The sequence below is a fragment of the Streptomyces eurythermus genome (genome assembly GCF_014649115.1).
Lineage (GTDB): Bacteria > Actinomycetota > Actinomycetes > Streptomycetales > Streptomycetaceae > Streptomyces > Streptomyces eurythermus.
In genome coordinates, this window is sequence record NZ_BMSK01000005.1 from 1 (window position 1) to 411,589 (window position 411,589).

Genomic DNA, 411,589 nt, shown 5'->3' on the forward strand with positions numbered 1-411,589 from the left:
TACCGGGCCATCGCCGGCCTCGTCTCCGACCGCACCGCCAACACGTGAGCACGACTCCGATCAGGCAAACACGACTCCATCGCTATCACGCACCAGCTCGTTACAACTCGTGCTCGGTGCCCGCAGCTCCCAAGCTGAGAGCGCGAGTTCCATTCTCGTCACCCACTCCATGACAAACCCCCAGGTCAGAGACCCGGGGGTTGTTTGTTGTCTGGACCACTGTGCGGGCCGCGCACCACATCCGCACCACAAGCGGCGGCTAGCTGCCGGTGGGCTTCGCCTTGTGGTGCGCGCTCTTGTCGATGTGGTGCTTCGCACGTTCGGCGCGGACCATGTCGTCCAGGCCGGCGGCGACGTCACGCTGCCGCTCCTCGTCGGAGTGCTGGTAGATCAGCGCGGCCTTCTCGGAGGACTGACCGGCGCGGACCATCGTGTCCTTGAGCGTGGCGCCGGAGCGGGTCGAGAGCGTGTGTCCGGTGTGACGAAGGTCGTAGAAACAGAAGTCGTCGGGGAGACCGGCGGTGGCTCGGGCACGGCGCCAGTTCCGTCCGAAGGGGGTACGGCGGAAGGGCGCCCCCTTTTCGCCGACGAAGACCAGGCCGTCGGGGCCCTTCTCGGCGAACCACGCGAGGTGTTGCCTCAGCTCCTTGTGGAGGAAGGCCGGGAGTACGACGGGCCGGGAGCGTGCTTGCCGTTGGTGCGCTCCGACTCGGGCGGGCGAGGCGGAAAAAAATCGTGGCTCTTCGCGGCAACCTTTTCGGCCTCTCGGACCACTCAGTGCTGTCCGGCCAGGTGGTCCGGTCAGATGCACGGCTGAAAGAGAGCACAGGCATGCCCCTCGAACGAGAGCACAGAGATGTCCCCAGGCCGCCCATGTCAGCGGTGGTGTCAGACGCCGGCGGCCGCGCCCGCGGTGGTCGCCCGAAGCATCGTGGGCGTCGGTTGCTCGCGCGTCGGGGGTTCTGGGCGGGCCTGGCCATGGTGGTCGTGGCCGGGTCCGCCGTTGTGGTCAGCCAGGCCTCGGCGCAGCAGACCCTGGATCTGAAGAAGTGGTACGTCCTGGTCAACCGCGGCAGCGGCAAGGTGCTGGATGACCGCGGCTCCGCCACGAACGACGGCGCGGCGGTGGTGCAGTGGGCGCGCCACGGCGGGGCCAACCAGCAGTGGCGGTTCATCGACGCGGGTGACGGCTACTACCGGCTGCAGAACCGGAACTCCGGCAAGGTGCTGGACGACCTCGGCTGGTCGAAGACCGCCGGCTCCGCCATCGTGCAGTGGAAGGACCTGAACGGCACCAACCAGCAGTTCAAGCTGGCCAAGTCGTCGGACGGCCACGTACGTCTGGTCAATCGCTTCAGTGGTATGGCCGTCGGGGTCCACAGCTCCGCCAAGGCCGACGGGGTCAACGTGGTCCAGGACCGCGACCGGGGCGGCGCCGATCAGCAATGGCAACTCGTCCCGGCCGGGAGTGTCGACACGCGGCCGTCGTCCCCCACGCCCGGTCACTCCGGCTCGACGACGCGCTTCATGGGCAGCAGCAGGGTGCTCATCGGGGGCTCGATGACCGACGCCTCGGCGGCCGCGGCGCCGTTCGACATGCGCTACGCCTACGTGCACAGCCAGCCGGCGCCCTCGTCGGCCTACTATTCGGCGGCGCGCTGCCAGGACGGGTGGTCGAACTGGTGGGGCTGCTGGAATGGCAGCACCACGGCACCTGGCACGTACGTGACCTGGCGGGACACCGAGGTTGCCCACGCGACGTACAAGGGCCGCCCGCGTCCGCAGAAGATGCTCTGGACGTGGTACTCGTTGCGCGACCTCGGGGATCTGGCAGGCGAGGGGGACGGCCCGGGCGAGGTCAAGGCCATCAACAGGGCCGACCTGCTCACCCGGTACCTGAACGACTACCGTTTCTTCCTCCAGAAGATCGGCACGTCGCACGACGCGATCGACCTCGAGCCCGACTTCTGGGGCTACGTACGGTCGCTCGGTGATCCGCACCGCGTTGCCGCGCAGGTCTCAGCGGCGAATCCGACCGATTGCGGATCGCAGGAGAACAGCGCCGCCGGACTCTCCCGCTGCCTGATGTCGATGGTACGCAAGTACGCGCCGAACGCCGCCGTGGGAATGCACCTTTCCTGCTTCGACTGGCAGACCAGCACGCAGGCATGCGTCCAGGACTACGCAAAGCTCGGGGCACGGAACGCCGACTTCCTGGTCAGCGATGTGACGGACCGCGACGCCGGCTGGTACGCACAGCCGGCCCACGGCGGCCGTGACACCTTCTGGACCGACCAGAAGGCCACCGCCGCGCTGAAGTTCTACAAGACGATGGCCGAGTCCGTGGGCAAGCCGGTGGTCCTGTGGCAGATCCCCGTGGGCAACATGGCACAGAACAACACGCTCAACCATTACAAGGACGACAAGGTGGACTGGCTCTTCGCGCACATGGACCAGGTGGCGAACGCCCATGTCGCCGGCCTGTTCTTCGGGGCGGGGCAGCAGGAACAGACATCAGTGGAGTCCGATGGCGGAAACCTGGTCCGCAAGACGATCGCCTATGGCAACTCGGGCGGTACACCGCTCAAGTAGTCACTCGTCGTCGCGCGGCGCGACGGCTCCTTCGTCTGGAGCGTGTCAGCGCTGACCTTCGACGGCTCCGCGGAACCGCCCCTGCTCAAGCAGGCGGATCCCGCCGCCGTCATGCCCCCCGGCGGCGGCCTGGTCCTCGCCGGCGGGGAGTCCGCTCTGGACTACGGCATCGCCGAGATCGAATCGGGCGCCGACGGTCTGCCCCGGGTGCACCGGATCGTGGACCTTCCGGCCGTGCCCTTCGGGATCGAGTCGCTCGACCTGGGCGGCGGTGAGCTGATGACCTACGAGTCCGGCGACGGGGCGACGCACCTGTGCAGCCGCTCGCTGACCACGGCGGATGCTCCGACGGCGGGCACGCGCACGGACCGGGGGCAACCCAGAGGTGCGGCATCACGGCCCGGCGGAAAGATTCCTTCCCGATCACGGCAACCTTCCGCGGGGCCGGCGCCGACTGGCAGGTGACCGGGCCCCAGACCAAGGCCCGTTGCACCAGAAGGGCACGTCATTGCCAGATCAGAACCGTTCTCATCGCCGCCGGCCGGCGACCGGCCGCCGTCTGCTCGCCGCCGGCGCGCTTGTCGCCGCCGTGGGTGCCGCCGTACCGCTCGTCGCCCAGGCCGCCCGCACGCCGGATCACCCCACGCCGACCCTGGCCGGGGCGGCGGCCGGCAGCGGCCGATATTTCGGTACGGCCGTGGCTGCCGGGAGGCTCGGCGACTCGACGTACTCCACCGTTCTCGACCGGGAATTCGACATGGTCACCCCGGAGAACGAGATGAAGTGGGACACCGTCGAGCCCTCCCGCGGGAACTTCCGCTTCGGCCCGGCCGACACGATCGTCAGCCACGCCACGGCGCACGGCCAGCGGCTGCGCGGCCACACCCTGGTGTGGTACAAGCAGCTGCCTGACTGGCTGAAGTCCATCAACGACGCCGGCACCCTGCGCAGTGTGATGGACAACCACATCACGACCGAGATGGGCCACTACAAGGGCAGGATCTACGCCTGGGACGTGGTCAACGAGGCCTTCGCCGACGGCGGCAGCGGTCGGCACCGTGACTCCGTGTTCCAGAGCCTTCTGGGCGACGGCTTCATCGAGGAGGCGTTCCGCACCGCCCGGAAGGCCGACCCCGCGGCCAAGCTCTGCTACAACGACTACAACATCGAGAACTGGTCCGACGCCAAGACCCAGGGCGTCTACAAGATGGTCAAGGACTTCAAGTCCCGGGGCGTGCCCATCGACTGCGTCGGCTTCCAGAGCCACTTCGGCGCCGGCGGGCCGCCGGCGAGCTTCCGGACCACCCTGTCCCGCTTCGCCGCGCTCGGCGTGGACGTCCAGATCACCGAGCTCGACATCGCCCAGGCGTCCGCCACCGCGTACACCGACGCGGTCAAGGCATGCCTGGACGTCGCGCGCTGCACGGGCATCACGGTGTGGGGCATCCGCGACAGCGACTCGTGGCGCACCGGTGAGAACCCGCTGCTGTTCGACGGCAGCGGCAGGAAGAAGCCCGCCTACGACGCGGTGCTCACCGCTCTGGGCGGCGACGGCGGCGGCACGGCGGGCGGTGGCACGCCGGGTGGGGGCATCACCTCCGGCGCCGTCTACACGCTCTCCAACGCGGCCTCCGGACGCGTCCTCGACCAGCCCGCGGGCTACAACGGCAACGGCACCCCGCTCCAGGTGTGGGACGCCGCCGGTGCCGCCAACCAGCAGTGGCGGGCCGGCCGGAACGGCGACGGCTCCTACACGCTGACCAACGTCGCCAGCGGCCGGGTACTGGAAGAGCCGGGCAGCCAGACCGGCAACGGGACGAGGGCACGGATCTGGGACTCCACCGGCGGCGCCAACCAGCACTGGCGGGCCCACCGGAACAGCGACGGCTCCTACACGCTGACCAACGTCGCCGACGGCCGGGCACTGGAGATCCCCGGCGACCGGACCGCCAACGGCGCTCCCGTCCAGGTCCGGGACTCCGAGGGCGGCGCCCACCAGCACTGGAACTTCAGGGCGGCCGCGCTGTCGGGCGGCAGTACGTGCGCTCTTCCGTCGACGTACCGGTGGACGTCGACCGGTGCGCTGGCGCAGCCGGCGAACGGGTGGACCGCGCTGAAGGACTTCACCACCGTGACGTACAACGGAAAGCACCTGGTCTACGGCTCGAACGTGTCGGGCGGGACGTCGTACGGCTCCATGGCGTTCAGCCCCTTCACTAACTGGTCGGACATGGCCTCGGCCGGCCAGAAGGGGATGAGCCAGTCCGCGGTGGCGCCCACGCTGTTCTACTTCGCGCCGAAGAAGATCTGGGTGCTGGCCTCCCAGTGGAGTGGCGGCTGGCCCTTCAGCTACCGCACGTCGAGCGACCCGACCAACCCCAACGGCTGGTCCGCGCCGCAGCCGCTGTTCACCGGCAGCATCCCCCGCACCGACTCCCCCACCGGCCCGATCGACCAGACCCTGATCGCCGACGAGAAGAACATGTACCTGTTCTTCGCCGGTGACAACGGCAAGATCTACCGGGCGAGCATGCCGATCGGGAACTTCCCGGGCAGCTTCGGCTCCTCGTACACCACGGTAATGAGCGACACCGCGAAGAACCTGTTCGAGGCGCCGCAGGTCTACAAGGTCAAGGGCCAGAACCAGTACCTCATGATCGTCGAGGCCCGGGGCGCGAACGAGCAGCGCTACTTCCGCTCCTTCACCGCCACCAGCCTGAGCGGTTCCTGGACCCCGCAGGCCGCCACCGAGTCCAACCCCTTCGCGGGCAAGGCCAACAGCGGCGCCTCCTGGACCAACGACATCAGCCACGGCGACCTGGTCCGCGACAACCCCGACCAGACCATGACCATCGACCCCTGCAACCTCCAGCTCCTCTACCAGGGCAAGTCCCCCGGCACACCGACGGACACCCCCTACGACAAACTGCCGTACCGGCCGGGCGTCCTCACCCTGAAGCGCTGACCTGCCCGCTCCACTCCGAAGGGACCCCAGCCGCACACCGGCTGGGGTCCCTTCTTCCGCCAGGACGGGTCACCGTACTGAGGCCGCGTCCGTCGGGGCCGGCGTAGACGCTCCGCTGGTGGGCGTCGTCGTCGACGCGGAGCCAGGTGGTGCCCTTGCCGGTGGAGCGAAAGACGCCGGTGACGTCAAGCGCCGGCGTCCGCCCAACTGCTGGGCGCAGGCGGGCAGTCGGCCGCCGCCCGTTGTCAGTGCCGGTCGCTACCGTCGATTGCCGTGCCGAGGAACACCCGGCTTCGCCTGGGGGCGGGTCCGCCCCCTCTCACCGCCGAGGACCGCCCGTGACCTACGTACGCCCCCACTACCGCCGCGACGGCACCTTCGTCAAAGGCCACACCCGCCGCACCCGGCCGCGCACCGCACAGCCCCGTGCGACCACCCGACGCACTGCCCGGCAGCCCCGTCCGGAGCCCGCCGGACCGACCACGTACGTCCGTCCCCACCACCGCTCCGACGGTACCCGCGTGCGCGGGCACCACCGGTCCATCAGCCCACGCACCGTCACCGTGGCAGCGGGCTCCGGAGGCGGAGGTCTGCTGCTTCTCCTGTTGTTGCTGGCCCTGGCCGGCGGGCCGGGGACCGGTACGAAGGCACCGGCCGGCACGACGCCGTCGCCATCGGCCTCGATCGCTGCCACCCACCACCGGTAGACATCACCCTGTACGGCGCGGACCCGGCCTGTCCGCCGGGCTCCACGCGGCGAGTGCGCATCGGGCGCCTCGGACGGGCGTTTCAAAAATGGCATTACGGTCATCGCCGGGCGGGCTCCGGCTGGTAGGAGGCGAGGGCCCAGATCACGAACACGTCGACGGCCATGATGACGATCGACCACAGCGGCTGGTACGGCAGGAACAGGAACTGCGCGATCAGGCTCAGCGACGCCAGTGCGATGCCGACGGCGCGGGCCCAGGCGGCGCGGGTGAGGATGCCCCAGCCCGCGATGGCGGCGATGACGCCGAGGATCAGCAGGATCCAGCCCCAGCCGGTGAGGTTGACCTTGTAGACGTAGTCGCCGACGCGGGCGTAGACGTCGTCCTTGGCGATCGCGGAGATGCCCTGGAAGATCGCCAGAATGCCGTTGACGAGCAGCAGGACGCCGGCGAAGGTGGCGCCGCCGGCGGCCAGGGCGCTGTGTCCGGTGGGGGGCGTGCCGTAACCGCCGGACGGCGCTCCCGGGTGAGGCTGCGCGGTCATGGTCGCACTCCGTTCTCCCGTGGCGGGCGGCGTCCGGGCGGCCCGCCTCACGTGCTTCGACCTTCCGCTTCCCAGCGGCTCCCGGCCACAAGGGCTGAGCCGTTCGGGTGAGGGTGTGTGCTGGTGGCATCCGGAGTGATGGTGACGGGCCGGATCCCCGGGAGCGGCGCGCCGCCGAGGGCCGTGACCGTGCCGGACAACACGCTGCCGTAGAGCGTCACCACGCCCTTGTGACGGCGCTTCCCCGGAGCGGGGAGAGCCGGCACCTGATCGTCCGGCCCTTCACCCCGGCGGCCCGTCCCCGGCCCATGGCGGGACGATTCCCCGGCTCAGGGCGTGACAATGGCGAAGTCCGGGTCGGGGGCGGAGAGGTGGCCGAGCAGGTCGGTCAGGCGGCCGATGTCCCCGGTGACCGTGACGCCGTCCCGGCCCGCCAGCTCGTCCGGGGTGAGGGTGCCGAGCAGGACGGCCCGCAGATCGCACTCGGTGAGGGTGATCTCGGTGTCCGGTTCGCCCGCGTCCGGGCTCGCGCCCGTGACATGGGTGAGGACGCCGTTGCGCAGCCGCTGGGTGACCGGCTCGCCGCCGGTCACGTTCCAGCGCACGGTGATGTCCGCGTCCCAGCTGCGGGGGCCGTCCACCCGGATGGCGAGGGCGTCGAAGAGCTGCTCCAGGGACAGGGCCGCCAGCACGTCGGGCGAGGCGGTGACCGTCGGTGTGCCGACCGAGCCGTGGCGCAGCTCCAGCGCGCCCATGAGGTAGAAGTTCCGCCAGGTGCCGTTCTCGCTGCCGTAGCCGAGCTGTTCCAGCGCGTCGGCCTGGAGCGCGCGGGCCTCGGCGTTGTCCGGGTCGGCGAAGACGACATGGTTCACGACCTGCGCGACCCAGCGGAAGTCACCGGCGGCGAAGGACTGCCGCGCCCGGCGCAGGAGCTCGTCGGCTCCGCCCATGAACTCCACGTACCGCTTCGCGGACGCCACCGGCGGGTGCTCCCACAGGTGCGCCGGGTTGCCGTCGAACCAGCCCAGGTAACGCTGGTAGACGGCTTTGGTGTTGTGGCTGACCGAGCCGTAGTAGCCGTGGGTGTGCCAGGCCCGCTCCAGCGCGGGAGGCAGCCTCATCTCCTCGGCGATCTCCAGGCCGGTCAGCCCCTGGTTGAGCATGCGTACGGTCTGGTCGTGGAGGTAGGCGTACAGGTCGCGCTGCTCGCTCAGGAACGTCAGCACGCGGTCGCGGCTCCAGGTCGGCCAGTGGTGCGAGGCGAACGCCACGTCGCTCGACCCCGCGAACAGGGTGATGGCCTCGGTGAGGTAGCGGGCCCACACGCGCGGGTCGCGGACCTCCGCTCCGCGCAGGGTGAGCAGATTGTGCAGGTTGTGGGTGGCGTTCTCCGCCATGCACAGCGCCGCGTGGTCCGGGAAGTGGATGTTCAGCTCCGCCGGTGCCTCGGTGCCCGGGGTGAGCTGGAAGACCATCCGGATGCCGTCCACGGTCTCCGTCTGCCCGGTGCGGGTGATGTCCGCCGTCGGCGGGATCAGGCCGACCGCGCCGGTGGACGTGGTCTGCCCGAGGCCCGCGCCGATCTGCCCGCGGCCGCCCTTCGGCAGGGCGGCACCGTACATGTAGGCGGCGCGCCGGCTCATGGCCGTACCGGCGTAGACGTTCTCGCTGACCGCGTGCTCCAGGAAACCCCGCGGGGCGAACACCGGTACGCCGCCGGCGACGTCCTCGTCCGTGACGACGCCCCGGACGCCGCCGAAGTGGTCCACGTGGCTGTGGGTGTACAGCACGGCGCTCACCGGGCGCCCGCCCCGGTGGGAGCGGTAGAGGGCCAGGCCCGCCGCCGCGGTCTCGGCGCAGATCAGCGGGTCGATGACGAGGACGCCGCGCTCCCCCTCCACGATCGTCATGTTCGACAGGTCGAAGCCGCGCACCTGGTAGATGCCCTCGGTCACCTCGAACAGCCCGTGGTCGGCGACGAGCCGGCTCTGCCGCCACAGGCTCGGATTGGCCGTCTCCGGGCAGTCCTGCTCCAGGAAGCCGTACGCGCCCAGGTCCCACACCGCGCGCCCGTCCCGGTCCCGGATCACGCTCTCCCCCGCCGTGCCCAGGAAACCGCGCCGCGCGTCCTCGAGATCCCGCGTGTCATCGAAGGCGAACCGCTCCCGCACGGCCGCGTTGGCCTCCGCGACCCGGCGCTCGGCGGGCTTGGCGTCGGTGGTCTGCGTCATGTCGGTCCCCTCGCGGACTACGTGGGAGGGCCGACGACACGAGCGCGCGGCCGGTACCACCCTCACCGGGCTTGTCGGCCCGCACTACTGGATGTACTCCGTTCGGGGGCACCGCGACCGGCGGACCAGGCCCGTAGGCGCGCCGCGACTTGCCGCACGGTCCGGATCAGGGAGACCCCCGTACCGGGTCGGCCGACCTCGACCTATCGAATAAGATATCAATGATGACATCAAAGATATCAAAGCGGAGGTAGCCGATGAGCCGTACCGTGATCGACCTCGACGACCAACTCGTCGCAGACGTCGCCAAGGCCCTGGGCACCAGCACCAAGAAGGAGACGGTGAACACCGCGCTGCGCGAGGTGCTGGAGACCCGGCGGCGGGCCCTGGCCCTCACCCGCCTGCGGGCTTCGGCAGGAGAGGGAGCCTTCGACCTCGACCTCTTCGAGGACAAGGGGAACTACCGCCGGTGAACGCCGCGCAGTACCTGATCGACACCAGTGCGCTCGCCCGCATGCTGCACGGCGACGCCGAGCAGTACGGGTGGGACCAGGCGGCAGCCGCCGGGCTCATCGCGACCTGCTCCATCACCGAGCTGGAGTTCTTCTACAGCGCGCGTTCCGCTGCCGACCGCGCGCGAGGTATCGAAGACCTCCGTCTGCTTTTCGGCTGGGTGCCGGTCGACGACCGCGCCTACGACCGCGCCTGGCGGGTCCAGGAGATCCTCACCCAGCGCGGACAGCACCGCAGCGCCGGAGCCGTCGACCTCGTGGTAGCCGCCACGGCCGAGTTGCAGGGCCTCACTCTGCTGCACCGCGACCGGGACTTCGAGTGCATCGCCGCCGTCACCGGCCAGGCCCTCCAGTGGTACGGCCCCGAAGCGGGCAAATGAACCAGGGGCAGGCGTCGGCCTCCGTCGTGTCGTCGAAGCCATGACCTGGCCGCTCGTACGCCTGGAGGCGGTCGGACCGGGTGGGTGGCGGTGCCGCGCGGTTGAGTACGGGTACTCATGCGGGGCCCGCGCCGGTCGCGGCAGCGTGCTTCCATGACCGACATCACGGCCCCGGAACGCCGGCGCCCCTGGGCGCGTCGTACACGCCTGGGCGTGGACCTCGCCTTCGCCGTCCCGTTGTTCCTGCTGGAGGCCGGGTGGCTCGCGCTGGACGCGGTGTACGGCTATGGCCTCGACGTATGGGCCGCGCAAGGCGCGCAATGGCAAATCGACGCGGCCGGTCTCGCGTACATGGGGCGCATACGGGCACTGTTGATCACCGCTCTCGTCCTGGCGGTGCTCGCGGCGATCTCCCGTGCCCGCTGGACCGTGATCGCGCACCTGCTGGTCGCTCTCCTGGCGGGCGGAGCGCTGACGGCCGCGCAGCACGACTGGGATCAGCGCCACGCCCCGCCGCCCGGGTGCGTCCGCTACAGCGCGAACTGCTGAGCCCGCCGGGGCCGCTCCCGCCCTGTCGGCGGAGCCAGGTGGCGCCCTTGTCGGTGGAGCGGAAGACGCCGGTGACGTTCTTGACGGTGCCGATCAGGTACAGGGCCTGGTAGGAGGCGCCGGGCGCGGGCTTGCCGAAGCCGAGGGCCGAGGCGGACCTCACCGTGGTGAGCGTGGTGAAGGTGCGGCCGCCGTCGGTGGAGTGCAGCAGCCCCTTGGCACCGCCGGCGATCCACCAGGTCTCCGGCGATGCCGGGGACGGCCGTGAGCCGGCCGTCGGTGCCGGCGTAGAGGGTGCCGCCGGACAGCGAGTAGAACGTCCTGGCCGAGGAGCGGTCGGCGACGACCACGGCGCCAACCCCCGGGGCCGCTGACCTTCTGCCGGCTCGCGCCCTTGTCGGTCGAGCGGTACGGGGCCTGGCCGTCCTCGGTCCAGACGATGGCGGAACCGTCCGCCTCCACCGCGACATGGCCGTCCTGGGCGCCGGGCACCGGCTCCGCCCGGAAGCCGGTCCAGCTGCCGCCGCCGTCGGTGGAGTAGGCGCCGTCCTGCGCGCCGCCCCGGCCGACACGGGCCATCATCATGGGCTTGGCCTGCGCGAAGTCGATGGGCGGAACCCGCCCTGGTCGCCCATGGCGGTGACGACGGTCGCGCCGCCGGGCGGGGCGACCGCGTCCATCAGCGAGGTCTCCTCCAGCCCCCGGGCCCCCGCGGTCCAGTGGCTCGTACCGCCGCTGTCGGTGGCGGTGGCGTCCTCGCGTGCCGTTCACCTGCGAAACACGGAACCCCGGCCGGGGGCACCGGCCGGGCTCCGGCTACAGGTGGTCACAGGCGCCGCAAAGGTTGCCGCGGCGGGTCAACACAGGTACCGGTGCGGGACGTGAGGCGGCCCCGTTCGGGGGACAAAGCGGCTGGACCGCCTTTTCCTGGGCATCGCTGGGACTGACCGTACCGGTTACCCGACAGAAGGAAACCTGTGTCTCTTCGTTCCGTCACGGCGGCCGTCGGTGCCGCCTGCAGTGCCCTCGTCCTGCTGCTGACCGCCCCGGGTTCGGCCTCCGCCGCGACCGGCCAGTTCCGCTACACCTACACCACCGACGAGGGATACGACGCCGTCGGCTTCCTGAACAACCCGCCCAGCCGCGTGTGCGTCAACCTGCCCACGCCCGCCGCCGGACCCGGCGCGGTGTCGCGGGCTCCGAAGAACCTCACGGACTCCACCGCCACCGTCTTCCTCGACGCCGACTGCGAAGGCGACACCTACTACACCCTGCGGCCGGGCGGAGGCGCGTCCGATCGCCTGCTGCTGCGCTCCGTCGTCTTCTCCTGGACAGCCCTTCCACGAGTGATCACCGGCCGGCCGGCCGCGCGTCCGGACCGCGGTGACCGCCGCGGCGCCGGCCGTCCGACGGTGATCCGGAACACGGGTGACATGAGGTGGTTGTTATCGGGTAGGCGCGCTGCTGAGGGCCGGCCCACCGGGGGCGGGCGTGGATGGCAGGGAGGGCCTGGGATGACGACGGCACTCGTCGGGACGGCGACCGACTCCGGTACGGAGCTGCCCGAGATCGTGGATCCGCAGAAGGTCGCACCCCAGGACGCCCGTGAGCTGACCAAGACGTTCCTGGACCGGCTCGCCGTGCTCGAGGAGGGCACGCCCGAGTACCAGTACGCGCGCAACACGCTCATCGAGATGAACATGTCGCTGGTGCGCTTCGCCGCCCGCCGCTTCCGCAACAGCGGCCAGGACATGGAGGACGTCGTCCAGGTCGGCACGATCGGCCTGATCAAGGCGATCGACCGGTTCGAGATCTCCCGTGACGTGCAGTTCACCAGCTTCGCGGTGCCGTACATCGTCGGTGAGATCAAGCGGTTCTTCCGGGACACCTCCTGGTCCGTCCACGTGCCGCGGCGGCTGCAGGAGGCCCGTACCGAACTCGCCAAGGCGAGCGAGGAGTTGCGCAGCCGGCTGGGGCGGGCCCCGAAGGTGTCGGAGCTGGCCGCCCTGATGAACCTCACGGAGGAGCAGGTCGTCGAGGTCCAGATCGCGGCGAACGGCTACAACTCCGCCTCCCTCGACGCCGCGATCACCGGTGACGCCGAGGAGGGCGAGGCGGCCCTCTCCGAGTTCATCGGCGAGGAGGACACCGCGCTGGAACTCGTCGAGGACTTCCACGCCCTCGCCCCGCTCGTCGCCGGGCTGGACGAGCGGGAGCGGCGGATCCTGCACCTGAGGTTCGTGGAGGAGCGGACCCAGGCGGAGATCGGCAAGGAACTGGGCGTCTCGCAGATGCACGTCTCCCGGCTCATCTCCCGCATCGTGGCGCGACTGCGCTCGGGGATGCTCGCCACCGGGTGAGCCCGCCGCACCTCCGCGGCGGCCGGCGTACCACCGTCACGGAGGACTCGCGCCGGTCCACCGGGCGGCGGCGCTGAACCGACTCGCACCTGACGCGTCCGAGGATGGGCCGGCCGTCGTCCCCGCCGGTCCGCCGCCGCGCGCCCGGCGGTCGCCCGGTCCGCGCGGTCGCCGGACCTCGTCGGCGTCCTGGAGTGGCCTGCGCGCATCACGACCGACCGCCGCATTCGCGTACCGCCGCCTCCTGGTCACGTCCCCGCCCGTGGGAAGCGGGCGGTTCTGCCCGAGTCCCCACGATGCCCCACCGGAGGTGGTTGTACGGCGGCTCGCCGGGTACCGCGTGTGGATGTGGGTGGTATCGGCATGGGCAGGCCATTACTGAAAGCGATGTGTTCGTGACTCGTCTCGGCGGCATCGGGGACGACCGGCCGAACGGACCGGGGGACGATCTCCTGGCCGTCGCGCGGGGGATCGCCGATGCCGTGGACGCTCTGGCGACCCTGTGGGCGGTGGCCGCCCAGGGCGCGAGTCTGCGGTTGTCGCCGCACCAGTTGCGGGCCCTGCGGATCCTGGAGGCCGAGCCGGGGCTCAATCTCACCGCGCTGGCCGAGGGCATGGAGATCGGTCCGCCGACCGCCAGCCGGCTGTGCGACCGGCTGGAGGCGGCGGGCCTGCTGGAACGGCTGCTGCATCCGCACAAGCGGCGTGAGGTGCAGCTCGTCCTCACGGGGCGCGGCCGGCAGGTGCTGAGCGAGGTGGCCGAGCGCAGAGCGCAGGCGCTCGCCGCGGTCCTCGCCGGCATGGACCCCGCCGCGCGGGAGGCGCTGAGCCGGGGTATGCGGGCCTTCCTGACCGCTCAGGGCGGTACGGGCACGCGGACCGACGGGCCGCTCCCCTGACCGTGGTGCCCTTGACCGGTTCCCGGCGGCCAACCCTCTTCTCCGGGCACCGGGTTGTCCCGGACCGCGCTCAGGGCGTTCCCGTACGGGGCGACGGCACTCCGGATACCCAGTCGGTGATGGTGACGGTGGTGCCCCGGCCGGGGTGGCTGTCGAGGACGAATTCCTGGACGAGCCGTCTGGCGCCGCTCAGGCCCAGACCGAGGCCGTCGCCCGAGGTGTAGCCGTCGGTCATCGCCAGGTCGATGTCGCGGATGCCGGGGCCGGCGTCGACGAAGGACAGCCGCAGGCCGCGCCGGACGCCGCACTCCTCCAGCCGGATGATCTCCATGTGCCCGCCGCCGCCGTGGACGAGGGTGTTGCGGGCGAGTTCGCTGACGGCGGTCACCAGCTTCGTCTGTTGTACGAGGCCGAATCCGAGGTCGGCCGCGATCCGGCGCACGTGCTGACGCACCTGGGCCAGATCCGCGTCCGAGCCGATGGGCAGGCAGGTGGCCGAGACGGGTGGGGCGTGCATCACGCACCCTCTTCCGGGTGGACGGATGGGATGGCCGAGGAGCCGTGGTCCGGGAGGGACAGGGCTCTGCCGATGTCCGGTGCGGGGCGCGTCCCGGCCAGGACGGTACGGGTGGCCGGGGCGTCACCGGTGGCCGGCAGGCACGCGGTGCCGGCGGTACCGGCCAGGACACGGCCGGGAAAGGAGTCGGCGATCTCAGCCGGGACACGACCGGGCATGAAGTCGATGGTCTCGGCCGGGACGCGACCGCGAAAGGGGTCGACGGTCCCGGCCAGGGCCCGACCGGGGAGGCAGCCGGCGGTCGCCGCGCCGTAGGTCCCGGTCACGGCACCGCCGGCGGGCGCCGGGCCGGCGGCGGCGCGCCCGGCGATGTCGTGCCGAAGGTGTCCGGCCGCCCCGTCGTACGGCTCTCCCCGCGAGGTGACCGGCAGGCCCTCGCCCAGCACCGGGGCCGGCACCGGACCCTGACGGATGGCGGACAGGCCGGTCACCGCGGGCCCGCTCCCGCGCGCGGAGGTGGGGAGACGACGATGCCCTGCCCGGTGAGCGCGTACGCCAGGGCGTCGGCGAGGCCGGCCCGGGTGGTGATCGTCCCGAGGTCGATGCCGAGGTGGACGATGGTCTGCGCGATGGCCGGGCGGATGCCGGAGACGATGCACTCCGCGCCCATCAGCCGGGCCGCGGCGACCGTCTTCATCAGGTGCTGGGCCACGAACGTGTCGACGGTCGGTACGCCGGTGATGTCGAGGATGGCGTACCGGGCCCGCTGGTCCACGATCGCCTCCAGCAGGCTCTCCATCACGACCTGGGTGCGCGCGCTGTCCAGGGTGCCGATCAGCGGTACGGCGACGACGCCCTCCCACAGCTCGATGACGGGGGTGGCCATCTCCAGCAGCTGCTGCCGCTGCCGGGCGATCAGTTCCCCGCCGGCGCCGACGGTGGTCTCCATGACCACCAGCCGGAGCGTGCCCATCAGGACCGTCAGCGCGAGCGCGCACGCGTGCGTGTGTTCGCCGGCGGCGTCCTCGAGGTCGGCCCGCAGCAGTGCGACGGCCGGTTCGCGCAGTCCGGCCACCTCGCCCGCGATCCGGGACGGGCCGAGTCCCGCCCGGGAGCGGGCGGCGGCCATGCGGCCGAGCTGTTCCCTGACGGCCGCGAAGCCCGGGGCGCCGGAATCCTCCAGCCGCCCGGTGCGGGCCACCTCGGCCAGGGCGTCCAGCACGGCCTTGCCCGCCTCGACCGCCTCGTCCCGGGAGACGGTGAAGACCGTGCGGAACAGCGCGGTGTCCGCCCACCGCTGGGCGATCTGCTCGCGGCGCCGTTCCAGGAAGGCGCCCAGTTCCCGGGCCACCTCGGGTGTCGTGTCGTACTCGGCCACCTTCATCGTCTCCCTGCTGTGCGCGTCCCCGACCGGCCGACGGCAAGCCATCCGGCAATTATTGCCACGCGGCAAGCATCGGGCGGAAGGTGTACGGAGGCCAACACGCGATCGTCACAATCGGGCGGACCCACCGCTCACGAACCGCCGGCCGGCCTGCCGTGCCAGTCCAGGCACACGACCAGCGCGTCGTCGTCGGGGGCGGGCTTTCCGCGGTGGCCGGTCAGCTCCCGCAGGATCGCGCGCGGCACCTCCGCGGCGGGCAGCAGCCGGGTGGACTGGATCGCCCGGATCAGGGCCGCGTCCCCGTACGCCTCCCCCTTCGGGGAGGCCACGGCGTGCACCCCGTCGCTGACGAAGACGAGCCGGTCACCGGGCCGGACGCGGAAGTCCTGGGCCACGTAGTCGGTCTCCTCGAACATGCCCAACGGCAGCTGCGCGTCGAAGGTGACGGCCTCCACGGTGCCGTCCCGCAGCCGCAGCAGCCGGGGCGAGCCCGCGTCCACGACACTGGCCCGGCCGGTGGCCAGGTCGAAGTCGAACATCAGCACGGACAGATAGCAGCGGCCCCGGTAGTGGGCGTAGACGGCCTGGTCCGCGAGCGCCGCCTGGTCCGCGATGGAGATACCGGCGCGCCGGGCGTTGCGCAGCGCGTTGATGGCCAGGTTCGTCAGCAGCGACGCCTCTATGCCCTCGCCCATGCCGTTGGTGACGTAGAGCATCAGGTGGTCGGCGGTGGCGGACCAGTCGAAGTTGTCGCCGAAGATGGCGTAGGCGGGCTCCAGTTGCGCCCCCAGCTCGTACTCGGGGCGGGAGCAGGAGCGGCCGGGCAGCAACTGCCACTGCATCTCGGCAGCCAGCGTGAGCCGGTCCTTGCGGCGCGCCCGCAGATACAGGTCGGTGTCGCGTTCGGCCACGATCACCTCGTGGCCCAGCACATCGGCGAGGTCGGCCAGTTCCGCCTCGTAGCGGCGGACGGCCTCGCCGCCGGGCAGGGTCACGGACAGCACGCCGAGCCGGTCGCCGCGCACACTGACCGGGAGGTGCAGCCGTGCCCGCCCGTCGCGCCGGTCCTCGCAGTACGGCCGCTGGGAGCCGAAGGCGCGGCCGGCCGGGCCGTTGTGCACGGGCAGTGGCTCCAGGGTGTGCGGGGGGACCGACACCGGCTGGAGCACGCTCAGGCCGTAGTCGGCCAGGAACAGCTCGACGTCCTCCGCGCCGTACTGCTCCACCAGTACGGCGCGGGTGGCGTCCAGCAGCGCGTCGGGAGCCGCCGTACGCAGGGCGCGTTCAGCGGCCACGAATCTGTTCATGAGGGAGTAATCACCAATCTTTCGCCGGACGACGTACGTGTCTCACCCACGAGGCCGGTCTCCCGCGCGGGCCGCGTCGGGCCCCTCGGGGCACCTGGGGCGGGCGCACGTGCCTAGTACGCTGAGAGGCGCCCCAGTGCCTGCGAGAGTGTGACCGTGACTGCCTTCCGCCGCCGCCCAGAGCCCGACGAGGTCGCGCGTGTGACCACCACGGCCGTCGAGCTGCTGGAGGTCGTGTGGGGCCGCGCCTCGACCGCGCCCACCTCCGCGTCCCAACTGCGCGTGCTGCACGTCCTGGAGCACCACGACGGCATCAACCTGCGCACGCTCGCCGAGTCACTGGCGTCCACCCCGCCGTCCACCAGCAGGCTGTGCGACCGGCTCCAGGCCGCCGGTTTCGTCGAGCGGGTGGCGAGCCCGGAGGACAGGCGCGAGGTGCGGCTGCACCTCAGCGGCCGGGGGCGCGCCTTCCTCGCCGACCTGCGGTCCCGCAGGGAGGGGGAGTTGCGGAAGGTGCTGGCGGATATGCCCGCGGCCAAGCGGATCGCGCTGCTGGAGGGGCTGGAAGCGTTCTGCGCCACGGCGGCGGCGCAGATACTCGACGACGCACCGGACTCGGACAGCCGGACCGCCTGAAACACCGTTCGCGGCACCGGTGCCACCGTTGCCTCTCGGCGACGGCGGCCGGCGCACGGAGCGACCTCCCTCCACCGGAGCATTCCAGGTCCTTCCCCGCGCACGTCGACACGGTTACTTTGTTGCCTCACGGCTATTGTTGTCAAACGGCAACAGTGCGCCTGACAGCCCTTTCCACGACGCTGATACCCCGTGAGGGCCCGTTCTGCCGGTGGTTGTGCGCCATGTCTCCGAAAGAGGGGTACGACGCATGTCCGGAGCCATCGCGGGAAACCGCGAACCCGCGATGCGGCCCGGTGTTCCGGTTCCTTCCCGGCGTCAGGCGGCGTCGGCCGACCGCCGGGCGGTACGTGCCCGGGTGCCGGCCGCCTGCCCGCCTCCCCGGATCAGGCGCAGGTGCCGGGCGGCGCCATGACGGGCGGCGCCGTGGCGCGGGGGCCGCGGCGGACGCGTCAGCCAGTCCTCGACCCGGTCCATGCCGTACAGCAGCAGTCCCACGACCGGCAGCAACAGGCACGCGACGATGGCCATGCTCGGGCTCCTTCCCGGCAGACAGCCCTGGACGGGTGCCCACACGGGAGGCGGCTACGGGGCGCTCGTGTGAACATGCTGTGCCCTTGCCGCCGGGCCGGGGCCCCGAGGGGCCGGTGCCGGGCACGCGGGTACGCGGGTCAGACGCGCCGGGCGTGATGGGCGTGCCGGGCGTGGTGGGCCGGCCGTTGCGCCGGAGCCGTGCCGCGCAGCCGGTGGGCCGCGGACAGCACCAGCGCACCGGTGACGAGGGCGCAGCCGCCGATGACCTCGGCGACCACGGTCGCGCCGGCGTCCGGCCGGGCCCAGAGCAGCACACCGGCGACGACCGAGGCGGCACCGGCCAGGAACAGCGCCCACTCGTGGCGCAGTTCGCGCCGGAAGCGGACCGCCGCCCAGATCTCCGCCACGCCGGTCGACACGGCCCACGCGCCGATCAGCGTGCCGAGCGCGAAGGCGGTGACCCCGGGCCAGGCGATGGCGACCAGGCCGGCCGCGATGCCCAGGACGCCCCCGGCTGCGTGCGCCGCGCGATGCGTCGCGTCCCCCTCCCGGCGGCAGGAGCCGGTCAGCAGGGCGAGACCGTCCACGAGCGCGTAGAGACCGAACAGCAGGGCCAGGGCCGGCGCGGTCACCGCCGGCCACACCAGCGCCACCACACCGAACAGCAAGGCCGCCGAGCCTCGCGCGACCAGCATCCCCGTCAGTTGCCGCCGCAACACCCACACCCCTTCACGCTCGCCGGACAGATCAGCCACGCGTACCCCGGTGCTGCCGGCGGACGCCGGCCGACCACTCGGCATCACCCGCAACGGCGTATGTGGGCTTCGTCTCCCTCACGGGTCCCGGCGGGCCCGCGAGGGTTCCGTCCGCCGGTGACGGCAGGGGCCGCGTACCGGCCCGTCGCAGGAGGTCACAGCGCCGGGGGCGGAAGCGGCCGGGGGTAATACCGCGCCGCTGCGAACCAATATCTGTGGTGGCAACGTAAGAAATCGACGCGGCGCGCGATAAATATTCCCACGGCCACAGGCGGGACGGAATTACGCACCCCGCATGACCTGCGCCGACGTGCTAGTGTCGTCATCAGTTGCAGGTGTGGTTGCCAGAAGGTTTTTCCGACGGTTGATCATCACGGCGACACGGAATACGCACAGGGCGTATTCCCGACACCGTCTCCGAAGGAGAAATAAAATGGCTACTGGCACCGTGAAGTGGTTCAACGCGGAAAAGGGCTTCGGCTTCATCGAGCAGGACGGCGGCGGCCCCGACGTCTTCGCCCACTACTCGAACATCGCCACCCAGGGCTTCCGCGAGCTGCTGGAAGGCCAGAAGGTGTCCTTCGACATCGCTCAGGGCCAGAAGGGCCCGACGGCCGAGAACATCATTCCCGCCTGACCCTCGGGACTGACGCGTACTTCACAGCTGGGGCCCGCACCTTGGGGTGCGGGCCCCGGCTCGCTTTATTACCAGGGTGATTCGACCCTGTCATTTTCGGCCCGTTCTCGCGATTCTCTGCGCCGCTCGTACTGCCGCGGAAACTCCTTGATACGCGCCCGCATCGAGGAAGGTTCCGCATGAACCGCACCCGTACCAATCGCACCCGCACCACCGGAACCGGCCGTGGCTACGACCGTTTCGGCGGCAGTGGCACCGCCGGCCGCTCCGGCGGCCCGCGCCGCTCCGGCGGTCAGGGAAACCGGCGGCCCGCGCAGGGCGAGTTCGCGCCGCCGAAGACGGTCACACCGGCGCTGCCCGCCGTCGAGGCGTTCGCCGATCTCGCCATGCCGGCGCCGCTGCTGGCCACGCTCGCCAAGGAAGGCGTGACCGTACCGTTCCCGATCCAGGCGGCGACCCTGCCGAACTCCCTGGCCGGCCGTGACGTACTCGGTCGTGGCCGTACCGGCTCGGGCAAGACCCTCGCCTTCGGCCTCGCGGCACTGGCCCGTACGGCGGGCCGGCGGGCCGAGCCGCGCCGGCCGCTGGCGCTGGTCCTGGTCCCCACCCGGGAGCTGGCCCAGCAGGTCACCGACGCGCTCGCGTCCTACGCGCGCTCCGTGGGCCTGCGGCTCGCCACCGTCGTCGGCGGGATGTCCATCGGCCGGCAGGCCGGTGCGCTGCGGACCGGCGCGGAGGTGGTCGTCGCGACGCCCGGCCGGCTCAAGGACCTCATCGACCGGGGCGACTGCCGGCTGGACGACGTCGCCGTGACCGTCCTCGACGAGGCCGACCAGATGACCGACATGGGCTTCATGCCCCAGGTCACCGCCCTGCTCGACCAGGTCCGCCCCGACGGCCAGCGGCTGCTGTTCTCGGCCACCCTGGACCGCAACGTCGATCTGCTCGTCCGCCGCTATCTGACCGACCCGGTGGTGCACTCCGTCGACCCGTCGGCCGGTGCCGTCACCACGATGGAGCACCACGTACTCCACGTGCACGAGACGGACAAGCACCGCACCACCACCGAGATCGCGGCCCGCGACGGCCGGGTGATCATGTTCCTGGACACCAAGCACGCGGTGGACCGGCTGACCAAGCACCTGCTGAACAGCGGTGTCCGCGCCGCGGCCCTGCACGGCGGCCGCTCCCAGCCGCAGCGCACCCGGACCCTGGCCCAGTTCAAGGACGGTCACGTCACCGTGCTGGTGGCCACCAACGTCGCGGCCCGCGGCATCCACGTCGACAGCCTCGACCTGGTCGTCAACGTGGACCCGCCCAGCGACCCCAAGGACTACCTGCACCGCGGCGGCCGTACGGCCCGCGCCGGCGAGTCCGGCAGCGTCGTCACCCTGGTGACCCCCGGCCAGCGCCGCGGCATGACCCGGCTGATGGCCTCGGCCGGCATCACCCCGCAGGTCACCCCGGTCCGCTCGGGCGAGGCGGAGCTGACCCGCATCACCGGCGCCCAGGCACCCTCCGGCGTCCCGGTGGTCATCACCGCGCCGGTCGTGGAACGCCCCCGCCGCACGTCGTCGCCGTCCCGGAACCGCAGGGGCGGCGGCGGCCAGGGCCGGCCCGCCGGCGCGGGAACGCGCCGCAGGGCACAGCGGCGGCCCGGCAACGACTCGGCCGCCTAACCCGGCACCGCCCCGGACGTCCTCTCGGTCTCCGGGGCCACCAGGCCCCCGGGCCGTCCCGCCGCCACCGAAGGAGACACCCTTGACGCCAGCACGGACGCAGCACCGCATGCCGGACCCCGCCCCCGTGACCGCGGACGGGGACGTCGAAGGGCACGGGCCCCGGGTGTGGGACGACATGACCGTCGAGGTGGCGCTGGCCGTCATGGCGGGCGCCCGGGTCGAGTACCTGACCGTGTGCGACGAGGACGACCGGAGCACGGGCCTGATCACCCGGGTCCGGCTCGCCGTGCTCCGCGACAGCTCCGCGTACACCGACCGGATCCGGCTGCGGGACGTCCTCGACGGATCGCTGCCCGAGCCCTGTGTCCGCCCCGGTGACGCCGGTGAGTACGGCCGGGCTCCGGGCGTACTCGCCCTCTCGCGCTGATCCGCCCGGCCGGACCGCGCCCTTCTCTCCCCCGACTTCTCCCCTGTGAGGCATCATGCGCTGTGTCATCGCCCGGTACCCGTTCGACCTGACCAGAATCGGGGTGCTGGAGTCGATGAAGGACGTCAAGCCCGAGGCCGTCACGGGCGCGTCCGTGACCATCGGGCGCCGTCGCTACCCCGTCAAGCAGGTCGGCCGGGTCCTCACCCGGCAGGACCCGCGTGACTTCAGCGCCGGCGAGGTCACCCGGGCCATGACGCGCCTGGGCTTCACCTGCCACGACGCGCCCGGGGCCGCACCCGTGGACGCGGGCGTGGCCGGACCCGACGCGCTGCGGACCGCGTCGGCACTGCTCGGCGGGCCCGGTTCCGTGGCCGTATGACGACGGGCGGGAAACCGCCCTCAGGATCCCGGTGGGGGCTCTTCCGACAGATGTCGGAAGGGCCCCCATCGCTGTGTCACCGGTCGGAGTAGCTGAGGTCGCCCACGGACCAGGCGCTGACGTCCTTGATGGCGACCCGGTACATGCCTCCCGTCTCCGGGATGCCGAGGCTGCCCTGGAGGATGCGGGCGAGGTGGAAGTGCAGATGCGTGGGCGCCTCGTCACGGCCGGGCCCGGACCCGCGTGGGTCACGGGAGAAGACGCCCGCGAAGGGACCGAGCCGGTCGGAGTCCTTCAGGACCTCCGCCACCCGCTCCCGCCATACGGCCTCGGGAGCCAACCGGCCGGTGATCACGGCGCCGCCGACGACCACGGTCAGCGACATCTGATTGCTTCGCTCGGACTCCACCGCGGCGGAGATGGCGACGAGCAGCTCATCAGGGTTCGACATGACAGCAGAGCTTATGCGGCCCGGCCGCCCCCGCACCGCCCGCGGGGCATGAAGTGTTCGCACCGGCGACCGGACGCGGCTCCCGGCCCACCTGCGAGGAGACAACCACGTCAGGATTCATCTGCCGCCGAACGAGTGAAATCTAGTCTTGTCGCAGTAGATTTTTGTCGCCGACAGGGGTACGGTTTCTCTCGTAGACATGGTCCAGCGAGACCCGCCAGACACGAACTGGCGGGTGGCGGCCGTAGCGTCCCGGACGCACGTGGAGAGGCCGCCGACAGCAGTACCGGTTCGTTCAGTGGATTGGTCCGAGAGGAACGGAAGGAGCTGACGCCATCAGGATCGCCCGGTCCGAGGGGTACTCGGCCCGGGTACCGCAAGACCCCGGAATGGATGGTGGTCCCCGGTCACGCAGCTGCGATCCCCCGCTCCGCCCTGCCGGGCCGGGTAGCGGAAACAGAAGGTCGGCACAGCAGTAGGGCCGACAGATGGTGTTGAATTTCCTTCGGGGCCCTGGTGCCGTACGGCATCAGGGCCCCTCGACGCGTTGCACAGCGAGGTGACATGACATCGGACAACCCTCTGAATGATCGTCTGGACGACGACGACTACCCCGCGTACACCATGGGCCGGGCAGCCGAGATGCTCGGTACCACCCCGGCATTCCTGCGGGCCATCGGTGAGGCTCGGCTGATCACTCCGCTCCGCTCGGAAGGAGGACACCGCCGGTACTCCCGCTACCAACTGCGGATCGCCGCCCGCGCCCGCGAGCTCGTCGACAGAGGGACCCCGATCGAGGCCGCGTGCCGCATCGTCATCCTCGAGGACCAGCTCGAGGAAGCGCAGCGCATCAACGCCGAGTACCGCCGTGCCGCCGGCGAATCGGCGGGCCGTCCCGGCCCCGGCTGACCCCTGCGGACCCGCCCGCCCCGCGATGTGGAAGCGCGCCGATCAGGGCCGTTGCCGTAGGTGGCCGGCGTCCTGGCGGGTGGTGAGTTTCGGGTGGTCGGTGTCCGGGAGCCAGTCGCGGCCCGGTGTGTACTCCAGCCAGCGGCGGGCGCGGCCGGCCTCCGCGAAGCCGCGCAGCAGGGTGTCGAGCAACGGGTGACGGGAGGTCTCCCGCCAGGCCAGCGACCACGCGTACAGCGGTGTCGGCCCGACCAGCGGTACGCAGCGCAGGCCGGCGTGGTCCGGCAGGGGCGCGTCGGCGGGGAAGACGGTGAAGCCCTCGGGGTCGGTGCGCAGCTGCCGCAGCAGATGGTCCAGGCCCAGATTGGGGCCGTCGTGCCGCCGCCCGATGCGGAACTCGTCGGCGAAGCGGCGCAGGAAGTCCAGGCGGTCCAGTTCGGCCGGGCACCACAGGACGCTGTCGCGCAGGTCGGCCGGCCGCAGCGCGCGGGCGCCGGCCAGCGGGTGGGACGGGCCCACCACCGCGTCGACGGGCTCCAGCCGCACCAGGCGCTGGGTGAGCCTCGCGTCCCGGCCGTCGGGCAGCGGGTGCACCCGGCCGAACCCCAGATCCGTGTCGCCGCGCAGCAGGGACCGCGCGACCGCCGGCCAGTCCCGTCCCGGGCCCGGCTCCCAGCGCACCCCGCCGAGCGCGACCGCCGCCTCGGCGACCGTGCGCATCGGCGCGTACAGATGGCCCCACGTGTCGATCCGTACGACCGGTCCGGCGCCCGTCACCGCCGCGAGCGCCCGCTCGCCCGCCGTGAGCGCCTCACGCGCGGCCGGCAGGAACCGCTCGCCCGCCGCGCTCAGCCGGATGCCGCCCTGGCGCTCGAACAACCGCACGCCGAGCAGTTCCTCCAGCCGCGCGATGCGCTTGGACAGGGCCTGCTGGCTGGTGCTCAGCTCCTCGGCGGCCCGCCCGAAGTGCAGCGTCCCGGCGGCCGCGGCAAAGGCGCGGACCAGAGTGAGATCGAGGTCCATGCCGCCGACCCTAGGCGACAACCACGCGTTGTCGCCGGGGCGGACCGGTTGTTGGCCGGACGCGGGCACCGCGCGGTCGGATGGTCCCGGACGCCGCACCGGGGACGGCCCGGGACCACCGAGGGGATGACCACGATGAAAGCCTTCGTACCGACCGCGGACCCCGCCGAGCCGGTCGTGCTCGCCGATGTCGCCGAGCCGGTGCCGCGACCCGACGAGGCGCTGGTGAAGGTCGAGGCGTTCTCGGTCAACCGGGGCGAGACGTTCAGGCTGGAGCGGCCCACGCCCGGCGACCGCCCGGGCAAGGACATCGCGGGCCTGGTGGTGCAGCCGGCCGCCGACGGCAGCGGGCCCACCGGGATCACGCGGGTCGTCGGCCACCCCATGGCCGGCGGCTGGGCGGAGTACGTGGCGGTCCCGACCGGTGCGCTCGCCGAGCTGCCGGACAGCGTGTCCGTGCTCCACGGGGCGGCGCTCCCGCTGGCCGGGCTCACCGCGCTGCGGCTGCTGCGCGCCGCCGGGCCCGTGCTGGGCCGGCGGGTGCTGCTGACCGGCGCCTCCGGGGGCGTCGGCCACTTCGTGACCGAGCTCGCGACCGCCGCCGGGGCCGAGGTCACCGCCGTGACCAGGAACGCCGAGCGCGGCGCCCGGCTCGCCGCACTGGGCGCCGCCGAGATCGTCCACGACGTCACCGACGCCCGGGGCCCCTACGACATCGTGCTGGAGTCGACCGGCGGACGGGCCCTCTCCGACGCGCTCGCCCGGCTCGCCGGGCGCGGCACGCTCATCTGGTTCGGGCAGGCCGGCCGCGTCCCGGCGACGCTGGACTTCTTCGACTTCTTCAACGGCCCCGAGTCGGCCGTCATCCGCCACTTCCACTACCTGGACGCCGACACCCGGCTCGGCGACGACCTCGCGACCCTCGTCCGGCTGACCGCCGAAGGCCGGCTGCACCCGGAGATCGGCCGCGTCGCGGACTGGGCCGGTACCGCCACCGCTCTCACCGACCTGCGCGACCGCCGCATCCGCGGCAAGGCCGTCCTCACCCTGTCCTGACCCGCATCCCGACGAACGAAGGAGCACACCCATGACCACCAACGACGCGAGGGCCGTCGTCGTCCGCTACGTCGAGGCCGTACGCGACGGCGCCGCCGACATCATCCACGACAGCTTCGCCGAGGACGCGACCTGGCACTATCCGGGGAGCCTGCCGGTCTCCAGGGTGTGGCACGGCCGCGAGGAGATCGTCGAGGAGTTCCTCGGGAGCATGGGCACGGTCTTCGTCCCCGGCACCCTGGAGATCGAACTGGTCGGCACGGTCGCCGAGGGCGACCGCGTGGTGGCCGAATGGACCGCCAAGGCCACGACCGTGACCGGCGCCGCCTACGACAACCGCTGCATCGGCGTCTACACGGTCCGCGACGGCAAGATCACCTCGGTGGTCGAATACGCCGACACCCACCACGTGGCCGAGACCCTCTTCCCCGGCTTCCCCGCCCACGACACCCACCGGCCCACCGACCACGGGTAGGCCGCGCCCGGCGCGCACCGTGTCCGTACCGGAGCTGTGACCTCCGCGTTCAGCCGGCAGGCGTGGGGGAAGGGCCGTAGGCGGCTCTGAGGAGGGGTGGGAGGGTCGCGGGGGTGGCCCGGTAGGTCTGGGTGCCCACCGTTGCCAGGGCCAGGGAGGCCAGGACCGAGCCGGTGCGGGCGGCTTCGGGCGCGGTGCCGCCGGCCGCCAGGGCGGCGAGGTAGCCCGCGCGGAACGCGTCGCCGACGCCCGTCGGGTCGGTGACCTCGGTCGCCGGGGCCGCCGCCACCTCCACCGGTGGTTCTCCGGCGCGGTCGATACGGCTGCCCTTCGCGCCGAGCGTGGTCACCCATGTGCCGACCCGGTCCAGGACCTCGTCCGTGGTCCAGCCGGTCTTGCGCAGGAGCAGTTCGTGTTCGTACTCGTTGGTGAACAGGTGGTCGGCGCCGTCGACGAGGGCGCGGATGTCACCGCCGTCCAGACGGGCCAGCTGCTGGGACGGGTCGGCCATGAAGCGGATGCCCAGCGCCCGGCAGGCACGGGTGTGGCGCAGCATGGCCGCCGGGTCGTCCGCGCCGATCAGGACGATGTCCGCGTCGGCGGCGACCTCGGCGAGGTCGATGTGCGCCGCCTCCGTCATCGCGCCCGGGTAGAAGGACGCGATCTGGTTGCCGTCCGGGTCCGTGGTGCACAGGAAGCGGGCCGTGTGGCGGGTGGCGGAGACGAGGACGGCGCCGGTGTCCACGCCCAGGGCCGACAGCCGGGCGCCGTACTCCGCGAAGTCGGCGCCCACCGCCCCCACCAGCAGCGGGCGGTGCCCCAGCAGGGCCAGCCCGTAGCTGATGTTGGCGGCGACCCCGCCCTGGCGGATCTCCAGGGTGTCCACGAGGAACGACAGCGACACCCGGTCCAGGCGGTCGGCCAGCAGCTGGTCGGTGATGCGGGCCGGGAACGTCATCAGGTGGTCGGTGGCGATGGACCCGGTGACGGCGATGCGCATCTCAGACTCCCGCCGCGGCGCGCAGCGCGTCCACCCGGTCGGTGCGCTCCCAGGTGAAGTCGGGCAGCTCGCGGCCGAAGTGCCCGTACGCGGCGGTCCGGCCGTAGATCGGGCGGAGCAGGTCCAGGTCGCGGATGATGCCCTTCGGGGAGAGGTCGAAGACGTCGCCGATGGCCTTCTCCAGGACGGCCTGCGGGACGCGTGCGGTGCCGAAGGTCTCCACGAAGAGGCCGACGGGCTCGGCCTTGCCGATGGCGTAGGCGACCTGGACCTCGCAGCGGGAGGCCAGGCCGGCCGCCACGACGTTCTTGGCGACCCAGCGCATCGCGTACGCAGCCGAGCGGTCCACCTTGGACGGGTCCTTGCCCGAGAAGGCGCCGCCGCCATGCCGGGCCATGCCGCCGTAGGTGTCGATGATGATCTTGCGGCCGGTCAGGCCCGCGTCACCCATCGGACCCCCGATCTCGAAGCGGCCGGTCGGGTTGACCAGCAGGCGGTAGCCCTCGATGTCGAGCTTGATGTCCTCCGCCAGCAGGGCCTTCAGCTCCGGCTCCACGACGAACTCGCGGATGTCGGGGGCGAGCAGGGTCTCCAGGTCGATGTCGGAGGCGTGCTGGGAGGAGACGACCACCGTGTCCAGGCGTACGGCCTTGTCGCCGTCGTACTCGATGGTGACCTGCGTCTTGCCGTCGGGGCGCAGGTAGGGGACGGCACCGTTCTTGCGGACCTGGGAGAGCCGGTGGGACAGGCGGTGGGCGAGGCGGATCGGCAGGGGCATCAGCTCGGGGGTCTCGTCGGTGGCGTAGCCGAACATCAGGCCCTGGTCGCCCGCGCCGCCGGTGTCGACGCCCTGCGCGATGTCCGGGGACTGCGCGCCGATCGACACCGACACCCCGCAGGAGGCGCCGTCGAAGCCCTTCTTGGAGGAGTCGTAGCCGATCCGGAGGATCGTCTCGCGGACGAGGGTCGCGATGTCCGCGTAGGCGGTGGTGGTGACCTCGCCGGCCACGTGCACCTGACCGGTGGTGATCAGGGTCTCCACGGCGACCCGGGCGGTGGGGTCCTGGGCGAGCAGCGCGTCGAGGACGGCGTCGCTGATCTGGTCGGCGATCTTGTCGGGGTGGCCCTCGGTCACGGACTCCGAGGTGAACAGGCGACGGGACATCTGCGGGCGTCTCCTTACCCGGGGAGGTGGGCGGCGGGACACCGGCTCCGTACCGCCCCGGGGGCCGGGGCGGTACGGAGCCGGACGGGCTGAACGGGCCTGACCGGCCGGACAGGCCGGTCCTGCTGGGTGGAGGGGTCAGCTCTCCGGGTGGTGGACGGCGAACACCGTGTACGCGTGCGGGTCGGGCTTGGCCAGCGCGGCGGCCCGGTCCCGGTACACCTGCACGTCCGGGTCGCCCATGGTGGCCTTGATGTCGGCCTTGCTGACCCACTGCGCGTAGTAGACCAGGCGCTTGCCGTCGAGGCTGGTCAGGATGTTCACGGAGATGCAGCCGGGCCGGTGCCGGATGAACTTCTCGGCGCCCTCGCTGAGCACCTCGGCCAGCTCCTTCTGCTTCTCCGGCTCCACGTCGAAGACGTTGATCATGGCGTAGGTGCCGTCGTTCTCCCGGATGACCGTCTCTGACATGACGTGTCCTCTCATCGTTGGCATGACATCGGTGACGGAGCGGTGGCGTGGATCAGGCGGGCGGGGCCGCCCAGGCGCGGGCCACCTCCAGCGCCTGCTCGGGGTTGAGCCGGGGGTCGCACAAAGTGGCGGGCGCGGTCCCGGCCCGGGTGGCGCCGAGTTCGGCCGGATCCGACCGGACGCACTCGGCGACGTCGTGCGGGGTGGTCTCCAGGTGCAGGCCCGCGGGTGTGCCGCCGGCCTCGGTGACCACCTCGAGGAAGGCCCGGACCTCCTCCACCACCGTCCGCACCACCCGGACCTTCGCCCCGGACGGCGCCTTGACGGTGTTGCCGTGCATCGGGTCGCACAGCCACGCCACCCGGTGCCCGGCCTCGCGGACGGCGGCGACCAGCGGCGGCAGCGCGGTGCGTACCGCGGACACGCCCATCCGGGAGATCAGGGTCAGCCGGCCCGGCTCGCGGTCCGGGTCCAGCCGGGCGCACAGGGCGAGCAGCTCCGCCGGGCTGGTCGCCGGGCCGACCTTGCAGGCGACCGGGTTGGTCACCTGCGCCAGCATCCGGGCGTGCGGGCCGTCCGGGTGCCGGGTGCGCTCGCCGATCCAGGGCAGGTGGGTGGAGGACAGCAGGACGTGTCCGGCCGTGGTGCGGCGCAGCAGCGGCAGCTCGTAGTCGAGGACCAGCGCCTCGTGGCTGGTCCACACCGGGGCGCCGGTGGGCAGCGCCCAGTCGCTGGTGCGCTGCCGGAGATACGTCACGGCGCGGTGGGCGGCGTAGTAGCACTCCAGCATGCGGCGCGGGTCGGCGCGGCGGGCCGCCGCGGTGGGCTCCGGAGCGTTGACCAAGTGGCCCCGGTAGACCGGGAGTTCGGTGCCGTCGACCAGCTCGGTGGGCGCGCTGCGCGGCTTGGCGAACTGTCCGGCGATCCGGCCGACGCGCACCACCGGACGTCCGGTGGCCGCCACCATCACCCCGGCCAGCGCGTCCAGCAGGCCCGCCTTGCGCATGACCGCCGCCGGGGCGCACTCGGCGGGGTCCTCCGCGCAGTCGCCCGCCTGGATGACCAGGTAGTGGCCGGTCGCCGCCTCGGCCAGCAGGGTGCGCAGCAGCCGGACCTCCTCCCAGGTCACCAGCCCCGGCAGCTGCGCGAGTTCGGCGCGGGCCGCCGCGGCCTGGACGGGGTCGTGCCAGGACGGCTGCTGCGGGGCCGCGCCGAGGTCGCGCGGGAAGTCCTCGTCGAGATCGTCGAGGGGGACCTCGACGGCGAGCGGGTGCAGCGGATATCCGGGGCGGGTCAGCCCGGTCACGGTCGTCCTCCAGGGGTCGGGGCGAGCGCGTACGGCGCGGTGGCGGGCGTCATCAGAACGACGTCGCCTCGGCGGGCAGCCGGCGCGCCAGCGTCAGGCCGTCGGCGACCGGCAGCAGGACCAGCTCGACACGCTCGTCCTTGCGGGCGTGCTCGTTGAACGCGTGCACGGCGGCGGCCTTGACCCCGGGGAACTCGTCGATCACCTGGCCGCTGAACAGGGTGTTGTCCACGAGGATCAACCCGCCCGGACGCATCCGGGGGACCAGCTCCTCCCAGTAGTCGATGTAGCCGGGCTTGTCGGCGTCGATGAAGGCGAGGTCGACGTGCGGCTCGGCGGGCAGGGCGCGCAGGGTCGACACGGCCGGGCCGAGGCGCAGCTCGATGCGGTCGGCGACCCCGGCGCGGGTCCAGAACTCCCGGGCCAGCGCGGTCCATTCGGCGGAGACGTCACAGGTGATCAGGGAGCCGCCGGGGGCCAGCCCACGGGCCAGGCAGAGCGAGGACGAGCCGGTGAAGGTGCCGACCTCCACGATGGTGCGGGCGCCGAGCAGCCGCACCAGGAAGGTCAGCAGGGCGGCCTCCTCGGGGGCGACCACCATGTGCGCCTGGTCCGGGATCGCCTCCCGGGTCCGCTCGGCCAGCTCCGCCAGCAGCGGGTCGGGGAGCATCCGGCCCTGGACGAGCAGGTAGTCGTGGAGTTCGGGGGTGAGCGCGATGTTCCTGAGCGTTTCGTTCCGCAGCACGGGTACTCCCGGTGGTCTAGGGATGGGTACGCAGGGTGGGGCGACGGGACGGCGCGCACGGGGGGACCCCCGTGGGTCCCGGCTCAGGCGTCCGGGTGCTCCGGGGCGGCCGGCCATGCCCGGTAGGCCTGGCGGACCGCCTCGGCCGGGCGGGGCAGACCGTCGGTGGCGGCGCGCAGGTCGCCGGCGCAGTGCAGCTCGAAGCGGCGCCGGCGGGCGGGGCGCCGGTGGTCGCGCACGAAGTACGTCACGGTGGATCCCTCCGGGCCGCCCTCGTGCGGGTTGTGGCCGCCGCCCTCCCACAGCAGCCCGGCCTCGCTGTGCCAGGCGGTGACGAGCCGGCGCAGCAGGGGGCCGGAGGGGCGGCCGACGACGAACGCGGTGTGGTTCTCGAAGCCGTACGCGGACTCCGCAGCCTCGATGCGCTCGTCGAACGCCTCGCTGTCGCGCGGGAAGAGGAAGACCTCCACGGCGGGGTGCCGCCGCCCGCCCGGCAGGGTGAGCCGCAGCCGGGTGATGTGGACGTCGCAGCGGGCCGGGTCCAGGCGGTGGCGGGCGCTGAGCCGGGCCCGCACCACGGTGCTGGGCACGGCGGGAAGGGGCGCCAGTCCCCGCTCCCCGAGGTCGCGCAGGCCCGCGTCGAGGGTGGCGGGGAACAACAGGACGGCGCAGTGGTCGAACGTGCACTCCCGCTCGGTCAGCGCGGCCGCCGTGCCGCCCGGCCGCAGGGGTGCGAGAAGTTCGGACGCCGGTGCGGTACTGGCGTGGCGGGCGTCTCGGATCACCGTGTCGAGGCGGCGCAGGTCGGCCGCGCGGAACGCGCCGTCGGCGGCCGGATCGGCGGCCGGCCGGAATGAGGGGTGGGTGGTGCCGGAGGATTGAACGAAGGCCATTGATACCTCCTGCCTCAGGGCCGCCGGAATTCTGTGCAGGTCTTCGTTTTCCGGGCAAGGGCGATCTGTGTACGAGGCACCGCCGGCTGCCGGTCTGCCCGCCCACGACCCACGCTGACCTGCGGGAACGTGATGATTCGGTCTTGCAGATGACGCATATCGGGGGCGTCGATCGATTCGCACCCGGCTTTTTCCGGGCCTCCGGGCAAGCGGAATACGCGCGTTCTCTATTGATGTTTCTTACCGTCGGAGAATCCAAGGTTCGCCCCTCCCGATGACGGTCATCGGCGGCACCGAACGACGTCCCGCTGCGATGCGGCGCTCCGCGCCCTTCATTGAGCTTTCTTATCGGCTCCGGCCGTGTGCACGGGATCGGGAATTCTTATCGGGTGAAAGCTGGACCAGGAGATCGGACGGCCCGCAGAATCCCCTCTCGCAAGGCAGTGCTTGTTTCGTTCTGCCGCAACGGAGGTTTCCTCGTGAACGCTCCACCCACCGATTTCCTGACCGCGTCCCGCACCTTCACCGACGCACTGGTCCGCGCGGCCGGCCGCCGCCGGGAGCCCGCCGTATGGGACGGCGGCCGCTGGCGGACCTGGCGGGACTGCCTCCGCCAGGCCGAACGCACCGCGGCCGCCCTGCACCGGCACGGGCTCGTGGCCGGTGATGTGCTGGCGGCCCGGCTGCCCAACTCCTGGGAACTGGTGGTGCTGCACGCGGCCACCGCCCGGCTAGGGGTACTGCTGCTGCCCCTGCACGCCGCCTACGGCAGCCGGGAGACGCGGTCGCTGATCGAGCAGTCCGGCGCGGTCGCGCTGGTGGCCGCCGCCGGCCGGCCCGGACACGACCACCTCGCCGAGATCCGCGCCCTGCGCGAGGACTGCCCCGGGCTGCGGCACGTCTGGGTGTCCGCCGGCACGGGCCGCGGCACCGGTGACCAAGCCCCCACCGGTGGGCTGCCGGACCTGGCGAGCCTGACGGAGGCGGCGGCGGACCCCGACGTACGGCTGCCGCCCCCGCCCGCCGATCCCACGGCCCCCCTGGTGCTGCTGGCGTCCTCCGGTACGACCTCCCGGCGGCCGAAGCTGTGCGTGCACAGCCACGCCGGGCTCCTCGGCAACGCGGCGGCCGTGGCGACGGACGGCGGGTTCGGCGCGCGGGACACCATCGTCTCCGCGAGCCCGCTCAGCCACGCCTTCGGACTGCTCTCCGTGCACCTCGCCCTGGTGACCGGCGGAGCGGTGGGCCTGTTCGGCGCCTGGGAACCCCGCGCGTTCGCCGCCGCCCTGCACGCCTGCGGCGCCACCGCCGCCTTCGCCGTCCCCGCCCAGCTGCGCGACCTGCTCGCCCTCCCGGCCCCCGAGGCCGCGGGCGCTCCGCCCGTTCTGCGGGAGGTGCGCACCGGCGGCGCGCCCGTGCCGCGCGAACTGGCCGACGGCGTGCGGCGGGTGCTGGGCGCCCGGCTGATCGTGCAGTGGGGGATGACGGAGATCGGCGCCGGCACGTACACCCGCCCCGGGGATCCGCCCGAGGCGGTCGGCACCATCGGCCGGCCCGCCCTCGGCGCGGCCGTGCGCGTCCAGCGGGACGGCATGCCCGCCGCGCCCGGCGAGACCGGTGAACTCCAGTACCGCAGCCCGTGGATGTTCTCCGGCTACCACCGGGCCCCCGAGCCGACCCGGGCCGCGTTCACCCCGGACGGCTGGCTGCGCACCGGCGACCTGGCGGCCCTGCGCCCGGACGGTTCGGTCGTCTACCGGGGCCGGGCGGACGAGCTGATCAACCGGGGCGGGCTGAAGTTCAGCGCGCTGGAGGTCGAGGAACTCCTGAACGACCTACCGCAGTTGGCCCAGCACGCCGTCGTCGCCCGCCCCGACCCGCGCCTCGGCCAGCGCGCCAGCCTGGTCGTCGCGCTGCGCGCGGGTACGCGCCTCACCCTGGAGGACGTCACCGGGCACCTGTCCGGCAAGGGCCTGGCCACCTACAAACTGCCCGAGCAGCTGGTCGTCGTGGACCGGCTGCCCACCACCGTGACCGGCAAGATCGCCCGCGCCCGCCTGCGGACGCTCCCCCTGCCCCCGCTCCCCGCACAGCCGCCCCGGCGCACCCCCGTGGCCCCCGCGAGCCACGCGGAGGCGGGAACGTGACCGGCAGCCGACGGCCAGTCGGCGGCCAACCGTCCCCGTCAGGCGGCCAGTTGTCTGCGCAGTACCGTCTGCAGGCCCACCAGATTGGGGTTGGCCGAGTTGCGGTCCAGCCAGGTCATGGTGACCGCCGTACGCAGCCGGGCGTCCTCCACCTCGATCACCGCGACCTCGCGCCGGTCCGCCTGGGCGCGCACCGCGACGTGCGGCAGCAGGGCGCAGCCCATGCCCGCGGCCACACACGCGCCGAGGGTGCCGATGCTGGACACCTCGGCGACCGGCTCCTTGGCGGCGGCGCCGGAGAAGGCGCCGTCGTACATCTCCCGGAAGCCGCATCCTCGTTCGGTGGCCAGAAACGGCTCCTTGACAAGGTCGGCGAGCGGTGCCCGGCCCCGCTCGGCCAGCGGATGGTCCGGCGGGGCGATCACCACGAGCGGTTCCTCGGCGAGCGTCTCGGCCCGCAGCCCCGCGTCCGCCGGCGGGGCGCCGAAGGTCAGGCAGACGTCGACGTCGCCACGGCGCACCGCCTTGTACAGCTCCCCCCGGTTGCCCTGGGTGACACGGACCCGCGCCTCCGGGTACAGCGAGCGGTAGCGCGCCAGCACCGCGGGCAGCAGGTGCAGGCCCACCGTCTCCAGCGCGCCCACCGCCACCTCGGCGTCGGGCCGGGACACCGCCCAGCGTGCCTCTTCCAGCAGCTTGAGGATCCGCCCGGTGTACTCCGACAGGGCCACGCCCTGCGGGGTCAGCCGTACCCGCCGCTGGGACCGGTCGAGCAGGTCCACCCCCAGCTCGCGCTCCAGGGCCTGGATCTGGTCGCTGACGCTGGACTGCGCGTAATGCAGTTCCCTGGCCGCCTGGGTGACGCTGAGCGTCCGGGCGACCGTCTCGAAGGTCCGAAGATGTCGTAGCTCCACGTCCTGGCTCCCCCTTGCTCGACCCATCGGCTCAGCCGATGTTACCCATAGGGCATTCCCGTCGTCACCAGCGGCAATTCGCCTTTCCGGTCCGCTTGAATGGTTTGTGCCGCCCCCCGCAACTTCCTCTTCTATGGCGGTAATTCACGCAATCGAACGAAGGAGAATTACATGTCGACGCAGGCGGAACCGCAGCGGGCTTCCGTCGCACCGGCACGAACCGACAAGCCCTCGCGGACCCTGCTGGTCGGGCTCTCGCTCGGCTACTTCATGGTCCTGCTGGACATGACGATCGTCTCGGTGGCACTGCCCGCCATCTCCACCAGCCTCCACGTCGGGCTGAGCGGTCTGCAGTGGGTCACCAACGGCTACACCATCACCTTCGCCGCTCTGCTGCTGACGGCCGGCTGGCTGTCGGACCGGCTCGGCGGGCGCCGGGTCTTCCTGTGGGGCCTGGCCGCCTTCGGTGTCCTCTCCGGTGTCTCCGCCGCCGCGGACACCCTCGGCGCCCTGGTCGCCCTGCGCCTGGCGCTCGGTGTGGCGGGTGCGCTGCTGCTGCCGGCCTCCCTGGCGGTGATCACCAACGCCTACAGCAACCCCGCCGACCGGGCCCGTGCCGTCGGCAACTGGGCCGCCATCACCGGGCTCGCCCTGGCCGCCGGTCCGCTGGTCGGCGGCGCGCTCACCGACACCGTCGGCTGGCGCGCGATCTTCCTCATCAACGTGCCGCTGGCGCTGGTCAGCTTCGTGATCACGATGCGGCTGGCCCCGGAGACCGCCATCAAGCAGCGCAGCGGCCTCGACGTCACCGGCCAGGTCAGCGCGGTCGTCGCGCTGGGCGCCCTGTCGTACGCGCTGATCGAGGGCCCGTCCAAGGGCTGGGGATCCGGGCTGGTCGTCGGCGGCTTCGTGCTGGCCGCCGCGGCCGCCGCGGTGTTCGTGACCGCCGAGTCGCGGGCCGGGGACGCGGCGATGCTGCCGCTGCGCATGTTCCGCAGCCGTGGCTTCTCCGCCGCGCTCGCCTCCGGTCTGCTCGCCAACTTCGGCCTGTCCGGGCTGCTGTTCGTGCTGTCGCTGTTCTTCCAGGAGAGCCGTGGCTACTCCTCCTTCAGCGCCGGACTGGCCTTCCTGCCGCTGACCCTGCCCACCGCCTTCAACCCGATCTACACCGGGCGTCTCGTCGGCCGCATCGGCCCGCGCCGCCCCGCCACCATCGGGTTCGTCCTGATGGGCGTCGGCGCGCTGCTCCAGGCGCCGTTCACCGGCGACTCCGCGCCGGCGCTGACCGCCACCGTGGTCGGACTGCTCGCCTTCGGCTTCGGCGTCTCCTTCGCCCTGCCCGCGCTGGTGGCCGGCATGGCGAGCTCCGTACCGCCCGAGCTGGCCGGCATCGGCGCCGGCGCGCTCAACTCCGCCCGCCAGGTCGGCGCCTCCCTCGGCGTCGCCGTCCTCGGTGTGGTGCTCAACCTGTCCGCGACCAACGCCGGCGGCACCCGGTGGGCGCTCGTCGTCGGCGGACTGACCCTGCTGGCCGGGGCGCTGATCACCGTGACGGGCCTGCGGGGGCGCACCGCGAGCTGAACCGACCCCGGCCCCACGCGCAGCGCCCCTGCCCCAACCACTGGAGGAGCATTGGCAACCGCATCACCGTCCGCCCGTCCCCCGGCCGGTCCGCCGGTCCTGCGCGTGGACGGGGTCGACCACCTCGCCTTCGTCACCTGGAAACCCCGCGCCACCGTCGAGTTCTACACCCAGGCCCTCGGCATGCCGCTGGTGCACGCCATCACCGCCACCGGCTGGGTCACCGAGGACTACCCGGACTTCGTGCACTTCTTCTTCGACATGGGCGCGGGCAACCGCATCGCCTTCTTCTACTACTTCGGGCTGCCCGAGGAGGACGCCCCGAGCGACCTGATGCACCGCTCGCGCCACCTGGCCTTCCACGTCGACACCGAGGAGGAGCTCCTCGCCTGGCGCGAGCGGCTGAAGGGCCACGGCATCCGGGTCACCCGGCCGCTCGCCCACGAACTGATCGAGTCCATCTACTTCGACGACCCCAACGGCATCCAGCTGGAGATCACCCGGCCGCTGCGGCCCATGTCGCCGGTCGACGCCCGGGACGCCGAGCTGACGGTCCGGGCGCTCGCCGACGTCGCCGAGTCGCCGCGGCCGACGGTGGAGGCGCTGTGGCGGCGCAAGGCGGAACTGATCCGCAAGGACACGGAAGGAGCCGGCCTGTGAGCCTCGCCCTGTACGTGCTCGACGTGCCCGAGTTCCAGCCCGTGGCCCGCGCCGCCGAGGCGGCCGGGCTGACCGCCCGCCGGGCCGGCGACTACCTCGAACTGAGCACCGACGCCGACGAGGCCGTGCTGCGCCGCGACGAGTCCGCGATCCGCACCGCGGTGTGGCACGCCGCCCTCACCGGCGGCCTGGACGGCCGTATCGTCCGCTTCACCTCCGACACCCTCCACCTCGCCAAGGAGCAGGCGTGAGCACGAGCACCGGACCCACCCCCCGTCACCCGGTCCTCGTCGTGGGCGCCGGACCGGCCGGCCTCAGCGCGGCCCTGGCCCTGCGCGCCGCCGGCCTGCCCGCGGTGGTCCTGGAACGCCGTACGGAGAGCACCGTACGGCCCGGCAGCCGGGCCGCCTATCTGCACGGCGCCTCGCTGCGCGAACTGGAGCGGCTGAGCCCCGGCCTCGGTCACGAGATAGCGGGCCGCGGTGTGATGTGGGCGACGAAACGCTCGTACTGGGCCGGCCAGGAGGTCTACACCCGCACCTACCCGCCGAGCACCCGCGAGGGCCTGCCGCACTTCACCAGCCTGCCGCAGGTGATCACCGAGGACCTGATGGCGGCGGCCTGCCGCAAGCGGGGCGTGGAGTTCCACTGGGGGGTGGAGATCGCCTCGGCGCTGAGCACCCCCGAGGGCGTCCTGCTCAAGGACTCCACCGGGCGCGAGTGGCAGGCCGACTACGTGGTCGCGGCCGACGGCTCCCGTTCCGCGCTGCGCTCGGCCATCGACAGCCCCCTGGAGGGGCCGCGGTCCCGGAACACCTTCGTGGTCGTCGACCTCGACGACGACCCGGAGCACAATCCGCTGCCGATGGAGCGCGTCTTCCACTACCGCCATCCGAACGTCGGCGGCCGCAACGTGCTGACGGTGCCGTTCGCGGGCGGCTGGCGGGTCGACCTCAACCTGCTGGTGAACGACGACCCGGAGCGGTTCGTCTCCCCGGAGGGCCTGCGCCGCTGGATCCCGCGGATCCTGCCCGAGGCGTACGGCGACCGGGTCCGCTGGGTGTCGACGTACCGCTTCGCGCAGCAGGTCGCGCAGCGGTTCACCGACCAGCACCGCCGGGTCCTGCTGACCGGCGAGGCGGCCCATCTGTTCGCGCCGTTCGGCGCGCGCGGCATGAACTCCAGCGTCCCGGACGCCATCCGGGCGGTGGAGGCGATCACCCAGGCACTGGACAGCGAGCGCGACCTGGCCGCGGCCGGGGCGGCGATCGCGCGGTTCGCCCAGGACCGCAAGGAGGCGGCCACCTACAACCGCGCCTGCGCCAGCGCCGCGCTCGAACACATGCTGGCCCACCGTCCCTCCCTCTGGCTGCGCCAGCGCGCCGCCGCGGCGGTGGCCGCGGCCGGCCGCAGGGCGGGCGAGTGGCTGGACTCCGCGCCGTACGGCCCGAAGCTGACGGCACGGGGAGCCGGCCGCGGCTCGTACTGAGCGGCCACCCCGTCACCTCCGACGGCGGCCGTGCCCGGCCGGCCATTCCCCCGGGCCGGCGACACGGCACGGACGCCGTCGGAGGTTCTCCCCGCCCGGCGGCACATCACCGGCCGCCCCACCGACCCGGCGCAGCCGTGCGCCACCCGCTCCCGCACCGGCCCGGCACCGACGCCCACTCCCTGTCCCCCACAGACCCGGCACCGACGCCCACTCCCAGTCCCCCACCGACCCGGCGCCACGGCCGCCGTCGATCCCCCGCCGATCACGCGCCACCGGCCAAGACCCGGCGTCGCCCCGCGCCGCCGCCTGCCGGCCCCCACCGGCCCCGCGCCGCGACCCTGCCGATCACGCGCCACCGGCCAAGGGCCTGTCTCCCCACCCACCAACACCGGCCTTCCGCATCACCCCCGCACCGTCGTGCACCACCCGTCCCGACGCCGCCCCGCGCCACCGCCCCCTGCCCGGCCACCACCGGCCCCGCGCCGCGACCCTGCCGATCACGCGCCACCGGCCAACGCTTGTCTCCCCACCCACCAACACCGGCCTTCCGCATCACCCCCGCACCGTCGTGCACCACCCGTCCCAGCGCCGCCCCGCACCGCCGCCTGCCGGCCCCCACCGGCCCCCCGCCGCGACCCCGGCGATCACGCGCCACCGGCCGACCCCTGACTCCCCACCCACCGACACCGGCCTTCCACATCGCCCCGGACCGTCGTACGCCACCCGACCCGGCGTCGCCCCACACCGCCGCCCCCTGCCAGCCACCACCAGCCCCACACCGCGACCCCGGCGATCACGCGCCGCCGGCCGACCCCTGACTCCCCACCCACCGGCGCCGGTCTCCCGCGCGGGCCCCCGGTGAAGAAACGTCTCTGCGGCGGGTCACGGCGGAGCGATCGGCATGCCCGCCACGACCATCCGGGCCACGGCCCGCGCGACGTCCACGGCGCCCTCGCGCAAGGCGGGCGAGAGGGCCAGGTAGACGGGGAGGGGCGACGGGGCGGGGCCGAGGACTCCGGGCCGGGCGGGGCGGATCCCGGGGTGTTTCTGGTGGGCGTTCTCGCACAGTGCCGTGCAGGCGAGACCCGCCTGGACGGACGCCCGCACGGTGTGCGGATCGGTGCACCAGGGCACCGAGTACCAGACGACGCCGTTGCGGTCGAGCGTCTCGGCGATGTGCCGGCTCAGCGCCGAGCTGCCGCCGAGCAGGGCGACGGGCACCCCGCGCCCGGGCGTGGGCGGCGGAGCGCCGAACCAGTCGAGCCGCAGCCGCCCCAGCATCTCCGCGCGGGGCGTCTGGATGCCGAGCAGCAGGGCCGCGTCGATGTCGGCCGCGGCGACCCGGTCGGCCAGCGGGGCGCTGAGGTCGGTGACCATCGCGCACCGCACGTGCGGCATCTCCGCGTCCAGCCGGGAGAACATCTCGCCCAGCCCGTCCGCGAAGTGGATGGAGCAGCCCATGCTCAGCGTGGCCTGGCTGCACAGGGCCGACACCCGGTTGAGCACGTCGTTGTTGAGCCTGATCACGTACCGGGCGTGGGCCACCAGTTCCCGGCCGGCCGGAGTCAGCCGCAGCGGGCGCTTGGTGCGCTGGAACACCGGTGTCCGGACGATCGATTCCAGCCGCTGCACCTGCTGGCTGACGGTCGGCTGGGTGACGTGGAGGGACTGGGCGGCGCGGGCGAACCCGCCTTCGTCGACGACGGCCAGCAGGGTACGCAGAAGCTTCACTTCGATGTCGCGCTGCAAGGCTGTCCCACCCGTTCCGTTGAGACCGACCGAGGGGGCCGTCACAGCGACGGCCGGGGCAGGACGGGTGGCAACACGTTCCCGGACGTGCGTGGACGACAGAACACAGGACCCCCCGAACACCCGCGCTCCCGAACCGGGACACGGCTCATTCTTACCCCACTGGCCGGATTCATCCAATGAGGAGAAATGGAAAAGAAAGTTAAACGAACACATGTGCAAAGACCCGCTCAGGGGTGATCCGGCAACCCGCCGTGGCCCCGGCGGCGCAGGGGGCCTCCTCGTCCGCTCCGGGTTCCCCGGTCCGCCCCCGTTCCGGCCGGGGCGGGTGTCACCATGGGGGCGGACATGGGGAGTTCAGGGGGGCGAGTGGAAGACAAGGGACGCGTGGCCCTGCTCATCGGCGTGGGCGCGAACCCGGGGGCGGAACACCTTCTTCCGTCCCTGGCGGCGACGGTCACCGCGGATCTGGAGGCCCTGGGAACCTCCCTGCGCGGCAGCGGGTACGAGGTGCGGACCCTGCTGAATCCCAGCCGGAACGAGATCACGGCGGGCATCACCGAATTCTCCGGCGGCGCGCCCCCGGACAGCACGGTGCTTCTCTACTTCACCGGACACGGCGTCCGGATCGGCACGACCGACTACCTGGTCCCGGCCGACGCCCGCGCCCCCGCGAGCGACGACACGGCCGGCTGGGAGCAGCCCCACGTACGGGAGTCGCTCCTGGAAGCCGACATCAGCCGTTACCTGGCCGACTGCTCGGCCGGCACCGTGCTGTGGGTCATCGACGCCTGCCGCTGGGGCGCGGGCGAACAGGGCGCCGCCTTCGGCAGCAACGTGGTCGCGGGCCCCCCGCACGGCGGCTTCGCCATGATGACGAGCTGCGGCCCCGGCGAGCCCAGCGGTTTCGCGGAGACGGGCAGCTTCTTCACCGCGTCGCTCGCCCGCGCCTTCGACCCGCTGACCGAGGCCACGACGGTGGAGCAGGTGTACCTGGCGGCCAGAGCCGCGACCAAGGCGCTCTCCTTACGGGCACAGCGCCCTCCGCAGAAGGTCGACATCTTCTACGGCCACGACCTGGCGGAACGGACCAGGGCCCTGGAGATCGCCGAGGGCCGGCGGCTGCTCGAACCCTGGCAGGACGTCGTCCGCACGTCCGCCCTCTGGGAGCGGGTGCCGGAGGGCGACGCGGAAGCCGTGGCCCATCTCCAGGACTGTCTGTCCCGCCTCGCCGCCCAGGCCGCCCGCCATGTGCACCGCGCCCAGGAACGGCTGCCGGACCCCTGGGCCGACGACGAGTATCCGGTGCGGCTGCTGACCGAACGCCTCCCCCAGCTGCTGCCCAAGGGCGCCGAGCTGTCCGCCCTGGAGGTCACCGCGCTGATCGCCGGCGTCCTGTTGCACGAGACGGCCTGGGCCGACCGGCTGAGCCAGGCCGCCGAACTGCTTCCGCAGCTGGTGCGGCGCCGCCGGGACGCCGACGGTCAGCGGCGCCACTACGAGCAGATCACCGAGCAGTACCCGCAGATCAGCGAGAAACTCACGGGCGCGTACTCATGGCTTGCGGACCCCGGGGACGACCGGCACGCCGTCACGCTGTGGCTGGTCCACCGCTGGATCGGCGAGCGTTTCGTCACCGACGAGGAGCCCGTACCCGCCGTACTGGCCGACGAGTTCGTGGCCCGGCTGCTGGACGGCACCCCGCCGGCGGCGGGCGAGCGGCTCGGCGGCCGGGCCGGAGCGCTGTCCACGGCGCTGCGCGCGGTCGCCGCCGGGCTCACCGCCGGGGCGCCGCCGGACGACGAGCGGCTGCCGCCGGAACGTCACGTCGTCCGCAGGACACCGTGGCGCCTGCGCGTACGCCCGCTCGCCGCGCTGCTCCGCCTCGCGGGCCTGATCGCCTTCGACACCCGGTGTCTGCCGGAGGTCCTCGCCGAGCATCTCGCCGTCTCCGACGCGGTGGTGCCGGGCGAGGTGATCAGCGTGCTGCGGGACGCCTTCTGGGACCTCGACCAGGACGGGGACACCCCGGCCTCGCTGCATCTGGACGCGGTCTGCCCGCACCCGGCGATACACGCCGCGCTCGCCTCGGTCGTGGAGGACGCCGACGACCTCGGTCACCTGCTGCGGGAGTCGGCCCGCCACCTCCCGCGGGAGGAGTCCGCGTTGCTCCGGGCCCTGCCCGCGCGGCTGTCCGACCACCGCCTCCGCCCGGACCGCGCCCGCGGCACGGACGCGTACGACGTGCCGCTCGCGCGGTTCTCCCTGGCGCAGACCGAGATCCGCCGGCTGCTGATGGGCGAGAAGCTGTACGACGGCCAGCCCGCGCTCGCGCTGCGGGAGCTGTACCAGAACGCCATGGACGCCTGCCGTTACCGGGAGATGCGGGTCAGGTACCTGCGCTCCCTCGGCAGGGAACCGGCCACGTGGGCGGGCCGGATCCGGATCGAGACCGGCGAGGACGGCCGCGGACGTTACGTCGAGTGCGTGGACAACGGCGTCGGCATGACCGTCGACCAGCTCAAGAACACCTTCACCCGGGCCGGCCGCCGCTTCGACCAGTCCCATGCCTTCCGCCGGGAGCAGGCCGCCTGGCTGCGTCACGACAGCGCGCTGCGGCTGTACCCCAACAGCCGTTTCGGCATCGGCGTGTTCAGCTACTTCATGCTCGCCGACGAGATGTCGATCGTGACCCGCCCGGTCGGCACGGACGGCCGCCCCGCCCGGACGGCCTGGCGCGTCGAGATCCCGGTCAGCGGCAGCCTCTTCCGGGTACGCGAGGACGACGAGCGGGACGGGACGATGCTGCCCGAGGGCGGCACCCGCGTGCGGCTGTACCTGCGGCGCACGAGCGCGCTGCCCGACGACTCCGCCGTGGCGGTGCTGCGCTCCCTGGTCCTGCTCAGCGAGTTCCGCCTGGAGGTGCGCGACCGGGACGGCACCGGGGAGACCTGGCAGCCCGGGCGCATCAAGACGGGTGACGGGCCCGGCGAGTTCTCCACCCGGTTCGTCGTCGAGGCCGTGCCCGGCACGTTGTGGTGGGTCTCGGGCAACGGGGCCATCGTGAGCGACGGCATCGCCACGGACCAGCGGCCCTTCGGGTACGTGCTCAATCTGTCGGGCCCGCACGCGGGCGAACTCAGCGTCAACCGCAGGAAGCTGGAGAAGTACGACGTCCTGTGGGCCCGCGAGCAGTTCGCGCGGGGCGCCCACGCACTCGCCACGGGAGCCGCCCTCAGCCTGGGGTGGCTGTGGGAGCTGGAGTCCCGGGAGCCCTCGATCGCCCGGGTGCTGTGGAAGGTCCTGCGGGGGCGTCACGTCCCGGTGACGGACGAGTTGGGCCGGCGGATGGACCTCGACGAGGTCGGCTGGTTCAGGCTGGACAAGTCCCTGGACGACGAGCGCGATCACAAGGAGAAGAAGCTTTCGCAGGCGGTCCGGCCCTGGCGGCTGGCCGTTCTCGGCCCCGAGTTCCGCACCCGGGACCAGGCGGTCCCGCTGTCCCTGGCGGGCCACCCCGTTCCGCAGCCGGGATGGTCGGGCATCGCGGCCAAGGTCGGCGGCGACTGGCGTGCCGCGGTCCTGGCCGCCCGGGCACAGGGCAGGACGGTGGCCGAGGTGCTCCGCGTGTCGCGTGGCCTGCGCATCGCGCATCCGCTCCTGGCCGGACCGGCCGTTCTCCGCGACGGTGACCTGGACTGGAAACCGGGCTTCACCGACTGGTGCGTCATGCAGGGGCTCCTGGGCAGCGAGCCCGATGGGCTGGACGGGCTCCGGACCAGCGTCTGGGGGCAGTCCGTGCCCCGCAGGCGACGGGTCGCCGACGAGATGTACTACCGGCACGCCCCTGACGACCTCTCCGGGATCGTCCGCGCCTCCGCCCGCTTCGACACGCCCCTCGGGGAGCTGGCCGAGGCATGCGCCCGGTACGCGCCCTTCGTGGGCCGGCCGCTGGGTGACGTCCCGGCCCGACACCGCGACCACGTCTGCTCGGAGGCCGAGCTGAGGCTCCTCTACCTGAAGGAGGACAAGCACCGGGCGCGGCCCGCGGTCCACCCCTGGGACGTACCGGTGGTGGCCGCCGCGACCGGCCTGGGCACGGCCGAGGTGACGCGCCGGATGGCCGAGTTCGCCTGGCTGGGCCGCCCCGCGCCCGATCCGGTCCTGGCCGCCCAGTGGGACGCCGTGTCACCGGAGGTGTTCCCGGTCCTGCGTCACTACATCGGCCACGACGGCGCGGGCCGCCCCGTGCTGCCCTGGGCCGCCGCGGTGGACCTGGCCGCGGAGTGCGAACTCACCGTATGGGAGGCCGAACGCCTCCTGGCCCGCGAAACGGAGGCCCTCGGGGTCGTCCACCGCCGGCGCTACACCAGGCGCTCGCCCGGCCGGGACGTGGAGCCCTCCCCCGACACGGGCAGCCTCGTACGGTGGCTGCACGACGCGGGCGTCCGGCTGGAGGACGGCGTCTCGCTGCGGGACCTGGCGTTCGTCCGCTCCCACGAGACGTCGTGGGAGGAACTGTCTTGGTACGCGGACGAGTTGCGGGAGGCCGGGGTGCGGCTGCCCGACGCGGGAAGCCTGCTGCGCGCCTGGGACGACCTGCCGACGCCCAGCAGGTACGCGTTCTCCGGGGAGGACCCCAGCTGGGTGGGCGCCGACTACCCCGTACCGGCGACCTCGGCCGTGCTGTTCACCGGCAGCCAGCGGCTCCGGCAGAAGCTGTCGGTGCTGTGGGACACCGCGCACCGGGAGGCCCGAAGCCTCGGGCTGGACGCCGGCCTCGTCGCCCCGCGCCCGCCCGGGGAACTGGGGGAATTCGCCCCGACCTGGGACGAGACGGCGGTGCTGATCGACACCGGCCCGGACGAGGAACACGACTACGAGTGGTGGGAGACGCCTCGCTGGACCCCGCTCACCGCGAAGGGGCTCGTGGACTACGCCCGCAGCCGCAGTCTCGGCGCGCGGGCGGCGTACCGGGCCCTGGCCCCGCTGCGGGCCGTCGGCGCGCTCGTACCGGAGCTGTCCGAGGAGGACCAGGCCGCTCTGCCGGACGACGTGCCCGCCGCCCACGACGCGGTCGCCGTCGACCCGGCGTACCGGGTCTCCCCGCCCGGGTCCCCTCTGCTGCCGCTCGACCTGGTCGGCATCGCCGGCCGGCTCGGCGAGTCCGTACGGCACACCTGGCAGCGGCGCATCACCCCCTACCTCTCCCTGGAGGAGGAGCCGCCGTCGATCACCGGCGTCCCCGATGTCGTACCCCACTGGCAGGACCTGGCGATCCTCTCCGCGCATCTCGACGGCCGGCTCCCGCAGGCGGCCGGCCCGGTCGGCCGGGACCGGATCGAGCGGTGTGCCCGGGCCGTGGACGAGACGCCCGCGTGGGTGCGCGGGCGGCTGGAGGTGTACGCGGAGATGTTCGGGCTCCGGTTCGAGCCCGCCGACGCCCCGGGAGAGCGGCCCGGGGAAGGGGAGGAGACAGCGTGACGCGGGCCGGTCGGCACGATCACGGCGTGCCGTACGCCGAGGTGGACGCCGGTGACGTCGACGCCGCCCTGTTCACCCAGGAACCCGCCCCGGACGGCCGCGGAGTGATCGTCTCGGGCAGGTGTCCACGCTGTCACGGCACCACCCGGACGCTGTTCCCATGGGCCCGGCCGGGCACGGGGTCGAAGGGCGGACCGGGGCGGCTCTTCGGGAGAGGGACGACGGGCAGGGCGGAGGACGAGCCGGAGCCGCTGCTGGCGGAAGTGCACCTGTGCGAGTGCGGCCACGCCCACCCCCAGTGCCCCCCGGACACGCTGTACGCCGGGTGCGGCGCGAGCTGGCGGATACGGCGGTGAGCACGCGTGCCGACCGGCGCTGGGCCGAACTCGCCCGCGAGTTGGAGTTCACCAGGCTCCCGGAGCTGCGCCGGCAGGCGGAGGGGTGGCGCACCGGCCTCACCGGCCTGACGGCCCTGTTCGCGGTCCTCGTGCTGCTGAAGGGGCGGGACGACCTCGCCGACCTGTCCGAGGCGGCCCGCGCGGCCGCCACCGGGCTGCTGTTCACCGCCTTCGTGCTGCTGGTCGCGGGGTCGCTGCTGGCCGTACGGGCCGCGCACGGGACCGTGGAGCGCGAGATCCTCCTCGGCGGGCAGGCACTGCGCCGCTGGACCGAACGGGAGGTGGCACGCGTGACCCGGGCCCTGGTCTGGGCCCGCCTGTGCTGCGTCCTGGGAGTGGTCCTGGTCGTCGCAGCGCTCTTCGTCGCCTGGATGACGACACCCGCTTCCGGCGGGCAGCCGGTGATCGTGAGGACCGGTACCGACGTGCTGTGCGGGGAACTCGTCCGCGCCGACCGGCACCACGTGGAGATCCGCTCCGGCACGAACGGCAAGGTCGTCTCGGTGCCCTGGTCGGCCATCGCGGGCCTGGAACCCGGCGAGGTCTGCGGGAAAGCGCCGTAGCCCGGGCGCGCGGTTCCCGCCGAAGGCGTCGGCGCTGGAGCAGGACTGGGTCCGTCCCTACCGCTTCAAGGACGACGGCGCGCGGTTCCTGCTGTGCGCCGAGTGCGACTCGATGTGGTGGCCCGGCGAGACCGTGGCCATCCCCTGCGCGCGCCAACTCGACGATGTCGTCTCGGCCCGCCTCGGCGTCGCGGAGCCGTGGGCCGACCGGGTCTGGGCCGACGTCCTCGAGCCCGTGCCCGGCGCCGCGCGCTGACGTGCGCGAGTGACGCTTATCCGGTTGCCGTCGCCGGCGCCGCCGGATAGGAAGCTCGCATGCTGAAGGGCGGCAAGGTCGGGCTCAGGGCCCGGCACGAGGACGACATACCGGTGCTGCGGGCCGGGCTCCACGACGATGTGGTCACCCACTCACGGGCCGAGGGCCGGCCGTGGCGGCCGATCACGCCCGGCGCCGAGAACGCGCCGTTCACGGTGGACGACACCGACCAGCGGACCGCCCAGTTCTCCGTGGTGGAACCGGACACCGGCGCGCTGGCCGGCTCGGCGGTGCTGTGGGGCATCGACACCCACCACCGGTCCGCGCACGTAGGGCTGGGACTGCTGCCGGCCGCCCGCGGCAAGGGCTACGCCACCGACGTGGTCGCGGTGCTGTGCCACTACGGCTTCGTGGTGCGCGGCCTGCACCGGCTGCAGATCGAGACACTGGCGGACAACACCGCGATGCTGCGCGCCGCCGAGCGCAACGGCTTCGTCCGCGAGGGCGTGCTGCGCTCCTCGGCGTGGGTGATGGGCGAGTTCCTGGACGAGGTCCTGCTCGGGCTCCTCGCCCGTGACTGGACCCCGGGCGCGCGGCACTAGGCCCTGTCGCGGTCTCCGCCTCTGCCCTCCCTCCGGTCCCGGCAGCCTCTTCCCGTCACGCCCGGCGCACCCCCTGGAACGGCGAAAAGGCGCTGTTCCACGGGCTTCGGAGCGCGAGTTAGCGTGAAGCGCCGGCGAACCAGGCTGGTCTGACAAGCACTCGGCGGGGCGGCCCCGCGGAGGCACTCAGGAGGCGCCGTGCCCGACGACCGCGACGTCCGGGAGCTGCTCGGCCGGCTGTCCGCCAAGGCGAGCAGCGACTACTGCACCCCGTGCACCACCTTCGACTGGCCGCCCGCGCTGCCCGGGGACGAGTACTGGTTCTCGCCGGAGCTGCTGTCCGTGCACGGTACGGAGTACGCCGACGAGCTCAGCGACGAGCAGCTGTGCGTCCTCAGCCGCTGGGAGAGCGTCAACTTCTACAGCCTCAACGTCCACGGCATCCGTGACCTGCTCATCGAGGTGATGCGACGCGTCCACACGCCCGGCTTCGAGGTGCCGTCCGAGTTCTTCCACCACTTCGTCGGCGAGGAGAACGAGCACATGTGGCTCTTCGCCGGCTTCTGCCTGAGGTACGGCGGCCGGATCTACCCGGACGAGAAGCTCCGGCCGCCCTCCGCCGGCCAGGACCCGGCGCTGGAGAACTTCCTCGTCTTCGCCCGGATCCTGCTCTTCGAGCAGATCATCGACCACTACGACGTACGGCTGGCGGCGGACACCCGGCTGCACCCGGCCATCCGGCGGCTCAACCGGATCCACCACCAGGACGAGAGCCGGCACATCGCGTTCGGGGTACGGCTGGTCCGGCTGCTGTGGGAGCGGCTGACGGAGTCCGGGCTGGACGAGGACGGGCGCCGGGCCGCCGGCCGCTGTCTGTCGGAGTACCTCCGCACGACCATGGCGTCCTTCTACAGCCCGGCCGCCTACCGTGACGCGGGCCTGGCCGACGGGCTCCTCCTGCGCAAGCGGCTCCTGGACCACCCGGCACGGCAGGCCGCGCACGCCCGGGTGCTGCGCAAAGCGACCGGTTTCCTGCACGGGATCGGGGTGCCGGTGACCGTGTGACACCCGCCCCGGTCACCGTCGACGGCGCCCCCGTGAGGGCCGGGTGGGTCAGCGGGAGCCGCCCGGCCCGGGGTCGTTGAACGTGATCCCGGAGAAGTCGCGCCCCTGAAGGACCGGCCCGTTCTGCGTCCCGCCGCTGATGGTGTTGCTGGTGTCGCCCTGGCCGGTCTCCAGGCTCCGCGCCTGCTCGTGCCAGCGCGTCAGGCCGTCCAGAAACCAAGGGTCCTGCTCCGCGCGGAGTCCGAGGACCTCGCTCAGCGCCCTGGCTCGTTCCACATCATGGGGAGCCTCGGCCACGGAGGCCAGTTCGGCCTCCCCGGTCACCGGCTCCGGCGCCTCTCCCTCGGCGGGCCTTCGCCGCACCAGCCCGCTCAACGCCGCCCACAGCTGCCGCCCGGCCTCACCAGCCGCTCCGGTCGCCATCGTCACCAGGAGTTCCGCCGAGATGGAGTCCATGAGCGTCATGCTCTCAGAACGCGCGTCCCGTGGGGAGAAGGCGACCGGCCCCTTCCCGGGGCGGGAGAGGCCGGTTTGCGCGACTATGGCGCGGTCACGGGAATTGCCTTTGTCATATGCCCGCGCTCGGGAGGGCAGACACCGTTCGCCGTCACATAGGCAATGCAAGTCAGGGCGACGACGGCGAATATAACTCTCACTATCGAATGTACCTCGCGCTTCGTGACAGATGCAGACATGGGAGGAACGCAGGCCGAGCACAGCTCCGCCATGGAATGGGGGCGTCAGCGCTCCAGGCATGTCAGATCTTAGCCGGTCGTGCGACGACCTCCGCACGTCAAAGCGATCGGGCGATAACGCATCGATATCGAGAGCCGACGCGGTCGCTCTTACCGCGCAGACTCATTCAGCGCGCTGCACAACTCCGCCAAGGCGCGGGCGGCGCGCTCCTCCTCGACCCGGGCCCCGAGCCGGCGACTGGTTTCGAGGCTCTCCGTCAGGTGGGCCACGGCCTGAGCCGTGCGCCCCGTGTCACGCTCCGCCAGCGCGAGGTCGTAGAGCACATCGGCCTCCTCACCTGCCGCCTGGATCCGGCGGATCACCGCGAGAGCGGCGATGTGCAGGGGAAGAGCCTGCTCAGCGCGACCGGCCGTGCGGTGGGCCCGGCCGGTCCCGTTGAGGGTGAGGGCCTCGCCGCGCCGGTCCCCCACGGCTCGCATCATCCGCAGGACCCTGTCGTACAGGGCGAGGGCCTCCTCGGTCTCCCCCAGCGCGTCCAGGACGCTCGCCAAATTCATCTGCAGAGCTGCCCGGTCCCTTTTGTTTCCCATTCCCTCCGCCACACCGATCGCCTCGCGATAAGCATCCTCGGCGGCCTTCAGGTCCCCCGTCCGCTGGCACAGTTTTGCGATGTTGTTCAGCGTGCTGTAACGGCCTCGCCCGTCCCCGATTTCCGTGAAATCGGCCAGCGCCGAGGTGAAGCATTGCAATGCCTCGCGGTTTTCCGCCAGGTGGAGGTGGGTAATTCCCAGCAAGTTCCTGCTGCGCGCGATCTTCCGCTTGTTGTCCGTTCGCAGCAGGAAATGCAGGGACTTTTTTTGCAGCGCCTGCGCCTCGGCGTACTGACCCGTCTGCCACAGCGGGATCGACAATTGGTGAACGCACTCGCTCTGCAGCTCCCATTCCCCGAGGGCACGCGCGACCTCCAACGCCTCGTTCGCGGCCGACATGGCCTCCGCGTAGCGGGAGCTGTGGGTGTAGACGGCGCCGAGGTCGAGCAGGGCGCGGGCCCGGGCCGCGCTGTCACCTGCGGCTTCCCAGTGGGCGACGGCTCGGCGCAGCAGCGGCTCGGCCGCGAGGACGTGCCCCTCCATATCCAGGAAACCGGCCAACACATGCACGGCAATGGCCAGTTGGCGCTCCGTGCCGTGATGGGCGAGCCAGTCCAGGATGTCCAGAAGATTGGCGCCCTCGGCGATCAGCCAATGCTCGGCCGCCTGCGCGTCGGCGAGTTCCGGACATGACACAACAGGGGGTTCTGTAAAGTCGGCGATCCGCAACCGAAACGGATAAGCCAGCCGGTCAGCCCGGTCCGCGGTGGTCACGTAGTGATCGACCAGGGCACGCACCGCCCGCCGGCAGTCGTCCTCGGACTCCACGCCACCGGCTTCCATCAACGAGCGGGCGTAGTCACGCAAAAGATCGTGGATCGTGAACCGGTACGGAGACTTTTCGGAGACCAGGTGATGGGCCAGGAGTTCTTCCAGCACACGCCCGGCCACCGGGACGGACAACCCGGTCAGCGCCGCCACCGCGTGCGGCGTGAATTCCGTGCCGACATGCAGCCCGATGCGCCGGAAGACCAGTTGCTGCTCCGCGCTCAGCGCACGGTAGGACAGGTCGAAGACGGGTACCAACGCCCGCTCACCGTCGTGCAGTTGGGCTAGGTGGGCGCCACCGGTGCGCAGTTGCCGCAGCAGGTCGGCGGTGCCCCACGAGGGCCGGGCGAGCAGGCGGCTCGCGGCGATCTCGATGGCCAGGGGGAGGTGGCCGCACATCCGGACGATCTCGGCGATGTCCGCCTCGTCGGTGCCGGGCCGCACCCCCAGCCGCCTGGCGAACAGCGCGACCGCGTCCTCGCGCGGCAGCACGTCGAGGGAGACCGGCCGTACCCCGGGAAGCCCGGGAAGCCGGCGGCGGCTGGTCACGATGACGGCCGCCGGGGAGGCTCCCGGGAGCAGCGGGCGGACCTGCTCGGATCCGGCGGCGTCGTCGAGGATCACCAGCATGCGGCGGTCCCGGGCCGTCGCTCGCCACAGGGCGACCAACTCGTCCGTGTCGTGGGGGAGTTCCTTGGCGTCCAGGCCGATGAGCCGCAGCAGTTCGGTGAGGGCCCGGGCCGGTGTGGTGACCGTGCGGTCGGGGTGGGTGCCGCCCAGGTGGAGGAAGATCCGCCCGTCGGGGAAGCGGTCCCGTAATCGGTGCCCCAGATGGACGGCCAGTGCCGTCTTGCCGACGCCGCCCAGCCCGTCGATCGCCTCCACCGTGACGACCACGCCCGGGCTGCCCTGGCCCTCGCAGAGCGCGGAGGTGAGCCGGCGCAGCTCCTCGCGCCGGCCGACCCACGGCACGTCCCTCGGGAGGTTGTCCGGGACCCGGTGGGCCGGTCGCGCGGGCTTCCTCTCGTCGGCACCGGTGCGCCTGAGCAGGGCCGCCGCCGGGGTGCCGGACAGGATGCCCTGGTGGACGCGGTGCAGGCCGCGCCCGGCGTCGAGGCCGATGTCGCGCACGACGCGCTGCCGGGTCCGCTGGAGCAGCCTGGTGGCCTCGGCCGTGCGGTCGCAGCCGTACAGGGCGATGGCCAGCCGCTCGGCCAGTGCCTCGTCCACCGGATGCTCGTCCGCCAGGGGCAGCAGCACGGGCACGGCGTCGGCGAACCTGCCCTCGCCGAGCAGGATCTCGGTACGGGTCATCGCGGCCGCGAGGCTGGTCTCGCCGACGGCGGTCCGCAGGTGCTCCGCCCAGGAACCGGCGATCCCGGCCAGCGGTTCGCCGCGCCACAGCCCGTCCGCCCGGTCCAGCAGGCGCAGGGCGGCCTCCTGGTCGTCGCTCTCCTTGAGGGCACGTGCCTGGTGGACACAGCTCTGGTAGCAGCGCAGGTCCACCCGGTCCGGGTCGACCTGGAGCACGTAGGAGTTGGTGCGGCTGGTGATCGGGGGCGCGTCGCCGCCGGCGATCCGCAGGGAGGCGCGGATCCGGGAGACGTGCGCGTGCAGCGCTTCCCGGGCCTTGCCGGGCGGATGGTCGTCCCAGACCCGGTGGATCAGGGTGTCCACGCTCACGGTGCGGCCCGCGTCCCACGCCAGGGCGGCCAGGGTGAGCCGGGTCTTCGTCGAGCGGAGATCACCGCGCCGGCCGGCCGCTCGTACCTCGACCGCTCCTGAGAGCCGAATCTCGAACTCCACCAGCGTCCTCCCGCCGGTAGGGCCTGCTCCGGGTCTTCGAGAGTGGCATGGAGGCGCTCCCACAGGCCATAACCGGAGCCGAGGAGGCCAAAATTGACCGATAAATAATCTCTTCCGCTCCCACCCTTCCCGCGGTTTCGTTCCCTTCCCTCCCGGAGCGGGGAGTGATTCCTCCAGGAGTCGAAAGGAGTCACTCGTGGGAGCTTCTCCTTCGGACACGCAGCAGGCGCTGCTGGCGGCCCTGGCCGCCATCGGTGCCGACCCGGAAAGCCCCGCCTGGCGCGAGCTGGCCCGGGTCGTGGACAGCGCGGCGCGCGCGGACGCGACGCCGGCCCGGCTCTGGCCCCCGGACACCGCGGGCCCGTACCGGCCGGAGGCACCGCCCTGGCAGGAGTTCGCGCGGGAGCTGGCCGCCGTCGCCCTGCGGGACCCGGCGACGCGGAGCGCGCTCACCGACTGGTTACGGCGGCACACTCCGTCCCCACCGCCGTACCCACCGCCGCCCCCGCCTCCGGCACCCGGTCCGGCGCCGGGCGCGACCGCCAACGCCATCGGCGGGAACGCGGTGCTCCACGGCCCCAGCGTGCAGGCCCGTGACATCCACGGAGGCATCCACTTCCACCCGCCCGCCGAAGCGCCCCGCCCCCGGCCCCCGGTTCCCCGCCAGCTTCCGCCGGTGACGGCGCGGTTCGTGGACCGGGAGGCGGACCGCAGGGCCCTGGACGCGCTGCGCGCCCAGCACCCCGCGCACGCGGCCCAGGTGGTGGTGGTCAGCGGGCTCGCGGGCGTCGGGAAGACCACGTTCGCCTGCCACTGGCTGCACGAGCACGCCGACAGCTTCCCCGACGGCCAGCTGTACGCCGACCTGGCCGGAGGGGCCGTCGACGGGGAGAGCGGGCCGGCCTCGCCCACCACCGTCCTGGAGGCCTTCCTGATCGCGCTCGGCGTGACCGCGCCACCGGCCGGCACCGCGCAGCGCAGCGCGCTGTGGCGTTCGCTGACCTCGGGGCTGCGGCTGGCCGTGCTGCTGGACAACGCCTTCACCGCCGCGCAGGTACGTCCGCTGCTGTCCGGTTCGCCGACCGGGATCACCTTGGTCACCAGCAGGAACAACCTGACCGGACTGCGGGTCGACGGGGCGTCCGTGCACCGGCTGGAGGGGCTGCCGGCCGAGTCGGCCGTACAACTGCTGGCCGTCGGCGGCGGGGCGCGGGTGGCCCGGGAGCCGGCCGCCGCGCAGGAGGTGGTCCGGCTGTGCGGCGGCCTGCCGCTGACCGTCGGGCTCGCCTCCGCGCAGCTCGCGATCCGCCCGCACCATTCCGTGTCCGCCCTGGCCGACCGCCTGTCCCGGGGGCAGGGGGCGGTCGATCTGCTGCGTATCGACGGGGAGGCCGTGATGCGTACCGCGCTGGACATGGCGTACGACGTGCTGCCGGAGGCGAGCGCCAGGCTGTACCGCCGGATGGGAGTGCTGCCCACGGACCGCCACGACCTGTGGATGCTGACCGCCGTCGCGGCCGACGACACGCCACCGCCGGAGGCGGAACACGACACCGACATTGCCGTCCACGCCCTCGTGGAGGCGAACCTGGTGGAGGAGACGGGACCGGGCGTCTACCGGTTCCACGACCTCGTCCAGCCGCACGCCCGCCGGCTGGGCGAGGAGCGCGAGGACCCCGCCCGGCGCACGGACGTAGTGCGCCGGTTCGTCGGCTGGTGCCTGTCCACCGCGGCGTCGGCGGAGCTCATCCTCACCCCGAGCCACCGGCTGCCCGGCCACGACCTGCCGCCCGGCGCGACGGTCGCGCCCACCCCGCTCGACGGCCCCGACGAGGCGCTGGCCTGGCTGGACACCCACCGCAACGGGCTGATGGGCGCCGTGCGGCACTGCGCGCGGGCCGGCTGGCACTCCTCCTGCTGGCGGCTGACGGACCTCATCTGGCCCCTCTTCGTACGGCTCCGCCCCACGGAGATGTGGATCGAGGCACACCGCCTCGGTCTCCGGGCGGCCCGCGAGAGCGGTTCCCGGGCCGGGGAGGGCCGCATGCTGACCTCCGGCGCGATCGGCCTGCGCAACGCCGGACAGTACGCGGAGGCGGCCGACTGGTACCGGCAGGCACTGGAGATGGCCACCGCGGACGGGGATGTACGGCAGCAGGCCCAGGCCCTCAGCGGACTCGGGCACATCGCCCTGCTGACCGACGGGCCCGAGGAGGCACGCGGCCACTTCGAGCGGGCCCTGCGGCTCAGGGAGTCGATCGGCTACCGGCGCGGTGCGGCGCTCACCCGGCGGCGCCTCGGCGAGACCGAGCTGGCCGCCGGCGACCCGGCCACGGCCGCCGCCCACCTGAGACGGGCGCGAGCGGACCTGGACGACCTGGGGGAAACCTACGAGGCCACCCGGGTGCTGGCCCTCCTCGGGCACGTCCTGGTCCGGGCCGGCGACTCCGAGGAGGGCACCCGGCTGTTACGGGAGGCGCTGCCCCGCTTCCGCGCGGGCAGCGCACGCTCGGAGCACTGGGAGGCGCGCTGCCTGGAGTGGCTGGGGCTGGCCGCCGAGTCGCGGGGCGACCCGGCGGAAGCGGCCGGCCATTACGCGGCGGCCCTGGGCCTCCTGCGCCGGCTGAGCCCGGACGACGCCGACCGGCTCGACGACCGGCTGCGGCAGCTGTGAACCCTGCCGCAGCCGACCGCCTGGACGGCCGGCTGCGGCAGCTGCGATCCCCGCCGCGGCCGGTCCGTCCGGCGCCGGCCGGCCCCGCGTCAGCCGGGGAACACCGGCACGACGGCGCGCAGCGCGCCCGGCGCACCCCCGGCGGCCACCCAGGCGTGCAGCACCGAGGCAACCGTCTGGGGCGAGGCCGGGGCCCGGGGCCCGCCCCGCTCCAGCCGGGCGCACCACGGGTCACCCGCCGCCCGCCGCACACCGACCACGCACCCCGCGCCGAAGCCGGGCACGACGGCGGCAAGACACCCCGGATGCTCCGCGAGCAGGTCCCGCACCCGCCGCCGGGCCTCCGTGACCGCCCCGGGCACCAGGCTCACCAGCACGTCGGCGTGGACCCGCAGCTCCGCCGGCCCGTCCGCGTCCGCCCACAGATGCGTGTCACACGGCAGCCGGCCGGGCGGATGGAGACACGGGGAGGGGTGCCGGTACGCACACCCCCGCTCCGTGACCGGCAGCGCGTCGAAGCGGACGAGGGCCGGGCCGTGCGCCGCCCCCGTACGCCAGACGACACAGGCCGGCCCGCCCCGGGAACCGGCCTCCCGGGGCGGGGCGCCGGTGTGCGGCGGACGGAAACAGACGGTGGCCCACGCGGCCCCCGGCTCCGCGCCCCGGACGGCCGCGGGGCGGGCGGGCGACGCGTCCGCCCGGGCGATCGGCGACCGGCGGATCACCGCGCCACTCCCCCTCCGGCCGGAATCTCCCACTGCCGCAGCGAAGGCGGCGGCGGGGGCGGGGAGACGAGCGGCGGCAGGGCGGGTTCCCCCAGCCGCAGCAGGCGGTAGACGACCGCGCGCATCCGCCGGTGGAACTGGCCCGGTGCCGACGACAGCGAGGCGGTCACGTCGTCGTACTGCCCCCGCCGGCGCAACTGCGCCGCGTACTGAAGCTGTTCGGCCAGTGGATACCCCGGGGCGATCACGGGCGCGACGGCGGTCAGCAGCGCGGTCGGGGAGTAGTCGGACACCTCCCGCCGGGGGCCGGGCGTGAGCAGCAGCGTGGCCGGCGTCAGCGCGCCGTACGCGGTCAGCGATCCGTGGTCGCCGATGATCCAGTCGGCCGCGATCAGCAGGGACTGCCAGTCGGCCTCCGGGGGCACCAGCGCGACGCCCCGGTCACGGCAGCCGGCCAGCCAACCGCGCACCTGCCATGTGCCGTGGCCCGCGAACACGTTGGGGTGGACCAGCAGCGCGACGCGGTAGCCGTCGTCCGGCAGCCCGGCGAGCAACTGCGGCAGCAGGGCGTCGAGCCGCCCGAACGTCGAGGCCGGACCCCAGGTGGAGGTGACGACCACGAGACGCTGACCGCTCTCGATCCCCAGGGCGCGGCGGTAGTCCTCGCGCAGTGGCAGGCCCGCCGTGATCCGGTCGACGCACGGGTCACCCACCACGTGCGCGACCGGAAGCGCCTCCGGGCACGACCGCGCCAGTTCCGCCACGTCCCGTTCGTGGGCGTAGGCGATCGCCGCCGGGACCAGGCGGCCTTCGTGCAGCAGATGCTGCCTGCTCAGCATCCCCGGTGCCCTCGGCTCCCCCGGGGCGAGCGAGCTGACGTCGGTGAGCAGTTTGATGTGCCCCGCCCCGTGCGAGACGCGCAGGACCGGAGCGCGCAGTTCGTGCACACCGCGGGACCCCGCGGCCAACGCCAGGTCGAACTCCGTGCGTAGGGCCTCCTCCCAGGGCACCGTGGTGATGCCCAGTTCGTGCAGGTACTGCGTGACCCCGCTGCCGAAGGCGTGCGGGGCGGCGGTGAAGACCAGCTGGACGCGCAGGTCGGACTCCAGCAGACCGAAGACCTCCTGGAGGCGTTGGGCGAACGTCACGGTGTGGACGACCACCAATACCCTCTTGCAGTCTCGTACGGTCAGCCAGTGCCCCTGCTCGATCAGTGCTGGTTTCGTGGTGCTGACGGACATGCGATCCCCCATCGCTCGTCGCCGCGTTCAGCGGTCGACAGGGGACTTCCCGGCCCGGAAGGCACTTTCCTTGCAGGGTCCTTGCAACTCCCTTGCGGGGCCTCCGGGCGGGGTGCCCACGTCAGCTCCGGGCGAAGAACTCCACCTCCGCCAAGGCCAGGTGACGGCCCTGGGACAGGCCCGCCGGGGAGTTCAGAACCAGGCGAACCGTGGTGACATCGCTGAACCCGGTGGGGATCGTCTGCGGGCCCGGCTTGTCGGCGAGGGTGATCTGCTTGCGGTGCACCTCGCCGTCGCGCGTGGTGATCTCCATGTCCATCCGGAGCGCGCGCGCCTCGTCGGCGTAGGCCTCGGGGGACTTGGACGCGCCGTTGGTGATGATCACGTCGACCAGCCGGAACGGCTCGCGGAAGGTGTACGTCACCGACGCGCCCGGCGCGGGCGCGCCCCAGTAGTGGTTGCTCACCCCGTCCGTGGTGTTCCTCGCCGGGTGCCCGGACAGCTCGGCGCTCGCCTTGATGTCCACCGGGGTCACGGCCTTGGGCTTGCCCAGCTTGTCCCGGGTGTCCTCGAACAGGGCACGTCCGGCCGGCAGCAGGAAGAGACCGGCCGCGCACAGCGCCACCAGCAGTCCCAGGATCACCAGCAGCCGCACCCCCCGGCCCGAGCCGGCCCGCACCTTGCGGCGCAGCGGCCACACCGTCCGCCACCACGGCAGCGGGGCCGGCTTCGCCACCGGGGTCAGCTCGGCCGCGCAGCGGCGGCAGAAACGGCGGCCCGGCGGGTTGGGCGTGCCACAGGACGGGCACGGCCTGCCCGCCACCTCCTCCGGCGCCTCCACGGGCCGTACGACGGGACGCGGGGCCACCGGCTTCGCCGGGCGTACGGGCAGCACGGCGTCCGGCGCCGGGCCCTCCGGGGTGGGCGCGGCCGGGGAGCGCGGGCCCGGTGCGTCCGGTGCCGACGGGATACGGGGCCCTACGGGGGGCTGCGCCGCCGCCGGGGGCTTCGGGGGCCGGGGCTGGGCCGGGGGTGTGGCCGCGGTGGCGGGGGTGGTGGGAGTGGTGCGTTCGGGGCGGCGGGGGCCGTCGGTGGGCGCGGGTGCCGGGTGGGTGGCGGAGGCGGGGGGCTCGGCGGGTGCGGCCGGCGACCGGCGAGGTGCGGACGGGGTGTTGGCAGACGTGTCCGACGCATCCCGCTTGCCGGCCGAGGAGTTGGTGGGCGTGGCCGACGAACCCCGGGTGCCGGCCGGAGAGTCGGTGCGCGCGGCTGACGAACCACGGGCGGCGGACGGGGACTCGGCAGGCGAGGCGGTCGAGCCCTGCGTGCCCGCAGAGGAATCGCCGGGCGCCGCTGTCGAACGGCGCGCGTCGGCAGACGGCTCCCCGCCCGTCGCACCCGAACCGGACGGCGTCGTACGGGACTTGGCGTCGGACTCGCCCGACGGCGTACTCGCGGGCTCGGCCCGGTCAGGGGCGATGGCAGGGGGTTCACCCTCGGGGCGGGTGCTCCCGGCCGGCCTCGGCTCCTCCGCCCTTGCCCCGGCCGGCCTCGGCTCCTCCTGCCTGGGCCGCTCCTGCCCAGGCTCCTCCGGCTTCGTCTCGCCGCGCGCCCGGCCCGTCAGGCGGGAGCGCAGCGACGAGGCCCGGGGCTGCGGCGCGGGACGCGCCGGCTCGTCCGCCGGGGCGGGTTCCGGTGCGGGGTCGGCGGCCGGGGGCTCCGGGGCCGGGGGCTCCGGGGCCGGGTCGGGGTCCGAGGGAGTGGGCCGCGCGGGCGTGCTCGGCGCCGGGCTCGTGTCCGACCAGCCCAGATACGTACCGCAGTTGCCGCAGAAGTCGTCCGTGGGGCCGTTCGACGCCCCGCACGAGGGACACGCGCGCATGGCGTCACCTCCCTTCGTCGGTGGGCGGACCGGACAGGATCTCCACCCGGCATTCGGTGTGCACCGGGCACATCACCCGGACGATCTCGCGGACCCGGGCCGGGTCCACCCCCGGCCCGTCGGCGGCCCCTTCCGCCGGCCACACCCGCACCACGGGCCCCGCCCCGGATTCCGCCGGCAGGTCCGTGTCCGGCGTCGCCGACCAGATCGCCGCGCCCGCGTCGGTCACCTCCGCGCGGACGCCCAGGGCGAGCCGCAGCGCCTCGGTCAGGCCCCGGACGGTGCCGCGCCAGCGGTGCAGCTCCACGGCGCGGGTGACGGCCTCGCGGCGCTGTTCCTCGGGCCAGTGGGGGTCGTCGGTGGCACCCACCCAGGACCCGAGCCAGGTCAGGAAGTCGGCCGGGGCCACCCGGGGGTCGAGATAGGCGGGCAGGGTGTCCAGGGTCAGGAAGACGGGGGCCAGGACGGTGTCCAGGCCGGCGGTGAAGCGCTGGGCGAAGTCGTCGTCGGCGTACAGGGCCGGCAGCTGCTCGCCGATCGGGTGACGGCTCGGCAGGCCGGGGACGGCGGCGCGGCTCATCGTCCGCCCTCCGGGTCCACGGCCGTGACGACCACCTGGTGCTGGTACGAGAAGACCAGCGCGCCCTGGGCCAGGTCGATGCGGTCCGTCGGGGCGCCGCGCCGGCCGGTGATCGGGTCGGCCGGGAAGAGGCGGATCTCCTCCACCAGCGCGGTGCCGATGGCGCGTTGCAGCACGCCGAACAGCTCGCCGTACTGCACCGGCCGCCCGAACGGCCAGCCGGTGCCGTCGAGGCCGCCGTGCAGCGGGTTCAGGTGCCGGTACAGCGCGGCGAGCGCCGCGTCGCGCACCCGGTCGGTGTCGCCCGGGGCCGCGGCGAGCCGGGTGACCACGGTGACGCCCTGGTAGACCGGCGGCTCCACCACCAGGCGGGTGCCGATCAGGCGCCGCTCGTCCAGGGACGCGGTGATCGCCTGGAGCACCTGGTCGGAGGGGATCAGCTGCTCGAAGCGGAGCCGGTCGTCGCCCTCGTCGGCGACCGCGTCCGGTACGACCAGGACCCGTACCGCGCCCGCGCCCTGAGCCGCGGGCAGACAGCGCACCCGGCGCACCGAGGGCGCCGCCTGGCGGCTGATGATCTCGTAGTCCTCGGCGGTCACCGCGCGTTCCTGCATGCGCAGCGCCTGCGGGGCGCGCAGCTTGGCGTTCTCGACGGTCTCCCCGGCGACCCCGCCGCGCGCCGCCTCCCGGTTGGTGATGCGGGCGACGTACGGCACGGAGCTGCGCAGCACGGAGATCGCGCCGCGGGCGACGTTGCCGGCCGGGCCGCCGCCGGTGCGGTAGCGGGCCACCCGGATCTGCGCGCCCTTGGGCGGCACGGCGCCGCACTGGCGCAGCGTGCCGTCCGGTTCGCGCAGCGCGGGCGGGAAGCCGAACTCGCCGGCGGTGGCGTCGACCCTCACGTGCCGGTCGGCGGGCCCGGAGCGGCCGAAGTGCTCGACCACCTCCCAGCGCTGCCAGCCGTCGGCGGTGGACACCTCCACGACCGGGGGTTCGCGGTCGAGCAGGACCGGCGGGCGGCCGAGCCGGAACGTCTGCCCGGGCACCCCCTCGGAGGTGCCGAGCGGTACGTCGGTGACGGTCTCGGCGTGCTCCACGGTCATGGTGCCGCCCACGGTGAACACCGCGGCCTCGCGCACGGTCGGGGACTCGGAGTAGAACGGCTGGCCCGGTTCCGGCTCGGTGACCCGGCAGCGCAGCCAGCCGGCCCGGGTGCCGCCGATCACGGAGGCGGTGTGCCCGGCCGGGACGTACACGATGACCTCGCCGGGCCGGTTGAGCCCGCCGGTGGTGTCCGCGCCGGTCTCGCACACCCGCCAGCCGCCGCCGTCCCACGCCTCCCACACCAGCGGGGGCTGGCGCGGGTCCACGCCGACGCCCTCCACCCGGCTGTCCAGGCGTACGGCGACGATGCACCGGGGCACGGCCGTCGGCAGGCCGAACAGCAGGGCGTCGCCCGGCTCGGGCGCGGCCTGGAAACAGGGGATGTCGCGGCCCTCGGAGAGCGTCCCGGTCCGGTCGGTCTGCTCGCCGGTGCGGTGCGCGGTCACCAGGCGCGTCAGCTCGCTGGGCAGGATGTCCAGGTGGTCGGTGGTGGTGAAGACCACGGACTCGTCGCTCTCGCCGCGCGCGGTGGTCACCTCCGTGCCGGTGGGCAGCTCGACGGTGTCGGGCTGCGGTGCCGACAGCCAGAAGTCGACCTCGGCGACGGCGGCGGCCGGCGGGAACAGCCGGATGCCGAGCAGGTCGAGGAAGGCGGTGTAGTTCTTGTCCGGGACCCGGTTCAGCCGGTACAGCAGCTGGTCCACCAGGTAGGCGAACGTCTCGATCAGGGTGACGCCCGGGTCGGAGACGTTGTGGTCGGTCCACTCCGGCGCGCGCTGCTGCACGTACCGCTTGGCCTCGTCGACGAGTTGCTGGAACCGCCGGTCGTCCAGGTTCGGGGAGGGCAGTGCCATCAGTCCGTGCCCCTGTCCTCGGCCCCCTCCTCGGAGGGGATGGTGTAGAAGGGAAAGACCAGGTTGCGCCGGTCGTTGGTGGAGCGCACGGTGTAGTGCACGTCGATGTAGAGGGTGCCGTCCTCGACGGCGTCGAAGGCGACGACCACGTCGTCCACCGAGATGCGCGGCTCCCAGCGTTCCAGGGCCTCGCGGACCTGCTGCGCGATGCGTCCGGCGGTGGCGCCGTCGCCGGGGGCGAAGACGTAGTCGTGGATGCCACAGCCGAACTCGGGGCGCATGGGGCGCTCGCCGGGCGCGGTGCCGAGCACCAGGCGGATCGCCTCCTCGATCTCCCGCTCCCGTTCGACCAGGGCGATGCCGCCGGTCGGGCCGACCCGCAGCGGGAACGCCCAGCCGCGGCCGATGAACCGCTCGCTCATCACAGGCCCCCGATCAGGACGTTGAGGGCGCCGGTCACGATCGTGGCGCCGCACGAGGTCTTGTCGCGTGCCCGCGCGGCCGGCAGCCCGCCGATCAGGACGGTGCCCGCGAGCGGGTTGGGCATGATCACGTTGGCCGGGCCCGCGACGGCGTGCGGCGGCATCGCGCAGGTGTGCTGGCTGCCGACGACGGCGGCGGGCCGGCCGCCGATCAGCACGCGGGCCACGGTCGCGGCGGCGCCGGGCGGCGGGGTGGTGATCACACCGCCGTGACTGGTGGGGTCACCGGTACGGGCTGCGGCCGGCATGCGTTGCTCCTCGGAGGGTTCGGTTGACTGCTGGGGGTGACGGGTCAGTTGATGCGGATGAGCTTGGCCTTCAGGACACCGAGCAGGCCGCCGTCGACGGTGACGTCCGAGCTGCCGGTGACGCTCACCGACCGGCCGCCGACCTTCACGCCGACCCGGCCCTGGATGTCCACGTTCCGGCCCGACACGCTCACATCGCCCCGGCCCGCGTCCAGGGTGATGCCCTTGGCGTCGAGCACGACGGAGGTGAGGGGCTGCCGGCCCCTGGCGTACACCGTCAGCTCGATCCGGTCGCGCCGGTCGTCCAGGAACACTTCGAGGCGCTCGTCGGCGGTGCGCAGGCGCACCCCGGACGGGCCGGGGGCCCTGGCGTCCAGCAGCTCCACCCGGTGCCCGGAGCGGGAGACGAGGGAGCGCCGGTTGACCCTGCCGGTGGTGCCGTCGATCAGCGGGACGTCGTGCGGGGAGGGCTCGTCGACGCCGTTGTACAGCCCGCCGATGACGTACGGGCTGTCCAGCAGGCCCTGTTCGAAGCCGACCAGGACCTCGTCGTTGACCTCGGGGCTCACCACGCCTCCGCCGCCCTTGCCGCCCCACTGCACGGTGCGCACCCAGTCGGTGGTGTACGTGTCGTCCAGCCAGGGGAACCGCAGCTTCACCGCGCCGCTCTCGGCACCGCCCGGCTCGCGCACGTCCGTGACCACGCCGATCGCCAACCCAGGCATGCGCGGGCCGCGGCTCGGCGCGTTGGCGCCGGTCACCAGGCCGGTCAGGGAGCGGTCGGGGCTGGCGCTCACCCACACCGTGGTCCGGTACCCGCCGTGCGGCTCCAGGACGTGCTGCACGGCCGTCGCCGTGTACTTGCCGGAGAACGCCGGGCCGACGTTGCCGAGCGCGACCGGCTTGCCCGCCCGCAGCCGCGGGTTGCCCTCGACCAGGGCCTCCAGGTCCGCGAATCCGGCGCTCACCTGACCGGCGACGGCGTCGGCGACGGCGGTCGTCTCGGCATGGGTGCGGTACGGGGTGTCGGTGACGGTCAGCTTGGACTGCCTGCCGAACCGGGCGGCGAACGCCGGGCTCAGCCCCGGCACCACCGTGTCGCTCTCCACCGACGGCTGCCGCGCCACCAGCGGGCGTTTCGTGGTGACGTCCCAGCCGCGCACCTCCACCTGCGCGGCGCCGTCCGCCGCCGACAGCGAGGCCCGCAGCGCCAGCAGGTTCCGCCCGTACTCCAGCACCATCGGGTTCCGGGTGGCCGGGGTGTCCGGCGCGGGCGCCCCGGACGCCTGCGTCGGCTTGGTGAACTGGAGCACACCCTTGTCGTCCACGCGTACCTGCGCGCCGCTCTCGGCCGCGAGGTACTGCAGGAAGTCCCAGTCGGACACGTTCGCCTGGGACAGCTGCTTGTACGTGACCGGCGCGGCCTCCACGGTGCCGCAGGCCAGCCCGGCCCCGGCGGCCACCTTGCGGACGATCGCGGCCGCCGTCATGTTCCGGTACGCCACCACCTTCCGGCCGCGCTGGAGGCGGTGCGCCTTGGAGTAGGCGCGCACCACCGTGAACGAGCCGGTACGGTCCCGGTCCACCTCCAGGGCGGTGACCTCACCGTCGAACAGCCGCTCGCGGGCCTGCCCGTTCACCGTCACCACCGACACCCTGAGGGGGGTGCCGATGGTGATGCCGACCGCCCGCAGGAACTCGTGGTCGGGGTCGCGGAAGGTGAGCTGTGCCGCGTCCGGCAGGCCCACGTTCTCGTCCACCACGCAGCTCACCAGCTGGGCGGCCCAGACCTGCGGCAGCTCGCCGGGCGTCTCGATGACGGGGTCCGCCGCGAACGACCGGCCGCCCCACGCCTCCGGTGTGGTCACCGCTCCTCCTCACCGCCGGCGTCCCGCAGTCCCGGCACCACCAGTTCGGTGCCGGGCACGAGCGCCATCGGGTCGTCGATTCCGTTCGCCTCCGCGATGACCCGCCAGGCCGTCGCGTCGCCGTACTCCCGCCAGGCCAGCATCGCCAGGCTGTCGCCCGCCACCACCGTGTGCGTGCTGCGGGCGGTGCGCGCGCCGGAGGTCGGGTTCTGGCCCGCCGGGTCGACGCTCGCCTCCTCGATCGACAGCGCGCAGGTGGCCCTGAGCGGCCTGCCGTCCACGTCGAAGAGGGTGTACGTCACCGACAGGCTGGAGAGCACCCCGTCGAACGAGGTGGTCCGCGCGGTGCCCCACTCGAACCGCACCCAGGGGCTGGCCGGCTTCTTCCGGCCCAGGCTGGCCGGGGTCGGCACACACCCCTTCATCAGCTTCTCCACCGCCTGCTCCACGGAGTTGTCGTGGGTGGCGGTGGCGTCCAGGAACACCTCCAGGCTCAGCTCGCGCGGGCCGCTGCCGACGAACTCGGGCAGTGCCGACTCCCCCGCCATCCGGGAGGGGGTGCGCCGCCACTCGGTGGTCTTGCGCAGTTCCAGGGTGGAGGGGTTGAACTGGAGGTTCAGCCGCGCGATCGTGCCGCCGGGCTTGGCTCCGACCGAGGCGGGGGGCTCCCTCAGGGTCAGCTGGGCCCTGGCCCGGCTGGAACGGAACGATGGTGACATGCCGGGACTTCCTTTCTCACGGGCGCGGGCGGGTACGGCTCAACAGGCGGGGCGGGTCCGGACGGCGGGGGTCAGGACGGGCGCAGTCCCTCGTGGGCGATCTCCAGGGTCTCCACGGCCGGTTCGGAGCTGCTGGGGTCGAAGGACGGCCCCTGCCAGCGCACCGGGACGATCCCGAACACCTGCCAGCTGATGATCGGGGTCAGGTCCGGCCGCAGCGCGACGATCTCGCCGTCCTTGCGCTCCACCCGCTTCAGCGTCTCGTCCAGCCAGCGGCCGATCTTCACCGTGTCGGCGGTGACCGGCCGGGTGAGCGTGATGTTCGTCCAGTTCACGCGGCCGGGCAGCTGCCAGGTGAAGCCGTTGTTGCCGCCCTCGGCGTAGGTCTCGATCTCCACCTCGGCGCCCATGCCGGAGCAGGTGTGGAAGGCGCCCAGGTCGTCGCCGCCGATCGCGAGCCGGAAGAACACGCTCGTCGCGAAGATGTTGTCCGTCATTCGTCCGTCATCCGTTCCGTGGCCTCGGGCAGGCCTTCTTTCGTGTTGGCGTGGCGTCGTTCATCGGGTCGCCTCATCCCTGTCCGTGGTCTCAGCGGCGCCCGTCGTGCGGACGGCCGGTGCGCTCCCGGCCGCGCCGCAGCTCGGCACGGAGCAGCCGGGCCACCGGGTCGATCAGCCGGCGCGCCAGCTCGTCCAGGTCGTGACCGGGGTCGGGCGGGGTCTCGGGGGCCCGCCGGGTCGCGCTCTTGCCGACGGACGACGAACGGGACGAGGTACCGGACGACGAGCCGGACGCCGTACCGGACGACGAGCCGGACGCCGTACCGGACGACGTACCGGACACGGTGGCCGACCGCCGGCGGCCGCGCGTCGGCCCGGCCGGGGACGCGTCGTCACCGGCGCGCTGCACCACGGGCGCCTTGCCCCCGGCGGCACCGGCCCGCGCGGGGTTCTGCCACCGGACCACGGGCACGGGCGTCGCCGGTGCCCGGGCCCCCGCCGTCGGCGGGCGCTCCGCGAGCGGCGGCGCCTGCGGGGCGGTCACCGGAAGGGCCCGCGCGGGTACGGGGGGCGCGGAAGGGGCGGACGTGGTGGAGGCGCCCGGCCCGGACGACTCCGCGCGGGGCGGGGCCGGGCGGACGACGGGGACGCGCTGGACCGTGGCCGAGGGCCGCGGGCCGGGGCGCACGGGGGCGGAGGCCCGTACGGGCGCCGGACCGGAGGCACGCTGAACGGGAGCCGGGTTTCCGGGAGCCGGCGCGGCCGGGGCCCGCTGGACGCCGGTCGCCGTGGGGGCGGCCCCGGACCGGGCGGGGGTGGCCGGACCCTGGTGGTCCGGGGTACCGGGCCACCGGACCGGCACCACGGGACGGCCGGTGGGGCGGGGGGCGGCGGGCGCCGCCGCTCCCGCCGCGGGCCGGGTGTTCAGGGTGAGCGGACGCGCGGCGAGCAGCGAGAGGGTACGGGGCGCCGCGGGGGCCGGGCGGGCCACGGTGAGCGGGAACTGCCCGGCCGCTCCCGGACGCCGGGCACCCGGGGCGCCCGGCCCACCGGACGTGCCGTCGGCCACGGCCCGCGCGACGACGACCGGGGTCCCGGCGGCGGAGCCGCGCCGGGCACCAGGGGCCGTGCCGGGGCGCCGCGTGTCTCCTGCCCGGCCCGGAGGCATGGCGGGTGACCCGCCCGTGGCGGGAGCCTGGGAGGCGCCGGCCTGGACCTGGGGTGGTGTCACCAGCGGCGTGGCGGGGCCGTCCGCGGAGTGGGTGACCGTCTCCGGGGCGCTCCCGCCGGCGGAGTCCGCCGTCAGACCGCGCTGCACGACGCCCTTGCCGAGCAGCGGCGCGTCCGGAGCGCCGCCCGAGCGCGACGGCGTACCGGCCCCAGCAGCACGCCCCTCGGCGGAACCGTCCGCCGGACGACGCTGTACGGCACTCCTCTCGGCCGACGGCGCATCCGGAGCGCCGCCCGAGCGCGACGGCGTAACGGCCCCAGCAGCACGCCCCTCGGCGGAACCGTCCGCCGGACGACGCTGTACGACACTCTTCCCGGCCGACGGCGCGTCCTGAGCGCCACCCGAACGCGACGGCCGGGCGCCGGTGTCGGTCCCCGCACTTCGCCGCACGGTGGGCTTCTCCACCAGGGGCGCGTCGAGGCCGCTTCCGGGACGGGTACCGGCCACCGGGTCCGCCGCCGCGCTCCGCTGCACGGTGGGCTTGCCCAACAGCGGTGCGGCCAGGCCGTTTCCGAGATGCGTACCGGCTTCCGGGGTGCGCCCGTCGGCGGACTCCGCCGCCGGGCCGGGCCGCGCCGCGCCCTCGCCCAGCAGCGGGGCGTCCGGACCGCTTCCGGGGTGCGACGGGGCACCGGCCCCCGGCCCGTTCCCGTCGGCGGGGCCCGTCGCCGGACGGCGCTGCACGGTGGCGGGGCCCGGCGGCGGAGCGTCCGTGCCGTTGCCTCCGGTCGCGGGCGACGCGGCCCCGGTGGTCGTACGTCCCTGGTCAGGCGCGGCTCCGGGTGCCCGGTCCGGTCGTACCCGAGCACGCCGGTCACCCCGGCCGCCCGGGATGTCGGCGCTCGGCGGCAGCTCGGGCAGGGGCGCGCCCAGGCCGCCGCGGGCGCGTGCCCCACTGCGGGCGGCGGGCCGGGCCGGGGTACCGGCGGGGCCGTCCGGGGTGCGCTGGGCCGCGCCCTTCGGCCCGCTGTCGGGCGAGCCTGCGGTACCGGACGCGCCCTCGGCCTGGCGCTGGACGACGGGGAGCGCCGGGCCGGGCGCCGGAGCGGTGCCGGACGTGGCCCGCTGGACCGGGCTGTTGTCCGTCAGCGGCCGTGCCGTGGAGGGGAGTTCGGTGAGCGGGGCGCCGAGGGGCGCACGGGTCGCCGTACCCTGCGCGGGGTCGGCCGGGCGCGTTCTCGTCGCGGCGTCGCCCGGCGCCTCGGGGGCCTTGCCGGCGGCGGGGCGGGCCGGTGCCTGGGCGCCCTTGTCCGGAGCCGGAGCCGGAGCCGGAGCCGGGGCCGGAGCCGGCGGGCGCAGTGCGGGCACGCGGCGCACGGCGCCTGCCGGGCGGCGGGCCACGGTCAGGGAGGGGCTCGTCGGGCGGGGCCGGACGGCCGGACGGGGCACGTCGTCGGACCCGTCGGATCCGGGGGCGCGGGACGCCTGCGCCCGCGCGCCTCCTCCGGAGCCGGACCGCGCCGGAGAGGCGGACCCGCCCGGCGCGGCCGTGCCGACGGCCGTGCCCGGAACCGCCGTCACCCGCCGCACCACCGGAATCTCCGGTGCGGTGGGCCGGTGGCCGGGGCCGGCCGGAGTCACCACCGGACCGGCGCCGGGCTCGGCCGACCGCTGGACGGCGGGAGACGACGACGAGGACAGCACGGCGGGGGAACCGGCGGACGCGAGGCCACGACTCGGCGGGGCGTCACCCGTACGCCCCTGCCCCGCGGCCCCGCCACGGGAAGCACGGGAAGGCCCGACGCCCGGAGCAGCCGGACCGGACGGAGCCGATGCGGACGCGGCCGGACCCGAGGACGTCGAACCCGAGGAAGCCGGACCCGAGGAAGCCGGATCGGCCGGCGCCGGTCCGTCCGGGGTCTCCCGGTCGCCCTCCCTCCGCAGCGCCCGCAGCAGCAGCGGGCCTCCTTCGGTGCGGGTGGCCCGAGGGGCGGCCGGGCGGTGGGTGACGCCGTGGACCAGGCCCGTCGGGGCCGTGGGCAGCAGGGCGTGGGCGAGGCCGGAGTCGAACGACGGGTTCTGCCAGGCGGCGAGGCCGGACCGGAAGGCGAGACCGTCGCTGACGCCGAGCGGCGCCCGGGACACGGTCAGCTCCGGCGGCGCGGTACGGCGCCAGCCGCCGTCCCAGTCGGCGGGCACGGAGGCGGCCGGAGCGTCCGGCGCGGCGGCGGCCGGAGCACCGGGCACGGCGGCAGCCGGGGCACCGTCACGCTCCCCGCGCCGGGCGCCCCCCGTCCCGGCGGACCGGCGGCGCAGCCTGTCCCGCCATGCCATGTGCTCAACCGCCTTCGTTCACGCGGGTGTTGATACGGGCGATCTCGGCCACCCACTGCCGTCGTTCGTCATGGGTCAGGTCGAGGATCTCCTCCCTCGACCAGTGGAAGTGATAGGCGATGTACGCGACCTCCTCCCGGAGCCGGGGAAGGGCGTACGTCACGATTCCCCCAGGCGCCCACCCGAGAGGTCGACCTCGAAGCCGCCCTCGCAGTGCGGACAGGTCACCGCCGCCCGGGTGTGGCCCTCGCTGTTCACGCGGCGGTAGAAGTCCTGGAGGAAGGCGACGTCGGTGGCGTACATCCGTTCCACGATCCCGGCGTGCACATCGGTGATGGTGCCGAGCCGGGTGATCACCTGGCTCAGCAGCACCACGCTCAGGTACGCCGGGTTCTCCTTGACCCGCAGGTCGATCTGCGGCCGCAGCTCGTCCCGGGCCGTGGCCAGGCGCATCGCGCCCTCGCGGTGCACCGTGCCCGCCTCGTCGACGTAGCCGCGCGGCAGCACGAACTCGAACTCGGTGCGCAGCCCGTGCGGTTCCTCGCGCGGCGGCGGGGCCGGGGCGGCGGCGGGGGGCGCCGCCGCCGGCTCGGCCGCCGTGGCGGGCGTCGTCAGCTGAAGGATCTCCTCCAGGTTGCCCGCCGTCACGGTACGACGCCTCATTCGACGATGATCTCCTCGAACACGATGGTGACGGACTCGGTGGCCGCGGCGGACTCGCCGGCCTTGAGGGAAGGGCCCTCCCACTTGGAGGCCCAGCCCTGCATCAGCTGGATGCGGCGGACCGTGCTGCCCTCGGAGTCCTTGATCTCGATGGTGAGGTTCTGCCGGGCGGTGTTGACGGCCCCGTTGTTCAGGGTCTCCTTGATCCAGTTGGTGAACTCACTGCTCTGGTCGAGTCCCCGGGTGATCGTGATCTCGCCCGCCTGCCGGCCGCCGGGCTGCTTGCGGATGATCTGCTTGCCCTCCGCGGTGACCTGCTTGACCTCGACGACGTCCTCCTCGACGGTCAGCCCGCTGATCTCCTGGATCGATTCGACCAGGTAGCCACCGAGCTGCACGCCGAAGACGTGGGTGGAAAGAGCATCGCCCGTTGCCATGACTGTCTGTCACCTTCCGTTGCTGGACCCGCGGGTCACTGGTCTGGCTCGTCTCACTCGTCGATGAGACTGGTGCTGTCGGAGAACTGGGCCAGCCGGAACACCACGAACTCCGCGGGCTTGACCGGCGAGACGCCGATCTCGCAGACGACCCGGCCCTGGTCGATGGACTCCTGCGGGTTGTTGTCGCGGTCGCACTTGACGTAGAACGCCTCTTCGGCGGTGCGGCCGAACAGCGCGCCCCGGCGCCACTCCTCGGTGAGGAACGCGGTGACGTTGCGCCGGATGCTCGACCACAGCCGGTCGTCGTTCGGCTCGAAGACCACCCACTGGGTGCCCAGGAGGATCGACTCCTCCAGGTAGTTGAAGAGCCGGCGCACGTTCAGGTAGCGCCAGGCCGGATCGGAGGAGAGGGTGCGGGCGCCCCAGATCCGGATGCCCCGGCCCGGGAAGGCGCGTACGCAGTTCACGCCGATCGGGTTGAGCAGGTCCTGCTCGCCCTTGCTGAGCCGCAGCTCCAGGTCGACCGCGCCGCGGATCACCTCGTTGGCGGGCGCCTTGTGCACGCCGCGCTCGGCGTCGCTGCGCGCCCACACACCGGCGATGTGACCGCTCGGCGGGACCGTGGTGTTGCGTCCGGCGGCCGGGTCGAAGACCCGCACCCACGGGTAGTAGAGGGTGGCGTACCGGGAGTCGTAGCCCGCCTCGTCGTTGCGCCAGGTGCGCACCTGCTGGGCGTTGAGCCCGGGCGGGGTGTCCAGGACCGCGACCCGGTCGCCCATCTGCTCGCAGTGCGAGATCACGGCGAGCTGCACGGTGCGCACGCCCTCGGCGTCGATGTCGCCGCGCTGGTAGGCGCTCATCAGGTCCGGCACCGCGACCATGGTGATCTCGTCGATGCTCTCCAGGCCGCCGAACCCGGTGCGGGCCGCCGCGTCGCCGACGTACTCGGCCGGGTCGAGGCGGGCCACCGCGCCGGCGCCGGCGGGGGCGGGCGCGGCCGGGGCCTCGGCGAGCGGCACGGTCTGGTTGGCGGGCCGGGTCTGGGTGGCGCCCTGCTGCTCGGTGACCTCGATCAGCCGGGAGCCGCGGGCCTGGGTGACCAGGTAGCCCTTGACGTTCTTCCGGGTGGAGGCCTCGTACGTCTCCGCGACCTGGTCGCCCTGGCGGACCAGCAGCTTGAAGCGGTCCTCCGGCGGGTTCTCGCCGTCGGCGTCGGCGATCTCCACCGACACGCCGGCGGCGCCCGGCCGGGCCGCGATCAGGAAGCCGCCCAGCTCGGCGGGCTGCGCCGCGCGGGCCTCGCGCCGTCCGCCGGCCTCGGCGGCCGGGGCGGAGGCGTCCTGGGCGGAGCCGCCGATGCGCACCACGTAGGCGGCGCCGCCACCGTTGGCGAAGTAGCCGTAGACCGAGTGGGCCAGGTAGGTGCCCTCGGTGAAGCCGCCGAACAGCTGGGTGTACTGGTCCCAGCTGGTGACCAGCGTCGGGGTGTGGAACGGGCCGGTCTCGGCGAACCCGACGAACGCGGCGACGGCGGTGCCGACCCCTTCGATCGGTCGGGCACCGGACTGCACCTCCTCCACGTACACGCCCGGGGTGAGGTACGTCGGCATGCTCGCTCCTTCGGGGTCCTTGCGGGTGGGTCACCTGTGTCCAGGCCGAGTCTGCGGGGCAGACGTGCCGGGGGGACAGGGACGTGCGGACCGGACCGGGGGCAGGACCGCTGCCTTTCCCATCCCGCCCCGACCGCCCGCCCGCCCTTCGCCGTTGCCCCGGCTCTGCCCCTACGGCCCTGGACATGCCGGACACGCGGGCGGTGCACTGGGGCGCCGACGGGCCGCGGACGCGGGTCTCGCCGTGGGGGTGCCGGTGCGCTGCCGGGTGCGGGTGCGTCCGGGCTGGTCGCGCAGTACCCCGCGCCCCTGGGGAGTCGCGGCGGCCGGAGCCCCGCAACCCACCGCTTCCGGCCCTCAGGCGCGCACGGCCTCCGACAGGTACGGGCCGAACTCGGTCTCCAGGACCAGGCGGCCCAGCTTGCGGTACTCCTGGGCGATCGCCGTCACCACCTGGCTCATGGTGAGCGGCGCCCCGGACTCCGCCGCGAGGTAGGCCGCGGTCACCGCGCAGGCCCGGATCGAGCCGCCGGCCAGTTCGAAGCGGTCGGCGCAGAAGCCGAGGTCCAGGTCGCCGGCCCGGGGCAGGCGGTCGCCCAGGCAGCGTTCCCACAGGGCGAGCCGCTGGGTGGCGTCGGGCACCGGGAAGTCGGCGATCACGTCGAGCCGGCGGGTGAACGCCTCGTCCAGGTTGGCCCGCAGGTTGGTGGTCAGCACCGCGATCCCGTCGAACGACTCCATGCGCTGGAGCAGGTACGCCGACTCGATGTTGGCGTGCCGGTCGTGCGCGTCCTTCACCTCCGAGCGCTTGCCGAAGATCGCGTCGGCCTCGTCGAAGAGCAGCACGGCGTTGACCGCCGACGCCTCGGTGAAGATCCGCTCCAGGTTCTTCTCGGTCTCGCCCACGTACTTGTCGACGACCGTGGACAGGTCCACCACGTACAGGTCCATGCCCAGGTCCGCCGCGACGACCTCGGCGGACATGGTCTTGCCGGTGCCCGACTCGCCCGCGAACAGCGCGATCACCCCGCGGCCGCGGCCGCCGCCGGGCCGCATCCCCCACTGCCCGAGGACCTGCTCCCGGTGGCGGGCGCGCAGCGCGAGTTCGCGCAGCCGCCGGTGGGTGAGCGGCGGCAGCACCAGGTCGTCCCAGCCGACCGAGGGCTCCACCCGGCGGGCCAGCCGGTCCAGGCCCGCGCCGTTCTGGGCGCGTACGGCGATGCGCAGGTCGTCGGGGCGGACCGGGCGGCCCGCGAGGGCGGCGGTGCGCACGGCCACGTCGGCGGCGCGGCGCACCTGCCCGGAGTCCAGGCGGTGCGCGGCCACCGCCCGGGCCAGCTCCTCGGCGTCACCGGGTACGGAGCCGTCACCGGCGGCCCGCTCCAGGGCGTGCCGCCAGCGTGCGGCCTGCCGTTCGGGCGAGGGCGCCGGCACGGTCAGGACGACGGGGGTGTCGGCGGCCCAGGCCGGGTCCCAGCCGGGGGTGCCGTGGATCAGCAGGGGGATGCCGCGCAGCGCCGTGCACAGCGTCCGGAGCGTGCGGGCCCGTTCGGCGGGTTCGTCGGGCAGGGCCTCCAGCGGGCCGAGGACCACCCCGGCGCCGGTCAGCCGGGCCTCGAGGGCGGCCACCCGCGCCAGCTCCGGGACGTCGGCGGAGCGCCGGGCGAACGCCGCCGCGTCCAGCACCAGGGGGCGCGGGCCCGCCGCGCCGAGCGCGGCGACGGCCAGGCCGACGGTGTCGCCCCGGCCGCGCAGATGGACCAGGCCGGTGCCGGTCCGGGCGGCCGCCGCCGTGCGGCGCACCGCCTCGGGCTCGGCGGTCGGGTCCTCACGGGCCTCGTCGAGCACGCCGGCCAGCCGGGCGTCGGGCCACGCGTTGCCGAGGAGATGGGCGGTGACCCGGTCGGGGACCGCCAGGACGCGGGACAGCGGCGGCCGCTCCGGCTCGGTGACCTCCACCAGGCCGCCCGCGACCAACGGGGCGCCGGGGGCGAGCCGGAACCGCGCGGGTGCCGCCCCGGCGAGCCCGCACAGCTCCAGGGCGAGCCCGACGGTGGGCCGGCGGCGGGTCAGGTCGTCGTTGAGGTAGCCGTAGAGCCGCTCGAACCGCGCGTCGAGATCGGGCGCCACCGCGACCAGGAGCAGATCCAGATCCAGCGGTGACAGCCCGAACCGCGCGGCGAGAGAGGCGAGGACGGAACCGGCCGGCGGCTGCCAGGGGTCCGGGCCGGGCACGCCGAGCCCGCCCGGCTCGTCCAGGATGCGCGCCGCGGCCTCGGGGGTGAGGTACTGCCCCCGGTACGGGTCGTCGGGATCGGGATCCCCGGCCCGCCGCGCCTCCACCGCCCACCGCACCCGCTCCTCCACGACCCGCAGCCGCTCCCACAGAGCGTCCACTCGGGTGTCCGGCTCCCCGGCCGGCCCGGCGGCGGCGCGGTCCGTCGCAGAAGCCCCGACCGTCTCACCGGTCTCGTTCCTCTCGGCGCTTTCCCAGGCGTCAGGTGTGTCAGGCGTGTCGATCGTCTCGGTCGTCCCGGTCCCGCGGCTCACGGCTGACGGTCCCCCCGATGGCGGCGGCGGGCGGGGGCCGCGCCCCGTTCGCGGGGGCCGGCGAAGCCCTGCGGGCCCGGGTCGCTCACCTCCGTGTAGCGCAGCCGGCGCCCGGGGTCCGCCTGCCCGTCCGCGCGCCGGGCGGCGGACCGTACGACGAGTCCCTCGGTGACCGGCGGCGCGACGGCCGTGACCGCCCCGGCGAGCGGCGCCCGTACCCGTACCCCCAGCGACGCCTTCAGTTCGCCGCCGAGCGCCGACCACACATCGGCGGCGGCCGGTACGTCGGCGGCGGCCCCGGCGACGTCCAGGCCCACCGTCAGGCCCAGTTCGGCGAGCGTGCCGGTGAGCAGCCGCGCGGGCAGCGTGTCGAAGGCCACCAGGCTGGAGAGCACCTGGGACAGCAGCCGGTGTTCGTCCTGCGGGCGGCTCGCCCACGCCGTGACCAGGTACGTCAGGTCGAACCAGCGGGGCGGGGTGCGCCGCGCCACGAGCTGCCCGTCCGCGTCGTACACCTCGCCCGCGCCGCTGCCACGCCGGGTGGCGTCCTCCCGGATGTCGTACAGGAAGGCACAGACCGTGGGCGCGCTGCGGCGCGCGGCCCAGTCCCGGGTGGGGGCGTCGAAGACGACCTCGACGCCCGACGCCTCCAGGCCGGACTCGGCGAGCAGCCGGCGCAGCCCCTCGTCGACCTCGTGGATCACCGGCGGGTCACCTCGTCGGGCGGCTGGATGCTGCCGCTGACCACCAGGAAGTCGGTCTGCACCGGGGAGAACCCGGGGCCCTTGGCGATGATGACGCGCGGCCCGGTCTGGTCCTTGGCGAGGATGAGCAGCTGGCCGATGAACGTGCCGTCGGCCTTGGGCACGGTCGGCGCCGCCGCCGCGGTGATCCCCGGCTTCCAGGTGAACCGCACCGGCACTCCCGGCGGGAAGTCCTTGCCGCGCACGGAGGTGACGAAGCCGGGCTTGCCGATGTCCGGTACGGCGATGATGCGCGGCTGGAGGATGCGCAGCCGCTGCCGGGCGGTGTTGTCGCTCCGGTCGGCGTCCGTGCCGGTGGTGGTGAGCACGCCGGTGACCTGGCCGGTCATCGCCTTCTTGGGGCTGAGGACGACGCGTACGACGGTGCTCGCGCCCGGCTGGAGGTCCGGCAGCGCGCACAGCCAGGAGGCGTCGCAGCCCGGCGGCGGTCCGCTGTCGGGGATGCCGGCGGGCAGTCCGATGCGCAGCCGCAGCCCGGTGGCCAGCGCGTCACGGCCGTTGCGGACGGTGTACGTCACCACGACCCGGCCGCCGACGTAGCCGGGGTTCGGCTGGGCCGTGACGCGCACGCCGGGCCCGGCCTTCGGCGCCGGCGGCTGCGGCGGCACCGGCGGCACGGTGGGCGGCGGTGTCGGCGTCGGGGTGGGAGCCGGGGGCACGGTCGGAGTCGGGGTGGGGGTCGGGGTCGGAGTGGGGGTGGGCGTCGGGGTCGGGGTCGGCGGCGGGGGCGTGCGCACCGGCACCACGGTCCGGCCCGCGTTGTCGGTGGGCCTCGGGTCGAGGACCGTACCGGTGACCGACCAGCCGACCGGCGCGTCCCCCGGGGTGACCCCGGTGAGGGTGACGTCCACCGGGACCGTCGTACCCGGCGGCACCACGCCCAGGTCGCACTGAAGAGACGTGGGGACGCAGCTGCCGTCGGGGCGGATGATCCGGGTGACGGTGACCCCGGCGGGCGGGTCGATGGTCAGCCGGGTGCCGGGAGAGGCGGCGGGGCCGTTGTTCACCACCTCGACGCGAACCGTGGTGGAGTCGCCGACGGTCACGTCCGGGACGGTCCCGGGCGCCCGGACGGCGAGGTCGACGGACTGCTGGACGGTGGGCTCCTTGTGCCGGCCCGGCAGGTCGTTGGTGAGCTTGGTCAGCTCGCCGGTCACGACGTTCAGCACCTTGAGCTTCTCCGGGCTGTTGACCGGCCGGCTGGGGCGGGAGCTGAGCACCAGGGACTTTCCGTCGGGCGTCCAGGCGGCGTCCCGGGGCTGGAACGGACCGGGGTTCTCCGGCAGTTCGCGGCGGCAGGCGTTCGGCACGTCGCGGGCGGAGCCGGGCAGGAGCACCTTGCAGTCGTCGCCCTTCACGGAGGTCACGATGATGCCGTTGTGCTCGCCGGTGTCGACCACACCGCCGCCGTTCTTCCGGTTGAAGGCGATGCTGCCTCCGTCGGGGGAGAACGCGGGGCTGTCGTCGATGACCGCGCAGGTGCCCGGGCAGATCTTCTCGCTCAGGTCGATCTGCTGGGCCGGGTCCTTCACGTCCTTCACGGGCACGGTCCAGATGTGCTTGTTGCCGCCGGCGCCGTAGACCAGCTTGTTGCGGGTGAAGGCCAGCATGGTGCCGTCGGACGACCAGGTGGGCTGGGCGTCCTGGCCCGGGAGCTCTGTGTCGGGCGGGACGATCTCGCCGGTGATCCTGCCGTCGGCGACGTCCGCGATGAGTACCTTGCTGGTCGCCGCGGCCCCGTCGGTGCCCGGCGTGATCCGGGTGAAGGCGAGGTACTTGCCGTCCGGGGAGAACGCCGGGTCGGTGTCCCGGACGCCCGGTCCGCGTCCGTCGAGCTTCAGCGCCTCCGGGTGGGTGCCGTCGGCGTCCGCCAGCCAGATCTCCTCGACGCGGCTGCCGGGGTCGCCCAGGAAACGGGTCACCACGATCCGGCGGCCGTCCGGTGTGTAGCTCTGCCGCTCGGTCCACGGGTCGTAGCCCGGCCGGGGCTGGAAGAGCGGGTCCTTGCCCGCGTCGGTGTTGGTGTCGGCCTCCGGGTCCTCGTTCAGGATCGTCAGGTTCAGATCGCGGGGGTCGGCCCCGTCCGCCCGGATGTCCTGGAGCGTCACCGTGTGCGGGCCCTCGGCCGTGATGTGCTCCACCACCGCCCGGCCGCCGTCGAGCGGGCCGAGCCAGGTGGGCGAGGAGACCTCCCGGTCCTCGTTCAGCACCAGGCCGGGCGTCCCGGCGTCGTGCCGCTTGGCGCGGAACACGTGGTCGTAGTCGCCCTCGCACTGGCAGGTGATCTCGGGGCTGAGGAACAGCACCTCGTCCCCGCCCGGCATCCAGGCCGGGGCGTGCGCCCGCCAATTCTCCCGGTTCCCGCCGAGCAGCGGCCCGTCGGTGGTGCCGGTGCCGTTCGTCTCCCTCAGCTGGGACTGGTCGCCCTTGGTCGCCGTGTACGCGATGAGGCCGCGGTGGGTGTCGTCGTCCACCGGGTTCCAGATCGGTTCGGTGGCCGTGCCGTTCCTGGGATCGGTGACCCGGGTGGGGGGGTCCTGGGTGGGGATGCCCTCGACCAGGGGCCGCACGTAGATCTGCGCGCCGTCCGCCGTGTCCCCGTCGCTGGAGTACGCGATGTGCTTCCCGTCCGGGGAGACCGTCGGGTAGGTCTCGTCGGCGGGGGTCTTGGTGAGCTGGGTCGGCCCGGAGCCGTCGGTGCCCACCCGCCACAGATCGCGCTGGGTCTTGCCGTCCGGGCCGCCGGGCGTGGCCGCGTCGAAGACCACGGCGCCGTCCGGCGTCAGCCGGGGGTGGGCCGCGTCCATGCCGAAGGTGAGACGGCGCACGGAACCGTCGGCGGACCGCAGATAGATCTGCGGGTCCTTCTCGTCGCGGCGGCCGGCGAAGACCAGCTGGTCGCCCAGGGCGGACGGCTGGATGTCGTTGTGGACCGGGACGTCGTTGTAGACCGGGCCCTCGTCGAACAGCGGGACGCTCTTCTTGTTGTCGGAGGTGGGCACGCCGAGACTGCGGTGCCGGGTGCCGGCGAACGCGATCCGGGTCTCCGGGGCCGTGGTGGCCACCCGTGGCGAGGCGTCGGCGGTGCCGTTCTCGCCGGAGGCCGCGGTCGCGCCCAGCAGGGGGATCAGCAACAGCGCCGTCGCGCCGAGCCGCCCCAGGCGGTACCGCCCGCCGGGGCCAGCGGTTCCCATCAAGGTCCCCCTCGCAGTCTGGTGCGGCAATCCGGGTGTGCCCCCGCCACCCTGTCCCGGGCGCGCGCGAGAACGGGAGGGCGGCGGGTCCATACCCGGGGGAAACGCGCGGTGCGCTTTCGGGCAGCGCGCGTTGCCCGGGCGGACCGTCGCGCCGGATCGGCCCGTTGTGCGGTCGGGCCGTCCGGTCGTATCAGCCGTTGGGCGGTCGGGCCGCCCTGTCAGATCAGCCCGTTGCGCAGCGCGTAGCCGACCGCGTGGGCCCGGTTGCGCAGCTGGAGCCGGGTGATCACCTCGTGCAGGATGTTCTTGACGGTCCGTTCGGAGTACGACGTCTTGCGGGCGATCTCGGCGGTGTCCAGGCCCTCCGACACCATCCGCAGCATGTCCGCCTCCCGGGTGGTCAGCGTGGACAGGGACAGCCCCCGTGGATCGAGCGCCGACCGCTGGAGGCTGCCCACATGGCTGAGGAGCTTGCCGAGCAGGTCGCCGGGCAGGACGCCCTCGCCATTGGCTATGGCCAGGACGAGCCGCAGCAGCTGGTCCTGGTCGGCCTCGGCGCGCCGCAGCACCGCCGCGACCCCGCACTCGATGACGCGTTGCAGCGAGCCGGCGCCGAGGGTGGCGACCACCAGGCCGGTACGGGTGGCGGTGTTGTGCCGCAGCCGGTGCAGCAGCGCGGCCACGTCGTCGTCGACGTGGTCCACCACCACCAGCGACACCTCGGCCCGTTCGGCGTCGGCGTCGGCGAGCAGGTCGATCTCGGGACGCTGGCGCAGTTGCTGGACGACGCCCAGGCGCAGCACCGGGTCGGCGGCGTACACGGCCACGGTGACCCGGTCGGGACGGTCGGCGGAAGGGGTCCGGTGCGAGGCCCAGGCCGGGGCCGGCCCAGGGGAGGTGGTAGCGGCAGGCATGGCCGAACCGCCTTGTTCGAAGCTGGACATGAGGGGTACCTGTCTGATGAGTGCTGGTCGGGTGGTGCGAGGGCGGGGACGAGCGCCGGGGGACGGCGCACCCGGGACAGCGGCCGCTCAACGGTCCGCTGCCCTCGGGGAGTTGACGGGTGACCGCAGGGGCACCAGGACTGCCCGGGCATTGCCCTCGCGCTTCTCGTGGGGCACCCGGGCCCGGTCTACCGTGCTGGCGTGACGCCTTCTGCAGCCTCTTCCAGCCCCGGCGCTCCCGGACTCGACATTCCGGAAGTGGTCGTGGCGCCGGGGGACATCGCCACGACCACCGTGACCGTGCGCAACGACAGCGACATCGTCGAGGCGTACAGCCTGGAGATCGTCGGTGACTGCGCCGCCTGGACCACCGTGGAGCCCGCGCGGGTCTCCCTGTATCCGGGCACGTCCGAGACGGTGACGCTCCGCCTGGAGCCCCCGCGGTCCCCGGAGGTCCGGGCCGGCGAGGTACCCCTCGGGGTACGGGTGCTGCCGGCCGAGCACCCCGAGTCGGTGCGGGTGCTGGAGACCACCGTGCGCATCGGGGCGTTCCACGAGCTGCACAGCGAGCTGGCCCCGCGCAGGCGGCGCGGCTGGCTGCGCGGACGGTACCGGCTGGCGGTACGCAACCAGGGCAACACCCCCGTGCGGGTCGGCTTCACCGCCGGACAGGCGGGCGAGGAGCTGGCGTTCGCCTTCACCCCGGCGGAACACCCGCTGGAGCCCGGCGAGTCGGCGGAGATCGGCCTGCGGGTCCGCACCGGCAAGCCGGTGTGGTTCGGCGCCCCGGTGGTGTGGCCGTTCACCGTGGACGCCGCCGAGACCGGCGAGCAGGACGCGCCCGGGCAGGACGAGCCCGCCGTACGGACGCCGCTGGACGCCGAGTTCGTCCAGATCCCGATCTTCCCCAAGTGGCTGCTCGCCCTGCTCGCCGCGCTGCTCGCGCTGTTGCTGGCCTGGTTCATGCTGGTCCGCCCGGCGGTGCGCAGCGCCGCCAAGGAAGCGGCCACCGAGGCGGTCCAGCCGCGGCCCACGCCCGCCGGGGAACAGGGCGCGGACGGGCAGACCCCGGGCACCGCTCCCGGCACGGGTACGGGTACGGGCAAGGGGACGGCGCCCGGCGCCGGTTCGGGCAGCCAGGGCACGGGCGGTCCGGGCGGGGCGGGCGGCGACGGCACGGCGGTCGACGGCGGCACCGGGGTCGGCGGCGGACAGGTCTCGCAGACCATCGACGTCCAGTCGACCCGCGGCCAGACCAAGCCGGGCACGTATCCGGTGCCCGAGGACAACGTCTTCGAGGTCACGGACATCGTCATCGCCAACTTCCAGGGTGACGAGGGCCTGATGACGATCACCTTCGGGGACCGCAAGATCACCACCATCGCGCTGGAGACCTTCCGCAACCAGGACTACCACTGGGTGACCCCCATCAAGATCCCCGAGAACGACACCGTGACCGTCGAAGTGACCTGCGAGAAGCCCGGCACTCCGGCTACCGGGCGCCAGGCGCAGGGGTGCCACGAGGTCGTGAACGTGAGCGGGACACTCAGGCGTACCGCCCAGTAACTCCACCCGCATGCTCGGAGGCATTGTGGGCCGATATTGGGTGTATCTGCCAAGAGTTTGATCTTGGTGCGTCCGGAAACAGCCAGCATGGGACCGAAAACCGCCGCTCCGGGGACCGCGAAGCCGCCCCCGGAGCGGCGGTTTCGCCCTGCGCGGAGGGGTGTCCGGGAGCCGGGTGCCGGCCGCCCGGCACGGCGTCCGGCGAGCGGGGCGCCGGCCGTGCGAGACGGTGTCCGGGGAGGCCGGTGCCGGCCGGCGGGGCCGCGTACGGCAAATCTGTCGCGGCGGCACCACATACGCGTACGCGCCGCCGTTAGGGTTAGGGGCACCGGGGGCCACACGGCCGCCGCCCCCCGACCGAAGGTGCCATGCCCGCCGACCACCCGCCCGCCGGCCATCTGGACGACGACGACTACCCCGCCTACACGATGGGCCGCGCCGCCGACCTGCTCGGCACCACGCCCGCGTTCCTCAGGGCCGTCGGCGAGGCGGGGCTGATCACTCCCCTGCGCTCGGAGGGCGGCCACCGGCGGTACTCCCGCCGCCAGTTGCGCATCGCCGCCCGCGCCCGCGAACTGGTCGGCCAGGGCACCCCCGTCGAGGCCGCGTGCCGCATCATCGACCTCGAGGACCGGCTCGGCGAGGCGCTGCGGGACAACGAGGAACTGCGCCGCCGGCCGGACGGGCCCGGCACCGGCGACGGCCGCTGATCACGGCTGAGCACGACCGCATATCTGTCCCCGCCACTGGAGAATTGCCCGCAGCGCGCCGAAAGGTTTTCCGACGGAGCCGCTCCAGAATATCGCCCCACCAGGACCGGGAGACAAAAAAGCTGGGTGCGTCGGGCCGGGCCGTGTTATCGTGATAACAGTTGCAGTTTTGATTTCCCGGACTTTCCGGGCCCCTAAGGGGTGAATCATCGCGGCGACTCGGGATCCGCACAGTGCGGATCACGGCATGCCCCTAGGGAGATTCAATATGGCATCTGGCACCGTGAAGTGGTTCAACGCGGAAAAGGGCTTCGGCTTCATCGAGCAGGACGGCGGCGGCGCCGACGTGTTCGCGCACTACTCGAACATCGCCACCTCCGGCTTCCGCGAGCTTCAGGAAGGCCAGAAGGTTACCTTCGACGTCACGCAGGGCCAGAAGGGCCCGCAGGCCGAGAACATCGTTCCCGCCTGACGCTGACGCGTTCTACGAGGTCGGGGCCCGCGCTCTTGGGGTGCGGGCCCCGGTCCGTTTGCCCGGCGGACGCCGGGCCCCTTTACCCGCCGACCGGCCCCTTTCCGGCCTTTCCGGCTCTTTCTTCGGCTCATTCTTGTGAATTCTGCCGCGGTTGCGTACCGCCGAAAGGAATTCCTCGACACGTGCCGTGCACATCGAGGAGGTTCCTCATCATGAACCGCACCCGTCGTAGCCGTGGCGCCGCAGCCACCGGCGGCACCGGTCGCCGTACCGGCAACGACTCCGCTCCTTTCCGGTCCGCACGCAACACCACCCGCGCCAAGGGTTCCCAGGGACAGAACCAGGGAGCCCGCCGGGCACCCCGCGGTGAGTTCGCCCTGCCCGTCACCCTCACCGAGGCGCTGCCGCCGGTGGAGGACTTCGCCGACCTGGACCTGCCCGAGCCCCTGCGGGAGGCGCTGCGCGCCGAAGGCGTGACCGCGCCCTTCCCCATCCAGGCGGCGACGCTGCCGAACACGCTGGCCGGCCGGGACGTCCTGGGCCGCGGCCGCACCGGCTCGGGCAAGACCCTCGCCTTCGGACTCCCCCTGCTGGCCCGCCTGGCCGGACAGCGGGCCGAGCCCCGGCAGCCGCTCGCCCTGATCCTCGTACCCACCCGGGAACTGGCCCAGCAGGTCACCGAGGCCCTCGCCCCGTACGCGCGGGCACTGCGCCTGCGCTCGGTCACCGTGGTCGGCGGCATGTCGATCGGCCGCCAGACGTCCGCGCTGCGCGCCGGCGCCGAGATCGTCGTGGCGACCCCCGGACGCCTCAAGGACATCATCGACCGCGGCGGCTGCCGGCTGGACCGCGTGTCCGTCACCGTCCTCGACGAGGCCGACCAGATGACCGACATGGGCTTCCTGCCCCAGGTCACCGCCCTGCTCGACCAGGTCCGCCCGGACGGCCAGCGGCTGCTGTTCTCCGCCACCCTGGACCGCAACATCGACCTCCTGGTGCGCCGGTACCTGCACGACCCCGTCGTGCACTCGGTCGACCCGTCGGCGGGCGCGGTCACCACGATGGAACACCACCTGCTGCACGTCCACGACGACGACAAGCACACCGCCGCCACCGAGATCGCCGCCCGCGACGGCCGGGTGATCATGTTCCTGGACACCAAGCACGCGGCGGAGCGGCTGGCCAAGCACCTGCTGTCGGTCGGCGTACGGGCCTCGGCGCTGCACGGCGGCAAGTCCCAGCCGCAGCGCACCCGCACCCTCGCCCAGTTCAAGGACGGCCATGTCACGGCCCTGGTGGCCACCAACGTCGCCGCCCGCGGCCTGCACATCGACGACATCGACCTCGTGGTGAACGTCGACCCGCCCGCCGACCACAAGGACTACCTGCACCGCGGCGGCCGTACCGCCCGCGCCGGCAAGTCCGGCACGGTCGTCACCCTCGTGCTGCCGCACCAGCGGCGCGCGGTGGACCGCCTCATGAGCACCGCGGGCATCACCGCCCGCACCACCCGCGTGCGCCCGGGCGAGCCCGAGCTGAACCGGATCACCGGCGCCCGCACCCCCTCGGGCGTGCCCGTCACCGTCACCGTGCCGGCCGCCGAACGCCCCCAGCGCACCGGCGCCGCCGGGGCCGGCGGGCGTGGCCGGTCCCGGCGGGGCCGGGGAGCCCGGCGCGCGCCGTCCGGGCGTCCCGCCGCCGAGGGGAGCCGCTGACCCGCTCCGACCCCGTGACCGCCGGGCGGCACCCCGCCCCCGGCGGCCCCACCCCCACCCCGACCGCTCCGCTGGAGGCACCATGCGCTGTGTCATCGCCCGTTTCCCCTTCGACCTGACCAAGTCCGAGGTCGAGCAGTCGATGGAGGGCGTCTCCCCCGAGCCCGCCGTCGGCGTCTGCGTGACCGTCGGCAGCCGGGTCTACCCGGTCAAGCAGGTCGGGCAGGTCATCACCGGACAGGACCGCCGCGACTTCACGGCGGCCGAGGTGAGCCGGGCGCTGACCAGGCTCGGCTTCACCTGCCACGAGGCCGCGGCCCCCCGCCCGCCGGAGCACCGCGAGCCCTCGGCGCTGCCCTGGGCGGAGACCCCGCTGGCCTAGCGGCCCCACACCGGCGCCACGACGCAAACGGGCGGCCGCGAGGCCCGTCCGGGACGGGATCGTACGCATGGACAGGAACGGAAACCCGGCCGGGCACCACCCGCCGGCCGGGGCGCACACCTACCGGATGCCCCTTCCCCGGCTCACCCTGACCCCGGACGGCGGCCACGGCCCGCTGGACGGCGCCTGGTGGCCCCGCTGCGACGCGCTGGAACTGGAACTGCCGGCCCTGGCCGGCGCCCTGGCCGCGGGACTCGGCACGGTCGTCCACGTCACCGTGGACACCGCCGCCTGGCCCGACGTCCCGCACCGGGTGCCGGCCCCCGGCCACCTCATCCTGGTCTCCCTGTCGGCCGTCGACACCGAGGCGCACACCATCCTCCTGGACACCGGCACCGGCGAGCGGCGGGAACTGCTTGTCGTTCCGCCCGGCGAACCCGCCGACGCGGCACGCTGGCTGCTGACCACCGCCGCCGATCCCTGCAACGCCCTGTCCGCCCCGCACATGCTGGCGTTCGCCGACGCCACCTGGGAGCGGTGAGGCGCCCGGTACGCATCCCGGGAGCCGGGCCGGGTACCCGGCGGTCGCCGAAGCCCGGGCTCTGGCGCACAGAGCCGAAGCGACAGGAGTCGGAGGCCGGAAGACAATGCCTGCTCCGGCACGCACCACCACGGCCGACCCGCGGCAGCGCCGCCGTACCGCGGCCCGCTCCGCCCGCCCGCGGAGCCGGGTCCCCGAAACCGGCGACGAGGCCGATCTGCTCGGCCAGTACCTGAACCAGATCGCCGCGACCCCCCTGCTCGACGCCGAGGACGAGGTACGCCTCGGCGGACTCATCGACGCCGGCCAGTACGCCGCCGGGGAACTGGAGCGGGACGACGCGCACCGTCTCCCGGCGCACCGGCGTCAGGAGCTGGAGGCTGCCGTACGGGACGGCCGGCACGCCAAGGACCACATGATCCGGGCCAATCTGCGGCTCGTGGTGTCGATCGCCAAACGGCACGCCCACCGCGGGGTGCCCCTGCTGGACCTGATCCAGGAGGGCAACCTCGGGCTGATGCGGGCCGTGGAGAAGTTCGACCACACCAAGGGCTTCAAGTTCTCCACGTACGCCACCTGGTGGATCCGCCAGGCGATCGAGCGGGGCCTCGCCCAGCACGCCCGTACCGTCCGGCTGCCGATGCACGTCGTCGAGCAGCTGCAGAAGCTGGCGAAGGTCGAGCGGCAGCTCCAGCTGCGCATCGGCCACGAGCCGACGGACGACGAGGTCGCGCGGGAGAGCGGCCTCGCCGAGGACCGGGTCGCCTGGCTGCGCCGGGTCGGCCGGCAGACGATCAGCCTGGACACGCCCGTGGACGACACCGGCGAGACCGTGGTCGGCGACCTCATCCCGGCCACCGACGTCCTCCAGGCGCCCCAGGTCGCCGAGTACCGGGCGCTCGCCGAGGACCTCAGGGACGCGCTGGGCGTGCTGGCCCCGCGCGAGGCCATGATCCTCAGCCTGCGCTACGGCCTGCACGACGGGCACCCGCGCACCCTGCAACAGGTGGCCGAGCAGGTCGGCCTGACCCGGGAACGCGTCCGCCAGCTGGAGAAGGAATCACTCGGCCGGCTGCGGGCCCCCGAGACGGGCGAGCGCCTGCTCGACTGGGCGGGCTGACCGCACCCGCCCCCTGGTCCACGCGTCCGGGTCAGCCCGTGAAGAACGCCTTGTCGAGCGCGACGGCCCGCAGCAGCTCCAGGCCCAGCGCGGGCCGGGGCCGGGTCACCGGGCCGGCCTCGGCGTAGGAGTTCACCTCGCGGGCCACCACCCGCCGGCCGTCCGGGTACAGCACGTCGACCTGCCACACCTGGGCCGAGCCGCCCTTCTCCGACCGTCCCCGGACCGTCTTGACGCGGGTGCCGTCGCCCAGCGCCTCGGACCGGCAGTCACCGGCCACCCCGGCGCAGCCCATGTGCCCGGCCAGGGCGTCGGCCATGTCGTACTGCGCGTCGGCCTCGACCATGTTCCGGCCGTGGCCGTCGTCGTAGACCAGCTGGACCAGCCCGTCGTCGGCGTTCAGGTCGGAGACGGTGCCGCCGTGGGGCAGGTGGGACTTCAGCACCCGGGTCATGCGGTCGCCGGGTACCGCCTCGACGCCGGTGGCGGGGGCGCGCGGCGGGGTGGGCAGCGCGGCGAGCGCGCTGTCCCAGCGGGGGCTGCGCGCGATGGCGGACAGCTCGGCGAGGGACAGCAGCGGATCGGCCGTGCCGGACGCCTCCTTCTCCCCGCCGCCGGCGAACTCCTGCACCGTCACCTCGGCGCCGTCGGCGGCGGTCAGCACGGCGTACCAGCGCTTCTGGCCGGTGTCCCGGCTGGGGTAGGTGAACGACTTGACGGTGGTGAGCACGGATCCGCCGGGGAGCTTCTCGGTGGCGCACCGGTCGTAGGGGCGCACCTGCACCGGCAGACAGCCGCCCTGGCCCTGCTGGTCGGCGGGGACACCGGGGGTCGGCCGGGTGAGGGTCACGTCCAGGGCGGTGCTGCCCCGCGCGGTGGTGTAGGTGAGCTTGGCCATCGGCCAGACGATGTCGTCACCCGCGCTGCCGTCCCGGCCGGTGGCGGCGGAGACGGTGCCGCCGGGCGGGAGCAGTCCGGAGAGCGTGCGGACCATCTCCGCGCCGCTGGGCGGCGCGGGCTTCGGGGACGCCGGCTGCCCGGTGACACGGGCCTGGGTGCCGGTGCGCAGCCGCTCCGGGGTGCCGTCGCCGTGCCCGCCGAGCGGGACCGCGGCCAGCAGCCCGCCGCCCGCCGCGACCACGGCGGCGGCCGCGGCGGTGATACGGACGGCGGCGGCCAGCCGCTTGCGGCGGCCCCGGCCGACGGAGCGCCGCACCAGGTCGGCGGAGGGAGGCGGGAACTCGCCGGCCGTCCGGCGCAGCGCGCGGGCCAGCCCGGTCTCGAAGTCCTCGTCGCGGGACATGCTGGGTCTCCGTTCTTCACGTCGGCCGCGGCGCCGGGCGCCGGCGGGCCGCGCTCGTCAGGTGGTCAGGTCGGCCAGCTCGGTGCCGAGCACATCGCGCAGCCGCCGCAGGGCCCGGGTGCTCCGGGTGCGGACGACGCCCGGTGACAACCGCAGCGCCCGCGCGGTCTCCTCCACCGAGCGGTCCTCCCAGTAGCGCAGCACCAGCACCGCGCGATCCCGGGCCGTCAGCCGCGCCAGCCCGTCCAGCAGGGCCATCCGCAGCTCGGCGTCCGGCGCCGGTCCGGCCGTGTCGGGCATCCGGTCGCTGGGGCGCTCGGTGGAGCTGCGGCGCCGGCGCTGGGAGACGAAGGTGCGCACCAGCACGGTGTCGGCGTAGGCGACCGGGGACTGGGCGCGGTTGATCCGCCGCCACGAGCGGTACATCTTGGCGAGGGTCTCCTGGACCAGGTCCTCGGCGAGGTGCCAGTCGCCGGTGAGCAGGCAGGCCGTCCGGAACAGCGGCCCGCTGCGGGCGACGGCGAACTCCAGGTAGTCCGCGGGTGCTTCCCTCACCGTGTGTCCTCTCGTGGCCGGCTTCGTCTCTTACACGCGGTGGGGGTGCGCTCGCGTTACACCCGGGACGGAACCGGTTCCGCCACCGCCTTCCCGGGCCCCTCCCGGCAAGGTTCGCCGTGCGGTGCGCTGCTGCGTCCGGGTGTATCGCTCACCCGGACGGCCGTACATCGGCCGCTCGGGGACCCCCCGGGGCGCGTCGAGGCGGTGAGGATGGCGGGTGGACCGCCGTCACGGCACGGGCGGACGCGAGCATCGGGAGACGGACGACTTGTGAGCATCCTGAACGAACCCCAGGGCGGTGGCGCGGCGGCCGAGGACTCGTACGAGAACGAGCTGCCGGTCCGGCGCAAGCAGCCCGGCAATGTCGTGGTGAAGTGGCTGACGACCACCGACCACAAGACGATCGGCACCCTGTATCTGACGACGTCGTTCGCGTTCTTCCTGGTCGGCGGGGTGATGGCGCTGCTCATGCGCGCCGAGCTGGCCCGTCCGGGCCTGCAGATCATCTCCAACGAACAGTTCAACCAGATGTTCACGATGCACGGCACCGTGATGCTGCTGATGTTCGCCACCCCGCTGTTCGCCGGGTTCACCAACTGGATCATGCCGCTGCAGATCGGCGCGCCCGACGTCGCCTTCCCCCGGCTGAACATGTTCGCCTACTGGCTGTACCTGTTCGGCTCGCTCATCGCCGTCGGCGGCTTCCTCACCGCGAACGGCGCGGCCGACTTCGGCTGGTTCGCCTACACCCCGCTGTCGGACGCCACCCGCACCCCCGGGCTCGGCGGCAACCTGTGGATCCTGGGCCTGGCCTTCTCCGGTTTCGGCACGATCCTCGGCGCCGTCAACTTCATCACCACGATCATCTGCATGCGCGCCCCCGGCATGACCATGTTCCGGATGCCGATCTTCACCTGGAACGTGCTGCTGACCGGTGTGCTGGTCCTGCTGGCCTTCCCGGTGCTGGCCGCCGCCCTGTTCGCGCTGGCGGCCGACCGCATCTTCGGCGCCCACGTCTACGACCCGGCCAACGGCGGGCCCCTGCTGTGGCAGCACCTGTTCTGGTTCTTCGGGCATCCCGAGGTGTACATCATCGCCCTGCCGTTCTTCGGGATCGTCACCGAGGTCATCCCGGTCTTCGCCCGCAAGCCGATCTTCGGCTACATGGGCCTGGTCGCCGCGACGATCGCGATCGCCGGTCTGTCCGTCACGGTGTGGGCCCACCACATGTACGTCACCGGCGGGGTGCTGCTGCCGTTCTTCTCCTTCATGACCTTCCTGATCGCCGTGCCGACCGGGGTGAAGTTCTTCAACTGGATCGGCACGATGTGGAAGGGCAGCCTCTCCTTCGAGACACCGATGCTGTGGGCGGCCGGCTTCCTCGTGACGTTCCTCTTCGGCGGGCTGACCGGCGTCATCCTCGCCTCGCCGCCCATGGACTTCCACGTCTCCGACACGTACTTCGTCGTCGCCCACTTCCACTACGTCGTCTTCGGCACGGTCGTCTTCGCGATGTTCGCCGGATTCCACTTCTGGTGGCCCAAGTTCACCGGGAAGATGCTCGACGAACGCCTCGGCAAGATCACCTTCTGGACCCTGTTCGTCGGCTTCCACGGCACCTTCCTGGTCCAGCACTGGCTGGGCGCCGAGGGCATGCCGCGCCGGTACCCCGACTACCTGGCCTCCGACGGCTTCACCGCGCTGAACACCCTGTCCTCCATCAGCTCCTTCCTGCTGGGCCTGTCGATGCTGCCGTTCCTCTACAACGTGTGGAAGACCGCGAGGTTCGGCACCCCGGTCGGCGTGGACGACCCGTGGGGCTACGGCCGCTCCCTGGAGTGGGCCACCTCCTGCCCGCCGCCCCGGCACAACTTCGTCACCCTGCCCCGTATCCGCAGCGAGTCCCCGGCCTTCGACCTGCACCACCCGGACATCGCGGCGCGGGAGCAGGAGGGCTACGAGATCGCCACCGGCGACCGGCCCCGCGGATGAGCGGCCTGCGCAAGCGGGGGACCGGAGCGGGCGGCGACCTCGGCAACGAGGTCGAGGGCTACCTGCTGTGGCAGGCCCGGGTCGCGGAGGCGGAGCGGCGCGCCCGCGAGTTCACCGGCCCCCTGGACTGGCTGACGACGGCCCAGCGCGAGGAGATCGAGCGGCAGTACACCGCCGACAGCCTGCGCCGGGCCCGCGCCGACCTCGAGCGCGTCGCCGCCCGGTGCGTGTCCCTGCGGGCCGAGTACGAGCACCGCTACCGGCAACTGCGGCAGCGCTGCCTGGCCGTGGTGCTCGCGGTGTGCGCGGGCTGCACCGCGCTGACCGCGCTGATGCTCGCCCTGTGACCCCCGCCGCGCCCCGGCCGCCTCACCGCCCGTCGCCGCCGTGCCGGGTCGCGCTGTGGGCCAGCCACTCGGACCAGGTGAGGTTCCAGTCGCCGTAGCCGTTGCCGGGCTCGACCGTGTCCTTGGAGCCGGTGACGCGGATGACATCACCGGGGATCACCCGCCGGTAGAAGCGTTCGGCGGTGCCGTCGGTGGCGAGGCCGACACAGCCGTGGGTGACGTTGTCCCGGCCGGCGTAGGTGTCGGCGTTGGGGTTCTGGTGGACGTAGGTGCCGGACGTGGTGGTGTGCACGGCCCAGGCGTAGTAGCCGTGGTAGGCGTCGCCGAGGCCGACGGTCCGGGAGTCCATGTAGACCTTGGGCTGCTTGTCCATCACGACCATCGTCCCGTTCCAGGTGTCCAGGCCGGGGCGGCCTGCGGTGACCGGGATCCGGGTGTCGGGCCTGCCGTCCTCCGTGACGGTCATCGTGTGGGTGCGCACGTCGACGGTCGCGGTCAGGGAACGGCCGATGGAGAAGTGCCGTACGGCGTGGCTGCCGACGCGCAGGGTGACGCGGGTGCCGGGCTTCCAGTAGGCGGGCGGGCGGTAGTCGACGCGCTGCCCGTCGAGCAGGTTGCGGTCCTTGACCCAGCTCCAGGCGCCCGTGACGGCGGGCCGGGCGCCGACGCCGAGCCAGTGCTCGACCGCGGCCCGCTCGGCGCGCGGCACCGGGCGCGGGAAGGTGACGGATATCGGCATGCCCACCCCCACGGTGGCCCCCTCGCCGACGTTGACCTGCGCGCCGGCGAGCGCGGCCGGCTCGGGGACGGCGGGCGCGGCGGGGCGGGGCGCGGCGGAGGTGCGGGCGGCGGCCGGCTCGGCCGCGGCCGTGGAGGCGGTGGAGGCGGTGGCCGCGCAGCCGGTCGCCGCCAGCAGCAGCGCGCAGGCCGCCGCGAGGGCCCCGGCGACGGCTTTCGAACGGCGTGGGCGGGCTGACGGGGCGTGCGGGATACGTGAGCGATGCGCGTGCGTGGACACGGAAGTTCCCCCCTGGGATGCGTGCGGACATGGTCTGTACGCACGGCCCGGCGCCCCGGTTGCATCGGGACGCGGAGGAATTCCCGGCCCCGCACGCGCCGTAGGATCGCCTCTTCGGACGGGGAGCGCGGGGGGCCGGGGATGACGGAGGAGGAGTTCGACGCCTTCTACACGGCTGCCTTCCCCCGTCTGGTCGGGCAGCTCTACGCCTTCACCGGAGACCACGCCGAGGCACAGGACGTCGTGCAGGAGGCGTTCGTACGGGCCTGGGACCGGCGGATGTCCTTCGACGCGGCCGAGGCACCGGAGGCGTGGATCCGCACGGTGGCCACCCGGCTCGCGGTCAGCCGGTTCCGGCGCGCCCGGCGCTGGCTGGAACTCGTCCGCAAGGACACCCCACGGGAGCAGGTCCCGGGACCCGGACCGGAACACGTCGCGCTGGTCGCCGCGCTGCGCGCCCTGCCTCCGGCGCAGCGGCTGGCCGTGGTCCTGCACCACGTGTGCGATCTGAGCGTGGAACAGATCGCCGCGGAGACCGGCGCGCCCGCCGGTACGGTCAAGGCGCGGCTGGCTCGGGGCCGCGCCGCGCTCGCCCGTCATCTGTCGCCCGAGGAGGCCGAGACCATGACCGGGACGAAGGAGGCCACGCATGCCCCATGACCCGACGGGCCCGGCCGCGCCCGGGGAGAACGCCGACCGGCTGACGCACGCCCTGCGCGAGGTCGCCGAGCAGGGCAGGCGCCCCGCACCCGGCCCGGGCGCCGCCGTGCGCCGCCGGGCCGTGCTGCGCCGCCGTACCCGCCGGGCCGGGCTGGTGTCGGCAGGCCTCGTCGTCGCGGGCGCGGCCGTCCTCACCGCCACGACCTTGCTGGACGGCGCCGAACGCCCCGCGCCGCCCGCCGCGACCGCCTCCACCACCGCCCCGGCACCGCCCCCGTCCCCCGACGGCGACACCCCCGTCGACGACATCCGGATCGACCTGTCCACCCTGGAACTGCGGGCCGGGGGACGGACGTTCCCCCTCTCCGCCCCCGGTATGAACCGGCCGTTCCGCGGAGACGCGGTCACCCGGGTCACCGAACGCCTGCGGCACGCCCGGTTCAGCGTCTCGCCCACGGGCGAGATCGAGCGGCACGACTGGGTGCTGGCCTTCAGCGGACCCGAGCGGGAACCGCACTACCTCTACGGCGCCGACCCCGCCACCGACGTCCCCGGCCGCCGCCCGTCCACCCTGAGCGTGATCGGCCTGCGCACCCCCGACGCCCGCTGGCTGTACGAGCACACGCCCGTCGGCACCCGCATCACGATCACCGGGACCGGTACCTAGGGGGTGGTGCCTACTCCTCGGGGCGGGTGCGGGTCGGGGTGGAGCGGCCCGGTGGGGGGAGTTGGGACAGCTCGGTGCGGGTGAGCAGGACGTCGCCGATGAAGAGGTCGTAGAGCAGGATGCCGAGCGCGCCGCCGATCAGCGGGCCGACGATCGGGATCCACCAGTAGCCGCTGAAGACGCCGGACACGCTTCCCGGGAACGCCAGGCTGCCCCAGCCCGCCGCGTAGGTGAACAGGCGGGGGCCGAAGTCGCGGGCCGGGTTGATGGCGTAGCCCGCGTTCGCGCCGTAGGACACGCCGATGGCGGCGACGACGAGGCCGACGACCAGGGGGCCGAGGTTGGCCTGCACGGCCTGGTTGCGCAGGTCGATGACGGCGGCGATCAGCATCAGCAGGAACGCCGTGCCCACGATCTGGTCGATCAGCGGACCCCAGACGCCGCCGTGGAAGTAGGGGGCCGGGAAGGTGGCGAAGATGGAGAAGGTGGTGTTGGTGTGGCCGTTCACCTTCGGTCCGGTCACGGTGCGGTCGAAGGTGTCGATCGCGTCGTGGTAGACGAGGTAGACCAGCGCCGCGCCGGTGAGGGCGCCCACGACCTGCGCGAACCAGTACGGCAGCACCTTGGCCCAGGAGAAGCCCCGGCGCAGGGCCATGGCCAGGGTCACCGCCGGGTTGAGGTGGGCGCCGCTGATGCCGCCGGCGACGTAGACGCCGAACATGACGGCGAAGGCCCAGCCCCAGGCGATGAGCAGCCAGTCGCCGGCCGCCAGGAAGATCGTGGTGGTGGTGGCGGCCCGGCCGGAACCGGGCAGCGCGGCGACCGCCATCGCGACCACGCCGCAGCCGAAGGAGATGAGGACGAAGGTCCCGAAGAACTCCGCCATGCACTCGCCCAGCAGACCGCCCCGGCTTCTGAGCCGGGACGTCTTGACGAGCGGAGGGATGTCCACAGCCATGGAGGCCCCCTTAGAAGGAGCAATGCGGCCAATGTCACCATATTGGCTCACAACGTCACTCCCCGCAGGGTGAACGTCCCCGACCACCCGCAAGGGGGACCCGTAGGGGCGGGTGCGGCGGTCTCAGCCGCCCGTCTGCCGGACCACCGACGCCGGTGCCTGCGGGGTGTCGGCGGCGCCGGCCGGGCCCACGTTGGCCGCCAGCAGCAGACCGGACGCGGCGATCACGGCCGCGGCGACGCCCCGGGCGGCGGAGCCCCGTCCGTCCGGACGGACGCGGGGGCGGGTGCGGGTGTGGGATGCGTAGGGTGCGGATGTACGTCCGGACACGGCGACCTCGCAACACAACAGCGGAGTGTCAAGCATGCTTAATCCGCCGTTTAACCTAGGTGCTGTCGCCGCCCAACGGCAAGGGCGGCAGGGGGAGTTGGGGGGCGCGGCAGCATGCTGGAGCGGGACGAACCGGAGGTCGTCGGACGGCGGGTGCAGCGGCTGCGCGCCCAGCGGGGGCTGACCCAGCGGCAGCTGGCGGAACCGGCGTACACCCCCGCCTACATCTCCACCCTGGAGGCGGGCCGGGTCCGGGCCTCGGACGAGGCACTCAGGCACATCGCGGACCGGCTCGGGGTCACCTTCGAGGAGCTGGCCACCGGCCGCCCCGCCCACCTCGCCACCGGCCTCAGGCTGCGGCTCACCGAGGCCCAGCGGCTCCTCGCCGACGGCCGGGCCGAGGAGGCCGCCGCCCAGTACGGCCTGGTGCGCGCCGAGGCGGAGGCGCACGGCCTCGGCCCCGAACAGGCCGCCGCGCTGCTCGGCCTCGGCGAATGCGCCCTGGAGACCGGCGCGCTGAGCGAGGCACGGGACCGCTTCGAGCGGGCCGAGGAGCAACTGGCCGACCAGGCCCTGCCGATGCGGGTGCCCGCGGTGCGCGGCCGGGCCGTCGCCCACTACCTCGCGGGCGAACTCCGGTACGCCGTCTACCTCCTGGAGACCACGCTCGACGAGCTGAACCGCGGCGGACTGCACGACCCGGACGCGCTGCTGCTGCTCTACGCCAGCGTCATCGGCCCGTACATGGACATGGGCGCCCACGCCCGCGCCGCCCAGGCCGCCGAGTTCGCCCTGGCGCTCGCCCCGCGGGCCGGCGACCCCGCGCTGATCGCCCGGATGCACCGCTCGGTCGCCCGTACCCTGCTCGCCGAGGGCCGTATCGCCGAGGCCGACGCCTCCCTGGCCAAGGCGGCCGAGCTGTACGCCCAGCTGCGGCTGCGCACCGAGCTGGCCAACTGCCACTGGATGCGCGGCTACGTCTACGCGCAGAACGGCGAACTGGACCGGGCGGAACAGGAGTTGCGCCAGGCGCACAGCATGCTCGCCCGGACCCGGGCCGCCCTGTACCGCAGCCAGGCCGCCGTCGAACTCGCCGACGTACTGCACCGCCGGGGCCGCTCCGAGGAGGCCGCCGAGCTGCTGGAGGGGGTCCTCGGGGACTTCTCCTCCGAGCGCGGCGCCGTGCACGCCGCCGCCGCGCACCGCCTGCTCGGCATCATCGCCGAGGACGCCCGGGACACCGAGGCCGCCGAGGAGCACTACGTCCGCGCCCTCAGCCTCCTGGAACGCGCGGGCGCCGCCGGGGACCTCGCCGACCTGTGCCGGCTGCTGGGCGACCTGCTGCGCCGCACCGGCCGGACCGAGGCCGCCCTGGACGCCTACCGCACCGGCCTCGGCCACCGCACCGCCCCCGGCACCACCACCCTGGGCCCGGCCCCGGCCCAGCCCCCGCTGTGGCCCGTACCCCCGTCCCCGGGCCGTCCCCCGCTGTGACCCTCACACCTCCGCCCGGCCCTGCCGGCGGATGTCCGCCAGCCGGAGGGCGCCGATCTGGACGGCGGCCTGGGTCGCCTCGTTCGGTACGTCGCCCAGGCCGCCGTTGGTGAGCGCGAAGGCGTCCTCGCCGACCCGGACGGCGGCCACGTCCATCGTGAGCAGGAACCGCTGCCCGCCCTCATCGAAGGCGGCACAGGTGACGCGCAGCCCCTGGCGCGCGTCCCCGACCTCCGGCAGCGGGGCGTCCCGCACCTGCACGTCCTCCAGCAGCCCCAGCTGTGTGGTGGCCGTGAACCGGGCGCAGCGCACCGGCATCTCCCGCAGCCAGGCCAGCATGGCGTCGACGTCCGCCGGGCGGCGGGCACCGATCTGGAACCGGAGCTGGGCCTCGGTGTCGGCGTCGTCCAGGCCGACGGCGACGCGCGCCGGGGCGCCGAGGAGTTCGTCGCTGTAGAGGGCGTCGAGCAGCCGCTGGCACTCCCCGGCCGCCGTGCGGCTCTTGAGCAGCCCGTCCCGCCAGGTGGCTGCGCCGCGCGTGGCGGTCCAGGGGGCGCCGAGGTCGGTCTGGGTGATCAGCGCGGCCTGCGCCTGCTCGTCGCTGAGCGTGGAGCCGTCGGCCCGCCGGGGCGCCGTGGACCCCGGGGCCGGCCGGTCGAGCGTGGGCAGCGGGTGCGGGGCGCTCGCCGGGTGGTTCAGCCCGAGGGCCGCGCAGCCGCCGCCGAGCAGCAGGCCGGTGGCGAGGAGGGGGAGCGCGACGGCACGGGGGAGGCGGGGGACGCGCGGGGATATCGCGGGGGACATCGGTGCCTCCTGGACTGCGTGCGGCCGGGGTGCCTGGTCTCACGGCACCACCGGGCCGGGCGCCCCACCAGCGCTCGGAGCCGTACGGGTGAGGGCGTACGGCCGGTGCGCTTCGGGGCGCCGGGGGGAAGGCCGGCGTGCGCTGGGCGCCGGGGGAAATTCCGTGGAGCGGGCCGTACCGCCCCTGTTACCGTCCCGTCCATGCAGCGCGCCCCGCAGTGCCCGTCGAGCACGACGACGCCGGAGACCGTCCCGGCGCGCTGACACCTGAGCAGCATCCGAGCCCCGGGGCGCACGCCCCGGGGCTCCGGCGTGTCCCGGGCCGTCCGCCCCCGTCCACCCCGACGGAAGGACCCCCATGAACCACCAGCCCGGCCACCACGACCACCGTGACGAGTGCGGCCGGCCCGACCGCCCCGACCACCGCCGGCTCGGCCGCGAGCTCGGCCTCTTCGGCACCGACCCGCTGATGGGCGCCGGACTGCCGTACTGGCTGCCCGACGGCGCGGCCGTCCGGCACGCCCTGGAGGAGTACATCCGGGAGGCCGAACGCCGGGCCGGCTACCGGCACGTGTACTCGCCCGTGCTCGGCAAACGGGAGCTGTACGAGATCTCCGGGCACTGGGACCACTACCGCGACGACATGTACCCGCCGATGCGGCTCGGCGGCGAGGAGGCCGTGCTGCGGCCCAGCCTCTGCCCGCACCACGCGCTGATCTACCGCTCCCGCGCCCGCAGCCACCGGGAGCTGCCGCTGCGCATCGCCGAGCTGGGCACCATGCACCGCGCCGAACTGTCCGGCGTGCTCGGCGGCCTGACCCGGGTGCGCGCCATCCACCTCAACGACGCCCATGTCTTCTGCACCCTGGACCAGGCGGTGGCCGAGGCCCGCGCCGCCCTGGAGCTGATCGGCCGCGCCTACGCCGACCTCGGCATCAAGGCCGTGCGCCACCGCCTCTCCCTGCCCGGCGCGGGCGGCAAGTACGTCGCCGACCCCGGGCTGTGGCGGCGGGCCACCGCACTGCTGCGGCAGGTCCTGGCCGAGACCGGGGTGGCGTACGAGGAGGCGCCGGGCGAGGCCGCGTTCTACGGCCCGAAGATCGACGTACAGATCGCCGACCCGGCGGGCCGCGAGTCCACCTTGTCCACCGTGCAGATCGACTTCCACCAGCCCGCCCGCTTCGGCCTGCGCTACACCGGCCCCGACGGCGCCCGGCACCGGCCGGTGATGGTGCACCGCAGCGTCATCGGCAGCGTGGAGCGGGCCGTCGCGCACCTCGTCGAAACCCATGCCGGGGCCTTCCCGGCCTGGCTGGCACCGGTCCAGCTGGTCGTCCTGCCGGTGGCCGAGGAGCAGCTGGAGCAGGCGGAGCGGCTGGTCCGGGAGGCCGTCGCGCTCGGTCTGCGCGCCGAACTGGCCGGGCCCGGCCAGGGCACCCTCGGGGCCAGGATCCGGGCCGCGCGGCTGGTGCCGTACCAGGCGGTGATCGGCGCCCGGGAGGCCGGCGCCGGGCTGGCCGCCGTACGGCTGCGGGACGGACGGCGACCGGGCGCGCTGCCGGTGCCGGAACTGCTGCGCCGGATCACCGCGCGGGTGGCGGCCCACTCCACCGTGCTCTGGGACGAGGACCCGCTGATCTAAGGTCGGCTGGACGGAAGGAGACCGCCGTGACCGGTCAGCCCGTGCCTGTGATCATCGACTGCGACACCGGCGTCGACGACGCCCTGGCCCTGCTCTTCGCCGTACGCCACCCGGGGCTCGATCTGCGGGCCGTGACCTGTGTCGCCGGGAACACCGACGTGGACGGGGTGGTCCGCAACACCCTGACCGTGCTGGAACGGGCGGGCGCTCCGGCCGTCCCGGTGGCGCGGGGTGCCGAACGCCCGCTGATCGAGCCGGCCCGCCACGCTCCGGTGCACGGCGTCGACGGCATGGGCGACCTGGGGCTGCCGGCCCCCGCCCGGGGCCCGGCGGACGTGGACGCGGTCACCCTGCTGCGCCGGGAGATCCTCGCCTGCCCGCGCCCCGTGACGCTGATCCCGACCGCCCCGCTCACCAACATCGCGCTGCTGCTGCGCACCCACCCCGAGGTCACCCGGAACATCGAGCGGATCGTGTTCATGGGCGGGGCGGTGGCCACCGGGAACGCCACCCCGGTCGCGGAGTTCAACGTCTGGCACGACCCGGAGGCCGCGGCGGTGCTGCTGACGGCCGGGGTGCCGATCACCATGTACGGCCTGGACGTCTTCCGGCGGGTCGTCGTACCCGGCGCCGAGGTGCGCCGGCTGCGCGCGAGCGACGAGCCCGGCACCCGCCTGGCCGGGGACCTCCTCGCGTGCCGGCCGACCAGGCAGGGCAGGGAGCCGGGAGCGGAGGACGCCGGCGGCCTCGGTGACGCGGGCGCGGTGTGCGCGGTGGCCGATCCGGCGGGCCTCACCACCCGGCTGCTGCCGGTCGAGGTCTGCCTGGCGCCCGGACCGGCCCGCGGCCAGACCGTCGTGGACCTCAGGACCGGCCCCGGCGAGTCCGAGTTCCACGACGACGGCTCCGAACGGGCCGTGGTGGACGTGGCGTTGGACGTGGATGTGGACCGGTACGTGAGGCTGTACCTGGAGACGGTGGAACGGCGCTGACGACCCTGACGGCGCCGGCGGCCCTGGCGCCCGTCGGGCCGGTCCTTGCCAAGGCGCTTTACAAAAAGGGTGGTCTGCGCCGCGCTCGCCCGCCGGCTCAGTCGGACGGCGCCGCCCGCACCGACCAGCGCTCCTCCACCCGTGCCAGCCGCCAGTACGCCAGCGCCACCGCCCACACCGCCACGAACAGGCCGACGATGAGATAGCCGACGTTGTCCAGGTCCAGGCCGGCCACCCAGCCGGTCACCGGGTCGCTGAGGTCGAACTTCTCGTGCAGCACACCGACCAGCTCGATGGTGCCGATGAAGAAGGCCACGGCGATCGACAGACCGGTGATGGCGAGGTTGTAGAAGACCTTGCGGACGGGGTTGGCGAACGCCCACTGGTAGGCGAAGTTCATGAACGTGCCGTCGAGGGTGTCGAACAGGCTCATCCCGGCGGCGAACAGCAGCGGCAGGCACAGGATCGCGTACCAGGGCAGGCCGGCCGCCGCGCCCGAGCCGGCCATCACCATCAGGGTGACCTCGGTGGCCGTGTCGAAGCCGAGGCCGAACAGGAAGCCCAGCGGGTACATCTGCCCCGGCCGGGACACCGACTTCGTCAGCCGCCCCAGCAGCCGGTTCATGAAACCCCGGGAGTCCAGGTGCCGTTCCAGCTCCGTCTCGTCGTACCCGCCCGCGCGCATCGCCCGGAAGACCTTCAGGATGCCCGCCAGGGCGACCAGGTTCAGGGCGGCGATGAGGTAGAGGAAGGACCCGGAGATCGTCGTGCCGAGCACCCCGAGCACCTGGTGGGTGGTGGAGCCCTCGTTCATCACCCTCCCGGCCAGCGAGGTGCCGCCCGCGATCAGCAGGGCCAGCAGCACGACCACGCTGGAGTGCCCGAGCGCGAACCAGAACCCCACCGACACCGGCCGCTTGCCGTCGGCCATCAGCTTGCGGGTGGTGTTGTCGATCGCCGCGATGTGGTCGGCATCGAAGGCGTGGCGCATGCCGAGGGTGTAGGCGGTGATCCCCAGCCCCACGCCGAACACCTGGGAGCCGACCTGGTAATGCCTCGGGGCGACCAGCAGATAGAGGATCCCGAAGGCGACGACGTGCAGGGCGAGGATCACCACCAGCAGCCCCGCCGTCTTGACGGTGTCCTCACGTCGCCAGCGGAAAGAAGCAGCATCAGCCATCGGGTTCACGCTCCAGCACCTCGTGGATCACTTCGTGAGCTGCCGTGGCCGGTCTCCTGGCTTACGGGTCACACGTCCGCCGTTCCTGCCTTCCCGGCCTTTCGGCCAGTGGCCCGGCGGATGCCGGACGGAACGGGAACTCCCCGATCACAGTGGCGAGGGCCGCTCCGGTCTCACACCGGCTTCCCGAACACCACGGCCCGCCCACCGTAGAGGGGCACGCGGTTTCCTGCATAGCTGCGCAGTCGGGCAGGTATTCAAGATCACATCGGCGCCTGCCAGGATGGGGGCATGCATCTCGTTCCTGCCGACCGTGCCGATCGTCGCACCATCGACGGTCACCGGGTGTGCGAGGCGATCGCCGCCATCGGCGACGCGGGGCGTCTGCGCACCTGGGCCGACCGTTTCTCGCTGCTGGCCGACGCCAACCGGCTCGCGCTGCTGCTCGCCCTGCACCGGACCGGGCCGCTGGCCGTCTCGGACCTGGCGATCGCCACGGGCATGAACGACCCGGCCGTCTCCCAGGCCCTGCGGCTGCTGCGCGCGGCGGGGGTCGTGGCGGGGGAGAAAGAGGGGCGCGTGGTGCGCTATCGGGTGGTGGACGAGGACGTGAGGGGCCTGTTGGAGCACTGCGCCGCCTGACCGCCCCGGAAAAGGTTCCCTTTCGGGCAATGTGGACAGATACAGATTCCGTACCCTCGTCCGTCCCAGGGGAGCCCGTATGGCAGACCGCCCGCCGGACCTCTCGTCCAAGAACCCCGACTGGTGGCGCCAGGCCGTCATCTACCAGGTCTATCCACGCAGTTTCGCCGACGCCGACGGTGACGGCCTCGGCGACCTCAGGGGCCTGACCCAGCGGCTGTCCCACCTCACCGCGCTCGGTGTCGACGCCCTGTGGCTGAGCCCCTTCTACCCCTCCGAACTCGCCGACGGCGGCTACGACGTCATCGACCCGCGCGGTGTCGACGAACGCCTGGGCACCCTGGACGACTTCGACGCCCTGGTGGGCGAGGCGCACCGGCTGGGCCTGAAGGTCGTCGTGGACATCGTCCCCAACCACACCTCCCATCTGCACCGCTGGTTCCAGGAGGCGCTGCGCGCCGGGCCCGGCTCGGCCGCCCGCGAGCGGTACGTGTTCCGGCCGGGGCGCGGCCCGCACGGGGAACTGCCGCCCACCGACTGGCAGTCGGTGTTCGGCGGCAGCGCCTGGCACCGGGTGGCCGACGGGGAGTGGTACCTGCACCTGTTCGCCCCCGAGCAGCCCGACCTGAACTGGGACAACGAGGAGGTCCGCGCCGACTTCCGCACCACCCTGCGGTTCTGGTCCGACCGGGGTGTGGACGGCTTCCGCGTGGACGTCGCCCACGGTCTGGCCAAGGACCTCACCGAACCGCTGCGGGACCTCGGCGCCCTCGGCGCGACCGGCGAGACGGCCCTGCGGCATCTGGCGCCGGGCAGCCACCCGTACTGGGACCGGGACGAGGTGCACGAGATCTACCGCGACTGGCGCAAGATCTTCGACGCCTACCGCCCGCCCCGCATGGCCGTCGCCGAGGCCTGGGTCCCGGGCGGCCGGCGGGCCCTGTACGCCCGTCCCGACGAACTCGGCCAGGCCTTCAACTTCGAGTACCTCCAGGCGGGCTGGGACGCGGAGGAGCTGCGCGGGATCATCGCCGGCGAGCTGGCCACGGCCCGCTCGGCCGGTGCCTCCGCGACCTGGGTGCTGTCCAACCACGACGTCGTACGGCACGCCTCCCGGCTCATGCTGCCGCCCGGCACCGACCCGGAGGCCTGGCTGCTCGCCCACGGCTCGGCGCCCGCCGTCGACCCGGCGGCCGGACTGCGCCGGGCCCGCGCGGCGACCCTGCTGATGCTGGCGCTGCCCGGCTCGGCGTATCTGTACCAGGGCGAGGAACTCGGTCTGCCCGAGGTCGCGGACCTGCCCACGGAGGTGCTCCAGGACCCGATCTGGGAGCAGACCGGCCACACCCGCAAGGGCCGCGACGGCTGCCGGGTGCCCCTGCCGTGGACGACGACCGGGCCGTCGTACGGCTTCGGGCCCGGGGCCGGCTGGCTGCCGCAGCCCGCGTCCTTCGCCGGGTACGCGGTCCAGGCGCAGACCGGTGTGGAGGGCTCCACGCTGGAGCTGTACCGCACGGCCCTGCGGCTGCGCCGCAAGCTGCTGGACGGCGAGACGCTGACCTGGACCCCGGGCGCGCCGGCCGGCGTGCTGGACTTCGCCCGCACCGAGACCTGGCGCAGCGTCACCAACCTGGGCACGGAGCCGGTGCCGCTGCCTCCCGGCGAGGTCCTGCTGAGCAGCGCCCCGCTGCCCGGCGGCGGGGTGCTGCCGCCGGACACCACCGTGTGGCTGGCCTGAGCCCTCCCGGCCGTGGCTAACCGGCCGGCGGGGCCGGGCTCGGCCCCGCCCCGGTGCCGCCGCCGCCCGCGATGCCGTCGATGTCCACCGGTGTGGAGGTGGCCGACGGCGGCGGGGTGAGGACCACCTGCGGCCGGCCGGCGGCCGGGGGCGGCGGGGTCAGGTCGGAGTCGGGCAGCTTGGGCGGGGTGGTCTGCTGGAACAGGGTCTGGTCGAAGTCCACCAAGCCCGTCTTCTCCATCACGGAGATGTGGTCCAGCACGGTGTCGTTGGCCTGGTCGGCCAGGGCCCGCACCAGCGAGTTCTTCGTGGTGGACCGGATCTTCGCCACCGTGTTGAAGATGGAGCCGTGCGTCATCCGCAGGATGTTGGCGAAGTCCGTGTCGAACTGTCTGCCGCTCTCCCCGTTCAGCTGCCGTACGAAGCCCCGCTGCTGGGGGCTCGCCTCGTCGGGCAGCGTGATGTTCAGCATCGGGGCGATCTTCCGGCAGGTGGTGTCGAGCGCGGCGTGCCCGTCGACCAGGTGCCGGCTCGCCGTGATCACCGCCTCGGAGCCGCCCTTGCGCAGCCCGATCTGCCCGACGGGGTACTCCCACAGCCCGGCCGCCCGCACCTTCACCACGAAGTCCCGGTCCTGCTCGGTCAGCGGCCCCCACTGGGTGCTCGCGATGACACGGTCCTGTGCCCCGGAGACCTTGCTCAGGCCGAGCAGGCCCGGGTAGGCGAGCGCGGCGAGGGTCAGGGCCATCGCACCGCCCACGAACAGCGTTCCCGTCGCGTTCCGCGAAAAGCGCACCGTGCCTCCTGCCGGGGATCCTCCGTCGTCGGCCCGGCCCCACGGCGGTACGCGGGTCCGGACACCCAAGCGGTACGGACACCGGGCCGGTTCGTATCAGCGCGCGCGGGTAAAGAATCGGCCGGGCGATGTTGGCCGGTGATTGACCACCGCCCGGGGGAAGGTTGACCCGCGCCCGGGCGAAGCCAGACCGGGGGCGCGCCTAGATTCACCGCATGCCCGCACCGCCCTCCCCCCGCACCCCCGCCGCGCTGCCCGTCCTGCCCTACCGCAAGCCCGTCAAGGGCCGCGACTACTGGGTACTGGACGACGTCCTGCCCGGCATCGACGCCGTACGGCAGCGGTGCCTGGCCAAGGAGGACTGGGTCCGGGGCCACCCGTACACCTCCGAGACCTGGCCGGGGCTGCGCGCCACGCCCGGCCTGGAGCCCGGTGAACTGGCACGCGTGGAGCGGCTGGTGAAGCGGGCGACCGGGGCGAAGGAGCTGTGGGTGCAGCGGGCGCCGGGCGGCGGCACCCTCGACCACAACTGCGTCCAGGTGGTCGGCGAGGGCGAGAGCGAGCCCCGCCCGCACACCGACTCCCGCGCGCTGTGCCGGTACGCGGCCGTGCTGTACCTCAATCCCGAGGCGCCCGAGGACTGCGGGACCGCCTTCTACCGGCAGTCGCTGCCCGGCGGCCGGCTCGGCGGCAACATCGTCCGGGCCCCGCACACCAACCTCGTCGAGGCCCTCGGTACGCGGTACGTCCCGGCGGACCACTTCGAGGAGGACGTCCGGGTCCCGCACCGGTACAACCGCCTGCTGCTGTACCGCGCCGACCTGGTGCACAGCGCGACCGGTTACACCGGCCGTACCCTGGCGGACAAGCGCATGACGGCCGTCTTCTTCTGGATGGCCTGAGCGCGGGCCTCCGGCCTACGGCGCGGCCTGGAGCCGGCCCAGCTGCCGCTGGATGTCCTCCAGCGCGCCGCGCCGGCGCCCGGGCACTCGTAGGCGCAACTCCGCGAGAGCGGCCCCGAGTTCACGGGCGTGCGCCGGGTCCTCGATACGGCCCCACTGGTGGTGGGCGCGGTCCGCGGCCGCCTCCACGGCGGGCGCGTCCGCCGCCTGCCCGGCGGCCAGCCGCGCCTCGGCCACCGCGAGCCAGGCCCGGCAGCTGCGCACCGGGTCCCCGGCGAACATCGCGAGATCGGCCCGTACCTCCCGCCAGTGCAGCGCCTGCTCGGACCCGGCGCCGTACGCCCGCACGGCGTCCTCCTCGTACCGCGCGGCCAGCCCGTCCGCCTCCCGGTGCAGGCCGCCCTGAACGGCTGCGCTGATGGCAGCGTGCGGATCGGCCCCGGCGGCCATCCGGCCGCCCGACTCACCAGACGGCTCCCCGAACGTTTCACCGGGCCAACCCCCGGACGAACCGCCGAGGCCATCGCCGAGCCGGTCCCCGGACGGATCGCCGGCCCGGTCACCGAGGCGGTCATCGAGCCGGTCCCCGAACGTTTCACCGGACCGGTCGTCCAGGCGGTCGCCGGACGGACCTCCGGACTGGTCACCGAGGCGGTCGCCGAGCCGGTCCCCAGACGGACCGCCGGCCCGGTCACCGAGACGGTCGCCGAACGGACCGCCGGGACGACCGCCGAGCCGGTCCCCGGACGGATCACCGGCCCGGTCACCGAGGCGGTCGCCAGGCGGATCCCCGAACGGTCCGCCGGACCAGTCGCCGAGCGGGTCACCGGACGGACCCCCGGGCCGGTCACCCAGCCGGTCGCCGGCTCCCTCCCCGGGCCGGTCGCCAAGGCCGTCGCCGGCCCGGTCCGCGGCCGGACCCCACGGCCCTGACAGGCCCGGCGCCGACAGCCCCGGCGCTGGAACTCCTGGCGTCGGCGAGCCCGGCACCTCGCCGGGCGGTACGGCCGGGGCGGGCGGGGCCGGTGGTGTCGTCACTGGTGCTGTCCGGCCTCCCGGGTGGGCCAGTAGCAGGTTGCCCCGGGTTTCCTCCGGGATGCGGCTCAGGGCCTGTTCGTGCAGGGTGCCCAGCGGGGGACGGTGGCCGCTGCGCAGCAGGGTGGCGACCGTCTTCATGTACGCCGGCTCGGCCAGGCCCCGCCGGGCGGGCGGGGCGACACGGCCGTACACGGCGGTGTGCGGGCCGCAGTCGAGGCCACGCTCGGTGATGTGCTTCCACGCCTCGGCGTCGGCGTGCAGATCGACCACGAGCGCGGTGTCCGCGGCCGAGCGCAGCCGCAGCTCCTCGCGGATCCAGTGCCAGGGCAGCGCGGTGTAGCGGACGGTGGCCGCGGTGGTGCGGGCCAGGGCCAGGTGGGGCCGGTGCTGGCGCCGGTCCAGGTGCAGTTGCCCGGTGAGGTACACGGTGAGCGGTCCGGGCGCCGCCGCCGCGGCCCGCAGCCGGGTCAGGACGGCCTGCGGTTCCAGCGGGTCGGCGAGTTCCACGACGTTCGCGGTGTCGGCGCCGGACAGCACGGCGGGGGCGACGGCCGCCAGCACCGGCAGGACACCGGCCGCGTCCACCAGGCGCCCCCGGCCCACCGGCGAGGCCGCGAGCAGCAGCACGGTTCCGGGCATCGTGCCTCCCCCTGTCACCCGTGGGCCCGTCGGTCCCGAGGGCTCCGTAGATCCGCTCTCCAGCCAGCACCGTAACCGCTGGCACCGCGCACCGGGGCCTCAGTACCGCAAACATCCCTGTTCGAGGTCGTCCGGCGGGCCCCCGCCCCCGGGCAGCCGGCGCACCGCGAAGATCGTGGTGTCGTCCGCCAGCCGGCCCCCGCTGTGCCGCAGCACGCCGTCGCGGACCCGGCGGACCAACCGGTGCGGGGCGGCCCGGCGCGGGTCGGCGCGGACCGCGCGGGCGACCTCGCGGGTCAGGTCGTAGAAGTCGCCGGGCCGGTCGCGGGCCTCGGTCACCCCGTCGGTGACCAGCAGCAGCGTCTCGTCCAGCGCCAGCGGCACCCGGCGCACCGGTGGCAGCCGGCCGCCCGTGAGGTCGGCGCAGCCCAGCGGCACGCCCTCGCCGCTGGGCAGCTCGCGGATCCCGCGCGGGCCGACGGCCAGCGGCGGTTCGTGGCCGAAGTTCACCATCTCCAGGGTCTGCGGCGCGTCCCCGGGGAAGGCGATCAGGACGGCCGTGGCGAACCGGTCGCCGTCGGCCCCGCCGAGCGCGACGGTGTGGGCGCGGTGCCGCAGCATCCGGATCTCCAGCCGCTCGGCGACGGTCGCGAGGTCCTTCTCGTGGTACCCGGCCTCGCGGAACGTGCCGAGCAGCGCGGCGGCGGCCTCCACCGCGCCGAGGCCCTTGCCCTGCACGTCGCCGACGAGGACGCGGGTGCCGTGCGGGCTGGGCTGGATGTCGTAGAAGTCGCCGCCGACCCGCGCCTCGACGTCGGCGGCCAGGTACACCCCCGCCTGTTCCAGCCCGGCCCAGTCGGGCGGCAGCGGGCGCAGCACGGTGCGCCGGGTGGTGTCGGCGATGTCCCGGATGTGCACGACCTGGCGTTCCCGGCGCACGCGCACGGCGGCGGCGAGGGTGGCCAGGGCGCCGCCGACGGCGACCAGGATGAAGTCGCCGAGCCCGGCCTGGTACTGCTCGGGCCAGGCGCTGTCCACGAAGACGTACGTGGCCACCGCCAGCAGTCCGTACCCGGCCGTGGTCCACGCCCCGCAGATCGCCGAGGAGATGCCCGGGACCAGGACGATCCACGAGATCATCCGCAGTCTCTCGCCGGTGGAGAAGTCCGCCACGACGACGCCGGTGAGGAGCAGTAGCGGGAGCAGCCAGGCGACGCTCCGCCCGCGCACCCGCAACAGCGGTCGCCGCCCGTACTCCATCCACGTCACGGCCGGCAGCCCTCCATGTCCTCAGCGAAACACGGGGGAGATGCGCACGCATCCGGGCACCCGGCACCCTCCCGGCCGAGTTGCCGGGCCCCGCACCCCGGTGTGCCCTGGTAGCGGAGGCAGTTCGGGGGCGAGGAGAGAGAGGAGTGCTCTCATGGCTCAAGCGGCACCCGCACCCGGCGGCATGTCCCGGCCCGGCCGCACGCCCGAGGTGGAGGGCCGGGCGACCGATGTGCGCGCCCGCCCACCCGACGTCTTCGACGCCCGTACGCACAAGCTGGCCAGGATCGGCGTGCCCGTCGTGCTGGGCCTCGTCTACGGCTACTGGGTGGCGGCCGACAACCGCTCCGGCGGCCCGATCACCGGCTGGAACCTGCTGCTCGGCTTCGTCAGCGCGCTGGTGTTCGCGGTGCTGTGCATGGCGCTGCTGGCGCTGGCGCCCCGGATGATCCGGGAGGCCCACGCGCTGCTGTGGACGGCGTTCGTCGGCTGCGCGTTCGGGTTCCTGTACGCCCAGAGCGGCAGGCCGGTGCTGCGGGCGATCCTGATCTCGCTGCTGGTCGCGGCGGCCACCTTCATGGCGTTCTTCTACCGCTACTACACGCGGGAGGACGTCTTCGGGCGCCGGATCCGCTGAACGGCGCGCGTGCGCCGGGCGCCGTGCGCACCGGTGTGCGCGGGCGTGGTTCCGGGCCCGGTCCGGCTCCACGACCCATGAGAAGCCGGCCGCGCCGGAACCACCAGCACCAGCAAACACCCGTCCGGGTGAACGCTCCACCGGAGGACGGATCCTCCGACGCCCTTCCGCGGGTCCATGCCGTCCCGCGAGTCCGGCATTCCCCCAGGCCAGTCGGCCCCGTCCCCGCGAGTCCGGCGTTCCGCCAGGCGGGTCCGCGATTCCTCCGAGCGGGTCCTCCCGCCGCCCGAACGCAGTGCCCCCGCTCGCGCCCCGGCCCGGGGGGCTCTTGTCTGGACATGTGCCCTCACGACGCCTCAGGAGCGCCCTGTCGGCCGTACTGGTCACCCTGTCCTGCCTCCTCGTCCCGTTCGGCGCGCTGGCGGCCTGGGCGGCGTACGGGCTGGCCGACACGGGCCGGTACGTCACCGCCATGGCGCCGCTCGCCGCCGACCCGGCCGTGCGGGAGGCCGTCGCGGACACCGTCGGTGACGGCCTCCTGCGGGCGGTGGACCAGCGCCTGGACGTCCGCCCGGCGCCCGGCCCGGTGCGCCCGTTCGTGCGCGACGCGGTCCGCTCCTTCACCCAGACCCGGGCGTTCCGGCTGGCCTGGGACACCGGCAACCGGGTCACCCACGACGCCGTGCTGCGCGCCCTGCGGACCCGGGACGAGGGCGCCGTCACCGTCGACCTGGCTCCCGTCACCGCGCAGGTCAAACGTCAGCTCGCCCGCGACCACGTGCCGCTCGCCGCGCACATCCCGGTGGAGCACACCGCGGTCGCCGTGCTCCCGGCGCACCGGCTGGCCGCGTTCCGGAAGGGGTTCCACGTGCTCGAAGTCGCCGGTACCTGGCTGCCGGCCGCGTCCGTGGCGTTCGCCGTCGGCGGGATCGCGCTCGCCGTCCGCCGCCGCCGGGCGGTGGCCGCCACCGCCCTGGGCACGGCCCTGGGCGGCGCGCTGCTGGTGCTCGCCCTCCGCGTCGGCCGCGCCCTGACCCTGGCCGACCTGCCGGCCGGGGTGTCGCACGGCGCGGCGGGCGCGGTCTACGACGCCCTGACCGGCTCCCTGCGCACGGCCGCCTGGCTGCTGCTCGGCCTCGGTCTCGCCGTCACCCTCACCCTCTGGCTCACCCGCCGGCTACGGCTGCCCCGCCCCGCACGACGCCGCCGACCGTCACCGGTCCCCGCACCCGCACCGTCCCCCGCACCGGCACCGACCCGGGCCCAGGCCTGACCGGTACCGCCGCCGAAGGCCCCCACGTGACCGCGCCCTTACGGCCCGGCGACCACAAAAGACCCACTGCCACCACCCACGCGACCGTGCCCCACGACCCGGCGACCACCCAAAACCCACCCCCGCCACCCGGCTCACCCACCGCCCGCGCCCGCCCCCTCCCGCGCCACACCGGCGAGCGTCGCCAGTGCCCGTGCCAGTTCCCGCTCCGACGCCGAGCCGAGGCCGAGCCTGACCGCGTCCGGAGCCCGGCCGGTGCCGACGGCGAAGGCCGTGCCGGGGGTGACGGCGATCCCGTGGTCCAGCGCGGCGGCCGTGAAGGTGTCCGCCCGCCACGGCGCCGGCAGCTCCCACCAGGCGAAGTAGGCGGCCGGGTCGGAGCGTACGGCGAACCCGGCCAGCTTCTCGGCGAGCAGCCGCTGGCGGCGCCGCGCGTCCTGCCGCTTGGCGGCCACCAGCCGGTCCACGGTGCCGTCGCCGAGCCAGCGCACCACCGCCTCCAGCGCGAAGCCGCCCGCGCTCCACCCGCCGGACCGCACGGCCCGCGCCACCGCCCCGGCCCGGTCCCGGGGCGCGACGACGAAACCGGCGGTGAGGCCGGGCGCGATCCGCTTGGACAGACTGTCCACCAGGTGCACCAGGCCGGGCGCGAGCGCGGCGAGCGGGGGTGTGCCGCCCGGCTGGAGGAAGGCCCAGATGCGGTCCTCGACCACCGGTATCCCCAGCCTGTGGACACAGTCGGCGAGCTGCCGCAGCCGCCCGGCGCTCGTGGTCAGCGAGGTCGGGTTGTGCAGGGCGGTCTGGAGGTAGAGCGCGGACAGCGGCGCGGCGCGGTGGGCGTCGGCCACCGACTCCGGCACCGGCCCCTCGGCGTCCGTGGCGAGCGGCACGAGGACCAGGCCGAGACGCGCCGCGATCTCCTTGACCAGCGGATACGTCAGCGGTTCCACCCCGACCCGGCCGCCGGGCCGCACCAGCGAGGCGAGCGCGGCGGCGATCGCCTGGCGGGCGTTGCCGGTGAACACGATCCGCTCCGGCCCGGCCCGCAGCCCGCTCTGGGCGAGCAGCGCGGCGACCGCCTCCCGGGCCGCCGGGGTACCCGCGACGGCGGCCGGCCGCAGCGCCTGGCCGAGGGCGTCCGGCCGCAGCAGGGTGGCGAGGGCCGGGGCCAGCAGCTCGGCCTGGCCGGGCGCGGACGGGTAGTTCAGCTCGAGGTTCACCAGCGGGGCGCCGGCCGCCTCGGTGAGAGCGAGCCCCGGCTGCCCGTCCGGCGCGGTGGCCCGGACGAACGTGCCGCGCCCGACCTCGCCCACCACCAGCCCCCGGCGCACGAGTTCGGCGTAGACCCGCCCCGCCGTGGACGGCGCGATGCCCCGCCGCCGGGCGAACGCCCGCTGGGGTGGCAGCCGTTGGCCCGGGCGGAGCCGCCCGCCGGTGATGTCGGCCGCGATCCGGTCGGCGATGCGCCGGTAGTCGTCCACAAGTCCCCCTGTTCTCCGGCGCGTTGGATTGCACCGAGGGCAAAGATCTTATTGCGCCGAGCGAAGGGCCACACCTAGGGTCGTGCCCATGCCCCCCTTCCTCGCATACACCGACAAAGGCCCCGAAACCTCTCCCGGGGTTCCCCTCGTCCTCGTCCACGGCCACCCCTTCGACCGCACGATGTGGGACCCGCAGCTGGCGGAGTTCTCCGCCGGCCGCCGGGTGATCGCCCCCGATCTGCGCGGCTACGGCGCCTCCCCCGTGACCCCCGGCACGGTCCCGCTCTCCCGGCACGCCGACGACATCGCCGGGCTGCTGGACCACCTGGCCGTGGACTCCTTCGTCCTGGCCGGTCTGTCCATGGGCGGCCAGATCGTCATGGAGTGCCACGACCGCTTCGGCGACCGGATCCGCGGCCTGGTCCTCGCCGACACCTTCCCCGCCGCCGAGACCCCCGAGGGGAAGCGGGGCCGCAACGCCATGGCGGACCGGCTGCTGGCCGAGGGCATGCGGGGCTACGCCGACGAGGTGCTGGAGAAGATGGTCGCACCCTACGCCGACGCCGGGGTCAAGGCGCACGTGCACCGCATGATGACGGCCACCCCGCCCGAGGGAGCCGCGGCGGCCCTGCGCGGACGCGCCGAACGCCCCGACTACCGCGCCCTGTTGACGAGGGTCACCGTGCCCGCCCTGGTCCTGGTCGGCGCCGACGACACCTACACGCCCGTCGCCGACGCCGAGGAGATGCACGCGGCCCTGCCCGACTCGGCCCTGCACGTCATCGAGGGCGCCGCCCATCTGCCCAACCTGGAGCGCCCCGAGGAGTTCAACCGACACCTCGCCGCGTTCCTGGCCCGCCTGGACGAGAACGCGTAGCCCCCGCCCCCGCGCCCCCGCCCGACGGGAAACGCCCCAAAATTCACCACTCCCCCATAATGGGCCCATGCCCCGAGAGTTCCCCATCGGCCTGACCCCTCCCGACTGGCTGGTGCGGAACCTCAGACCCCAGCAGGCGCCGGTCAACTGGGCCGCCGTGGCCCGCGCCGCCGTCGCCATGGCCCTCCCGCTGGCGGCCGGCCTCGCCGCGGACCGCCCGGCGTACGGCGCCCTCGCCTCCATGGGCGCCCTGTCCGGAGTCATCGGCGACACCGCCGACGCCTACCGGATGCGCATCCTCAACATCGCCGTCCCCCAGCTCTTCGGCGCGGTCGGGGTGACCCTGGGCACCCTGGCGTACGGGCACGGCTGGTACGCGGTCGCCGCCGTCACCGGCGTCGCGCTGGTCTCCGGCATGATCTCCACGATCGGCGCCGTTGCCTCGGTCTCCGGCCTGCTGCTGCTCCTGAACTGCGTGGTCGGCGCGGGCCTGCCGATGCCCTCCCCCTGGTGGCTGGCCCCGGCCCTGATGACCGGCGGCGGCCTGCTGGTCCTGCTCCTCGCCCTGCTGGCCTGGCCGCTGCGGGCGGGCGTCCCCGAGCGGACCGCGGTCGCCGCCACCTACCGCGCGGTCGCCGACCTGCTCGCCACCGCCGGCACCGACCGCGCCGAGGCGTACGAGGAGGCCCGCCGCGCGGTCACCCAGTCCCTGAACGAGTCCTACGACCTGATCCTCGCCCGGCGCACCCGGCACCACGGCCGCAGCCCGGACCTGACCCGGCTGCTGGCCCAGCTGAACGCGATCACCCCGGTCATCGAGGCGGCGCCCGCCGCCCATCTGGCGGCCCGCCCGCTGCCCCCGCGGATCCCCGAGGCGATCCGCGCCCTGGCCCGCGACGTGGCGGCGGGCACGGCACCCGCGTCTCCCCCGGACCTCCCCGTGCCCACCACGGAGACGGCCCGGGCGGTGGACCACGCCCTGCGCCACACCGCCGAGGTCGTCACCGCGCCCGACGTCGACCCCCGGGGCATCGACGACCGCCTGGGCCGCCCGGCCACGCTCGGCGTCCGCACGGCCCGGGCCGCGCGCAACGTCATGCTGTCCGCCAGCTCCTGGCGCTACGGCGTCCGGCTGGCCCTCTGCATCGGCCTCGCCCAGGCCCTGGTCTCCCTGGTCCCGGTCCCCCGCTCCTACTGGGTCGCGCTCACCGTCACCTTCGTCCTCAAGCCGGACTTCGGCTCGGTGTTCTCCCGCGCCCTCATGCGCGCCGTGGGCACGGTGGCCGGCCTGGTGGTGGCGGCGGTGGTCCTCGCCGAGGTCCCCCTGGGCTGGTGGGACGTACCGGTCCTGTTCCTCCTCGCGCCCCTGATCCCCGCCCTGACCCCGCGGGGCTACGGCTACCAGACCGCGGCCATCACCCCGGTGATCCTCCTGCTCTCCGACGTCCTCAACCGCCAGGGCACGGACCTGCTGCTGCCCCGGCTGAACGACTCGCTGCTGGGCTGCGCGATCGCCCTGACGGCCGGCTACCTGTGCTGGCCGGAGAGCTGGCACACCCGGGTCGGCGACCGGCTGGCCGACGCGGTGGCCGACACGGCGGTCTACGTCGAGAGGGCGTTCGGCCCCGGCACCGACCCGGCCGCGCGGGCCCGGATGCGCCGCCGCCTCTACCGCGACCTGTCCGTCATCCGCACGGAGTTCCAGCGGGCCCTGACCGAGCCACCGCCGACCGGCCGGCGGGCCGCCGCGTGGTGGCCGCTGGTGGTGGCGGTGGAACGCATCGTCGACGCCACGACGGCGGCCCGGATCCGCGTCAAGCACGGCGCCGCGCCCCCGTCACCGGCGGAGATCGCGCAGGTGACCCTGCAACTGCGGGAGCTGGCCGAAGGCGTACGGCGGGCGCGGACCCTGACCGCCGTGCGCACCGATCTCACCGGGCCGGCGGACAGTGTGCTGGAGCCGTTGCGCCAGGAGGTGGCGGCGGCCCGCTCGATCACGTCGCCGCGTTGACCGGTCCCGCACCGGTGGGCCGCTAACCTTACGTGTCCGTCCTGGCCAGCGATCGACGGGCTACAACTCACGCGAAGGGTTGCGCACATGGGCATTCTCACTCTCCTGCGGAACGCGTTCGGCCGCTCACGCAAGCCACGAGCCACCGAGCCGGAGGGTGCCCCGGAGACCCCCGAGCAGCCGCCCGTCCCCGAACCCCGCGAGTCCCCCACCGGGGAACACGACCTGGTGGCAGCCGCCTTCGACAAGGTCAAGGTCCCCCACCAGGCGCCTCCGGCGGAGCAGCAGACCGACGAGCCGGAGAAGGCCCCGGAGGCAACGGCCCCGACCGAGCCGGAACCGGAAGCCGTGACGGAGACAGGCGGCGAGCCGGAAGCAGCGACAAAAACGGCAGCCGATCCCGACCCGGAACCGAAGCCGACAGCCGAGCCCGACCCGGAACCGAAGCCGACAGCCGAGCCCGACCCGGAACCGAAGCCGACAGCCGAGCCGGCCCCGGAACCGGAAGCAGCAGCCCCGGAGCCCATGACGGAAACAGCAGCAGCCCCGGAGCCCATGACGGAAACAGCAGCCGGACCTGAGCCCGAGCTCGAGCCCAAGGCGGCGGCCGAGCCGGAGCCTGTAACGGAGGCAGGAGCCGGATCCGAGCCGGAGACGGTGCCGGGGACAGAAGCCGAACCCGCGCCGCAGGCGGAGGCGACAGCCCCCGCTGAACCGAAGCCCGAGCCGCCGACGGACGCCGAAGGCGAAGCCGAGGCAACGGCGGACACCGACCCGCAGGCCGCCGACGGCGAGAACGCCCCACAGGGGCCACCCGCACCCGACAACGAAACCCGCACGGGCGGTGCGGGTGGGAACACGACCGCCGAAGGCGAAGCCGAGGCGACCGCGCACACCGCCCCGCAGGAGCCCGGCCCCCGCAACGAAACCCGCACGGACGCCGAAGGCGAAGCCGAGGCCCAGTCCACGCCCAAGCCCAAACCCGCCACCCCCCTCACCAGGGTCAAGTCCCGCACCCCGGCCCTCACCACCGCCTACAAGGCCGCCACGACCACCCTCCGCAAGAAGAACCTCACCGGCACCCGAGCGAAGCTCTACCTCGTGCTGGACCGCTCCGCGAGCATGCGCCCGTACTACAAGGACGGCTCCGCCCAGTCCCTCGCCGACCAGACCCTCGCCCTCGCCGCGCACCTGGACCCCGCCCCCGACCCCACGGTCCACGTCGTCTTCTTCTCCACGGAGGTGGACGGCACCACCGACCTCACCCTCGCCCCCGGCCACGACACGAAGATCGACGACGCGCACGCCGGCCTCGGCCGCATGGGCCGTACCAGCTACCACGCCGCCGTGGCCGCCGTACTCGACCACTACGACCGGCACCACGACGCGCACGTCGACGGCGACCCGGTCCCCGCCCTCGTCGTCTTCCAGACCGACGGCGCCCCCGACGCCAAGACCCCCGCCACCCAGGCCCTCGCCGAGGCCGCGGAGACCCACCCGGGCGTCTTCTTCTCCTTCGTCGCCTTCGGTGACCACGACAACAAGGCCTTCGACTACCTCCGCAGGCTGAAGACCCCCAACGCGTCCTTCTTCCACGCGGGCCCCACCCCCCGTGAGCTGACGGACACCGAGCTGTACGAGGGTGTCCTCGCCGACTGGCGCCCGTAACGCTGCGTAGTGCCCCGGCCGCCCCTTCCCGGTCCGCGAAACGGGAAGCGGGCGGCCCACCCGTGTCGGCTACGATTTGAAGGTTCGAAACCGCAGAAAAGCAGCGACCTGGGAGCAGCCACGATGGCTCGACACCTCATCACCAGCGCCCTTCCGTACATCAACGGGATCAAGCACCTGGGCAACATGGTGGGGTCCATGCTCCCGGCGGACGTCTACTCCCGCTATCTGCGCCAGCGCGGCCACGACGTCCTCTACATCTGCGCGACGGACGAGCACGGCACCCCCGCCGAGCTGGCCGCCAAGGAGCAGGGCCTGCCCGTGGCGGATTTCTGCGCCCGCGCGCACGACGCGCAGAAGGCGGTCTACGACGGCTTCGCGCTCGCCTTCGACTACTTCGGCCGCAGCTCCAGCCGGCAGAACGTCGAGATCACCCAGCACTTCGCCCGCAAGCTGAACGAGAACGGCTTCATCGAGGAGCGGGCGATCCGCCAGGTCTACAGCCCGGCCGACGGCCGCTTCCTGCCGGACCGCTACGTGGAGGGCACCTGCCCGCACTGCGGCTACGACAAGGCCCGCGGCGACCAGTGCGAGAACTGCACCCGCGTGCTGGACCCGACCGACCTGATCAACCCGCGCTCGGCGATCTCCGGCTCCACCGAGCTGGAGGTCCGCGAGACCAAGCACCTCTTCCTGCTCCAGTCCAAGCTCCAGCACGAGGTCGAGGCGTGGGTCGCCCGGCACGAGGACGACTGGCCGCAGCTCGCCTCCTCCATCGCCCGCAAGTGGCTGACCGAGGGCCTGCACGACCGCGCGATCACCCGCGACCTGGACTGGGGCGTCCCGGTCCCGGCGGACACCTGGCCGGAGCTGGCGACCGAGGGCAAGGTCTTCTACGTCTGGTTCGACGCCCCGATCGAGTACATCGGCGCGACGAAGGAGTGGGCGGACCAGGACCCGGAGAACCGGGACTGGAAGGCGTGGTGGTACGAGGCCGACGACACCGTCCGCTACACCGAGTTCATGGCCAAGGACAACGTCCCCTTCCACACGGTGATGTTCCCGGCCACCGAGCTGGGCGTGCGCGAGCCGTGGAAGAAGGTCGACTACGTCAAGGCGTTCAACTGGCTGACGTACTACGGCGGCAAGTTCTCCACCTCGCAGAAGCGCGGTGTCTTCACCGACCAGGCCCTGGACATCCTGCCCGCCGACTACTGGCGCTACTTCCTGATCGCCAACGCCCCGGAGTCGGACGACTCGTCGTTCACCTGGGAGCACTTCACCGCCACGGTGAACAAGGACCTGGCCGACACCCTCGGCAACTTCGTCAACCGCGTGCTGTCCTTCAGCAAGAAGCGGTTCGGCGAGGAGGTCCCGGCCGGCGGCGAGCCCGGCGAGGCGGAGGCGCGGCTCGGCGAGGAGATCGCCCGTCTGCTCGCCGAGTACGAGGAGCAGATGGAGGCCCTGCAGTTCCGCAAGGCCGCCGCCGCGCTGCGCGCCCTGTGGTCGGCCGGCAACTCCTACCTGGAGGAGAAGGCCCCCTGGCTGGAGATCAAGACGAACAAGGAGGGCGCGGCCCTCACCCTGCGTACGGCGATGAACCTGATCCACCTGTACGCGGTGGTCTCCGAGCCGCTGATCCCGGCCACCTCGGCGGCGATGCGCGGCGCCTTCGCGCTGCCGGACGACACCGCCTCCTGGGTCACCGCCGAGGAGGCCAAGGCCCTGGCCGCCGTCCCGGCCGGCACCCCGTTCACGGTGCCGCCGGTGCTGTTCGCCAAGCTGACGGACGAGGACCTGGCCGCGTACAAGGAGCGCTTCGGCGGCGAGGAGGGCTGACCCCGCCGCTTCCGTCCGCGTGAGGAGGGCGCCGGGCCGTGGGGCCCGGCGCCCTTTCGCGTACGGCGGGGTTACTTCAGCACGCCCGCGCCGGTGGTGCCCGCCAGTTCCGCCGGCAGGTTCTCCGCCGAGGTCTGCAGGCCCGCGGTGAGCGCCGGGGTCCAGTTCACGGTCGTCCTGATCTTCTTGGAGCTCGCGGCGTTGTACGCGGCGACCAGGTCGGTGACCGTGCCGTTGACCAGGTTGCCGCTGCCCGCGACCGAGCCGGTGCCGTCGCCGCTGAGCAGCTTGGCGACCTTGCCGCCGCTCGGCACCGTCCAGTAGTTGGCCTGCGCGACGACCTGGGCCCCGGCGCGGGAGTTGATGCTGTACTGGGGCGCGTAGCCGTTGACGGTCGTCGTGTCGTACACGTTGTTGTAGAGGTGGATCCGGCCGAGGCGGGCCAGCGGGGCCCGCTGCACGATGCCCTTCCACACGTTGTGGTGAATCGTCACGCGCAGCTTGCCGGTGCTGTCCTTGTCGCTGGAGCCGATCAGCATCGTCTTGTCGTGGTCGGTGAACCGGTTGCGCTCGACGGTCACCAGGTCGGAGCCCTTGGTGATGTCCAGGGCCCCGTCGTGGATCTGGTACTCGCGGCCGAAGTACTTCGGGTTGGCCTTGTCGAAGTGGGGGGCGTCGGTGAACGTGTTGTGGTCCGCCCAGACGTGGGTCGCGCCGCGCAGGGTGACCGAGTCGTAGTTCGAGTTCCAGTTGCCGTCGTCGCCGTCGGTCGGGTCCCACTGCGGGAAGCAGTCCTCGGTGGCGGAGAAGGCCAGATTGCGGACGATGACGTTGTCCACGTTCTGGATCTGGAGCATGCCGCCGGTGATCCCGGCGCCGGTGCCGGGCACGCCCACGATCGTGGTGTTGGCCGGCACCTTGAAGACGACGGTCTTCGCCTGCTTGTCCTGGGCGGCGGCGCGGGCCTTCTCCTGGGTGCCCGAGGGCAGCTTGGAGCGGCCGTAGACGGCCGGGTCGTAGGCCTTGAGGTAGGCGGACAGCGAGTAGCCGGTGCCGGCCGCGTAGTCGGCGCAGGTCAGCTTTCTGCCGCTGTCGTCGGTGTTCGCGTCGATCGTGCCCTTGACCTTGATGATGCGGGGCGTGGTGTCCGAGGCCGAGCCGAGCGCCTTCACGAGCTGGGCGCGGGTGGAGACGGTGAAGGTGTGCGCGGAGTCGGCCTTCGCTCCGCCGGTGGTCCCCGTGCCGGAGGCGGCCCAGCCGTCCTTGGCGGCGAGGGTCTGGTGGTACAGGTCGACGCCGTCGGCGTTCGCGTTCAGCACGAACACCCCGGCGCCCACGCCCGCGGCCACGACGGCGGCGGACACGGCGAACAGGCGCCGCTTGCGGAGGGACCGGCGGTGGGAGGGAGCTGCCACGGAGGAGTCCTTAGGGTCTGTCGTACATGCCTTACGACTCCTCAGTGACCGCCCGGCGCCGGGAGGTTGCCGCCGGCGCGGGAAATTTCCCCGGAGCCCGGTCAGGTGTCGCGCCCCGGGCCCGGCAGGCCGGAGAATCGTCCTCGTGGACATCCCCGAACCCCATCGCCGGCTCCTCGCGGACGCCGCCTCGGCGGGCGCCCCGTACGGTCTGGTGCTGGCCGGCGGCTACGCCCTCCAGGCGCACGGTCTGCTGAGCCGCCCGCACGCCGATGTCGACCTGGCCACCGAGAGTGCCGAGCCCATGGAGCGGATCGCCGCCGCCGTCGGCGCGGCCCTTCGGGAGCGGGGATGGCGGGTGACGGCCGGCGCGGTCACCGCGCTGACCGCGCGGCTGACGGTGACCGACCCGCCCACCGGGGAGCCGTGCGCGCTGACGCTGCACAAGGAGACGTTCTGGCAGCCGCCGGAGCCGACCGGTCACGGCCCGGCGCTCTGCCTCGCGGACGCCGTCGGCACGAAGATCCGGGCGCTGTACGACCGGGGCGCGGCCGTCGACCTGGTCGACGCCCGCGCCTGCGCGGACCGGTTCTCGCTGCCGGACCTGGAGGAACTGGGCCGCAGGCACGCCCACGACCCGTTCGACCTGCCCACCCTCCAGTCGCGGCTGACGGGCACGGACTTCTACGCCGACCGGGACTTCCTCCGGTACGGCCTGGCCGAGGACGACGTCGCCGCCCTGCGCGCCTGGGCGCAAGCCTGGTCCGACGACATCGCCGAACGGCTGCTGGAGGACGGCGCGTCCCCGGACGCGCCGTCCGACGAGCCGTCCGACGAGCAGGGCGGCTGAGCCCCGTCGGGGATCGCTTACTTGGGCTGCGGCTTGCGGATGTCCAGGTGCAGCTCGCGCAGGCGGGACTCCTCCAGCTCGGTCGGGGCGCCCATCATCAGGTCCTGGGCGTTGCCGTTGAGCGGGAAGGCGATCGTCTCGCGGATGTTGGGCTCGTCCGCGAGGAGCATGACGATGCGGTCCACGCCCGGGGCGATGCCGCCGTGCGGCGGGGCGCCGAAGCGGAACGCGCGGAGCATGCCCGCGAACTCCCGCTCGGTGGTCTCGCGGTCGTAGCCCGCGATCTCGAACGCCTTGAGCATGATGTCCGGCTCGTGGTTCCGGATCGCGCCCGAGGACAGCTCCACGCCGTTGCAGACGATGTCGTACTGCCAGGCCAGGATGTCCAGCGGGTCCTGCGTCTCCAGCGCCTCCATGCCGCCCTGCGGCATCGAGAACGGGTTGTGCGAGAAGTCGATCTTCCCGGTGTCCTCGTCCTTCTCGAACATCGGGAAGTCGACGATCCAGCAGAACCGGAAGACGTTCTCCTCGAAGTGGCCGGCGCGCTTGGCGGCCTCGACGCGGACCGCGCCCATGATCTTGGAGACCTCGTCGAACTCGCCTGCGCCGAAGAAGACGGCGTGGCCGGGGGCCAGCGACAGGCGCTTGGTCAGCTCGGCGACGTTCTCCTCGGTGAGGAACTTCGCGATCGGGCCGGACAGCGTGCCGTCCTCGCCGACCCGGACCCAGGCCAGGCCCTTGGCGCCCAGCGACACGGCGAAGTCGCCGAGCTGGTCGAAGAACTTGCGCGGCTGGTCCTGGACGGCCGGCACGGGCAGGGCCCGCACGTGCTTGCCGGCGAACGCCTTGAACTCCGAGCCCTCGAAGACGTCGGTGATGTCCACCAGCTCCAGCTTGGCGCGCAGGTCCGGCTTGTCGGAGCCGTACTTGAGCATCGCCTCGCGGAACGGGATCCGCGGGAACGGGGAGGTGACGTGACGGCCGCCGCCGAACTCCTCGAACAGCTCGGTCATCAGCTGCTCGATGGGCCGGAAGACGTCCTCCTGCTCGACGAAGCTCATCTCGACGTCGAGCTGGTAGAACTCGCCCGGCGAGCGGTCGGCGCGGGCGTCCTCGTCGCGGAAGCAGGGTGCGATCTGGAAGTAGCGGTCGAAGCCGGAGATCATCAGCAGCTGCTTGAACTGCTGCGGGGCCTGCGGCAGGGCGTAGAACCTGCCCGGGTGCAGCCGGGAGGGGACCACGAAGTCACGGGCGCCCTCGGGGGAGGTCGCCGTCAGGATCGGGGTGGCCATCTCGTTGAAGCCGAGCGCCGTCATCTTCTGGCGGATGGCGCCGATGACCGCCGTACGCAGCATGATGTTGCGGTGCATGCGCTCGCGGCGCAGGTCGAGGAAGCGGTACTCCAGGCGCCGCTCCTCGTTGACCCCGTCCTCGGCGTTGATCGTGAAGGGCAGCGGCTGGGCCGCGCCGAGCAGCTCGACCTCGGCGACCTCGACCTCGATCTCACCCGTGGGCAGGTCGGGGTTCACGTTCTCGGTTCCACGTGAGACAACGCGGCCGTCGACGCGGACCGTGGACTCCTTGGAGATCCTGTCCAGGGCCTCGTACGCCGGGGTGCCGGGGCGGGCGACCAGCTGCGTGATGCCGTAGTGGTCGCGCAGATCGATGAAGAGGATGCCGCCCAGGTCGCGCCGATTGTGCAGCCAGCCACTCAGCCGGACGTCGGTGCCGACGTCAGAGGCGCGGAGCTGGCCGCAGGTGTGGGACCTGTACCGATGCATCGTCGTTCATCCAGTCTGTGCGGATCGGGTGTCGCCAGGCGGGTACGGCCTAGGCCATCCCAAGGGTACCGGGCACCCCAAGAACGGCTCCCCACGATTACCGTCCGCCCGCCTAGGTGGCACCTATCAGTCGTCTCTCCATAAAGTGGGACAATGCGCACAGGCGAGCCCCTGCCGTCCGTCGGGGAGGTCCTCGCCGCCCTCGCGACCGGACTGTGGCACTGGGACACGGCCGCCGGCCTGGTCACCCTGGACGCGGAGGCGGCGCGGCTGCTCGGGCTGCCCGCGCGGCCGGTCACCCTCACCGAGGCCCAGACCCGGGCCCGGCTGCACCCCGTCGACTGGAACGAGGTCGCCGGGGTGGTGCGGCTGGCCGCCGCCGAGGGCACCCTCGCCGAGGTCCGCATCCGGGTCATGGACGCCGACGGCCGCATCCTGCGGGTCGTCCGCAGCCGGTCCAAGCCGTCCTTCGACCCCGAGCGGCGCACCTACGAACTGATCGGCACCCTGCAGGAGGTGACCGAGCCCGCCCCGGGCACGCCCGCGGCCCGCAGCGCGGTCACCGGCGACTGGCGGCGCTCCCGGGAGGCGTTCCTGCTGGACGCGGGCCGGGCGCTGGCGGAGGCGCGGTCCACGGCCGAGGTGCTGCGGGTGGCGGGGGGCCTGTCGATGCCGGGTTTCTCCCCGGACGGGCTCGTGGTCTACGGCGTGGAGGGCGACCGGCTGACGATCACCGGCCAGCACGGACACCAGCCCGGCGACATGGGCCCCTTCTCCCACATGCCGCTGGACACCGACTACCCGGCCGCCGAGGTGGTCCGCACCGGGCGGGCCGTCTATCTGTCCTCCCCGGAGGAGTACCGGGACCGCTACCCGGCCACCTGGCCGCTCGCCCGGCGCTTCGGCCGGCACTCGTGGGCGTTCCTGCCGCTGACGGCCGCCGGGCGCACGATGGGCGCCTGGATGGCCGCGTTCACCTACCCGGTGGCGTTCACGCCCGACGAGCGCGCGGTGCTGACCACGGTCGCCCGGATGCTCGCCCAGGCCCTGTCCCGGGCCGGCGCCGCGGAGTCGGAGCGCGAGCTGACGGAGGGCCTGCAACGCTCCATGCTGCCGTCGCTGGGACCGGAGATCCCGGGGATGCGGATCGCCGCCCGGTACATCCCGACCGGCGGCGGACTCCAGGTCGGCGGCGACTGGTACGACATGATCCCGCTGCCCTCCGGCCGCTTCGCGCTGGTCATCGGGGACGTCCAGGGCCATGACGTGCGCGCGGCCGGGATCATGGGCCAGCTGCGGATCGCGCTGCGCGCCTACGCCGCCGAGGGGCACCGGCCGGACGCCGTCCTCTCCCGCGCCTCCCGCTTCCTGCACGGGGTCACCGACGGCTCCGGGCCGGACGCCCTGGCCGACCCCCGGTTCGCGACCTGCCTGTACGTGGAGGCCGACCCGGCGACCGGCATGCTGGAGGTCGCCCGCGCCGGGCACCCGGACCCGGTGATCCGGATGGCGGACGGCACGGTGATGATGCGGCCGACGGCGGGCGGGCTGCCGCTGGGCGTCGACCCGGACGCCGACTACCCGACGACCCGGTTCACCCTGGAACCCGACGAGACACTGATGCTGTGCACCGACGGTCTGATCGAGACCGGCGGGCACGACCTGGAGAGCGGCTGGCGCAGGCTGCGGTTGCCGCTGGAGGACCACCGGGCGGGCGAGTACCGCCAGGAGGATCTGGAGGCGCTGGCCGACGCCCTGGTGCAGGCGGTGCACGGGCCGTCCTCGCACCACACCACCGGCCCGCTGGCCGACCGCCGCGAGGACGACATCGCGCTGGTGCTGCTGTGCCGGCCGGCCGCGGCCTGCGGGCGCGACGGCACCGTCGCGGCCGGTCCCCCGGTGCGGCGCACCCTGCTGTCGGTGGCGCAGGACGAGCCGGACCGGATCGCCGAGGCCCGCCAGCACCTGCGCGAGCTGCTGCACGACTGGGCCTCGCCCGAGCAGGTCGACTCGGCGGTGCTGCTGGTCTCCGAGATGGTCACCAACGTGCTGGTGCACACCGACGCCGACGCCCTGCTGCTCGCCGAGGTGCTGTGCGGGGAGCGCGGGCGGCGGCTGCGGGTGGAGGTCTTCGACACCGGCGACGACCTCCCGCACAAGCGCCGCCCCGGCGAACTGGCCTCCTCCGGCCGCGGCCTGATGCTGATCGAACTCCTCGCGGACACATGGGGGGTGGCCCCCCGCGGCGAGGGCAAGAGCATCTGGTTCGAACTGAGGGAACGGACGGGCGCGGGAGCCCCCGGGACCACACCGGGGTCGTACGTCCCGTAGCCACGCCGGCGTCCGGACGGGCCGGGTGCGCCCGTCCGGACTCCGGGAGGGATCAGATGCCGCCCTCGGTCATGCCGTGTACCGCCGGGATCCGCCCGAACCGGCCCTTCTTGAAGTCCTCGAAGGCCTGCACCAGTTCGTCCCTGGTGTTCATGACGAACGGGCCGTAGTGGGCCATCGGCTCCCGGATGGGCTTGCCGCCGAGGAGGACGACCTCCAGGTCGGGGGTGTGCGCGTCCTGCTTCTCGTCCGCGCGGACGGTCAGCGCGGAGCCGGCGCCGAAGACGGCGGTCTGGCCCAGGCGGACCGGCCGCCGCTCCGCACCGACCGAGCCCTTGCCCGCCAGCACGTAGGCGAGGCCGTTGAAGTCCTCCCGCCACGGCAGGGTGATCTCCGCACCCGGCGCCAGCGTCGCGTGGATCATCGTGATCGGCGTGTGGGTGACGCCGGGGCCCTGGTGGCCGTCCAGCTCGCCGGCGATGACGCGCAGCAGGGCGCCGCCGTCGGGGGTGGTGAGCAGCTGGACGGTGCCGCCGCGGATGTCCTGGTAGCGCGGGGCCATCATCTTGTCCTTGGCGGGGAGGTTCACCCACAGCTGGAGGCCGTGGAAGAGACCGCCGGACACGACCAGGGACTCCGGCGGGGCCTCGATGTGCAGCAGGCCGGAGCCGGCCGTCATCCACTGGGTGTCGCCGTTGGTGATGGTGCCCCCGCCGCCGTGCGAGTCCTGGTGGTCGAAGACGCCGTCGATGATGTAGGTGACGGTCTCGAAGCCGCGGTGCGGGTGCCAGGGGGTGCCCTTGGGCTCGCCCGGCGCGTACTCCACCTCCCCCATCTGGTCCATCATGATGAACGGGTCGAGGTGGCGGTAGTTGATCCCCGCGAACGCCCGGCGCACCGGGAATCCCTCACCCTCGAAGCCGCTCGGGGCGGTCGTGACGGTGAGCACGGGACGTGCCACGGCATCGGCGGGAGCGGTCACACGGGGCAGCGTCAACGGGTTCTCGACGGTCACTGCGGGCATGGCGGGTACCTCCTTGGTACGCCCACTTTAGTTGAGCGTTGAACTTCTTGCCACCCACAACAGAAGAGGCCCGGAGGGAATTCCCTCCGGGCCCCCGTCCGGGTGCCGGCTCAGCCGCCGCCGTACATGCGCCGCATCGCGAAGTCGACCATCTGCTCGACCGCCTTCGCGTCGAACACGATCCGGTGCTCGCCCTCCATGTCCAGGACGAAGCCGTAGCCGGTGGGCAGCAGGTCGATCACCTCGGCGCCGGTGATGACGAAGTACTTGGACTCCTTGCCCGCGTACCGGCGCAGCTCCTTCAGAGAGGTGAACATCGGGATCACCGGCTGCTGGGTGTTGTGCAGCGCGAGGAAGCCCGGGGTGTCGCCGCGCGGGCAGTACACCTTGGAGGTGGCGAAGATCTGCTGGAAGTCCTCGGCGGCCATCTGCCCGGTGGTGAAGGCGCGCACCGCGTCCGCGAGCGAGGGCGGGGACGGCTCCGGATAGAGCGGCGGCTGCTGGCCGTACCCGCCGACACCGCCCGGCATCTGCTGCTGCGGCGGGGCGTACTGCTGCTGAGCGCCCACGTTCTGGTCGTAGCCGTACATGGGCAGAAGCGTACCGAGCCGGCCCGTCACCCGGATGGGCTACGGCACAGGAATTCCGCGCGCCGGCCGGGGAGGACCGACGGCACCGGCCCCCACCCGAACGGCGGGGCGCGCGAGGGTGTTCACGGGGCGCTCGGGGGGCATGCACCTGGCATGTACAAGGCGCCCGCAGCGCTACTTGAGACGCGTCACAGATGCCCGGATCGGGGTTGCGTCTTATTACCGGCGGGTAGCATCATCGTAGCTACTTGTTGGTACGTGAACTAGGTGCGAGGAGTCAGTGCCTCGCCGATCCCTCTACGGAGCCGTCGCCATGGGGCACTACAAGTCGAATCTCCGCGACATCGAGTTCAACCTCTTCGAAGTACTCGGGCGCGACAAGGTGTACGGCACCGGCCCGTTCGAGGAGATGGACGTCGACACCGCCAAGAGCATCCTGGAGGAGATGACCCGCCTCTCGGAGAACGAGCTGGCCGAGTCCTTCGCCGACGCCGACCGCAACCCGCCGGTCTTCGACCCGGAGACCAACACCGCGCCGGTCCCGGCGTCCTTCAAGAAGAGCTACCAGGCCTTCATGGACTCCGAGTACTGGCGGCTCGGGCTGCCCGAGGAGATCGGCGGCACCACCTCGCCGCGCTCCCTGATCTGGGCCTACGCCGAGCTGATCCTGGGCGCCAACCCGGCCGTGTGGATGTACTCCTCGGGCCCCGCGTTCGCCGGCATCCTCTTCGAGGAGGGCAACGAGGTCCAGAAGCACATCGCGAAGATCGCCACCGAGAAGCAGTGGGGCTCCACGATGGTGCTCACCGAGCCCGACGCGGGCTCCGACGTGGGCGCCGGCCGCACCAAGGCGATCCAGCAGGAGGACGGCTCCTGGCACATCGAGGGCGTGAAGCGCTTCATCACCTCCGGTGAGCACGACATGTCGGAGAACATCCTCCACTACGTGCTCGCGCGTCCCGAGGGCGCCGGCCCCGGCACCAAGGGCCTGTCCCTCTTCCTCGTGCCGAAGTACCTGTTCGACTTCGAGACCGGCGAGCTGGGCGAGCGCAACGGCGTCTACGCCACCAACGTCGAGCACAAGATGGGCCTGAAGGCGTCCAACACGTGCGAGATGACCTTCGGCGACAAGCACCCCGCCAAGGGCTGGCTGATCGGCGACAAGCACGACGGCATCCGCCAGATGTTCCGCATCATCGAGTTCGCCCGCATGATGGTCGGCACGAAGGCGATCTCCACGCTGTCCACCGGCTACCTGAACGCGCTGGAGTACGCCAAGGAGCGAGTCCAGGGTCCGGACCTGGCGAACTTCATGGACAAGACCGCGCCCAAGGTCACCATCACCCACCACCCCGACGTGCGCCGCTCGCTGATGACGCAGAAGGCGTACGCGGAGGGCATGCGCGCCCTGGTGATGTACACCGCCTCGATCCAGGACGCCATCCAGATCAAGGAGGCGAACGGCGAGGACGCCTCCGCCGAGCACGCGCTGAACGACCTGCTGCTGCCGATCGTCAAGGGCTACGGCTCCGAGAAGGGCTACGAGCAGCTGGCCCAGTCGCTGCAGACCTTCGGCGGCTCCGGCTTCCTCCAGGAGTACCCGATCGAGCAGTACATCCGGGACTCCAAGATCGACACCCTGTACGAGGGCACCACGGCGATCCAGGGCCAGGACTTCTTCTTCCGGAAGATCGTCCGCAACCAGGGCGCCGCGCTGAACTCCCTCGCCGAGGACATCAAGAAGTTCCTGGCCCTCGGCACCGGCGGCGAGGAGCTGGCCGGCGCCCGCGAGCAGCTGGCCAAGGCGGCCGTGGAGCTGGAGGCGATCGTCGGCGTGATGCTGACCGACCTGGCCGCCACCGAGCAGGACACCAAGAACATCTACAAGGTCGGCCTGAACACCACCCGCCTGCTCATGGCCTCCGGTGACGTGGTCGTCGGCTACCTCCTCCTCAAGGGCGCCGCGGTCGCCGCCGAGAAGCTGGCCACCGCCTCGGCGAAGGACAAGGCCTTCTACACCGGCAAGATCGCCGCGGCGAAGTTCTTCGCGGCGAACGTCCTGCCGGGCGTCACCCTCGCCCGCAAGGTCGCCGGCAACGTGGACCTGGACCTGATGGAGCTGGACGAGGCCGCGTTCTAGGTCCCGGCGTTCCGGGCGTCCGGTTTCCCGACGTTCCGGACGTCCCCGTCGATTCCTCGCACGGGCCCGCTCTCTTTCCGGGAGCGGGCCCGTGCACGTCGTTAAGGTGAATCCCATGAGCGCACCAGCCCGCTTCGACCGCGGCCACACCGACGACCTGATGTCCTTCCTGGCGGCGAGCCCGTCGCCGTACCACGCAGTGGCGAACACCGCCGAGCGGCTGGAGAAGGCGGGCTTCAGGCAGGTCGCGGAGACGGACGCCTGGGACGGGACGCACGGCGGCAAGTACGTGCTGCGCGGCGGCGCGATCGTGGCCTGGTACGTGCCCGAGGGCGCCGAGGCGCACACCCCCTTCCACATCATCGGCGCGCACACCGACTCCCCGAGCCTGAGGGTCAAGCCGCGCCCGGACAGCGGGGCGCACGGCTGGCGTCAGGTCGCCGTGGAGATCTACGGCGGCCCGCTGCTCAACTCCTGGCTGGACCGGGACCTCGGCCTGGCCGGCCGGCTGACCCTGCGCGACGGCTCCTCGGTCCTGGTCAACGTGGACCGGCCGCTGCTGCGGGTGCCGCAGCTCGCCATCCACCTGGACCGCTCGGTCGGCTCCGAGGGTCTCAAGCTCGACAAGCAGCGGCACCTCCAGCCGGTGTGGGGCCTCGGCGACCAGGTGGGCGACGGCGACCTCATCGCCTTCCTGGAGCAGGAGGCCGGGCTGACCGCGGGCTCGGTGACCGGCTGGGACCTGATGACCCACCCGGTGGAGCCGCCGGCCTACCTCGGCCGGGACCGGGAGCTGGTCGCCGGCCCGCGCATGGACAACCTGCTGTCCGTGCACGCCGCTGCCGCCGCCCTCACCGCCGTCGCGGCCTCCGGTGCCCCGCTCACCCGTATCCCGGTGCTGGCCGCCTTCGACCACGAGGAGAACGGCTCCCAGTCGGACACCGGCGCCGACGGCCCGCTGCTCGGCACCGTCCTGGAGCGCTCGGTGCTCGCGCGCGGCGGGACGGCCGAGGACCGGGCCCGCGCCTTCGCCGCCTCGGTCTGCCTGTCCTCCGACACCGGTCACGCCGTGCACCCCAACTACGCCGAGCGGCACGACCCGACGCACCACCCGCGGGTCAACGGCGGCCCGATCCTCAAGGTCAACGTCAACAACCGCTACGCGACCGACGGTTCGGGCCGCGCGGTGTTCGCCGCGGCCTGCGAGAAGGCGGGCGTGCCCTTCCAGAGCTTCGTGTCGAACAACTCCATGCCGTGCGGCACCACCATCGGCCCGATCACCGCGGCCCGGCACGGCATCCGCACGGTCGACATCGGCGTGGCGATCCTGTCCATGCACAGCGTCCGCGAACTGTGCGGCGCGGACGACCCGTTCCTCCTCGCGAACGCCCTGACGGCCTTTCTGGAGGGCTAGGTCCCGCCCCCAGGGCCTAGGCGGCATCCCGCCGGGTACCCGGACGGCACCGGAGATTCCGGAACCGGAAGGGGAGGCGAGGTCTCATGGGTCTCGGCGGATGCATCATCCTCATCGGCGTGGGGGCCATTCTGACGTTCGCGACCGACTGGCACATGAAGGGCGTCAACGTCACCGTCGTCGGCCTGATCCTGATGGCCGTGGGCCTGATCGGCGTCGCGACGTTCAGCGGCATAGCCCGCCGCCGCCGTGTGGTCGTCCCGCCGACGACACCGGTGGTGGAGGAGGAGCCCCACCGCCACCACCGTGTCGACGGCTACTCGGACGGCTACGGCGTCTGACGCGCCGTCCGTCTACTGCTCGTCCATGCCCGCCAGGACGAGCGGCAGACGGTCCGTCCCGCCCGCTGTGAGGCGCAGCGGGACGCCCCAGTCCTGCTGGTGCACGTGGCAGGCGGGGTATTCGTTGGCCGGGTCGTCGTCACAGCTGGCGGCCATCGCGGAGACGTGCAGGACGCCCTCGGACACGGCGGGGTTCAGTTCCAGCTCGCGGGACAGGTCCGTGTCGGCCCCTTCGCCCTTGAGCAGCAGCTCGGGCGGGGTGGCGGAGACCAGCAGGCGGGTCGAGGGGCCGTAGCGGGTGTCGAGCTTCTGGCCGGCCGGCGCCTGGAAGATCACGTCCAGGCGGAGGCGGCCGGGGGCGACCTCGGTGGCGGCCCGCCGGGTGCGGTGGGCGACCGACTCCACGCGCACCGCCTCCTCGGGCAGCCGCAGCCGGGTCAGCCGGTGCCGGGCCGATTCCACCACCACGATGTCCTCGCCGACGAGGACGGCGTCGCTGGGCTCGCGCAGATCGGTGGCGAGCGTGGTGACCTCGCCGGTGGCGGGGTCGTAGCGGCGCAGGGCGTGGTTGTAGGTGTCGGCGACGGCGACCGAGCCGTCCGGCAGGGCGGTGACGCCCAGCGGGTGCTGGAAGAGCGCCTGGCCGGCGGCGCCGTCCCGGTGGCCGAAGTCGAACAGACCGGTGCCCACGGCGGTGTGCACGTGCCCGTCGGTGTCCACCCAGCGCAGGGCGCTCGTCTCGGAGTCGGCGAGCCACAGCCGGTCGGCGGTGGCCGCGAGCCCTGAGGGCTGGGCGAACCATGCCTCGGCGCCGGGACCGTCCACCAGGCCCTCGTTGGTGGTGCCGGCCGCCACGGCCACCGTCCCGGCGTCCGGGTCGTAGGTCCACAGCTGGTGGACGCCCGCCATCGCGATCCACACCTTGCCGCCGAAGACCGCCACGTCCCACGGCGAGGAGAGGTCCACCTCGCGGGCCGGTCCGGAGGTGGCCGAGCCCTGCCACCACTGCCTGCCGGTGCCCGCCAGGGTGGTCACCTCACCGGTGGCGGGGTCCAGCCGGCGCAGGGCGTGGTTCACGGTGTCGGCGACCACCACCGAGCCGTCGTCCAGCAGGGCGAGACCCTGCGGCTCGTTGAAGGACGCCTGGTCCGGGCCGCCGTCGGCGAAGCCGCGCGTGCCGGAGCCGAACCGCCGCAGGGCCGTCTCGGCGTCGCCGGCCAGCTCCACCAGCTGGTGCCGGGTGGTGTCGCTGACCAGGAAGTTGCCCGACGGCAGCAGCAGCGCCTTGCCGGGGAAGCGCAGCGTCGTCGGCTCGGGCTCCGGCGGCACGTAGGGGCCGTCGCCGCGGCGCAGGGTGCCCTTCGCCTCGTGCTCGGCCTCCAGCTCCTCGACCAGCCGCTCGATGGCGTGCGCGTGGCCCTCGCCGGCGTGCTGGGCGACGACGTAGCCCTCGGGGTCGATCACCACGAGGGTGGGCCAGGCGCGCACCGCGTACTGCTTCCAGGTGGCCAGCTCCGGGTCGTCCAGGACCGGGTGCGCCACGCCGTAGCGCTCGACGGCGTCCACGACCGCCTGGTGCTCGGCCTCGTGCACGAACTTCGGCGAGTGCACCCCGATCACCACGAGCGTGTCCCGGTGCTTCTCCTCCAGCTCGCGCAGCTCGTCCAGGACGTGCAGGCAGTTGATGCAGCAGAAGGTCCAGAAGTCCAGGACGACTATGCGTCCGCGCAGGTCGGCAAGGGTGTACTGCTGGTCTCCCGTGTTCAGCCAGCCGCCCTTGCCGATCAGCTCGGGGGCGCGTACTCGGGCGCGTCGGGGTGCGGAGTCGGTCATGGATCCAGGGTGCCACCTCACGCCGACGGACGTTTCGGCGCCTGTGGACAACTCCGCCGGAACGCCCGGGGCTGTGGACAACTCCACCGGGACGCCCCGGGCTGTGGAAAGCGCCCGGGGCCCTCAGTCCTGGCGGACGACGTTCCGGCCGGGACCGCCGGAGAGGGTGTCGCGGCCCGGGCCGCCGTAGAGCCGGTCGTCGCCGCTGTTGCCGTAGAGCCGGTCGTCGCCGCTGTTGCCGTACAGGACGTCGTCGCCCTTGCCCCCGTACAGCTCGTCGGCGCCGGCGCCGCCGGTGATCGTGTCCTTGCCGTCGTCGCCGGACAGGGACTGGGATCCGGCCCCGCCGTGCAGCGTGTCGTCGCCCTTGCCGCCCTGCGCGATGTTGCCGCCGCCGGCCGCGTTGATCGTGTCGTTGCCGTCGCCGCCCCAGGCCAGGCCCTCCTTGCCGACCGTGAGGGTGTCATCGCCCGCGTCGCCCGAGACGTAGGCGCCGTCGAGGCGGCCCGAGTCGGTCGCCTTGTCGTTGCCGGCGCCCAGCGAGATCTGGGCGTAGGAGTAGATCTGGTCGGTGGCGTTCTTGTAGGCGACCGTGTCGCCGCGGTCGCCGAGGTCCATGACCAGGGCGGCGTAGGGGTCCTGGCTGTCCACGAGGGTGACCGTGCAGGAGACCTTCGTGCGGTCCGCGGCGACGGGGTGGCCGCAGCCGTGGCCCGCCGCGACCGGCACCACGTCGTCGACGAGGTAGGTGATGCCCGCACGGTCTGCGGTGAGCGAGGCGGTGACGGTGACCTTGTTGGCCTGGCCGGCTGCCGCCTTGTAGGTGAGCTGCCAGTCGTACCCATTGACCTCGGCGGTGGCCGGCGCCGTCGCGGCACCGGCCGGGCCGGCCAGGGTGAGCGGTACGGCCAGTGCCGTACCGAGGACGAGGGCCGTCGCCGGGACGGCGCGGAGCATCCGGCGGGCGGGACGAGCGAGCATGGCAAACCTCCGAGAGGACGTGCGCGGCCGTGCGCCTTACGCACCTTCCGACTCGGGCTGCCCCCGTTTGGTTGGACAACTTCCTTGGGGGCGCCAAGAGTTCACCGGCCGGCCGCTTCGCCGCCGGGTGGAGTCCGCCGTCCGGTCAGCCGAGGGCGTGGCCGGTGGTGGCGTCCACGTGCTCCGGCACCTCCTCGTGCCGGTCGCCCACCGTGAGGGTGCCGGTCGGCTCGAGGAGCAGGATCTCGGTGGGCACGCGCGCGTACGGCTTGTGCTCGGTACCGCGCGGGACCGTGAACACCGACCCCTTGGGCAGCACCACCGTGCGCTCGCCGGCCGGCTCGCGCAGACCTATGTGCAGCTCCCCGCTCAGGACCAGGAAGAACTCGTCGGTGTTCTCGTGCACGTGCCAGAGGTGCTCGCCCTCCACCTTCGCCACGCGCACGTCGTAGTCGTTGACCGTGGTGACGATGCGGGGGCTCCACTGCTCGGTGAAGGAGGCGAGGGCCTGCTCGAGGAGGACGGGCGCGGTGTGTTCCGTGTGTGCCATGCGCTCATCGTGCGGGTGACCGGACCGCCGTACGAGTGCTAGGAATCGCATATGCCGCAAGGATCCTCTCAACCCCCGCACCGGGTGGCGGTGCTGGTCGACGCGGGCACCAACCCGTTCGAGGTCGGGGTCGCCACCGAGATGTTCGGGCTGCCCCGCCCGGAGCTGGGCCTGAGCGGTCCGCTCTACGAGGTGACGCTGTGCGCGCCCGGTCCCGAGATCCGGATGAACCACGGCTTCTTCACCATGAGCGGCCTGCCCGGTCTGGAAGCGGTGGACACGGCCGACACCCTGATCGTGCCCGGCCGCCCGGACAACGTCGTGCCGCGCGGGCCGGACGTCCTGGCCGCGATCCGCCGCGCGCACGCGCGGGGCGTCCGCGTCGTCAGCTTCTGCACCGGCAGTTTCGCGCTCGCCGAGGCCGGGCTGCTGGACGGCCGCCGGGCCGCCACCCACTGGATGTGGGCGGAGACGTTCCGGGACCTGCATCCCGCGGTACGGCTGGAGCCCGATGTGCTGTTCGTCGACGAGGGCGACATCCTCACCGCGGCGGGCAGCGCCGCCGCGCTCGACCTCGGGCTGCACCTCTGGCGCCGCGACCACGGGGCCGAGACGGCGAACACCGTCTCCCGGCGCCTCGTCTTCGCCGCCCACCGCGACGGCGGGCAACGCCAGTTCGTGGAGCGACCGGTGCCCGAGGTGCCCGACGAGTCCCTCGGTCCGCTGCTGGCCTGGGCGCAGGAACGCCTGGACGAGCCGCTGACCGTCGCCGCTCTCGCCGCCCGCGCCGCCGTCTCGCCCGCCACCCTGCACCGCCGCTTCCGCAGCCAGCTCGGCACGACTCCGCTGGCCTGGCTCACCGGGGAGCGCGTGGCGCTGGCCTGCCGGCTGATCGAGCGGGGCGAGGAGCGGCTGGACGTGGTGGCGGCGCGCAGCGGTCTGGGCACGGCCGCCAATCTGCGCGCCCGGCTGCGCCGGGAGACGGGGCTGAGCCCGTCGGAGTACCGCAAGCGGTTCGGCGGGGTTCCGGGAGAGGGTGCGGGGCCCTGTCCGTATGACGGGTTTGTGACGATCGCCCGGCCCCGGGGAAGCATGCTCCGTATGAGATTCCTCGTACGCGACCGGATCCTCGGCATCGGTGACGACTGGTGGATCGAGGACGAGCACGGCCGGAAGGTCTACCTCGTCGACGGCAAGGCCATGCGGCTGCGGGACACCTTCGAGCTGAAGGACGCCGGGGGGCGGGTCCTGATCGACATCCACCAGAAGATGTTCGCGCTGCGCGACACCATGGTGATCGAACGGGACGGCGAGGTCCTGGCCCGGATCCGGCGCAAGCGGCTGTCCCTGCTGCGCAACCACTACCGGGTGGCCCTGGTGGACGGCACCGAACTGGACGTCAGCGGGAAGATCCTGGACCGCGAGTTCGCCGTGGAGTACGACGGCGAACTCCTGGCGGTCATCTCCCGCCGCCGGCTGACCGTCCGCGACACCTACGGCGTGGACATCGTCCGCGAGGACGCCGACCCGGCGCTGCTGATCGCGGTGGCGGTGTGCGTGATCCACCTCGCCGAGAAGGAGGGCGAGGAGGACTGACCCCCGGCCGCGAGGCGGCTCAGCCCCGCTGCCGGGGCGGCTCCAGGCCCAGGACGCGGTCCTTCAGCGCCGGGAACTGCTCGCGGGTCGCGGCCGGCTTCGCCGGGTCGATGTCGACCGTGAGGACCTCCTCGCCGGAGCCGGCCTCCGCGAGAACCTCGCCCCACGGATCCACCACGATGGAGTGACCCGCCTGGGGAACTCCGGCGTGTGTCCCGGCCGTTCCGCAGGCGAGCACGAACGCCTGGTTCTCCACCGCGCGTGCCCGGGCCAGCAGCGTCCAGTGCGCGCGCCGCCGCTCGGGCCAGCCCGCCGGGATCACCAGCGTCTCGGCGCCGGCGTCGACCAGCGCGCGGAAGAGTTCGGGGAACCGGAGGTCGTAGCAGGTGGCCACGCCAAGCGTGGTGTCCGGCAGCCGGACCGTCACCAGGTCCCGGCCCGCGCCCATCAGCACGGCCTCGCCCTTGTCGAAGCCGAAGCGGTGGATCTTGCGGTAGGCCGCGGCCAGTTCACCGGTGGGGGAGAAGACGAGCGAGGTGTTGTAGAGGGGGCCTTCGGGGTCGCGTTCCGGGATGGAGCCCGCGTGCAGCCACACGCCCGCGTCGCTCGCCGCCTCGGCCATCGCCTCGTACGTCGGCCCTTCCAGCGGCTCGGCCTCGCGGCCGAACTCCTCGTAGGCGAAGGCACCGGTGGTCCACAGCTCCGGCAGGACGACGAGGTCGGAGCCGCTCTGCTCACGCACCAGCGCGGCCAGGCGCTGCCGCCGGGAGCCGACCGGTTCCCGCTCGTCCACGGCCGCTTGGATCAGCGAGGCGCGCACACTACCACCGTCCTGGGATTCGAGTCGTCCATACGGGCCTACGATCGTCACACGAAAGCACTGCCGGGGTGCCTTTCCGCAGCGTAACTTAGCGTCTCAAGACACCCGCCGAAGTGCAGCCGCCGTCCGCCGGCACCGCCGCCGCAAACCCGCCCGTGTACCGACCGCCGAGGGGTCCCGTTCCGTGAGTCTGCATCCCACTCTCCAGCCCTACGCCGACGCCTGGACGCACTCCATCGAAGCGATATCCGAGATGGCCCAGTCACTCGTCGAGGGCGAGTGGAACCGGCGGACCCCGTGCCCCGGCTGGTCGGTGCGCGACATCATCTCCCACGTCATCGGCATGGACTGCGAGATGCTCGGCGACCCGCGCCCCATCCACGCCCTGCCGCGTGACCTCTTCCACGTCGCCACCGAGCACCAGCGCTACATGGAGATGCAGGTCGACGTCCGCCGGCACCACACCGCGCCGGAGATGACGGCCGAGCTGGAGTACACGGTCATCCGCCGCAACCGCCAGCTCCGGGGCGAGTCCCGGGACCCCGGCACCCTGGTGCGCGGCCCGCTCGGCAAGGAGATCACCCTGGAGCAGGCCTACCGCACCCGGGCGTTCGACGTGTGGGTGCACGAGCAGGACCTGCGCACGGCCCTCGGCCGCCCCGGCAACCTGGACTCGCCGGGCGCGTACGTCACCCGGGACGTGCTGCTGGAGGCGCTGCCCAAGGTGGTCGCGCGGGACGCGAACGCCCCGCGCAGCTCGGCGATCGTGTTCGACGTGCACGGCCCGGTCGAGTTCCTGCGCACGGTCCGCGTCGACATCCAGGGCCGCGGCACCCTGGAGACCGTCCCCGCGCTCGGCCCGGCCGCCACCCTCACCCTCGACTGGGAGACGTACGTCCGCCTGGCCTGCGGCCGGGTCTCCCCCGAGGCGGCGGCGGACCGGGTGAAGACGGACGGCGACCAGGAGCTGGCGGCGGCCATCCTGCGTCACTTCGCGGTCACGCCGTGAGCCCGGCCGCCGAGGGCGCGCTCCCGCCGCGGGGCTACGCGGGAACGTGCACCGTCTCTATACGGCTGGAGATCAACCGCTCCCGCTCCCGCCGGGCCGCCCGCCCCCGCAGCCGGAGGATCTGGCTCACCCCGAGCGCCTGGAGCACGAACACGGAGCCGAAGGCCACGGTGTAGTCGTCCCCGGTCGCGTCCAGCAGCACACCGATCGCGAACAGCGTCGTCATGGAGGCGATGAAGCCGCCCATGTTGGTGATGCCGGAGGCCGTGCCCTGCCGCTCGGGCGGATTGGCCGGCCGGGCGAAGTCGAAGCCGAGCATGGACGCCGGCCCGCAGGCGCCGAGCACCGCGCACAGCACCAGCAGCAGCCACATCGGCGCGTGCCGCCCGGGGTAGGCCAGGGTCGCCGCCCACAGCAGCGCGGTGGCGCCCACCGTGCCCAGCGCCAGCGGCAGCCGCGCCGCGTGGTGCCGGGCGACGATCTGGCCGTAGACCAGGCCGATCACCATGTTGGACAGCACGACGAGGGTGAGCAGCTCACCGGCCGTGGCACGGCTGAGCCCCTGCGCCTCTACGAGGAACGGCAGGCCCCACAGCAGCAGGAACACCATGGCCGGGAACTGGGTGGTGAAGTGCACCCACAGGCCCAGCCGGGTGCCCGGCTCCCGCCAGGCGGCGGCGATCTGCCCGCGGACGTAGGCGGCGCCCCGGTGCGGGGACGGCTCCGGCTCCATGCCCTCGGGGTGGTCCTTCAGGAACAGCAGGGTCAGCACCAGGACGACCGCGCCCGCCAGCGCGCTGCCCGCGAACGCCGGGGTCCAGCCGATGCCGTGCAGCAGCCGGGCCAGGACCAGGGTGGAGACCAGGTTGCCCGCCATGCCGACCAGCCCGGCGAGCTGCGCGACCATCGGGCCGCGCCGGGCCGGGAACCAGCGGGTGCCCAGCCGCAGCACGCTGATGAAGGTCATGGCGTCGCCACAGCCCAGCAGCGCCCGGGAGGCGAGCGCGGCGCCGTAGGTCGGGGAGAAGGCGAAGCCCAGCTGGCCGACGGTGAACAGCAGCGCGCCGATGCTCAGCACCTTCTTGGTGCCGAGCCGGTCGACCAGCAGGCCGACGGGTATCTGCATGCCGGCGTAGACCAGCAGCTGGAGTATGGAGAAGGTGGACAGGGCGGAGGCGCCCACGTGGAAGCGGTCGGCCGCGTCCAGTCCGGCCACCCCCAGCGACGTGCGGAAGATGACGGCGACGAAGTAGACCGCCACGCCTATGGACCAGACGGCGACCGCCTTGCGGCCGCCCGGCGGGTCGCCCGGGAGGGCGGCGTTGCGCGCCGTGGCACTCATCGGACCTCACCCCGCGCGATGTTCGAGACCCAGCTCACGTGCCGGTGCACGACCCCGACGGCCGTCTCGGCGTCCCCGGCGCGCAGCGCGTCCAGGATCTCCTCGTGCTCGGTGAGCGTCTTGGCGATCCGGTCGGGGTGGGAGTGCATGACGGCGACACCCATCCGCAGCTGGCGGTCGCGCAGCTGGTCGTAGAGCCGGGAGAGGATCTCGTTGCCCCCGCTGCGCACGATCTCGGCGTGGAAGCAGCGGTCGGTGACCGCGGCGGCGGCCAGGTCGCCGGCGGCGGCCTGCGCCTTCTGCCGCTCCAGCAGCTCGGTCAGCCGCTCCAGCAGCCCCGGCGGGGCGGGTACGGCCTTGCGGGCCGCGTGCTCCTCGACCAGCAGCCGGGTCTCCACCACGTCCGCGATCTCCTGCGCGGAGACCGGCAGGACCAGGGCGCCCTTCTTCGGGTAGAGGCGGATCAGGCCCTCGGCCTGAAGCCGCAGCAGCGCCTCCCGGACGGGCGTGCGCGAGACCCCGACGGCCTCGGCCAGCTCACCCTCGGTGAGCAGGCTGCCCCCCTCGTAGCGGCGGTCGAGCACACCCTGCTTGACGTGGGTGTACACGCGGTCGGCGGCGGGTGGCTGCTTGAGGGACTGGGGCGCGGAGTGCTCGACGGCCGTTCTCATGCCCACAGGATAGATACAACACGTACGCAAGTGGTGGACCGTCCATCATGCGGACCCTCGCGGCCTGGAAGCGCCCCTTGCCCCGGCGACCGCACAACCTTCTGTGCTACTTACGTGTCACACACATGCGGCCTTCTTGCGCACCCACCTCAACTCGGCCGCACATCAGGGGCATTCAACACATTCGAGGTACATCAGTTGATTACCGGCATTATGGGCACCAGTTTCCGCAGGGCCGCCGTCGTCACCGTCACCGCCGGCGCGCTGGCCGCCACCGGTGCCCTCACCGCGGCGCCCGCGCAGGCCGTCACCGCGCCCTCCATCGTGGCCAAGGGCGGGTACCTCATGAACAACGCCAACAGCTCGACGCTGTACACGAAGAAGGCGGACACCCGGCTCTCCACCGGCTCCACCACCAAGATCATGACCGCCAAGGTCGTGCTCGCCCAGCCGAACCTCAACCTCGACGCCAAGGTCACGATCAAAAAGGTCTACAGCGACTACGTCGTCAAGAACAACGCCTCCCAGGCCCATCTGATCGTCGGCGACCAGGTGACCGTCCGGCAGCTGCTGTACGGCCTGATGCTGCCGTCCGGCTGTGACGCCGCCTACGCGCTCGCCGACAAGTACGGCTCCGGCTCGACCCCGGCGGCGCGCGCGAAGAACTTCATCGGCAAGATGAACACCGCCGCCAAGAACCTGGGCCTGAAGAACACCCACTTCGACTCCTTCGACGGCATCGGCAACGGCAGCAACTACTCGACGCCGCGCGACCTGACGAAGATCGCCAGCAGCGCGATGAAGAACTCCACGTTCCGCACGATCGTCAAGACCAAGACGTACACCGCCAAGACCCGCACCAAGTCGGGCGGCACCCGCACGATGGCCCCCTGGAAGAACACCAACGGGCTGCTCAGCAGCTACAGCGGGACCATCGGCGTGAAGACCGGCTCCGGCCCGGAGGCCAAGTACTGCCTGGTCTTCGCCGCGACCCGGAAGAACAAGACGGTCATCGGCACCGTCCTCGCCTCCTCCTCCATCGCCAACCGCGAGGCGGACGCGAAGAAGCTCCTCAACTACGGCTTCGCCCGCCTGGGCTGACCCCCGGTCATCCCCTAGGGGGCCCGCCGCTCGCCGCGACGGGCCCCTTTTCGCTGCGCCGGGTTCCCCGATAACACGCATGGTGCTAGTTTCATTGGCACCATGCTGCTGCGTCTGGACACGTCCGACACCCGCCCGCTGCACGAACAGGTCGCCGCGGCGATTCGGCGGGCCATCGCCGAGGGCGAGTGCCGCGCGGGCGACCGGCTGCCCTCCGCCCGCGATCTCTCCGCGGCCCTGGACATCAACGTCAACACCGTGCTGCGCGGACTGCGCGAGCTGCGGGACGAGGGCCTGCTGGAGTTCCGGCGCGGCCGGGGCATCACGGTCGCCGAGGGAGCGTCCCGCCGCTCCGGCCTCCAGATCAGGGTGCGCGAACTGGTCACGGAGGCGTCCCGGCTGGGCTACAGCCGGACCGATGTCATCGACATGATCCGGGGGCTGACATGACGGACAGGGAAACCGGGCCGGTGCCCCGGAGCCGTACCGCGCGGTGGTGGCCGGCCGGCGCGGCGGCGGGCGTCACGGCCGTGCTCGCCGGACTGCCCTGGGCCCTGCGGGACCGGCTGCCCGACCGGCCGGCGACCCACTGGAGCGGCGGCGGCACCCCCGACGGCTCGCTCCCCCTGTGGGCGGCCTGCCTGCTCCCGGCCGGCGTCTGGCTGCTGACCGTCCTCGCGACCAGCGTGCGCCCGCGCCGCTCCGCCCCCGCCGCGCGCTCCTGGCGGGTGATGACGCTCGCGCCCACGGGGGCGGTGCTCGTCGGCGCCCAGGTGTCCGTCGTCCGGGCGAACCTGGACCACACCGACTGGCACCAGGCCCGCCAGCCGGTCCTCGGGGTGGTGCTGATCGGCGCGCTCGCGGCGGTCGCGGCCGTGGCCGCCTGGCGGTTCGCCCCACGGCCCGTCGCCGTCCCGGCCGCCGCGCCCACGCTGGAGGTGCCCGAGGGCGAACGCCTTGTGTGGTTCTCCCGCACGGCCAACCCCTGGCTCCTCCTGCTGGCAGCGGTGGCCGGGCTGGTGGCCGTCGTCGCGCTGGTCGCGCTGGCCGTCGGTCTGGCCGACCCCGCCGCGCTGTGGCCGGTGTGCGCGGGGGCCGGCGTCGTCGCGCTCGCCGGGGCCATGTGCTCCTCGGTCCAGGCGAAGGTGTCGGAGGCGGGCCTGGAGGTGTCGTTCGGTCCGCTGGGCTGGCCCGTCCGCCGCTGGTCCCCGGCCGCCATCGAGACCGCCCGCGCCGAGCGGCGGCTGCCGTCCCAGGTCGGCGGCTGGGGGTACCGGATCAGCGGCCTCGGCACGACGGTCATGCTCCGCGCCGGCGACTGTCTGGTCATCCGGCCCCGGGGTCGCCGCGCCGACTTCGCGGTGAGCGTGGACGACGCGGAACGGGGCGCGGCCCTGCTCAACACCCTCCGCACCCGGCTGCCCACCGACTGACCGAGCTACTTCATCGGCCCTTCTCTTGTCACCCACATGCCGCTAATTCACCTGTAATCACGAATATCAGCCTTGCAGTTGGCATATTCGAATTCCTCCGTTCTACGTTCCGCGACGGAGGTGTTCACATGAACGAACCCAGGAAGCAGCCCGACGCCGAGGGACGGCGTCAGGCGATCGACATCAGCGACTTCGTGTACGCGGCGACCGGAGCCCGCGTCCGCCGGCTCACCATGCCGGACGGAAGCCATTGGTTCCCGGCGGTGGATGTCTGCAAGGAACTCGGGCACAGCAACTCTCGGCAGGCTCTCGCCGACCACATGCCCGAAGAGCACCGAGAGACACTCGAGACCGTCAGTGGAGCTTACGGTCTCAGCATTCCCGCAGGTAGGGAGTGGCGCCGAGACCTGAATCTGATCTCTCTGCAGGGTCTCATCCTGCTCGTCAACGCCTGCACCAAGCCGGCCTGCATGCCCTTCAAACTGTGGGTCGCCGAAGTCATCGAGACCGTACAGAGGGAGGGTTCTTACACTCTCGACAAGGCCGAGGTGCAGTCCGACGAGCCGGGCGCGCCCATCGCCTACGCCATGCCGGAACAGGTCGCGGAGGCCATCGTCCGGCTGGAGGCGCACAACCTCCGGTTGGACGAGGAACTGGCGAAGGGGCAGCGCGAGTCGATCGAACTGCAGAAGGCCACCCTGGCCGTCCAGCAGGCCATGGTGCGGGCGATGGAGCGGATCGCGGACCGGCTCGACGGACTCGCCCTCCCGCGGTCCCTGCCCGGCGCCGATCCGGTGGTGCCGCCTACCACGGAGGCCCTGCTGGCCGACTGGCGGCAGCGGCTGTCCGTGACGGCGGACGTGTGGGCGGTGGCCGTCGTCATCGCCCCGGTCCTGGTCGAGAAGGGCGAGCTGTGCGAGCCGCTGGAGTCCATCGCGGCGCGGACCGGCCTGTCCGTGCACCGCGTCAACGAGTGCCTGCGGCTGTTGCGCAAGCACGCCTGCATCCGCTCGCGGGGCGGCACGGAGGATGGAGCGCCGGTGTACGTGCTCAACCAAGGCTGACGGGCACTGAATGACGAAGGGGGCGGTCGCAAGAGATAGTTGCGGCCGTCCCCTTCACTTGTCAGAGGTTACCCACCGACGGGCCTCAACCCCAGGTGATCAACCGCTTCGGCTGCTCGAGAATCGCCGCCACGTCCGCCAGCACCTTCGAGCCCAGCTCGCCGTCGACCAGGCGGTGGTCGAAGGACAGGGCCAGAGTCGTGACCTGACGCGGCTTCACCTTGCCCTTGTGGACCCACGGCTGGAGCTTGATCGCGCCGACCGCGAGGATCGCGGACTCGCCGGGGTTCAGCAGGGGCGTACCGGTGTCGACGCCGAAGACGCCGACGTTGGTGATGGTCACCGTGCCGCCCTGCATCGCCGCCGGTGAGGTCTTGCCCTCGCGGGCCGTCGTCACCAGTTCGCCGAGCGCCTCGGCCAGCTGCGGGAGCGTCTTGTCGTGCGCGTCCTTGATGTTCGGCACGATCAGCCCACGGGGGGTGGCCGCCGCGATACCCAGATTGACGTAGTGCTTGAGCACGATCTCCTGGTTGGCCTCGTCCCAGGAGGCGTTGATCTCCGGGTTGCGCTTGATGGCGACCAGCAGGGCCTTGGCGATCAGCAGGAGCGGGTTGACCCGCAGGCCCTGCATGTCCTTGTCCTGCTTCAGCTCCTCGACCAGCCGCATCGTGCGGGTCACGTCCACCGTCACGAACTCGGTGACGTGCGGTGCCGTGAACGCCGACCCGACCATCGCCTGCGCGGTGGCCTTGCGGACGCCCTTGACCGGGACGCGGGTCTCGCGCGCGGTGTCGTACGACGCCGCGGGCGCCGGGGCCGCGGCGGCGGCCGGGGCGACCGGCGCCGGTGCGGTGGCGGGGGCCTCGGTGACCGGTGCGGCGGCGCTCGGGGCGGCCGCCGCGTGGACGTCCTCGCGGGTGATGACTCCGTCCGGGCCGGACGGGGTGACCGAGGCCAGGTCGACGCCGAGGTCCTTGGCCAGCTTGCGCACCGGGGGCTTGGCCAGCGGGCGGGACTTCTCGGCGAGCGTCGCGCCGTGGCCGTTCAGCTCGGCCTGGATCGCCTGCGCCGGCCCCGGCACATCGGCCTGCGGGCCCTTGCGGGGGCGGCGCTTGGTCGAGGTGGTGGCCACGCCGTAGCCGACCAGCACCGGCTGGCGGCCCGCCGGCTCGGGCTCCTCCGCGGCCGGGGCGGGCTGCTCGGCGGGCACCTCGGGGGCCTCGGGCGCGGCGGCGCCGGCCACGGCGACCGTGATGATGGGCGTGCCCACGTCCACCGTGGTGCCCTCGGGGAAGCGCAGCTCGCGCACCACGCCGTCGTAGGGGATGGGCAGTTCGACGGCGGCCTTCGCCGTCTCGACCTCGCACACCACCTGGCCGTCGGTGACCGTGTCACCCGGCTGGACGTACCACTTGAGGATCTCGGCCTCGGTGAGCCCCTCGCCCACGTCGGGCATCTTGAACTCGCGTACGGACGCATCCGTCATCGTCGTCACGTCCCTCTCCTCAGTACGCCAGCGAGCGGTCGACGGCGTCGAGCACGCGGTCCAGGTCGGGCAGGTACTCCTCCTCCAGGCGGGCCGGCGGGTACGGGGCGTGGTAGCCGCCGACCCGGAGCACCGGTGCCTCCAGGTGGTAGAAGCAGCGCTCGGTGATCCGCGCGGCGATCTCCGCGCCGGAGCCGAAGAACACCGGCGCCTCGTGCACCACGACCAGGCGGCGGGTCTTCTCCACCGAGGCCTGGATCGAGTCGAAGTCCAGCGGGCTGACCGAGCGCAGGTCCAGCACCTCCAGGTGCTTGCCCTCCTCGGCCGCCGCGTCCGCCACCTCCTGGCACAGCTTCACCATCGGGCCGTAGGCCGCCAGGGTCAGGTCCGTGCCCTCGCGGACGACGCGCGCCTTGTGCAGCGGGGCCGGGATCGCCTCGGGGTCGACCTCGGCCTTGTCCCAGTAGCGCCGCTTGGGCTCGAAGTAGATCACCGGGTCGTCGCTCTGGATGGCCTGCTGCATCATCCAGTACGCGTCCGAGGCGTTCGACGGCGAGACCACCTTCAGGCCCGCCACATGGGCGAACAGCGCCTCCGGCGACTCGGAGTGGTGCTCGACCGCGCCGATGCCGCCGCCGTAGGGGATCCGCACGACGACCGGCAGCTTGACCTTGCCCAGCGAGCGGGCGTGCATCTTCGCCAGCTGGGTGACGATCTGGTCGTAGGCCGGGAAGACGAAGCCGTCGAACTGGATCTCCACCACCGGGCGGTAGCCGCGCAGGGCCAGGCCGATCGCGGTGCCGACGATGCCGGACTCGGCCAGCGGGGTGTCGATGACCCGGTCCTCGCCGAAGTCCTTCTGCAGGCCGTCCGTCACCCGGAAGACACCGCCGAGCTTGCCGACGTCCTCGCCCATGATCAGGACCTTGGGATCGGCGTCCAGGGCGCGGCGCAGCGACTCGTTGATGGCCTTGGCCATCGCCATCTTCTCGGCCATCTCAGTGACCCCCTTCATCGGCGAACGACGCCTGGTAGGCAGCGAACTGGGCGCGCTCCTCGTCCACGAGCGCGTGTCCGTCCGCGTACACGTTCTCGAAGAGGGCGAACCGGTCCGGGTCGGGCATGGCGCGGACCGCTTCGCGCACTCGCTTGCCCAACGCCTCGGACTCGGCCTCGAGTTCCGCGAAGAATCCCTCGTCCGCGTGGTTCGATGCCTCCAGGTAGCGGTGCAGGCGCAGGATCGGGTCCTTCGCCTCCCAGGCCTGCCGCTCCTCGTCGCCCCGGTAGCGGGTGGGGTCGTCGGAGGTGGTGTGGGCGCCCATGCGGTAGGTGTACGCCTCGACCAGGGTGGGGCCCTCGCCGTTGCGGGCGCGCTCCAGCGCCCGCTTGGTGACCGCGAGACAGGCCAGCACGTCGTTGCCGTCGACCCGGACGCCCGGGAAGCCGTAGCCCTGGGCGCGCTGGTACAGCGGGACGCGGGTCTGCTTCTCGGTCGGCTCGGAGATCGCCCACTGGTTGTTCTGGCAGAAGAACACCACGGGGGCGTTGTAGACCGCGGAGAAGGTGAAGGACTCGGCCACGTCGCCCTGGCTGGAGGCGCCGTCGCCGAAGTAGGCGATGACCGCCGAGTCCGCGCCGTCCTTGGCCACGCCCATCGCGTAACCGGTGGCGTGCAGCGCCTGGGAGCCGATGACGATCGTGTACAGGTGGAAGTTGTTGCTGTTCGGGTCCCAGCCGCCGTTGTTCACGCCGCGGAACATGCCGAGCAGGTTGGTCGGGTCCACACCGCGGCACCAGGCGACGCCGTGCTCGCGGTAGGTCGGGAAGACGTAGTCGTCCGGACGGGTGGCGCGGCCCGAGCCGATCTGGGCGGCCTCCTGTCCCAGCAGGGAGGCCCACAGGCCCAGCTCGCCCTGGCGCTGCAGGGCGGTGGCCTCGGCGTCGAAGCGGCGGGTGAGCACCATGTCGCGGTACAGGCCGCGCAGTTCCTCGGGGGTGATGCCGGCGACGTAGGCGTCGTACTCGGCGTTCGCGACCCGCTCGCCCTCGGGCGTCAGGAGCTGTACGAGGTCGGGGTCGGTGCTCTTCTTCGCGGTACTGCGGGTGGTACGGGTGGTGCGCTTGGTGCCGGTGGCTCCGGTCTTGCTGCCGGTGGTGCCGGCTTTGCCTGCGGCGGTGCGTCGCGGCTTGCGCGCGGCACTGCTCTCCACGGTCACGTGTGCTCCTCCGTCGTTCCGGCCCCCGGGGTTGCCGGTAGGCCAGTGCGGCTCACCTGTTTCGACCACCGGGCACGGGGTGGGTGCCACTCGGCCGGGAACAGGCGTGACAGGTGCCCCGGCGAGCGCCCTGCAACCATCACGTTACCCAGTGCCCCACATTTCTGTGAAACCCCGTTTGACCTGCGATTTTGCTTGGATTTCCAAGTAAATCGAAGGGATGGGAAAGCGTGCTGGTCACAGCCTTGCGACAGGCCCGAGCAAGCGCACGTTATCCCGGCGACCCAGGTCACGGGAAGAGTTCGATGTGAGACGGGACTCGTACGCGAAGCGGGAGAAATCCCGTTATTACCGCCCGGTTGCCCGCGTCCGGAATGCGATGGCGTTACCGGCGGCCCTCCACTGTCACCCGAATGTACGAGCAAATGCCCCGCCCACGACCGAAAGCGACCGTCGGCGACTGCCTGTGACAACGCCCAGCTCACGGGCTTCCCATGTGCCCTAACATCTGGCGCGTGCCGCGCTCATGTGTACCACCTGTCGTGCCTCACGCGCCCCCTCTGACCGCCCTGCTGCGCCTGTACGCCGCGGGAACCGCCCTCACCTGTGAGCCGGTCGACCAGGGGTTGCTCAACCGCGGCTACCGGCTGTGCACCACCCGCGGCCGGTACTTCCTCAAGCACCACTTCGATCCGGACACCGCCGACCCGGCCGCCATCGAGCGCCGGCACCGGGCCACCCAGCGGCTGGCCGACCTCGGCGTCCCGGTCGCCCCGCCGCTCGCGCACCGCGAGGGCCGCACGGTCGCGGTCGTCGGCGGCCACGCCTACGCCCTGCACCCCTGGGTCGACGGCGGACACCGCCACGGCGGCCAGCTCACCCGCGCGGAGAGCGCCCGCCTCGGCGCGCTCCTGGGCGCCGTCCACGCCTGTCTGGAGCGGGTGATGCCGCCCAAGGGCCGTACCCGCCCGGCGACGAGCCCGCACCCCGTGGAGAGCGCCGACCCGGCCGACACCTTCGCCCTCATCGACGACCTGCTGGAGCACGTGCGCCGGCACCGGCCCGCCGACGCCTTCGACGAACTCGCCCGGCACCGGCTGCTGGAGCGCCGCGCCCTGCTGGAGCAGCACGCGGACCGGCGTCCGCCGCGCGGCGGCCCGGTGGGCTGGGTGCACGGCGACTTCCACCCGTTCAACCTGCTCTACAAGGACGACGCCCCGGCCGCCATCGTGGACTGGGACCGGCTCGGGGTGCAGCCGCGCGCGGAGGAGGCCGTCCGCGCCGCCGCCATCTTCTTCGTACGCCCCTCCGGACGGCTGCACCTGCCCAAAGTGCGGGCCTACGCGCGCGCGTACCGGCGCGCGGCCGGTGCCACGCCCTCCGAGCTGGCGGCGGCCGTGCACCGCGTGTGGTGGGAGCGGCTGAACGACTTCTGGATGCTGCGCTGGCACTACGAACGCGGCGACACGCGCGCGGACTGCCAGTTCCCGGCCGCGTCGGCGCTCGCGGTGTGGTGGACGCGCGAGTACGACGCGGTGTGCGACGCGTTCGTGCGGTGAGCGGGCGCCGCCGGCCTCCACGCGCGCGGTGCGGGGCCGGCGTCACCTCGACGCGTGCGGCGAACGGCCGGCGCCACCTCAGGGTGTCGCCGGCCCGGTCGTCGCCGGTGCGCTTCAACCGGCGGTGTCGCCCGCGGTGGTGCCGACGGTCGTGGTGCCCTCGGAGGTGCCGCCGTCGGTCGTGGTCCCGCCGTCGGTCGTGGTGCCGCCCTCGGTCGTGCCCTGGTCCGTGCCGCCCTCGGTGGTGCCGGCGTCGGTGCCGCCGTTCACCGGGTCCGTGGGCTGCGACGGCGTGGTCTGCGGGCTCGACGGCTGGCGGCTCGGGGGCGGGGAGGCCGACTGCGACTGGGTGTACGACGGCGTGGTCGCCGGCCCCCCGCCGGTGCCGCCGCCGCTCGTGTTCCACTCACCGGTCCCCGCCGAGGTGTCCGACGGCTCGCCGGTGTCCTCGTCGGTCGGGGTCGGGGAGGGGGACTCCTTCTCGGTGTTCTTGGAGTGCGTCGTGGTCGGCTTGGTGTCGGAGCCGTCCTTGCCGCCGTCGCCGTTCGCGCTGTGCAGTGCCAGCGCCACGCCCGCGGAGATCGCGATGACCGCGAGGACGGCGAGGATCCACAGCTTGCCGCGTCCGCTGCCCCGGTTGCCGTGGCCCTCGAAGCCGCCGTCGTCGCCGCTGCCGTAGCCCGTGGGCAGGATCGGCTGCGGGATCTGCGCGGTGCCGCCCGCGTCCACCGGGTGCGGCATGACGGTCGTCCCCGCGAAACCGGCCGACGGGTTGTGCCGGCCGTCGGGCGCCTCCACCAGGCCGGTGTTCCAGGTGCCGGTGTGGCCGCCCTGCTCGTACAGCATCTGCAGGCCGTACTGGACCAGGCCGCGCATCTCCTCGGCCGTCTGGAACCGGTCGTCGGGGTCCTTGGCGAGGGAGCGCATCACCAGGCCGTCCAGCTCCGGCGGACAGGTGCCGTCGACGACCTGCGACGGCGGCACCGGCATGTCCTGGACGTGCTGGTAGACCACGGAGAGCGGCGTCTCCCCGGTGAACGGGGGCCTGAGCGCGAGCAGTTCGTACAGCAGGCAGCCGGTCGCGTACAGGTCGGAGCGGTGGTCGACGGCCTTGCCGAGCGCCTGCTCCGGGGAGAGGTACTGCGGGGTGCCCATGACCATGCCGGTCTGCGTCATCGTCGTGGACGCGCCGTGCAGGGCGCGGGCGATGCCGAAGTCCATCACCTTGACGGCACCGCTGTGGGTGATGATGACGTTCGCCGGCTTGATGTCACGGTGCACGATGCCGTGCTGGTGCGAGTAGGCGAGCGCCTCCAGCACCCCCGAGACGATGATCAGGGCCTGCTCGGGACCCGGCGCCTCGGCGTTCATCAGCAGATCGCGGATGGTGCGGCCCTCGACCAGCTCCATGACGATGTACGGCACGGACTGGCCGCCCACCACGTCCTCGCCCGAGTCGTACACGGCGACGATCGCGTGATGGTTCAGCCCCGCGACCGACTGCGCCTCGCGGGTGAACCGCGCCTTGGAGACCGGGTCTTCGGCCAGGTCCGCGCGGAGCAGCTTGACCGCGACCGTGCGGCCCAGGCGGACGTCCTCGGCGGCGAACACCTCGGCCATGCCACCCCGGCCGAGCCGGTGCGTGAGCCGGTACCGCCCGTCGCCGACGAGCCCGCCGTTGCCCCACAGCTCCGGCGCGTCCGACATGCCGCCGCCAGTCGCCTCGGGGTCGGACGGGCCCTGAGAGCGCTGCGTCTGTGCCATCAGTCCTCGCCGTCGTTTCTGCCCGCGGTGCGCGCGGTGTTGTTACGGTCTCCGTCGGCCACGCTACAGCCTTCGTGGGGGCCGCCGGTCCGGAACCGCAACCGGGACGGACCCGAGACGGACCGGTCATGAAACCTCCAGCAGGCGCTGTCGTGCAAATTCTGTGCGCCGGTCGTACATCCCCTGTAACGCTTGCGCGACGCTTCTTGCGCGTACGGTCACGGAACGGGCACCGAGCTTGACGTGTCGGTGCCCTCCGGCAGACTTGGCCGGGAATGAGACATTCGATCAAGGCCTGTTCGCTGGATCACGGCGCCGGACGGCCAGTGGGGGACGCGGAGAGATGAGCCAGCACGGCGCACCGGGCCGGTACGCGGGGCAGGCCCTGGCCCAGGGCCGCTACCAGCTGCGCGACCTGCTCGGCGAGGGCGGCATGGCCTCGGTGCACCTGGCGCACGACACGGTGCTGGACCGTCCGGTCGCGATCAAGACCCTGCACACCGAACTCGGCCGGGAACAGGCGTTCCGCGAGCGCTTCCGCCGCGAGGCGCAGGCCGTGGCCAAGCTCACGCACACCAACATCGTCTCCGTCTTCGACACCGGCGAGGACGAGCTGAACGGCATGGCCACGCCGTACATCGTCATGGAGTACGTCGAGGGCCGGCCGCTGGGCTCGGTCCTGGAGGAGGACATCCGGCAGTACGGCGCGATGCCCGCCGACAAGGCGCTGAAGATCACCGCCGATGTGCTCGCCGCCCTGGAGATCAGCCACGAGATGGGGCTGGTCCACCGCGACATCAAGCCGGGCAACGTGATGACGACCAAGCGCGGTGTGGTCAAGGTCATGGACTTCGGCATCGCCCGCGCCATGCAGTCCGGCGTCACCTCGATGACACAGACCGGCATGGTCGTGGGCACCCCGCAGTACCTCTCCCCCGAGCAGGCCCTCGGCCGTGGGGTGGACGCCCGCTCCGACCTGTACTCGGTCGGCATCATGCTGTTCCAACTGGTCACCGGCCGGCTGCCGTTCGACGCGGACTCGCCGCTGGCGATCGCGTACGCGCATGTGCAGGAGGAGCCGGTGGCGCCCTCCTCGGTCAACCGCGCGCTGCCGCCCGCCGTGGACGCGCTGGTCGCCCGCGCGCTGAAGAAGAACCCGAACGAACGCTTCCCGACCGCCGAGGCCATGCGCGACGAGTGCCTGCGCGTCGCGGCCTCCCTCCAGGCGGCGACGCCGAGCATCGTGCCGGACGCCGGGCCGCGGCAGAGCGGTTCGGGCGTCGGCGCCGCGGTGTTCCCGCCGGTCGACCGGGCGCCCTCGGCCCCGCAGGGGCAGCCGCTGGCGCCGTACCAGCCGGCTCCCGCCCCGGCGCCGAACCCGTACGGCTCGCCGACACCGCCCGCCCCGGCCTACGGCTACCCGCCGCGGGCCGGTTACCAGGCCCCGCCCGCCGCCTACGGCCCGCAGGGCGCCGCCGCTCCGACCCCGCCGCCGTACACGATGTCGCCCCGGCCGTCCCGGCCGTCCGGCGGTCCCGGGCGCGGCAGGCGGCCGGTGATCGTCGCCTCGGTCGCGGTGGCGGCCATCGTGGTCGCCGGGGTGACCGTCGCGCTGACGCTGAAGGACGACGGCGCGGACACCGAGGGCGGCGGCGCCGTCCCCTCGGCGTCCGCGTCCCACCGGGCGGGCTACCGCGGGCCGGACCACACGCGGCGGATCGACAAGAACGAGTGCACCGACCCGCAGGAGTCGTGGCAGGACTCGGCCAAGATCGAGCTGCCCGACTTCCGGTACAAGGACATCGACTCCGTGAAGGAGTGCCTCCAGGCCGCGGGCTGGAAGTGGAAAATCGCCCACGAGGACGACAACACCTGGGGCGACGGGACCGTCCTGAAGCAGTTCCCCGCCCAGGGCGCCGATGTCGACCCGGACGACGTGGGCACCATCGAACTGAGCGTGTCGACGGGCAATCCCCCGCAGTAGCCGTCCCGTCGGGGACCGGCGGGCGGGACGGGGCCCTCGCGCGCACGCCCACGCTGACGGGACACGACAGCCCACGGTGACGGGACAGGACAAGGGCCCGGCGGTCGTCCGCCGGGCCCCTTCCGTGTCGTGTCCGTGTCGTGTCGGATCGCGAGGGCCGCTCCGGGCGCGGACCGCGCGGGTTACAGGTACGGGCCGCCCGAACGGCCGCCCGCGTGGTGCTCGTCGCCGCCCTCGGGGCCGGTCACACCCGGCGGGAGCGCGCGGCGCATCTGCTCCAGCTGGGCCCGCGCGGCCATCTGCTGGGCGAACAGCGTCGTCTGGATCCCGTGGAAGAGGCCCTCCAGCCACCCCACCAACTGCGCCTGGGCGATCCGCAGTTCCGCGTCGCTCGGAGTGGCGTCGTCGGTGAACGGCAGGGAAAGCCGCTCCAGCTCCTCGACCAGCTCGGGGGCCAGGCCGTCCTCCAGCTCCTTCACGGAGCTGGCGTGGATCTCCTTCAGCCGCACCCGGCTGGCCTCGTCGAGGGGAGCCGCCCGCACCTCCTCCAGCAGCTGCTTGATCATGCTGCCGATCCGCATGACCTTGGCCGGCTGCTCCACCTGCTCCGTCACCGGGGTCTCACGGGAGTCCTCGTCCCCGCCGCCGAGTGCCATCCCGTCCTGACCCACGACGAGGATCTGGGGATTCTCCGGCGACCGTTCGTTCCTCGGCATCTCCATGCCGTCATTCTCTCGCACGCCCCCACCTCATCACCGTGGTGCCCCCGCGTGGCGCGGATCCACCGTTTCGACCCGACGGACCAATCCGAAATGCCCCCTTTCGGATTGGATGTGAGGCTGGTTCCCGTCGGTTATCCATCGGTCACGACACCTGGGCTCCGGGAGGTCACCGACGTGACTCCACGCCTGCGACTCACATTCCGCTGTCTGCGGCTGCCGGCCGTCCTCACGGCCGCGACACTGCCGTGGTACGGCATCGCCGTCGTCCACGGCAGTCCGCCCGCGTACGCCGCCGAGCCGGGCCCGGCCCCCGCGTCCGCCCCGAGCCACGGCGAGGGGCGGCAGGGACCCGCCCGGGACGCGCCACCGGGGCGGTCGGTGCCGAAGCTCCAGCCCCTGGGCCACTCCGCCGGCTCTCATTCCGCCGAGGCCCATTCCGCCGGGGCGCACCCGCACGACCGGCATCCGGACGCGGACCACCGTGCCCCGGAGCAGGAGCGCCCGGACCGGGACGACGAGGAGCGGGGTGAAGGGCGGGACCACCCGGGCCAGGATCACCCGGGCCGCGACCGGCCCGGCCGGGGGCCGTCCGCCTCCGCCGGCCCCGCGCGGAAGGACTCCGCCACCCCCGTGCCCATGCCGTCCGACTCCGCCTCGGCCTCGGCCTCGGTCCACCCCTATCGCTCCCTCGCCTGGACCGAGCCCACCCGGGCGGGCAGCCGGGCCGGTGAGGGGCGGATGCGCCCGGGCCGGCCAGACCGGCCCGCCACCGAGCCGGAGGACGAGGACGACTCCGCCACCGCCACCCCGGCCGTCCAGCCGGCGGAGCCGGAGACCACGGACGTGCCCGCCGCCTCCGAGGAACCGGCCCGGGAGGCCGGCCCGGGCTCCACCCCGCCCGCGCCACGGCCCGGCACCCGGCAGGCGAGCCGGCAGAGCGAGGCCGTGACCGAGCCGGGCCTGCGGATCCTGCCGCTGGGCAGCGGACTGGTGCTCATCGGCCTGGGTCTCGGCCTGGCCCTGCTGGGCCTGAGATTGCGCAGGAGCTGACCGGCCGGCCCCGCCGAGGCGGGGCCCGTCCGGCTCTCGCGCTACGGCGCCACCAGCAGCACCTTGCCGATGTGACCGCTGGCCTCCACCAGCCGGTGCGCCTCGGCCGCCTCCGGCATCGGCAGCTCCCGGTCCACGATCGGCCGGACGTCCCCGGCGGCGAGCAGCGGCCACACATGCTCGCGGACGGCGGCGACGATGGCCGCCTTCTCACCCAGCGGACGGCCGCGCAGCGAGGTCGCGCTGATGGCGCCCCGCTTGCCGAGCAGCGCGCCGATGTTCAGCTCGCCCTTCACCCCGCCCTGCATACCGATGATCGCCAGGCGGCCGTTGACGGCGAGGGCCTGGACGTTGCGGTCCAGGTACTTGGCCCCCATGTTGTCGAGGATGACGTCGGCGCCCGCGCCGTCGGTGGCCTGCTTGATCTCGGCGACGAAGTCCTGCTCGCGGTAGTTGATGAGCACGTCCGCGCCCAGCTCGGCGCAGCGCTCCAGCTTCTCCTTCGTGCCGGCGGTCACCGCGACCCGGGCGCCGAGGGCCTTGGCCAGCTGGATCGCCATGGTGCCGATGCCGCTGGAACCGCCGTGCACCAGCAGCGTCTCGCCCGGGCGCAGATGGGCGACCATGAACACGTTGGACCAGACCGTGCAGACCACCTCGGGCAGCGCGGCCGCCTGCCGGAGGGACAGACCCTCGGGCACGGGCAGCAGCTGCCCGGCCGGTACGGCGACCTTCTCGGCGTAGCCGCCGCCCGCGAGCAGCGCGCACACCTCGTCGCCGACGGCCCAGCCCGAGACGCCGGGGCCGAGCGCGGCGATCCTGCCGGAGCACTCCAGGCCGGGGTAGGGGGAGGCGCCGGGCGGAGGGGAGTAGGAGCCCTGGCGCTGGAGGATGTCGGCACGGTTGACGGCGCTGGCCGCCACCTCGACCAGCACCTCGCCCTCGCCGGGCACCGGATCGGGGACGTCCGCCCACACCAGAGCCTCGGGACCACCGGGTTGGGGAATCGTGATCGCATGCATGCCGGTGACGCTACTCCCCACCGGCCCGGTCAGCCGTGTGGCAGGGGGCGGGTGTCCGGAGTGACCTGGTTGCCCGGAGTGGCCCGGACGATGGTGATGAGCCGGTCGGTCAGCTGGAGGGTGCCGACGGACGGGTCGTCGTACCCCAGCACCCGGTGCCCGCGTACGACGCTCACCACCAGGTCGTCCGTCTCGCGCGGCGTCTTGCCCACCTCGCCGCGCACCACCGGCCGTTCGACGAGGTCGAGGCCGCTGCCCTGCTGGATGAGGTCCTCCATCACCATGCCGGCGGCCGGGCTCAGCACGGACAGGCCGAGCAGCCGGCCGGCCGCGCCGGAGCTGGTGATGACGGCGTCGGCGCCGGACTGCCGCAGCAGCGGGGCGTTCTCCTCCTCGCGGACGGCGGCCACGATCTTGGCGCCGCGGTTGAGCTGGCGGGCGGTCAGGGTGACGAGGACCGCGGTGTCGTCGCGCTGCGGGGCGATGATGATCTGCCGCGCCTTGTGCACCTCGGCCCGCTTGAGCACCTCACTGCGGGTGGCGTCGCCCATCACCCCGGCGTACCCCTCGGCGGTCGCCGCGTCGATCGCCTTGGAGCTGGGGTCGACCACGACGACCTGCTCCTTCTTCAGCCCGGTCGCGCAGACGGTCTGGATGGCCGACCGCCCCTTCGTGCCGAAGCCGACGACAACGGTGTGATCGCGCAAGACGGACCTCCAGCGGTTCAGGCGCCATTCCTCACGGGTGCGCTCGGTGAGGACTTCCAGCGTGGTGCCGACCAGGATGATCAGGAACAGCACGCGCAGCGGCGTGATGAGGAAGATGTTGGTGAGCCGGGCCCCGTCGCTGACCGGGGTGATGTCGCCGTATCCCGTGGTGGAGAGGGTCACGGTCGCGTAGTAGAACGCGTCGAGCAGGCTCACGGAGCCGTCGGCGTTGTCGTGGTAGCCCTCGTGGTCGGCATAGACGATGAACGCGGTGGCCACCAGCACCGCCAGGGCCATGACCAGCCGCTTGACGACCTGGCGGATCGGGCGCTCCACCACTTTTCTCGGGAGTTTCACCCGATGGGTCACCAGATGCTCGTCCGCTTGGCGGGCGATGGCGTCATGGCCCGGAAGTTTCACGTGAAACACACCCCGATTCCGGCGGTCGCCCATGGCAGGTCCAGCAGCTCCGCCTCCTCGCCCTGCCGGGCCCCGCCCGGCGGCACGACGGCCAGCGCGTCGGCGGCGGCGATGCCGCGCAGCATCGCCGGACCGTTGTAGCGCAGCGGCACGGCGTGGTCCCCGCGCAGCACCACGGGGATGAGCCGGGTGTCGTACGGGTGCCCCTGCACCGCCTCCTTCAGGGGCAGGGTGTAAGGCTCGGGGGCGGGACGGGCGGCGAGGGTCCGCAGCAGCGGTTCGGCGAGCGTGAGCAGGCCGGAGACGGCCGCGAGGGGGTTGCCGGGCAGGCCGACGAGGTGCTGGTGCTCCTTGGTGCGGGCCAGCAGCATGGGGTGGCCCGGCCGCACCTTGACGCCGTCCACGAGGAGTTCGGCGCCGACGCGTTCCAGGACCGGGTGGACGTGGTCGACGGGTCCGGCGGCGGTACCGCCCGTGGTGATGACGAGGTCGGCCCGGGAGGCGGTGACCGCCTTGCGCAGCGCCCGGGCGTCGTCGCCGATCCGGCGCACGGCCACGACGTCGGCGCCGAGCGCGCGCAGCCAGGGCGGCAGCATGGGCCCGAGAGCGTCCCTGATCAGACCGTCGTGCGGCAGGCCCTCGGTCAGCAACTCGTCGCCCAGGACCAGGACTTCGGCACGGGGGCGGGGAACGACGGTGACCGTGTCGTAGCCGGCCGCCGCGGCGAGGCCGAGGACGGCGGGGGTGACGAGGGTGCCGACGGGCAGCAACTGGTCGCCGGTGCGGCACTCCTGGCCCCGGGGCCGGATGTCCTGGCCGTGGAACATCTCGCGGGTGGGGTGCAGCCGGCCCTGGGCATCGGTCCGGCCGTGCTCGGTGCGCAGGACGGCGGTGGTGTCGGCGGGAACGCGGGCGCCGGTGGCGATGCGGACCGCCACGCCGTCGGTGAGCGGCTCGGGCTGGGCGTACCCGGCGAGCACCCCTTCCTCCCGTACCTGCCAGGGCCCGGGCCCGGCGACCGCCCAGCCGTCCATCGCGGAGGTGTCGAAGGAGGGCAGGTCGGTGAGCGCGTCCAGGGGGGCGGCCAGCACCAGTCCGAGGGCGTCGCCGAGGGGCACGGAGACGGGCGCGCGCCGGTCCCCGGCGGGGCTGTCCGCCGTACCCTGCCGGCCGTGGGCGCGCGCGGCCCGGGCGGCGCGGGCGGCGATCTCGCGGGCGTGGGGCCAGGGGGTGGCCGTGTGGCGCTCGGCGGGCTGCCCTGCGGCCGGACCGCCGGACGAGCCGGCGGCGCCGTCGTCCTGGGGCTCGCGGTGGGGTTCCCGCACCAGCGCCAGGGCCTCCTCGACGTCGAGGTCGTCGGTGTCGGCGGCGGGTGCCCCGGCCGGGGTGCCGGGGGCGGTCATCCGGCGTCCGGGGCGCTCGGGCCCCCGCCGTTCGCGCTCTTCCCGGCCGCGTCGCTCTCCTCTTCCCAGCGCAGGGCCAGCGCGGCGGCCTTGCGGGCGGCCTCGGCGACGGCCTCGGGGCCGCCCGCGCCCCGGGCCGCCGCGTAGCCGACGAGGAAGGTGGTCAGCGGGGCGGCGGGGCGGGCCACGCCGTGGGCGGCGTCACGGGCAAGGTCGAGCAGGACGCCGGTGTCGACGTCCAGGTCGATGCCCAACTCGTCCTTGACTGCGGAGATCCATTCATCCAACACGTGCTCATGCTCCCTGATGCGTGCCCTGGCGTCGGCGATGTCGTCCCAGGTGTCGCAGTCGAACGACGCGAGCGGGTCCGGGACACGGGTGAGGCGGAGGGTTCCGGTCAGCCGGCGCAGGGGGAGCCCGGAGAGGGCGCCGTGGGCGGCGGCGAGGGCGGCCAGCTCGCGGCGCAGGGCGGCGGTGCGGTAGGCGGCCACGAGCGGCTGGTCGCGGCCGCCCGCGTCGGTGAGCAGCGCGCCGTCGGCGCCGGTGTCCCGGAGGGCGGTCAGGAGCCGGCGGAGCGTACCGGACCGGAGGAAGGGCAGGTCGGCGGAGAGGACGACGGTGTGCCCGGCGGTGGTGAGCCGCAGTCCGGCCGCCAGCGCGGCGAGCGGCCCGCCGCCGGGCGGGTCCTCGCGGGTCCAGCGCACCGGGCGGGCGGTGGGCCGGGGCGCGGCCACGACGACGGTGGTCCGGGCGTCCGCGCAGGCCGCGAGCACCCGGTCCAGCAGCGCCCGGCCGCCGACCCGGAGGCCGGGTTTGTCGGCCCCGCCGAGCCGCCGGGCGGCACCGCCGGCCAGTACGACGGCGTCGTACGGGGCGGGTGTCCCGGGGGCGGCGGGTGCGGCGTCGGTCACCCCACGAGTATGTCCCGTCGGGGCCTGCTTCCGGACCGGGTGTGGGCCAGGGATGCGCACCCTTCTACAAGGTGGGTCCTTCTACAGGGTGCGCAGCAGCACCGCCGGCTGTTCCACGCAGTCCGCCACGTAGCGCAGGAAGCCGCCCGCCGTGCCGCCGTCGCACACCCGGTGGTCGAAGGTGAGCGAGAGCTGCACGACGTGCCGGACGGCCAGCTCCCCCTCGTGCACCCACGGCTTGGGCACGATGCGGCCGACGCCGAGCATGGCCGCCTCGGGGTGGTTGACGATCGGGGTGGAGCCGTCGACGCCGAAGACCCCGTAGTTGTTCAGCGTGAAGGTGCCGCCGGTGAGTTCACCGGGGGTCAGTGTCCCGGTGCGGGCGGCCTCGGTGAGCCGGGCGAACTCGGCGGTCAGGGACTCGGCGTCGCGCGTGTGGGCGTCCCGGACGACCGGCACGACCAGCCCGCGGTCGGTCTGGGCGGCGAACCCGAGGTGGACGCGGTCGAGCCGGACGATCTCGCGGGCCTCGGTGTCGACGGTGGAGTTCAGCTCGGGGAACCGGGCCAGCGCGGCGGTGCAGATCCGGGCGAGCAGCGCGAGGAGGGAGATCTTCGGCCCGGGGGTGGCGTTCATGGCGGCCCGGGCGCGCATGAGTTCGGTCGCGTCGGCGTCGACCCAGCAGGTCGCGTCCGGGATTTCCCGGCGGCTGCGGGAGAGCTTGTCGGCGACGGCACCGCGGACGCCCTTGAGCGGGATCCGCGCCCCGCCCTCGGCGCGGGGCGCCGTCGCGGCGGCCGCTCCGGCTTGCTCGCCGGCCGTACCGGCGGGAGTCGGTACGGCCTGGTCGGCGGCCGTGTCCGCGGGCGCGGTCCGGGTGCGCAGGGCGTTCTCGACGTCCGCGCGCAGGATGAGGCCGTCCGGGCCGGAGCCGGTCAGCCGCCTGAGGTCGACGTCGTTGTCCCGGGCGAGCTTGCGCACGAGCGGGGAGATCACGGGAACCAGCCCCCCTGCGGGCGCGGGGCCGGCCGCCGGATGCGGCGTGGGTGCGGGGGCGGCCGTCGGCGTCGGCGCGGCCACGCGCGCGTGCGGGGCGGCATCGGCGGTGCCCGGCCGCCGGGCCTGTCCGTCGGCGGCGGCCGTGCCCGCCCGGACCCGGCGCCGGCGGGCCGCCGGTGCCTGGGTGCCGTAGCCCACCAGGACGTTGCCCGAGCCCTCCGTGCCGTCCTCCGGTTCGCCGACGGCGACCGTCAGGAGCGGGGCGCCGACGGGAAGTTCGGCGCCCTCCTCGCCGAAGCGGGCGGTGACCACGCCGCCGTAGGGGCAGGGCACCTCGACCATCGCCTTGGCCGTCTCCACCTCGACCACCGGCTGATCGACGGCGACCACGTCGCCGACCTGGACCAGCCAGCGGACGATCTCCGCCTCGGTGAGTCCTTCGCCGAGGTCGGGCAGCTTGAACTCCAGCACCTGAGCCATCAGCCCTCGGCCTCCCACTGCAGCCGGGCCACGGCGTCCAGGATGCGGTCGACGCCGGGCAGGTGGTGCCGCTCCAGCATGGGCGGCGGGTAGGGGATGTCGAAACCGGCCACGCGCAGCACCGGCGCCTCCAGGTGGTGGAAGCAGCGCTCGGTGATCCGGGCCGCGATCTCGCCGCCCGGGCCGCCGAACCCGGTGGACTCGTGGACGACGACCGCGCGGCCGGTGCGCCGGACGGCCGCGCAGACCGTCTCGTCGTCGAAGGGCACCAGGGAGCGCAGGTCGATCACCTCCAGGTCCCAGCCCTCGGCCCGGGCGGCCTCGGCGGCCTCCAGGCAGACCGGCACGGAGGGGCCGTAGGTGATCAGTGTGGCGCTGCTGCCGGGGCGGCGCACCACCGCGCGCCCGATGGGGGCCACGTCCGTGGGCCGCTCGGGGTCCCAGGTGTCCTTCGACCAGTACAGCCGCTTGGGTTCGAGGAAGACCACCGGGTCGTCGGAGGCGATGGCCTGGCGCAGCAGTCCGTAGGCGTCGGCGACGGTGGCCGGGGTGACGACGTGCAGGCCCGGGGTGGCCATGTAGTAGGCCTCGGACGAGTCGCTGTGGTGCTCGACTCCGCCGATGCCGCCGCCGTAGGGGACGCGGACGGTGATCGGCAGGGGCATCCGGCCGCGCGTGCGGTTGCGCATCCGGGCGACATGGCTGACCAGTTGCTCGAACGCCGGGTAGGCGAAGGCGTCGAACTGCATCTCCACGACCGGGCGCAGCCCGTACATCGCCATGCCGACGGCGGTGCCCAGGATGCCGGCCTCGGCGAGCGGGGTGTCGGTACAGCGGTCCTCGCCGAACTCCTTGGCGAGCCCGTCGGTGACGCGGAAGACCCCGCCGAGGGTGCCGACGTCCTCGCCCAGGACGTGCACGGTGGGATCGGCGGCCATGGCGTCGCGCATCGCGCGCGTGAGCGCCTGGGCCAGGGTGGCGGGCTTGACGGCGACGGTGGTCATCGGGCGCCGCCTTCCCGCGCGCCGGGCTCCTCGCCGGCGCCGGACTGCTCCCGCTCGGCTTCCAGCTCGGCCCGCAACAGGGCCCGCTGTTCGCGCAGCTGGGCGGTCGTGTCGGCGTAGACGTGGTCGAAGAGGTCCATGGGGTCGAGTTCGGGATCCCGGTTCATGTGTTCGCGCAAGGAGGCGGCCATGGTCTCGGCGTCCTGCCGGGCGGCCTCGATACCGGCCTCGTCCAGCAGCCCGCGTGCGGTCAGTTCGCGTTCCAGCAGCTCGACCGGGTCGTGCGCGCGCCAGGCCGCGACCTCGGCGTCCTGCCGGTAGCGGGTGGCGTCGTCGGCGTTGGTGTGGGCGTCCAGGCGGTACGTCACCGCTTCCACCAGGGTCGGGCCGCCGCCCGCGCGCGCGTGCCGTACGGCCTCGGCGAGGACTTCGTGCACGGCGGCGGCATCGTTGCCGTCGACCAGCCGGCCCGGCATGCCGTACCCGACGGCCTTGTGGGCCAGGGAGGGCGCGGCGGTCTGCTTGGCGAGCGGGACGGAGATGGCGAAGCCGTTGTTCTGGACCAGGAAGACGACCGGGGCCTGCCATACGGCGGCGAAGTTCAGGGCCTCGTGGAAGTCGCCCTCGCTGGTGCCGCCGTCGCCGACCATGGCCAGCGCCACCACGTCGTCGCCCTTGAGGCGGGCGGCGTGGGCGAGGCCGACGGCGTGCGGCAACTGGGTGGCCAGCGGGGTGCTGAGGGGAGCCACCCGGTGGGCGTAGGGGTCGTAGCCGTTGTGCCAGTCGCCGCGCAGCAGGGTGAGCGCCTGGGCCGGGTCCACGCCCCGGGCGACGACGGCGAGCGTGTCGCGGTAGCTGGGGAAGAGCCAGTCGCGTTCCTCGAGGGCCAGGGCGGCGCCGATCTGGCAGGCCTCCTGGCCGGTGCTGGACGGGTAGACGGCGAGCCGGCCCTGCTTGGTCAGCGCGGTGGCCTGCGCGTTGTAGCGGCGCCCGCGCACCAGCTGGGCGTAGAGCCTCAGCAGCAGGCCGGGGTCGGTCTTGGCGGCCGACTCGGTGCCGAGGACGCGGTAGGGCTCGGCGTCGGGCAGCAGCGGCGCGGGGTCCGTACGGGGCTGCCAGGCGGGCGGCGGCGAGGGCCGGTACGCGCCCCGCTGCTCCAGAACCGTCATGACGGCACCTCCTCGTGGGAGCGGCTAGGAGACGGGGCGGCTGTGACCCGTCTCACCTACCGATTGTTCGGTTGACGGCGCATTTTGGCTACAGGCAGCCCGGGGCTGTGGACAAACGGTTCTCCACAGCCTGGAATGAACGCAGGACGTCCACGGCGAGGAAGCGGGGGAACATGGCGCCTGAACAAATGGCCTACGGACCGCAGGGCGGTGGCGCGCTGCCGCCCCCGCGCCCGCTGGACGCCATCGACCAGGACATCCTGAGGATCCTCCAGGGGGACGGCCGGGCCTCGATACGGTCCGTCGCCGAGCGCGTCCACGTCTCGCGCGCCAACGCCTACGCGCGGATCAACCGGCTCGTCGAGGACGGGGTGATCCGGGGTTTCAGCGCCCGCGTGGATCACGAACGGGCAGGCCACAGCACGTCCGCGTACATCACATTGAAAATCGTCCAGAACAGCTGGCGCACGGTCCGCGAGCAGCTCCGGCAGCTGCCCGGCGCCTCCCACATCGCCCTGGTGGGCGGCGACTTCGACGTGCTGCTGCTGGTGCACACGCCCGACAACCGGGCGCTGCGCGAGCTGGTGCTGACACGGCTCCAGGCGATCCCCGAGGTGCTCAGCACCCGCACGCTGCTGGTGTTCGAGGAGGAGGACCTGGAGCCGGACGGCTGAGGTCAGCCCCGGCGCAGCCCCGAGAAGACCAGCCGGACGACGGCGTCGGCCATCTCCGGGCCGGTCGCGCCGCGCGCCTCCGGCCGGTACCACTCCACGATGGAGTTGATCATTCCGAAGACCAGCCGGGTGGCCAGCCGCACCTCCACGTCGCCGCGTATGTCCCCGTCGGCCGCCGCCGCCTTCATCAGCTCGGCCACCCGGTGGTCGAAGTCGCGGCGCCGCTCCAGCGCCCACCGCTCGGTCTCGGTGTTGCCGCGCACGCGCAGCAGCAGCGTCACGTAGGGCAGTTCGGCGGTGAGCACCTCGACCATGCGGCGCACGACGTGCTCCAGCCGGTCGGCGGCGCGCCCCACGCGCGCGTGCTCCTCGTCCAGGATGGCGAACAGGCCGTCCAGGGCGCGGCTGACGGCTCGGCGCAGCAGCTCCTCCTTGCCGCTGACGTGGTGGTAGATCGACGACTTGGAGATGCCGGCCGCCTTGGACAGGTGCTCCATGGAGGTGCCGTCGTAACCGCGCTCGTTGAAGACCCGCACGGCGACGGAGAGCAGCGTCTCGGGGGTGTAGGTGTCGCGTCTGGCCGTGGTCATGAGGTGCTCTCCCGCCGGTCGTTGGCATAGGCGTGACGGTAGAGCGCGAGGGAGGGCGCGTAGCGTCCGGAAGGGTCGCGCTCGTGCATCTCGTCCAGGATGTCGAAGGCGAAGTCGCGGCCGAGCCTGCGGCCCCACTCGAAGGGCCCGAGCGGGTAGTTGACGCCCAGGCGCATCGCGGTGTCGATGTCCTCCTCGGTGGCCACGCCCTTGGCGACGGCGTCATGGGCGAGGTCGATGATCCGGGCGACGGTGCGCGCGACGATCATGCCGGGGACGTCGCCGATGACGCTGACGTCCTTGCCGAGCGCCTGGAAGAGCCCGGTGGCCTCGGCGAGGGTCCGCGGCGAGGTGTCCTGGGAGGCGGACAGGGCGATGCGGGTGGCCGTGCGGTAGTCCAGGGCGAGGTCGAAGTAGACGACGTCCCCGAACTCGGCGGAGGTCTGGCCGTCGGCCAGGACCAGGTCGCCGCCGCCGGGCAGCACCAGACGGGTGCCCTGGTTCTCGTCCTCCTCGCGGACCTCGATGCCCGCCTCGCGGATCAGCGTGAGCAGCTCGGCCGCCGGACCCAGGCCGCCCTCGGCGACGACGTGGGCGGGCGGCCGCTCCTTGTCGGCGGTGTGCGGCTCGGGCCGCTCGGCGCCCTCGGCGTAGTCGTACCAGCCGCGCCCGCTCTTGCGGCCGAGCCGGCCGGACTCCACCAGCCGGCGCTGGGCCAGGGAAGGAGTGAAGCGCACGTCCTGGAAGAAGGACTGCCACACCGAGTGGGTGACGGACTCGTTGACGTCCTGGCCGATCAGGTCGGTCAGTTCGAAGGCACCCATCCTGAAACCGCCCGACTCGCGCAGGACCGCGTCGATGGTCGCGGGGTCGGCGGCCTGGGCCTCGTAGACGGCGAACGCCTCGGCGTAGAAGGGCCGGGCGATGCGGTTGACGATGAAACCGGGGGTGTCGGCGCAGGCCACCGGCGTCTTGCCCCAGGCGCGGGCGGTCTCGTACGCGCGCGTGGCCGACGTGACGTCGGTGGCGAACCCGGAGACCACCTCCACCAGCGGCAGCAGCGGCGCCGGGTTGAAGAAGTGCAGGCCGACGAAGCGGCCCGGGTGGCGCAGGGCACCGCCGATGGCCGTCACCGACAGCGATGAGGTGTTGGTGGCCAGCAGGCAATCCTCGGCGACGATCTCCTCCAGCTCGCCGAAGAGCCGCTGCTTGACGTCCAGCCGTTCCAGGACGGCCTCCACCACCAGGGCGCAGTCGGCCAGCTCCGCGAGGCCGTCCGCGGGCGTGAGGCGGGCGCGGGCCGCGTCCCGGTCGCCGGCGGGGAGCCGGCCCTTCTCCACGAGCCGGTCGAGCCGGGCGCCGATCGCTTCCGTCGCGTCCCGCGCCCGCCCGGGTACGGCGTCGTAGAGCCGCACGGGATGGCCGGCGACCAGCGCGACCTGGGCGATGCCCTGGCCCATGGTGCCGGTGCCGACGACGGCCACGGGGCTGCTGAGGTCGAGTGCTGTCATGTGCGCGATCCTCCCGCACGACGTTTTCCACAGATGCGGCGGACCCCCTTGTCCCGACCGATCGTTCGGTTACTCTAGCTCTGACGGGCAGCCCCTGCCCAGGTCACGGACTCGACGAAGAGGCTCTCCAGACGAGGAGTTGGTCCCGCATGGCCGCCGAACCGACCGCCCACGAGCTGCTCCGGAAGCACCGGCCCACGCTCGACCAGGCGCTGGAAGCGATCCGCACACGCGCGTACTGGTCCCCGCACCCCGAGCACCCGAAGGCGTACGGCGAGAACGGCAGCCTGGACGCGGCGGCGGGCAAGGCCGCCTTCGACGCCCTGCTGGGCAACCGCCTCGACCTCGCCGACCAGCCGGGCGTCGACGACTGGGTGGGCGGTGAGGTCTCCCCGTACGGCATCGAGCTGGGCGTGAGCTACCCGCATCCGGACATCGACGTGCTGCTGCCCGCGATGCGGGCCGGGCAGCGCGCCTGGCGGGACGCGGGCCCCGAGCTGCGGGCCGTGGTCTGCCTGGAGATCCTGAAGCGGATCAGCGACCGCACGCACCAGTTCGCGCACGCGGTCATGCACACCTCCGGCCAGGCGTTCATGATGGCCTTCCAGGCGGGCGGCCCGCACGCCCAGGACCGCGGCCTGGAGGCGGTGGCATACGCGTACGCGGAGCAGGTCCGCACCCCGGAGCAGGCGGAGTGGACCAAGCCGCAGGGCAAGCGCGACCCGCTGGTCCTCACCAAGCGGTTCACCGCGGTCCCGCGCGGCATCGGCCTGGTCATCGGCTGCAACACCTTCCCGACCTGGAACGGCTTCCCCGGCCTGTTCGCCTCCCTGGCCACCGGCAACGCGGTCCTGGTCAAGCCGCACCCGCGCGCGGTGCTGCCGCTCGCGCTGACCGTCCGGATCGCCCGGGACGTACTCGCCGAGGCGGGCTTCGACCCGAACCTGGTCGCCCTGGCCGCCGAGCGTCCCGGCGAGGGCATCGCCAAGACCCTCGCGCTGCGCCCCGAAATCAGGATCATCGACTACACGGGGTCCACGGCGTTCGGCGACTGGCTGGAGACCAACGCCCACCAGGCGCAGGTCTACACGGAGAAGGCCGGCGTCAACACGGTGATCGTGCACTCCACGGACGACTACCAGGGCATGCTGTCCAACCTGGCGTTCTCGCTGTCCCTGTACAGCGGCCAGATGTGCACCACCCCGCAGAACCTGCTCATCCCCCGCGACGGCATCGCCACCGACCAGGGGCACAAGTCCTTCGACGAGGTCACCGCCGACCTCGCGCGCGCGGTCGACGGCCTGCTCGGCGACGACGCCCGCGCGAACGCGCTGCTGGGCGCGATCGTCAACCCGGACGTCAAGGCCCGCCTGGAGGCCGCGGCCGGTCTCGGCGAGGTCGCGCTCGCCTCCCGCGAGGTCACCAACCCGGAGTTCCCGGACGCGGTGGTCCGCACCCCCGTCATCGTCAAGCTGGACGGCGCCAAGCCGGACGACGAGGCCGCGTACATGAGCGAGTGCTTCGGCCCGGTCTCCTTCGTGGTCGCCGTCGACTCGGCGGCCGACGCCGTGGAGCTGCTGCGCCGCACCGTCAGGGAGAAGGGCGCGATGACGGTCGGCGCGTACACCACGGACGCCGCGACCGAGCAGGCCGTCGAGGAGGTCTGCCTGGAGGAGGCGGCCCAGCTCTCCCTGAACCTGACCGGCGGGGTCTACGTGAACCAGACGGCCGCCTTCTCCGACTTCCACGGCTCCGGCGGCAACCCGGCGGCCAACGCGGCCCTGACCGACAGCGCCTTCGTGGCCAGTCGCTTCCGGATGGTGGAGGTGCGGCGGGAGGCCTGAGCCCGGCCTAAGCCGGTGGCGCGCCCCCGGTCGCGCTCCAGTGGTACAGCGTCATCGCCACGCTGGTGGCGAGGTTGTAGCTGGAGACCTGGGGGCGCATCGGCAGCCGCAGCAGGTGGTCGGCGCGGGCGCGCAGCGGAGCCGACAGGCCGGTGCGCTCCGAGCCGAAGGCCAGAACGGCGTCGTCCGGCAGCCGGGTGGCCCGGATGTCCTCGCCCTCCGGGTCGAGCGCGAACAGCGGCCCGGCGGGCAGGTCGTCGACGTCCAGCCGCTCGACGGCGGTCGCGAAGTGCAGACCCGCGCCGCCGCGCACCACGGTGGGGTGCCAGGGGTCGAGCGTGCCCGTGGTGACCACCCCGGTCGCCCCGAATCCGGCGGCGAGCCGGATCACGGCGCCCGCGTTGCCCAGGTTGCGCGGGTTGTCCAGGACCACGACGGGGGCGGTGCGGGGCGTACGGGCGAGCGCGCGCAGATTCGCCGCGCGGGACGGCCGTACGGCCAGGGCGGCCACACCGGTCGGGTGCGGGCGCGGGACGAGGGCGGCGTACTCCGCCCCGGACACCTCCGTCAGCAGGGCGTCCAGGGTGTCGCGGACGTCCCCGGCCAGTTCCTCGGCGAGGGCGAGCGCGGCCCGCCGGTCGGTGGTGACCGCGACCGGCACCTCGGCGCCGAAGCGCAGCGCGTGCTTCAGGGCGTGGAAACCGTCGAGCAGGACGGCGCCCTGAGCGTGCGCGCGCCAGCGGCTCAGCGGGTCGGTCATGCGGTGAACCCTACGTGGTCGGCCTGGCTCTCCTCCGTGGGGCGCGGTGCCGGTACCTGGTGGCCGGCACCCCGGGCGAGCCGCCCCCGCGCGCGTGCCGCCAGGTCGCCGAGCCGGCGCAGGAAGGACGTCGGCAGGAACACCGCGTCGGCGGCGATCATCGCCAGCGAGAAGAACGGCAGGCCGAGGACGACCGCGATCACCGCGTGCTCGGCCATCATCACCACCAGCAGGACGTTCTTGACCCGCCGGTTGAACAGGGTGAACGGGAAGGCGACCTGCACCATGACCGTTCCGTAGGCCGCGATCATCATGATCGTGCCGCTGGAGGACATCAGGTCCGCGAGCCCCGGCCAGGGCGAGAAGTAGTCCAGGTGGAGCGGGTAGTAGACGGCGGTGCCGTCCTGCCAGCGCGAGCCCTGGACCTTGTACCAGCCGGCCGTGGCGTAGATCAGGCAGGCCTCGGCCATGATGACGGCCAGGGCGCCGTTGTGCAGGACGTTGGCGACGACGTCCAGCAGGATCCGGGGCTCCCTCAAGGCCGCCCGGCGCTCGACGGCCCACCACAGGCCGAGTCCCGCCCAGGCCGTCCACAGCAGCGCCGGGATCAGCCAGCCGTTGTCGAACCGCCCGGTCAGCGTCGCCGTGCCGAGCGCCAGGCCGAGCACCGCCCACAGCACCGGTCCCACCACGTCGGCGGGCACTCGCTCGCCACGCGCGCGTGCCGCCGCCGCGCGTGCCGCGCGGCGGGTGTCGAGGGACCACACCTGGCCGCAGCGTGTGAACACCAGGTAGATCGACATCAGATGCAGGACGTTGTCGCCGCCGTCGCCGACGAAGACGCTGCGGTTCTGCAGCGACAGCACGCCCACCATGAACAGCAGGGAGGAGGTCCGGGTGCGCCAGCCGAGCACCAGGGCCGCGGAAGCGAGGACGGCCAGCGCGTAGCAGATCTCGAACCAGAGCCGCCCGTCGGACCACAGCAGCGCCGTGAAGGCGTGGTTGTCGGCGGTCAGCTGCTTGGCGAGGTTCCAGCCCCACGGTCCGGAGGGACCGTACAGCTCCTGGCGGTGGGGGAACTCGCGCAGCAGGAACAGCAGCCAGGTCCCGGCGAACCCGATCCGGATGACGGCGCTCTGGTACGGCCCGAGGGCCGCGCCGGTGACCTGGGCGACACCCCGCGACAGCGTCAGGGAGAGACGGTTCACCGCACGCCTCCCGCGGCCTCGTCGGACGTCACGGACCACCAGGGCAGCAGGCGGTAGACGGGTTTGTCGGGCACGCGTTCACGGCTCCAGGGCGGCGGCTGCACATTGGTGGTGCGGGAACGGACCTGCACGCGCTGGATCACGCCTTCCCGGCTCATCGGATCGCTCCGGTACAGGCGCATCACCACGATCCGGCGCAGGTACTGCTCGGACAGCGCGCCGCGCATACCGACGGCGCGGTTGTCGGCGCCGTGCGTGGCGGCGAAGAAGTCCCAGGCCCGGCGCAGCTCGTTCTGCTGGGTGTGGCTCGGCGCCGGATTGCCGTCGATGGCGGCGCCGTCCTGGGCGGACAGGTCGGTCCACGCGGTGGTGAGCAGCCCCCCGTCGCGCATCCGCACCTCGGCGCGGACCTGTACGGCGATGTTCTGCTGGAGCGGGTTCGGGGCGAACAGCTTCCAGTTCTGCTCGAACTCGGGGTAGACCCACTCCTCTATCGCCTTGCCGTGCTGCTTCGTCACGGTGTTGGAGGGCGCGAGGCTGAGAAACACCATCACCAGATGCACACAGGCGGCAACGGCGATCACTGCGAGCGCCAACGCGGCGACGACCTGGTACGGGAGGGAGAGGGCGGCCACGCCGGTACGGGGCCGGGGCGCGCTCTGCCCTGCACCCGGCCCGGCCTCGGGCGCGGCGACCGCGGTACGGGGATCAATACCGGTGACACCGGCGCGGGACTCGGGCCAGGACACGGGGGTACGGGGCTCGGGCGTGGCGGCCGGTGGCGGGGCCGGGTGTGGTGGCTGTTCCGGGAGACGCGTCCCGGCCGGCCCGTCGGGAGCCTGCGGTTCCCGCGAGTCCTCGTCGTACGCGTCCATTGTGTCCCGTCCCCCGTTTCGGCTCATTCTCGTTCGGCCCGGTCGTTCCGCTCGGTGTCGTCCGCCCGGCGTCGGCCGGGCGGGGGCAGCCGTCGGCGCCGGGTTCGTCACAGGCGCCGCATGCCGCACGAGCGCCACCTCTCGGCGCCCGCACGGAACGGTACTCAGCCGGGGGCACCGGGCGCAGCCCCGGGTACGAACCGAGACGTGGCCCACGCCACGGAACACCACGCGGGAACGCGGCGGTCACGGCTCCGGCGCTACGGCCGAGGCGGCGACCGAGTACTCCCGGCCACCGTCACCGCTCCTGCCCACCCGGCCTTCGCCCCGCCGTCCCCCCGCCGAGTCGCGCCCCGCGCCAGTCCCTCCCGACGCCCTCTCCCTCCTCCCGCCCATCCCCTCCCGGACCAGCCCGCCTCCCGCCTCCCCGCACGTTGTCCACAGGTCGCCGCGGGAGTTTTCCACAGCGGTTGACACCCCGTGGCGGCCCGGCACACCATGGATTGCGCACGGACCGAACGATCGGTCGGGCCGGGCCGGAAGGACAGTGTTCACCGCAGAGCCGAGGTCAGGGGGACCGCATGGCCACAGCAGCCGCGCAGCGCACGGCCCGTACAGGAGCGGACGGCGCGCCGGACACCGCCGACACGACGGCCTACCAGCGCGCCTTCGACGCGGCTGTGGCCGCCGACGAGCGCATCGAACCGCGCGACTGGATGCCGGATGCCTACCGCGCGACCCTGGTCCGGCAGATCGCCCAGCACGCGCACTCCGAGATCATCGGCATGCAGCCGGAGGCCAACTGGATCACCCGCGCGCCCTCCCTGCGCCGCAAGGCGATCCTGATGGCCAAGGTCCAGGACGAGGCCGGCCACGGTCTGTACCTGTACAGCGCGGCCGAGACGCTCGGCACCAGCCGTGACGAGTTGCTGGACAAACTGCACGCCGGCCGCCAGAAGTACTCCTCGATCTTCAACTACCCGACCCTGACCTGGGCCGACGTAGGAGCGATCGGCTGGCTGGTGGACGGCGCCGCGATCACCAACCAGGTCCCTCTGTGCCGCTGCTCGTACGGCCCGTACGCCCGCGCGATGGTCCGGATCTGCAAGGAGGAGTCCTTCCACCAGCGCCAGGGCTACGAACTGCTGCTGGCCCTCAGCAAGGGCACACCGGAGCAGCACGCCATGGCCCAGGACGCGGTGGACCGCTGGTGGTGGCCGTCGCTGATGATGTTCGGCCCGCCCGACGACGAGTCCCAGCACTCCGCGCAGTCGATGGAGTGGAAGATCAAGCGCCATTCCAACGACGAGCTGCGCCAGCGTTTCGTGGACATCTGCGTCCCCCAGGCCGAGTCCCTGGGCCTCACCCTCCCCGACCCGGAACTGCGGTGGAACGAGGAGCGGGGGCACTACGACTTCGGCCCGATCGACTGGACGGAGTTCTGGGAGGTCCTCAAGGGCAACGGCCCCTGCAACGAACAGCGCCTCACCCAGCGCAGGCGCGCCCATGACGAGGGCGCGTGGGTACGGGAAGCCGCCGCGGCCTACGCGGCCAAGCACACCGGCGACACCGGTGGGACGGGAGCGACGCGAGCATGAGCACCACCGACTGGCCCCTGTGGGAGGTCTTCGTCCGCTCCCGGCGCGGCCTGTCCCACACCCACGCCGGCAGCCTGCACGCGCCCGACGCCGAGCTCGCCCTGCGCAACGCCCGCGATCTGTACACCCGGCGCGGCGAGGGCGTCTCCATCTGGGTCGTCCCGGCCGCCGCCATCACCGCCTCCTCGCCGGACGAGAAGGACCCCTTCTTCGAGCCGGCCGCCGACAAGCCCTACCGGCACCCGACCTTCTACGAGATCCCGGAAGGGGTGAAGCACCTGTGACCGCCACCGGCCCCGCCACCGTCCCGGTGACCGCCGCGCTCGCCCTCGGCGACGACGCCCTGGTGCTCTCCCACCGCCTCGGGGAATGGGCAGGACACGCCCCCGTCCTGGAGGAGGAGGTCGCCCTCGCCAACATCGCCCTGGATCTGCTCGGTCAGGCCCGGGTGCTGCTGTCGCTGGCCGGTGACGAGGACGAACTGGCCTATCTGCGCGAGGAACGGGCCTTTCGCAACCTCCAGCTGGTGGAGCAGCCGAACGGCGACTTCGCGCACACCATCGCCCGCCAGCTGTACTTCTCCACGTACCAGCACCTCCTCTACGCCGACCTGGCCGCGGGCGACGGCCCGTTCGCGCCACTGGCCGCGAAGGCGGTGAAGGAGGTCGCCTACCACCGTGACCACGCCGAGCAGTGGACGCTCCGGCTGGGCGACGGCACGGAGACCAGCCATGAGCGGATGGCCCGGGCGTGCGCCGCGCTGTGGCGGTACACCGGGGAGATGTTCCAGCCGGTGGAGGGCCTGGCCGCCGACTGGGCGCGGCTGGAGGAGCGATGGCTGGAGTCCGTCACCGACGTGCTGACCCGTGCCACCCTCGCCCTCCCCGAGGGGCCGCGCACCGGTGCCTGGTCGGCGGGGGCCGGCCGGCAGGGCCTGCACACCGAGCCGTTCGGCCGGATGCTCGCCGAGATGCAGCACCTGCACCGCAGCCACCCGGGGGCGACATGGTGACCGGCACCGCCCTGGAGGCGGAACTGCTGGAGCTGGCCGGGACGGTTCCCGACCCCGAGTTGCCCGTGCTCACGCTGCGGGAGCTGGGCGTGCTCCGCGCGGTGCGCGTCCACGGCACGGACGCGGTGGAGGTCGATCTCACCCCCACCTACACCGGCTGCCCCGCCATCGAGGCGATGAGCGTCGACATAGAGCGGGTGCTGCGTGCCCACGGCATGCGCGAGGTCACCGTCCGCACGGTGCTCAGCCCCGCCTGGTCGACCGACGACATCACTCCCGAAGGGCGCGAGAAACTCCGCGAGTTCGGCATCGCTCCGCCCCGGACCCGGCGGGCCGCCGGCCCGGTCCCGCTGCCCCTGGGCCCGACCCGCACACGGCCCACGGCCCCGAACGCCACCACGGCCACGGACGCGGGCACGAGCGCGGCCCCGTACCCGGAGCCCCGCACCGAACCGGTCCGCTGCCCGCACTGCGGTTCGGCCGACACCGAGCTGCTGAGCCGGTTCTCCTCGACCGCGTGCAAGGCGCTGCGCCGGTGCCTGGGCTGCCGCGAACCGTTCGACCACTTCAAGGAGTTGTGATGGCGCGCTTCCACCCGCTCCCGGTGGCCGCGGTCGACCGGCTCACGGACGACTCCGTCGCCCTGACCCTCTCCGTCCCGCCGGAACTGCGCGAACAGTACCGGCACGCGCCCGGCCAGCACCTCACGCTGCGCCGCCGGGTGGACGGCACGGAGATCCGCCGCACCTACTCGATCTGCTCCCCCGCCCCCGGCCCGGCCGGCGAGGGGCCGGCCACCCTGCGGGTGGGGGTGCGGCTGGTGGAGGGAGGGGCCTTCTCCACGTACGCGCTGAAGGAGATCAACGTCGGGGACGAGCTGGACGTGATGACCCCGGCGGGCCGCTTCACGCTGGAACCGGCTCCGGGGTGGTACGCGGCGGTGGTCGGCGGCAGCGGCATCACCCCGGTGCTGTCCATCGTCGCCACGCTGCTGGCCCGCGAACCGCGGGCCCGGTTCTGTCTGATACGCAGCGACCGGACGGCCGCCTCGACGATGTTCCTCGAGGAGGTCGCCGACCTGAAGGACCGCTATCCCGAGCGGCTTCAGCTGGTGACCGTGCTCTCCCGGGAGGAACAGCAGGCGGGCCTGCCCTCGGGCCGGCTCGACCGGGAACGGCTCACGGGGCTGCTGCCCGCGCTGGTGCCGGTGGCCGAGGTGGCGGGCTGGTTCCTGTGCGGCCCGTACGGGCTGGTGGAGGGCGCCGAGCGGGCCCTGCGCGACCTGGGGGTGGCACGGGACCGGATCCACCAGGAGATCTTCCACGTGGACGCGGGCTCGGCCCCCGCGGCGACAGCGGCGGCTCCCACGCACAGCACCGTCACCGCGCGGCTGGACGGGCGCGGCGGCACCTGGCCGGTGCGGGAGGGCGAGTCGCTGCTGGAGACGGTGCTGCGCAACCGGCCCGACGCGCCCTACGCCTGCAAGGGCGGGGTCTGCGGGACATGCCGGGCCTTCCTGGTCGCGGGCGAGGTGCGCATGGACCGCAACTTCGCGCTGGAGACGGAGGAGACGGAGGCCGGATATGTGCTGGCCTGCCAGTCACATCCGCTGACGGAAAGGGTGGAGCTGGACTTCGACCGCTGACCCGCCGGAGCCACCGGCGAGCGCGACGCCCTTGCCCCGCTCTCGCGGCCGCCGTCCCGCCTGCTGCCGTACCGCCCGTTCCGCCGTCCCGACCGCTCGCGTACCGCCCGTTCCCTTCTCCTAGAACCTGTTCTATCTTGACGGACCGTCAGATGACGGTACCCGCCGGGAGGACAGGCCGTGGACTTCACCTTCACCGAGGAGCAGCAGGCGGCGGCCGAGGCGGCGCGGGGGGTGTTCGCCGGGGTGGCGCCGGACGCGGTGCCCAGTCCGGCACTCACCACCGGTGCCGTGGCCGAGGGCCTGGACCGGGCGCTGTGGTCCCGGCTCGCCGAGGCGGATCTGCTGGGTCTGCTGTCGGCCGAGGCGTACGGCGGAGCGGGGCTGGACGCCATCGCGCTGTGCCTGGTGCTGCGCGAGGCGGGCAGGGTGCTGGCGCGGGTGCCGCTGCTGGAGCACAGCGCCGCCATGGCGGCCGTGCAGCGCCACGGCGGTCCGGAACAGGCGGAACGGCTGCTGGCCCGGGCGGGGCGGGGCGAGCTCGTGCTGACCGTCGCGGCGAACGGGCGCACCGGCCACGATCCGGCCGAGCCGGCCGTCGTCGCGCGGCGGGACGGGCGGGCGTGGCTGCTGGACGGGGTGCAGACGGCGGTGCCGTGGGCGTTCGACGCGGACCTGACCGTCGTGCCGGCGCACCTCGGGAGTGCGGGTGGCGAGCGGACCGTGCTGGCGCTGGTGCCGCGTGGGGCGGACGGGCTGGAGGCGGCCGAGCAGGTCTCCACCAGCGGTGAGCGGCTGGCCGAGCTGCGGCTGCGGTCGGTCCGGGTCGGACCGGAGGAGGTGATCGAGGCCGAGGGCGCCTGGGAGTGGCTGCACGCGCTGCTGGTGACCGGGACGTGCGCGCTGGCGCTCGGGCTGGGCGAGCGGGTGCTGCGGATGACCGGCGAGTACACCGGCAGGCGGGAGCAGTTCGGGTACCCGATCGCGACGTTCCAGGCGGTGGCCGTGCAGGCCGCGGACCGGTACATCGACCTGCGCGCCATGGAGGTCACCCTCTGGCAGGCCGCCTGGCGGATCGCCTCCGGGGCGCCGGGGGCGCTGCCCGCCGCCGGGGATGTCGCCGTGGCCAGGATCTGGGCGGCGGAGGGGGTGCGGCGGGTGGTGCAGACGGCACAGCACCTGCACGGCGGCTTCGGCGCGGACACCGACTACCCGCTGCACCGCTACCACGCCTGGGCCAAGCACCTGGAACTGGCGCTCGGCCCCGCGGCGGCGTACGAGGAGCGGCTCGGGGACCTGCTGGCCACCCATCCGCTCGGCTGACGGAAGGCTCCCGCCGAAGGACGGCCGGCCCCTGATGGACGGCTAGACGACGAAGCCCGGCGTGCCGTCGTCGGTGACGACCGGGCGGCCGGCCCGCTGCCAGTCCTGCATGCCGCCGTCGACGTTCACCGCGTCGAGGCCCTGCTGGACCAGGTACATGGTGACCTGGGCCGAGCGGCCTCCCGAGCGGCAGATGACGTGGACGCGGCCGTCCTGCGGGGCGGCCTCGGTCAGCTCACCGTAGCGGGCCACGAAATCGCTGAGAGGGATGTGCAGCGCCCCCTGGGCGTGGCCCGCCTGCCACTCGTCGTCCTCGCGGACATCCAGCAGAAAGGCACCGTCCTTGACGTCCGTCACCTGGACCGTGGGCACACCAGCTCCGAAATTCATGGCTCCGACGCTACCCGAAGCCCGGCTCAGCCCTGTCCCAGCAGCCCGGCCAGTTCCGCCTCCCGCTGGGCGATGTCGGCGTGCAGCCGGCCGGCGATCTCGTCGAGCAGTCCGTCGGGGTCGTCCGGGGCGAGCCGGAGCAGCCCGGCGATCGCGCCCTCCTCCAGCTCGCGGGCGACGAGGGTGATCAGTTCCTTGCGCTGGGCGAGCCATTCGAGGCGGGCGTACAGCTCCTCGGCGGGGCTCGGCCGGCGTTCGGGCGGCACCGGACCGGCGGCCCATTCGGCGGCCAGCTCCGTGAGCAGAGTCTCGTCGCCCCGGGCGTAGGCGGCGTTGACCCGGCTGAGGAACTCCTCGCGCCGCTTGCGCTCCGCTTCCTCCTGGGCCAGGTCGGGGTGGGCCTTGCGGGCGAGGTCGCGGTAGAGCTTGCGGGCCCGCTCGCTGGGGCGCACCCGCTGCGGGGGCCGTACCGGCTGGCCGGTGAGCATGGCGGTGGCCTCCGGGAACAGGCCGTCGCCGTCCATCCAGCCGTGCAGCAGCTCCTCCACGTCCGGGAGCGGCAGCACCCGGGCACGGGCCTCGGCGGCGCGGCGGACGTCCTCGGGGTCGCCGGTGCGGGCGGCCCGCGCCTCGGCGATCCGCGCGTCGAGTTCCTCGATCCGGGCGTACAGCGGGCCGAGCCGCTGGTCGTGCAGGCGGGAGAAGTTCTCCACCTCGACGCGGAACGTCTCCACGGCGATCTCGTACTCGATCAGCGCCTGCTCGGCGGCCCGGACGGCCTGTTCCAGCCGCTCCTCGGGGCGCGGCGCCTGGGACTGGCCGGCTTCGGGGGAGGTCACGCGTTCAGCGTAGCGCTCCGCCGGGCCCGGCCCAGGCGTGGCGCCGGGCTCTCGGCGGCCGGCCCGGACGGACGCGGGTGGGTGGAAGGGCCGCACTCGCCCGGGTGCTCGTCCGTGCGTGCGGAACGAGGACGAGGACGAGGCTCATACCCCCGTCTCCGCCTCGATGCGGCCCGCCCGGACGGCTGTCAGGAGGTCGGCGTGGTCGGATTCGGTGCGGTCGGCGTAGGCGACGGCGAACGCGGCGATGGCCTCGTCCAGTTCCTCGTTCTTGCCGCAGTAACCGGCGATCAGCCACGGGTCGGCGCTGTGGGAGTGGGCGCGGGCCAGCAGGGCGCCGGTCATCCGGCCGTAGTCGTCGAGCTGGTCGGCGGGGAGGGCGGCCGGGTCGACGCTGCCCTTGCGGTTGCGGAACTGCCGCACCTGGTAGGGGCGCCCCTCGACGGTGGTCCAGCCCAGCAGGATGTCGCTGACCACCTGCATCCGCTGCTGGCCGAGGACCACCCGGCGGCCCTCGTGCGCCACCGGCCGCACCGGGAAACCGGCCGTGGCCAGGTGCGGGACGAGCGCGGAGGGGCGCGCCTCCTTCACCTGGAGGACCAGCGGCTCCCCGCGGTGGTCGAGCAGCAGGACGACGTAGGAGCGGGTGCCGACGCTGCCGGTGCCGACCACCCGGAAGGCCACGTCGTGCACGGCGTGCCGGGCCAGCAGCGGACGGCGGTCCTCGCCGATCGTGCCCACGTACTCCTCCAGGGCCAGGGCGACCGCCGCCGCCTCGGCGTCCGGGATGTCACGCAGCACCGGCGGGGCGGGCACGAACCGGCGTCCGCCGCCCGCGACGGGCTCCGTCGACTTCGCCGCGAACCGGCCGCTGGTGTTGGACCGGGCCTTCTCCGAGACCCGTCGGAGGGTGCCGAGCAGGTCATGGGCGTCGGTGTGGGAGACCAGTTCCTCGTCCGCGATGGCGTTCCAGGCGTCGAGCGCGGGCAGCTTGGCGAGCAGCCGCATGGTGCGGCGGTAGGCGCCGGCCGCGTCGCGGGCCGCCGCGCGGCAGGTGTCCTCGTCGGCGCCCGTCTCCCGCCCCGCCAGCACCAGGGAGGCCGCGAGCCGCTTCAGGTCCCACTCCCAGGGGCCGTGCGCGGTCTCGTCGAAGTCGTTGAGGTCGATGACGAGGTCGCCGCGGGCGTCGCCGTACAGGCCGAAGTTGGCCGCGTGCGCGTCGCCGCATATCTGGGTGGCGATCCCGGTCGTGGGGGTGCGGGCGAGGTCGTGCGCCATGAGCCCGGCCGAGCCGCGCAGGAAGGCGAACGGTCCGGCCGCCATCCGGCCCACCCGCAGCGGGACCAGCTCGGGGATGCGGCCGGCGCTGGACTCCCGGACCGCGGTCACTGCGTCGGGGCGGCCGGCGTCCGCGTCGAGCGTGCGGTGGGCGGAACGCGGCACACTCCGCCGAAGAGCCTTGCCCTCCTTTTTCGGCGAACCGGGCCCGGCCGCCGTACCCGCCGTATCCGGGGAACCCGGCCCCTCCGCCTCGCCCTGCGGCGGCCACGGCGCGAATCCCCGTACCCGGGGCAGCCGGCGCGCCCCCCGGTCCGCCGTGCCCGCCACCCGCTCACCGCTTCCGGCCACCGCGACCGCCTCCCCCGCACACCTTCGAACGTACGTCGGTACGAACATCGACTCGGGGAGACGGTACAGCCAGTGGCCCCGGGGACGGCTCCCGGCGACCGGGCTTCGGCGCCGTCGACCGGGCCCTGAGCGGCCCTGATCGACTCAGCGGTACCGGTGGGACAATGGGCGGCGGCCGCTTGCGTCAGGAAGGTACAGGCCCATGACCACCCGACCCGGCCTGCGGGAGCGGAAGAAGGCCAAGACCCGCCGCCTTCTCCGGCAGGAAGCCCTCCGCCTCTTCGTGGCGCAGGGGTACGACCACACCACCGTCGAACAGATCTGTGACGCGGCCGACGTCTCGCCGAGCACGTTCTTCCGTTACTTCCCGACCAAGGAGGACGTGGTCCTCATGGACGACCCCGGCCCGTCCCCCGGGGAGCCGGGAGCGGCCTGCGCGGCCGGCCCCGGTTCCCCGGGGGAGCCGCCGGCGGACGACGCGGTGCGGGCGACGCTCCACGACCTGCTCGCCCGGCGCGTCGGCCCGGACCCGGACACCACGCTGGCGCGGCTCAGGCTGGCCGCGCGGGTGCGGCCGCTGCGCGCACGCCTGTGGCAGCACCAGGAAGCACAGGTGGCGCACACGGCGGCGCTGCTCGCCCGGCGCGCGGGCAGGGACGCGGACGCCTACGAGGTCCGGCTGGGCGCGGCCGTCCTCGTCGCGGTGACCACCGAGACGCTCATGTACTGGGCGGAGCGCGACGGCGAACCGGACCTCACGACCCTCTTCGCCTGGGCGCTGGACCACCTCGGCGGACTCCGCCTGTGACCGTCCCGCACCGGCGCCCGGCCATGTCGTGGCCGTACCGGGCGGGCTCGGGGCGGGCCGCGTACGGCAGCGGCCCGAACACCGCGAGACCGGCATGGCGGCGGAGGTCATGAAGTCCGCCGCCGCCACACCGGCGCCGGCCGCGCACCCTGTGGGCGGCGGCAGGGAAGGTCCCGTCAGACGGTGGCGTTCGGGCCGGCCGTCTTGCGGCGGCGTACGACGAACATGGCGCCCGCGCCGACCGCGACCGCGGCGCCGCCCGCCAGGGCGATCATCGGGAGCGCGGAGCTGGAGCCCGTCTCGGCGAGGTGGCCCTGCGGTTCGATCTTGGTGTTGCCGGCGGGCTGGTGCTGGGGCAGCGGCTTCTTGCCGCCCTGCGGCTTGGCGTCCCCGGGCTCACCCGGGGCGGTGCCGGCCTTGAGGATGTCGAACTCGTAGTAGCTGTCGTCACCGGCCAGGACGCAGTTGCCCTCGTCGTCGGCGTACATGCCGATGCTCAGGGCGTAGCCCAGGCCGGCCGGGGCGGAGCTGTCCACGGCCAGACGCAGGTCGATGGAGAAGGACTCGTGGGCCTTGACGTCGGTGTAGCCGAGGTAGCCGGCGCCCTCGTCGTTCTCGTCCAGGGAGATGTCGATCCACTGGCCCGACGACGGGTCCTTGTACTGCAGGGTCAGGTGGCTGGTGTCGATGAAGTACTCCTCCTCGTCCACCTGGGCGGCGAAGACCCCGAGGTCGACGCGCTGGTACGCACGGTCACCGCTGTTCTTCACGTTCAGCCGGAAGCCGTGGAAGCCGCTTCCCGCCACGATCTTCGAGGGCAGGCCGGACAGGGCGGTCCGCAGGTTGTCGTCGATCTTGGCCTCGTCGCCGGAGCACTCCACGGGGCCGTCCGACGGGGACGCGGACGCCGAGGGGGACGCGGACACGGAAGCGGAGGCGGAAGCAGAAGCCGAGGCGGAAGCGCTGGGCGAGGCCTTCGCGGTGGGCGCGGTGTCCCCGCCGGCCGCGGGCGAGGACGCCCCCGCGGACGGAGTCTTGTCGTCCCCGGCGGCGGGGGACGCATCGGCCGAGGGGGACTCGTCGGCGGCGGGGGACTCGTCGGCCGCGGGTGAGGATGCCTCCTGGCCCGGCGTCGTCTCGGTGACGGTGGTCGCCGGGGTGTCCCCGTCCGCCGCGTGGGCGATCGGGGCCGCGAGCAGAACGGCCGGCGTGATGGCGGCCGTGGCGGCGGCGAGGGCCAGGGAACGGCGAAGCTTCATACGAACCTCAGAACGGGAGTGACCAGTGCGTGCGCACTCATGACCCGGAGAAGCCGTAAAGGGTTGCGCCACCCTTACCCCATCTTTATGTGAAGGCCATCACAGAGGCCGCGGCCCTGAGACCTTCGTCACGCGCCACGGACGAGCACCACGCCCGGGAAACAGAAATGAGCGGCATCGTGATTACGATGCCGCTCATTCCGGTGGTGCGCGAGGGGGGAGTTGAACCCCCACGCCCTTGCGGGCACTGGAACCTGAATCCAGCGCGTCTGCCTATTCCGCCACCCGCGCATTGGGTGTGTCTTCCGGTTCCTTCCCTTTCGGGCTGGCCCCTTCCGACATCGAGAACATTAGCACGTCGTCCAGGGTGGATTCACATCCCTTCCCGGGCGCCCCCGGCGACCGCCTCGGGCGCGCCCCCCGCGGCGGCCGGTGCCCACGTCCTCACGCGTCCCGCCCGTGCCCGTCCGTCTCAGGGAGACACGGTTCACGTATCAACCTCGTACCGGTCCCGGCCGTCTCCCCGGAAGGCGGGCCGGGTGCACAGCCCGGTGCGGGACACTGGTCTTCGCCCGCCTCTACGATCCAGGGGCAGCAGGACACGCACCCGGAGTTCGAAGGGGAGCCGCTGGGGGAACCGGCTGATTGGCGGGCGCGTAGATACGATCAGTAAGCAGTACCCGGCAGTACCCCGGCAAGGCAGCGGCACAGAGCAAGGCAAGACGACGGCAGGGACGGAGGAGGTGCCCCATGGGAGTCCTGAAGAAGTTCGAGCAGCGTCTCGAAGGTCTGGTGAACGGCACCTTCGCCAAGGTCTTCAAGTCCGAGGTCCAGCCCGTGGAGATCGCCGGAGCGCTCCAGCGGGAGTGCGACAACAACGCCACCATCTGGAACCGCGACCGCACCGTCGTGCCCAACGACTTCATCGTGGAGCTGAGCGCGCCGGACTACGAGCGCCTCAGCCCCTACTCCGGGCAGCTGGGCGACGAGCTGGCCGGCATGGTGCGCGACTACGCCAAGCAGCAGCGCTACACCTTCATGGGCCCGATCAAGGTCAATCTGGAGAAGGCCGACGACCTGGACACCGGTCTGTACCGGGTGCGCTCGCGCACCCTGGCCTCCTCCAGCAGCCAGCAGGACCAGCAGGCGCCGCCCGCCCCGCCGGCCGGCCGCCCCGCGGCGAGCGCCCCCGGCGGCTACGGCTATCCGCCGGCCGCCCCGCCCGCGGGCGCGCCCCCGATGCCGTCGACGCCGCCGCCCGGCGCCCGGCCCGGCGGGTACGGCTATCCGCAGCCCGCCACCCAGCGGCCCGCCGCGGCGCCGATGAGCGGCGCGCGCACCCGCTACTGGATCGAGATCAACGGCACCCGCCACCAGATCTCCCGCCCGACGCTGGTGCTGGGCCGCAGCACCGACGCCGACGTGCGGATCGACGACCCCGGCGTCTCCCGCCGGCACTGCGAGATCCGGACCGGAACGCCCTCGACGATCCAGGATCTCGGCTCCACCAACGGCATCGTGGTGGACGGGCAGCACACCACCCGCGCTACGCTCCGCGACGGCTCGCGGATCGTCGTGGGCAGCACCACCGTTATCTATAGGCAAGCCGAAGGGTGAAGCGGGGGCAATGTCAGAGCTGACCCTCACGGTCATGCGGCTGGGTTTCCTGGCCGTACTGTGGCTGTTCGTGATCGTGGCCGTGCAGGTCATCCGGAGCGACCTGTTCGGTACGCGCGTCACCCAGCGCGGATCGCGTAGGGAGGCGGCCCGGCCGCAGCAGTCCGGGCGCCAGCAGACCCGGCAGCAGGCCCGGCAGCAGGCCGCCCCGCCGCCGCAGCGCGGCCAGCAGGGCGGCGGCCGGCGCGGCCGGAACGCCCCCACCAAGCTGGTCGTGACCGAGGGCACACTGACCGGCACCACCGTGGCGCTCCAGGGCCAGACCATCACCCTGGGCCGGGCGCACGACTCCACGATCGTGCTGGACGACGACTACGCCTCCAGCCGCCATGCCAGGATCTACCTGGACCAGAGCGGCCAGTGGATCATCGAGGACCTCGGTTCCACCAACGGCACCTACCTGGACCGGTCCCGGCTGACGACCCCCACACCGATCCCGCTGGACAAGCCGATCCGCATCGGCAAGACCGCGATCGAGCTGCGGAAGTAGTGCCACGTCATGAATAAGCGCGAGCGGAGCGAGCACGCCGCGGCAGGCCGCCACCCGGTCTCCGGCGCGCTCCCGACCGGAGGGTGGGCAGTGTGGCTCGACACGACCGGCTGCATTCGGAGCCGACGGGCGAGGTGCGCATGAGTCTGTCACTGCGCTTCGCCGCCGGATCGCACGAGGGCATGATCCGCGGGCACAACGAGGACTCCGGCTACGCCGGCCCGCGCCTGCTGGCCATCGCCGACGGCATGGGCGGCCAGGCGGCCGGCGAGGTCGCCTCCTCCGAGGTGATCTCCACCATCGTCCCGCTCGACGACGACGTGCCCGGCTCCGACATCCTCACCTCCCTCGGCACCGCCGTGCAGCGCGCCAACGACCAGCTGCGCGCCATGGTCCAGGAGGACCCGCAGCTGGAGGGCATGGGCACCACCCTGACCGCCCTGCTGTGGACCGGACAGCGGCTCGGCCTGGTCCACGTCGGCGACTCTCGCGCCTATCTGCTGCGCGACGGCGTCCTCACCCAGATCACCCAGGACCACACCTGGGTGCAGCGGCTGGTCGACGAGGGCCGGATCACCGAGGAAGAGGCCACCACCCACCCGCAGCGCTCCCTGCTGATGCGCGCCCTCGGCAGCAGCGAGCACGTCGAGCCCGACCTCTCCATCCGCGAGGTCCGCGCCGGCGACCGCTATCTGATCTGCTCCGACGGCCTGTCCGGGGTGGTCTCCCACCAGACGATGGAGGAGACCCTCGCCAGCTACCAGGGCCCGCAGGAGACCGTGCAGGAGCTGATCCAGCTCGCGCTGCGCGGCGGCGGCCCCGACAACATCACGGTCATCGTCGCCGACGTGCTGGACCTGGACCAGGGCGACACCCTCGCCGGTCAGCTGTCCGACCAGCCGGTGGTGGTCGGCGCGGTCGCCGAGAACCAGCACCACCCGCAGGACAACGGGATCATGCAGACCCCGGCCGGCCGCGCCGCCCACCTGGGCCGGCGCGGGCAGGGCGGCGGCGAGTTCGGGCCGCCCGGCTCGGGTGACACCGGCTACCCGCCGGCCGGCGGCTTCGGCGAGTACGGCGACGAGGACTTCACCAAGCAGCGCAAGCCGCGCAGGTGGCTGAAGACCTCCCTGTACGGCGCCCTCGCCCTGGCCGTCGTGGGCGGCGGCCTGTACGGCGGCTACCGCTGGACGCAGACGCAGTACTACGTCGGCGCCAAGGACGAGCACGTGGCGCTGTACCGCGGGATCAGCCAGGACCTGGCCTGGGTGTCGCTGTCGGAGGTGGAGAAGGACCACCCCGAGATCGAACTCAAGTACCTGCCGCCGTACCAGCAGAAGCAGGTGAAGGCCACGATCGCGGAGGGCGGCCTCCAGGCGGCCCGGACGAAGGTCGAGGAGCTGGCCGTCCAGGCCTCCGCCTGCCGGAAGCAGGCCGAGCGCAAGGCCGCGGACGAGGCCGCGCGCGACGCGAAGAACGACAAGGGCAAGACCACCGGCACCGACGCCGACGCCGACAAGAGCGCCGGCGGAACCGGTGGCACCGGTACCGGCGCCACCACGGGAACCGGCACCGGTACCGGCGCCACCACGGGAACCGGCACCGGTACCGGCTCCACCACGGGCACGGGCACGCACGCCGCGTTCTCCGGGGACCCCGCCGCGCCGGTCGTCACCCTCGCGCAGGTCTCCCTCGTCACGAAGGCCACCCCGGCCCCGAACCCGTCGGCCTCGAAGACGACCCCGGCGGTCCCTTCGAAGTCTCCGTCCACGACCCCGTCCGCGACCCCCAGCCCCGGCCCCACTCTCTCGGAGGATGAGCAGAAGGTCGTCTCGCTGTGCGGTAAGCAGTAGGCAAGCCGTGAGAGGCCCCGTCACACGATGAGCAGTTCTACGAATTCGCCGACGCATCACACGTCCACGATCGGCGCCATCGGCGCGCCGAGCCGCCGCAACACCGAGCTGGCCCTGCTGGTCTTCGCCGTGGCCATCCCGGTGTTCGCCTACGCCAACGTGGGCCTGGCCATCAGCGACCAGGTCCCCTCCGGGCTGCTCAGCTACGGCCTGGGCCTCGGACTGCTGGCCGGCGTCGCCCATCTCGCGGTGCGGAAGTTCGCGCCGTACGCCGATCCGCTGCTGCTGCCGCTGGCCACCCTGCTCAACGGGCTGGGGCTGGTCGTGATCTGGCGGCTGGACCAGTCCAAGCTGCTCCAGTCACTGCCCAACTTCGTCACGGCGGCGCCCCGCCAGCTGCTGTACACCGCGCTGGGCATCGCGCTGTTCGTCGTGGTGCTGATCTTCCTGAAGGACCACCGCGTCCTCCAGCGCTACACGTACATCTCCATGTTCAGCGCCCTGGTGCTGCTCATCCTGCCGCTGGTGCCGGGCCTCGGGGCCAACATCTACGGCGCGAAGATCTGGATCAACATCCCCGGTCTCGGCTCCCTCCAGCCCGGTGAGTTCGCCAAGATCGTCCTCGCCGTCTTCTTCGCCGGCTACCTGATGGTCAAGCGCGACGCCCTGGCCCTCGCCAGCCGCCGCTTCATGGGCCTGTACCTGCCGCGCGGCCGCGACCTCGGGCCGATCCTGGTCGTCTGGGCGATCTCGATCCTCATCCTGGTCTTCGAGACGGACCTCGGCACCTCGCTGCTGTTCTTCGGAATGTTCGTCATCATGCTGTACGTCGCCACCGAGCGGACCAGCTGGATCGTCTTCGGTCTGCTGATGTCCGCGGCCGGCGCCGTCGGCGTGGCGAGCTTCGAGCCGCACATCCAGACCCGTGTGCAGGCATGGCTCAACCCGATGCGCGAGTACGAGCTGAGCCGACAGATCACCCATGACGGCATCCTCCACTCCGACCAGCTCCAGCAGGCCCTGTGGGCCTTCGGTTCCGGTGGCACCCTCGGCTCCGGCTGGGGTCAGGGACACTCGGACCTGATCCGGTTCGCCGCCAACTCCGACTTCGTCCTCGCCACCTTCGGCGAGGAGCTGGGCCTGGCCGGGATCATGGCGATCCTGCTGATCTACGGTCTGATCGTGGAGCGCGGTGTGCGCACCGCGCTCGCCGCCCGCGACCCGTTCGGCAAGCTGCTCGCCATCGGCCTGTCCGGTGCCTTCGCCCTCCAGGTCTTCGTGGTGGCCGGCGGTGTCATGGGCCTCATCCCGCTGACCGGTATGACCATGCCGTTCCTCGCGTACGGTGGTTCGTCCGTGCTCGCCAACTGGGCGCTGATCGGCATCCTGATCCGGATCAGCGACACCGCCCGCCGCCCGGCGCCCGCCCCCGTGAGCAGCCCCGACGCCGAGATGACCCAGGTGGTCCGCCCGTCATGAACAAGCCCCTGCGCCGCATCGCGATCTTCTGCGGCCTGCTCGTGCTGACCCTGCTGCTGCGGGACAACTACCTCCAGTACGTCAGGGCCGACAGCCTCAAGGACGACCCGAAGAACCGCCGGGTGACGATCGCCCGCTACGCCACCCCGCGCGGCGACATCATCGTCGGCGGCGATCCGATCACCGGGTCCACGGAGACCAGCAAGAGCGGTCTGAACGACCTCAAGTACAAGCGGACGTACAAGAACGGCCCCATGTGGGCGCCGGTCACCGGTTACGCCTCGCAGGCCTTCGGCGCCACCCAGCTGGAGTCCCTCGAGGACGGCATCCTCACCGGGAACGACGACCGGCTGTTCTTCCGCAAGACCCTGGACATGATCACCGGCAAGGAGCAGCAGGGCGGCAACGTCGTCACGACGCTCAACGCCGCCGCGCAGAAGGCCGCGTTCGACGGCTTGAGGAAGCGGGGCGGCAAGGGCGCGGTGGTCGCGCTGGAGCCGTCCACGGGCAAGATCCTGGCGCTGGCCTCCTACCCGTCGTACGACCCGTCGTCCTTCGCGGGCAACACCAACGACGACGCGGCGGCCTGGAAGAAGCTCCAGAAGAAATACAACCCCAACGACCCGATGCTGAACCGGGCGCTGCGCGAGACCTACCCGCCGGGCTCGACCTTCAAGGTGGTCACGGCCGCCGCCGCGCTGGAGAACGGCAAGTACACCTCGGCCGACCAGCGGACCGACTCGCCGCTGCCGTGGGTCATGCCGGGCACCTCGACCGAGCTGAAGAACGAGGGCAACATCCCGTGCGAGAACGCGACCATGCGGGTCGCGCTCCAGTTCTCCTGCAACACCGTCTTCGGCAAGATCGGCTCCGACCTCGGCAACGACAAGATGCTGGAGGAGGCGAAGAAGTTCGGCTTCGACTCCGAGCAGTTCACCCCGGTCCGCGCCACCGCCTCGGTGTTCTCCGACGACATGAACCAGTCGCAGACCGCGCTGTCCTCCATCGGCCAGTACAACACCGCCGCGACGCCGCTGCAGATGGCGATGGTGGCCTCGGCGGTCGCCAACGACGGCAAGCTGATGAAGCCGTACATGGTCGACGAGCTCCAGTCCTCCAACCTGGACCCGGTCGCCAAGACCGAGCCGGAGGAGCTGAGCCGGCCGCTGTCGCCGAAGAACGCGCAGATCCTCCAGGACATGATGCAGACGGTGGTCGAGAAGGGCACCGGTACGAACGCGCGGATCAACGGCGTCAAGGTCGGCGGCAAGACCGGTACCGCCCAGCACGGCGTGGAGAACAGCGAGAACCCGTACGCGTGGTTCATCTCCTACGCCAAGCTGCCCGACGGCAGCTCGCCGGTGGCGGTGGCCGTGGTGATCGAGGACGAGAGCGCCAACCGCGACGACATCTCCGGTGGCGGCCTGGCCGCACCGATCGCGAAGAACGTCATGGAGGCGGTCGTCAACGCCAAGAAGTGACCGGCCCCCGCGGGTGACGCGGCCGCCGCAAGTGAGGCCGCTCACACGTTTTTCACATCGTCGCACGTTGCGATACCGGTCCTGTATCGGGTTACGGGCTTGGCCAGGTCACACAGAGCGAGCCGGGTACGGTAGGCCCGGACGGCAGCGCCTCCGGCCGCGCACAGGGGCGCGGCCGAGACCGACGGAGAGGGCTGGTAGGTAGCTATGGAAGAGCCGCGTCGCCTCGGCGGCCGGTATGAGCTGGGCCAGGTGCTCGGCCGCGGTGGCATGGCCGAGGTCTACCTCGCGCACGACACCCGGCTCGGCCGCACCGTGGCGGTGAAGACGCTGCGCGCGGACCTCGCGCGCGACCCGTCCTTCCAGGCCCGGTTCCGCCGGGAGGCCCAGTCGGCCGCCTCGCTCAACCATCCCGCGATCGTGGCGGTCTACGACACGGGCGAGGACTACATCGACGGGGTCTCCATCCCGTACATCGTGATGGAGTACGTCGACGGTTCCACGCTGCGCGAGCTGCTGCACTCCGGCCGCAAGCTGCTGCCCGAGCGGGCGATGGAGATGACCATCGGCATCCTCCAGGGCCTGGAGTACGCGCACCGCAGCGGCATCGTCCACCGGGACATCAAGCCGGCCAACGTCATGCTGACCCGCAACGGCCAGGTCAAGGTGATGGACTTCGGCATCGCCCGTGCCATGGGTGACGCCGGCATGACCATGACCCAGACGGCCGCGGTCATCGGCACCGCCCAGTACCTCTCCCCGGAGCAGGCCAAGGGCGAGCAGGTCGACGCCCGCTCGGACCTGTACTCGACCGGCTGTCTCCTCTACGAACTGCTGACGGTACGACCCCCGTTCGTGGGCGACTCCCCGGTGGCCGTGGCCTACCAGCACGTGCGCGAGGAGCCCCAGCCCCCGTCGGTCTTCGACCCCGAGATCACGCCCGAGATGGACGCGATCGTCCTCAAGGCGCTGGTCAAGGACCCGAACTACCGCTACCAGTCGGCCGACGAGATGCGCGCCGACATCGAGGCGTGCCTGGACGGCCAGCCGGTCGCGGCCACCGCCGCGCTGGGCGCGGTGGGCTACGGCGGCTACCCCGAGGAGCAGGCGACGACCGCGCTGCGCTCGGACGCGGGCGCGACCACCGTGCTGCCGCCGATGAACCCCGACGACGGCGGTTACGGCTACGACGACCGCCCGGACCGCCGCCGCCAGCAGAAGAAGAAGTCCAGCACCGGCACGGTCCTGCTGGTGATCGCGGGCCTGCTGGTGCTGGTCGGCGCGATCCTGATCGGCATGTACGCCTTCGGCGACAAGAAGGGGAACGACGGCAAGGTGCCCGTGCCGGCGTTCGTCGGCCAGCCCCAGAAGACGGCCGAGAAGATGGCCGCCAACGTCGACCTCAAGGTGTCGATCAGCAAGAAGGAGTGCGAGGACCAGGCCACCGGCAACGTGTGCTCGCAGAACCCGCCGCAGGGCGAGAAGGTCGAGAAGAACAGCACGGTCGACCTGGTGATCTCCACGGGCGCGCCCAAGGTCCAGGTGCCGGACGTGCGCGGGGCCCAGTTCGACCAGGCGGAGACCCAGCTCAAGGAGAAGGGCTTCGAGGTCGACAAGAAGCTGGAGGTCTCGGACCGCACGCCGGGTGTCGTCATCACCCAGGACCCGGAGCCGGGCGTCAGCAAGGAGAAGGGCAGCACGATCACCCTCACGGTCGCCAAGCCGGAGGAGAAGATCGCGGTTCCCGATGTCACCGGCAAGTCCTGTGACGAGGCGAAGGCCACGCTCCAGGCGCAGGGTCTGGTGCCGAGCTGCACCGAATCCCCGGTCAGCGACCCCGCCCAGGACGGCAAGGTGCAGAACACCAACCCGGCGGCGGGCCAGCAGGTCGTCAAGAACACCAATGTGGTGATCAACGTCGGCAAGGCCCAGCAGCAGCAGTCGTCGGTGCCGGGTGTCGTCGGCCGGCGGGTGAAGGAGGCCCGGCAGATGCTTCAGCAGGCCGGCTTCAACAACATCCAGTTCGCGCCCGGCAGCCCCGGTGACGACAACGCGCTCGTCACCCAGCAGGACCCGCAGCCGAACAGCCAGGCCGACCCGAACGGCACGACGGTCACCCTGACCACGGTCGCGTTCGGCCGGGGCAACGACAACGGCAACGGCAACCACGACGATGGCAACGGGACGGACTTCTTCGGCGGCGGCTGGGGCAACTGACCTCCCCCGCCTCCGCGTGGCCCCGCCGGGATGCCCGGCGGGGCCACGCGCCGTTCCGGGCCGGTGTCAGCGCAGTTCCGCCGGCGGGGTGCGCTCGCTGTCGACCTTCTGCGTCCGGACCAGTTCGCCCCAGACCACATAGCGGTGGCGGGAGGTGTAGACCGGGGTGCAGGTCGTCAGGGTGATGTAGTGGCCGGGCTTCTTCCGGCCGGATCCGCCGGGGACCGCGGTGAGGACCTTGACGTTGTACTTCGAGGTCTCGGGGAGGATCGAGTAGACCTTGTAGACGTACCACTCGTCCCGGGTCTCGAAGACGATCGGGTCGCCCTTCTCCAGCTTGTCGATGTTGTGGAACTTCGCGCCGTGGCCGTCCCGGTGGGCGGCGAGGGTGAAGTTGCCGGTCTTGCCGGAGGTGGGCAGCGTCGCCTTGACCGGCTGCGTGTAGTAGCCGGCCACGCCGTCGTTGAGGACGTCCGTGCCGGTGCCCTTCTCGACCAGCACCTCGCCGTTGTGCATCGCCGGCACGTGCAGGAAGCCGATGCCGTCACCGGTGTCGAGCGCGCCCGGGCCCGAATCCTTCTGCCGCGCCCAGTGCTCGCGGACCTTGTCGGCCTTCTGGTCCGCCTTGCGGTCCGCTATCACGTTCGTCCACCACAGCGAGTAGGCGACGAACAGGCCGAGCAGCACGCCCGCCGTGATGAGGAGTTCACCGAAGACGCTGACCGCCAGGGCGATCCGGCCGGGGCGCCGGCGGCGCGGGGCCGGGTCCGGTCCGGGCGCGTCCGTGGTCTCTTCGGTCTCGTCGGCGGTCGCTGCCACAGTTCCTCTGCCCCTACTCGGTGAGCCCTACTCGATGAGCGCGTCCGGCTTGCCCTTGGCGCGCGGGCGTTCCTGGACCATCTTGCCCCAGACGATCAGCCGGTACTTGCTGGTGAACTCCGGGGTGCACGTGGTGAGGGTGATGTAGCGGCCGGGGCGGGTGAAGCCGGAGCCCGGCGGGACGGGGTCCAGCACGCTGACGTTGGACGGCGAGGTCACCGGGAGCGAGGAGGTGACCTGGTACACGAAGTAGGTGTCCTGTGTCTCGACCACGACCGCGTCGCCCGGCGAGAGCCGGTTGATGTACCGGAACGGCTCGCCGTGCGTGTTGCGGTGCGCCGCGAGGCCGAAGTTGCCGGTCTTGTCCTGGGGCATCGCCGTCTTCAGCGGGGCCTCGCCGTAGTGGCCGACCATGCCCTTGTCGAGCACCCGTTTGTTGCTGATCCCCTCCGCGATGGGGGCGACCACGTCCAGCTTGGGGATGTGCAGGATGGCGAAGCCCTGGCCCGGCTCGAAGACGCCCGGGCTGCGCTTGCCGCTGGCCCAGTCGTCCTGGAGCCGGTGGGTGGCGCTGCCGGCCTGCGCGTGCGCGCGGACGTTGGTCCACCACAGCTGGTAGGTGACGAACAGCAGCATCAGCACGCCGGTGGTGATGAACAGTTCGCCGATGGCCCGGCTCGCCAGGGTCGCCGGGCCGGGCTTGCGCAGCCGGGCCTGGCGCCGGGCCTCGACCCGGGTCAGGGGGCGCTGCGGGTCCCGTTCGGCGGGGGGCGGCGTGGCCGTCCGGGGGGCGGCACCGGTCCGGCGCCCGCCACGCCGCTTGGCGGCCTTCCTGCGGGCCGCACGGCCGCCCGGTGTGACGGGGGAGGCGGCAGGGGCCGAGGAGGCCGCAGAGGCGCCCACGGACTCCCCCGCCCGGCCCGGCACCACCCGCAGCGCCATCGTCTCGTCGTCGACGGGCGGGAACGAGGCCGCCGGGGGTTCGTCCGTGATCCGGGGCATCGGGGCGGTACGGGGCTCCCCGGGCACCCGAAGACCCGGCGCGCCCGCGCGATCGGCGGACGCCGGGGCCTGCGGCGCCCTCCCGGACTCCTCCGTCACCCGGGGCAACGGAGCCGTCAGAGGGTCCTCCACGACCCGGGGCAGCGGGGTGGTCGAGGGTTGCCCGGCCACCCGCCGGCCCGGCGCGCTCCCGTGGCCGGCGGACGCCGGGGGCCGCGGCGCCCTCCAGGGCTCCTCGGTCGCCCGGGGCGGCCGCGCGGTACGCGGCTCGTCCGTGATCCGGGGCATGGGTGCGGTCAGGGCGTCCTCGGTCGCCCGGGGGCTCGGCGCGCTCCCGTGGCCGGGGGCCGCCGGGGGCTGTGGCGCTCTTCGGGGTTCTCCGGTCACCCGGGGCAACGGTGCCGTCAAGGACTCCTCCACGACCCGGGGCAGCGGGGCGGTACGGGGCTCCCCGGGCACCCGAAGACCCGACGCGCCCGCGCGATCGGCGGACGCCGGGGCCTGCGGCGCCCTCCCGGTCTCCCCCGTCACCCGGGGCAACGGAGCCGTCAGAGGGTCCTCCACGATCCGGGGCAGCGGGGTGGTCGGGGGTTGCCCGGTCGCCCGCCGGCCCGGCGCGCTGCCGTGGCCGGCGGTCGTCGGGGGCTGCGGCGCCCTCCGGGGTTCCTCGGTCGCCTGGGGCGGCCGCGCGGTACGCGGCTCGTCCGTGTCCCGGGGCGGCCGCGCCGTCCGGGCGTCGTCCGTCAGGGGGGGCAGGGGGGCCGTCGGCGGGTCGGCGGGCTGCCCGGCGGGGCGGCCGCTCGGGCGCGGCCGCGCACCGGCGGAGGGCTCGTACGGGCTGCCGCCGCCGTACACGTCCTCGCGCTCGGGGCGCAGCGCGGTCACGCCGAGGCCCTGCCCACCACCGGGGCGAGCCCCGCCGACCGCGCCACGGCCTCGTGGTCACCGCACTCCGCGAGCCAGTTGGCCAGCATCCGGTGACCGTGCTCGGTCAGCACCGACTCGGGGTGGAACTGCACGCCCTCGACACGGTGTTCCCGGTGCCGCAGGCCCATGATGATGCCGTCCTGGGTGCGGGCGGTCACCTCCAGCTCGGCCGGGACCGTGGCAGGCTCGGCGGCCAGGGAGTGGTAGCGGGTCGCCGTGAAGGGGCTGGGCAGCCCGGCGAAGACGCCCTTGCCCTCGTGCTCGACCAGCGAGGTCTTGCCGTGCAGCAGCTCGGGCGCCCGGTCGACCACGCCGCCGTAGGCCACCTGCATCGACTGCATGCCGAGGCACACCCCGAAGACCGGCACGCCGGTGGCCGCGCAGTGCCGGACCATGTCCACGCACACGCCCGCCTCCTCGGGCGTCCCGGGCCCGGGGGAGAGCAGCACGCCGTCGAAGCCGTCCTGCGCGTGCGAGGTCGTCACCTCGTCGTTGCGCAGCACCTCGCACTCCGCGCCCAGCTGGTACAGGTACTGCACGAGGTTGAAGACGAAGCTGTCGTAGTTGTCGACGACGAGAATCCGCGCACTCACTGGTTGTCCACCGTCACATCGTTGAAGGGCAGCAGTGGCTCGGCCCACGGGAAGACGTACTGGAAGAGGACGTAGACCACGGCCAGGATCAGTACGAGCGAGATGAGCGCCTTCACCCAGGCGTTCCCCGGCAGATGCCGCCAGATCCAGCCGTACATGCCGTCCCTTCCGTATCCCCTACGGCACCAGACCCACGCCGTACGTCACCAGACTAGCGGCGCAGGGCCTCCGGCCGGCCGTTGTCCACAGGCTGGGTGGCATCGAGATGCGCCCACACGATCAGCCGGTGGCTGTGGCCCCACTCCGGGTCGCACGTCGTGAGGGTCAGATAGCGGCCGGGGCGGGCGTACCCGGGCCCGCGCGGCACGGGATCGATCACCGCGACGTCCGTCGGCACGGTCCGGTACGGCCCTTTGTCGATCCGGTACGTGTACCAGGTGGTCCCGTCGGTCAGCACCACGGCGTCGCCGGGGCGCAGCCGCGGGAAGTCCTTGAAGGGGTCGCCGTAGGTGCGCCGGTGGCCGGCGACCGCGAAGTTGCCGGTCCGGCCGGGCCGGGCGGTGCCCGCGTAGTGGCCGAGGCCCTTCTTCAGGGTGCCGGTGCCGGTGCCCTCCAGGACCGGCTTGTGCCAGGTGGCGCCGAGGCGCGGGATGTACATGACGGCGAAGGGCTCGCCGGGTGCGTAGGCCTTCGGCGGCTCCGCTTCCGCCGCGGGCCGCGCCCGGCCGCTCGCCCCTGACCACTCGGCGTGCAGCCGGTCGATCTGGTCGTTCATCGCGCCCTCGGCCCGGACGCCCGTCCAGAACAGGACGTAGCCGACGAAGAGCACGATCAGGGCGCCGGCGGTGATGCACAGTTCGCTGAGGCTTCTGACGATCACGCGCACCGGCGGCTCCCGGACGGACGGCTACCCCACTGGCTTCGCGTAGTGCAGGTCCACTGTGCCGGAGTAGCCGGGAAGAGTCACCGTGCCGTCGTCGGTGACTTTCCAGCCGAGGCCGTAGACGTTGACGTAGACCATGTAGGTCTGGATCGCCCTGCTGTCCGCGAGGGCCTGCTTGAGCCGGTCCGGGTCGCCGACCGCCGTGATCTTGTACGGGGGCGAGTAGACGCGGCCCTGGAGGATCAGGGTGTTGCCGACGCAGCGCACCGCGCTGGTGGAGATCAGCCGCTGGTCCATGACCTTGATGCCCTTGGCGCCGCCCTGCCACAGCGCGTTCACCACGGCCTGGAGGTCCTGCTGGTGGATGACCAGGTAGTCGGGCTGCGGCTCGGGATAGCCGGGGAGCTTGGCGGTGGCGTCGGGCGGGGCGTCGTTCAGGGTGACGGTGACGGCCTTGCCGGTCAGTTCCTGGGTGCCCGCGCTCTTCTCCAGCCCGCTGAGCTTGTCGTCCTCGGCCTTGGTGCTGCCGTCGTCGCTCTCGGCCAGCGACTCCACGCTGTCGCGCAGGGTGGCGTTGGACTCGTCCAGCCCCTTGTTCTTGCGGCTGCGCTCCTGGATCAGGTCGGACAGCTTCAGCAGGGAGGCGTCCTGGCGGATGTCGGTGCCCTTGGCCGTGTCGAAGCTGGTGAAGAAGATCAGTCCGGCGAGGGCGAAGACGGCCGCCGTGAGGATCCGCACCGGTCGGGGGCGCGGCCTGCGGGCGGGGCCGGAGCCCGTTGCTCCCGTCCCGGGGGAGTCGGCAGAATTGCTCAACGTACCCTTATCTCCTTCGGCGCCACGGAAGCACTACGCTAACGGACGCCCGGGGGAGCACACAGAGTCGTCATGTTGGCCCCTTGTACGCTGCCCCGAGCCCGACCCAGTTCCCTGCGCGGCCACGCAGCGCATCGACAGGAGAGACCCTCGTGCCGAAGTCACGTATCCGCAAGAAGGCCGACTTCACGCCGCCGCCGGCGAAGCAGGCGCAGGCGATCAGGCTGACCAATCGGGCCTGGGTCGCACCGGTCATGCTGGCCATGTTCCTGATCGGCCTGGCCTGGATCGTCGTCTTCTATGTGACGGACGGCTCGCTGCCCGTCGACAGCCTGGACAACTGGAACATCGTGGTCGGCTTCGGCTTCATCGCCGCCGGGTTCGGTGTCTCCACGCAGTGGAAGTAGCCCCGCGGCGGTGGTCGTAGCCCCGCGCACAGCTCTGCCCAGGGTTATCCACTGAGTTATCCACAGCCGTTGTCCACAGTGGGGAAAAAGAACGACGATCTGTGGATAACCTGCCGGATGTTGACGCCGGTGTGACTGGTCCAACATCCCCCAGACATCTGTTCGCCCCCTGCCCCACCTGCGGAAACACATCCGAGCGGCAGGGGGCACAGCTGTGCCCGCACGGTGTGCACAAGATCGGGCACAAGCTGTGGACAACGGTTCGGGGACAGCGTGTTCCCCAGCCCGGTCAGGTGAGCTGGGCGGTCCTGATCAACGCGAGCGCCAGGGCCAGCGCCAGGACCACGGCACAGGTGCCGTACTGCACCAGCGCCCGCCGCTCGCGCGGGGCGTGCACCATCGCGTACCCGGTGACGACACCGGCGACGAGTCCGCCGATGTGCGCCTGCCAGGCGATGTGCAGGGACCCGTTGAAGGTGAAGATCAGGTTGATCACCAGCAGTGCGATGACCGGCCGCATGTCGTAGTTGAGCCGGCGCATCAGCACGGCGGTCGCGCCGAAGAGGCCGTACAGCGCGCCCGAGGCACCGAGCGAGGCGGCCGCCGGATCGGCGAGCAGATAGGTCAGCGCGCCGCCGGCCAGTCCGGAGACGAGGTACACCGCCAGATAGCGGGCCCGGCCGAGGGCCGCCTCCAGCGGGCCACCGACCCACCACAGGCTGAGCATGTTGAAGCCGATGTGCCAGTACTGCTCGTGCGCGAACATCGACGACACGAAGCGGTACCACTCGCCGCCGGCCACGCCCGACGTCGGCGTGAAGGGCTTCTCGGGCAGGCCGCCGTAGAGCACGACGTCGTACAGGAACGAGGGATCGGCCTTGATCGCGACGAACATCGCGAGGTTGATCCCGATCAGGATCTTCGTGAGCAGCCGGGGGTCGGCCGTGACCGTGCCGCCGGCGAGCGTGCGCGGGCGGGACGCCTGCGGGGCGGGGCCCTCGCCGGCGCCGCCGCGGACGCAGTCCGGGCACTGGAAGCCGACCGAGGCGCTGACCATGCACTCGGGGCAGATGGGGCGTTCACAGCGGGTGCAGCGCACGCCGGTCTCGCGGTCCGGGTGCCGGTAGCACCCGGGCGCGCTGTGGGCGTCCTGCGCGCTCCCTGCGGCCTGCTCCATCAGATCCCCTTGCTCGTCGTGTCCGTGTCCGAGGGCATCATCCTGCCCCCTTCATCCTTACGGACGAGCGCGCTGTCCGGTTCCCCGCGTTCCGCGCGTTCCCCGCGTTTCCCGGGCGAGCGGTCCGGGGCGGGCGCCGTTCACTCCTCGCGGGTCTCGATCAGCACCGTGCGGAGCACGACGTCGGCCAGCGGCCGGTCGTTGCGTCCGGTCGGCACGCGCGCGATGGCGTCCACGACCTTGCGGCCGGCCGGGGTGCTGACCTCGCCGAAGATGGTGCGCTTGCCGTTCAGCCAGGTGCTCGGGGTGACGGTGATGAAGAACTGCGAGCCGTTGGTGCCCGGGCCCGCGCTGGCCATCGCCATCAGGTACGGCGTGTCGAAGGCCAGGTCGGGGTGGCACTCGTCCTCGAAGCCGTAGCCGGGGCCGCCGAGGCCGTTGCCCAGGGGATCGCCGCCCTGGATCATGAAGCCGCCGATCACCGCGTGGAAGACCGTGCCGTCGTAGAGCGGGTCCCTGCTGCGCACGCCGGTGCCGGGATGGGTCCACTCGCGCTCGCCGCGCGCCAGTTCCACGAAGTTTCTGACCGTGACGGGCGCATGCAGCGGAAAGAGCCGGATCTCGATGTCACCGAGGGTGGTCTTCAGGGTGGCGTAGAGCTGCTCGGCCACGGTCCGCCTTCCGTTGTCGTTCCGCCGCGGTGCTCCGATCCTTCCACGCTCCCGCCCGCCCGACGCCCGGCCGCCACCGCCCGGACCGCGCCGGGAAGAGCCGGCGGCACCCATATGCCCGCCCGCGCGTGCCGCACCGGCCCCGGGAAGGCATGATCCGTAAAAGGGTGGAAAGTCGAAATACCGTACGCCACCGAGGAGGAGGAACCCGTGACCCGCATTGACAGCGTGCGCGCCGCGACCGGCTCGGCGAAGGACAGCGTGCTGCACGCCGCGGAAGTGGTGGCGCCTTACGCCGACACGGCCAAGGAGCGTGCCGCGTACTACGCGCAGGAGGCACGCGTACGGCTGGCGCCCGTGGTGACGCAGGCCGCGGAGCAGGCCCGCGTGCAGTACGACGCCCGGCTCGCCCCCCGCCTGGAGCAGGCGCTCACCCATGTGCCGCCGAAGGTCGACCTCGCCGCCCAGGAGGCCGCCCTGCGCGCCCGCAAGGCGGCCCGGCAGGCCGCCCTGTACTCGCGTCCGAAGATCGAGCAGGCGGTGGCCGCGACCGCGCCCGTGCGCGACGAGGCCGCCGCGCGCGGTGCCGCCGCGATGGCCGCGCTGCGCGGCCAGGTCTCGGCCGAGGACGTCCAGAAGCTGCTCCGGCGCCAGGAGCGGCGGTCCCGGACCGGCCGGACCGTGAAGGTGTGCGCGGTGCTGACCGTCCTGGCGGGCGGCGCCTTCGCGGCCTGGAAGTGGTGGGACAAGCAGGCCAACCCGGACTGGCTGGTCGAGCCGCCCGCCGCCACCGAGGTCCCCGCCGACTCGCCCCGGATCGCCTCCGTGGACGGCACCGAGCCCGGCGAACTCGACCCCGAGGTGCAGGCCAAGCAGGCCGACCAGGAGGACGAACCCTAAACCCCGTCCGCTCTCGTGGAGCCTCCGCCGAAGCGGCGGAGGCTCCGCCGTGTCACCGTTCGGCGTACGCGGCGATCGCGGGCTTCATGAAGCGGTTGACCGGGGTCTCCACGAACCGGTGGGACAGCACGGAGAGGGCGACGCACAGCGCGTAGAAGGTGACGACGAAGAGCACGCCGGCGGCCACCGAGTTGCCCCAGGGGTGCAGATACCGCTGGCAGAGCAGGATCAGCGCCCACTGGTACATGTAGATGCCGAAGGTGTACTTGCCGTAGGGCGCCACGCTCGCGGCGAGCCGGTTCTCCCGGGCGCCCGGGGTGTCCCAGCGGGCCGTCTCCCGGGCCGCCAGGGCGCCGATGAGCAGCACCACCGGGACGATCGTCAGCGCCGACAGGTCGAACAGGATCGGCACCCACAGCTCCTCCGCCACCACGGCGAGCACCAGCAGCGCGGTGGGCAGCCACACGTTCCGCGTCCACCTGCCGCGCCGCACCAGCAGACAGACCACCATGCCGCACAGCGCCTCCAGGACGCGGGTGAACGGGAAGACGTAGACGAGCCAGTACTTCCACTCCGAGACCCGGACCGGGTGACCGCGCTCGGTGAACGCCGCGTTCGCGAACGTCGCCCCGTCGGGAAGGAGTTGCAGCACGAGCGGCAGCAGCACCACGACCGCGACCAGGCCGGCCAGCAAGACGGCCAGGAACCGGTCGCCGCGCCGGGTCAGCCGCCGCAGGACGGCCGGGAACACCGCGTACAGGACGAGTTCGGTCGACAGCGTCCAGGCCGGGGCGTTGGCCGACCAGTAGATGTCGTGGTCCGGGAACCAGCCCTGCACCAGGGTGAGCGTGGTGAACAGGCCGGCGGCCGGGAAGGCGGCCGCGAAGGCGCACACGATCACGGCCCAGGTCAGCAGGTGCGCCGGCAGGATGCGCAGCAGCCGGCGGGCCATGAAGCCGCGGCCCGGCGGACGCTCGGCGGAGATCCAGGTCAGGATGAAGCCGCTGAGGACGATGAAGAACGACACCGCGTTGAAACCGGCCGGGTTGAACACCCGGTAGTACGCCTGCTGCACGCTCCGGTCCCTGAAGACCTGGTCGAAGGACAGGTGCGAGGCCAGGATGCAGAACGACGGCAGCAGCCGGGCGGCGGCGATGAAGGTGAGCTGTCTCGCCGCCGGGCGGTTCCGGGCGGGCTCCGCGCCGGTGGCGGTGTTGGTGGCCGCGGTCGTCCTCTCAGGGGTTGCCAAGATCGTGTGCCCTCACAGTTCGGTTCAGCTTGCCCGCGCGTAGCGGCTTCCGGGACGCGGCAGGCGCAGATGGCCCCGCAGGGTCGTCGCGTCGTACGCCGTGCGGAACGCCCCGCGCCGCTGGAGCTCCGGCACCAGGCCCCGGGTGATCTCCAGGAGGTCGTGCGGCAGCGCGCCGGGGCGCAGCCGGAAGCCGTCCAGCCCGGCCTCGCGCCAGTCCAGCAGCAGATCGGCCAGTTCACCGGGGGTGCCGGTGAACACCTCGGCGTCGGAGGCGAGTTCGGCGCCGGCCAGCTCGTCCAGGCGGGCCTTGCGGCGGGCGGCGGCGCCCGGCCCGTCGTCCAGGAAGACCAGGACCTCCGCGAACCGCAGCAGCGGCCGGGCGCGGGTGTCCCGGCCGGTGCGCCGCACGGCCGCGTCGACCTGATCGAGGATGGCCGCCGCTTGGGCCCGGTCGTGCGGGGTGACCCACACGGCATCGGCGGCGCGCGCCGCGAACTCGTACGGCACACTGGCGTGCGCCAGGCTCATCACCGGTGGCTGTCCCTGCGGCGGGCGCGGGGTGATCGCGGGGCCGCGGACGCTGAAGTGCTCGCCCTCGAAGTCGATGTGGTGGACCTTGTCGCGGTCGATGAAACGGCCGGTGGCGGCGTCGCGGATCTCGGCGTCGTCCTCCCAGCTGTCCCACAGCCGCCGGGCGACCTCCACCGCGTCGGCGGCCTCGTCGAACAGCGGGCTCAGGCGCCGGCCGATCCGCTCCGGGTCGCGCACGTCCTCGTCGGTGAGCTGCGGGGTCGTACGGCGGCCGAAGTGGGCGGCGTCGGCGGCGCGCGAGGCGATCTGCGGTCGCAGGCCGGCCCGGCCGGTGCTCGCGTAGTCCAGGGTGGCGATGCCGGTGGAGACGTGGAACGGCTCGGTGTGGGTGACGTTCGCGGTCGGGACCAGCCCGATGTGCGTGGTCAGCGGCGCCACCCGGGCCGCCAGCAGCACCGCGTCCAGGCTGCCGCGCACCTGGTCGGTGCGGTCGTCGGGCCGGTGGAAGGCGGCCGACTGCACACCGAGCGCGTCCTCGAAGGTGACGAAGTCCAGCAGGCCGCGCTCGGCCTCGGTGACCAGGTCCGTCCAGTAGTCCGCGCCGAACAGCCCGGCGGGGCGGGCGTCCTCGGCGCGCCAGGCCGCCGGGTGCCAGCCGGCGGCGTCCAGGGCGACGGCGAGGTGCAGCGGGGGCGCGGTCACGGGGTCTCCTTCGGTACGGGGGTGCGCTCCGGGCCGGGCGGCAGGCCCAGGTGGTCGCGCAGGGTCGGGCCGGTGTAGTCGCGCCGGAAGACGCCCTTCTCCTGGAGCAGCGGCACCACCCGGTCCACGAAGTCGTCCAGGCCGTCGGGGGTCAGATGGGGTACGAGGACGAAGCCGTCGGCGCCGTCGCTCCGCACGAAGTGGTCGATGGCGTCGGCGACCGTGTGCGGGGAGCCGACGAAGGTCTGCCCGCCCGAGACCTCGATGACCAGTTCGCGGATGCTCAGTCCGCGTTCCTCGGCGAGGGCCCGCCACTCACGGGCGATCCCGGCGCGGTCGCGGCGGAAGAGCGAGTGGCCCTTGAGCATCTGCGCGTCCGGCGCGGGGTCGATGTCCGGCAGCGGCCCGTCGGGGTCGTAGCCGGACAGGTCGCGGCCCCAGACGGCCTCCAGGTGGGCGATCGCGGTCTGCGGGCTCACCTGGGCGCGGGTGATCTCGTCGGCGTAGGCGGCGGCCTCGGCGTCGCTGTCGGCCACCACCACGGTGGCCGTCGGCAGGATCTTCAGCCGGTCCGGCGTGCGGCCGTACCGGGCCAGCCGGGACTTGACGTCCCGGTAGAAGGCGCGGGCCTGGTCGAGCCGGTTGTACTTGCTGAAGACGACGTCGGCCTCGGCGGCGGCGAACTCCCGGCCCGCCGGTGAGTCGCCCGCCTGGATGATCACCGGGTGGCCCTGGGGCGGGCGCGGGGTGGTGAAGCGGCCGGTGATGGTGAAGTGCTCGCCGTGGTGGGCGAAGCGGCCGGCGCCGGGCCGGACGAACGCGCCGGCCGCCGCGTCGGCGCGCACGTCCCCCTCGGCCCAGCTGTCCCACAGCTCGCGCGCGGTGGCCAGGAACTCCGCCGCGCGCGCGTACCGGTCGCCCTCGGCGAGGAAGCCGCCCCGCCGGAAGTTCTCGCCGGTGAAGGCGTCGAAGCTGGTGACCACGTTCCAGGCGGCGCGGCCGCCGCTGAGGTGGTCCAGGGTGGCCAGCCGCCGCGCCACCTCGTAGGGCTCGTTGAAGGTGGCGTTGACGGTGGCCGCGAGGCCCAGCCGGGTGGTGACCGCGGCCAGGGCGCTGAGCTGGGTGAGGTTCTCCGGGCGGCCCACCACGTCCAGGTCGTACAGGTGCCCCTTGTGCTCGCGCAGCCTGAGCCCCTCCGCCAGGAAGAAGAAGTCGAACCGGCCGCGTTCGGCGGTCCGCGCGAGGTGGCGGAAGGAGTCGAAGGCGATCTGGCTGCGCGAGCGCGGGTCCGCCCAGACGGTCACGTTGTGGATGCCGGGCAGCTGGGCGGCGAGGTGCACCTGCTTGCGGCCCGTGGACTCGGGGCCGCTCATGCGGTGGGGAGCACGGCCGCGGGGGCCGGGGAGACGTAGCGCACGGTGTTCTCGAAGGCGATGCCGTGGCTCTTGACGTCGATGGCTATGCGGTCGCCGTCGGCGATCCGGAAGCCGTCGTGGAAGCTGGCCTCGTCGGCGCCCAGCAGCACGTAGTTGACCAGGCCGGGCCGGCGCACCGCCGGGAAGGAGAACAGGTGCTCGGCCATGTCCCGGATCCGGAAGTACAGCGCGTCCCCGCCGCAGTCGAAGCTGCCCTCCCAGGCCGGCGCGCCGTCCCGGACGATGGTGACGCGGCCGGTCGCCGAGCGCGGCGGCGCCCCGAGGAACAGCCAGGGCGCGAGCGTGGTGTCGCACAGCTTGCAGTACGGGTTGTAGCCGGGGTCCTTGCGGTGCAGGCCGATGTCGCACAGGTCGTTGCCGAAGGTGTAGCCGGCGTAGTGCGGGGTGCCGTCGGCGTCGTTGACGTAGACGAGCGCGATCTCCGGCTCCTCGATGAGGGCGACCGGACGGGCGGGCACGGTCAGGTCCTCGCCGGGCAGCCGGGCCCAGTCGCCGAAGCCCTTGAAGAACCACTTGGGCGGCGTGAACTCGCCGTCCTCCGGCTGGCTCTGCCCGTTCCACTTCTTCTTGTGGGTGCCCATGAAGCCGCTCAGCAGCGCGGCGCCGGACGCCTCGGGCAGCAGCGGCACCCGCGGGCGCACCCCCGGGTCCCCGGCCGGGACGACGACCGTCTCGGCGCCCTCGGTGAGGGCGGCCCGTACGGCGTCGGCGGAGCCGTCGGTGGCGAGGAACGCGGCGGCCACGGCGCCCTCGGCCACCCGGTACAGGGTCTGCGGCTCGCCCGGCTCGGGCAGGCCGAAGGTGACGTGGCGGCGGCCTTCGTGGACCACCTCGGTGAGGACGGGCGGCAGGGACGCGGACATGGGAAGCCTCCAGGGTGCGGTCAGGATCGGGGGCCGGTCAGGTCGGCCAGGGCGGCGCCGAGGTGGTCCAGGGCCTCCTGGATCCACGGCAGGGCGAGGGGGTCGGGAGCGGTCAGCGCGGTGGTGCGCCGCTCGTCGGTGTCGCCGTACAGACGGCTGGTGGCGGCCCGGAAGCGCAGGGCGCCGTCCGGTTCGCCGAAGGCGCTCGCCGGCAGCACGCCGACGCCGTGCCGCTCGACGAGGAACCGGACCAGGCCGGCGCCGTCGGTGATGCCGTGCGCGGCGGCGAGACGGGCGCGCAGCGGCTCGAAGTCCGGGTAGAGGTAGCAGGTCGCGGTGACCGGGGCGAGATGCGCGCCGGCCCCGGTGAAGCGGGCCGCCGCCGCGCGGGCCACGGTGGCGTGCAGCCTGCGGCTCGCCGCGATCCGCTCGGTGATCTCCGGGGGCTCGGCGAGGGCGTAGGCCGCGGCGGACTGCACCGGGGCGGGCGGGCTGGACCAGATCTGGCTGGCCACGGAGAGCAGCGTGGTGCGCAGCTCGCGCCCGGCGGGGCTGTCGGGCAGCCGGGCCACGCCGGTACGCCAGCCGCCGACCGCGAGGTTCTTGGTCAGGCCGGTGGTGACGACGGTGCGCTCGGGGGCGTGGACCGCCGGGGAGACGGCGGGCCGGGCCGGGTCGTGGACCAGGTCGCCGTAGATCTCGTCGGAGATCACGAACAGGTCCAGGTCGCGGGCGACCGCGGCCAGGCGCCGTACGGTCGCGGCCGGGGCGACGGTGCCGGTCGGGTTGTCCGGCACCGTCACCACCACGGCGCGCGGGTTCCGGCCGGCGGCGCGCGCGGCGACGACCGTTTCGCGCAGCCGGGCCGGGTCCGGGACACCGCCCTGGCCGGGCAGGATCGGCACCGGCAGCGGCCGGCCGCCGGCGAGCCGGGCCTGTGCCGCGTAGCTGACCCAGCTCGGCACGGGCACCACCACGTCGCCGCCGGCCGCGAGGAGCAGCGCGTACAGCAGCGCCTTGCTGCCCGGCCCGGCCACCACCTGTTCGGGGTCGGTGGCCAGGCCGCGGCGGCTCCAGTAGCCGGCGGCGGCCTCGCGCAGCGCGGGCGAGCCGGCCACCGGGCCGTAGGCGTTCTCCCCCGCCGCCGCGGCCAGCCGCGCCCGCAGCTCCGGCAGCACGGGCAGCCCGATCTCCCCACTGGTCATCGCCAGCACCCGCTGCCCGCCCCGCCGCCGCGCCTCCAGCGCGGCATCGGCGGCGAGAGTGGCGGACATGGGAACGGCGGCGGCTCGGCGGGGGGCGGCGGGGTCAGGGGTGGCCTGCGGGGTGGGGGCCGGTCCCTCCTTCGGTGCGGAGGCCGGGACCGGCCGCGCTTCGCGGACCGGGGCCGACTGCGGAGCCGGGGTGGCTTGCGGAGCTGGGTACGGTCCCTCCTGCGGTGCAGGGGCCGGGACCGACTGCGCTTCCCCGGCCGGGACCGACTGCGGCACCGGGGCGGCCTGCGGAGCGGAGTGCGGGCCCGGCTCCGTGGCCGACGGCACCGCGGTCGCCGACGGGTCCGCGACCAGGGCCACCTGGGCAGACGGCTGGGACACCCCCTGCGGCGCAGGGGCCGGGACCGACTGCGCTTCCCCGGCCAGGACCGACTGCGGAGCCGGGGTGGCCTGCGGAGCGGGGTACGGGCCCGGCTCCGTGGCCGACGGCACCGCGGTCGCCGGCGAAGCCGTGAGCGGGGCCGCCTGGGATGCCACGGGCTCGGCCGTCCGGGGTGCCGGACGGGGGCCCGGCTGCGAAGCCTCCCGGAGGGCGGGGTGCGGGCCCGGCTCCGCGGCCGACGGGACCGCGGTCGCCGACGGGTCCGCGACCAGGGCCACCCGGGCAGCCGGAGGCTCGCCCGGCTGCCCCGCCGGACGCAGGCCCGGCCGGGCAGACGGCTGGAATACCCCCTGCGGTGCAGGGGCCGGGACCGACTGCGCTTCCCCGGCCGGGGCCGACTGCGGCACCGGGGCGGGGGCCGGCTGCGGAGCCGTGTGCGGGGCCGCCTGGGTTGTCGCGGGCTCGGCCGTCCGCGGTGCCGGGTGCGGGCCCGGCTCCGTGACCGACTGGGCGGCCGTCGGCGGAGCCGTGTGCGGGCCCGGCTCCGTGGCCGACTGCGCGGCCGTCGGCGGAGCCGGGTGCGGGGTGGTCGGCATGGTGGTCACCCCGTTCCGTAGCGGGCGCGGAGTTCGGCCTTGCGGATCTTGCCGGTCAGGGTTTTGGGGAGGGCGGGGAGCAGCTCCACGCGGTCCGGCAGGAACCGCTCGTCGTGCCCGGAGGCGCGGACCCGGTCGCGGATCTCGGCCAGGGTCGGGGTCTGGCCGGCGCGCGGGACCACGACCGCGCAGATGACCGGGGCGCCGTCGGCGGTGGCGGGCGGCAGCCCCACCAGCGCGGCCTCCACGGCCTTGGGGTGGCTGCCGATGACCGCCTCCAGCTCGGTCATGGGGGCCACCTGCCCGTCCCGGACGATGGCGTCCCGGGCCCGGCCGACGATGCGGATGCCACCGCGCCCGTCGTCCCGCGCCAGGTCGCCCGTGTCGAACCAGCCGTCCGCGTCGAACTCGGCGGCGAAGACCTCCTCGCGCCGGTAGTAGCCGAGGGCGAGGGAGGCGCCGCGCACCTTCAGCCGGCCCGTGCCGTCGGCGCCGGGCGACTCAACGCGGAAGCGCATGGCGTCGATGGGGCTGCCGTTGCTGTACGCGGCCCAGTCCTCGGGGTCGGCGGGCCGGGTCATCGTCACGGGGCCGTTCTCGGACATGCCCCACAGGGAGTACGTCCGGGCGCCCAGCGTCGCGTGCACCTCGTCGGCCAGCTCCTTCAGCACCGGCGCGGAGCCGATGACGACGTGCCGCAGGGTGCCGGTGTCCCGCTTCTCCACGCGCTGGGAGGCGGCCACGTCGGCGAGCGTGGCCGGCGGCCCGTACAGCAGCGTGGCGCCGTAGCGCTCCACCAGGTCCAGCAGTGCCTCGTTCTTGCGGGCGTCCTGGAAGGCGACGGTGCCGCCGAGCATGACGCCCCCGAGGACGCCCTGCGCGAAGCCGGAGTAGTGCACCAGCGGGGTGGACACCGCCGCCACCCAGTCCTCGTCGGACCGGAACGCGTCGACGTAGCCGCGCACGGCCGAGTGGACGGTGTTCTGGCTGTGCAGCACGCCCTTGGACTCGCCGGTGGTGCCGGAGGTGAACAGCACCACGAACGGCTCGTCGGGCCCGAGGGCCAGCCCCTCCAGCCGCTCCTCGGCGCCGGACTCCTCCTCACGGGGGACGGCCACGAAGTGCTCGTGGAAGGACATCGCGCCCTCCGGCACCGGGCCGTCCACCACCGCCACGTGGGCGAGCGCGGGCAGCTCGGCCCGCAGCCCGGTGACGATCTTCGCCAGCGGGGTGCCCGACCACTCGGGGAGCGTGACCGCCACCCGGGCCTCGGTCAGCCCGAGCCGGTGGCGCAGCTCGCCCTCGGGGCAGATGGGGGAGATCGGGCAGATGACGGCGCCGACGCGCATGCACGCGAACATCAGCGGCACCATCTCCCACCGGTTGGGCAGCTGGACGGCGACGACGTCACCGCGGCGCACCCCGAGCCGGAGCAGGGCGAGCGCGAACCGGTCGGTGAGCCGGGCCAGTTCGGCGTAGTCCAGGGTGTCGGTGCGGGACTCGGCCACGCGCCGTCCGGCGATGGCCAGCCGGTGCGGGCGCTCGCGGGCCTGGCGGCGCAGGTCGTCCAGGAAGGTCTCCGTGCGCCACCAGCCGCGCCGCAGGTACTCGGCGGCGTCCTCGGACGTGACGGCCGGGCGCCGGGTCTCGGCCGGGGCGGTCATCGCAGCAGCTCCTTGCGGCGGGTGGCGAGCAGCTCGGGCAGCGGGTCGCCCGCCCGGTCGGCCGCGATCTCCAGCAGGGCCCGGGTGTTCTCCCGTACCCGGTCGCCGATCCAGTCGAAGACCCACGCCTTGCGGGCGTCGGCGGCCAGCTCGAAGGGGACGACGCGGGTGACGGCCAGGGCGGCGGCGCCGGCCCCGCCGATGTTGGCGATGACCCCCGGCACCAGCGTGGCGCCGGCCGCGCGGGCCTTCTCCCGGGCCTCGGCGTCGGAGGCGAGGTTGGCGCCCTCGACGACCAGGGCGGCGCGCAGCCGGTGGACGTTGGCGGCGTTCAGCGCGTGCTTCTGGGCGGCGAGGACCAGCACGTCGGCGTCGACGTCGAGCCAGGCGTCCGGCTCGGCGGAGGTGGTGACGTGCTGCGGCAGCCGGGAGCGGTCGATCCGGCCGAACTCGTCGGTGATGGCGACGAGTTCCTCCACCGGAAGCCGGTCGGCGCTGATGGTGCCCTGGACGTCGGCGACGGCCACGACGACATGACCGCGCTCCTGGAGGAACCGGGCGACCGCGCGGCCCACGGCGCCGAAGCCCTGCACCACGACGCGGGCGGCCTCGCTGCGGCCGCGCGACTCCAGCGCGGTCAGCGCGGCGACGCCGACGCCGTGCCCGGTGACGTCGATGAGCGGCTCGTAGTAGGTGCGCCAGTCGACGGGCATGTCCGGGGCGCCCAGCCGGTAGCGCGGGTCGTAGCCGGCCTCGGCGAAGAACACGGCCCGGTCGGCGGGGGTGACGCCCATGTCGATGCCGAGGTGGATGCCGCCGTGCAGCAGGGGCTTGACGGTGCGGCCGAAGGTGCGGAAGGTCTCCTCGCGGTCGCTCCCGTCGGAGACGATGCCGCCCTTGGCGCCGCCGATGCGCAGGCCCGCCAGGGTGAACTTGTCGGTCATGTCGCGGGCGAGGCCGCGCACTTCCTCCTCGGTGACGTTCGGGGTCATCCGCACGCCGCCCATGGCCAGGCCGTCGACGAGGGTGTCGACGACCACCCAGCCCTTGATCGCGCCGCCGCTGCCGTTCAGGTGGGTGACGAACGCGGGCTCCTGGCTGTCTTCCGTGAAACTCATGGCAACTGCCAACTCCTCGATCGTTGAGCGGGTCTACTGGTAGAGCTGGGTGAAGCCGCGCAGGATCTCCCGGCCGTCGCTGCGGAACTCCAGGTGGGCCTGGGAGCCGTGGACGCGGCCGTCGTCGGAGCGCAGGAACTCCACGGGCGCGTGCTCGGAGCGGCCGATGGAGCGGTAGCCGGCCGGGGCCTGCTGGAGGTACAGGGTGTGCCGGTGGAACACCGTCACGGTCGGCTTGACGTAGGTGAACAGCGGTTCTTCCTTGTCGACCTGGACCTCGTAGCCGCCGACCCGCTGCGGGCCCTCGGCGAGCGTGCCGCCGGCCGCGACGGCGAGGATCTGCATGCCGCCGCAGATGCCGAAGACGGGCACGTCGCTGGTCATGACCAGGTCGATGAGCGGCTTGTAGTGCTCCTGGTCGAAGGCCCGCACCTTCGTGCCGCTCAGCACGATGGCCTGGTAGCGGCCGTCGAGCCGGGCGGGGACGGACACCGCGTCGACCGCGTCGGTGGCCGAGCCCAGCTCCTCGAAGCGGCGGCGCAGCTGGGGCAGGGACAGTGTTCCGTTGTTGACGACCAGGACACGGGGCTGCGCCACGTGCGTCCTCCTCACGTTCGCGTGATGACGGTGCCGGTGCGGGCGGCGAGCAGGTCGGAGACCGGCGCGCTGCCGATGACGACCCGGTCCACCCCGCGTTCCAGGGCCTCGCCGGCCGCCCGCAGCTTCTTGCGCATGCCGCCGGTGGCGCCCTTGTCGCGGAACGCGGCGGCGGCCTCGGCGCCGATCTCGCGCACCGGCTCGCCGTCGATCAGCAGATGGCTGACGTCGGTGACGAGCACCAGGTCCGGTGCGCCGACGGCCCCGGCGAGGGCGGCGGCGGCCCGGTCGGCGTCGGTGTTGACCTCGCGACCCTCGGGGTTGCGGGCCAGCGGGGTGACGAGCCGGGCCCGGCCGGGCTGAAGGTCCTTCAGCTGGGCCGGGTCGGCGTCGGTGACCGGGCCGACCAGGTTCTCCAGCTCGACCAGCTGCTTGTCCCGCCACCACCAGCGTTCGGCCCGGCCCGCGGCGAGCAGTCCGTCGCTGCCGAGGAGCCGTTCGGCGTCCAGTCCGCGCTCGCGCAGCCGCTGGAGCACCTCCTCGCCGAGCCGGGCGCTGACGGTCTTGATGTCCTCGATGACCTCGGGCGTGGTCCAGCGGCTCTGGTTGCCGTACCGGTCGCGCAGGATCGCGGACGGTTCGCGGTAGCGGGCACTGAGCTTCTTCAGCGGCTTGGACCAGCCGTGCACCAGGACCAGCGGACGCTCGTGGCCCAGCCGGGCCAGGTCGTCCCACCAGGACCCGTCGAGGTCGTCGACCGCGCTGCCGCCGAGCTTGACGACGGCCGGGGCGGCGAGGGCGTCCGGGGCGTTCACGGGCTGCTGTGCGCTGCTCATGCGGGCATCACCGGGTGCATCGTCAGGCCCGTCTCCTCGGGCAGTCCGAACCGGAGGTTGACCGCCTGGACGGCCTGGCCCGCCGCGCCCTTGACCAGGTTGTCCAGCGCGGCGAGGACGACGATCCGGCCGCCCTCCTCGTCGTACATGGCCGTCACGTCGCAGTAGTTGGAGCCGAGGACGGCCTGCGGGTCGGGCACCGGGATCAGGGTCTCGGTGTGCCGCCGTACCCGTACGAACCGGTGCTCCTTGTAGAAGCGCAGGTACGCCCGTTGCAGGGTGCGCTGGTCGATCTCGCCGTCGGTGAAGACGTAGCTGCTGGTGAGCAGCCCGCGTACGTGCGAGACGCCGTACGCCGACATGCTCAGCGAACCGACCGAGCCGGGCTTGCTGCGCTCCAGGAAGTCGCTGACCTCGGCGGCGTGCCGGTGTCCGGTGGGCGCGTACGGGGCGATGGCGCCGTTGCGGAAGGGGTGCAGGTCGGCGGTGCGCAGGTGCAGGCCGCCGCCGCTGGAGCCGCTCTTGCCGTCCACGACCACGGTCTTCAGGTCCAGGCCGAGGCCGAGGGTGAGCGGGGCCAGGCCCAGGGTGATGGCGGTGGCGTAGCAGCCCGGCAGCGAGATCAGCGCCGCGTCGGCCAGCTGGTCGCCGATCAGCTCCGGTACGCCGTAGACGAACCGGTCGGCCAGGTCGGTGCCGCGTTCGACCTTGGGGTACCAGCGGGCGTGCCGTTCGGGGGTGCGGATGCGGAAGGCGCCGCTGAGGTCGACGACGGCCGGGACCCGGTCGGCGAACCGCGCGGCCAGCTCGGCGGAGACCGGGGCGGGGGTGGCCAGCAGCAGCACGTCGACCTGGCCGGCGATGTCGTCGGTGACCGGCTGCACGGTCAGTCCGGTGTCGATGCGCAGACCGGGGTGCAGTTCGGCGGGGCGCTTGCCGATGTTGGAGGAGCCGCCGAGGAAGGTCAGCTCCAGGTCGGGGTGCTGGGTGATCAGTCGGATGAGATCGCCGCCGGCCAGCCCGGAGGCGCCGACGACTCCTGCGCGGATCATGCGAGCAGCTCCTGCACGTAGCGGGCGATGGCCGAGGGGACGTCGGCGCCGGTGGCCGTGGCCACGGCCCGGAAGCCGGGGGCGTGGTTGACCTCGTTGACGACGTAGCCGTCCTCGGTGCGGAACAGGTCGATGCCGTAGATGCCGGGCCCCAGCTCGGCCGACACCGCTTCGGTGATCTTCACGATGTCGGGGTCGTGGGCGAGGGCGCGGCTGTCGTTGCCGAGGGCGGCGTTGTTGCGCCAGTCGGTACCGCCGCTGGCGAACTCGGCGGCGCCCACCAGCTCGCCCCCGACGACCAGGCAGCGCACCGAGGTGCCGCCGCCGATGTACGGCTCCACCAGGCAGGCCTGCTCGAAGGCGTGGCCGAGGTCCTCGACGTAGTCGTAGACGGACTGGGCGGTGTCGGTGTGCCGGATCAGGGTGACCCGCTTGCCCATGCCGCCGAAGACCGGCTTGAGGACGACGGGGGTGTCCAGCTCGGCCAGGGCCTGGGTGAAGTCCTTGCGGGACAGCACCAGCCGGAAGTCCGGCACCGGGACGCCCGCGGCGCGCAGCACGGTGCGCAGCGCCGCCTTGTTCTCGCAGGCGTGGATCGCCCGGGCGGTGTTGACGGTGCGGGCCCCGGCGGCCTCGGCGAGGCTCGCGACGAGGCCGCCGCGGGTGTAGCTGCGGCTGCGGACGAGCAGGACGTCGTAGTCCCGCACGGAGGGGGCGGCCGGATCGCCGAGGCACAGGGACTCGTCGTTGACCCAGTCGACCGTGAGCCCGAAGGCACCGGCCCGCTGGATCAGCTCGCGCTCCTCCCAGGCGATCCGGTCGGCGACGACGGCGACCTTGCTGCCCATCACTGGCCCCAGTCGCGCAGCTGGACCTCGACCGTCTCCAGGGTCAGCCGCCCGTCGGAGACGCCCTCGACCCGCAGCGTGAGCATGCACTCGGGGCAGGACAGGGTCTCGCCCTGGACGACCGGCGGCACGGTCAGGTCGGTCTCGCACTCGGGGCAGGCGCCGGAGAGGGTGGCGGTGGTCATGGTGGACTCCGTTTCCGGGAGAAGGGATGGAGGGGAAGGGGTGGTTCAGGCGGCCTGGAAGTCGACGGCGGCCTTGCGGACCGCGTCCCGGTCCAGGACCGGGCCCCCGGCCGCGATCTGGCGCTCGGTCAGCCAGGCGGTGAAGGCGTCGATGTCGACCTCGACCCCGGAGTCGGTCAGCGCCCACTTCACGAGGGCCGGGGTCAGCCGGGTGCGCACCCGGAGTTCACGGGTGCCGCCGACGAGTTCGGCCGGCAGGGTCTCGTACGCCTCCGGGTTGCTCAGCTGGCCGGGCAGCTCGTAGGCGAAGGCGTGCGGGGTGGTCGGGCCGGACTGGAAGGCGGTGCCGAGCCCGGCGCCCTTCAGCGCGAGCCGGGACAGCTCGGTGAGGTGGGTGAGGTCGAAGCGGGTGTCGCCGTGCACGACCCGCAGCGAGGTGAGCAGTTCGGCCAGCGGGGCGTTGCCGCCGCGCTCGCCGATGCCGCCGACGGTCGCGGAGATCCAGCGGGCGCCGGCCCGGACGGCGGCGAGCGAGTTGGCGACCGCCATGCCCAGCATGTTGTGCGAGTGGATCTCGATCTCGGAGCCGTCGATCGCGGTGAGGTCCGCGATCTTCGCCTCCATCTGCCAGGGCGTGAGGTAGGCGACGGTCTCGGCGAGCCGGAACCGGTCGGCCCCGGCCTCGAAGCCGTTCGTGACGTACGGGACGAGCCGCTCCCGGGGGGTGCGGGCGCCGTCCTCGCCGCTGAAGGTGACGTGGAAGCCGCGCTCCTTGGCCTGCGAGATCGCCGAACGGGCCACCGCGTGCAGGAGCTTGGCGCTGGGCGTGCCCAGCTTGAGGGTGGCGTGCTGCTCCGAGGTGGGGATGGAGTACATGATGTGGCGCACGCCCAGCCGCTCGGCCTCGTCGAGGGCCCGGGCCACCTGCTGGCGGTCGCGCACTACGAGCAGCGTCATGCTGCGCTCGGGGCCCACGGCCTCGTGCACGGCCTCGATCAGCGGCGCGTCCTTGGAGCCCGGGCCGGAGACCATGCCCACCTCGACCAGCTCGACGCCGGTGCGCACCAGCAGGCCGGCGATGGCCGCCGCGTCCTTCGGGCCGAACTCGACGCCCGCCATGTGCGCGGAGTCGCGCAGGGTGGCGTCGGATATCAGGGGCGGGTCGGTGAGTTTCTCGTGGTTTTCCGCTGCCATTTCAGTTCACTCCTTGTTCCGGAGCGGGGTGTATCGCCTGCGTTCCGGACGAGTTCGGTGAACCGCAATCCGGGGAACGATTGCGGCTGGCGCTGCCCAACAGCTTCCGCGCCACAGGGGCGGCAAGGCAACGAATTCCGCGTCAGAAGGCCGTGGAAAAGTGTCAGGGAATGTCAAGAAGTACAAGGTCTGCAAGAAGGGTGTCGGCGTACGCAAGAGACGGCGGAATACGGCGTCCGGGCACGCGTGCGGCGCCTACCGTGCGGTGCATGGACCTTCTCTCACTGCCTCGGCTGGGGCTTGTCGTCCCGCCGGAGAACCCGACCGCCGAACCGGAGTTCGCCACGCTGCTGGGCAGCCGGGTGAACGTGTACACGGCCCGCTTCCCCACCACGCCCGGGGCCGGCCTGAAGGACATGCTGGAGACCTACAACCGGGTCCTGCCCGAGACCCTCGGCCGCTTCGGCGGCATGCGGCTGGACGGGGCCGTGGTGGCGTGCAGCGCCTCCCACTACCTGCTCGGCCCGGACGGCGACCGCGCCTTCTGCGCCGAGCTGTCCGACCACACGGGCTACCCCGTGTGGTCCTCCACCCAGGCGATCCTCGCCACCTGCGCGGCCCTGGGGGTGCGCCGGCTGACCCTCGTCTCGCCCTACCAGCCCTGGCTCACCGACACCTCGCGCGCCTTCTGGGAGGAGGCCGGCCTCACCGTCGACGGGATCGTGTCGGTCCCGGCGCGCGAGACGCCCGGCGAGGAGCCGCACCACGACCCGTACCAGGTCACGACCGCGCGCATACGGGAGCGGCTGGCGGCGGCCGACCTGCCCGCGGACACCGCCCTGCTGTTCACCGGCACGGGCATGGGCACCCTCGCGGCACTCGACGAGCTGGCCCGGCGCGAGCCCGGCCGCACCCTGCTGACGTCCAACCTGGCCTCGGCGTGGTGGGCCGGGCGGACCCTGGCCGGCGGGGACGTCGCCGAGGCCCACCCGCTGCTGCGCCGGCTGACGCCGGCGGCGGTCTGAGCGGCACGGCGGGGCCCCGGGCGCGCGCCGGTCGGCGTGCGCCCGGGGCCCGTCCTCGCACGGCCCGGTGACCGTCCGGCCCGCCGGCCTACGACGCCTCGGACAGCTCGGAGGCCTCCGGGCGCTCGGCGGCGCGGCAGTCGCCGTACCCCATCCGGTAGCCCACGCCCCGTACGGTGGTGATCCACCGGCTGGAGCCGAGTTTCGACCGCAGACTGCTCACATGGGTGTCGATGGTGCGACTGGTGCAGGCCCAGTTGCTGCCCCACACCTTCGCCATGAGTTCCTTTCGCGACACCACCGTCTCGGAATTCCGCGCCAGCACGTACAGCAGCTCGAATTCCTTCGAGGTGACGGGCACCAGCCGGTCGTGCAGCCGTACCTCCCGGGTCCGCGGATCGATATGCAGGGGGCGCAGGGAAATCGTCTTCTCAGGGGCGCGTTCGCGGTGCGCCCGGCGCATCACGGCCTCTATGCGCGCCCCTATCTCCCGGAACCCCCAGGTCTTCACCACACAGTCGTCCGCCCCGGCGCGCAGCGCGAGGACCCGCTCCAGTTCGTCGTCGTCGTCGGTCACCGCGATCAGCGGGATGTCTCCGTCGCTGCGCACCGACCGGCACACCTCCAGCCCGTCCATGTCCGGCAGATCCAGCGAGAGCAGCACCAGGTCCGCGTCGTGGTAGGTGCGCAGTGCCCGCGCCCCGGTGTGCACGCTCCGCGTGGTGTAGCCCTGTCTGCGCAGATCGCGCTCGGTCACCTCGGCCGCGGCGGCGTCCCGTTCCACCACGAGTACGTTCGTCACCCCTGCCGTCCCCTCTTCATCGCTTGCCTCCGCTCCCTCGCTCACGTCAGCTCGCACCGGCCCCGCTCGGCTCGGCCGCGCGGGCGGCCGGCGGCGGGGCCAGGGGGTGCTCCGGGGCGTCGTCGAGGTACTGGTAGGCGTACGCGGCCGAGGCCATCGTCATGTGGTGGTGCCAGCCCGGGAAGGAGCGGCCCTCGAAGTCCAGGACGCCGAGACGGTTCTGCAGGACGGACACGGCCGACAGGGCGGCGGTACGGCCCCGCACCAGGGACAGCACCTCGTCCACCGGCCGGTCGGTGAGGCTGGTGAGCCAGTACCGGGCGGGCAGCCGGCCGTCCAGGGCGGGCCGCTCCAGGATCCGGTAGGCGCGCGAGCCGCCGTCGGCGCCCGCCAGCTGCGGCAGCCGGACGGTGCCGGTGTAGGTGTGGATCGTCACGGCCTTGGTGCGGCCGTCCGGGGCCTGCCGCATCATCACGTGCGGCTGCCGGGCGTGCCGTACGCCCATCAGTCCGCCGACCGTGCGCACGGTCGGCGTGTGCCGGCCGACGAGCACGACCTGGCCGGGATCGACCTCGGCCAGCACGTCCAGCCGCTCCCGGGCCAGCCCGACGAGCACTCCGGCGGCGTCGTCGCACCGGGTCAGGTCCAGCACCCAGGGCAGCCCGGCGACGTGCGGCAGCGTGACCGCGTCCGCGGCGTAGTCGAGGACGTAGGCACCGACCGGGCGCTCCTTCTCCCCCTCGGGTATCCGGGCCCGCCGCCGGCGCTCCGGGTCGCCGTCCCAGGGGCCGCTGAGCACCAGGCTCCAGTCGACCGGGAAGGCTCCCTGGGCGCCGGCCAGGAACAGGCCGAGCGCGCGCTGGCAGTTGACGGTCTGCCGGGTCGCCGGGTCCACCCGGCGGTGCACGCCCACCGAGTGCTCGCCGTTCTTCGGGATGACCAGCTCGGCGACCGTCCAGGCGTAGGGCGACGCCGTCGCGGCCACCCGCCGGGCCAGTACGCGGCGCACCGGACGCCAGTCCCAGGAGCTGGCGTTGATGAACTGGTGCAGCCCGCGCAGCGCCGCGGCGGGTAAAAAGTCCTCCTGGGCCATCCGCCGCGGTGTCTTCTTACCGGAGCCCTGGAGCAGGGCCCACAGATAGGCCCGGGCCCAGCGGTGCTGCTCCACTCGGTGAAGTGATCTGAATATGTCCTCCACAAAGCTCTGGATACGCGGACCGTCGCTCGTTGCCATGCGCGTCTCACTCGACGACATAAACGCTACGTCCCCTCGTATTTCGTAACGCTCAGACTGAGGCCGGTGCATCGTGCATGTGCCCGGGCCACAAAATACCCTCCGGTGCACAATTCTGTCCGTCGCCCGTACGGTACTTCGCTACTTCCCGTGCCGACCTGGGCAAACGCGGTGGAGTGACGGGTGTGGAGGACCGTGGGCAGGGGTCGGAAAATGCCGGTTGACCCAATACTGATAGGCCCGTCTGCCCAAGATCGAGAACGTGTCAAAACTTTATGAACAAAACTTTGAGTGCGGGCACGCCGATGACCGCCGAAGGCCGGGGGATACCTTCGGCGGTCCGCTCGGGAGGCCGGCGCGGCGTCTGATCAGTCGCGCTGTGCCGCCAGGGTGTCGAGCCAGTTGCCCAGCAGCCCGTGCACGGTGTCCGGCTGGTCGAGATGGACGTTGTGCCCGGCGCCGTCGACCACCGCGTAGGTGGCGTGCGGATAGTGGTCGAGCAGCTCCAGCTGGTCCCGCCAGCCGACCATGTGATCCTGACGTCCGGTCACCACCAGGTGCGTGCCCTCGTGCGCCTCGAAGCGGGACTCCGGGGCCTGCCGGAGCAGGTACGCCTTGAGCAGTTCGGCGGCGTCCTCGCGGTGATGGGCGCGGAAGCCGGGCAGCACATGGTCGCGGAAGGCGTTCCATCCCGCGTCGTCCTGGTACAGCGCGATGCTCGTGAACACCTCGCGGTCGGCCGGGTCGAGCGCGGCCAGTAACGCCTCGTCCCGGGCCAGCACCTGCCGCTCGGGCAGCGTCCGCTCCCCGCCCGGCTTGACCAGCGGGGCGATCAACGCGGCACCCAGCACCTGCGGGCCGCGCTCGGCGATCAGATGGCGGGCGAGCTGGCCGCCGTAGGAGATGCCCACGACCGCGAACGGCTCGTCACCGACCACCTTGTCCACGAACCGCAGCACCGCCTCGCCCATGGCCTCCGCCGTGACCGGCCCGGACAGCCGGGGCGAGCGCCCGGAGCCGGGCAGGTCGACGTAGAGCCGCCGCCAGCCGCGGCGCGCGGCGAACACGGGTTCCAGCGGCAGCAGGAGCCGGTGGTCGATGGTGTAGCCGTGCAGCAGCACCACGGGCGTACCGGAGCCGAACTCGACGTGGTGCAGCAGCTGCTGCGCCGGCTTCGGCGTCTCGGCGGTCTCGGTCGGTCCAGTCTCTTCGGTCATGGCTCCACAGTCCGGTGATGACAAGGGTGGTGAACAAGGCGGGTGAACAAGGGGGGTGAACAAGGGGGAGAGTGGCGGTGGGCCGGGAGGGAGGCCGGTACGGCGGTACGGCGGGGAGAGCCGGCCGTCCCCGCCGCCGTACACCGCGCCTACGCCACCGGGCGCTTGGCGGGGAAGCCGTGGCCGCGGGCGAGGACGACGACGGCGATCACCGGCAGCATCAGCAGCAGCACGCTCCACGGCAGCGAGTCGCTGCCGGTCAGGTCGAGCAGCACACCGCCGATGACACCGCCGCCCGCCATGGCGACGTTCCACAGCGTCACCAGCATGGCCTGGGCCGCGTCGGCCGCCTTCTCGCCGCCCGCGTCACCGGCCGCGGTCTGCAGCAGGGTCGGCACCCCGCCCCAGCCCAGGCCCCACAGCACGGCCGCGAGGTAGACGAACGCGGTCTGGTCGGCGAGCACCGCCAGCACCGCGGCGGACACCGCGACCAGCAGCGAGCTGGCGACCGTCAGCACGCGCAGCCGGTGGTGGATCTGCGCGCCGACGATCCAGATGCTGGCCAGCGAGGCGATGCCGAACACCAGCAGCACCAGGTCGGTGTTGCCGCCCATGCCGAGGTCGTCGAGGAAGGTGGCGATGTAGGCGTAGATGATGGTGTGCGCCAGGACGAAGACCAGCGTCACGAACAGCACCGGCACCACGCCGGGGACCTTCAGGGCGTGCAGCATCTTCGGCCGCTCGCCGCGCTCCTGGCCCGGGTAGTCCGGTACGGCGGCGGCGATCCACGCCAGCAGGAGGACGGTGAGCGCGGTCATCGCGAGGAAGGCCACGCGCCAGTCGGTCACCTTGCCGAGGAACGTGCCGGCGGGCACGCCGAGGGAGAGGGCGACGGGGATGCCCGCCATCGCCACCGCGATGGCCCGGCCCTGCAACGGCACCGGGGCCAGCCGGCGCGCGTACCCGGCGAGCAGCGCCCAGGCCAGGCCCGCCGCGACACCGGCGACGAAGCGCGCCACCATCGTCAGCCCGTACAGGGACGACAGCGCGGTGACGGTGTTGGCGACGGCGAAGCCGGCCATGGAGGTCAGCAGCAGCCGCTTGCGGCGCCAGCCGGCGGTCGCCGCGGTCAGCGGGATCGCGGTCAGCGCGGTGCCGAGGGCGTAGATGGTGACCGTCTGCCCGGTCGCGGACTCGCTCACGTTCAGGTCGTCGCTCATGGACGGGAGCAGACCGGCGGGCAGGGTCTCGGTGAGGCTCGTGATGAACACGGCGGTCGCGAGGGCCAGCAGGGCGAACATGGGCAGCTTCTGCTGCTCGCCGGCGCCCGCCGGGCTCGCCTCGGCGCCGGTCCGCACGGGCGAACCGGCCGCGGTATCGGGTGTGGTGCTCATGGAATGTGCTCCAGGGGTTCGGGGACGGAGTGGGTGAACGCTCGGGGTGGGGCCGGGGAGCCGGGCGCACCGGGCGGCCGGGGGCTCGTCGGCCGGGTCCGCCGATACGCCGTCATGGCCGGGACCGCCGGTTCCGCCGGGCCCTCCGGGAGGCCGTCATGGCCGGGACCGCCGGGACCTCCGGGCGCGGTCTCCGGTCCGTCGGCCGGGTCCGGTACGTCGGCCAGGTCCGGTATGTCGTCATGGCCGGGTCAGACCTCCGTCGACCGGCAGGCGGGCCCCGGTGGTGAACGTGGCGTCGGTGGCCAGGAAGAGCGCGGCCCGGGCCACCTCCTCGGCGGCGCCGAGACGGCCCAGGGGCGGCAGGGGCACCCCGTCGCCGCCCGGCGCCTCGATACAGCCCGGCGCCACGGCGTTGACGCGGATGCCCCGGGAGACCAGCTCGTCGGCCAGCGCGTGCACGGCGGCGGGCGAGGGCGCCGGGGTCATCAGCACGACCGCGCCACCGTCCCTGAGCCGCGGCAGCAGCGGCCGGGCGGTGGCCACGACATCCGCGAACAGCAGGTCGACGACACCGCCGGGCCTCAGGCAGGCGGTCACGTCGGAAGGCGCGACGACCCGGGCGGCGGAGCCCAGTTCCCCGCCCAGCCGGTCCCGCTCCTTCGCGGTGCGGGCGGTCAGCACGACGTGGGCGCCGCCCTCCACCAGACGCTTGGCCACGGCCAGTCCGATGGCGGTGGCCTCTGAGACGACTACGGCCGTCCGGCCCGCGTACTTGGTCATGCTGCTTCCTCTTCCTGCGCCGCACCTGCCACAACGGCTCGGTGGAAACGACCTTGCGCCCGGGCGCTTCGGGAAACCTTCGGGACGGCTTACGGCCGGCTCATGGCCACCCCGGACGGGCTGACGTACGGCTCACGGCCGGCGGCCAGGAGCCCCGGTGATCGGCAAAACCGCTGGTGGGCGGCGCGCGGTCAGGCGAACACCCCACCGGATCGGCACCGTGACGTACAGTGACGCACATGCGGTTTGGGGTGCTCGGCCCACTGACGGTGTGGGACGACGAGGGGGTGGCCGTCAGGGTTCCCGAGGCGAAGGTCCGGGCGCTGCTCGCCGACCTGCTCGCCCACGACGGCGGACCGGTCTCCGCGGACCGGCTGATCGACGACCTGTGGGGCGACCGACCGCCGGGCCGGCCCGTCGGCGCCCTCCAGGCGAAGGTCTCCCAGCTGCGCCGGGTGCTGGGCCGGGACCGGGTCCAGCTCCAGCCGGCCGGTTACCGGCTGCGGCTGGACGACACCGACGAGGTGGACGCCGTACGGTTCCGCGACCTGGTGGACCGGGCCCGTGCCGTCGAGGCCCCGGACGACCGGGCCGCGCTGCTCACCGAGGCCCTCGGACTGTGGCGCGGACCGGCCTACGCCGACTTCGCCGACCAGGAGTTCGCGCGCGCGGCGGCACAGCGCCTGACCGACCAGCGGCTGTCGGTGCTGGAGGAGCAGGCCGAGGCCCGCCTGGCGGCCGGCGAACACGTGCTCCTCGCCGGGGAGCTGGCCGACCTGGTGGCCCGGCACCCGCTGCGGGAACGGCTGCGCGCGCTGCAGATACGGGCGCTGTACGCGGCCGGCCGGCAGAGCGAGGCCCTCGCGGCTTACGAGGACCTGCGCGCCCGGCTGGTGGCCGACCTGGGGGTCGAACCGAGCCCCGAACTCGCCGCGCTGCACCAGGCGGTGCTCCGCCAGGACCCCGCGCTCACGGTCGCGCCGCGCCCCGCCGACGCCGCTCCCAGGCAGCCCGAGGCGCCCGCCGCGCCCCCGGAACCCGCCGCGCCCCCGGCGCCCGCCCCCTCCAACCTGCCCGCGTCCCTCACCCCCCTCATCGGCCGCCGCGACGCGCTCGACCGGGTGACCGGACTCCTCGGCGCCGCCCGCCTGGTGACCCTCACCGGCCCCGGCGGCGTGGGCAAGACACGGCTGGCGGTGGCGGCGGCCGACGCGCTCCTCACCGACGCCTCCGGACTCCCCGACGGCGCCTGGTTCGTGGAGTTCTCCGGCGTCCGCGGCGGGGCCGTCGCCGATCTCGCCCAGGTCGTCGCCGCGTCCCTCGGCATCAGTGACCACGCGCCCTCCGCCGTACCCGTCTCCGGCACCGGCACCCGGTCCCCCGCGCACCACCTCGCCGCCGTCCTGCGCGACCGCCGCACCCTGCTCGTCCTCGACAACTGCGAGCACGTCGTGGACGCCGCCGCCGACCTCACCGCCCTGCTCCTGCGCACCGCGCCCGGTCTGCGCGTGCTGGCCACCAGCCAGGAGCCGCTGGGCCTGCCGGGCGAGGAGGTGTTCCTGGTCGAGCCGCTGCCCACGGACGACGCGGTACGGCTGTTCACCCAGCGTGCCGCCGCCGCGGCCCCCGGCTTCTCGCTCGCCCCCGACGCCTGCGACGACGCCGAGCGCGCCGCCGTCACCGAGATCTGCCGCCGTCTGGACGGCATCCCGCTCGCCCTGGAACTGGCGGCGACCCGGGTCCGCGCGCTGGGCGTGCGCGAGCTGGCGGCCCGGCTCGGCGACCGGTTCCAGCTGCTCACCTCGGGGCGGCGCGGCGCGCCCGAGCGCCAGCAGACCCTGCGCGCGGTGATCGACTGGAGCTGGGAGCTGCTCAGCGCGCCGGAGCGCATCGTGCTGCGCCGGCTGGCCGCGTTCAGCGACGGCTGCGACCTGAAGGCGGCCGAGGCGGTGTGCGCGGGCGACGGGGTCGCCTCCGCCGAGGTGCCCGACCTGGTGACGCGGCTGGTCGACCGGTCCCTGGTGGTGGTCGTGGCCGGGCCCACCGGCCCGCGCTACCGGCTTCTGGAGTCCGTCGCCGCGTACGCCACCGAGCGGCTGCACGAGCTGGAGGACCTCGCCGCCGTACGCGACCGGCATCTGCGCCACTACCTCGCGCTCGCCGAACGCGCCGAACCCGAGCTGCGCGGCCCCGGGCAGCGGTCCTGGCTGGCCCGGCTGGACGCCGAGTCCGGCAATCTGCGCTCCGCCCTGGACGAGGCCGTGCGCCGGGCCGCCGCCGGGGACCCGGCCCAGGCGGCACGGCTGGCCACCGCGCTGGCCTGGTGGTGGCTGCTGCGCGGCCGGCTCGCCCAGGCCCGCCGCAGCCTGCGCGCGGTGCTGGACACCACGACGGCCGCCGACCGCCGGGAACTGGCTCTGCTGCACGCCGCGTTCGCCCTGCTCACCGGAGACCGCGACCCGGCCACCGCCCTCCCCGACGACACCACCCTCGCCGCCGACGGCACCGCCGGGCCCGACCCGGTACGGCGGGCCCGGTCGCTGTGGCTGTGCGCGTACGGCCTGTTCAGCGCGGGCGCGGTGGCCGACAGCGGGGAGCTGAACGACCGGGCGCTGACGCTGTTCACCGCCGCGGACGACCAGTGGGGCACCGCCGCCGCGCTCGGTCTGCGGGCCACGCTCGCGCTGGTCCGCGGCGACCTCGCCGGGCTGGGCCGCGACGGCCGGCGCAGCGCCGCGCTCTTCCGCGAACTGGGCGATCGCTGGGGCGAACTCCAGACGGTGTCACCGCTGGCGGCGCTCGCGGAGATCAAGGGCGAGTACGAGGAGGCGGTCAGCCGCCAGTACGAGGGGCTGCGGATCGCCCGCGAACTGGGCCTCGCGGCCGAGGTGTCGGCCCGGCTGTCCGGCCTGGGCCGCCTGGCGCTGCTGGCCCACGACTGGGACCGCGCCCGCGACCTGCACGAACAGGCCCGGCGCAGCGCCGCCGAACAGGGCTACAAATACGGCGAGATCCACGCCGAGATGGGCCTCGCGCTCGGCGCCCGCCGCGCCGGCGACCTGGACGCCGCCGAGGCGCACCTGCGGCATCTGCGCGAGGGCTACGCCGATGTGTCCTCACAGGCCGGCGACCATCTGGTGCTGGCCGAGCTGGGCTTCGTCGCCGAACTGCGCGGCGACGCGGGCACGGCCGCGGCACACCATCTGCGCGGCCTGGACGTGGCCCGCGCGATAGACGAGCCGCGGGCGCTCGCGCTGTCCCTGGAGGGCCTGGCCGGCGCGGCGGCCCTGCGGGGCACCCCGTCCGCGGCGGCCTGCGCGGCCCTGCTGCTCGGCGCGGCCGACGCGGCCCGGCGCAGCGTGGGCGCGCCGCTGCCCCCGGCCGAGCGCACCGACGTGGACCGTATCGAGCGGGCGGCCCGCGCCACCCTGGGCGACGCGGCCTTCACCCGCTCCTTCACCGCCGGCACCCGCCTGACCCCCGAGGAGGCCCTCGACGAGGCGACGCCGGCGCTGGAGGACGTCCGCCGGTAGCCCCGGGCCGCTCAGACGGTGGCGTCCAGGTCGCGCGCGTACTCCTCGATGGCCCGCCGGTACCGCCGTACACCGGGGTCCTCGCTGGTGGCGGCGAGCAGGGTGAGCGTCAGGCACATGGCCTCCTCGTGCCGGCCCGTGTTGTACAGGGCCATGGCGAGGAAGGTCCGCAGGGCCCCGTCGCCGGGGAACTCCGCCACGGCCCGGCGCAGCGTGTCCACCGCCTCCGGGTACCGGCCGAGCACGCGGTAGGTGCTGCCGAGCCCCAGCAGGGCACCGCGCCGGTCCTCCGCCGACAGCCCGCCGCCCCGCACCGCGCGCTCGTAGAAGGCAACGGCCTCGGCCTCCAGACCGAGCACGTCGTGCGCCCAGGCGGTCTGGTAGGCCACCTCGGGGTCGTCGGGGTACCGGTCGGCCAGCTCCAGCAGCCGCACCCGGGCCTGCCCGGGATCCCCCTGCCCACGCAGCCGGACAGCGGCGGCGAGCAGTTCGTCCCTGCCGGGTTCGTTCCTGCCTGGTTCGTCCCTGCCTGGTTCGTCCATGGACCGGTGATCATAGGGCCCGGCCACGCGCCCCGCACCGGTCGCCGCCCCCGGGAGACAAAGACCCCCTCACACCAGCGTTTCCGCAGGTGAGAGGGGGTTTTGGGAAGTGGAGCCTAGGGGAGTCGAACCCCTGACATCCGCCATGCAAAGACGGCGCTCTACCAACTGAGCTAAGGCCCCGTAAAGGCAGCGGCCGGCCGGAAGGATCAGGATCCGGCGGGTGCCGCAGACCAGAGTACCGGGTCACCCCCCGTATCCCGCAAAAAGATTGGGGGTCCCCGCGGATGACCACTCTCCGTAAGATGCTCGACGTGGTTCGCTACAGCGAACCGCGGTTTTCAGGGGAAGCGATGGGGAGACGCAATGGACGCCGCACAGCAGGAAGCCACCGCCAGAGCGCGGGAGCTGCAGCGGAACTGGTACGGGGAGCCGCTGGGGGCGCTCTTCCGTAAGCTCATCGACGATCTCGGGCTGAACCAGGCACGGCTCGCGGCGGTCCTCGGCCTGTCCGCTCCGATGCTCTCCCAGCTGATGAGCGGCCAGCGCGCCAAGATCGGCAACCCCGCCGTCGTCCAGCGTGTCCAGCTGCTCCAGGAGTTGGCCTCCCAGGTCGCGGACGGCAGCGTCAGCGCCGCCGAGGCGACCGAGCGCATGGAGGAGATCAAGAAGTCACAGGGGGGCTCCGTGCTCAGCAACACCACCCAGACCACCGGCAGCTCGGGCGCGCCCACGGTCAAGCGCGTGGTCCGGGAGATCCAGTCGCTGCTCCGTTCGGTGGCCGCCGCCGGAGACATCATCGACGCCGCCGACGCCCTCGCGCCGAGCCACCCCGAACTCGCCGAGTTCCTCCGCGTCTACGGCGCCGGCCGCACCGCGGACGCCGTCGCGCACTACCAGTCCCACCAGAGCTGACCCACGGGCCGGCGCACCGGGGGGCGGGCCGGCCAGGACACGAGGCACGGGGTACGGGGTACGGGATCACCAGCGGGGGCGCACAGGGCCACGAGGAGGAGCGGCGGCTGCATGGGTGAGGTCTTCGCCGGCCGGTACGAGCTGGCCGACCCGATCGGACGCGGTGGCGTGGGCGCCGTATGGCGGGCCTGGGACCACCGCCGGCGGCGTTACGTGGCCGCCAAGGTCCTCCAGCAGCGCGACGCCCACTCCCTGCTCCGCTTCGTCCGCGAGCAGGGGATGCGCATCGACCATCCGCACGTCCTCGCCCCGGCCAGCTGGGCCGCCGACGACGACAAGGTGCTGTTCACCATGGACCTGGTCACCGGCGGCTCCCTGGTCCACCTGGTCGGCGACTACGGCCCCCTCCCGCCCGCCTTCGTGTGCACACTGCTCGACCAGTTACTGTCCGGCCTCGCCGCCGTCCACGCCGAGGACGTCGTCCACCGGGACATCAAGCCCGCCAACGTGCTCCTCGAGGCCACCGGCACCGGCCGTCCCCGGCTCAGGCTGTCCGACTTCGGCATCGCCATGCGGCTCGGCGAACCCCGGCTGACCGAGACCAACCTCGTGGTGGGCACGCCCGGTTACCTCGCCCCCGAACAGATGCAGGGCGCCGAACCGGACTTCCCGGCCGACCTGTTCGCCGTGGGACTGGTCGCCCTCTATCTCCTCGAGGGCGCCAAGCCGGACACCAAGGCGCTCGTGCGGTACTTCCTCGAGCACGGCACGCCCGGCCCGCCCAAGGGCATCCCGGAACCCCTCTGGCAGGTCGTCGCCTCGTTGCTCCAGCCCGATCCAGCGGACCGTTTCCGTACGGCCACGGGGGCGCGCAAGGCACTCGCCGCCGCCGCGGAACTCCTGCCGGAGCCCGGCATCGACGACGAGCTCATCGAGATCTTCGACCAACTCGGGCCCCTGCCCCCCGGTTTCGGCCCCGAGGGCCCCCTCCGCCAGGCCCCCGGCATCGCCTTGGAGCTGCTCCCCGACGGCCCCCCGGTCCCGCCCTCCGGCACAGCCCAGCAAGAGGACCCCTACACCGGTACGGGCACGGGGGACACGGGTACGGGACCAGGCGGGAGTACGGACGCCCGTACCGGCACGGATCCCGGCGCCTCCTCCCCCACCGGTTCCCTGTCGGACACCGGAAGCTTCCGTCTCCCCCCGCCCCCGCACCCCCTGGACCCGATCCCCGGCCCCCACGCCCTCCCGTCCACGCCCACCCCCGCACCTCCGCCCCCGCACACGCCCCCGATCCAGGCGCCGGGACCGATGCCGGCCCCCCTGCCGATGCCGGACCCCCTGCCGGCCCCGCCCGTCGACACCACCACCGCCGCCTACACCGCCCGCGCCCCGCACCCGGCACCCGCGACCCCGCCGCTCCCGGCACCCTCGCCCGCGCCCGGCCGGCGGCACCGGGCGCGGCGGGCGCTCCGGCGTCCGGGGCCGCCCGCGAAGGCCGTGATCCCCCTCCTGCTGCTGGCGCTCGTCTGCTACGCGGTGGGCTTCTGGGCCCTGGCCCGGCTCTGACCCGGCCCCGGTCCCGCCGTCACCGGGCCCACCGCCGAGAGGCCCACCGTCACCGGTTCCAGGCGTCACCGGGCCCGCGCGTGCGCCCTCCGGGCCGCCACCGTCCAGCCGCCGAGGACCAGCAGCAGCGCGGTCCCCGAGCCGATCCCCCCGACGGCGACCAGCCGCATCGCCCCGTCACCGGCACCGGCCTCCCGCCCCCCGGCGGCCTCCCCGGCGACCGCGTCCCCGAGGCCCCCGGCCAGCGCGGCGGCACGGTCCGCGTCGCTGATCGTGAAGACGTCCTCCGGCACGGGTCCGCCGTCGTACGCGGGACCTTCGTGCGCCCGCCCGTCCACCCGCACCCGCAGGGTCACCTCGTACGGCCCCCGCCCGAACGGCTCGGCCAGCCGGGTGCTGAGGTGCACGACGAGGTAGTAGTCACCGGCGAACCGTACGGAGGTCACCCCTGCCGGTACGGCGTACCGGTTGGCGTACTCCACCGGCGGCAGCGGGGCGAGCGCGGTGGGCTTGGCGGTGCCGGTGTAGCCGGCGGAGGTGTCGTCCACGGTGCCGCGCACGGGGTTGTAGAGGGAGAGGGACAGGGCACCGCCGACGTAGCCGTGGCCCTGGGCGCCGCCCAGCTCGGCGGAGGCGTGCAGCCGTCGGCCCCAGTCCACCGGGACCTTGTAGAACCGGGTCGCGCCGGGTGCGAGCTCCGTCCGCCAGACGCCCTGGCCCACGGTTCGCGCGGTCGCGAACCCGGTGCCGCCGGAACGTTCGCGGGGCCGGCCGGAGGGGGGCTCGGGACTGGCCGAGTCCCAGCGCGGCGGGGTCGTGGAGCCGGCCCGGGCCAGGCCCGGTTCCGTCGCGGGCGCGATCTCCAGGTCCCACGGCCCGGGTTCGGCCCTCTCGTCCGGGCGCCCGGTGTCGAGACGCTCGACGAGCAGGTAGTACGTGCCGCTGCCCCGGCACAGCGCCTTGCCGGTCTCGCGCTGCCCGAGGGCCGTGACCGGGCGCGGGCTGATCCCGGCGCCGAAGCGCGCGGAGGCGTAGGAGCAGGAGGTGCCGTTCGCGTTCCGCAGCGAGACGCGGATGCCGTCGGTGGCGGAGACGGCGGCGTCGGGGGGCGGTACGGCGGTGACGGGGACGTACGCGGTCTCCGCGGCGGTGAGCCGGAGGCGGTAGTACAGCCTCGCCGCGCGGGGGAGGGAGCTGCGGTAGGTGTGGTGGGCGTCCAGCGGAACGGCGCTCGCGGTGTCCGGCGCGCCCACGACGGTACGGGCGCCGGGCGTGAAGGCGTAGGCATCCCCGGCCCGCGCGACGGCCGGCGGCCCGGCCCCCTCGGCGCGCGCGCCGGCCGCCGGACCGACGAGGGACCACAGCCCCAGCAGTAACACCACCACCGCGCACCGGGCGGCGCCTCCGCGCCCCCACGCCGTACCCCCTCGGCCCCGCACGCGCCACACCCCCAGTCGTCGGACCACCGCACCGCGTCGCGGGCTCCATCCTGCCCCGGCCGGCCCTGCGCCATCCGGGCAACGCGTACACCCGTCCGAAACGTCCGGCCCCCGCGGGAGCACGTCCCGTTCCGGCTACCCCGGCCCGCGCGCCCCCGCAACCCGGAACGCCCCCCGACAACGCAGAACCCCGGCCGCTCGGGCGACCGGGGTCTGTACAGATCGGGTTATCGCTTCGACAGGGGGACTCACGAACCCGTGGGCACGGAGTCAGTCGCCTCCGTCCACAGGTCCTGCTCGGCGCGATCCGCCTGGATCTGGCGGTACACGAGGAGCCCGCCGATGGCGGCCAGTGCGACCAGGAGCAGCTTCTTCACCGCGCGACCTCGTCTTTCCTTGACGTAGGGGACCTCTGGCGCCCGACTATACACACCGCCCGATATCGGTCGGTGACCTGCGTCGGCGCCCAACTCCCGCACCCGGCGGCGCAGTAGGCGGGGTCACACGCGGGGCCGACCGGAGCGTGACCAGGCCCCCACGGACCGTTAATTTGCTCCCTCTTCGGCCGCACTCATCGCCTTTTAGAGGGCTTTCTCCCTCCTTGCGTCCATCCGAGTGGTGTTCATCGGAACATCGACGCGCCACGGGCGTCGGTCCACCACATCGCGACCCTCATACACATCATGAACAAAGTACGCAAATCGCCCAACCCGAAAGTGAGGGGATCATGGCCCGGACCAAGGTCATGAAGATGTGGACCGCCATCGTCACCGCCTTCCTCGCGCTGTGCACGGCGCTCGGCCTCGTCTCCGCCGGCGCCGCCACCGCCACCGCCGCCCCGGCTGGACCCTGGACCGAGAGCGCCGACACCGGCACCGCGCACCGCACGCTCCCGACGATCCCGGTCACACATCCCTGGGCCTGGTCCCGCGCCAGGGCCCTGCCCCCCACGATGAAGCAGCGGATCCGGGCCGAGGCCCACGGAAAGGCCCCCAGCTGCCGGCACCGGCCGCTGACCGAGACCCAGCAGAGCGAGACGGAACTCCAGCAGCAGACCCGGCCCCGGACCCGGGCCGAGGCGGAGGCACAGAGCCCCGACCACGCCCCGGCGGCGCTCGACTGCTGAGCCCCCGCCCGCAGCAGTACCGCAACGTCTCGACAACAAGGCGACTTGCGTACGCACCAGTCGACACGGAAGACCCCCGGCCGCCCCGGCCGGGGGTCTCGCGCTGTTTCCGGGACCCGCCGGGTGCCCGGACCCGTCGTACGCCATGCTGGCAGCGACAACAGGCCCCCACCGCACGGAAAGGTGGTGAGCGCTGCCGTGAGCCGGCGCGTCACCGTAGTCACCGCTGTCCACGGCCCGTCCGCCCGGTTCCTGCCGGACGCGTACGCGTCCCTGTGCGCGCAGCGGCTGCCCGCCGGCTGGGAGTGGGAGTGGGTCGTACAGGAGGACGGGACGACGGACCAGGTCCGCCCGTACGTCCCGGACGACGCGCGGGTGTCCTTCCGCCAGGGCCGGCCGGGCGGTCCCGGCGTGGCCCGGACGATCGCGCTGTCCCGCGCCCGGGGCGCCTACGTCAAGGTGCTGGACGCCGACGACCGGCTCACCCCGGGCGCGCTCGCCCGCGACCTGGCCGTGCTGGAGGCGCGTCCCGCCGTCGGCTGGGCGACCTCCCGCGTGCTGGACCTGCTGCCCGACGGCACCACGGCCGGCTTCCCCGGCGACCCCGACGACGGTCCGCTGGAGCGCGGCACCGTCCTCGGCCACTGGAAGCGGAACGACTTCCGCCTGCCGGTCCATCCGGCGACCCTGTGCGTACGACGTGAGCTGCTGCTCGCGCTGGGCGGCTGGATGGCGCTGCCGGCCTCCGAGGACACCGGGCTGCTGCTGGCGCTGGACGCGGTGAGCCGCGGCTGGTTCTCGGCCCAGGCCGGTCTGCTGTACCGCAAGTGGGACGGGCAGGTCACGGGCCAGGCGGCCCATGTCGACCCCGCCGAGCGGACGGCCCGTACGGCGGTCGCCGAGGCCCGGGCCCGCGCGCTCGCCGGCCTCGGCTGGACCTACCCGCCGACGGCACCCACGCCTCCGGCGGCCGGCTAGCGACTGGTGGCCGGCCGCCCGCGCTGCTCCGGCGCGGCAGCCGCTTCCCCCGGCGCGGCGCCCTGTTCCCGCAGCACGACGGCCTGCGAGGGGCACTTCTCGGCCGCCTCCAGGACCGCCTCCCGTATCCGCGGGTCCCCGACCGCCCGGACGCCTCCGGGGCGCACCACGCCGTAGCCGTCCTCGAACGCGAACACGTCCGGTGCCCGGTGCGCGCACTCGGCCGAGCCGTAGCACAGGGCGCGGTCGACGGAGACCTCCATACGTCCTCCAGCCGTCGGCAGGGACCTTCGGAAGGTCACTGCCCGCCGGACCGCCCTCCCAACCCGCCAGGGGGGACCTACGGCCGCCCGCCCGCGGTGGCCAGCCAGTGGGCGACCCGGCGGACGGTGGGCTCGTCGAGCCGGTCGGCCAGGACACGGACCGCCTCGGCGTCCTCCGGACCGAGGTCGTACAGGCCCGCCCGGTCCAGCCCGGCCAGCAGCACCTGGTGCCGGCGGTCCGTCATGCGCTCGGCCAGCCGGGCCGGTTCCGGCGGAACGGGCGGAGCGGACGGCTCCGGCGCGGGGTCGCCGGTCGCGGCGGACGGGGCGGACGGGGCGTCGAACAGGTGCCAGGCGCCGTTCTCGGGCCCCCAGAGCGCGACCGTCACCTCGTCGCCCCGCGCGCGCAGGGTCCGGGTCATGTCGCCGACGGCGTACAGCACCGGTTCCCGGTAGGGGGACTGCGCGCCCACCGTCCAGGTGACCCCGTCGGGACCCCGGAACATCGCGACCCAGCGCGGCTCGCCGGGCGGTCGAGGGCACCGGGGACGCTGCTTCTGCATGGGCACTCACCCCTTCGGGAACGGCCGGCGAGGCGACCGTAACTGACGTACCGTCAGATTTCCAGGCCGTGTGACGCCTCCCGCCGGCCCGCGCCCGGGCGCACGGTGTCGTCGCGGAAGTCCCGGGAGTGGGAGGCCGGAGGACGAGCGGACGGGAAGCGGCGGCGGCCGGAGCGGACCCGCGGGCCGAGGAGCCGCGCCGGGTCCACGGCGGCCGGGCCCGCAGCGCCTACGACCGGGCGGCCGGCGCCTGCCGGTACGCCGGCGTCGGCCCGGACGCGGCCGAGATCGTGCCGACGGACGCGGCCGGCCGGGCCGCCAACGCGCTACGGCTGACGGCGCGGTCGCTCGCCGCCCTGGCGAAGACCGCTCCGGTGGAAACCGCCCCGACGGAGACGGCCTTGGCGGAGACGGCCCTGGCGGAGACGGTCCCGGACCCGGCGGCGGACGCCCGCTGCGCCCGCAACGCCGCCGCGGCCGCCCTGGCCGCGCAGTCGGCCGCGCGAGTGGCCGCGAGCCGGGAGGCCGGCCCGGCCGCCGCCGCTGCCCTGCGCGCGGCGCTCGCGGCGACCATGTCCGCGGCGGCCGCGGCCGGCGGCACCGCGCGGGGGCGGGACGCGTCCCTGAACGCCGCCGTGGAGAAGGCCGAGCGGCACGCCGTGGCCACGGCCCGCGCGGCGGGCCGGCTGGACCGACCGGACCCGATCATCGACCGAGCGGCCCGGCCCGATGGCCGGGCCCACCGTATGGATTGACTGATTCCGATTCCCGCCCGCCCGGCACCGGTCCCTCCCCTCGCGGGGACCGGTGCCGAACGGTGCGAGAACGTCGACCCACGCCATGTCGGCGCGGCGCGGGTCGAAGTGCGAGGACGGTTTCCGGGGCGCTCGCGGGCTCATCCGCCCGGGCGCGACACAGGGTGGCCGAATTTGACCGAGAACATTCGGCGCCATGGGCTGTCTCTCCGAGCACCGGGCCGGTGGCCTGTCCGGACGGTGTGTGACGAGTCCGCTACCGGGTTCGGATCCTGCCATTTGTCGTCGCCGACGAGGAGGTTCCGGACCTCGATCCACCCCTTAACCGCAGGTCAGACGTATAGGGTGAGTTTTCCGGTCCGGACGTCCGACACGCGGGGGAAGTAAGGGGTGGAACCTTGAGTTCCGACTCAGGGGCACGCACAGCCTTCGCCGAGCGGCTCGCGCTGCTCTACAAGGAGGCCGGAAATCCTCCCCTTAAAAGCGTCGCCCAGGCGGTCGTACGGCTCCAGCGGGTCGACGAGCGCGGCCGGCCCGTACGGGTGTCCGCGCAGCGGATCAGCGACTGGCGGCGGGCCCGGAACGTACCAGCCCAGTTCGCGGCCCTCGCGGCGGTCCTCCACATCCTGATCCCGGAGGCCCGGCGGCTGCGCCCCACTCCCGTCTCGGCCGGCCTGTACGACCTCGCCCACTGGCAGCGGCTGTGGGAGCTGGCCCTGACCGGTCCGGCCGGCGACCGGGCCGCGCCGCCCGCGGAGGAGAACCGGCGGCCCCCGGCCCAGGCGCCCCCGGTCCCCGGGGGCGTGTGCCCGTACCGGGGACTGGCCCCGTACCGGCGCGAGGACGCCCGGTGGTTCTTCGGCCGGGAGCGCAGTACGAAGGCCCTCGTCGCCCAGATCCGCGCGGCCGAGCGGTCCGGCGGCCTGGTCATGCTGGTCGGCGCCTCGGGCGCGGGGAAGTCGTCCCTGCTCAACGCCGGCCTCGTCCCCGCGATCCGGGACGGCGCCCTGCACGACGGCACGGCCTCGACCCCATCGGACGCTCCAGTCACACCAGTCACACGGATCACCGGAGAACCCAGCGAACCCTCCGATCCCTCAGGGCCCCCTGATCCCCCGGAACCCCCCGACCCCATCCTCCAGCTCGTCCCCGGCGCCGATCCGCTGGGCGAGCTGGTCCGCCGGATCCCCGAACTGGCCGCCGTCGCCGCCGAGGCACGGCGGGCCGAGCGGGAGGCGGCGCGGAACCCGGCGCTGCCGGGCAGCGACGCTCCCTACGTCACCCGGGCCGTGCGCGCGGCGGTCGCGGCCTGGGCCCGCCGGGCGTTCGCCCCCGGTACCCGGCCGGTCGTCATCGTGGACCAGTTCGAGGAGGCGTTCACCCTCTGCGCCGACGAGGCGGACCGGCGCTCCTTCATCCAGTTCCTGCACGCCGCCTGCACCCCGCCGGCCGGCTCCGCGGACCCCGCGCCCGTCCGGGTCGTCCTCGGCATACGGGCCGACTTCTACGAGCAGTGCCTCGGCTATCCGGACCTGGCCGACGCGCTCCAGCACCGGCACATGGTGCTCGGCCCGCTGACCAGCACCGAGCTGCGCGAGGCGGTGACCGGGCCGGCCAAGGCGGTGGGCCTGGAACTGGAGCCGGGGCTCACCGAGCTGATCGTGCGCGAGGTGAGCGCCGACGGCCCGCGCGGGGCGCACGACGCGGGCGTGCTCCCCCTGCTGTCGCACGCCCTGCTGGCCACCTGGCAGCGCCGCAAGGCCGGAAAGCTGACGCTGGCCGGCTACCGCGCGGCCGGCGGCATCCAGGGCGCGGTCGCGGCGACCGCCGAACGGGCCTGGTCCGGCCTGGACCCGGCGGCCCGGACCGCCGCCCGCCTGCTGCTGCTGCGGCTGGTCCGGCTCGGCGAGGACACCCAGGCCACGCGGCGGCGCGGCACCCGGCGGCAACTGGCCGAGGAGTCGGCGGACCCCGGCAAGACGGAGGAGTCGCTGGAGGCCCTGGTGCGGGCCCGGCTGGTGACGCTGGACGCGGACACCGTGGAGATCACCCACGAGGCGCTGCTGCACGCCTGGCCCCGGCTGCGGCACTGGATCGACGAGGGCCGCGGCGACCATCTGCTGCGCCAGCGGCTGGAGGAGGACGGCCGGGCCTGGGAGGACTCGGGCCGGGACAGCTCGCTGCTGTACCGGGGGTCCCGGCTGGAGCAGGCCCGCAGCTGGGCCCGGTCGGCCGGGGACACCTATCTGACCCGCAGCGCGATGGAGTTCCTGGCCGCCTCGGTGCGGCTGCGCAAGCGGACGGTGTGGCTGAGCCGGGCCGCGGTGGCGGCGCTGGTGGTGCTGGCCGTGCTGGCCGCCGGTTCCGCCGTGATCGCCTGGAAGCAGCGCGACGACGCCGTGTTCGAGCAGGTCCTCGCCGAGGCCGACCGGGTCCAGCACACCGACCCGTCGCTGGCCGCCCAGCTGGACCTGGTCGCGCACCAGTTGCGCCCCGGTGACGAGGGCACGTACAGCCGCCTGCTGTCGATCGTGAACGCGCCGCTGGCCACCCCGCTGTCCGGGCACACCGGCGCGGTCTACCTCACCTCCTTCAGCCCGGACGGCCGCACCCTGGCCACGGCCAGCTACGACCGCACGGTCCGGCTGTGGAACGTCGCCGACCCGAACCGCCCGGCACCGCTCGGCAAGCCGCTCACCGGCCACGCCAGCTGGGTGAGCAGCGCCGTGTTCAGCCCGGACGGCCGCACCCTGGCCTCGGCCGGCGACGACGGCACGATCCGGCTGTGGAACGTCGCCGACCCCGCGCACCCCGTGCCGCTCGGCGAGCCGCTCACCGGCCACGGGGGCACGATCTACCTGGTGGCGTTCAGCCCGGACGGCCGCACCCTGGCCTCGGCCGGGGAGGACCACACGGTACGGCTGTGGAACATGGCCGACCCGCGCCGGCCGCAGCCGCTCCAGACCCTGCGCGGACACACCGCCGCGGTGCGCTGCGTGACCTTCTCCCCGGACGGGCACACCCTCGCCACCGGCGGCGACGACAACTCGATCCGCCTGTGGAACGTGACCGACCCGCGTCGGCCGGAGCCGCTGAAGACCCTGCGCGGGCACACGGACCTGGTGCACTCGGTGGCCTTCGCCCCCGACGGGCGCACCCTGGCCAGCGGCAGCGCGGACGACACCATCCGGCTGTGGGACGTACGCCGGCCCGGGCGCGCGACGGCGCTCGGCTCCCCGCTGACCGGGCACACCGGGCCGATCTGGTCGGTGGCGTTCAGCCCGGACGGGGGCCGACTGGCCGCCGCGAGCGCGGACAGCACGGCCAGCCTGTGGAACGTCGGCGACCCCACATCGCCGTCCCAGGTCGGCGAGCCGCTCGCGGGCAGCAGCGGGGAGATGTACGCCCTGGGGTTCCGCCCCGACGGCCGTACCCTCGCCACCGGCAGCGGGGACGGCAAGGTGCGGCTGTGGTCGGTCCCGACCTCCGACATGGTCGGCCGCAGCGGGGCGTTCCGGCCGGACGGCCGGGTGCTGGCCACCGCCGCCCGCGACGGCCGGCTACGGCTGTGGAACGTGACCCGGCCCGGCCGGCCCGTACTGCTGGGCGAGCCGTTCATGCGGGCCGACGGCGACCAGCGCTCCATGGTGTTCTCGCCCGACGGCCGGGTCCTGGCCGTCCTCACCGGGGCCCGCACGGTGCACCTGTGGGACGTCTCCGACCCCGCCCGCCCGGTCGCCGCGGGCCCGCCGCTGGCCCTGCGGACCCGCTTCATGGGACCGGACGCGCTGGCCTACAGCCCGGACGGGCGCACCCTGGCCACCGCCTACGACGACCGCACCATCCAGCTGTGGAACGTCACCGACCCCGCGCACGCCGTACCGCTCGGCAGACCGCTCACCGGCCACCGGGGCTATGTCAACGCGCTCGCCTTCAGCCCCGACGGGCACACCCTGGCCAGCGGCAGCGCGGACAGCGAGATCCGGCTGTGGGACGTCACCGACCCCACGCGCACCGTCCCCCTGCGCTCCCCGCTGGCCGAGCACGCGGGCCCGGTGAACGCGCTCGCCTTCAGCCCCGACGGGGACACCCTCGCCAGCGGCAGCGACGACGACACGGTCCGCCTGTGGAACATCACCGACCCGGCGCGCGCCGAGCCGCTCGGCAGGCCGCTGACCGGCCACACCGAGGCGGTGACGTCCCTGACCTTCAGCACGGTCGGCCACACCCTGGCCAGCGGCGGCAACGACAACACGGTCCGCCTGTGGAACATCACCGACCCGGCCCGGGCGACCCCGATCGGCCAGTCCATGAGCCCCAACGCCAAGACCGGCCACTTCCTCTCCTTCAGCCCCAGCAGTCACGTCCTCGGCGTCTCCAGCGGCACCGACACGGTCCGCCTGTGGAACCTGGACGCGGACACGGCGATCCGCCACATCTGTTCGGTCACCCGGGGCGTCCTGACGAAGCAGCGCTGGCAGGAGTACCTCCCGCGCCTCTCCTACGACCCTCCGTGCGGTCGATGATCGGCCAACCTGCCTGATTTCCCCTGGACTTGGCCCCACACAACCCACAACCTTGTTACCCTTGGCCATAGCCCGATCGCTGGTGCATCCCCCGTCGCCAGCGGTCGGGTCTTTCATGTGGTGGGGACATCACCCTTCTCAGAACGGCGCCCGGTGGCGCTCCTCGTAGAAGTAGACCCCCGAGGTCGACGTCCGGGGGTGGCCGAGGCAGCCGATGACGAAGCGAACGGCCGGGGCGGTGGCGCCATAGACGCTGTTCCGGTGGGTCACGGTGTCAGCCGCTGGTGCCAGCCGCCGCACGCCGTTCATGTTGGGTCGGATCAGTCTCCGGAGTCGCCGCCATCGTCGTAATCGTCGCCACCGTCGTAGTAGTCGCCTCCGTCGTCGTCTCCGTCATCGCTGTGGTAGCCGACGGAGACCTGAGGAGCGTGAGTCGGAGTGGACGCGACCGCAATCCCGGCCGTGCCGATCGCGGCACCGCCGGACACGAGAACGCCTGCCGCCGAAACGGCAAAGAGGTACTTCAGACGTCGTGCGCGCATGATCGATACACTTCCTGTTTCTTGATCGGCCCGCACGCGGTCAGACGCGTGCGGCTGTTCGCGGCCGCCATGAAATGGTGTGGCGCGGTCTTCGATCGGCCGCGTACGTGTGGGGAGCATCTCCCTGTCGCAGCCCCGCAGCGTGGGCCTCGCCGACTGCGCTGCGGCCGCTTCCCCTATGAAGAGAATCTGACGGATCGCGTATGCCGCCGTGTCAGACGTCTCGTTACCCACGCTAGTCACCGCATGCTTCATCGCAACCGCTACGGCGCAGCCTGAGGGGTGGTTCAGGCGTCCAGGGGGAGCGCGCCCCTGTACGAACGACCTGAACGCCATGGGCCGCGGCTGACCGCCGCCGTTGGTGTCAAGCATGGGTGTCAAAAGACCCCCGGCCCAATGGACCGGGGGTCTTCTCGCTGGTGGGGCTAACAGGATTTGAACCTGTGGCCTCATCCTTATCAGGGATGCGCTCTAACCAACTGAGCTATAGCCCCGCCGCGCCTTGCGGTGTGTGTCCCGCGCGCTGACTCCTGAAGATTAGCGCACGACACCGTCAGTCCCAAAATCGGTTGTCGGGGACCGTCAGGACGCCGCCGGCCTCACTCGTCCTCCGCGAGGGTCAGCTCGATGCCCCCCACGAAGCCCGCGGAGAGGTTGTAGATGAACGCGCCGAGCGTCGCCAGGGCGGTCGCCAGGACCACGTCGATGACCGCGATGACCGACGTGAACGTCAGGACGTGCGGAAGGGACAGGAACGCCTGGAGGTCGAAGCCGTTGGCCTCGTTGGAGCCGGTCGCCTCCGAGATCGTGCCGCCGACCGTCGAGAACACACCCATCGCGTCCATCACCATCCACAGCACCGCCGAGGCGACGATCGTGCAGATGCCGAACGCGATGGAGAGCAGGAAGCTGACCTTCATCACCGACCACGGGTCGGCCTTGGCCACCCGCAGCCGCGCCTTACGGGTGCGCGGAGCCGTCGGCCGCATCCCCGTGCGCGGCTTGCGCACCGCGCCCTGCGCCGGATAGGCCTGCGGCGGGTGGTACGGAACCGCGGGCTGCTCCGGGTGCCGCTCACCGGGCAGCGGCGACGCCGCCCGTGCCTCGCCGGCCGGGCCTCGGGTGTCCGTCACCGTTCCCCCTTGGGATCCAGACGTACGGGAGGAGTCCGCCTGGGACCCCTTCACCGGATTCAGGTCGGTCGTGTGCGGGTCGCTCGCACTTGCCGCACGCGCGGCGGAGCCACGGCCGCCGCCGTCCGTTTCCGTACCCGTGGAGGTACCGGCCGATCCGGCGCCCGTGGCTCCGCTCACGATGACTCACTCCTCGTGCTACTCGGCCGAGGGTGCCTCACCCTCGTCCGTGCCGGTGGTCGCGGCATCCTCGGCGGTCTCGTCCACGGCCACGTCGCCGTCGACTTCCTCCGCCTCGCGCCCGGCCTCGGCGTTACGTGCGATACCGACCACGGCATCGCGCTTGCCCAGGTTGATCAGTTGGACGCCCATGGTGTCACGGCCCGTCTCCCTGACCTCGCTGACTCGCGTACGAATCACACCGCCGGAGAGGGTGATCGCGAGGATCTCGTCGTGCTCCTCGACAATCAGCGCGCCGACGAGCGAACCACGGTCCTCCACGATCTTGGCGGCCTTGATGCCGAGGCCGCCGCGGCCCTGGACGCGGTACTCGTCGACGGCGGTCCGCTTCGCGTACCCACCGTCGGTGGCAGTGAACACGAACGTACCGGGTCGGACGACATTCATCGAGAGAAGCTCGTCGCCCTCACGGAAACTCATGCCCTTGACACCGGAGGTGGCGCGGCCCATCGGGCGGAGGGACTCGTCCGAAGCGGTGAACCGGATCGACTGCGCCTTCTTGCTGATCAGCAGCAGGTCGTCCTCGGCGGAGACCAGCTCGGCACCGATCAGCTCGTCGTCGCTGCCGTCCTCGCGCTCGCGCAGGTTGATCGCGATGACACCGCCGGAGCGGGGCGAATCGTAATCCTTCAGTGGCGTCTTCTTGACCAGACCGGACTTGGTCGCGAGGACCAGGTACGGCGCCGCCTCGTAGTCCCGGATCGCCAGGATCTCCGCGATCGCCTCGTCCGGCTGGAAGGCCAGCAGGTTGGCCACGTGCTGGCCGCGCGCGTCCCGGCCGGCCTCGGGCAGCTCGTACGCCTTGGCCCGGTACACCCGGCCCTTGTTGGTGAAGAACAGCAGCCAGTGGTGCGTGGTGGAGACGAAGAAGTGGTCGACGATGTCGTCTTCCTTCAGCTTCGTGCCGCGCACGCCCTTGCCGCCGCGCTTCTGCGCCCGGTAGTCGTCCGTCTTCGTCCGCTTGACGTAGCCGCCGCGCGTGACGGTGACGACGATGTCCTCCTCGGCGATCAGGTCCTCGATGGACATGTCGCCCTCGTACGGGATCAGCTTGGTCTGGCGGTCGTCGCCGTACTTCTCGACGATCGCGGCCAGCTCCTCGCTGACGATCCCGCGCTGGCGGACCGGCGAGGCCAGGATCTGGTTGTACTCGTTGATCTTCGCCTGGAGCTCGTCGTGCTCCTGGACGATCTTCTGCCGCTCCAGGGCCGCCAGGCGCCGCAGCTGCATCTCCAGGATCGCGTTGGCCTGGATCTCGTCGATCTCCAGCAGGTCCATCAGGCCGCCGCGCGCGATCTCGACCGTCTCGCTGCGCCGGATCAGCGCGATGACCTCGTCGATGGCGTCCAGCGCCTTCAGCAGGCCGCGCAGGATGTGCGCCCGCTCCTCGGCCTTGCGCAGCCGGAACCTGGTCCGGCGGACGATGACCTCGATCTGGTGCGTCACCCAGTGCCGGATGAACGCGTCCAGCGAGAGCGTGCGCGGCACGCCGTCCACCAGCGCCAGCATGTTGGCGCCGAAGTTCGTCTGCAGGTCGGTGTGCTTGTACAGGTTGTTCAGCACGACCTTGGCGACCGCGTCCCGCTTCAGGACGATCACCAGGCGCTGACCGGTACGGGACGATGTCTCGTCACGGACGTCCGCGATGCCGCCGATCTTGCCGTCCTTCACCAGGTCGGCGATCTTCTGCGCCAGGTTGTCCGGGTTCACCTGGTACGGCAGCTCGGTGACCACCAGGCACTGACGGCCCTGGATCTCCTCGACCTCGACCACCGCGCGCATCGTGATGGAGCCGCGCCCGGTGCGGTACGCCTCCTCGATGCCCTTGCGGCCCACGACCAGGGCGCCGGTCGGGAAGTCCGGGCCCTTGATGCGCTCCATGAGCGCGTCCAGCAGTTCCTCGTGGGAGACCTCGGGGTTCTCCAGGTACCACTGGGCGCCGGCCGCGACCTCGCGCAGGTTGTGCGGCGGGATGTTGGTGGCCATGCCGACCGCGATACCGGCCGAGCCGTTGATCAGCAGGTTCGGGAAGCGGGCCGGCAGGACGGTCGGCTCCTGGGAGCGGCCGTCGTAGTTGTCCGTGAAGTCGACGGTCTCCTCGTCGATGTCCCGGACCATCTCCATCGACAGCGGCGCCATCTTGCACTCGGTGTAGCGCATGGCCGCCGCCGGGTCGTTGCCCGGGGAGCCGAAGTTGCCGTTGGAGTCCACCAGCGGCATCCGCATCGACCACGGCTGGGCGAGGCGCACCAGGGCGTCGTAGATGGAGGAGTCGCCGTGCGGGTGGTAGTTGCCCATGACGTCGCCGACGACACGGGCGCACTTGTAGAAGCCGCGCTCGGGGCGGTAGCCGCCGTCGTACATCGCGTAGAGCACACGGCGGTGGACGGGCTTGAGACCGTCCCGGACGTCCGGCAGCGCGCGGGAGACGATGACGGACATCGCGTAGTCGAGGTACGAGCGCTGCATCTCCGTCTCGAGCCCGACGGGCTCGACACGCATCGCGAGTTCGCCGCCCTCTTCCGGGGTGACGGGAGTGTTCTCGTCGGCCATTGCTGGTGAAGATCCTTCCTGGTGCGGTCAGCTGAGACCGACTCAGATGTCGAGGAAGCGGACGTCCTTGGCGTTGCGCTGGATGAACTGGCGGCGGGCCTCCACGTCCTCGCCCATGAGGACCGAGAACAGGTCGTCGGCCTGGGCGGCGTCGTCCAGGGTGACCTGGCCGAGGACCCGGTGCTCCTGGTCCATGGTGGTCACGCGCAGCTCCTCGGCGTTCATCTCGCCGAGACCCTTGAAGCGCTGGATGGAGTCCTCGCGGACCCGCTTGCCGCGCTGGCGGCCCATCTCGATCAGCGCGTCGCGCTCGCGGTCCGAGTAGGCGTACTCCACGTCGTCCCGGCCCCACTTGATCTTGTACAGCGGCGGGCGGGACAGGTACACGTGCCCGGCCTCGACCAGCGGCCGCATGAAGCGGAACAGGAAGGTCAGCAGCAGGGTGCTGATGTGCTGGCCGTCGACGTCGGCGTCCGCCATCAGGATGATCTTGTGATAGCGGAGCTTCTCGATGTCGAAGTCCTCGTGCACACCCGTGCCGAAGGCCGAGATCAGCGCCTGGATCTCCTGGTTCTGCAGGATCTTGTCGATCCGCGCCTTCTCCACGTTCAGGATCTTGCCGCGGATCGGGAGGATCGCCTGGTACTGCGGGTTCCGGCCGGACTTGGCCGAGCCGCCGGCGGAGTCACCCTCGACGATGAAGATCTCGCACTTGGCCGGGTCGTTGGACTGGCAGTCGGCCAGCTTGCCCGGCAGCGACGCCGTCTCCAGCAGGCCCTTGCGACGGGTCAGGTCGCGCGCCTTGCGGGCCGCCACGCGCGCGGTGGCCGCCTGGATGCCCTTGCGGACGATGTCCGCGGCCTCGACCGGGTTGCGGTCCAGCCAGTCGTTGAGGTGTTCGTAGACCGCCTTCTGCACGAAGGTCTTGGCCTCCGTGTTGCCCAGCTTGGTCTTCGTCTGGCCCTCGAACTGCGGCTCGCTCAGCTTGACCGAGATGATCGCGGTCAGACCCTCACGGATGTCGTCACCGGTGAGGTTGTCGTCCTTCTCGCGCAGCAGCTTCTTGTCGCGCGCGTACTTGTTGATCAGGCTCGTCAGCGCCGCGCGGAAGCCCTCTTCGTGGGTGCCGCCCTCGTGGGTGTGGATGATGTTCGCGAAGGAGTACACGCCCTCGCTGTAGCCGCTGTTCCACTGCATGGCGACCTCGAGGGACAGGCTCTTGTCCTTGTCCTCGGCCTCCAGCGAGACGACCGTCGGGTGCACCGCGTCCCCCTTGCGGGAGTTGAGGTACTTCACGAAGTCGACGATGCCGCCCTCGTAGTGGTACGTGACGGTCTTGACCTCGGCCTTCTCGTCGGCACCCGCCTCGTCCGCGCCGCTGGTGGCCTTGGCCGACTCGCGCTCGTCGGTGAGCCGGATCGTCAGGCCCTTGTTGAGGAACGCCATCTCCTGGAAACGCCGGGACAGCGTCTCGAAGGAGTACTCGGTGGTCTCGAAGATCTCCGGGTCGGCCCAGAAGGTGACCGACGTGCCGGTCTCCTCGGTCGCCTCGTGCTTGACCAGCGGGGCCGTCGGCACGCCCATCTTGTAGTCCTGCGTCCAGCGGTGGCCGTCCGTCCTGACCTCGACGGCGACCTTCGTGGACAGCGCGTTCACCACGGACACGCCCACGCCGTGCAGACCGCCGGAGACGGCGTAGCCGCCGCCGCCGAACTTGCCGCCCGCGTGCAGCACGGTCAGCACGACCTCGAGGGCCGGCTTGCCCTCGGAGGGCACGATGCCCACCGGGATGCCACGGCCGTTGTCGACGACGCGCACACCGCCGTCGGCGAGGATCGTCACGTCGATGGTGTCCGCGTAGCCGGCCAGCGCCTCGTCGACCGAGTTGTCGACGACCTCGTACACCAGGTGGTGCAGACCGCGCTCGCCCGTGGAGCCGATGTACATGCCGGGCCGCTTGCGGACCGCGTCCAGCCCTTCGAGCACGGTGATGGCACTGGCGTCGTACGAGGCTGAGGCCGCGCCGGACTCGGTGGCCTCGCCGTTCACGCCGGCGTCGGTGGACGGGATGTTCTCGTTGGGGTTGCCGGAATCGGCCACGAAGCGCCCTTTCTGGCACAGCACGAGCCGGGCTCGTCGGCAGGTTGCCGGAGCGGCTGCGGCATGTTGCGTTGGTAAGCCTTGATCAGCGTTGCTCAGCTTTTCCCGGGCGGTCCCCACGTTGGGGCGGGATTGTCTTCCAGTCTACCGGTAGCACTGACATCGATGGGGGTTTGCGGGCACCTCAGCTCCCATGTGCCGCCCTGAACCGGTCTCGGCCGGGTCCCGATATACGGATGGGGGCTCCAAGGGGCTCACAGCGGCACTCAGCGCTTCGCGTCGTCAACCCGTGGCTACTGGCGGGTCAGAAGGCCGCCGGCGGGCGATCCGGGGACGATCCGGACCCGGTCCCCACCGCCTCGTACGGCTACGACGGCCTTCCCGCGCACCCTCACGGACGTGAGGTACGTCACCCGTAGGTATCGCCGGGACCGGTGCTGCCCGGCGCCCGCAGCGGGCCGTAGCGGCGGGCGGGGCCGCCCGGGTTGAGCACCTTGATCATCCGTACGCTGCCCTGGCCCAGATCCTGGTTGAGCCGGGCCACCAGCGCGGGCGCGAGGTGCCGCAGCTGGGTCGCCCAGGCCGTGGAGTCGCAGGCCACGACCAGCACCCGCTCGTCCTCGTCGTACCGCTGCGGCACACAGTGCTTGGCCAGGTCCTCGCCGACGATCTGCGGCCAGCGGCCCATCACCCCGCCCACCGCGGCGGGCGTCTCCCAGCCGCGCTCGGTGATCAGCCGGCTGATCGCCGCCCCCAGCTTCTGCGGGTCGCGTCCGTCGGCGCGGGCACCGGAGCGCAGGCCGCCGCCGCGCCGGGCCTGCTTCTTCTGCCGTGCCGCGTCCCCACGCGCGCGTGCCTGCTCCTTCGCGGCGCGCAACGCCACGCGCGCGAGGTCGACACCGGAGGGCTCCTTGGCGTTCGCCGCCCTCGGGGCGCCCGGGGCTTCCGGGGTGTTCCGTGCGGGGTCCTCGGGGTTCATACGCGCTCCACCGTCCCGCCGGCCACCGCGTACCGGGCGCCGGCCAGCACATGGGGTACGTCGTCGTCCACGGCGGCGGTGACCAGCACCTGTTCGCCGGGGGCGACCAGTTCCGCCAGCCGTTCCCGGCGGCGGGCGTCCAGTTCCGCGAAGACGTCGTCCAGGATCAGCACCGGCTCGTTGCCCTCCGCGCGCAGCAGGTCGTAGGAGGCCAGCCGGAGGGCGAGGGCGTAGGACCAGGACTCGCCGTGCGAGGCGTAGCCCTTGGCGGGCAGCTGCCCGAGTTTCAGCACCAGGTCGTCCCGGTGCGGACCGACCAGGGTGACGCCCCGCTCGATCTCCTGCTTGCGCGCCTCGGCGAGGGCCGCCATCAGCTGCTCGTACAGCTCCTCGCGGGTGTGGGCCTCGCCCGGCGCCGACGGCTTGTACTCCAGCGCCACCGGACCGCCGCCGGGGGCCAGCTGTTCGTATGCCTTGTCGGCCAGCGGCTGGAGGGCCGCGACGAGGTCGAGCCGCTGGACGAGCACCTCGGCGCCCGCCCGCGCCAAGTGCTGGTCCCAGACGTCGAGCGTGGACATGTCCATGGACCGTCCACCGTGCCGGCGCGCGAGCGCGGCCGACTTCAGCAGGGTGTTGCGCTGCTTGAGCACCCGCTCGTAGTCGGAGCGCACACCCGCCATCCGCGGGGACCGCGCGGTGACCAGCTCGTCGAGGAACCGCCGCCGCTCACCCGGGTCACCCTTGACGAGCGCGAGGTCCTCGGGCGCGAACAGCACGGTCCGTACGATCCCCAGCACGTCCCGCGGTCTGACCTGCGAGGACCGGTTGATACGGGCGCGGTTGGCCCTGCCCGGGTTCAGCTCCAGCTCGATCAGCTGCTGCCGGTCGCCCTGGCGGACCTGCGCCCGCACGATCGCCCGCTCGGCGCCCATGCGCACCAGCGGCGCGTCGGAGGCGACCCGGTGGCTGCCGAGCGTGGCCAGGTATCCGACCGCCTCCACCAGGTTGGTCTTGCCCTGCCCGTTGGGGCCGACGAAGGCGGTGACGCCCGGGTCGAGCGGGACCTCGGCCCGGGCGTACGAGCGGAAGTCGGCCAGCGAAAGATGCGTGACGTGCATGGTCGTCCCGCCGACCTCCCTGCTTGTGCTGCGGCTTACTTCTTCTCTACGGCGTGACCGCCGAACTGGTTGCGCAGCGCGGCGATCATCTTCATCTGCGGCGAGTCCTCCTGCCGGGAGGCGAACCGCGCGAACAGCGAGGCGGTGATCGCCGGCAGCGGCACGGCGTTGTCGATCGCCGCCTCCACCGTCCAGCGTCCCTCGCCGGAGTCCTGTGCGTAACCGCGCAGGGCGTCCAGGTGCTCGTCCTCGTCGAGGGCGTTGACCGCGAGGTCCAGCAGCCAGGACCGGATGACCGTGCCCTCCTGCCAGGAGCGGAAGACCTCGCGGACGTTCTCCACGGAGTCGACCTTCTCCAGCAGCTCCCAGCCCTCGGCGTAGGCCTGCATCATGGCGTACTCGATGCCGTTGTGGACCATCTTCGCGAAGTGGCCCGCGCCGACCTTGCCCGCGTGCACCGAGCCGAAGTCGCCCTCCGGCTTCAGGGCGTCGAAGATCGGCTGCACCTTGGCGACGTTCTCCGCGTCGCCGCCGTACATCAGCGCGTACCCGTTCTCCAGGCCCCACACGCCGCCGGAGACACCGCAGTCGACGAAGCCTATGCCCTTGGCGGCCAGCTCCTCGGCGTGCCGCTCGTCGTCGGTCCAGCGGGAGTTCCCGCCGTCCACGACCACGTCGCCGGGCTCCAGCAGCTCGGCGAGGCGGTCGACAGTCGACTGGGTGGGCTCGCCCGCCGGGACCATCACCCAGACCACGCGCGGGCCGCTGAGCTTGCCCACAAGCTCTTCCAGGCTGTGGACATCCGCGACGTCCGCGTTGCGGTCGTACCCGATGACGGTGTGGCCCGCGCGGCGGATCCGCTCGCGCATGTTGCCGCCCATCTTGCCGAGGCCGACGAGACCGAGCTCCATCAGTTGTGTTCCTTAGGTCGCTGTGTGGCGTGAGAGGCACCGAGGTGCCGAGCCGAGCCTAAACCCGGACGCTCACGCACAGCTGTGGGCATACGCGCTCATGCGAGACCCGCGCTGACCTGCGGAAACGTAGTCCCGGAGGGGTTCGTGGGGGCACCAGTGAGCGGAGTCCGCCGCACCTCCCGGTCACGCTGCCGGGCATCCACAGGGACGCCCGGCACCGTGCACACCTGTGGAAAACGTCAGCCGCTGAGCCGGACCGGCATGATCAGGTACTTGTACGCGTCGTCGGCCTCCGCGTCCACCGCCGGCTTCCCGCTGAGCAGCGCCGGCTTCGTGGACGTGGTGAACGACAGCTGCGCCACCGGCGAGTCGATCGCGCTCAGGCCGTCCAGCAGGAACGTCGGGTTGAAGGCGATCGAGATGTCGTCGCCCTCCAGCTGGGCGTCGACCCTTTCCACAGCCTGTGCGTCGTCGCTGGACCCGGCCTCCAGGATCAGCACGCCCTGCTCGAAGCTCAGCCGCACCGGGGTGTTCCGCTCGGCGACCAGGGCCACGCGCTTGACCGCCTCCACGAACGGCGCGGTCTCGATCACGGCGACGGAGTTGAACTCGGTCGGGAACAGCGTGCGGTACTTGGGCAGGTCACCCTCCAGCAGACGCGTGGTCGTACGCCGCCCGGCGCCCTCGAAACCGATCAGGCCCTCGCCGGCACCGGCACCGGCCAGCGCCAGCGTGACGCTGTCCCCGGCACCGAGCGACTTGGCGGTGTCCAGCAGCGTCTTGGCCGGGACCAGGGCGACGGCGGAGGCGTCGGGGTTCTCCGGCTTCCACAGGAACTCGCGGACCGCGAAGCGGTAGCGGTCGGTGGAGGCCAGGGTGACCGTGTCGCCCTCGATCTCGATGCGCACACCGGTGAGCACCGGCAGCGTGTCGTCACGCCCGGCGGCGATGGCCACCTGGGAGACGGCCGCGGCGAAGACCTCGCCGGGGACGGTGCCGGTCGCGTTCGGCATCTGCGGCAGGGCCGGGTACTCCTCCACAGGCAGGGTGTGGAGGGTGAACCGGGAGGTGCCGCAGACCACGGTCGCCCGTACACCGTCTGTGGAAATCTCCACCGGCCGGTTGGGGAGGGCGCGGGAGATGTCGGCGAGCAGCCGGCCGGAGACCAGGACGGTGCCCTCCTCCTCGACCTCCGCCTCGACGTTCACCCGCGCGGAGACCTCGTAGTCGAAGCTCGACAGACTCAGCTGGCCGTCCTCGGCCTTGAGCAGCAGGCCGGCGAGGACAGGCGCCGGCGGACGGGCCGGGAGGCTGCGTGCCGCCCAGGCCACTGCCTCCGCGAGTACGTCGCGTTCCACCCGGATCTTCACCGTAAGCCGCCTCCTGCTGTTGCTACTGAGTCCTCCGACTCGGTGTCACCGCCCCCTGGGACGGGAAGGACACCGGGGACCAGTCTGACGCACGGCACTGACAGTAGGTGCCCGTCGGGGTCAAGTCGGTCCGAGCGGCAGCCGGGCGCGAGAGGGCGAGTTGTGCACAGCCCCCGCTTCAAAACGATTGCCGAGCTCTCTCTAGTCGGGAGTAGTAGTAGGGCCTGTGGATACGGTGGATAACCACGTTTGCCCAGCTCAGCGCGGGTTTTTTATCCACCGCCCCTGTGGGTGGAGGCAGTGGACAACCTGGGCCCTCTGTGGAGAACGGAAAGTTCTGCACACACCGCCCACAGGCTGAGGGCAGTTCTCCCCAGCTGTGTCCCCAGGAATACCCAGGTTTCCCACAACCCAATCCGGCAGCTTCCTGTGACGCCTTTCACTCGACGCGGTGAGCGGGGGCGTCGGGTTGCCGAACAGTGGACAGCCATGTGGAGAAGCCCGGGTTTGCTGGGGACAACCGCCCCCAGCCTGTGGGGTACCGGTGGAAAACGCGACGCCCGGCCTGGGGGCGAGGTAGTTATCCACAGTCTGTGGAGATCGTTCGTCCACGATTCCACAGGCCCGTGAGCTGGGTGGATGCCCTGGGGCCAGCCTCCCTGTGGACGCAGTTCGGGACAACTTCGCAGTCCCCAGTCTGTGGACGGAAGAAAGTCGCCGAATCTGTGGAGGAAGGCCGTAACCAGGCAGGTAATCGAACAAGGGATGACGGGGAGGAAACGGCTCGCGGGGCCGCATCGGGTGCTCCGGACGCTTGTCGAGGTCGTTGGAGGGCGGTCGGAGGGGCGCTGAGGGCGGTTCGAGGGGTGCTGGAAGGCGGCCTGAGGGCCGAGGCAGGGGCCTGGCTCGGCGCGTCGGGCGCCGCGTGGGATGCGGCGGGCCGCGTTCGGGTGCCGCCGCGCGCCGGGACTCCCTCGGCCTGGGAGCCCGTCGGAACCCGCCGGAGGCCGTCGGAGCCCGCCGGGGGCCTCCGTGGGCCCCGGGACGCCGGAAACGCCGGAGGGCGCCCCGGAGGCGGTGTGTGCCCCGGGACGCCCTCCGCGCCCGCGTACGGCCGGCTCAGCCGTTCTTGATGCGGTTGGTCAGCTCGGTGACCTGGTTGTAGATCGAGCGCCGCTCGGCCATCAGCGCGCGGATCTTCCGGTCGGCGTGCATCACGGTCGTGTGGTCCCGGCCGCCGAACTGCGCGCCGATCTTCGGCAGCGACAGATCCGTCAGCTCGCGGCACAGGTACATCGCGATCTGCCGCGCGGTCACCAGCGCGCGCCCGCGCGAGGTGCCGCACAGGTCCTCCACCGTCAGCCCGAAGTAGTCCGCGGTGGCCGCCATGATCGCCGTCGCGGTGATCTCCGGCGCGCTGTCCTCGCCGCCGGGGATGAGGTCCTTCAGGACGATCTCGGTCAGGCCCAGGTCCACCGGCTGCCGGTTGAGCGACGCGAACGCCGTCACCCGGATCAGCGCGCCCTCCAGCTCACGGATGTTCCGCGAGATCCGGGAGGCGATGAACTCCAGCACCTCCGGCGGCGCGTTCAGCTGCTCCTGGACCGCCTTCTTGCGCAGGATCGCGATCCGCGTCTCCAGCTCGGGCGGCTGGACGTCGGTGATCAGGCCCCACTCGAAACGGTTGCGGAGCCGGTCCTCCAGCGTGACCAGCTGCTTGGGCGGCCGGTCGCTGGAGAGCACGATCTGCTTGTTGGCGTTGTGGAGCGTGTTGAAGGTGTGGAAGAACTCCTCCTGCGTCGACTCCTTGTCCGCGAGGAACTGGATGTCGTCGACGAGCAGGATGTCCATCTCGCGGTAGCGCTTGCGGAAGCTGTCGCCCTTGCCGTCACGGATGGAGTTGATGAACTCGTTGGTGAACTCCTCCGAGCTGACGTACCGCACCCGCGTGCCCGGGTACAGACTGCGCGCGTAGTGCCCGATGGCGTGCAGCAGATGGGTCTTGCCGAGCCCGGACTCGCCGTAGATGAACAGCGGGTTGTACGCCTTCGCCGGCGCCTCGGCGACCGCGACCGCCGCCGCGTGCGCGAAGCGGTTGGAGGCGCCGATCACGAACGTGTCGAACAGGTACTTGGGGTTCAGCCGCGCGGTCGGCTCGCCGGGGCCGCTCGCGGGCGCCGGCTGCGCGGCCAGCGGGCCGGGGGCGCCGGTGGAGGGCCCGTCCGGACGGCCGGGGCCGCCGCGGTGCGCCGCCGGATCGGGCAGCTCACGGCGGACCGGATCGCGCTGGTCGTACTCGGTCCGGGACGGGTCGTACTCGCCCCGCGCGGAGTCGTAGTCGCCGCGCTGCTGCTGGTACGGCGGCCGGTCCGTGCCCTGCGGGCGGTAGTCCTGGGACGGCGCGCCGTACGCGTCCCCGCCCGAGCCGTAGCCGTCCTGGGAGGACGGCGAGGCGTACGGGTCCCGCTCGGGGAAGCCGAGCCGGGGCTGCTGCCAGGCGTAGTCGTCCTGCCCGTGGCGCGGCCAGGCGCCGGGCTCGGGCCGCTGGTACTCGGACGGGTAGACCGGGCGGACCGTGGGGAGCTGGTCGGGGCGGGCGCCCGGGAGCTGCTCGGAGTGCTGCTCGCCGCCCGGCTGCTCACCGCCACGGGACCGGCCGTAGCCCTCGTACGGCCCCGAGGGCAGCTCCGGCTCCTCGTAGCGCGGGTTCGCCGGTTGCTGGACGGGAGGCGCCGGGGGCTCGCCCGCGGAGTCGTCCACGGTGATCGCGATCCGGATGGGACGGCCGCACTCCCGGCTCAGGGTCTCGCTGACGACGGGCGCCAGACGACCCTCCAGAACGCCCTTCGCGAATTCGTTCGGCACGGCGAGAAGGGCGGTGTCGGCGACCAGCGCGAGCGGCTGGCAGCGCCGGATCCAGTGCTCGTCCTTGGTCTCCACACCCTGACCGCGGCCCTCCCCGAGCAGCTGTTCCAGTACTCGCGGCCACACTGCGGCAAGATCGGCAGGTACGTCAGCCACAGGGCACGCTCTCTCACAGGTCCCACGAACGTGTGGTTCGGGGACGGGTCGGGATGAAAATCGGGTCGGGCGGGGATAAGGGAACGAATCGGAGTCCAGCCACGGTAGTCAGCGCGGCGGGTGCGGTTCAAGTTGTTGTCCCCAGCCTGTGGACAGTGTCTCTCGGCAGCCCTCGGTTTGACCGGACGGCCCGGCCCCGCGTACCGTAACCAGGTCGAGTTGTCGATGGCTGCTGCCGCCTGCCTCCGATGGGCACAGGTCACGTCAGGTGATCGGGAAGCGGTGCACTCGGGCGTGACGCGAGCTACTCGTGGGCGCACGGTGACAGCCAGGACGGCACCCCGCCACTACCGATTTTCTGGAGCCCCCGAGTGAGCAAGCGCACCTTCCAGCCGAACAACCGTCGTCGCGCGAAGACCCACGGCTTCCGGCTGCGTATGCGCACCCGTGCCGGCCGCGCGATTCTCGCGTCCCGCCGTAGCAAGGGTCGCGCCCGTCTGTCCGCCTGATCCCGGTCAGGTCATGACATCGTGCTGCCCACCGAGAACCGGCTGAGGCGGCGCGAGGACTTCGCGACCGCGGTACGACGAGGGCGCCGGGCAGGCCGCCCGACGCTCGTCGTCCACCTTCGAAGCGGTGCCACGGACCCGCACGCGCCTGGGGAGAGCGCTCCCCCGACGCGTGCGGGTTTCGTCGTCAGCAAGGCCGTGGGTGGCGCGGTCGTGCGCAACAAAGTGAAGCGCAGACTGCGCCACCTGATGCGTGACCGAGTCGGCCTGTTCCCCCCCGGTAGCCTGGTAGTCGTACGAGCGCTGCCCGGAGCGGGCGACGCAGACCACGCACAGCTGGCCCGAGACCTGGACGCCGCCCTTCAGCGGCTACTGGGAGGGGGCGCGCGATGAAGTACCCGCTGCTGGCTCTGATCAAGCTGTACCAGTGGACGATCAGTCCGCTGCTGGGGCCGGTATGCAAGTACTACCCGTCGTGCTCCCATTACGGCTACACGGCCATCGACCGGCACGGTGCCGTCAAAGGGACCGCACTGACCGCCTGGCGCATCCTCCGGTGCAATCCGTGGTCGCCGGGCGGCGTGGACCATGTTCCGCCGCGTAAGCGTCCGCGGTGGCACGAAATGCTGCGCGACGCCTGGCGCGCACGCAGGGGCGGGTCCTCCGCCGCCGAAACGGCCACCGAAGCGAAGCCACCAACGGAGTCTCCTTCGAGCCCGGCCGCAGAGACCTCGTCCCATGCCCAAGGAGCATGATTAGTGGACACGATTGCCAGCCTTTTCAGTTTCATCACCTGGCCCGTCTCCTGGGTCATCGTCCAGTTCCACAAGGTGTACGGGGCGATCTTCGGACCTGACACCGGGTGGGCCTGGGGCCTGTCCATCGTGTCGCTGGTGATCCTGATCCGCATCTGCCTGATCCCGCTCTTCGTGAAGCAGATCAAGGCGACCCGCGCGATGCAGACGCTCCAGCCGGAGATGAAGAAGATCCAGGAGCGCTACAAGAACGACCGGCAGCGTCAGTCCGAAGAGATGATGAAGCTGTACAAGGAGTCGGGCACCAACCCGCTCTCCTCGTGCCTTCCCATCCTGGCGCAGTCCCCGTTCTTCTTCGCCCTGTACCACGTGCTCGCCGCCATCGCGTCGGGCAAGAAGATCGGTGTCATCGACGCCGGCCTGCTCGAGAGCGCGCGGAACGCGCACATCTTCGGCGCCCCGCTGGCCGCCAAGTTCTTCAGCAGCGACAGCCAGGTCAGCGCCCTGCACGCCTCGCTGACCGACGTCCGCATCGTGACCGCGATCATGATCGTGCTGATGTCGGCGTCGCAGTTCTACACGCAGCGCCAGCTGATGACGAAGAACGTCGACACCACCGTGAAGACGCCGTTCATGCAGCAGCAGAAGATGCTGATGTACGTCTTCCCGATCATGTTCGCCGTCCTCGGTGTGAACTTCCCGGTCGGTGTCCTCATCTACTGGCTGACCACGAACGTGTGGACCATGGGCCAGCAGATGTACGTCATCCACAACAACCCGACCCCGGGTTCCAAGGCCCAGGCCGCCTACCTGGAGCGCCTGACCAAGCACGTCACGCAGCACGGCAAGATCCGTCGGCGCAGCGAGAAGGCCATCGTGAAGGCGATCGTCGCCAAGGGCCGTGACCGCAACGAGTTCGAGCGCAAGTTCGTCAACGCGCTCAACAAGGCCGGTCTCGCCGCCCAGGCCGACGGCACCGTGACGAAGAGTGTGGCCCAGGCCGCGGCACAGACCGAGGACGGCGCTGCCGCCGGTACCGACACGGCCGCCGCCGCCCGGCGCCAGCAGCCCAAGCGCCAGAGCAAGTCCCAGCGTCAGTCCGGCGCGGCCAAGACGGGTGACTCCCCGTCGCTGGAGAAGTCCGACGCACCGCAGGACGCCAAGCCCGCGGCTGCCAAGCAGCCCCAGAAGTCCGGCTCCGGCACCCGCAGCAAGGCCCAGTCCGGCCAGCGCAAGGGTGGCCCGCAGCGGCCCAAGTCCCCGTCCAAGAAGTAAGAAGGAGCCCATCCCGTGACGGAAGGCACCACCTCCGCCGCTGCCGAGGGTGCAGACACCCTCACCCGCCTGGAGCAGGAGGGTGAGATCGCGGCGGACTACCTGGAGGGTCTGCTGGACATCGCCGACCTCGACGGCGACATCGACATGGACGTCGAGGCCGACCGCGCCTCCGTGTCGATCATCAGCGACACCGGCAGCCGTGACCTGCAGAAGCTGGTCGGCAGGGACGGCGAGGTGCTGGAGGCACTGCAGGAGCTGACGCGGCTGGCCGTGCACCGGGAAACCGGTGACCGCAGCCGGCTGATGCTGGACATCGCGGGCTACCGCGCCAAGAAACGCTCCGAGCTGTCCGAGCTGGGCGCCAAGGCCGCCGCCGAGGTCAAGAGCACCGGCGAGCCCGTGAAGCTCAAGCCGATGACCCCGTTCGAGCGCAAGGTCGTGCACGACGCGGTCAAGGCCGCGGGGCTGCGCAGCGAGTCCGAGGGCGAGGAGCCGCAGCGCTTCGTCGTCGTGCTGCCCGCCTGATCGGCCCCCGTTCCACCGGCCCCGTCTGTTGAGCAGGCGGGGCCGAACTTTGTCAGCCTGGTAGTTCTGGTGGCCGGTGCGCGAAGCGCCGGCGCTGTACGGAAGGACGGTCCCCGTGACGGAGGCAGCGGAGCTTCCCCCCGCGCCCGAGCAGGCGCGGGAAGTGTTTGGTGAGCGCTTCGCCGATGCGGTCCGCTATGCGGAGCTGCTCGCCGAGGCAGGCGTACAGCGCGGTCTGATCGGTCCGCGGGAAGTGCCCCGCCTGTGGGAGCGGCACCTGCTGAACTGTGCGGTGCTCTCCGAGGCCGTTCCGGAGGGGGTGACTGTCTGCGACGTCGGCTCCGGTGCGGGGCTGCCGGGCATCCCGCTGGCCCTGGTCCGCGACGACCTCAACATCACCCTGCTGGAACCCCTGCTGCGGCGCACCAACTTCCTCACCGAGGTCGTCGAACTGCTCGGCCTGGACCATGTCACCGTGGTGCGCGGCCGGGCCGAGGAGGTCATGGGCAAGCTGCCGCCGGTCCATGTGGTGACGGCACGGGCCGTGGCCCCGCTGGACCGCCTGGCCACCTGGGGCATCCCGCTGCTGCGCCCGTACGGCGAGATGCTCGCGCTCAAGGGGGACACCGCCGAGGAGGAGCTGAAGGCGGCGGCCACCGCGCTGAGCAAGCTCGGGGCGGTGGAGACGTCCATCCTGCATGTGGGTGAGGGCGTGGTGGACCCGATGTCCACCGTGGTGCGGGTCGAGGTCGGGGAGAGCCCGGGCGGTGTGCGCTTCGCCGCCAAGCGAGCCAAGGCCGCCCGCACCGGTCGGGCCCGGCGACGCCGGTGAGTCGGAGGACGGGTGGGCGTCGGTGGGCCGCAGGGCCGGCCGACGCTGACCCGTCCTGACGACGGAACGTACTCCACACAAGCTGCCGAACCCGGGCGAGCCGGAGTGTCGCAAAGGTCCGGTCGCAGCGGCTGTGCATCGTGTTTCACGTGAAACGTCGCTCACTGCTGCACGGCATCATCAGTCGTGGCCGCGCTGCGGCCGAACCGCGCGACCGGAAGCCCCTCGGTGCTCTCGGAGAGGATCCCGTTTCCCCGGAGGTCCTGTCCCGCTCTTCGGAGGCTTCGCCCCGCTCCCCGGAGATTCCGCCCCGCTTTCCGGAGGCTTCGTCCCTCTTCAGGGGCACGGAGTTGTCCACAGAGGTGGATTTCTCCACAGATGGCCAGGCCTCACTGGTTCACGACCCCGAAGACATGGGAGGCTCTGTTCATCGCGAGCCTGAAGTCGAGGAGAGTGAATCCTTGCGGTCCGACGCCAACATCGCGGGACCGATGACCGATCCGGTCCCCGGTCCCCGTACCGAGTCGATGGGAGCGGATGTTTCACGTGAAACACCGCCCCCGATGGACGACACTCCCATCGGTCGAGCGGCCCAACTGGCGGTGGAGGCTCTCGGCCGCGCCGGCGCAGGCCTGCCGCGACCGGAGCAGACCCGAGTCATCGTGGTCGCCAACCAGAAGGGCGGCGTGGGCAAGACAACGACGACCGTCAACCTTGCCGCCTCGCTGGCTCTGCATGGTGGCCGGGTCCTGGTGATCGACCTCGACCCGCAGGGCAACGCGTCCACCGCCCTCGGGATCGACCACCACGCCGAAGTGCCTTCCATCTACGACGTGTTGGTGGAGAGCAAGCCTCTTGCCGAGGTGGTCCAGCCCGTCATCGATGTCGAGGGCCTCTTCTGCGCCCCGGCCACCATCGATCTCGCCGGTGCGGAGATCGAGCTGGTGTCCCTGGTGGCCCGGGAGAGCCGGCTGCAACGGGCCATCCAGGCGTACGAGCAGCCGTTGGACTACATCCTCATCGACTGCCCGCCCTCGCTGGGCCTGTTGACGGTCAACGCGCTCGTCGCGGGCGCCGAGGTGCTGATCCCGATCCAGTGCGAGTACTACGCGCTGGAGGGCCTCGGCCAGCTCCTGCGCAACGTCGACTTGGTGCGGGGGCACCTCAACCCCACCCTGCATGTGTCGACCATCCTGCTCACCATGTATGACGGCCGGACGCGTCTCGCCTCCCAGGTCGCGGAAGAGGTGCGCAGCCACTTCGGTGACGAGGTGCTGCGGACGAGCATTCCCCGCTCGGTCCGTATCTCCGAGGCACCGAGTTACGGGCAGACGGTGCTGACCTACGATCCAGGATCGAGCGGCGCGCTGTCGTACCTTGAGGCGGCCCGGGAAATCGCGCTGAGGGGCGTCGGCATCAGCTATGACGCGAGCCAGGCCCACATCGGCGCCCAGAAAGACCAGAGCATGGTGGAGGGGATTCAGTGAGTGAGCGACGGAGGGGTCTGGGCCGTGGTCTCGGCGCACTGATCCCTGCTGCCCCGACCGAGAGGACGCCGGCCTCCGCGGCGCTGGGGGGTGGAGGCTCCGCCTCCCCCGCGGCCGTCCCGGTGCTGACCGGTGACCGCGGAGTGGCCGCGGCCAAGGTGGCCACGCTGCCGCCCGCCGCACAGGACATCGAGGCGGTTCCGGCGAGCCCCGCCGTCGAGGTGCCGGCAGCCCCGGTGGGCGCCCACTTCGCCGAGATCCCCCTGGACGCCATCACACCGAACCCGCGCCAGCCGCGCGAGATCTTCGACGAGGACGCGCTTCAGGAGCTGGTCACCTCCATCAAGGAGGTCGGCCTTCTGCAGCCCGTCGTGGTGCGGCAGCTGGGGCCCGGCCGGTATGAGCTGATCATGGGCGAGCGCCGCTGGCGCGCGTGCCGTGAGGCCGGTCTCCAGGCTATCCCGGCCATCGTGCGGGCCACGGAGGACGAGAAGCTCCTCCTGGACGCACTGCTGGAGAACCTGCACCGTGCGCAGCTGAACCCGATCGAAGAGGCCGCTGCCTACGACCAGCTGCTGAAGGACTTCAACTGCACCCACGACCAGCTGGCCGACCGGATCGGGCGCTCCCGCCCGCAGGTCTCCAACACGCTGCGTCTGCTGAAGCTGTCGCCGACCGTCCAGAAGCGGGTGGCCGCCGGGGTGCTCTCGGCCGGTCACGCCCGGGCGCTGCTGGCCGTGGAGGACTCCGAGGAACAGGACCGGCTGGCCCACCGGATCGTCGCCGAGGGTCTGTCGGTGCGGTCCGTGGAAGAGATCGTGACCCTGATGGGCTCACGGCCTCAGAAGGCCTCGCGCTCCCGGGGTCCCCGGGCCGGTTCCGTGCCTTCCCCGGCGCTGAACGAGCTGGCCACCCGGCTCTCGGACCGGTTCGAGACCCGGGTGAAGGTCGAGCTGGGGCAGAAGAAGGGCAAGATCACCGTAGAGTTCGCCTCCGCCGAGGATCTCGAAAGGATCCTCAGCACGCTCGCCCCGGGTGAGAGGCTGGCCCTCCAGAAGAGCCTTCAGGACGGCGACGGCGACGAGACGCAGGACTGATTCCCGATCGTTCGTGCCTTTCGGGGCAGTGGAGCGGGCCGTGTCCGGTGTGTACCGGAACACGGCCCGCTCTTTGCTTTGGCACGGTATCGAGTGAATCGGATCGTGGATACGATGCGATCAGCTAGGGCATATCCACCGGTCAGCAGCTGACAGCCGCTCGCGATGCGGCGGGCGAAGGAAGCGAGGATCAGCCTTCATGGGGCGTCGGCTCGTGCCGCTCACGCTGGACAACCTTCAGGATCTTCCCCATCGCTGTCGCTCCTGTGTCTTCTGGGAGCTTGACCCCGTCAGCGGCGAGGCGGCGGTGGCGGCGGGCACCACCGCGCTGGAGAAGGAAGCCTGGATCTCCGCCGTCCTGCTGGACTGGGGATCGTGCGGACGGGTGGTCTACGTCGACGACGTCCCGGCGGGTTTCGTGCTCTACGCCCCGCCGGCCTATGTGCCGCGGTCGACGGCCTTCCCCACGAGCCCGGTCTCGCCGGACGCCGTGCAATTGATCACCGGCTCCGTCCTGCCTGGCTATCAGGGGCAGGGCCTGGGCCGGGTGCTGGTGCAGACGGTGGCCAAGGATCTGCTGCGCCGGGGCTTCAAGGCGGTCGAGGCGTTCGGGGACGCCCGCTGGGAGCAGCCCGCCTGTCTGCTGCCCGCCGACCATCTGCTGGCCGTGGGCTTCAAGACGGTCCGGCAGCATCCCGCCCATCCGCGGCTGCGGCTGGAGCTGCGGTCCACGCTCTCCTGGAAGGAAGACGTGGAGATGGCACTCGACCGGCTTCTGGGAGCGGTCCAGAAGGAACCCGCGCTGAGGCCGCTGTAGCGAGAGGCCGCTGTAGCGCCCCCTATAACGCCGATGGGGCCGACCCAACCGGGACGGCCCCATCGTGTTTCACGTGAAACATCACTTCGTGATGAACTCGTCCAGGTCGCGCAGGAGCGCCGCCTTCGGCTTGGCGCCCACGATCGTCTTGGCGACATCGCCGCCCTGGTACACGTTCAGGGTGGGGATGGACATGACGCCGTACTTGGCGGCCGTGTTCGGGTTCTCGTCGATGTTGAGCTTGACGATCTGGATCTTGTCACCGTGCTCGGCCGCGATCGCCTCCAGGGACGGGGCGATCATGCGGCACGGACCGCACCACTCGGCCCAGAAGTCCACCAGAACGGGCTTGTCGCTCTTGAGGACCTCCTCCTCGAAGGTCGCGTCGGTCACAGTCTTCACGTTGCCGGCCACAGTGGGCTCCTTACCTCGGTTACGCGGTGGGGCGGGGAAAGGGGAAGGTCAGACAGTCGTCTTCTCGGGCTCCGCCTGGTCCTCGTCCGCGAGGGCGGCGAGGTACCGCTCGGCGTCCAGAGCGGCGGCGCAGCCGGTACCGGCCGCGGTGATCGCCTGGCGGTAGGTGTGGTCGACCACGTCACCGGCGGCGAACACACCGGTCACGTTGGTACGGGTGGACGGCGAGGCGACCTTCAGGTAGCCCTCCTCGTCCAGGTCCAGCTGGCCCTTGAACAGCTCGGTGCGCGGGTCGTGACCGATGGCGATGAACAGGCCCGTCACGGGCAGCTCGGACAGCTCGCCGGTCTTGACGTTCCGCAGCTTCAGACCGGAGAGCTTCTGGTCGCCCTGGATCTCGGCGACCTCGCTGTCCCAGACGAACTTGATCTTCGGGTCGCCGAAGGCACGCTCCTGCATCGCCTTGGAGGCGCGCAGGGTGTCCCGGCGGTGGACGATCGTGACCGACTTGGCGAACCGCGAGAGGAACGTGGCCTCCTCCATCGCGGTGTCGCCGCCGCCGATCACGGCGATGTCGTGCTCCTTGAAGAAGAACCCGTCACAGGTGGCGCACCAGGAGACACCACGGCCCGACAGCATGTCCTCGTTCGGCAGGCCCAGCTTGCGGTGCTGGGAGCCGGTGGTGACGATGACGGCCTTCGCCCGGTGGACGGTGCCCGCGGTGTCGGTGACGGTCTTGATCTCACCGGTCAGATCGACGGCGACGATGTCGTCCGGAACGAGTTCGGCACCGAAGCGTTCGGCCTGGGCGCGCATGTTGTCCATGAGGTCCGGCCCCATGATGCCGTCGCGGAAGCCCGGGAAGTTCTCCACCTCGGTGGTGTTCATCAGCGCACCGCCCGCGGTGACGGCGCCTTCGAACACCAGGGGCTTCAGCGATGCACGGGCGGTGTACAGCGCCGCCGTGTAGCCTGCGGGCCCGGAGCCGATGATGATCACGTTACGGACATCGCTCACGGCTTGATTCCTCGTCTCTGGTCTGCGTCAGTCGACCGGCGGGAGCCCCTTTCGGGACTCTCACCCCACCCAACGGATCCTACGGGGCGTGCATTCCCGGTGTGTCCGGGCACACGCCTGCCCCGGGGCGCCCGAAGGAGTGGTCCACCGGCCTAGGGACGAGCGAGGGACTGCTTCAGCAGGACCCTGCCGGCCGACGAGGGCTGGTGCTGTACGCAGGACGCGTCGACCACGTAGGCCATGACCCGCGCGTTGTCACGGTCGTCGGCCACCACGACGAGATAGGCCGACCTGCCCGCGTACGTTCCCGTCTTGGCCGCGAGCACGTCGGCGCTCTGCCGGAGCGTCTGCCGGACACAGTCGGGGACCGGGACAGCGGTCTGGATCAAAGTGTTGGGTCCCTCAGTGGACCCGAAGGACCGAGTCCCGTCGTCCGGGCGCTGCCGGGGCCTGTCACCACCGTGTGGCAGCTTCTTCTCGGCGGTGAGAAGGGAATGGACCTGGTTCTCCAGGCTGTCGCCGGAGAAGGTGCCGGCCGAGGCGGTCGGTGTGCCATGGGCCGACGGATGGTCGGAGGTGCCGGACAGGGACGTCACGAGCAGGCTTCCGGCGCCCAGGACCGCGGCCGTGAGAACGGTGCCAAGAGCGATCCGGCCGCGTCGCCGGCCGCGCCCGGTTCCCTTGCGCCCCGGCCCGGTCGCGGCACGGGGGCGCCCTGAGGGGCGGTCGGCGAATTGATCCGCTGGACGCTCGGCGCGGGGGTCCGCGGCGAGCGATGTTTCACGTGAAACATGACCCGTGGCGTCCTCGGCACCGACATTGCGCGCGCGTTCGGCACCGGCATCGCGCGCGTCCTGCGCACCGGCGTTCCGCGCGGCCTCGGCGGCGAGGGCGGCGTCCAGGCGTACGGCGATGTCATCAGGCATGCGTTCCGGCTCCGGCATGGAGCCGAGCAGGCCCCGGATCTCCTCCAGCGAGGCGTACACATCCGCGCAGGAGGCGCATCCGTCCAGGTGGCGCCGCACGTCCCTGTCCCGGTCGGGTGTGAGCAGGCCCTCGGTGAGGTCGGAGATCTCCGTGACGTCCGGGTGCCCGGTCGTGTCCGTCGTCGATGTCACACCCGTCCACCTCCGCCCTTCACTACGGCTGAATCGCTCGGTCCCGCGTCCTGGGAACGTCCGCTCGGTGACCCTGTCGCCGGTGGGACGGACGGCCCTGGCCGCCGGTTCCGTCCCGGGTCGTTTTCCTTCGCGTCCCCGGTACCGCCCGGCCGTGGGCCTCCGGCGCGTTCGGGCCGCAGGTGCGTGAGCAGGGGCAGCAGTCTGGCCCGGCCCCGGGCGCACCGGCTCTTCACCGTCCCCGTCGGCACATCCAGGATCCGCGCGGCCTCGGCCACGGGATACCCCTGCATGTCCACCAGGACCAGAGCGGCGCGCTGTTCCGGCGGAAGGGTGCCGAGCGCTTCGAGGAGCTGACGGTGTACGTCCTTCCGCTCGGCCGGCGCCGAGGCGGACTCGTGCGGCTCCAGCAACTGCTCCAGCCGCTCGGTGTCGTCCACCGGAGCCGTTTTGCGGGAGGCGGCCTTGCGCGCCCGGTCCAGGCAGGCGTTCACCGTGATCCGGTGCAGCCAGGTCGTGACGGCCGACTGGCCCCGGAAGGTGTGGGCGGCCCGGTAGGCCGACACCAAGGCGTCCTGAACGGCGTCCGCCGCCTCTTCACGGTCCCCCAGCGTCCGCAGGGCCACGGCCCAGAGCCGGTCCCGGTGCCGTCGTACGATCTCGCCGAAGGCCTCCGGGTCGCCGTCCACATGGCGGGCGAGCAGGTCCCGGTCGCCCACTCCGTCGTATCCGGCGCCCTCCGCCATCTGCCTCCTCCGGTCGGGGTGAGACGTCAGCCTGTGAACTTCACTTCGCCGATGGCCTGCTTGTAACCCGCACGGGAGTACAGGGTGGAGTCGTAGCCCGAATTCGGTACGGCCGTCAGCCAGACGAGGACGTACTGCGTCTTGACCTGCTTGGCCACCTTCACCGTGGCGGTGGTGCCCGTGGTCGTCGCGCTGCCGATTTTCGTCATGGAGTCCAACGAGGCCGGGGTCAGCGAGTCCGTGGCGTACAGCTCGACCGTCGTGTGGTCGCCGCCGTAGCGCAGATCGAGGGTGGCCGTGCTGACCTGCTTGGCCGAGCCGAGGTCGTACACGATGCCGACGCCCGGCTTGTACGGCGCGATCGTGGGGCCTTCGTTGAAGCTCTTGGTCTTCCAGTACGTCGACGCGTCACCGTCGTAGGTGTTGGGGACGTTGCCGGGGCTCTGGGCGCCACCCTTGGCGACGAACTCCTGGCCGTTCTGGATCTTTATCGGAACCGGCTTCGGCTTCACGGCGTTCTTGCCGCCGCCGTCCGTGGTCTGGCTCTTGTTGGTGTCGTCCGGCTTGTCGCCGCTGTTCATCAGGGCGTCCGCCAGCTGCCAGCTGCCCAGGCCCAGCGCGGCGATGAGCAGGGCCGACACCGCCCACTTCAGGGCCTTGCCGGTGCGGCTCTGCAACGGGGGCGGCGGGGGCACGATGGGCTGGGTGGCACCGGCGTGCGCGGCCGGGCGGCCGTAGCTGCCCTGCTGGTAGGTCGTGCGCTGGTAGTCCGGCGGCGCCGTGAACGCGGGCTCGGGCGGGCGGATGCGCGGCATCTCGCCGATCGCCTTCACCAGCTCCTCCGGCGTGGTGCACGGCGCCTCGTGCCGGGACGCGGTGGCGCCGTCGTTGACCAGGGCGCGCATGGACAGCTCGGACAGCCCGCGGTGCACACCGGCCCGCACCTGGTCCGGGGGGATGAGACCGATGTCCTTGGGCAGGCCGGCCAGGCCATAGGCGTCGTTCTCGTACGGCCAGCGCTGGGTCAGCGCGGCGTACAGCAGGGCACCGATCGCCTCGGTGTCGGCGCGTTGCGGGGTGGCGGAGCTGATGCCGCGCAGCGCCGCGTTCACGGCGAGGCCGCGGATGCGCCACTGGCCGGTGGAGGTGCGCAGGACGGCGTTCGGGTTCAGCCGCAGATGGGCGAGGCCTTCCCGGTGCGCTGCTGCCATGGCCGCGGCGACCTGACTGACCATCTGGTAGGCGTCGTGCGGTTCCAGCGGACCGCCGGTGAGGAGGGTGGACAGCTCGGTGGCGTCGGGCAGCCACTCGTGGACGACGTAGACGAGGTCGTTCTCCTCGACGGCGTCGAGGACCTGGACGAAGCGGGGGTCGCCGAGGAGCGCGGAGGAACGGGCGGCGGCGAGGACGGAGCGGGCCCGGGCGTGGTCCGCGGGCAGGACGTGGACGCCGACGGCCCGGCGGAGCTTCTCGTCGACCGCACGCCAGCTGCTGAACCCGTCCAGACGGGTGACGCACTCCTCCAGCCGGTAGCGCCGGGCGAGCTTGTGACCGCTGTGCAACTCCGGCGCGGAGGCCTTCCGTCCGGGGCCCTCGGTGCCGCCGCTCCCCTGCGCCTCGTCGCTGTCCGTGTCCCGCTCCGGGTCATTGGCCACCCCGTCGGCCGTGGACTGGTCCGCCTTCGCGGTCAGCGGTTGCTCACCGCTGTTGTCTGCCACGTCGACGGCAGCTGTGCTCCGTTCCGCCACCGTCGTCCCTGCCTCCCCATCCGTTGCACGCTGTCCGACGCCGAAACCAATTGTGCCCACAGTCCGCCGCTATGCACGACACGCGGCGGCGGACGATGGTTGTGCGCCTACCCTCGCCTCAGCGCCCCAGACGTCCCCGCACCATTCCGACGAGCGAGTTGAGTTCCTCGATGCGCATCCGCCGGGCGGCGACGAAGAAGACGCCGAACAGGACGGCACCGCCGGCGATCAGCGCGGCGAAGGAGCCGACGACGCCCAGGCCCAGAGTGTGTCCGACGCCGTAGCAGGCCGCGCCGCTGAGCAGGGCGGCCGGCACCGAGGCGATGCCCAGGCGCGCGTACGTACGCAGCACCCGGGCCCCGTCCAGATCCCCGCCCAGCCGCTTGCGCAGCCGGCGCCAGGCGATGCCCACCCCGATGGCGTAGGCGAGACCGTAGGCGGCGGCCATGCCCGCGACCGCCCAGCGCGTCGGCAGCACGAAGTAGCACAGGGCCGACACGCCGGCGTTGACGGCGGCCACGATGACCGTGTTGTAGAAGGGGGTGCGGGTGTCCTCGTAGGCGTAGAAGGCACGCAGAACGACGTACTGCACGGAGTAGGGGATCAGGCCGAGGCCGAAGGCCATCAGCATGTAACCCATGTTGGTGGCCGCGCCCGTGCCGGCGGAGCCGAAGATCAGCGTGCACATCGGGACGCCGAGCGAGACGAACCCGAAGGCGATGGGCACGATGGCGACGGCGGTGGTGCGCAGGCCCTGGGAGATGTCGTCGCGGACGGCGCCCGTGTCGTTCTCGGAGGCCGAGCGCGAGATCCGCGGCAGCAGCGCGGCCATCAGGGACACGGTGATGATCGCCTGCGGCAGGCCCCAGATCAGCTGGGCGTTGGCGTAGGCGGCGAAGCCGGTGCCCTTGACGCCGGAGTCCGCGCCGGCGGCGGTCGACAGCTGGGTCACGACCATGGCGCCCGCCTGGTTGGCGAGGACGAACAGGACCGTCCACTTGGCGAGCATCGCGGCCTTGCCCAGGCCGTGACCCTTCCAGTCGAAGCGCGGCCGGATCCGGAAGCCGGTCTCGCGCAGGTAGGGGATCATCGCCAGGGCCTGGACGACCAGGCCGAGCAGCACACCGACGCCGAGCAGCCGCTGGCCCTCCGGCGGGATGGTGGTGACGTCCATGTGGGAGTTGGCGGCGGTGCCGTAGACCCAGATGAACATGCCGAGCGTCACGATGATGACGATGTTGTTCAGGACCGGGGTCCACATCATCGCGCCGAACTTCCCGCGCGCGTTGAGGATCTGCCCCATCACCACGTGGATGCCCATGAAGAAGATCGAGGGCAGGAAGTAGCGGGTGAAGGTGACCGCGACCTCGTTGGCCGCGGGGTCGCTGGCCACGGGGTTGGCCAGCAGCCGCACCAGCAGCGGCGCGGCGAACATCGCGAGCCCGGTGAGCGCGGCCAGCGCGACCATCACCAGGGTCAGCAGCCGGTTGGCGAAGGCCTCGCCGCCGTCCTCGTCCTCCTTCATGGAGCGCACGAGCTGGGGCACGAACACGGAGTTCAGGCCGCCGCCGACGGTGAGGATGTAGATCATGGTCGGCAGCTGGTACGCCACCTGGAAGGAGTCGGCGAGGAAGCCGAGGCCGAGCGCGGCGGCGATCAGCGCGGAGCGGATGAAACCGGTCAGGCGGGAGACCATCGTGCCCGCCGCCATCACGGCGCTGGACTTCAGCAGCCCGGCGGCCTTCCCGCCCTTCTTCGCGGGAGCCACCGGCGCCACCGGAGCCACGGCACCGGCGGGGGTGTCACCCGACGCGGGGACCTCCGGCTGGCCCGGGTCCGCCGCGACGGCCGGCGCGGGATCCACGGACTGCGCCGGATATCCGGGCGCGGAGGGACCGGCCGGGTATCCGCCGGCGTACGCGTGACCCTGCTGGAGGCTCTGCCCGTACTGCTGCGGGTACTGGCCGGAGGCGGCCGGGGGATCCATCGGCGCGTGTCCGCCGCTGTGCTGCTGGTCCTTGAAGAGGTGCGCGAAGGCGTCCGGCTCGTGGTACTCCTCGCCGGAGTGCGTGACCAGGTCGTCCACGCCCACGAACTGGGTCGTGCGCGGGTCCTCGCCGTATGGCAGGTACTGGGTGGCGGCGGCGCCCGGCTCGGGCGCGGGCGGCTGTGCCCACACGCGGGGGTCGGGCGCGTAGGGCGACTGGGCGGGCGGTGCGTACAGCGGCTGCTGGCCTTCGTACGAGCCCGGGGGTGGTGGCGGGTGCGCGGCACGGTCGTAGAGCGCCTCGGCGACCGGGTCCTGGGCGGCCAGGTCGTGCGCCCGGTAGGGGTCCTGCTCGTAGGCGTCCTGGAGATACATGTCCGCCGCGTGCTGCGGCGGCACCTGGCCGGGCTCGGGCGGCGGCTCGGGGTAGCCCGAGCCGGCCGCGCCCTGGCCGCGGTCACCGTCGTACGGCGCGTTCATGCTTACCCCACCTCATCGTCCCGGGCCCACCGGCCACGACATCGCTCAACGGTCCACTCTCTCACCCGTCCCGGACGGGTCGGCGCTTTCCGGTGCGGTGTCCGGCGCAGGGTCACTCGGCTGCTCCGGGTCGTCTGCCCCGGAGCCGGAGTCGGACTCCTGGGGGAGACGGCCCTCGGGTGCCCCGGGGTTCCCGGGCTCGTCCGGGTCCTTCGCCGCCGTGCCGGGGCCGTCGTCCTCGGGCTGCCGGGCCGCGGCGCGCTTGCGCTGGGTGTACATCCGGAAGCCGGCGAGGACGAGGAGCAGGACGCCACCGCCGATGACCAGCATCACCGTGGGGGTGACCTCCGTGACCTTCACGTCGAAGGTCACGGGTTCGCCGTATTTGCGGCCGTCCTCGGTGTACAGCTGGGCGATGACCGCGACGCGGCCGTTGGCGTTGGCCGAGGTGGTGAACTTCACCGACTGGCTGTGCCCGCCGGAGATCTCCACAGGCTGTTCGTAGTAGGCCTTGCCGCCGATCTCCAGACGGGTCGGCATGGTCGACTCCAGGCGCAGCACCAGGTGGCCGACGGGCTGGACCAGGTTGTTCTGGACCGTGACCGGGATGGTGGCGCTGCGGCCCGAGAGCTTGGTCTCGGACTTGTCGATCAGCTTGACCTGGTCGGCCAGCTCGTCGAGCCATGCCTCCACGCCGTCCCGGTACCCTTCCGCCGCGCCCCGGTGGCCCCGCCAGGACGTGGACATGTCCCGGTTTATGGCCCGTCCGAACGGGGTGACGACGCGGGACTGGTCGCTGAGGATCACACGGAAGTTGTCGAGCTTGGCCTGGGTGCGGGCGATCTGCTCGAAGGCGGTGCGCGGCAGGTCCTGCCTGCGCAGCGAGGCGGGGTAGGCGGACGCCGGGGGGATGCGGGTGGTGGCGGCCGGGTCGGGCTTGTCCTTGGCGGTCGCGGTGAGGTCCTGGGGCTGGGTCCAGGTGCCGCCCTGGAGCGCCTTCACGGCCGCCGCCATGGCCTGTGCCTGGCTCGCCGTGGGCATGCGCTGCGGGGCGACGAGGATGCTGCGCTGCTTGTCGGTCTGCGAGTTCACTTCCAGGCTCTGGGCCAGGAACCGCTGCACGGCCAGGGTGGACGCGCCCGCCTTCGTCAGATCGCCCTCGAACACCGTGGACAGCCGGCTGTCGGCGACCACGGCCGTGGTGCCCCCGCCGACCGGGCGGGCGGCGGACGGCGTGTACGGCAGCCCGGCGGTCTCCTGGAGGCTGTCGCTGCGGGCGATCACCCGGTCGGCCCCGGCGGAGGTCGCGACCTTCATGATCGACCGGTCCACGGCGCCGTCGACCGGCCAGGCGAAGTCGGTGGTCGGGGTGACGTGGAGCACGGTCTTGACGGTGGTCGCGGCGACGTCGGTGGCGTCCTTGAGGTGGCTGAGCGAGCCGGTGACGCTGGTGCCGTTGTGCGCGAGGGAGGCCAGGTCGGGGTCGGCGAAGGGCAGGGCGACGACCTCCTTGCCGGCCACCGCCTTCTGCAGGGCGGCCAGCCACTGCTTGGCGAGCGCCTGGTGCTCGCGCGGACCGGGCGTGCTGGTGCCGTCGGCGGCCTGGAGCCGGTAGTTGCCCACGGCCATCGCGTCGACCGAGGCCAGCAGGTCCGGGTCGATCACCCAGGTGACGTCGAGATCCTTGCCCAGGTCCACCATCTGGGCGAGCCGGCCGCCGGGCGCCAGCTCCTTCGCCAGGTCGTCGTTCAGGAACTCCGGCGTCTGGAGGTCGCCCGCGCCGGTCTTGGCCGTCATGTGGACCGTGGACAGCAGCGGCCACAGGACCGTGGTCCTGGTCTTGGTGCCGGCGTCCGACGGCTGCCACGGCAGGAAGGTCCGCTGGATGCCGAGCACCCGCGGCCAGGGCCGGGCGGAGGTCTCGCCGGAGAGGGCGACCCCGAACTCGTAGACCCCGTCGTCGTCCAGGCCGAGCTTGTCGACGGGGACGGAGATGCTGAAGTGCTGGGCGACGCCCGGGGCGAGCTTGTCGAACTTCTCCTCGTACTTGTCGCCGACCTCGGAGGCGGTGCCGCCCTGCGGATCGTCGGAGTGCCGGGCGACGGAATCGATGTCCGAGCGGGTGGTCAGCTGGGGGCCGACCCGAAGGCCCACATGGGCGTCGGTGACGGCCTGCTTGCCGTTGTTGGTCACCGTGCCGGACACGGTCAGCGTGTCGCCGTCCGTGGGGGCACTGGGGGTGAGCGAGTCCAGGGAGACGGACACCGAGTCCGAGGAGGCGGCCTGCGCGGGCGCGGCGACGGGCAGCTGGAGCAGACCGGCCAGCAGTGGCGCCCCGGTGAGCAGTGCTCCGGCGCGCCGCAGCCACCGGCGGGCAGGTGAGGCACTGGTCCCCTGGAAGTCAGCCGCCTCGGCCACGCGCTCGCCCGTCCCTCGTCGTCAGTGGTCGTCGGAATGTGCGTCCACGCATGGTAACGATGCGCGCTGAAGGGAAGTGCCGCGGTCTCCTTCACAAGATCGGCGAGCAGTCGCGGCGCGTCCCCTATATCCAGTATCGAGGGGAGAGCGGCCGTACGCCGCGAGAGCTGCGCTTGCGGTGGATATGCAAGGGGCTGTCCCATCGCCCCGGCGGGGTGCTCCGGCGCGGGCGCACGCCGATGACCGTCTCCGGCCGGGCCGCCTTCGGGCGCGCGGGGCACGTACCCTCTTCTGTTGTGCCGAACCCCAACGAAGACACTCCCTCTGCCCTGAGCCAGGCGCAGCAGCGCGCGGTCGCCGAGCTGCTGCGGGTGGCGCCCGTCGCCGACGACCTCGCCCGCCGTTTCCAGGAGGCCGGGTTCTCGCTCGCCCTGGTCGGCGGATCGGTCCGGGACGCGCTGCTCGGCCGGCTCGGCAACGACCTGGACTTCACCACCGACGCTCGCCCCGAGGACGTACTGAAGATCGTCCGGCCATGGGCGGACGCCGTATGGGAGGTGGGGATCGCCTTCGGCACGGTCGGCGCGCACAAGGGCGGTTACCAGATCGAGATCACCACCTACCGGTCGGAGGCGTACGACCGCACCTCGCGCAAGCCGGAGGTGTCGTACGGCGACTCCATCGAGGAGGACCTGGTCCGCCGCGACTTCACGGTCAACGCGATGGCCGTGGCACTGCCCGAGAAGACCTTCATCGATCCGCACGGCGGCCTGGAGGACCTCGCGGCCCGTGTGCTGAGCACCCCGGGCACGCCCGAGGAGTCCTTCTCGGACGATCCCCTGCGCATGATGCGGGCCGCCCGTTTCGCCGCCCAGCTGGACTTCACGGTGGCCCCCGAGGTCGTCACCGCGATGACGGAGATGGCCGGTCGGATCGAGATCGTCTCGGCGGAGCGGGTCCGGGACGAGCTGAACAAGCTCCTGCTGTCCGCGCACCCGCGCAAGGGGCTGACGCTGCTGGTCGACACCGGGCTCGCCGAGTACGTCCTGCCCGAGCTGCCGGCGCTGCGTCTGGAGAGCGACGAGCACCACCGGCACAAGGACGTCTACGAGCACACGCTGATCGTCCTGGAGCAGGCGATCGCTCTGGAGGAGGACGGTCCCGACCTCACTCTCCGGCTGGCCGCGCTGCTGCACGACATCGGCAAGCCGCGCACCCGCCGCTTCGAGCAGGACGGCCGGGTCTCCTTCCACCACCACGAGGTGGTCGGCGCCAAGATGACCAAGAAGCGCATGACCGCCCTGAAGTACTCCAACGAGCTGGTCAAGGACGTCTCCCGGTTGGTCGAACTCCACCTGCGGTTCCACGGCTACGGCACCGGGGAATGGACGGACTCGGCGGTCCGCCGCTACGTCCGTGACGCGGGCCCGCTGCTGGACCGTCTGCACAAGCTGACCCGCTCCGACTGCACCACGCGCAACAAGCGCAAGGCGGCGGCGCTCTCCCGGGCCTACGACGGCCTGGAGAGGCGGATCGCCCAGCTGAAGGAGCAGGAGGAGCTGGACGCCATCCGTCCCGACCTCGACGGCAACCAGATCATGGAGATCCTCGGGGTCGGCCCCGGCCCGGCCGTCGGCAAGGCGTACAAGCACATGCTGGAGCTGCGCCTGGAGCACGGACCCATGGATCACGCTGCCGCGGTGGCGGCCCTGAAGGAGTGGTGGGCCGCGCAGAGCTGAGCCGGGTCCCGGAGGGGTGTTTCACGTGAAACACCCCTCCGGGACGGCGACAACGAGGGCCGATGTTTCACGTGAAACATCGGCCCTCGTTCTGTCCTGCCGGATTCCGGTCGGCTCGTCGGCTCACCGCCGCCCGAAGCGGACCAGGGTCACGGCGATCACGCCGTAGATGAGGGCGACGAGCATCACCAGCGGCGTCGAGCGGCCATCCGGTGGCAGCATCAGCGCGGCCACCCCCGCCGCACCGACGAAGGCGACGTTGAAGAGGACGTCGTACACGGAGAAGACGCGGCCGCGGAAGCCGTCCTCCACACACGCCTGGACGATCGTGTCCGTGGCGATCTTGGCTCCCTGGGTGATCAGCCCCAGGACGAAGGCGGCGACCATGAGCGGCCCGGTGGCGAACGGAAGCCCCAGTGCCGGCTCCAGCACCATGGCCGCCCCGGAGCACGCCACGATCCAGCGGCGGGGGCCGAGCCGTCCCGCCGTCCAGGGCGTCACCACGGCCGCCGCGAAGAACCCGGCGCCGGACAGCGCCAGCGCCACCCCCAGCAGCCGTAGCCCTTCCTCGGGGGAGCCGGCCAGGGCATGGCGGCAGAGCATGAGCAGCAGGACGAGGAGCGCCCCGTAGCAGAAGCGCATCAGCGTCATCGCGGCCAGCGCCCACGCCGCCTCGCGGCGCCGGGGCGCCGTCAGGTGCCGGATGGCCGCCGGCAGCTCGCGCGCGGTCCCGGCGAGTGCCGTGCCGATACGGGGGCGGGCCGGGCGCCGGTCGGGGCCGAGGAGGCCGGGGGGCAGGCGCAGGGACGCGAGGCTCGCGCTCAGATACAGCAGGGCCCCGCACAGGACCACCGCCGCGTCGGAGTCCGCCGCCACCATCCGGACCGCGAAGGCCAGACCCCCTCCGGCGGTCGCGGCCAGGGTGCCGGCCGTCGGGGAGAGCGAGTTGGCCAACACCAGGCGCTCGGCGTCGACGACCCGGGGCAGCGCGGCGGAGAGCCCGGCCAGGACGAAGCGGTTGACGGCCGTGACACACAGCGCGGAGACGTAGAAGAGCCAGTCGGGAGCGCCGCTCGTGATCAGCACGGCGGTGGCCGCCGCCAGCAGGGCCCGCAGCAGATTGCCGTACACGAAGACCTGCCGGCGTCGCCAGCGGTCCAGCAGGACACCGGCGAAGGGGCCGACCAGGGAGTAGGGGAGCAGCAGGACGGCCATGGCAGAGGCGATGGCGGCCGCCGAGGCCTGCCTCTCCGGGGAGAAGACGACGTATGCGGCGAGCGCGACCTGGTAGACCCCGTCGGCGCCCTGGGACAGAAGGCGGACGTACAGCAGGTGCCGGAAACGCCGCAGGCTCCACAGCAGGCGCAGGTCACGTACGACGGGCATGGGCGACAGCCTCACATGAGCGGAAGGTCCCCGGGTCACGTGACCCGGGGACCTTCACAGCCCTGGCAGGAGCGTTTCGTGCGAGCGGTCCTCAGCGCCTCAGCGCTCGACCTCGCCGCGGATGAACTTCTCGACGTTCTCGCGGGCCTCGTCGTCGAAGTACTGGACCGGCGGGGACTTCATGAAGTACGAGGAGGCCGACAGGATCGGGCCGCCGATGCCGCGGTCCTTGGCGATCTTCGCGGCGCGCAGGGCGTCGATGATGACACCGGCGGAGTTCGGGGAGTCCCAGACCTCCAGCTTGTACTCCAGGTTCAGCGGGACGTCACCGAAGGCGCGGCCCTCGAGGCGGACGTAGGCCCACTTGCGGTCGTCCAGCCAGGCCACGTAGTCGGACGGGCCGATGTGGACGTTCTTCTCGCCGAGGTCCCGGTCGGGGATCTGGGAGGTGACGGCCTGCGTCTTGGAGATCTTCTTGGACTCCAGGCGCTCGCGCTCGAGCATGTTCTTGAAGTCCATGTTGCCGCCGACGTTCAGCTGCATCGTGCGGTCGAGGATGACACCGCGGTCCTCGAACAGCTTCGCCATGACACGGTGCGTGATGGTCGCGCCGACCTGGGACTTGATGTCGTCACCGACGATCGGGACGCCCGCCTCGGTGAACTTGTCCGCCCACTCCTTGGTGCCGGCGATGAAGACCGGGAGGGCGTTGACGAAGGCGACCTTGGCGTCGATGGCGCACTGGGCGTAGAACTTCGCCGCGTCCTCGGAGCCCACGGGCAGGTAGCAGACCAGGACGTCGACCTGCTTGTCCTTCAGGACCTGGACGACGTCGACCGGCTCCTCGGCGGACTCCTCGATGGTCTCGCGGTAGTACTTGCCGAGGCCGTCGAGGGTGTGGCCGCGCTGGACCGTGACACCGGTGCTGGGCACGTCGCAGATCTTGATGGTGTTGTTCTCGGAGGCGCCGATGGCGTCCGCCAGGTCCAGACCGACCTTCTTGGCGTCGACGTCGAACGCCGCGACGAACTCGACGTCGCGCACGTGGTAGTCACCGAACTGCACGTGCATCAGGCCGGGGACCTTGGACGCCGGGTCGGCGTCCTTGTAGTACTCGACTCCCTGCACCAGCGACGCGGCGCAGTTGCCCACGCCGACGATGGCTACGCGAACCGAACCCATTCCGGTTGCTCCCTGTGTGTACGAGTGAGGCCCTGACTGGGTCTCACGTGGCGGTGTCGTCGGGCGTATCCGTGCGGGGGGCCTCCCCGCGACGGGGCAGGCCGCCCGTCGTTCCATTGGTGGTGTCCTGCTGAGCGGGCCCCCCGGACGCGGAACCCCTCAGGTCCCGCCCGGCCCGCTCGCTCTCGATGAGCTCGTTCAGCCAGCGCACTTCGCGCTCCACGGACTCCATCCCGTGGCGCTGGAGCTCGAGCGTGTAGTCGTCGAGGCGCTCCCGGGTGCGCGCCAGTGAGGCGCGCATCTTCTCCAGGCGCTCCTCCAGGCGGCTGCGCCGGCCCTCCAGGACGCGCATGCGCACATCGCGCGAGGTCTGCCCGAAGAAGGCGAACCGCGCGGCGAAGTGTTCGTCCTCGTAGGCGTCGGGGCCGGTCTGCGAGAGCAGCTCCTCGAAGTGTTCCTTGCCTTCCGCCGTCAGCCGGTAAACGATCTTGGCGCGGCGTCCGGCGAGGGGAGCGGCGAGGGCGTCGTCATGGGTGTTCCCGGGCTCCTCGATCAGCCAGCCGTTGGCGACCAGCGTCTTGAGACAGGGATAGAGCGTCCCGTAGCTGAACGCACGGAACACACCCAGCGAGGTGTTCAGCCGTTTGCGCAGCTCATAGCCGTGCATCGGGGACTCCCGCAGCAGGCCGAGCACGGCGAACTCGAGGATGCCGGAGCGCCGGCTCATCGTCGCCTCCTCCCGGCCCGCGGGGTGGTCCCGCAGGTCTCGCAGTGCCTGTCAGCGCCTTATCTCGCGCTGATGTATCGGTTCGATACATCACGACGATAGAACGGCCCGTCACATGCGACAAGGGGGACGGCGGTGAACGGGATCACATCACCGATTCGTAGGAGGCAAGTTGCCTGTTTTGGGGTGAACTTCGGGGCTCGGTGGGTTTTGGTGCTGCGTAGTCTGTGCGGCATGGACACCACCGGGAACCGCGTGACGCCTGGGGAGCGTCCTCGTCCCCGGTGCAGTACGGGTGAATGCGGAACCGACCACATCCGTACTCCGGGGGGACCGGAAACCAGCCGCCGTTCCAGGCGCGCACGGGTGCGCCTGCCCGAGGAGTAATCGTTCGATGAGCGAGCACCGTCGCAAACCGCCGCAGCCGCAGGGAGGCGGACGTGCCGCGGCCCGACGCGGCCAGTCCGGCTCGTCCTCCGGCCGCCGTGCGGCACCGCGAGGCGCCACCGGGTCTCCTGCCGACTCCTATGGACTCCGCTCCCATGAGCCGGACTCCGCCGGCCCGGGGGGAGAGGAGCGCCCCTACGGCGGCCGGGCCGAGGCGCGCCGTGCGGCGCAGAGAGGCAGCCGGCGCAGAGGGACCGACACCACGGGCCCCGGGCGCGGCAGGGGCCGTGCGACGACGGCACCCGGCAAGAAGCGGTTCATCGACTACCCCCGGGCAGGCAAGGGCGGCTGGCGGCGCTGGGTGCCGTCCTGGAAGCTCGTCAGCGGGCTGTTCGTCGGCTTCGTCGGCGGTCTGGTGGTGATGATCGGCGTCGGCTACGCGATGGTGTCGATCCCTAACGAGAACGACGCGGCGAAGTCGCAGAACAACGTCTACTACTGGTCCGACGGCACCCAGATGGTGGCCACGGGCACCGGGGTCAACCGGCAGAACGTCAGCATCGACCAGATCCCCGAGGCGATGCGGTACGCGGTCATCTCCGCCGAGAACAAGTCCTTCTACCAGGACTCCGGCGTCGACCCCATGGGCATCGCGCGCGCCATGGCCAACATGGCCCGGGGCGGCCAGACGCAGGGTGGCTCGACGATCACCCAGCAGTACGTGAAGAACACGTACCTGAGCCAGGAGCAGACGGTCACCCGCAAGTTCAAGGAGATGTTCATCTCCATAAAGGTGGGCACGAAGCTCGACAAGAACCAGATTCTCCAGGGCTATCTGAACACCTCGTACTTCGGGCGGGGCGCGTACGGCATCCAGGCCGCGGCGCAGACCTACTACGGCAAGAACGCCGTCGACCTCAAGCCGAGCGAGTGCGCCGTCCTGGCCGCGCTGCTCAAGGGCCCGACGTACTACGACCCCGCGGGCAACCAGGACCTCGACAAGACGGCGACCCCGCAGGCCAACGAGAAGCGCTCCAAGGAGCGCTGGGCGTGGATCCTCGGCGAGATGCACAAGGACAAGCACCTCAGCGACGCCGAGTACAAGGAAGCCATCGCCCAGTACCCCAAGCCCGACGGCCGCAAGGCGACCAGGGGCATGACCGGTCAGGTCAGCTACCTGGTCGACACGGCGAAGAAGTACGTCCTCGCCCACTCCGACATCACGGAGGCGCAGTTCGACCGGGGCGGCTACCAGATCTACACGACCTTCGAGAAGGACAAGGTCAGCGCGCTGGCCAAGGCCGTGAAGAGCGTGCAGGCGGAGAAGCTCGACCCGGAGCACCGGGAGCTGGACAAGTACGTCCAGTTCGGCGCGGCCTCGGTGAAGCCCAAGGACGGCGCGATCGTGGCGCTGTACGGCGGTGACGGCTACGAGAAGGGGCACTTCACCAACAACGCGGACACCTCCGGTGTCCCCGTGGGTTCGACCTGGAAGCCCTTCGTGCTCGCCGCGGCCATGGAGTACGGCACGTACAAGTCCGGCGGACAGGGCGTGTCCCCGCTGAGCAAGTACAACGGCGACGACCATCTCAAGGTCCGCAAGCCGGACGGGACGTATTACCTCAACAAGGACAACTCCTACTTCTTCCAGGAGAACGAGAGCGACCATCCCTGGGGTTACATCACCCTGCGCAAGGCGATGGAGCAGTCCGTCAACACACCCTTCGTGCAGCTCGGTGTCGACGTGGGGATGTCCAAGGTGCGTGACGTCGCCAAGGCGGCCGGCATCCTGCCGCAGAGCATGTCGCAGGACCTCAACCCGTCCTTCGCCATCGGTACGTCCACGCCCAGCGCGATCCGCATGGCCGACGCCTACGCGACCTTCGCCGCATCCGGTCAGCAGACGGAGCCGTACTCCGTGACGGCCGTCAAGTACAACGGCACCGACGCGCCCAGCTTCGTCAAGCCGAAGCCCGCCCCCAAGGAGGCGATGGACCCCAACATCGCCAACAACGTCACGGACGTCCTGGAGAACGTCATCCAGAACGGCACCGCCACGAAGGCCCTCGCTCTCGGCCGTACGGCGGCGGGCAAGACCGGTACCACCGACGAGAACAAGTCGGCCTGGTTCGTCGGCTACACCCAGCAGCTGTCGACCTCGGTGGCGATGTTCCGTGAGAACCCCAAGGACCACAGGCTGCTGTCCATGAACGGCACCGCGAACACGGACTCCATCCACGGTGGTGACATCCCGACGCAGGTGTGGACCGATTACATGAAGGCGGCGCTCAAGGGCCAGAACGACCCGGGCTTCCCGAAGGCCACCCCCATCGGCACGGTCCAGAACCAGGCGGGGGCCCCCTCGCCGACCCCGAGCTTCACCCCCACCCCGAGCCGGTCCCCGAGCGCCACGCCGACCCCCACTCCCAGCAAGACGACGCCCACGCCGACCCCCTCGGCGAGCGAGACCTGCGGCTTCGGATGGGGCGACAACTGCGGTGACAACGGCAACGGCAACGGCGGCGCCGACGGTGGCGGCAACGGCATCGGAGGCACGGACACCGGAGGTACCGACGGAGGCACCTTCCCGACGCCCACCGGCACGGAGACCACCGGACCCGGAACCAGCCGGGGCAATGGCAATGGCAACGGCAACGGCAGCGACGGCGGAGGCTGGTTCGCGGGCCAGGAGGGCTAGCCCGGTTCCGGCCGGCCGGCGCGGAAGGACCCGCCCGGAGCGTTTCACGTGAAACAGGGGCCGTCGCACCCACGAGGTGCGGCGGCCCTCGGCGTATTCCTGGACGGGTACGGCTTCCGGGACGGGTACGGCAGGATGTGCCCCATGCCCAGTGCAGAGACGACGTCCGCGAGCCAGCACGAGCCCGGGCCCGTGCGGTCCGCCGCGGCAGAACAGGTGCCGCCGACCAGGGAGGACGAGGTCGCCGCCGCCGGCAGTGAGCTGATCGGCGGCCCCCTGGGACGGCGCGCCCTGCCCGGGTTCTCCTGGTGGACCCCGGTGCGGATCGTGGCGCTCGTGGCCATCGGCATGTTCGCCCTCGGCCTGGTCCAGAAGGCGCCCTGCTACCACGACGCCTGGTTCTTCGGCGCGAGCAGCCAGTACACCCACGCCTGCTACTCGGACATCCCGCACCTCTACCAGGGCCGCGGATTCGCCGACGATCTCGTGCCGTACTTCGACAAGCTTCCCGGCGACATGGACTACCTCGAATACCCGGTGCTCACCGGCGTGTTCATGGAGGTGGCCTCCTGGCTGACCCCGCACAGCGGCTCAATCCAGCACCAGGAGCGGTGGTACTGGTTCGTCAACGCCGGGATGCTGATGGCGTGCGCCGCCGTCATCGCCGTCACCGTGGCCCGTACCCACCGCCGGCGCCCCTGGGACGCCCTGCTGGTCGCCCTGGCGCCCGCCTTCGCCCTGACCGCGACCATCAACTGGGACCTGCTCGCCGTGGCGCTGACGGCCGCCGCGATGCTGATGTGGTCGCGGGGCCGGGCCCTCGCCTTCGGTGTCCTGCTGGGCCTCGCCACGGCCGCCAAGCTGTATCCCTTCCTGTTGCTCGGACCGTTGCTGGTGCTGTGCTGGCGGGCCGGGAAGTGGCGCGCGTTCTTCCAGGCCCTGGCGGGCGCGGTGGGTGCCTGGCTCGTGGTGAACCTGCCGGTGATGCTCACCCATGACTCCTCGGGCTTCCACATCCGCGAGGGCTGGGCGAAGTTCTACACCTTCAGCAAGGAGCGCGGTGTCGACTTCGGCTCCTTCTGGCTGATCTGGGCGCAGAACTCCAGCGACCCGCCCACCACCGGCTTCATCAACAACGCGGCCACCGTGCTGGTGGTGCTGTGCTTCCTCGGCATCGCCGCGCTGACGTTCACCGCCCCGCGCCGGCCGCGCTTCGCCCAGCTCGCCTTCCTGATGGTGGCCGCCTTCGTCCTCACCAACAAGGTCTACTCGCCGCAGTACGTCCTGTGGCTGGTGCCGCTGGCGGTCCTCGCCCGGCCCAAGTGGCGGGACTTCCTGATCTGGCAGGCGTGCGAGGTGGCGTACTTCCTGGGCATCTGGATGTACCTCGCCTACACGACCAGCGGAGACGCCCACAAGGGACTGCCGACGCAGGGCTACCACTGGGTGATCGTGGTGCACCTGCTGGGCACGCTGTACCTGTGTGCCGTCGTCGTACGGGACATCCTCATGCCGGAGCGGGACGTGGTGCGCCGGTCCGGGGACGACGATCCCTCGGGCGGGGTGCTCGACGGGGCGCCGGACGCCTTCGCGCTCGGGGCCGCGGCGGCCGGTCCGTCGGGGCAGGACGCCCGGTTCGGGGCGCCGCCGGTGGACTGGGGCCGTCCCGGCGCACCCTCCCCCGACGACCGCCCGCTCTGAGAGCACCGGGCGCCCCGTCGGTGGCGCGGACACACGGAAGGCCGTACCCGGGACTCCGGGTACGGCCTTCCCGCTGTCGTGACCTGCCTCAGCGGTCCACGATGCGGTCGAACTGGGTCGTGGTGTGCCGCAGGTGGGCCACCAGCTCGTCGCCCACATGCGGCTCGGGGGCGTCCGAGGGCACGAACAGGATCGACACCTGCATGTGCGGCGGCTCGGCGAACCAGCGCTGCTTGCCGCCCCAGACGAACGGGGACAGATTCCGGTTGACCGTGGCCAGACCGGCCCGGGCGACGCCCTTGGCCCGCGGCATGACGCCGTGCAGGGCCTTCGGGGCCTCCAGGCCCACCCCGTGCGACGTACCGCCCGCCACGACCACCAGGTAGCCGTCGGAGGCCGCCTTCTGCTGCCGGTAGCCGAACCGGTCGCCCTTCGCCACGCGTGTGACGTCCAGGACCGCGCCGCGGTACTCGGTGGCGTCGTGGTCCCCCAGCCACAGCCGCGTGCCGATACGGGCGCGGAACCGGGTCTGCGGGAACTGCTGCTGGAGGCGGATCAGCTCCTCCGCCTTGAGGTGGCTGACGAACATCGTGTGCAGCGGCAGCCGGGCCGCGCGCAGCCGGTCCATCCAGCCGATGACCTCCTCGACGGCGTCCGAGCCGTCGGTGCGGTCCAGCGGCAGGTGGATGGCGAAGCCCTCCAGCCGGACGTTCTCTATGGCCTGGTGCAGCTGCGGCAGGTCCTGCTCGCTGACGCCGTGCCGCTTCATCGAGGACATCACCTCGATGACGACACGGGCGCCCACGAGGCCGTAGACGCCGTCGACGGACGACACCGAGCGGATCACCCGGTCGGGCAGCGGGACGGGCTCCTCGCCGCGCCGGTACGGCGTCAGCACCAGCAGGTCACCGCCGAAGAAGTCCTTGATGCGCGCGGCCTCGTAGGTGGTGCCGACCGCGAGCAGATCGGCGCCGAGCCGTGTGGCCTCCTCCGACAGCCGTTCGTGCCCGAAGCCGTAGCCGTTGCCCTTGCAGACCGGGACGAGCCCTGGGAACTGCTCCTGCACGTGCTTGTGGTGCGCCCGCCAGCGCGCGGTGTCGACGTAGAGCGTGAGCGCCATGGCCGGACCCGGGACCTTTCTCGTGGCTGGGTGGATCAGAGAGGGAAAAGCTGTGAAGGCTATGGAATCAAACGCCGGCGGCTCAGCGGCGCGACATGTAGATGTCGAGCGCCTTGTGGAGCAGCTTGTTCAGCGGGAAGTCCCATTCGCCGAGGTACTCGGCGGCCTGTCCGCCGGTGCCCACCTTGAACTGGATCAGGCCGAAGAGGTGGTCGGTCTCGTCCAGGGAGTCGGAGATACCGCGCAGGTCGTAGACGGTGGCGCCCATCGCGTAGGCGTCGCGCAGCATCCGCCACTGCATCGCGTTCGACGGCCGGACCTCGCGGCCGATGTTGTCCGAGGCGCCGTAGGAGTACCAGACGTGCCCGCCGACGATCAGCATCGTCGCCGCGGAGAGGTTCACGCCGTTGTGGCGCGCGAAGTACAGCCGCATGCGGTTGGGGTCCTCGGTGTTGAGGGCGGTCCACATGCGCTGGAAGTACGACAGCGGGCGCGGCCGGAACCGGTCGCGGACGGCCGTGATCTCGTACAGCCGCTGCCACTCGGGCAGGTCCTGGTAGCCGCCCTGGACGACCTCGACGCCCGCCTTCTCCGCCTTCTTGATGTTGCGGCGCCACAGCTGGTTGAAGTTCTTGTGGACCTCTTCCAGGGAACGGTTGGCCAACGGCACCTGGTAGACGTAGCGGGGCTGCACGTCGCCGAAGCCGGCGCCGCCGTCCTCGCCCTGCTGCCAGCCCATGCGGCGCAGCTTGTCGGACACCTCGAAGGCGCGCGGCTCGATGTAGTCGGCCTGCAGGTCACGCAGCCGCTTGACGTCCGGGTCCTGGATACCCCGCTTGATCGTGTCGGCGTTCCAGCGGCGGATGATCACCGGCGGGCCCATCTTCACGGAGAAGGCACCCTGCTGCTTCAGGTGCGCCAGCATCGGCTGGATCCACTCGTCCAGGTTCGGCGCGTACCAGTTGATGACCGGGCCCTCGGGGAGGTACGCGAGGTAACGCTTGATCTTGGGCAGCTGGCGGTAGAGGACCAGACCGACGCCGACCAGGTGACCGCTCTTGTCGAACCAGCCGAGGTTCTCCGAGCGCCACTCCGCCTTGACATCGGCCCAGGCCGGGACCTGCATGTGGCTCGCCGCCGGCAGGCTCTGGATGAAGGCCAGATGCTGCTCGCGACTGATGGTCCTCAGGGTCAGGCTCATTCGGGGCGCTCCTCGGGCTGGTGTGTCCCCATGGGTTCAGGGGCTCCGGCTCTCGCGCCGAAGCCTACTGCGCCTCGCGAGCGCCCCGACTGGGCATATGGCCTCGAGCCGGGGAGTCAGCCGACGACACCGCCGAACAGACCACCGTGCGCCATGCCGATCAGGAAGCCGACCCCTGCGGCACCGAGCCCGAGGATGAGGCCGAACCGCTGCCGCGTGGTCACCGAGACCCACTGTCCGTACACGCCGGTGCCCAGCGCGACCAGGCCCGCCCACGAGGTCAGTAGGTGGAGGCTGTGGAAGAAGGCGGTGATGAAGGACAGCACGCCCAGGACGAGCGTCACCGCCATCAGGGCGTCCTGCAGAGGATGAGGCTTGCCGTCCGAGGCGAAGAGGGAACCGGCGGTGTTGGGTTGCAATGCCTGTGCCATGGGCACCTCCAGCGGAAGGCGGCGCATCGTAGCGCCGTACACACCCGTTGTGTACAGATTGTCCGGCCCGGCGGCCGGATTTCAACCGGAAGCGGGTGTGCGGGTAGTCTGTACCGTCTGCACTGGTGTCTGCCCAGACCTGTACAGGTCACACCGACCGGCTCCCCCCGAGGGAACCCGATTGTCAGTGGCGGCCGATACCGTTGCGTACGCATAACAACCCTCCTGCCACGGAACGACCGTGGCCGCTGAGTCCAAAGGAGGTGGGTTCCACATGCGTCACTACGAGGTGATGGTCATCCTCGACCCCGATCTCGAGGAGCGCGCTGTCTCCCCGCTGATCGAGAACTTCCTGTCCGTCGTCCGTGACGGCGGCGGCAAGGTTGAGAAGGTCGACACCTGGGGCCGTCGTCGTCTCGCCTACGAGATCAAGAAGAAGCCCGAGGGCATCTACTCGGTCATCGACCTGCAGGCCGAGCCTGCGGTCGTCAAGGAGCTCGACCGCCAGATGAACCTGAACGAGTCGGTCCTCCGGACCAAGGTCCTCCGTCCCGAGACCCACTGAGCCCCGCGCTCAGCTGATCCCGGGATTCGAGTAGCAGCAACCAAGCAGCCAGAGCAGCAAACCCGCCGAGAGGTTCCCCCATGGCAGGCGAGACCGTCATCACGGTCATCGGCAATCTTGTCGACGACCCCGAGCTGCGCTTCACCCCGTCCGGTGCGGCGGTCGCGAAGTTCCGCGTCGCGTCCACTCCCCGCACCTTCGACCGCCAGACGAACGAGTGGAAGGACGGCGAGAGCCTCTTCCTGACCTGCTCGGTCTGGCGCCAAGCGGCGGAGAACGTCGCCGAGTCGCTCCAGCGAGGCATGCGCGTCATCGTGCAGGGCCGGCTGAAGCAGCGGTCCTACGAGGACCGCGAGGGCGTCAAGCGCACGGTCTACGAGCTGGACGTCGACGAGGTCGGCCCCAGCCTGCGCAACGCCACGGCCAAGGTCACCAAGACCGCCGGTGGCGGTGCCCGCGGTGGCCAGGGCGGTTACGGCGGCGGTGGCGGCCAGGGCGGCGGCTGGGGCGGTGGCCCCGGTGGCGGTCAGGGCGGCGCTCCGGCCGACGACCCGTGGGCGACCGGCGCTCCCGCCGGTGGCAACCAGGGTGGCGGCGGCTGGGGCGGCGGCTCCGGCGGCGGTGGCGGCTACTCGGACGAACCCCCCTTCTAAGCCTTCGGGCCAGGCCTTCCGGGCCGGTCCGGGCCGAGGGCGGGTCGTACCCCCACTTCTTGATCACACAGGAGAACACCATGGCGAAGCCGCCTGTGCGCAAGCCGAAGAAGAAGGTCTGCGCTTTCTGCAAGGACAAGGTCACGTACGTGGACTACAAGGACACGAACATGCTGCGGAAGTTCATTTCCGACCGCGGCAAGATCCGTGCCCGCCGCGTGACCGGCAACTGCACGCAGCACCAGCGTGACGTCGCCACGGCCGTCAAGAACAGCCGTGAGATGGCGCTGCTGCCCTACACCTCCACCGCGCGATAAGGGAAGGGTGACCGACTCATGAAGATCATCCTCACCCACGAGGTCTCCGGCCTCGGCGCCGCGGGCGACGTCGTCGACGTCAAGGACGGTTACGCTCGCAACTACCTGATCCCGCGGAAGTTCGCTATCCGCTGGACCAAGGGTGGCGAGAAGGACGTCGAGCAGATCCGCCGCGCCCGTAAGATCCACGAGATCCAGACCATCGAGCAGGCCAACCAGGTGAAGGCCCAGCTCGAGGGCGTCAAGGTCCGCCTGGCCGTCCGCTCCGGCGACTCCGGCCGTCTCTTCGGTTCCGTCACCCCGGCCGACATCGCGTCCGCGATCAAGGCTTCCGGTGGCCCCGAGGTCGACAAGCGCCGCATCGAGCTCGGCGCTCCGATCAAGACCCTGGGCGCCCACGAGACGTCCGTGCGTCTGCACCCCGAGGTTGCCGCCAAGGTCAACATCGAGGTCGTCGCGGCCTGATCGCCGCGTGATCGCAACGCTCGCTTGAGCCGTTGAGAGGGGCCGCATCCGTGAAGGGTGCGGCCCTTTCGCATGACCGTGCGTCCCGGGCCGGGGGTGGTCACCGCGGCATGTTTCACGTGAAACGGGCGGGCGGCCGGAAGCAGCGCAGAGCAGTCAGCGGGTCGCGCCCGTCACGATCCAGCGGCCCGAGCGGGTGCGCAGCCACAGCGTCAGCATGCGGACCACCATCATCAGGGCCATAGCCGCCCAGACAGCGGTGAGCCCGCCGCCGAGCGTGGGCACCAGCAGGGCCACCGGGGCGAATACGGCCAGCGTGACGACCATGGCCCAGGCCAGATAGGGGCCGTCTCCCGCGCCCATCAGGACTCCGTCCAGGACGAAGACGATCCCGCAGACGGGCTGCGCGAGCGCCACGAGCAGCAGGGCCGGCAGCGCGGCGTCCTTCACCCCGGAGTCGCCGGTGAACAGCGGCAGGAAGAGCGGCCGCGTGACCACCACGAGCACGCCCAGGACGACACCGGTCGCGATGCCCCACTGGACCATGCGCCGACAGGCCTGGCGGGCCCCCTGGGCGTCGTCCGCGCCGAGATAGCGGCCGATGATGGCCTGCCCCGCGATCGCTATCGCGTCGAGCGCGAAGGCCAGCAGGCTCCAGAGGGAGAGGATGATCTGGTGCGCGGCGATGTCGGCGTCCCCGAGGCGGGCCGCGACCGCCGTGGCGATCATGGTCATCGCCCGCAGGGACAGCGTGCGGACCAGGAGGGGAACGCCGGCCTGGGCCGAGGCACGGATCCCGGCCGCGTCGGGCCGGAGGGAGGCACCGTGCCGACGGGCCCCGCGGACGACCACCGTCAGATAGACGGCGGCCATGCCGCACTGCGCGATGACCGTGCCCCAGGCCGAGCCGGCGATGCCGAGTCCGGCGCCATAGACGAGTACGGCGTTGAGGGCGGCGTTGGTGACGAAGCCGGCGATGGCGACGTGGAGCGGGGTCCTGGTGTCGTGCAGGCCGCGCAGTACCCCGGTCGCGGCCAGGACGATGAGCATCGGCGGGATGCCCAGCGCCGAGATGCGCAGATAGGTGGTGGCGTAGGGGGCCGCGGTGGACGAGGCACCGAAGAGGTCGACGATACCGGGGGCCAGTGGCAGGAAGACGGCGATGACGGCGATGCCGAGCAGCAGCGCCAGCCAGATGCCGTCCATGCCCTGCCGGAGCGCCGCCGGAAGATCGCCGGCGCCCATTCGACGGGCCACCGCGGCGGTGGTGGCGTAGGCGAGGAAGACGAACACGCTCACGGCGGTGGTCAGGAGCGCCGAGGCGACGCCGAGACCGGCCAGTTGGGCGGTCCCGAGATGGCCGACGATCGCACTGTCGGCCATGACGAAAAGAGGCTCGGCGACGAGGGCGCCGAAGGCCGGGACGGCCAGCGCGACGATTTCTCGGTCGTGCCGCCGACGGGTGGCCTGGGGTATGTCTGGAGCCTCTGTCATGCGCATCAATCTAATCGTCCACAGGTAAGTGATGCAACCGCCCGGTGCTCCTTACCTTTCGTCTCGGGCCGTGTCGTTTCGGGCACCGTTCGAAGCGATCTTGGCCCGAGTGGGGAAGTTTTTCTTCTGCACAGCCGGTGGATCGCAAAAGTGCAGGTCAGGGACGCGGTGCCGGGAAGATCGAGGGCTTGTTCACAGGGCTGTCCACCGGGTCGTGCACAGGTTTCGGCGAGTTCTCCACAGCATCGGGCCCGTCGTCCACATGGCCTGTGGATAACCAGATTGGCTGACGGTGCCGACGGGCCTACCGTGGTGCGGCGCCCGCTCCTTCCCACGGCCCGGCGAGTGACCCTCTTCCGGCCCGGGAACCGTCACAAATCCGACGCGCGAGAACCGGAGTCGGGCTTCTCGATTTGTCAGTGTCGTGCCGTACAAAAGAGGCCACGGCGAGGTCCGCCGTGCGGACGGGAGGAGGTGGCTCGGTGAGCATTTCCGAGCCCTTGGACGATCCGTGGGCCGACAGCGGACCCAGCGATCGTCTGCCGGCCTCCCGCCGGCGGGGTGACGGCGGCCGGGGCCGGGACGAGCAGCACGACCGGGGCCGGGAGTCCGGCGCCTGGGACGGCGGGGCCTCCGCCTTCGAGCGGGTGCCGCCGCAGGACCTGGACGCCGAGCAGTCCGTGCTGGGCGGCATGCTGCTGTCCAAGGACGCCATCGCCGACGTCGTGGAGATCCTCAAGGGCCACGACTTCTACAAGCCCGCGCACGAGACGATCTACCAGGCCATCCTGGACGTCTACGCCAAGGGCGAGCCGGCGGACCCGATCACCATCGCCGCCGAGCTGACCAAGCGCGGCGAGATCAACAAGGTCGGCGGGGCCGCGTATCTGCACACTCTCGTCCAGACCGTTCCGACGGCGGCCAACGCCGAGTACTACGCGGAGATCGTCCACGAGCGGGCCGTCCTGCGCCGCCTGGTCGAAGCCGGTACGCGCATCACACAGATGGGGTACGCGGCCGATGGCGACGTGGACGAGATCGTCAACCGCGCGCAGGCCGAGATCTACGCCGTCACCGAACAGCGCACCAGCGAGGACTACCTCCCGCTCGGCGACATCATGGAGGGCGCCCTCGACGAGATCGAGGCGATCGGCTCGCGCAGCGGCGAGATGACGGGCGTGCCCACCGGGTTCACCGACTTCGACTCCCTCACGAACGGCCTCCACCCCGGGCAGATGATCGTCATCGCCGCCCGTCCCGCCATGGGCAAGTCGACGCTCGCGCTGGACTTCGCCCGGGCCGCGTCCATCAAGCACAACCTGCCGAGCGTGATCTTCTCGCTCGAAATGGGCCGCAACGAGATCGCGATGCGTCTGCTGTCCGCCGAGGCCCGGGTCGCCCTGCACCACATGCGGTCCGGCACGATGACGGACGAAGACTGGACGCGGCTCGCCCGCCGGATGCCGGACGTGTCGGCCGCGCCGCTCTACATCGACGACTCCCCGAACCTGTCGATGATGGAGATCCGGGCCAAGTGCCGGCGCCTGAAGCAGCGCAACGACCTGAAGCTCGTCGTCATCGACTACCTCCAGCTGATGCAGTCCGGCGGCTCCAAGCGCGCCGAGAGCCGTCAGCAGGAGGTCTCGGACATGTCCCGTAACCTCAAGCTGCTCGCCAAGGAGCTGGAGATCCCGGTCATCGCGCTCTCGCAGCTCAACCGTGGTCCCGAGCAGCGCACCGACAAGAAGCCGATGGTCTCCGACCTGCGTGAGTCCGGCTCCATCGAGCAGGACGCCGACATGGTCATCCTGCTGCACCGCGAGGACGCCTACGAGAAGGAGTCCCCGCGCGCTGGCGAGGCGGACCTGATCGTCGCCAAGCACCGAAACGGCCCCACGGCCACCATCACGGTCGCCTTCCAGGGCCACTACTCCCGCTTCGTGGACATGGCCCAGACCTGATGTCCTCCTGACGTGCGAAATGGGTGGGACCGACCCCGCGAAGCCCTTACTGATCCCGACCAAAAACGCTTTGCCCGGGCCGGTGAGGGGTTGCTACCGTCTCGCCGGCGCGAGAGGCGCGTGATCACGGGACAGGGAGATTGATGAATATGGCTGCCGTCGGCCGTCTTCAGCATGCCCTTTCCCGGCCCGCGCGTTAGCAGAGCGCGGTCCGGTCGTTCCGACGAACCAGGAATGACACGTGACTTCCTCTTCTTCACCAGCCCGCGTTCAGCTGACCACCGACCGCCTCATTCTCCGGTCCTGGACCATGGTCGAGGCCGCCGCGGTCCTCGACGGCACCAGGTCGGCTCACTGGGCGGACGACTTCCCCGCCGAAGGCGACCGCGTCGTCGCGGGCCTCTTCGGCCAGTTCCCCGACTGGCTCGGCGAGCACGGCCACCGTCTGATCATCGAGCGCTGTAGCGGCCTGGTCGTGGGCTCCATCGGCCTGTTCTGGCCGCCCAGCGAGGGAATCCTCGAAATCGGATACGGCATCGTGGCCTCCCGCCGCGGCCGGGGCTACGCCCCCGAGGCCACCCGGGCCCTCGCCGAGTTCGCCCTCACCGCCCCCGGCGTCCACACGGTGTTCGCCAACGTGAAGCTCTCGAACCCGGCTTCCGTCCGCGTGCTCGAGAAGGCCGGCTTCCACCGATGGGCCACTGAGGACGACAACATGGCCGCCTTCGGGATCACGAAGACGGACCATCACGAACGGTGATCCGTCGGGGCCGGCGGGATGCCGTCGGCCCCGCATCGCCTCAGAGGAAATGACACGGCCGTGAGACAGACCGCCCTGGCCGAGCCCTGAGCCAGCCAGAGAAACCGCACGTCACAGCCTTTCCGCATGACAACGAAGCGGAGAACCTGCACGAATCCTCGGCCCGGGCGGCGACGGCGCTCCAGGGTTCCCGTGCACAGTGCGCGCCACTATGGTGTGCCGATGGTGTCGATCAAGCAGTTCCAGGTCACCTTCGACTGCGCGGAACCGGAGCGGCTCGCCCGTTTCTGGTGCGAGGTGCTGGGGTATGTCGTGCCCCCGCCGCCGGAGGGGGTCACCAGCTGGGACGAGTTCAACCGCTCACTGCCACCGGAGGACCAGGGTTCGCGGTTCGCCTGCGTCGATCCCTCCGGCGTGGGTCCGCGCCTGTTCTTCCAGCGCGTCCCCGAGGGAAAGGTCGTCAAGAACCGGGTGCATCTGTGCGTGCGGGTCGGCACCGGGCTCGTCGGTGAGGAGCGCCTGGCCGCGCTCGAGGCCGAGTGCGCGCGACTGGTCCCGCTGGGGGCGGTACGCCAGCGACTGCTGTACGACGGCCATGATTCGTGCATCGTGATGCAGGACATCGAGGGCAACGAGTTCTGCCTGGACTGAGGGCCCCGCGAACGCGAGAAGCCGTACGGCGGCAAGCGGCGCCACGGCGGCCTGGGCGCGGACAAACGGATTCGACGGCCGCCGTCGGCACGGGGTGGACTGGGCGCATGACGACACATCAGGAATCGCTGCTGCCGGGCACCCGGCGCGCGCTGCTGCACCGGATCGCCGTCGCGCAGGCCGAGGGACGGACTCCGTCGCTGGTGGCCGCCGTCGTACGGGACGGGCGGGCGGTGTGGCACGGGGCGCGGACCTCGGTGGACGGACACGGACCGGACGAGACAGTGCAGTACCGGATCGGGTCCATCACCAAGACCTTCACCGCCGTGCTGGTGCTGCGGCTGCGCGACGAGGGCCTGCTCGACCTCGGTGATCCGCTGGAGAAGCATCTGCCGGGCACCGGCGTGGGGGAGGCGACCATCGCGGAGCTGCTCGCCCACACGGCGGGGCTGGCGGCCGAGTCACCCGCGCCCTGGTGGGAGCGCACGCCCGGCTCTCTGCGGCCCGAGCTGAGCGATGTGCTGGGCGAGCAGCCCCTGCTGCATCCCGCCGGACGGCGGCACCACTACTCCAATCCGGGCTACACCCTGCTCGGCGCCCTGGTGGAGGAGGTGCGCGGCGCCCCGTGGGAAGAGGTGCTGCGCGAGGAGATCCTGGAGCCCCTGGGCCTGCACCGGACGAGTACGCGACCGCAGGCCCCGCACGCGGGCGGCTGGGCCGTGCACCCGTGGGCCGACGCGATGCTGCCCGAGCCGCTGGAGGACCTGGGCCGGATGGCGCCGGCCGGTCAGCTCTGGTCGACCACCGGGGACCTGGCGCGATTCGCCGCGTTTCTGACCCGGGGAGACGACCGGGTCCTCGGCGCGGAGTCGGTGGCGGAGATGCGGAGGCCCGCGGCACCGGCCGAGAGCGCGGACGTGGCGGACGGGATCACGTACGGTCTCGGGCTGCAGATCCAGCACCGGGGCGGCCGGTTGCTCGTCGGGCACTCCGGGTCGCTGCCGGGTTTCCTGGCGAGTCTCACCATCAGCGTGGCGGACGATGTCGCCGCGGTGGTGCTCACCAACTGCACCAGCGGTCCGCCGCCGGGTGTCGTGGCGGCGGACCTGGTGCGGATCGTCGCCGAGGCGGAGCCCCGCATCCCCGAGCCCTGGCGGCCGCTGCGCGAGGTCGATCCGGCGGTGCTGGAGCTGGTGGGGCAGTGGTACTGGGGGACGCACGCCTTCGGTCTGCGCGCGACCGCCGACGGGCTGCTCCGGCTCGCGCCGCTGACCGGGGGAGGCCGCAGGGCCCGCTTCCGCGCGAACGGGGACGGTACCTGGACCGGGCTAGAGGGCTACTACGCCGGTGAACTGCTGCGGCCCGTGCGGCGCCCGGACGGGTCCGTGAGCCATCTCGATCTCGGCTCGTTCGTGTTCACTCGGCAGCCGTACGACCCCGAGGCCGCGGTGCCCGGGGGCGTGGACGCACAGGGGTGGCGGGGCATCGGCTGATCCCCGGCCGGCCAGGGGTGTGTTTCACGTGAAACACACCCCTTTGGCCGTTGCGGCGCACCCGAGCACGGTCAGAGCCGCAGTTTGAAACCCTCGTGCGAGGCTGTGAAACCCAGCCGTTCGTAGAAGCGGTGGGCGTCGGTGCGTGTCTTGTCGGACGTCAGCTGCACCATCCGGCAGCCGAGCCGCCGGGAGGTGCCGATCGCCCACTCGATCAGCTTGCTGCCCAGCCCGCTGCCCCGTTCGTCGGCGTGGATGCGCACGGCCTCGATGAGGGCGCGGGTGGCTCCCCGGTGCGAGAGACCGGGGATGATCGTGAGTTGCAGGGTGCCGATGACGCGGCCTTCGCGCACGGCGACGACGAGGTGCTGGTTCGGATCGGCGACCAGGCGCGCCAGCGCTGTCCGGTAGGGCGTCAGGTCGTCCGGTGACTCGCGCTGGGCGCCGAGCGGATCATCGGCGAGCATCGCCACGATCGCCGGTAGGTCGTCGGCGGTCGCGGCGCGTATCTCGAGATCTCCCATGCGCGCACCCTATGCGGGCACGCTCAGCGACTCCACCACCCGGACCAGCGGGGCCAGTTCGGGAATCCTCGCGGCATCGTCCAGGGCCTCACGCAGGGCGGCGTCATTGGTGGGCCGCGCCTCTTCCAGCAGGCGCAGGCCCGCCTCGGTGACGTTGGTGTAGATGCCTCGCCGGTCGGTGGGGCACAGGTAGCGCTCCAGCAGGCCGCGGTCCTCCAGCCGGCTCACCAGGCGGGTGGTGGCGCTCTGGCTGAGTACGACCGCGTCGGCGACCTGCTTCATCTGCAGATGTCCGCCCTCGCCGGCGTGCTGCCTGCTGAGCACGTCCAGCAGTGAGTACTCGCGCACGCTCAGATCGTGCTTGGCCTGCAAGGCGCGTTCGATGTGCGCCTCGATCCTTCCGTGCAGTGCCGAAAGGGCACACCAGCCCTGAGCGAGGGCGGTGAGCGCGGGGTCCGTCGCTGTCATTGGCGTTTCCTCCGTCCAGGAGCGGCTCCCACAAGGGTAGAGCACCTCCGCAATTGTCAGCGTTTGCATTTAGCCAGCGTCTGCAACTATTGTGGACGCACGCTAAGTGCTCCTGCAATCGTTTGGGAAGGTGTACCCCCACATGCCTCTCGCGCTTCTGGCCCTCGCGATCGGGGCCTTCGGAATCGGAACGACCGAGTTCGTGATCATGGGCTTGCTGCCCGAGGTCGCGAGCGACTTCGGGGTCTCCATCCCCACGGCGGGCCTGCTCGTGACCGGTTACGCCCTCGGCGTGGTCATCGGGGCCCCGATCATGACCGTGCTCGGCACCAAGGTCCCGCGCAAGCGCATGCTGATGCTGCTGATGGGCCTCTTCATCGCCGGCAACCTGCTCTCCGCGGTGGCCCCGGTCTTCGCGGTCATGCTCCTCGGACGCGTGATCGCCTCCCTCGCACACGGCGCCTTCTTCGGCATCGGCTCGGTTGTCGCGGCCGAACTGGTCGCACCGGACAAGAAGGCCGGAGCCATCGCCTTGATGTTCACCGGCCTGACCGTCGCCAATGTCGTCGGTGTGCCGCTGGGCACGCTCATCGGGCAGAGCGTCGGCTGGCGCGTCACCTTCGGCATCGTCGCCGCGCTCGGGGTCGTCGGGCTCGCCGGCATAGCCAAGCTCGTTCCCGAGCTGCCCCGCCCGCAGGGCGTGCGGCTGCGCCACGAGCTGGCCGCCTTCAAGAACGCCCAGGTGTTGCTCGCCATGGCGATGACCGTCCTCGGCTTCGGCGGTGTCTTCGCGGCCATCACCTACATCGCGCCGATGATGACCCACATCGCCGGCTTCTCCGACGGATCGGTCACCTGGCTGCTGGTCCTGTTCGGCCTCGGCATGGTCGGCGGCAACCTCGTCGGCGGCAAGTTCGCCGACCGCGCCCTGATGCCGATGCTGTACATCTCCCTGGGTGCCCTGGCCGTCGTCCTGGCGCTCTTCACGCTCACCGCCCACAACAAGATCGCGGCGGCGGTGACCATCGCGCTGATCGGTGCCCTGGGCTTCGCCACCGTGCCGCCGCTGCAGAAGCGCGTTCTCGACCAGGCGCACGGCGCCCCGACGCTCGCGTCCGCCGTGAACATCGGCGCCTTCAACCTGGGCAACGCCCTGTCCGCCTGGCTCGGCGGTGTCGTGATCGCGGCCGGCTTCGGCTACGCGTCCCCCAACTGGGTCGGGGCCGCCCTCGCCGCTGCCGCGCTGCTCCTCGCCTTCCTCTCGGCCGCCCTGGAGCGGCGGGACGGTACGCACGACACCGTGGTCGCCTCCGGCACGCCGGCCGAGCGGGGGACCGCCGTCCACCACTGAGCCGCCCGCACTCCGGACGTCTCACTCTCCATAACCCCACAGTCGTCCGTACCGGGCCTTCGTCCCGGTACGGCAAGCACAACCCCAAGCACCATCCAAGGAGACAGCTCCATGAGCACCACCGCCGTCGCCCCGCTCACCATCGAGGACGCCGAGCTGCTCGTCGCCAGGGCCCGCCGGGCGGCAGAGGACGCCGGAGTCGCCGTCAGCGTCACCGTCCTGGACGCGGGTGGCCATCTCCTCGCCTTCCGCCGGGACGACCGGGCCGTGCTGATCTCCGGCGAGACCAGCACCCGCAAGGCATACACGGCCCTCCAGCTGAACGCGCCCACCGCCGACCTCGTCGACGCCGTCCGGCCCGGCGGCCTCTTCCACACCCTGCCCACCGCTCTCGACCGGCCCCTGCTGTTCATCGCGGGCGGTGTCCCCGTCCGCCGGGACGGCCGGCTGATCGGCGCCATCGGTGTCGGCGGTGGCGCACCGGAGCAGGACCACGGGTTCGCCACCGCGGCCGTTGCGGCGCTCGCCTGACCCGGTAGCCGACCGCATGGCGCCGGCCCCGCCGCCTCCGGGCGACGGGGCCGGCGCACATCCGTACGCGGATCAGCCCGCGGCGACGGTCAGGGGTGCGAACCGCCGGGTCCAGTCCCCGGGCAGGTCCGGGATGCCATAGGTCATCACCGAGTTGAAGGCCACCGAAGCCATACCCCGTTCCTTCGCCCAGGCCAGCAGCTCCTCGTGGCGCACGTCGATGTCGGTGCGCAACGGGCGCTCGGTACGGGCCGCCAGCGAGGCGATGAGCGCCTTGGCGGTCTCCGTGTCCCGGGCGATCAGCGGACCGACGACATGGGTGTCCATGTTGGGCCACGCGGCGGTGTAGCCGATGAGCCGGCCGGCCTCCTCGGCGACCCGCAACTGATCGGCGAAGGCGGGCAGCCGGGTGATGAGAGGCGTGCGGTCGGCGCCGAACACCTCCTCGTCGAGGCGCACGATCGCCGGGAGGTCCTCCGCGGTGGCGGCACGCGTGACGACCGCGGACTCCGGGCCGCCGTGAGTGAAGCGGCCCCTCAGCATCTCGGCCCGGCCCGTCACCTTGAAGCCCAGCTCCTCGTAGAGGGGTCGGCCGTGGGGGGTGGCGTGCAGGGTCAGCGGGGTCGTCCCCATGACCGAGACGACGTGCCGCATCAAACGGCGGCCGACCCCTTGACGGGCATGGCGCTCGGCCACCAGGACCATGCCGATGGCGCCGAGATCCGGTCGCCCCCACCCGCCGTACTCCGTGACGACGCAGGCGGCGACCAGACCGCCCTCGGGGTCGTCGATGCCGTATCCCTTCCCGGCGGTGAGGAGGAAGCCCCACTTGTGTTCCTCGCGTGGCCACCCCCGGTCTTCGGACAGGTCGGCGCAGGCGGTGAGATCGCGAAGCGTCAGACGGCGGATGGGCAGATGGGTGAGGGAAGGAGTTGGCACGCAGGTCAGGCTGTCCGAACGGCGCCCCTGCCGTCCACCTGTTTCGATGCAGACGCACGTGCTTTTGGCCATCTCATGGTCATCCGTACAACCATCGGACAGCTGTGCGGTGTTTCACGTGAAACATCGCACGGCCTCATAGCCTCGGCGTCATGACCAGACTTCATCTGTTCGACATGGACGGAACGTTGCTGCACGGGACCACCGCTCCGCTGGAGATATCGCGCCAGTTGGGCCTGGAGAGTGAGACGGTGGCCCTGGAACGGGCGATCGCGGACGGGCGGATCGGACCGCCGGAGTATGCCGCGCAGGTGTACGACCTGTGGGCCGGCCTGACCGAGGCGCATGTGCGGGCCGCGTTCGAGGCGGCTCCCTGGCTGTCCCGGATCCGCGAGGTCTGGGCACAGATCAGGAGCGCGGGCGAATACTGCGCGGTGGTGTCCCTCTCGCCTTCCTTCTTCGTGGAACGCCTCCTGGACTGGGGTGCTCACGCGGCCCATGGCTCCCGTTTCCCGGCCGTTCCGTTCACCGAGCCCGTCGACCCGTCCGGGGCGCTCAACGCCGCCGCCAAGGTGGTCATCGCGGAACGGCTCTGCGCGGAATTCGGCGTGACCCGCGCCGACTGCGTGGCGTACGGCGACTCGGCGTCGGACAAGGAGCTGTTCGCCGCCGTGCCGGTGTCCGTGGCGGTCAACGCAGACGCCCACGTGGCCGGCCTCGCCACCCACACCTACTCGGGCCTGGACCTGTGGGAAGCCTATGAACTGGTCGGACCGGCACAGTAGGCCCAAGAGTCCGTTGCCGGCACACGGAGCCGCGCTCCTGTTCGCTGACCCCGCTCACCCGAGGTCGGGGGCGTGCATGGCCCGTACTCCCTCGATGTTCCCGTCCAGGTAGTGGCGCAGGGACAGCGGGACGAGGTGGACGGAGGCGATGCCGACGCGGGTGAACGGGACGCGGACGATCTCGTACTCACCGGCCGGCTCCTCCACCTCGGGGCCGTGCCGCAGGGCCGGGTCCATGGACTCCAGCCGGCAGACGAAGAAGTGCTGCACCTTCACACCGGTCGCGCCGCCGTCCTCACCGATGTGCTCCACCGTGTCCACGAAACACGGCACCACATCGGTGATCTTGGCGCCGAGTTCCTCGTACACCTCCCGGTGCAGGGCGTCCACGACGGTCGAGTCCCCGGGTTCGACCCCGCCACCGGGAGTGACCCAGTAGGGATCGACGCCGGGTTTGGTGCGCTTGATCAGGATCAGGTCGTCACCGTCCAGGAGAACGGCACGGGCGGTGCGCTTGACCACGGGTCGGACGGTCATGGGAGAAATGTGGCCCCGCTGGTTCCACGTGAAACATCGCAAAGCGCCACGAGCCGACCGCTGTGCGTGCATCCCGCCCGGGACGGCCTCAGCACCAGGCCGTGGCCGCACGCTGGAGCCACTCGTGGGCCCGCGCGACATGGGGCAGGGCGAGTGTCCCGGTCCGCACCACCAGGAAGTACGTGCGCAACGGCGGCACCACCGGGTCGAGCAGGGTGACGACCGTGCCCTGTTCCAGCGCACGCGCGCACAGATAGCGGGGCAGCACCGCCAGCCCGACGCCGGCGCTCGCACAGGAGAGCACCGCCCGCAGATCCGGGACGATCACCGTGCCCGTGGCGGCCGGGGCGCAGTCGAAGACGGAAGCCCAGTAGCGCGAGACGAACGGCAGCGACTCGTGGACCTCGACCACGGGCAGGTCTTCCAGGGCCGGCGCACCCTTCAGCCGCACGGTGTCCGTGCCGATCCGCTCCGCCCAGCGCGGGGCCGCGACCAGCACATGCTCCTCGTCACACAACGGAGTGGCCGACAGCAGGGCACCGCGCGGCCGGGTCGTGCTGATGGCCAGGTCGTGCCGGCCGCAGGCCAGCCCCTCCAGCGTCTCCTCGGCCGTGCCGAAGGAGACGCGTAACGTCAAGCCCTGGCCGTTGTCGCCGGTCAGCCCGGTGAGAGCGGGCAGCACGCGTTCGGTGGTGAACTCCGCAGGGCCGGCCAGGTACAGCGTCCGGGACGAGGGGTCGTCGTCCAGCCCGCCCTCCGCTATCTCCACCAAGGCGTCGAGATGGGGCGCTGCCCGGTGGGCGAGTTCGTCACCGATGGTCGTAGGGGTCACCCCCCGCGCCTGGCGGAGGAAGAGCGGCCTGCCGAGCTGGCGCTCCAGCGTGCGGATCTGCGAGGTGACGGCCGGCTGGGACAGGCCGAGCAGAGCGGCGGCGCGAGTGAAGGAACCAGCCCTGTGCACGGTGACAAAGGTCCGCAGCAAGGCCAGATCCATGGCGTGCCCTCCCTGTCCCTGCCCTCCTCGCCCTTCCGCCGGCCGCCAGGCAGGCACCAACTATAAATATGTCGATACGTCCCTGTCGCTACCGTGATTGGACACTGACGCAGAGTCAACTAGCCTTGTCCGAGCGGTCTTTCCGCCCGGGCCGCAGACGGTCCGAGCCACGAGGGGGGGGAGGCTCGGACCGTCCCGGAACGGCGGCCGGCCACTGCGGAAGGGACTACTCGGCGGACTCGTCCAGGGCGCGCAGAACGTCGGCCACCAGGTCCTCCGGGTCCTCCGCGCCGACGGACATCCGGATGAAGCCCTCCGGGACGTCGTCCCCGCCCCAGCGGCGACGGCGCTCGGCCGTGGACCGCACCCCGCCGAAGCTCGTCGCGTCCTCCACCAGGCGCAGGGCCGCGAGAAAACGCTCGGCACGCGCGCGCGTGGGCAGCGTGAAGGACACGACACAGCCGTAGCGCCGCATCTGCCGTGCCGCGACCGGGTGCGAGGGGTCGTCGGGCAGACCCGGGTAGCGCAGACCGGAGACCTCCGGCCGCTGCCGCAGCGCCTCGGCGACCGCCAGGGCGGTGGCGTTCTGCCGGTCGACGCGCAGCTGGAGCGTGGCGATGGACCGGTGCGCGAGCCATGCCTCCATGGGCCCGGAGATCGCGCCGACGATCTTGCGCCAGCGGCGCACGGCGGCCATCGCCTCGGCGTCGCCGCCGGCCACGTAGCCCAGCAGGACATCACCGTGACCGGTGAGCTGCTTGGTGCCGCTGGCCACGGAGAAGTCGGCGCCCAGCTCCAGCGGGCGCTGCCCGAGCGGGGTGGCGAGAGTGTTGTCCACGGCGACCAGCGCGCCACGCGCGTGTGCCGCATCGGCCAGCCGCCGGATGTCGCAGACGTCGAGCCCGGGGTTCGACGGGGACTCGATCCACAGCAGCCGCGCCCCGTCCAGCAGCTCCAGCTGGGCGTCGCCGCCGGTCGGCGCGGTGCGCACCTCGATGCCGTAGGCCTCCAGCTGGGCGCGGACCAGCGGCAGCACCTGGTAGCCGTCGGAGGGCAGCACGACCGCGTCGCCGGCGCGCAGCTGCGAGAACAGCACGGAGGAGATCGCCGCCATGCCGGAGGCGAACACCAGCGTCTCGACGTCCTCCCGCCCCGGTGCCTCCAGCTCGCCTATGGCCCGCTCCAGCAGGGTCCAGGTCGGATTGTCGTCACGGCCGTACGAGTACGGTCCCGTCACCTCGCCGGGCAGGTGGAAGTGCGCCGCGAACACCGGGCCGGGCAGGGTCGGCTCGTGCTTGACCGGCTCGGGCAGTCCCGCCCGTACCGCGCGCGTGCCGTCGCCCGTGCGGCCCTCGCCCTTCGTGCCCTCGCTCATGCGGCCCGTCCTTCCAGTTCGTCCTGTACGGCGGCGAGCAGCCCGCTGCTCGCCGCCTCCACCATCTCAAGGCACTCCTCGAAGCCGTCCCGGCCCCCGTAGTACGGGTCCGGTACGTCGAGGTCGGGGCCGGCAGCGGGATCGTAGGAACGCAGCAGGCGGATCTTGCGGGCGTCCTCCTCGGTGGGCGCGAGGCGGCGCAGGGCCCGGAGATGGCCGGTGTCGAGGGCTATCACCAGGTCCAGCCGGGAGAACCACGACGGCAGGAACTGGCGGGCCGTGTGCTCGCTGTCGTAGCCGTGTTCCTCCAGGACCGAGACGGTGCGCGGGTCGGCCGGCTCCCCCTCGTGCCAGCCCCCGGTGCCGGCGCTGTCGACCACCACCAGATCCTCCAGACCGGCCTCCGCCACGCGCGCGCGGAAGACGGATTCGGCCATCGGGGAGCGGCAGATGTTGCCGGTGCACACGAAACAGACGCGGTAGGTCATGGCGCGCTCAGTCCTCGTCGGGCAGGACGACGTGCAGCGCCCAGGAGACGACGGAGACGATCAGGCCGCCGAGCACGGCCGTCCAGAAGCCCTCCACATGGAAGCTGAGGTCGAGCTTGCCGCACACCCAGGAGGTCAGCAGCAGCATCAGCGCGTTCACGACCAGGGTGATCAGCCCGAGGGTCAGGATGAACAGCGGGAAGGTGAGTACCTTCACGATCGGCTTGACCAGCCAGTTGACCAAGCCGAAGATCAACGCGACGGCGATCAGCGTGCCGGCCTTCTTGGCGGTGCTGTCACCGGTCAGGGTGATCTTGTCGAGCGCCCATACCGAGACCGCCAGTGCACCCGCGTTGGCGATCGTCTTGACTAGGAAATTCCTCATGTGTCTGATCGTGGCAGACCAGGCGGAACCCGGCCGGACAGCGGCGGGCGGGGACCGCGAGGAGCAGGGCGACGGCGAGCAGTGAAGCGAGGACGGCAGCGGCGATGAAGGCATTCCGGCTGGATGACCTGGAGGCGGAGCGCGCCGCCAACGACGGCGCCTACCTGCAGTTCCTGCGCGAGCGGAACATGTCGGTCGGCCTGTACGCCCTGGACGCGGGCGAGCAGGACCCGCAGAAGCCGCACCACCAGGACGAGGTGTACTTCGTGGTCAGCGGCCGGGCCTCGCTCACGGTCGGCCTGGAGACGACGCAGGTGGCGCGGGGCAGCGTCGTGTACGTGCCCGCCGGCGTCCCGCACAAGTTCCACCACATCAGCGAGGACCTCAGGGTGCTCGTCGTGTTCTCTCCGCCCGAGGCGTGAGCCGGGTTCCCCGGAGCCCCTAGGGGACGGATCAGGGCAGGACGAGGGGTGCCGGGCCCCCGCTCGGCCCCTTCGCGGCCCTAGCATCGAGTGCGTACCACAGACAACGCACGAGAGCGCAAAGGACGAGGCGATGCGAGAGATCTTCGCGGGGCTGCCGTGGTGGGTGAAGTGGGTCGCGGTGCCGGTCATCGCCCTGGTCGTGTTCGGCGGTCTGATAGCGAGCGTGATCGGGTTCGTGATCGGCCTGCTGTTCAAGGCGCTGATCTTCGTCGCCCTGGTCGGCGGCCTGATCTACATCGTGCGGAAGTTCACCGGCAACTCCTCGTCGCGCAGCGGGTGGTGAGACACCCGGTCATCGGTCAGCGGTGACGGGGGCGGTTCCCTCGGGGGAGGGAAGTTTCGGTCCGGAGCGGTTCCGGCGCGGTTGCGGACGGTTAAAGTCCGGAACCCCCCACAGGCTCCGGCTCCGTGGGCGGCGACACCTCCCGTGCACGTCCTCTCGCACGGGCTCCCCCTCGCGCTTCGGGAGTGACCCCCTTGGCCATCGTCGACACCGCACCGGCAGCACCCCCCGCACCCGCCGTCGCACCGCGCCCCTGCGCACCCCCTCTCCAGCGATCGCCGTCCCCGCTCGTCCCCGGCCAGGGCTCCGCGCCCGCGGCGGACAGCCCCGGTCCGCCGCCCGCCGCGGATGTCTGCGGGCCACCGTCCTCCGCGGGCCGGCCGGCACCGCGCCCCGCGGCCGCGCCCGTGCCCGCCGCCACGCTCATCGGCTCCGTCCAGCGCGCCATGCGCCTGCTGGAGACCGTCGCCTCGCACACCTACGGCGCCCCCGCCAAACAACTCGCCCGCGAGACCGGGCTCGCCCTGCCCACCACCTACCACCTGCTGCGCACCCTGGTGCACGAGGGCTATCTGCACCGGGACAAGGGGCTGTTCTTCCTCGGTGACGCCGCCGAGCGCCTGGCCCGCGGCGGAGCGCAGCAGAAACGTCGCAGCATGGTGGCGGACACGCTCGCGCACTGGCGCGATTCCATCGGTGTGCCGATCTATTACGCGTTGTACCGGGACGGCGAGATCGAGGTCATGTGCGTCTCCGCCTCCCGGCAGGCACCGGCGGTCGAGGAATGGGCGGACTTCCGCGAGACCGGCCATGCCCACGCCATCGGGCAGTGCCTGCTCTCCCAGCTCGACGAGGAGGCGCGGCGCGACCATCTCGCGCGCTACCCCGTCCGGCCCCTCACGCCGTACACCGTGCGGGACGACGACGCGCTGCTCCGGCGGCTGGCCCGGACCCGCCGGATGGAGCCGACGGTGGAGCGCCAGGAGTACGCCGTCGGGACGGTCTGCGCGGCGGTCCCCATCACGGTCGGCGCCACCGCGGCCACGATGGCCCTCTCGCTCCCCGCCCACCAGGCGGACCGGCTGCTGCCCGCCGCCCGTCGGCTGCAGACGGAGATCGGGCGTCACCTGGGCACGCTCACGCTCTCTATCAGTATCTGAAAACTCACTCCTTGTAATCCACTGTGTACGTTCAGCTAGATTTGAGCACGGTCAGAGGGATCGATCCCGGCCAGTCGACGTCATATGACGGGGTAGTCAATGCGCGAGTCCGTACAGGCAGAAGTCATGATGAGCTTTCTCGTGTCGGAGGAGCTCTCCTTCCGCATCCCGGTGGAGTTGCGCTACGAGACCAGTGATCCCTATGCCGTACGGCTCACCTTTCATCTGCCCGGCGACGCGCCGGTGACCTGGGCCTTCGGGCGCGAGCTGCTGGTCGACGGGGTCGGCCGTCCGTGCGGGGAGGGCGACGTGCGCATCTCCCCCGCCGATTCCGAGGTGCTGGGCGAGGTGCTGATCCGCCTTCAGGTCGGCGGGGACCACGCCCTCTTCCGCTCGTCGGCACCCCCGCTCGTGGCCTTCCTCGACCGCACGGACAAGCTGGTGCCGCTCGGCCAGGAGGGCGCCCTGGCCGATTTCGACGCGCATCTGGACGAGGCCCTGGACCGCATCCTGGCCGAGGAGCAGAGCGCCGGCTGAAGCGCTACGGCGAGGGGGCGCTCCGCCGGTCCCGCGCGCCGCGCCGCAGGAACGCTTCTGCGCGACGAGTACCGGTCTCGGCGGCGCCCACCACGCTGCCGGACCGGGCGACGCTCATCGCGGCGCCAGGATCGCCGGCACTCACCGCTTCCGGCGCCGCCCCCGGCCCCCGCGCGCCGGCGCGGGCCGGGCCCCGGCGGATGCCCCGACCGTCCCGGCGTCCGGGGCGGCCCGGTCGGCCGACACCACCAGCGCGGCCAGCGCCGTGGTGACCGGCACCGAGGCGACCAGGCCGATCGAGCCCACCAGCGTGCGCACGATCTCCTCGGCCACCAGCTCGCTGTTGGCCACGGTCCCGACGCTGCTCTGCGCGATCGAGAACAACAGCAGCAACGGCAGCGCGGCACCGGCGTAGGCGAGCACCAGGGTGTTGACCACGGACGCGATGTGGTCGCGGCCGATCCGGATCCCCGCCCGGTACAGCCCGCGCCAGCCCATCGACGGGTTGGCCTCGTGCAGCTCCCAGACGGCCGAGGTCTGGGTCACCGTCACATCGTCCAGGACGCCGAGCGAACCGATGATGACCCCGGCCAGCAGCAGACCGCTCATGTCGATCGACGGATACAGGCCGTGGATCAGACCGGTGTTGTCGTCCGTGTTGCCGGTCAGCGCGGCCCACCCGATGAACAGCGAGCCGAGCACACCGATCAGCGCCAGCGATATCAGCGTGCCGAGCACCGCCACCGAGGTACGGGCCGACAGCCCGTGACACAGATACAGGGCGATCAGCATGATGGCGCTCGATCCGACCACGGCCACCAGCAGCGGGTTCGACCCCTCGAGGATCGCCGGCAGGATGAACAGCGTCAGCACCAGGAAGCTGACGGCCAGCGCGACCAGCGCCATGACACCGCGCAGCCGGCCCACCAGCACCACGGCCACCGCGAAGATCCCCGCGAGCAGCGTCATGGGGAACTTCCGGTTCACATCGGTCACCGCGTACTGCAGCTCCTTCGGCGCCGAGGGCTCGTAGGCGACGACGACCTTCTCGTCCTGGTGGAGCTGGCGCGACTGGTCCGGCTGCACGATCTCGGTGAAGGTACGGCCCTTGTCCTTGCCGGTGTCGACCCGGATGGTGGCCTTCTTGCAGGTGCCGTCGGCCTGCTGCTGCGCCGAACTGCCCTCGGCCGTGGAGGTGTCACCGGTCGGGGGCACCCCGGAGGCGTTCGCCGACGCGCAGCTCAGCTCCACGATCCGGGTGACCGTGGCCTGCTGGGTCTGCCGGTCGAAGCCGACGCCGGTCCGCTTGTGGGCCGGGGCCTGTCCGGGCCAGAGCACCACGAGGCCGACCAGGACCGCCGCGGTGAAGGGGACCAGGATCGCCGCGATGACCTTGCGCAGATGCTGGGAGACGGGAGCGGCGGGGCTGTGGCTGTGGCTGTGACCGTGCGCGTGTCCCTGCCCGGAAGCGGCGCCATGGCCGCCGGTCTTGGCGGCCTGGTGACCGTGCCCGGTGCCCTGCTCCGCGGCGTCTCGGCGGTGCGGTTCGGGAGGCTGGTAGGGGTACTGCTCCATGCTGGTCACTGCCCGATCATCCCAAGAACGCAGGGGGGCCCACTGTTCACCGCGCCATACATGGCGCTAGCGTGGAGGCACCTTTTGCACACGCGGGAGCTCGGAGCACCGGGCTGAGAGGGCGCTGACCTCCGTGGATGCGATGTTTCACGTGGAACGAGCGATGTTCCGCGGGGAATGTCGGCCGACGGAAACCGCTGCGTCGACCGCCGAACCTGTTACCGGGTAATGCCGGCGTAGGGAGTAGGTCTCATGACCAACAAGGACGCACGCACGCCTGCCTCCGCCCAGGACGAGAAGTCCACGGAGGCCGGGAAGTCCATCGGCTGGCACAAGGCGTATGTCGAGGGTTCGCGCCCCGACCTCCGGGTGCCGGTCCGTCAGGTGCATCTCACCAACGGGCAGTCGGTCACGCTGTACGACACATCGGGCCCGTACACCGATCCACTCGTCGAAACGGACGTCCGCAGGGGCCTGCCGCCGCTGCGGGAGAACTGGATCATTGCCCGCGGCGACACCGAGGAGTACGCGGGCCGGCCCGTCCGTCCCGAGGACGACGGGATCAAGCACACCTCGCCGCGTGGCGGGCTGCGCAACCTGGACGCGGTCTTCCCCGGCCGCCCGCGCCAGCCACGGCGGGGGCGCGACGGCCAGGCGGTGACGCAGCTCGCGTACGCCCGCAGGGGCGAGATCACCCCGGAGATGGAGTTCGTGGCCCTCCGGGAGAACGTGTCGCCCGAGGTGGTCCGCGAGGAGATCGCGGCGGGCCGGGCCGTGCTGCCGGCCAACGTCAACCACCCGGAGATCGAGCCGATGATCATCGGCAAGCGGTTCCTGGTGAAGGTGAACGCCAACATCGGCAACTCGGCGGTGACCTCCTCCATCGAGGAAGAGGTCGAGAAGATGACCTGGGCGACCCGCTGGGGCGCCGACACGGTCATGGACTTGTCCACCGGCCGCAACATCCACACCACCCGCGAGTGGGTGCTGCGCAACTCCCCCGTCCCGATCGGCACCGTGCCGCTCTACCAGGCGCTGGAGAAGGTCGACGGCAAGGCCGAGGAACTGACCTGGGAGATCTACAAGGACACCGTCATCGAACAGGCCGAGCAGGGCGTGGACTACATGACCGTCCACGCGGGCGTCCGGCTGCCGTACGTCCCGCTCACCGCCAACCGCAAGACCGGCATCGTCTCGCGCGGTGGCTCCATCATGGCCGCGTGGTGCCTGGCGCACCACAAGGAATCGTTCCTGTACGAGAACTTCGAGGAGCTGTGCGAGATCCTCGCCGCCTACGACGTCACGTACTCGCTGGGTGACGGCCTGCGGCCCGGTTCCATCGCCGATGCCAACGACGAGGCGCAGTTCGCGGAGTTGCGGACGCTCGGGGAACTCAACCGGATCGCCAGGCGCTTCGGCGTACAGACGATGATCGAGGGCCCCGGGCACGTCCCGATGCACAAGATCAAGGAGAACATCGACCTTCAGCAGGAGATCTGTGATGAGGCTCCGTTCTATACGCTCGGCCCGCTGACCACGGACGTCGCGCCGGCGTACGACCACATCACCTCCGGCATCGGTGCCGCGATGATCGCCTGGTGGGGCACGGCGATGCTCTGCTACGTCACGCCCAAGGAGCACCTGGGCCTGCCCAACCGGGACGACGTCAAGACCGGCGTCATCACCTACAAGATCGCCGCGCACGCGGCGGACCTCGCCAAGGGGCACCCCGGGGCGCAGGAGTGGGACGACGCGCTGTCCGACGCCCGTTTCGAGTTCCGGTGGGAGGACCAGTTCAACCTCGCCCTGGACCCCGACACGGCACGGGAGTTCCACGACGAGACCCTGCCGGCCGAGCCCGCCAAGACGGCCCACTTCTGTTCCATGTGCGGTCCGAAGTTCTGCAGCATGAAGATCTCGCAGGACATCCGGCGGGAGCACGGCGGCAACCGGGCCGAGATCGAGGCGGGCATGGCCCAGAAGTCGCAGGAGTTCGCGGCGGCCGGCAACCGGGTGTACCTGCCCATCGCCGACTGAACCGGCCCACCGTGAGCGCACCGCGCCGGCTCGGCCGTGCGCGGTGCGCGACCGGGTCGCCCGGTGTCCGGCCGGGTCACGCCGGTACGCGGCCGGACTACTCGGGGCGGTGTTCCGGGCCGCCGAAGTCCGGGCTCGTGTAGTCGGGGCTGGTGAAGCGCGGGCGGCCCGGCGCCGCGCCGTCGCCCGGGCTGCTGAAGCCGGGCCGGTCGTAGCCCAGACGCGGGATGCGGCCGCTCGGTGCGGACGGGACCGGGTGCTGTGCGCCGGCCGGGCCTGCCTCGGCCAGTGCCTCCCGGAGGAAGGGCAGGATGCCCCGCTCCAGCAGGGCGTCCCGCCAGGCCTCTCTGGCCCGCTCCAACTCCGCCTCGTCCGCCCTGTCCAGGGCCCGGGCGTTCGCCGGGGCACGGTTGCGCAGGGCGGCGAGCAGCAGTCCGGCGGCGGCGACCAGGGCCGTCGCCGCGGTCAGCGCGCCGAACACCCAGCCGGTGGCGAGCAGGGTGCGGGCGAGGGTCTGCCCGGAGCTCAACGCCCGCAGGACGTAGCCGACGAGCAGGAAGATCGCCGCGGCCGTCCCGGAGAGGACGGGCGCCAGCACGGCGAGGACCGCGGCGGCGCCCGCGCCGGTGTCCTCGGCCGCCTCGTCGGGCGGGGCGCCCGTGTCCGGCGCGGTCGGACCAGAGGACGCGGCAGCGGAGTCGCCGGTGGCCGCCGGGGCGGACAGCGCCGGGTGGCGCGGTGTGTCGCGGAGTTCGGCGTAGCGCCGGTACTCGGCCGCCGCGACCGCTGTGATCAGGGCGGACGCGTCCAGTGCCATGGTGCGCAGTTGAGCGGTGGTCAGCGGTCTGCCGCCGGCGGCCGGATCCGGTCGGTGCGGTGCGGTGCGGAGCGCCTCGTCGAGCAGCCGCTCGAATTCCCGGATGTCCTCGCTCTTCAGGTGCTGCGGAAGGCTGTTCATCTGCATCCCCCGATGCTCCGTAGGGCTTGGGGCTCGCGCGTCGGCTGCCGTCGGGCAAAAACGGAGGGGAGCCTGCTACGGACAAGCCGATGGTAGAGCCGTGATGGCGCGCGATGACAGGGGATTGCCGGAAATTGCCCTCCGGCCTGCGCGTACGCGGTCCCGGGGACGCCTGGCCGGGGAACGCTCAGTCGTTCAGCGGCAGTTGCTGGACCAGCAGCTTTCCGGCCATGGTCACTCCGCCGTCCATGGCGATGGCGAGCCCGTCGGCGTAGACGTGCGGCCCCTCGACGACCGGGCCGGTGCCCTCCTCGCCGTCCTCGGAGCCGACCTCGCCGAGGAGGTAGGGGATGGGGCTGTGCCCGTGAACGACGCGGGTGCCGCCGTACGTGTCGAGGAGGGTGCGCACGGCGTCGGCGCCGCCCTCGTCGCGGAAGGAGAAGCGCTTGGTGAACTTGCGGAACAGGTCCCAGACCTCGTCGGCGTCGTTACGGGTCAGGGTCTCGCGGACGGTGTCGTTGACCGCCTCGATGGAGTCGCCGTAGTCGAGGTAGGCGGTGGTGTCGGAGTGGATGAGCAGATAGCCGTCGACCACCTCCACGGCGTCGAGGCGGGCCATCCACTGCAGATGGTGGTCCTGGAGGCGGTCCATGTCGGTCTTCTGGCCGCCGTTGAGCAGCCAGGCCGCCTGGAAGGTGGCGGTGCCCGCTCCGGAGTTGACGGGCGTGTCGCCGAACCGTTTGGCGCCGAGCAGCAGCAGTTCGTGGTTGCCCATGAGGGCCTTGCAGTAACCGCCTGCCGCGGCGGCCTCGGCGGACAGCCGCATGACCAGGTCGATGACACCGATGCCGTCCGGGCCGCGGTCGGTGAAGTCACCGAGGAACCACAGCCGGGTGGTGCCGGCGCACCACTGGCCCGAGGCGTCGATCAGGCCCTGCTCCTGCAGGGCGGCCACCAGCTCGTCCAGGTAGCCGTGGACGTCGCCGACGACGTAGAGCGGTCCGGGCCCGGTCGCGGGCTGCGGGGCCGGCGGGGCGGGGACCGGCTCGACGGGGAGCTGGAGGGTGTCACCGCGGTTGATGACCGGCAGGTCGCGCTGGGTGGGGGTGTAGCCCTCGGGGTACGCCTCGTCGCCGGCCGGGACGGCGTTGCCGGGGTGGGTGCCGCCGGCGTACGGACCGGTCTCGTGTACGTACGCGGGTACCCGGAAGTCGCGCAGCGTCGCCGTCCGCTCCGCCTCGGGTCCCTGACCGGCCCCCTGAGTCATCAGACCCCTCCACCATCGCGCCGCATCTGCACCGCTTCGGACTGCCTGGTCGCAGCGGTCCGCGGTGTCGTGGGGCCCATCATAGGAATGCGCGTCGCGCCGTGTGATGACCCAGGGGTGGTGAATCGGAACAAGACTCCGGTTCACCGCGGCTTTCGCCCTGTTTGGGCAGATGTTCGACCGGCTGTGGGCCGATTGGTCCCCCGGCCGACCGGTTCTCGCGCCGCACCGGACGCGCCCCGTGTCGCGTCCGCCGTGCCGCCCCGGGACGTCCCGGGGCGCTACCGGTCGTCCGGGGTGCGTGGCGGGCTGACCGTCGTGCGCGGGGACCGCCGCTGGGAGGAGGTACGCACGATCAGCTCGGTCGGTATCACCTGCTCGACCGGCTGCTCGGACTCGACGCCCTCGATCGCGTCGATGAGCAGCTGGACGACGGCGGTGCCGATGCGGCGTGGCTTCAGCGACAGCGTGGTGACGGGCGGCTCGGTGCTGGCGTACATGGTCGACTCGCTGCAGCACACCAGCAGCAGGTCGTCGGGGACGCGCAGGCCGTAGCGGCGGGCGGCGGCGAGCAGATCGGTGCCGTTGGGGTCGAACAGCCCGTAGACCGCGTCGGGCCGGTCGGGGCGGGCGAGCAGCCGGTCGGCGGCGACGGCGCCCGCGCACGGGTCGTGCGCCGGGTACGCCTCGTAGACCGGGTCCTGGCCGACCCGTTCGCACCAGCGCAGGTACGCGGTGGTGGACAGATGGGTGTAGGTGTCCGTCGAGGTGCCCGTGAGCAGGCCGATGCGGCGGGCGCCGGCGTCGGCGAGATGGTCGAGGATGCCGAGTACGGCGGCCTCGTGGTCGTTGTCGACCCAGGCGGTGACGGGGAGGGAGCCGGCCGGGCGGCCGTCGGAGACGACCGGCAGTCCCTGCCGGACGAGCTCGCTGACCACCGGATCCTGGTCGGAGGGGTCGATGACGACCGTGCCGTCCAGGGCCACGTTGGACCAGACGTCGTGGCGGGAGGTCGCGGGCAGGATGACCAGGGCGTAGCCGCGGGCGAGCGCGGCCGAGGTGGCGGCCCGGGCCATCTCCGCGAAGTACGCGAACTCCGTGAAGGTGAAAGGTTCATCCCCGTAGGTCGTCACGGTCAGGCCGATCAGGCCCGACTTGCCCGTACGGAGGGTCCGGGCGGCGGCCGAGGGCCGGTACCCGAGTCGGTCGGCGACCTCGCGGACGTGGCGCCGGGTGGCATCCGGGAGCCGGCCCTTGCCGTTGAGGGCGTCGGACACGGTCGTGATGGAGACCCCGGCGGCGGCGGCGACGTCTCTGATGCCCGCCCGGCCCGGCCGACTGCCTCGACGTGAGGTTTCCGCGCGGCTCACCTGGTGCTTCCCTGCTGCTGTCATGGCGAGCCGATAGTAGGGCTCATGCGGCGGGGTGGTGCGGCCGCATATGCCCACCTTGGGAGGCACGTTTCTGCATGGCCATATGGCGTCAAGTGCCTTAGAAACAAAGGCGGTTGTCGGGTTACAGGGTAAGACGCGATGTGCCGAGGCGCACGGACCTGCCAAGCGTCCGATGTTTCGAAGAGGTCTCAACTCACCTGCACGGGCGACGCGCGCCAGGGCGCAAGCCACCGGCGCGTAGATATATGTACGGCGCGCCCCCCGAAACACACGCCTTCGTGCGGTGACGCCCCCGATGCCGGCCGAGCCGCATGATCGGCGCCTTCCCCGGGGCCCGGGGTCATGGGTCCGGCAGTGCCGGGCCTGTACTCAGCCGGGCCGAATCCTCTTATGGTGATGAGTATTGGAAGCCGGCGCGTCGACGGTCCGCCGGTGATCGCGAGGAGGACTGCGGTGAGCGAGACAAGCCCCAAGCTGCGCGCCGAGCTGGAGGGTATCCCCACCTACAAGCCGGGCAAGCCGGCCGCGGCCGGCGGCCCGGTCGCCTACAAGCTGTCCTCCAACGAGAACCCGTACCCGCCGCTGCCGGGCGTGCTGGAGACCGTGACCGCCGCGGCCTGCGACATCAACCGCTACCCGGACATGTCCGGCGCCGGGCTGATGAACGAGCTGTCCGACCGCTTCGGTGTGCCGCTGTCCCACCTGGCGACCGGGACCGGCTCGGTGGGGGTCGCCCAGCAGCTGATCCAGGCCACCAGCGGTCCCGGCGACGAGGTGATCTACGCCTGGCGGTCGTTCGAGGCGTACCCGATCATCACGCAGATCAGCGGCGCCCGGTCGGTCCAGGTGCCGCTGACGCCGGGCGATGTGCACGACCTGGACGCGATGGCGGACGCGATCACCGACCGGACGCGGCTGATCTTCGTGTGCAACCCCAACAACCCGACCGGCACGGTGGTGCGACGGGCCGAGCTGGAACGGTTCCTCGACCGGGTGCCCGGGGATGTGCTGGTGGTGCTGGACGAGGCCTACCGGGAGTTCATCCGCGACCCCGAGGTGCCCGACGGTGTGGAGCTGTACCGGGAGCGGCCCAATGTCTGTGTGCTGCGGACCTTCTCCAAGGCCTACGGGCTGGCCGGGCTGCGGATCGGTTTCGCGATCGCCCATGAGCCGGTGGCGGCGGCCCTGCGCAAGACGGCGGTGCCGTTCGGGGTGAGCCAGCTGGCACAGGAGGCGGCGATCGCCTCGCTGCGGGCCGAGGACGAGCTGCTGGGCCGGGTCGGCTCGCTGGTGTGTGAGCGCACGCGCGTGGTCGACGCGCTGCGGGGCCAGGGCTGGACGGTCCCGGAGACGCAGGCCAACTTCGTGTGGCTGCGGCTGGGGGAGCGCACCGTCGCGTTCGCGCAGGCCTGCGAGGAGCACGGGGTGGTGGTCCGGCCGTTCCCGGGCGAGGGTGTGCGCGTGACGGTCGGCGAGGCCGAGGCGAACGACATCTTCCTGAAGGTGGCGGAGGCGTTCCCCAAGGAGCGGTGACTCGGCGGTGGCGCCCGGTGCCGTGGGAGCTGTGGCTCCCCGGTGGCGCGGGAACGCCGTGAGGGACTGTGATCCCGTGGCGGGATCAGTCCTCGATCAGTTCCAGACGGATGGGGTCGCCGGCTCGTACGGTCGCCAGGAGGCCGGCGTCCCCGTCCAGGCTGCCGAGGATGTTGCACGGGCTCGCGAGGCGGCACTCCCCGTCGTGCGAGATCGGCGTGGGTCCGTAGGGGAGGGCGAGGGCGTTGCCCTCCGTCCAGAAGGCGACCGTGCCCGGCTCCACGACCTGACGGGCGTCCGTTTCACGTGAAACAGAGACGCCTGTGTCGAAATACACCTCCTCACCCCATGTACTCGCGGTCGAGGCGAGGGGCAGTGCCTTGGCGAGGGCCTGCACGGTCGGGGTGCTTGCGTCGAGGCTCGCGGTGATGCTGCCCGCGGGCCAGGAAATGCGTATCTGCATGGCGCGCAATTCAACAAGATGTTGAAGTCACTGCCAAGGTCTTGACGCCACGGCGATAGGGGGGACCCCCCTGGTTCGGCCGAAAATCAGTGCGTCATAATGGCTTGTGAATGTGAACGCGTTCACAAGCGCGTCCCGTTTGCTCCTGTATGAGGGCAACAAACAGGGGCAAACCGCCGCTGACCACGCCGTAGTAAGGAGAGTGACGACGTGGACCTGGCTTTGGCGCCGGAGACACTGGCGCGCTGGCAGTTCGGCATCACCACCGTCTACCACTTCCTGTTCGTTCCGTTGACGATCTCCCTGGCCGCGCTCACGGCCGGGCTGCAGACGGCCTGGGTGCGCACGGAGAAGGAGAAGTACCTCAGAGCGACCAAGTTCTGGGGCAAGCTCTTCCTGATCAACATCGCCATGGGCGTGGTCACCGGCATCGTGCAGGAGTTCCAGTTCGGCATGAACTGGTCGGACTACTCGCGCTTCGTCGGTGACATCTTCGGCGCCCCGCTCGCCTTCGAGGCGCTCATCGCGTTCTTCTTCGAGTCCACGTTCATCGGCCTGTGGATCTTCGGCTGGGACAAGCTCCCGAAGAAGATCCACCTGGCCTGCATCTGGATGGTCTCGATCGGCACGATCCTGTCGGCGTACTTCATCCTCGCGGCCAACTCCTGGATGCAGCACCCGGTCGGCTACAAGATCGACAAGGCGAGGGGCCGGGCCGAGCTGACCGACTTCTGGGCCGTGCTGACCCAGAACACCGCCCTCACCCAGGCCTTCCACACGCTCTCTGCGGCCTTCCTGACCGGCGGCGCCTTCATGGTGGGCATATCCGCCTACCACCTGGCCCGCAAGAAGCACATCCGCGCGATGAAGACCTCGCTGCGGCTCGGTCTGATCACCGTGGTCATCGCCGGTCTGCTCACCGCGATCAGCGGCGACACCCTCGGCAAGGTGATGTTCAAGCAGCAGCCGATGAAGATGGCCGCCGCCGAGGCGCTGTGGGACGGCCAGAAGCCCGCGCCGTTCTCGATCTTCGCCTACGGCGACGTGGAGAAGGGTCACAACAGCGTGGCCATCGAGATCCCGGGCCTGCTCTCCTTCCTCGCCGACGACAACTTCACCTCGTACGTCCCCGGCATCAACGACGTCAACAAGTCCGAGCAGCAGAAGTTCGGGCCCGGCGACTACCGGCCCAACATCCCGGTGGCCTTCTGGGGCTTCCGCTGGATGATCGGCTTCGGCATGGCCTCCTTCGCCATCGGGCTGGCCGGACTCTGGCTGACCCGCAAGAAGTTCATGCTGCCGCAGCACCTCAGGGTCGGTGAGGACGAGGTGCCGCACCTGGTGCTGTTCAAGAAGCAGGCGCTCGGTCCGAAGCTCACCCCTTGGTACTGGCGCATCGCGACCTGGACGATGGCCTTCCCGCTGATCGCCAACTCCTGGGGCTGGATCTTCACCGAGATGGGCCGCCAGCCGTGGGTCGTCTACGGCGTCCTGCAGACCCGGGACGCGGTCTCCCCCGGTGTCTCCCAGGGCGAGGTCATCACCTCGATGGCCGTGTTCACCGCGCTGTACGCGATCCTCGCCGTGATCGAGGTCAAGCTGCTCGCGAAGTACGTCAAGGCCGGCCCGCCCGAACTCACCGAGGCCGACCTCAACCCGCCCACGAAGATCGGCGGCGACACCCGTGACGCCGACAAGCCGATGGCCTTCTCGTACTAGGCCGGGGGAACAGTCATGGAACTTCACGACGTCTGGTTCGTCCTGATCGCCGTCCTGTGGACCGGCTACTTCTTCCTGGAGGGCTTCGACTTCGGAGTCGGTGTCCTCACCAAGCTGCTGGCCCGGGACCGAGCCGAGCGCCGGGTGCTGATCAACACCATCGGCCCGGTCTGGGACGGCAACGAGGTGTGGCTGCTCACCGCGGGCGGCGCGACCTTCGCCGCCTTCCCCGAGTGGTACGCCACCCTCTTCTCCGGCTTCTACCTGCCGCTGCTGCTCATCCTGGTCTGCCTGATCGTCCGGGGCGTCGCCTTCGAGTACCGGGTCAAGCGGCCCGAGGAGAACTGGCAGCGCAACTGGGAGACGGCGATCTTCTGGTGCTCGCTCCTTCCGGCGTTCCTGTGGGGCGTGGCCTTCGGGAACATCGTGCGGGGCGTGAAGATCGACCAGCACTTCGAGTATGTCGGCGACGTCTGGGATCTGCTCAACCCCTACGCCCTGCTCGGCGGCCTGGTGACGCTCACGCTGTTCACCTTCCACGGGGCGGTCTTCACCGCGCTCAAGACCGTCGGCGACATCCGGGTGCGGGCGCGGAAGCTGGCCCGGCGGGTCGGCCTGGTGGCGACCCTCGTGGCGCTGGCCTTCCTGCTGTGGACACAGGCCGACAGCGGTGACGGCAAGAGCCTGGTCGCCGTGATCGTGGCCGTCGCCGCCCTGGTCGCCGCGCTGGTGGCCAATCAGGCCGGACGGGAGGGCTGGGCGTTCGCGCTGTCCGGGGTCACCATCGTGGCCGCCGTGGCGGTGCTCTTCCTCTCGCTCTTCCCGAACGTCATGCCGTCCACCCTGAACGGGGACTGGAGCCTGACGGTCACCAACGCCTCGTCGAGCCCCTACACCCTCAAGATCATGACGTGGCTGGCGGCGATCGCCACCCCGCTCGTCGTGCTCTACCAGGGCTGGACCTACTGGGTGTTCCGCAAGCGGATCGGGACGCAGCACATCGCTCCCGACGCCGCTCACTGAGTCCGCCGGGGGTGTGTTTCACGTGAAACACACCCTCTGGACCGAAGGGCATGTTTCACGTGAAACCAATCGACCCACGCCTACTGCGGTACGCCCGTGCCACCCGTCTCTTCCTCGTGGCCGTCGTCGGCCTGGGGGCCGTGGGAGCCGGGCTGGTCATCGCTCAGGCGATGCTCGTCGCCGAGATCGTCGTCGGCGCGTTCCAGCACGGTCAGTCGGCGGCCGGCCTGCGCACTCCCCTGCTGCTGTTGGCGGCCGTGGCGGTCGGGCGGTCGTTGGTCGCGTGGCTCACCGAACTCGCGGCGCACCGGGCCGGCGCGGCGGTGAAGTCGGAGCTGCGCGGGCGGCTGCTGGACCGGGCGGCGGCGCTCGGCCCGGGATGGCTGAGCGGGCAGCGGACCGGCTCGCTCGTGACCCTGGCCACGCGCGGGGTCGACGCCCTGGACGACTACTTCTCGCGCTATCTCCCGCAGCTGGGGCTGGCCGTGGTCGTGCCGGTGGCGGTGCTGGCCCGGATCGTCACGGAGGACTGGGTGTCGGCGGCGATCATCGTCGGCACCCTGCCGCTGATTCCGCTGTTCATGATGCTGATCGGCTGGGCGACCCAGTCCCGGATGGACCGTCAGTGGCGGCTGCTGTCCCGGCTGTCCGGCCACTTCCTGGACGTGGTCGCGGGGCTGCCGACGCTGAAGGTGTTCGGCCGGGCCAAGGCCCAGGCCGAGTCCATCCGGCGGATCACCGGGGAGTACCGGCAGGCCACGCTGCGCACCCTGCGGATCGCCTTTCTCTCCTCCTTCGCGCTGGAGCTGCTGGCCACGCTGTCCGTCGCGCTGGTCGCCGTGACGATCGGGATGCGGCTCGTCCACGGGGACATGGACCTGTACACCGGGCTGGTGATCCTGGTGCTGGCGCCCGAGGCGTATCTGCCGCTGCGGCAGGTGGGGACGCAGTACCACGCGGCGGCGGAGGGGCTTGCCGCCGCGGAGGAGATCTTCTCCGTGCTGGAGACGCCGGTCCCGGTGTCGGGCACGGGCGCGGTGCCGGCGGGCACCGTGGCCTTCGAGGATGTCAGCGTCCGCTATCCCGGGCGCTCGTCGGACGCGGTGACCGGGGTGTCGTTCCGTGTGGAACCCGGTGAGACCGTGGCGCTGGTCGGACCGAGCGGGGCGGGCAAGTCGACGCTGCTGAGCGTGTTGCTGGGATTCGTACGGCCCACCGGGGGGCGGGTGCGGGTCGGGGGAGCCGATCTCGCCGGCCTGGACCTGGAGGAGTGGCGGTCGCGGATCGCATGGGTGCCCCAGCGGCCGCACCTGTACGCCGGGACCATCGCGGAGAACGTGCGGCTGGCCCGGCCCGGGGCCGATGACGGTGCCGTGCGGCGGGCGCTGCGGGACGCGGGCGCGTGGGAGTTCGTGGCGGCGCTGCCGGACGGGGTCGACACCGTGCTCGGAGAGGACGGGGCCGGGCTGTCGGCGGGGCAGCGGCAGCGGCTCGCGCTGGCCCGGGCGTTTCTCGCGGACCGGCCCGTGCTGTTGCTGGACGAGCCGACGGCCGCGCTGGACGGTGTGACCGAGGGGGACGTCGTGGCGGCGGTGCGGAGGCTGGCCGCCGGGCGGACCGTGCTTCTGGTCGTGCACCGGCCCGCGTTGCTGGGGGTGGCCGACAGGGTCGTACGGCTGGATGGTGCGGATATCGCGAAGTCCTCGGTGGATGGCCGGACTCCCAGGGGGCTCCGGCTCCTGGACTCCCGTCCTCGCCCACTCGGTGGTCCGGAGGACGGACCGGCGGAGTCGTCGCTCGGGCTGCCGGAGGGCGGGCTTGGGGGAGATCGGCTCGGTGGGCCGGAGGACGAACCGATGGACGGCGGTGCCGGTCCGCGGGGGCGGAGTGTCCTGGCGCGGGTTCGCGCCCTGGGCGGCGGGGCCCGGGGGCGGCTGGCCGGGGCCCTGGTGCTGGGGAGTCTGGCGCTGGGGAGTGCCGTCGGACTGATGGCGACCTCCGGCTGGCTCATCTCGCGGGCCTCGCAGCAGCCACCGGTGCTGTATCTGATGGTGGCCGTGACCGCGACCCGTGCCTTCGGTATCGGGCGGGCCGTCTTCCGCTATGCCGAGCGGCTGGTCTCGCACGACGCCGTCCTGCGGATGCTGGCCGACACCCGGGTGGCGGTGTACCGGCGCCTGGAACGCCTCGCCCCCGCGGGGCTGCGCGGCACCCGGCGCGGCGATCTGCTCACCCGGCTGGTCGCGGATGTGGACGCCTTCCAGGACTACTGGCTGCGCTGGCTGCTGCCCGCCGGAGTCGCCGTCGCCGTCTCCGCCGCCTCCGTCGGCTTCACGGCCTGGCTGCTGCCCGAGGCCGGCGCCGTCCTCGCGGCGGGTCTGCTGGCGGCGGGCGCCGGCGTGCCCCTGCTGACCGCGGCCGTGGCCCGGCGGACCGAGCGGCGGCTGGCGCCCGCCCGTGGCGTCCTCGCCACCCGGGTGACCGACCTGCTCACCGGCACCGCGGAGCTGACCGTCGCCGGCGCGCTGCCGGCCCGTACGGACGCGGCCCGGCGAGCGGATCGCACCCTCACCGGGATCGCCGCGCGCGCCGCCGCCGTCACCGGACTCGGGGACGGCCTCACCGCGCTGGTCTCCGGGCTGACCGTCACGGCCACCGCGCTGTTCGGCGCCCAGGCGGTGGCGGCCGGCCGGCTGGGCGGAGTGGCCATGGCCGTGGTCGTACTGACCCCGCTGGCCGCCTTCGAGGCCGTCCTGGGGCTGCCGCTCGCCGTGCGGCACCGGCAGCGGGTGCGGCGCAGCGCGGAGCGGGTGTACGAGATCCTGGACGCCGCCGAGCCCGTACGCGAGCCGGAGCGGCCCCGGCCGGCGCCCGTCACACCGTTCCCGGTGGTCCTCAAGGGCGTGGCCGCCCGGTACGAGGGACAGCGGGGGGAGGCGCTGGCCGGGCTTGACCTGACGCTGGAGCGGGGGCGCCGGATCGCGGTGGTGGGGGCCTCCGGTTCGGGCAAGACGACCCTCGCGCAGGTGCTGCTGCGGTTCCTGGACCCGCGGGCGGGCTCGTACACGCTCGCCGGGGTGGACGCGTGCGCGGTGGCGGGGGACGACGTACGGCGGCTCGTCGGGCTGTGCGCGCAGGACGCGCACCTCTTCGACAGCTCGGTGCGCGAGAACCTGCTGCTGGCCAGGAAGGACGCGTCCGAGGCGGAGCTGCGCGCGGCGCTGGCCCGGGCCCGGCTGCTGGACTGGGTCCAGTCGCTGCCCGACGGTCTGGACACGCTCGTCGGCGAGCACGGGGCCCGGCTGTCCGGCGGGCAGCGGCAGCGGCTGGCGCTGGCCCGGGCGCTGCTGGCCGGCTTCCCGGTGCTGGTCCTGGACGAGCCCGCGGAGCATCTGGACCTGGCGACGGCGGACGCGCTGACCGCCGATCTGCTGGCCGCGACCGAGGGCCGTACCACGCTGCTGATCACCCACCGGCTGGCGGGGCTCGACGCGGTGGACGAGGTGATCGTGCTCGACGCGGGCCGGGTGGTGCAGCGCGGGCCGTACCGGCGGCTGCTGGCCGAGGACGGCCCGCTGCGCGAGATGGCCGTGCGGGAGTCCGAGGCGGAGGCGCTGGCGGGAGTGTGCTGAGGCGTGCCGTCCCGGACGGGGCGGGCGGCGAGGGGCGGTGGGGCGTCGGCTACCCGCGGTCGGCGAGGAGCTGTTCGATCACCACCGCCACGCCGTCGTCGTTGTTGGCGACGGTACGGCCCGACGCGGCGGCGATGGCGTCCGGGTGGGCGTTGCCCATCGCGTACGACTGCCCGGCCCAGGTCAGCATCTCGACGTCGTTGGGCATGTCCCCGAAGGCCACGACCTCCTCGTGCGAGATGCCGCGCTCGGCGCAGCACAGGGCGAGGGTGCTGGCCTTGGACACGCCGGGGCCGCTCAGTTCCAGCAGGGCGCTGGGGCTGGAGCGGGTGACATTGGCGTGGCCGCCGACCGTCAGCCGGGCCAGCGTGAGGAAGGCGTCGGGGTCGAGGGAGGGATGGTAGGCGAGGATCTTGAGGACGGGCTGGCCGGCGGCCGGGCCGTCGGGGGCGAGCAGCTCCTCGGCGGGCAGCACGGCGTCCGGTATCTCCATGTGCAGCTTGGGATAGTCCGGCTCCTGGTGGAAGCCGTAGGTCTGCTCGACCGCGAACACCGTGCCGGGGGCCGCCTCGCGCAGCAGTCGTGCGGCGGCCAGGGCGTTCTCCCGGGCCAGCTCGCGGACCTTCACGAACCGGTGGGCTCCGGGACCGCCATGCAGGTCGACCACGGCGGCGCCGTTGCCGCAGATCGCCAGGCCGTGGCCGTGGACGTGGTCGCTGACCACGTCCATCCAGCGGGCGGGCCGGCCGGTGACGAAGAAGACCTCGATCCCGGCCTCCTCGGCGGCGGCCAGCGCGGCGACGGTCCGCGCGGAGACCGACTTGTCGTCGCGCAGCAGAGTGCCGTCGAGGTCGGTGGCGATCAGCCGCGCCGGCAGGGCGGCGGCAGGGGTCCCGTGCTGTCTGGTCGCTGAGGTCACCCGGCCATTCTCGCGCAGGCGTCCGCACGGCCGTGCGGTACTGCGCACAGATGAGACACAGACGACGTCCCGCAGCGGGAGCCCCGGTCAGTCCAGCTGGGCGAGCGCCTCCATGGCGATCTGCTCGAAGACCTTCTCGTCCGTCGCGAAGACCGAGTCCGGGACGGGCCAGTGGATCACGATCTCGGTGAAGCCCAGCTCGCGGTGGCGGCCGGCGAAGTCCACGAAGGCGTCCAGGGACGACAGAGGCCGGGCGCGGTCCGGGGTGAAGCCGGTGAGCAGGACCTTGTCCAGTCCGGTCACGTCCCGCCCGGCGGCCTCGCACGCCTCGGCCAGCCTGCCGATCTGGCCGCGCAGGGCCTCGACGGACTGCTCCGGCGTACCGGTCTCGTACAGCTTCGGGTCGCCGGTGGTCACCCACGCCCGGCCGTACCGCGCGGCGAGCTTCATACCGCGCGGGCCGGTGGCCGCCACGGCGAACGGCAGCCGGGGCCGCTGCACACAGCCCGGGATGTTCCGGGCCTCGTGGGCCGAGTAGAAACGCCCCTCGTAGGTCACCGTGTCCTCGGTGAGCAGCCGGTCGAGGAGGGAGACGAACTCGGCGAACCGGTCCGCGCGCTCCCGCGGGGTCCAGGGCTCCTGGCCGAGGGCCGTCGCGTCGAAACCGGTGCCGCCCGCGCCGATGCCCAGGGTGATCCGGCCGCCGGAGATGTCGTCCAGGGAGATCAGCTCCTTGGCGAGGGTCACCGGGTGGCGGAAGTTCGGCGAGGTGACCAGCGTGCCCAGGCGCAGCCGGTCGGTGACCGCGGCGGCGGCCGTCAGGGTCGGGACGGCACCGAACCAAGGGCCGTCACGGAAGCTGCGCCAGGTCAGATGGTCGTAGGTGTACGCCGTGTGGAAGCCGAGCTGCTCGGCGCGCACCCACGCCGAACGGGTGCCTTCGTGCCAGCGGCGGTACGGAAGGATCACGGTGCTCAGACGCAGACTCATGGGTCCGAGCGTAAGCGGGCCCGTCGGCATCGAACGAAACGGTCACCGTGCGCGGGCACCTCATGGACCCGCCGGAGGGAGACGCAGATCACCCGGGTTTTCCCGGCCGGAGGTTTGATCCACAACGAAGTGGGGTTATCCACAGGCGAATTGACGAAACTGTGGACAACCGGAGGGGACGTGACGCCCGCGGGCGCCCGTCCCCCGCCCTCACAGCCTCGGCTCCACCCGCGCGATCCTCCGCAGCAGCCCCGGCGCGAACCGGGACAGCAGATGGGCGCCCTTGGCCTCCGGGGTCACCGGAGCCACCGGCCTGTCCCGGGCGACCGCGTCCAGGATCGCGTCCGCCACCTTCTCCGGCGGATAGTTCCGCAGGCCGTAGAGGCGGGCGGACCGCTGCCGGCGACGGCGCTGTTCGGCCTCGTCGACGCCGGTGAACCGGGCCGTGGCCGTGATGCCGGTGTTGACGATGCCCGGGCAGACCGCCGTGACCCCGATCCCCTTCGGCGCCAGCTCCGCGCGCAGGCACTCGGAGAGCATCAGCACGGCCGCCTTGGAGGTGCTGTAGGCCGGCAGCATGCGCGAGGGCTGGTAGGCCGCCGCCGAGGCCGTGTTGACGATGTGGCCGCCCTGCCCGCGCTCGGCCATGCGGGCCCCGAAGAGCCGGCAGCCGTGGATGACGCCCCACAGGTTCACGTCCAGCACCGAGCGCCAGTCGTCGGTCGTCGTGGTGAAGAACGAGCCCGACAGGCCGATGCCCGCGTTGTTGACCAGCACGTCCAGTACGCCGTAGGCACGGTGGACCTTCTCCGCGAGCTTCTCCATGGCCTGCTCGTCGGAGACGTCGGCCGGCTCGGCCCATGCCTCGGGCGCGCCGACCAGCCGGCACAGCTCCGCGGTGCGGGCCGCGGACTCGGCGTCCCGGTCGACGGCGATCACCCGCGCCCCGGCCTCCGCGAAGGCGAACGCCGTGGCCCGTCCGATGCCGCTGCCCGCGCCCGTGATCAGCACCAGCTGCCCGGCGAACCGTTCGGCGTGCCGGCCGGTGGGGCGCGGGACGGGCCGGCCGCCTTCCACGGACACGACGAACTCCTCGATCCACGCCGACAGCTGATCGGGGCGGGTGCGCGGCACCCAGTGCCCGGCGGGCAGCGTGCGGCGGGTCAGCCGGGGCACCCACCGGTCCAGGTCGTCGTACAGCCGCTCGGAGAGGAACACGTCCTCCTGGGGGGTGATGAGCTGTACGGGCGCGTGGGCGTAGGCGTCCGGGCGGGGCCGGCGCAGCCGGGCGCGGACGTTGTCCCGGTAGAGCCAGGCGCCGTGCGCGGCGTCCGAGGGGAGGGAGCCGGTCGGGTAGTCGCCGGCCGGGACCCGCTCGGCCCGCTCCAGGATCCCGGGCCAGCGCTTGCCGAGCGGGCCGCGCCAGGCCAGTTCGGGCAGGGCCGGGGTGTGCAGCAGGTAGACGTACCAGGACTTGGCGCCCTGGCCGAGGAGCTGGCCCACCCGCCGGGGCGTCGGACGCTTCACGCGCGCGTCGATCCAGTGCCCGAAGTGATCGAGGGACGGCCCCGAGATCGAGGTGAACGACGCGATACGGCCCTCCGTGCGGCCGACGGTGACGAACTCCCAGGACTGCACCGAGCCCCAGTCGTGCCCGACGAGGTGCACCGGCCGGTCCGGGCTGACCGCGTCCACGACGGCCAGGAAGTCGTCGGTGAGCTTGGCGAGGGTGAAGCCGCCGCGCAGGGGCTTCGGCGCGGTGGAGCGGCCGTGGCCCCGGACGTCGTACAGCACCACGTGGAAGCGGTCGGCCAGCCGTACGGCCACCTCCGACCAGACCTCCTTGCTGTCCGGGTAGCCGTGCACCAGGACGACGGTCGGCTGGGCCGGGTCGCCCAGCTCGACCACGCACAGGTCGACCCCGCCGGTACGCACCCGGCGCTCGCGCGCACCCTTCAAGGTCATTTCTCCTCCGCCCAGCGCCGCACGTGCGGCAGATCGTCGTCCAGCCAGAACGCGCTCTCCTCGGCGTCCCGGGAGTCGGTGACCACCAGGATCTCCTCGAACTTCGCGCCCGTGCCCCGGAAGCCGAGGTGCGGTTCGACCGCCCACAGGCCCGGTCGCGGCGGGTGGTCCGAGAAGCGGTACGGAGACCACAGCGGAGACCAGCCCTCGCGGTGGCCGTGCAGCGCGTCGGAGGCCAGGCCCTTCAGGGACTGCGTGCCGAAGCCGAACAGATGCGGCGACCAGCGGCGCCGCCGTACCCGGTCCACCTTGTGGGCGATCACCCCGAAGGGGTAGGCGCGGTGCCGGTTGGCGTAACCCTGGCGGACCATCAGCCGGTCCACGTCCTGGTAGATCTCCCGCAGCGGGCGCCGCTCGCGCACCTCGCGCAGGATCAGCTCCCGGTGCGCCTCCAGGTCGGCCATCAGCCGGTCCTGCACCGGGTTCACGCCCAGCGAGCCGGAGTAGCCGACGTCGGCCGGGTAGCCCTCGTACACCGGCGCCAGGTCCAGGATGAACGGCATCCCCGGCTCCAGGGCGCGGTCGGTGGGGAAGAACTGGAGCGGGATGCGGAAGTTCGCGAAGGCCGTGCGGTCGCCGAACCAGGCGAAGGGGAGGTGGAACCAGTCCCGCACCCCGCGCTCGCGCAGCCACTCCCGCTGCATCCGCGCCGCCTCGCGCTCCGTCACGCCCGGTTCGAGCCGGGCCGCGACGGCCTCCGCGCATTCGTAGGCCAGGCGCTGCACCCGTTTGAATCCCCGCAGGTCCGCGGGGGTTTCGCTGCTCACTGCCGTCGTCATGCCGCCCCGTCCCGTCGAGCGCGCTACGCGTCCGTAACTTGACACAGGCGAATCTGGCACTTGTTAGAGGTGGCGTCAATAGGCGGGATCAAGGGCCGCGGACGACGGCCGTCCGCCGCGCCCGGGCTTCCCCTGGGTGGGTGACCCTCAGGGTCCCGTAATACCTGGGGCGGACGAGGAAACGGCTCTGAGGTCTGACGACGAACGTGGTCCGGATCACTACCGTCGAAGGCGTGACTGTGATCGCGACCGAAAGCCTGAGCAAGCGGTTCCCCCGGGTGACCGCGCTCGACCGGCTGTCCGTGGACATCGGGCCCGGTGTGACCGGACTCGTCGGGGCCAACGGCGCCGGCAAGTCCACCCTGATCAAGATCCTGCTGGGGCTGTCCCCCGCCACGGAGGGCCGGGCCGAGGTGCTCGGCCTCGACGTCGCCGCCAAGGGCGCCGCCATCCGCGAGCGCGTCGGGTACATGCCGGAGCACGACTGCCTCCCGCCGGACGTCTCGGCCACCGAGTTCGTCGTCCACATGGCCCGCATGTCCGGCCTGCCGCCCGCCGCCGCGCGTGAGCGCACCGCCGACACCCTGCGCCACGTGGGGCTGTACGAGGAGCGCTACCGCCCCATCGGCGGCTATTCGACCGGCATGAAGCAGCGCGTGAAGCTCGCCCAGGCCCTGGTGCACGACCCGAGACTGGTCTTCCTGGACGAGCCGACCAACGGACTCGACCCGGTCGGCCGGGACGAGATGCTCGGCCTGATCCGCCGCATCCACAGCGACTTCGGCATCTCGGTCCTGGTCACCTCCCACCTGCTGGGCGAGCTGGAGCGCACCTGTGACCACGTCGTCGTCATCGACGGCGGCAAGCTGCTGCGCTCCAGCTCCACCACCGACTTCACCCAGACCACGACCACCCTCGCGATCGAGGTCACCGACAGCGACGCACACCCCGACGGCACCCGCGCGCTCCGCGAGGCGCTGCACGCGCGCGGTGTCGCCACCCACGCGGAGGCCGGCGGACTGCCCGGAGCCGGGCACATCCTGCTGCTGACCGCCACCGGCGAGGACACGTACGACCTGGTCCGCGACGTGGTCGCCGACCTCGGCCTCGGCCTGGTGCGCATGGAACAGCGCCGGCACCACATCTCCGAGGTCTTCACCAGCGGTGACGAACAGCGCAAGGAGGCCGTCGGCCATGGCGGTTGAGCATCCCCCGGCAATGCCCACCGGCGACCAGAGCCGCATCCACGACATCGGCTACCGCGGCTACGACGGCCCCCGCCTCGGCCGTTCCTACGCCCGCCGCTCGCTGTACTCGCAGTCCCTGCGCGGCGCCTACGGCCTCGGCCGCTCGGTGAAGTCCAAGGTGCTGCCGATGCTGCTGTTCGCGGTGATGTGCGTGCCGGCCGCCATCATGGTGGCCGTCGCCGTCGTCACCAAGGCGCACGAACTGCCGGTGTCCTACACCCGGTACGCGATCGTCACCCAGGCCGTGATCAGCCTGTACGTCGCCTCGCAGGCACCCCAGGCGGTCTCCCGCGACCTGCGCTTCAAGACCGTGCCGCTGTACTTCTCGCGGCCCATCGAGACCGCCGACTACGTCCGCGCGAAGTTCGCGGCGCTCGCCTCGGCGCTCTTCATCCTCACCGGCGCCCCGCTGCTGGTGATGTACGTGGGCGCGCTGCTGTCCAAGATGGACTTCGCTCATCAGACCAAGGAATTCGCCCAGGGACTGGTCTCCGTGGCTCTCCTCTCGTTGCTCTTCGCCGGCATCGGCCTGGTCATCGCCGCCTTCACCCCGCGCCGAGGCTTCGGCATCGCCGCCGTGATCGCCGTACTGACCATCTCCTACGGGGCGGTCTCCACCCTCCAGGCCATCGCCGACACCCAGGGCAGCAGCTCCGCCGTGCCGTGGATCGGGCTGTTCTCGCCGGTCACGCTGATCGACGGCGTGCAGTCCGCGTTCCTCGGCGGCAGCTCCGCCTATCCGGGCGGCACCGGTCCCTCCGGCGGCCAGGGCGTGGTCCACGTCCTGTTCGTGCTGGGCCTGATCGCCGCCTGCTACGGCCTCCTCATCCGCCGCTACCGCAAGGTGGGACTGTGACCACCCTGAAGATCGACCACGTCTCCCGCTGGTTCGGCAACGTGGTCGCCGTCAACGACATCACCATGACCATCGGCCCCGGGGTCACCGGACTGCTCGGGCCCAACGGCGCCGGAAAGTCCACCCTGATCAACATGATGGGCGGCTTCCTCGCCCCCTCCACCGGCACCGTCACCCTCGACGGGCAGCCGGTGTGGCGCAACGAGGCCATCTACCGGCACATCGGCATCGTCCCCGAACGGGAGGCGATGTACGACTTCCTCACCGGCCGCGAGTTCGTCCTCGCCAACGCCGAGCTGCACGGCCTCGACGCCAGGGCCGCCCAGCGCGCCCTGGCCACGGTGGAGATGGAGTACGCGCAGGACCGGAAGATCGCCACGTACTCCAAGGGCATGCGGCAGCGCGTGAAGATGGCGAGCGCCCTGGTGCACGACCCGTCACTGCTCCTGCTGGACGAGCCGTTCAACGGCATGGACCCGCGCCAGCGCATGCAGCTGATGGACCTGCTGCGCAGGATGGGCGACGAGGGCCGTACGGTGCTGTTCTCCTCGCACATCCTCGAAGAGGTCGAGCAGCTCGCCCGGCACATCGAGGTCGTCGTCGCCGGACGGCACGCGGCCAGCGGCGACTTCCGCCGGATCCGCCGTCTGATGACGGACCGACCGCACCGCTACCTGGTGCGCTCCAGCGACGACCGGGCCCTCGCGGCCGCGCTGATCGCCGATCCCTCCACGGCCGGCATCGAGGTCGACCACGCCGAGGGCGCGCTGCGCATCCAGGCCGTCGACTTCGGCCGCTTCACCGCCCTGCTGCCGAAGGTCGCCAGAGACCACGGCATCCGGCTCCTCACGGTCTCGCCGTCCGACGAGTCCCTGGAGTCCGTCTTCTCGTATCTGGTCGCGGCGTAGGAGGCCGAAGATGTACGACCCCACCGTCGCCCGGCTCACCTACCGGGCGCTGCTCGGCCGTCGCCGGGCCCTCATCCTCGGCGCGCTGCCGCTGCTGCTGATCGTGATCTCCGTGGCCGTGCGCGCCCTGACCGGGGCCGACGACCAGACCGCCTCCGACGTCCTCGGCGGCTTCGCGCTCGCCACCATGGTCCCGATCATCGGCGTGATCGCGGGCACGGGCGCGATCGGCCCGGAGATCGACGACGGCTCCGTGGTCTATCTGCTGTCCAAGCCGCTGAAACGGCCCACGATCATCGTCACCAAGCTCATCGTCGCCATCGCCGTGACCATGGTCTTCTCGGCCGTGCCGACGCTGATCGCGGGCCTGATCCTGAACGGCAACGGCCAGCAGGTCGCCGTCGCCTACACGGTCGCCGCGCTGGTCTCCTCCATCGCCTACTCGGCGCTGTTCCTGCTGCTGGGCACGGTCTCCCGGCACGCGGTGGTGTTCGGGCTCGTCTACGCCCTGGTCTGGGAGGCGCTGTTCGGCACCCTGGTGCCGGGCGCGCGCACCCTGAGCGTCCAGCAGTGGTCGCTGGCCGTCGCCCACAAGATCGCCGACGGACCGCTGGTGACCTCCGACGTGGGCCTGCCGACGGCCACCGTGCTGCTGGTGGCGGTCACCGTCCTGGCCACCTGGTACGCCGGTCAGAAGCTGCGGTCGCTGACGCTCGCCGGCGAGGAGTGAGGAAGCCGGGGCCGCCTCCTGGGCGCCCCTTCTCCACGCGCCTTTTATTCGGTGGCGTCCGATTCGGCGGCGGGGCACAGTGGTCGTGCACCGTCCGCCGGGATCGTCCCGGCGACATGAACCGGGAGTGGAGGTGGGCGATGTCCATGCACGGCAGTACGCCCGGCTCCCGTCAGGGCGGCCCGAGGCCGGCTCCGGAGTAGTCCACCATCTCTCCGTAGAGCCAGGGAACCGCCCGGGGCGGCCGCTTCGAGCACGCGAGCGCCATGCTCGCGTGAGGCCGCCCACCCGGAGGATTGGCCGAGTGGCAAGGCACCGGCTTGCTAAGCCGTGGTCGGGCTGGAAAGCCCGCGCACGTTCGATCCGTGCATCCTCCGCGAGACATTGCCACTGGGGCTCTGCCGCGACAGCGCTGCCTCTTCGCGTCGCTGCTCGGCGGGCTACGCCAGCAGGCGTTCCAGGACCACCGCGATGCCGTCCTCCTCGTGGGAGGCCGTGATCTCGTCGGCCACCGCCTTCAGCTCCGCGTGGGCGTTGGCCATGGCCACGCCCCGGGACGCCCAGGCGAACATCGGGATGTCGTTGGGCATGTCGCCGAAGGCGATCGTGTCGGCCGCCTTCAGGCCCAGGCGGCGGGCCGCCAGCGACAGTCCCGTGGCCTTGGACAGGCCGAGCGGGAGCAGCTCCACGATGCCCGCGCCCGCCATGGCCACCGTGACGAAGCCGCCGGCCGCCTGCCGGGCCGCCGCCGCCAGCTCGTCGTCACCCAGTGTCGGGTGCTGTATGTAGATCTTGTTCAGCGGCGCCGCCCACAGGTCGGAGACGTCCGTGAACGGGGTGCCGGGCAGCCGGCCCGTGACCGTGTAGCCCTCGCCGACCAGGACCTCGCCGTCCAGGCCGTCCCGGCTGGCCGCCAGATACAGCGGCCCGACCTCGGCCTCGATCTTGGCCAGGGCCACGCCCGCCAGCTGCCGGTCCAGGGTGACCGAGGTCAGCAGGCGGTGCGCGCCGGCGTCGTACACCTGGGCGCCCTGGCCGCAGACGGCGAGACCGTCGTAGCCGAGGTCGTCCAGGACGTGCCGGGTCCAGGGGACCGCGCGGCCGGTGACGACGATGTGGGCCGCGCCCGCCGCGGTGGCCGCGGCGAGCGCGTCACGGGTGCGCTGCGAGATCGACTCGTCGGAGCGCAGCAGCGTTCCGTCGAGGTCGGTGGCGATGAGCCCGTACGGGAAGCTCACCGGGACACCGGCTCCAGGACCTCGCGGCCGCCCAGGTACGGGCGCAGCACCTCGGGGACCCGGACGGAGCCGTCGGCCTGCTGGTGGTTCTCCAGGATCGCCACGATGGTGCGCGGAACGGCGCACAGCGTGCCGTTGAGCGTGGCCAGCGGCTTGACCTGCTTGCCGTCGCGGACCCGGATGGACAGCCGGCGGGACTGGAACTCGGTGCAGTCCGAGGTCGAGGTCAGCTCGCGGTACTTGCCCTGGGTCGGGATCCACGCCTCACAGTCGAACTTGCGGGCGGCCGAGGAGCCGAGGTCGGCGGAGGCGACGTCGATGACGCGGAACGGCAGCTCCAGCGAGGTCAGCCACTGCTTCTCCCACTCCAGCAGGCGCTGGTGCTCGGCCTGGGAGTCCTCGGGAGCGACGTACGAGAACATCTCGACCTTGTCGAACTGGTGCACGCGGAAGATGCCCCGGGTGTCCTTGCCGTGCGAGCCGGCCTCGCGGCGGAAGCACGGGGAGAAGCCCGCGTAGCGCAGCGGCAGCCGGTCGGCGTCGATGATCTCGTCCATGTGGTAGGCCGCCAGCGGGACCTCGGAGGTGCCGACCAGGTACAGGTCGTCCTTGTCGAGGTGGTAGACGTCCTGGGCGGCCTGGCCGAGGAAGCCGGTGCCGGCCATGGACTGCGGGCGCACCAGCGCCGGGGTCAGCATCGGGGTGAAGCCGGCCGCGGTCGCCTGCGCGATCGCCGCGTTCACCAGGGCCAGCTCCAGCAGGGCGCCGACGCCGGTGAGGAAGTAGAAGCGGGAGCCGGAGACCTTGGCGCCGCGCTCGACGTCGATCGCGCCGAGCAGCTGGCCCAGCTCCAGGTGGTCCTTGGGCTCGAAGCCCTCGGCGGCGAAGTCGCGGATCGTGCCGTGCGTCTCCAGCGTGACGAAGTCCTCCTCGCCGCCGACGGGCACGTCGGGGTGGACGAGGTTGCCGAGCCGGAGCAGCAGTTCCTGGGTCTCGGCGTCGGCCGCGTCGCGCTCGGCGTCGGCGGCCTTGACGTCGGCCTTCAGCTGCTCGGCGCGCTTGAGGAGTTCGGCCTTCTCCTCGCCGGCGGCCTTGGGGATCAGCTTGCCGAGCTGCTTCTGCTCGGCGCGCAGCTCGTCGAAGCGGACGCCGGAGGACCTGCGCCGCTCGTCGGCAGACAGGAGGGAGTCGACGAGCGCGACGTCCTCTCCACGGGCGCGCTGGGACGCGCGCACACGGTCGGGGTCCTCACGAAGCAGGCGAAGGTCAATCACGAGGCCAAGGCTACCGGTGCCGGGTCTCGGCTCACGAATCACTATTACGGTGAGTTCGCATTCACGGCTTACGTTCCGTTATGCGGTAATTGCCGGAGGTGTTCCCTCCGGGGTGCCTCGGGTCAAGGCGAAAGTGTCTCACTCCCTGGGACGGGGCAGGCCGCGGGTGTCCGGTTGACCCGATTCCCTTGTGGAGAACGGGATTTGGCGAGCTGGTTGTCCACAGAGATCCACACCCTCTCGAAAGTTATCCACAGGCTGTGTGGAAGATCTGTGGACTCAGGAATTGATCACTGCGGAAAGTCTCGCCAGGCCGAAGAATTCCCGGCCCAAACGTCGTCGACGCCCACTTTCGGGTGGAAAACGGTCGCCCTGAAAGATGAACCAACGGAAACAGGTGGACGAAGGGTGGGTCGGGGAGCGGTGGCATGGGTCGGCTCCCGTAGGGCGATTTGTCGACCCTGTACCCGTCCCCTGTCGACTTGTCCCCAGGTCGAGAAGGGCACCTGTGGATAACTTCTGTGGATAACGTTCGTCAGGCCGTATGACCGGTCAGAAGCGGCCGTCCTGGCAGCGCGCCACCCAGTCCGCCGCCGCCATGAACTCCTCGTCCGACGTCCCCGGCAGGGTCGGCCGGGCCTCGTCCGGTGTCCTGTTCGCCTGCGGATAGGAACCGAGGAAACGCACCTGGAGGCAGATCCGCCGCAGTCCCATCAGCGCCTCCGCCACCCGCCGGTCGGCGATGTGACCCTCGGCGTCGATGCAGAAGCAGTAGTTGCCGATGCCCGCGCCGGTCGGCCGGGACTGGAGCAGCATCAGGTTGATGCCGCGCGAGGCGAACTCGCCGAGCAGGTCGCGCAGCGCGCCGGGATGGTCGTCCCGCTGCCACAGCACCACCGAGGTCTTGTCGGCGCCGGTGGGCGCGGCGGGCCGGGCCGGGCGGCCGACCAGCACGAACCGGGTCTGCGCGTTCTCCGCGTCGTGAATGCCGGTCTCCAGCGCCTCCAGGCCGTACCGGGCGGCGGCGAACTCGCCCGCGAAAGCCGCGTCGTAGCGGCCCTCCTGGACCAGGCGGGCGGCGTCCGCGTTCGAGGCGGCCGACTCCCAGACCGCGTCCGGGAGGTGGGCGCGCATCCAGTTGCGCACCTGCGGCTGGGCCGCCGGATGGGCGGAGACCGTCTTGATGTCCGCGAGCTTCGTGCCGGGCCGGACCAGCAGCGCGAAGGTGATCGACAGCAGCACCTCGCGGTAGATCATCAGCGGTTCGCCCGCGACCAGCTCGTCCAGGGTGGTGGTGATGCCGCCCTCGACGGAGTTCTCGATCGGTACGAACGCGGCCTCGGCCTCGCCGGCCCGGACCGCGTCCAGCGCCGACTGCACCGACACGTACGGGATCAGCTCCCGGGTGGCCGCCTCCGGAAGCGTGCGCAGGGCGACCTCCGTGAAGGTGCCCTCCGGGCCGAGATAGGCATAGCTCGCTGGCATGGTCCTCACCCTAATGGCCGCGGAGGGGCCCGTCGCGGGTGTCTCGGGAATACCACTCGGCCGGGTGGTTTGAACCCGGTTCGTCCACCAAGCGGCCCCGGGTTCGTCCCTCGAGCGGCCTATGGCTCGTCCCTCGAGCGGCCCACGGTTCGTCCCCCGAACCGCCGCGGTCATCCCTCCAGCAGCCGCTGACCCACGTACTCGCCCCTCGCCGCCCCGCCCGGCACCGCGAACAGTCCGCTCGCCTCGTGCCGGATGAACGGGGACAGCGCGTCGCCCCGGTCGAGCTTGCGCTGCACCGGGACGAAGCCCCGCAGCGGATCGGCCTGCCAGCAGATGAAGAGCAGACCGGCGTCCGGGGTGCCGTCCGCGTCGATGCCGTCGTGGTAGGAGAAGGGCCGCCGCAGCATGGCCGCGCCGCCGTTGCGGTCGGGCCGGGTGATCCGGGCGTGCGCGTTGAGCGGGACCAGGTAGTCGCCCTTGGCGTCGGCCTTCTCCAGGTCCATCGGGGTCGTCTCGGTACCGCCGGACAGCGGCGCCCCGTCGGCCTTGCGCCGCCCGATGACCTGCTCCTGGGCCGTGGTCGACAGCTTCTCCCAGTCGTCCAGGAGCATGCGGATGCGGCGGACGACGGCGTAGGAGCCGTTCGCCATCCACGCCGGCTCGCCGGAGGCGGGCACGAAGATCCGCTTGTCGAAGTCGGCGTCCGACGGCTTCGGATTGCCGGTGCCGTCGAGCTGGCCCATGAGGTTGCGGGCCGTCATGGGGTGCGCGGTGGCCCCCGGGCTGCGGTTGAAGCCGTTCATCTGCCAGCGCACCCGGGCGGCCGCCCCCGCGTCCTTCTGGATCGCGCGCAGCGCGTGGAAGGCCACCAGGGCGTCGTCCGCCCCGATCTGCACCCACAGGTCGCCGTCGCTGCGGGCCTTGTCGAGCCGGTCGGAGGAGAAGTCCGGCAGCGGGTCCAGCGCGGCCGGCCGCTGCTTCCGCAGACCGGTCCGGTCGAAGAAACTGTGGCCGAAGCCGAAGGTGACGGTCAGCGAGGACGGCCCCGCGTCCCGGGCCACGTCGGTGTCGTCGTGCGGGGCGGGCTCGCCCGCCATCAGCCGCTCGGCCGTGGCCGACCAGCGGCGCAGCAGGGCCGCCGCCTCCTTGCGGCCCGCGCCCGGCGCCAGGTCGAACGCGACGAGATGGCCGCGTGCCTGGAGGCCCTCGGCGATGCCGGGCTGATGTTTCCCGTGAAACATCGCCCGGCCGGCACCGAGCGCGGTCAGCGGGGTGGCCCCGGCGGGCGCGGCGGCATAGCCCACGGCCCCGCCGGCCGCGCCGAGCACGAGCCCGGTGGCGCCGGCGGTGCCGAGCAGAGCACGCCGGGAGACACCGCTCGGGCGGGCCCCCGGCTCCGCCGCCGACGTGTCGGGGGTACGGACCTGGGAGAGGGACTGGTCGGGCATGGTGCGGTTCAGCCGATCTGCGCGTTCTTGGAGACGGTGGCCTGATCGATGTCGGAGGTGCGGACCGTGACGGCGATCTTCCAGTTGCCGGCCACGGGGAGCTGCACCCCGTTCGCCGACCAGTGGCCGGTGGTGATGTGGTCCGGGTTCACCGGGAGCGGGCCGATCTTCTGCGCCTCCAGGGTGAAGGAGATCTTCACCTCCGGGACGTCGAAGGCCCGGCCGTTGGGCCGCTGGACGTAGACGTGCATCGTGTTGCCGCCCACCTGCGCGGGGTCGAGGTCGACGCGGACGACGCCCTTGCCGTCGGTGCCGCCGGTGTCGAACGGCATGTCCAGGGTGAGCGCGCCCGAGGCGGCCGAGGTGCCGGAGCCGGCCGGGGACGAGGTGGCCGCCTTGGCCTCCTGCTCGGTGCGGCCCGGCTCGGTCTGGGTCAGCGCGGTGGTGACGGCGAGCAGCACCAGGGCGACACCGGCCTCGGCGAGCACCGAGCGGCGCAGTCCGAAGCGGTTCTCGTCGGCGTCGCGCAGCCGCTTGCGCCGAGCGGCGTCGACGGCCGCGCGCTGCCGGGCGAGCTGGGCGGCCCGCCGGGCGTCACGGGGGTCTCCGGCCTTCCCGTCCGTGCCGCCGCCCCCGGTAAAGCCGCCGGGCTTCCCGTCCGCGCCGCCGCCCCCGGTGGGTTCGTCGGCCTTCTTGCCTGCGCCGCCGCCACCGGTCGTCGTGGCGGCCGGGACCTGCGCTCGGACGCCGGCGGGCGTGCCGCGCTCTTCCCGGGCCGGGGCCGGCTGTCCGGCGTCGGCGGCCGGGACCAGCTCCGTCCGCTCCGGCTCGGCGTCACCGTCCGGGACCGGATCCTTCCGGGTGCCGGCGGCCGCGACCGGATCCGTCGGCTCCTGGCCGGCGACGTCGGCCGGGACCAGCTCCGTCCGCTCCCGCTCCGCGTCCGCGCTCCGGTCGGTGAGCCGTCCCGTCCACCGGCGGGACAGGCCCGCGATGCCGACCAGCACCGCCACCAGGGCGATCTTGGCCAGCAGCAGCTGCCCGTAGCGGGTGTCGGTGAACGCCGACCAGGAGCCGAGCTGCCGCCAGGACTGGTAGACGCCGGTGACGACGAGCGCGAGGACCGAGCCGAAGGCCAGCCGGGAGAAGCGCCGGACGGCGGCGGCCTCGACCGGGTGCTCGGCGGGCGCCCGGTACAGCGCGGTCAGCAGGGCGGTGAGCCCGCCCAGCCAGGCGGCGACGGCCAGCAGATGGACGACGTCCACCGGCATGGCGAGGCCCGGCTGGAGCCCGGTGGAGGCGTGCTCGGCCATGGCCCAGCTGGTGGCGAGCCCGGCCGCGACGACCACTCCGCCGACCGCGAGCCCGAAGGTCAGATCGCGCTTCTCGGTGACGTCCTCGCGCCGGGTGTAGGTGCCGAAGAGGACGGCGACGAACAGCGCGGCGGCGGCGAGCAGCAGCAGCCGGGAGACCAGCGCGGCCCCGGTCTTGGTCTGGAGCACCTGGCCGAGCAGGTCGAGGTCGAAGACGTCGGCGAACCTCCCGGAGGAGGTGTACGAGCCGCGCAGGAGCAGCAGCCACAGGGTGGCCGCGGTCAGCGCGATCCAGCCGCCGACGACGAGCCGCTGCACGGCCCGTACGCCCGCGCCGCGCTGCCAGCACGCGAGCACGAAGGCCGCGCCGCCGACGAGCACGATGAAACCGGCGTACGACACGTACCGGCCGAACGCGTAGAGCCCCCCCACGACTCCGCCGCCCGCGGCCGGCGCGGTGCCGGTCACGACGGTCTGCGAGGGCGCGCCGACGGAAAACGTGTAGGCGCCGGCGACGGGGTGGCTGTCCGCGGAGACGACCTGGTAGGTGACGGTGTAGGTGCCCTTGGCCAGACCGCTCTTGAGCTTCACGGCATACGTCGTCCCGCTCACGCCCACGGGGCTGCCCGTCTGCACCGGCTTGCCCCGGGGGTCGAGGACGCGCACGGAGTCGTCGCCCATGGCCACCTTCTCGGAGAAGGTGAGCGTCACCTGGGTGGGCGCCGTGCCGGCCACCACCCCCTGCGCGGGGTCGCTGCCGGTCAGCGCCGCGTGGGCGGAGGCGGGTGAGGCGCCCGCCAGCAGCACGCCGGTGACGGCGAGCAGGAGCAGCAGCAGGGTCCGCGGGCGGGGGGCGGTGGTCCGGTTCACGGTGGTCCCTCCCTCAGTGGCCGGTCGACGGGTTGTACGTCGCGGGCTTCACCGGCATCTCGACGGTGAGCGGCCCGGACTTGGCGAAGGTGAGCTTCACGCTGACCGTCTGGCCCTGCTTCGGCGCACGCTTCAGCTGCTCGAACATCAGGTGGTTGCCCCCGCTGCGGAACACCAGCCGGCCGTGCGCCGGTATGCGGAAGGAGGACTCCTCCGCCATGGCCCCGCCGGACGTGCTGTGCATGGTGACCTGCCCGGCGACATCGCTGCTGACCGACGTCAGCTCGTCGCCGGCCCCGCCCTTGTTGGTGATCGTCAGGAATCCGGCGGCCATGTCGGCGGAGACGGGCTGGGGCATGTAGGGAGAGCTGACGGACAGCTCCGCCGTCTTGGAGCCCGAGTCCGCCGCGGACTCCGAGCAGCCGGTGAGGGCCAGCGCGGCGGCGAGCGCGCCCGCGGTCAGGACGGCCCGGCGCCTCACGGGTTGGCTCCCTTGACGAGCTTGGGCAGGTCCCTGGTGTAGTCGTCGGCCGAGGCGTTCTCGCCGTAGAGGACGTAACCGGCGTCGGTCTTCGGGGAGAAGGCGACGACCTGGGTTCCGTGCATGGAGACGAGCTTGCCGTTCTTGTCCTTCTTGGTCGGCTCCACGGCGATGCCGAGGGACCGGGCACCGGCCTGGACCTTGGCGAAGTCGCCGGTCAGGCCGATGAACGCGGGGTCGATGCCCTTGAGCCACTTGCCCAGCTCGGCGGGGGTGTCGCGGTCGGGGTCGGTGGTGACGAACACGACCTTCAGGGCGTCCTGCTCGGCCTTGGGCAGCGCCTTCTTGGCGACGGCGATGTTGCTCATCGTGGCCGGGCAGATGTCCGGGCAGTGGGTGTAGCCGAAGTACACGAGGGTCGGGTGGCCCTTGGTCTCCTCGCGGAGGTCGTACTTCTTGCCGTGGGTGTCGGTGAGGACCAGGGCCGGCTTGTCGAACGGCTGGTCGAGGACGGTGGCGGGCCGGTTCGATTCGGTGCCCCCCGAGACCACGGCGATCGGTGCGTTGTCGTCGTTCCCGCTGCCGCAGGCGGAGAGGGTGAGGGTGGCGGCGGCGAGCAGCGCCGCCGCGGCGAACGTCTTCTTGCGCATAGGAAAATGTCCCAGATGTGTGAACTCCGGCGCGCACCGGGGTCGCGCGAGGCCGCGCGGGGACGGCCCCGCGCGACGCCCGGTACGCGCTGTGGAACGAGGATCAGGCGGCGGTGCGGCGGCGACCCGCGAAGACGCCGAAGGCCACGCCCGCGATGCCGATGACGATGCCGGCCACGCCGAGCACGCGCGCGGTGGTGTCGGTGCCGTCACCGGAGTCCGCGGCGGTCGTGTTCTCGGTCTTGCCGGGCTTGGTGAGGGCGTTCGAGGCGCTCGCCGAGCCGTGCTCGTCCTCGTCGGCGGCGGCCAGCTTCAGCACCGGGGCCGGGTTCTCCGGCTCGTCCTGGCCCTCCTGCGGGACCTCGATCCAGCGGACCACCTCCTTGTCGGAGTAGGTCTGCAGGGCCTTGAACACCAGCTGGTCGGTGTTCTCGGGCAGGGCGCCCAGGGAGAGCGGGAACTTCTGGAAGAAGCCGGGCTCGATGCCCTTGCCGTCGGCGGTCCAGGTGACCTTGCTGACGGCCTCGTCGATCTTCTCGCCGTGCATGGTCAGCGGCTTGGCCAGCTTGGACTTGGTGACGGTGGCCTTCCAGCCGGGCACCGGCTGCGGCATGACCGAGGCGATCGGCTGGTCGGCCGGCAGGCTGATCTCGACCTTGGTGGTCGAGGCGTCGTCGCGCTCGTTCGGGACCTTGACGTCCACGACCGCGTAGCCGCCCTTGGCCGCGGTGCCCTCCGGCTGCACGGTGACGTGCGCGAAGGCGGGGACGGACAGGGCGAGGACGGCCGAGCCGGCGGCGACGGTGGCGGCGGCGATACGAGAAGCCTTCATGGCAGGGAGTACTCCACTCCGGGTGAGATGCGTAGGTGATCGGGAGTACGCGTGCGCGCGGCCCTGCCACTCGGGGCCGGTACCGGTGTGCACGCGCGCGTGCCGCACGACGGCGGCGCCTCCCGGCCGGCTCTCTCGGATCCGGTCGCGGTGGTCGTCGCGTCGTGTCAGGCGGCGAGGAGGAAGGCGGCGGCGGGCGGGCCGCGCCGGATCACCGTGTGCTGGAGTACGGCGGTGTGCGGGGCCGGGGTGTCGTCCCGGTCGGTGCGGTGGCCGCGCGGGCCGGTCCAGGCGTCGGGCAGCAGCCCGGCGCACAGGGCGCGCACCAGCGTGAATGCGGCGCGCAGGGACCGTATGAGCGCGGTCTCGGCGACTCCGTGCGCTCCGTGCGCGGACAGTTCGATCAGCCGCAGCACGGCCAGGTCGCCGCGGCGCAGCAGCCAGCCGGCGGCCACGGCCGCGAGTACATGGCCGAGCAGCATCGGCAGCGAGGGGAGCAGACCGGCCGAGGCGCCCGCGGCGTCGTGGGCGTGCTCCAGGGTGCCCAGGGCCGGCGTCGGCCGGCCCGAGCGGTCGATCAGCCGGGCGTCGAGCAGCAGCCGGTAGGCGTGCCCGGGGGTGAGGGACGACGGGGTCGACCCGCACAGGAGCCGGGTGGCCTGTTCCACCAGCGCGCGGTCGCTCAGCGTCGAGCCGGTGGACCCGGCGGTCATCGCCGCCGTCGGCGCGGCCATCGCCCCGTGCTGGCCCAGCCCGAACAGCGTGTGCAGCACGGTCTGGCCGAGGGCGAGCAGCGCGGCGATGCCCGGCAGCGAGCGGGCCCGCCCGGTGAGCGGGGCCACGAGCAGCAGACAGCCGAGGAAGCCCGCGCCGAGCGTCCACAGCGGCACGCCCGCGCAGGAGGCCAGGGTGTGCCCGCCCGCGGCCAGCGCGACGCAGGCCGCGGCGAACACCGCGGCCCGCAGGAACCGGAGCCCGGCTCCGGGACGCGCCGTGCGCGGGTGGGGGGCAGTCATGGCGGGCTCATCATCCCACTGCCCCTGTCCACTGCCTACGGCAGGTCGGCCGAGCCGCCCCCGATCACCGGTTCGACCCGCCCATACACCGATTCCGGCCCCGGCGCATCGGCCATATGGGCCCGGTCATGCCGACGGAGTGCTTATGGCCGCCCACGCGCGGCAATACGTAACGGTATGTCGAGCCGCGGCCAGGAGGCTGGAGCATGAGCATCTGGTGGTCACTCCATCTGCGGCGCGAGGCCGCGAGCGTGCCGCTCGCGCGACGGCTGCTGATCGGCACGATGGAGACGGCGGGCGTCGACCCGGACATCTCCTACGACCTGTCGCTGGCCCTCACCGAGGCCTGCGCGAACGCGGTCGAGCACGGTGGGGACACCGCGCCCGGTGCCTCGCAGGCCTACCGGGTGACGGCGTACCTCGACGGGGAGAAGTGCCGTATCGAGGTGGCCGATTCCGGGCCCGGTCTGCCCCCCGCCCAGGACCTCGAGCCGGCCCGGGCGGACGCCGAGCACGGACGCGGCCTGTGCCTGATCCAGGAGCTGACCGACCACCTCCACATCGGGGCGAAGCCCGGTCTGGGCGGGACGGTGGTCAGCTTCGACAAGATCCTGAAATGGACGAAGGACCCCTCGCTGCTCACCGCGTGAGCGCGAGGGGTCCTTCGTCATCGGATCAGCCCTTCAGTGTGGCCATCCACGCCTCGACCTCGTCCGAGCGGCGCGGCAGCCCCGCGGAGAGGTTCCGGTTGCCGTCCTCGGTCACGAGGATGTCGTCCTCGATGCGGACGCCGATGCCCCGGTACTCCTCGGGCACGGTCAGGTCGTCGGCCTGGAAGTACAGACCCGGCTCGACGGTGAGCACCATGCCCGGCTCGAGCGTGCCGTCCACGTAGGTCTCGGTCCGCGCGGCGGCGCAGTCGTGGACGTCCATGCCGAGCATGTGCCCGGTGCCGTGCAGGGTCCAGCGGCGCTGGAGGCCCAGCTCCAGGACGCGCTCGACCGGGCCCTCGACCAGGCCCCACTCGACGAGCCGCTCGGCCAGCACGCGCTGGGCCGCGTCGTGGAAGTCGCGGTACTTGGCGCCCGGCTTGACGGCCGCGATCCCGGCCTCCTGGGCGTCGTACACGGCGTCGTAGATCTTCTTCTGGATCTCGCTGTAGGTGCCGTTGACGGGCAGCGTGCGCGTGACGTCGGCGGTGTACAGGGTGTGCGTCTCCACGCCGGCGTCCAGCAGGAGCAGGTCGCCGGAGCGGACCGGGCCGTCGTTGCGGACCCAGTGCAGGGTGCAGGCGTGCGGGCCGGCCGCGCAGATGGAGCCGTAGCCGACGTCGTTGCCCTCCACGCGCGCGCGGAGGAAGAAGGTGCCCTCGATGTAGCGCTCGGAGGTCGCCTCGGCCTTGTCGAGGACCTTCACGACGTCCTCGAAGCCGCGCACGGTGGAGTCGACGGCCTTCTGCAGCTCGCCGATCTCGAACTGGTCCTTGACCAGGCGCATCTCGGAGAGGAAGACGCGCAGCTCCTCGTCGCGCTCGGCGGTGACCTTGTCGGTCAGGGCCGCCTCGATGCCGGCGTCGTAACCGCGCACCACGCGGACCGGGCCGGTGGCCTCGCGGAGCTTGTCGGCCAGCTCGCGCACATCGGCGGCCGGGATGCCGTAGAGCGCCTCGGACTCGGCGAGGGAGTGCCGGCGGCCGACCCATAGCTCGCCCTGGCCGGAGAGCCAGAACTCGCCGTTCTCCCGGTTCGAGCGGGGCAGGAGGTAGATCGTCGCCTCGTGGCCGTCGCCCTTGGGCTCCAGGACCAGGACGCCGTCCTCGGTCTGGTTGCCGGTGAGGTACGCGTACTCGACGGAGGCGCGGAAGGGGTACTCGGTGTCGTTCGAGCGGGTCTTGAGGTTGCCCGCCGGGACGACCAGGCGCTCGCCCGGGAAGCGGGCGGAGAGCGCGGCGCGGCGGCGCGCGGTGTGCGCGGCCTGCTCGACGGGCTCCAGGTCACGCAGCTCCGTGTCGGCCCAGCCGGACTTCATGTTTTCGGCCAGCTCGTCGGAGACGCCCGGGTACAGGCCGTTCTTCCGCTGCTTGACCGGCTCCTCGGGCTCGGTCTCCGGGCCCTCCGCGGTAGCGGAGTCGGGCACAGCCGGGTTGAGCTCGTCGGACACGTGATCCTCCTCGATACGCCAGTGATCTCCCCCGGGGCCCGTGCGCTCCTGCTTGTGGCCGAGCGGGGCCTCCATCATCGTACGGTCGTACCGGGAGCGGGCGGGGGCGGATGACCTGTTATGCCCGGTCATACCGGTCGGCCGGAACCGTCGCCCGGACCGCCGCCGGGACCGTCAGTCGAAGCGGGCCGCCAGCAGGACCACGTCCTCCTCGCTGTCGGCCGCGTCCAGGCCGTCCGGCAGGACCGTGCGCAGGACGTGGTCGGCGACGGCCCCCGGGTCGTGCCGCAGCGCGCGCGGGACGCCCGCGGCGGCGGCGTGCAGCCGGGCGAAGGCGCGGTCCATCGGGTCGCCGGTACGGTGCAGCAGCCCGTCGGTGTAGAGCAGGACCGTCTCCCCGGGCTCCGTCCGCACCTCGGCGCTGGGCGCCTCCCAGCAGGCGAGCATGCCCAGCGGCGCGGAGACGGAGGTCTCGGCGAACTCGGTGCGCCGCTCGCCGATCAGCAGCGGCGGGCTGTGCCCGGCGCCGGCCAGGGTGATCCGGCGCAGCGCGGGCTCGCAGTAGGCGAACAGGGCGGTGGCCGAGCGGGCGGGCTCGGTCAGCCGCAGCAGCAGCTCCAGGTCGGACAGGACGGCGACCGGGTCCTCGCCCTCCATCACGGCGTACGCGCGCAGGGAGGCGCGCAGCCGGCCCATCGCGGCCACCGCGCCGGGCCCGGAGCCGGTGACCGAGCCGACGGACAGGCCGAGCGCGGCGTCCGGCAGCGGCAGGGCGTCGTACCAGTCGCCGCCGCCGCGCGCGCCCGTGCGGTGCCGGGCGGCGAGCTGCACGCCGGGCACCCGGGGCAGCCGGGAGGGCAGCAGCCCGTCGGTGAGGGTCGCCACGCACGCGCGCGTGCGTTCCACTTCCAGCAGCCGGGCCAGGTGCTCGGTGGCGTGCCGGACGTACAGCCCGGCGAGATGGCGGCGGCGCCCGTCCGGCTCGGCCGGTTCGTCGTAGAACCACACGGCGGCGCCGAGGCGGCCGGCGGAGTCGGTGGCGAGGGGCAGGGCGTAGCTGGCGGCGTAGCCGAGGCGGGCGGCCACCTCGCGGTGGCGCGGGTCGAGGCCCTCCTCGGCGAGCAGGTCGGGGTGGACCAGCTCGGCGGTGCCGCCGGTGTCGTACGGCAGTGAGCCGCGCGGCACGGTCTCCATGTGGCCGAGGTCGGCGCGGCCCAGGCCCAGGCCCAGGCTGGTGCGGGGGCCGAGGCCGTCGGCGGGATCCAGGGCGACCAGGCCGCGGCGGGCGCCGACCAGGGCGGCTCCGGCGCGCAGCAGCTCGTGCAGGGCGGCATCGAGCGCGCTGGTGCGCGAGAGGCGCTCGGTGAGTTCGTGGAGGGTCGTCAGATCGGAGACCCAGCCGGCCAGCCGGTCCTGGAGCAGGGTGCCGGGGGCGGGCGAGTGGGGAGCGGGGACGGCGGCGGTGCCCGGGACACAAGGGGCGCCGGGGGCTGGCGGGACGGGCGTCGCAGTGTGGGCGGGAGTGGGAACTGTTGAATCGATTCCAGCCACTTTCGGAGGGTGCGGGGCGTTCATGGTGTCCGGCTTCCAGACCGGCGCGTATTGCTGGAAAGCATCGCAAACCCCCATGTCATTCTGCGCCGCTAGCAGTGTCTCCACATGTACACGCACTCGTGATGGGATGTCCAGCATTGTCCTGCGGGGATTCCTGGTGTCCAAGGGACCCGAGAGGTTTTGCCCGAACCCCTTGCCTTACCGGCAAGTTGGCTGAAAACTGCCTTAGGTATCGGTTCATTGCGGTCGACTGGCCCCGCTCCACGGAGCGTCACAACGGTCGTGATGGGTACGTACTCGGAGAAGGCCAGGGGTGGTTGGGGGCCACCCGGAACCTGGCGACGGACCCGGGCGTCATAGCCACCGACGACCGAGCCCCATCCTCCCGTGGCGGAGGCGGAGAGAAACACGCGCGACGCAAAACGCCAGACTTCGCCACCCCACGCCGCGGCCGTGCTTTTGATAGACGCACTATGGACGCGGACGCGGCCCACGCTCGACCCCCCTCGGGGTTCCCATGCCGTGCGCGGGGTGTGATGCGCCATCAGGTACGCACAGTGAAGTGATCGACACATGGTGTGATGAAGCCCACGGTGTTGCCAGCGGTGCAACGGAAAGGAACGAGCGCTCATGCGCGAGATCCTCGGAAGGCGACGCAGGCTCCTGTCCAGGCGGAACGGCGGGAAGCCCGAGCAGCTCGGCGCGGCCCTGACCTTCGCGACGGAATGGCAGTGGCCGGTACTCCCCGGTGTGGCGCCGGACCCGCAGGGGCGGGCCCGCTGCGCCTGCCCCGACCCGGAGTGCACGGTCCCCGGCGCCCACCCCTTCGACCCCGGACTGCTCGCCGCCACCACCGACGCGCGCATGGTGCGCTGGTGGTGGACCAACCGGCCGAGCGCTCCGGTCATCCTGGCGACCGGGGGCCGGGCGCCCTGCGCGGTCAGCCTGCCGGCCCTCGCCGCCTCCCGCGCCCTCGCCCTGCTCGACCGGCGCGGCATGCGGCTCGGCCCGGTGGTCGCCTCGCCCACCCGCTGGGCGCTGCTGGTGAAGCCGTACTCCATGGAACAGCTCGGCGAACTGCTCTACGCCAAGGACTTCGTCCCCGGCTCCCTGCGCTTCCACGGCGAAGGCGGCTATATCGCCCTGCCCCCGTCCGAGACCGGCCAGGGCGCCGTCCGCTGGGAGCGCGCCCCGCTGCCCGGCTCGGCCGCGCCCTGGGTGCCCGATGTGGAGGCCGTGGTGGACGCCGTGGTCGACGCCCTCACTCGTACGGGTGTGAGCGCGCCGGAGTTGTAGGGGTGTCGGGCGCTGCCGGGGCGGGCGGGGCCCGCCCGCTCGTTATCTTCCGGACATGCTGCGTCATTCCGGTGGCCACCGCGCCCCACAGCCCCGCCACCGCGGGCAGCGCCCGCGCCGGCCGCGGCTGCTGCTCGCCCTCGGGGCCGTCGTGGCGGCCGCGGCCGCGCTGCCGCTGACCGTGGCATCCGCGGGACAGGTGGGCGAGGCCGGCCGGACCGCCGCACCGACCGCTGTCCGGGCCGACGCCAAGACCGGCGCGCACGGCGCCCGCCGCTCCCCCTTCCTGCTCGGCATCGGGCTCGCCACCGCCGCCCGCTGCGGCCCGGCGCTCACCTCGCCGGACGGCATCGAGGCCCAGACCTGTGTGCTGACGCAGGGCGAGGACACCTGGGCGCGCACCTACTACCGCAACGCCACCGGCAGAGCGCTGGATTCGCTGCTGAGCCTGATGGGACCGGGCGGCCGGGCCGTCCAGACCCGCTGCGCCACCGGGACCGGCGACGAGCCCGCGACCTGTGAGACACCGCGCGAACACCTTCGGGGCCGGCCGGACGCCTACACGGCCGTCACCGAGTTCGCCGAGCGGGGCGGGAACGGCGCGCTGCTGCTCCGCTCCGGCAGCAACACCTGAGGCTTCCCGGGCAATTGACGCTCCGCCCGGCTCCGTACACCGGTGCGGGTACGTCCGGGGGGCGTGGCCGCGGGCATGGAAAGGCCCGGTTGCTGGCGACGGGGGATGCACCAGCAACCGGGCTACAGGAACGGTAACAAGAGATCGGCGGTTCGCAAATTCGGTCTTGCCGATTCGGACACCGATTTTCCGGAAGAAGCGCCGAGTTGTGACACGAGTCACCCTCCGCGCGGTCCGGTGGCACGGCCCGCCGGCCGGCCGGCCGTGCCTCCCCGCGTACGGCGCGTCAGCTGAGCGTGACCTGCCGGTTGGTCAGTCCGCCCCGGGCCCGGCGCTCCTCCGGAGTGAGCGGTTCCGCCACGGCGAGGGCGGCGGCGAGACGCTCGGCGAACTCGGCGGCCGGCTGCTCCACGTCCTTGGCCGAGATTCCGCTCGGCAGGTCCCAGACCGGCACGGTGAGGCCGTGAGCACGGAAGGAGCCCACGAGCCGGGTGCCCTCGCCGAGGCTGGAACGGCCTGCCGCGTGCAGCCGCGCGAGAGCGTCCAGAAGCTGCTCCTCCGGGTGCGGCATGACCCAGCGCAGGTGGTTCTTCTCCGGGGTCTCGCACCAGTAGGCGGCGTCCACGCCGGACAGCCGCACGGTCGGGATCGCTGCGGCGTTGGCCCGCTCCAGGGAGGCGGCCACCTCCGGGGTGGCGTTCTCCGCGTCCGGCACCCAGAACTCGAAGCCGCTGTGCACGACCGGCCGGAAAGCCCCCTCCGGGTCCAGCAGGTCCTGCAGCCGCGGGCCTTCGGCGGGGGCGCGGCGGCCCTGCACCGGGGTGCCCGGCTCGGCCTCCAGGGCGCGCAGCAGGGTGTCGGCGAGGTCGCGGCTGATGTCGCCGGACGCCGTGTCGTTCTGCAGGCCGAGCAGGACCGAGCCGTCGTCCCGGCGCAGCGCGGGCCAGGCCATCGGCAGCACCGTGGCGAGCGTGACCGACGGGACGCCCTCGGGCAGGCCGTCCCGCAGGGTCAGTTCGGCCGTCGCGGCCGGGACCAGCTCGCGCAGCGCGACCCAGTCGCACTCGCCGGGCAGTCCCTCGAACGGGCGGTGCACCAGCTCGGTCGCGGCGTGCGCGGCGGCCCGGCCGTGGCAGGCCTTGTAGCGCCGGCCGCTGCCGCAGGGGCAGGGTTCGCGAGCGCCGACAACCGGGATCTCCCCGTCGATCAGCTGCGGCTTGGCCTTCGTCTGGGGGCGCTTCTTGGCCATGGTGGGTGTCTCCCGGTTACGGCTCTTCTCGTACGTCGGGAGCCTAGCCGTTCGGACCCTGACCGACGGGAACCTGTGGACAACGTACGGGCGCTCGACCGCTGGGAGGGGGGAACAGGGAACAGCCGGTCGAGGTACGGCGGTTCCTGTCCGCGCCGTCGATGCCCGTCGATGCCCGCCGATGTCAGCCGGTGGACGCGTACCCGGGTGCGCCTGTGCCCGACTTCGCTCGCCGGGGACTGCCGGCGTCACCGGCGGCCCGTGCCGTGTCGGTCGCGGTCAGTCCAAGTCCTCGAACGCGTCGGCGAAGTCCAGGCCGGACAGGTCCGGCAGGGACAGGCCAGGGGCGGTCAGGCCGGACAAGGGCGTGTCCGGGTTGGTCATGCCCGTAAGCCTCGTGTCCGGTACGCCCGTCAGCGTCGTGTCCGGTATCCCCGACAGGGCCGCCTCCGATATGCCCGTGCGCGGCGCGTCCGGGGCGGGTCCGTTCGGCAACGTGCCGTTCGCGGCGGGCAGGTGAGGCAGCGGCACCTCACCGGCCGCCGCACCCGACAGGGCCGCTGCCGGGGCCGCCGCCGCACCGGGCCGCGCCGCCTCGGAGGCCACCGCCACGCCTGGTAGCGCCGCCAGGTCGGGGAGCGGTGTGCTGCCTGTCCTGGGCCGGGTGACGCGCGTAGCGAACGCGTCATGGGGGTGGCCCGCATCGGGATCGTGGACGTCCCCGTGGACCAGCACCCAGACCGTCACCTCGCCCTCGACGTCGTCCCGGACGCCCCAGTCGTCGGCGAGGGCCGTGATGATGTTCAGTCCGCGCCCGCCGTGCGCGGTCACCGACGGTGTCGCCGGGGCCGGGCGGGTCGGGCCGCCGCCGTCCGTGACCTCCACGAGGAGCCGCCCGCGCGCGTCGACCCGCCAAGCGGCGCGGACGTCACCGTCCCCGGCCGGCGCGTCCCCCAGGGGGCGCCCGTGCCGGCAGGCATTGCTCAACAGCTCCGAAAGGATCAGTACGGCGTCGTCGATGACCGACTCCGCCACGCCCCCGCTGCGCAGCTGCGCCCGCATCCGGTGCCGCGCCTCCCCCACGCCCGCAGGGCCATGGGGTACGGCCATGCTCGACGACGTGGGCACTTCCTGTGCCATCACCAACGCCACCCCCGAGACCTCCTTCGCCCCACGCCACGGTGTGGATGCCCTCTTGGCCTGTACCGGAAACCGGCCAGTCCTCTTCCGGTGACGCATTCGGCACGGTCGCACACGCGTCGAACGCGCCGGTGCACTCCCCGTGACCGGAGCCGGCCGGTGCGGCCGGCCGTTCAGCGGCCCAGCCGGTGGAGCACCGCGCGCGGGCGGTTGGTGATGATGGCGTCGACGCCCAGCTCGACGCAGAGGTCGACGTCCTCGGGCTCGTTCACGGTCCACACGTGGACCTGGTGGCCGGCCTGCCGCAGCCGCTCCACGTAGGCGGGGTGGTTGCGCAGGATGCGGATCGAGGGCCCCGCGATGCCCACGCCCGCGGGGAGCCGGCCGTCGCGCAGCCGGGGCGAGACGAACTGCATCAGATAGACCGTCGGCAGGGTCGGCGCCGCCGCGCGCACGCGGTGCAGCGAACGGGCCGAGAAGCTCATGATCCGGACCGGTGACTCGGCGGCGGAGGCCGGCGCGGCGAGGCCGAAACGGTTCAGCAGGGTCAGCAGCCGCTCCTCGACCTGGCCCGCCCAGCGCGTGGGGTGCTTGGTCTCGATGGCGAGCTCCACCCGGCGGCCGGCGTCCGCGACCAGCTCCAGCAGCCGCTCCAGGGTGAGGACGGAGGTGGCCTCGCGGTCCTCCGGCCGGTGCTCCCAGTCGGGCTCCTCGTCCCGCCCATGCCAGGCCTCGCGCGTCTTCCAGGAGCCGAAGTCGAGCGCGGCCAGGTCGGCCAGTTCCAGCGCGGAGACCGCGCCGCGGCCGTTGGAGGTACGGTTCACCCGTCGGTCGTGGACGCAGACCAGATGGCCGTCCGCGGTCAGCCGTACGTCGCACTCCAGGGCGTCGGCGCCGTCCTCGATGGCCTTCCGGTAGGCGGCGAGGGTGTGCTCGGGGGCGTCTTCGGAGGCGCCCCGGTGGGCGACGACCTGGATGGAGCGCTGTGGTGCGTGGGTCACCGCGTCATGGTGCCATCGTCGCCGGGCAGACGGGGCGGGATGGAGACGTTCAGACGGCGAACGAGCGCTGCGCTGATCACTTATATAACTTTTACGGTGAATGCCCCAACAGATCCTATATAAAGAGGACCGCCGGACCCACAGCCACGGCTTATGGTGCTCTGACGGCCCGTGGGAAAAGCTGACCGCAAGACCAGTGCGACCGACGACAACAGGCGTGGACCGAGGAGAAGAGCTGTGAGCACCGAGAACGAGGGCAACGCGGTACCCCCGGCGCCGTCCGCACCTCCCGTGCCGGTGGCCTCTCCCGACGCTTCCCCGCAGGGCGCCGCGCCCGAGGGGAACGCCCAGGGGGCGCCCCACCCGCCCGTGCCCCAGGAGCACCCGGCGGCTCCGGCGGGCCAGGGCACGGCTTCGGTGGGCCAGGGCACGGCCCCGGCCGGTCCGGCATCCGACGGCTCCTGGCCGCCCCCGCCCCAGGCCACCCCCTCCTACGGCTCCTATGGCGACGGAGCCGCTTACGGCGGTGGCGGTCCGTCCTACGGCGGCGACGCCGCGGGTCCGGGCGCCGGGGGTCCGGGCGCGGGCTGGGGAGCTTCCTGGCAGCAGCCCGCGCCCAAGCCGCGCAGCGGACGCGGCGGCCTGGTGGCGGCGGTCCTGGTGGCCGCGCTGGTCGCGGGCGGTCTGGGCGGCGGCCTCGGCTACACCCTGGCCAAGGACCGGGACGACCGCGGCTCCACCACGGTCTCCGCCCCCGACAGCGCCACGCAGGTCAAGCGCGCGCCGGGCACGATCGCCAACGTGGCCGCCAAGGCGCTGCCCAGCACGGTGACGATCCAGGCCGAGAGCAGCGACGGCGAGGGCGGTACCGGCACCGGATTCGTCTTCGACACCCAGGGCCACATCGTCACCAACAACCACGTGGTCGCGGAGGCGGTGGACGGCGGCCGGCTCACGGCCACCTTCCCGAGCGGGAAGAAGTACGACGCCGAGGTCGTCGGCCATGCCCAGGGCTACGACGTCGCGGTCATCAAGCTCAAGAACGCCCCCTCCGATCTGCGGCCGCTCGCCCTCGGCGACTCCGACAAGGTGGCCGTCGGTGACGAGACCATCGCCATCGGCGCGCCCTTCGGCCTGTCCAACACGGTGACGACGGGCATCATCAGCGCCAAGGACCGTCCGGTGGCCTCCAGCGACGGCAGCTCCACCAGCAAGGCGTCCTACATGAGCGCCCTGCAGACCGACGCGTCCATCAACCCGGGCAACTCCGGCGGCCCGCTGCTGGACGCCTCCGGGGCGGTCATCGGCATCAACTCCGCGATCCAGTCCACGGGCAGCGGCGGCTTCGGCTCCGGTCAGTCCGGATCGATCGGCCTGGGCTTCGCCATCCCGATCAACCAGGCGAAGTACGTCGCCCAGCAGCTGATCAAGACCGGCAAGCCGGTGTACGCCAAGATCGGCGCGTCCGTCTCCCTGGAGGACTCCTCGGACGGCGCGAAGATCACCGATCAGGGCACGGGCGGCGCTGCGGCGGTGGAGTCCGGCGGCCCGGCGGACAAGGCCGGTCTGAAGCCCGGTGACGTCATCACCAAGCTCGGCGACCACGTGATCGACAGCGGGCCCACCCTGATCGGCGAGATCTGGACCCACCAGCCCGGCGACAAGGTCACGATCACCTACAAGCGGGGCGGCCAGGAGCACACGGCGGACCTGACCCTGGGCGCGCGCGAGGGCGACAGCTGACGGGGCCGCCCGCCACGGCCGACGGGCCGGTAATCTGTACCCGCGCCGTCGGCCTCCGCCGGCGCGGGGAGGCGTGCCCGAGCGGCCGAAGGGAACGGTCTTGAAAACCGTCGTGGCAGCGATGTCACCGTGGGTTCAAATCCCACCGCCTCCGCAGAGGTTCTAGTTATGCAGCCGGAAGGGGCGCTCCTTGATCTAGGGGCGCCCCTTCTGAGTTGAGGTGAGAGGCGGTCCTGCAGGTACCAGAGGATCCCCACACGGGCCACGAGCAACAGGATCCCCGGTACGGTTTTCCGGAGGCGCTTCCGGGCGGACACGCCGTGGGCACCCGCCGAGAAGCGCGGCGCGGGGGAACGGTCTTGAAAGTCGTCGTTGCCGTGGTGCGGGCGGACTACTCCACCGCCGGATCCTCCTGGGCCTGTCGTAGCGCGCGGCGTACCGCCTGTTCGACCTCGTGGGGGTCGGTTCCGGTTGCCTCGGCCCGGGCGGTGATCGCCTCGTGCACCGCGTCCGAGGCCGCGCAGAAGCGGCGCCGCTGCTCGTCGTACGCCTCGCCGGTCAGGCCCGCCAGGCGGGCGCGTTCCTCCTCGGCGGTGCGTTCCAGCCTGATCAGTTCATCCGGTATGTCCGTCACGTTCGGATCGTAAGAGGGTTTGCGCCCGCTCGCCTGCCCAGCCGCCCGGTTCCCGGTTCCCGGCTCTCGGTTCGGGTCCGGTCGGTGGTCCGGGGATCCGTTCAGTGGGCTTGGTGCCCGGTCATCCGGGCCGCCGACGTGATCGTGGCGCGGGCCTCGCGCTCCGGCAGGCCGGTCGTCCGGGCCGCCTCGGTCAGGGCGTCCGCCAGGGCGGGGCCGATCCCGTTCTCGTAGGCACGGCAGGCCGCCCAGAACAGGCGCGTGTTGCGCTGGCCCTCGTGCGCGGTGAGGACGAAGTGGACCAGGCCGTGCCCCTGGTCCCCGGGGGTGGTCGGCGCCGGGTGGCGGGGCCGGGGAGGGGGCACCAGGAGGCGGAGCAGGGCCGGTGGGCAGGGGGCCGGGGGCAGCTGGGCCGTGCCGGGGGCCACGGTGTAGACGCCGTGGTCGGTGCGGGAGCCGGGGCCCACCAGGTAGCCGCCGGCGCCCCGGATGTCGATGCCGGGGGCGAGCCGGCCGGCCGAGTTGGGGACCACGGTGTCCGGCGGGCCGGTCAGCCACAGGTGGCGGCCCCCGCTGGGGGTGAGTACGACGACCGTCTCCGGGATCGTGAACAGGTGGCGCAGGGCCAGTTCGCGCAGGGCGGCGGCGGAGTCCGTGCCGGACTTGGTGTCCAGGTCGACGCCGATCAGGTGGTGCGGCGGCAGTCCGCAGGCGATGCCGTAGCCGGTGGCCCAGGGCGCGGCGGCGAACAGGGCGCGGACCCGTCCGGGGTCGGTGGTGGCGTCGTACACGCCGTGCCCGGGACGGCCGCAGGCGCCGTGGCAGGGCCGTCCGGCCGGTGCCGGTTCGTCGCGGTGGGGTGAGCGCAGGGCCGGGAGTTTCGTCCGGGACAGGGGGATGACGGCCAGGCCGCGCTCGGCGGCGGACAGGGCGTGGGCGAGGGCCAGTGCCGTGGCCTGCCGGTCGGTGGTGGCCATGGCTCCATGGTCGTACATGTGTTCGAGGAAGGGAAGGGTCGGTATCGGTTACGCGCCGGTGGGTGATGGGGGGGCGTGGAGCTGTGCCGGAACGATTCATCCCTTGTGTCGCTTGATGGGTGGAAGGTCGTATCAGCCCCCTCTCGGAGAAGAAGCGGCTAAAGACGCCGATAGGGGTTTATCGACTTGTCATCACGCTTGAGTGCGAATCATGGCTTCCGGAGTGGTTCGCCGGGGAGCCGCTGGGCAACTCTGGTTGCGCGACGTCGTCCACGATCGTCGAGGCGGCCGGCCAACCGCCCCGACACGAGCAGCGGTTCACACACTTTCGGCCCTCGGGCCGCTCAGTGCTCGGTTCTGGAGGAACACATGGCAAGCATCCGCACCGCCCGCGTTCTCGCCGCCGTCTCCGCCTTGCCGCTCGCGGCCGCCCTCTTCGCCGGTGTCGCGGCGGCGGACGACGGCGCCTTAGCGGACGACGGCTCGAACGCCGGAGTGGCGGCGGTGCTCGGCAGCGGGGTCGGTGACGACAACAGCGGGAACTCGACCACCACGAACCAGAACGCGGCCGGCGCCGGCGCCTCGAACCAGAGCAATACCGCGCAGGTCAATCGCTCCGCGTGGGCCGGCGTCCAGCAGGGCAACCGCAACGCGTCCGTCAACTTCACTCCCCTGTGGGGGTGAGTCCGTAGGGGGTGAACCGGTAGGGGATGACTGTGCATGGGGGTGGATCTGTGGGGGTGAGCCTCGGCTGAGGTCCTTCGTGGGGAGGGGCCTCGTGAGGTGTGCTTCAGGGTCGTGACACGACCGCGCGGCGGTGCTTCGGCGCCGCCGCGCAGTCGTGTCCGGCCACCTTGACAGGCCCGATTATCTGACGGACAGTCAGAAACCGTCATCGGGAGTCCTGGGGGTGGCGGTGAGCGACGAGCAGGCGCGTGACGAGCTGGGCGAGCGGCTCAGGAAGTTCGTGGGACGGCCGGCCGCCGTCGCCGGTGCCGGCAAGGACCCGGTGAACGCGCCGATGATCCGGCACTGGTGCGAGGCGCTGGGCGACACCCACCCCGCCTACACCGGCCCGGACGCCATCGCCCCGCCCACCATGCTCCAGGTCTGGACGATGGGCGGCCTGAGCGGGCACCCGGGCCGTACCGGGGCGTACGAGGAACTCCTCGGCCTGCTGGACGCGGCGGGCTGCACCGCCGTGGTGGCCACCGACTGCGAGCAGGAGTACCCGCGGCCGCTGCGCCCGGGGGACGAGGTCACGTTCGACACGGTGATCGAGGAGGTCTCCGGCCGCAAGACGACCCGGCTGGGGACGGGCTACTTCATCACGACCCGTACGGAGGTCCGGGTGGCCGGGGAACCGGCGGGCGTCCACCGCTTCCGCGTCCTCAAGTACGCCCCGGCACCACACCGGCCCCACGAGCCCCGACAGCAGCGTCGAGGGCCCGAGCTCCACGAGCCCCGGCGCCACCAAGAGCCCGAGTCCCGGCGCCGCCAAGAGCCCGCGCCCTCGAAGCCCCTTCGTCCCCGCCCGGTGATCAACCGGGACAACGCCGGTTTCTGGCAGGGCGTGGCCGAGCGCCGGCTGCTCATCCAGCGCTGTACGGCCTGCGGGACCCTGCGCCACCCCTGGCTGCCCGGCTGCAACGCCTGCGGCGGCCTCGGCTGGGACACCGTGGAGGCGAGCGGCGAGGGCACGGTCTACTCGTACGTCGTCGTGCACCACCCGCCCGCCCCGGGCTTCGACCCCCCGTACGCGGTCGCCCTGGTCGAACTCGCCGAGGGCGTGCGGATGGTGGGCAACGTGGTCGGGGTGCCGTACGACGAGGTGCGCATCGGGCTGCCGGTGCGGGCCGGGTTCCGGCGCGTCGACGAGGAGCTGACTCTGCCGGTGTTCCAGGCCCTGTCCTCGGTCACGGCGGTGGAGCGGTGAGGGCGGGCGAGCGGCTGGAGCCGCTGGAGATCCCGGTGACCCGCACCCTGATCGTGGCCGGGGCGATCGCCTCCCGGGACTACCAGGACGTGCACCACGACCCGGAACTGGCCCGGCGCAAGGGCGCGCCGGACGTCTTCATGAACATCCTGACGACGAACGGCCTGGTCGGCCGGTACGTCACCGACCACTTCGGCCCCAAGGCGGTGCTCCGCAAGGTCGCCATCAGGCTGGGGGCGCCCAACTACCCGGGGGACACGATGGTGCTGACCGGAACCGTCGAGGAGGTCGACGGTGATACGGCGGTCGTACGGGTCGTAGGGGCCAACGGGCTCGGCGACCATGTGACGGGCACGGTGACGGTCACGGTCCCGGGCGCGAACCCGGAGGCCACGCCATGAGCCTGCGCACCCGCGACACCCTCGGCGGCCGGGCCGCGATCGCCGGCATAGGGGCCACCGAGTTCTCCAAGGACTCCGGCCGCAGCGAACTGCGCCTGGCGGTGGAGGCGGTGCGGGCCGCGCTCGACGACGCGGGCCTCACCCCGGCGGACGTGGACGGGCTGGTGACCTTCACCATGGACACCAGCCCGGAGATCACCGTGGCCCAGGCCTGCGGGATGGGCGAGCTGTCCTTCTTCTCCCGGGTGCACTACGGCGGCGGCGCGGCCTGCGCCACCGTCCAGCAGGCGGCGCTCGCGGTGGCGACGGGCCTGGCGGAGGTGGTGGTCTGCTACCGCGCGTTCAACGAGCGGTCGGGCCGCCGGTTCGGCGCGGGCGTACGGCACCGGGAGCCGTCGGCGGAGGGCGCGGCGCTCGGCTGGACGCTGCCGTTCGGGCTGCTCACCCCGGCCTCCTGGGTGGCGATGGCGGCCCGGCGCTACCTGCACGCCCATGGTCTGACCCCCGAGGTGTTCGGGCAGGTGGCCGTGGTGGACCGGGCGTACGCGGCGACCAACCCGGCCGCGTACTTCCACGGCCGCCCGATCACGCTCGCCGACCACGCCGCCTCCCGCTGGATCGCCGAGCCGCTGCGGCTGCTGGACTGCTGCCAGGAGACCGACGGCGGGCAGGCGGTGGTCGTCACCTCCCTGGAGCGGGCCCGGGACCTGCCGCACCCGCCCGCCGTGATCGCCGCGGCGGCCCAGGGCGCGGGCCGGGCGCAGGAGCAGATGACGAGCTTCTACCGGGACGATCCGACCGGCCTGCCGGAGATGAGCGCGGTGGCCCGCCAGCTGTGGCGCACCTCCGGTCTCGGCCCGGACGACATCGACGTGGCGATCCTGTACGACCACTTCACCCCCTTCGTGCTGATGCAGCTGGAGGAGTTCGGGTTCTGCGGCCGGGGGCGGGCGGCGGACTTCGTGGCCGAGCGGCGGCTGCCGCTGAACACCCATGGGGGCCAGCTCGGGGAGGCGTACCTGCACGGCATGAACGGCATCGCGGAGGCGGTACGGCAGCTGCGGGGCACGGCCGTGAACCAGGTGCCGGGGGCCTCGCGGACCCTGGTGACGGCCGGCACCGGGGTACCGACATCAGGGCTGGTCCTGACGGCGGACGGGTGAGTCCTCAGGGGCGCTTCCGGCGGTTCCTCAGGGTCGTACCCGCAGACGGGACGGACCCGTGCTCCACCTTCAGGAGGTGGAGGCAGCCCTACCCCTACAACCTGAGGGGGACCCGCCTTCAGGACCTGCGGCCGATACCCGGGCGGGGTCCCCGCTCCTAGCGTGGAGGCATGACCACACCCGTCTGCACCAGCGCCTCGGCCGCCGCCGCACCCAGGCGGCAGACTCCTCTCTACCCGACGTTCGCGGCGTACGTGCGGGCCCGCCAGCCCGTCCTGCTGCGCACCGCGCGCTCGCTGACCGCGAACCCCAACGACGCCGAGGACCTGCTGCAGACCGCGCTGGCCAAGACCTATGTCGCGTGGGAGCGGATCGAGGACCACCGGGCGCTGGACGGCTATGTGCGCCGGGCGCTCGTGAACACCCGTACCTCCCAGTGGCGCAAGCGCCGGGTGGACGAGTTCGCCTGCGAGGAACTGCCCGAGCCCGAGCCGCTGCCCGTGGGCGAGGACCCGGCCGAGCGGCAGGCGCTGCGCGACGCGATGTGGCGGGCGGTCCTGCGGCTGCCGGCGCGCCAGCGGGCCATGGTCGTCCTCAGGTACTACGAGGACCTGAGCGAGGCTCAGACCGCCGAGCTGCTCGGGGTGTCGGTGGGCACGGTGAAGTCGGCGGTCTCCCGGGCCCTGGGCAAGCTGCGCGAGGACCCGGAGCTGGCCCCGGCCCGCTAGGGCCTCCCGCCCGCCCGCGGTGACCGCCCGCCCCGCCGGCGAACTCCGTTCACGGTGACCGGAGCGTGACGCACCCCCTAGTGACATACCGCGTGGTATGCGCGCAGAATCAGCGCAACCTCTACCACCGCGTAGGCAATGTCGCCCGGGAGGACTCCGTGCTGAGCACCATGCAGGACGTACCGCTGCTGATCTCCAGGATCCTGACCCACGGGTCGACGGTCCACGGATCGTCACGGGTGACCACCTGGACCGGGGAGCCCGAGCCGCACCGGCGCACCTTCGCCGAGATCGGGGCGCGCGCCGCCCGGCTGGCCCATGCCCTGCGGGACGAGCTGGGCGTCAGGGGCGACGACCGGGTCGGCACGCTCATGTGGAACAACGCCGAGCACGTCGAGGCGTACTTCGCCGTGCCGTCCATGGGCGCGGTGCTGCACACGCTCAATCTGCGGCTGCCCGCCGAGCAGCTGGTGTGGATCATCAACCACGCGGCCGACAAGGCCGTCATCGTCAACGGCTCGCTGATCCCGCTCCTCGCGCCGCTGCTTCCCCACCTGCCGACGGTCGAGCACATCGTCGTCTCCGGCCCCGGCGACCGCGCCCCGCTGGCGGGCGCCACCGCCCGGGTGCACGAGTACGAGGAGCTGATCGCCGGCCGGCCCGACCACTACGACTGGCCCGAGCTGGACGAACGCCAGGCCGCCGCCATGTGCTACACCTCCGGCACGACCGGCGACCCCAAGGGCGTGGTCTACAGCCACCGTTCCGTCTACCTGCACTCCATGCAGGTCAACATGGCCCAGTCGATGGGCCTGACCGACCAGGACACCTCCCTGGTGGTCGTCCCGCAGTTCCATGTGAACGCGTGGGGGCTGCCGCACGCCACCTTCATGACCGGCGTCAACATGCTGATGCCGGACCGTTTCCTCCAGCCGGCCCCGCTCGCCGGGATGATCGAGTCCGAGCGGCCCACCCACGCGGCGGCCGTCCCGACCATCTGGCAGGGCCTGCTCGGCGAACTCACCGCGCGGCCGCGGGACGTCTCCTCCCTCACCCAGGTCACCATCGGCGGCGCCGCCTGCCCGCCGTCCCTGATGGCGGCCTTCGACAAGCTGGGGATGCGGGTCTGCCACGCCTGGGGCATGACGGAGACCTCCCCGCTGGGCACGGTGGCCCGCCCGCCGGCCCACGCGGTCGGCACCGACGAGGAGTTCCGCTACCGCGTCACCCAGGGCCGCTTCCCGGCGGGCGTCGAGGCCCGCCTCACCGGCCCCGACGGCGCACACCTGCCGTGGGACGGCGAGTCGGCCGGCGAGCTGGAGGTACGCGGCGCCTGGATCGCGGGCGCCTACTACAACGGCCCCGACGCCGAACCCCTGCGCCCCGGCGACAAGTTCAGCGCGGACGGCTGGCTGAAGACCGGGGACGTCGGCACCATCTCCCCCGACGGCTACCTCACCCTCACCGACCGCGCCAAGGACGTCATCAAGTCCGGCGGCGAGTGGATCTCCTCGGTCGAGCTGGAGAACGCGCTGATGTCCCACCCGGACGTCGCCGAGGCCGCCGTGGTCGCCGTACCCGACGACAAGTGGGGCGAGCGCCCGCTGGCCACGGTCGTCCTGCGGCCCGGCGCGAGCGCCGACTTCCAGGCCCTGCGCACCTTCCTCGCGGAGGAGGTCCGGATCGCCCGCTGGCAGCTGCCCGAGCGCTGGACCACCGTCGAGTCGGTGCCGAAGACGAGTGTGGGCAAGTTCGACAAGAAGGTGCTGCGCCGGCAGTACGCGGAGGGGGAACTGGAGGTCACCCGCCTGTGACGGCGGTACGGGCGCTTTGGCCGTGACGGTCGCGGGTACGTGCCCGACCTCTCCTGTCGCTGAACGAGGCCGGGGCCGGAGCCCACACGTGGTGGGTTCCGGCCCCGGCCGCCGGTGCCGGCGTCAGCGCCGGCCGGTCCGTATCGTCGTCGCCCAGCCCAGCGCCAGCCACACACCCGCCACCGCGCACACCCCGGCCCAGCCCCAGTGCCCGAAGGCGGGGCCCGCGGCGGCCGAGGCGAGCGCGCCGCCGGCGAAGCCCGAGACGACGTAGGCCGTGTTGGCGGTGGCCGGTGCGGTGGTCGTGGTGAGGGCCACGGTCTGGTTGGCCACATGGGAGGCGACCAGGGCCGCGTGGATCGCGATCGCGGCGGCGAACAGCGCCGGCAGCACGTGCCCGCCGAGCCAGAACAGCGGTACGGCGACGGCGGCCAGTACGAACGCGGTGCCGACGACCCGCGCGGCACCGAACCGGTCCACCAGGCCGCCCGCCAGCGGCGCCACCACGCTGGCGGTGAGCCCGAAGAGGCCGAAGAGCCCGGCGGTCGCGGTGGACAGGTCGTACGCCGGCCCGGTCAGCAGCAGGGACAGCGAGGTCCACAGGGCGCTCCAGGCGCCGAACATCCCCGCCTGCCGGACGCAGGACCGCCGCAGCTCGGGGGAGCGGCGCAGCAGCCCCGGCAGCTCGGCCAAGCCGGAGAACAGCCCGCCCTGCCGGGCCGGCCGGTCGGACGGCAGGGCCAGCGCGGTGGCCAGCCCCAGGGCGAGGGTGAGGACGGCGGATCCGGCGAACACCCAGCGCCAGCCGAGGCCCTGCCCGGCGAGACCGCCGAGCACCCGGGCCGCGACGATGCCGGTGAACAGCCCGGCGATGACGGCGGCGACGTGCCGGGCCCGCCGGTCGGCGGGGGCGCGGGCGGCCACCAGCGGGACCAGCAACTGGGGGATGACGGTCGCCGCGGCGGCGACGAAGACGGCGGCGGCCAGGGCCGCGGTGCCCGGTGCCACGGCCGCGGCGAGCAGCGCCACCGTGGTGGCGACGGAGAGCCAGGCGACGAGCGGCCGACGGTTGACGCGGTCGCCGAGCGGAGCGAAGAAGAGCAGGCCGGCGGCGTAACCGAGCTGGGCCACCGAGGCGATCCAGGCGACGGCGGACGGGGTGGTGCCGAAGTCGTGGGAGATCAGCGGGAGCAGCGGGGCCGCGAGGTAGATGTTGGCGGCCGTGACGGCGGTGCATACGGCGATGAGCAGGAGGAAGAGGGTGCCGGAGGCCGGTCGCTCAGCGGCGGGTCCGCGGACGGGCGATGCCTGGTGGGTGGTGGTGGCTGACGGCATGGCGGGGAGCTTCTCCTTAGAGCCGGCTCACACAACTAACTGGTTGGTTGACAGACGTCAACAGCGTGCACCGGCGTCCTCATTCCCGTCAACCAAATAGTTGGTTACCGACTCGTGGGCGCCTACCCTGTCCCCATGGCAACAGTGAGGGACCCCGAGGCCACCAAGGCCCGGATCTTCGAGGCGGCGGTCGCCGAGTTCTCCCGGCACGGCATCGCGGGCGCCCGCATCGACCGCATCGCCGCCGCGGCCAAGGCCAACAAGCAGCTGATCTACGCCTACTTCGGCAACAAGGCGGAGCTGTTCACCCAGGTCCTCGGCCGATGCATGGTGGACCTGGCCGCGGCCGTGCCCGTCGACCCCGACGACATCGACGGCTGGGTGGACCGCCTCCTCGACTACCACGCCACCCACCCCGAGCTGCTGCGCCTGCTCTTCTGGGAGGGCATCGAGTACGGCACCGCCGAACTGCCCGACGAGGAGGCCCGCCAGGACCACTACGCCCGCAAGGTCGCCCAGGTCCGGGACGGCCAGGAACGGGGGGTCATCACGGACACCATCCCGGCCGGTGACCTGCTGATCCTGCTGATCTCGCTGACGAACTGGATCTCCGCGGTCCCGCAGATGCGGCGCATCCTCGCGGGCACGGGGGACGGCGACCGGGACCGCCTGCGGGCCTCCGTCAAGGAGGCGGCCCGCAGGCTGGTGGCGCGCTAGTCCGGGGCCGACCGCTTTCGGGCCGGCGCGCGACGTCCGTCCGGCCTTCCGGGCGGGACCGGCGCGCGGCGTACGGTCGTGGCCGGGCCGGGGCTGTGGGCGGTGCCGTTCGGCCGGCGGACCCTAGTTGGTGCCGATCCGGGCCAGCAGGTCGACGATCCTGCTCTGCACCTCGGTGCTGGTGGACCGCTCGGCGAGGAAGAGCACGGTCTCGCCGGACGCCAGCCGGGGCCGGTCGGCCTGGTCGACGGCGGCGGTGTAGACGACCAGCGGGGTGCGGTTGAGCTGCCCGTTGGCACGCAGCCAGTCCACGATCCCGGCCCGCCGGCGGTGCACCTGCATCAGGTCCATCACCACCAGGTTCGGCCGGAACTGCCCCGCCAGCGTCACCGCGTCGTTGTCGCTCGCGGCCCGCGCCACCTGCATCCCGCGCCGCTCCAGCGTCGTGGTCAGCGCCAGCGCGATCTCCGGGTGCTCCTCGATGAGCAGCACCCGCGGCGGATGCTGCTCGCTGTCCCGGGGCGCCAGCGCCTTCAGCAGTACGGCGGGATCGGCGCCGTACGCCGCCTCGCGCGACGCCTGGCCGAGCCCGGCCGTGACCAGCACCGGCACCTCGGCCGCCACGGCGGCCTGACGCAGCGACTGCAGGGCCGTCCGGGTGATGGGCCCGGTCAGCGGGTCCACGAAGAGCGCGGCGGGGAAGGCCGCGATCTGCGCGTCGACCTCCTCGCGCGAGTGCACGATGACCGGCCGGTAACCACGGTCGCTGAGCGCCTGCTGGGTCGTCACGTCCGGCGCGGGCCACACCAGCAGCCGGCGCGGGTTGTCCAGCGGCTCCGGGGGGAGCTCGTCGTCCAGCGGCTGCGGGCGCGGGGTGTCCGCCACCTCCACGGCCCCGCCCGGACCGTCCAGCGGCTCCGGTCCCTCGGCGGCGTCGGGTCCCGGCGCGCCGATGGCGTACGACCGCCCGGCTCCCTCGGTGCCCGGGGCCGGCCGCCCCGGCATGGGCGGCTGACCGGCCGGCGAGGGCTGCGGCGCCGGGGGCCGGCCGACGGGTGCCGGGTGACCGGGCATCGGCTCGGACGCCGGGTGCGGCCGGGCCCCCTGCTCCGGCCGGGCCTCCTGGCGGCTGGCCGGGTCCGGGGGCGTGCCCAGCTTGCGGCGGCGGCCGGAACCGCCGGGCGCGTGCGGCGGCGGGGTCGCCGTCGGCTGCTGCACCTGCGCGGCCTGCCGGGCGAACGGCACGCCCTGCCCGAGCGTCCGCACGGAGATCGACCGCCCCTGGGTGGAGTCCGGGTCGACCGGTCCGCCACCCGCGGCCTCGGCGGGCAACGGCTGTGCGGCCCGCGGCGGTCGACCACCAGGGGCGGTGGGGGGAGCGGCAGGCGTGCCGGGGACCGGGGTGCCCTGAGCGGGTGTGGCGGGTGTCGCCGGGACGGGGGGCGTGGGGTCCTGAGCCGGGAGCGGGGTTCCCGCGCCCGCGGTGTCGCCGGCACCCGGCCACTGCGGCGGGACGCCGGCCGTGGGGCCGCCGACGGGCGGCACCGGCACGGGCTGGGCGCCCGGCACCTGACCGGGCGCGGTCTCGGCGGGCAACGGCAGCGGGCCCGGGCCCGCCACCGGGGTACCGGCGGGCGGGGTGCCCGGCTGCGCGGCGGCCGGCGACTGCGGCGCCCGCGCGGGCGTGGGCTGCCCGGCGGCACCCTGGACGGGTGCGCCCGACACGGGTGTGCCCTGGGCGGGCGTGGTCTGGACGGGCATGCCGTGGGCGGGCGTGCCCTGGGGCGGCGTGGCCGGGGTGGGTGCCGTGGGGGCGGGCGCCGCCGGGGCGGGCGTGGGCTGTCCGGGCGTGCCCTGGGCGGGTACGGCGGCACCGGACTGGGCGCCGGGAGCCACGGGACCGCCCTGGAGGGGGATGCCCTGCCCGATCGTGCCCTGCGCGGCCGCGCCCTGCGCCGGAACGCCGGGCGCGGGGGTGTGCTGGCCGGGAAGCGGCGGTACGGCGGCGGTCCCCTGCGACACCTGGCCGGGTACGGCCCCCGGAGCCACCGCCTGGGCGGCCTCGGCGGGCTGCGCCACGGCCCGGCGCCGACGGCCGGTCGGCGCGCTGGTCGGGTGCGGCTGCGGCGGGGTGTGGTCCTCGGTCTGGTCGAGCGGTACGGCGTCGTGCCGCCCGTCGACCCCCGCCGGCCCCTCGACGGACACCGGCATCTGGGCGGGCAGCTGCACCTGACCGGGCAGCGGCGCCTGACCGGGTGCCTGCGCCTGGCCGGGCAGCGGGCCGGCACCGGGAACGTGCGGCCGGCCGCCCTCGGCGATCCCGGCACCCGGAGCGACGGGCGCACCGGCGACCGGGGCCGTGGGCACACCGGCGTCCGGGGTCATGGCCGCTCCACCCGGGCTCGGGTCGGCGGGCACACCGGCACCGGGAGCCACCGGTACGGCAGCACTCGCGTCGGCACCGGGAGCCGCGGGTACGGCCGTACCCGCGCCCGGGACCGGAGGCGTACCACTCACCGGGGCCGAAGTCTCGTGGGTCCCTTCACCCTCGTCGGCCCCCTGGGGCTCAGGGGTCTCGGGGGACCGGTCGGCGTCGGCCGGGGGCAGGGCGAACACCGTACGCGGGCCGCTCGCCTCCTGCGCCGCGGCACGTTCCGCCGCGGCGGCCAGCGCTCGTCGGCGCCGCCCGCCCGGCTGCGCGCCCTCGGCGGCGACGGCCTCGCCTCCGTGGGCGTCACCTGCCTGACCACCCTGGGCCGGAACCACCGGACCGCCCTGGACGGGAACGGCCCGCGCGCCCGGCGCCACCGCGTCACCGGCTCCCGTCCCGGCTTGCGCCGCGGGAAGGGCGGGCGGCAGGGCGGCCTGCGGTGCGGCGTCCACCTCGTGGCGGGCCCGCCGACCCGTACCCGAGGGCACGCCCTGCGGCGGCACGGTGCCGCCCAGGCCCGTACCCGAGGCGGCGGCCCCCGCGCTCTGCTCGGCCGAGGTCACGACGGCCCCTTCGGCCACGCCGTCGCCCGCGCCCCTGTTCTCACCGGCACCGGCGTCCGTACCGGCGCCCACGCCGTCGGCCGGCCGGGCGCGGCGCCGTCCGGTCCCGCCGGACGCGCTCTCCGCGCCCTCGGCCGGAACCACGCCGGTCTCCCCGGCGGGCGCGGAGGCCCGCCGCCGGCGCCGGCCGGTCGGGGCCGGTGCCCCGATCTCACCGGTGTCACCGGCACCGGCCAGGTCGCTCTCCAGGAAGGCGTCCGTGGAGGACCGCCGGGCCCGCCGCCGACCGCCCCCGCCACCCGGCTCGGCCGCGCCGGCATCGTCGCCGGAGACCTCACCGGCGTCCGGCAGCGGTCCGCCGACCACGGCGTCCGGCAGCGGCGCACCGGCGACGGCGTCCGGCAGCGGACCGCCGGCCACGGCATCGGGCAGCGGACCGCCGGCCACGGCGCCCGCGATGCGCGCGCCGACGGCGTCCGGGAGCTGCGCGCCGATGGCACCCGGGACCTGCGGCGCGATCGCGCCCGCCCCGCCCCCGAGGGGCACTTCGAGGACATAGGCGCTGCCGCTCATGCCCGGCACCTCGTGCGTCTGGAGCACGCCCCCGTGGGCGCGCACGATCCCGCGCACGACCGGCTCGTGCACCGGGTCTCCCCCGGCGTACGGCCCGCGTACCTCGATCCGCGCGACCTCGCCCCGCTGGGCGGCGGCGACCACGACGGTGTTGTCCAGGTAACCGCCCGCCGATACGGGCGTGTTGCCGGTGGCGTCGACCCCGGCGACGTCCGCGACGAGGTGCGCGAGCGCGACGGCGAGCCGCCGCGGGTCGACCTCGGCCTCGATGGGTGGCGCGTGCACGGCGAACTGCACCCGCCCCGGCCCGATCAGCTCCACGGCCCCGTCCACACCGGCGGCGACGACGGCGTCCAGCATCACCTTCGTACGGGTGATGTCCTCGGTGCCCGCGTCCAGCCGCTGGTAGCCGAGGACGTTGTCGATGAGGGTGGTGATCCGGGAGTAGCCGGCGGACAGGTGGTGCAGGACCTGGTTGGCCTCGGGCCACAGCTGGCCGGCGTCGTCGGCCGCCAGCGCGGACAGCTCGCGCCGCAGCTCGTCCAGCGGCCCGCGCAGCGACTGCCCGAGCAGGGTCAGCAACTGCTCGTGCCGCCCGGCGAGGGCCTCGTACCGGTCCTTCTCCCGCTCGCCCAGCGCCGCGTACCGCTCCTCGCCGGCCGCCAGCTCCTCCGCGTGCTTCTCGCGCAGCTCCTCGAGCTCGGCGACATGCTGCTGGCGCAGCGCGGTCAGGTCGGAGGCGTGCTCCTCGGAGAGCCGCTCGAGCTCCTCGGCGTGCGCCTTCTCCAGCGCGGCCTTCTCCTCGACCACGGCGTCGTACGGCCGGCGGTCGGTGAAGGTCATCACGGCGCCGACGAGCTGGTCACCGTCGCGTACCGGCGCGGTGGTCAGATCGACCGGCACCTTCTGGTCGCCCTTGGACCACAGCACCTGGCCGCGCACCCGGTGCTTGCGGCCGGAGCGCAGGGTGTCGGCGAGCGGCGACTCCTCGTACGGGAAGGGCGAGCCGTCGGCGCGGGAGTGCAGCACGAGGGCGTGCAGCTCCTTGCCGCCCAGCTCACCGGCCCGGTACCCCAGTATCTGGGCGGCGGCCGGGTTGACCAGCACGATCCGCCCGTCGGTGTCGGTGCCCACGACACCTTCCGCGGCCGCCCGCAGGATCATCTCGGTCTGCCGCTGCGAGCGGGCCAGCTCCGCCTCGGTGTCGACGGTCCCGGACAGATCCCGGACCACGATCATCAGCAGCTCGTCACCGGTGTAGCCGTAACCGTCGTACGCCTGCTGCCCGTTCTCCAGGTTCGCGCTGGTGACCTCGACCGGGAACTCGGTCCCGTCGGTGCGCCGCGCGACCATCCGGGTGGGCTTGGTACGGCCCTGCGGGGCCATGTGGTCGGGCCGCCGCATCGAGCCGGGGATGAGCCGTGAGTCGAACTGCGGCAGCAGATCGAGCAGCCCACGGCCGACGAGGGCCGTGCCGGGCGTCTCGAAGGCCTCCAGCGCGATGGTGTTGGCGTTGACGACGGTTCCGTTGGCGTTGACCAGGACCAACGCGTCCGGCAGCGCGTCGAGTATGGCTGCGAGGCGAGCAGCGCCTCGGGATGGCCTGCTGCTCACGAGACGCCTTCCTCCCTGTTACCGCACCTTGCCGACCGCTCGGGCCATCTTGCCAAGGCGCCCGCGACGTGTCACGCGAGGGAGTCTAAGGGCACGGGTCGTCCTCGCGGCGCCGGATGGCGGCGAGGTCCCACGAGGAAGTGACGGCGAACGCATGACCGATACCCCGGCTCCGCGAGACCTTCCCGGCTCCTTTACGGAACCGGCGCCCCCGTCGAACCCGCACGTCACACCCACGTCCGGGGCCGGGCCGGGCCGACCGGACCCGCGATCTCCGGCTCGGCCCGGAGAGGGCCGCGGGTCCCTGGCTCGGCCTGGACGAGGTCCTTGGTCGGTGGTGCGGCCTGGATGGGGTCCTTGGTCGGTGGGTCGGCGTGGGCGGGGCCGTTGTTTTGCGGCGGGGATCAGGCCGACACGCTGGTGTGCGGCTCGATCCGGACGGGGCCGCCGGCCGGTGGTTCGGCCTGGGCGGTCGTGCCGGCCGGTGGTTCGGTCTGGGCGGGGACTCCGGTCGGTGGTTCGGCCTGGGAGGACCCGCCGGTCGGCGCTTCGGTCCGGGCGGGGCCGCCGATCCGCGGCAGCAGGGGCACCATGCGGTCCCACCGCGCGATCCGGCACCCGTCCCCGCGGTCGTACGTGGCGTCGACCGGGCGTCCGGCCCAGGTGCCGGTGATCCGGGCGGTGGCCGGGCCGCCGTGGACCATGGTGCAGACGGTGCCGGGGGCGACCGGCGCGAAGGGGTCCCGCCCCCACCGCGTGTTCTCGTCGAGCACCCGGCAGGCCCCGACGGTGTCCGGGTGCCGGCCCGCCTCGGGGTGGCAGTACACGTCGTACCTCCCGTCCCGCCCGGCACCGGCGTGCCGGACCACGACGGTGAGGTGATCACCCCGGTCCTCGGGCCGGACGGGGGGCGGCATGGCGCCGGACGCGCGGTCCTCGGGCCGCACCGGCGGTGGCATGGCGCCGGCCGCGGCGGCGGGTACGGCGGCGAGGGGGAGGAGGCAGGCGGCGACGGCGAGGGACGCCAGGACGCGGTGGCGGCACCGTGCGGTGACCGACGGGGCCGGCGGGACCGGCAGAGCAGAGACCATGCCCTGTCAACGCCGGACCGGCCGGGACGTTTCGCCGCGTCGGCGGGAAGCCCTTTGCCCTGCGGCCCGCCTGCCTAGTACCGTGGGGGGCGATTGGTGACAGGGCACTCGCCTGTGTCATCATCTGCACGCACCATTCGCGCGCTCGCGTGAGCGGTTGTGCTGGAGGCGTCGCCTAGTCCGGTCTATGGCGCCGCACTGCTAATGCGGTTTGGGCCTTAAAGCCCATCGAGGGTTCAAATCCCTCCGCCTCCGCTCCCACCGAAGCCCCGGTCCCCAGGACCGGGGCTTCGTCGTTCCCCGGGTCTCCCTCGCCCCAATCCTGGTCTGCGGGCGTTTCCGCAGGTCAGAGGGGGTGTGGGGATCGGATTTCACATGACGGCGGCAGTCATGTAATGTTCTTCCTGTCGCCGCGAGCGGGCCGAAAGGACCGGGAGCGAAGGCAAAACAAAAGAACAAGCACTCGTAGCTTAACGGATAGAGCATCTGACTACGGATCAGAAGGTTGCAGGTTCGAATCCTGCCGAGTGCACACAGGTGAGAGGCCCCGGATTACTCCGGGGCCTCTTGCGTTTCAGGGGCGTACAGCAGCGAAGTACAGCAACCGCGTCAGCCGGCGCCGCCCATCGCATCGGACAGCTTGCCGAGTGCGGCCCGCACCTCTTCCTCACTGGCTTCGGCGTAGACCTCCATCGTCATGGCGATCTGGGAGTGCCGCAGGATCCGCTGGGCGACCTTCGGGTGCACCTTCAGGGCGACGAGGAGCGAGCTGCACGTGTGGCGGGTGTTCCGGAGCGGGATGACGCGGACGCCGGCGCGGCGAGCCCGCAGCGCGAACATCCGGGTGAGGTTCCCCGGCTCGATCGGCGTCCCGTACTTCGTGGTGAAGACCAGCTCGCGCGTGTCCTGCCACAGCTCACCGGCCGCCTTCCGGTCACCGCTCTGCTGAGCCCGCCGCATGCGGAGGGCCTTGAGGCACAGCGCCGGGAGGGGAAGGAAGTCGTCCGACTCCTCGGTCTTGGTTTCCCGGTGGAGGATCTGCCGCCCGGCCCGCTGGATCTGATGATCCACGTAGATCTCACCCGCGTCGAAGTCCACCGACTTCCAGGTGAGCCCCAGGACCTCGCCCCGGCGCAGGCCGAGACAGAGCACGAGCATCCAGGCCGCGAAGAGGTGATCGTCCCGCGCGGCGCAGTCGGCGAGGAACCGGCCCGCCTCGGCGACCGACCAGGGCTTGATCCGGCGGCGGCGCGGTTTGGGGACCTTCACCAGGGAGGCGACGTTCTTGCCGATCTCCTCTTCGGTGACGGCGTGGGTCAGGGCAGCACGGAGGGCGTCACGGGCGGCCTGGATGACGCGCCGGGACGGGAACGCTTCGCAGCACTCCCCGACGGCGCAACACCGCTGCCGTGCCTTGGCTCGCTTGGCATCCTTGCCCTGGGCGCAGCACTGGCAGATACCGGCCAGCTTGGTCAGCCACTCCCGGACGTCCCGGACGGTCAACTTGTCGAGCCGCTTCCCGCCCAGGTGCGGGTTGATGTAGAGCCGCACCGAGCCCTCGTAGGACACGTACGACAGCGGGGCCAGGTTGGGCTTCACGATCGACTCAAGCCAGTAGGCGAGGAACGCCTGTACCGTGCGGTGCCGGGTCAGCACAGGGCCTTTGCTGGCTTCGCTGTGGAGTTTGATCCACTTCTCGTGGGTCTCCTCGCGCGTCTTGCCGTACACGTACTTCCGCTTGCGGTCACCCTCCGGGGTCGTGACCCAGACGTAGGCCGCAAAGCCGTTCTTGTACGGGTAGATGGAGCCCTCGCCGTTCGCGCGCTTTCCGCTCATGCCGCCCACTCCTCGGCCTCGGAGGCGCAGCGGGCCACGTACTCGTCCACCCAGGCCGGGAGGATCCGGCGGTTGCGGCCGATCTTCACGGACCGGATCTCACCGCTCAGGATGAGCGCCTTGGTCTTGGAGAGACCGAAGCCGAGCATCTCGGCGACTTCGGCCGTGGTGTGCCACTTACGGGTGATGGTCACCGTGGTCATGCGGTGGGCTCTCCTTCCGTTCCGGGAGCGGGTTCGAGGGATGCGGCAAGCCAGGCTTCGGTGTCGGACAGGCCGGTGCCGGCGAAGACCCAGTGGGCGAGGACGTACGTCGTGTCGGTCGGGCGTTCGTCGGTTGCTGCTTGGGCGCGGCGCCATTCGGCGCGGGCGTCGCGGAGGGCACCGAGGGTGGTGGAGTAGCTGCGGGACTTGGTGGAGAAGTGGCCGCGGAATCCGAGCATGTGGGCCCAGGCGCGCAGGCGGAGGTGTTCCAGATCCTTGCGGGCGCCGAGGGTCCAGGCGGTGCGGATGAGGCGGCGGGCGTGGTCGCTGATGTCGAGCTGGGCGAGTTCGGCGGCGAACTTGAGCGGCCGGTCGAGGGCGCCCGTCGCGGTCTCGGCGCCCTTGGTGGCGTACTTGGCGATGTACGCGGCCACGGCACGCTCGGTCAGCTCCTGGCCGTCGTTGAAGTCGGCGGAGCGGATGGTGCGTACGTCGAGCTGGCGGCCGAAGGTGAAGGTGTGGGCGCGGCCGTCGATGACCGGGCCGTCGACGCGCGCCTTGGCGGCTGCCGCGTGGATGGCGTCGGTGAGGAGTTCGGCGGTGGCCCAGGGCGGGGGCGGGGTGTCGGCGCCGCTGGGGCCGTCGAGGCGGATGACCGCGTGGAAGTGGACGGCTCCACGCTTCTGGTACTCGGCGACCTTGGCGAAGGACACGCGGGCGTGGTCGCGGAACCGGCGCTGTGACAGGCCCGCGCGCTTGGCGACCTCCCGGCGGAGGTGGATGGAGAAGCGGCGCCAGAGCTGTCCGGCGTGGGCGTTCCAGAGCACGGCCGCCTCGTAGTCGTAGGTGTCCGGGTCGAGTGGGGTGCCGAGTGTGGTGTCGTCCTGGTTGTGGTGGGTGCCGCAGCGGCAGGGGCGGCCGTCGGTGCGGCGGTTGTGGACCGGGCCGAAGCCGGGGGCGGTGAAGGTGGCGAAGACGCGGGGGTGTGCGGCGACGTGTTCCGGGGTGCCTTTGCCGCCGCGCAGTCCGGCGGTGATCAGGTGGAAGGTGTCGCGGCGGTAGACCTCGGCGCAGGCCGGGCAGCGGGTGGTGCGGCGGTTGTTGCAGCGGACGAGGAGTTGGCCGGCCGGGAGGGTGGTCGAGTCGAGGTGCTGGAGGACGCGGCCGATCTCTCCGGTGGTGGTGTCGATGTCGTACTCGGTGCGGTGGCCGTCGAGGCGGATCGGGTGGGTACAGCCGCCGAGCCCGGAGAGCTGCCGCAGGATGCCCGGCAGGTTGCCGTTTTCGGCCAGCCTCGCGAGTTCCGGGAGCGGGGGCGGGGTGGTGCGGGTGAAGATGGCGGTCTCCTTCTGACTGGATCGGTCAGGGGTGATGGGCCCGGGGCGGCCGGATGCTTGGCCGTGTCGCGGCCGTCCCGGGTGCGGTCGGACGGGTCAGCGCCGGTGCTGCTCGCGGAGCAGGGAGCGCAGGACGACGGTGGCGACGGCCACGGAGATGGCCGTGACGGCGACGGCGGCCAGGAGCGCGGTGAGGACGACTCCGCCGACGAGCAGGGCCAGGACCGTCTTCTGATCGACGGGAAGGGACGCGAGGCCGCGTCGGGCGGGCGCCGGGTCGGCCGGCGCGTGGGTGTGGGCGGACGGCGGGGTCGGGTTCTCCGGGTACTTGGGCAGGAACACAGCTTGACCTTCCTTATCTACTCGTCTAGTCATGTGAGCCGTTTACGACGCCGACGCCGGACCGGGTGCCGGACTCGATGGCGGGGGCGAGGAAGGTGTGCGAGAGCCAGAAACCGAACAGCGCGATGAGGACGACGATCCAGGGGCGGACGCCGAGGAACTTGATCGCTCCCCAGGCGAAGAACCCGAGGATGAGGACGAGCGGCAGGCTGACGGTCACGGTGGTCCGGGTCCTTTCAGCGGACGGGGCAGCGGTGGGTGCGGGCGGCCAGTTCGGCGGCGGCGCGGCTGTCGTAGTCGGCGGAGAAGCCGCAGCGCGGGGCGGTGCAGGCGGCGGTGTGCTTCTCGCGGCCCCGGTTGTCGTAGGAGGTGCCGACCTGGACGGGGCCGATGCGGGTGACGTTGCGGAAGCTGCGGTTGGCGGACACGCGGTCTCCTCTCAGAGGTGGGCGGCGATGGCTTCGGCCATCGGTGCGGGGACGCCGAGGCGGGCGCGGAGGGTCGGGGTGTCGATGGGGGCACCGGTACGGGCGTGGTGCTCGGCGGCGACCTTGCGGGCGTGGTCGACCAGGGCGGACGGGACCGGGACGGGTGTCGGTCGCGCCGATGTCTCGGTGGAGGGTTGTTCGGGGGCGGTTTCGGGCTCGTCCACCTGGTCCTCGATGACTTCCGTCTCGGGTTCCGGCTTGGGCGCGGAGTGGGCGAGGAGGGTCCCGCCGAGGAAGGCGATGGCGGGCCAGCCCGCGACGAGGATGCGCAGCCAGGCGGGAACGTTGCCGAGGTCGAGGAGGCCGGCGGTGGCGACGTTGGCGCCGAGGGAGGCGGCGAGGGCGATGACGAACCAGCACCAGGCCGCGGCCTTGCCGTTGCCGGAGCGCAGTCGACGCCAGGCGGCCACGAGCAACAGATCGACGGAGATGGGATAGGCCCACGCTTTCCATCCGTCCTGCCCGGCCGCCACGGCGACATCGTGCAGGTGGGCGAAGGACAGCGCGGCGGCGATGAGCGCCTGGACGAGTACCGCGTCGACGCGGGCCAGGTGGGCGCGCATGATGCGGCTCCTTCCGGAGTCGGGCGGGGGTAGGTCAGTCGGTTACCGGGTGGGGCAGGACGGCCGGGGCCGCGTGCTCGACCGGACGTTCCGGCACGTCGGGGCGGAAGGGCTCCAGCGCGGGCAGGTCGGGTACCAGTCCGGCCGACGCGCGGCAGGTCTCGGCCGCGTCGGTGAGGGAGAGGTAGGGCGTGCGGATGCGGGACCAGCCGCCGGAGGTGTCGCCCGCCACGGCGAGGCCGGGCCGTTCGGGTGCGATGGAGCAGGCGGCCATGACCGCTTCGGGGGCGATGTCGCCGAGGGCCATCTTTGCGGAGGCTTCGTCGTTGACGCGGTGGCAGACGCGGCCGGTGAGCTGGGCGCGGAGCATGGTGGCGCCTTTGCCGAGTTCGGCGCCGAAGCGCTGCCCGCAGACCTCCAGGTACATGCCGGCGGCGCGGCCGAGCTGGGCGAGCCGGATGAGCTGGGTGACCATCTCGTCCCGGCGTTCCTCGTCCTTCTTCGTGGCCACGAGGAAGAGTTCGGCCACCTCGTCCACGAACAGCACGACGGGCACGGGGCGCTCGTGCTCCGGCAGGCCCCAGATGTCAGAGGTGATCTCCTCGTCCGGGGTGCCGGGGGCGATGCCCTGCCGGGCCTTGATCAGGTCGTATCGGTCCTCCATTTCCTTGACCAGCACGGGCAGCAGTTCGGCCGCCTGTTCCGGGTCGGTGGCCAGCGCGGAGAGCCGAGGTGCGAAGGGGGCCAGTTCGACGCCCCGCTTGCAGTCGATGCCGACCAGGGCGACGGGCTGAGGGGCGAGGCCGGCGATGAGGTGGCGCAGGTACATGGACTTGCCGGACAGGGTGGCGCCGAGGGTGAGCTGGTGGGGGATGGTGCGGTAGTCGCGTACGAACGGCGTGGCGTCCTCGCGCAGGGCGACCGGCACTTTGAGGAAGCCGTCCGCGATCTTGCGCGGCATGCGGACCCGCCGTAAGACGTCGTAGCCGACGAGCCGCAGCTCGATGACACCCGGCTTGACCGGGGTGACGTAGACGGCGTGGACGCCCCAGGCGTGCCGCAGCCGTTCGGCGGAGGCGGCGAAGTCGGCGGGTTCCTGGCCAGGGGCCAGGCGGAGGCGTATCCGCAGCCCGGTCGTGGTGGGTCGGAGCAGGCCCCGGCGAGGCGGTACGGGCCGCACCTCACGCCGGGTCATGGCCTTGGCCGCGAGCATCCGGAGCCGGGACGGCGCCACGGTCAGGCCGCATGCCTCCATTACCGAGCCGTACGTGCCGAGCAGCCGGACCGTGGACACCGGGAGGCCGACCGTGGACCAGTACGCCGCCGGGTGCTTGGCCCGGGCGTAGGCGGCCCCGCCGCCGAGCGCGGCGACAGGACCACCCACTTCCAGAAGCGTCGTCAGGTCGGACATCAGGCAGCGGCCCCGGTGACGGCCGGGAAGGCGGCGGGGGTGACGGCGGCGGCGCGGTAGGCGATGCCGTGGCGCTGCTGGCCGTTGAAGACGGACTCCCACGGCCGGGCGACCAGGCCCGGCAGCGAGACCGGTGCCCCCAGCGTCAGCCCCTCGGAGATGCCGCCCTCCGGGACGGTGACCTTGATGAGCGAGGACTCGCCGTCCTCGATGTAGACGACGCCGATGGTCATCAGCGCCTCACCGCTGTTGGCGTCCTTGGCGATCTCGCCGGTCTGCCGGTCGCGGACCTTCGGTTCGGGGGCCTCGGTGAGGAGGATCGTGGCGCCGGAGGTCTCCACGCGGATGGTGCGCAAGGCACACTCCTATCTACTCGTCTATACAAGATGGGTCCTGCGAACCCCTTGATCGGGATCGCGGAATCACCTTGCCATACAACTCGCCCACTCGTCTATACGAGTAAGCGTGTTGGGGTGTACGAGTTCGGGAGAACGCCCCCGCGCACCACCGCAAATCGTGACGATCAGGTCGCCGGAAGCTGGTACGAGAGGACGTAGGCGTCCGCCGCCATCACCGTGTCGCAGACCTCCACGGCCCGCCCCTCGGTGTCGAAGGCAGTCCGGATGAGATGGATGACCGGGACACCGGCGGCCAGCCGCAGCGTCTTGACCTCAGCGGGCGAGGGCATCCGGGCGCGGATCTCCTCGTCGAAGTGGTCGAGGCGGTGGCCCAGCTCTTCCAGGCGGGCGTAGATGCCGCCGGGGCCGGGGTTGGGTTCGGCGATGGGGGTTCCGCGGGCGATGTCGAGCGGGAGGTAAGAGGTGGCGAACTCGACCGGCCGCCCGTCGAGCAGGTACCGGCGCCGTCGGGCCAGCACACGGCGCACGGAGCCGAGGCGGGTGGAGATGTCCTGGCTGGCCTTCTCCTCCTTGACCTCCAGGCTGTCGACCTGGGGGTGGCCGCCGGCCGCGTCGGCCTCCACGATGAACGCGGACTTGCCTTGTTCCCGGTGACGGCGGGCGAAGCGGTCGGAGGCGAGTCGCCTGACGGGCGGTCGTGGCCGTACGAAGACTCCCCTGCCGTGCTCGGCGTGGACCAGGCCCTCGCCCTGGAGGATGGAGAAGGCGTTGCGGACTGTCATCCGGGACACCCCGAAGTGGTCCACGAGGTCGGCTTCGGAGGGCAGCTTCTCGCCTTCGCGGAATCGCCCACGGTCGATGGCCTCGCGCAGCTGGTCGGCGATCTGCCGGAAGACCGCACGATCGCTCGTGGGGTCGAGATCACCGAGGAGGCCCGAAGAAAGAGGGCTCACGTGAGTACTCCTTTAGGTATCTAGACGAGTGGGCGAGTGCTGTTGCTACGGTGGAGAGCCTAGCCAGCCGAGAGGGCCGAGGAACGTGAGCACTGAACGCCCGCACTCCGTGAGCGTCGCCGGGGTCGTCGTGGACGACCAAGGCCGGGCCCTCCTGATCCAGCGCCGCGACAACGGTCACTGGGAGCCGCCGGGCGGTGTCCTCGAACGCGAGGAGACCATCCCGGAAGCTCTCCAGCGCGAAGTCCTCGAAGAGACCGGCATCAAGATCGCCCTTCCGGCGACCCTGACCGGCGTCTACAAGAACATGAAGGGCCTGATCGTCTCGCTGGTCTTCCGCTGCGAAGCCGCCGACGGTGTGCCCACCACCGGTGACGAGACCCGCGCACTGCGCTGGGCCACCCGCGAAGAGGTCACCGAGCTTGCCGACGAGGCGTACGCGATACGTGTGCTTGACGCACTCGACGCTACGACCCCGCCGGCCGTTCGCGCCCACGACGGCGTGAAACTCGTCTAGTCCGAACCCGCTGCACATGGCGGCCTACCAGCACGAAGGAACTTGTATGCACGAGTATACGAGTACAACCCGGGTCTGGGGGCTGAGTTGCCCAGGATTCCCGGAAGAAGTGAGCCGGGCCCGCCGCTGGGCCCGCGACATCCTGCGCGACTCCCCTCTGGCCGACGACGCCGAGCTGATCGTGAGCGAGCTGAGCACCAACGCGATCCGCCACACGGCCAGCGGCTGGGAGCCCGGCAGCTTCCACCTGGCCGTCGCGGTCTCGGCCCAGGTGGTCGCGGTCTCGGTCACGGATGACGGTGGCGCGGCCACGGCCCCGAAGGTCGAGCACCAGGACCACGAGGCCGAGCGAGGCCGGGGACTGGGCATGGTCAGCCTCATCGCCCACCGGGTCGTCGTCCACGACACCGACCAGGGTCACACGGTCACCGCCGAGCTGTACGCCGACGCACGGCTGGGAGGCCGGCGATGCTGATGAAGCTGCCCCGGTGGGGTTTCTGGTGCGAGTGCTGGACGGAGAGCCTGACCGATCAGGGCCCGCCGGCACTGGTGGCATCGTTCGACGCCTACTCCGCTACACAAGCGGACCGTTGGGTAGCGGTCGCCCTCGAAACGATCTCCCCGGCACTGGACGCGGACGCCTCCAGCGCAGCGTGGGAGTGGATGTACGACGGCCGCATCGACACCCGACGAGCCCTGCTGCGGGCCGAGCCCTGCACCGTGTCCCTGACCCACGCCGGCACCCGCATCACCTGGACCATCCGGCCGGCGTTCTTCCTGCCCCTCGCGCACCGCCAGGGCACCGAACTCCCGGCATGCGCGCACGACTTCACGCCCCGCCCTGAAGAGTGAGTTACAACTTTCTCTACTGGTTCAAGGGGGCTCGCTCCGCTCACCGCGCGCGGCCCGGCCCCCGGCCGGGCCTGCGCTCCTGTCTCTGCCCCGCTCCAGCCCGGCCGGTGTCCGGGCCACGCGCATAGCAGCGAGCCGAAGGCCACGAGGTGAGTGCCACCGGTAGCGGCCACGGTCAGAACGATGCCTCCGGCGGGGGATCGGCCGGCACCGGGATGGAGGGGGCGCCGTTCCCGACTGCGGGCCCGTGGTGGTGGCGCGGGGTTGGCTCCCATCCCGTCCACCATCGACCCAGGCAGAGCCGAGCAGGCGTGGCCCATGGCGTCCAGGTCGTTCGTACAGTGGCGCGCTCCACCTGGACGCCATGAACCACGCCCGCTCCACGGTGTGTGGGTCGACGGCGGACGGGATGGGAGCTGGGTGAGGTGGTGGCTGACCGAGCGTGAGAGCACACCCCGATACCTCCAACCACTACATCTAGTGGTTGGATCAAAAAAAAGCCACCACATGTAGTGGTGGCTGGTGATGTTCGTGGTGTAGCTTGCCGTCAACGACACGTCATATTGTAGGCGGAGGGAGTGAGATGCCCATACGTCGGCTTGTTAGGGCATACGTAGATGAGACTGGCGACCGCGGAATATCTGCATCGGCATCTCCGTACTTTTCCTTCGCTGCTGTGCTCATCGCGGACGAGCAGGAAGCAGCAATGCGTGCCGCGATGTCTCAGCTCCGGCGTGATCTCAAAGTGCCCCCAGGTAAGGCTCTTCACTGGAAAGATCACGTGAAGGTATACCCCAGGCGGCAGTATGTAGCCACGACGCTCTCTCAACTGCCAGGCATCAAAATCGTATATGTGGTCGTTGAGAAGGCAGCGATACCGGCACACGCAGGGATGCGACGTGACCAGGTGATCTTTTACAACTTCGCCGCTGGCATGACCCTTGAGAGGTTGTTGCTTGCTGCTGGCGGCTGGCCAGGAGGAGCCCGCGACATCGTAGTGAAGTTCGGGCATGTGCGAGGCTTCGACCACCGAACCACCTGCGACTATTTTCGCATCAAGACGCAACAGGGGCCTGGATGGGTGCCATGGCGTCTCCTGCGAGGCCAGCCGACGTTTGAGGACCAGGCAAAATGGGACGGCCTTCAGGCCGCCGATCAATACGCTGGAATGCTCAGCGCAGCCATACGGGCCGACAGCTACGGCGGTTACGAGCCCGCTCATCTGCTCGCGATACGTCATCAGATACGCCGCAGCAGCCACGGGGTTAGCCGAAATTACGGCTTCAAGATCCTCGGTAACGAGGCTACCTTCACGTCCCTGCCTTGGTGGCCCAGAGAAGGTCTCTGACGCAGCACGAAGGGCCACCTAAGAGGTCCGGGGCGCTTCAACCGAAGATTCGGAAGGGTCTGGCAGCAGACCAAGCGTTCTCCCCGCGACCACTTAGGTGGCCCTTGCTTGCTCCCTCTACCCTAGCGGGTCCAGGTGCCAGAGAGCCACACCGCGTACGAGGTTCATTCGAAGGTGGAAGCTGATCGTGAGGGAGGCTTGTAGCAACCCTCAAGCTGATCCGGCGAGAGTGGTCGCTCGAACCCGTCCCTCGTGGATCACGGGGACGCAGACGCGAACGCGACACCGGTGCGGGTCGGTAGGAGGATGCCCGAAATGCCGAGATCGGTACGCATAGCTGTCAAGAGATCTTGGTAGGCGTCTTCAAGTCCGCGAGTGAAGCTGTTCTTGTTCTCGTCTGAGCGCGATTGCTCCGGCAGGCAGACGCTGGAGGCACCGAACCACATCCACACCGCCCTGGCGGCCACGGCTACCTCTCGTGAACCCAGTAGCTCCATCTCAGCAATCAGTCTTTCCGCATCATGGGTGAACGCTCGCGCGTCTGGCGCCGGCACGTCGGGGACGCCTGGGGAATAACGGAGGTGCCTTACGTAAGGGCGCCATGCGCTGACCAGGCCGAGGTACTCGGTGAACACCCTCTGCCTCTCACTAGCCCATCGGTGTCGATCCTCACGCTCCCAACGCTGATCTTCCCTCTGGGTCTCGCGTACCCAGCGCGTGTCCTCTCGGCGAGCAAGGACGCGTTGACCGACGACAACGCCGGTAGCTCCCAGCGCGCCGCTTGATCCGAACTGAATCAAGGCCATCCACCATGCCGTCATGTCCCGACGGTACGGTCGGCTCCTGCGACTCAATGGGTGATCTGAGGAGAATCTGAGCCCAAGCGGCGCGACCTCGCGCCGGTGGCCGGGCCGTCCGAGGGCGCTCAGTATCAGCCGGTCACCGAACCTCGGCGTACAGCAGCGCAGTACAGCAACCGCAGCGACCGTACCCGCCCGCTCATGTCCTCACAGAGCCGTAGCACAGCCGGTATGACCCTCACCGACCGATCTACATAGAGCTACGGATCAGAAGGTTGCAGGTTCGAATCCTGCCGAGTGCACAGCAGACCGGAAGCCCCGTGGAGAGATCCACGGGGCTTCTGGGTTTTGCCTTGATGGCAGTGTTCGACGGCAACCGGTTCAGAAGGGCTGCTGTCAGCTCAGGGCCGTGCCGGCCTCGTAGATCGTCGGTCTGTCTTCGGGAGCGTGGCTGAGGCGCAAATTGCCCGGCTCGCCAGGTGCCCAGGGTGTCCGACCCACCCCTTACCCTCGCCAGGGATGGCACAGGTCTGGAGATGTTCGGGGATCCGTTGGTCGGTGGACGGCCCGGAGCTGGTGTGGAGCGGTGGGCGGCGTAGTGCGCTGACGTGGGGGAAGCGGGTGGCCTTCGCCGTGCCGGAGGGGGGTGTGCGGGCGTGTGCCGGGGCGCGGGGGAACGAGTGTCCGGTGCGGGCCGTGGTGCCAGGGCGGAGTACGGGCGGCCGGTGCGAGGAGTGCGCGCGGCTGGACCGGGCCCACTCGGTCGCCGCCGACACGGTCGCGGACGACCCCCGGCCGTACCGGGTCTACCTGGCCTGGTTCGGGCCGGGCATGGTGAAGGCCGGCATCACCGCCGTGGAGCGGGGACCGGCCCGGCTGCTCGAACAGGGCGCCGTCTGTTTCAGCTGGCTCGGCACCGGTCCGCTGATGGCCGCGCGGCGTGCCGAGGAGCTGCTGCGGGCCGCGCTGCGTGTGCCGGACCGGGTTCCGTACACCGAGAAGCGGGCGGTGCGGTCGGCGCTGCCGGGCACGGAAGCGGAGCGCGCCGCCGAGGTGCGGGAGCTGCACGCGCGGGCCGTCGCGCTCGCCGGGTGGCCGGAGTCGCTGCGGCCCGAGCCCTGCCATGTCGTGGACCACACGGGGGTGTTCGGGCTCACGGCGGCCCCGGAGGCGTTCGGTGAGGTGCTGGAGCTGGTGCCGGGCGGGAGCGTGGGCGGGGAGCTGGTCGCGGCCGCCGGCCCCGATCTCCATCTGGCCGTCGGCGGGCGTGGAGCCGTCGTCCTGGACACCCGGCTGATGTCGGGGTGGGAGCTGGTGCCGGCCGGACCGGCGGTGGACGGATGCGCTTTCCCCGTCCGGGAGTTCGGCAGGGAGCCCGACGGACTGTTCTGAACGGCGGGGCGCCGCCGGTATCCGGCCCCCGGCTCCGGCCGGTTGCTGACGGTCCCTCGGGTGTTTCTCAGAGAAATCACAGACTCTGGAAAGCGTCTTCTCAGAGCGCCCCGACAGGGTGACCGGCATGACCACGACCTCGCCCCAGGGGCGCACCGAACTGCTGAGGCCGGACGGGAGCCCCGTCCGGGTGCTTGTGGTGGACGACGAGCTGTCGATCACCGAACTGCTGAGCATGGCCCTGCGCTACGAGGGCTGGCAGATCAGGAGCGCGGGCGACGGACAGGGGGCAGTCCAGGCGGCTCGCGAGTTCCGGCCCGACGCCGTCGTGCTCGACATGATGCTCCCGGACATGGACGGCCTGTCCGTGCTCGGGCGGCTGCGGCGCGAACTGCCGGACGTGCCCGTGCTGTTCCTCACCGCCAAGGACGCGGTGGAGGACCGTATCGCCGGGCTCACCGCCGGCGGCGACGACTACGTCACCAAGCCGTTCAGCCTGGAGGAGGTCGTCGCCCGGCTGCGCGGGCTGATCCGCAGGTCGGGCGCCACCGACCGGCGGTCCGACTCCGTGCTCGTCGTGGGCGACCTGACCCTGGACGAGGACAGTCACGAGGTCTTCCGGGGCGGTGAGTCCATCCACCTCACCGCCACCGAGTTCGAGCTGCTGCGCTTCCTCATGCGCAACCCCCGGCGGGTGCTCAGCAAGGCGCAGATCCTGGACCGCGTGTGGTCGTACGACTTCGGCGGCCAGGCCAATGTCGTGGAGCTGTACATCTCCTACCTGCGGCGGAAGATCGACGCCGGCCGCGAGCCGATGATCCACACCCGGCGGGGAGCCGGTTATCTGATCAAGCCCGCCGCGTCGTGAGCGGGCGGCGGCGGCCCGGTCCCCGGCGGCGCCGGGCGGGTCAGCCGCGCACCCTGCGGACACGGCTCGTCGTCGCGTCCGTGACGCTGATCGCGGTGGTGTGCGCGGTGATCGGCACGGTGACCACGTTGGCGCTGCGCTCGCATCTGTACGGCCAGCTGGACGAGCAGCTGCGGGAGGCCACGGCACGGGCGTCGGGCGCCTTCGCGCCGCCGGGCCCGGACACGGGCCTCGGCCTGCCCGGCCAGGGAGGCCGGCAGCCGCGCCGCACGCCGGCCGATCTCGGCGAGTTCGTCAGGCACGGTCCGCAGCCCAGTGGCACGTTCGCGGCCGTGGTCGCCGGCGGTGCCGTCGCCTACGGCAAGGTCGGCGAGAAGTCCGCGTCCACGTTCGACATGACCGCCAAGGACCTCACCGACGCCCAGAAGAGCGCACTCGGCGAGGTCGCCCGTGACGACAGGACGCACACCGCGCGGCTGCCGGGGCTCGGCACCTACCGGGTCCAGTACCGGAGCGGCTACTACGTCGGCATCCCCACCAGGGAGACCGACAGCAACATCAACACCCTGATCCTGGTCGAAGTCTGCGTCACCGCCGCCGGACTCGTCGCCGCCGCCATCGCCGGCTACGTGCTCGTCGGCCTCGCCACCCGCCCCCTGCGCAGGGTCGCCGCCACCGCCACCCGGGTCTCCGAACTGCCCTTGCACACCGGCGAGGTGAACCTGAGCGAACGGGTCCCGGAGGCGGAGTGCGACCCGCACACGGAGGTCGGCCGGGTCGGCGCCGCGCTCAACCGGATGCTCGACCACGTCCACGGCGCCCTGCACGCCCGGCAGCGGAGCGAGACACGGGTACGCCAGTTCGTGGCGGACGCCAGCCATGAACTGCGCACCCCGCTCGCCTCCATCCGCGGATACGCCGAACTCACCCGGCGCGGGCACGAGGAGATCGGGCCCGACACCCGGCACGCCCTCGGGCGGATCGAGTCCGAGGCCGGGCGGATGACCCTGCTCGTGGAGGACCTGCTGCTGCTCGCCCGGCTCGACGCCGGCCGTCCGCTCCAGTGGGAGCACACCGATCTGGTCCCGCTGGTCGTCGACACCGTCAGCGACTCCCGCGCGGCGGGCCCGGACCACACCTGGCGGCTCGACCTGCCCGACGCCCCGGCGCCGGTCTCGGCGGACCCGGCCCGGATCCAGCAGGTGCTGGTCAACCTGCTGGGCAACGCCCGCAAGCACACCCCGCCCGGTACGACCGTCACCGCGCGGGTGCGCCGGCACGGGCCGTGGACGTGCATGGACGTGGAGGACGACGGTCCGGGCATCCCGGCCGGGCTGCTGCCGCACGTCTTCGAGCGGTTCGCCCGGGGCGACTCCGCGCGAACCCGCGCCACCGGGTCCACGGGCCTCGGGCTCGCCATCGTGCAGGCCGTGGCCGCCGCGCACGGGGGCACCGTGACCGTGGACAGCGGGCCCGGCCGCACGGTGTTCACCCTGTACCTGCCCGCCCTGACCACCCCGGCCGCCGCAGGCCCTGTGCCGGAAGCGCTCCCGTTTCCGACCGCCCCGGTGCCGGAAGCGCGCCGGCCCCGCATCGCCCCGGGAGCACCCGCGGCAACACCCCCGTCACCGCACTCACAGCCGCAGCACAGCGCCGGCACATCGGCGCGACAGGGGGCCTGAGGAGAGTCGGTGCCATGCGAACCGACTCTTCTCCCGGCACCCTGCCGGCGCGGGAGCACCTCCCGGCCGGAGACGCCGGTACGCCTGTCCTGGACGTAGTGATCCCCGTCTACAACGAGGAGAAGGACCTCCCGCCCTGTGTGCGCCGGCTGCACGAGCACCTCGCGCGCACCTTCCCGTACGCGTTCCGCATCACGATCGCGGACAACGCCTCCACGGACACCACCCCCCTGGTGGCGGCGCGGCTGGCGGCCGAGATTCCCGAGGTGGGCACCGTACGGCTGGAGCTGAAGGGCCGGGGACGGGCGCTGCGGACCGTGTGGTCGGCCTCCGACGCGCCGGTCCTCGCGTACATGGACGTCGACCTTTCCACCGACCTCAACGCCCTGCTGCCGCTGGTGGCGCCGCTCATCTCCGGCCACTCGGACCTGGCGATCGGCTCCCGGCTGGCCCGCGCCTCCCGGGTCGTACGCGGCCCCAAGCGGGAGTTCGTCAGCCGGGCCTACAACCTGATCCTGCGCGGTTCGCTCCAGGCCCGCTTCTCGGACGCGCAGTGCGGCTTCAAGGCGATCCGCCGGGACGTGGCCCAGGTGCTGCTGCCGCTGGTGGAGGACACCGGCTGGTTCTTCGACACCGAGCTGCTGGTGCTGGCCGAGCGGGCGGGCCTGAGGATCCACGAGGTGCCGGTCGACTGGGTCGACGACCCCGACTCCACCGTGCACATCGTCAGGACGGCCGCCGAGGACCTCAAGGGCGTGTGGCGGGTCGGCAAGGCCCTGGCCACCGGTTCGCTGCCGCTGGACCGGCTGGTCCGGCCCTTCGGCGACGATCCGCGCGACCGCGAGCTGACCGGCGTGCCGCACGGCCTGGCCCGCCAGCTCGTCGGCTTCTGCGTGGTCGGCGGTCTGTCCACGCTCTTCTACCTGGTGCTGTACAGCGCCTTCCGGCAGGCCGTCGGCCCGCAGACCGCCAACGCGCTCGCGCTGCTGGTCTCCGCCGTCGCCAACACGGCCGCCAACCGCCGGCTCACCTTCGGGGTGCGCGGCCGGGGCGGCGCGGTCCGGCACCAGGCGCAGGGGCTGGTCGTCTTCGGTATCGGCCTCGTCCTGACCAGCGGCTCGCTCGCCGCCCTGAACGCGGCCGGCGACAGCCCGGCGCACTCCACCGAACTGGCGGTGCTCATCGCCGCCAACCTCGCGGCGACCGTGCTGCGGTTCCTGCTCTTCCGCGCCTGGGTCTTCCCGGACCGGACGGAGCCCGCCCCGCCCCCGACGGCCACCGCGCCGTCCCCGTCTCCGTACGCGTGGCCGCACCAGGCCACCACCCGCCTCCACGCCGCCGAGGCCATCACCGAGGCCACCGCCCACCCGCACGCCGCCGAGGCCACGGACGCCACCGCGCGGCCGCGGCCGGCGCGCCCGTGCTCCACCGACCCGGGGGACACCCGATGACCACCCATGACGCCCCGCCGACGACCGCGCCCGGCGCCACGACCGCGGGGGAGCCGGCCGCCGGGCCGGGGCAGCCGTTCGTACGGCGGCTGTGGCGCGGCCGGCCCGAGGACCCCCGCTGGGCGCGCCCGGCCCTGCTGGTCCTGCTGGCCGCCACCCTCCTGCTCTACCTGTACGGCCTCGGCGCCTCCGGCTACGCCAACTCCTTCTACTCGGCGGCCGTCCAGGCGGGCAGCACGTCCTGGAAGGCGTTCTTCTTCGGCTCGCTGGACGCGGGCAACGCCATCACCGTCGACAAGCCGCCGGCCGCGCTGTGGCCGATGGCGCTGTCGGTGCGCGTCTTCGGCCTGAACTCCTGGGCGATCCTGGCGCCCGAGGTGCTGATGGGCGTGGCGACCGTCGCCGTCGTGTACGCGGCCGTGCGCCGCCGGTTCAGCCCGGTGGCCGGCCTGGTCGCGGGTACGGTGCTGGCGCTCACCCCGGTCGCCGCGCTGATGTTCCGCTTCAACAACCCGGACGCGCTGCTGGCCCTGCTGATGTCGGTGGCCTGCTACCTCGTCGTACGCGCCCTGGAGGACGGCCGGACCAAGTGGCTGGTGTGGGCCGGGGCCGCGGTCGGTCTCGCGTTCCTCGCCAAGACGCTCCAGGCGTTCCTGATCCTGCCGGCGCTGGCGGTCGTCTACGCGGTGTGCGCCCCGGTGCCGCTGAGGAAGCGCTTCGCCCAGCTGGCCGCGGCGACGCTGGCGCTGGTCGTCTCGGGCGGCTGGTGGGTCGCGGTCGTCGAGCTGTGGCCGGCGTCCTCCCGCCCGTACATCGGCGGCTCGCAGCACAACAGCTTCCTGGAGCTGACCTTCGGCTACAACGGCCTCGGCCGGCTGAACGGCGAGGAGACCGGCAGCGTCGGCGGCGGTGGCGGCCCGCGCGGCGGCGGAATGTGGGGCGAGACCGGCTGGGACCGGATGTTCGACTCCGAGACCGGCGGCCAGATCTCCTGGCTGCTGCCCACCGCGCTGATCCTGCTCGCCGCCGGCCTGGTGGCCACGCGCCGGGCCCGCCGGACCTCGGTCACCCGTGCCTCGTTCCTGGTCTGGGGCGGCTCGCTGCTGACGACCATGGTGGTGTTCAGCTACATGGCGGGCATCTTCCACCAGTACTACACGGTGGCCCTCGCCCCCTACCTCGCGGCCGTGACCGGCATGGGCGCCGGGCTGCTGTGGGAGCGGCGGCGCGAGGGGTGGGCGGCCGTCACGCTCGCCGCGTCCCTCGTCGCGGCGGCGGCCTGGGGCTACGTCCTGCTCCACCGCACCCCCGACTACCTGCCCTGGCTGCGGTGGCTGGTCCTGGTCGGCGGGCTGACCGCGGCGCTCGGCCTGGTCTTCGCCGGCCGGCTGACCCGGCGGCTCGCCCTCGCGACGGCGGCCGTGGGCCTCGTCACCGCGCTGGCCGGACCGGCCGCGTACACCCTCAGCACCGTCCGGCAGGGCCACACCGGTTCGATCGTCACGGCCGGTCCGGCGGGCGCGAGCATGATGGGCGGGCGGGGCGGCGGCCCCGGAGGCCCCGGCGGTCGCCGCACCTGGGAGGGCATGCCCGGCCAGGGCCGGCAGGGCCAGCCGAACGGCAATGGCTTCCCGGGCGGCGGCTTCCCCGGCGGCACACCGGGCCAGAACCAGCCGAACGGCAACGCTCAGAACCAGCCGAACAGCAACCAACCGACTGGAAACCAGCCGAACGGCAACGGCTTCCCCGGCGGCGGCCGGACCCGCGAGGGCGGCATGGGCGGCATGGGCGGCGCCGGCGGCCTGCTGAACGGCGCGAGCGTGCCGGCCGAGGCCAGGAGGCTGCTGGAGAAGGACGCCGGTGACTACACCTGGGTGGCCGCCTCCATCGGTTCGCAGAACGCGGCGAGCTACCAGCTGGCCACGGGCGAGGCGGTCATGGCGATCGGCGGCTTCAACGGCACCGACCCGTCCCCGACGCTCGCCCGGTTCAAGAAGTACGTCGAGGACGGCAGGATCCACTACTTCATCGCGGGCGGCGGCATGGGCGGTGGCGACAGCACCGCCTCCGAGATCAGCTCCTGGGTGCAGAGCACGTTCACGAAGGTGACGGTGGGCTCGGCGACGTTCTACGACCTGACGCGGAAGGCGGGCGACTGAGTCCGGAGGCCGACCGGAAATTGTGTTGTACACCGTATAGGCGTGGCTATACGGTGTACGGCATGTCCACCTCGCAAGGCCATCCCCAGCGCTGGCTGATTCTCGGCGTCATCTGTCTCGCGCAGCTCACCGTGCTGCTCGACAACACCGTCCTGAACGTGGCCATCCCCTCGCTCACCCGCGAGCTGCACGCGACGACCTCCGACATCCAGTGGATGATCAACGCGTACTCCCTGGTCCAGTCCGGCCTGCTGCTCACCGCGGGCAGCGCCGCCGACCGCTACGGCCGCAAGAAGATGCTGATCACCGGGCTCGTCCTGTTCGGCGCCGGTTCGCTGGTGGCCGGACTGGCCGGCAGCACCGGCCAGCTGATCGCCGCGCGGGCCGGCATGGGCATCGGCGGCGCGCTGCTGATGACCACCACGCTGGCCGTGGCGATGCAGATCTTCGCGCCCGAGGAGCAGCCGAAGGCGATCGGCATCTGGAGCGCGGTCAACGCGCTCGGGTTCGCCGGCGGCCCGCTGATCGGCGGCTTCGTGCTCGACCACTTCTGGTGGGGCGCCATCTTCCTGATCAACCTGCCGGTCGCGGCGCTGGCCGTGGTCGCGGTGGTCGTCCTCGTGCCCGAGTCCAAGAACCCGCGCGGCGACCGCCCGGACCTGATCGGCGCGGTGCTGTCCACCATCGGCATGGCCTCGCTCGTCTACGCGATCATCTCCGGGCCCGGCCACGGCTGGACGTCGGCGCGGGTGCTGGTCACGGCGGCCGTCGCGGTGCTGGTGCTGGGCGCCTTCGCCTGGTGGGAGAACCGGACCGAGGATCCGATGCTCGACATCCACTTCTTCCGGGACCGGCGGTTCACCGGCGCGGTCGCCGGGGCCGTGCTCATCGTGTTCGGCATGGGCGGCGCGCTGTTCCTGCTGACCCAGCACCTCCAGTTCGTCCTCGGCTACGAGCCGCTGGAGGCCGGTCTGCGGACCGCTCCGCTGGCGCTGACGGTCGTGGTGCTCAACTTCAGCGGGCTGTCCGCGAAGTGGTCGGCGCGGCTGGGCACGCCGGCGTCGATCGCGCTGGGGATGGTGTGCATGTCCGCGGGCCTGGTGTCCATAGCGGAGGTGGACTCCGGCGGCTACGCGGGGACGCTGCTCGGGCTGCTGCTGATCGGCGCGGGGTGCGCGGTGGCGAACCCGGCGATGGCGCACGCCATCATGAGCGCCATCCCGCCGGAGAAGGCGGGGGTGGGCGCCGGCATCAACGGCACGCTGGCCGAGTTCGGCAACGGTCTCGGTGTCGCCGTCCTCGGTGCCGTGCTCAGCTCCTCCGTGGCGTCGGGCGAGTCGCTGTCCGCCGGGCTGGGCACGGGGCAGCTGGTGGGAGCCGTCGCCGTGCTGGTCGGCGGGTTCGTGGCGGCGGGCCTGCTGCGGCGGGCGGAGCGGGTGTCCGCCTGACGGCCCGGGGGAGGCTCCGGGCGTGCGGCCGCGGGTGCGTCGGGGCTGATCGCGGGGTTCCCCGCGTCCCTTCGGGGCGGCCGCGGTCCTAGCATCTTGGCAAGCGATCCGAGTTCGAGGAAGGTGCGCCGGTGGCGAAGGCGGCAGGGCGGTCGGCGCGGGACAGCGTCTGGCGGGAGCGCGAGGTCCGGCGCGGGGGACGCGGTGGGCAGCCGTCCGGGCTCGACCGGGAGCGGATCACCGAGACGTCGGTGCGGCTGCTGGACGCCGAGGGGCTCGCCAAGTTCTCCATGCGCCGGCTGGCCGCCGAGCTGAACGTCACCGCGATGTCCCTGTACTGGTACGTCGACACCAAGGACGACCTGCTCGAACTCGCCTTGGACGCGGTCTACGCCGAGCTGAGGCTGCCCGACCCGGACGACACCGGCGAGGACTGGCGCGAGCAGCTGCGGGGGATGGCCACCGCCTACCGGCAGCTGCTGGTGCGCCACCCCTGGCTGTCGCCGCTGGCCGGGCGCTACCTCAACATCGGCCCGAAGTCGCTCGCGTTCTCCCGCGCGGTGCAGCGGGTCGTCCGCCGGGCGGGGCTGCCCGCGCACGGGGTGACCGGGGCGATCTCGGCCGTCTTCCAGTTCGTGTACGGCTACGGCACGATCGAGAGCCACTTCATGACCCGGGTCGCGGACACCGGGCTGTCCCCGGAGGAGTACTTCGAGCAGGCCATGGCCCTGGTGGACGAGGTCCCCGGGACCGCCGAGATCATCGGGGAGTCCAAGGACATCATGGCGGCGCGCGGCGGCGACACGGTGGCGGAGATGCTGGACCGCGACTTCACCTTCGCGCTGGACCTGCTGATCGCGGGCATCGAGGCGATGGTCGCCCGGGGCTGACTAGTCCTCTTGGACCAGCCGCGCCGGGAACCCGCCGGTCGCCACCGGACCCCATCGCTCCGGGGTCACCCGGATGATGGATTTTCCCTGCTTGATCATGGCCTGCCGGTACTCGTCCCAGTCGGGGTGCTCGCCGGCGATGTTGCGGTAGTACTCGACCAGGGGCTCGACGGAGTCCGGCGCGTCGACGACCTCGGCCGTGCCGTCGATCTGCACCCAGGGACCGTTCCAGTCGTCGCTGAGGACGACGAGGCTGACCCGCTCGTCCCGCTTGGCGTTGCGCGTCTTGGCCCGCTCCGGGTAGGTGGAGACCACGATCCGCCCGGAGTCGTCCACCCCGCAGGTCAGCGGGGACGCCTGCGGGGAGCCGTCGGACCGGCGGGTGATCAGCAGGGCCCGGTGCCGGGGCCGTACGAAGTCCAGCAGCTCGTCCAGCGGTACGCGGGTGTTGGTAGCGATGTTCGGTGCCATGGGGGCAGCCTAGGGGCAGCGGGTGCCCCCGTGGCTGACCCTGCTGTGCCTAGGCCTGGGGGAGCGAGTCGCCCTGCACGGCCTGGATGTCCAGCTCCACCTTCAGGGTGGTGCCGATGGCGGCGATGCCCGCCTGGAGGACCTGGTTGTAGTTCATCGCGAAGTCCTCGCGGCGCAGTTCCGCGGTGGCCCGGAACGCGGCGCGGGTGCCGCCCCAGGGGTCGGCGCCGGTGCCCAGGTAGGCGAGGTCCAGGTCCACCGGTCGTACGACGCCGTGCAGGGACAGTTCGCCGTGCACGGTCCAGCGGTCGGAGCCGGCCTGGGTCAGGCCCGTCGAACGGTAGGTGATCTCCGGGTGCCGTTCGACGTCCAGGAAGTCCGCGGAGCGCAGGTGGGTGTCGCGCATGCCGTTGCCGGTGTCGACGGAGGCCGCCCGGATCACCGCCTCCACCCGGGACTTGGCGATGTCGTCCGGGGCGATCTCGATGGTGCCGCCGAACTCCGTGAACCGGCCGTGCACGCTGGAGATGCCCAGGTGCTGGGCGACCGCGGCGACGGAGGAGTGCGCCGGGTCGATGGTCCAGGGGCCGGGCGGCGGCAGCTCGGTGCCGCCCTGCCGGGCCAGCGTGACCGTGCCGACCTCGGCCCGGCCGCTCGCGGTGACGATCGCGGAGGAGGCCGCGGGCGCGTAGCCGACGGCCGTCACGATCACGGTGTACGCCCCCGGGGCCAGCTCGGTGGTGTCCCGTACGGCTCCCTCGTGATCCGCCTCGGCGCGCAGCACCTGCGTACCGGTCATGTCGGTCACCGTGACGACCGCGTGCGACACGGCCCACCCGTCCCGCGTACGGATCTTCGCGGTCAGTCCCATCCCGTTTCTCCCTGAAAAAGGCTCAAAAATTGCTCGTACGAGACCGGCCCGCGGCGGGCGCGCCCTCCGCTCAGGGCGCGCGCCGCCACGGGCCGGGGGGTGCCTACTCGCCGGGGTGGGCGAGTTCGATGTCGTGGCCGTCCACGCCGGGGCCGGTCACGGTCAGCGCGGTGGCCACCGGCGGGTAGCCGGTCGCGATGACGGTGTACTCGCCGCCGTCCAGGTCGGTGAAGGCGTACGCGCCGTCCGCGCCGGTGGTGGCGGTGCCGACCACGTTGCCCGCCTGGTCGACCAGGGTGACCCGGGCGTCGGCCAGCGGGCCGTGCGGGGCCCGGACGACACCCTGGAGCCGGGCACCGGCGTCCAGGTCGACCTCGATCCGGGTGACGCCGGTGGCGCCGACCTCGACCGGCAGGGCCCGCGGCCGGTAGCCGCTCGCGTTGACCGCGACGGTCACCGTGCCGGGCACCAGGTCGGCGAGGGCGAAGTCGCCCTGCTCGCCGGTGGCGGCGGTGGCCAGCAGGTCACCGCGCACATCGGTGACGATCACCATGGCGTCCTTGACCGGCAGCGCGCTCCCGGCGGCCCGGACCACACCGGTCAGCCCGCTGGTGCCGCTGAGCAGGATGTCGTACGCCACCGGCTCCTCGCCCACCACGATGGTGGAGGCCTGCGGCTGGTAGCCGTCGGCGGAGGCGATCAGGACGTAGCTGCCGGTGCCGGGGGCGTCGAGCGCGTAGGAACCGTCGGCCTGGGCGACCGAGCGGCCCAGCTGGCGGCCGGACAGCGAGATCAGGGTGACCGCGGCCTGCGGGACCGGGGCGCTCTCGGCGCCGCGGACGAAGCCGTGCACCGGGGTGCCGCCGTGGCCCGCGCCGGGCTCGGCGATCGTGGCGACGGCCGCCATGGGCCGGGTGTCGGCGGCGGTGCCGTCGGACGCGGCCGGGGCGGTCTGGGCGACCGCGGCCGGGACCGGGGCCTGGGCGGCCTGGGCGGCGGCCGGGGCCTCGGCCTGGGCCGGGGTGTCGCCGTCGGCGGACTGCGCGAGCGCGCCCTTGGTCTTCAGCGGGACCTCCTTGATGAACAGCGTGATCAGGAAGGCGACGGCGGCGAGGCAGCCGGCGATGAAGAAGACGTCGGCGATGCCGTGGCCGTAGGCGCTCTCCATCAGCGTCCGGATGGGCGCCGGGAGCTTGTCCATGTCCGGGATGCTGTCGGTCGAGCCGGAGCTGCCGGCCAGCGCGGCCTGGGACTTCGGGTCCAGCGCGGCGACGCCGTCCTTGACGTAGTGGGTGATCCGGCGGGACATCACGGCACCGAGCGCGGAGACGCCGACCGCACCGCCGAGGGAGCGGAAGAAGGTGACCGTGGAGCTGGCCGAGCCGAGGTCGGAGGGCGCCACCTGGTTCTGCGTGGCGAGCACCAGGTTCTGCATCATCATGCCGATGCCGAGACCCAGCAGGGCCATGAAGACGGCCATCTTCCAGTAGTCCGTGTCGTACCGGATGCCGCCGAGCAGCATCAGCCCGGCCGTGACCAGCACGCCACCGCTGACCAGCCACGCCTTCCAGCGGCCGGTGCGGGTGATGAACTGACCCGAGACGGTCGAGGAGACGAACAGACCGCCGATCATCGGGATGGTCATGACGCCCGACATGGTCGGGGACTTGTCGCGCGCCAGCTGGAAGTACTGGCTGAAGAACACGGTGCCGGTGAACATCGCGATACCGACGAACAGCGAGGCGAGCGAGGCCAGCGTGATCGTGCGGTTCTTGAACAGACGCAGCGGGATGATCGGCTCGCTCGCCTTGGACTCCGCGAGCACGAACAGCGCGCCGAGGACGATCGAGCCGCCGACCATCGCGTAGGTCTGCCAGGACAGCCAGTCGTACTTGTCACCGGCGAAGGTGACCCAGACCAGCAGCAGGGAGACGGCGGCGGCGATCAGGGTCGCGCCGCCCCAGTCGACCTTGACCTGGCGCTTGACCACGGGCAGGTGCAGGGTCTTCTGCAGCACGATCAGCGCGAGGATCGCGAAGGGCACACCGACGTAGAAGCACCAGCGCCAGCCCAGCCAGGAGGTGTCGGTGATGACACCGCCGAGCAGCGGGCCGCCGACGGTGGCGACGGCGAAGGTGGCGCCGAGGTAGCCGGAGTACCGGCCGCGCTCGCGCGGGGAGATCATCGCGGCCATGACGATCTGGGCCAGGGCGGACAGACCGCCGACGCCGATGCCCTGGAACACCCGGAAGGTGATGAGCATGCCGGGGTTCTGCGACAGGCCGGCCGCCATGGAGGCGACGACGTAGATGATGAGGGCTATCTGGACGAGAGCCTTCTTGCTGTACAGGTCGGCGAGCTTGCCCCACAGGGGAGTGGCCGCGGTCATCGACAGCAGGGCGGCCGTGACCACCCAGGTGTAGGCGGACTGGCCGCCGCCGAGGTCCCCGATGATCTCCGGCAGGGCGTTGGAGACGATCGTGGACGACAGGATCGCCACGAACATGCCGAGCAGCAGCCCGGACAGGGCCTCCATGATCTGCCGGTGCGTCATCGGGGCGTCGCCTTGGCCTCCCCCGTGCTTGGCGTGAGCCCGCACACCGGCTGGTGTGGTCGTTGCCATGGGCTTCCTTTTCTTACGTGCTTGCGGGTGTACGGGTGGTCTCATCGACTACGGGGGCGGGGAGCCGGACCGGGGCGGACCGGCAGTCGCCGAACGAGTCACGCAGCCGCGTCATCAGCCGGATCAGCTGGCCGACCTCGTCGTCGGTCCAGTCCGCCAGCCGCTCGGCGAGCAGATGCGTGGTCCGCCGGGACAGCTCGTCGAGCTGGTCCAGACCCTCCGGGGTCAGGCGCAGGATGCGCGACCGTTTGTCCGCCGGGTCCGGGAGCCGCTCGATCCAGCCGCGTGCGGCCACGTGCGCGACATGCCGGCTGGTGACCGACATGTCCACGGCGAGCAGTTCCGCGAGCTTGCTCATGCGCATGTCGCCGTGGCGGCCGAGCAGGGTCAGCACGGCGGCCGAGCCTGCCGGGCAGTCGGGCGGCAGGATCCGCCCCATGTCCCGTTTCACGGCTCCGACGGCACTGAGCTGACGCGCCAGCTCTTCAAACTGCGCCCGCTCGGCCATCACACCTCCCGTATTCGTTGCTTGGGGCAACCATAGGACTGTTTGGTTGCTGAAGGCAAACAATCATGAGGGTGGCCGCTGCAAAAACTTGGCAAAGGCAAGTATTGCTAACGTAAATGTGCAGGTGAGTGCGGGTGGGGTGCCCCCGTCTGTCCCGAAGGCCCCGCACTTGGGCCGCTCACCTGGATTCGCTAGGGTCTCGGGGCATGGCTAACACCCAGGGCCCCCAGGGCAATTACGACCCCGCAGGCAGCACCCAGATGTTCCGCGCCTTCGTCGACGAGGCGCCCCAGGGGCGACAGGGGCAGCGGCAGGCGGCCTCCTCCGGCCCCCGGCTCGGTGTGATCGTCGGCGTCATCGTGGCGCTCGTCGTGGTGGCCGGCGTCGCCTGGCTGGCGCTGAAGTAGGGGCCGGCCCGTAAGGGCTCAGTCCCAGTCGACCGAGACCTCGCGCGTCTCGACGCGCATCCCGAGCGGCACCCGCCACGCGTCCACGCACACCGTCCACGCCGGGCTCCGCCGCGCGCCCGCGGCGAGCGGCACCGGCAGCGGAACGGTCGACTCCACCGTCCCCCAGTCCACACCGAGCGCGCCGATGATGTGCGTCCCGAACCTCACCGAGCCAGAACGCACCGCCGTACCACCGGAGTTGTGGAAGGTGACGGTCACCTCCTGGCACCAGCGCCGGTCGGTGCCCTCGGTCACCGGCTCCCCCCAGGACAGCGCGGCGGGCGTCGTGGGACCGGGCGCCGGGCCGCCGGCCGGGGCGTCCGGCGAGGGCGTGGCGGCCGGGGGCACCGAGACCGCCGGTGCCGTCGTACGGGCGTCCTGTCCGCCGCTCCTCCCGGGGGCGCCGGGGGTCGCGCCGTGCGTGCTCGCCGTGCCCCGGGGTGCCGGGGTACCGGCGCTCGTGTGACCGGCCGGGCCTCGCGTGCGCGCCGCCGGGCCGCTCGCGTGCGGGGCCTCCCCTCCGCTCGCCCCGCCCGCCGCGGGCCCGTCCAGCGGCACCAGCGTCACCGGCTCCGTCGGCGCCACGGCCGTCGGACCGCCCCGGCCCGCGCCGACCGCGGTGTAACCGCCGCCCGGGCCGCCTCCCCCGCACGCGGCCACCACCGCGCCCAGGACGACGACGGCCGCCGAAGCCGCCGTGACGGCGCCCCGGCGGCCGCGTGTCCATGCCGTCGTGTGCGGTACCCCGGTACGCAGCATCCGCACATGGTGTCTGACGAGACGTCAGATGGAAAGCGGGTGGCGGACCTCAGTCCGAGATCAGGCCCTCGCGCAGCTGGGCCAGCGTCCGGGTGAGCAGCCGGGAGACATGCATCTGGGAGATGCCGACCTCCTCGCCGATCTGCGACTGCGTCATGTTGGCGAAGAAGCGCAGCATGATGATCCGGCGCTCCCGGGGCGGGAGTTTGGCCAGCAGGGGCTTGAGGGACTCGCGGTACTCCACGCCCTCCAGCGCCGTGTCCTCGTAGCCGAGCCGGTCGGCCAGCGAGCCCTCGCCGCCGTCGTCCTCGGGGGCCGGGGAGTCGAGGGAGGAGGCGGTGTAGGCGTTGCCGACCGCGAGGCCGTCGACCACGTCCTCCTCGGAGACGCCGAGCACGGCGGCCAGTTCGGTGACCGTGGGCGAGCGGTCCAGCTTCTGGGACAGCTCGTCGCTGGCCTTGGTCAGGGCCAGGCGCAGCTCCTGGAGGCGCCGCGGCACCCGCACGGACCACGAGGTGTCCCGGAAGAAGCGCTTGATCTCGCCGACCACGGTGGGCATCGCGAACGTCGGGAACTCCACGCCCCGCTCGCAGTCGAACCGGTCGATCGCCTTGATCAGGCCGATGGTGCCGACCTGGACGATGTCCTCCATCGGCTCGTTGCGGGAGCGGAAGCGGGCCGCCGCGTACCGGACCAGCGGGAGGTTCAGCTCGATCAGGGTGTCCCGGACGTACGCCCGCTCGGGGCTGTCCTGCTCGAGCGCGGCCAGGCGCAGGAACAGCGACCGGGACAGGGTGCGGGTGTCGATGTTCGCCGCCGCCTGCGGGGCCGGGAGCGTTTCGGCGGACGGGTCGACGGCCTGGGCCGGCACGGTGTCGAGGGCCGGCACTGCGTCGAGGGAAGGCACGGCGTCGAGGGCCGTGACACCCTCGAAGCCGTCGAGGACGTCGAGAGCGTCGAGCTCCTTGGGCGCTGCCTCGCTCTTCGTCGGCGTCAGCACCTTCGAGCTGCCCTGGTCTGCGGACATGCCACCCCCTTTGGGTCGCGGGACGGTCGCGGCGGCGCCGTCTACGAGCAACGCAGCCTTCACCTGAATACCGGAGCCGGAGCCACGGCAAACGCGCTTCCCGCAGAATGTCACATGTCGGCAACGCTCTGTACCGACATGTCGACATGCGATGGGCGAATCGCCGCTGGAGAGAAGGGGTCTGACGGCATTTCGGCCCGTGTCTGTCGGCATCCGCCCTGGTGAGCGATTCGCTCGCGCCGGTTACCGATCGATCGGGTTTGCGATGCAGCACCGTCGGTGCCGTGCTTCCGTGCGCCCGTCATGCACCAGACGAACACCCGGCGTGCTCCGGTTCCGGCGCGGGGGAGTTCGCGTACCGTTCGGGGGTTACGCGTCGATGCGGTTCGCGGAGCGCAGCCGCTGGAAGCTGCGCGCGAGCAGCCGGGAGACATGCATCTGGGAGACGCCGAGTTCGGCGCTGATCTGGGACTGCGTCAGATTGCTGTAGTAGCGCAGCAGCAGGATGCGCTGTTCCCGTTCGGGGAGCTGGACGAGGAGGTGGCGGACCAGGTCGCGATGTTCGACGCCGTCCAGGGCCGGGTCCTCGTAGCCGATCCGGTCCAGCAGGCCGGGCAGTCCGTCGCCCTCCTGGGCGGCCTCCAGGGAGGTGGCGTGGTAGGAGCGCCCCGCCTCGATGCAGCTGAGCACCTCCTCCTCGCTGATCCGCAGCCGCTCGGCGATCTCGGCGGTGCTCGGCGAGCGGCCGTAGAGCGTGGTCAGGTCCTCGGTCGCGCTGTTGACCTGCACCCACAGCTCGTGCAGCCGGCGCGGGACGTGGACGGTGCGGACGTTGTCGCGGAAGTAGCGCTTGATCTCGCCGACCACGGTGGGCATCGCGAAGGTCGGGAACTGCACGCCCCGGTCCGGGTCGAACCGGTCGATGGCGTTGATCAGGCCGATGGTGCCGACCTGGATGACGTCCTCCATCGGCTCGTTGCGGGAGCGGAAACGGGCGGCGGCGTAGCGTACGAGCGGGAGGTTCGCCTCGATCAGCGCCCCGCGCACCCGGTTGTGCTCCGGCGTGCCGGGGGTCAGCTGCTTCAGTTCGGTGAAGAGCACCTGGGTCAGGGCGCGGGTGTCCGCGCCGCGCCGCTTTTCGGGGGCCGACGGGGTCGGGGACGCCGCCTCGTCCTGAGGGGGCGCAGTACTGGCCGACACGGTCAACGCCACCTCTTCATCCGTCAATCATCCGTCAAAAGCGGTCATAGCATCACAAGACATGTGCACTGTGTGCAAGCACCCGATAACGCCGTGTTGTCGCCGGACACCGACAAGTTGACGGGTGCGCGGCCATGCGAAAGCCCCCCGCCGGACACGGCCGGCGGGGGGCTTTCGGGGGGCCTCGGGGATCAGAACTCGTAGTCGGCGATCACCCAGGTGGCGAACTCGCGCCACTGTGCGCCGGCCGCCTGGTGGGCGGGGTGCTCCAGATAGCGCTTGAGGGCGTCGGCGTCGTCGACGGCCGAGTTGATCGCGAAGTCATAGGCGATGGGCCGGTCGCTGATGTTCCAGGCGCACTCCCAGAACCGCACCTCCTCGATCTGTCCGCCGAGGGCGCGGAAGGCCTCGACACCCGCGACGACCCGCGGATCGTCGCGCTCGACGCCTTCGTTGAGCTTGAAGAGGACCAGATGACGGATCATGGGGGTACCTCAGCTCTTTCCTCCGTTGGCGGCCCAGGTCATGAAGTCCCCGATGGCCCCGGCCGCGTCCGATATGCCTTCGAAGCCTATCTGGACGTAGTCGGCCGCCTTGGCCGGGTCCGTGATGATCACGTACAACGCGAAGACCACCAGTACGTACACGGCGATCTTCTTGACGTTCACCGCCACCACGGCCTCCCCTGTACCGGGCCCCGAGGCCCCCTGTCGCCGGCCGCGAGTGTAACCTCCGGGCCGCGCGCGCCGGGCCGACGGCCCGCGGGCGCCCGCCCGTTGTGATCCGGAACACGCGAAAGGCCCCGCCTTGCGGCGGGGCCTTTCGAAGAGCGGTAGCGGAGGGATTTGAACCCTCGGTGACTTGCGCCACACTCGCTTTCGAGGCGAGCTCCTTCGGCCGCTCGGACACGCTACCGAGGGAGACCCTACAGCACAGGGCGGCATGGTTCGAAATCGATATCCGGCGGCGGCCCGGTGCTCCCGTTCAGCGGTCCCGGAAGAACTCCGTGAGCGGCCGGGCGCACTCCGCCGCGAGGACGCCCTCGATCACCTCCGGACGGTGGTTGAGCCGGCGGTCGCGCATCACGTCCCACAGGGACCCGGCGGCGCCCGCCTTGTCGTCCCGGGCGCCGTAGACCACCCGGTCCACCCGGGACTGGACGAGCGCGCCGGCGCACATCGTGCACGGTTCCAGGGTCACCACGAGCGTGCAGCCGGTCAGCCGCCACTCGCGTGCCCGCCCTCCGGCGCCCGCCGCCTCGTTCAGGGTGGCCGCGGCCCGCCGGATGGCGAGGATCTCCGCGTGGGCCGTGGGATCGCCGGTGGCCTCACGCTCGTTGTGCCCGGCGCCGAGCACCGTCGTACCGTCCGGGGACAGCACGACGGCGCCGACGGGGACGTCGCCGCCCCGGACGGCCAGGCCGGCCTGGTCCAGGGCGAGCCGCATCGCCGCCCGCCAGCGGTCCCGAACCGGGTCCGGGGTGCCCTCGGGGCTCCGTACCGGGTCCGGGGTGTCCTGCGGATTCCGTGCCGTGGTCAGCGGACGGTCTCCAGCACCTCCGAGGCGCCCAGCGCCTCGGCGATCGTGTTCAGCGCGTCGTTCGCGTCCAGGGAACGCAGCTCCTTCTCGCTGATGCCCAGGTCGTCGAGGATGCCGCTGTCGCCCACCGGGCTGTGCGTCACCGCGTCGGCGGCGCCGACCACCTCCTCGTCGTCGTCCTCGGACTCGCCGTCCTCGGTGCCGTCGAGGTCGAGGGCGTCCAGGTCCGGGCCGTCGTCGGCGCCGGGCTCCCGGCCGAGCAGTTCGTCGGTGAGCAGCAGCTCGCCGTAGGCGCTGCGGCGGGCGGCGGCGGCGTCCGAGACGTAGATGCGAGGGTCGTCCTCACCGTCCACGCGGACGACACCGAACCAGGAGTCCTCCTGTTCGATCAGGACGAGCACCGTGTCCTCGTCGGGAGAGGCTTCCCGGGCCAGGTCGGCCAGATCCGACAGGGTCTCCACATCGTCGAGCTCTGTGTCGCTCGCTTCCCACCCGTCTTCGGTGCGCGCGAGCAGTGCGGCGAAGTACACCGTGACTCTCCCACTGGTCATAGGCGTGCCGGTTGGGGGTCCCCCCGGCGGAGGTACGTGGGCGGGAAGAGCTGGGCTCCGAGCCCCACCCACTCGGAATCGTGGCAGAAACAAGGCGTTCAGGGGACGTCTTCGGCTCCCTGTGTCTGGCTGTTTCGATCGCGGATCCGTGATCGGCTCAGCAGCGCACTCATTGCGGCCACCTGCGGATCGTACGCGGCTTTTCCCCGGGCCCACGCACGGCCACCTGTCCAACACCGGTGCGGGCGCCGCTCGTCCGGGCCGGTCACGGCCCCGCGGGACTACCAGCGGAACGTGCGCATCCGCAGCGCCTGGCGCAGCCGGGCGGCCTTGGTGCGCCGGGGCCGGACCCGGGCGCGCAGTTCCCGGGCCTCGGCGAGATCGCGCAGGAACCGGGCGCGCCGCCTGCGGCGCTCGGCGTCGGGCTCGGGTTTCTCGGGCTGGTCAGGCAGGTCGGACACGTCACACCACCCCACTCCGTCCTTACCGCTTTCCCCCGGACGGCCGGTTTGACGCCAGCGTGAGGGCGGCCGGAGGCGCAGGTACCGTTAGGAGCATGCGTCTCCATGTCGTCGACCACCCCCTGGTCGCTCACAAGCTCACCACGCTGCGCGACCAGCGCACCGACTCCGCGACCTTCCGGCGGCTCGCCGACGAGCTGGTCACCCTGCTCGCCTACGAGGCCACGCGGGACGTGCGCACCGAGGCCGTCGACATCCAGACACCGGTCGCCCGCACCACGGGTGTGAAGCTGGCCCGCCCCCGTCCGCTGGTGGTGCCGATCCTGCGGGCCGGCCTCGGCATGCTGGACGGCATGGTCCGGCTGCTGCCGACCGCCGAGGTGGGCTTCCTGGGCATGATCCGCAACGAGGAGACGCTGGAGGCGTCCACGTACGCCTCGCGCATGCCGGAGGACCTGTCGGGCCGCCAGGTGTACGTGCTGGACCCGATGCTGGCCACGGGCGGCACCCTGGTCGCGGCGATCCGGGAGCTGATCAAGCGCGGTGCGGACGATGTGACGGCCGTGGTGCTGCTGGCCTCCCCCGAGGGGGTCGCCGTGGTGGAGCGCGAGCTGGCGGGCACGCCGGTGACCGTGGTCACCGCGGCCGTCGACGACCACCTCAACGAGCAGGGGTACATCGTGCCGGGGCTCGGGGACGCCGGGGACCGGCTGTACGGGTCCGCCGAGTAGTTCCTTCGGGGTCCGGTTCGCGAGGGGGCGCGCCGCGGTCGATCGCGCCGTTCCCCGCGCCCCTTCCGGGGCGCGCTGATCAGCAGGTCTTCTTCGCGGGCGCCGTGGTGCCCGGCGCCGTCAGCGTCGTCACCGCCTTGTCGGCCGTCTGCTGGCGGGTCAGGGTCTTGAAGGCGTCGCCGATGATCAGGTCCACGTCGGCGCCCTCGCGGGCGTCGGCGCGCGGGGACGCGCCGGACAGCTGGGTGGCGAGCACCCGCAGCGAGGTGTCCTGGGCGGCGGGGGAGCCGAGGAGCAGGCCCGGACCCTTCACCTTCTTGTCGTACTCCTTGGCCGCGTTGCCCACCTTGCCGATCCTGAAGCCGCGCCGGCGCAGCTCCTCCGCGGTCTTCTTGGCGAGCCCGCTGCGCGGGGTGGCGTTGTAGACGTTCACGGTGATCCGGCCGGGCGCGGGCAGGGACTCCGCCCGGGCCGCGGGGGCCTGGCCGGTCCCGGCGGCGGTCCTGGCGCGGCAGTCCGCCGCACGGCCGGCCGCCGTGGTGCCGCCGCTGCCGCCGGTGAAGACGTCGATGAGCTGCACGGTGCCCCAGCCGAGCAGGCCGAGCACGGCGGCGGAGGCCACCGCCGCGGCCACGAGCCTGCCGCGCCGGCGGGACGGACGCATGCGGGGGTACTTGTCCCCCGTGATCCGGTACTGGCCGCCCATGCCGGGGGGAGTCAGCATGCTCATGAACGCAGCGTAGTGCGCCCGGGCGGCGATGCCTATCAGATGATCAGCCGAGCGGGCTCAGCGGAACCCGAAAGGGTCAACGGCCGTGTCGTGCCGGGTCAGTCGAGTTCGAGCACGCGTGCGTGCAGCACCTGGCGCTGCTGGAGGGCGGCGCGGACGGCGCGGTGCAGCCCGTCCTCCAGATAGAGGTCGCCCTGCCACTTCACGACGTGCGCGAAGAGGTCGCCGTAGAACGTCGAGTCCTCCGCGAGCAGGGTCTCCAGATCGAGCTGCTGCTTGGTGGTGACGAGCTGATCGAGGCGGACCGGGCGCGGCGCGACGTCCGCCCACTGCCGGGTGCTCTCCCGGCCGTGGTCGGGGTACGGCCGGCCGTTTCCGATGCGCTTGAAGATCACACGGAAAGCCTACCGGCCCAGACGTTCCGGGCGCAGCCATGGCGGCCCGGTGGGACGCTTGAAAAGACGGTTCAAAGACAGGTGAAAGACGGACCAAACGGTCATACGGGTCGCCAGGGGAACAGGGGCCGGAGATGAGTGACAGCGAGTCCGTGCCGCCCGCCGGCGCCCCACAGGCCGCCGCACTGCCCGAACCGGCCCGCCGGATCGCCTCCGGTTACGCCTTCACCGGCCCCGCGCTCGACCTCGGCGCCCTCCTGTGGGACGGGCGGTGCCTTCCCGGCGCGCCGGTCCGCGTCCCGCTGTCCGTGCTCAACCGGCACGGCCTGGTCGCGGGCGCCACCGGCACCGGCAAGACCAAGACCCTCCAGCTGATCGCCGAGCAGCTGTCGGCGCGGGGCGTGCCGGTGTTCCTCGCGGACGTCAAGGGCGACCTGTCCGGCATCGCCCGGCCCGGACAGGACGGCGACCGGGTGCGGCGACGGGCCGGCGACGTCGGCCAGGAGTGGACCCCGGCCGGCTGCCCCGCGGAGTTCTACGCGCTCGGCGGCCTCGGCCACGGCATTCCGGTACGGGCCGCCGTCACCAGCTTCGGCCCGCTGCTGCTGGCCAAGGTGCTCGGCCTGAACCGCACCCAGGAGCAGTCCCTCGCCCTGATCTTCCACTACGCCGACACCAAGGGCCTGGAGCTGGTCGACCTCAAGGACCTGCGCGCGGTCACCGCCTTCCTCACCTCCGAGGAGGGAAGGGCCGAGCTGAAGACCGTCGGCGGGCTGTCCTCCGCCACCGCCGGGGTGATCCTGCGCTCACTGACCGCGTTCGAGGCGCAGGGCATGGCGGACTTCTTCGGCGAGCCGGAGTTCGACACGGCCGATCTGCTGCGCACGGCGCCGGACGGCCGGGGGATCGTCTCGGTCTTGGAGCTGCCCGCCGTCCAGGACAAGCCGCTGCTGTTCTCCACCTTCCTGATGTGGCTGCTCGCCGACCTCTTCCACGACCTGCCCGAGGCCGGTGACGTGGACCGGCCGAAACTGGTCTTCTTCTTCGACGAGGCGCATCTGCTGTTCGACGACGCCTCCAAGGCGTTCCTGGAGTCCGTCACCCAGACCGTGCGGCTGATCCGCTCCAAGGGCGTCGGCGTCTTCTTCGTCACCCAGACCCCGAAGGACGTGCCCGGCGACGTCCTCGCCCAGCTCGGCAACCGGATCCAGCACGCGCTGCGCGCCTTCACCCCGGACGACCACAAGGCCCTGCGGGCGACCGTGCGGACCTTCCCGGAATCGGCGTACGACCTGGAGGAACTGCTCACCGGGCTGGGCACCGGCGAGGCCGTGGTGACCGTGCTGGGCGAGACCGGCGCGCCCACCCCGGTCGCCGCCACCCGGCTGCGCGCCCCTCAGTCCCTGATGGGCCCGGTGGACACCGCCGGGCTGGACGAGGCGGTCCGCCGCTCGCCGCTCCACGGACGTTATGCACAGGCTGTGGACCGGGAGTCGGCGTACGAGAGGCTGAGCGCGGCCCGGCCCCCGGAAACGGCACCGGCTCCGGCACCGACGGCCCGGCAGCGGCCCGGGGAAGAGCCGTCGCTGGTCGAACAGGTGGTGAACAGCGGTGTGTTCAGATCGCTGGCCCGCTCGGTCGGCACCCAGTTGGGCCGGGAGATCACCCGGTCCCTGTTCGGCACGGCCCGGCGGAGAGGGCGGAGACGGTAGCCCCGGGCCGGGGTGCCGGGGGACCGGGTCGCGGTACCGGGGGACCGGGGTTCACAGCGTCCGGGGCACCCGGCGTGCCCGGCCGCGCATGCGCAGCGCGGTGAGGATCTCCCCGACGCCCACCGCGACCAGCCAGATCCCGCCGACGAGGGTGAGCACCGCGACCGACTCGAAGGGCGAGTCGATGAGCACGACACCGGCGACGAAGGTGAGGATCCCGAGGAAGATCTGCCAGCCCCGGGCGGGCATCCGGGGATCGTGCACGGCGGCCAGGAACTGGGTGATCCCCCGGAACAGCCAGCCGATGCCGATCCACAGGGCGAGCAGCAGCAGCGACCGCGTGGGCCCGCGGAAGCAGAGCAGGCCGAGCAGGATCGACAGCGCGCCGCTGATGAAGGCCAGCACCCGCAGCGAGGTCGCCTGGTGGGTGCCGAAGGCGGAGACCAGCTGGAAGACACCGGTGTAGAGCAGGTACAGGCCGAAGAGGACGCCGGCGGCGAGCAGGGAGGCGCCCGGCCAGACCAGCACCAGGACGCCGAGCACCAGGGAGCCGATCCCGGTGAGCAGGACGGTCTGCCAGGCGGCCCGGGACAGGGCGTGCAGCGGGCCCTCGAACGGCGGTTCCGGTTCCGGGTGGCCGCGGGCCGGTTCCGCCGCCGGGTGCCCCCGGGCCGGTTCCGCCGCGTGGACGTGCCGGTCGTCGTACTCACGGTCCCCGGCTGGGCCGCCGCTCGGTGCCTCGGTCATGCCTCATGCTGGGAGCGGGCGGGGGCCGGCGGCCACCGGGGTGGGCCGGACGGGGGAGGCGGGTCCGCTACTTCTTCGCCGCCTTGGCCGCCGCCTTCATCTCCTGCTTGTGGGCACGCACCTTGGCCAGCGACTCCGGGCCGGTGATGTCGGCGACGGACCGGAAGGAGCCGGGTTCGCCGTAGGCGCCGGCGGCCTCCCGCCAGCCCTCGGGGGTGACCCCGAGCCGCTTGCCGAGCAGGGCCAGGAAGATCTGCGCCTTCTGCTTGCCGAACCCCGGCAGCTCCTGGAGCCGGCGCAGCAGCTCCGGCCCGCTGCCGGCGTCCCGCCAGATGGCCTCCGCGTCCCCGTCGTAGTGCTCGACGAGGTACTGGCACAACTGCTGGACGCGCTTGGCCATCGAGCCCGGGTAGCGGTGCACCGCGGGCTTGTCGGAGAGCAGTGCGGCGAAGGCCTCCGGGTCCATCGCGGCGATCTCGTGGGCGTCCAGGTCCTCGGTGCCGAGCCGGTCGGCGATGGTCCGGGGGCCCTTGAACGCCCACTCCATCGGGATCTGCTGGTCCAGCAGCATCCCGGTCAGCGCGGCGAGCGGGGAGCGCCCGAGCAGCGCGTCGGCCGCGGGGTCCTGGGCGAGGTGCAGGGTGACGTCCATGCGTCGATGATCCCGCGCCCCCGCCCGCCCCGCCCGCTCAGTCCGTTCCCCGGGGCGCGGGCTGGGCGCGCCAGTACCCGAGCGCGTGCACCCGCTGTTTCGGCACGCCCAGTTCCTTGCGCACGTAGGTCGCGAGGGTTCGGGTGGTGGCGGTGTCGCAGGCGATCCAGACGTACGGGTGCGGGGTGCCGGCGAGGACGGCGGGCAGCTCGGCGCGGACCCGTTCCACCAGGTGGGCGCCCGCGTCCCGGCGGGGTACCGGCCGGATCTCGTGCCGGCCGGGCTCGGCCCGGCAGGGCAGCCCCGCCGGGTCGCCCTCGAACCAGACGGTCGCCGGGGCCGGACCCAGGGCGCCGAGGAGGGAGTTGACGGCGGGCAGCGAGGCCGCGTCGCCGATCGCGACGAGGTGGGAGGGGGCGGGGTCGGGGTCCTGGAAGCCGGTGCCCTGGACGGTCGCCTCGACGGTGTCGCCGGGCCGCGCGGTCCGGGCCCAGTCGGAGGCCACGCCCTCGTGCAGGGCGAATTCGAGGCCGAAGGTGCCGGTGGCCGGGTCGGGGTCGACCAGGGTGTAGGCCCGCTGGTGCGGCCGGCCCTGGTCGGTGAACCACAGCCGGACCCACATCGTCGGGTGGACGCCGGTCGCGGCGAGCAGTCCGCCGTCGCTCAGCCGGAGCCGCCGGTAGTGCGGGGTCACGTCCTCGGTCCCGAGGACGGTCAGTACGAAGTCCTTGGCGCGCAGCAGTCGTAGGACCGCGCCTTCCCAGCCCCGCCCCTGTCCCATGCCCCCTCCATCGTTCGCGTACGATTCCGCCACAGAAAATACTTAGGCAAGGCTAACCTAAAATCTCCGAGGGGGTCCCTCGTGGCCATCGAGATCCACCGCGACGCCTGGGGCGTCCCCCACCTGCGCGCGTCCGGCACCCGCGAACTCGCCCGCGCCCAGGGCCTGGTCACCGCGCACGACCGGGCCTGGCAACTCGAGGTCGAACGGCACCGGGCGCAGGGCACGTCCGCGTCCTTCCTCGGCGCCGACGCCCTGTCCTGGGACGTCTTCGCCCGCCGGGCCCGGCTGGCGGACACCGCCCGGCGCTGCTTCACCGCGCTGGAACGCCGGGACACCGAGACGGCGGACTGGGTACGGGCGTACGTCGCCGGTGTCAACGAGGGCCTGGCCGAAGGCGCCCGCCGCGCCCCCGAGTTCGCCCGCACCGGGCTGACCCCGGGCCGCTGGCGGCCCTGGACGCCGCTCGCGGTCTGGCTCGGCACGCACATCCTGTTCGCCGGGTTCCCCGCCAAGCTCTGGCGCGAGCGGGCGATACGGCACCTCGGCCCGGAGGCCGTCGGCCTGTTCGCCACCGACGGGACGGGCACGGCGGGCAGCAACGGCTGGCTGGTCACCGGCGAACGCACCGCCACCGGGCGGGCGCTGCTGGCCGGCGACCCGCACCGGTTCATCGAGGACCCCGGCGTCTACCAGCAGATCCGCCTGGCCTGCCCCGAGTTCGACGTCGTCGGCCTGGCCGTGCCCGGCGTGCCCGGCATCCCGCACTTCGGTCACACCGGCACGGTCGCCTGGGCGATCACCAACGCCATGGCCGACTACCAGGACCTCTACCGCGAGCGGCTCCGCCGCACCGGCGCGGGCATCGAGGCCCTCGGCCCGGACGGCACCTGGCAACGCGCCACCCGCCACACGGAGACCGTCCACATCGCGTCCGGACCACCCCTGGAGATAGAGCTCGTCGAGACGCCCCGGGGGCCGGTGATAGCCGGCGGGCCGGAGGGACTGGACGCGATCACCGTTGCGGGGTCGGCTGGTTCCGGGCGTGGCCCGCAGGATTCCGGGTGCGGGGCGGTGGGTTCCGCGCGTGACTCGGCCGGACCGGGGGAGGAGCCGCCGTACGAACCCCAAGCCGACGGCGAAGCCGAGGCGCTCGCCCTGCGCTACCCGCCCCGCGTCACCGAGGACCTCGGCTTCGGCGCCCTCCTCCCCCTCCTCCGCGCCCGCACCGTCGCCGACGTCGACCGTGCCCTGGACGCCTGGACCGAGCCGGTCAACGTGGTCCAGGCCGCCGACACCGCCGGCGGCACCCTGCACCGCGTCGCCGGAAAGGTCCCGCTGCGCGCCGAGGCCAACCGCCACCACCCGGTACCGGCCTGGCTCCCCGGCCACGACTGGCTCGGCACGCACCGGACGCCGTACGCCGACCCGCCCACCACCGACGGCATCGCCGTGATGGCCAACGCCCGCGGCCTCGCCACCCCCCTCGGCGTCGAGTTCGCCCCGCCCCACCGCGCCGCCCGGATCGGCGCCCTGCTCGACACCCGCCGTACCTGGACGGCCGACGACATGGCCGCCATCCACACCGACACCCACCTGGGCTCCGCCGCCCCGCTGCTGGAGCGCCTCACCGCCCTCACCGGCCTGAGCCCCGCCGCCGCGGCCCTCCGCGACCGCCTGCTCGACTGGGACCGCCGGATGGACGCGGACAGCACCGACGCGGCGGCGTTCGCGGCGCTGCGCCACGCGGTCGTACGCCGGCTCGCCGAGCACCCGGTCTTCGCCCCGCTCGCCGAACCCCCGGCCTACCCGGAGGTCCTGCTGCCCTGGCTGGCCCTCGTACCCCGCGTCGGCCACGCCCTCGAACACCTCCTGGACGCCAAGGAGCTGTACGACATCGACCGCACGGCCGCCGTCCGTGACGCCCTGGAGGAGGTCGCCGCCGCACCGCCGGCCCGCCCCTGGGCCGCCACCCACCGGCTGGCCCCCTGGCGGGCGCTGCCCGGGCAGCCGGCCGCCGACGCCGCCGAACCCGGTCTCGGCGGCGACCACGACTGCGTGCTGTGCACCTCGGCCGTCCCCGGCGTCACCGACCGCGCCGCCCGTGGTCCGGCCGCCCGCTACGTCTGGGACCTGGCCGACCGCGAGGGCAGCCGCTGGGTGGTGCCCTTCGGCGCCGACGGCGTACCCGGCAGCCCCCACCACCACGACCAGCTCCCGCTGTGGCTCCGGGGCGAACTCGCCCCGGTCGTCACCGACTGGACCCGGCTCACCCCCGAGCGGACCATCCCCGACACCCCGAGGAACCCGATGACCGACCTGCACGTCCAGCACATCGACGGCTTCGGCACCGTCCGTATCCGACCCGTCGACCCGGAGGGCGACGCGGAGCTGATCCACTCCTGGGTGAGCGACGAACGCGCCGTGTTCTGGGGCATGAACGGCCTGACCAGCCACCAGGTCGCCGAGATCTACGCCCACATGGCCACCCTCGACACCCACCACGCCCACCTGGTCACCAAGGACGGCGAACCGGCCGCGCTCTTCCAGACCTACGAGCCGTCCGCCGACCGGGTCGGCGAGTGCTACGACGTCCGCCCCGGCGACCTCGGCGTCCACCTCCTCCTCGCCCCCGCCGGTCCCGACGGCCCGCACCCCGGCTGGACGTCCGGCCTGGTGGAAGCGATCGCGACCTACGTGCTGCGGGTCCTGGACCGGCCGCGGATCGTGATCGACCCGGACGTGCGCAACACCAAGGCCATCGCCCGCTTCGAACGCCAGGGCTTCACCCGCGGCCCGGCCGTCGTCCTGCCCGAGGTCGACCTGCCCGAGGTGTACCTGCCCGAGAAGCACGCCCAACTCGCCTTCCTGGAGCGGGCGGTAGCCTTCCCCGGGTGACGACGCCCGAAGAGCTGACCGCCCGCTACGGCCTCGAACCCCTCCCCCGCGAAGGCGGCCTGTTCCGGCGCACCTGGGCCGGGCCCCAGCGCCCGGACGGCCGCCCCGAGGGGTCGGCCATCGTGGCCCTGCTCACCGCCGACGACTTCTCCGCCCTGCACCGGCTGCCCTTCGACGAGGTCTGGCACTTCTACCTCGGCGACCCGCTCCAGCTGCTGCTCCTCGCCCCCGACGGCGCCACCGGCAGGCCCGTCCTCGGCCCGGACCCCGGCTCCGGCCAGCACCTCCAGCTGACCGTGCCGGCCCGCACCTGGATGGGCGCGCGGGTGGTGCCGGGCGGCGCGTGGACGTTCTTCGGCTGCACGATGGCCCCCGGATTCACCTACGAGGACTACGAACACGGGAACCCGGCCGACCTCACGGCGCGTTACCCGGCCGAGGCACCCCTGATCACGGAACTGTGCCGCCCATGACCCCGTCTCCCCCCGCACGCCTGCTGGACGGACAGACCGCGCTGGTGACCGGCGCGGGCGGCGGCATCGGCCGCGCCATCGCCCTGCGCTTCGCGGAGCACGGCGCGGCCGTCGCCGTGCACTGCCGTACGGCGCTCGCCGCCGCCACCGAGGTGGCCGACCGCGTCCGGGCGGCGGGCGGCAGGGCGGTCGTGCTCCAGGCCGACCTCACGGACGAGACCGCCTGCCGCCGCCTGGTCGAGGACACGACGGCCTGGTCCGACGGGCACCTGACCGCGCTCGTCAACAACGCGGCCGTCCAGCCCGTCCAGCCGCTTCCAGAGCTGACGGCCGAGGACTGGCGCACGGTCGTCGACACCAACCTCACCAGCGTCTTCGCCTGCACCCAGGCCGCCGCCGCCCATATGCGCGCCCACGGCGGCGGCACCATCACCCACATCGCCTCCATCGAGGCCGCCCACCCGGCCCCCGGCCACGCCCACTACGGCGCGGCCAAGGCGGCGGTGGTCATGCACGCCCGCGCGGCGGCCCTGGAGTACGGCCCCGACGGCATCCGCGTCAACACGGTCTCGCCCGGGCTGATCGACCGGCCCGGCCTGACCGAGTCCTGGCCGGACGGCGTACGCCGCTGGCTCGCCGCCGCCCCGGCCGGCCGCCTCGGCCGCCCCCAGGACGTGGCCGACGCCTGCGCCTTCCTCGCCTCCCCGCTCGCCTCCTGGATCACCGGCCACGACCTGGTGGTGGACGGCGGGGTGACGTCCCGCCCGACCTGGTGAGCACACCGGCCGTTCCCTCCGTACGTATCCCGGGGCCCTGTCAGGGGACGCGGGCACACGAGGCGACGGACGGAGGCCGGGCGTGGGGCGCGGCGCAGAGGCGACACCACGACGACGCGCCCGGCGGGCCGAGGCCCACCGGCCCGCCCACCCGGCGCGCCGGTCCGCCGTGCCCGGGTTCCCCGGGCGCTTGCCGTCGGGCCCCCGCTGCCCCGGCCACCCGGCGCCGGCCAGTCTCCGGCTCCCCGTCCTCCTCGTCCTCCTACTGGGTGTGCTCCTGGGTGTGCTCCTGGCCGCGGCCGCCCCCGCTTCCGCGCACGCCGTGCTGCGGGCGGCGGACCCCGCCGACGGGACCGTCCTGCATACCGCACCCCGGCACGTGACCCTGCGCTTCAGCGAGTCGGTCGGGCTGCCGGCCGACTCCTTCCGGATCTACGACCCCGGCAACCACCGCGTCCGCACCGCCCCCGCCGACCACGCCCCCGGCCGCTCCGACACCGCCCGGGTCACCCTGCCCGCCCGCCTCGCCCCGGGCACGTACACCGTGGCCTGGCGGGTGGTGTCGGCCGACAGCCACCCGGTGTCCGGCGCCCTCACCTTCTCGGTGGGCGAGCGCACGGCGGCCCCGCCGGCCCCGCCCCCGGCGGAGGACCCCGCCACCACCGCCCTGTACACGGTCGCGCGCCACCTCGCCTACCTGTCCCTGGCCCTGCTCCTGGGCGCAGCCGCGTTCGTGGCGTACTGCCGCCCGGCCACGGCGGCCCACCTGCGTGCCCCCGCCCTGGCCGCCGTCGGCACGCTGCTCGCCGCCACGGCCGCCGGCTACCTCCTGCGGGCGCCGTACGAGCAGGGCACCTCCCCGGCGACCGCCCTCACCGCTTCCGCCCTCGCCCGCACGGCGACGACCCGCCCCGGCCTGCTGCTCCTGGCCCGCATCGGGCTGCTGCTCCTGGTGGCGGCGGGTGCGGCCCTGCTGCGCCGGCGCCGCGTCCTCCTTCCGCGCCGCACCACCCTGGCGGTGGGCGCGGTCCTCGCCGTCGCCCTGTCCCTGACCTGGCCGGCCTCCGGCCACGCGGCGGCCGGCATCCAGGTCCCGGTGGCGATCGTCTCGGCCACCCTGCACCTGCTGGCGATGGCGGCCTGGCTCGGCGGCCTGGCCGCGCTGCTGTGGACGCTGCGGCACGTCCCGGCACCGGACGGCCTGCCCGTCTCCGTCCCCATCCGCTTCTCCCGCCTGGCGACCGCCTCGGTGACGGTCCTGGTGCTGACCGGTACCTACCAGTCCTGGCGCGGCCTCGGCTCCTGGCAGGCGCTGACCGGTACCGCGTACGGGCGGACCCTGCTGGCCAAACTGGCGGCGGTCGTCGTACTGCTCCTCGCGGCGGCCTGCTCCCGCGCCTGGACCACCCGCCTGACCGAGGCGCCCGCGGTTCCGCACCCACGCGCCCTGCGCCGCTCCGTGCTCGCGGAGGCGGCCGTCGCCACGGTCGTCCTGGCCCTGACCACCCTGCTGACCGGCACCGCCCCCGGCCGCGCGGCGACGGAGTCCGCCCGGGCCGTGACCGCCCCGGAGACGGGCATCCCCGCCGCCTCCGTCACCACGCTCCCCTTCGACACCGGCACCCCCGGCGGGCACGGCAAGGTCCAGATCACCCTGGACCCCGGCCGGGTGGGCCGGAACTCCGTCCAGGCGGTGGTCTACGGCCCCGACGGCGGCCTCTCCGCGGTCCCGGAACTCCGCGTCACCCTCACGCTCCCGGACCGGCGCGTGGGCCCCCTGGACACCCGCGTCACGGACCGCGGCGGCTACTGGGCCACCGACGCCTTCACCCTCCCCCTCCCCGGCACCTGGACCCTGAAGGCGACGGTCCGCGTCTCGGCCCTGGACCAGGTGACGGTGTCGGCACCGGTACGGATGAGGCGGTGAGTGCCCCGTCCCGACCGGCGCACGTCGAAGGGCCCCACCGCGAACGGTGGGGCCCTTCGACAACGTGCCCGGTGAGGCACTGGCGGAGGATACGAGATTCGAACTCGTGAGGGGTTGCCCCCAACACGCTTTCCAAGCGTTCGTACGGGGGTGCGGCGCGGGCCGTCCCCGTCCTGACCTGCGGCGAAGCGTTCGGGGTGCCCCCGCCCGGACGGGCCCGGACGGGGGCGAAGGAGACCAGAGCTGAGACCAGCTGAGCCCTTCGGCCTCTACTGACGGTCCCCGCCGTTATGGCTCCGCAGTCGAACGGGTCAGGACAGGCCGTACAACTTGAGCCCGACGTGGTCGACGATCCAGCGATATGCCTCGCCGTCGATGGCGAAGTAGATTCGGCCCACCCGATCCTTGCTGGTGTGGTCATCGAGCTTGATGTGGGGCTGCCGATCCCAGGTCTTCCCATCGAAGCTGAACTCGTGCAGTCCCTTTATCCGCAGTGGTTCGTCTTCAGGCGCATAGGTCAAGGCCGTTTGGTTGCCGATCCAGGAGACCAAGGATTCACCGACCCTGCTCTTCTTCCCCTTCCACGCCTTGGCGAGAGCGGCCAGCGAGTCCAGTGCCTCCCTCATACGCTCGAAGTCCTTGTACGAACATTTGCGCCACTGCGTCTTCGCGTTTGGTGTGAAGACGAGAGCTCCCCCGGATTCCTGGGTCCACCGGTCCCAGTCACTGGAGAAGTCGCGGCTGACGGAGGCCAGGTGCTGTGCTGCCACCTCAGCCGGCTCTGCAGGCAAAGGCACCGCCTCGGCGTCGAGGCGAGCCTCCAGGTTCGCAACGTCGATCTCCAGTCTGCCGACCTTGCTCTCCAGGACCTCGTTTTCTTCGAGAAGCTTGAGGGTCTGACTCCGCTCCTCCGCCAGCTTCGCCTTCAGGAGCACGATCTGTCCGGTCTCGGCTTCCCCTGCCAGGCTCTCGAGAATGGAGTTCGTCTCGGCTGAGCGGACTGCGTCCCAGTGGCGGTCCCTGCCTCGTGCGACAACGCTGAGAGGGGCGAGGAGTCGCATCATCGTGCGCAGGAGCGCCTCATGGTCGCCGCAGAGTTCGTTCGATCCCCACCATGGATTGCGGGCTTCCAGCGTGGGCCAGTACAGCCGCGCACCGTCCCTGGGGAGCAGGCTTCGGTCCACGCTTGTGTTGAAGGAATCGAAGGCCAGCCAACCCGAAATCACCACCACATGGGCTAGACCTGCAAGACGGCGTGCGGCTTTGCGCGCGAAAGCATCAGAAGGCCCCATCATGCGGATTGATGAGACGGCGAGGACGGGAAGCCGCCTCTGTGGGCTGCCCAGGCGCTCCAGCACTGCGGGAACCTGAGCGGCAAGAACCGGCGTCGCGGCTGCGGCGATCTTGTCGGATCCCTCCGAGCGGTGGAGTTCGGGGTCAGCCATGATTCCGTTGAGCGCGCGAGGCGGCTTCAGGTCTTCCACTGTCGCTGGCGCGAGCACGCCACCACTCTTCCGCCCCATTGCGACACGGAAGCGCGTCTTCTCGTCGTATTGGGACGCAGTCAGCTGGCATACGAACCGGCCGCCTCGAGGCAGGTCCTGTTCGATTTCCATCCGCAAGGCCCGCACGTCGTTGCTGACAGCGACAGGGGTCCAGGTCACATGCTGGTCGGGCCTGCCAGGGCCGTGTCCAGGGACCGTGATCTGGCCGCTGTCGACCATGAGATCCGTGGCTGACAACCCGGTCGATCCTGGGTCTAGGTGCTCTTCCATATGTGACAGGAGTCGCTCGAAGGCGGCTGGGGCGCCGCCCTCACCCGCCACGCCTACCTCGAAGCCGACGACGTACAGCTGCTGCATAGAGTCCCCTTACACCGTTCGAGGTTCAGGGCGACGAGCTGCCCTCCGCGCCATAACCGGGGCAGCATACTGTCACGGCAACACCCGGCCAGCGCAGTCAAGTTCGGTGTACGAGGCCAGTGGCTGCCCCTCCTCCGGCAGTCCGAGCGAACGAAGTCGGTGGCGCTGCTCGTACGCCTGTTTCCCGAATTGATCAGCTCGACTACAGCTCGCGCAGGCCGGTCAGGACTCGCCCGATGAGCATCGGAGCGACCTGTCGGCCGCGCAGACCTGGCTCTCCCAGGGCGCTGCTGGGACGAGCGGGAACCTCTGCCCAGACGATCTTCCCGGGGTGTGGCTGCGTGGGGAGTAGCCCCAGCGGTTGGCCATGGTCTGGATGAGGACGAGTCCGCGGCTCCCGGTGGCGCTGGCGTCACTGGCACGAGGTGCTGGCGGTCGCGGGTCGGGGTCACTGACCGCGAGGATGATGCCGCCATCGGTGGGCCTGAGCATGAGCACGATCGTGCCGATGCTGGCGGAATGAGCGGCAGCTTCAGGCGTCTTCGTAGGGCGTGCGTGCTGGATCGCGTTAATAGCCAGCTCCGAGACGAGGAGTCGGGCGACTTCGATCCCCTCGTCACGGAAGCGCCAGCGCTGGAGGATGTCGGCTGTGTGACGTCGGGCCCACGCGACGGCGTTGGGGGTGGCGGCGAGGTTCAGTTCGCTGGTGGACGGGGGGACCTGGTTCATGCGGGTGGCTCCCTCGGCGGCGTGGCCGGGCGGATGCGGGGCGCCGTGGCGTGAGTGGTGCCCGCGGGGCCGGGGCGGCTAGGGACGGGGTGTCCCGGCCCCGCGGGCTGCTTGAGGGCTACTTTGTAGCGACGACGTAGACGCTGCCCCAGCGGCGACGCGGGTTGGCCAGAGTGGGGTCGAAGGTCCAGGGTTCGACGGTGGTGAAGCCGGCCACGGTGAAGAGCTGGACGAGCTTCTCGTGGTCATACGCCCACAGGTGCGGGGTGTACGTGGGGTCGTCGTCCTGGTCACGGAAGACGAGGTTCACAAGGTCCAGCCGCGTGTTGATGTCGCCACGGCAGTCGCGCTTGGCGTACCAGCGCTCGATCGTCTCGTCGGTGGCGTCCAGGGGGCCGGGGTACTGGCTCAAGGCGAAGGCGGCGTCGGGGACGCCGGTGATGATCCGTCCGCCTGGAACGATGACGCGGTGTGCCTCGCGGACGTAGTGCTTGGCCGAGCGCGGGTAGTCGATGTGCTCCAGGAAGTGCTCGGAGAAGATCTCCTCGGTGCTGTTGTCCTGGAGGGGGATGCCTTCGCGGATGTCCCAAAGGAGGTCGGCCGGCGGGACGAGGTCGATGTTGAAGAAGCCGTCGATCCGGTGGGCTCCGCCGCCGATCTGGACCTTGGCGGGTTTGTCGTCGATGCGGCCGTTGGGCCAGGAGCGCCGGCTGGTGTGGTGGTAGCGGTGGACGTCGATCTCCTTGGCGGCGGCCCGGAGGGTGCGGGCAAGGCCGTGGGTGGTGGCGGGGTCGGCGAGGACGGAGGCGATCTGTTCGCCGAGGAGGTCGACGGAGGGCATGCCGGAGGGACGCATCACGGATCTCCTGCGTGTGAGGTTGCTCAGGGCGGGGTGGGCCGCGAATGGTGGCGGGGGTGATCAGGCGGCGCTGGGCGCGGGAGCGGTCCACTGGTTGTTGCGCATGAGGGTGTACTTGATGTCCACGAGGCGCGGGGTGATGGTCAGCGAGAGCTCCTCGGCCGGGTGGAGGCGGCCCGTGTCGTCCTGCTCGGCACGCCAGACGCGGTAGTCGAGGTTGGGGTAGGCCGGGTTGATGCCGATCTCGCCCTTGGGCATCGTGCCGTTGAACGGGGCGATGATGTCCATGTGGTTCCAGTAGTTCCAGACTTGCAGTGCCTTGTGCTGGTCGAAGTAGAAGTAGAAGTCGGGGTAGCGGCCGAAGGTGCGCAGTTCTCGGTGGATGAGGTGGCCGAGGAGCGGCCCGAACTGGGTGGCGAGGGAGTCGAATTCCCAGCGCGTGTGGTGCCAGGCTTCGGGGGCCTCGCCGGGCGCGAAGAGGCGGGCGGCGACGAGGTAGCTGATCCGCTCGACCAGGTACGCGCTCGCGTGGCTGGTGTCGATGGTCGAATCGACTCGGTGGATGAGTGCGGCCAGCTGCTTGGGGCAAGGCCTGAACCTCGCGAGGTCGAACTTGCCAGCCATGGCGGGGAAGGAGGCGAACAGCATCTCCTTGTACAGCCAGTTGTTCAGCTCACCGAGCTCGGCCAGGCTCCGGGTGTGGTGCGAGGTCGAGTGGAGCATCAGGTACTCGGCGACCGCTTCGAAGTACAGGTAGCCGAGGATCGGCAGTCGGGGGATCGTCTCGTCGAGCAGCTTGAGGAACGGCACGGCGTCGACCTGGGTGCCCTGGTAGGCGACGGCGGCAGTGGCGGCGAGGAACGCGGCCGAGTTCTTGACCCGGCTGACGACGGTCTCGCGTAGCTGGTGTCGTTCGTTCTTGCTCAGCAGGTATTCGAGGTGGCTGTAGATCTGCAGGTGGATGAGGCCCAGCCGCAGGTAGTCCACGCCGGCGAGACCGCGATACGCCTGCGGCGGAGTGTCGATCTCGAAGATCAGCGGGGTGGGGACGCGTTCGGTGACGCCGAGTTTGGCCAGGAAGGTCGGTGCTTCCTTGGTCAGGACGTAGGCGCCGAGGTTGTGCATGCGGAAGCCCTGGTCGGTCGCGGTGAGCGGCGCGCAGTAGATGCTTCCGACGAGGCAGCCGCCCGACGGGTAGAGCACTCCCTGCCGGCTGATCTCCTCCAGGGCGTGGGTGACGTGCAGAAGGTGCAGCTTGCCGTTTCCGCTCAGGGCCTCGAAGAGGGCATTCTGCCGCAGCAGGTGGCCGTTCGGGGTCTCCTCGGCGAGACGTCGGTCCCAGCCTGCGGCTTGGGTGGCGAGCGGGTTGCTGTGGTCGGCGGGGCTGGGGATGAGAGTGGAGTCGAAGAAGGCGTGGGCGTCGGCCCACAGGTGGTAGGCGTCGAGGAAGTCCATGGTCAGACCAGGCCCTTCTCGGCGAGCGCATAGCGGACGGCAGCGGTGCCGCCGGCCCCGGCGAGGTAGGCCCGCTCCGAGACCAAGACCAGGTCGAAGGCGAGGCCGCGCAACCGGTCGAAGGCGGGCTCGCGGACGTACCGGGCGTCCGGCCACCACTTCAGCTTCGGCAGGCGGTAGCGGTCCAGGGCGTCGGCGGCCTTGACCACGTCGGTGATGTGCTCGGCCCGGGCGTGGTCGGACTTGTCATCCGCGGTGAACGCCTCGTACGGAATGTCGTGCAGTCGGACAGCGGTGGCCGCCTGCACGATCCGCCGGGGTGTGGCGGCGAGACCGAAGTGGCCCCAGACGGTGCCGGCGTTCGCGGCGAGCCAGATGGCCGCGCGGGCGCCATGTCCGCGGTCGTCCTGGTCGTGGCACCGCTGGCAGTCGTGTACGGCGGCGGCGAGGATGGCCGTGGCGGCGTCGGCGTCGTCGAGGTCGTTCGCCTCGGCGAGGACTGCGGCGAGCGCCGCCGTCCTCATGGCGTGCCGGACGCCATGGAGCGAGGTGTACAGGCGGGAGTCTGCCCACCACCGGGTGGGCAGACCGCCGTGCGCGAGCAGCTCCTTCGACTGCGGGCGCAAGACCAGCCGCGTATCCGGCGGGAGGTCGGGCCTGTTGTCGCTGATCCACGCGATGGTGGCGTGGTCCATGTGCTGGTGGATGGGAAGCTGCCCTCGGGCAGCAAGGTCAGTCAGACTTGCGGTCAACGGGGTCGTGCTCACTCGTGCCCCCCTTGGTGGTCTCCGCGGTGATGTTCCTTACCGGATCGGCGCTGCCTGCTGCTTGCGCTCCTTGCGCTCCTTCTCGGCCGCCTCGAAGGCGGCGGTGAAGTCGGCCAGCTCCTGCTCCGTCATCAGGCTCACGCCGAGTGCCGTGGCGACGTCTGTGATCTTGGCCTCGGCCTCGGCGCGGGCGGCGTCCGAGGCGCCGTCCTCCAGCAAAACCTCGAACTCGGCGTGGTAACCCCACGCCTCACTCCACTTGACCGCGATCTCGACGTCGTCGAGGCGGAAGTTGTGACGGAAGTTGAACGCCTCGTGCATCGCCGTCTCGAACCCGAGGGCGTTGAACACCTTCACCGCGGCGGGAACGTCGGCGGGGGCGATGGCGAACTCGGTCTCCGCGAAGGCTGCACCCTGGCCGATCTTGCTCCCCTTCAGGGTGATCTTGGCGGTGCTGGCGGTGGTGTTGTTGGTGACCTTCAGGAGCTGGTCGGGGAGCACATAGAAGTAGATGTGCTTGTCGTCGGGTCCCAGGTCCTCCCCATCCGCTTTCAGGCGGGTGACGAGCTGGTCGTGGACCTCCTTGGTGAAGCGGGCGCGCATCTCGATCTCGACGGCCACGGGGCTGCTGCCTCCTCGTTTCAGGCATGGCGAAGCCAGCCGGACCCTGCTGTGCGGGGGCTGTCCGGTCGGGCGAACGTTATGGGGATGGTGGTCGAGCGCGGGGTGATGCGGCCGATGCGGGCGCCGGCCGCATCACCCCGGTGGATCGATGGGGGTCAGCCGAGGGTGCCGAAGCGCTCCTCGACGACTCCCGAGTGCAGGTAGGTCGGCAGCTGAACGCCTCCCACCGACGTGCGGCCGGTGGCGACCTGCTCCTCCGTCTCGCTGGGGAAGCCCTCCAGCAGACGCAGGCACTGCTGCACCCATTCGTGCGACGCGGGCCAGTCGCCCAGGTCGCGGTGGCGCACGGCCAAGGCGTACGCGGTCTCGGTGGCGGCCCACCGGTCGGTCGCCAGCTCACGCTGGAAGATCGACTCCAGCTCGTCGGTGGAGGCCAGGCGGGTCTGGTTGGTCATGGTGCCCTCTCGGTTCAAACGGTCGTGCCCCAGTGCTGATCAACGCCCCGGCGTCCCCTCGGTGACGCGGTGACCCGCTGCTAGTACGTGTAGATCTCGGCCAGCGTCTTGTAGTCCTGCAGCTCGTCCTTGTCGAACCACAGCTCCACCTCCTGCTTGGCCTCCTCCGCGTTGCCGGAGGCGTGCACGAGGTTCGCGACCGCCTTGCCCGAGGCGATGCTGGCCGCCGCGCTGTAGTGCGAGAAGTCTCCCCGCACCGTGCCGGCCGGAGCCTGGTTCGGGTACGTGCTGCCGACGATCTTGCGGACGGTGGCGATGGCGTCGAAGCCCTCCAGCACCAGGGCGATGACCGGCCCCTGCTGCATGAACGTCGCCGTGAGGTTGTAGACCTCCGAACCCAGCCGCTCTTCAAGATCGAAATAGTGCTTGCGGGTGAACTCCTCGTCCATCCACTTCATCTTCGTGCCGACGATCTTCAACGCGGCATCCTCGAATCGAGTGATGATCCTTCCTGCCAGGCCACGCGCTAGCGCATCGGGCTTGAGCAGGACGAGCGTGCGCTCGACAGTGTGTGCCTGAACCTCGGCCATTGACTCCCTTTCGCCTTGCTAACAACCGAACATGACGGACGATCAGCCGTCATTTGCTGAGGTTACCGGCGCTGGCAGGACGGTTTGGGCGTGCGGGCAATGCCCCGGACGGGCGAACGTCGGCCAGGGTGCAGCCGATCAGTCCATCGAGAGTCCCGATTCGGCCAACTTTTCTTTCGCCACTATCCGCTGGGGGTACGCACCTAGAATCTCCCTGTGGTCGTCTGGCGCTTTCGCGCCTCTCATATGTCTTCCGGGGACTGGGCCTTTGGCGGGTGGCTCCTTGGCCCCTGGTGACTCCGATTCTTCCGGAGCTCTTCTCGCGTGACCATGAAGTGCCAGTGCAGTGGGAGTGCACTTTCGGCGCGCGGATTACTGCACCAGGGCAGCGACGAGGGAGCAGTCTTGTGGACGTGATCGAGCGCTGGAGTGGCCGGTACGCCTGCCTGCTGCAATCCGCCCTACGGCTCGGCAACGAACAGTTCGCCGCTCAGCTGGGCATCTCAGTGAGGACGGTGGCGGCTTGGCACTCCGATGCGTCCGTCGTCCCTCGCAGGGAAATGCAGCAACTCCTCGACACGGCCTACGAGCGGGCTTCTACGGCTGCGCGACAGCGCTTCGCGCTCCTGCTGGCGAAGGAACGGGTGCCGGCGGACTCGACGCCTCCAGGCGCGCAGGCGCTGCGGGTGGCCATCGCAGTGGTCGTCCGCGACAGCGATGTCCTCCTGGTGTGCCGGCGGGACGACGACGCTGCTGGGATCACGTGGCAGTTCCCGGCCGGCGTCATCAAGCCAGGTGGCAAGGCGGAGACCACCACCGTGCGGGAGACCTTGGACGAGACCGGTGTCCACTGCGCGGTCCGGCAGGACCTCGGGAACCGCCTCCACCCCGTGACCGGTGTGCTGTGCGAGTACTTCCTCTGCGAGTACCTGGCCGGCGAGGCCACCAACAGCGACGCGGCCGAGAACATCGACGTCATGTGGGTCCCCAGAAACGCGGTGCCCCGCTTCATCCCCGTCGATACGATCTTCCCACCCATCCTGGCCGCCCTGGAGGAGCAGACGTGACGAACCAGAACACGGACGAGCGCCCGGGCATCGCCGCCGCCATCATCGTCCACGAGGGGCGCGTGCTCATGGTCCGCCGCCGAGTCAGCGAGGGACAGCTCTCTTGGCAGTTCCCGGCCGGCGAGGTCGAGCCTGGCGAGGCCCGCGAGGACGCCGCTGTGCGGGAAACCCAGGAGGAGACCGGGCTGTCCGTGGCGGCCGTGAAGCTACTCGGCGAGCGTGTCCACCCGAAGACGGGCCGACTGATGTCGTACACGGCGTGCGAGGTGCTGGGTGGAACGGCCCACGTCGCGGACACCGAGGAGCTGGCCGAACTGGCCTGGGTCGCCCATGGCGAGATCCCGCAGTACGTGCCGTACGGACTGTTCGAGCCGGTGCAGGACTACCTCGACGCGACTCTGCCTGGCGGTCTCGCGATCTGACCTACGTGGGGCCGTCTGACGGGACGGCGGAGCGCGGCCGGTGGTCGAGGGGGCTCTCCGACCACCGGCCGCCGGTTCCTGTACGGGGCGGTGCCTGTGTGCTCAGTTCTTGCGGTTCAAAGAGCCGGTTCCGGCTGGTGTGGCCCGCACGTTGCCGCAAAGCCTCATGTTGGTCGCTCAGGAGGATCTTGATCTCGGTGCGGTCGGCGATCACGATCCCGGTGACCTGATCGTCGGCAGAGAGCAGCCGAAGTCTGTCCGTGGAGATCCACGGCTGTCTGCCCCGCGTAACTGAGACCACGCGACGACGAAGGGCCCCACCGCGAACGGTGGGGCCCTTCGACAACGTGCCCGGTGAGGCACTGGCGGAGGATACGAGATTCGAACTCGTGAGGGGTTGCCCCCAACACGCTTTCCAAGCGTGCGCCCTAGGCCTCTAGGCGAATCCTCCGCCGAGAACATTACATGACCGAGGGGAGTGCTCGCGAACCCGTTCCCGCAGGCCGTCCCCGGGTGCGGAGGACGGGGCGATCGGGTTCGGTCCGGGCGCCGGCATCGGGTACTGTGGGGCACAGCCCCTCACGCGGCGCTATCTGACTGAACTCCCCCAGGGCCGGAAGGCAGCAAGGGTAGGTCGGCTCTGGCGGGTGCGTGGGGGGCGCTTGCGTTCCCGGGGTCAGGGCCAGGACCGGGGTCCGGATCCGCGGGCGGGGCCCGTTGTCAGTGCGCCCCATTAACCTCGTATGCGTGTCGTCTCTCGCGCTGTACCGCCGCTACCGCCCGGAGACCTTTGCGGAGGTCATCGGGCAGGAGCATGTCACCGACCCGCTGCAGCAGGCGCTGCGGAACAACCGGGTCAATCACGCGTACCTGTTCAGCGGCCCCCGCGGATGCGGCAAGACGACCAGCGCGCGCATCCTCGCCCGCTGTCTGAACTGTGAGCAAGGTCCCACGCCGACCCCCTGCGGGGAGTGCCAGTCGTGCCGCGACCTCGCCCGGAACGGACCCGGGTCCATCGACGTCATCGAGATCGACGCGGCCTCTCACGGTGGTGTGGACGACGCCCGTGAGCTGCGCGAGAAGGCATTCTTCGGCCCCGCGAGCAGCCGCTACAAGATCTACATCATCGACGAGGCCCACATGGTCACGTCGGCCGGCTTCAACGCGCTGCTGAAGGTCGTCGAGGAGCCGCCGGAGCACCTGAAGTTCATCTTCGCGACCACCGAGCCCGAGAAGGTCATCGGCACCATCCGGTCGCGGACCCACCACTACCCGTTCCGGCTCGTCCCCCCGGGCACCCTGCGCGAGTACCTCGGCGAGGTGTGCCAGAAGGAGAACATCCCGGTCGAGGACGGCGTGCTGCCGCTCGTCGTGCGCGCCGGCGCCGGTTCCGTGCGTGACTCCATGTCCGTCATGGACCAGCTCCTCGCCGGCGCCGGCGAGGACGGTGTGACGTATGCCATGGCGACCTCCCTCCTCGGCTACACCGACGGCTCCCTGCTCGACTCCGTCGTGGAGGCCTTCGCCACCGGTGACGGGGCCGCCGCCTTCGAGGTCGTGGACCGGGTCATCGAGGGCGGCAACGACCCGCGCCGCTTCGTCGCCGACCTGCTGGAGCGGTTGCGGGACCTGGTGATCCTCGCCGCCGTGCCGGACGCAGTGGAGAAGGGCCTCCTCGACGCCCCGGCCGACGTGCTGGAGCGGATGCAGGCCCAGGCCGAGACGTTCGGCGCCGCCGAGCTGAGCCGCGCCGCCGACCTGGTCAACGAGGGCCTGACCGAGATGCGCGGCGCCACCTCGCCCCGCCTCCAGCTGGAACTGATCTGCGCCCGCGTCATGCTCCCCGCCGCCTACGGCGACGAACGGTCCGTCATGGCCCGCCTCGACCGCCTGGAGCGCGGTATCGGCTTCTCGGGCGGGGGCGGCATGCCTGCCATGGGCTACGTCCCGGGCCCCGAGACCCACGGCGGCACGGCTGCGGCGGGGGCCGGCCTGGGCGCGGGCATCGGTGCGGGTGCGGGTGCGGGTGTCGGTGCCGGTGCGTTGTCGGTGCCGCCCGGTGGAGGGCCCGCCGCGGCCCGCGCGGCTGTCCGGGGCGCGGGTGGTGCCGGTGACCCGGTGGCCCCCAGTGGTCCGGCCGAGGCTGCCGCCCCTGCCGCAGCGGCGCCTTCGCCCGCCCCTGCCCCTGCCCCGGCCCCCGCCGCCCCGGAAGCCCCGGTCCCGGCGGCCCCTGCAGCAGCGGCAGCCCCAGCGCCCACGGCTCAGCCCCCGGCCGCCCCCGCCACCGGTGCCTGGCCCACCGCGACCCCCGCCGGCAGCGGCCGGCGTCCCGGTGGCTGGCCCACCGCCGCCGCTCCGGCGAGCGGGCGGGCAGGTCAGGGACAGAACGCGGGCCAGCCGCAGCAGCCCCAGCAGCAGCCGGGCCGCCCGCCTGCTCCCGCCCCCGCGCCGCAGGCTCCGGCGCCCGCCCCCACCGGCGGCCTCGACCCCCGCGCGCTCTGGCCGAACATCCTGGAGGCCGTCAAGAACCGCCGCCGCTTCACCTGGATCCTGCTCAGCCAGAACGCCCAGGTGACCGGCTTCGACGGCACCACCCTCCAGCTCGGCTTCGTCAACGTCGGTGCCCGTGACAACTTCGCGAGCAGCGGCAGCGAGGACGTGCTGCGGCAGGCGCTGGCCGAGCAGTTCAACGTGCAGTGGAAGATCGAGGCGGTCGTCGACCCGTCCGGCGGCGGTGCCCCGCAGGCCCCGGTCGGCGCGTCCGGCTACGGCGGCGCACCCGCCGGTGGCTACGGCAGCGCTCCCGGCGGTGGCTACGGCGCTCCCGCCGCGCCCCGCCCGGCGGCTCCCCAGGCTGCCGCGCAGGCTCCCGCCGCCACCCGGAACAGCGCTCCGGCCGCGCCCGCACCGGCGCCCCAGTCGGCCGCCGCCCCCGAGCCGCCGCCCGTCGCACCCGAGGACGACATCCCCGAGGACGACGACCCGGATCTGGACGAGTCGGCCCTCTCCGGCCACGAACTGATCGTGCGCGAGCTGGGCGCGACGGTGGTGGAGGAGTTCACCAACGAGTAGCCCACCGGTGGCCGGACAGCCCCCGGGGCCAGCCCGGCCATCGGACTCACGGGGTTTCCGGCCCCGGCCATAGGGCCCGCGGGCCCTACGACGCACCGGCCCCCGGCCCACCGAGCCACCCGCCCTTCCCGGGCCACCGCTTCCACCCGCCTCGGGTCACCCGGCCTCGGGCCACCGGGTCTCGGACCTGGCCCACCAGGCCCCCCCAGTCCCCGGCTGACCGGTTCCACCCGGCCCCGGCCCGCCGAGTCGATCCGGCCCCGGGGCCACCGAGTCCACCTGGTCCCGGGCCGCTGGCCGGCCGGTCT

362 protein-coding genes, 9 tRNA genes, 1 other RNA gene, 7 pseudogenes and 1 riboswitch are annotated in these 411,589 nt (G+C 72.5%); of the genes and pseudogenes, 164 read left to right on the plus strand and 215 right to left on the minus strand.

The genetic code is table 11. The features are described from left to right. Positions 1 to 259: 259 nt before the first annotated feature. Positions 260 to 682, minus strand: a pseudogene (locus tag IE251_RS10235) (site-specific integrase); the annotation flags it as partial. 191 nt (positions 683 to 873) lie between these two features. Here IE251_RS10235 and IE251_RS10240 point away from each other — a divergent pair. From IE251_RS10240 to IE251_RS10250, 3 genes are all read left to right on the plus strand, one after another. Beyond that, on the plus strand, positions 874 to 2,592 hold the full coding sequence (locus IE251_RS10240; RefSeq protein WP_373301980.1) for an RICIN domain-containing protein: 1,719 nt from the start codon (positions 874 to 876) through the stop codon (positions 2,590 to 2,592). Between the two features lie 42 nt (positions 2,593 to 2,634). After that, complete coding sequence (locus IE251_RS10245; RefSeq protein WP_189752601.1) at positions 2,635 to 3,057, plus strand: hypothetical protein; 423 nt, start codon at positions 2,635 to 2,637, stop codon at positions 3,055 to 3,057. A gap of 94 nt (positions 3,058 to 3,151) precedes the next feature. Beyond that, positions 3,152 to 5,557, plus strand: a complete 2,406-nt coding sequence (locus IE251_RS10250) for a non-reducing end alpha-L-arabinofuranosidase family hydrolase (RefSeq protein WP_189752917.1) — start codon at positions 3,152 to 3,154, stop codon at positions 5,555 to 5,557. Between the two features lie 807 nt (positions 5,558 to 6,364). Here the strand turns inward: IE251_RS10250 and IE251_RS10255 are convergent. After that, complete coding sequence (locus IE251_RS10255) at positions 6,365 to 6,808, minus strand: DUF7144 family membrane protein (protein ID WP_189752602.1); 444 nt, start codon at positions 6,806 to 6,808, stop codon at positions 6,365 to 6,367. 329 nt (positions 6,809 to 7,137) lie between these two features. Beyond that, on the minus strand, positions 7,138 to 9,039 hold the full coding sequence (locus IE251_RS10260) for an alkyl/aryl-sulfatase (protein ID WP_189752603.1): 1,902 nt from the start codon (positions 9,037 to 9,039) through the stop codon (positions 7,138 to 7,140). A 257-nt stretch (positions 9,040 to 9,296) separates the two neighbouring features. Here IE251_RS10260 and IE251_RS10265 point away from each other — a divergent pair, with 257 nt between their 5' ends. The 3 genes from IE251_RS10265 to IE251_RS10275 all read left to right on the plus strand — a co-directional run bounded on the left by IE251_RS10265 (position 9,297) and on the right by IE251_RS10275 (position 10,480). Further along, positions 9,297 to 9,512, plus strand: coding sequence for a type II toxin-antitoxin system VapB family antitoxin (locus IE251_RS10265; protein ID WP_189752604.1), 216 nt, complete (start codon positions 9,297 to 9,299; stop codon positions 9,510 to 9,512). Next, positions 9,509 to 9,931 (plus strand): PIN domain nuclease, encoded by a 423-nt coding sequence (locus tag IE251_RS10270; RefSeq protein ID WP_189752605.1) that lies wholly within the window; start codon positions 9,509 to 9,511, stop codon positions 9,929 to 9,931. The genes IE251_RS10265 and IE251_RS10270 overlap by 4 nt, the downstream gene beginning before the upstream one ends. Positions 9,932 to 10,084: 153 nt before the next feature. After that, positions 10,085 to 10,480 carry a DUF6234 family protein gene (locus IE251_RS10275; RefSeq protein ID WP_229896684.1) on the plus strand — a complete coding sequence of 132 codons (396 nt, stop codon included), beginning with the start codon at positions 10,085 to 10,087 and terminating at the stop codon, positions 10,478 to 10,480. A 28-nt stretch (positions 10,481 to 10,508) separates the two neighbouring features. Here IE251_RS10275 and IE251_RS40890 read toward each other — a convergent pair. Then, positions 10,509 to 11,238: pseudogene (locus IE251_RS40890) on the minus strand (beta propeller repeat protein); the annotation flags it as partial. A 756-nt stretch (positions 11,239 to 11,994) separates the two neighbouring features. Here IE251_RS40890 and IE251_RS10280 point away from each other — a divergent pair. Together IE251_RS10280 and IE251_RS10285 are read left to right on the plus strand one after the other, a co-directional pair. Beyond that, the gene (locus IE251_RS10280; RefSeq protein WP_189752919.1) at positions 11,995 to 12,840 is read left to right on the plus strand and encodes an RNA polymerase sigma factor SigF; all 846 of its coding nucleotides are present in this window, start codon (positions 11,995 to 11,997) and stop codon (positions 12,838 to 12,840) included. Positions 12,841 to 13,235: 395 nt separating this feature from the next. Beyond that, positions 13,236 to 13,739 carry a MarR family winged helix-turn-helix transcriptional regulator gene (locus IE251_RS10285; RefSeq protein WP_189752920.1) on the plus strand — a complete coding sequence of 168 codons (504 nt, stop codon included), beginning with the start codon at positions 13,236 to 13,238 and terminating at the stop codon, positions 13,737 to 13,739. A gap of 70 nt (positions 13,740 to 13,809) precedes the next feature. On the opposite strand, the gene IE251_RS10290 is transcribed toward IE251_RS10285, so the two are convergent. The 4 genes from IE251_RS10290 to IE251_RS10305 all read right to left on the minus strand — a co-directional run bounded on the left by IE251_RS10290 (position 13,810) and on the right by IE251_RS10305 (position 16,947). Continuing rightward, positions 13,810 to 14,256 carry an anti-sigma regulatory factor gene (locus tag IE251_RS10290; RefSeq protein ID WP_189752606.1) on the minus strand — a complete coding sequence of 149 codons (447 nt, stop codon included), beginning with the start codon at positions 14,254 to 14,256 and terminating at the stop codon, positions 13,810 to 13,812. Continuing rightward, complete coding sequence (locus tag IE251_RS10295; protein ID WP_189752607.1) at positions 14,256 to 14,747, minus strand: hypothetical protein; 492 nt, start codon at positions 14,745 to 14,747, stop codon at positions 14,256 to 14,258. The genes IE251_RS10290 and IE251_RS10295 overlap by 1 nt, the downstream gene beginning before the upstream one ends. Next, positions 14,744 to 15,640 (minus strand): STAS domain-containing protein, encoded by an 897-nt coding sequence (locus tag IE251_RS10300; protein ID WP_189752921.1) that lies wholly within the window; start codon positions 15,638 to 15,640, stop codon positions 14,744 to 14,746. The genes IE251_RS10295 and IE251_RS10300 overlap by 4 nt, the downstream gene beginning before the upstream one ends. A gap of 131 nt (positions 15,641 to 15,771) precedes the next feature. Then, positions 15,772 to 16,947 (minus strand): PP2C family protein-serine/threonine phosphatase, encoded by a 1,176-nt coding sequence (locus IE251_RS10305; protein WP_189752608.1) that lies wholly within the window; start codon positions 16,945 to 16,947, stop codon positions 15,772 to 15,774. 150 nt (positions 16,948 to 17,097) lie between these two features. On the opposite strand from IE251_RS10305, the gene IE251_RS10310 reads away from it, so the two are divergent. Then, positions 17,098 to 17,583 carry a MarR family transcriptional regulator gene (locus tag IE251_RS10310; protein WP_229896685.1) on the plus strand — a complete coding sequence of 162 codons (486 nt, stop codon included), beginning with the start codon at positions 17,098 to 17,100 and terminating at the stop codon, positions 17,581 to 17,583. A gap of 318 nt (positions 17,584 to 17,901) precedes the next feature. On the opposite strand, the gene IE251_RS10315 is transcribed toward IE251_RS10310, so the two are convergent. After that, entirely contained in the window at positions 17,902 to 18,114 is a 213-nt protein-coding gene (locus IE251_RS10315; RefSeq protein WP_189752609.1) for a hypothetical protein, read from the minus strand. A gap of 140 nt (positions 18,115 to 18,254) precedes the next feature. Further along, entirely contained in the window at positions 18,255 to 18,872 is a 618-nt protein-coding gene (locus IE251_RS10320) for an HdeD family acid-resistance protein (protein WP_229896686.1), read from the minus strand. Positions 18,873 to 19,305: 433 nt separating this feature from the next. On the opposite strand from IE251_RS10320, the gene IE251_RS10325 reads away from it, so the two are divergent. The 4 genes from IE251_RS10325 (at position 19,306) to IE251_RS10340 (ending at position 22,000) form a co-directional block, all read left to right on the plus strand. Next, entirely contained in the window at positions 19,306 to 19,509 is a 204-nt protein-coding gene (locus IE251_RS10325) for a cold-shock protein (RefSeq protein WP_030790686.1), read from the plus strand. 179 nt (positions 19,510 to 19,688) lie between these two features. Beyond that, a complete protein-coding gene (locus IE251_RS10330; RefSeq protein ID WP_189752610.1) occupies positions 19,689 to 21,188 on the plus strand; it encodes a DEAD/DEAH box helicase in 1,500 nt (499 codons plus the stop codon). Positions 21,189 to 21,297: 109 nt separating this feature from the next. Then, a complete protein-coding gene (locus tag IE251_RS10335) occupies positions 21,298 to 21,618 on the plus strand; it encodes a CBS domain-containing protein (RefSeq protein ID WP_189752924.1) in 321 nt (106 codons plus the stop codon). Between the two features lie 55 nt (positions 21,619 to 21,673). Continuing rightward, positions 21,674 to 22,000 carry an SCO5918 family protein gene (locus IE251_RS10340; RefSeq protein WP_189752611.1) on the plus strand — a complete coding sequence of 109 codons (327 nt, stop codon included), beginning with the start codon at positions 21,674 to 21,676 and terminating at the stop codon, positions 21,998 to 22,000. A gap of 76 nt (positions 22,001 to 22,076) precedes the next feature. Here IE251_RS10340 and IE251_RS10345 read toward each other — a convergent pair whose 3' ends face one another. Continuing rightward, positions 22,077 to 22,451, minus strand: coding sequence for a GvpU-like protein (locus IE251_RS10345; RefSeq protein WP_189752612.1), 375 nt, complete (start codon positions 22,449 to 22,451; stop codon positions 22,077 to 22,079). A gap of 564 nt (positions 22,452 to 23,015) precedes the next feature. On the opposite strand from IE251_RS10345, the gene IE251_RS10350 reads away from it, so the two are divergent. After that, positions 23,016 to 23,360, plus strand: a complete 345-nt coding sequence (locus tag IE251_RS10350; protein ID WP_189752613.1) for a helix-turn-helix domain-containing protein — start codon at positions 23,016 to 23,018, stop codon at positions 23,358 to 23,360. A 42-nt stretch (positions 23,361 to 23,402) separates the two neighbouring features. Here IE251_RS10350 and IE251_RS10355 read toward each other — a convergent pair whose 3' ends face one another. Next, entirely contained in the window at positions 23,403 to 24,383 is a 981-nt protein-coding gene (locus IE251_RS10355; RefSeq protein ID WP_189752614.1) for a LysR family transcriptional regulator, read from the minus strand. A 135-nt stretch (positions 24,384 to 24,518) separates the two neighbouring features. On the opposite strand from IE251_RS10355, the gene IE251_RS10360 reads away from it, so the two are divergent. Both IE251_RS10360 and IE251_RS10365 read left to right on the plus strand, forming a co-directional pair. Continuing rightward, entirely contained in the window at positions 24,519 to 25,439 is a 921-nt protein-coding gene (locus IE251_RS10360; RefSeq protein WP_189752925.1) for a zinc-binding dehydrogenase, read from the plus strand. 31 nt (positions 25,440 to 25,470) lie between these two features. After that, the gene (locus IE251_RS10365) at positions 25,471 to 25,914 is read left to right on the plus strand and encodes a nuclear transport factor 2 family protein (RefSeq protein ID WP_189752615.1); all 444 of its coding nucleotides are present in this window, start codon (positions 25,471 to 25,473) and stop codon (positions 25,912 to 25,914) included. Positions 25,915 to 25,963: 49 nt separating this feature from the next. On the opposite strand, the gene IE251_RS10370 is transcribed toward IE251_RS10365, so the two are convergent. From IE251_RS10370 to IE251_RS10395, 6 genes are all read right to left on the minus strand, one after another. Further along, entirely contained in the window at positions 25,964 to 26,914 is a 951-nt protein-coding gene (locus tag IE251_RS10370) for a carbohydrate kinase family protein (protein ID WP_189752616.1), read from the minus strand. A gap of 1 nt (position 26,915) precedes the next feature. Further along, complete coding sequence (gene metK, locus IE251_RS10375) at positions 26,916 to 28,079, minus strand: methionine adenosyltransferase (protein ID WP_189752617.1); 1,164 nt, start codon at positions 28,077 to 28,079, stop codon at positions 26,916 to 26,918. Positions 28,080 to 28,217: 138 nt separating this feature from the next. Continuing rightward, positions 28,218 to 28,550 (minus strand): putative quinol monooxygenase, encoded by a 333-nt coding sequence (locus IE251_RS10380; RefSeq protein WP_189752618.1) that lies wholly within the window; start codon positions 28,548 to 28,550, stop codon positions 28,218 to 28,220. Between the two features lie 52 nt (positions 28,551 to 28,602). Continuing rightward, a complete protein-coding gene (locus IE251_RS10385) occupies positions 28,603 to 29,856 on the minus strand; it encodes a 3-deoxy-7-phosphoheptulonate synthase (protein WP_373301981.1) in 1,254 nt (417 codons plus the stop codon). 52 nt (positions 29,857 to 29,908) lie between these two features. After that, a complete protein-coding gene (locus tag IE251_RS10390; RefSeq protein ID WP_051815571.1) occupies positions 29,909 to 30,601 on the minus strand; it encodes an O-methyltransferase in 693 nt (230 codons plus the stop codon). Positions 30,602 to 30,684: 83 nt separating this feature from the next. Further along, positions 30,685 to 31,494 (minus strand): hypothetical protein, encoded by an 810-nt coding sequence (locus IE251_RS10395; protein ID WP_189752620.1) that lies wholly within the window; start codon positions 31,492 to 31,494, stop codon positions 30,685 to 30,687. Positions 31,495 to 31,973: 479 nt separating this feature from the next. Here IE251_RS10395 and IE251_RS10400 point away from each other — a divergent pair, with 479 nt between their 5' ends. Next, on the plus strand, positions 31,974 to 33,641 hold the full coding sequence (locus tag IE251_RS10400) for a class I adenylate-forming enzyme family protein (protein WP_189752621.1): 1,668 nt from the start codon (positions 31,974 to 31,976) through the stop codon (positions 33,639 to 33,641). Between the two features lie 38 nt (positions 33,642 to 33,679). Here the strand turns inward: IE251_RS10400 and IE251_RS10405 are convergent, their stop codons facing one another. Next, on the minus strand, positions 33,680 to 34,555 hold the full coding sequence (locus IE251_RS10405; RefSeq protein WP_189752622.1) for a LysR family transcriptional regulator: 876 nt from the start codon (positions 34,553 to 34,555) through the stop codon (positions 33,680 to 33,682). 171 nt (positions 34,556 to 34,726) lie between these two features. Here IE251_RS10405 and IE251_RS10410 point away from each other — a divergent pair, with 171 nt between their 5' ends. From IE251_RS10410 to IE251_RS10425, 4 genes are read left to right on the plus strand one after another with little or no spacing between them, the layout of a single operon-like run. Continuing rightward, on the plus strand, positions 34,727 to 36,136 hold the full coding sequence (locus IE251_RS10410; protein WP_189752623.1) for an MFS transporter: 1,410 nt from the start codon (positions 34,727 to 34,729) through the stop codon (positions 36,134 to 36,136). Positions 36,137 to 36,187: 51 nt separating this feature from the next. After that, positions 36,188 to 36,796: a VOC family protein gene (locus IE251_RS10415; RefSeq protein ID WP_200692124.1), complete on the plus strand. Its 609-nt coding sequence runs from the start codon at positions 36,188 to 36,190 to the stop codon at positions 36,794 to 36,796. After that, a complete protein-coding gene (locus IE251_RS10420; protein WP_037656281.1) occupies positions 36,793 to 37,047 on the plus strand; it encodes a hypothetical protein in 255 nt (84 codons plus the stop codon). The genes IE251_RS10415 and IE251_RS10420 overlap by 4 nt, the downstream gene beginning before the upstream one ends. Further along, positions 37,044 to 38,285 carry an FAD-dependent monooxygenase gene (locus tag IE251_RS10425; RefSeq protein WP_189752624.1) on the plus strand — a complete coding sequence of 414 codons (1,242 nt, stop codon included), beginning with the start codon at positions 37,044 to 37,046 and terminating at the stop codon, positions 38,283 to 38,285. The genes IE251_RS10420 and IE251_RS10425 overlap by 4 nt, the downstream gene beginning before the upstream one ends. An 885-nt stretch (positions 38,286 to 39,170) precedes the next feature. Here IE251_RS10425 and IE251_RS10430 read toward each other — a convergent pair. Beyond that, positions 39,171 to 40,019: a LysR family transcriptional regulator gene (locus tag IE251_RS10430; protein WP_189752625.1), complete on the minus strand. Its 849-nt coding sequence runs from the start codon at positions 40,017 to 40,019 to the stop codon at positions 39,171 to 39,173. A gap of 387 nt (positions 40,020 to 40,406) precedes the next feature. Between IE251_RS10430 and IE251_RS10435 the strand changes: the two genes are divergently transcribed. The 6 genes from IE251_RS10435 (at position 40,407) to IE251_RS10460 (ending at position 48,405) form a co-directional block, all read left to right on the plus strand. Continuing rightward, positions 40,407 to 45,521: an HD domain-containing protein gene (locus tag IE251_RS10435; RefSeq protein WP_189752626.1), complete on the plus strand. Its 5,115-nt coding sequence runs from the start codon at positions 40,407 to 40,409 to the stop codon at positions 45,519 to 45,521. Next, positions 45,518 to 45,877 (plus strand): hypothetical protein, encoded by a 360-nt coding sequence (locus IE251_RS10440; RefSeq protein ID WP_189752627.1) that lies wholly within the window; start codon positions 45,518 to 45,520, stop codon positions 45,875 to 45,877. The genes IE251_RS10435 and IE251_RS10440 overlap by 4 nt, the downstream gene beginning before the upstream one ends. Then, positions 45,874 to 46,482, plus strand: coding sequence for a hypothetical protein (locus IE251_RS10445; protein WP_189752628.1), 609 nt, complete (start codon positions 45,874 to 45,876; stop codon positions 46,480 to 46,482). Before IE251_RS10440 ends, IE251_RS10445 begins: the two co-directional genes overlap by 4 nt. A 133-nt stretch (positions 46,483 to 46,615) precedes the next feature. Next, positions 46,616 to 46,738 carry a hypothetical protein gene (locus IE251_RS41685; protein ID WP_267925850.1) on the plus strand — a complete coding sequence of 41 codons (123 nt, stop codon included), beginning with the start codon at positions 46,616 to 46,618 and terminating at the stop codon, positions 46,736 to 46,738. A 59-nt stretch (positions 46,739 to 46,797) separates the two neighbouring features. Next, positions 46,798 to 47,340 (plus strand): GNAT family N-acetyltransferase, encoded by a 543-nt coding sequence (locus IE251_RS10455; protein WP_189752630.1) that lies wholly within the window; start codon positions 46,798 to 46,800, stop codon positions 47,338 to 47,340. Positions 47,341 to 47,538: 198 nt separating this feature from the next. Beyond that, positions 47,539 to 48,405, plus strand: a complete 867-nt coding sequence (locus IE251_RS10460) for a diiron oxygenase (protein ID WP_189752631.1) — start codon at positions 47,539 to 47,541, stop codon at positions 48,403 to 48,405. A gap of 48 nt (positions 48,406 to 48,453) precedes the next feature. On the opposite strand, the gene IE251_RS10465 is transcribed toward IE251_RS10460, so the two are convergent. Next, entirely contained in the window at positions 48,454 to 48,861 is a 408-nt protein-coding gene (locus IE251_RS10465; RefSeq protein ID WP_189752632.1) for a hypothetical protein, read from the minus strand. A 389-nt stretch (positions 48,862 to 49,250) separates the two neighbouring features. Beyond that, entirely contained in the window at positions 49,251 to 52,325 is a 3,075-nt protein-coding gene (locus IE251_RS10470) for an AfsR/SARP family transcriptional regulator (protein WP_189752633.1), read from the minus strand. Positions 52,326 to 52,521: 196 nt separating this feature from the next. Between IE251_RS10470 and IE251_RS10475 the strand changes: the two genes are divergently transcribed. Then, positions 52,522 to 54,999: a tetratricopeptide repeat protein gene (locus IE251_RS10475; RefSeq protein ID WP_189752634.1), complete on the plus strand. Its 2,478-nt coding sequence runs from the start codon at positions 52,522 to 52,524 to the stop codon at positions 54,997 to 54,999. An 89-nt stretch (positions 55,000 to 55,088) separates the two neighbouring features. Here the strand turns inward: IE251_RS10475 and IE251_RS10480 are convergent, their stop codons facing one another. The 19 genes from IE251_RS10480 to IE251_RS10570 all read right to left on the minus strand — a co-directional run bounded on the left by IE251_RS10480 (position 55,089) and on the right by IE251_RS10570 (position 78,845). After that, positions 55,089 to 55,724: a hypothetical protein gene (locus IE251_RS10480; protein ID WP_189752635.1), complete on the minus strand. Its 636-nt coding sequence runs from the start codon at positions 55,722 to 55,724 to the stop codon at positions 55,089 to 55,091. Then, complete coding sequence (locus tag IE251_RS10485; protein ID WP_189752636.1) at positions 55,721 to 56,965, minus strand: hypothetical protein; 1,245 nt, start codon at positions 56,963 to 56,965, stop codon at positions 55,721 to 55,723. Before IE251_RS10485 ends, IE251_RS10480 begins: the two co-directional genes overlap by 4 nt. A gap of 121 nt (positions 56,966 to 57,086) precedes the next feature. Beyond that, a complete protein-coding gene (locus tag IE251_RS40895; protein WP_229896687.1) occupies positions 57,087 to 58,847 on the minus strand; it encodes a zinc ribbon domain-containing protein in 1,761 nt (586 codons plus the stop codon). A gap of 4 nt (positions 58,848 to 58,851) precedes the next feature. Next, on the minus strand, positions 58,852 to 59,427 hold the full coding sequence (locus IE251_RS10495; RefSeq protein ID WP_189752637.1) for a phage tail protein: 576 nt from the start codon (positions 59,425 to 59,427) through the stop codon (positions 58,852 to 58,854). Continuing rightward, positions 59,424 to 61,385, minus strand: coding sequence for a putative baseplate assembly protein (locus IE251_RS10500; protein ID WP_189752638.1), 1,962 nt, complete (start codon positions 61,383 to 61,385; stop codon positions 59,424 to 59,426). The genes IE251_RS10495 and IE251_RS10500 overlap by 4 nt, the downstream gene beginning before the upstream one ends. Next, complete coding sequence (locus IE251_RS10505) at positions 61,385 to 61,807, minus strand: GPW/gp25 family protein (RefSeq protein ID WP_030780526.1); 423 nt, start codon at positions 61,805 to 61,807, stop codon at positions 61,385 to 61,387. Before IE251_RS10505 ends, IE251_RS10500 begins: the two co-directional genes overlap by 1 nt. After that, the gene (locus IE251_RS10510; protein ID WP_189752639.1) at positions 61,807 to 62,115 is read right to left on the minus strand and encodes a PAAR domain-containing protein; all 309 of its coding nucleotides are present in this window, start codon (positions 62,113 to 62,115) and stop codon (positions 61,807 to 61,809) included. Before IE251_RS10510 ends, IE251_RS10505 begins: the two co-directional genes overlap by 1 nt. A gap of 44 nt (positions 62,116 to 62,159) precedes the next feature. Further along, a complete protein-coding gene (locus IE251_RS10515) occupies positions 62,160 to 63,983 on the minus strand; it encodes a VgrG-related protein (protein ID WP_189752640.1) in 1,824 nt (607 codons plus the stop codon). Continuing rightward, a complete protein-coding gene (locus IE251_RS10520; RefSeq protein ID WP_189752641.1) occupies positions 63,980 to 64,702 on the minus strand; it encodes a CIS tube protein in 723 nt (240 codons plus the stop codon). The genes IE251_RS10515 and IE251_RS10520 overlap by 4 nt, the downstream gene beginning before the upstream one ends. A gap of 71 nt (positions 64,703 to 64,773) precedes the next feature. After that, entirely contained in the window at positions 64,774 to 65,199 is a 426-nt protein-coding gene (locus IE251_RS10525; RefSeq protein WP_189752642.1) for a phage tail protein, read from the minus strand. A gap of 91 nt (positions 65,200 to 65,290) precedes the next feature. Then, the gene (locus IE251_RS10530) at positions 65,291 to 68,707 is read right to left on the minus strand and encodes a hypothetical protein (protein ID WP_194552772.1); all 3,417 of its coding nucleotides are present in this window, start codon (positions 68,705 to 68,707) and stop codon (positions 65,291 to 65,293) included. Between the two features lie 4 nt (positions 68,708 to 68,711). Next, entirely contained in the window at positions 68,712 to 68,870 is a 159-nt protein-coding gene (locus IE251_RS10535; protein ID WP_167346025.1) for a DUF6760 family protein, read from the minus strand. Beyond that, a complete protein-coding gene (locus tag IE251_RS10540; RefSeq protein WP_189752644.1) occupies positions 68,867 to 69,370 on the minus strand; it encodes a zinc-ribbon domain-containing protein in 504 nt (167 codons plus the stop codon). The genes IE251_RS10535 and IE251_RS10540 overlap by 4 nt, the downstream gene beginning before the upstream one ends. Continuing rightward, positions 69,367 to 69,807 carry a phage tail protein gene (locus IE251_RS10545; protein ID WP_189752645.1) on the minus strand — a complete coding sequence of 147 codons (441 nt, stop codon included), beginning with the start codon at positions 69,805 to 69,807 and terminating at the stop codon, positions 69,367 to 69,369. Before IE251_RS10545 ends, IE251_RS10540 begins: the two co-directional genes overlap by 4 nt. Positions 69,808 to 69,860: 53 nt before the next feature. After that, positions 69,861 to 71,420, minus strand: a complete 1,560-nt coding sequence (locus IE251_RS10550; protein WP_189752646.1) for a phage tail sheath family protein — start codon at positions 71,418 to 71,420, stop codon at positions 69,861 to 69,863. A 357-nt stretch (positions 71,421 to 71,777) separates the two neighbouring features. Next, a complete protein-coding gene (locus IE251_RS10555) occupies positions 71,778 to 73,817 on the minus strand; it encodes an ATP-binding protein (protein ID WP_189752647.1) in 2,040 nt (679 codons plus the stop codon). A gap of 149 nt (positions 73,818 to 73,966) precedes the next feature. Beyond that, the gene (locus tag IE251_RS10560; protein ID WP_189752648.1) at positions 73,967 to 74,674 is read right to left on the minus strand and encodes a Pvc16 family protein; all 708 of its coding nucleotides are present in this window, start codon (positions 74,672 to 74,674) and stop codon (positions 73,967 to 73,969) included. Continuing rightward, on the minus strand, positions 74,671 to 77,928 hold the full coding sequence (locus tag IE251_RS10565) for a DUF11 domain-containing protein (protein ID WP_189752649.1): 3,258 nt from the start codon (positions 77,926 to 77,928) through the stop codon (positions 74,671 to 74,673). The genes IE251_RS10560 and IE251_RS10565 overlap by 4 nt, the downstream gene beginning before the upstream one ends. A 221-nt stretch (positions 77,929 to 78,149) precedes the next feature. Then, entirely contained in the window at positions 78,150 to 78,845 is a 696-nt protein-coding gene (locus IE251_RS10570; protein WP_189752650.1) for a helix-turn-helix transcriptional regulator, read from the minus strand. Between the two features lie 231 nt (positions 78,846 to 79,076). Here IE251_RS10570 and IE251_RS10575 point away from each other — a divergent pair, with 231 nt between their 5' ends. From IE251_RS10575 to IE251_RS10605, 7 genes are all read left to right on the plus strand, one after another. Further along, positions 79,077 to 80,441: a COG1470 family protein gene (locus IE251_RS10575; RefSeq protein ID WP_229896688.1), complete on the plus strand. Its 1,365-nt coding sequence runs from the start codon at positions 79,077 to 79,079 to the stop codon at positions 80,439 to 80,441. Between the two features lie 368 nt (positions 80,442 to 80,809). Further along, entirely contained in the window at positions 80,810 to 81,151 is a 342-nt protein-coding gene (locus IE251_RS10580; RefSeq protein ID WP_189752651.1) for a MerR family transcriptional regulator, read from the plus strand. Positions 81,152 to 81,419: 268 nt separating this feature from the next. Next, positions 81,420 to 81,623, plus strand: coding sequence for a cold-shock protein (locus IE251_RS10585; protein ID WP_007383480.1), 204 nt, complete (start codon positions 81,420 to 81,422; stop codon positions 81,621 to 81,623). A 215-nt stretch (positions 81,624 to 81,838) separates the two neighbouring features. Further along, positions 81,839 to 83,341 (plus strand): DEAD/DEAH box helicase, encoded by a 1,503-nt coding sequence (locus IE251_RS10590; protein ID WP_189752652.1) that lies wholly within the window; start codon positions 81,839 to 81,841, stop codon positions 83,339 to 83,341. 82 nt (positions 83,342 to 83,423) lie between these two features. After that, on the plus strand, positions 83,424 to 83,723 hold the full coding sequence (locus tag IE251_RS10595; protein ID WP_189752653.1) for an SCO5918 family protein: 300 nt from the start codon (positions 83,424 to 83,426) through the stop codon (positions 83,721 to 83,723). A gap of 67 nt (positions 83,724 to 83,790) precedes the next feature. Then, complete coding sequence (locus IE251_RS10600; RefSeq protein ID WP_229896689.1) at positions 83,791 to 84,264, plus strand: DUF5994 family protein; 474 nt, start codon at positions 83,791 to 83,793, stop codon at positions 84,262 to 84,264. A gap of 106 nt (positions 84,265 to 84,370) precedes the next feature. Then, on the plus strand, positions 84,371 to 85,384 hold the full coding sequence (locus IE251_RS10605) for a sigma-70 family RNA polymerase sigma factor (RefSeq protein ID WP_189752654.1): 1,014 nt from the start codon (positions 84,371 to 84,373) through the stop codon (positions 85,382 to 85,384). A 31-nt stretch (positions 85,385 to 85,415) separates the two neighbouring features. On the opposite strand, the gene IE251_RS10610 is transcribed toward IE251_RS10605, so the two are convergent. Next, on the minus strand, positions 85,416 to 86,687 hold the full coding sequence (locus tag IE251_RS10610) for a hypothetical protein (protein WP_189752655.1): 1,272 nt from the start codon (positions 86,685 to 86,687) through the stop codon (positions 85,416 to 85,418). Positions 86,688 to 86,744: 57 nt separating this feature from the next. After that, entirely contained in the window at positions 86,745 to 87,242 is a 498-nt protein-coding gene (locus tag IE251_RS10615; RefSeq protein WP_189752656.1) for a SigE family RNA polymerase sigma factor, read from the minus strand. Between the two features lie 273 nt (positions 87,243 to 87,515). Here IE251_RS10615 and ctaD point away from each other — a divergent pair, with 273 nt between their 5' ends. Continuing rightward, positions 87,516 to 89,237 carry an aa3-type cytochrome oxidase subunit I gene (ctaD, locus tag IE251_RS10620; protein WP_189752657.1) on the plus strand — a complete coding sequence of 574 codons (1,722 nt, stop codon included), beginning with the start codon at positions 87,516 to 87,518 and terminating at the stop codon, positions 89,235 to 89,237. Continuing rightward, positions 89,234 to 89,584 (plus strand): cytochrome C oxidase subunit I, encoded by a 351-nt coding sequence (locus tag IE251_RS10625; protein ID WP_189752658.1) that lies wholly within the window; start codon positions 89,234 to 89,236, stop codon positions 89,582 to 89,584. Before ctaD ends, IE251_RS10625 begins: the two co-directional genes overlap by 4 nt. A gap of 22 nt (positions 89,585 to 89,606) precedes the next feature. Here the strand turns inward: IE251_RS10625 and IE251_RS10630 are convergent, their stop codons facing one another. After that, positions 89,607 to 90,602 carry a L,D-transpeptidase gene (locus IE251_RS10630; protein WP_229896690.1) on the minus strand — a complete coding sequence of 332 codons (996 nt, stop codon included), beginning with the start codon at positions 90,600 to 90,602 and terminating at the stop codon, positions 89,607 to 89,609. Between the two features lie 141 nt (positions 90,603 to 90,743). Here IE251_RS10630 and IE251_RS10635 point away from each other — a divergent pair, with 141 nt between their 5' ends. Together IE251_RS10635 and IE251_RS10640 are read left to right on the plus strand one after the other, a co-directional pair. Next, positions 90,744 to 91,262, plus strand: a complete 519-nt coding sequence (locus IE251_RS10635) for a SigE family RNA polymerase sigma factor (protein ID WP_189752659.1) — start codon at positions 90,744 to 90,746, stop codon at positions 91,260 to 91,262. Further along, positions 91,252 to 91,929 carry a hypothetical protein gene (locus IE251_RS10640; protein WP_189752660.1) on the plus strand — a complete coding sequence of 226 codons (678 nt, stop codon included), beginning with the start codon at positions 91,252 to 91,254 and terminating at the stop codon, positions 91,927 to 91,929. The genes IE251_RS10635 and IE251_RS10640 overlap by 11 nt, the downstream gene beginning before the upstream one ends. Positions 91,930 to 91,939: 10 nt before the next feature. Here the strand turns inward: IE251_RS10640 and IE251_RS10645 are convergent, their stop codons facing one another. Both IE251_RS10645 and IE251_RS10650 read right to left on the minus strand, forming a co-directional pair. Then, complete coding sequence (locus IE251_RS10645) at positions 91,940 to 92,887, minus strand: MIP/aquaporin family protein (protein ID WP_189752661.1); 948 nt, start codon at positions 92,885 to 92,887, stop codon at positions 91,940 to 91,942. A gap of 123 nt (positions 92,888 to 93,010) precedes the next feature. Then, on the minus strand, positions 93,011 to 93,217 hold the full coding sequence (locus IE251_RS10650; RefSeq protein WP_189752662.1) for a hypothetical protein: 207 nt from the start codon (positions 93,215 to 93,217) through the stop codon (positions 93,011 to 93,013). A 114-nt stretch (positions 93,218 to 93,331) separates the two neighbouring features. Here IE251_RS10650 and IE251_RS10655 point away from each other — a divergent pair, with 114 nt between their 5' ends. Further along, the gene (locus IE251_RS10655; protein WP_189752663.1) at positions 93,332 to 94,711 is read left to right on the plus strand and encodes a tetratricopeptide repeat protein; all 1,380 of its coding nucleotides are present in this window, start codon (positions 93,332 to 93,334) and stop codon (positions 94,709 to 94,711) included. Between the two features lie 3 nt (positions 94,712 to 94,714). On the opposite strand, the gene IE251_RS10660 is transcribed toward IE251_RS10655, so the two are convergent. After that, positions 94,715 to 95,515 (minus strand): hypothetical protein, encoded by an 801-nt coding sequence (locus tag IE251_RS10660; RefSeq protein WP_229896691.1) that lies wholly within the window; start codon positions 95,513 to 95,515, stop codon positions 94,715 to 94,717. Between the two features lie 358 nt (positions 95,516 to 95,873). Between IE251_RS10660 and thrS the strand changes: the two genes are divergently transcribed. Both thrS and IE251_RS10670 read left to right on the plus strand, forming a co-directional pair. Further along, on the plus strand, positions 95,874 to 97,157 hold the full coding sequence (gene thrS, locus IE251_RS10665) for a threonine--tRNA ligase (protein ID WP_189752664.1): 1,284 nt from the start codon (positions 95,874 to 95,876) through the stop codon (positions 97,155 to 97,157). A 26-nt stretch (positions 97,158 to 97,183) separates the two neighbouring features. Then, on the plus strand, positions 97,184 to 98,149 hold the full coding sequence (locus tag IE251_RS10670) for a nucleoside hydrolase (RefSeq protein ID WP_189752665.1): 966 nt from the start codon (positions 97,184 to 97,186) through the stop codon (positions 98,147 to 98,149). Between the two features lie 97 nt (positions 98,150 to 98,246). Here the strand turns inward: IE251_RS10670 and nicT are convergent, their stop codons facing one another. Further along, positions 98,247 to 99,329 (minus strand): Nickel transporter NicT, encoded by a 1,083-nt coding sequence (gene nicT / locus IE251_RS10675; protein WP_189752666.1) that lies wholly within the window; start codon positions 99,327 to 99,329, stop codon positions 98,247 to 98,249. A gap of 29 nt (positions 99,330 to 99,358) precedes the next feature. Then, positions 99,359 to 99,542: riboswitch (cobalamin riboswitch) on the minus strand. 78 nt (positions 99,543 to 99,620) lie between these two features. Between nicT and IE251_RS10680 the strand changes: the two genes are divergently transcribed. Continuing rightward, the gene (locus IE251_RS10680) at positions 99,621 to 99,971 is read left to right on the plus strand and encodes an ArsR/SmtB family transcription factor (RefSeq protein WP_181797697.1); all 351 of its coding nucleotides are present in this window, start codon (positions 99,621 to 99,623) and stop codon (positions 99,969 to 99,971) included. 79 nt (positions 99,972 to 100,050) lie between these two features. Next, a complete protein-coding gene (locus IE251_RS10685) occupies positions 100,051 to 101,709 on the plus strand; it encodes a glycoside hydrolase family 13 protein (protein ID WP_189752667.1) in 1,659 nt (552 codons plus the stop codon). 16 nt (positions 101,710 to 101,725) lie between these two features. Here IE251_RS10685 and IE251_RS10690 read toward each other — a convergent pair whose 3' ends face one another. Continuing rightward, entirely contained in the window at positions 101,726 to 102,457 is a 732-nt protein-coding gene (locus IE251_RS10690) for a DUF4142 domain-containing protein (protein WP_234470424.1), read from the minus strand. A 263-nt stretch (positions 102,458 to 102,720) separates the two neighbouring features. Here IE251_RS10690 and IE251_RS10695 point away from each other — a divergent pair, with 263 nt between their 5' ends. After that, positions 102,721 to 103,407: a DUF6445 family protein gene (locus IE251_RS10695; protein WP_189752668.1), complete on the plus strand. Its 687-nt coding sequence runs from the start codon at positions 102,721 to 102,723 to the stop codon at positions 103,405 to 103,407. Positions 103,408 to 103,422: 15 nt separating this feature from the next. On the opposite strand, the pseudogene IE251_RS42075 reads toward IE251_RS10695, so the two are convergent. The 3 genes and pseudogenes from IE251_RS42075 to IE251_RS10710 all read right to left on the minus strand — a co-directional run. Continuing rightward, positions 103,423 to 103,842 (minus strand): annotated as a pseudogene (locus tag IE251_RS42075) (hypothetical protein); the annotation flags it as partial. Positions 103,843 to 104,286: 444 nt separating this feature from the next. Beyond that, positions 104,287 to 105,084: pseudogene (locus tag IE251_RS42080) on the minus strand (hypothetical protein); the annotation flags it as partial. A gap of 99 nt (positions 105,085 to 105,183) precedes the next feature. After that, entirely contained in the window at positions 105,184 to 106,344 is a 1,161-nt protein-coding gene (locus IE251_RS10710; protein ID WP_189752933.1) for a PP2C family protein-serine/threonine phosphatase, read from the minus strand. A gap of 163 nt (positions 106,345 to 106,507) precedes the next feature. Between IE251_RS10710 and IE251_RS10715 the strand changes: the two genes are divergently transcribed. Both IE251_RS10715 and IE251_RS10720 read left to right on the plus strand, forming a co-directional pair. Then, positions 106,508 to 106,990, plus strand: coding sequence for a hypothetical protein (locus tag IE251_RS10715; protein WP_189752669.1), 483 nt, complete (start codon positions 106,508 to 106,510; stop codon positions 106,988 to 106,990). A 340-nt stretch (positions 106,991 to 107,330) separates the two neighbouring features. Continuing rightward, positions 107,331 to 108,263, plus strand: a complete 933-nt coding sequence (locus IE251_RS10720; RefSeq protein WP_189752670.1) for a hypothetical protein — start codon at positions 107,331 to 107,333, stop codon at positions 108,261 to 108,263. A gap of 134 nt (positions 108,264 to 108,397) precedes the next feature. On the opposite strand, the gene IE251_RS10725 is transcribed toward IE251_RS10720, so the two are convergent. After that, entirely contained in the window at positions 108,398 to 109,744 is a 1,347-nt protein-coding gene (locus IE251_RS10725; protein WP_189752671.1) for an aminotransferase-like domain-containing protein, read from the minus strand. 88 nt (positions 109,745 to 109,832) lie between these two features. Between IE251_RS10725 and IE251_RS10730 the strand changes: the two genes are divergently transcribed. The 4 genes from IE251_RS10730 to metG all read left to right on the plus strand — a co-directional run bounded on the left by IE251_RS10730 (position 109,833) and on the right by metG (position 116,139). Further along, positions 109,833 to 110,621, plus strand: coding sequence for an alpha/beta fold hydrolase (locus IE251_RS10730; RefSeq protein WP_189752672.1), 789 nt, complete (start codon positions 109,833 to 109,835; stop codon positions 110,619 to 110,621). A gap of 67 nt (positions 110,622 to 110,688) precedes the next feature. Further along, positions 110,689 to 112,632 (plus strand): FUSC family protein, encoded by a 1,944-nt coding sequence (locus IE251_RS10735; protein ID WP_189752673.1) that lies wholly within the window; start codon positions 110,689 to 110,691, stop codon positions 112,630 to 112,632. An 87-nt stretch (positions 112,633 to 112,719) separates the two neighbouring features. After that, positions 112,720 to 114,300: a VWA domain-containing protein gene (locus tag IE251_RS10740; protein ID WP_189752674.1), complete on the plus strand. Its 1,581-nt coding sequence runs from the start codon at positions 112,720 to 112,722 to the stop codon at positions 114,298 to 114,300. A 123-nt stretch (positions 114,301 to 114,423) separates the two neighbouring features. After that, positions 114,424 to 116,139: a methionine--tRNA ligase gene (metG, locus tag IE251_RS10745; protein ID WP_189752675.1), complete on the plus strand. Its 1,716-nt coding sequence runs from the start codon at positions 114,424 to 114,426 to the stop codon at positions 116,137 to 116,139. Between the two features lie 71 nt (positions 116,140 to 116,210). On the opposite strand, the gene IE251_RS10750 is transcribed toward metG, so the two are convergent. Further along, a complete protein-coding gene (locus IE251_RS10750) occupies positions 116,211 to 117,554 on the minus strand; it encodes a pectate lyase family protein (protein ID WP_189752676.1) in 1,344 nt (447 codons plus the stop codon). 145 nt (positions 117,555 to 117,699) lie between these two features. On the opposite strand from IE251_RS10750, the gene IE251_RS10755 reads away from it, so the two are divergent. Continuing rightward, entirely contained in the window at positions 117,700 to 118,404 is a 705-nt protein-coding gene (locus tag IE251_RS10755) for a nucleotidyl transferase AbiEii/AbiGii toxin family protein (RefSeq protein WP_189752677.1), read from the plus strand. Positions 118,405 to 118,421: 17 nt separating this feature from the next. On the opposite strand, the gene aspS is transcribed toward IE251_RS10755, so the two are convergent. Then, positions 118,422 to 120,185 (minus strand): aspartate--tRNA ligase, encoded by a 1,764-nt coding sequence (gene aspS, locus IE251_RS10760; protein WP_189752678.1) that lies wholly within the window; start codon positions 120,183 to 120,185, stop codon positions 118,422 to 118,424. Between the two features lie 153 nt (positions 120,186 to 120,338). On the opposite strand from aspS, the gene IE251_RS10765 reads away from it, so the two are divergent. Next, a complete protein-coding gene (locus tag IE251_RS10765) occupies positions 120,339 to 122,516 on the plus strand; it encodes a SpoIIE family protein phosphatase (protein WP_189752679.1) in 2,178 nt (725 codons plus the stop codon). Positions 122,517 to 122,568: 52 nt separating this feature from the next. Here IE251_RS10765 and IE251_RS10770 read toward each other — a convergent pair whose 3' ends face one another. Next, positions 122,569 to 123,540, minus strand: a complete 972-nt coding sequence (locus IE251_RS10770) for a pirin family protein (protein WP_189752680.1) — start codon at positions 123,538 to 123,540, stop codon at positions 122,569 to 122,571. Between the two features lie 110 nt (positions 123,541 to 123,650). Next, positions 123,651 to 124,130, minus strand: a complete 480-nt coding sequence (locus tag IE251_RS10775) for an SseB family protein (RefSeq protein WP_030609496.1) — start codon at positions 124,128 to 124,130, stop codon at positions 123,651 to 123,653. 313 nt (positions 124,131 to 124,443) lie between these two features. Here IE251_RS10775 and IE251_RS10780 point away from each other — a divergent pair, with 313 nt between their 5' ends. The 3 genes from IE251_RS10780 to IE251_RS10790 all read left to right on the plus strand — a co-directional run bounded on the left by IE251_RS10780 (position 124,444) and on the right by IE251_RS10790 (position 128,025). Further along, on the plus strand, positions 124,444 to 126,270 hold the full coding sequence (locus tag IE251_RS10780) for an acyl-CoA dehydrogenase (RefSeq protein WP_189752934.1): 1,827 nt from the start codon (positions 124,444 to 124,446) through the stop codon (positions 126,268 to 126,270). Positions 126,271 to 126,385: 115 nt separating this feature from the next. Further along, positions 126,386 to 127,684, plus strand: a complete 1,299-nt coding sequence (locus IE251_RS10785; RefSeq protein ID WP_189752681.1) for a M18 family aminopeptidase — start codon at positions 126,386 to 126,388, stop codon at positions 127,682 to 127,684. Between the two features lie 86 nt (positions 127,685 to 127,770). After that, positions 127,771 to 128,025, plus strand: a complete 255-nt coding sequence (locus IE251_RS10790) for a hypothetical protein (protein WP_030609484.1) — start codon at positions 127,771 to 127,773, stop codon at positions 128,023 to 128,025. A gap of 12 nt (positions 128,026 to 128,037) precedes the next feature. On the opposite strand, the gene IE251_RS10795 is transcribed toward IE251_RS10790, so the two are convergent. From IE251_RS10795 to IE251_RS10805, 3 genes are all read right to left on the minus strand, one after another. Beyond that, positions 128,038 to 129,858: a thioredoxin-like domain-containing protein gene (locus IE251_RS10795; RefSeq protein ID WP_189752682.1), complete on the minus strand. Its 1,821-nt coding sequence runs from the start codon at positions 129,856 to 129,858 to the stop codon at positions 128,038 to 128,040. 123 nt (positions 129,859 to 129,981) lie between these two features. Then, positions 129,982 to 130,839 (minus strand): calcium-binding protein, encoded by an 858-nt coding sequence (locus IE251_RS10800; RefSeq protein WP_189752683.1) that lies wholly within the window; start codon positions 130,837 to 130,839, stop codon positions 129,982 to 129,984. Between the two features lie 145 nt (positions 130,840 to 130,984). Continuing rightward, positions 130,985 to 131,389 carry a cupin domain-containing protein gene (locus IE251_RS10805; protein WP_229896693.1) on the minus strand — a complete coding sequence of 135 codons (405 nt, stop codon included), beginning with the start codon at positions 131,387 to 131,389 and terminating at the stop codon, positions 130,985 to 130,987. Between the two features lie 51 nt (positions 131,390 to 131,440). Between IE251_RS10805 and IE251_RS40905 the strand changes: the two are divergent. Both IE251_RS40905 and IE251_RS40910 read left to right on the plus strand, forming a co-directional pair. After that, positions 131,441 to 132,424: pseudogene (locus tag IE251_RS40905) on the plus strand (GlxA family transcriptional regulator); the annotation flags it as partial. Between the two features lie 66 nt (positions 132,425 to 132,490). After that, positions 132,491 to 132,985 (plus strand): LURP-one-related/scramblase family protein, encoded by a 495-nt coding sequence (locus IE251_RS40910; RefSeq protein ID WP_200692437.1) that lies wholly within the window; start codon positions 132,491 to 132,493, stop codon positions 132,983 to 132,985. A gap of 19 nt (positions 132,986 to 133,004) precedes the next feature. Here IE251_RS40910 and IE251_RS10815 read toward each other — a convergent pair whose 3' ends face one another. Beyond that, positions 133,005 to 133,805 (minus strand): carbon-nitrogen family hydrolase, encoded by an 801-nt coding sequence (locus IE251_RS10815; protein ID WP_189752686.1) that lies wholly within the window; start codon positions 133,803 to 133,805, stop codon positions 133,005 to 133,007. A 184-nt stretch (positions 133,806 to 133,989) separates the two neighbouring features. Here IE251_RS10815 and IE251_RS10820 point away from each other — a divergent pair, with 184 nt between their 5' ends. Next, positions 133,990 to 134,814, plus strand: a complete 825-nt coding sequence (locus IE251_RS10820) for a maleylpyruvate isomerase family mycothiol-dependent enzyme (RefSeq protein ID WP_189752687.1) — start codon at positions 133,990 to 133,992, stop codon at positions 134,812 to 134,814. 34 nt (positions 134,815 to 134,848) lie between these two features. Here the strand turns inward: IE251_RS10820 and IE251_RS10825 are convergent, their stop codons facing one another. Together IE251_RS10825 and IE251_RS10830 are read right to left on the minus strand one after the other, a co-directional pair. Next, positions 134,849 to 136,156 (minus strand): MFS transporter, encoded by a 1,308-nt coding sequence (locus IE251_RS10825; RefSeq protein ID WP_189752688.1) that lies wholly within the window; start codon positions 136,154 to 136,156, stop codon positions 134,849 to 134,851. After that, positions 136,153 to 136,827, minus strand: coding sequence for a GntR family transcriptional regulator (locus IE251_RS10830; protein ID WP_189752689.1), 675 nt, complete (start codon positions 136,825 to 136,827; stop codon positions 136,153 to 136,155). Before IE251_RS10830 ends, IE251_RS10825 begins: the two co-directional genes overlap by 4 nt. 198 nt (positions 136,828 to 137,025) lie before the next feature. Between IE251_RS10830 and IE251_RS10835 the strand changes: the two genes are divergently transcribed. From IE251_RS10835 to IE251_RS10850, 4 genes are all read left to right on the plus strand, one after another. After that, positions 137,026 to 137,928, plus strand: coding sequence for a D-alanyl-D-alanine carboxypeptidase family protein (locus IE251_RS10835; RefSeq protein ID WP_373301982.1), 903 nt, complete (start codon positions 137,026 to 137,028; stop codon positions 137,926 to 137,928). 102 nt (positions 137,929 to 138,030) lie between these two features. Continuing rightward, the gene (locus IE251_RS10840) at positions 138,031 to 138,378 is read left to right on the plus strand and encodes a GntR family transcriptional regulator (protein WP_189752691.1); all 348 of its coding nucleotides are present in this window, start codon (positions 138,031 to 138,033) and stop codon (positions 138,376 to 138,378) included. Continuing rightward, positions 138,375 to 139,361, plus strand: coding sequence for an SdpI family protein (locus IE251_RS10845; protein WP_229896694.1), 987 nt, complete (start codon positions 138,375 to 138,377; stop codon positions 139,359 to 139,361). Before IE251_RS10840 ends, IE251_RS10845 begins: the two co-directional genes overlap by 4 nt. Positions 139,362 to 139,489: 128 nt before the next feature. Beyond that, the gene (locus tag IE251_RS10850) at positions 139,490 to 140,425 is read left to right on the plus strand and encodes a BRO-N domain-containing protein (RefSeq protein WP_189752692.1); all 936 of its coding nucleotides are present in this window, start codon (positions 139,490 to 139,492) and stop codon (positions 140,423 to 140,425) included. An 85-nt stretch (positions 140,426 to 140,510) separates the two neighbouring features. Here IE251_RS10850 and IE251_RS10855 read toward each other — a convergent pair whose 3' ends face one another. From IE251_RS10855 to pdhA (IE251_RS10865), 3 genes are read right to left on the minus strand one after another with little or no spacing between them, the layout of a single operon-like run. Continuing rightward, a complete protein-coding gene (locus IE251_RS10855; protein WP_189752693.1) occupies positions 140,511 to 141,920 on the minus strand; it encodes a dihydrolipoamide acetyltransferase family protein in 1,410 nt (469 codons plus the stop codon). Positions 141,921 to 141,930: 10 nt separating this feature from the next. Then, positions 141,931 to 142,908: an alpha-ketoacid dehydrogenase subunit beta gene (locus tag IE251_RS10860; protein WP_189752694.1), complete on the minus strand. Its 978-nt coding sequence runs from the start codon at positions 142,906 to 142,908 to the stop codon at positions 141,931 to 141,933. A 1-nt stretch (position 142,909) separates the two neighbouring features. Next, positions 142,910 to 144,127 carry a pyruvate dehydrogenase (acetyl-transferring) E1 component subunit alpha gene (pdhA, locus tag IE251_RS10865; RefSeq protein WP_189752695.1) on the minus strand — a complete coding sequence of 406 codons (1,218 nt, stop codon included), beginning with the start codon at positions 144,125 to 144,127 and terminating at the stop codon, positions 142,910 to 142,912. Positions 144,128 to 144,621: 494 nt separating this feature from the next. On the opposite strand from pdhA (IE251_RS10865), the gene IE251_RS10870 reads away from it, so the two are divergent. Continuing rightward, the gene (locus IE251_RS10870) at positions 144,622 to 145,686 is read left to right on the plus strand and encodes a phosphotransferase (protein ID WP_234471269.1); all 1,065 of its coding nucleotides are present in this window, start codon (positions 144,622 to 144,624) and stop codon (positions 145,684 to 145,686) included. Positions 145,687 to 145,800: 114 nt separating this feature from the next. Here the strand turns inward: IE251_RS10870 and IE251_RS10875 are convergent, their stop codons facing one another. After that, positions 145,801 to 147,450 (minus strand): protein kinase domain-containing protein, encoded by a 1,650-nt coding sequence (locus tag IE251_RS10875; RefSeq protein ID WP_189752697.1) that lies wholly within the window; start codon positions 147,448 to 147,450, stop codon positions 145,801 to 145,803. A gap of 343 nt (positions 147,451 to 147,793) precedes the next feature. Here IE251_RS10875 and IE251_RS10880 point away from each other — a divergent pair, with 343 nt between their 5' ends. Continuing rightward, a complete protein-coding gene (locus tag IE251_RS10880; RefSeq protein WP_189752698.1) occupies positions 147,794 to 149,434 on the plus strand; it encodes a protein kinase domain-containing protein in 1,641 nt (546 codons plus the stop codon). Between the two features lie 182 nt (positions 149,435 to 149,616). Here the strand turns inward: IE251_RS10880 and IE251_RS10885 are convergent, their stop codons facing one another. Next, positions 149,617 to 150,156 carry a bacterial proteasome activator family protein gene (locus IE251_RS10885; RefSeq protein ID WP_189752936.1) on the minus strand — a complete coding sequence of 180 codons (540 nt, stop codon included), beginning with the start codon at positions 150,154 to 150,156 and terminating at the stop codon, positions 149,617 to 149,619. 174 nt (positions 150,157 to 150,330) lie between these two features. On the opposite strand from IE251_RS10885, the gene IE251_RS10890 reads away from it, so the two are divergent. Continuing rightward, positions 150,331 to 151,206 (plus strand): hypothetical protein, encoded by an 876-nt coding sequence (locus IE251_RS10890; RefSeq protein ID WP_189752699.1) that lies wholly within the window; start codon positions 150,331 to 150,333, stop codon positions 151,204 to 151,206. Positions 151,207 to 151,247: 41 nt separating this feature from the next. Here IE251_RS10890 and IE251_RS10895 read toward each other — a convergent pair whose 3' ends face one another. The 7 genes from IE251_RS10895 to pdhA (IE251_RS10925) all read right to left on the minus strand — a co-directional run bounded on the left by IE251_RS10895 (position 151,248) and on the right by pdhA (IE251_RS10925) (position 159,321). Then, the gene (locus tag IE251_RS10895) at positions 151,248 to 152,228 is read right to left on the minus strand and encodes an NAD(P)H-quinone oxidoreductase (protein ID WP_189752700.1); all 981 of its coding nucleotides are present in this window, start codon (positions 152,226 to 152,228) and stop codon (positions 151,248 to 151,250) included. A 29-nt stretch (positions 152,229 to 152,257) separates the two neighbouring features. Then, the gene (locus IE251_RS10900; protein WP_189752701.1) at positions 152,258 to 153,355 is read right to left on the minus strand and encodes a potassium channel family protein; all 1,098 of its coding nucleotides are present in this window, start codon (positions 153,353 to 153,355) and stop codon (positions 152,258 to 152,260) included. Next, on the minus strand, positions 153,352 to 154,758 hold the full coding sequence (locus IE251_RS10905; RefSeq protein WP_189752702.1) for a molybdopterin molybdotransferase MoeA: 1,407 nt from the start codon (positions 154,756 to 154,758) through the stop codon (positions 153,352 to 153,354). Before IE251_RS10905 ends, IE251_RS10900 begins: the two co-directional genes overlap by 4 nt. Continuing rightward, entirely contained in the window at positions 154,755 to 155,669 is a 915-nt protein-coding gene (locus tag IE251_RS10910; protein ID WP_189752703.1) for an NTP transferase domain-containing protein, read from the minus strand. The genes IE251_RS10905 and IE251_RS10910 overlap by 4 nt, the downstream gene beginning before the upstream one ends. 81 nt (positions 155,670 to 155,750) lie before the next feature. Then, positions 155,751 to 157,148, minus strand: a complete 1,398-nt coding sequence (locus IE251_RS10915; RefSeq protein ID WP_189752704.1) for a dihydrolipoamide acetyltransferase family protein — start codon at positions 157,146 to 157,148, stop codon at positions 155,751 to 155,753. Beyond that, positions 157,148 to 158,152, minus strand: a complete 1,005-nt coding sequence (locus IE251_RS10920) for an alpha-ketoacid dehydrogenase subunit beta (RefSeq protein WP_189752705.1) — start codon at positions 158,150 to 158,152, stop codon at positions 157,148 to 157,150. Before IE251_RS10920 ends, IE251_RS10915 begins: the two co-directional genes overlap by 1 nt. Next, on the minus strand, positions 158,149 to 159,321 hold the full coding sequence (gene pdhA, locus IE251_RS10925; RefSeq protein WP_189752706.1) for a pyruvate dehydrogenase (acetyl-transferring) E1 component subunit alpha: 1,173 nt from the start codon (positions 159,319 to 159,321) through the stop codon (positions 158,149 to 158,151). Before pdhA (IE251_RS10925) ends, IE251_RS10920 begins: the two co-directional genes overlap by 4 nt. A 173-nt stretch (positions 159,322 to 159,494) precedes the next feature. Between pdhA (IE251_RS10925) and IE251_RS10930 the strand changes: the two genes are divergently transcribed. Beyond that, entirely contained in the window at positions 159,495 to 159,995 is a 501-nt protein-coding gene (locus IE251_RS10930) for an Lrp/AsnC family transcriptional regulator (protein WP_189752707.1), read from the plus strand. A gap of 2 nt (positions 159,996 to 159,997) precedes the next feature. Here the strand turns inward: IE251_RS10930 and IE251_RS10935 are convergent, their stop codons facing one another. Both IE251_RS10935 and IE251_RS10940 read right to left on the minus strand, forming a co-directional pair. Beyond that, positions 159,998 to 160,585 (minus strand): TetR/AcrR family transcriptional regulator, encoded by a 588-nt coding sequence (locus tag IE251_RS10935; protein ID WP_189752708.1) that lies wholly within the window; start codon positions 160,583 to 160,585, stop codon positions 159,998 to 160,000. Then, the gene (locus tag IE251_RS10940) at positions 160,582 to 162,096 is read right to left on the minus strand and encodes a 3-hydroxyacyl-CoA dehydrogenase (RefSeq protein ID WP_189752709.1); all 1,515 of its coding nucleotides are present in this window, start codon (positions 162,094 to 162,096) and stop codon (positions 160,582 to 160,584) included. Before IE251_RS10940 ends, IE251_RS10935 begins: the two co-directional genes overlap by 4 nt. A 149-nt stretch (positions 162,097 to 162,245) precedes the next feature. Between IE251_RS10940 and paaN the strand changes: the two genes are divergently transcribed. Beyond that, positions 162,246 to 163,940, plus strand: a complete 1,695-nt coding sequence (gene paaN, locus IE251_RS10945) for a phenylacetic acid degradation protein PaaN (RefSeq protein ID WP_189752710.1) — start codon at positions 162,246 to 162,248, stop codon at positions 163,938 to 163,940. A gap of 7 nt (positions 163,941 to 163,947) precedes the next feature. Here the strand turns inward: paaN and IE251_RS10950 are convergent, their stop codons facing one another. Genes IE251_RS10950 through IE251_RS10960 form a run of 3 tightly spaced genes read right to left on the minus strand, consistent with a single transcriptional unit; the run spans position 163,948 to position 166,783 of the window. Then, on the minus strand, positions 163,948 to 164,700 hold the full coding sequence (locus IE251_RS10950; RefSeq protein ID WP_189752711.1) for a TrmH family RNA methyltransferase: 753 nt from the start codon (positions 164,698 to 164,700) through the stop codon (positions 163,948 to 163,950). Next, on the minus strand, positions 164,697 to 165,908 hold the full coding sequence (locus IE251_RS10955) for an HTTM domain-containing protein (protein ID WP_189752712.1): 1,212 nt from the start codon (positions 165,906 to 165,908) through the stop codon (positions 164,697 to 164,699). Before IE251_RS10955 ends, IE251_RS10950 begins: the two co-directional genes overlap by 4 nt. After that, positions 165,905 to 166,783: a DUF5819 family protein gene (locus IE251_RS10960; protein WP_189752713.1), complete on the minus strand. Its 879-nt coding sequence runs from the start codon at positions 166,781 to 166,783 to the stop codon at positions 165,905 to 165,907. Before IE251_RS10960 ends, IE251_RS10955 begins: the two co-directional genes overlap by 4 nt. A 581-nt stretch (positions 166,784 to 167,364) precedes the next feature. Here IE251_RS10960 and paaA point away from each other — a divergent pair. The 6 genes from paaA to IE251_RS10990 all read left to right on the plus strand — a co-directional run bounded on the left by paaA (position 167,365) and on the right by IE251_RS10990 (position 172,361). Beyond that, a complete protein-coding gene (paaA, locus tag IE251_RS10965) occupies positions 167,365 to 168,381 on the plus strand; it encodes a 1,2-phenylacetyl-CoA epoxidase subunit PaaA (protein ID WP_030780813.1) in 1,017 nt (338 codons plus the stop codon). After that, positions 168,378 to 168,665: a 1,2-phenylacetyl-CoA epoxidase subunit PaaB gene (paaB, locus tag IE251_RS10970; protein ID WP_014673816.1), complete on the plus strand. Its 288-nt coding sequence runs from the start codon at positions 168,378 to 168,380 to the stop codon at positions 168,663 to 168,665. The genes paaA and paaB overlap by 4 nt, the downstream gene beginning before the upstream one ends. After that, positions 168,662 to 169,393 carry a 1,2-phenylacetyl-CoA epoxidase subunit PaaC gene (paaC, locus tag IE251_RS10975; protein ID WP_189752714.1) on the plus strand — a complete coding sequence of 244 codons (732 nt, stop codon included), beginning with the start codon at positions 168,662 to 168,664 and terminating at the stop codon, positions 169,391 to 169,393. The genes paaB and paaC overlap by 4 nt, the downstream gene beginning before the upstream one ends. Then, positions 169,387 to 169,974, plus strand: a complete 588-nt coding sequence (gene paaD / locus IE251_RS10980) for a 1,2-phenylacetyl-CoA epoxidase subunit PaaD (RefSeq protein ID WP_189752715.1) — start codon at positions 169,387 to 169,389, stop codon at positions 169,972 to 169,974. The genes paaC and paaD overlap by 7 nt, the downstream gene beginning before the upstream one ends. Next, positions 169,974 to 171,038 carry a 2Fe-2S iron-sulfur cluster-binding protein gene (locus IE251_RS10985; RefSeq protein ID WP_189752716.1) on the plus strand — a complete coding sequence of 355 codons (1,065 nt, stop codon included), beginning with the start codon at positions 169,974 to 169,976 and terminating at the stop codon, positions 171,036 to 171,038. Before paaD ends, IE251_RS10985 begins: the two co-directional genes overlap by 1 nt. A 180-nt stretch (positions 171,039 to 171,218) precedes the next feature. Beyond that, a complete protein-coding gene (locus tag IE251_RS10990; protein WP_189752717.1) occupies positions 171,219 to 172,361 on the plus strand; it encodes an acyl-CoA dehydrogenase family protein in 1,143 nt (380 codons plus the stop codon). Between the two features lie 42 nt (positions 172,362 to 172,403). Here the strand turns inward: IE251_RS10990 and IE251_RS10995 are convergent, their stop codons facing one another. The 3 genes from IE251_RS10995 to IE251_RS11005 form a co-directional block, all read right to left on the minus strand. Next, positions 172,404 to 172,733: a rhodanese-like domain-containing protein gene (locus tag IE251_RS10995; RefSeq protein ID WP_189752937.1), complete on the minus strand. Its 330-nt coding sequence runs from the start codon at positions 172,731 to 172,733 to the stop codon at positions 172,404 to 172,406. Between the two features lie 44 nt (positions 172,734 to 172,777). Beyond that, on the minus strand, positions 172,778 to 173,590 hold the full coding sequence (locus IE251_RS11000; protein WP_189752718.1) for a hypothetical protein: 813 nt from the start codon (positions 173,588 to 173,590) through the stop codon (positions 172,778 to 172,780). 144 nt (positions 173,591 to 173,734) lie between these two features. Beyond that, a complete protein-coding gene (locus tag IE251_RS11005; RefSeq protein ID WP_189752719.1) occupies positions 173,735 to 175,267 on the minus strand; it encodes a DUF2252 domain-containing protein in 1,533 nt (510 codons plus the stop codon). Between the two features lie 154 nt (positions 175,268 to 175,421). On the opposite strand from IE251_RS11005, the gene IE251_RS11010 reads away from it, so the two are divergent. Then, positions 175,422 to 176,027, plus strand: coding sequence for a TetR family transcriptional regulator (locus IE251_RS11010; RefSeq protein ID WP_189752720.1), 606 nt, complete (start codon positions 175,422 to 175,424; stop codon positions 176,025 to 176,027). Positions 176,028 to 176,203: 176 nt separating this feature from the next. Here IE251_RS11010 and IE251_RS40915 read toward each other — a convergent pair whose 3' ends face one another. Further along, positions 176,204 to 177,286: an LAETG motif-containing sortase-dependent surface protein gene (locus IE251_RS40915; RefSeq protein ID WP_229896695.1), complete on the minus strand. Its 1,083-nt coding sequence runs from the start codon at positions 177,284 to 177,286 to the stop codon at positions 176,204 to 176,206. A 204-nt stretch (positions 177,287 to 177,490) separates the two neighbouring features. Continuing rightward, a tRNA-Leu gene (locus IE251_RS11020) sits at positions 177,491 to 177,577 on the minus strand. A gap of 459 nt (positions 177,578 to 178,036) precedes the next feature. Here IE251_RS11020 and IE251_RS11025 point away from each other — a divergent pair. The 6 genes from IE251_RS11025 to pknB all read left to right on the plus strand — a co-directional run bounded on the left by IE251_RS11025 (position 178,037) and on the right by pknB (position 186,483). Beyond that, a complete protein-coding gene (locus IE251_RS11025; protein ID WP_189752721.1) occupies positions 178,037 to 178,903 on the plus strand; it encodes an FHA domain-containing protein in 867 nt (288 codons plus the stop codon). Positions 178,904 to 178,913: 10 nt separating this feature from the next. Beyond that, the gene (locus tag IE251_RS11030; protein ID WP_030780850.1) at positions 178,914 to 179,453 is read left to right on the plus strand and encodes an FHA domain-containing protein FhaB/FipA; all 540 of its coding nucleotides are present in this window, start codon (positions 178,914 to 178,916) and stop codon (positions 179,451 to 179,453) included. Positions 179,454 to 179,593: 140 nt separating this feature from the next. Next, complete coding sequence (locus IE251_RS11035) at positions 179,594 to 181,306, plus strand: Stp1/IreP family PP2C-type Ser/Thr phosphatase (protein WP_189752722.1); 1,713 nt, start codon at positions 179,594 to 179,596, stop codon at positions 181,304 to 181,306. A gap of 27 nt (positions 181,307 to 181,333) precedes the next feature. Continuing rightward, complete coding sequence (locus tag IE251_RS11040; protein WP_189752723.1) at positions 181,334 to 182,785, plus strand: FtsW/RodA/SpoVE family cell cycle protein; 1,452 nt, start codon at positions 181,334 to 181,336, stop codon at positions 182,783 to 182,785. Next, complete coding sequence (locus IE251_RS11045) at positions 182,782 to 184,266, plus strand: peptidoglycan D,D-transpeptidase FtsI family protein (protein WP_189752724.1); 1,485 nt, start codon at positions 182,782 to 182,784, stop codon at positions 184,264 to 184,266. Before IE251_RS11040 ends, IE251_RS11045 begins: the two co-directional genes overlap by 4 nt. Positions 184,267 to 184,473: 207 nt before the next feature. After that, positions 184,474 to 186,483, plus strand: coding sequence for a Stk1 family PASTA domain-containing Ser/Thr kinase (gene pknB / locus IE251_RS11050; protein ID WP_189752725.1), 2,010 nt, complete (start codon positions 184,474 to 184,476; stop codon positions 186,481 to 186,483). A 66-nt stretch (positions 186,484 to 186,549) separates the two neighbouring features. On the opposite strand, the gene IE251_RS11055 is transcribed toward pknB, so the two are convergent. The 6 genes from IE251_RS11055 to IE251_RS11080 form a co-directional block, all read right to left on the minus strand. Beyond that, positions 186,550 to 187,302 carry a class E sortase gene (locus tag IE251_RS11055; RefSeq protein WP_189752726.1) on the minus strand — a complete coding sequence of 251 codons (753 nt, stop codon included), beginning with the start codon at positions 187,300 to 187,302 and terminating at the stop codon, positions 186,550 to 186,552. Positions 187,303 to 187,329: 27 nt separating this feature from the next. Then, the gene (locus IE251_RS11060; RefSeq protein ID WP_373301989.1) at positions 187,330 to 188,424 is read right to left on the minus strand and encodes a class E sortase; all 1,095 of its coding nucleotides are present in this window, start codon (positions 188,422 to 188,424) and stop codon (positions 187,330 to 187,332) included. 761 nt (positions 188,425 to 189,185) lie between these two features. Then, positions 189,186 to 189,824: an aminodeoxychorismate/anthranilate synthase component II gene (locus tag IE251_RS11065; RefSeq protein WP_189752727.1), complete on the minus strand. Its 639-nt coding sequence runs from the start codon at positions 189,822 to 189,824 to the stop codon at positions 189,186 to 189,188. After that, positions 189,821 to 189,982, minus strand: coding sequence for a hypothetical protein (locus IE251_RS11070; protein ID WP_030609287.1), 162 nt, complete (start codon positions 189,980 to 189,982; stop codon positions 189,821 to 189,823). Before IE251_RS11070 ends, IE251_RS11065 begins: the two co-directional genes overlap by 4 nt. 53 nt (positions 189,983 to 190,035) lie before the next feature. Next, complete coding sequence (locus tag IE251_RS11075) at positions 190,036 to 190,710, minus strand: class E sortase (protein WP_189752728.1); 675 nt, start codon at positions 190,708 to 190,710, stop codon at positions 190,036 to 190,038. A gap of 21 nt (positions 190,711 to 190,731) precedes the next feature. Continuing rightward, positions 190,732 to 191,520, minus strand: a complete 789-nt coding sequence (locus IE251_RS11080; RefSeq protein ID WP_189752729.1) for a DUF881 domain-containing protein — start codon at positions 191,518 to 191,520, stop codon at positions 190,732 to 190,734. Between the two features lie 152 nt (positions 191,521 to 191,672). Here IE251_RS11080 and crgA point away from each other — a divergent pair, with 152 nt between their 5' ends. Next, positions 191,673 to 191,927 carry a cell division protein CrgA gene (gene crgA / locus IE251_RS11085; protein ID WP_030609281.1) on the plus strand — a complete coding sequence of 85 codons (255 nt, stop codon included), beginning with the start codon at positions 191,673 to 191,675 and terminating at the stop codon, positions 191,925 to 191,927. 289 nt (positions 191,928 to 192,216) lie between these two features. Here crgA and IE251_RS11090 read toward each other — a convergent pair whose 3' ends face one another. Together IE251_RS11090 and IE251_RS11095 are read right to left on the minus strand one after the other, a co-directional pair. After that, a complete protein-coding gene (locus tag IE251_RS11090) occupies positions 192,217 to 193,104 on the minus strand; it encodes a rhomboid family intramembrane serine protease (RefSeq protein WP_189752730.1) in 888 nt (295 codons plus the stop codon). A gap of 140 nt (positions 193,105 to 193,244) precedes the next feature. Further along, positions 193,245 to 193,775, minus strand: a complete 531-nt coding sequence (locus IE251_RS11095; RefSeq protein ID WP_189752731.1) for a peptidylprolyl isomerase — start codon at positions 193,773 to 193,775, stop codon at positions 193,245 to 193,247. Positions 193,776 to 193,985: 210 nt separating this feature from the next. Here IE251_RS11095 and IE251_RS11100 point away from each other — a divergent pair, with 210 nt between their 5' ends. After that, entirely contained in the window at positions 193,986 to 194,675 is a 690-nt protein-coding gene (locus tag IE251_RS11100) for a DUF5324 family protein (protein WP_189752732.1), read from the plus strand. Between the two features lie 52 nt (positions 194,676 to 194,727). On the opposite strand, the gene IE251_RS11105 is transcribed toward IE251_RS11100, so the two are convergent. The 13 genes from IE251_RS11105 to IE251_RS11165 form a co-directional block, all read right to left on the minus strand. Next, a complete protein-coding gene (locus IE251_RS11105) occupies positions 194,728 to 195,924 on the minus strand; it encodes an acyltransferase family protein (RefSeq protein WP_189752733.1) in 1,197 nt (398 codons plus the stop codon). Between the two features lie 24 nt (positions 195,925 to 195,948). Continuing rightward, positions 195,949 to 197,160 (minus strand): LLM class flavin-dependent oxidoreductase, encoded by a 1,212-nt coding sequence (locus tag IE251_RS11110; protein ID WP_189752734.1) that lies wholly within the window; start codon positions 197,158 to 197,160, stop codon positions 195,949 to 195,951. After that, complete coding sequence (locus tag IE251_RS11115) at positions 197,157 to 198,533, minus strand: NtaA/DmoA family FMN-dependent monooxygenase (RefSeq protein ID WP_189752735.1); 1,377 nt, start codon at positions 198,531 to 198,533, stop codon at positions 197,157 to 197,159. Before IE251_RS11115 ends, IE251_RS11110 begins: the two co-directional genes overlap by 4 nt. Continuing rightward, the gene (locus tag IE251_RS11120) at positions 198,530 to 199,459 is read right to left on the minus strand and encodes a fumarylacetoacetate (FAA) hydrolase (protein ID WP_189752736.1); all 930 of its coding nucleotides are present in this window, start codon (positions 199,457 to 199,459) and stop codon (positions 198,530 to 198,532) included. Before IE251_RS11120 ends, IE251_RS11115 begins: the two co-directional genes overlap by 4 nt. 20 nt (positions 199,460 to 199,479) lie before the next feature. Beyond that, a complete protein-coding gene (locus IE251_RS11125) occupies positions 199,480 to 200,733 on the minus strand; it encodes a pyridoxal phosphate-dependent aminotransferase (RefSeq protein WP_189752737.1) in 1,254 nt (417 codons plus the stop codon). 923 nt (positions 200,734 to 201,656) lie between these two features. After that, positions 201,657 to 203,315 carry an AMP-binding protein gene (locus IE251_RS11130; RefSeq protein ID WP_189752738.1) on the minus strand — a complete coding sequence of 553 codons (1,659 nt, stop codon included), beginning with the start codon at positions 203,313 to 203,315 and terminating at the stop codon, positions 201,657 to 201,659. Next, positions 203,312 to 204,433 (minus strand): Glu/Leu/Phe/Val dehydrogenase dimerization domain-containing protein, encoded by a 1,122-nt coding sequence (locus IE251_RS11135; RefSeq protein ID WP_189752739.1) that lies wholly within the window; start codon positions 204,431 to 204,433, stop codon positions 203,312 to 203,314. The genes IE251_RS11130 and IE251_RS11135 overlap by 4 nt, the downstream gene beginning before the upstream one ends. 33 nt (positions 204,434 to 204,466) lie before the next feature. Then, positions 204,467 to 205,030, minus strand: a complete 564-nt coding sequence (locus IE251_RS11140; RefSeq protein WP_189752740.1) for a type 1 glutamine amidotransferase — start codon at positions 205,028 to 205,030, stop codon at positions 204,467 to 204,469. A gap of 11 nt (positions 205,031 to 205,041) precedes the next feature. After that, positions 205,042 to 205,866: an amino acid kinase family protein gene (locus IE251_RS11145; RefSeq protein ID WP_189752741.1), complete on the minus strand. Its 825-nt coding sequence runs from the start codon at positions 205,864 to 205,866 to the stop codon at positions 205,042 to 205,044. Continuing rightward, positions 205,863 to 206,918 (minus strand): N-acetyl-gamma-glutamyl-phosphate reductase, encoded by a 1,056-nt coding sequence (gene argC / locus IE251_RS11150; protein WP_189752742.1) that lies wholly within the window; start codon positions 206,916 to 206,918, stop codon positions 205,863 to 205,865. The genes IE251_RS11145 and argC overlap by 4 nt, the downstream gene beginning before the upstream one ends. Continuing rightward, entirely contained in the window at positions 206,915 to 207,766 is an 852-nt protein-coding gene (locus IE251_RS11155; protein ID WP_189752743.1) for an ATP-grasp domain-containing protein, read from the minus strand. The genes argC and IE251_RS11155 overlap by 4 nt, the downstream gene beginning before the upstream one ends. Next, positions 207,766 to 207,951 (minus strand): lysine biosynthesis protein LysW, encoded by a 186-nt coding sequence (locus IE251_RS11160; protein WP_189752744.1) that lies wholly within the window; start codon positions 207,949 to 207,951, stop codon positions 207,766 to 207,768. The genes IE251_RS11155 and IE251_RS11160 overlap by 1 nt, the downstream gene beginning before the upstream one ends. A gap of 45 nt (positions 207,952 to 207,996) precedes the next feature. After that, complete coding sequence (locus IE251_RS11165; RefSeq protein WP_189752745.1) at positions 207,997 to 209,145, minus strand: hydroxymethylglutaryl-CoA lyase-like TIM-barrel protein; 1,149 nt, start codon at positions 209,143 to 209,145, stop codon at positions 207,997 to 207,999. 269 nt (positions 209,146 to 209,414) lie between these two features. Here IE251_RS11165 and IE251_RS11170 point away from each other — a divergent pair, with 269 nt between their 5' ends. Next, the gene (locus IE251_RS11170) at positions 209,415 to 210,170 is read left to right on the plus strand and encodes a maleate cis-trans isomerase family protein (RefSeq protein ID WP_189752746.1); all 756 of its coding nucleotides are present in this window, start codon (positions 209,415 to 209,417) and stop codon (positions 210,168 to 210,170) included. 88 nt (positions 210,171 to 210,258) lie between these two features. Here the strand turns inward: IE251_RS11170 and IE251_RS11175 are convergent, their stop codons facing one another. The 5 genes from IE251_RS11175 to IE251_RS11195 all read right to left on the minus strand — a co-directional run bounded on the left by IE251_RS11175 (position 210,259) and on the right by IE251_RS11195 (position 215,600). Next, a complete protein-coding gene (locus tag IE251_RS11175; RefSeq protein ID WP_189752747.1) occupies positions 210,259 to 210,972 on the minus strand; it encodes a response regulator transcription factor in 714 nt (237 codons plus the stop codon). 46 nt (positions 210,973 to 211,018) lie between these two features. Beyond that, a complete protein-coding gene (locus IE251_RS11180; protein WP_189752748.1) occupies positions 211,019 to 212,227 on the minus strand; it encodes an IS701 family transposase in 1,209 nt (402 codons plus the stop codon). A 347-nt stretch (positions 212,228 to 212,574) separates the two neighbouring features. Then, positions 212,575 to 213,423 (minus strand): alpha/beta fold hydrolase, encoded by an 849-nt coding sequence (locus IE251_RS11185; RefSeq protein ID WP_189752749.1) that lies wholly within the window; start codon positions 213,421 to 213,423, stop codon positions 212,575 to 212,577. A gap of 149 nt (positions 213,424 to 213,572) precedes the next feature. Continuing rightward, entirely contained in the window at positions 213,573 to 214,817 is a 1,245-nt protein-coding gene (locus tag IE251_RS11190) for an MFS transporter (RefSeq protein ID WP_189752750.1), read from the minus strand. Between the two features lie 240 nt (positions 214,818 to 215,057). Next, on the minus strand, positions 215,058 to 215,600 hold the full coding sequence (locus IE251_RS11195; protein ID WP_189752751.1) for an SDR family oxidoreductase: 543 nt from the start codon (positions 215,598 to 215,600) through the stop codon (positions 215,058 to 215,060). A gap of 239 nt (positions 215,601 to 215,839) precedes the next feature. Here IE251_RS11195 and IE251_RS11200 point away from each other — a divergent pair, with 239 nt between their 5' ends. Beyond that, the gene (locus IE251_RS11200; protein WP_189752752.1) at positions 215,840 to 219,133 is read left to right on the plus strand and encodes an ATP-binding protein; all 3,294 of its coding nucleotides are present in this window, start codon (positions 215,840 to 215,842) and stop codon (positions 219,131 to 219,133) included. Between the two features lie 11 nt (positions 219,134 to 219,144). Here the strand turns inward: IE251_RS11200 and IE251_RS11205 are convergent, their stop codons facing one another. Together IE251_RS11205 and IE251_RS11210 are read right to left on the minus strand one after the other, a co-directional pair. After that, positions 219,145 to 219,675, minus strand: a complete 531-nt coding sequence (locus IE251_RS11205; RefSeq protein ID WP_189752753.1) for a tetratricopeptide repeat protein — start codon at positions 219,673 to 219,675, stop codon at positions 219,145 to 219,147. Positions 219,676 to 219,785: 110 nt separating this feature from the next. After that, a tRNA-Ala gene (locus IE251_RS11210) sits at positions 219,786 to 219,858 on the minus strand. Positions 219,859 to 220,041: 183 nt separating this feature from the next. On the opposite strand from IE251_RS11210, the gene IE251_RS11215 reads away from it, so the two are divergent. Then, positions 220,042 to 220,590, plus strand: coding sequence for a helix-turn-helix domain-containing protein (locus IE251_RS11215; protein ID WP_030780911.1), 549 nt, complete (start codon positions 220,042 to 220,044; stop codon positions 220,588 to 220,590). A gap of 111 nt (positions 220,591 to 220,701) precedes the next feature. After that, the gene (locus IE251_RS11220; RefSeq protein WP_189752754.1) at positions 220,702 to 222,159 is read left to right on the plus strand and encodes a serine/threonine-protein kinase; all 1,458 of its coding nucleotides are present in this window, start codon (positions 220,702 to 220,704) and stop codon (positions 222,157 to 222,159) included. A gap of 65 nt (positions 222,160 to 222,224) precedes the next feature. Here IE251_RS11220 and IE251_RS11225 read toward each other — a convergent pair whose 3' ends face one another. Further along, complete coding sequence (locus IE251_RS11225) at positions 222,225 to 223,541, minus strand: hypothetical protein (protein ID WP_229896697.1); 1,317 nt, start codon at positions 223,539 to 223,541, stop codon at positions 222,225 to 222,227. A gap of 305 nt (positions 223,542 to 223,846) precedes the next feature. Then, positions 223,847 to 223,975: a DLW-39 family protein gene (locus tag IE251_RS40920; protein ID WP_003999697.1), complete on the minus strand. Its 129-nt coding sequence runs from the start codon at positions 223,973 to 223,975 to the stop codon at positions 223,847 to 223,849. Between the two features lie 350 nt (positions 223,976 to 224,325). Between IE251_RS40920 and IE251_RS11235 the strand changes: the two genes are divergently transcribed. Beyond that, positions 224,326 to 224,724 (plus strand): DUF6344 domain-containing protein, encoded by a 399-nt coding sequence (locus IE251_RS11235; protein WP_229896698.1) that lies wholly within the window; start codon positions 224,326 to 224,328, stop codon positions 224,722 to 224,724. 186 nt (positions 224,725 to 224,910) lie between these two features. Then, entirely contained in the window at positions 224,911 to 225,702 is a 792-nt protein-coding gene (locus tag IE251_RS11240; RefSeq protein ID WP_229896699.1) for a glycosyltransferase family 2 protein, read from the plus strand. Here IE251_RS11240 and IE251_RS11245 read toward each other — a convergent pair. Both IE251_RS11245 and IE251_RS11250 read right to left on the minus strand, forming a co-directional pair. Further along, on the minus strand, positions 225,699 to 225,965 hold the full coding sequence (locus IE251_RS11245) for a ferredoxin (RefSeq protein ID WP_189752755.1): 267 nt from the start codon (positions 225,963 to 225,965) through the stop codon (positions 225,699 to 225,701). The genes IE251_RS11240 and IE251_RS11245 overlap by 4 nt on opposite strands. Before the next feature lie 77 nt (positions 225,966 to 226,042). Continuing rightward, on the minus strand, positions 226,043 to 226,528 hold the full coding sequence (locus IE251_RS11250; RefSeq protein WP_189752958.1) for a hypothetical protein: 486 nt from the start codon (positions 226,526 to 226,528) through the stop codon (positions 226,043 to 226,045). A gap of 128 nt (positions 226,529 to 226,656) precedes the next feature. Here IE251_RS11250 and IE251_RS11255 point away from each other — a divergent pair, with 128 nt between their 5' ends. Beyond that, complete coding sequence (locus IE251_RS11255) at positions 226,657 to 227,283, plus strand: hypothetical protein (protein ID WP_189752756.1); 627 nt, start codon at positions 226,657 to 226,659, stop codon at positions 227,281 to 227,283. A 398-nt stretch (positions 227,284 to 227,681) separates the two neighbouring features. Next, a complete protein-coding gene (locus tag IE251_RS11260; protein ID WP_189752757.1) occupies positions 227,682 to 231,809 on the plus strand; it encodes a WD40 repeat domain-containing protein in 4,128 nt (1,375 codons plus the stop codon). 138 nt (positions 231,810 to 231,947) lie between these two features. Here IE251_RS11260 and IE251_RS41690 read toward each other — a convergent pair whose 3' ends face one another. The 11 genes from IE251_RS41690 to dnaA all read right to left on the minus strand — a co-directional run bounded on the left by IE251_RS41690 (position 231,948) and on the right by dnaA (position 245,779). Continuing rightward, the gene (locus IE251_RS41690; protein WP_267926223.1) at positions 231,948 to 232,079 is read right to left on the minus strand and encodes a hypothetical protein; all 132 of its coding nucleotides are present in this window, start codon (positions 232,077 to 232,079) and stop codon (positions 231,948 to 231,950) included. 50 nt (positions 232,080 to 232,129) lie between these two features. Further along, positions 232,130 to 232,585, minus strand: coding sequence for a hypothetical protein (locus IE251_RS11265; protein ID WP_189752959.1), 456 nt, complete (start codon positions 232,583 to 232,585; stop codon positions 232,130 to 232,132). Positions 232,586 to 232,768: 183 nt separating this feature from the next. Further along, positions 232,769 to 232,845: transfer RNA gene (locus IE251_RS11270), tRNA-Ile, on the minus strand. A 105-nt stretch (positions 232,846 to 232,950) separates the two neighbouring features. After that, a complete protein-coding gene (locus IE251_RS11275; RefSeq protein ID WP_189752758.1) occupies positions 232,951 to 233,664 on the minus strand; it encodes a DUF3566 domain-containing protein in 714 nt (237 codons plus the stop codon). Between the two features lie 18 nt (positions 233,665 to 233,682). Beyond that, a complete protein-coding gene (gene gyrA / locus IE251_RS11280; RefSeq protein ID WP_189752759.1) occupies positions 233,683 to 236,277 on the minus strand; it encodes a DNA gyrase subunit A in 2,595 nt (864 codons plus the stop codon). Positions 236,278 to 236,319: 42 nt separating this feature from the next. Then, positions 236,320 to 238,401 (minus strand): DNA topoisomerase (ATP-hydrolyzing) subunit B, encoded by a 2,082-nt coding sequence (gene gyrB / locus IE251_RS11285; RefSeq protein ID WP_189752760.1) that lies wholly within the window; start codon positions 238,399 to 238,401, stop codon positions 236,320 to 236,322. Positions 238,402 to 238,786: 385 nt separating this feature from the next. Continuing rightward, complete coding sequence (locus IE251_RS11290; RefSeq protein WP_189752761.1) at positions 238,787 to 239,356, minus strand: DciA family protein; 570 nt, start codon at positions 239,354 to 239,356, stop codon at positions 238,787 to 238,789. Next, a complete protein-coding gene (gene recF, locus IE251_RS11295; protein WP_189752762.1) occupies positions 239,353 to 240,474 on the minus strand; it encodes a DNA replication/repair protein RecF in 1,122 nt (373 codons plus the stop codon). Before recF ends, IE251_RS11290 begins: the two co-directional genes overlap by 4 nt. Before the next feature lie 35 nt (positions 240,475 to 240,509). Then, a complete protein-coding gene (gene gnd, locus IE251_RS11300; RefSeq protein WP_189752763.1) occupies positions 240,510 to 241,385 on the minus strand; it encodes a phosphogluconate dehydrogenase (NAD(+)-dependent, decarboxylating) in 876 nt (291 codons plus the stop codon). A 242-nt stretch (positions 241,386 to 241,627) separates the two neighbouring features. Further along, on the minus strand, positions 241,628 to 242,758 hold the full coding sequence (gene dnaN, locus IE251_RS11305) for a DNA polymerase III subunit beta (protein ID WP_030615171.1): 1,131 nt from the start codon (positions 242,756 to 242,758) through the stop codon (positions 241,628 to 241,630). A 1,119-nt stretch (positions 242,759 to 243,877) separates the two neighbouring features. Beyond that, a complete protein-coding gene (dnaA, locus tag IE251_RS11310; protein WP_189752764.1) occupies positions 243,878 to 245,779 on the minus strand; it encodes a chromosomal replication initiator protein DnaA in 1,902 nt (633 codons plus the stop codon). Between the two features lie 371 nt (positions 245,780 to 246,150). Here dnaA and rpmH point away from each other — a divergent pair, with 371 nt between their 5' ends. The 9 genes from rpmH (at position 246,151) to IE251_RS11355 (ending at position 253,079) form a co-directional block, all read left to right on the plus strand. Beyond that, entirely contained in the window at positions 246,151 to 246,288 is a 138-nt protein-coding gene (gene rpmH / locus IE251_RS11315; RefSeq protein ID WP_003956500.1) for a 50S ribosomal protein L34, read from the plus strand. 21 nt (positions 246,289 to 246,309) lie between these two features. Beyond that, positions 246,310 to 246,681: a ribonuclease P protein component gene (rnpA, locus tag IE251_RS11320; protein WP_078637608.1), complete on the plus strand. Its 372-nt coding sequence runs from the start codon at positions 246,310 to 246,312 to the stop codon at positions 246,679 to 246,681. Further along, positions 246,678 to 247,043 (plus strand): membrane protein insertion efficiency factor YidD, encoded by a 366-nt coding sequence (gene yidD, locus IE251_RS11325; RefSeq protein ID WP_078637607.1) that lies wholly within the window; start codon positions 246,678 to 246,680, stop codon positions 247,041 to 247,043. Before rnpA ends, yidD begins: the two co-directional genes overlap by 4 nt. Before the next feature lie 3 nt (positions 247,044 to 247,046). Then, on the plus strand, positions 247,047 to 248,318 hold the full coding sequence (gene yidC, locus IE251_RS11330; RefSeq protein WP_189752765.1) for a membrane protein insertase YidC: 1,272 nt from the start codon (positions 247,047 to 247,049) through the stop codon (positions 248,316 to 248,318). Positions 248,319 to 248,333: 15 nt separating this feature from the next. Further along, positions 248,334 to 248,846 (plus strand): Jag family protein, encoded by a 513-nt coding sequence (locus tag IE251_RS11335; RefSeq protein ID WP_030786398.1) that lies wholly within the window; start codon positions 248,334 to 248,336, stop codon positions 248,844 to 248,846. A 115-nt stretch (positions 248,847 to 248,961) separates the two neighbouring features. Next, positions 248,962 to 249,678 carry a 16S rRNA (guanine(527)-N(7))-methyltransferase RsmG gene (rsmG, locus tag IE251_RS11340; RefSeq protein WP_030786395.1) on the plus strand — a complete coding sequence of 239 codons (717 nt, stop codon included), beginning with the start codon at positions 248,962 to 248,964 and terminating at the stop codon, positions 249,676 to 249,678. A 413-nt stretch (positions 249,679 to 250,091) separates the two neighbouring features. After that, positions 250,092 to 251,165 (plus strand): ParA family protein, encoded by a 1,074-nt coding sequence (locus tag IE251_RS11345; RefSeq protein WP_189752942.1) that lies wholly within the window; start codon positions 250,092 to 250,094, stop codon positions 251,163 to 251,165. Further along, positions 251,162 to 252,262 carry a ParB/RepB/Spo0J family partition protein gene (locus tag IE251_RS11350; RefSeq protein WP_189752766.1) on the plus strand — a complete coding sequence of 367 codons (1,101 nt, stop codon included), beginning with the start codon at positions 251,162 to 251,164 and terminating at the stop codon, positions 252,260 to 252,262. Before IE251_RS11345 ends, IE251_RS11350 begins: the two co-directional genes overlap by 4 nt. A 199-nt stretch (positions 252,263 to 252,461) precedes the next feature. Further along, the gene (locus tag IE251_RS11355; protein WP_189752767.1) at positions 252,462 to 253,079 is read left to right on the plus strand and encodes a GNAT family N-acetyltransferase; all 618 of its coding nucleotides are present in this window, start codon (positions 252,462 to 252,464) and stop codon (positions 253,077 to 253,079) included. A gap of 81 nt (positions 253,080 to 253,160) precedes the next feature. Here the strand turns inward: IE251_RS11355 and trxA are convergent, their stop codons facing one another. From trxA to IE251_RS11390, 7 genes are all read right to left on the minus strand, one after another. Beyond that, entirely contained in the window at positions 253,161 to 253,493 is a 333-nt protein-coding gene (gene trxA, locus IE251_RS11360; protein ID WP_030786385.1) for a thioredoxin, read from the minus strand. Positions 253,494 to 253,541: 48 nt separating this feature from the next. Further along, entirely contained in the window at positions 253,542 to 254,510 is a 969-nt protein-coding gene (gene trxB, locus IE251_RS11365) for a thioredoxin-disulfide reductase (RefSeq protein WP_030786383.1), read from the minus strand. Positions 254,511 to 254,662: 152 nt separating this feature from the next. Continuing rightward, on the minus strand, positions 254,663 to 255,628 hold the full coding sequence (locus IE251_RS11370) for an anti-sigma factor family protein (RefSeq protein ID WP_189752768.1): 966 nt from the start codon (positions 255,626 to 255,628) through the stop codon (positions 254,663 to 254,665). After that, a complete protein-coding gene (gene sigM / locus IE251_RS11375; protein WP_189752769.1) occupies positions 255,625 to 256,374 on the minus strand; it encodes an RNA polymerase sigma factor SigM in 750 nt (249 codons plus the stop codon). Before sigM ends, IE251_RS11370 begins: the two co-directional genes overlap by 4 nt. Positions 256,375 to 256,400: 26 nt before the next feature. Further along, complete coding sequence (locus IE251_RS11380; protein WP_189752770.1) at positions 256,401 to 258,122, minus strand: protein kinase family protein; 1,722 nt, start codon at positions 258,120 to 258,122, stop codon at positions 256,401 to 256,403. A 118-nt stretch (positions 258,123 to 258,240) separates the two neighbouring features. Continuing rightward, positions 258,241 to 260,589: a murein biosynthesis integral membrane protein MurJ gene (gene murJ / locus IE251_RS11385; RefSeq protein WP_189752771.1), complete on the minus strand. Its 2,349-nt coding sequence runs from the start codon at positions 260,587 to 260,589 to the stop codon at positions 258,241 to 258,243. Positions 260,590 to 260,634: 45 nt separating this feature from the next. Next, the gene (locus IE251_RS11390) at positions 260,635 to 263,007 is read right to left on the minus strand and encodes a DUF6049 family protein (RefSeq protein WP_189752772.1); all 2,373 of its coding nucleotides are present in this window, start codon (positions 263,005 to 263,007) and stop codon (positions 260,635 to 260,637) included. 296 nt (positions 263,008 to 263,303) lie between these two features. Between IE251_RS11390 and IE251_RS11395 the strand changes: the two genes are divergently transcribed. Next, positions 263,304 to 264,746, plus strand: a complete 1,443-nt coding sequence (locus IE251_RS11395; RefSeq protein ID WP_189752773.1) for a CCA tRNA nucleotidyltransferase — start codon at positions 263,304 to 263,306, stop codon at positions 264,744 to 264,746. A gap of 123 nt (positions 264,747 to 264,869) precedes the next feature. Here the strand turns inward: IE251_RS11395 and IE251_RS11400 are convergent, their stop codons facing one another. The 3 genes from IE251_RS11400 to IE251_RS11410 all read right to left on the minus strand — a co-directional run bounded on the left by IE251_RS11400 (position 264,870) and on the right by IE251_RS11410 (position 268,041). Further along, positions 264,870 to 266,132 (minus strand): MFS transporter, encoded by a 1,263-nt coding sequence (locus tag IE251_RS11400; RefSeq protein ID WP_189752774.1) that lies wholly within the window; start codon positions 266,130 to 266,132, stop codon positions 264,870 to 264,872. 99 nt (positions 266,133 to 266,231) lie between these two features. Then, complete coding sequence (locus tag IE251_RS11405) at positions 266,232 to 267,314, minus strand: inositol-3-phosphate synthase (protein WP_030615128.1); 1,083 nt, start codon at positions 267,312 to 267,314, stop codon at positions 266,232 to 266,234. Positions 267,315 to 267,357: 43 nt separating this feature from the next. After that, on the minus strand, positions 267,358 to 268,041 hold the full coding sequence (locus IE251_RS11410) for a PadR family transcriptional regulator (protein ID WP_189752775.1): 684 nt from the start codon (positions 268,039 to 268,041) through the stop codon (positions 267,358 to 267,360). Between the two features lie 394 nt (positions 268,042 to 268,435). Between IE251_RS11410 and IE251_RS11415 the strand changes: the two genes are divergently transcribed. Further along, a complete protein-coding gene (locus IE251_RS11415) occupies positions 268,436 to 271,126 on the plus strand; it encodes a transglycosylase domain-containing protein (protein WP_229896700.1) in 2,691 nt (896 codons plus the stop codon). A gap of 135 nt (positions 271,127 to 271,261) precedes the next feature. Continuing rightward, a complete protein-coding gene (locus tag IE251_RS11420) occupies positions 271,262 to 272,827 on the plus strand; it encodes a glycosyltransferase family 87 protein (protein ID WP_189752944.1) in 1,566 nt (521 codons plus the stop codon). Positions 272,828 to 272,915: 88 nt separating this feature from the next. Here IE251_RS11420 and IE251_RS11425 read toward each other — a convergent pair whose 3' ends face one another. The 3 genes from IE251_RS11425 to IE251_RS11435 form a co-directional block, all read right to left on the minus strand. Then, positions 272,916 to 273,947 carry an alanine racemase gene (locus IE251_RS11425; protein WP_030786347.1) on the minus strand — a complete coding sequence of 344 codons (1,032 nt, stop codon included), beginning with the start codon at positions 273,945 to 273,947 and terminating at the stop codon, positions 272,916 to 272,918. An 82-nt stretch (positions 273,948 to 274,029) separates the two neighbouring features. After that, on the minus strand, positions 274,030 to 275,148 hold the full coding sequence (locus IE251_RS11430; protein WP_189752776.1) for a lipid II:glycine glycyltransferase FemX: 1,119 nt from the start codon (positions 275,146 to 275,148) through the stop codon (positions 274,030 to 274,032). A 116-nt stretch (positions 275,149 to 275,264) separates the two neighbouring features. Further along, on the minus strand, positions 275,265 to 275,579 hold the full coding sequence (locus IE251_RS11435; protein ID WP_189752777.1) for a hypothetical protein: 315 nt from the start codon (positions 275,577 to 275,579) through the stop codon (positions 275,265 to 275,267). A gap of 274 nt (positions 275,580 to 275,853) precedes the next feature. Between IE251_RS11435 and rpsF the strand changes: the two genes are divergently transcribed. From rpsF to rplI, 4 genes are all read left to right on the plus strand, one after another. Then, positions 275,854 to 276,144, plus strand: a complete 291-nt coding sequence (gene rpsF, locus IE251_RS11440) for a 30S ribosomal protein S6 (protein ID WP_014673750.1) — start codon at positions 275,854 to 275,856, stop codon at positions 276,142 to 276,144. Positions 276,145 to 276,224: 80 nt separating this feature from the next. After that, positions 276,225 to 276,797 carry a single-stranded DNA-binding protein gene (locus IE251_RS11445; RefSeq protein WP_189752778.1) on the plus strand — a complete coding sequence of 191 codons (573 nt, stop codon included), beginning with the start codon at positions 276,225 to 276,227 and terminating at the stop codon, positions 276,795 to 276,797. A gap of 80 nt (positions 276,798 to 276,877) precedes the next feature. Continuing rightward, a complete protein-coding gene (rpsR, locus tag IE251_RS11450; protein WP_003949403.1) occupies positions 276,878 to 277,114 on the plus strand; it encodes a 30S ribosomal protein S18 in 237 nt (78 codons plus the stop codon). Positions 277,115 to 277,132: 18 nt separating this feature from the next. Then, positions 277,133 to 277,579: a 50S ribosomal protein L9 gene (gene rplI / locus IE251_RS11455; RefSeq protein WP_030786327.1), complete on the plus strand. Its 447-nt coding sequence runs from the start codon at positions 277,133 to 277,135 to the stop codon at positions 277,577 to 277,579. Positions 277,580 to 277,735: 156 nt separating this feature from the next. Here the strand turns inward: rplI and IE251_RS11460 are convergent, their stop codons facing one another. Beyond that, on the minus strand, positions 277,736 to 279,073 hold the full coding sequence (locus IE251_RS11460) for an MATE family efflux transporter (protein WP_189752779.1): 1,338 nt from the start codon (positions 279,071 to 279,073) through the stop codon (positions 277,736 to 277,738). Positions 279,074 to 279,555: 482 nt separating this feature from the next. Between IE251_RS11460 and dnaB the strand changes: the two genes are divergently transcribed. The 4 genes from dnaB to IE251_RS11480 all read left to right on the plus strand — a co-directional run bounded on the left by dnaB (position 279,556) and on the right by IE251_RS11480 (position 283,938). Beyond that, a complete protein-coding gene (gene dnaB, locus IE251_RS11465; RefSeq protein WP_189752780.1) occupies positions 279,556 to 281,034 on the plus strand; it encodes a replicative DNA helicase in 1,479 nt (492 codons plus the stop codon). 241 nt (positions 281,035 to 281,275) lie between these two features. Beyond that, the gene (locus IE251_RS11470) at positions 281,276 to 281,794 is read left to right on the plus strand and encodes a GNAT family N-acetyltransferase (RefSeq protein WP_350966589.1); all 519 of its coding nucleotides are present in this window, start codon (positions 281,276 to 281,278) and stop codon (positions 281,792 to 281,794) included. A 222-nt stretch (positions 281,795 to 282,016) separates the two neighbouring features. Next, the gene (locus IE251_RS11475; RefSeq protein ID WP_030615084.1) at positions 282,017 to 282,445 is read left to right on the plus strand and encodes a VOC family protein; all 429 of its coding nucleotides are present in this window, start codon (positions 282,017 to 282,019) and stop codon (positions 282,443 to 282,445) included. A gap of 107 nt (positions 282,446 to 282,552) precedes the next feature. Next, on the plus strand, positions 282,553 to 283,938 hold the full coding sequence (locus tag IE251_RS11480; protein ID WP_189752781.1) for a serine hydrolase domain-containing protein: 1,386 nt from the start codon (positions 282,553 to 282,555) through the stop codon (positions 283,936 to 283,938). Between the two features lie 71 nt (positions 283,939 to 284,009). Here the strand turns inward: IE251_RS11480 and IE251_RS11485 are convergent, their stop codons facing one another. Both IE251_RS11485 and IE251_RS11490 read right to left on the minus strand, forming a co-directional pair. Continuing rightward, positions 284,010 to 284,462 (minus strand): GNAT family N-acetyltransferase, encoded by a 453-nt coding sequence (locus tag IE251_RS11485; protein ID WP_189752782.1) that lies wholly within the window; start codon positions 284,460 to 284,462, stop codon positions 284,010 to 284,012. A gap of 9 nt (positions 284,463 to 284,471) precedes the next feature. Continuing rightward, on the minus strand, positions 284,472 to 284,930 hold the full coding sequence (locus IE251_RS11490; RefSeq protein WP_189752783.1) for a MarR family winged helix-turn-helix transcriptional regulator: 459 nt from the start codon (positions 284,928 to 284,930) through the stop codon (positions 284,472 to 284,474). A 142-nt stretch (positions 284,931 to 285,072) separates the two neighbouring features. Here IE251_RS11490 and IE251_RS11495 point away from each other — a divergent pair, with 142 nt between their 5' ends. Both IE251_RS11495 and IE251_RS11500 read left to right on the plus strand, forming a co-directional pair. Beyond that, positions 285,073 to 286,281, plus strand: coding sequence for an MFS transporter (locus IE251_RS11495; RefSeq protein ID WP_189752784.1), 1,209 nt, complete (start codon positions 285,073 to 285,075; stop codon positions 286,279 to 286,281). A gap of 111 nt (positions 286,282 to 286,392) precedes the next feature. Then, positions 286,393 to 286,812, plus strand: a complete 420-nt coding sequence (locus IE251_RS11500) for a GlcG/HbpS family heme-binding protein (RefSeq protein WP_189752785.1) — start codon at positions 286,393 to 286,395, stop codon at positions 286,810 to 286,812. A gap of 72 nt (positions 286,813 to 286,884) precedes the next feature. On the opposite strand, the gene IE251_RS11505 is transcribed toward IE251_RS11500, so the two are convergent. Further along, positions 286,885 to 287,751: a GNAT family N-acetyltransferase gene (locus IE251_RS11505; RefSeq protein ID WP_189752786.1), complete on the minus strand. Its 867-nt coding sequence runs from the start codon at positions 287,749 to 287,751 to the stop codon at positions 286,885 to 286,887. 152 nt (positions 287,752 to 287,903) lie between these two features. On the opposite strand from IE251_RS11505, the gene IE251_RS11510 reads away from it, so the two are divergent. Continuing rightward, positions 287,904 to 288,536 carry an HAD family hydrolase gene (locus tag IE251_RS11510; protein WP_189752787.1) on the plus strand — a complete coding sequence of 211 codons (633 nt, stop codon included), beginning with the start codon at positions 287,904 to 287,906 and terminating at the stop codon, positions 288,534 to 288,536. A 54-nt stretch (positions 288,537 to 288,590) separates the two neighbouring features. On the opposite strand, the gene IE251_RS11515 is transcribed toward IE251_RS11510, so the two are convergent. From IE251_RS11515 to IE251_RS11535, 5 genes are all read right to left on the minus strand, one after another. Continuing rightward, positions 288,591 to 289,073, minus strand: a complete 483-nt coding sequence (locus tag IE251_RS11515; protein ID WP_184967877.1) for an NUDIX domain-containing protein — start codon at positions 289,071 to 289,073, stop codon at positions 288,591 to 288,593. 88 nt (positions 289,074 to 289,161) lie between these two features. Further along, positions 289,162 to 290,067 (minus strand): LysR family transcriptional regulator, encoded by a 906-nt coding sequence (locus IE251_RS11520; protein ID WP_189752788.1) that lies wholly within the window; start codon positions 290,065 to 290,067, stop codon positions 289,162 to 289,164. 226 nt (positions 290,068 to 290,293) lie between these two features. Continuing rightward, positions 290,294 to 291,442, minus strand: coding sequence for a cystathionine gamma-lyase (locus IE251_RS11525; protein ID WP_189752789.1), 1,149 nt, complete (start codon positions 291,440 to 291,442; stop codon positions 290,294 to 290,296). After that, positions 291,439 to 291,930, minus strand: a complete 492-nt coding sequence (locus tag IE251_RS11530; protein ID WP_189752790.1) for a low molecular weight protein-tyrosine-phosphatase — start codon at positions 291,928 to 291,930, stop codon at positions 291,439 to 291,441. The genes IE251_RS11525 and IE251_RS11530 overlap by 4 nt, the downstream gene beginning before the upstream one ends. 7 nt (positions 291,931 to 291,937) lie before the next feature. Further along, positions 291,938 to 292,315, minus strand: a complete 378-nt coding sequence (locus tag IE251_RS11535; protein WP_189752791.1) for a phage holin family protein — start codon at positions 292,313 to 292,315, stop codon at positions 291,938 to 291,940. Positions 292,316 to 292,419: 104 nt separating this feature from the next. On the opposite strand from IE251_RS11535, the gene IE251_RS11540 reads away from it, so the two are divergent. From IE251_RS11540 to IE251_RS11555, 4 genes are all read left to right on the plus strand, one after another. Beyond that, complete coding sequence (locus tag IE251_RS11540) at positions 292,420 to 292,737, plus strand: cupin domain-containing protein (protein ID WP_030786269.1); 318 nt, start codon at positions 292,420 to 292,422, stop codon at positions 292,735 to 292,737. 133 nt (positions 292,738 to 292,870) lie between these two features. Continuing rightward, the gene (locus tag IE251_RS11545) at positions 292,871 to 293,083 is read left to right on the plus strand and encodes a DUF5326 family protein (protein WP_189752792.1); all 213 of its coding nucleotides are present in this window, start codon (positions 292,871 to 292,873) and stop codon (positions 293,081 to 293,083) included. Between the two features lie 407 nt (positions 293,084 to 293,490). Continuing rightward, positions 293,491 to 294,243, plus strand: a complete 753-nt coding sequence (locus IE251_RS11550) for an IclR family transcriptional regulator (protein ID WP_268253334.1) — start codon at positions 293,491 to 293,493, stop codon at positions 294,241 to 294,243. A 99-nt stretch (positions 294,244 to 294,342) separates the two neighbouring features. Beyond that, positions 294,343 to 294,780, plus strand: a complete 438-nt coding sequence (locus IE251_RS11555; RefSeq protein ID WP_030615049.1) for an SsgA family sporulation/cell division regulator — start codon at positions 294,343 to 294,345, stop codon at positions 294,778 to 294,780. A 141-nt stretch (positions 294,781 to 294,921) separates the two neighbouring features. Here IE251_RS11555 and IE251_RS11560 read toward each other — a convergent pair whose 3' ends face one another. Beyond that, positions 294,922 to 296,355 (minus strand): YibE/F family protein, encoded by a 1,434-nt coding sequence (locus tag IE251_RS11560; RefSeq protein ID WP_189752947.1) that lies wholly within the window; start codon positions 296,353 to 296,355, stop codon positions 294,922 to 294,924. 252 nt (positions 296,356 to 296,607) lie between these two features. Here IE251_RS11560 and thiC point away from each other — a divergent pair, with 252 nt between their 5' ends. Continuing rightward, positions 296,608 to 298,392 carry a phosphomethylpyrimidine synthase ThiC gene (gene thiC, locus IE251_RS11565; protein ID WP_229896701.1) on the plus strand — a complete coding sequence of 595 codons (1,785 nt, stop codon included), beginning with the start codon at positions 296,608 to 296,610 and terminating at the stop codon, positions 298,390 to 298,392. A gap of 97 nt (positions 298,393 to 298,489) precedes the next feature. Here the strand turns inward: thiC and IE251_RS11570 are convergent, their stop codons facing one another. From IE251_RS11570 to IE251_RS11580, 3 genes are all read right to left on the minus strand, one after another. Next, complete coding sequence (locus IE251_RS11570; protein WP_189752793.1) at positions 298,490 to 299,356, minus strand: hypothetical protein; 867 nt, start codon at positions 299,354 to 299,356, stop codon at positions 298,490 to 298,492. Positions 299,357 to 299,537: 181 nt separating this feature from the next. Continuing rightward, complete coding sequence (locus IE251_RS11575) at positions 299,538 to 300,617, minus strand: metallophosphoesterase (protein WP_189752794.1); 1,080 nt, start codon at positions 300,615 to 300,617, stop codon at positions 299,538 to 299,540. A 281-nt stretch (positions 300,618 to 300,898) separates the two neighbouring features. Beyond that, complete coding sequence (locus IE251_RS11580) at positions 300,899 to 302,011, minus strand: LacI family DNA-binding transcriptional regulator (RefSeq protein ID WP_030786254.1); 1,113 nt, start codon at positions 302,009 to 302,011, stop codon at positions 300,899 to 300,901. Positions 302,012 to 302,464: 453 nt separating this feature from the next. Here IE251_RS11580 and hisC point away from each other — a divergent pair, with 453 nt between their 5' ends. Next, positions 302,465 to 303,544: a histidinol-phosphate transaminase gene (gene hisC, locus IE251_RS11585; RefSeq protein WP_189752795.1), complete on the plus strand. Its 1,080-nt coding sequence runs from the start codon at positions 302,465 to 302,467 to the stop codon at positions 303,542 to 303,544. Positions 303,545 to 303,629: 85 nt separating this feature from the next. Here the strand turns inward: hisC and IE251_RS11590 are convergent, their stop codons facing one another. Continuing rightward, a complete protein-coding gene (locus tag IE251_RS11590; protein ID WP_189752796.1) occupies positions 303,630 to 304,007 on the minus strand; it encodes a cyclophilin-like fold protein in 378 nt (125 codons plus the stop codon). 210 nt (positions 304,008 to 304,217) lie between these two features. Between IE251_RS11590 and IE251_RS11595 the strand changes: the two genes are divergently transcribed. From IE251_RS11595 to cydD, 3 genes are read left to right on the plus strand one after another with little or no spacing between them, the layout of a single operon-like run. Further along, a complete protein-coding gene (locus IE251_RS11595; RefSeq protein ID WP_189752797.1) occupies positions 304,218 to 305,726 on the plus strand; it encodes a cytochrome ubiquinol oxidase subunit I in 1,509 nt (502 codons plus the stop codon). A 15-nt stretch (positions 305,727 to 305,741) separates the two neighbouring features. After that, the gene (cydB, locus tag IE251_RS11600) at positions 305,742 to 306,749 is read left to right on the plus strand and encodes a cytochrome d ubiquinol oxidase subunit II (protein WP_189752798.1); all 1,008 of its coding nucleotides are present in this window, start codon (positions 305,742 to 305,744) and stop codon (positions 306,747 to 306,749) included. Positions 306,750 to 306,808: 59 nt separating this feature from the next. Further along, positions 306,809 to 310,381: a thiol reductant ABC exporter subunit CydD gene (gene cydD / locus IE251_RS11605; RefSeq protein WP_189752799.1), complete on the plus strand. Its 3,573-nt coding sequence runs from the start codon at positions 306,809 to 306,811 to the stop codon at positions 310,379 to 310,381. Positions 310,382 to 310,430: 49 nt separating this feature from the next. Here the strand turns inward: cydD and IE251_RS11610 are convergent, their stop codons facing one another. From IE251_RS11610 to IE251_RS11625, 4 genes are all read right to left on the minus strand, one after another. Continuing rightward, positions 310,431 to 311,300, minus strand: coding sequence for an HAD-IIB family hydrolase (locus IE251_RS11610; protein WP_229896702.1), 870 nt, complete (start codon positions 311,298 to 311,300; stop codon positions 310,431 to 310,433). A gap of 87 nt (positions 311,301 to 311,387) precedes the next feature. Beyond that, entirely contained in the window at positions 311,388 to 312,290 is a 903-nt protein-coding gene (locus IE251_RS11615; RefSeq protein WP_189752800.1) for an LLM class flavin-dependent oxidoreductase, read from the minus strand. 210 nt (positions 312,291 to 312,500) lie between these two features. Beyond that, entirely contained in the window at positions 312,501 to 314,255 is a 1,755-nt protein-coding gene (locus IE251_RS11620; protein ID WP_189752801.1) for an SDR family oxidoreductase, read from the minus strand. Continuing rightward, positions 314,252 to 315,094, minus strand: a complete 843-nt coding sequence (locus IE251_RS11625) for a M24 family metallopeptidase (RefSeq protein WP_189752802.1) — start codon at positions 315,092 to 315,094, stop codon at positions 314,252 to 314,254. The genes IE251_RS11620 and IE251_RS11625 overlap by 4 nt, the downstream gene beginning before the upstream one ends. 239 nt (positions 315,095 to 315,333) lie before the next feature. Between IE251_RS11625 and IE251_RS11630 the strand changes: the two genes are divergently transcribed. The 5 genes from IE251_RS11630 (at position 315,334) to IE251_RS11650 (ending at position 319,212) form a co-directional block, all read left to right on the plus strand. Continuing rightward, positions 315,334 to 316,299 (plus strand): ABC transporter ATP-binding protein, encoded by a 966-nt coding sequence (locus tag IE251_RS11630; RefSeq protein ID WP_189752950.1) that lies wholly within the window; start codon positions 315,334 to 315,336, stop codon positions 316,297 to 316,299. Beyond that, positions 316,289 to 317,197 carry an ABC transporter permease subunit gene (locus IE251_RS11635; protein WP_189752803.1) on the plus strand — a complete coding sequence of 303 codons (909 nt, stop codon included), beginning with the start codon at positions 316,289 to 316,291 and terminating at the stop codon, positions 317,195 to 317,197. Before IE251_RS11630 ends, IE251_RS11635 begins: the two co-directional genes overlap by 11 nt. Further along, positions 317,194 to 318,105, plus strand: coding sequence for an ABC transporter ATP-binding protein (locus tag IE251_RS11640; RefSeq protein ID WP_189752804.1), 912 nt, complete (start codon positions 317,194 to 317,196; stop codon positions 318,103 to 318,105). The genes IE251_RS11635 and IE251_RS11640 overlap by 4 nt, the downstream gene beginning before the upstream one ends. Before the next feature lie 10 nt (positions 318,106 to 318,115). Further along, a complete protein-coding gene (locus IE251_RS11645) occupies positions 318,116 to 318,835 on the plus strand; it encodes an ABC transporter permease subunit (protein WP_030786209.1) in 720 nt (239 codons plus the stop codon). A gap of 290 nt (positions 318,836 to 319,125) precedes the next feature. Further along, a tRNA-Ser gene (locus tag IE251_RS11650) sits at positions 319,126 to 319,212 on the plus strand. Between the two features lie 63 nt (positions 319,213 to 319,275). Here the strand turns inward: IE251_RS11650 and IE251_RS11655 are convergent. From IE251_RS11655 to IE251_RS11695, 9 genes are all read right to left on the minus strand, one after another. After that, on the minus strand, positions 319,276 to 320,073 hold the full coding sequence (locus tag IE251_RS11655) for an HAD family hydrolase (RefSeq protein WP_189752805.1): 798 nt from the start codon (positions 320,071 to 320,073) through the stop codon (positions 319,276 to 319,278). Then, positions 320,070 to 321,347, minus strand: a complete 1,278-nt coding sequence (gene serS / locus IE251_RS11660) for a serine--tRNA ligase (protein ID WP_037702252.1) — start codon at positions 321,345 to 321,347, stop codon at positions 320,070 to 320,072. The genes IE251_RS11655 and serS overlap by 4 nt, the downstream gene beginning before the upstream one ends. A 552-nt stretch (positions 321,348 to 321,899) precedes the next feature. Next, positions 321,900 to 322,832, minus strand: a complete 933-nt coding sequence (pheA, locus tag IE251_RS11665) for a prephenate dehydratase (protein WP_189752806.1) — start codon at positions 322,830 to 322,832, stop codon at positions 321,900 to 321,902. Positions 322,833 to 323,002: 170 nt separating this feature from the next. Then, positions 323,003 to 324,283 (minus strand): iron uptake transporter deferrochelatase/peroxidase subunit, encoded by a 1,281-nt coding sequence (gene efeB / locus IE251_RS11670; protein ID WP_189752807.1) that lies wholly within the window; start codon positions 324,281 to 324,283, stop codon positions 323,003 to 323,005. An 8-nt stretch (positions 324,284 to 324,291) separates the two neighbouring features. Beyond that, the gene (locus IE251_RS11675) at positions 324,292 to 326,466 is read right to left on the minus strand and encodes a copper resistance CopC/CopD family protein (protein WP_189752808.1); all 2,175 of its coding nucleotides are present in this window, start codon (positions 326,464 to 326,466) and stop codon (positions 324,292 to 324,294) included. A gap of 13 nt (positions 326,467 to 326,479) precedes the next feature. After that, the gene (locus IE251_RS11680; RefSeq protein WP_189752809.1) at positions 326,480 to 326,947 is read right to left on the minus strand and encodes a copper chaperone PCu(A)C; all 468 of its coding nucleotides are present in this window, start codon (positions 326,945 to 326,947) and stop codon (positions 326,480 to 326,482) included. Continuing rightward, positions 326,944 to 327,597 carry an SCO family protein gene (locus IE251_RS11685; RefSeq protein WP_189752810.1) on the minus strand — a complete coding sequence of 218 codons (654 nt, stop codon included), beginning with the start codon at positions 327,595 to 327,597 and terminating at the stop codon, positions 326,944 to 326,946. Before IE251_RS11685 ends, IE251_RS11680 begins: the two co-directional genes overlap by 4 nt. A 103-nt stretch (positions 327,598 to 327,700) precedes the next feature. Beyond that, positions 327,701 to 328,429: a YcnI family copper-binding membrane protein gene (locus tag IE251_RS11690; RefSeq protein WP_189752811.1), complete on the minus strand. Its 729-nt coding sequence runs from the start codon at positions 328,427 to 328,429 to the stop codon at positions 327,701 to 327,703. Positions 328,430 to 328,596: 167 nt separating this feature from the next. Further along, positions 328,597 to 329,445, minus strand: coding sequence for a hypothetical protein (locus IE251_RS11695; RefSeq protein ID WP_189752812.1), 849 nt, complete (start codon positions 329,443 to 329,445; stop codon positions 328,597 to 328,599). 206 nt (positions 329,446 to 329,651) lie between these two features. On the opposite strand from IE251_RS11695, the gene IE251_RS11700 reads away from it, so the two are divergent. Next, a complete protein-coding gene (locus tag IE251_RS11700) occupies positions 329,652 to 330,095 on the plus strand; it encodes an ATP-binding protein (RefSeq protein WP_189752813.1) in 444 nt (147 codons plus the stop codon). A gap of 25 nt (positions 330,096 to 330,120) precedes the next feature. Here the strand turns inward: IE251_RS11700 and IE251_RS11705 are convergent, their stop codons facing one another. Together IE251_RS11705 and IE251_RS11710 are read right to left on the minus strand one after the other, a co-directional pair. Next, positions 330,121 to 331,605 carry an aminopeptidase P family protein gene (locus IE251_RS11705; protein ID WP_189752814.1) on the minus strand — a complete coding sequence of 495 codons (1,485 nt, stop codon included), beginning with the start codon at positions 331,603 to 331,605 and terminating at the stop codon, positions 330,121 to 330,123. A 174-nt stretch (positions 331,606 to 331,779) separates the two neighbouring features. Beyond that, on the minus strand, positions 331,780 to 333,297 hold the full coding sequence (locus IE251_RS11710; protein ID WP_189752815.1) for a PP2C family protein-serine/threonine phosphatase: 1,518 nt from the start codon (positions 333,295 to 333,297) through the stop codon (positions 331,780 to 331,782). A gap of 492 nt (positions 333,298 to 333,789) precedes the next feature. Between IE251_RS11710 and IE251_RS11715 the strand changes: the two genes are divergently transcribed. Further along, positions 333,790 to 334,455: a bifunctional DNA primase/polymerase gene (locus IE251_RS11715; protein WP_189752816.1), complete on the plus strand. Its 666-nt coding sequence runs from the start codon at positions 333,790 to 333,792 to the stop codon at positions 334,453 to 334,455. A gap of 55 nt (positions 334,456 to 334,510) precedes the next feature. Beyond that, complete coding sequence (locus IE251_RS11720) at positions 334,511 to 335,089, plus strand: hypothetical protein (RefSeq protein ID WP_229896703.1); 579 nt, start codon at positions 334,511 to 334,513, stop codon at positions 335,087 to 335,089. Positions 335,090 to 335,375: 286 nt separating this feature from the next. Here the strand turns inward: IE251_RS11720 and IE251_RS11725 are convergent, their stop codons facing one another. The 3 genes and pseudogenes from IE251_RS11725 to IE251_RS11735 all read right to left on the minus strand — a co-directional run bounded on the left by IE251_RS11725 (position 335,376) and on the right by IE251_RS11735 (position 338,479). After that, positions 335,376 to 336,338, minus strand: a complete 963-nt coding sequence (locus IE251_RS11725) for a DUF5926 family protein (protein WP_189752817.1) — start codon at positions 336,336 to 336,338, stop codon at positions 335,376 to 335,378. Between the two features lie 624 nt (positions 336,339 to 336,962). After that, a pseudogene (locus IE251_RS11730) lies at positions 336,963 to 337,577 on the minus strand (ATP-binding protein); the annotation flags it as partial. Between the two features lie 74 nt (positions 337,578 to 337,651). Continuing rightward, positions 337,652 to 338,479, minus strand: coding sequence for a glycerophosphodiester phosphodiesterase (locus IE251_RS11735; protein ID WP_189752818.1), 828 nt, complete (start codon positions 338,477 to 338,479; stop codon positions 337,652 to 337,654). 237 nt (positions 338,480 to 338,716) lie between these two features. Here IE251_RS11735 and IE251_RS11740 point away from each other — a divergent pair, with 237 nt between their 5' ends. Together IE251_RS11740 and IE251_RS11745 are read left to right on the plus strand one after the other, a co-directional pair. Continuing rightward, a complete protein-coding gene (locus IE251_RS11740) occupies positions 338,717 to 340,222 on the plus strand; it encodes a S1C family serine protease (RefSeq protein ID WP_189752819.1) in 1,506 nt (501 codons plus the stop codon). Positions 340,223 to 340,289: 67 nt separating this feature from the next. Then, a tRNA-Ser gene (locus tag IE251_RS11745) sits at positions 340,290 to 340,376 on the plus strand. Between the two features lie 237 nt (positions 340,377 to 340,613). Here IE251_RS11745 and IE251_RS11750 read toward each other — a convergent pair. Both IE251_RS11750 and IE251_RS11755 read right to left on the minus strand, forming a co-directional pair. Continuing rightward, the gene (locus IE251_RS11750) at positions 340,614 to 340,856 is read right to left on the minus strand and encodes a hypothetical protein (protein WP_189752820.1); all 243 of its coding nucleotides are present in this window, start codon (positions 340,854 to 340,856) and stop codon (positions 340,614 to 340,616) included. 101 nt (positions 340,857 to 340,957) lie between these two features. Continuing rightward, positions 340,958 to 341,833, minus strand: coding sequence for a bifunctional DNA primase/polymerase (locus tag IE251_RS11755; protein ID WP_189752821.1), 876 nt, complete (start codon positions 341,831 to 341,833; stop codon positions 340,958 to 340,960). A 369-nt stretch (positions 341,834 to 342,202) separates the two neighbouring features. Here IE251_RS11755 and IE251_RS11760 point away from each other — a divergent pair, with 369 nt between their 5' ends. The 6 genes from IE251_RS11760 (at position 342,203) to IE251_RS11785 (ending at position 347,875) form a co-directional block, all read left to right on the plus strand. Next, on the plus strand, positions 342,203 to 342,517 hold the full coding sequence (locus IE251_RS11760; protein WP_189752822.1) for a hypothetical protein: 315 nt from the start codon (positions 342,203 to 342,205) through the stop codon (positions 342,515 to 342,517). A gap of 232 nt (positions 342,518 to 342,749) precedes the next feature. Beyond that, entirely contained in the window at positions 342,750 to 343,769 is a 1,020-nt protein-coding gene (locus IE251_RS11765; protein ID WP_307784888.1) for a bifunctional MaoC family dehydratase N-terminal/OB-fold nucleic acid binding domain-containing protein, read from the plus strand. Beyond that, positions 343,766 to 344,170: a MaoC family dehydratase gene (locus tag IE251_RS11770; RefSeq protein ID WP_189752823.1), complete on the plus strand. Its 405-nt coding sequence runs from the start codon at positions 343,766 to 343,768 to the stop codon at positions 344,168 to 344,170. The genes IE251_RS11765 and IE251_RS11770 overlap by 4 nt, the downstream gene beginning before the upstream one ends. Then, on the plus strand, positions 344,167 to 345,333 hold the full coding sequence (locus IE251_RS11775) for a lipid-transfer protein (protein ID WP_189752824.1): 1,167 nt from the start codon (positions 344,167 to 344,169) through the stop codon (positions 345,331 to 345,333). Before IE251_RS11770 ends, IE251_RS11775 begins: the two co-directional genes overlap by 4 nt. Before the next feature lie 170 nt (positions 345,334 to 345,503). Further along, entirely contained in the window at positions 345,504 to 346,061 is a 558-nt protein-coding gene (locus tag IE251_RS11780) for a SigE family RNA polymerase sigma factor (RefSeq protein WP_030786156.1), read from the plus strand. A 158-nt stretch (positions 346,062 to 346,219) separates the two neighbouring features. Continuing rightward, entirely contained in the window at positions 346,220 to 347,875 is a 1,656-nt protein-coding gene (locus tag IE251_RS11785; protein WP_189752825.1) for a long-chain fatty acid--CoA ligase, read from the plus strand. A 123-nt stretch (positions 347,876 to 347,998) separates the two neighbouring features. Here the strand turns inward: IE251_RS11785 and IE251_RS11790 are convergent, their stop codons facing one another. Further along, positions 347,999 to 349,210 (minus strand): MFS transporter, encoded by a 1,212-nt coding sequence (locus IE251_RS11790; protein WP_189752826.1) that lies wholly within the window; start codon positions 349,208 to 349,210, stop codon positions 347,999 to 348,001. Positions 349,211 to 349,345: 135 nt separating this feature from the next. Between IE251_RS11790 and IE251_RS11795 the strand changes: the two genes are divergently transcribed. Further along, the gene (locus tag IE251_RS11795; RefSeq protein WP_189752827.1) at positions 349,346 to 349,927 is read left to right on the plus strand and encodes a TetR family transcriptional regulator; all 582 of its coding nucleotides are present in this window, start codon (positions 349,346 to 349,348) and stop codon (positions 349,925 to 349,927) included. A 123-nt stretch (positions 349,928 to 350,050) separates the two neighbouring features. On the opposite strand, the gene IE251_RS11800 is transcribed toward IE251_RS11795, so the two are convergent. Together IE251_RS11800 and IE251_RS11805 are read right to left on the minus strand one after the other, a co-directional pair. After that, positions 350,051 to 355,108, minus strand: a complete 5,058-nt coding sequence (locus IE251_RS11800) for a PAS domain-containing protein (protein WP_229896704.1) — start codon at positions 355,106 to 355,108, stop codon at positions 350,051 to 350,053. A gap of 557 nt (positions 355,109 to 355,665) precedes the next feature. Beyond that, a pseudogene (locus IE251_RS11805) lies at positions 355,666 to 356,199 on the minus strand (SSI family serine proteinase inhibitor); the annotation flags it as partial. A gap of 164 nt (positions 356,200 to 356,363) precedes the next feature. Here IE251_RS11805 and IE251_RS11810 point away from each other — a divergent pair. After that, positions 356,364 to 356,454, plus strand: a tRNA-Ser gene (locus IE251_RS11810). Positions 356,455 to 356,658: 204 nt separating this feature from the next. Continuing rightward, a tRNA-Arg gene (locus IE251_RS11815) sits at positions 356,659 to 356,731 on the plus strand. 77 nt (positions 356,732 to 356,808) lie between these two features. Here IE251_RS11815 and IE251_RS11820 read toward each other — a convergent pair. The 10 genes from IE251_RS11820 to IE251_RS11865 form a co-directional block, all read right to left on the minus strand. Continuing rightward, on the minus strand, positions 356,809 to 358,035 hold the full coding sequence (locus IE251_RS11820; protein ID WP_234470806.1) for a site-specific integrase: 1,227 nt from the start codon (positions 358,033 to 358,035) through the stop codon (positions 356,809 to 356,811). After that, a complete protein-coding gene (locus IE251_RS11825) occupies positions 358,032 to 358,238 on the minus strand; it encodes a helix-turn-helix domain-containing protein (protein ID WP_189752830.1) in 207 nt (68 codons plus the stop codon). The genes IE251_RS11820 and IE251_RS11825 overlap by 4 nt, the downstream gene beginning before the upstream one ends. After that, positions 358,235 to 359,530, minus strand: coding sequence for a replication initiator (locus IE251_RS11830; protein ID WP_189752954.1), 1,296 nt, complete (start codon positions 359,528 to 359,530; stop codon positions 358,235 to 358,237). The genes IE251_RS11825 and IE251_RS11830 overlap by 4 nt, the downstream gene beginning before the upstream one ends. Positions 359,531 to 359,671: 141 nt before the next feature. Beyond that, the gene (locus tag IE251_RS11835; RefSeq protein WP_189752831.1) at positions 359,672 to 359,917 is read right to left on the minus strand and encodes a SpdD protein; all 246 of its coding nucleotides are present in this window, start codon (positions 359,915 to 359,917) and stop codon (positions 359,672 to 359,674) included. 25 nt (positions 359,918 to 359,942) lie between these two features. Continuing rightward, positions 359,943 to 360,137 (minus strand): hypothetical protein, encoded by a 195-nt coding sequence (locus IE251_RS11840; RefSeq protein WP_167513003.1) that lies wholly within the window; start codon positions 360,135 to 360,137, stop codon positions 359,943 to 359,945. A gap of 16 nt (positions 360,138 to 360,153) precedes the next feature. Beyond that, the gene (locus tag IE251_RS11845) at positions 360,154 to 360,345 is read right to left on the minus strand and encodes a mobile element transfer protein (RefSeq protein ID WP_014673670.1); all 192 of its coding nucleotides are present in this window, start codon (positions 360,343 to 360,345) and stop codon (positions 360,154 to 360,156) included. Between the two features lie 11 nt (positions 360,346 to 360,356). After that, positions 360,357 to 360,968, minus strand: coding sequence for a DUF2637 domain-containing protein (locus IE251_RS11850; RefSeq protein ID WP_189752832.1), 612 nt, complete (start codon positions 360,966 to 360,968; stop codon positions 360,357 to 360,359). Between the two features lie 34 nt (positions 360,969 to 361,002). Next, positions 361,003 to 362,379: an FtsK/SpoIIIE domain-containing protein gene (locus IE251_RS11855; protein ID WP_189752833.1), complete on the minus strand. Its 1,377-nt coding sequence runs from the start codon at positions 362,377 to 362,379 to the stop codon at positions 361,003 to 361,005. After that, positions 362,379 to 362,735 (minus strand): SCO3933 family regulatory protein, encoded by a 357-nt coding sequence (locus IE251_RS11860; protein ID WP_030642755.1) that lies wholly within the window; start codon positions 362,733 to 362,735, stop codon positions 362,379 to 362,381. Before IE251_RS11860 ends, IE251_RS11855 begins: the two co-directional genes overlap by 1 nt. 167 nt (positions 362,736 to 362,902) lie before the next feature. Then, positions 362,903 to 363,691, minus strand: a complete 789-nt coding sequence (locus IE251_RS11865) for a GntR family transcriptional regulator (protein ID WP_086696535.1) — start codon at positions 363,689 to 363,691, stop codon at positions 362,903 to 362,905. Positions 363,692 to 363,800: 109 nt separating this feature from the next. Here IE251_RS11865 and IE251_RS11870 point away from each other — a divergent pair, with 109 nt between their 5' ends. The 11 genes from IE251_RS11870 (at position 363,801) to IE251_RS11920 (ending at position 377,098) form a co-directional block, all read left to right on the plus strand. After that, the gene (locus IE251_RS11870) at positions 363,801 to 364,208 is read left to right on the plus strand and encodes an NUDIX hydrolase (protein ID WP_030642758.1); all 408 of its coding nucleotides are present in this window, start codon (positions 363,801 to 363,803) and stop codon (positions 364,206 to 364,208) included. 46 nt (positions 364,209 to 364,254) lie between these two features. Beyond that, positions 364,255 to 364,683, plus strand: a complete 429-nt coding sequence (locus IE251_RS11875) for an ATP-binding protein (RefSeq protein ID WP_189752834.1) — start codon at positions 364,255 to 364,257, stop codon at positions 364,681 to 364,683. Beyond that, complete coding sequence (locus IE251_RS11880; protein WP_189752835.1) at positions 364,677 to 365,060, plus strand: hypothetical protein; 384 nt, start codon at positions 364,677 to 364,679, stop codon at positions 365,058 to 365,060. Before IE251_RS11875 ends, IE251_RS11880 begins: the two co-directional genes overlap by 7 nt. A 583-nt stretch (positions 365,061 to 365,643) precedes the next feature. Continuing rightward, on the plus strand, positions 365,644 to 366,408 hold the full coding sequence (locus tag IE251_RS11885; RefSeq protein ID WP_189752836.1) for a DUF3800 domain-containing protein: 765 nt from the start codon (positions 365,644 to 365,646) through the stop codon (positions 366,406 to 366,408). 1,319 nt (positions 366,409 to 367,727) lie between these two features. Next, complete coding sequence (locus tag IE251_RS11890) at positions 367,728 to 368,600, plus strand: DUF2797 domain-containing protein (protein ID WP_189752837.1); 873 nt, start codon at positions 367,728 to 367,730, stop codon at positions 368,598 to 368,600. Positions 368,601 to 368,727: 127 nt separating this feature from the next. Next, positions 368,728 to 369,468 carry a response regulator transcription factor gene (locus IE251_RS11895; protein ID WP_030618481.1) on the plus strand — a complete coding sequence of 247 codons (741 nt, stop codon included), beginning with the start codon at positions 368,728 to 368,730 and terminating at the stop codon, positions 369,466 to 369,468. Next, positions 369,465 to 371,150, plus strand: coding sequence for a sensor histidine kinase (locus IE251_RS11900; protein WP_189752838.1), 1,686 nt, complete (start codon positions 369,465 to 369,467; stop codon positions 371,148 to 371,150). The genes IE251_RS11895 and IE251_RS11900 overlap by 4 nt, the downstream gene beginning before the upstream one ends. A gap of 14 nt (positions 371,151 to 371,164) precedes the next feature. Beyond that, the gene (locus tag IE251_RS11905) at positions 371,165 to 372,601 is read left to right on the plus strand and encodes a bifunctional glycosyltransferase family 2/GtrA family protein (RefSeq protein ID WP_189752839.1); all 1,437 of its coding nucleotides are present in this window, start codon (positions 371,165 to 371,167) and stop codon (positions 372,599 to 372,601) included. Then, positions 372,598 to 374,760, plus strand: a complete 2,163-nt coding sequence (locus IE251_RS11910) for a glycosyltransferase family 39 protein (RefSeq protein ID WP_189752840.1) — start codon at positions 372,598 to 372,600, stop codon at positions 374,758 to 374,760. The genes IE251_RS11905 and IE251_RS11910 overlap by 4 nt, the downstream gene beginning before the upstream one ends. A 62-nt stretch (positions 374,761 to 374,822) precedes the next feature. Then, a complete protein-coding gene (locus tag IE251_RS11915) occupies positions 374,823 to 376,208 on the plus strand; it encodes an MFS transporter (RefSeq protein ID WP_229896705.1) in 1,386 nt (461 codons plus the stop codon). A gap of 131 nt (positions 376,209 to 376,339) precedes the next feature. Then, positions 376,340 to 377,098, plus strand: a complete 759-nt coding sequence (locus tag IE251_RS11920) for a TetR/AcrR family transcriptional regulator (protein ID WP_189752842.1) — start codon at positions 376,340 to 376,342, stop codon at positions 377,096 to 377,098. Here the strand turns inward: IE251_RS11920 and IE251_RS11925 are convergent, their stop codons facing one another. The 4 genes from IE251_RS11925 to IE251_RS11940 form a co-directional block, all read right to left on the minus strand. After that, positions 377,099 to 377,569 carry a PPOX class F420-dependent oxidoreductase gene (locus IE251_RS11925; protein WP_189752843.1) on the minus strand — a complete coding sequence of 157 codons (471 nt, stop codon included), beginning with the start codon at positions 377,567 to 377,569 and terminating at the stop codon, positions 377,099 to 377,101. 49 nt (positions 377,570 to 377,618) lie between these two features. Further along, positions 377,619 to 378,440 carry a YceI family protein gene (locus IE251_RS11930; RefSeq protein WP_030786095.1) on the minus strand — a complete coding sequence of 274 codons (822 nt, stop codon included), beginning with the start codon at positions 378,438 to 378,440 and terminating at the stop codon, positions 377,619 to 377,621. Positions 378,441 to 378,543: 103 nt separating this feature from the next. After that, positions 378,544 to 380,994 carry an MFS transporter gene (locus tag IE251_RS11935; protein WP_491590661.1) on the minus strand — a complete coding sequence of 817 codons (2,451 nt, stop codon included), beginning with the start codon at positions 380,992 to 380,994 and terminating at the stop codon, positions 378,544 to 378,546. Positions 380,995 to 381,076: 82 nt separating this feature from the next. Continuing rightward, the gene (locus IE251_RS11940) at positions 381,077 to 381,571 is read right to left on the minus strand and encodes a MarR family winged helix-turn-helix transcriptional regulator (protein ID WP_030786090.1); all 495 of its coding nucleotides are present in this window, start codon (positions 381,569 to 381,571) and stop codon (positions 381,077 to 381,079) included. Between the two features lie 206 nt (positions 381,572 to 381,777). Here IE251_RS11940 and IE251_RS11945 point away from each other — a divergent pair, with 206 nt between their 5' ends. Further along, entirely contained in the window at positions 381,778 to 381,978 is a 201-nt protein-coding gene (locus IE251_RS11945) for a hypothetical protein (RefSeq protein ID WP_189752845.1), read from the plus strand. 18 nt (positions 381,979 to 381,996) lie between these two features. Here IE251_RS11945 and IE251_RS11950 read toward each other — a convergent pair whose 3' ends face one another. The 9 genes from IE251_RS11950 to IE251_RS11990 all read right to left on the minus strand — a co-directional run bounded on the left by IE251_RS11950 (position 381,997) and on the right by IE251_RS11990 (position 387,572). Further along, on the minus strand, positions 381,997 to 382,779 hold the full coding sequence (locus IE251_RS11950; protein WP_189752846.1) for a hypothetical protein: 783 nt from the start codon (positions 382,777 to 382,779) through the stop codon (positions 381,997 to 381,999). 49 nt (positions 382,780 to 382,828) lie between these two features. Beyond that, complete coding sequence (locus IE251_RS11955; RefSeq protein ID WP_189752847.1) at positions 382,829 to 383,806, minus strand: RNA polymerase sigma factor SigF; 978 nt, start codon at positions 383,804 to 383,806, stop codon at positions 382,829 to 382,831. Between the two features lie 369 nt (positions 383,807 to 384,175). Next, positions 384,176 to 385,012: an RNA polymerase sigma factor SigF gene (locus IE251_RS11960; RefSeq protein ID WP_189752955.1), complete on the minus strand. Its 837-nt coding sequence runs from the start codon at positions 385,010 to 385,012 to the stop codon at positions 384,176 to 384,178. Between the two features lie 185 nt (positions 385,013 to 385,197). Then, a complete protein-coding gene (locus tag IE251_RS11965) occupies positions 385,198 to 385,491 on the minus strand; it encodes a Dabb family protein (RefSeq protein WP_030618512.1) in 294 nt (97 codons plus the stop codon). A gap of 9 nt (positions 385,492 to 385,500) precedes the next feature. After that, the gene (locus IE251_RS11970; protein ID WP_030786078.1) at positions 385,501 to 385,680 is read right to left on the minus strand and encodes a hypothetical protein; all 180 of its coding nucleotides are present in this window, start codon (positions 385,678 to 385,680) and stop codon (positions 385,501 to 385,503) included. A gap of 156 nt (positions 385,681 to 385,836) precedes the next feature. After that, positions 385,837 to 385,921 (minus strand) — tRNA-Ser (locus IE251_RS11975). A 69-nt stretch (positions 385,922 to 385,990) separates the two neighbouring features. Then, positions 385,991 to 386,452 (minus strand): tRNA adenosine(34) deaminase TadA, encoded by a 462-nt coding sequence (gene tadA, locus IE251_RS11980; RefSeq protein ID WP_189752848.1) that lies wholly within the window; start codon positions 386,450 to 386,452, stop codon positions 385,991 to 385,993. A gap of 89 nt (positions 386,453 to 386,541) precedes the next feature. Further along, positions 386,542 to 387,075 carry a tRNA adenosine deaminase-associated protein gene (locus IE251_RS11985; RefSeq protein ID WP_030786072.1) on the minus strand — a complete coding sequence of 178 codons (534 nt, stop codon included), beginning with the start codon at positions 387,073 to 387,075 and terminating at the stop codon, positions 386,542 to 386,544. A 302-nt stretch (positions 387,076 to 387,377) separates the two neighbouring features. Then, positions 387,378 to 387,572, minus strand: a complete 195-nt coding sequence (locus IE251_RS11990; protein ID WP_307784850.1) for a hypothetical protein — start codon at positions 387,570 to 387,572, stop codon at positions 387,378 to 387,380. An 80-nt stretch (positions 387,573 to 387,652) separates the two neighbouring features. On the opposite strand from IE251_RS11990, the gene upp reads away from it, so the two are divergent. Beyond that, complete coding sequence (upp, locus tag IE251_RS11995; RefSeq protein ID WP_030786066.1) at positions 387,653 to 388,288, plus strand: uracil phosphoribosyltransferase; 636 nt, start codon at positions 387,653 to 387,655, stop codon at positions 388,286 to 388,288. 79 nt (positions 388,289 to 388,367) lie between these two features. On the opposite strand, the gene IE251_RS12000 is transcribed toward upp, so the two are convergent. Continuing rightward, the gene (locus IE251_RS12000) at positions 388,368 to 389,018 is read right to left on the minus strand and encodes a LytR C-terminal domain-containing protein (protein WP_189752850.1); all 651 of its coding nucleotides are present in this window, start codon (positions 389,016 to 389,018) and stop codon (positions 388,368 to 388,370) included. A 98-nt stretch (positions 389,019 to 389,116) separates the two neighbouring features. After that, positions 389,117 to 389,413: a type II toxin-antitoxin system VapB family antitoxin gene (locus IE251_RS12005; RefSeq protein WP_004943146.1), complete on the minus strand. Its 297-nt coding sequence runs from the start codon at positions 389,411 to 389,413 to the stop codon at positions 389,117 to 389,119. A 134-nt stretch (positions 389,414 to 389,547) separates the two neighbouring features. Here IE251_RS12005 and IE251_RS12010 point away from each other — a divergent pair, with 134 nt between their 5' ends. Then, complete coding sequence (locus IE251_RS12010; RefSeq protein WP_189752851.1) at positions 389,548 to 391,125, plus strand: helicase HerA-like domain-containing protein; 1,578 nt, start codon at positions 389,548 to 389,550, stop codon at positions 391,123 to 391,125. Positions 391,126 to 391,176: 51 nt separating this feature from the next. Here IE251_RS12010 and IE251_RS12015 read toward each other — a convergent pair whose 3' ends face one another. From IE251_RS12015 to IE251_RS12025, 3 genes are all read right to left on the minus strand, one after another. After that, positions 391,177 to 391,872, minus strand: a complete 696-nt coding sequence (locus tag IE251_RS12015; RefSeq protein ID WP_189752852.1) for an HdeD family acid-resistance protein — start codon at positions 391,870 to 391,872, stop codon at positions 391,177 to 391,179. A gap of 67 nt (positions 391,873 to 391,939) precedes the next feature. Next, a complete protein-coding gene (locus tag IE251_RS12020) occupies positions 391,940 to 392,524 on the minus strand; it encodes an HhH-GPD-type base excision DNA repair protein (protein WP_189752853.1) in 585 nt (194 codons plus the stop codon). Positions 392,525 to 392,561: 37 nt separating this feature from the next. Further along, on the minus strand, positions 392,562 to 393,305 hold the full coding sequence (locus tag IE251_RS12025; RefSeq protein WP_189752854.1) for a siderophore-interacting protein: 744 nt from the start codon (positions 393,303 to 393,305) through the stop codon (positions 392,562 to 392,564). Between the two features lie 81 nt (positions 393,306 to 393,386). Between IE251_RS12025 and IE251_RS12030 the strand changes: the two genes are divergently transcribed. From IE251_RS12030 to IE251_RS12045, 4 genes are all read left to right on the plus strand, one after another. Then, positions 393,387 to 396,203: a GNAT family N-acetyltransferase gene (locus IE251_RS12030; protein ID WP_189752855.1), complete on the plus strand. Its 2,817-nt coding sequence runs from the start codon at positions 393,387 to 393,389 to the stop codon at positions 396,201 to 396,203. Continuing rightward, positions 396,200 to 396,676 carry a cupin domain-containing protein gene (locus IE251_RS12035; RefSeq protein WP_189752856.1) on the plus strand — a complete coding sequence of 159 codons (477 nt, stop codon included), beginning with the start codon at positions 396,200 to 396,202 and terminating at the stop codon, positions 396,674 to 396,676. The genes IE251_RS12030 and IE251_RS12035 overlap by 4 nt, the downstream gene beginning before the upstream one ends. Then, on the plus strand, positions 396,673 to 397,452 hold the full coding sequence (locus IE251_RS12040; RefSeq protein ID WP_189752857.1) for an SDR family NAD(P)-dependent oxidoreductase: 780 nt from the start codon (positions 396,673 to 396,675) through the stop codon (positions 397,450 to 397,452). The genes IE251_RS12035 and IE251_RS12040 overlap by 4 nt, the downstream gene beginning before the upstream one ends. A gap of 271 nt (positions 397,453 to 397,723) precedes the next feature. Beyond that, positions 397,724 to 399,379 (plus strand): copper resistance CopC/CopD family protein, encoded by a 1,656-nt coding sequence (locus tag IE251_RS12045; RefSeq protein WP_229896706.1) that lies wholly within the window; start codon positions 397,724 to 397,726, stop codon positions 399,377 to 399,379. Between the two features lie 311 nt (positions 399,380 to 399,690). Here IE251_RS12045 and IE251_RS12050 read toward each other — a convergent pair whose 3' ends face one another. The 8 genes from IE251_RS12050 to IE251_RS12085 all read right to left on the minus strand — a co-directional run bounded on the left by IE251_RS12050 (position 399,691) and on the right by IE251_RS12085 (position 406,720). Next, positions 399,691 to 401,241 (minus strand): hypothetical protein, encoded by a 1,551-nt coding sequence (locus tag IE251_RS12050; protein ID WP_189752858.1) that lies wholly within the window; start codon positions 401,239 to 401,241, stop codon positions 399,691 to 399,693. 222 nt (positions 401,242 to 401,463) lie between these two features. Beyond that, a complete protein-coding gene (locus IE251_RS12055; protein ID WP_229896707.1) occupies positions 401,464 to 401,970 on the minus strand; it encodes an ATP-binding protein in 507 nt (168 codons plus the stop codon). 118 nt (positions 401,971 to 402,088) lie between these two features. Further along, positions 402,089 to 402,826 carry a class I SAM-dependent methyltransferase gene (locus tag IE251_RS12060; RefSeq protein WP_189752859.1) on the minus strand — a complete coding sequence of 246 codons (738 nt, stop codon included), beginning with the start codon at positions 402,824 to 402,826 and terminating at the stop codon, positions 402,089 to 402,091. 63 nt (positions 402,827 to 402,889) lie between these two features. Further along, complete coding sequence (locus IE251_RS12065; RefSeq protein ID WP_189752860.1) at positions 402,890 to 404,284, minus strand: hypothetical protein; 1,395 nt, start codon at positions 404,282 to 404,284, stop codon at positions 402,890 to 402,892. Positions 404,285 to 404,286: 2 nt separating this feature from the next. Then, the gene (locus tag IE251_RS12070) at positions 404,287 to 405,051 is read right to left on the minus strand and encodes a hypothetical protein (protein ID WP_189752861.1); all 765 of its coding nucleotides are present in this window, start codon (positions 405,049 to 405,051) and stop codon (positions 404,287 to 404,289) included. A gap of 36 nt (positions 405,052 to 405,087) precedes the next feature. Continuing rightward, the gene (locus tag IE251_RS12075; protein ID WP_189752862.1) at positions 405,088 to 405,672 is read right to left on the minus strand and encodes a hypothetical protein; all 585 of its coding nucleotides are present in this window, start codon (positions 405,670 to 405,672) and stop codon (positions 405,088 to 405,090) included. Positions 405,673 to 405,830: 158 nt separating this feature from the next. Further along, positions 405,831 to 406,130, minus strand: coding sequence for a hypothetical protein (locus IE251_RS12080; protein WP_189752863.1), 300 nt, complete (start codon positions 406,128 to 406,130; stop codon positions 405,831 to 405,833). Between the two features lie 80 nt (positions 406,131 to 406,210). After that, positions 406,211 to 406,720, minus strand: a complete 510-nt coding sequence (locus tag IE251_RS12085) for a nucleoside-diphosphate kinase (protein WP_030344300.1) — start codon at positions 406,718 to 406,720, stop codon at positions 406,211 to 406,213. A gap of 407 nt (positions 406,721 to 407,127) precedes the next feature. Here IE251_RS12085 and IE251_RS12090 point away from each other — a divergent pair, with 407 nt between their 5' ends. Together IE251_RS12090 and IE251_RS12095 are read left to right on the plus strand one after the other, a co-directional pair. Next, a complete protein-coding gene (locus IE251_RS12090; RefSeq protein WP_189752864.1) occupies positions 407,128 to 407,787 on the plus strand; it encodes an NUDIX hydrolase in 660 nt (219 codons plus the stop codon). Further along, the gene (locus tag IE251_RS12095) at positions 407,784 to 408,209 is read left to right on the plus strand and encodes an NUDIX hydrolase (RefSeq protein ID WP_189752865.1); all 426 of its coding nucleotides are present in this window, start codon (positions 407,784 to 407,786) and stop codon (positions 408,207 to 408,209) included. Before IE251_RS12090 ends, IE251_RS12095 begins: the two co-directional genes overlap by 4 nt. Positions 408,210 to 408,572: 363 nt before the next feature. On the opposite strand, the gene IE251_RS12100 is transcribed toward IE251_RS12095, so the two are convergent. After that, positions 408,573 to 408,660: transfer RNA gene (locus IE251_RS12100), tRNA-Ser, on the minus strand. Positions 408,661 to 408,779: 119 nt separating this feature from the next. Between IE251_RS12100 and ffs the strand changes: the two genes are divergently transcribed. Further along, positions 408,780 to 408,878: signal recognition particle sRNA small type (gene ffs / locus IE251_RS12105), an RNA gene on the plus strand. Positions 408,879 to 408,956: 78 nt separating this feature from the next. Further along, positions 408,957 to 411,281 (plus strand): DNA polymerase III subunit gamma and tau, encoded by a 2,325-nt coding sequence (locus IE251_RS12110; RefSeq protein WP_189752866.1) that lies wholly within the window; start codon positions 408,957 to 408,959, stop codon positions 411,279 to 411,281. Positions 411,282 to 411,589 lie beyond the last annotated feature (308 nt).

What these genes read in the sequence shown, in the direction of transcription:
- IE251_RS10605 (WP_189752654.1), top strand. Translation starts at nt 84,371, where the DNA reads ATGCCTGCTCCGGCACGCACCACCACGGCCGACCCGCGGCAGCGCCGC.
- IE251_RS11720 (WP_229896703.1), top strand. Translation starts at nt 334,511, where the DNA reads ATGCTGCGTCATTCCGGTGGCCACCGCGCCCCACAGCCCCGCCACCGC.
- upp (WP_030786066.1), top strand. Translation starts at nt 387,653, where the DNA reads ATGCGTCTCCATGTCGTCGACCACCCCCTGGTCGCTCACAAGCTCACC.
- metG (WP_189752675.1), top strand. Translation starts at nt 114,424, where the DNA reads ATGGCTCGACACCTCATCACCAGCGCCCTTCCGTACATCAACGGGATC.
- IE251_RS10960 (WP_189752713.1), bottom strand. Translation starts at nt 166,783, where the DNA reads ATGGACGCGTACGACGAGGACTCGCGGGAACCGCAGGCTCCCGACGGG.
- IE251_RS11825 (WP_189752830.1), bottom strand. Translation starts at nt 358,238, where the DNA reads ATGACCACGGTGACCATCACCCGTAAGTGGCACACCACGGCCGAAGTC.
- IE251_RS10395 (WP_189752620.1), bottom strand. Translation starts at nt 31,494, where the DNA reads ATGGCCTTCGTTCAATCCTCCGGCACCACCCACCCCTCATTCCGGCCG.
- IE251_RS10985 (WP_189752716.1), top strand. Translation starts at nt 169,974, where the DNA reads ATGGCGCGCTTCCACCCGCTCCCGGTGGCCGCGGTCGACCGGCTCACG.
- IE251_RS11620 (WP_189752801.1), bottom strand. Translation starts at nt 314,255, where the DNA reads ATGACCTTGAAGGGTGCGCGCGAGCGCCGGGTGCGTACCGGCGGGGTC.
- paaD (WP_189752715.1), top strand. Translation starts at nt 169,387, where the DNA reads ATGGTGACCGGCACCGCCCTGGAGGCGGAACTGCTGGAGCTGGCCGGG.
- IE251_RS12015 (WP_189752852.1), bottom strand. Translation starts at nt 391,872, where the DNA reads ATGACCGAGGCACCGAGCGGCGGCCCAGCCGGGGACCGTGAGTACGAC.
- IE251_RS11530 (WP_189752790.1), bottom strand. Translation starts at nt 291,930, where the DNA reads ATGACCTACCGCGTCTGTTTCGTGTGCACCGGCAACATCTGCCGCTCC.
- IE251_RS11780 (WP_030786156.1), top strand. Translation starts at nt 345,504, where the DNA reads ATGACCACACCCGTCTGCACCAGCGCCTCGGCCGCCGCCGCACCCAGG.
- thrS (WP_189752664.1), top strand. Translation starts at nt 95,874, where the DNA reads ATGAACCACCAGCCCGGCCACCACGACCACCGTGACGAGTGCGGCCGG.
- IE251_RS11130 (WP_189752738.1), bottom strand. Translation starts at nt 203,315, where the DNA reads ATGACCGCCCCGGCCGAGACCCGGCGCCCGGCCGTCACGTCCGAGGAC.
- IE251_RS11040 (WP_189752723.1), top strand. Translation starts at nt 181,334, where the DNA reads ATGAGCAGTTCTACGAATTCGCCGACGCATCACACGTCCACGATCGGC.
- paaA (WP_030780813.1), top strand. Translation starts at nt 167,365, where the DNA reads ATGGCCACAGCAGCCGCGCAGCGCACGGCCCGTACAGGAGCGGACGGC.
- efeB (WP_189752807.1), bottom strand. Translation starts at nt 324,283, where the DNA reads ATGCCCGACCAGTCCCTCTCCCAGGTCCGTACCCCCGACACGTCGGCG.
- IE251_RS11025 (WP_189752721.1), top strand. Translation starts at nt 178,037, where the DNA reads ATGGGAGTCCTGAAGAAGTTCGAGCAGCGTCTCGAAGGTCTGGTGAAC.
- IE251_RS40915 (WP_229896695.1), bottom strand. Translation starts at nt 177,286, where the DNA reads ATGAAGCTTCGCCGTTCCCTGGCCCTCGCCGCCGCCACGGCCGCCATC.
- IE251_RS10360 (WP_189752925.1), top strand. Translation starts at nt 24,519, where the DNA reads ATGAAAGCCTTCGTACCGACCGCGGACCCCGCCGAGCCGGTCGTGCTC.
- IE251_RS10305 (WP_189752608.1), bottom strand. Translation starts at nt 16,947, where the DNA reads ATGAACAGATTCGTGGCCGCTGAACGCGCCCTGCGTACGGCGGCTCCC.
- IE251_RS10795 (WP_189752682.1), bottom strand. Translation starts at nt 129,858, where the DNA reads ATGACCGACTCCGCACCCCGACGCGCCCGAGTACGCGCCCCCGAGCTG.
- IE251_RS10780 (WP_189752934.1), top strand. Translation starts at nt 124,444, where the DNA reads ATGGGGCACTACAAGTCGAATCTCCGCGACATCGAGTTCAACCTCTTC.
- IE251_RS11950 (WP_189752846.1), bottom strand. Translation starts at nt 382,779, where the DNA reads ATGCTGCGTACCGGGGTACCGCACACGACGGCATGGACACGCGGCCGC.
- IE251_RS11715 (WP_189752816.1), top strand. Translation starts at nt 333,790, where the DNA reads ATGCGCGAGATCCTCGGAAGGCGACGCAGGCTCCTGTCCAGGCGGAAC.
- IE251_RS40895 (WP_229896687.1), bottom strand. Translation starts at nt 58,847, where the DNA reads ATGCGCGCGTGTCCCTCGTGCGGGGCGTCGAACGGCCCCACGGACGAC.
- IE251_RS10315 (WP_189752609.1), bottom strand. Translation starts at nt 18,114, where the DNA reads ATGGCCATCGTCGCGTGCCTGTTGCTGCCGGTCGTGGGACTGCTGCTG.
- IE251_RS10625 (WP_189752658.1), top strand. Translation starts at nt 89,234, where the DNA reads ATGAGCGGCCTGCGCAAGCGGGGGACCGGAGCGGGCGGCGACCTCGGC.
- IE251_RS10645 (WP_189752661.1), bottom strand. Translation starts at nt 92,887, where the DNA reads ATGGCTGTGGACATCCCTCCGCTCGTCAAGACGTCCCGGCTCAGAAGC.
- IE251_RS10785 (WP_189752681.1), top strand. Translation starts at nt 126,386, where the DNA reads ATGAGCGCACCAGCCCGCTTCGACCGCGGCCACACCGACGACCTGATG.
- IE251_RS10915 (WP_189752704.1), bottom strand. Translation starts at nt 157,148, where the DNA reads ATGGCTCAGGTGCTGGAGTTCAAGCTGCCCGACCTCGGCGAAGGACTC.
- IE251_RS11515 (WP_184967877.1), bottom strand. Translation starts at nt 289,073, where the DNA reads ATGACCGTCCGACCCGTGGTCAAGCGCACCGCCCGTGCCGTTCTCCTG.
- IE251_RS11895 (WP_030618481.1), top strand. Translation starts at nt 368,728, where the DNA reads ATGACCACGACCTCGCCCCAGGGGCGCACCGAACTGCTGAGGCCGGAC.
- IE251_RS12000 (WP_189752850.1), bottom strand. Translation starts at nt 389,018, where the DNA reads ATGAGCATGCTGACTCCCCCCGGCATGGGCGGCCAGTACCGGATCACG.
- IE251_RS12040 (WP_189752857.1), top strand. Translation starts at nt 396,673, where the DNA reads ATGACCCCGTCTCCCCCCGCACGCCTGCTGGACGGACAGACCGCGCTG.
- IE251_RS11910 (WP_189752840.1), top strand. Translation starts at nt 372,598, where the DNA reads ATGACCACCCATGACGCCCCGCCGACGACCGCGCCCGGCGCCACGACC.
- rpsR (WP_003949403.1), top strand. Translation starts at nt 276,878, where the DNA reads ATGGCGAAGCCGCCTGTGCGCAAGCCGAAGAAGAAGGTCTGCGCTTTC.
- IE251_RS12050 (WP_189752858.1), bottom strand. Translation starts at nt 401,241, where the DNA reads ATGCAGCAGCTGTACGTCGTCGGCTTCGAGGTAGGCGTGGCGGGTGAG.
- IE251_RS10740 (WP_189752674.1), top strand. Translation starts at nt 112,720, where the DNA reads ATGGGCATTCTCACTCTCCTGCGGAACGCGTTCGGCCGCTCACGCAAG.
- IE251_RS11070 (WP_030609287.1), bottom strand. Translation starts at nt 189,982, where the DNA reads ATGTACGGCTGGATCTGGCGGCATCTGCCGGGGAACGCCTGGGTGAAG.
- IE251_RS11170 (WP_189752746.1), top strand. Translation starts at nt 209,415, where the DNA reads ATGGACCTTCTCTCACTGCCTCGGCTGGGGCTTGTCGTCCCGCCGGAG.
- IE251_RS10345 (WP_189752612.1), bottom strand. Translation starts at nt 22,451, where the DNA reads ATGTCGAACCCTGATGAGCTGCTCGTCGCCATCTCCGCCGCGGTGGAG.
- IE251_RS10685 (WP_189752667.1), top strand. Translation starts at nt 100,051, where the DNA reads ATGGCAGACCGCCCGCCGGACCTCTCGTCCAAGAACCCCGACTGGTGG.
- IE251_RS10255 (WP_189752602.1), bottom strand. Translation starts at nt 6,808, where the DNA reads ATGACCGCGCAGCCTCACCCGGGAGCGCCGTCCGGCGGTTACGGCACG.
- IE251_RS12080 (WP_189752863.1), bottom strand. Translation starts at nt 406,130, where the DNA reads ATGACCAACCAGACCCGCCTGGCCTCCACCGACGAGCTGGAGTCGATC.
- IE251_RS11485 (WP_189752782.1), bottom strand. Translation starts at nt 284,462, where the DNA reads ATGGGAGATCTCGAGATACGCGCCGCGACCGCCGACGACCTACCGGCG.
- IE251_RS40910 (WP_200692437.1), top strand. Translation starts at nt 132,491, where the DNA reads ATGAGATTCCTCGTACGCGACCGGATCCTCGGCATCGGTGACGACTGG.
- IE251_RS10370 (WP_189752616.1), bottom strand. Translation starts at nt 26,914, where the DNA reads ATGCGCATCGCCGTCACCGGGTCCATCGCCACCGACCACCTGATGACG.
- IE251_RS11590 (WP_189752796.1), bottom strand. Translation starts at nt 304,007, where the DNA reads ATGCAGATACGCATTTCCTGGCCCGCGGGCAGCATCACCGCGAGCCTC.
- IE251_RS10635 (WP_189752659.1), top strand. Translation starts at nt 90,744, where the DNA reads ATGACGGAGGAGGAGTTCGACGCCTTCTACACGGCTGCCTTCCCCCGT.
- IE251_RS11500 (WP_189752785.1), top strand. Translation starts at nt 286,393, where the DNA reads ATGAGCACCACCGCCGTCGCCCCGCTCACCATCGAGGACGCCGAGCTG.
- IE251_RS11700 (WP_189752813.1), top strand. Translation starts at nt 329,652, where the DNA reads ATGAGCATCTGGTGGTCACTCCATCTGCGGCGCGAGGCCGCGAGCGTG.
- IE251_RS11725 (WP_189752817.1), bottom strand. Translation starts at nt 336,338, where the DNA reads ATGGCCAAGAAGCGCCCCCAGACGAAGGCCAAGCCGCAGCTGATCGAC.
- IE251_RS10365 (WP_189752615.1), top strand. Translation starts at nt 25,471, where the DNA reads ATGACCACCAACGACGCGAGGGCCGTCGTCGTCCGCTACGTCGAGGCC.
- IE251_RS11850 (WP_189752832.1), bottom strand. Translation starts at nt 360,968, where the DNA reads ATGCGCGCCCACCTGGCCCGCGTCGACGCGGTACTCGTCCAGGCGCTC.
- IE251_RS10455 (WP_189752630.1), top strand. Translation starts at nt 46,798, where the DNA reads ATGCTGAAGGGCGGCAAGGTCGGGCTCAGGGCCCGGCACGAGGACGAC.
- IE251_RS11190 (WP_189752750.1), bottom strand. Translation starts at nt 214,817, where the DNA reads ATGAGCACCACACCCGATACCGCGGCCGGTTCGCCCGTGCGGACCGGC.
- IE251_RS10380 (WP_189752618.1), bottom strand. Translation starts at nt 28,550, where the DNA reads ATGTCAGAGACGGTCATCCGGGAGAACGACGGCACCTACGCCATGATC.
- IE251_RS10410 (WP_189752623.1), top strand. Translation starts at nt 34,727, where the DNA reads ATGTCGACGCAGGCGGAACCGCAGCGGGCTTCCGTCGCACCGGCACGA.
- IE251_RS10830 (WP_189752689.1), bottom strand. Translation starts at nt 136,827, where the DNA reads ATGAGAACGGCCGTCGAGCACTCCGCGCCCCAGTCCCTCAAGCAGCCA.
- IE251_RS11685 (WP_189752810.1), bottom strand. Translation starts at nt 327,597, where the DNA reads ATGCGCAAGAAGACGTTCGCCGCGGCGGCGCTGCTCGCCGCCGCCACC.
- IE251_RS11615 (WP_189752800.1), bottom strand. Translation starts at nt 312,290, where the DNA reads ATGAGTCTGCGTCTGAGCACCGTGATCCTTCCGTACCGCCGCTGGCAC.
- IE251_RS10930 (WP_189752707.1), top strand. Translation starts at nt 159,495, where the DNA reads ATGGCGCCTGAACAAATGGCCTACGGACCGCAGGGCGGTGGCGCGCTG.
- IE251_RS11415 (WP_229896700.1), top strand. Translation starts at nt 268,436, where the DNA reads ATGAGCGAGCACCGTCGCAAACCGCCGCAGCCGCAGGGAGGCGGACGT.
- IE251_RS11010 (WP_189752720.1), top strand. Translation starts at nt 175,422, where the DNA reads ATGACCACCCGACCCGGCCTGCGGGAGCGGAAGAAGGCCAAGACCCGC.
- IE251_RS11820 (WP_234470806.1), bottom strand. Translation starts at nt 358,035, where the DNA reads ATGAGCGGAAAGCGCGCGAACGGCGAGGGCTCCATCTACCCGTACAAG.
- IE251_RS11690 (WP_189752811.1), bottom strand. Translation starts at nt 328,429, where the DNA reads ATGAAGGCTTCTCGTATCGCCGCCGCCACCGTCGCCGCCGGCTCGGCC.
- IE251_RS11925 (WP_189752843.1), bottom strand. Translation starts at nt 377,569, where the DNA reads ATGGCACCGAACATCGCTACCAACACCCGCGTACCGCTGGACGAGCTG.
- IE251_RS10680 (WP_181797697.1), top strand. Translation starts at nt 99,621, where the DNA reads ATGCATCTCGTTCCTGCCGACCGTGCCGATCGTCGCACCATCGACGGT.
- IE251_RS11205 (WP_189752753.1), bottom strand. Translation starts at nt 219,675, where the DNA reads ATGGACGAACCAGGCAGGGACGAACCAGGCAGGAACGAACCCGGCAGG.
- IE251_RS10275 (WP_229896684.1), top strand. Translation starts at nt 10,085, where the DNA reads ATGACCGACATCACGGCCCCGGAACGCCGGCGCCCCTGGGCGCGTCGT.
- pheA (WP_189752806.1), bottom strand. Translation starts at nt 322,832, where the DNA reads ATGCCAGCGAGCTATGCCTATCTCGGCCCGGAGGGCACCTTCACGGAG.
- IE251_RS11555 (WP_030615049.1), top strand. Translation starts at nt 294,343, where the DNA reads ATGCGCGAGTCCGTACAGGCAGAAGTCATGATGAGCTTTCTCGTGTCG.
- IE251_RS10765 (WP_189752679.1), top strand. Translation starts at nt 120,339, where the DNA reads ATGCGCACAGGCGAGCCCCTGCCGTCCGTCGGGGAGGTCCTCGCCGCC.
- IE251_RS10870 (WP_234471269.1), top strand. Translation starts at nt 144,622, where the DNA reads ATGTGCCCTAACATCTGGCGCGTGCCGCGCTCATGTGTACCACCTGTC.
- gyrA (WP_189752759.1), bottom strand. Translation starts at nt 236,277, where the DNA reads ATGGCCGACGAGAACACTCCCGTCACCCCGGAAGAGGGCGGCGAACTC.
- IE251_RS11965 (WP_030618512.1), bottom strand. Translation starts at nt 385,491, where the DNA reads ATGATCCGTCATCTGGTCCTCTTCAAGCTCAACGAAGGCGTCGAGCGC.
- sigM (WP_189752769.1), bottom strand. Translation starts at nt 256,374, where the DNA reads ATGGCGGAGGGCGCCGGATACGACGGAGTGGGCGACCGGGACCTGCTC.
- IE251_RS10585 (WP_007383480.1), top strand. Translation starts at nt 81,420, where the DNA reads ATGGCATCTGGCACCGTGAAGTGGTTCAACGCGGAAAAGGGCTTCGGC.
- IE251_RS11445 (WP_189752778.1), top strand. Translation starts at nt 276,225, where the DNA reads ATGGCAGGCGAGACCGTCATCACGGTCATCGGCAATCTTGTCGACGAC.
- IE251_RS11580 (WP_030786254.1), bottom strand. Translation starts at nt 302,011, where the DNA reads ATGACAGCAGCAGGGAAGCACCAGGTGAGCCGCGCGGAAACCTCACGT.
- IE251_RS11420 (WP_189752944.1), top strand. Translation starts at nt 271,262, where the DNA reads ATGTGCCCCATGCCCAGTGCAGAGACGACGTCCGCGAGCCAGCACGAG.
- IE251_RS10350 (WP_189752613.1), top strand. Translation starts at nt 23,016, where the DNA reads ATGACATCGGACAACCCTCTGAATGATCGTCTGGACGACGACGACTAC.
- IE251_RS10850 (WP_189752692.1), top strand. Translation starts at nt 139,490, where the DNA reads ATGAACGAACCCAGGAAGCAGCCCGACGCCGAGGGACGGCGTCAGGCG.
- IE251_RS10240 (WP_373301980.1), top strand. Translation starts at nt 874, where the DNA reads ATGTCAGCGGTGGTGTCAGACGCCGGCGGCCGCGCCCGCGGTGGTCGC.
- IE251_RS10355 (WP_189752614.1), bottom strand. Translation starts at nt 24,383, where the DNA reads ATGGACCTCGATCTCACTCTGGTCCGCGCCTTTGCCGCGGCCGCCGGG.
- recF (WP_189752762.1), bottom strand. Translation starts at nt 240,474, where the DNA reads ATGCACGTCACGCATCTTTCGCTGGCCGACTTCCGCTCGTACGCCCGG.
- aspS (WP_189752678.1), bottom strand. Translation starts at nt 120,185, where the DNA reads ATGCATCGGTACAGGTCCCACACCTGCGGCCAGCTCCGCGCCTCTGAC.
- IE251_RS10875 (WP_189752697.1), bottom strand. Translation starts at nt 147,450, where the DNA reads ATGGCACAGACGCAGCGCTCTCAGGGCCCGTCCGACCCCGAGGCGACT.
- IE251_RS10290 (WP_189752606.1), bottom strand. Translation starts at nt 14,256, where the DNA reads ATGCACGCCCCACCCGTCTCGGCCACCTGCCTGCCCATCGGCTCGGAC.
- IE251_RS11645 (WP_030786209.1), top strand. Translation starts at nt 318,116, where the DNA reads ATGTACGACCCCACCGTCGCCCGGCTCACCTACCGGGCGCTGCTCGGC.
- IE251_RS11290 (WP_189752761.1), bottom strand. Translation starts at nt 239,356, where the DNA reads ATGAACCCCGAGGACCCCGCACGGAACACCCCGGAAGCCCCGGGCGCC.
- IE251_RS11090 (WP_189752730.1), bottom strand. Translation starts at nt 193,104, where the DNA reads ATGGAGCAGGCCGCAGGGAGCGCGCAGGACGCCCACAGCGCGCCCGGG.
- IE251_RS11220 (WP_189752754.1), top strand. Translation starts at nt 220,702, where the DNA reads ATGGGTGAGGTCTTCGCCGGCCGGTACGAGCTGGCCGACCCGATCGGA.
- IE251_RS11200 (WP_189752752.1), top strand. Translation starts at nt 215,840, where the DNA reads ATGCGGTTTGGGGTGCTCGGCCCACTGACGGTGTGGGACGACGAGGGG.
- IE251_RS10500 (WP_189752638.1), bottom strand. Translation starts at nt 61,385, where the DNA reads ATGGCACTGCCCTCCCCGAACCTGGACGACCGGCGGTTCCAGCAACTC.
- IE251_RS10590 (WP_189752652.1), top strand. Translation starts at nt 81,839, where the DNA reads ATGAACCGCACCCGTCGTAGCCGTGGCGCCGCAGCCACCGGCGGCACC.
- IE251_RS10335 (WP_189752924.1), top strand. Translation starts at nt 21,298, where the DNA reads ATGCCGGACCCCGCCCCCGTGACCGCGGACGGGGACGTCGAAGGGCAC.
- yidD (WP_078637607.1), top strand. Translation starts at nt 246,678, where the DNA reads ATGAAGTACCCGCTGCTGGCTCTGATCAAGCTGTACCAGTGGACGATC.
- IE251_RS10895 (WP_189752700.1), bottom strand. Translation starts at nt 152,228, where the DNA reads ATGCATGCGATCACGATTCCCCAACCCGGTGGTCCCGAGGCTCTGGTG.
- metK (WP_189752617.1), bottom strand. Translation starts at nt 28,079, where the DNA reads ATGTCCCGTCGCCTGTTCACCTCGGAGTCCGTGACCGAGGGCCACCCC.
- IE251_RS11215 (WP_030780911.1), top strand. Translation starts at nt 220,042, where the DNA reads ATGGACGCCGCACAGCAGGAAGCCACCGCCAGAGCGCGGGAGCTGCAG.
- IE251_RS10300 (WP_189752921.1), bottom strand. Translation starts at nt 15,640, where the DNA reads ATGAAGGTGGCCGAGTACGACACGACACCCGAGGTGGCCCGGGAACTG.
- pdhA (WP_189752706.1), bottom strand. Translation starts at nt 159,321, where the DNA reads ATGACGGTTCTGGAGCAGCGGGGCGCGTACCGGCCCTCGCCGCCGCCC.
- IE251_RS11160 (WP_189752744.1), bottom strand. Translation starts at nt 207,951, where the DNA reads ATGACCACCGCCACCCTCTCCGGCGCCTGCCCCGAGTGCGAGACCGAC.
- IE251_RS10595 (WP_189752653.1), top strand. Translation starts at nt 83,424, where the DNA reads ATGCGCTGTGTCATCGCCCGTTTCCCCTTCGACCTGACCAAGTCCGAG.
- IE251_RS11905 (WP_189752839.1), top strand. Translation starts at nt 371,165, where the DNA reads ATGCGAACCGACTCTTCTCCCGGCACCCTGCCGGCGCGGGAGCACCTC.
- IE251_RS11030 (WP_030780850.1), top strand. Translation starts at nt 178,914, where the DNA reads ATGTCAGAGCTGACCCTCACGGTCATGCGGCTGGGTTTCCTGGCCGTA.
- IE251_RS10905 (WP_189752702.1), bottom strand. Translation starts at nt 154,758, where the DNA reads ATGACCGCCCCCGGCACCCCGGCCGGGGCACCCGCCGCCGACACCGAC.
- IE251_RS11930 (WP_030786095.1), bottom strand. Translation starts at nt 378,440, where the DNA reads ATGGGACTGACCGCGAAGATCCGTACGCGGGACGGGTGGGCCGTGTCG.
- IE251_RS12085 (WP_030344300.1), bottom strand. Translation starts at nt 406,720, where the DNA reads ATGGCCGAGGTTCAGGCACACACTGTCGAGCGCACGCTCGTCCTGCTC.
- IE251_RS10790 (WP_030609484.1), top strand. Translation starts at nt 127,771, where the DNA reads ATGGGTCTCGGCGGATGCATCATCCTCATCGGCGTGGGGGCCATTCTG.
- IE251_RS11410 (WP_189752775.1), bottom strand. Translation starts at nt 268,041, where the DNA reads ATGAGCCGGCGCTCCGGCATCCTCGAGTTCGCCGTGCTCGGCCTGCTG.
- murJ (WP_189752771.1), bottom strand. Translation starts at nt 260,589, where the DNA reads ATGAACGCGCCGTACGACGGTGACCGCGGCCAGGGCGCGGCCGGCTCG.
- IE251_RS10520 (WP_189752641.1), bottom strand. Translation starts at nt 64,702, where the DNA reads ATGTCACCATCGTTCCGTTCCAGCCGGGCCAGGGCCCAGCTGACCCTG.
- IE251_RS10940 (WP_189752709.1), bottom strand. Translation starts at nt 162,096, where the DNA reads ATGACAGCACTCGACCTCAGCAGCCCCGTGGCCGTCGTCGGCACCGGC.
- IE251_RS11755 (WP_189752821.1), bottom strand. Translation starts at nt 341,833, where the DNA reads ATGGCCACCACCGACCGGCAGGCCACGGCACTGGCCCTCGCCCACGCC.
- IE251_RS10340 (WP_189752611.1), top strand. Translation starts at nt 21,674, where the DNA reads ATGCGCTGTGTCATCGCCCGGTACCCGTTCGACCTGACCAGAATCGGG.
- IE251_RS10660 (WP_229896691.1), bottom strand. Translation starts at nt 95,515, where the DNA reads ATGTCCCCCGCGATATCCCCGCGCGTCCCCCGCCTCCCCCGTGCCGTC.
- IE251_RS11575 (WP_189752794.1), bottom strand. Translation starts at nt 300,617, where the DNA reads ATGACTCAGGGGGCCGGTCAGGGACCCGAGGCGGAGCGGACGGCGACG.
- IE251_RS12025 (WP_189752854.1), bottom strand. Translation starts at nt 393,305, where the DNA reads ATGGGACAGGGGCGGGGCTGGGAAGGCGCGGTCCTACGACTGCTGCGC.
- IE251_RS10465 (WP_189752632.1), bottom strand. Translation starts at nt 48,861, where the DNA reads ATGGACTCCATCTCGGCGGAACTCCTGGTGACGATGGCGACCGGAGCG.
- IE251_RS10580 (WP_189752651.1), top strand. Translation starts at nt 80,810, where the DNA reads ATGCCCGCCGACCACCCGCCCGCCGGCCATCTGGACGACGACGACTAC.
- IE251_RS11795 (WP_189752827.1), top strand. Translation starts at nt 349,346, where the DNA reads ATGGCAACAGTGAGGGACCCCGAGGCCACCAAGGCCCGGATCTTCGAG.
- rplI (WP_030786327.1), top strand. Translation starts at nt 277,133, where the DNA reads ATGAAGATCATCCTCACCCACGAGGTCTCCGGCCTCGGCGCCGCGGGC.
- IE251_RS11425 (WP_030786347.1), bottom strand. Translation starts at nt 273,947, where the DNA reads ATGGCGCTCACGCTCTACGTCGACACCGCGCGCTGGCGGGCGCACCAC.
- IE251_RS11135 (WP_189752739.1), bottom strand. Translation starts at nt 204,433, where the DNA reads ATGAGTTTCACGGAAGACAGCCAGGAGCCCGCGTTCGTCACCCACCTG.
- IE251_RS11560 (WP_189752947.1), bottom strand. Translation starts at nt 296,355, where the DNA reads ATGGAGCAGTACCCCTACCAGCCTCCCGAACCGCACCGCCGAGACGCC.
- IE251_RS10800 (WP_189752683.1), bottom strand. Translation starts at nt 130,839, where the DNA reads ATGCTCGCTCGTCCCGCCCGCCGGATGCTCCGCGCCGTCCCGGCGACG.
- IE251_RS10825 (WP_189752688.1), bottom strand. Translation starts at nt 136,156, where the DNA reads ATGAGTGCCACGGCGCGCAACGCCGCCCTCCCGGGCGACCCGCCGGGC.
- IE251_RS10805 (WP_229896693.1), bottom strand. Translation starts at nt 131,389, where the DNA reads ATGGCACACACGGAACACACCGCGCCCGTCCTCCTCGAGCAGGCCCTC.
- IE251_RS11495 (WP_189752784.1), top strand. Translation starts at nt 285,073, where the DNA reads ATGCCTCTCGCGCTTCTGGCCCTCGCGATCGGGGCCTTCGGAATCGGA.
- IE251_RS10845 (WP_229896694.1), top strand. Translation starts at nt 138,375, where the DNA reads ATGACGGACAGGGAAACCGGGCCGGTGCCCCGGAGCCGTACCGCGCGG.
- nicT (WP_189752666.1), bottom strand. Translation starts at nt 99,329, where the DNA reads ATGGCTGATGCTGCTTCTTTCCGCTGGCGACGTGAGGACACCGTCAAG.
- IE251_RS11035 (WP_189752722.1), top strand. Translation starts at nt 179,594, where the DNA reads ATGAGTCTGTCACTGCGCTTCGCCGCCGGATCGCACGAGGGCATGATC.
- IE251_RS11400 (WP_189752774.1), bottom strand. Translation starts at nt 266,132, where the DNA reads ATGCCCGTCGTACGTGACCTGCGCCTGCTGTGGAGCCTGCGGCGTTTC.
- IE251_RS11235 (WP_229896698.1), top strand. Translation starts at nt 224,326, where the DNA reads ATGGCCCGGACCAAGGTCATGAAGATGTGGACCGCCATCGTCACCGCC.
- IE251_RS10935 (WP_189752708.1), bottom strand. Translation starts at nt 160,585, where the DNA reads ATGACCACGGCCAGACGCGACACCTACACCCCCGAGACGCTGCTCTCC.
- IE251_RS11760 (WP_189752822.1), top strand. Translation starts at nt 342,203, where the DNA reads ATGGCAAGCATCCGCACCGCCCGCGTTCTCGCCGCCGTCTCCGCCTTG.
- IE251_RS11475 (WP_030615084.1), top strand. Translation starts at nt 282,017, where the DNA reads ATGGTGTCGATCAAGCAGTTCCAGGTCACCTTCGACTGCGCGGAACCG.
- IE251_RS10550 (WP_189752646.1), bottom strand. Translation starts at nt 71,420, where the DNA reads ATGCCGACGTACCTCACCCCGGGCGTGTACGTGGAGGAGGTGCAGTCC.
- IE251_RS10570 (WP_189752650.1), bottom strand. Translation starts at nt 78,845, where the DNA reads ATGCCTGCCGCTACCACCTCCCCTGGGCCGGCCCCGGCCTGGGCCTCG.
- IE251_RS11405 (WP_030615128.1), bottom strand. Translation starts at nt 267,314, where the DNA reads ATGGGTTCGGTTCGCGTAGCCATCGTCGGCGTGGGCAACTGCGCCGCG.
- paaN (WP_189752710.1), top strand. Translation starts at nt 162,246, where the DNA reads ATGGCCGCCGAACCGACCGCCCACGAGCTGCTCCGGAAGCACCGGCCC.
- IE251_RS12055 (WP_229896707.1), bottom strand. Translation starts at nt 401,970, where the DNA reads ATGAACCAGGTCCCCCCGTCCACCAGCGAACTGAACCTCGCCGCCACC.
- IE251_RS10260 (WP_189752603.1), bottom strand. Translation starts at nt 9,039, where the DNA reads ATGACGCAGACCACCGACGCCAAGCCCGCCGAGCGCCGGGTCGCGGAG.
- IE251_RS11195 (WP_189752751.1), bottom strand. Translation starts at nt 215,600, where the DNA reads ATGACCAAGTACGCGGGCCGGACGGCCGTAGTCGTCTCAGAGGCCACC.
- IE251_RS10775 (WP_030609496.1), bottom strand. Translation starts at nt 124,130, where the DNA reads ATGTACGGCTACGACCAGAACGTGGGCGCTCAGCAGCAGTACGCCCCG.
- IE251_RS11775 (WP_189752824.1), top strand. Translation starts at nt 344,167, where the DNA reads ATGAGCCTGCGCACCCGCGACACCCTCGGCGGCCGGGCCGCGATCGCC.
- IE251_RS11890 (WP_189752837.1), top strand. Translation starts at nt 367,728, where the DNA reads ATGGCACAGGTCTGGAGATGTTCGGGGATCCGTTGGTCGGTGGACGGC.
- IE251_RS10840 (WP_189752691.1), top strand. Translation starts at nt 138,031, where the DNA reads ATGCTGCTGCGTCTGGACACGTCCGACACCCGCCCGCTGCACGAACAG.
- IE251_RS10730 (WP_189752672.1), top strand. Translation starts at nt 109,833, where the DNA reads ATGCCCCCCTTCCTCGCATACACCGACAAAGGCCCCGAAACCTCTCCC.
- argC (WP_189752742.1), bottom strand. Translation starts at nt 206,918, where the DNA reads ATGATCCGCGCAGGAGTCGTCGGCGCCTCCGGGCTGGCCGGCGGCGAT.
- IE251_RS11695 (WP_189752812.1), bottom strand. Translation starts at nt 329,445, where the DNA reads ATGACTGCCCCCCACCCGCGCACGGCGCGTCCCGGAGCCGGGCTCCGG.
- pknB (WP_189752725.1), top strand. Translation starts at nt 184,474, where the DNA reads ATGGAAGAGCCGCGTCGCCTCGGCGGCCGGTATGAGCTGGGCCAGGTG.
- IE251_RS11250 (WP_189752958.1), bottom strand. Translation starts at nt 226,528, where the DNA reads ATGCAGAAGCAGCGTCCCCGGTGCCCTCGACCGCCCGGCGAGCCGCGC.
- IE251_RS12060 (WP_189752859.1), bottom strand. Translation starts at nt 402,826, where the DNA reads ATGCGTCCCTCCGGCATGCCCTCCGTCGACCTCCTCGGCGAACAGATC.
- IE251_RS10690 (WP_234470424.1), bottom strand. Translation starts at nt 102,457, where the DNA reads ATGGCCCTGACCCTCGCCGCGCTCGCCTACCCGGGCCTGCTCGGCCTG.
- IE251_RS11790 (WP_189752826.1), bottom strand. Translation starts at nt 349,210, where the DNA reads ATGCCGTCAGCCACCACCACCCACCAGGCATCGCCCGTCCGCGGACCC.
- IE251_RS10495 (WP_189752637.1), bottom strand. Translation starts at nt 59,427, where the DNA reads ATGAGCCGCGCCGCCGTCCCCGGCCTGCCGAGCCGTCACCCGATCGGC.
- IE251_RS10505 (WP_030780526.1), bottom strand. Translation starts at nt 61,807, where the DNA reads ATGAGCGAGCGGTTCATCGGCCGCGGCTGGGCGTTCCCGCTGCGGGTC.
- IE251_RS10920 (WP_189752705.1), bottom strand. Translation starts at nt 158,152, where the DNA reads ATGACCACCGTCGCCGTCAAGCCCGCCACCCTGGCCCAGGCGCTCACG.
- IE251_RS11510 (WP_189752787.1), top strand. Translation starts at nt 287,904, where the DNA reads ATGACCAGACTTCATCTGTTCGACATGGACGGAACGTTGCTGCACGGG.
- IE251_RS10710 (WP_189752933.1), bottom strand. Translation starts at nt 106,344, where the DNA reads ATGGAGTACGGGCGGCGACCGCTGTTGCGGGTGCGCGGGCGGAGCGTC.
- IE251_RS10265 (WP_189752604.1), top strand. Translation starts at nt 9,297, where the DNA reads ATGAGCCGTACCGTGATCGACCTCGACGACCAACTCGTCGCAGACGTC.
- IE251_RS11145 (WP_189752741.1), bottom strand. Translation starts at nt 205,866, where the DNA reads ATGAGCAGCGCACAGCAGCCCGTGAACGCCCCGGACGCCCTCGCCGCC.
- IE251_RS10545 (WP_189752645.1), bottom strand. Translation starts at nt 69,807, where the DNA reads ATGGCAACGGGCGATGCTCTTTCCACCCACGTCTTCGGCGTGCAGCTC.
- IE251_RS11885 (WP_189752836.1), top strand. Translation starts at nt 365,644, where the DNA reads ATGCCCATACGTCGGCTTGTTAGGGCATACGTAGATGAGACTGGCGAC.
- IE251_RS11940 (WP_030786090.1), bottom strand. Translation starts at nt 381,571, where the DNA reads ATGGCCGAGCGGGCGCAGTTTGAAGAGCTGGCGCGTCAGCTCAGTGCC.
- IE251_RS11120 (WP_189752736.1), bottom strand. Translation starts at nt 199,459, where the DNA reads ATGTCCGCGTCCCTGCCGCCCGTCCTCACCGAGGTGGTCCACGAAGGC.
- IE251_RS10565 (WP_189752649.1), bottom strand. Translation starts at nt 77,928, where the DNA reads ATGGGAACCGCTGGCCCCGGCGGGCGGTACCGCCTGGGGCGGCTCGGC.
- IE251_RS11115 (WP_189752735.1), bottom strand. Translation starts at nt 198,533, where the DNA reads ATGAGCGGCCCCGAGTCCACGGGCCGCAAGCAGGTGCACCTCGCCGCC.
- IE251_RS10510 (WP_189752639.1), bottom strand. Translation starts at nt 62,115, where the DNA reads ATGCCGGCCGCAGCCCGTACCGGTGACCCCACCAGTCACGGCGGTGTG.
- IE251_RS11710 (WP_189752815.1), bottom strand. Translation starts at nt 333,297, where the DNA reads ATGCTGGACATCCCATCACGAGTGCGTGTACATGTGGAGACACTGCTA.
- rpsF (WP_014673750.1), top strand. Translation starts at nt 275,854, where the DNA reads ATGCGTCACTACGAGGTGATGGTCATCCTCGACCCCGATCTCGAGGAG.
- IE251_RS11460 (WP_189752779.1), bottom strand. Translation starts at nt 279,073, where the DNA reads ATGACAGAGGCTCCAGACATACCCCAGGCCACCCGTCGGCGGCACGAC.
- IE251_RS11625 (WP_189752802.1), bottom strand. Translation starts at nt 315,094, where the DNA reads ATGACGACGGCAGTGAGCAGCGAAACCCCCGCGGACCTGCGGGGATTC.
- IE251_RS10885 (WP_189752936.1), bottom strand. Translation starts at nt 150,156, where the DNA reads ATGGAGATGCCGAGGAACGAACGGTCGCCGGAGAATCCCCAGATCCTC.
- IE251_RS10610 (WP_189752655.1), bottom strand. Translation starts at nt 86,687, where the DNA reads ATGTCCCGCGACGAGGACTTCGAGACCGGGCTGGCCCGCGCGCTGCGC.
- IE251_RS10530 (WP_194552772.1), bottom strand. Translation starts at nt 68,707, where the DNA reads ATGGCATGGCGGGACAGGCTGCGCCGCCGGTCCGCCGGGACGGGGGGC.
- IE251_RS10330 (WP_189752610.1), top strand. Translation starts at nt 19,689, where the DNA reads ATGAACCGCACCCGTACCAATCGCACCCGCACCACCGGAACCGGCCGT.
- IE251_RS11185 (WP_189752749.1), bottom strand. Translation starts at nt 213,423, where the DNA reads ATGACCGAAGAGACTGGACCGACCGAGACCGCCGAGACGCCGAAGCCG.
- IE251_RS11005 (WP_189752719.1), bottom strand. Translation starts at nt 175,267, where the DNA reads ATGTTCGTACCGACGTACGTTCGAAGGTGTGCGGGGGAGGCGGTCGCG.
- IE251_RS10280 (WP_189752919.1), top strand. Translation starts at nt 11,995, where the DNA reads ATGACGACGGCACTCGTCGGGACGGCGACCGACTCCGGTACGGAGCTG.
- thiC (WP_229896701.1), top strand. Translation starts at nt 296,608, where the DNA reads ATGACCAACAAGGACGCACGCACGCCTGCCTCCGCCCAGGACGAGAAG.
- IE251_RS11345 (WP_189752942.1), top strand. Translation starts at nt 250,092, where the DNA reads ATGGGAGGCTCTGTTCATCGCGAGCCTGAAGTCGAGGAGAGTGAATCC.
- IE251_RS10600 (WP_229896689.1), top strand. Translation starts at nt 83,791, where the DNA reads ATGGACAGGAACGGAAACCCGGCCGGGCACCACCCGCCGGCCGGGGCG.
- IE251_RS11855 (WP_189752833.1), bottom strand. Translation starts at nt 362,379, where the DNA reads ATGTCCGACCTGACGACGCTTCTGGAAGTGGGTGGTCCTGTCGCCGCG.
- IE251_RS10325 (WP_030790686.1), top strand. Translation starts at nt 19,306, where the DNA reads ATGGCTACTGGCACCGTGAAGTGGTTCAACGCGGAAAAGGGCTTCGGC.
- IE251_RS12010 (WP_189752851.1), top strand. Translation starts at nt 389,548, where the DNA reads ATGAGTGACAGCGAGTCCGTGCCGCCCGCCGGCGCCCCACAGGCCGCC.
- IE251_RS11430 (WP_189752776.1), bottom strand. Translation starts at nt 275,148, where the DNA reads ATGAGCCTGACCCTGAGGACCATCAGTCGCGAGCAGCATCTGGCCTTC.
- cydB (WP_189752798.1), top strand. Translation starts at nt 305,742, where the DNA reads ATGGAACTTCACGACGTCTGGTTCGTCCTGATCGCCGTCCTGTGGACC.
- IE251_RS11545 (WP_189752792.1), top strand. Translation starts at nt 292,871, where the DNA reads ATGCGAGAGATCTTCGCGGGGCTGCCGTGGTGGGTGAAGTGGGTCGCG.
- IE251_RS11635 (WP_189752803.1), top strand. Translation starts at nt 316,289, where the DNA reads ATGGCGGTTGAGCATCCCCCGGCAATGCCCACCGGCGACCAGAGCCGC.
- IE251_RS12020 (WP_189752853.1), bottom strand. Translation starts at nt 392,524, where the DNA reads ATGGACGTCACCCTGCACCTCGCCCAGGACCCCGCGGCCGACGCGCTG.
- IE251_RS10485 (WP_189752636.1), bottom strand. Translation starts at nt 56,965, where the DNA reads ATGTCCGTCAGCACCACGAAACCAGCACTGATCGAGCAGGGGCACTGG.
- IE251_RS10640 (WP_189752660.1), top strand. Translation starts at nt 91,252, where the DNA reads ATGCCCCATGACCCGACGGGCCCGGCCGCGCCCGGGGAGAACGCCGAC.
- IE251_RS11180 (WP_189752748.1), bottom strand. Translation starts at nt 212,227, where the DNA reads ATGTCGTCGAGTGAGACGCGCATGGCAACGAGCGACGGTCCGCGTATC.
- IE251_RS10880 (WP_189752698.1), top strand. Translation starts at nt 147,794, where the DNA reads ATGAGCCAGCACGGCGCACCGGGCCGGTACGCGGGGCAGGCCCTGGCC.
- IE251_RS11165 (WP_189752745.1), bottom strand. Translation starts at nt 209,145, where the DNA reads ATGGCAGCGGAAAACCACGAGAAACTCACCGACCCGCCCCTGATATCC.
- IE251_RS10715 (WP_189752669.1), top strand. Translation starts at nt 106,508, where the DNA reads ATGGCTCAAGCGGCACCCGCACCCGGCGGCATGTCCCGGCCCGGCCGC.
- IE251_RS10525 (WP_189752642.1), bottom strand. Translation starts at nt 65,199, where the DNA reads ATGACGGACAACATCTTCGCGACGAGCGTGTTCTTCCGGCTCGCGATC.
- IE251_RS11490 (WP_189752783.1), bottom strand. Translation starts at nt 284,930, where the DNA reads ATGACAGCGACGGACCCCGCGCTCACCGCCCTCGCTCAGGGCTGGTGT.
- IE251_RS10950 (WP_189752711.1), bottom strand. Translation starts at nt 164,700, where the DNA reads ATGACCGACCCGCTGAGCCGCTGGCGCGCGCACGCTCAGGGCGCCGTC.
- IE251_RS10540 (WP_189752644.1), bottom strand. Translation starts at nt 69,370, where the DNA reads ATGAGGCGTCGTACCGTGACGGCGGGCAACCTGGAGGAGATCCTTCAG.
- IE251_RS11540 (WP_030786269.1), top strand. Translation starts at nt 292,420, where the DNA reads ATGAAGGCATTCCGGCTGGATGACCTGGAGGCGGAGCGCGCCGCCAAC.
- tadA (WP_189752848.1), bottom strand. Translation starts at nt 386,452, where the DNA reads ATGCGGCTCGCCCTGGACCAGGCCGGCCTGGCCGTCCGGGGCGGCGAC.
- IE251_RS11945 (WP_189752845.1), top strand. Translation starts at nt 381,778, where the DNA reads ATGGCTAACACCCAGGGCCCCCAGGGCAATTACGACCCCGCAGGCAGC.
- IE251_RS10770 (WP_189752680.1), bottom strand. Translation starts at nt 123,540, where the DNA reads ATGCCCGCAGTGACCGTCGAGAACCCGTTGACGCTGCCCCGTGTGACC.
- IE251_RS11435 (WP_189752777.1), bottom strand. Translation starts at nt 275,579, where the DNA reads ATGGCACAGGCATTGCAACCCAACACCGCCGGTTCCCTCTTCGCCTCG.
- IE251_RS11535 (WP_189752791.1), bottom strand. Translation starts at nt 292,315, where the DNA reads ATGAGGAATTTCCTAGTCAAGACGATCGCCAACGCGGGTGCACTGGCG.
- IE251_RS11955 (WP_189752847.1), bottom strand. Translation starts at nt 383,806, where the DNA reads ATGTCCGCAGACCAGGGCAGCTCGAAGGTGCTGACGCCGACGAAGAGC.
- IE251_RS10860 (WP_189752694.1), bottom strand. Translation starts at nt 142,908, where the DNA reads ATGGCCGAGAAGATGGCGATGGCCAAGGCCATCAACGAGTCGCTGCGC.
- IE251_RS10735 (WP_189752673.1), top strand. Translation starts at nt 110,689, where the DNA reads ATGCCCCGAGAGTTCCCCATCGGCCTGACCCCTCCCGACTGGCTGGTG.
- IE251_RS11520 (WP_189752788.1), bottom strand. Translation starts at nt 290,067, where the DNA reads ATGGATCTGGCCTTGCTGCGGACCTTTGTCACCGTGCACAGGGCTGGT.
- IE251_RS11875 (WP_189752834.1), top strand. Translation starts at nt 364,255, where the DNA reads ATGCACGAGTATACGAGTACAACCCGGGTCTGGGGGCTGAGTTGCCCA.
- paaB (WP_014673816.1), top strand. Translation starts at nt 168,378, where the DNA reads ATGAGCACCACCGACTGGCCCCTGTGGGAGGTCTTCGTCCGCTCCCGG.
- IE251_RS11045 (WP_189752724.1), top strand. Translation starts at nt 182,782, where the DNA reads ATGAACAAGCCCCTGCGCCGCATCGCGATCTTCTGCGGCCTGCTCGTG.
- IE251_RS11155 (WP_189752743.1), bottom strand. Translation starts at nt 207,766, where the DNA reads ATGGGCAGCAAGGTCGCCGTCGTCGCCGACCGGATCGCCTGGGAGGAG.
- IE251_RS11915 (WP_229896705.1), top strand. Translation starts at nt 374,823, where the DNA reads ATGTCCACCTCGCAAGGCCATCCCCAGCGCTGGCTGATTCTCGGCGTC.
- IE251_RS11525 (WP_189752789.1), bottom strand. Translation starts at nt 291,442, where the DNA reads ATGAGCGAGGGCACGAAGGGCGAGGGCCGCACGGGCGACGGCACGCGC.
- IE251_RS11355 (WP_189752767.1), top strand. Translation starts at nt 252,462, where the DNA reads ATGGGGCGTCGGCTCGTGCCGCTCACGCTGGACAACCTTCAGGATCTT.
- IE251_RS11480 (WP_189752781.1), top strand. Translation starts at nt 282,553, where the DNA reads ATGACGACACATCAGGAATCGCTGCTGCCGGGCACCCGGCGCGCGCTG.
- gnd (WP_189752763.1), bottom strand. Translation starts at nt 241,385, where the DNA reads ATGGAGCTCGGTCTCGTCGGCCTCGGCAAGATGGGCGGCAACATGCGC.
- IE251_RS10655 (WP_189752663.1), top strand. Translation starts at nt 93,332, where the DNA reads ATGCTGGAGCGGGACGAACCGGAGGTCGTCGGACGGCGGGTGCAGCGG.
- IE251_RS10695 (WP_189752668.1), top strand. Translation starts at nt 102,721, where the DNA reads ATGCCCGCACCGCCCTCCCCCCGCACCCCCGCCGCGCTGCCCGTCCTG.
- IE251_RS11935 (WP_491590661.1), bottom strand. Translation starts at nt 380,994, where the DNA reads ATGACGCACCGGCAGATCATGGAGGCCCTGTCCGGGCTGCTGCTCGGC.
- IE251_RS11245 (WP_189752755.1), bottom strand. Translation starts at nt 225,965, where the DNA reads ATGGAGGTCTCCGTCGACCGCGCCCTGTGCTACGGCTCGGCCGAGTGC.
- IE251_RS11880 (WP_189752835.1), top strand. Translation starts at nt 364,677, where the DNA reads ATGCTGATGAAGCTGCCCCGGTGGGGTTTCTGGTGCGAGTGCTGGACG.
- IE251_RS11125 (WP_189752737.1), bottom strand. Translation starts at nt 200,733, where the DNA reads ATGTCCGCCACTCTCGCCGCCGATGCCGCGCTGGAGGCGCGGCGGCGG.
- IE251_RS11570 (WP_189752793.1), bottom strand. Translation starts at nt 299,356, where the DNA reads ATGCAGATGAACAGCCTTCCGCAGCACCTGAAGAGCGAGGACATCCGG.
- IE251_RS12065 (WP_189752860.1), bottom strand. Translation starts at nt 404,284, where the DNA reads ATGGACTTCCTCGACGCCTACCACCTGTGGGCCGACGCCCACGCCTTC.